The organism is Delftia sp. (assembly GCF_059499305.1).
In genome coordinates, this window is sequence record NZ_JCABYI010000030.1 from 560499 (window position 1) to 983685 (window position 423187).

At 67.8% G+C, this 423187-nt stretch carries 387 protein-coding genes, 1 tRNA gene and 1 pseudogene (1 of these 389 running past the window's edge); 175 read left to right on the top strand and 214 right to left on the bottom strand.

Annotated features, from left to right (window positions below):
* The 5 genes from AC5I49_RS19155 to AC5I49_RS19175 form a co-directional block, all read right to left on the bottom strand.
* Nucleotides 1-437, bottom strand: partial view of a sigma-70 family RNA polymerase sigma factor gene (locus AC5I49_RS19155; protein WP_047218485.1) — the 5' portion only. Its footprint begins 76 nt before the window's first position; 437 of the gene's 513 nt are visible here — the first part of the coding sequence; the start codon lies at nucleotides 435-437; the stop codon falls past the left edge of the window.
* A 92-nt stretch (nucleotides 438-529) separates the two neighbouring features.
* Nucleotides 530-2944: a TonB-dependent siderophore receptor gene (locus tag AC5I49_RS19160; protein ID WP_495789742.1), complete on the bottom strand. Its 2415-nt coding sequence runs from the start codon at nucleotides 2942-2944 to the stop codon at nucleotides 530-532.
* 118 nt (nucleotides 2945-3062) lie between these two features.
* A complete protein-coding gene (locus tag AC5I49_RS19165; RefSeq protein WP_392450318.1) occupies nucleotides 3063-4133 on the bottom strand; it encodes a FecR domain-containing protein in 1071 nt (356 codons plus the stop codon).
* Complete coding sequence (locus tag AC5I49_RS19170) at nucleotides 4133-4630, bottom strand: sigma-70 family RNA polymerase sigma factor (protein WP_016451916.1); 498 nt, start codon at nucleotides 4628-4630, stop codon at nucleotides 4133-4135. Before AC5I49_RS19170 ends, AC5I49_RS19165 begins: the two co-directional genes overlap by 1 nt.
* Nucleotides 4631-4841: 211 nt before the next feature.
* On the bottom strand, nucleotides 4842-6770 hold the full coding sequence (locus AC5I49_RS19175; RefSeq protein WP_495789743.1) for a pseudouridine synthase: 1929 nt from the start codon (nucleotides 6768-6770) through the stop codon (nucleotides 4842-4844).
* On the opposite strand from AC5I49_RS19175, the gene AC5I49_RS19180 reads away from it, so the two are divergent.
* Both AC5I49_RS19180 and AC5I49_RS19185 read left to right on the top strand, forming a co-directional pair.
* Nucleotides 6669-6950 (top strand): hypothetical protein, encoded by a 282-nt coding sequence (locus AC5I49_RS19180; protein WP_495789846.1) that lies wholly within the window; start codon nucleotides 6669-6671, stop codon nucleotides 6948-6950. The genes AC5I49_RS19175 and AC5I49_RS19180 overlap by 102 nt on opposite strands.
* Complete coding sequence (locus tag AC5I49_RS19185; protein ID WP_016446585.1) at nucleotides 6947-7486, top strand: hypothetical protein; 540 nt, start codon at nucleotides 6947-6949, stop codon at nucleotides 7484-7486. Before AC5I49_RS19180 ends, AC5I49_RS19185 begins: the two co-directional genes overlap by 4 nt.
* A gap of 17 nt (nucleotides 7487-7503) precedes the next feature.
* Here AC5I49_RS19185 and AC5I49_RS19190 read toward each other — a convergent pair whose 3' ends face one another.
* Complete coding sequence (locus AC5I49_RS19190; RefSeq protein WP_495789744.1) at nucleotides 7504-8328, bottom strand: IclR family transcriptional regulator; 825 nt, start codon at nucleotides 8326-8328, stop codon at nucleotides 7504-7506.
* A gap of 99 nt (nucleotides 8329-8427) precedes the next feature.
* On the opposite strand from AC5I49_RS19190, the gene AC5I49_RS19195 reads away from it, so the two are divergent.
* The 3 genes from AC5I49_RS19195 to AC5I49_RS19205 are packed head-to-tail and all read left to right on the top strand — an operon-like array spanning nucleotide 8428 to nucleotide 11833.
* Nucleotides 8428-9603 (top strand): acyl-CoA dehydrogenase family protein, encoded by a 1176-nt coding sequence (locus tag AC5I49_RS19195; protein WP_464183174.1) that lies wholly within the window; start codon nucleotides 8428-8430, stop codon nucleotides 9601-9603.
* A gap of 14 nt (nucleotides 9604-9617) precedes the next feature.
* Entirely contained in the window at nucleotides 9618-10625 is a 1008-nt protein-coding gene (locus tag AC5I49_RS19200; protein WP_016446588.1) for a Bug family tripartite tricarboxylate transporter substrate binding protein, read from the top strand.
* Nucleotides 10625-11833 (top strand): CaiB/BaiF CoA transferase family protein, encoded by a 1209-nt coding sequence (locus AC5I49_RS19205; RefSeq protein WP_495789745.1) that lies wholly within the window; start codon nucleotides 10625-10627, stop codon nucleotides 11831-11833. The genes AC5I49_RS19200 and AC5I49_RS19205 overlap by 1 nt, the downstream gene beginning before the upstream one ends.
* 18 nt (nucleotides 11834-11851) lie before the next feature.
* Here the strand turns inward: AC5I49_RS19205 and AC5I49_RS19210 are convergent, their stop codons facing one another.
* The 3 genes from AC5I49_RS19210 to AC5I49_RS19220 all read right to left on the bottom strand — a co-directional run bounded on the left by AC5I49_RS19210 (nucleotide 11852) and on the right by AC5I49_RS19220 (nucleotide 14389).
* Nucleotides 11852-12766 carry a nucleotidyl transferase AbiEii/AbiGii toxin family protein gene (locus AC5I49_RS19210; protein WP_495789746.1) on the bottom strand — a complete coding sequence of 305 codons (915 nt, stop codon included), beginning with the start codon at nucleotides 12764-12766 and terminating at the stop codon, nucleotides 11852-11854.
* Nucleotides 12763-13500 carry a type IV toxin-antitoxin system AbiEi family antitoxin gene (locus tag AC5I49_RS19215; RefSeq protein WP_495789747.1) on the bottom strand — a complete coding sequence of 246 codons (738 nt, stop codon included), beginning with the start codon at nucleotides 13498-13500 and terminating at the stop codon, nucleotides 12763-12765. Before AC5I49_RS19215 ends, AC5I49_RS19210 begins: the two co-directional genes overlap by 4 nt.
* Before the next feature lie 160 nt (nucleotides 13501-13660).
* Nucleotides 13661-14389 carry a Crp/Fnr family transcriptional regulator gene (locus AC5I49_RS19220; protein ID WP_016446592.1) on the bottom strand — a complete coding sequence of 243 codons (729 nt, stop codon included), beginning with the start codon at nucleotides 14387-14389 and terminating at the stop codon, nucleotides 13661-13663.
* 320 nt (nucleotides 14390-14709) lie between these two features.
* Between AC5I49_RS19220 and AC5I49_RS19225 the strand changes: the two genes are divergently transcribed.
* The 8 genes from AC5I49_RS19225 to AC5I49_RS19260 all read left to right on the top strand — a co-directional run bounded on the left by AC5I49_RS19225 (nucleotide 14710) and on the right by AC5I49_RS19260 (nucleotide 24567).
* Nucleotides 14710-16647, top strand: coding sequence for an AMP-dependent synthetase/ligase (locus AC5I49_RS19225; RefSeq protein ID WP_017405426.1), 1938 nt, complete (start codon nucleotides 14710-14712; stop codon nucleotides 16645-16647).
* Between the two features lie 14 nt (nucleotides 16648-16661).
* The gene (locus tag AC5I49_RS19230; protein ID WP_013804350.1) at nucleotides 16662-17447 is read left to right on the top strand and encodes an ABC transporter ATP-binding protein; all 786 of its coding nucleotides are present in this window, start codon (nucleotides 16662-16664) and stop codon (nucleotides 17445-17447) included.
* 10 nt (nucleotides 17448-17457) lie between these two features.
* Complete coding sequence (locus tag AC5I49_RS19235) at nucleotides 17458-18387, top strand: branched-chain amino acid ABC transporter permease (RefSeq protein WP_016446594.1); 930 nt, start codon at nucleotides 17458-17460, stop codon at nucleotides 18385-18387.
* 20 nt (nucleotides 18388-18407) lie between these two features.
* On the top strand, nucleotides 18408-19472 hold the full coding sequence (locus AC5I49_RS19240; protein ID WP_016446595.1) for a branched-chain amino acid ABC transporter permease: 1065 nt from the start codon (nucleotides 18408-18410) through the stop codon (nucleotides 19470-19472).
* Nucleotides 19473-19702: 230 nt separating this feature from the next.
* Nucleotides 19703-21019 (top strand): ABC transporter substrate-binding protein, encoded by a 1317-nt coding sequence (locus tag AC5I49_RS19245; protein WP_016446596.1) that lies wholly within the window; start codon nucleotides 19703-19705, stop codon nucleotides 21017-21019.
* 173 nt (nucleotides 21020-21192) lie between these two features.
* A complete protein-coding gene (locus AC5I49_RS19250; RefSeq protein WP_016446597.1) occupies nucleotides 21193-22026 on the top strand; it encodes an ABC transporter ATP-binding protein in 834 nt (277 codons plus the stop codon).
* Between the two features lie 53 nt (nucleotides 22027-22079).
* A complete protein-coding gene (locus AC5I49_RS19255) occupies nucleotides 22080-23327 on the top strand; it encodes a phenylacetate--CoA ligase family protein (protein ID WP_016446598.1) in 1248 nt (415 codons plus the stop codon).
* A gap of 250 nt (nucleotides 23328-23577) precedes the next feature.
* Complete coding sequence (locus AC5I49_RS19260) at nucleotides 23578-24567, top strand: tripartite tricarboxylate transporter substrate-binding protein (protein WP_016446599.1); 990 nt, start codon at nucleotides 23578-23580, stop codon at nucleotides 24565-24567.
* A 109-nt stretch (nucleotides 24568-24676) separates the two neighbouring features.
* On the opposite strand, the gene AC5I49_RS19265 is transcribed toward AC5I49_RS19260, so the two are convergent.
* On the bottom strand, nucleotides 24677-25192 hold the full coding sequence (locus tag AC5I49_RS19265; protein ID WP_016446600.1) for a hypothetical protein: 516 nt from the start codon (nucleotides 25190-25192) through the stop codon (nucleotides 24677-24679).
* 64 nt (nucleotides 25193-25256) lie between these two features.
* Nucleotides 25257-26141 carry a LysR family transcriptional regulator gene (locus AC5I49_RS19270; RefSeq protein ID WP_016446601.1) on the bottom strand — a complete coding sequence of 295 codons (885 nt, stop codon included), beginning with the start codon at nucleotides 26139-26141 and terminating at the stop codon, nucleotides 25257-25259.
* A 151-nt stretch (nucleotides 26142-26292) separates the two neighbouring features.
* Between AC5I49_RS19270 and AC5I49_RS19275 the strand changes: the two genes are divergently transcribed.
* The gene (locus AC5I49_RS19275) at nucleotides 26293-27276 is read left to right on the top strand and encodes an aldo/keto reductase (RefSeq protein ID WP_495789748.1); all 984 of its coding nucleotides are present in this window, start codon (nucleotides 26293-26295) and stop codon (nucleotides 27274-27276) included.
* 22 nt (nucleotides 27277-27298) lie between these two features.
* On the opposite strand, the gene AC5I49_RS19280 is transcribed toward AC5I49_RS19275, so the two are convergent.
* Genes AC5I49_RS19280 through AC5I49_RS19290 form a run of 3 tightly spaced genes read right to left on the bottom strand, consistent with a single transcriptional unit; the run spans nucleotide 27299 to nucleotide 29623 of the window.
* Nucleotides 27299-27628, bottom strand: a complete 330-nt coding sequence (locus AC5I49_RS19280; RefSeq protein WP_016446603.1) for a DUF1840 domain-containing protein — start codon at nucleotides 27626-27628, stop codon at nucleotides 27299-27301.
* A 33-nt stretch (nucleotides 27629-27661) separates the two neighbouring features.
* Complete coding sequence (locus tag AC5I49_RS19285; protein WP_016446604.1) at nucleotides 27662-28990, bottom strand: class I SAM-dependent methyltransferase; 1329 nt, start codon at nucleotides 28988-28990, stop codon at nucleotides 27662-27664.
* Between the two features lie 24 nt (nucleotides 28991-29014).
* On the bottom strand, nucleotides 29015-29623 hold the full coding sequence (locus tag AC5I49_RS19290; RefSeq protein WP_016446605.1) for a hypothetical protein: 609 nt from the start codon (nucleotides 29621-29623) through the stop codon (nucleotides 29015-29017).
* A gap of 22 nt (nucleotides 29624-29645) precedes the next feature.
* Between AC5I49_RS19290 and AC5I49_RS19295 the strand changes: the two genes are divergently transcribed.
* The gene (locus AC5I49_RS19295) at nucleotides 29646-30932 is read left to right on the top strand and encodes an aminopeptidase (protein WP_495789842.1); all 1287 of its coding nucleotides are present in this window, start codon (nucleotides 29646-29648) and stop codon (nucleotides 30930-30932) included.
* Here the strand turns inward: AC5I49_RS19295 and AC5I49_RS19300 are convergent.
* Entirely contained in the window at nucleotides 30884-32311 is a 1428-nt protein-coding gene (locus AC5I49_RS19300; RefSeq protein WP_061287197.1) for an ATP-binding protein, read from the bottom strand. The two genes, AC5I49_RS19295 and AC5I49_RS19300, sit on opposite strands and share 49 nt — an antisense overlap.
* Nucleotides 32304-32978, bottom strand: coding sequence for a response regulator (locus tag AC5I49_RS19305; RefSeq protein ID WP_016446608.1), 675 nt, complete (start codon nucleotides 32976-32978; stop codon nucleotides 32304-32306). Before AC5I49_RS19305 ends, AC5I49_RS19300 begins: the two co-directional genes overlap by 8 nt.
* Before the next feature lie 148 nt (nucleotides 32979-33126).
* Between AC5I49_RS19305 and AC5I49_RS19310 the strand changes: the two genes are divergently transcribed.
* Nucleotides 33127-34893, top strand: coding sequence for a phosphoethanolamine transferase (locus tag AC5I49_RS19310; RefSeq protein ID WP_252651550.1), 1767 nt, complete (start codon nucleotides 33127-33129; stop codon nucleotides 34891-34893).
* An 18-nt stretch (nucleotides 34894-34911) separates the two neighbouring features.
* On the opposite strand, the gene AC5I49_RS19315 is transcribed toward AC5I49_RS19310, so the two are convergent.
* The 6 genes from AC5I49_RS19315 to AC5I49_RS19340 form a co-directional block, all read right to left on the bottom strand.
* On the bottom strand, nucleotides 34912-35427 hold the full coding sequence (locus tag AC5I49_RS19315; protein WP_126311247.1) for a nucleoside deaminase: 516 nt from the start codon (nucleotides 35425-35427) through the stop codon (nucleotides 34912-34914).
* 14 nt (nucleotides 35428-35441) lie between these two features.
* A complete protein-coding gene (locus tag AC5I49_RS19320) occupies nucleotides 35442-36209 on the bottom strand; it encodes an ABC transporter permease (protein WP_012203071.1) in 768 nt (255 codons plus the stop codon).
* 16 nt (nucleotides 36210-36225) lie between these two features.
* The gene (locus AC5I49_RS19325; RefSeq protein ID WP_017406667.1) at nucleotides 36226-37068 is read right to left on the bottom strand and encodes an ABC transporter ATP-binding protein; all 843 of its coding nucleotides are present in this window, start codon (nucleotides 37066-37068) and stop codon (nucleotides 36226-36228) included.
* Between the two features lie 69 nt (nucleotides 37069-37137).
* Complete coding sequence (locus AC5I49_RS19330; protein ID WP_310036170.1) at nucleotides 37138-38175, bottom strand: ABC transporter substrate-binding protein; 1038 nt, start codon at nucleotides 38173-38175, stop codon at nucleotides 37138-37140.
* A gap of 55 nt (nucleotides 38176-38230) precedes the next feature.
* Complete coding sequence (locus AC5I49_RS19335; RefSeq protein ID WP_012203068.1) at nucleotides 38231-38746, bottom strand: nucleoside deaminase; 516 nt, start codon at nucleotides 38744-38746, stop codon at nucleotides 38231-38233.
* Between the two features lie 10 nt (nucleotides 38747-38756).
* A complete protein-coding gene (locus AC5I49_RS19340) occupies nucleotides 38757-39785 on the bottom strand; it encodes an ABC transporter substrate-binding protein (RefSeq protein WP_016446613.1) in 1029 nt (342 codons plus the stop codon).
* Between the two features lie 606 nt (nucleotides 39786-40391).
* On the opposite strand from AC5I49_RS19340, the gene AC5I49_RS19345 reads away from it, so the two are divergent.
* A complete protein-coding gene (locus AC5I49_RS19345; RefSeq protein WP_047468388.1) occupies nucleotides 40392-41414 on the top strand; it encodes an isopenicillin N synthase family dioxygenase in 1023 nt (340 codons plus the stop codon).
* Nucleotides 41415-41615: 201 nt separating this feature from the next.
* Here the strand turns inward: AC5I49_RS19345 and AC5I49_RS19350 are convergent, their stop codons facing one another.
* From AC5I49_RS19350 to AC5I49_RS19365, 4 genes are all read right to left on the bottom strand, one after another.
* Entirely contained in the window at nucleotides 41616-41870 is a 255-nt protein-coding gene (locus tag AC5I49_RS19350; protein WP_012203065.1) for an acyl-CoA-binding protein, read from the bottom strand.
* A gap of 115 nt (nucleotides 41871-41985) precedes the next feature.
* The gene (locus AC5I49_RS19355; RefSeq protein ID WP_495789749.1) at nucleotides 41986-42765 is read right to left on the bottom strand and encodes an ABC transporter ATP-binding protein; all 780 of its coding nucleotides are present in this window, start codon (nucleotides 42763-42765) and stop codon (nucleotides 41986-41988) included.
* Between the two features lie 61 nt (nucleotides 42766-42826).
* Complete coding sequence (locus AC5I49_RS19360) at nucleotides 42827-44035, bottom strand: M20 aminoacylase family protein (protein WP_495789750.1); 1209 nt, start codon at nucleotides 44033-44035, stop codon at nucleotides 42827-42829.
* Between the two features lie 26 nt (nucleotides 44036-44061).
* On the bottom strand, nucleotides 44062-45219 hold the full coding sequence (locus AC5I49_RS19365; RefSeq protein WP_495789751.1) for an ABC transporter substrate-binding protein: 1158 nt from the start codon (nucleotides 45217-45219) through the stop codon (nucleotides 44062-44064).
* 197 nt (nucleotides 45220-45416) lie between these two features.
* Between AC5I49_RS19365 and AC5I49_RS19370 the strand changes: the two genes are divergently transcribed.
* Complete coding sequence (locus AC5I49_RS19370; RefSeq protein WP_016446618.1) at nucleotides 45417-47495, top strand: molybdopterin-containing oxidoreductase family protein; 2079 nt, start codon at nucleotides 45417-45419, stop codon at nucleotides 47493-47495.
* 90 nt (nucleotides 47496-47585) lie between these two features.
* Nucleotides 47586-49334, top strand: coding sequence for an ABC1 kinase family protein (locus AC5I49_RS19375; RefSeq protein WP_016451938.1), 1749 nt, complete (start codon nucleotides 47586-47588; stop codon nucleotides 49332-49334).
* Between the two features lie 196 nt (nucleotides 49335-49530).
* Here the strand turns inward: AC5I49_RS19375 and AC5I49_RS19380 are convergent, their stop codons facing one another.
* From AC5I49_RS19380 to AC5I49_RS19390, 3 genes are all read right to left on the bottom strand, one after another.
* Nucleotides 49531-50505, bottom strand: coding sequence for a Bug family tripartite tricarboxylate transporter substrate binding protein (locus tag AC5I49_RS19380; protein ID WP_495789752.1), 975 nt, complete (start codon nucleotides 50503-50505; stop codon nucleotides 49531-49533).
* A gap of 81 nt (nucleotides 50506-50586) precedes the next feature.
* Nucleotides 50587-51600 carry a TraB/GumN family protein gene (locus AC5I49_RS19385; RefSeq protein ID WP_495789753.1) on the bottom strand — a complete coding sequence of 338 codons (1014 nt, stop codon included), beginning with the start codon at nucleotides 51598-51600 and terminating at the stop codon, nucleotides 50587-50589.
* Nucleotides 51597-52619 (bottom strand): fumarylacetoacetate hydrolase family protein, encoded by a 1023-nt coding sequence (locus AC5I49_RS19390; RefSeq protein WP_026062874.1) that lies wholly within the window; start codon nucleotides 52617-52619, stop codon nucleotides 51597-51599. The genes AC5I49_RS19385 and AC5I49_RS19390 overlap by 4 nt, the downstream gene beginning before the upstream one ends.
* Before the next feature lie 126 nt (nucleotides 52620-52745).
* On the opposite strand from AC5I49_RS19390, the gene AC5I49_RS19395 reads away from it, so the two are divergent.
* From AC5I49_RS19395 to AC5I49_RS19430, 8 genes are all read left to right on the top strand, one after another.
* Nucleotides 52746-53525 (top strand): IclR family transcriptional regulator, encoded by a 780-nt coding sequence (locus AC5I49_RS19395; RefSeq protein ID WP_012203056.1) that lies wholly within the window; start codon nucleotides 52746-52748, stop codon nucleotides 53523-53525.
* On the top strand, nucleotides 53518-54705 hold the full coding sequence (locus AC5I49_RS19400; RefSeq protein ID WP_495789754.1) for a DUF3108 domain-containing protein: 1188 nt from the start codon (nucleotides 53518-53520) through the stop codon (nucleotides 54703-54705). Before AC5I49_RS19395 ends, AC5I49_RS19400 begins: the two co-directional genes overlap by 8 nt.
* Nucleotides 54706-54940: 235 nt before the next feature.
* The gene (locus AC5I49_RS19405; protein WP_034363542.1) at nucleotides 54941-55234 is read left to right on the top strand and encodes a BTH_I0359 family protein; all 294 of its coding nucleotides are present in this window, start codon (nucleotides 54941-54943) and stop codon (nucleotides 55232-55234) included.
* Nucleotides 55235-55472: 238 nt separating this feature from the next.
* A complete protein-coding gene (locus tag AC5I49_RS19410) occupies nucleotides 55473-56930 on the top strand; it encodes an MFS transporter (protein WP_016451943.1) in 1458 nt (485 codons plus the stop codon).
* Nucleotides 56931-56943: 13 nt separating this feature from the next.
* Entirely contained in the window at nucleotides 56944-58485 is a 1542-nt protein-coding gene (locus AC5I49_RS19415; RefSeq protein WP_495789755.1) for an FGGY family carbohydrate kinase, read from the top strand.
* Nucleotides 58482-60164 carry a glycerol-3-phosphate dehydrogenase/oxidase gene (locus tag AC5I49_RS19420; RefSeq protein WP_495789756.1) on the top strand — a complete coding sequence of 561 codons (1683 nt, stop codon included), beginning with the start codon at nucleotides 58482-58484 and terminating at the stop codon, nucleotides 60162-60164. The genes AC5I49_RS19415 and AC5I49_RS19420 overlap by 4 nt, the downstream gene beginning before the upstream one ends.
* Nucleotides 60158-61708, top strand: a complete 1551-nt coding sequence (locus tag AC5I49_RS19425) for an FAD-binding oxidoreductase (RefSeq protein WP_495789757.1) — start codon at nucleotides 60158-60160, stop codon at nucleotides 61706-61708. The genes AC5I49_RS19420 and AC5I49_RS19425 overlap by 7 nt, the downstream gene beginning before the upstream one ends.
* 1 nt (nucleotide 61709) lies before the next feature.
* A complete protein-coding gene (locus AC5I49_RS19430) occupies nucleotides 61710-62276 on the top strand; it encodes a glycerol-3-phosphate responsive antiterminator (RefSeq protein ID WP_012203049.1) in 567 nt (188 codons plus the stop codon).
* 8 nt (nucleotides 62277-62284) lie between these two features.
* On the opposite strand, the gene AC5I49_RS19435 is transcribed toward AC5I49_RS19430, so the two are convergent.
* The 12 genes from AC5I49_RS19435 to AC5I49_RS19490 form a co-directional block, all read right to left on the bottom strand.
* On the bottom strand, nucleotides 62285-63379 hold the full coding sequence (locus tag AC5I49_RS19435) for an AbrB family transcriptional regulator (RefSeq protein ID WP_312840379.1): 1095 nt from the start codon (nucleotides 63377-63379) through the stop codon (nucleotides 62285-62287).
* Nucleotides 63380-63451: 72 nt separating this feature from the next.
* Nucleotides 63452-64030, bottom strand: a complete 579-nt coding sequence (locus tag AC5I49_RS19440; RefSeq protein WP_495789758.1) for a hemerythrin domain-containing protein — start codon at nucleotides 64028-64030, stop codon at nucleotides 63452-63454.
* Nucleotides 64027-67620, bottom strand: coding sequence for a ribonucleotide reductase barrel domain-containing protein (locus AC5I49_RS19445; protein ID WP_495789759.1), 3594 nt, complete (start codon nucleotides 67618-67620; stop codon nucleotides 64027-64029). Before AC5I49_RS19445 ends, AC5I49_RS19440 begins: the two co-directional genes overlap by 4 nt.
* Before the next feature lie 55 nt (nucleotides 67621-67675).
* A complete protein-coding gene (locus AC5I49_RS19450; RefSeq protein WP_495789760.1) occupies nucleotides 67676-68353 on the bottom strand; it encodes a carbonic anhydrase in 678 nt (225 codons plus the stop codon).
* Between the two features lie 14 nt (nucleotides 68354-68367).
* Nucleotides 68368-69189: a peptidylprolyl isomerase gene (locus tag AC5I49_RS19455; RefSeq protein ID WP_495789843.1), complete on the bottom strand. Its 822-nt coding sequence runs from the start codon at nucleotides 69187-69189 to the stop codon at nucleotides 68368-68370.
* A gap of 94 nt (nucleotides 69190-69283) precedes the next feature.
* Nucleotides 69284-70021: a respiratory nitrate reductase subunit gamma gene (narI, locus tag AC5I49_RS19460; protein ID WP_012203043.1), complete on the bottom strand. Its 738-nt coding sequence runs from the start codon at nucleotides 70019-70021 to the stop codon at nucleotides 69284-69286.
* Nucleotides 70018-70731, bottom strand: coding sequence for a nitrate reductase molybdenum cofactor assembly chaperone (gene narJ / locus AC5I49_RS19465; protein WP_013804386.1), 714 nt, complete (start codon nucleotides 70729-70731; stop codon nucleotides 70018-70020). The genes narI and narJ overlap by 4 nt, the downstream gene beginning before the upstream one ends.
* Before the next feature lie 11 nt (nucleotides 70732-70742).
* Nucleotides 70743-72284, bottom strand: coding sequence for a nitrate reductase subunit beta (gene narH, locus AC5I49_RS19470; protein ID WP_495789761.1), 1542 nt, complete (start codon nucleotides 72282-72284; stop codon nucleotides 70743-70745).
* Between the two features lie 18 nt (nucleotides 72285-72302).
* The gene (locus tag AC5I49_RS19475) at nucleotides 72303-76166 is read right to left on the bottom strand and encodes a nitrate reductase subunit alpha (protein WP_017405249.1); all 3864 of its coding nucleotides are present in this window, start codon (nucleotides 76164-76166) and stop codon (nucleotides 72303-72305) included.
* Nucleotides 76167-76213: 47 nt separating this feature from the next.
* Nucleotides 76214-77674, bottom strand: a complete 1461-nt coding sequence (locus AC5I49_RS19480; protein ID WP_063328024.1) for an MFS transporter — start codon at nucleotides 77672-77674, stop codon at nucleotides 76214-76216.
* Nucleotides 77675-77690: 16 nt separating this feature from the next.
* Complete coding sequence (locus AC5I49_RS19485) at nucleotides 77691-79013, bottom strand: MFS transporter (RefSeq protein WP_495789762.1); 1323 nt, start codon at nucleotides 79011-79013, stop codon at nucleotides 77691-77693.
* 156 nt (nucleotides 79014-79169) lie between these two features.
* Nucleotides 79170-80132, bottom strand: coding sequence for a helix-turn-helix transcriptional regulator (locus AC5I49_RS19490; protein ID WP_013804390.1), 963 nt, complete (start codon nucleotides 80130-80132; stop codon nucleotides 79170-79172).
* Between the two features lie 131 nt (nucleotides 80133-80263).
* Here AC5I49_RS19490 and AC5I49_RS19495 point away from each other — a divergent pair, with 131 nt between their 5' ends.
* The 3 genes from AC5I49_RS19495 to AC5I49_RS19505 are packed head-to-tail and all read left to right on the top strand — an operon-like array spanning nucleotide 80264 to nucleotide 84590.
* Nucleotides 80264-82258 (top strand): TonB-dependent receptor, encoded by a 1995-nt coding sequence (locus AC5I49_RS19495; RefSeq protein WP_495789763.1) that lies wholly within the window; start codon nucleotides 80264-80266, stop codon nucleotides 82256-82258.
* A gap of 26 nt (nucleotides 82259-82284) precedes the next feature.
* Nucleotides 82285-83352 carry a class I SAM-dependent methyltransferase gene (locus AC5I49_RS19500; RefSeq protein ID WP_495789764.1) on the top strand — a complete coding sequence of 356 codons (1068 nt, stop codon included), beginning with the start codon at nucleotides 82285-82287 and terminating at the stop codon, nucleotides 83350-83352.
* Nucleotides 83349-84590 (top strand): MFS transporter, encoded by a 1242-nt coding sequence (locus AC5I49_RS19505; RefSeq protein WP_495789765.1) that lies wholly within the window; start codon nucleotides 83349-83351, stop codon nucleotides 84588-84590. The genes AC5I49_RS19500 and AC5I49_RS19505 overlap by 4 nt, the downstream gene beginning before the upstream one ends.
* Before the next feature lie 4 nt (nucleotides 84591-84594).
* On the opposite strand, the gene AC5I49_RS19510 is transcribed toward AC5I49_RS19505, so the two are convergent.
* Nucleotides 84595-85266: a response regulator gene (locus tag AC5I49_RS19510; protein WP_016446642.1), complete on the bottom strand. Its 672-nt coding sequence runs from the start codon at nucleotides 85264-85266 to the stop codon at nucleotides 84595-84597.
* 28 nt (nucleotides 85267-85294) lie between these two features.
* Nucleotides 85295-87193: a type IV pili methyl-accepting chemotaxis transducer N-terminal domain-containing protein gene (locus AC5I49_RS19515; protein ID WP_495789844.1), complete on the bottom strand. Its 1899-nt coding sequence runs from the start codon at nucleotides 87191-87193 to the stop codon at nucleotides 85295-85297.
* 162 nt (nucleotides 87194-87355) lie between these two features.
* Between AC5I49_RS19515 and AC5I49_RS19520 the strand changes: the two genes are divergently transcribed.
* Nucleotides 87356-88240, top strand: a complete 885-nt coding sequence (locus AC5I49_RS19520) for a ChaN family lipoprotein (RefSeq protein ID WP_479930586.1) — start codon at nucleotides 87356-87358, stop codon at nucleotides 88238-88240.
* A gap of 3 nt (nucleotides 88241-88243) precedes the next feature.
* Here AC5I49_RS19520 and AC5I49_RS19525 read toward each other — a convergent pair whose 3' ends face one another.
* Nucleotides 88244-90199 (bottom strand): putative bifunctional diguanylate cyclase/phosphodiesterase, encoded by a 1956-nt coding sequence (locus AC5I49_RS19525; protein ID WP_016451962.1) that lies wholly within the window; start codon nucleotides 90197-90199, stop codon nucleotides 88244-88246.
* A 73-nt stretch (nucleotides 90200-90272) separates the two neighbouring features.
* Between AC5I49_RS19525 and purU the strand changes: the two genes are divergently transcribed.
* From purU to AC5I49_RS19540, 3 genes are all read left to right on the top strand, one after another.
* Nucleotides 90273-91121, top strand: a complete 849-nt coding sequence (gene purU, locus AC5I49_RS19530) for a formyltetrahydrofolate deformylase (RefSeq protein WP_013804418.1) — start codon at nucleotides 90273-90275, stop codon at nucleotides 91119-91121.
* Nucleotides 91122-91140: 19 nt separating this feature from the next.
* Nucleotides 91141-92064, top strand: a complete 924-nt coding sequence (locus AC5I49_RS19535) for a LysR substrate-binding domain-containing protein (protein ID WP_016451963.1) — start codon at nucleotides 91141-91143, stop codon at nucleotides 92062-92064.
* Nucleotides 92065-92215: 151 nt separating this feature from the next.
* A complete protein-coding gene (locus AC5I49_RS19540; protein ID WP_016446647.1) occupies nucleotides 92216-93727 on the top strand; it encodes an FAD-linked oxidase C-terminal domain-containing protein in 1512 nt (503 codons plus the stop codon).
* 101 nt (nucleotides 93728-93828) lie between these two features.
* Here the strand turns inward: AC5I49_RS19540 and AC5I49_RS19545 are convergent, their stop codons facing one another.
* Nucleotides 93829-94851 carry a hypothetical protein gene (locus AC5I49_RS19545; protein WP_043789237.1) on the bottom strand — a complete coding sequence of 341 codons (1023 nt, stop codon included), beginning with the start codon at nucleotides 94849-94851 and terminating at the stop codon, nucleotides 93829-93831.
* Between the two features lie 119 nt (nucleotides 94852-94970).
* On the opposite strand from AC5I49_RS19545, the gene AC5I49_RS19550 reads away from it, so the two are divergent.
* Nucleotides 94971-95393, top strand: a complete 423-nt coding sequence (locus AC5I49_RS19550; RefSeq protein ID WP_016446649.1) for a hypothetical protein — start codon at nucleotides 94971-94973, stop codon at nucleotides 95391-95393.
* 69 nt (nucleotides 95394-95462) lie between these two features.
* On the opposite strand, the gene AC5I49_RS19555 is transcribed toward AC5I49_RS19550, so the two are convergent.
* The 7 genes from AC5I49_RS19555 to AC5I49_RS19585 all read right to left on the bottom strand — a co-directional run bounded on the left by AC5I49_RS19555 (nucleotide 95463) and on the right by AC5I49_RS19585 (nucleotide 104905).
* Nucleotides 95463-95813, bottom strand: a complete 351-nt coding sequence (locus tag AC5I49_RS19555) for a DUF4148 domain-containing protein (protein ID WP_016446650.1) — start codon at nucleotides 95811-95813, stop codon at nucleotides 95463-95465.
* Between the two features lie 177 nt (nucleotides 95814-95990).
* Nucleotides 95991-96743, bottom strand: a complete 753-nt coding sequence (locus AC5I49_RS19560) for a carbon-nitrogen hydrolase family protein (protein ID WP_016451966.1) — start codon at nucleotides 96741-96743, stop codon at nucleotides 95991-95993.
* Nucleotides 96740-98227, bottom strand: a complete 1488-nt coding sequence (locus tag AC5I49_RS19565; protein ID WP_495789766.1) for a purine-cytosine permease family protein — start codon at nucleotides 98225-98227, stop codon at nucleotides 96740-96742. Before AC5I49_RS19565 ends, AC5I49_RS19560 begins: the two co-directional genes overlap by 4 nt.
* A gap of 200 nt (nucleotides 98228-98427) precedes the next feature.
* The gene (locus AC5I49_RS19570; protein ID WP_495789767.1) at nucleotides 98428-101601 is read right to left on the bottom strand and encodes a CusA/CzcA family heavy metal efflux RND transporter; all 3174 of its coding nucleotides are present in this window, start codon (nucleotides 101599-101601) and stop codon (nucleotides 98428-98430) included.
* 11 nt (nucleotides 101602-101612) lie between these two features.
* Nucleotides 101613-102986 (bottom strand): efflux RND transporter periplasmic adaptor subunit, encoded by a 1374-nt coding sequence (locus AC5I49_RS19575; RefSeq protein WP_495789768.1) that lies wholly within the window; start codon nucleotides 102984-102986, stop codon nucleotides 101613-101615.
* A gap of 30 nt (nucleotides 102987-103016) precedes the next feature.
* Nucleotides 103017-104318: a TolC family protein gene (locus AC5I49_RS19580; RefSeq protein WP_133072591.1), complete on the bottom strand. Its 1302-nt coding sequence runs from the start codon at nucleotides 104316-104318 to the stop codon at nucleotides 103017-103019.
* 176 nt (nucleotides 104319-104494) lie between these two features.
* Nucleotides 104495-104905 (bottom strand): hypothetical protein, encoded by a 411-nt coding sequence (locus AC5I49_RS19585; RefSeq protein WP_223275155.1) that lies wholly within the window; start codon nucleotides 104903-104905, stop codon nucleotides 104495-104497.
* Between the two features lie 153 nt (nucleotides 104906-105058).
* Here AC5I49_RS19585 and AC5I49_RS19590 point away from each other — a divergent pair, with 153 nt between their 5' ends.
* The 3 genes from AC5I49_RS19590 to AC5I49_RS19600 are packed head-to-tail and all read left to right on the top strand — an operon-like array spanning nucleotide 105059 to nucleotide 107588.
* A complete protein-coding gene (locus AC5I49_RS19590; protein WP_026062596.1) occupies nucleotides 105059-105748 on the top strand; it encodes a heavy metal response regulator transcription factor in 690 nt (229 codons plus the stop codon).
* The gene (locus AC5I49_RS19595; RefSeq protein ID WP_043789226.1) at nucleotides 105745-107124 is read left to right on the top strand and encodes a heavy metal sensor histidine kinase; all 1380 of its coding nucleotides are present in this window, start codon (nucleotides 105745-105747) and stop codon (nucleotides 107122-107124) included. The genes AC5I49_RS19590 and AC5I49_RS19595 overlap by 4 nt, the downstream gene beginning before the upstream one ends.
* Before the next feature lie 35 nt (nucleotides 107125-107159).
* Nucleotides 107160-107588, top strand: coding sequence for a hypothetical protein (locus AC5I49_RS19600; protein WP_016446659.1), 429 nt, complete (start codon nucleotides 107160-107162; stop codon nucleotides 107586-107588).
* A 7-nt stretch (nucleotides 107589-107595) separates the two neighbouring features.
* On the opposite strand, the gene AC5I49_RS19605 is transcribed toward AC5I49_RS19600, so the two are convergent.
* Genes AC5I49_RS19605 through AC5I49_RS19630 form a run of 6 tightly spaced genes read right to left on the bottom strand, consistent with a single transcriptional unit; the run spans nucleotide 107596 to nucleotide 114339 of the window.
* Entirely contained in the window at nucleotides 107596-108033 is a 438-nt protein-coding gene (locus AC5I49_RS19605) for a PaaI family thioesterase (protein WP_154835963.1), read from the bottom strand.
* Nucleotides 108030-108254, bottom strand: coding sequence for an acyl-CoA carboxylase biotin carboxyl carrier protein subunit (locus tag AC5I49_RS19610; RefSeq protein WP_495789769.1), 225 nt, complete (start codon nucleotides 108252-108254; stop codon nucleotides 108030-108032). The genes AC5I49_RS19605 and AC5I49_RS19610 overlap by 4 nt, the downstream gene beginning before the upstream one ends.
* An 11-nt stretch (nucleotides 108255-108265) precedes the next feature.
* Nucleotides 108266-109627 carry an acetyl-CoA carboxylase biotin carboxylase subunit gene (locus tag AC5I49_RS19615; protein ID WP_495789770.1) on the bottom strand — a complete coding sequence of 454 codons (1362 nt, stop codon included), beginning with the start codon at nucleotides 109625-109627 and terminating at the stop codon, nucleotides 108266-108268.
* Complete coding sequence (locus AC5I49_RS19620; RefSeq protein ID WP_495789771.1) at nucleotides 109624-111732, bottom strand: acetate--CoA ligase family protein; 2109 nt, start codon at nucleotides 111730-111732, stop codon at nucleotides 109624-109626. The genes AC5I49_RS19615 and AC5I49_RS19620 overlap by 4 nt, the downstream gene beginning before the upstream one ends.
* A 10-nt stretch (nucleotides 111733-111742) precedes the next feature.
* Complete coding sequence (locus AC5I49_RS19625) at nucleotides 111743-112762, bottom strand: tripartite tricarboxylate transporter substrate binding protein (RefSeq protein ID WP_495789772.1); 1020 nt, start codon at nucleotides 112760-112762, stop codon at nucleotides 111743-111745.
* 29 nt (nucleotides 112763-112791) lie between these two features.
* Complete coding sequence (locus AC5I49_RS19630; RefSeq protein WP_495789773.1) at nucleotides 112792-114339, bottom strand: acyl-CoA carboxylase subunit beta; 1548 nt, start codon at nucleotides 114337-114339, stop codon at nucleotides 112792-112794.
* Between the two features lie 222 nt (nucleotides 114340-114561).
* Between AC5I49_RS19630 and AC5I49_RS19635 the strand changes: the two genes are divergently transcribed.
* Both AC5I49_RS19635 and AC5I49_RS19640 read left to right on the top strand, forming a co-directional pair.
* Nucleotides 114562-116244 (top strand): sigma-54 interaction domain-containing protein, encoded by a 1683-nt coding sequence (locus tag AC5I49_RS19635; protein ID WP_043789220.1) that lies wholly within the window; start codon nucleotides 114562-114564, stop codon nucleotides 116242-116244.
* 127 nt (nucleotides 116245-116371) lie between these two features.
* Nucleotides 116372-117373, top strand: coding sequence for an arsenic resistance protein (locus tag AC5I49_RS19640; RefSeq protein WP_209670052.1), 1002 nt, complete (start codon nucleotides 116372-116374; stop codon nucleotides 117371-117373).
* Here AC5I49_RS19640 and AC5I49_RS19645 read toward each other — a convergent pair.
* A complete protein-coding gene (locus tag AC5I49_RS19645; RefSeq protein WP_063327403.1) occupies nucleotides 117349-118293 on the bottom strand; it encodes a siderophore ABC transporter substrate-binding protein in 945 nt (314 codons plus the stop codon). The two genes, AC5I49_RS19640 and AC5I49_RS19645, sit on opposite strands and share 25 nt — an antisense overlap.
* Nucleotides 118294-118414: 121 nt before the next feature.
* Nucleotides 118415-120442, bottom strand: coding sequence for a ligand-gated channel protein (locus AC5I49_RS19650; RefSeq protein WP_013804398.1), 2028 nt, complete (start codon nucleotides 120440-120442; stop codon nucleotides 118415-118417).
* On the opposite strand from AC5I49_RS19650, the gene AC5I49_RS19655 reads away from it, so the two are divergent.
* A complete protein-coding gene (locus tag AC5I49_RS19655) occupies nucleotides 120441-120608 on the top strand; it encodes a hypothetical protein (RefSeq protein WP_495789774.1) in 168 nt (55 codons plus the stop codon). The genes AC5I49_RS19650 and AC5I49_RS19655 overlap by 2 nt on opposite strands.
* Before the next feature lie 166 nt (nucleotides 120609-120774).
* Here AC5I49_RS19655 and AC5I49_RS19660 read toward each other — a convergent pair whose 3' ends face one another.
* The gene (locus AC5I49_RS19660; protein ID WP_016446669.1) at nucleotides 120775-122079 is read right to left on the bottom strand and encodes a DUF445 domain-containing protein; all 1305 of its coding nucleotides are present in this window, start codon (nucleotides 122077-122079) and stop codon (nucleotides 120775-120777) included.
* A 120-nt stretch (nucleotides 122080-122199) separates the two neighbouring features.
* Between AC5I49_RS19660 and AC5I49_RS19665 the strand changes: the two genes are divergently transcribed.
* The gene (locus AC5I49_RS19665) at nucleotides 122200-122457 is read left to right on the top strand and encodes a DUF3297 family protein (protein ID WP_016446670.1); all 258 of its coding nucleotides are present in this window, start codon (nucleotides 122200-122202) and stop codon (nucleotides 122455-122457) included.
* Nucleotides 122458-122580: 123 nt separating this feature from the next.
* Here the strand turns inward: AC5I49_RS19665 and hmpA are convergent, their stop codons facing one another.
* Complete coding sequence (gene hmpA / locus AC5I49_RS19670; protein ID WP_495789775.1) at nucleotides 122581-123807, bottom strand: NO-inducible flavohemoprotein; 1227 nt, start codon at nucleotides 123805-123807, stop codon at nucleotides 122581-122583.
* Between the two features lie 120 nt (nucleotides 123808-123927).
* On the opposite strand from hmpA, the gene norR reads away from it, so the two are divergent.
* Together norR and AC5I49_RS19680 are read left to right on the top strand one after the other, a co-directional pair.
* Complete coding sequence (gene norR, locus AC5I49_RS19675; protein WP_495789776.1) at nucleotides 123928-125499, top strand: nitric oxide reductase transcriptional regulator NorR; 1572 nt, start codon at nucleotides 123928-123930, stop codon at nucleotides 125497-125499.
* 124 nt (nucleotides 125500-125623) lie between these two features.
* A complete protein-coding gene (locus AC5I49_RS19680) occupies nucleotides 125624-126805 on the top strand; it encodes a Fic family protein (RefSeq protein ID WP_016446673.1) in 1182 nt (393 codons plus the stop codon).
* Between the two features lie 9 nt (nucleotides 126806-126814).
* Here the strand turns inward: AC5I49_RS19680 and AC5I49_RS19685 are convergent, their stop codons facing one another.
* The 5 genes from AC5I49_RS19685 to AC5I49_RS19705 form a co-directional block, all read right to left on the bottom strand.
* Nucleotides 126815-127729 carry a DMT family transporter gene (locus AC5I49_RS19685; RefSeq protein ID WP_495789777.1) on the bottom strand — a complete coding sequence of 305 codons (915 nt, stop codon included), beginning with the start codon at nucleotides 127727-127729 and terminating at the stop codon, nucleotides 126815-126817.
* Between the two features lie 88 nt (nucleotides 127730-127817).
* Nucleotides 127818-128237 (bottom strand): FKBP-type peptidyl-prolyl cis-trans isomerase, encoded by a 420-nt coding sequence (locus AC5I49_RS19690; RefSeq protein ID WP_016446675.1) that lies wholly within the window; start codon nucleotides 128235-128237, stop codon nucleotides 127818-127820.
* A 38-nt stretch (nucleotides 128238-128275) separates the two neighbouring features.
* Nucleotides 128276-129418: a pyridoxal-phosphate-dependent aminotransferase family protein gene (locus tag AC5I49_RS19695; protein WP_267178252.1), complete on the bottom strand. Its 1143-nt coding sequence runs from the start codon at nucleotides 129416-129418 to the stop codon at nucleotides 128276-128278.
* 102 nt (nucleotides 129419-129520) lie between these two features.
* Nucleotides 129521-132814, bottom strand: a complete 3294-nt coding sequence (locus AC5I49_RS19700) for a carboxyl transferase domain-containing protein (protein WP_495789778.1) — start codon at nucleotides 132812-132814, stop codon at nucleotides 129521-129523.
* Between the two features lie 16 nt (nucleotides 132815-132830).
* Nucleotides 132831-134426: an AMP-binding protein gene (locus tag AC5I49_RS19705; protein WP_495789779.1), complete on the bottom strand. Its 1596-nt coding sequence runs from the start codon at nucleotides 134424-134426 to the stop codon at nucleotides 132831-132833.
* Nucleotides 134427-134585: 159 nt separating this feature from the next.
* Between AC5I49_RS19705 and AC5I49_RS19710 the strand changes: the two genes are divergently transcribed.
* Together AC5I49_RS19710 and AC5I49_RS19715 are read left to right on the top strand one after the other, a co-directional pair.
* Nucleotides 134586-135308 (top strand): TetR/AcrR family transcriptional regulator, encoded by a 723-nt coding sequence (locus AC5I49_RS19710; protein WP_016446678.1) that lies wholly within the window; start codon nucleotides 134586-134588, stop codon nucleotides 135306-135308.
* A gap of 26 nt (nucleotides 135309-135334) precedes the next feature.
* On the top strand, nucleotides 135335-136618 hold the full coding sequence (locus tag AC5I49_RS19715; RefSeq protein ID WP_074920773.1) for a branched-chain amino acid ABC transporter substrate-binding protein: 1284 nt from the start codon (nucleotides 135335-135337) through the stop codon (nucleotides 136616-136618).
* A 29-nt stretch (nucleotides 136619-136647) separates the two neighbouring features.
* On the opposite strand, the gene AC5I49_RS19720 is transcribed toward AC5I49_RS19715, so the two are convergent.
* Complete coding sequence (locus AC5I49_RS19720) at nucleotides 136648-137373, bottom strand: YggS family pyridoxal phosphate-dependent enzyme (RefSeq protein WP_374006253.1); 726 nt, start codon at nucleotides 137371-137373, stop codon at nucleotides 136648-136650.
* Between the two features lie 37 nt (nucleotides 137374-137410).
* Between AC5I49_RS19720 and AC5I49_RS19725 the strand changes: the two genes are divergently transcribed.
* The 4 genes from AC5I49_RS19725 to AC5I49_RS19740 all read left to right on the top strand — a co-directional run bounded on the left by AC5I49_RS19725 (nucleotide 137411) and on the right by AC5I49_RS19740 (nucleotide 141396).
* Entirely contained in the window at nucleotides 137411-138454 is a 1044-nt protein-coding gene (locus tag AC5I49_RS19725; protein ID WP_016450723.1) for a type IV pilus twitching motility protein PilT, read from the top strand.
* 31 nt (nucleotides 138455-138485) lie between these two features.
* On the top strand, nucleotides 138486-139118 hold the full coding sequence (locus AC5I49_RS19730) for a cyclic nucleotide-binding domain-containing protein (protein WP_016450724.1): 633 nt from the start codon (nucleotides 138486-138488) through the stop codon (nucleotides 139116-139118).
* A gap of 129 nt (nucleotides 139119-139247) precedes the next feature.
* Nucleotides 139248-140384, top strand: coding sequence for a PilT/PilU family type 4a pilus ATPase (locus tag AC5I49_RS19735; RefSeq protein WP_016450725.1), 1137 nt, complete (start codon nucleotides 139248-139250; stop codon nucleotides 140382-140384).
* A gap of 100 nt (nucleotides 140385-140484) precedes the next feature.
* A complete protein-coding gene (locus AC5I49_RS19740) occupies nucleotides 140485-141396 on the top strand; it encodes an NAD(P)-dependent oxidoreductase (RefSeq protein ID WP_495789780.1) in 912 nt (303 codons plus the stop codon).
* Between the two features lie 199 nt (nucleotides 141397-141595).
* Here the strand turns inward: AC5I49_RS19740 and AC5I49_RS19745 are convergent, their stop codons facing one another.
* The 3 genes from AC5I49_RS19745 to AC5I49_RS19755 form a co-directional block, all read right to left on the bottom strand.
* Complete coding sequence (locus AC5I49_RS19745; protein ID WP_473042324.1) at nucleotides 141596-142327, bottom strand: BON domain-containing protein; 732 nt, start codon at nucleotides 142325-142327, stop codon at nucleotides 141596-141598.
* Entirely contained in the window at nucleotides 142324-142932 is a 609-nt protein-coding gene (locus AC5I49_RS19750; RefSeq protein WP_016451992.1) for an SIS domain-containing protein, read from the bottom strand. The genes AC5I49_RS19745 and AC5I49_RS19750 overlap by 4 nt, the downstream gene beginning before the upstream one ends.
* Before the next feature lie 73 nt (nucleotides 142933-143005).
* Nucleotides 143006-143422, bottom strand: a complete 417-nt coding sequence (locus AC5I49_RS19755; protein WP_016450729.1) for a YraN family protein — start codon at nucleotides 143420-143422, stop codon at nucleotides 143006-143008.
* Between AC5I49_RS19755 and rsmI the strand changes: the two genes are divergently transcribed.
* Nucleotides 143422-144363 (top strand): 16S rRNA (cytidine(1402)-2'-O)-methyltransferase, encoded by a 942-nt coding sequence (gene rsmI / locus AC5I49_RS19760; protein WP_495789781.1) that lies wholly within the window; start codon nucleotides 143422-143424, stop codon nucleotides 144361-144363. The two genes, AC5I49_RS19755 and rsmI, sit on opposite strands and share 1 nt — an antisense overlap.
* A 167-nt stretch (nucleotides 144364-144530) precedes the next feature.
* On the opposite strand, the gene AC5I49_RS19765 is transcribed toward rsmI, so the two are convergent.
* From AC5I49_RS19765 to AC5I49_RS19775, 3 genes are all read right to left on the bottom strand, one after another.
* A complete protein-coding gene (locus AC5I49_RS19765; protein WP_016451995.1) occupies nucleotides 144531-145787 on the bottom strand; it encodes an Hsp70 family protein in 1257 nt (418 codons plus the stop codon).
* 116 nt (nucleotides 145788-145903) lie between these two features.
* Nucleotides 145904-146743, bottom strand: a complete 840-nt coding sequence (locus tag AC5I49_RS19770) for a VOC family protein (protein ID WP_160851578.1) — start codon at nucleotides 146741-146743, stop codon at nucleotides 145904-145906.
* Between the two features lie 25 nt (nucleotides 146744-146768).
* The gene (locus tag AC5I49_RS19775; protein WP_096914765.1) at nucleotides 146769-147320 is read right to left on the bottom strand and encodes an OsmC family protein; all 552 of its coding nucleotides are present in this window, start codon (nucleotides 147318-147320) and stop codon (nucleotides 146769-146771) included.
* A 253-nt stretch (nucleotides 147321-147573) separates the two neighbouring features.
* Between AC5I49_RS19775 and AC5I49_RS19780 the strand changes: the two genes are divergently transcribed.
* Genes AC5I49_RS19780 through AC5I49_RS19810 form a run of 7 tightly spaced genes read left to right on the top strand, consistent with a single transcriptional unit; the run spans nucleotide 147574 to nucleotide 155242 of the window.
* Complete coding sequence (locus tag AC5I49_RS19780) at nucleotides 147574-149247, top strand: TIGR04028 family ABC transporter substrate-binding protein (RefSeq protein ID WP_495789782.1); 1674 nt, start codon at nucleotides 147574-147576, stop codon at nucleotides 149245-149247.
* A 28-nt stretch (nucleotides 149248-149275) separates the two neighbouring features.
* Nucleotides 149276-150223 (top strand): ABC transporter permease, encoded by a 948-nt coding sequence (locus tag AC5I49_RS19785; protein WP_495789783.1) that lies wholly within the window; start codon nucleotides 149276-149278, stop codon nucleotides 150221-150223.
* On the top strand, nucleotides 150220-151188 hold the full coding sequence (locus AC5I49_RS19790; protein WP_074920781.1) for an ABC transporter permease: 969 nt from the start codon (nucleotides 150220-150222) through the stop codon (nucleotides 151186-151188). Before AC5I49_RS19785 ends, AC5I49_RS19790 begins: the two co-directional genes overlap by 4 nt.
* Nucleotides 151185-152876, top strand: a complete 1692-nt coding sequence (locus AC5I49_RS19795; RefSeq protein ID WP_495789784.1) for a dipeptide ABC transporter ATP-binding protein — start codon at nucleotides 151185-151187, stop codon at nucleotides 152874-152876. Before AC5I49_RS19790 ends, AC5I49_RS19795 begins: the two co-directional genes overlap by 4 nt.
* The gene (locus tag AC5I49_RS19800; RefSeq protein WP_209799248.1) at nucleotides 152857-153969 is read left to right on the top strand and encodes a putative FMN-dependent luciferase-like monooxygenase; all 1113 of its coding nucleotides are present in this window, start codon (nucleotides 152857-152859) and stop codon (nucleotides 153967-153969) included. Before AC5I49_RS19795 ends, AC5I49_RS19800 begins: the two co-directional genes overlap by 20 nt.
* Entirely contained in the window at nucleotides 153966-154658 is a 693-nt protein-coding gene (locus tag AC5I49_RS19805; RefSeq protein ID WP_061287248.1) for a CMD domain protein, read from the top strand. The genes AC5I49_RS19800 and AC5I49_RS19805 overlap by 4 nt, the downstream gene beginning before the upstream one ends.
* A complete protein-coding gene (locus tag AC5I49_RS19810) occupies nucleotides 154655-155242 on the top strand; it encodes an alkylhydroperoxidase domain protein (RefSeq protein ID WP_016449182.1) in 588 nt (195 codons plus the stop codon). The genes AC5I49_RS19805 and AC5I49_RS19810 overlap by 4 nt, the downstream gene beginning before the upstream one ends.
* A 12-nt stretch (nucleotides 155243-155254) precedes the next feature.
* Here the strand turns inward: AC5I49_RS19810 and AC5I49_RS19815 are convergent, their stop codons facing one another.
* Nucleotides 155255-156760 (bottom strand): DASS family sodium-coupled anion symporter, encoded by a 1506-nt coding sequence (locus AC5I49_RS19815; protein WP_016449181.1) that lies wholly within the window; start codon nucleotides 156758-156760, stop codon nucleotides 155255-155257.
* A gap of 294 nt (nucleotides 156761-157054) precedes the next feature.
* On the opposite strand from AC5I49_RS19815, the gene AC5I49_RS19820 reads away from it, so the two are divergent.
* Complete coding sequence (locus tag AC5I49_RS19820; RefSeq protein WP_016449180.1) at nucleotides 157055-157372, top strand: hypothetical protein; 318 nt, start codon at nucleotides 157055-157057, stop codon at nucleotides 157370-157372.
* Nucleotides 157373-157454: 82 nt separating this feature from the next.
* Here AC5I49_RS19820 and AC5I49_RS19825 read toward each other — a convergent pair.
* The 25 genes from AC5I49_RS19825 to AC5I49_RS19945 all read right to left on the bottom strand — a co-directional run bounded on the left by AC5I49_RS19825 (nucleotide 157455) and on the right by AC5I49_RS19945 (nucleotide 175318).
* Nucleotides 157455-157531 (bottom strand) — tRNA-Met (locus AC5I49_RS19825).
* Between the two features lie 21 nt (nucleotides 157532-157552).
* Complete coding sequence (gene rplQ / locus AC5I49_RS19830; RefSeq protein WP_012202979.1) at nucleotides 157553-157945, bottom strand: 50S ribosomal protein L17; 393 nt, start codon at nucleotides 157943-157945, stop codon at nucleotides 157553-157555.
* Between the two features lie 186 nt (nucleotides 157946-158131).
* On the bottom strand, nucleotides 158132-159130 hold the full coding sequence (locus tag AC5I49_RS19835; protein ID WP_012202978.1) for a DNA-directed RNA polymerase subunit alpha: 999 nt from the start codon (nucleotides 159128-159130) through the stop codon (nucleotides 158132-158134).
* Between the two features lie 112 nt (nucleotides 159131-159242).
* Nucleotides 159243-159866, bottom strand: coding sequence for a 30S ribosomal protein S4 (gene rpsD / locus AC5I49_RS19840; protein ID WP_012202977.1), 624 nt, complete (start codon nucleotides 159864-159866; stop codon nucleotides 159243-159245).
* A gap of 90 nt (nucleotides 159867-159956) precedes the next feature.
* Nucleotides 159957-160361 (bottom strand): 30S ribosomal protein S11, encoded by a 405-nt coding sequence (rpsK, locus tag AC5I49_RS19845; protein WP_012202976.1) that lies wholly within the window; start codon nucleotides 160359-160361, stop codon nucleotides 159957-159959.
* 18 nt (nucleotides 160362-160379) lie between these two features.
* On the bottom strand, nucleotides 160380-160745 hold the full coding sequence (rpsM, locus tag AC5I49_RS19850) for a 30S ribosomal protein S13 (RefSeq protein WP_012202975.1): 366 nt from the start codon (nucleotides 160743-160745) through the stop codon (nucleotides 160380-160382).
* 22 nt (nucleotides 160746-160767) lie between these two features.
* The gene (gene rpmJ / locus AC5I49_RS19855; RefSeq protein WP_003050535.1) at nucleotides 160768-160881 is read right to left on the bottom strand and encodes a 50S ribosomal protein L36; all 114 of its coding nucleotides are present in this window, start codon (nucleotides 160879-160881) and stop codon (nucleotides 160768-160770) included.
* A 132-nt stretch (nucleotides 160882-161013) separates the two neighbouring features.
* Nucleotides 161014-162333, bottom strand: a complete 1320-nt coding sequence (gene secY / locus AC5I49_RS19860) for a preprotein translocase subunit SecY (RefSeq protein WP_012202974.1) — start codon at nucleotides 162331-162333, stop codon at nucleotides 161014-161016.
* Between the two features lie 24 nt (nucleotides 162334-162357).
* Nucleotides 162358-162789 (bottom strand): 50S ribosomal protein L15, encoded by a 432-nt coding sequence (gene rplO / locus AC5I49_RS19865; RefSeq protein WP_016449179.1) that lies wholly within the window; start codon nucleotides 162787-162789, stop codon nucleotides 162358-162360.
* A gap of 11 nt (nucleotides 162790-162800) precedes the next feature.
* Nucleotides 162801-162983: a 50S ribosomal protein L30 gene (gene rpmD / locus AC5I49_RS19870; RefSeq protein WP_012202972.1), complete on the bottom strand. Its 183-nt coding sequence runs from the start codon at nucleotides 162981-162983 to the stop codon at nucleotides 162801-162803.
* 14 nt (nucleotides 162984-162997) lie between these two features.
* Entirely contained in the window at nucleotides 162998-163519 is a 522-nt protein-coding gene (gene rpsE, locus AC5I49_RS19875; protein WP_016449178.1) for a 30S ribosomal protein S5, read from the bottom strand.
* Nucleotides 163520-163534: 15 nt separating this feature from the next.
* Nucleotides 163535-163900: a 50S ribosomal protein L18 gene (gene rplR / locus AC5I49_RS19880; protein WP_012202970.1), complete on the bottom strand. Its 366-nt coding sequence runs from the start codon at nucleotides 163898-163900 to the stop codon at nucleotides 163535-163537.
* Nucleotides 163901-163911: 11 nt separating this feature from the next.
* The gene (gene rplF / locus AC5I49_RS19885) at nucleotides 163912-164445 is read right to left on the bottom strand and encodes a 50S ribosomal protein L6 (RefSeq protein WP_016449177.1); all 534 of its coding nucleotides are present in this window, start codon (nucleotides 164443-164445) and stop codon (nucleotides 163912-163914) included.
* Between the two features lie 24 nt (nucleotides 164446-164469).
* A complete protein-coding gene (gene rpsH, locus AC5I49_RS19890) occupies nucleotides 164470-164865 on the bottom strand; it encodes a 30S ribosomal protein S8 (protein ID WP_016449176.1) in 396 nt (131 codons plus the stop codon).
* A gap of 20 nt (nucleotides 164866-164885) precedes the next feature.
* Nucleotides 164886-165191 (bottom strand): 30S ribosomal protein S14, encoded by a 306-nt coding sequence (gene rpsN, locus AC5I49_RS19895; RefSeq protein WP_012202967.1) that lies wholly within the window; start codon nucleotides 165189-165191, stop codon nucleotides 164886-164888.
* A gap of 8 nt (nucleotides 165192-165199) precedes the next feature.
* A complete protein-coding gene (gene rplE / locus AC5I49_RS19900) occupies nucleotides 165200-165739 on the bottom strand; it encodes a 50S ribosomal protein L5 (protein ID WP_016449175.1) in 540 nt (179 codons plus the stop codon).
* Between the two features lie 10 nt (nucleotides 165740-165749).
* Nucleotides 165750-166070 (bottom strand): 50S ribosomal protein L24, encoded by a 321-nt coding sequence (rplX, locus tag AC5I49_RS19905; RefSeq protein WP_016449174.1) that lies wholly within the window; start codon nucleotides 166068-166070, stop codon nucleotides 165750-165752.
* A gap of 10 nt (nucleotides 166071-166080) precedes the next feature.
* Complete coding sequence (gene rplN, locus AC5I49_RS19910) at nucleotides 166081-166449, bottom strand: 50S ribosomal protein L14 (RefSeq protein WP_016449173.1); 369 nt, start codon at nucleotides 166447-166449, stop codon at nucleotides 166081-166083.
* Nucleotides 166450-167127: 678 nt separating this feature from the next.
* On the bottom strand, nucleotides 167128-168717 hold the full coding sequence (locus AC5I49_RS19915) for a glycerol-3-phosphate dehydrogenase/oxidase (protein ID WP_016449171.1): 1590 nt from the start codon (nucleotides 168715-168717) through the stop codon (nucleotides 167128-167130).
* A gap of 345 nt (nucleotides 168718-169062) precedes the next feature.
* Entirely contained in the window at nucleotides 169063-170796 is a 1734-nt protein-coding gene (locus AC5I49_RS19920) for an ABC transporter substrate-binding protein (protein WP_126311186.1), read from the bottom strand.
* Nucleotides 170797-170896: 100 nt separating this feature from the next.
* Complete coding sequence (locus AC5I49_RS19925) at nucleotides 170897-171205, bottom strand: DUF2160 domain-containing protein (protein WP_016449169.1); 309 nt, start codon at nucleotides 171203-171205, stop codon at nucleotides 170897-170899.
* A 167-nt stretch (nucleotides 171206-171372) separates the two neighbouring features.
* A complete protein-coding gene (locus AC5I49_RS19930) occupies nucleotides 171373-172188 on the bottom strand; it encodes a carbohydrate ABC transporter permease (protein ID WP_013804448.1) in 816 nt (271 codons plus the stop codon).
* Between the two features lie 76 nt (nucleotides 172189-172264).
* Complete coding sequence (locus AC5I49_RS19935) at nucleotides 172265-173158, bottom strand: carbohydrate ABC transporter permease (RefSeq protein ID WP_034363482.1); 894 nt, start codon at nucleotides 173156-173158, stop codon at nucleotides 172265-172267.
* The gene (locus AC5I49_RS19940; protein ID WP_016452006.1) at nucleotides 173155-174237 is read right to left on the bottom strand and encodes an ABC transporter ATP-binding protein; all 1083 of its coding nucleotides are present in this window, start codon (nucleotides 174235-174237) and stop codon (nucleotides 173155-173157) included. Before AC5I49_RS19940 ends, AC5I49_RS19935 begins: the two co-directional genes overlap by 4 nt.
* Before the next feature lies 1 nt (nucleotide 174238).
* Nucleotides 174239-175318 carry an ABC transporter ATP-binding protein gene (locus tag AC5I49_RS19945; protein WP_016452007.1) on the bottom strand — a complete coding sequence of 360 codons (1080 nt, stop codon included), beginning with the start codon at nucleotides 175316-175318 and terminating at the stop codon, nucleotides 174239-174241.
* A gap of 278 nt (nucleotides 175319-175596) precedes the next feature.
* Here AC5I49_RS19945 and AC5I49_RS19950 point away from each other — a divergent pair, with 278 nt between their 5' ends.
* The 3 genes from AC5I49_RS19950 (at nucleotide 175597) to AC5I49_RS19960 (ending at nucleotide 179100) form a co-directional block, all read left to right on the top strand.
* On the top strand, nucleotides 175597-176361 hold the full coding sequence (locus AC5I49_RS19950) for a DeoR/GlpR family DNA-binding transcription regulator (protein WP_016452008.1): 765 nt from the start codon (nucleotides 175597-175599) through the stop codon (nucleotides 176359-176361).
* Between the two features lie 73 nt (nucleotides 176362-176434).
* Nucleotides 176435-177931 (top strand): glycerol kinase GlpK, encoded by a 1497-nt coding sequence (gene glpK / locus AC5I49_RS19955; protein WP_495789785.1) that lies wholly within the window; start codon nucleotides 176435-176437, stop codon nucleotides 177929-177931.
* 11 nt (nucleotides 177932-177942) lie between these two features.
* The gene (locus tag AC5I49_RS19960; RefSeq protein ID WP_495789786.1) at nucleotides 177943-179100 is read left to right on the top strand and encodes an esterase-like activity of phytase family protein; all 1158 of its coding nucleotides are present in this window, start codon (nucleotides 177943-177945) and stop codon (nucleotides 179098-179100) included.
* Between the two features lie 7 nt (nucleotides 179101-179107).
* On the opposite strand, the gene AC5I49_RS19965 is transcribed toward AC5I49_RS19960, so the two are convergent.
* The gene (locus tag AC5I49_RS19965; RefSeq protein WP_310036531.1) at nucleotides 179108-179803 is read right to left on the bottom strand and encodes a GntR family transcriptional regulator; all 696 of its coding nucleotides are present in this window, start codon (nucleotides 179801-179803) and stop codon (nucleotides 179108-179110) included.
* A 95-nt stretch (nucleotides 179804-179898) separates the two neighbouring features.
* Here AC5I49_RS19965 and AC5I49_RS19970 point away from each other — a divergent pair, with 95 nt between their 5' ends.
* The 4 genes from AC5I49_RS19970 to proC all read left to right on the top strand — a co-directional run bounded on the left by AC5I49_RS19970 (nucleotide 179899) and on the right by proC (nucleotide 184380).
* Nucleotides 179899-181596: a thiamine pyrophosphate-binding protein gene (locus AC5I49_RS19970; protein ID WP_495789787.1), complete on the top strand. Its 1698-nt coding sequence runs from the start codon at nucleotides 179899-179901 to the stop codon at nucleotides 181594-181596.
* A 65-nt stretch (nucleotides 181597-181661) separates the two neighbouring features.
* A complete protein-coding gene (locus AC5I49_RS19975) occupies nucleotides 181662-182678 on the top strand; it encodes a tripartite tricarboxylate transporter substrate binding protein (protein ID WP_495789788.1) in 1017 nt (338 codons plus the stop codon).
* A gap of 38 nt (nucleotides 182679-182716) precedes the next feature.
* Nucleotides 182717-183508 (top strand): VOC family protein, encoded by a 792-nt coding sequence (locus AC5I49_RS19980; RefSeq protein WP_495789789.1) that lies wholly within the window; start codon nucleotides 182717-182719, stop codon nucleotides 183506-183508.
* 32 nt (nucleotides 183509-183540) lie between these two features.
* A complete protein-coding gene (gene proC, locus AC5I49_RS19985) occupies nucleotides 183541-184380 on the top strand; it encodes a pyrroline-5-carboxylate reductase (protein WP_277849310.1) in 840 nt (279 codons plus the stop codon).
* A 73-nt stretch (nucleotides 184381-184453) separates the two neighbouring features.
* On the opposite strand, the gene ubiA is transcribed toward proC, so the two are convergent.
* The 6 genes from ubiA to recG form a co-directional block, all read right to left on the bottom strand.
* Nucleotides 184454-185323: a 4-hydroxybenzoate octaprenyltransferase gene (gene ubiA, locus AC5I49_RS19990; RefSeq protein ID WP_046242069.1), complete on the bottom strand. Its 870-nt coding sequence runs from the start codon at nucleotides 185321-185323 to the stop codon at nucleotides 184454-184456.
* 126 nt (nucleotides 185324-185449) lie between these two features.
* Nucleotides 185450-186247, bottom strand: a complete 798-nt coding sequence (locus AC5I49_RS19995; RefSeq protein ID WP_061287263.1) for a phosphatase PAP2 family protein — start codon at nucleotides 186245-186247, stop codon at nucleotides 185450-185452.
* Nucleotides 186248-186297: 50 nt separating this feature from the next.
* Nucleotides 186298-186885, bottom strand: a complete 588-nt coding sequence (locus tag AC5I49_RS20000) for a Dps family protein (RefSeq protein ID WP_016449155.1) — start codon at nucleotides 186883-186885, stop codon at nucleotides 186298-186300.
* Between the two features lie 120 nt (nucleotides 186886-187005).
* Complete coding sequence (locus AC5I49_RS20005) at nucleotides 187006-187971, bottom strand: LysR substrate-binding domain-containing protein (RefSeq protein WP_016449154.1); 966 nt, start codon at nucleotides 187969-187971, stop codon at nucleotides 187006-187008.
* A 226-nt stretch (nucleotides 187972-188197) separates the two neighbouring features.
* Nucleotides 188198-188971 (bottom strand): MHYT domain-containing protein, encoded by a 774-nt coding sequence (locus AC5I49_RS20010; protein ID WP_043789162.1) that lies wholly within the window; start codon nucleotides 188969-188971, stop codon nucleotides 188198-188200.
* A gap of 343 nt (nucleotides 188972-189314) precedes the next feature.
* Entirely contained in the window at nucleotides 189315-191579 is a 2265-nt protein-coding gene (recG, locus tag AC5I49_RS20015) for an ATP-dependent DNA helicase RecG (RefSeq protein ID WP_046240191.1), read from the bottom strand.
* A 184-nt stretch (nucleotides 191580-191763) separates the two neighbouring features.
* Here recG and AC5I49_RS20020 point away from each other — a divergent pair, with 184 nt between their 5' ends.
* Nucleotides 191764-193017 carry an HD-GYP domain-containing protein gene (locus AC5I49_RS20020; protein WP_016449151.1) on the top strand — a complete coding sequence of 418 codons (1254 nt, stop codon included), beginning with the start codon at nucleotides 191764-191766 and terminating at the stop codon, nucleotides 193015-193017.
* A 97-nt stretch (nucleotides 193018-193114) separates the two neighbouring features.
* Nucleotides 193115-194215, top strand: a complete 1101-nt coding sequence (queA, locus tag AC5I49_RS20025; RefSeq protein ID WP_495789790.1) for a tRNA preQ1(34) S-adenosylmethionine ribosyltransferase-isomerase QueA — start codon at nucleotides 193115-193117, stop codon at nucleotides 194213-194215.
* A 68-nt stretch (nucleotides 194216-194283) separates the two neighbouring features.
* On the opposite strand, the gene AC5I49_RS20030 is transcribed toward queA, so the two are convergent.
* The 9 genes from AC5I49_RS20030 to hpf form a co-directional block, all read right to left on the bottom strand.
* A complete protein-coding gene (locus tag AC5I49_RS20030) occupies nucleotides 194284-195042 on the bottom strand; it encodes an iron ABC transporter ATP-binding protein (RefSeq protein ID WP_495789791.1) in 759 nt (252 codons plus the stop codon).
* The gene (locus AC5I49_RS20035; protein WP_495789792.1) at nucleotides 195039-196037 is read right to left on the bottom strand and encodes an iron chelate uptake ABC transporter family permease subunit; all 999 of its coding nucleotides are present in this window, start codon (nucleotides 196035-196037) and stop codon (nucleotides 195039-195041) included. The genes AC5I49_RS20030 and AC5I49_RS20035 overlap by 4 nt, the downstream gene beginning before the upstream one ends.
* On the bottom strand, nucleotides 196034-197017 hold the full coding sequence (locus AC5I49_RS20040; protein WP_016452016.1) for an ABC transporter permease: 984 nt from the start codon (nucleotides 197015-197017) through the stop codon (nucleotides 196034-196036). The genes AC5I49_RS20035 and AC5I49_RS20040 overlap by 4 nt, the downstream gene beginning before the upstream one ends.
* Nucleotides 197018-197063: 46 nt before the next feature.
* On the bottom strand, nucleotides 197064-198035 hold the full coding sequence (locus AC5I49_RS20045; protein WP_446661782.1) for a siderophore ABC transporter substrate-binding protein: 972 nt from the start codon (nucleotides 198033-198035) through the stop codon (nucleotides 197064-197066).
* A 53-nt stretch (nucleotides 198036-198088) separates the two neighbouring features.
* Nucleotides 198089-199855, bottom strand: a complete 1767-nt coding sequence (locus AC5I49_RS20050) for an enterochelin esterase domain-containing protein (protein WP_495789793.1) — start codon at nucleotides 199853-199855, stop codon at nucleotides 198089-198091.
* A gap of 4 nt (nucleotides 199856-199859) precedes the next feature.
* A complete protein-coding gene (locus AC5I49_RS20055; RefSeq protein WP_495789794.1) occupies nucleotides 199860-202037 on the bottom strand; it encodes a TonB-dependent receptor in 2178 nt (725 codons plus the stop codon).
* A 246-nt stretch (nucleotides 202038-202283) separates the two neighbouring features.
* Nucleotides 202284-203240 carry an HPr(Ser) kinase/phosphatase gene (hprK, locus tag AC5I49_RS20060; RefSeq protein WP_016449143.1) on the bottom strand — a complete coding sequence of 319 codons (957 nt, stop codon included), beginning with the start codon at nucleotides 203238-203240 and terminating at the stop codon, nucleotides 202284-202286.
* A 31-nt stretch (nucleotides 203241-203271) separates the two neighbouring features.
* Entirely contained in the window at nucleotides 203272-203745 is a 474-nt protein-coding gene (locus AC5I49_RS20065; protein WP_016452020.1) for a PTS sugar transporter subunit IIA, read from the bottom strand.
* A 155-nt stretch (nucleotides 203746-203900) separates the two neighbouring features.
* Nucleotides 203901-204260, bottom strand: a complete 360-nt coding sequence (gene hpf, locus AC5I49_RS20070) for a ribosome hibernation-promoting factor, HPF/YfiA family (RefSeq protein WP_016449141.1) — start codon at nucleotides 204258-204260, stop codon at nucleotides 203901-203903.
* 364 nt (nucleotides 204261-204624) lie between these two features.
* Between hpf and AC5I49_RS20075 the strand changes: the two genes are divergently transcribed.
* Together AC5I49_RS20075 and AC5I49_RS20080 are read left to right on the top strand one after the other, a co-directional pair.
* Nucleotides 204625-205548, top strand: coding sequence for a phosphoribosylaminoimidazolesuccinocarboxamide synthase (locus AC5I49_RS20075; RefSeq protein WP_016449140.1), 924 nt, complete (start codon nucleotides 204625-204627; stop codon nucleotides 205546-205548).
* Between the two features lie 142 nt (nucleotides 205549-205690).
* The gene (locus tag AC5I49_RS20080; protein WP_016449139.1) at nucleotides 205691-206275 is read left to right on the top strand and encodes a DJ-1/PfpI family protein; all 585 of its coding nucleotides are present in this window, start codon (nucleotides 205691-205693) and stop codon (nucleotides 206273-206275) included.
* A gap of 29 nt (nucleotides 206276-206304) precedes the next feature.
* Here the strand turns inward: AC5I49_RS20080 and AC5I49_RS20085 are convergent, their stop codons facing one another.
* Nucleotides 206305-207165, bottom strand: a complete 861-nt coding sequence (locus tag AC5I49_RS20085; RefSeq protein ID WP_495789795.1) for a DMT family transporter — start codon at nucleotides 207163-207165, stop codon at nucleotides 206305-206307.
* Between the two features lie 94 nt (nucleotides 207166-207259).
* Between AC5I49_RS20085 and AC5I49_RS20090 the strand changes: the two genes are divergently transcribed.
* Nucleotides 207260-208156, top strand: coding sequence for a LysR family transcriptional regulator (locus AC5I49_RS20090; protein ID WP_017406462.1), 897 nt, complete (start codon nucleotides 207260-207262; stop codon nucleotides 208154-208156).
* A gap of 3 nt (nucleotides 208157-208159) precedes the next feature.
* Here the strand turns inward: AC5I49_RS20090 and AC5I49_RS20095 are convergent, their stop codons facing one another.
* On the bottom strand, nucleotides 208160-209071 hold the full coding sequence (locus AC5I49_RS20095) for a LysR substrate-binding domain-containing protein (protein ID WP_495789796.1): 912 nt from the start codon (nucleotides 209069-209071) through the stop codon (nucleotides 208160-208162).
* Between the two features lie 99 nt (nucleotides 209072-209170).
* Between AC5I49_RS20095 and AC5I49_RS20100 the strand changes: the two genes are divergently transcribed.
* Complete coding sequence (locus AC5I49_RS20100; protein WP_495789797.1) at nucleotides 209171-209977, top strand: aminotransferase class IV family protein; 807 nt, start codon at nucleotides 209171-209173, stop codon at nucleotides 209975-209977.
* Nucleotides 209978-210039: 62 nt separating this feature from the next.
* On the opposite strand, the gene trxA is transcribed toward AC5I49_RS20100, so the two are convergent.
* Nucleotides 210040-210996 carry a thioredoxin gene (trxA, locus tag AC5I49_RS20105; protein ID WP_016449132.1) on the bottom strand — a complete coding sequence of 319 codons (957 nt, stop codon included), beginning with the start codon at nucleotides 210994-210996 and terminating at the stop codon, nucleotides 210040-210042.
* A 268-nt stretch (nucleotides 210997-211264) separates the two neighbouring features.
* On the opposite strand from trxA, the gene AC5I49_RS20110 reads away from it, so the two are divergent.
* From AC5I49_RS20110 to AC5I49_RS20130, 5 genes are all read left to right on the top strand, one after another.
* Nucleotides 211265-212251, top strand: coding sequence for an ABC transporter ATP-binding protein (locus AC5I49_RS20110; protein ID WP_043789141.1), 987 nt, complete (start codon nucleotides 211265-211267; stop codon nucleotides 212249-212251).
* Nucleotides 212248-213636, top strand: coding sequence for a hypothetical protein (locus AC5I49_RS20115; RefSeq protein WP_495789798.1), 1389 nt, complete (start codon nucleotides 212248-212250; stop codon nucleotides 213634-213636). The genes AC5I49_RS20110 and AC5I49_RS20115 overlap by 4 nt, the downstream gene beginning before the upstream one ends.
* A gap of 83 nt (nucleotides 213637-213719) precedes the next feature.
* Nucleotides 213720-214217 carry a 5-(carboxyamino)imidazole ribonucleotide mutase gene (purE, locus tag AC5I49_RS20120; protein WP_016449129.1) on the top strand — a complete coding sequence of 166 codons (498 nt, stop codon included), beginning with the start codon at nucleotides 213720-213722 and terminating at the stop codon, nucleotides 214215-214217.
* Nucleotides 214214-215380 carry a 5-(carboxyamino)imidazole ribonucleotide synthase gene (locus AC5I49_RS20125; RefSeq protein WP_017404019.1) on the top strand — a complete coding sequence of 389 codons (1167 nt, stop codon included), beginning with the start codon at nucleotides 214214-214216 and terminating at the stop codon, nucleotides 215378-215380. The genes purE and AC5I49_RS20125 overlap by 4 nt, the downstream gene beginning before the upstream one ends.
* An 11-nt stretch (nucleotides 215381-215391) precedes the next feature.
* On the top strand, nucleotides 215392-216390 hold the full coding sequence (locus AC5I49_RS20130; RefSeq protein WP_495789799.1) for an L-threonylcarbamoyladenylate synthase: 999 nt from the start codon (nucleotides 215392-215394) through the stop codon (nucleotides 216388-216390).
* Nucleotides 216391-216416: 26 nt separating this feature from the next.
* Here the strand turns inward: AC5I49_RS20130 and AC5I49_RS20135 are convergent, their stop codons facing one another.
* Nucleotides 216417-217121 carry a FadR/GntR family transcriptional regulator gene (locus AC5I49_RS20135; RefSeq protein ID WP_017404017.1) on the bottom strand — a complete coding sequence of 235 codons (705 nt, stop codon included), beginning with the start codon at nucleotides 217119-217121 and terminating at the stop codon, nucleotides 216417-216419.
* A gap of 320 nt (nucleotides 217122-217441) precedes the next feature.
* Here AC5I49_RS20135 and AC5I49_RS20140 point away from each other — a divergent pair, with 320 nt between their 5' ends.
* The 8 genes from AC5I49_RS20140 to AC5I49_RS20175 all read left to right on the top strand — a co-directional run bounded on the left by AC5I49_RS20140 (nucleotide 217442) and on the right by AC5I49_RS20175 (nucleotide 225176).
* The gene (locus tag AC5I49_RS20140) at nucleotides 217442-218116 is read left to right on the top strand and encodes an amino acid ABC transporter permease (RefSeq protein WP_310036611.1); all 675 of its coding nucleotides are present in this window, start codon (nucleotides 217442-217444) and stop codon (nucleotides 218114-218116) included.
* 2 nt (nucleotides 218117-218118) lie between these two features.
* Nucleotides 218119-218880, top strand: coding sequence for an amino acid ABC transporter permease (locus AC5I49_RS20145; protein ID WP_017404015.1), 762 nt, complete (start codon nucleotides 218119-218121; stop codon nucleotides 218878-218880).
* A gap of 65 nt (nucleotides 218881-218945) precedes the next feature.
* Entirely contained in the window at nucleotides 218946-219674 is a 729-nt protein-coding gene (locus tag AC5I49_RS20150; RefSeq protein WP_026062028.1) for an amino acid ABC transporter ATP-binding protein, read from the top strand.
* Between the two features lie 19 nt (nucleotides 219675-219693).
* Entirely contained in the window at nucleotides 219694-220650 is a 957-nt protein-coding gene (lhpI, locus tag AC5I49_RS20155; protein WP_310036617.1) for a bifunctional Delta(1)-pyrroline-2-carboxylate/Delta(1)-piperideine-2-carboxylate reductase, read from the top strand.
* Nucleotides 220651-220679: 29 nt separating this feature from the next.
* Nucleotides 220680-221498, top strand: coding sequence for a transporter substrate-binding domain-containing protein (locus tag AC5I49_RS20160; protein ID WP_017404012.1), 819 nt, complete (start codon nucleotides 220680-220682; stop codon nucleotides 221496-221498).
* Nucleotides 221495-223276 carry a cis-3-hydroxy-L-proline dehydratase gene (gene lhpI, locus AC5I49_RS20165; protein WP_495789800.1) on the top strand — a complete coding sequence of 594 codons (1782 nt, stop codon included), beginning with the start codon at nucleotides 221495-221497 and terminating at the stop codon, nucleotides 223274-223276. The genes AC5I49_RS20160 and lhpI (AC5I49_RS20165) overlap by 4 nt, the downstream gene beginning before the upstream one ends.
* A gap of 27 nt (nucleotides 223277-223303) precedes the next feature.
* Nucleotides 223304-224311, top strand: coding sequence for a trans-3-hydroxy-L-proline dehydratase (gene lhpH / locus AC5I49_RS20170; RefSeq protein ID WP_017404010.1), 1008 nt, complete (start codon nucleotides 223304-223306; stop codon nucleotides 224309-224311).
* A gap of 31 nt (nucleotides 224312-224342) precedes the next feature.
* Nucleotides 224343-225176 carry an ABC transporter substrate-binding protein gene (locus AC5I49_RS20175; RefSeq protein ID WP_495789801.1) on the top strand — a complete coding sequence of 278 codons (834 nt, stop codon included), beginning with the start codon at nucleotides 224343-224345 and terminating at the stop codon, nucleotides 225174-225176.
* On the opposite strand, the gene AC5I49_RS20180 is transcribed toward AC5I49_RS20175, so the two are convergent.
* Nucleotides 225173-226072: a MurR/RpiR family transcriptional regulator gene (locus AC5I49_RS20180; RefSeq protein WP_495789802.1), complete on the bottom strand. Its 900-nt coding sequence runs from the start codon at nucleotides 226070-226072 to the stop codon at nucleotides 225173-225175. The two genes, AC5I49_RS20175 and AC5I49_RS20180, sit on opposite strands and share 4 nt — an antisense overlap.
* Before the next feature lie 104 nt (nucleotides 226073-226176).
* Here AC5I49_RS20180 and AC5I49_RS20185 point away from each other — a divergent pair, with 104 nt between their 5' ends.
* The 4 genes from AC5I49_RS20185 to AC5I49_RS20200 are packed head-to-tail and all read left to right on the top strand — an operon-like array spanning nucleotide 226177 to nucleotide 231041.
* The gene (locus AC5I49_RS20185; RefSeq protein WP_495789803.1) at nucleotides 226177-228150 is read left to right on the top strand and encodes a bifunctional 5-dehydro-2-deoxygluconokinase/5-dehydro-2-deoxyphosphogluconate aldolase; all 1974 of its coding nucleotides are present in this window, start codon (nucleotides 226177-226179) and stop codon (nucleotides 228148-228150) included.
* Entirely contained in the window at nucleotides 228147-228950 is an 804-nt protein-coding gene (gene iolB, locus AC5I49_RS20190; protein ID WP_016452033.1) for a 5-deoxy-glucuronate isomerase, read from the top strand. Before AC5I49_RS20185 ends, iolB begins: the two co-directional genes overlap by 4 nt.
* 44 nt (nucleotides 228951-228994) lie before the next feature.
* Nucleotides 228995-230014: a Bug family tripartite tricarboxylate transporter substrate binding protein gene (locus AC5I49_RS20195; RefSeq protein WP_212645167.1), complete on the top strand. Its 1020-nt coding sequence runs from the start codon at nucleotides 228995-228997 to the stop codon at nucleotides 230012-230014.
* A gap of 46 nt (nucleotides 230015-230060) precedes the next feature.
* Complete coding sequence (locus AC5I49_RS20200; RefSeq protein ID WP_016452035.1) at nucleotides 230061-231041, top strand: tripartite tricarboxylate transporter substrate binding protein; 981 nt, start codon at nucleotides 230061-230063, stop codon at nucleotides 231039-231041.
* Between the two features lie 10 nt (nucleotides 231042-231051).
* On the opposite strand, the gene AC5I49_RS20205 is transcribed toward AC5I49_RS20200, so the two are convergent.
* On the bottom strand, nucleotides 231052-232002 hold the full coding sequence (locus tag AC5I49_RS20205) for a LysR family transcriptional regulator (RefSeq protein ID WP_016449120.1): 951 nt from the start codon (nucleotides 232000-232002) through the stop codon (nucleotides 231052-231054).
* An 82-nt stretch (nucleotides 232003-232084) separates the two neighbouring features.
* Here AC5I49_RS20205 and AC5I49_RS20210 point away from each other — a divergent pair, with 82 nt between their 5' ends.
* Nucleotides 232085-233623 (top strand): CoA-acylating methylmalonate-semialdehyde dehydrogenase, encoded by a 1539-nt coding sequence (locus AC5I49_RS20210; protein ID WP_016449119.1) that lies wholly within the window; start codon nucleotides 232085-232087, stop codon nucleotides 233621-233623.
* 64 nt (nucleotides 233624-233687) lie between these two features.
* Here AC5I49_RS20210 and AC5I49_RS20215 read toward each other — a convergent pair whose 3' ends face one another.
* The 3 genes from AC5I49_RS20215 to dacB form a co-directional block, all read right to left on the bottom strand.
* Complete coding sequence (locus AC5I49_RS20215; RefSeq protein ID WP_016449118.1) at nucleotides 233688-234359, bottom strand: OmpW/AlkL family protein; 672 nt, start codon at nucleotides 234357-234359, stop codon at nucleotides 233688-233690.
* Nucleotides 234360-234390: 31 nt separating this feature from the next.
* On the bottom strand, nucleotides 234391-235524 hold the full coding sequence (locus tag AC5I49_RS20220; RefSeq protein ID WP_047217891.1) for an SGNH/GDSL hydrolase family protein: 1134 nt from the start codon (nucleotides 235522-235524) through the stop codon (nucleotides 234391-234393).
* Nucleotides 235525-235788: 264 nt separating this feature from the next.
* Nucleotides 235789-237348 carry a D-alanyl-D-alanine carboxypeptidase/D-alanyl-D-alanine endopeptidase gene (gene dacB / locus AC5I49_RS20225; protein WP_495789804.1) on the bottom strand — a complete coding sequence of 520 codons (1560 nt, stop codon included), beginning with the start codon at nucleotides 237346-237348 and terminating at the stop codon, nucleotides 235789-235791.
* A gap of 78 nt (nucleotides 237349-237426) precedes the next feature.
* Between dacB and tsaB the strand changes: the two genes are divergently transcribed.
* From tsaB to corA, 4 genes are all read left to right on the top strand, one after another.
* A complete protein-coding gene (gene tsaB, locus AC5I49_RS20230) occupies nucleotides 237427-238167 on the top strand; it encodes a tRNA (adenosine(37)-N6)-threonylcarbamoyltransferase complex dimerization subunit type 1 TsaB (RefSeq protein WP_016449115.1) in 741 nt (246 codons plus the stop codon).
* Entirely contained in the window at nucleotides 238164-238688 is a 525-nt protein-coding gene (gene rimI / locus AC5I49_RS20235) for a ribosomal protein S18-alanine N-acetyltransferase (protein WP_016449114.1), read from the top strand. Before tsaB ends, rimI begins: the two co-directional genes overlap by 4 nt.
* Nucleotides 238679-239653 (top strand): uracil-DNA glycosylase family protein, encoded by a 975-nt coding sequence (locus AC5I49_RS20240; RefSeq protein ID WP_017404710.1) that lies wholly within the window; start codon nucleotides 238679-238681, stop codon nucleotides 239651-239653. The genes rimI and AC5I49_RS20240 overlap by 10 nt, the downstream gene beginning before the upstream one ends.
* A 173-nt stretch (nucleotides 239654-239826) precedes the next feature.
* The gene (gene corA, locus AC5I49_RS20245; protein WP_016449112.1) at nucleotides 239827-240813 is read left to right on the top strand and encodes a magnesium/cobalt transporter CorA; all 987 of its coding nucleotides are present in this window, start codon (nucleotides 239827-239829) and stop codon (nucleotides 240811-240813) included.
* A gap of 31 nt (nucleotides 240814-240844) precedes the next feature.
* Here corA and AC5I49_RS20250 read toward each other — a convergent pair whose 3' ends face one another.
* The 4 genes from AC5I49_RS20250 to AC5I49_RS20265 all read right to left on the bottom strand — a co-directional run bounded on the left by AC5I49_RS20250 (nucleotide 240845) and on the right by AC5I49_RS20265 (nucleotide 244137).
* Nucleotides 240845-241240 carry a RidA family protein gene (locus AC5I49_RS20250; RefSeq protein ID WP_016452039.1) on the bottom strand — a complete coding sequence of 132 codons (396 nt, stop codon included), beginning with the start codon at nucleotides 241238-241240 and terminating at the stop codon, nucleotides 240845-240847.
* Entirely contained in the window at nucleotides 241230-242372 is a 1143-nt protein-coding gene (locus AC5I49_RS20255; RefSeq protein ID WP_017404711.1) for a DSD1 family PLP-dependent enzyme, read from the bottom strand. Before AC5I49_RS20255 ends, AC5I49_RS20250 begins: the two co-directional genes overlap by 11 nt.
* A 19-nt stretch (nucleotides 242373-242391) precedes the next feature.
* Nucleotides 242392-243405: a tripartite tricarboxylate transporter substrate binding protein BugD gene (locus AC5I49_RS20260; protein ID WP_016452041.1), complete on the bottom strand. Its 1014-nt coding sequence runs from the start codon at nucleotides 243403-243405 to the stop codon at nucleotides 242392-242394.
* Between the two features lie 66 nt (nucleotides 243406-243471).
* Entirely contained in the window at nucleotides 243472-244137 is a 666-nt protein-coding gene (locus AC5I49_RS20265) for an HAD family hydrolase (protein WP_495789805.1), read from the bottom strand.
* Between the two features lie 72 nt (nucleotides 244138-244209).
* Between AC5I49_RS20265 and AC5I49_RS20270 the strand changes: the two genes are divergently transcribed.
* Nucleotides 244210-245118 carry a LysR family transcriptional regulator gene (locus AC5I49_RS20270; RefSeq protein ID WP_016449107.1) on the top strand — a complete coding sequence of 303 codons (909 nt, stop codon included), beginning with the start codon at nucleotides 244210-244212 and terminating at the stop codon, nucleotides 245116-245118.
* 6 nt (nucleotides 245119-245124) lie between these two features.
* On the opposite strand, the gene AC5I49_RS20275 is transcribed toward AC5I49_RS20270, so the two are convergent.
* From AC5I49_RS20275 to AC5I49_RS20330, 12 genes are all read right to left on the bottom strand, one after another.
* Nucleotides 245125-246420, bottom strand: coding sequence for an MFS transporter (locus tag AC5I49_RS20275; RefSeq protein ID WP_016449106.1), 1296 nt, complete (start codon nucleotides 246418-246420; stop codon nucleotides 245125-245127).
* A gap of 29 nt (nucleotides 246421-246449) precedes the next feature.
* Nucleotides 246450-247517 (bottom strand): porin, encoded by a 1068-nt coding sequence (locus tag AC5I49_RS20280; protein ID WP_013804504.1) that lies wholly within the window; start codon nucleotides 247515-247517, stop codon nucleotides 246450-246452.
* A gap of 78 nt (nucleotides 247518-247595) precedes the next feature.
* Nucleotides 247596-248555, bottom strand: a complete 960-nt coding sequence (locus tag AC5I49_RS20285; protein WP_016449105.1) for a PDR/VanB family oxidoreductase — start codon at nucleotides 248553-248555, stop codon at nucleotides 247596-247598.
* Nucleotides 248552-249577: a Rieske 2Fe-2S domain-containing protein gene (locus AC5I49_RS20290; RefSeq protein ID WP_016449104.1), complete on the bottom strand. Its 1026-nt coding sequence runs from the start codon at nucleotides 249575-249577 to the stop codon at nucleotides 248552-248554. Before AC5I49_RS20290 ends, AC5I49_RS20285 begins: the two co-directional genes overlap by 4 nt.
* 24 nt (nucleotides 249578-249601) lie before the next feature.
* Nucleotides 249602-249823: a recombinase-like helix-turn-helix domain-containing protein gene (locus AC5I49_RS20295; protein WP_016452043.1), complete on the bottom strand. Its 222-nt coding sequence runs from the start codon at nucleotides 249821-249823 to the stop codon at nucleotides 249602-249604.
* A gap of 38 nt (nucleotides 249824-249861) precedes the next feature.
* Complete coding sequence (locus AC5I49_RS20300) at nucleotides 249862-250839, bottom strand: Bug family tripartite tricarboxylate transporter substrate binding protein (protein ID WP_495789806.1); 978 nt, start codon at nucleotides 250837-250839, stop codon at nucleotides 249862-249864.
* A gap of 52 nt (nucleotides 250840-250891) precedes the next feature.
* Entirely contained in the window at nucleotides 250892-251854 is a 963-nt protein-coding gene (locus AC5I49_RS20305) for a VOC family protein (RefSeq protein WP_252652319.1), read from the bottom strand.
* A gap of 11 nt (nucleotides 251855-251865) precedes the next feature.
* On the bottom strand, nucleotides 251866-253341 hold the full coding sequence (locus AC5I49_RS20310) for an aldehyde dehydrogenase (protein WP_017406709.1): 1476 nt from the start codon (nucleotides 253339-253341) through the stop codon (nucleotides 251866-251868).
* Between the two features lie 35 nt (nucleotides 253342-253376).
* Nucleotides 253377-255083 (bottom strand): thiamine pyrophosphate-binding protein, encoded by a 1707-nt coding sequence (locus tag AC5I49_RS20315; protein ID WP_034363429.1) that lies wholly within the window; start codon nucleotides 255081-255083, stop codon nucleotides 253377-253379.
* Between the two features lie 34 nt (nucleotides 255084-255117).
* The gene (locus AC5I49_RS20320; RefSeq protein ID WP_016452046.1) at nucleotides 255118-255915 is read right to left on the bottom strand and encodes an SDR family oxidoreductase; all 798 of its coding nucleotides are present in this window, start codon (nucleotides 255913-255915) and stop codon (nucleotides 255118-255120) included.
* Complete coding sequence (locus tag AC5I49_RS20325; protein WP_034363426.1) at nucleotides 255908-256801, bottom strand: IclR family transcriptional regulator; 894 nt, start codon at nucleotides 256799-256801, stop codon at nucleotides 255908-255910. The genes AC5I49_RS20320 and AC5I49_RS20325 overlap by 8 nt, the downstream gene beginning before the upstream one ends.
* A gap of 12 nt (nucleotides 256802-256813) precedes the next feature.
* A complete protein-coding gene (locus AC5I49_RS20330) occupies nucleotides 256814-257584 on the bottom strand; it encodes an SDR family oxidoreductase (RefSeq protein WP_012202888.1) in 771 nt (256 codons plus the stop codon).
* A 554-nt stretch (nucleotides 257585-258138) separates the two neighbouring features.
* Between AC5I49_RS20330 and AC5I49_RS20335 the strand changes: the two genes are divergently transcribed.
* From AC5I49_RS20335 to AC5I49_RS20345, 3 genes are all read left to right on the top strand, one after another.
* Nucleotides 258139-258414, top strand: a complete 276-nt coding sequence (locus AC5I49_RS20335; protein ID WP_046989307.1) for a hypothetical protein — start codon at nucleotides 258139-258141, stop codon at nucleotides 258412-258414.
* Between the two features lie 263 nt (nucleotides 258415-258677).
* Nucleotides 258678-259025, top strand: a complete 348-nt coding sequence (locus AC5I49_RS20340) for a type II toxin-antitoxin system RelE/ParE family toxin (RefSeq protein ID WP_017406311.1) — start codon at nucleotides 258678-258680, stop codon at nucleotides 259023-259025.
* The gene (locus AC5I49_RS20345; RefSeq protein WP_016452050.1) at nucleotides 259022-259330 is read left to right on the top strand and encodes an XRE family transcriptional regulator; all 309 of its coding nucleotides are present in this window, start codon (nucleotides 259022-259024) and stop codon (nucleotides 259328-259330) included. Before AC5I49_RS20340 ends, AC5I49_RS20345 begins: the two co-directional genes overlap by 4 nt.
* Before the next feature lie 12 nt (nucleotides 259331-259342).
* Here AC5I49_RS20345 and AC5I49_RS20350 read toward each other — a convergent pair whose 3' ends face one another.
* The 9 genes from AC5I49_RS20350 to AC5I49_RS20390 form a co-directional block, all read right to left on the bottom strand.
* Complete coding sequence (locus tag AC5I49_RS20350; protein WP_016452051.1) at nucleotides 259343-260104, bottom strand: 5'-methylthioadenosine/adenosylhomocysteine nucleosidase; 762 nt, start codon at nucleotides 260102-260104, stop codon at nucleotides 259343-259345.
* 103 nt (nucleotides 260105-260207) lie between these two features.
* A complete protein-coding gene (locus AC5I49_RS20355) occupies nucleotides 260208-261005 on the bottom strand; it encodes an aspartate dehydrogenase (RefSeq protein WP_252652323.1) in 798 nt (265 codons plus the stop codon).
* A 54-nt stretch (nucleotides 261006-261059) separates the two neighbouring features.
* Complete coding sequence (locus AC5I49_RS20360) at nucleotides 261060-261866, bottom strand: IclR family transcriptional regulator (protein WP_016449819.1); 807 nt, start codon at nucleotides 261864-261866, stop codon at nucleotides 261060-261062.
* A 22-nt stretch (nucleotides 261867-261888) separates the two neighbouring features.
* Complete coding sequence (locus AC5I49_RS20365; protein WP_239009536.1) at nucleotides 261889-262719, bottom strand: alpha/beta fold hydrolase; 831 nt, start codon at nucleotides 262717-262719, stop codon at nucleotides 261889-261891.
* A 188-nt stretch (nucleotides 262720-262907) separates the two neighbouring features.
* Nucleotides 262908-263438, bottom strand: a complete 531-nt coding sequence (locus tag AC5I49_RS20370) for a cupin domain-containing protein (protein WP_016449821.1) — start codon at nucleotides 263436-263438, stop codon at nucleotides 262908-262910.
* Nucleotides 263439-263637: 199 nt separating this feature from the next.
* On the bottom strand, nucleotides 263638-264834 hold the full coding sequence (locus AC5I49_RS20375; protein ID WP_034363546.1) for an MFS transporter: 1197 nt from the start codon (nucleotides 264832-264834) through the stop codon (nucleotides 263638-263640).
* 22 nt (nucleotides 264835-264856) lie between these two features.
* Nucleotides 264857-265741 carry an NAD(P)-dependent oxidoreductase gene (locus AC5I49_RS20380; protein WP_034363416.1) on the bottom strand — a complete coding sequence of 295 codons (885 nt, stop codon included), beginning with the start codon at nucleotides 265739-265741 and terminating at the stop codon, nucleotides 264857-264859.
* Nucleotides 265742-265877: 136 nt separating this feature from the next.
* Entirely contained in the window at nucleotides 265878-266468 is a 591-nt protein-coding gene (locus tag AC5I49_RS20385) for a TetR/AcrR family transcriptional regulator (RefSeq protein ID WP_013804518.1), read from the bottom strand.
* A gap of 81 nt (nucleotides 266469-266549) precedes the next feature.
* Nucleotides 266550-267041: an Lrp/AsnC family transcriptional regulator gene (locus tag AC5I49_RS20390; RefSeq protein WP_016449824.1), complete on the bottom strand. Its 492-nt coding sequence runs from the start codon at nucleotides 267039-267041 to the stop codon at nucleotides 266550-266552.
* A gap of 143 nt (nucleotides 267042-267184) precedes the next feature.
* Between AC5I49_RS20390 and AC5I49_RS20395 the strand changes: the two genes are divergently transcribed.
* The gene (locus AC5I49_RS20395) at nucleotides 267185-268630 is read left to right on the top strand and encodes an L-lactate permease (RefSeq protein WP_495789807.1); all 1446 of its coding nucleotides are present in this window, start codon (nucleotides 267185-267187) and stop codon (nucleotides 268628-268630) included.
* 68 nt (nucleotides 268631-268698) lie between these two features.
* On the opposite strand, the gene AC5I49_RS20400 is transcribed toward AC5I49_RS20395, so the two are convergent.
* Both AC5I49_RS20400 and dkgB read right to left on the bottom strand, forming a co-directional pair.
* Nucleotides 268699-270378, bottom strand: a complete 1680-nt coding sequence (locus AC5I49_RS20400; protein ID WP_016449826.1) for a long-chain-fatty-acid--CoA ligase — start codon at nucleotides 270376-270378, stop codon at nucleotides 268699-268701.
* Nucleotides 270379-270536: 158 nt separating this feature from the next.
* Nucleotides 270537-271358, bottom strand: coding sequence for a 2,5-didehydrogluconate reductase DkgB (gene dkgB / locus AC5I49_RS20405; protein ID WP_043791558.1), 822 nt, complete (start codon nucleotides 271356-271358; stop codon nucleotides 270537-270539).
* A 140-nt stretch (nucleotides 271359-271498) separates the two neighbouring features.
* On the opposite strand from dkgB, the gene AC5I49_RS20410 reads away from it, so the two are divergent.
* The 3 genes from AC5I49_RS20410 (at nucleotide 271499) to AC5I49_RS20420 (ending at nucleotide 274753) form a co-directional block, all read left to right on the top strand.
* Nucleotides 271499-272392 (top strand): LysR family transcriptional regulator, encoded by an 894-nt coding sequence (locus AC5I49_RS20410; RefSeq protein WP_197944794.1) that lies wholly within the window; start codon nucleotides 271499-271501, stop codon nucleotides 272390-272392.
* A gap of 136 nt (nucleotides 272393-272528) precedes the next feature.
* Complete coding sequence (locus tag AC5I49_RS20415; protein ID WP_495789808.1) at nucleotides 272529-273782, top strand: M20 aminoacylase family protein; 1254 nt, start codon at nucleotides 272529-272531, stop codon at nucleotides 273780-273782.
* Nucleotides 273779-274753 carry a tripartite tricarboxylate transporter substrate binding protein gene (locus AC5I49_RS20420; protein ID WP_495789809.1) on the top strand — a complete coding sequence of 325 codons (975 nt, stop codon included), beginning with the start codon at nucleotides 273779-273781 and terminating at the stop codon, nucleotides 274751-274753. Before AC5I49_RS20415 ends, AC5I49_RS20420 begins: the two co-directional genes overlap by 4 nt.
* A gap of 12 nt (nucleotides 274754-274765) precedes the next feature.
* Here the strand turns inward: AC5I49_RS20420 and AC5I49_RS20425 are convergent, their stop codons facing one another.
* The 5 genes from AC5I49_RS20425 to tkt all read right to left on the bottom strand — a co-directional run bounded on the left by AC5I49_RS20425 (nucleotide 274766) and on the right by tkt (nucleotide 279678).
* Nucleotides 274766-275125 (bottom strand): tRNA-binding protein, encoded by a 360-nt coding sequence (locus tag AC5I49_RS20425; RefSeq protein ID WP_034398084.1) that lies wholly within the window; start codon nucleotides 275123-275125, stop codon nucleotides 274766-274768.
* Between the two features lie 152 nt (nucleotides 275126-275277).
* Nucleotides 275278-276279, bottom strand: a complete 1002-nt coding sequence (gene gap, locus AC5I49_RS20430; RefSeq protein WP_047326356.1) for a type I glyceraldehyde-3-phosphate dehydrogenase — start codon at nucleotides 276277-276279, stop codon at nucleotides 275278-275280.
* Between the two features lie 40 nt (nucleotides 276280-276319).
* Nucleotides 276320-277108: a hypothetical protein gene (locus AC5I49_RS20435; RefSeq protein ID WP_152683518.1), complete on the bottom strand. Its 789-nt coding sequence runs from the start codon at nucleotides 277106-277108 to the stop codon at nucleotides 276320-276322.
* Nucleotides 277109-277124: 16 nt separating this feature from the next.
* The gene (locus AC5I49_RS20440; protein ID WP_152683519.1) at nucleotides 277125-277586 is read right to left on the bottom strand and encodes a hypothetical protein; all 462 of its coding nucleotides are present in this window, start codon (nucleotides 277584-277586) and stop codon (nucleotides 277125-277127) included.
* A gap of 55 nt (nucleotides 277587-277641) precedes the next feature.
* Complete coding sequence (gene tkt, locus AC5I49_RS20445) at nucleotides 277642-279678, bottom strand: transketolase (protein WP_047326357.1); 2037 nt, start codon at nucleotides 279676-279678, stop codon at nucleotides 277642-277644.
* Nucleotides 279679-279795: 117 nt separating this feature from the next.
* Between tkt and AC5I49_RS20450 the strand changes: the two genes are divergently transcribed.
* Nucleotides 279796-280584 (top strand): nucleotidyltransferase family protein, encoded by a 789-nt coding sequence (locus AC5I49_RS20450; RefSeq protein WP_016449834.1) that lies wholly within the window; start codon nucleotides 279796-279798, stop codon nucleotides 280582-280584.
* A gap of 132 nt (nucleotides 280585-280716) precedes the next feature.
* Nucleotides 280717-281553 (top strand): sulfite exporter TauE/SafE family protein, encoded by an 837-nt coding sequence (locus AC5I49_RS20455; RefSeq protein WP_034363409.1) that lies wholly within the window; start codon nucleotides 280717-280719, stop codon nucleotides 281551-281553.
* 57 nt (nucleotides 281554-281610) lie between these two features.
* Here AC5I49_RS20455 and fba read toward each other — a convergent pair whose 3' ends face one another.
* The 3 genes from fba to AC5I49_RS20470 all read right to left on the bottom strand — a co-directional run bounded on the left by fba (nucleotide 281611) and on the right by AC5I49_RS20470 (nucleotide 284885).
* Nucleotides 281611-282675, bottom strand: a complete 1065-nt coding sequence (fba, locus tag AC5I49_RS20460) for a class II fructose-bisphosphate aldolase (RefSeq protein ID WP_013804528.1) — start codon at nucleotides 282673-282675, stop codon at nucleotides 281611-281613.
* A 129-nt stretch (nucleotides 282676-282804) separates the two neighbouring features.
* The gene (locus AC5I49_RS20465) at nucleotides 282805-284190 is read right to left on the bottom strand and encodes a histidine kinase dimerization/phospho-acceptor domain-containing protein (protein ID WP_016449836.1); all 1386 of its coding nucleotides are present in this window, start codon (nucleotides 284188-284190) and stop codon (nucleotides 282805-282807) included.
* On the bottom strand, nucleotides 284187-284885 hold the full coding sequence (locus AC5I49_RS20470; RefSeq protein WP_026062623.1) for a response regulator transcription factor: 699 nt from the start codon (nucleotides 284883-284885) through the stop codon (nucleotides 284187-284189). The genes AC5I49_RS20465 and AC5I49_RS20470 overlap by 4 nt, the downstream gene beginning before the upstream one ends.
* 93 nt (nucleotides 284886-284978) lie before the next feature.
* Here AC5I49_RS20470 and AC5I49_RS20475 point away from each other — a divergent pair, with 93 nt between their 5' ends.
* Both AC5I49_RS20475 and AC5I49_RS20480 read left to right on the top strand, forming a co-directional pair.
* The gene (locus tag AC5I49_RS20475; RefSeq protein WP_495789810.1) at nucleotides 284979-285755 is read left to right on the top strand and encodes a phosphatase PAP2 family protein; all 777 of its coding nucleotides are present in this window, start codon (nucleotides 284979-284981) and stop codon (nucleotides 285753-285755) included.
* Nucleotides 285756-285767: 12 nt separating this feature from the next.
* Nucleotides 285768-286352, top strand: coding sequence for a phosphatase PAP2 family protein (locus AC5I49_RS20480; RefSeq protein WP_126311134.1), 585 nt, complete (start codon nucleotides 285768-285770; stop codon nucleotides 286350-286352).
* A gap of 139 nt (nucleotides 286353-286491) precedes the next feature.
* On the opposite strand, the gene pyk is transcribed toward AC5I49_RS20480, so the two are convergent.
* Nucleotides 286492-287928: a pyruvate kinase gene (gene pyk / locus AC5I49_RS20485; RefSeq protein ID WP_016449840.1), complete on the bottom strand. Its 1437-nt coding sequence runs from the start codon at nucleotides 287926-287928 to the stop codon at nucleotides 286492-286494.
* A 466-nt stretch (nucleotides 287929-288394) separates the two neighbouring features.
* Here pyk and AC5I49_RS20490 point away from each other — a divergent pair, with 466 nt between their 5' ends.
* Complete coding sequence (locus AC5I49_RS20490) at nucleotides 288395-289666, top strand: TIGR03118 family protein (RefSeq protein WP_495789811.1); 1272 nt, start codon at nucleotides 288395-288397, stop codon at nucleotides 289664-289666.
* A gap of 39 nt (nucleotides 289667-289705) precedes the next feature.
* On the opposite strand, the gene AC5I49_RS20495 is transcribed toward AC5I49_RS20490, so the two are convergent.
* From AC5I49_RS20495 to AC5I49_RS20510, 4 genes are all read right to left on the bottom strand, one after another.
* Nucleotides 289706-290524, bottom strand: coding sequence for a hypothetical protein (locus AC5I49_RS20495; protein WP_016449842.1), 819 nt, complete (start codon nucleotides 290522-290524; stop codon nucleotides 289706-289708).
* Entirely contained in the window at nucleotides 290517-291899 is a 1383-nt protein-coding gene (locus AC5I49_RS20500; protein WP_016452064.1) for an aminopeptidase P N-terminal domain-containing protein, read from the bottom strand. Before AC5I49_RS20500 ends, AC5I49_RS20495 begins: the two co-directional genes overlap by 8 nt.
* Nucleotides 291900-292000: 101 nt before the next feature.
* Nucleotides 292001-292531: a rhodanese family protein gene (locus tag AC5I49_RS20505; RefSeq protein ID WP_017404647.1), complete on the bottom strand. Its 531-nt coding sequence runs from the start codon at nucleotides 292529-292531 to the stop codon at nucleotides 292001-292003.
* 25 nt (nucleotides 292532-292556) lie between these two features.
* A complete protein-coding gene (locus AC5I49_RS20510; RefSeq protein ID WP_017404646.1) occupies nucleotides 292557-292874 on the bottom strand; it encodes an ArsR/SmtB family transcription factor in 318 nt (105 codons plus the stop codon).
* 81 nt (nucleotides 292875-292955) lie between these two features.
* On the opposite strand from AC5I49_RS20510, the gene AC5I49_RS20515 reads away from it, so the two are divergent.
* Entirely contained in the window at nucleotides 292956-293852 is an 897-nt protein-coding gene (locus AC5I49_RS20515; protein ID WP_017404645.1) for an MBL fold metallo-hydrolase, read from the top strand.
* A gap of 57 nt (nucleotides 293853-293909) precedes the next feature.
* Entirely contained in the window at nucleotides 293910-294320 is a 411-nt protein-coding gene (locus tag AC5I49_RS20520; protein ID WP_244387624.1) for an OsmC family protein, read from the top strand.
* A gap of 81 nt (nucleotides 294321-294401) precedes the next feature.
* On the opposite strand, the gene AC5I49_RS20525 is transcribed toward AC5I49_RS20520, so the two are convergent.
* A complete protein-coding gene (locus tag AC5I49_RS20525) occupies nucleotides 294402-294698 on the bottom strand; it encodes a hypothetical protein (RefSeq protein WP_016449848.1) in 297 nt (98 codons plus the stop codon).
* A gap of 191 nt (nucleotides 294699-294889) precedes the next feature.
* Here AC5I49_RS20525 and AC5I49_RS20530 point away from each other — a divergent pair, with 191 nt between their 5' ends.
* Nucleotides 294890-295828: a pirin family protein gene (locus tag AC5I49_RS20530; protein WP_209799305.1), complete on the top strand. Its 939-nt coding sequence runs from the start codon at nucleotides 294890-294892 to the stop codon at nucleotides 295826-295828.
* Between the two features lie 97 nt (nucleotides 295829-295925).
* On the opposite strand, the gene AC5I49_RS20535 is transcribed toward AC5I49_RS20530, so the two are convergent.
* Nucleotides 295926-296306 (bottom strand): HPF/RaiA family ribosome-associated protein, encoded by a 381-nt coding sequence (locus AC5I49_RS20535; RefSeq protein WP_016449850.1) that lies wholly within the window; start codon nucleotides 296304-296306, stop codon nucleotides 295926-295928.
* Between the two features lie 371 nt (nucleotides 296307-296677).
* On the opposite strand from AC5I49_RS20535, the gene AC5I49_RS20540 reads away from it, so the two are divergent.
* Nucleotides 296678-297559 carry a gamma-glutamyl-gamma-aminobutyrate hydrolase family protein gene (locus AC5I49_RS20540; RefSeq protein WP_012202849.1) on the top strand — a complete coding sequence of 294 codons (882 nt, stop codon included), beginning with the start codon at nucleotides 296678-296680 and terminating at the stop codon, nucleotides 297557-297559.
* On the opposite strand, the gene AC5I49_RS20545 is transcribed toward AC5I49_RS20540, so the two are convergent.
* Nucleotides 297461-298480 (bottom strand): LysR family transcriptional regulator, encoded by a 1020-nt coding sequence (locus AC5I49_RS20545; RefSeq protein WP_495789812.1) that lies wholly within the window; start codon nucleotides 298478-298480, stop codon nucleotides 297461-297463. The two genes, AC5I49_RS20540 and AC5I49_RS20545, sit on opposite strands and share 99 nt — an antisense overlap.
* Before the next feature lie 76 nt (nucleotides 298481-298556).
* On the opposite strand from AC5I49_RS20545, the gene AC5I49_RS20550 reads away from it, so the two are divergent.
* On the top strand, nucleotides 298557-298898 hold the full coding sequence (locus AC5I49_RS20550; protein ID WP_016449852.1) for a protocatechuate 4,5-dioxygenase subunit alpha: 342 nt from the start codon (nucleotides 298557-298559) through the stop codon (nucleotides 298896-298898).
* A gap of 47 nt (nucleotides 298899-298945) precedes the next feature.
* The gene (locus AC5I49_RS20555; protein WP_016449853.1) at nucleotides 298946-299791 is read left to right on the top strand and encodes a class III extradiol dioxygenase family protein; all 846 of its coding nucleotides are present in this window, start codon (nucleotides 298946-298948) and stop codon (nucleotides 299789-299791) included.
* Nucleotides 299792-299876: 85 nt separating this feature from the next.
* Here the strand turns inward: AC5I49_RS20555 and AC5I49_RS20560 are convergent, their stop codons facing one another.
* Together AC5I49_RS20560 and AC5I49_RS20565 are read right to left on the bottom strand one after the other, a co-directional pair.
* A complete protein-coding gene (locus AC5I49_RS20560) occupies nucleotides 299877-300347 on the bottom strand; it encodes an FKBP-type peptidyl-prolyl cis-trans isomerase (RefSeq protein WP_034399899.1) in 471 nt (156 codons plus the stop codon).
* Nucleotides 300348-300458: 111 nt separating this feature from the next.
* Nucleotides 300459-301352, bottom strand: coding sequence for a LysR family transcriptional regulator (locus tag AC5I49_RS20565; RefSeq protein ID WP_212645185.1), 894 nt, complete (start codon nucleotides 301350-301352; stop codon nucleotides 300459-300461).
* Nucleotides 301353-301452: 100 nt separating this feature from the next.
* Between AC5I49_RS20565 and AC5I49_RS20570 the strand changes: the two genes are divergently transcribed.
* The 3 genes from AC5I49_RS20570 to AC5I49_RS20580 are packed head-to-tail and all read left to right on the top strand — an operon-like array spanning nucleotide 301453 to nucleotide 304325.
* Complete coding sequence (locus tag AC5I49_RS20570; protein WP_495789813.1) at nucleotides 301453-302469, top strand: Bug family tripartite tricarboxylate transporter substrate binding protein; 1017 nt, start codon at nucleotides 301453-301455, stop codon at nucleotides 302467-302469.
* 16 nt (nucleotides 302470-302485) lie between these two features.
* A complete protein-coding gene (locus AC5I49_RS20575) occupies nucleotides 302486-303856 on the top strand; it encodes a lyase family protein (protein ID WP_495789814.1) in 1371 nt (456 codons plus the stop codon).
* Nucleotides 303857-303872: 16 nt separating this feature from the next.
* Nucleotides 303873-304325, top strand: coding sequence for a carboxymuconolactone decarboxylase family protein (locus tag AC5I49_RS20580; RefSeq protein WP_016452075.1), 453 nt, complete (start codon nucleotides 303873-303875; stop codon nucleotides 304323-304325).
* Between the two features lie 26 nt (nucleotides 304326-304351).
* On the opposite strand, the gene AC5I49_RS20585 is transcribed toward AC5I49_RS20580, so the two are convergent.
* The 3 genes from AC5I49_RS20585 to AC5I49_RS20595 all read right to left on the bottom strand — a co-directional run bounded on the left by AC5I49_RS20585 (nucleotide 304352) and on the right by AC5I49_RS20595 (nucleotide 306940).
* The gene (locus AC5I49_RS20585) at nucleotides 304352-305398 is read right to left on the bottom strand and encodes a pirin family protein (RefSeq protein WP_012202840.1); all 1047 of its coding nucleotides are present in this window, start codon (nucleotides 305396-305398) and stop codon (nucleotides 304352-304354) included.
* Between the two features lie 132 nt (nucleotides 305399-305530).
* Nucleotides 305531-306253 (bottom strand): glutathione S-transferase C-terminal domain-containing protein, encoded by a 723-nt coding sequence (locus tag AC5I49_RS20590; RefSeq protein ID WP_016449860.1) that lies wholly within the window; start codon nucleotides 306251-306253, stop codon nucleotides 305531-305533.
* 237 nt (nucleotides 306254-306490) lie between these two features.
* Nucleotides 306491-306940 (bottom strand): DUF1439 domain-containing protein, encoded by a 450-nt coding sequence (locus AC5I49_RS20595; protein WP_223275342.1) that lies wholly within the window; start codon nucleotides 306938-306940, stop codon nucleotides 306491-306493.
* 495 nt (nucleotides 306941-307435) lie between these two features.
* On the opposite strand from AC5I49_RS20595, the gene yjjJ reads away from it, so the two are divergent.
* Both yjjJ and AC5I49_RS20605 read left to right on the top strand, forming a co-directional pair.
* Nucleotides 307436-308788 (top strand): type II toxin-antitoxin system HipA family toxin YjjJ, encoded by a 1353-nt coding sequence (gene yjjJ / locus AC5I49_RS20600; RefSeq protein ID WP_016449862.1) that lies wholly within the window; start codon nucleotides 307436-307438, stop codon nucleotides 308786-308788.
* A 200-nt stretch (nucleotides 308789-308988) separates the two neighbouring features.
* A complete protein-coding gene (locus AC5I49_RS20605) occupies nucleotides 308989-309636 on the top strand; it encodes a DUF924 family protein (protein ID WP_252652339.1) in 648 nt (215 codons plus the stop codon).
* Between the two features lie 80 nt (nucleotides 309637-309716).
* On the opposite strand, the gene AC5I49_RS20610 is transcribed toward AC5I49_RS20605, so the two are convergent.
* From AC5I49_RS20610 to AC5I49_RS20620, 3 genes are all read right to left on the bottom strand, one after another.
* Nucleotides 309717-310865, bottom strand: a complete 1149-nt coding sequence (locus AC5I49_RS20610) for an acyltransferase family protein (protein WP_016449864.1) — start codon at nucleotides 310863-310865, stop codon at nucleotides 309717-309719.
* A gap of 494 nt (nucleotides 310866-311359) precedes the next feature.
* Nucleotides 311360-312208, bottom strand: a complete 849-nt coding sequence (locus AC5I49_RS20615) for a tRNA-uridine aminocarboxypropyltransferase (protein WP_209799322.1) — start codon at nucleotides 312206-312208, stop codon at nucleotides 311360-311362.
* A complete protein-coding gene (locus tag AC5I49_RS20620; RefSeq protein ID WP_016449866.1) occupies nucleotides 312205-312816 on the bottom strand; it encodes a class I SAM-dependent DNA methyltransferase in 612 nt (203 codons plus the stop codon). The genes AC5I49_RS20615 and AC5I49_RS20620 overlap by 4 nt, the downstream gene beginning before the upstream one ends.
* Nucleotides 312817-313184: 368 nt before the next feature.
* Here AC5I49_RS20620 and AC5I49_RS20625 point away from each other — a divergent pair, with 368 nt between their 5' ends.
* Together AC5I49_RS20625 and AC5I49_RS20630 are read left to right on the top strand one after the other, a co-directional pair.
* Nucleotides 313185-313826, top strand: coding sequence for a peptidoglycan recognition protein family protein (locus tag AC5I49_RS20625; protein WP_495789815.1), 642 nt, complete (start codon nucleotides 313185-313187; stop codon nucleotides 313824-313826).
* 32 nt (nucleotides 313827-313858) lie between these two features.
* On the top strand, nucleotides 313859-314260 hold the full coding sequence (locus tag AC5I49_RS20630) for a hypothetical protein (protein WP_016449868.1): 402 nt from the start codon (nucleotides 313859-313861) through the stop codon (nucleotides 314258-314260).
* 139 nt (nucleotides 314261-314399) lie between these two features.
* On the opposite strand, the gene AC5I49_RS20635 is transcribed toward AC5I49_RS20630, so the two are convergent.
* Entirely contained in the window at nucleotides 314400-314786 is a 387-nt protein-coding gene (locus AC5I49_RS20635; protein WP_012202828.1) for a VOC family protein, read from the bottom strand.
* Nucleotides 314787-314925: 139 nt separating this feature from the next.
* Here AC5I49_RS20635 and sbcD point away from each other — a divergent pair, with 139 nt between their 5' ends.
* The 4 genes from sbcD (at nucleotide 314926) to AC5I49_RS20655 (ending at nucleotide 321533) form a co-directional block, all read left to right on the top strand.
* Nucleotides 314926-316203 (top strand): exonuclease subunit SbcD, encoded by a 1278-nt coding sequence (sbcD, locus tag AC5I49_RS20640; protein WP_495789816.1) that lies wholly within the window; start codon nucleotides 314926-314928, stop codon nucleotides 316201-316203.
* The gene (locus AC5I49_RS20645; protein ID WP_495789817.1) at nucleotides 316200-319697 is read left to right on the top strand and encodes an AAA family ATPase; all 3498 of its coding nucleotides are present in this window, start codon (nucleotides 316200-316202) and stop codon (nucleotides 319695-319697) included. Before sbcD ends, AC5I49_RS20645 begins: the two co-directional genes overlap by 4 nt.
* 82 nt (nucleotides 319698-319779) lie before the next feature.
* Nucleotides 319780-320718, top strand: coding sequence for a GSU2403 family nucleotidyltransferase fold protein (locus AC5I49_RS20650; protein WP_026062422.1), 939 nt, complete (start codon nucleotides 319780-319782; stop codon nucleotides 320716-320718).
* Between the two features lie 206 nt (nucleotides 320719-320924).
* Nucleotides 320925-321533: a hypothetical protein gene (locus AC5I49_RS20655; RefSeq protein WP_203400114.1), complete on the top strand. Its 609-nt coding sequence runs from the start codon at nucleotides 320925-320927 to the stop codon at nucleotides 321531-321533.
* Nucleotides 321534-321635: 102 nt separating this feature from the next.
* Here the strand turns inward: AC5I49_RS20655 and AC5I49_RS20660 are convergent, their stop codons facing one another.
* The 3 genes from AC5I49_RS20660 to AC5I49_RS20670 form a co-directional block, all read right to left on the bottom strand.
* Nucleotides 321636-322094 (bottom strand): RDD family protein, encoded by a 459-nt coding sequence (locus AC5I49_RS20660; protein WP_034366881.1) that lies wholly within the window; start codon nucleotides 322092-322094, stop codon nucleotides 321636-321638.
* A 113-nt stretch (nucleotides 322095-322207) separates the two neighbouring features.
* Nucleotides 322208-323272 carry an asparaginase gene (locus tag AC5I49_RS20665; RefSeq protein ID WP_016452086.1) on the bottom strand — a complete coding sequence of 355 codons (1065 nt, stop codon included), beginning with the start codon at nucleotides 323270-323272 and terminating at the stop codon, nucleotides 322208-322210.
* A 109-nt stretch (nucleotides 323273-323381) separates the two neighbouring features.
* Nucleotides 323382-323888 carry a glutathione peroxidase gene (locus AC5I49_RS20670; RefSeq protein WP_013804566.1) on the bottom strand — a complete coding sequence of 169 codons (507 nt, stop codon included), beginning with the start codon at nucleotides 323886-323888 and terminating at the stop codon, nucleotides 323382-323384.
* A 233-nt stretch (nucleotides 323889-324121) separates the two neighbouring features.
* Here AC5I49_RS20670 and AC5I49_RS20675 point away from each other — a divergent pair, with 233 nt between their 5' ends.
* Both AC5I49_RS20675 and AC5I49_RS20680 read left to right on the top strand, forming a co-directional pair.
* On the top strand, nucleotides 324122-324691 hold the full coding sequence (locus tag AC5I49_RS20675) for a ferritin-like domain-containing protein (RefSeq protein ID WP_016449875.1): 570 nt from the start codon (nucleotides 324122-324124) through the stop codon (nucleotides 324689-324691).
* A gap of 163 nt (nucleotides 324692-324854) precedes the next feature.
* Nucleotides 324855-327380, top strand: a complete 2526-nt coding sequence (locus tag AC5I49_RS20680; protein WP_312840831.1) for a penicillin-binding protein 1A — start codon at nucleotides 324855-324857, stop codon at nucleotides 327378-327380.
* Nucleotides 327381-328004: 624 nt separating this feature from the next.
* Here AC5I49_RS20680 and AC5I49_RS20685 read toward each other — a convergent pair.
* Both AC5I49_RS20685 and AC5I49_RS20690 read right to left on the bottom strand, forming a co-directional pair.
* Nucleotides 328005-328784, bottom strand: a complete 780-nt coding sequence (locus AC5I49_RS20685; protein WP_016449410.1) for a tyrosine-protein phosphatase — start codon at nucleotides 328782-328784, stop codon at nucleotides 328005-328007.
* A gap of 218 nt (nucleotides 328785-329002) precedes the next feature.
* On the bottom strand, nucleotides 329003-331918 hold the full coding sequence (locus tag AC5I49_RS20690; protein WP_016449409.1) for a DNA topoisomerase III: 2916 nt from the start codon (nucleotides 331916-331918) through the stop codon (nucleotides 329003-329005).
* 128 nt (nucleotides 331919-332046) lie between these two features.
* Here AC5I49_RS20690 and AC5I49_RS20695 point away from each other — a divergent pair, with 128 nt between their 5' ends.
* Genes AC5I49_RS20695 through AC5I49_RS20705 form a run of 3 tightly spaced genes read left to right on the top strand, consistent with a single transcriptional unit; the run spans nucleotide 332047 to nucleotide 334290 of the window.
* Nucleotides 332047-332697 carry an SET domain-containing protein gene (locus tag AC5I49_RS20695; protein ID WP_026062805.1) on the top strand — a complete coding sequence of 217 codons (651 nt, stop codon included), beginning with the start codon at nucleotides 332047-332049 and terminating at the stop codon, nucleotides 332695-332697.
* Nucleotides 332694-333524 carry a biotin--[acetyl-CoA-carboxylase] ligase gene (locus tag AC5I49_RS20700; protein WP_016449407.1) on the top strand — a complete coding sequence of 277 codons (831 nt, stop codon included), beginning with the start codon at nucleotides 332694-332696 and terminating at the stop codon, nucleotides 333522-333524. Before AC5I49_RS20695 ends, AC5I49_RS20700 begins: the two co-directional genes overlap by 4 nt.
* A 34-nt stretch (nucleotides 333525-333558) precedes the next feature.
* On the top strand, nucleotides 333559-334290 hold the full coding sequence (locus tag AC5I49_RS20705) for a hypothetical protein (protein WP_047218929.1): 732 nt from the start codon (nucleotides 333559-333561) through the stop codon (nucleotides 334288-334290).
* Nucleotides 334291-334364: 74 nt separating this feature from the next.
* On the opposite strand, the gene AC5I49_RS20710 is transcribed toward AC5I49_RS20705, so the two are convergent.
* Together AC5I49_RS20710 and AC5I49_RS20715 are read right to left on the bottom strand one after the other, a co-directional pair.
* Nucleotides 334365-335297, bottom strand: coding sequence for an N-formylglutamate amidohydrolase (locus AC5I49_RS20710; RefSeq protein ID WP_495789818.1), 933 nt, complete (start codon nucleotides 335295-335297; stop codon nucleotides 334365-334367).
* A 175-nt stretch (nucleotides 335298-335472) separates the two neighbouring features.
* Nucleotides 335473-336441: a Bug family tripartite tricarboxylate transporter substrate binding protein gene (locus tag AC5I49_RS20715; RefSeq protein WP_026062916.1), complete on the bottom strand. Its 969-nt coding sequence runs from the start codon at nucleotides 336439-336441 to the stop codon at nucleotides 335473-335475.
* Nucleotides 336442-336550: 109 nt separating this feature from the next.
* Here AC5I49_RS20715 and AC5I49_RS20720 point away from each other — a divergent pair, with 109 nt between their 5' ends.
* Entirely contained in the window at nucleotides 336551-337531 is a 981-nt protein-coding gene (locus tag AC5I49_RS20720) for a LysR substrate-binding domain-containing protein (RefSeq protein ID WP_016454232.1), read from the top strand.
* Here the strand turns inward: AC5I49_RS20720 and AC5I49_RS20725 are convergent.
* The 3 genes from AC5I49_RS20725 to AC5I49_RS20735 all read right to left on the bottom strand — a co-directional run bounded on the left by AC5I49_RS20725 (nucleotide 337515) and on the right by AC5I49_RS20735 (nucleotide 340385).
* Entirely contained in the window at nucleotides 337515-339014 is a 1500-nt protein-coding gene (locus AC5I49_RS20725) for a sensor histidine kinase (protein WP_016449402.1), read from the bottom strand. The genes AC5I49_RS20720 and AC5I49_RS20725 overlap by 17 nt on opposite strands.
* Before the next feature lie 95 nt (nucleotides 339015-339109).
* The gene (locus AC5I49_RS20730) at nucleotides 339110-339784 is read right to left on the bottom strand and encodes a response regulator (protein ID WP_012202808.1); all 675 of its coding nucleotides are present in this window, start codon (nucleotides 339782-339784) and stop codon (nucleotides 339110-339112) included.
* Nucleotides 339785-339884: 100 nt separating this feature from the next.
* The gene (locus AC5I49_RS20735; RefSeq protein WP_017407164.1) at nucleotides 339885-340385 is read right to left on the bottom strand and encodes a MarR family winged helix-turn-helix transcriptional regulator; all 501 of its coding nucleotides are present in this window, start codon (nucleotides 340383-340385) and stop codon (nucleotides 339885-339887) included.
* A gap of 147 nt (nucleotides 340386-340532) precedes the next feature.
* Here AC5I49_RS20735 and recA point away from each other — a divergent pair, with 147 nt between their 5' ends.
* Entirely contained in the window at nucleotides 340533-341636 is a 1104-nt protein-coding gene (gene recA / locus AC5I49_RS20740) for a recombinase RecA (RefSeq protein ID WP_016454235.1), read from the top strand.
* Between the two features lie 202 nt (nucleotides 341637-341838).
* The gene (recX, locus tag AC5I49_RS20745; RefSeq protein WP_495789819.1) at nucleotides 341839-342318 is read left to right on the top strand and encodes a recombination regulator RecX; all 480 of its coding nucleotides are present in this window, start codon (nucleotides 341839-341841) and stop codon (nucleotides 342316-342318) included.
* On the opposite strand, the gene yddG is transcribed toward recX, so the two are convergent.
* From yddG to argC, 3 genes are all read right to left on the bottom strand, one after another.
* On the bottom strand, nucleotides 342315-343235 hold the full coding sequence (gene yddG / locus AC5I49_RS20750; protein ID WP_495789820.1) for an aromatic amino acid DMT transporter YddG: 921 nt from the start codon (nucleotides 343233-343235) through the stop codon (nucleotides 342315-342317). The genes recX and yddG overlap by 4 nt on opposite strands.
* Nucleotides 343236-343257: 22 nt before the next feature.
* A complete protein-coding gene (locus AC5I49_RS20755) occupies nucleotides 343258-345069 on the bottom strand; it encodes a hypothetical protein (RefSeq protein ID WP_495789821.1) in 1812 nt (603 codons plus the stop codon).
* A gap of 68 nt (nucleotides 345070-345137) precedes the next feature.
* Nucleotides 345138-346070 carry an N-acetyl-gamma-glutamyl-phosphate reductase gene (argC, locus tag AC5I49_RS20760; RefSeq protein ID WP_016454237.1) on the bottom strand — a complete coding sequence of 311 codons (933 nt, stop codon included), beginning with the start codon at nucleotides 346068-346070 and terminating at the stop codon, nucleotides 345138-345140.
* A 436-nt stretch (nucleotides 346071-346506) separates the two neighbouring features.
* Between argC and sucC the strand changes: the two genes are divergently transcribed.
* The 10 genes from sucC to tfpZ all read left to right on the top strand — a co-directional run bounded on the left by sucC (nucleotide 346507) and on the right by tfpZ (nucleotide 357021).
* Nucleotides 346507-347667 carry an ADP-forming succinate--CoA ligase subunit beta gene (gene sucC, locus AC5I49_RS20765; protein WP_016449395.1) on the top strand — a complete coding sequence of 387 codons (1161 nt, stop codon included), beginning with the start codon at nucleotides 346507-346509 and terminating at the stop codon, nucleotides 347665-347667.
* 20 nt (nucleotides 347668-347687) lie between these two features.
* On the top strand, nucleotides 347688-348581 hold the full coding sequence (gene sucD, locus AC5I49_RS20770) for a succinate--CoA ligase subunit alpha (RefSeq protein ID WP_016449394.1): 894 nt from the start codon (nucleotides 347688-347690) through the stop codon (nucleotides 348579-348581).
* A gap of 165 nt (nucleotides 348582-348746) precedes the next feature.
* Nucleotides 348747-349439: a TerC family protein gene (locus tag AC5I49_RS20775; protein ID WP_016449393.1), complete on the top strand. Its 693-nt coding sequence runs from the start codon at nucleotides 348747-348749 to the stop codon at nucleotides 349437-349439.
* Nucleotides 349440-349733: 294 nt separating this feature from the next.
* Nucleotides 349734-350516 carry a PP2C family protein-serine/threonine phosphatase gene (locus AC5I49_RS20780; RefSeq protein WP_047474588.1) on the top strand — a complete coding sequence of 261 codons (783 nt, stop codon included), beginning with the start codon at nucleotides 349734-349736 and terminating at the stop codon, nucleotides 350514-350516.
* A gap of 248 nt (nucleotides 350517-350764) precedes the next feature.
* Nucleotides 350765-351475: an FHA domain-containing protein gene (locus AC5I49_RS20785; protein WP_017405118.1), complete on the top strand. Its 711-nt coding sequence runs from the start codon at nucleotides 350765-350767 to the stop codon at nucleotides 351473-351475.
* Nucleotides 351476-351697: 222 nt separating this feature from the next.
* The gene (locus tag AC5I49_RS20790; protein WP_495789822.1) at nucleotides 351698-352249 is read left to right on the top strand and encodes a pilin; all 552 of its coding nucleotides are present in this window, start codon (nucleotides 351698-351700) and stop codon (nucleotides 352247-352249) included.
* Between the two features lie 58 nt (nucleotides 352250-352307).
* The gene (locus tag AC5I49_RS20795; protein WP_495789823.1) at nucleotides 352308-354065 is read left to right on the top strand and encodes a phosphoethanolamine transferase; all 1758 of its coding nucleotides are present in this window, start codon (nucleotides 352308-352310) and stop codon (nucleotides 354063-354065) included.
* A gap of 42 nt (nucleotides 354066-354107) precedes the next feature.
* Nucleotides 354108-354728: a fused MFS/spermidine synthase gene (locus tag AC5I49_RS20800; protein ID WP_495789824.1), complete on the top strand. Its 621-nt coding sequence runs from the start codon at nucleotides 354108-354110 to the stop codon at nucleotides 354726-354728.
* Nucleotides 354729-354731: 3 nt separating this feature from the next.
* Complete coding sequence (locus AC5I49_RS20805) at nucleotides 354732-356249, top strand: spermine/spermidine synthase domain-containing protein (protein ID WP_495789825.1); 1518 nt, start codon at nucleotides 354732-354734, stop codon at nucleotides 356247-356249.
* Entirely contained in the window at nucleotides 356230-357021 is a 792-nt protein-coding gene (tfpZ, locus tag AC5I49_RS20810; RefSeq protein WP_495789826.1) for a TfpX/TfpZ family type IV pilin accessory protein, read from the top strand. The genes AC5I49_RS20805 and tfpZ overlap by 20 nt, the downstream gene beginning before the upstream one ends.
* Before the next feature lie 16 nt (nucleotides 357022-357037).
* On the opposite strand, the gene moaC is transcribed toward tfpZ, so the two are convergent.
* Entirely contained in the window at nucleotides 357038-357523 is a 486-nt protein-coding gene (gene moaC / locus AC5I49_RS20815) for a cyclic pyranopterin monophosphate synthase MoaC (protein ID WP_495789827.1), read from the bottom strand.
* A gap of 152 nt (nucleotides 357524-357675) precedes the next feature.
* Between moaC and AC5I49_RS20820 the strand changes: the two genes are divergently transcribed.
* On the top strand, nucleotides 357676-359301 hold the full coding sequence (locus AC5I49_RS20820) for a M48 family metalloprotease (protein ID WP_061288745.1): 1626 nt from the start codon (nucleotides 357676-357678) through the stop codon (nucleotides 359299-359301).
* Here the strand turns inward: AC5I49_RS20820 and AC5I49_RS20825 are convergent.
* The 3 genes from AC5I49_RS20825 to AC5I49_RS20835 all read right to left on the bottom strand — a co-directional run bounded on the left by AC5I49_RS20825 (nucleotide 359275) and on the right by AC5I49_RS20835 (nucleotide 361108).
* Entirely contained in the window at nucleotides 359275-359622 is a 348-nt protein-coding gene (locus AC5I49_RS20825; RefSeq protein WP_012202791.1) for a phage holin family protein, read from the bottom strand. The genes AC5I49_RS20820 and AC5I49_RS20825 overlap by 27 nt on opposite strands.
* Before the next feature lie 152 nt (nucleotides 359623-359774).
* On the bottom strand, nucleotides 359775-360233 hold the full coding sequence (locus tag AC5I49_RS20830; protein ID WP_016449386.1) for a hypothetical protein: 459 nt from the start codon (nucleotides 360231-360233) through the stop codon (nucleotides 359775-359777).
* Nucleotides 360234-360367: 134 nt separating this feature from the next.
* Nucleotides 360368-361108, bottom strand: coding sequence for a TerC family protein (locus tag AC5I49_RS20835; RefSeq protein WP_016449385.1), 741 nt, complete (start codon nucleotides 361106-361108; stop codon nucleotides 360368-360370).
* Between the two features lie 508 nt (nucleotides 361109-361616).
* On the opposite strand from AC5I49_RS20835, the gene AC5I49_RS20840 reads away from it, so the two are divergent.
* Complete coding sequence (locus tag AC5I49_RS20840; protein ID WP_047474569.1) at nucleotides 361617-362048, top strand: DUF3717 domain-containing protein; 432 nt, start codon at nucleotides 361617-361619, stop codon at nucleotides 362046-362048.
* Nucleotides 362049-362425: 377 nt separating this feature from the next.
* Nucleotides 362426-363115 carry an N-acetyltransferase gene (locus tag AC5I49_RS20845; protein WP_495789828.1) on the top strand — a complete coding sequence of 230 codons (690 nt, stop codon included), beginning with the start codon at nucleotides 362426-362428 and terminating at the stop codon, nucleotides 363113-363115.
* Nucleotides 363116-363144: 29 nt separating this feature from the next.
* Here the strand turns inward: AC5I49_RS20845 and AC5I49_RS20850 are convergent, their stop codons facing one another.
* The 3 genes from AC5I49_RS20850 to purB are packed head-to-tail and all read right to left on the bottom strand — an operon-like array spanning nucleotide 363145 to nucleotide 366196.
* Nucleotides 363145-363705: a YaeQ family protein gene (locus AC5I49_RS20850; protein WP_017404069.1), complete on the bottom strand. Its 561-nt coding sequence runs from the start codon at nucleotides 363703-363705 to the stop codon at nucleotides 363145-363147.
* Nucleotides 363706-363732: 27 nt separating this feature from the next.
* On the bottom strand, nucleotides 363733-364854 hold the full coding sequence (locus AC5I49_RS20855; protein ID WP_047328053.1) for an acyltransferase family protein: 1122 nt from the start codon (nucleotides 364852-364854) through the stop codon (nucleotides 363733-363735).
* A complete protein-coding gene (gene purB, locus AC5I49_RS20860) occupies nucleotides 364817-366196 on the bottom strand; it encodes an adenylosuccinate lyase (protein ID WP_016449379.1) in 1380 nt (459 codons plus the stop codon). The genes AC5I49_RS20855 and purB overlap by 38 nt, the downstream gene beginning before the upstream one ends.
* Nucleotides 366197-366310: 114 nt before the next feature.
* Between purB and AC5I49_RS20865 the strand changes: the two genes are divergently transcribed.
* Nucleotides 366311-366931, top strand: a complete 621-nt coding sequence (locus AC5I49_RS20865) for a glutathione S-transferase family protein (protein WP_016449378.1) — start codon at nucleotides 366311-366313, stop codon at nucleotides 366929-366931.
* Nucleotides 366932-367283: 352 nt separating this feature from the next.
* Here AC5I49_RS20865 and glnE read toward each other — a convergent pair whose 3' ends face one another.
* A complete protein-coding gene (glnE, locus tag AC5I49_RS20870) occupies nucleotides 367284-370025 on the bottom strand; it encodes a bifunctional [glutamate--ammonia ligase]-adenylyl-L-tyrosine phosphorylase/[glutamate--ammonia-ligase] adenylyltransferase (RefSeq protein WP_473043195.1) in 2742 nt (913 codons plus the stop codon).
* A gap of 133 nt (nucleotides 370026-370158) precedes the next feature.
* Here glnE and AC5I49_RS20875 point away from each other — a divergent pair, with 133 nt between their 5' ends.
* Genes AC5I49_RS20875 through AC5I49_RS20890 form a run of 4 tightly spaced genes read left to right on the top strand, consistent with a single transcriptional unit; the run spans nucleotide 370159 to nucleotide 377891 of the window.
* A complete protein-coding gene (locus AC5I49_RS20875) occupies nucleotides 370159-374295 on the top strand; it encodes a YhdP family protein (RefSeq protein WP_495789829.1) in 4137 nt (1378 codons plus the stop codon).
* Complete coding sequence (locus AC5I49_RS20880; protein ID WP_016454246.1) at nucleotides 374292-375107, top strand: carbon-nitrogen hydrolase family protein; 816 nt, start codon at nucleotides 374292-374294, stop codon at nucleotides 375105-375107. Before AC5I49_RS20875 ends, AC5I49_RS20880 begins: the two co-directional genes overlap by 4 nt.
* Complete coding sequence (locus tag AC5I49_RS20885) at nucleotides 375104-377227, top strand: two-component system sensor histidine kinase NtrB (RefSeq protein ID WP_495789830.1); 2124 nt, start codon at nucleotides 375104-375106, stop codon at nucleotides 377225-377227. The genes AC5I49_RS20880 and AC5I49_RS20885 overlap by 4 nt, the downstream gene beginning before the upstream one ends.
* A gap of 34 nt (nucleotides 377228-377261) precedes the next feature.
* Nucleotides 377262-377891: a response regulator transcription factor gene (locus AC5I49_RS20890; protein ID WP_012202778.1), complete on the top strand. Its 630-nt coding sequence runs from the start codon at nucleotides 377262-377264 to the stop codon at nucleotides 377889-377891.
* 5 nt (nucleotides 377892-377896) lie between these two features.
* Here the strand turns inward: AC5I49_RS20890 and AC5I49_RS20895 are convergent, their stop codons facing one another.
* The 3 genes from AC5I49_RS20895 to AC5I49_RS20905 form a co-directional block, all read right to left on the bottom strand.
* Nucleotides 377897-379171 carry an amino acid deaminase gene (locus tag AC5I49_RS20895; protein ID WP_047474560.1) on the bottom strand — a complete coding sequence of 425 codons (1275 nt, stop codon included), beginning with the start codon at nucleotides 379169-379171 and terminating at the stop codon, nucleotides 377897-377899.
* 105 nt (nucleotides 379172-379276) lie between these two features.
* Complete coding sequence (locus AC5I49_RS20900) at nucleotides 379277-379975, bottom strand: YiaD family glycine zipper/OmpA-like lipoprotein (protein WP_016454249.1); 699 nt, start codon at nucleotides 379973-379975, stop codon at nucleotides 379277-379279.
* A gap of 145 nt (nucleotides 379976-380120) precedes the next feature.
* Nucleotides 380121-380291 (bottom strand): hypothetical protein, encoded by a 171-nt coding sequence (locus AC5I49_RS20905; RefSeq protein ID WP_016449371.1) that lies wholly within the window; start codon nucleotides 380289-380291, stop codon nucleotides 380121-380123.
* On the opposite strand from AC5I49_RS20905, the gene mltA reads away from it, so the two are divergent.
* The gene (gene mltA / locus AC5I49_RS20910; RefSeq protein WP_017404060.1) at nucleotides 380290-381474 is read left to right on the top strand and encodes a murein transglycosylase A; all 1185 of its coding nucleotides are present in this window, start codon (nucleotides 380290-380292) and stop codon (nucleotides 381472-381474) included. The genes AC5I49_RS20905 and mltA overlap by 2 nt on opposite strands.
* A 70-nt stretch (nucleotides 381475-381544) precedes the next feature.
* Here mltA and AC5I49_RS20915 read toward each other — a convergent pair whose 3' ends face one another.
* Nucleotides 381545-383305: an MFS transporter gene (locus AC5I49_RS20915; RefSeq protein ID WP_495789831.1), complete on the bottom strand. Its 1761-nt coding sequence runs from the start codon at nucleotides 383303-383305 to the stop codon at nucleotides 381545-381547.
* A 159-nt stretch (nucleotides 383306-383464) separates the two neighbouring features.
* Entirely contained in the window at nucleotides 383465-383968 is a 504-nt protein-coding gene (locus AC5I49_RS20920; protein WP_016449368.1) for an Lrp/AsnC family transcriptional regulator, read from the bottom strand.
* Nucleotides 383969-384156: 188 nt separating this feature from the next.
* Between AC5I49_RS20920 and AC5I49_RS20925 the strand changes: the two genes are divergently transcribed.
* From AC5I49_RS20925 to AC5I49_RS20945, 5 genes are all read left to right on the top strand, one after another.
* Nucleotides 384157-387738 carry an indolepyruvate ferredoxin oxidoreductase family protein gene (locus tag AC5I49_RS20925; protein WP_495789832.1) on the top strand — a complete coding sequence of 1194 codons (3582 nt, stop codon included), beginning with the start codon at nucleotides 384157-384159 and terminating at the stop codon, nucleotides 387736-387738.
* Nucleotides 387739-388070: 332 nt separating this feature from the next.
* Nucleotides 388071-388406, top strand: a complete 336-nt coding sequence (yajC, locus tag AC5I49_RS20930) for a preprotein translocase subunit YajC (RefSeq protein WP_016449366.1) — start codon at nucleotides 388071-388073, stop codon at nucleotides 388404-388406.
* Between the two features lie 91 nt (nucleotides 388407-388497).
* Nucleotides 388498-390420, top strand: a complete 1923-nt coding sequence (gene secD, locus AC5I49_RS20935) for a protein translocase subunit SecD (protein ID WP_016454252.1) — start codon at nucleotides 388498-388500, stop codon at nucleotides 390418-390420.
* Nucleotides 390421-390433: 13 nt separating this feature from the next.
* Nucleotides 390434-391384: a protein translocase subunit SecF gene (gene secF, locus AC5I49_RS20940; protein WP_016449364.1), complete on the top strand. Its 951-nt coding sequence runs from the start codon at nucleotides 390434-390436 to the stop codon at nucleotides 391382-391384.
* Nucleotides 391385-391423: 39 nt separating this feature from the next.
* On the top strand, nucleotides 391424-393847 hold the full coding sequence (locus AC5I49_RS20945) for a DUF1631 family protein (protein ID WP_495789833.1): 2424 nt from the start codon (nucleotides 391424-391426) through the stop codon (nucleotides 393845-393847).
* Between the two features lie 143 nt (nucleotides 393848-393990).
* Here AC5I49_RS20945 and dprA read toward each other — a convergent pair whose 3' ends face one another.
* A complete protein-coding gene (dprA, locus tag AC5I49_RS20950) occupies nucleotides 393991-395196 on the bottom strand; it encodes a DNA-processing protein DprA (protein ID WP_495789834.1) in 1206 nt (401 codons plus the stop codon).
* A 25-nt stretch (nucleotides 395197-395221) separates the two neighbouring features.
* Nucleotides 395222-396427 (bottom strand): LysM peptidoglycan-binding domain-containing protein, encoded by a 1206-nt coding sequence (locus AC5I49_RS20955; protein ID WP_495789835.1) that lies wholly within the window; start codon nucleotides 396425-396427, stop codon nucleotides 395222-395224.
* 199 nt (nucleotides 396428-396626) lie between these two features.
* On the opposite strand from AC5I49_RS20955, the gene def reads away from it, so the two are divergent.
* From def to AC5I49_RS20995, 8 genes are all read left to right on the top strand, one after another.
* Entirely contained in the window at nucleotides 396627-397139 is a 513-nt protein-coding gene (gene def, locus AC5I49_RS20960) for a peptide deformylase (RefSeq protein WP_016449360.1), read from the top strand.
* Nucleotides 397136-397669 carry a hypothetical protein gene (locus AC5I49_RS20965; RefSeq protein WP_016449359.1) on the top strand — a complete coding sequence of 178 codons (534 nt, stop codon included), beginning with the start codon at nucleotides 397136-397138 and terminating at the stop codon, nucleotides 397667-397669. The genes def and AC5I49_RS20965 overlap by 4 nt, the downstream gene beginning before the upstream one ends.
* A 36-nt stretch (nucleotides 397670-397705) precedes the next feature.
* Nucleotides 397706-398689 (top strand): methionyl-tRNA formyltransferase, encoded by a 984-nt coding sequence (fmt, locus tag AC5I49_RS20970; RefSeq protein ID WP_495789836.1) that lies wholly within the window; start codon nucleotides 397706-397708, stop codon nucleotides 398687-398689.
* The gene (locus tag AC5I49_RS20975; RefSeq protein ID WP_016449357.1) at nucleotides 398686-399549 is read left to right on the top strand and encodes an AzlC family ABC transporter permease; all 864 of its coding nucleotides are present in this window, start codon (nucleotides 398686-398688) and stop codon (nucleotides 399547-399549) included. Before fmt ends, AC5I49_RS20975 begins: the two co-directional genes overlap by 4 nt.
* The gene (locus tag AC5I49_RS20980) at nucleotides 399549-399884 is read left to right on the top strand and encodes an AzlD domain-containing protein (RefSeq protein ID WP_012202761.1); all 336 of its coding nucleotides are present in this window, start codon (nucleotides 399549-399551) and stop codon (nucleotides 399882-399884) included. The genes AC5I49_RS20975 and AC5I49_RS20980 overlap by 1 nt, the downstream gene beginning before the upstream one ends.
* 192 nt (nucleotides 399885-400076) lie before the next feature.
* Nucleotides 400077-401270, top strand: a complete 1194-nt coding sequence (locus AC5I49_RS20985; RefSeq protein WP_209799369.1) for a phosphoglycerate kinase — start codon at nucleotides 400077-400079, stop codon at nucleotides 401268-401270.
* Nucleotides 401271-401390: 120 nt separating this feature from the next.
* Entirely contained in the window at nucleotides 401391-401930 is a 540-nt protein-coding gene (locus tag AC5I49_RS20990; RefSeq protein WP_016449355.1) for a hypothetical protein, read from the top strand.
* Nucleotides 401927-402526 carry a FlgO family outer membrane protein gene (locus AC5I49_RS20995; protein ID WP_017407706.1) on the top strand — a complete coding sequence of 200 codons (600 nt, stop codon included), beginning with the start codon at nucleotides 401927-401929 and terminating at the stop codon, nucleotides 402524-402526. Before AC5I49_RS20990 ends, AC5I49_RS20995 begins: the two co-directional genes overlap by 4 nt.
* 74 nt (nucleotides 402527-402600) lie before the next feature.
* On the opposite strand, the gene AC5I49_RS21000 is transcribed toward AC5I49_RS20995, so the two are convergent.
* On the bottom strand, nucleotides 402601-403482 hold the full coding sequence (locus AC5I49_RS21000) for a DMT family transporter (RefSeq protein ID WP_034389732.1): 882 nt from the start codon (nucleotides 403480-403482) through the stop codon (nucleotides 402601-402603).
* Between the two features lie 88 nt (nucleotides 403483-403570).
* Between AC5I49_RS21000 and pyrF the strand changes: the two genes are divergently transcribed.
* From pyrF to AC5I49_RS21020, 4 genes are all read left to right on the top strand, one after another.
* Nucleotides 403571-404398, top strand: a complete 828-nt coding sequence (pyrF, locus tag AC5I49_RS21005) for an orotidine-5'-phosphate decarboxylase (protein ID WP_495789837.1) — start codon at nucleotides 403571-403573, stop codon at nucleotides 404396-404398.
* Nucleotides 404399-404418: 20 nt separating this feature from the next.
* Nucleotides 404419-405324 (top strand): LysR family transcriptional regulator, encoded by a 906-nt coding sequence (locus tag AC5I49_RS21010; protein WP_017407708.1) that lies wholly within the window; start codon nucleotides 404419-404421, stop codon nucleotides 405322-405324.
* A gap of 155 nt (nucleotides 405325-405479) precedes the next feature.
* The gene (locus tag AC5I49_RS21015; RefSeq protein WP_034366202.1) at nucleotides 405480-406463 is read left to right on the top strand and encodes a Bug family tripartite tricarboxylate transporter substrate binding protein; all 984 of its coding nucleotides are present in this window, start codon (nucleotides 405480-405482) and stop codon (nucleotides 406461-406463) included.
* Between the two features lie 7 nt (nucleotides 406464-406470).
* A complete protein-coding gene (locus AC5I49_RS21020; RefSeq protein WP_016454260.1) occupies nucleotides 406471-407448 on the top strand; it encodes a M14 family metallopeptidase in 978 nt (325 codons plus the stop codon).
* A gap of 21 nt (nucleotides 407449-407469) precedes the next feature.
* Here the strand turns inward: AC5I49_RS21020 and AC5I49_RS21025 are convergent, their stop codons facing one another.
* Nucleotides 407470-408624, bottom strand: a complete 1155-nt coding sequence (locus tag AC5I49_RS21025; RefSeq protein WP_046985996.1) for an NAD(P)/FAD-dependent oxidoreductase — start codon at nucleotides 408622-408624, stop codon at nucleotides 407470-407472.
* 8 nt (nucleotides 408625-408632) lie between these two features.
* On the bottom strand, nucleotides 408633-411740 hold the full coding sequence (uvrA, locus tag AC5I49_RS21030) for an excinuclease ABC subunit UvrA (RefSeq protein WP_047218908.1): 3108 nt from the start codon (nucleotides 411738-411740) through the stop codon (nucleotides 408633-408635).
* Nucleotides 411741-412013: 273 nt separating this feature from the next.
* Here uvrA and AC5I49_RS21035 point away from each other — a divergent pair, with 273 nt between their 5' ends.
* The 7 genes from AC5I49_RS21035 to AC5I49_RS21065 all read left to right on the top strand — a co-directional run bounded on the left by AC5I49_RS21035 (nucleotide 412014) and on the right by AC5I49_RS21065 (nucleotide 418897).
* Complete coding sequence (locus AC5I49_RS21035; RefSeq protein ID WP_495789845.1) at nucleotides 412014-413189, top strand: MFS transporter; 1176 nt, start codon at nucleotides 412014-412016, stop codon at nucleotides 413187-413189.
* A 159-nt stretch (nucleotides 413190-413348) separates the two neighbouring features.
* Complete coding sequence (gene ssb / locus AC5I49_RS21040) at nucleotides 413349-413915, top strand: single-stranded DNA-binding protein (protein WP_016449346.1); 567 nt, start codon at nucleotides 413349-413351, stop codon at nucleotides 413913-413915.
* Nucleotides 413916-414135: 220 nt separating this feature from the next.
* Nucleotides 414136-414456, top strand: a complete 321-nt coding sequence (locus tag AC5I49_RS21045) for a helix-turn-helix transcriptional regulator (protein ID WP_160855320.1) — start codon at nucleotides 414136-414138, stop codon at nucleotides 414454-414456.
* Nucleotides 414440-415693: a type II toxin-antitoxin system HipA family toxin gene (locus AC5I49_RS21050; RefSeq protein ID WP_160855322.1), complete on the top strand. Its 1254-nt coding sequence runs from the start codon at nucleotides 414440-414442 to the stop codon at nucleotides 415691-415693. Before AC5I49_RS21045 ends, AC5I49_RS21050 begins: the two co-directional genes overlap by 17 nt.
* Nucleotides 415694-416042: 349 nt before the next feature.
* Nucleotides 416043-417497: a SulP family inorganic anion transporter gene (locus AC5I49_RS21055; protein ID WP_495789838.1), complete on the top strand. Its 1455-nt coding sequence runs from the start codon at nucleotides 416043-416045 to the stop codon at nucleotides 417495-417497.
* Between the two features lie 396 nt (nucleotides 417498-417893).
* Nucleotides 417894-418202: a hypothetical protein gene (locus tag AC5I49_RS21060; protein ID WP_227469571.1), complete on the top strand. Its 309-nt coding sequence runs from the start codon at nucleotides 417894-417896 to the stop codon at nucleotides 418200-418202.
* A 2-nt stretch (nucleotides 418203-418204) separates the two neighbouring features.
* Nucleotides 418205-418897, top strand: coding sequence for a hypothetical protein (locus AC5I49_RS21065; RefSeq protein ID WP_016449342.1), 693 nt, complete (start codon nucleotides 418205-418207; stop codon nucleotides 418895-418897).
* A gap of 33 nt (nucleotides 418898-418930) precedes the next feature.
* Here AC5I49_RS21065 and paaE read toward each other — a convergent pair whose 3' ends face one another.
* The 6 genes and pseudogenes from paaE to AC5I49_RS21095 form a co-directional block, all read right to left on the bottom strand.
* Complete coding sequence (gene paaE, locus AC5I49_RS21070) at nucleotides 418931-420028, bottom strand: 1,2-phenylacetyl-CoA epoxidase subunit PaaE (RefSeq protein ID WP_252652395.1); 1098 nt, start codon at nucleotides 420026-420028, stop codon at nucleotides 418931-418933.
* Nucleotides 420025-420594, bottom strand: coding sequence for a 1,2-phenylacetyl-CoA epoxidase subunit PaaD (gene paaD / locus AC5I49_RS21075; RefSeq protein WP_046240026.1), 570 nt, complete (start codon nucleotides 420592-420594; stop codon nucleotides 420025-420027). Before paaD ends, paaE begins: the two co-directional genes overlap by 4 nt.
* The gene (paaC, locus tag AC5I49_RS21080) at nucleotides 420594-421382 is read right to left on the bottom strand and encodes a 1,2-phenylacetyl-CoA epoxidase subunit PaaC (RefSeq protein ID WP_013804630.1); all 789 of its coding nucleotides are present in this window, start codon (nucleotides 421380-421382) and stop codon (nucleotides 420594-420596) included. The genes paaD and paaC overlap by 1 nt, the downstream gene beginning before the upstream one ends.
* 13 nt (nucleotides 421383-421395) lie before the next feature.
* Nucleotides 421396-421701: a 1,2-phenylacetyl-CoA epoxidase subunit PaaB gene (gene paaB, locus AC5I49_RS21085; RefSeq protein ID WP_016454266.1), complete on the bottom strand. Its 306-nt coding sequence runs from the start codon at nucleotides 421699-421701 to the stop codon at nucleotides 421396-421398.
* The gene (gene paaA / locus AC5I49_RS21090) at nucleotides 421698-422720 is read right to left on the bottom strand and encodes a 1,2-phenylacetyl-CoA epoxidase subunit PaaA (RefSeq protein ID WP_012202742.1); all 1023 of its coding nucleotides are present in this window, start codon (nucleotides 422718-422720) and stop codon (nucleotides 421698-421700) included. The genes paaB and paaA overlap by 4 nt, the downstream gene beginning before the upstream one ends.
* Nucleotides 422721-422765: 45 nt before the next feature.
* Nucleotides 422766-423187: pseudogene (locus AC5I49_RS21095) on the bottom strand (phenylacetate--CoA ligase); the annotation flags it as partial.

Here is a 423187-nt window from a genome sequence, read left to right on the forward strand (position 1 = left end):
ACGCGCGGGGCGATCTCGGCATAGGTCAGGCCCTCGAACTGCGAGAGCATGAACACCTCGCGCACGCGCGGCGGCAGCGCATCCAGCATGGCGTCCACACGCACCAGGGTCTGCAGCGCAATCGCCCGCTCTTGGGGCGAAGGCGCAAACGATTCGGGCAGCAGCGCCAGCGCCTCCAGATAGGCGGCCTCCAGCCTGCGCCGGCGCAGCAGGTCCACCACCAGTCCCTTGGCGATCTGCACCAGGTAGGCGCGCGGCTCCTCTTCCTGCCGGGGCAGGCGGCGCGAGACGATCAGGCGCACCCAGGTGTCCTGCGACAGGTCCGCAGCGTCGCAGGCGTTGCCCATGCGGCGCCGCAGCCAGCCCAGCAGCCAGGGCTGGTGGGCGACATAGAGCGATTGGATGGGGTCGGGAGCGGAGGGTGATGAGTGAGGCATCGGGGCAAGGCGCCATGGAGTGCCACGGCGCCAAAGACGAATGGTTCTTATTATCCATTCATCCCGGCGCCCTCCGCCCGCGCCGCAGTCGCCTACCAGCGATAGGTCACGCCTGCGGATACGGTGCGCGCCCTGCCGTAGTAGCAGCCAAAGGCGTAGTTGCAGCTGGAGACATAGTTCTTGTCGAACAGGTTCTGGACGTTGATGGTGCCCTCCAGCCCGCGCAGGCTGGCGTCGATCAGGCCCAGGTCATAGCGCAGCGCGGCATCGAAGACCAGGTAGGCCGGCGTGCGGAAGCTGTTGGCGGAGTCGCCGAAGGCGCTGCCCGACCAGCGCGCGCCCGCTCCCACGCTCAGGCCCGCATGCAGGTGGTGGTTGACCCACAGCGAGGCGCGCCAGCGCGGCGTCGAGGCCCATTGCTTGCCGATTTCTTCGGCATCGTTGGACCGCAGGGTGCGCATGTCGGCGTAGCTGAAGCCGCCGGCAATGTCCCAGGCCGCGCCCAGGCTGGCCTTGATCTCCATTTCCGCGCCCCGGGACTGCACCTCCCCGGTTTGCACCGAGTAGCCGGGGTGCTCGCGGTCCGTGGTGGTGAGATTGCGCTGGCGTATGTCGAACATCGCCAGGCTCAGCAGCAGGTTCTTGCCGGGTGGCTGGTACTTCACGCCCGCCTCGATCTGCTTGCCCGTGGTGGGATCGAAAGGCCGGCCATGGAAGTCCGTGCCCACGATGGGCACGAAGGACTCGGAATAGCTCAGGTAGGGCGCCACGCCGTTGCCGACCAGCCAGGTCACCCCCGCACGGCCCGTGAAGGCCTTGTGGTCCTGGCGGGTGCGCGTGGCCTCCATGAGGTCCTTGTTGTCGATGCCGGCCCAGTCATGGCGTCCGCCCACGGTCAGCACCAGATCGCGCCAGCGCATCTGGTCCTGCAGGTAGACCCCGGTCTGATCCACGGTGTTGTCCCAGCGTGTGGTCAGTGTGGGCGCAGCCGTGGGCAGGCCGTAGTCGGGCGCATACAGGTCGATGGGGGCAGAGGCGTAGTCGTTGTAGCCCTCGTACTTGCGCGAGAAGCGGCGGTAATCCACCCCGCCCAGCAGCGTGTGGCTCACGGGGCCGGTGCTGGCCTTGACCTCCAGGTGGTTGTCCAGGCTCAGCACGCTGTTGTGCTGCGCCCAGTCCAGCTTGGTGCGGGTGGCGCGGCCGTAGTCGATGGCTCCCTCGGCGTCGCGCGCAAAGGCGCGCAGGTAAAAGCCCTTCCAGCGGTCACGCACGTCGGTGAAAAGCAGCTTTTGCCGCCAAAGCACACTGTCGTTGAAGCGGTGCGCGAAGTCGGCGCCCAGCACGGCCTGGTTGCGCCAGAAGTCGTTGTAGCCAGGCTGGCCGTTGAAGAAGCTGCGGCTGATCCTTTTGCCGTCAGGTCCCTCGAACAGGCTGCCCACGGCCGGCATGGCCTGGTAATCCCACACGCCCTGGTCGCGCTGCAGTTGCGCATACAGGGTCAGCGAGGTGCGAGCATCGGGCCGCCAGGTCAGGCTGGGGGCCACGAACAGGCGGCTGCTGCGCGTGTGGTCGGCCTGCTGGCCACCGCCATTGGCCACAGCCACCAGGCGGTAGAGCAGACCGCGCTCGGCATCCAGGGTGCCGGAGAGGTCCAGCGCCGCATCAGCGCGCCCGTGGCTGCCCACGCCCAGCCGCACCTCGCGCACGGGTTCGGCCACGGGCCGCTTGCTGACCAGATTGATCACGCCGCCGGGCTGGTTCTGCCCGTAGAGCACCGAGGCCGGGCCCTTGAACACCTCGATGCGCTCCAGGCTGTAGGGCTCGATCTGGGCGGCACCTCCCAGGCTGCCCGCATACGGCAGGTAGGCGCCATCGAGGTACAGCGATGCCGGAGAGAAGCCGCGCGAGGCGGTTTCGTCGGCCTGCATGTAGTTCTCGGTATAGCCCGAGGAATCCACGCCCGGCGTATAGCGCAGCGCCTGGGAAACGCTGATGGCGCCCCGCGCGGCGATCTCGTCGGCGGTGACCACGTTGATGGTCTGGGGCACCTCGACGATGGCCGTATCGGTCTTGGAGCCTGCCGTGCTGCGCCGCGCCACGTAACCGGCCACCGGGCCTTCGCCGCCCACCTCCTCGGCGCGCGCGGTGACGATGACGGGCGCCAGCTCCATCCCGCTGCCGGCCGGCAGCTGCCGGACCTGCTCCACGCGCCGCAGCGCATAGCCGCCGCCGGCCTGGCGCACGGCCTGCCAGGCGGTGCCGGCCAGCAGCGCCTCGAAGGCAGCCTCCACCGTGTAGCTGCCGCGCAGTCCCGCGCTGCGCTGTCCGGCCGTCTGCTCGGCCGTGAAGATCAGGGCCACGCCGGCCTGGGCGGCCGTGCTGCGCAAGGCGGCATCCAGCGGGCCGGCAGCGACGTCATAGCTGCGCTGGGCCTGGGCCAGCACGGCGGCGGGCATGAGCGCGATGGCCAGCGCCAGCGCGGGGCGGGGCATGAAAAGGGGTTGCATGGTCCTGGGTTCTCCCTGTGTTCCGATATCGAAAATCAAAGCTCTCGGAAACAAGGAAGCGCGGCGCGGGAAATCGGGTCACCCCCGGCGCAAAAAAAGCGAAAAGGAAGAAAGAGCCTCAGCCGCGCGCCTGCGCAGGCTCCACCACCACCCACCAGCGCGTGCGCCAGCGCAGCTGCACGGGCAGCGCACCGGGCAGCATGGCCAGCACGGCGTCCGTGCCATCGATGCCCCCTTCGTCCAGCGGGAACACGCCCGAGAACCGCAGCCCGGCCACGGCCGGATCGGCATGCAGCCAGCCGGGGCGGTAGCGGTTGAGCTCGGCCAGGAAGTCGTCCAGGCGCTGGTTGTCCACCCACAATTGACCCCGGCTCCAGGCGTCATCCGCAGGGCCGGCCGGCTGCACCGTGCCCCAGCCCGTGCGCGTGAAGTCCATGGCCTCGCCCGCCTGCAGGCGCCGTGCGGATGCGCCTGTGCCGGCCGGGCGCAGCTCCACGGCGCCCTCGAACACCGCCACGCGCGCACCTGCCTGGCTGCTGCGCACCATGAAGCGCGTGCCCAGGGCGCGCACGCGGCCGTGGGCGGTCTCCACCACAAAGGGCAGATCGCCCAGCGCACCTGCGGGATGACCGGTGGTGAACAGCGCCTCGCCGGCCAGCAGGCGCAGCCGGCGCTCGCTGCCGTCGAACTGCAAGGCCACGGCGCTGCCGGGGCCCAGCAGCATGTCCGTGCCGTCGGGCAGGCTCCAGCGGCGGCGCTGCGTGCCGGTGGAGTAGTCGGCCGCCATCTGCTGCCACTGCGGCGTGCGGCTGGCCAGCCAGCCCCCGCCCGCCGCCGTGCCCAGGCCCGCGAACAGGCCCAGCAGGCGCCGCCGCGCAGCCCGGGGAGCAGCGGACAGGCCGCGATAGCCCGCGCCACCGGCATTGAGCCCCGTCAGCGCGCCCGTGACGGCCTGCAGATGGGCCCAGGCGCGGCCATGGTCGGCGTCTTCATCGAGCCAGCGCTGCCAGCGCGCCCGGTCGGCGGCCGATGCCTGGCCCGATTGCAGCAGCGCAAACCAGCCGGCCGCCGCCCGCGCCACGCCGGCCGGCAAGGGCCGGCCCAGCGCCTGGGGCGCCTGGATACTGCTGCCGGGTAGCGGCGTGGCGCTGGACAGGCGCCGAGGATCGGAAGGAGGCACCGGCGCCATCAGGACAGCGCCAGCACGAAGCAGCGCTCATAGCCCTGGGCCAGGTAGCGCTTGACGCTGGTCATGGACACGCCCAGGCGCGTGGCGATGTCCGCATAGCTCAGGCCTTCGAGGTGAGCCAGCAGGAAGGCCTCGCGCACCTTGGGCGCCAGCGCGTCCAGCGCCTGGTCCACGGCCTGCAGTGATTCGAGCGCGATCAGCCGCTCTTCGGGCGAAGGGGCAAGTTCAGCGGGCAACAAGGCCAGGGTGTCGAGATAGGCGCGCTCCAGCAGCCGGCGCCGGTGCTGGCGAATCACAAGATGGCGGGCCACGGTGGCCAGAAAGGGGCGCGGCTGCTCGATGCGGCCGGCCATGCCCGAGGTGATCACGTTGACGAAAGTGTCGTGCGCGATATCGGAAGCCTCGAACACATTGCCCAGCCTGTGGCGCAGCCAGCCTTGCAGCCAGCCGTGGTGTTCGACATAGAGGGTGTGTACAGGATCGGCCGGTGCGCGCATGAAAAGACGGACGCGCCCCGGACTGGCGTGCCGCAGCGCTGAAGCTCGTTTGAGAATGGTTCGCATTCTAAACACGAGCCGTGCGCTCACTGAAACCGGCGCGGCCCAAGACCAGAGACACCAAGCAAGGGCCGCCCCGCCGCGAGGGTGTCGTCCCCCTCCCCCGCGAAGCGGGTAGAGAGGGGGAAGCGGCGCAGCCGCTCAGGGGGTGCTAAAAATTCTCGTGTGCACCCAGATAGCGCCACTGGCCCACAGGCAGATTGCCCAGCGTCACGCGGCCGATGCGGATGCGCTTGAGGCCCACCACGCGCAGGCCCACCAGTTCGCACATGCGGCGGATCTGGCGCTTCTTGCCTTCGGTCAGCACGAAGCGCAGCTGCTCGGGGTTCTGCCAGTCCACCTTGGCGGGCTTGAGTTCCTCGCCGTCCAGCGACAGGCCATGGCACAGGCGTGCCAGCTGCTCGGCCGGGAACACGGATTGCACGTCGATGTCGCGGTCGCCGTAGGTCACGCGTACCAGGTACTCCTTGTCCATCTCCGAGTCTTCGCCAATGATCTGGCGCGCCACGCGGCCATCCTGGGTCATGACCAGCAGGCCCACGGAATCGATGTCCAGCCGGCCGCAGGGCGCCAGGCCCTTGAGCTGCGCGAAGTTGAAGCGCGTGCGGCTGGTGTCCTGGTTCCAGTGGTTCTGGGGAGTGACCAGGACCACGGCCGGCTCGTGGCCATCCTCGGCCTGTCCGCTGACGTAGCCCATGGGCTTGTGGATCAGGATGGTGACCTGCTGGTCCTGGCGGTCACGTGCCTCGCGCTCGACCGTGATGCGGTCGGCGGCCACCACGTTCTGGCCCATGACGGCGAGTTCGCCGTTGACGCGGACCCAGCCCTTGTCCACCCACTCGTCGGCCTCGCGGCGCGAGCACAGGCCCATGTCGGCCAGGCGCTTGTTGATGCGCACGGCGCCCGGAACCTGCTCCTGCACGGGCGCGGGGGCACGCTTGACGGGAATCTCGCGGCTGGCGCCACCGTCGGCGGGACGGTAGGTGCGGATGCCGCTGAGCGGACGGTAGGCGGGTTCGGCCTGGGCCGGCGCATCGCGGCGCGGGCCGCGGGCGTCATCACGGCGGGGACCGCGCGCATCGTCGCGGCGGGGGCCCCGGGCGTCGTCACGGGGGCGATCACGGAAGCCGCCTTCCCGGGGGCCGTCACATTGCCCATCACGCGGACGCTCGTCGCGCTGGCCATAGGGCCGGTCGCGGCGATCATCCGGGCGGGGCGGACGCGGGGGACGGGAGTCGCGCATGTCGCCCGCATGGCGCGTGTCACGCGCATCACGGGGATCGCGCTGCTCGCGCGGGGCACGGTTTTCGCCGCCGCCCTGGCCACGCCAGTCGCCACGCGGCTGGGAACGGTCCAGGTCCTCGGCACGGCCGAAACCGCTGCTGCGCGGGCGCTGATCACGGGCGTCGCCGCGGGGTGCCGCATCACGGGCATCGCCGCGAGGGCCTGCGTCACGGCGGTCGGAGCGCTCGTAGCGTTCATTGCGCCCGCCGCGGTCATTGCGGTCATTGCGGTCATTGCGGTCGTTGCGGTCGTTGCGCGGGCCGCGTGCGCCCGCAGATCTGCCTGCGCCACCAGAGGGGCGGCGGGCATCGCCAGCCGGCTCGGCCTGTGGCTTTTCGGGGCGGCGCAGCACAGGTCGCGCGGAGGGCGCTGCCGCCTCGTCGGCGCCGGGCCGGGACGGTTTGGAAGAAGTAGGGGATGACATTAGGCCGCCATTGTCGCGCGGCACGGCCTGCAGCGGCAGCGCCCTGCGGCCAATACGGGCATTGCGCTCGGCTATCGGCCCCGCGCTGCCCCGGCCCGCCGGGACCCCTGCGCGGTCCCGCAGCGAAGCGCCTGCACGAAGGACGGCACACCCGTTGTGCGAGCCCGATTCCCGTCCATTGCAATGCACCTGGCCCCCAGGCCCATCCCATTCGCTGTATCCGTCGCGATATGCATATTCATATGAATCCCCAATGAAAGATGGATCAGGATGAATCAACTCGCCACGAAAATTCGCCATCCGGCCAATGAAAAAATAACAGCCCATGGCATTGAATATGTAAAAAACTGTATTTCTCACGAGCGCATTCATTCATTTTCCATTGCAAACCAATCCATTGGGCTTGCCATTTCCCATGTATCTCCCCATAGAATGGCGCCCGTCCAGAGACAGGGGCTCTCTTTCGAGACAACAGCCCTGCGCGCAGCGCCCGCTGCGGCATCCAGACCATCACGCCCGGAATCCCGCCTCATTCAACAAGGAAAACCATGAGCGATACACCCAACCTATTGAATTCCATGCCCTTGAAAGAACAATTCAAGGCGCTGCTCATCACCAAAATGGACTTGACGGGAATCGAGTGGTCCGATATGGAGACCGCCATCGGCCCGAATGCCGACAAATACCGTCCGCTGTGGGAGCGCATGGTCGGCGGGAAAAAGGGATTCTTCGCCGCACTCAGTCCCTGCTGGACGGCCATTCCCTTCATGGGCGTGTCCTGGGCCATTGCCCGCCGCGTCTACGCCTATGCCGTGGTGGCCTTCATCACCCTGTTGATCATCAACCTGCTGATGCCCGGCACGGGCGGCGCCGGCCGCGTGCTCGGCATCGCGGTGGCGATTTCCTTCACTGTCAAGCGCACCTACCTGCAGTGGCTGGTCACGCGCGTACAGCAGGTCAACCAGATGGGCCTGGCGGGCGCTGCGCGTGAAGAGGCGCTGCGCCAGATCGGCGGCCTGGACCAGAAGAACGGCTGGATCTCCTTCGGCGTGCTGCTGGCCATCGGCATCGTGCTGGCCGCCTTCTGAAGCGCCAGGCCCGCAGATCAGCGGTCCACGGGCAGCCGGTCGCACAGGGCCACCAACTGCGCCAACTGGGGGCCCACATCCCGGATCAGCGTGCGGGCCGGCATGCGCAGGCCCGGCACGGCGCAGTTGAACAGCAGCCGGCGCGACCCGTAGCGGATGCGGGAGGCCGCACCCACTGCGCACACGCCCAGGCCGGAGTCGCCCATGTTGACCGCGAAGCCCCGGGCGGCATAGTGCGCCAGGCTTTCGCTGGCGTTGTCCCTGCAGCGCGCATATTCCTCGGGCCGCTGGCTGCGCACGCGGTCCAGGAAGCGCTGCAGTTCCCCGGCATCGAGCTGGGCAAGCCCTGCCCGGCCCATGGCCGTTTCCAGCACGCCGCGAACCGCGCCCACGCCGGGGCGCTTGAGCGTGCCGCCTTCCCAGGCGCAGGTATCCAGGTAGACCACATCCAGGTCCATGACCACGCCCACCGATACCGCCCCCTTCACGCGGTCGGCCAGGGCCTGCATGGGCAGGCGCAAAGGCCCCAGCAGCGGCGTGTTGATCACATAGGGGTAGCCCAGGGCGACGGCGGCCGGGCCGACGAAATAGCGGTCCAGCCGCTCGTCATGGTCCAGGTAGCCCATGGTCTGCAGGCTGCGGCACAGCCTGGACACGGTGGGGCGCGGTAGGCCCAGGCGGCGGGCCAGCTCGCTGTTGGCATGCGGGCGCGGGTCGCTGACGAAGCACTGCAGGATCATCAGCCCCTTGGCCAGCGTGCCCGCGAAATACGGGTCCTGCTCGCGGATGCGGCAGACATCCTGCGAGTCCTTGGGTTGGTGGGCAATGGGGGCGTGGGGCACGGCGCCATTGTGCGGACTGCGGCCACGAGGCCGCAACTGCGTTTCAATAATTGAAACAGCATTGCCGCCTTCCCGGCCGCGCTTCCTACAGTGCGGCCCATGAACCACGCCCCAACCTCCACCCCCCAGCCCGCCGACGCCCGCCTGCAGGCGTTGATTGCAGACATCCGCCATTTCGTGCGCCACCGCTGGCATCCGCTGGAGGATCAGATCGAGCGCGATGACGAGATCCCGCCCGCCGTGGTCCAGGAACTGCGCGACAAGGGCTATTTCGGCTGGAGCATTCCACAGGCCTACGGCGGCCTGGGCCTGAGCACCGAGGAGCTGGTGCGCTGCGCCTTCGAGCTGTCCCAGGCCTCGGTGGCGCTGCGGGCCCGCGTGGGCACCAACACCGGCATTGGCTCCGAAGCCCTGGTGGCCGACGGCACCGAGGCGCAAAAGCAGCGCTGGCTGCCGCGCATGGCGCGCGGCGAGCTCACGGGTTGCCTGGCGCTGACCGAGCCGGACGCGGGCTCGGAGGCGAGCAACATCCAGACCACGGCGCGCCGCGAGGGCGACCACTATGTGCTCAACGGCAGCAAGCGCTTCATCACCAATGCGCCGCTGGCCGATGTGTTCACCGTCATCGCCCGCACCGGCGAAGGCAGCACGGGCAGCGAGGGGCTGACGGCCTTCTTCGTGGAGCGCTCGCCGGGCCTGGTGACGGGCCAGCCCTATCGCAAGATGGGCCAGGCGGGCTCGCCCGTGTCCGACGTGCATTTCCAGGACTGCCGCGTGCCGGCCGACCAGATCATCGGCGGGCGCGAGGGCCAGGGCTTCAAGACCGTGATGAAGGTGCTCAACAAGCAGCGCCTGCACCTGGCCGCGCTGTGCACGGGGCCGGCGATCCGCATGCTGGACCTGGCGCTGGCCCATGTGCGCCAGCGCGAGCAGTTCGGCCAGCCGGTGGCGAACTTCCAGCTGGTGCAGGCCATGCTGGCCGACAGCCGCACCGAGATCTTCGCGGCGCAATCCATGATCCTGGAGGCCGCCCGCGCCCGCGACCGGGGCGAGGACGTGGCGCTGTCCGCCTCCATGTGCAAGTACTTCGCCTCCGAGATGTGCGGCCGCGTGGCCGACCGCGCCGTACAGATGTTCGGCGGCGCGGGCTATGTGGCCGACTTCAGCCCCATCGAGCGCTACTTCCGCGACGTGCGCCTGTTCCGCCTCTACGAAGGCACCAGCCAGATCCACCAGCTCAACATCGCCAAGCTCATGCTGCGCGAGAGCGCCTGACACCGGAGGCCCCCATGACACGCCCCCTCACCTCGAAGCACCTGGCCAACCTGGGCCTGCTGGCCGCGCTGTGTGCCTGCGCGCAGGCTGCCCAAACGGCCCAGGCGGCACAGACGGCCCAAGCGGCTTTTCCCGATCGGCCCGTGCGCGTGATCGTTCCCTTTCCCGCAGGCGGCAGCACCGACCTCGTGGCCCGTGCCCTTTCGGTGGAACTGGGCAAGGCCCTGGGACAGCCCGTGGTGGTGGAGAACAAGCCGGGCGCGGGCAGCCTGGTCGGCTCGGAACTCGTGGCCCGCGCCGCGCCCGACGGCTACACCCTGCTCATGGCAGGCCTGAGCAATGTCTTCCTGCCCCATGTGCACGCCAACCTCAAGTGGAATCCGCTGACCGACTACGAGTACATCGGCCTGGTGGCCGACCTGCCCAACGTCATCGCCGTCAACGCCAAGACCCCCTACCGCACGCTGGCCGAACTGGTGGCGGCCGACAAGGCCAGGCCCGGCACGCTGTCCTTCGGCTCGGCCGGCACGGCCACGCCCTCGCACCTGGTCTGCGAGATGGTCAACCACCGGCTCGGCACCAAGATGCAGCACCTGCCCTACAAGGGCAACGCCCCGGCCGTCAACGACCTCATGGCCGGCCACATCCCGGTGATGTGCAACAACCTGGGCGGCACCCTGCCCTACATGCAGGGCGGGCAGATCCGCATCCTGGCGCAGACCGGCAAGAGCCGCTCGCCCGCCGCGCCCGACATTCCCACCTTTGCCGAGCTGGGCGTGGCCGGGCTGGACACCGGCCTGTGGGTGGGCCTGGCCGCACCCAAGGGCACGCCGCAGCAGATCGTGGCCACGCTCAACCAGGCGCTGGCCAAGGCCATGGCCTTGCCCGAGACACGCGACAAGCTGGCGCGCCTGGGCGCCACGCCGCTGCCCACGCAGGCGGCGGACTTCCACCAGCGCGTGGCCGAAGACCGCCGCGCCTGGGAGCCTGTGCTGAAGAACGTGGACCTGAAAGGCAACTGATGCAGCGCCAAGGCTATCCGCTGGAGGGTGTGCGCATCCTCGACATGGCCACGGTGCTGGCCGCGCCCTTCTCGGCCACCCTGTGCGGCGACCTGGGCGCCGACGTCGTCAAGCTGGAGCTGCCCGGCGGCGGCGACACGCTGCGCAGCCTGGCCCCCGTGCACGACGGCCACGCCGTGTTCTGGAAAACCGCCAACCGGGGCAAACAGGGCATCTCGCTGGACGTGCGCAAGGCCGAGGGCCGCACGCTGTTCCTGCGGCTGATCGAGGATTTCGACGTGCTCGTGGAAAACTTCCGCACCGGCACGCTGGACCGCTGGGGGCTGGACCTGGCCACCTTGCATGCCCGCAACCCGCGCCTCATCGTGCTGCGCCTGACGGGCTTCGGCCAGACCGGCCCCTATGCGCGCCGGCCGGGCTTTGCGCGCATCTTCGAGGCCATGAGCGGCTTCGCCCACCTCACGGGCGAGGCGGGCGGCCCGCCCCAGCACATGAACTACCCGCTGGGCGATGCCGTGGCCGGGCTGTTCGGCGCCTTCTCCATCGCGGCCGCACTGGCCGAGCGCAATGCAAAGCCTCCAGGCGAACGGCGCGGCCTGGAGATCGACCTGTCGGCCACCGAAGCCATGCTGCGCCTGCTGGACCCGCTGGCGGCCGAATTCCAGCTGGGCGGACAGGCGCGCAGCCGCACGGGATCGTGCGCGGGCTACACGGCGCCCTCCAACGTCTACCGCACGCGCGACGGCGCCTGGCTCACCGTGGTCGCCACAGGCGATGCCATCTTCGCGCGCCTGTGCCAGGCCATGGACCGCGCCGACCTGGCCGCCGACCCGCGCTTTGCGGACAACGCCGCGCGCATCCGCCACCTGCAGGCGCTGGATGCGCTGATCGTGCAATGGTGCGCAGGCCTGGACTGCACCCAGGCCATGGCCGCGCTGGCCGCGCACGACATCCCGTTCAGCAAGGTCTGTTCGGCCGAGGACTCGCTGCAGGACCCGCATTTCGCGGAACGCGGCAGCTTCATCGCGCTGCCCGACCCCGACCTGGGCCCCCTCACCGCCCCCGCGCCCGTGCCACGCTTCACGGGCCGCCAAGCCCCTTCGCCCCGCAGCGGCCCGGCCACCGGCCAGGACAATGCATGCATCTATGCGGCGTTGGGGCTGGATGCGCAGCAGCAGGAGAGGCTGCGGCGCGAGGGCGTGATCTGAAGGTATGCAGTGCTGGCGTCAGATGGCCAGCCGTGCGGCCAGCAGGTCCGCCTGCTCGGCGAACTTGCGGGGATGGGACGTGCGCAGCTGCGCCAGGTTCTGCACCTTCCATCGCACGCCGGGCAGGTGTTCGAGATGGGCGATGTCCAGCGCCGGCCAATCGGGGACTCCTGCGGCCAGCGACAGCAAAAAGCGCCGCTCGCTGGCATCCAGCCCTTGCTGGAGCTCCCGCAGCAACCGCTCGCGTGCTGCGAGCAGAGATTGCAGCGGCACTGGCTCGGCCGTCATGCCCCGGAAGTTGTTTTCGAAATCGTGCCGGACATCACGCAAGGGAGGAAACAGCACTTCGTGCAACGGCCGGTTGCTACAGGCCAGATAGACCACGAACGCGCGCCGGATGCCAGGAGTGATGCCGCCGTGCGCGAACAGCTGCATCACATCGAACAGATCACGCGGGTGCTGCCGATCCAGGGCGGCCACAAGCTTGCCGCCGTACACGTCCTCTGCGGAGACCACGGGAATCTCCAGGTCGGCCATCAGCACATCGCGCGCAGCGGGCGTAAGCGATGCCCGCCGTACTGGCAGCACCGTGCCCCGCATGACATAGTTCACTTCGATCTTGACCTGCACGGAACCACGGCGCACCAGCAGCTTGGTCTGGCCCGCTGCAGCCACCGGCGCATGGGTCTGGAAGCCCCGCTTCGTCAGGCGTATAGCCGCTTGCCGGATGGCCTCATTGATCTGTTGCAGCGCCTCATCGCGCGACGGCCTGTGGTCGGGAAACACCAGGTCCGGATCAACGGACAGACGCGGCATATCGCGCACGAACAGGTTGATCGCGGTTCCGCCCTTCAGCGCGAACGTGTCATCCACAAACACCAGCGGCGCGACCTGTGTCAACAGGCGCGCAGTGTCGAGATAGGTCTGGTTCATGGCTTGAGCACCAACAGGCCATCGGCCGACCGGGACACCCAGGGCCTGTCGCTTCCCGTCGGCAGCGAGGCCGTCTCCAGCCTGGCGACCCAGGGCAGCGCCCCCTCGCGCCCGAGTTGAAGGCACAGGCGCACGGTCTTGACGCTGGTGCAGCGCTGCAGAAGTTCACGCAGCACATCGGCGCGCAGGCTGTACGCGCTCTCCACCAGCTCCCTGGCTTCCTGCAGCGGCTGGCGCACGCCCACATCGCTCAGAAGCTCCAGCAGTGCACGCTCCGGCGCCGAGACCTGGGCGGCACCGCTGCGTTGTTCGAAGGGCCCGACATGCAGCAAGGCACCGGGTTGCTCGTCGAACAGCCTCTTGCGGTGGTATTCAGCGGGAAAACGCTCGGTGAACCATGGCGGCAGCTGCCCGGCGGCCCAGCCATACAGCTGCAGCACCGGCTGCTGCGCCACATACTGGCGCATGCCGTACCAGTCCAGCGCCGACTTGCCCCCCACATGCAGGCCCTCCAGGCGGCGCTGCAGCACGCCCAGGCTCGGATGCAGGGCCAGGCTGTCGTTGGGCCGGCAGAAGACCCCCCGCATCAGGCGCTTCAGCCAGCCCGCGCGCACGTAGTGGACAGCCAGGTCTGCGGAGATGCCCAGCCCTGCCAGATCCTGCGAGGTGATGGGTGTGCCCGCAGGCAGCTGCGTGTAGAGCGCGTTTAATTTGCTTACCCCGGTCGTAGTCATGCTGCGATTCAAGCACTTATTCCAAACACGGGCAACTTTGATATTTCCTTCCAATCGTAGTTCTACTACGATTTTCAATACTTTTCAAAATTTCATGGCGACATGCATCGGTACTGGTCCATGCCGATGGGTACGGCGCCAAAGCGGACGCCGCGCATGCTCAGGCCGCCCGCCGCGCCGTCGCAAACAGCCCGCTGCGCAGCGCTTCCAGGTCGAGCACGCGCAGGCCGCCGTACTCCACGACGATGGCGTTTTCGCGCTGCAGCACGGACAGCGCCTCGTTGACGCGCTGGCGTGACAGGCCCACCAGGTAGGCCAGCTCCTGCTGGGTGATGCGCAGCACCTCGCCCACGCCCGGGTACAGCAGCGGGTGAAAGAGCGCGGCCAGGCTGCGGGCCACGCGCAGGTCGGGGTTGGTGAGGCGGTCGATTTCGCGGGCCGAGATGAACTGGCCCAGGCGCTCGTTGAGCTGGCTCATGACGAAGCGGTTGAAGCCGATGGAGTGGTCCAGCAGCCAGTGGAAGGTGTCGATGGGCAGGCCGGCGACCACGCTTTTGCGGATGGCCTGCACGTTGTAGCGGTAGGGCTCGCGCTTGACGGCCGTGCCCTCGCCGAACCAGCCGCCCGGAGGCAGGCCGGCCAGCGTCATGCTGGCGCCATCGGCGCCATCGGTGTTCATCTTGAGCAGGCCTTCGACCACACCGAACCAGTAGGTGGGTGCGCGGCCGGTGCGGCAGACGTAGTCGCCGGACTGTGCGTCGCCGACGACCAGCGCCTTGTGCGCGCGCTCGCGCTCGGCGGGCTGGAGCAGGGCCAGCCAGGGAATGCCATCGAGTTCCTCGGGTCGGGGCGCACGGCGGCGCTGGTGCAGTGACAGTTCTTGGCTCATGGAGTCGCGGCGAGGGTGCGCGGATGAATCAACAAAACCACCCAAGCATTGCCCGAGGCCAGTGGCTGGCGTGAGCGGGATTTCCAGAAGGACGGCGACCCGCTGCGAACGGGCTGGAGCGCAAGCCCCCCAACGGGCAATGAGACCGTTTTGGCACCATTTGTTACGGCGCGTTTTCCCGATGATGAGTTTCCCGAAGATTGTCGTCAAACAGACACCACGGCGTCAAAGCCAGTCCTACGATGCAGTCCAAGCCGGTGGGTCTCAGCCTGGGCATTTGCACCACGCGGCCACCATCCACGAACAACCAAGGACATGGAATGACGACCACGTTCCCGCACCTGCTGCTCCAGCATGCTGCCCAGCGCCCACAGGCACCGGCGCTGCGCGAGAAGGAATACGGCATCTGGCAGACCTGGAGCTGGAGCGAGGCCGCGCAGACCGTGCGCCACATGGCCTGCGGCCTGGCGGCGCTGGGCCTGGCACGCGGCCAGAATCTGGCCTTCATCAGCGACAACCGGCCCCATGTCTACATGGGCTTCCTGGCCGTGCAGGCGCTGGGCGCCGTGCCGATCCCGCTGTACCAGGACGCGGTGGCGGCCGAGATGCGCTTCGTCATCGAGGATGCCGAGATCGACTTCGCCTTCGCCGAGAACCAGGAGCAGGTGGACAAGCTGCTGGAGGTGCGCGAGAGCGTCCGCGGCCTGGGCCACATCATCTATGACGACCCGCGCGGCCTGCGCCACTACGACCAGCCGGGGCTGATCAGCACCGAGGCGCTGCTGCAAAAGGGCAAGGAATGGGAGGCCGCCCACCCGGGCGCCTGGGATGCCATGCTGGCGGCGCTGTCGCCCGACGACGTGTCCGTCATCCTCTACACCTCGGGCACGACGGGCAAGCCCAAGGGCGTGTGCCAGACCCACCGCAGCTTTGGCGAGTCGGCACGCGGCGGTGTGCAGGTGGACCGCCTGGGCCCTGGCGACAACGTGATCTCCTACCTGCCTCCGGCCTGGGTGGGCGACCACCTGTTTTCCTTTGCGCAGTGGCTGGTGGCGGGCTTCACCATCAACTGCCCGGAGTCGGCCTCGACCGTGTCCATCGACCTGCGCGAGATCGGCCCCAGCTACTACTTCGCGCCGCCGCGCATCTTCGAGGGCATGCTGACCTCGGTGTCCATCCGCATGGAGGATGCCGCGCCGTTCAAGCAGTGGATGTACGGCCGCGCCATGGCCGTGGCGCGGCGCGTGGGATCGGACATCCTGGACGGCAAGAAGGTGGGCGCGCTGGACCGCCTGAAGTACGCGCTGGGCGACCTGTGCATCTACGGCCCGCTGCGCAATGCCATGGGCCTGTCGCGCATCCGCGTGGCCTATACGGCGGGCGCGGCCATCGGGCCCGAGCTGTTCCGCTTCTTCCGCTCCATCGGCATCAATCTCAAGCAGCTCTACGGCCAGACCGAGACCTGCGCCTATGTGTGCATACAGCGCGACGGGCAGGTGGAACTGAGCAGCGTGGGCCAGGCCGCACCGGGCATCGAGCTGAAGATCGCCGACAACGGCGAGGTGCTGCTCAAGGGCGTGTCCGTGCTCAAGGAGTACTACAAGCGCCCCGACGCCACGGCCGAGGTGGTGGATGCTGACGGCTGGTTCCATACGGGCGATGCCGGCGTGATCGACGCCAGCGGGCAGCTGCGCATCATCGACCGCGCCAAGGACGTGGGCAAGACCAGCCGGGGCGCCATGTTCGCGCCCAACTACATCGAGAACAAGCTCAAGTTCTTCCCACAGATCAAGGAGGCGGTGTGCTTCGGCCACGGCCGCGACCAGGTCTGCGCCTTCATCAACATCGACTACGAGGCCGTGGGCAACTGGGCCGAGCGCCAGGGCCTGCCCTATGGCGGCTATGTGGACCTGGCCTCGAAGGCCAAGGTGCTGGAGATGGTGGCCGACTGCGTGGCCCAGGTGAACGCCGACCTGGCCGCCGAAGCCGGTATGGCCGACACGCAGGTGGCGCGCTTCCTGGTGCTGCACAAGGAGCTGGACCCCGACGACGACGAGCTGACCCGCACGCGCAAGGTGCGCCGCGGCTTCATTGCCGACAAGTACGGCGTGCTGGTCGATGCGCTGTACACGGGCAAGCGTGAGCAGTTCATCGAGACCCAGGTCAAGTTCGAGGACGGCCGCACCGGCAGCGTCAGCGCCACGCTGTCCATCATCGATGCCAAAACCCATTCGGTGGCTGCCACCGCCAGGGCCTGACCGGAGCCGCTGACATGACCCACAAGAAGATCGGCGATGTCATCCTCGACATCAAGAACATCAGCCTGCGCTTCGGCGGGGTGAAGGCGCTGACGGACATCTCGTTCGATGTGCGCGAGCACGAGATCCGCTCCATCATCGGCCCCAACGGCGCAGGCAAGAGTTCGATGCTCAACTGCATCAACGGCGTGTACACCCCGTCCGAGGGATCGATCACCTTCCGGGGCAAGACCTTCAGCCACATGAACAGCCGCCAGGTGGCCGAGATGGGCGTGGCGCGCACGTTCCAGAACCTGGCGCTGTTCAAGGGCATGAGCGTGATCGACAACATCATGACCGGCCGCAACCTGCAGATCAAAAGCGGCATCCTGATGCAGGCCCTGCGCCTGGGCCCGGCCCAGCGCGAGGAGATCCGCCACCGCGAGTTCGTCGAGCACATCATCGACTTCCTGGAGATCCAGGCCTACCGCAAGACCCCCGTGGGCCAGCTGCCCTACGGTCTGCAAAAGCGCGTGGACCTGGGCCGCGCCCTGGCCATGCAGCCGCAGGTGCTGCTGCTGGACGAGCCCATGGCCGGCATGAACGTGGAGGAAAAGCAGGACATGTGCCGCTTCATCCTCGATGTGAACGACGAGTTCGGCTCCACCATCGTGCTGATCGAGCACGACATGGGCGTGGTCATGGACATCAGCGACCGCGTCGTGGTGCTGGACTACGGCAAGAAGATCGGCGACGGCGCACCCGACGAGGTGCGCCAGAACGAAGACGTGATCCGCGCTTACCTTGGCACCAGCCACTGAGGGGACTGACATGGGATTTTTTCTGGAAACCTTGTTCGGCGGCCTCATGGTAGGCACGCTGTACGCGCTGATCGCCATCGGCTTCGTGCTGATCTTCAAGGCCTCGGGCGTGTTCAACTTCGCCCAGGGCGCGATGGTGTTGTTCTCGGCCCTGGCCATGGCGCGCTTTTCCGAGTGGATCCCGAAGTGGATCGGCATGGAGCCGGGCTGGTTCACCAACCTGCTGGCCATCTGCGTGTCGCTGGCCATCATGGTGGTCGTGGCCTGGGTGATCGAGCGGCTGGCGCTGCGCCACCTGGTCAACCAGGAGCCCATCACGCTCTTGATGGCCACGCTGGGCATCGCCTACCTGCTCGACGGACTGGGCCCGATGATCTTCGGCAGCGCCGTCTACAGCATCAACGTGGGCATGCCCAAGGACCCCATGTTCATCCTCGACGGCCTGTTCGAGGGCGGCGTGCTGCTGAGCCAGGAAGACCTGTATGCGGCCTGCATCGCCGCGCTGCTGGTGGCCGCGCTCAGCGTGTTCTTCCAGAAGACCAAGACCGGCCGCGCGCTGCGCGCCGTGGCCGACGACCACCAGGCGGCGCAGTCCATCGGCATCCCGCTGTCGCGCATCTGGGTCATCGTCTGGTCGGTGGCCGGCGGCGTGGCCCTGGTGGTGGGCATCATCTGGGGCTCCAAGCTGGGCGTGCAGTACTCGCTGTCGCTGGTGGCCCTGAAGGCCCTGCCCGTGGTGATCCTGGGCGGCCTGACCTCGCTGCCCGGCGCCATCATCGGCGGCCTGATCATCGGCGTGGGCGAGAAGCTCTCCGAGGTCTACCTGGGCCCCATGGTCGGCGGCGGCATCGAGACCTGGTTCGCCTACGGCCTGGCCCTGTGCTTCCTGCTCGTGCGGCCCCAGGGGCTGTTCGGCGACAAAATCATTGATCGCGTTTGACCGTTACGGAGAACCTGCACATGTTTTATCGTGAGAACGGTCAATTCAAGACGACCTACGCATCCGACCAGCAGATCTTCGGCGTCGCCCAGGACCGCTGGGCCATCGTGGCGCTGCTGGCCGTCGCCTTCCTGGTGATTCCCTTCAGCGTCAGCGACTACACCTTCCAGGCCGTGCTGATCCCCTTCCTGATCATGTCGCTGGCGGCGCTGGGGCTGAACATCCTGGTCGGCTACTGCGGCCAGATCTCTCTGGGAACGGGCGCCTTCATGGCCGTGGGCGCCTATGCGGCCTACAACCTGCAGGTGCGTTTCGAGGGCATGCCGCTGCTGGTGGCCCTGATCGGTGGCGGCGTGCTGGCCATGGTCTTCGGCGTGATCTTCGGCCTGCCCAGCCTGCGCATCCGCGGCCTGTACCTGGCCGTGGCCACGCTGGCCGCCCAGTTCTTCGTGGACTGGCTGACCAGCCGCGCCGCCTGGGTGACGAACAACTCCTCCTCGGGCTCGGTGAGCGCGGGCCCGCTGTCCATCATGGGCTGGAAGATCGACACGCCCATGGAGAAGTACCTGCTGTGCCTGGGCATCCTGTGCCTGCTGGGCCTGGCCGCCAAGAACCTGGTGCGCGGCGCCATCGGCCGCGAATGGATGGCCATGCGCGACATGGACGTGGCCGCCAGCGTGATCGGCATCCGCCCGACCTACGCCAAGCTCAGCGCCTTTGCCGTGAGCAGCTTCATCGTCGGCGTGGCCGGCGCGCTGTGGGGCTTCGTACACCTGGGTGCCTGGGAGCCTGCGGCCTTCAGCCTGGACCGCTCGCTGCAGCTGCTGTTCATGATCATCATCGGCGGCCTGGGTTCGGTGGTCGGCAGCATCTTCGGCGCGGCCTTCTTCGTGCTGCTGCCGCTGCTGCTCACCCAGGTGCCTCACTGGCTGGGCCTGCCGCTGTCCACGGCCACGGCGACCTACCTGGAGCACATGATCTTCGGTGCGCTGATCGTGTTCTTCCTGATCGTGGAGCCGCACGGACTCGCGAAGCTGTGGGCAACGGCAAGGCAAAAGCTTCGCGTCTGGCCCTTCCCGCATTGATATGACACCCCCTGAGTCGCTTCGCGCCTTCCCCCTCTCTACTCGCTACGCGAGGGAGGGGGACGACACCCTCGGTGCGGGGCGGCCCTTCCTCGGTGTCCCTGACCTGGGGCTCGCCAGTTCCACAGATGGCGCCAGGAAACATGGAATGTTTGATTCTGATCGAGACAGGGCGCCACAGAGTGCCGGATAACCGGGGAATCTTCCCCAGCCAACTAGGAGACAACGTCATGATGTTCAAGAAAGTCGCCATCGCCGCCGCCACCGTCGCAGCCGGAATCGGCGGCCTCGTGGCCGCCCCCGCCGTCCAGGCCCAGGACCAGTTCGTGCCGCTGCTGGTCTACCGCACGGGCCAGTTCGCTCCGCTGGGCATTCCATGGGCCGATGGCAAGCAGGACTACATCAAGCTGGTCAACGCCAAGGGCGGCATCAATGGCGTGAAGATCGCCTACGAGGAATGCGAGACGGCCTACGACACGGCCAAGGGCGTGGAGTGCTATGAGCGCCTGAAGGGCAAGGGCGGCGGCGCGGCGGGCTTCGATCCGCAGTCCACCGGCATCACGTTCGCCGTGACGGACAAGGCGCCCGGCGACAAGATGCCCATCATCACCACGGGCTACGGCCTGTCGCAGTCGGCCGACGGCAAGGTCTTCGAGTGGAACTTCCCGCTGCTGGGCAACTACTGGACGGCGGCCGACTCCATCATCCAGGACATCCTCAAGAAGGAAAAGGGCAGCCTCAAGGGCAAGAAGATCGCCCTGGTCTACCACGACTCGCCCTATGGCAAGGAACCCATTCCGCTGCTGCAAAAGCGCGCCGCCAAGGAAGGCTTCGACCTGACGCTGCTGCCCGTGACGGCGCCCGGCGTGGAGCAGAAGTCCACCTGGCTGCAGATCCGCCAGCAGCGCCCCGACTACGTGCTGCTGTGGTCGGCCGGCGTGATGACGCCCACGGCCGTGCGCGAGGCGCAGGCCACCGGCTACCCGCGCGAGAAGATGTACTCCATCTGGTGGGCCGGCTCGGACCATGACGTGAAGGACATCGGCGCCGGCGCCAAGGGCTACAACACCGTGACCATCCACAACACGGCCGAGCACGACAAGGTGCACGACGAGGTCAAGGCCATGGTCTACGACAAGGGCCAGGGCACGGCCACCGACGCCAAGGAACTGGGCGCCATGGCCCATACGCGCGGCATGGTGATCTCCATGCTGCAGGTGGAGGCCATCCGCACGGCACAGGAAAAATACGGCAAGGGCAAGGTCATGACCTCCGAGCAGGTGCGCTGGGGCCTGGAGAACCTGAACCTCACGCAGGAGCGCCTCAACGAGCTGGGCTTCGGCAAGATCATCCGCCCCGTCAAGACCAGCTGCGACAACCACCTGGGCACCGACTGGTCGCGCATCGCCCAGTGGGATGGCGCCAAGTGGAAGGTGGTCTCCGACTGGTACCAGGCCGACAAGTCCATGGTCGAACCGCTGGTCAAGGAGTACGCGGACAAGTACGCCAAGGAAAAGAACGTAAAAGCTAGAACTTGCACCCCCTGAGGCGCTTGCGCGCCTTCCCCCTCTCTACCCGCTTCGCGGGGGAGGGGGACGACACCCTCGGTGCGGGGCGGCCCTTCCTCGGTGTCCCTGAGTTGGGGCATGCCCCGCGCAGAGATGCTTCGAGAGTTGCGGCCCCGCACTCCGCTTTCGTATCAACGCCCATGGACGACGCCATGACCACCGCACCCACCTCCGCCCCGGCCGCCAGCGATCCGCTGCTCGTGGTCAATGGCATCGAAGTCATCTACAACCATGTGATCCTGGTGCTCAAGGGCGTTTCGCTCCAGGTGCCGCGCGAGAGCATCGTGGCCATCCTGGGCGGCAACGGCGCGGGCAAGACCACGACGCTGCGCGCCATCTCCAACCTGCTCAAGGGCGAGCGCGGCGAGGTGACCAAGGGCACGATCGAGCTGGAGGGCGAACGTATCGAAAGCCTCACGCCCTCCGAGCTGGTGCAGCGCGGCGTGGTCCAGGTCATGGAGGGGCGGCACTGCTTCGCCCACCTGACCATCGAGGAAAACCTCATGACCGGCAGCTATACGCGCACCGACAAGGGCGAGATCGCGGCCAACCTCGAGAAGGTCTACAACTACTTTCCGCGCCTGAAGACGCGCCGCACCTCGCAGGCCGCCTACACCTCGGGCGGCGAGCAGCAGATGTGCGCCATCGGCCGCGCGCTGATGGCCAATCCGCGCATGGTGCTGCTGGACGAACCCTCGATGGGCCTGGCCCCGCAGATCGTCGAGGAGGTGTTCAACATCGTCCGCGACCTCAACAGCAAGGAAAAGGTCACCTTCCTGCTGGCCGAGCAGAACACCAACATGGCGCTCAAGTACTCGGACTACGGCTACATCATGGAAAGCGGCCGCATCGTCATGGACGGCGCAGCCTCGGACCTGGCCAGCAACGAGGACGTCAAGGAGTTCTACCTGGGCGTGGGCGGCGGCGAGCGCAAGAGTTTCAAGGACGTGAAAAGCTACAAGCGCAGAAAACGCTGGCTGGCCTGACCGGCGGACATTTCCCAGCCCCTGCCCCAGACCCTTCTTCCACAGGACTAGCCATGAGTGCCTTCTACGACGCGCTGGAGACGCGCACCCCTGACGAACGCGAAGCGGCGCTGCTGGCCGCCCTGCCCCGACAGATCGCCCATGCGCAGCAACAGTCGGCTGCCTTCGCCCGGATCCTGGACGGCGTCGACGCCGCGCAGATCACCAGCCGCGAGGCCCTGGCCCGCCTGCCGGTGACGCGCAAGTACGAGCTGCTGCAGCGCCAGGCCGAGCAGCGGCCCGCGCAGATCTTCGGCGGCTTCAACGCCATCGGCCTGGGCCAGCCCATGCCGCGCCTGTTCTGCAGCCCCGGCCCCATCTACGAGCCCGAGAGCCGCCGCCCCGACTACTGGCGCATGGCGCGCGCGCTGCATGCCTCTGGCTTTCGGCCCGGCGAGCTGGTGCACAACTGCTTCAGCTACCACTTCGTGCCCGCGGGCTCGATGATGGAAAGCGGCGCCCATGCGCTGGGCTGCACGGTGTTCGCAGGCGGCACGGGCCAGACCGAGCAGCAGGTGCAGGCCATGGCCGACCTGCGTCCCGCCGGCTACGTGGGCACGCCCAGCTTCCTCAAGATCATTGTGGAAAAGTCCGTGGAGATGGGCCTGCCCATCCCGTCCGTGACCAAGGCCATGGTCTCCGGAGAGGCCTTTCCGCCCTCGCTGCGCGACTGGCTGGCCGAGCGCGGCATCGCGGGCTACCAGTGCTACGCCACGGCCGACCTGGGCCTGATCGCCTACGAGACCGAGGCGCGCGAAGGCCTGGTGCTGGACGAGCAGGTCATCGTCGAGATCGTGCGCCCCGGCACGGGCGACCCCGTGGCGCCCGGCGAGGTGGGCGAACTGGTGATCACCACCTTCAACCCCGACTACCCGCTGATCCGCTTCGGCACGGGCGACCTCTCTGCCGTGCTGCCCGGCCAGTGCCCCACGGGCCGCACCAACGCACGCATCAAGGGCTGGATGGGACGCGCCGACCAGACCACCAAGGTGCGCGGCATGTTCGTGCACCCGGGCCAGATTGCCGACGTCGTGCGCCGCTTTCCGCAGGTGGGGCGCGCAAGGCTGGTGGTCACGGGCGAGATGGCCAATGACCAGATGCAGTTGCTGGTCGAAACCCGCGAGACCTCGCCGGGCCTGGCCCAGCAGCTGTCCGACGCGGTGCGCGAAGTGACCAAGCTGCGCGGCGACGTGCAGATGGTGCTGCCGGGCACGCTGCCCAATGACGGCAAGGTGATCGAAGACGCGAGGTCGTACAAGTAGCCACCGAGGCGCGGGGGACGGTGGCCGCGCCGCCGCGCAGCCGCGCAGCCGGCGCAATCCCTGAAAACATGACGCCTGTCAAGCCTCCAAGGGTTTGCACTAGATCAATGGCAAGGGAATCTGCTGCGGCGCAATAGAAACAATTCTTAAAATTCGTCTCCTCGTGCATTCGGTTTCTTTTGCGTGTTTGCCCTTTAGGGCGAAAACGCATCGCCCCCTATCATTTGCACGCCATTCACCTGGAGACACTATGAAAGCATTGTTCAAGATCGCAGCCATCGCCCTGGCAGCCGGCGCAGCCATTGGCGCTCATGCGCAGGACTATCCTGCCGCAGGCAAGACGATCACCCTCATCGTGCCGTTCACCGCAGGCGGCCCGACCGACAAGGTGGCCCGCGATCTGGCCGAGTCCATGCGCAAGCATCTGAACAATGCCACCATCGTGGTGGACAACGCCGACGGCGCCGGCAGCACCATCGGCACGGCCAAGGCTGCACGTGCCCGCCCTGACGGCTACACGCTGCTGATCAACCACATCGGCATGTCCACGATCCCGTCGCTGTACCGCAAGCTGTCGTTCAACGTGCTCAACGACTTCGAGTACGCCGGCATCATCAACGACGTGCCCATGACCCTGATCGGCCGCCCCAGCCTGCCGGCCAAGAACTTCGCCGAGGTCAAGGACTGGATCGGCAAGAACCAGGGCAAGGTCAACCTGGCCAATGCCGGCATCGGTTCCGCCTCCCACCTGTGCGGCCTGATGCTGCAGGCGGCCATGAAGACCGAAATGACGCCCGTGCCCTACAAGGGCGCCGCGCCGGCCATCGCCGACCTGATCGGCAACCAGGTCGACCTGCTGTGCGACCAGACCACCAACACCACGGGCCAGATCACGGCCAAGAAGGTCCAGGCCTATGCCGTGACCACGCCCAAGCGCCTGGTCATGCCCGCACTGAAGGACCTGCCGACGCTGGCCGAAGTGGGCGTGCCTGACTTCCAGGTCACCATCTGGCATGGCCTGTACGCGCCCAAGGGCACGCCGGCCGACGTCGTCAAGAAGGTCAACGAGGCCATGAAGGCCGCCCTCAAGGACCCCGAGTTCATCAAGCGCCAGGAAGCCCTGGGCGCCGTGATCGCCAGCGACGGCCGCATCGAACCCGAAGGCCACAAGAAGTTCGTCCAGGCCGAGATCGAGAAGTGGGGCAAGGTCATCAAGGCAGCCGGCACCTACGCCGACTGATCCCGAGGACCACCACCGCGACGGATTGCCCAGTTGCAACCACGATCAAGCCCGGCTTCGGCCGGGCTTTTTCGTTGGCGGGGACGGCGCGACAGCGGCGATGCAGGGTTCAGGGCGCCGGCCCGCGCAGCGCCATCACGGCCTGCCAGCTGCCGCCGCGCTGGCTTGCGTTGTAGAGGTTGCTCTGCGTGTTGCCGGGACCTTCGTAGTAGCTGCCGCGCATCAGGCATTGCGATCCCGAGGCCGTGCAGTGCACAAGCTCGACGCCGAACATCAGCGCCGGCCGGCCGCTGGCCCGGTCCAGCACCTGCTCGCCGCCCTTGCCCACGTCGCAGGCCGAAGCCGGCCGCACCTGGCTCTGGCCGCTGAGCAGGGCCAGCGTGCCGGCATCGGGGTCCAGCAGCGCCCAGCCCCGGCCGTTGCCTATGCAGTAGGCCGCCGCCTTGGGGCCGAGGTTGGAGGCGTTGTCCAGAAACAGCAGCGAATACACGGCCGCCGCCGCTCCCGGGGGCGCCTGCGGGCCGGTGGGCGCCTTGGGCCTGTCGGCGCAGGCGGCCAGCGCCAGCGTGGCGGCCAGCGCGCCCAGCCAGGGCAGGAATCGGGAGGAATGACGGAGGCGGTGCATGGAAGTCCTTTCTTTCTCGCAATCTGCGTGCGTGTTTAACACGGCGCGCGGCCCCTGCTGCGGCTCAGGCCGGGCCTTCGAGTTCGGCATGCCGCCGCTCGAACAGTTCAATGAGGTGGTCCGCCACGGCCCGCACCCGCCGCGACTGGGCAAGGTCGGCATGCATGGCAAGCCAGATCGGCTGGTCGGCGCCCAGCTGCGGCTCCACGCAGACCAGCCCCGCCTGCCGCGCCAGGAAATGCGGCAGCACGGCCAGGCCCAGGCCCGCCTGGGCCGCGGCCAGCTGCGCGGACAGGGTGTTGGTCTCCAGCCGGCAGGGACGCCCGCGCAGGGCGCGCGCCATCCAGCGTGCGGCGGGCAGGTGGGCATGGCTGTCGTCCCAGCCGATGAAGGCGTCGCCTTCGAAGAGGTCCGAGCCGCTCCGGCCAGCGCGGCCAGCAACATGGCCGGCCGATCCGTACAAGCCGAAACCCAGCGTTCCCAGGCGCCGGATCGTGACGTGGCCGGCCTCGGGCTGGGACATGCGCACGGCCAGGTCGGCATCGCGCCGGTGCAGGTTCAGCGTCTGCACGCCGCTGACCAGCTGCACGCGCAGCCCCGGATGGCGCGCGAACAACTGCGCCAGCGAGGGCACGATCAGCGGGTTGGCCAGGTTCTCCGCCGTGGCCAACCGCACCACGCCCGCGACCTGCGCCTGGCTGTGCGCGGCATCGCCCAGGGCCTGGGCCGCCTGCTCCAGCGTCTCGGCCGGGGCCAGCAGCGCCTGGCCGTCGGCCGTGAGCCGATAGCCGCTCTGGTGGCGGCTGAACAGCGGCATGGCCAGCGCGGACTCCAGCCGGTCCAGCCGGCGCGAGACCGTGGCCACGCCCAGCCCCAGCGCGGCCGAGGCGCCGTTCAGGCTGCCGGCGCGGGCAATGGCCAGGAAGATGCGGGCGTCGTCCCACTGCAATGAAGTGCTCCTTGGTTTTCCTGGAAAGCCCTTGCGGAGAGCCTTTGTGGAAATGTTTTCCGGAAATGGAAGATCGAAGCGCGATTTTGTCAGTAGGCAAGGCCGCTTCGGAAAACCATACTGGCCCCTTGTTTCAGCAAGAGGATATGCAATGCAACAACGCACACTTGGCCACGATCTGCAGGTGTCCGCCCTGGGCCTGGGCTGCATGGGCATGAGCGAGTTCTATGGTCCGCGCGACGACGCCCTGGCGCTGCAGGCGCTGGACCATGCCGTGAAGGCCGGCATCGACTTCCTGGACACGGCCGATGTCTACGGGCCGCACCACAACGAGGAGCTGATCGGCCGCTTCCTGGCATCGCGCCGCCCGCGCGTGAAGATCGCCACCAAGTTCGGCATCGTGCGCAAGGCCGGGGAGTACCGGCGCAGCATCGACAACAGCGCGCAGTACGCGCGGCAAAGCTGCGAGGACTCGCTGCAGCGCCTGGGCGTGGAGCGCATCGACCTGTACTACGTGCACCGCGTCGATGCCACGCGGCCCATCGAAGAGATCATGCAAGGGCTGGCGCGCCTGGTGCAGGAAGGCAAGATCGCCCGCATCGGCCTGTGCGAGGTCAGCGCAGCCACGCTGCGCCGCGCCCATGCCGTGCACCCGGTGGCGGCGGTGCAGACCGAGTATTCACTGTGGACGCGCGAGGTGGAGGACGAGGTGCTGCCCGCCTGCCGCGAGCTGGGCGTGGGGCTGGTGGCCTATTCGCCGCTGGGGCGCGGCTTTCTCACGGGACGCTTTCATGGCGGCACGGCCTTCGAGCAGGGCGATTTCCGCGCCAGCCTGCCGCGCTTTCAGCCCGGCAACATCGACACCAACCAGGCCCTGGTGGGTGCCGTATCGGCCCTGGCGCAGCGCAAGGGCAGCACGCCTGCGCAGATCGCCCTGGCCTGGCTGCTGGCCCAGGGGCCGGACGTGGTGCCCATTCCGGGCACCCGGCGCATCGCCCATCTGCAGGACAACCTGGGCGCGCTGTCCGTGGCACTGACGCCCGGCGAGCTGGACGAGCTGCGGCGCGCCAGCGACGAGCTGCCCGTGGCCGGGCAGCGCTATACGGAGGAAGGCATGAAGGGCATCAACGCCTGACGGGCCAGCGGGGGCCTCCGGCTTACCAGGTGACGTCGCTGTTCTCGGCGGCGCTGCGGCGCAGCATGTCGATCATGGGCGCAGCGCGCTGGCGCAGGCTGACGGCATCGCGTGCGCCCGGTGCGGCATTGTCCTGGTCGCCATCCTGCGCATCCTCTTCCTGGTTGGCCTTGCGGCGGGCATCGTCATCGGCCACGGCGGCTTCCAGCGCATCGATGGCGGCCGGGATCTGCTGGACGGTGATGATGCCGCTGGCGCCGGGCGTCTTGCCGACGATCTCCAGGACCTGGCGGCCGTTGGATTCGAGCATGATGACGTCGGCCGTGGCACGGGACTTGAACTTGTAGAGCATGGCTATCCTTTTTCTGTGTGGCGTGTCATGCACTCAGCGGTACATGTACTCGCGGTTGAAAGCATAGTCCGATTGGGCTCCCACCATGGACCCCGACTGCAGCCGTCCGTCGGGATGCGTGCACAGCATCTGGTGCAGGGCGATCCAGCCGCGCTCGAAGCCCATGGCGCAACCCGCCAGATAGAGCCGGTAGGCGCGCAGCACCTTGGCGGCACCTTCGGCATCGGCATGCTGCTCAAGGATACGCTGCGCCTGCGGCAGCTGGGCTTCCAGTGCGTCGGACCAGTTCCACAGCGTGCGTGCGTAGTGGGGCCGCAGGTTCTCCGTGTCCACCATTTCCAGCCCGCTGTGGCCCATGTCGTGCAGCACGCGGCTCACATGCATCAGCTCGCCGCCGGGGAAGATGTAGCGGTCGATGAACTCGCCCATGCCCGCGCCCAGCTGGGTGTTGTCCACGCCGCCCGCGGTGATGCCGTGGATCAGCGCCATGCCGCCCGGGCGCAGCAGGCGGTGCACGGTCTGGAAGTACTCGGGCAGCTGGGCCTGGCCCACATGCTCGAACATGCCCACCGAGCCTATCTTGTCGAAGGGCTGGCCGGGCGCCAGCGCGCGGTAGTCCAGCAGTTGCATGTCCACCCTGCCCTGCAGGCCGCGCTCGGCAATCAGCTGCTGCACATGGCGGTGCTGGTTGTGCGAGAGCGTGATGCCCGTGGCCGTGACGCCGTAATGCTCGGCCGCCCACAGCAGCAGCGCGCCCCAGCCCGCGCCGATGTCCAGGAAACGCTCGCCGGGCCGCAGGTCCAGCTTGCGGCAGATGTGGTCGAGCTTGGCCTCCTGGGCCTGGGCCAGCGTCATCTGCGGATCGCGGAAGTAGGCGCAGGAATAGACGCGGCGCGGGTCCAGCCACAGGCCGTAGAAGTCGTCGGAGATGTCGTAGTGGAACTGGATCTGCTGGGCGTCGCGCGCCAGCGTGTGCGCGGCCATGGAGCGCATGCGGGCCATGGCATGCACCCACCAGTGCGATGTGCCGCGCACCGGATCGGATTGCAGCAGGCTGGCGGCCACCGCCATCACGTCGCGCATGCGGCCATCGATGCGTACCAGCCCCTCCACGATGGCACTGCCCAGTGTCCCTATCTGCCCGGCCGCCAGGCTGGCCATGGCCGCCATGGACTGGAAATGCAGCACCACCTGCGCATCCGCAGGACCGGCGCGCTGGCCGGACGGCAGGATCACGGCCACGGGAACAGGGAGAGACGCCAGCCGCGCCTCGATGGAGCTCAGCACTTGTGTCATGGCGTTCATTTTTGACAGCAAGCCGCACTGCGTCAATCGCAGCCTGGGCTGTGCATGGCGGGGCATGGCGCCCCGCCACAGAAGGGGCGATCAGGCGATCAGCTGCCTGTAGTCGCGCCGTGTCTGGTCACTCACCGAAGCAAGCACTTGCTCGAAGGGCGTCTTGTGCCGTGCGACCAGCCGCAGGGATGCCACGGCGCGCGATTTGCAAAACCAATGACAGGTGTACTGCATGAGCAACAGCTCGGCCGTCATCATGAAGGCGCGCGCACGGCGTTCTTCCTCGGTGGCGCTGTCGGCCACGCGCACGGAGGCAATGCCGCGCGCATGCAGCTGCATGGCTTCGCGCAGATCGAAGCCGGACGACGGGAACAGCCGGTCCAGATAGGGCAGCGCCACGGGCAGCGTGCTCACGCGCGTGAGCTGCGGATCGGCCGAGGCCATTTCCTTGGCAAAGCGCTGGAACTGCTCGACCAGGCTGGTTTCGGTGTTGTCCAGCACGGTCCAGATCTGGGCGCGGCGCTGCTCGTCGTTCTCGCCCAGGGCGCGCAGATAGCCTTCGATCAGGCCGCCCATCAGCTTCTCTATCTGGAAACGCCCCAGATACTGGGCCAGCAGCAGGGTATGCCGGCGCTGCTCCTGCGTCTTGAGAAGGTAGATTGCGATGAAGACAATGATCGCCAGCGTGAAGAAGTCCATGAAAGCAGCAAGGGGGCCAAGGGTGCGTGAAGGCTTGAGTGTAGTCAGGCGCGGCCTGCCCGCGATTTTGGCGGGCATAGGCCTGCTGCTGGGCGGCTGTGCCAGCACGGGGGCCGGCGGCGACGGCCTGGGCTATTACTGGCAAAGCCTGCGCGGCCAGATACACCTGCTGCAGGCCAGCCGCCCCATTGACGACTGGCTGCAGGACGACAACCTGGCACCCGCGCTGCGCGAGCGCCTGCTTGCGGCCCAGCGCATGCGCAGCTTCGCCGTGCAACGGCTGGGCCTGCCCGACAACGCCAGCTACCGCCGCTACGCCGATCTGCAGCGGCCCTTTGCCGTGTGGAACGTGGTGGCCGCGCCGCCCGACAGCCTGGAGCTGCACCGCTGGTGCTTTCCCGTGGCCGGCTGCGTGGGCTACCGGGGCTACTTTTCCGAGGCAGACGCCGTGGCCCAGGCCCGGCTGCTGGCCGACCAGGGTCTGGAGTCCGGCAGCTACGGCGTGCCCGCCTATTCCACGCTGGGCTACCTGAACTGGCTGGGGGGCGATCCGCTGCTCAACACCTTCGTGGGCTGGGGCGAAGGCGAGTTCGCCGGCCTGCTGTTCCATGAGCTGGCCCACCAGGTGGTCTACGTGGCCGGCGATACCGCCTTCAACGAATCCTTTGCCACCACCGTGGAGCGCCTGGGCGCAACGCTGTGGCTGGCCACCGAGGCCGGCCCAGCCGCCCGCGCGCGCTGGGAGTCAAGCCAGCTGCGGCGTACGCAGTGGCGGGCACTGACCGGGCGCACGCGCCAGGCGCTGCAGCAGCTGTACCAGGACCCGCAGCGCGGCCCCGCCATGCAGCAGGCCAAGGCGCAGATCTACCAGCAGCTGCGCAGCGACTACGCTGCGCTGCGCGCGCAATGGCGCAGCGCCGATGCGGCCCTGCTGACCACCGATGCACAGCGCCAGCTCTACGACCGCAACCAGGCGCGGCTGGACCAGTGGGTGGCCGATGCCAACAACGCCAGCTTCGGCGCGCTGGCCGCCTATGACGACTGGGTGCCGGCCTTCACCGCGCTGTGGCACCAGGCCCAGGCCCAAGCAAAGACCCAAGCGCCGGCCCAGGCCCAGCCCGGCAACGAGGCAATCCAGGGCTGGCAGCGTTTCTATGCCGAGGTGCGGCAGCTGGCCGCCCTGCCCGCAGCGCAGCGCAACGCCAGGCTGTGCAGGCACATGCCGGCCGATGCGCCCCTGCCGTCTGCCTGCGCCCCGGCTCAGGCCGGGGCGTCGGAATCCGCGGACGGATCGCGCCCCGGCAACTGAATGCGTGCCAGCAGGCCGCTGGAGCTGCCAGGCGGTGGCGACTGCAGCTGCAGGCTGCCGCCGTGCTGGGCCACGATCATGGACACGATGGACAGGCCCAGGCCATAGCCCGGCGATGCCAGTTCGCGCACGGCGCCCTGGGGCAGGCGCAGATCGTCCACATGGCGCACATGGCGCTCGCGCGCGGTGCCCAGCGCCACGGCGTCCATGCCCGGCCCCTCGTCGCGCACCTGGACGGTATGGCTGTCGCAGACTTCGAGCAGCACCTCCGAGCCATCGCTGTAGCGCAGCGCGTTCTCCACCAGGTTGCGCAAGGCAATGGCCAGCGTGTCCACGTCGCCCGCCACCGGCCCGCAGGGCTGCTCGGGCAGCACCACATCCAGCCGCAGCTGGGTGGATTCGTCCTGCTGCCAGAACTCGGAGGCCACCATGCTGGCCAGCGTGTCCAGCCGCACATCGTCCTGCGCCAGCGCCGAGCCCGAGGCCGCGCGCGACAGCTGCAGCAGCTTTTCCGTGCGCTGGCTCAGCCGCTCCAGCGCCTCGTGCGCGGCCCGCACGTCGGCGTTGTCCACGCCACGGTCCAGGGCCGTCTGCAGGCGCAGCGTGGCCACGGCCAGCGGCGTGCGCAGCTCGTGGGCCGCATTGGCGGCCATGGAGCGCTCCACCTGCAGCGCATGCGACAGGCGCTGCATCAGGTGGTTGATGCCCCGGCCCAGCCGCCACAGCTCGCGCGGCATGGCGTCCAGGTCCAGCGGCTCCAGGTTGGAGCCGCCGCGCTCGCTCAGCTGCAGCTGCATGTCGCGCAGCACGCGCAGGCGCCGCCGCGCGGTCACGCGCAGCGCCCAGCCCATGAGGGCGAGCATGACCACCATCACCGAGCCCAGCGCCAGCAGCGCCCGCTGCAGCGCCTCGCTGCGCTCGACCATGGGATCGGCCAGCATCAGGAACAGCGGCTGCCGGGGATGGGCCACCACATAGATGCGCCAGCCCTCGCGCTCGTAGAAGCCCTCGCGCATGGGCACGGCAAAGGCCGCCACGGGGGCGGCCTGGGTGCGCAGCAGCACGTTGCCGCGGCCGTCCTGCAGCTGGTAGACCAGATCCTCGGCCTCGTCGCCCGGCTGCGAGGCCACATGCGGGCGCTGCACGCCCTCGCGCGAGTGGTCTTCCTGTTCCAGCTGGTGCACGGCCACCTCCAGCAGGCGGTGGCCGCTGTCGATCATTTCCTGGTCGAAGTTGTGGTGCACGATGTGGCTGACATACCAGGCCAGCGCCAGCACGCAGGCCAGCCAGACGGCGGCCAGGGCCAGTGTCAGCTCGCGGGCCAGCTGGTCGGCCAGACGGGGCGGCAGCGCCAGGCTGTAGCGCTGCGGCTCATCCATGCTCGAGGGCCAGGCGGTAGCCGGTGCCGCGCACGGTCAGGATGCGGTCGCGCCCGAGCTTGCGGCGCAGCCGGCTGATGAACACTTCCAGCGTGTTGCTGTCGGCCTCGGCATCGAAGCCGTAGAGCGCATCGAGCAGATGCTCGCGCGCGTGCACACGCTGCGGCTGGGCCGTGAGCACGCGCAGCAGCGCCCATTCCTTGGGCGTGAGCAGCAGGGTGCGGCCGGCGTCGCGCACCATTTCACGGGCCAGGTCGATCTCCAGCGTGCCCATGCGCAGCACGGCGTCCTGCCCGGCCTGCATGCCGCCGCCGCGCCGGCTCACGGCGCGCAGGCGGGCCAGCAGTTCCTCGGGGTCGTAGGGCTTGACCAGATAGTCGTCGGCCCCCGCATCCAGCCCGCGGATGCGATCGCTGACCTGGTCGCGGGCCGTCAGCACGATGGTGACGGGAGGCTGCGCCAGCCGGCGCAGCGTGGGCATGAGCGCCAGGCCGTCACCGTCGGCCAGGTGCAGGTCCAGCAGCACGGCCGCGTAGCTGGCACCGGCCAGGCAGGCGCGCGCCTGGGCCAGCGAGGGCACGCTGTCGATCAGAAAGGCCTTGGAGCGCAGATAGCTGCCCACCGCCTGGGCCAGGGCCTCATCGTCTTCGACCAGCAGGATTCGCATGGGAGGTTGGGCCTTCGCACATCAGGATGCGCACCGGATACGGACGGAACAAGCGTGGCGCAAGGGGGGGGCGGCAGGGGTTCAAGCTGAACGGAGTCTGAACGCGGGGTTCAGATGTTCTTAAGCTGCGAATTCTACGCTCGCGGCCATGTCAGAACGCCTGCTCGCCCGCCCCCCCTTTGCCGGCTCCTCCGGCACCGGCCAAGCCCCGGCCCCATCTTCTGCCCAGCCTGCCCAGGCGGCCCCCGCCAGCCTCGCGGCACGGCTGCGCACGGCCTGGACCGCACCGCGCTCGCCCCAGGCCGTGGCCCTGGTGCTGGCGCTGTGGCTGCTGGCCACCGCCAACTGGGCGCTGTGGCGGCGCCTGCCCCACCTGGAAGGCTATGACGGCAGCCTGGCCGCCCTGGTGCTGCGGCTGCTGCCCCTGGGCCTGGGCGGCCTGCTGCTGCTGCTGTCGCTGACGGCCTGGCCGCGCGGCATGAAGCCGCTGTGGATCGCCCTGCCCTGGATTGCCGGCGCGGCCCAGTACTTCATGACCGCCTACGGCACGGTGATGGACGGCGGCATGATCAACAACATCCTGCAGACCGACCTGCGCGAGAGCAGCGACCTGTTCAACCCCCAGCTGCTGCTGCAGCTGCTGCTGGTGGCCGGACTGCCCACGGCCTGGCTGCTGCGGCTGCGCGTCATCCGCCCGCGCCGCGGCATGCAGACCGTGCTGCGCACGCTGGCGCTGCTGGCCGCCTCGGTGCTGCTGCTGGCGGCCTCGGTCTTTGTCTCCTACCGCGAGCTGGCGCCCGTGGTCCGCAACAACCTGTGGATGCGCCACATGCTCAATCCGGTCAGCCCGGTGCTGGCCTCGCTGGACGCGGTGCTCAAGCCCATCCTGCGGCCCAAGCGCCCGTTTGCCAGCATTGCGGCCGGCGCCACGCTGGGGGCCACCTATGCGGCCGAGCGCAAGCCGCCGCTGTTCGTCATCGTCGTGGGCGAGACGGCGCGCGCCGCCAACTGGGGCCTGAACGGCTATGCGCGCGACACCACGCCCGAGCTGGCCAGGCGCCAGGTGCTCAACTGGAGCAACGTGACCTCCTGCGGCACCAGCACGCGCGAATCCGTGCCCTGCATGTTCTCGCACCTGGGCCGCACCGGCTTCTACAAGAGCAAGGTGGACTACGACAACCTCGTGGACGTGCTGTACAGCGCCGGCCTGGCCGTGCTGTGGCTGGACAACCAGGCCGGCTGCAAGGGAGTGTGCGACCGCATTCCCAACGCCAGCACCGCCGACCGCCTGGACACGCCCGACGGCAAGGCGCTGTGTTCCAGCGATGGAGAATGCCTGGACGGCATCCTGCTCAGCGGCATCGACGAACGCATCGCCGCCCTGCCGCGCGAGCGCCGCGAGCGCGGCGTGGTGCTGGTCATGCACCAGATGGGCAGCCACGGCCCGGCCTACTACAAGCGCTCCACGCCCGAGACCAAGGTCTTCCAGCCCGAATGCCTGACCAATGCGCTGTCCAGCTGCACGCGCGAGCAGGTGGTCAATGTCTACGACAACTCCATCCGCTACAACGACCATTTCCTGTCGCAGACCATCGACTGGCTGACGCGCCAGCAATCGCGCTACCAGACCGGCATGGTCTACATGTCCGACCACGGCGAGTCGCTGGGCGAGATGGGCATCTACCTGCACGGCATGCCCTACGCCATGGCGCCCGACGAGCAAAAGCACATTCCCATGATTGCCTGGCTGGGCAACCTGGGCGAGCGCACCGGCGTGTCCGAACGCTGCGTGCGCGGCCAGCTGGACGCGCCGCTGTCGCACGACAACCTCTACCACACCACCCTGGGCCTGCTGGACGTGACCAGCCCCACCTACCAGAAGCCCCTGGACGCGCTGGCCGGCTGCCGCAGTTGAGCCGCCCGCGCAGGCGGCTCAGCCCTGTTGCCAGAAGCCCCGGTGCGGCGCCAGCATCTCCTCCTGCAGCGCAGGCACGGGCCCCACGACCTGCACGCTGCGCTGCCCGCGCGCGAAGACCTCGCGGCAGGGCAGGGACAGCGTGGGATTTTCGGGATGGTCGCCCGTCAGCGCCAGCAGCGCCGTTTCCTCGGCGCCGTAGAGCACGCGGCCTATGCCGGCCCAGTAGATGGTTCCGGCGCACATGGCGCAGGGCTCGAAGGTGGTGACCAGGGTGCACTGCGCCAGGTAGGCGCCCGGATAGTTGGCGGCGGCCGTGCGCGCCAGCGTGGACTCGGCATGGTTCACCGTGTCGATGTTGCCCTGCTCGGCCAGCACGGTCTCGCCGTCGGGCGCCAGCAGCAGCGCGCCAAAGGGATGGCGGCCCATGGCCATGGCCCGCTCGGCCACGGCGCCTGCGCGGCGCAGCTGGCGGGCCGCCTGTTCGTCGGTCAGGGGCGTCATGGAAGGTGTCGTCGCGGGTGCGGGCGTCATGGCCGGATTCTCCTTCACTCGCCCTGCGAGCCGCGCCGGGCCCAGCCCGTGGTGCGCTTTTCGATGGCGCTGAACAGCTCGTACATCACCATGGCCATGGCGCCCACCACGATCAGGCCGGCAAAGGCCAGGCCCATCTGCATGGACGAGCCGGCCGACACCAGCAGGTAGCCGATGCCTTCGTTGGCCGCCGTCATCTCGCTGACCGTGGTGCCCACGAAGGCCAGGGTGATCGCCACCTTCAGCGAGCCGTAGAAGTACGGCATGGAGCGCGGCAGGCCGACCTTGATGAGCACGTCCCAGCGCCGGGCGCCCAGCACGCGCAGCACATCCTCCAGCTCGGGCTCCAGCGTGGCCAGGCCGGTGGCGATGTTGACCATGATGGGAAAGAAGCTGATCAGGAAGGCCGTGAGGATGGCCGGTCCCGCGCCGATGCCGAACCAGACCACCAGGATGGGCACGAAGGCCGCCTTGGGCAGTGCGTTGAAGGCCGTCATCAGCGGATAGAACGCCGCATAGGCCAGGCGCGAGGAGCCGATCAGAAAGCCCAGCAGCACGCCCACCACGATGGCGATGCCAAAGCCCGCCATCGTCACCCAGTAGGTGCGCCAGGCATGGGCGGCGATGATGCCGCTGAACTCGGCCAGCTGCCGGCCGATGGCCCAGGGGCTGGGGAAGATGAATTCCGAGACCTCGAAGGCCGAGCAGATGACCTGCCACAGCAGGATGACCGCCAGCAGCAGCACCCAGGGCGCCCAGCGTTCCGCGTATTTCTTGTGCATGTGAATCTCCCCCGTTCTATTGTTGGATGGCCGCGCCGGTCTTGCGCATGGCGCCGATGTGGCCGCGCAGCTCGTGCACGATGTCGGTGAATTCGCGCGTGTAGGTCAGCTCCAGCTCGCGCGGGCGCGGCAGCTCGATGTCGCGGCGCACCACGAAGCGGCCCGGGCTCTTGCTCATCACGTACACGGTGTCGGCCAGGAAGACGCTTTCGCGCAGGTCGTGCGTGACCAGGATGACGTTGAAGCGCTGCTCGGCCTGCAGGTCGCGCAGCACGCACCACAGCTCCTCGCGCGTGAAGGCGTCCAGCGCGCCGAAGGGCTCGTCCAGCAGCAGCATCTGGGGCTCGTGGATCAGCGCGCGGCAGATGCTGGCGCGCTGCTGCATGCCGCCCGACAGCTGCCAGGGGTACTTGTCCTCGTAGCCGCCCAGGCCCACCTTCTGCAGCAGGGCGCGCGCACGCGCCTCGTACTCCTTGCGCTTTTGGCGGAACTGCGAGCGGTGCGGCTCCACGATCTCCAGCGGCAGCAGCACGTTGTCCACCGTGGTGCGCCAGGGCAGCAGCGACGGCGCCTGGAAGGCCATGCCCGAGATCTTCAGCGGCCCGGTCACGCGCTCGCCGTTGACCATGACGCGGCCCATGGAGGGCATCTTCAGCCCCGTGGTCAGCTTCATGAAGGTGGACTTGCCGCAGCCCGAGGGGCCGACGATGGCGATGAACTCGCCGCGCCGCACCTGCAGGTCGATGGCCTCGACCGCGAAGTGGTTGGCGCGCAGCAGCTCCTCGTTGTAGGCAAGCCAGACGTCGCGGAACTCGACGAAGAAGGCGTCGTCATCGCCGTGGGATGTGGAGGAATTCATGGCAGGCAGCAGGCAAGGGCCGTGCGCGCCACCCGCTGGCGCACGCGCACGGTGTCAATCACTTTGTCGTCACTTCTTGGGCAGGATGTTCAGCTCGGCCGCAGACGGCAGGAAGCTGCCGTTCCAGACCTCGGCCGGGTTCACGCGCGTCTTGGTGGCGTAGACATCGGAGACCTGCGACGCCATCAGCGACAGCCGCGTGGGCACGACCTGGCCAAAGCCTTCGGCACGCGCGTCGGCGCTGTTGACCACGGTGTCGATGGCCAGTTGCAGGCGGCGCGTCTCCAGCTGGGTGTTGACGATGCCGTCGCGCTCCTTCACGTAGGCAATGGCCGCGCCCGGGTTGGCGATGACTTCCTTGGCCCCCTTGGCGAAGGCCTGCAGGAAGGCCTTGATGGCGGCCGGGTTCTCCTTGATCAGCTTCGGGCTGGCGATGATGGCGTTGCCGTACAGCTTCACACCGAAGTCCGCATAGGGCATGACCACCACGTCGGCGGCCTTGATGCCGCGCGCCTCCAGGTTCAGCAGCGAGGTGAAGGTGAAGCCCGTGATGGCATCCACATCGCCGCGCACCAGCATGGTCTCGCGCAGCGGCGGGTCCATGGCCGTCCACTGCACGGTGCCGACCTGGTTGGCCTTGGCGAACAGCGGGAAGGCGCGGCGGCCCGCATCGAACACGGGCGCGCCCAGCTTCTTGCCGGTGAGGTCGGCCGTCCTGGCGATGCCGCTTTTCTTGAGCGCCATCACCGAGGCCGGCGTGTTGTTGTAGACCATCATCACGGCCACGGGCTTGTTGGGCATGTCCGGGTTGTTGGCCTGGAACTCCATCAGCGCAGCGATGTCGGCAAAGCCCAGGTCATAGGCGCCCGAGGCCACGCGCTGCACCACGCCGCCCGAGCCGCTGCCGGCATCGACCGTGACATCCAGGCCCGCGTCCTTGAAGTAGCCCTTGGCCACCGGCTGCAGGAAGAAGGCGGCCGGCCCCTCGAAGCGCCAGTCCAGCTGGAACTTCAGCGGCGTGGCCGCGTGGGCCTGTGTATGGGCCATTGCCAGGCCCGCGCTGGCGGACAGGGCCAGGACGGTGTGCAGGAACAGTCGTTTTTGCATGGTGGGCTTCCTCTCTGGTGGTCAAAAGAAACGGTGGGGCCGGAACGGGGCCGGATCAGCTTTTCCAGGCGCCCTGGTGCGAAGCGGCGGCCTCGCCGATCAGCGCAGGGCCTATGCATTCGATGGCGTGGGACGAGGCGGCGAACACATCGCGGCAGGACAGCTCGGCATCCTTCTGGTCCAGGCGCTCGCCGCGGAATTCGCGCAGGCGCACGGCGTCTATGCCGTAGACCACGCGGCCTATGGCCGACCAGAAGATGGCGCCCGCGCACATCACGCAGGGCTCGGCCGATGAATACAAGGTGGCTGCGGACAGCGCCTCGCGGTCATGCAGGGGGCTGGCCAGGCGGATGGCCGACAGCTCGGCATGGGCCGTGCAGTCGCCGCTCTCGCCGTTGGCGTTGGAGGCCTCGGCCAGCACGCGGCCATCGGCGGCCACGATGAGTGCGCCGAAAGGGCGGTTGCCGCGCTGGCGCGCGCGGTCGGCCATGGCGATGGCGCGGCGCAGGTACAGGCCGTCGCGCTCGTCGAGCGAGGCCTCAAGGGGCAGTGAAACGGTGGCGTGGTCCATGTGCACTCCCTCAGGCCTTGGCCATGCGCGCGGCCAGCGGCGGCAGCAGGCTGCGGTTGAACAGCGCGTCGGCCGACACGGGTGCCTTCAGGCCGAAGGCCTGGCTGACCTGCTCGGCCTGTCGGGCCAGCAGCTGCGGGTCGATGTCGCCCAGGCCGTGGCGCTGCGTATCGGGCGCGGCCAGGTATTGCGAGGTGATGGCCCAGCGCGCCAGTTCCAGCTTTTCATCCAGGATGGGCTCGCGCTGGCGCACGGCGGCCACGGCCAGCGCAGGCTGGGCCAGGCATTCGATGAGGGCGCGGTTGCTGGCACGCAGGAATCCCGCCACCAGCGCCGGCTGCTCGGCCACCAGAGCGCTGGAGGCCAGGATGGCATTGCCGTACAGCTGCACGCCCGCATCGGTGTAGCGCAGCACCGACAGCTCCTCGGGCTTGATGCGTGCGAACAGCGACACGGCCGAGTCATGGAAATAGGTGGCCGCATCCACATCGCCGCGCACCACCACGTTGTCGCGCGCCGAGAACTCCGTCGTGGTCCAGGCGAACAGGTCGGCCGGCAGGTTCTGGCGCTGCGCAACCAGGGGCCAGACGCGGCGCGTGGACTCCACGGCGGCGGCGGCCACCTTCTTGCCCTTGAGGCTGGCGAACTCGCCCGTGATGCCCCGGTCCTTGCGGCCGATGATGGCGAACGGCGCGCGGTTGTAGTACTGGTAGACGGCCTGCACGCGCGCCGCGCCTGCGTTCTGCGCATTGAACTCGATCAGCGAGCTGATGTCGCCCAGGCCCAGCTGGTAGGCGCCGCTGGCCACCCGCGTGATGGATGCCACCGAGCCCGAGCCCACGTCGATGCTCACGTCCAGCCCCTCGTCGCGGTAGTAGCCCTTTTGCAGCGCCACGAAAAAGGGCGCGGTCTGCGAGGTCACGCGAAAGTCCAGCGTGAACTTCAGCGGTGTCAGCGCCTTGCCCTGGGCGAAGGCACCGGGCATCACGGCACTGGCAGCGGGAAGGGCGGCGGCGGCAAGGAAATGGCGGCGTTGCATGGTGGAACTCTCAGTCGCTATCAACATGGGGACCGGCCGCTGGCATGGGGCCGGGCGGCTGGCGTGACATGAGCAATTTCCGGGCAACGCGCACTGGGCGCGTGCTGAACGCTTCTACTCGTTCGTCCTTGTATGCAAATGGCGTACCACCCCCTGAGCGGCTGCGCCGCTTCCCCCTCTCTACTTGCTTCGCAAGGGAGGGGGACGACGCCCTCGCCGCGAGGCGGCTCTTGCTCGGCGTCCCTGGCTTTTGACCGCGCCGGTTTTGAAGGAAGCGGGCTGCATGCATCACCTTGGTGCACCACCGACGAGATACGGGCATGCACCACGATTTCTGTGGGCTGCTGCACCACGATGGAACGCGCGCAGCGACGAACCGGCCTGCGCGGGCTGGCGCGCTGTTTGCTTGGGTGGTTGGCAAGAGTAGAAGCGTTCAGCTTGCCGGTCTGTGCCGGCGCGGGTCATTGCTCTTGAAGCGGGTGCGGGAGCGGCGTGGCTGCGACCTGTGCCCTGTCAGCCACTTCAAGAGCGACGGGCGGGATCGGTGTCTTTTTGCGCCGGCCGCCGCGTGCCTTGCCACTGCCTTTGCGGCAAAGGAAACAGACCATGAACATGCTTGCCAACTCCACCCTGCCTTCGGCACCGGCGTCAGATTACGCGCTGGGTGAACTCGCCAAGGAGGCCCGCATGGGCGGCCAGGGGCAGGAGACGCGCGCACGGGAGGTGCGGGTGATCGATATCTCCGACTTCGACCGCCGCAAGGCCGAGATCGCCGATGCGATCTGGCAGGCCTCGGTGGAGATCGGCTTCTTCCAGGTGTCGGGCCACGGTATTCCCCAGCCCGATATCGATGCGGCCTTCGGGCGTGCCGAGCAGTTGTTCGCGCTGCCGCGCGAGGTGAAGGCGCAGTGGCCGCTGTCGCGCAATGCGGGCTGGGAGCACAAGGCGCAGATCCGGCCTTCCACGCGCACGCCCGACCAGAAGGAGTCCTACCAGGTGACGCGCCCGCGCATGGCCGGCCTGTGGCCCACGCAGCAGGAGCTGCCGGGCTTTCAGCAGGCCACGCTGGACTTTGAGCGCCAGTGCTGGCAGGTGGGCATGCAGCTGCTGTCGTGCTTTGCGCACAAGCTGGGCTTCGATGCGGACTTCTTCACGCGCGCCCACGACCCTTCGGTGCCCGCCTACCAGAGCACGCTGCGCATGCTGCATTACTTTGCGGTCGACCCCGCGCTCAAGGATGAGCTGGGCCTGTGGCGCGCAGGCGCCCACACCGACTTCGACTGCCTGACCCTGCTGTTCCAGCGCGCGGGCCAGGGCGGCCTGCAGGTGCTGCCGGGCAAGGAGATGGAGGGCCAGCAATGGACGCCCGTGGACCCCGTGGAGGGCGTGATCACCTGCAACATCGGCGACATGCTCACGCGCTGGAGCGACGACCAGCTGCCCAGCAACTTCCACCGCGTGCGCAATCCCCTGCCCCATGAATACCAGGGCGCGCGCTACAGCCTGGCCTTCTTCTGCCAGGCCAACGAGGACGCGGTGATCGAGGGCCCGCAAAAGAAGTACCCGCCCATCACGGGCGCGGAATATCTGCGCCAGCGCATCAGCGCGAACTTTTCCAACAAATATTGATCCCCCTGAGCGGCTGCGCCGCTTCCCCCTGAGGGGGACGACACCCTCGGTGCGGGGCTGCCCTTCCTCGGTGTCCCTGGGGTGGGCCGCGCCAGTTTCCAGCGCTCCACTCTTTGACATAGTGTGGTGTGGCCTGGCCGGAAACGACAAGGCCCCGGAGTCCGGGGCCTTGCCTGTGTCTGCGATCGGTGGTGGTGTTGATCAGCGCAGCGATTCGATCAGGTCGATGTACTGCTGCTTGGCATCGTCGGCCGAGGTGTCCTTGAGCTTTTCCCAGGCGTCCCACTTGGCGCGGCCGACCATGTCGGTGAAGCTGGGCTTCTTGGCCTCGTTGTCGCCTTCGGTGGCCTGCTTGTACAGCGCGTAGAGCTTGAGCAGCGTGGCGTTGTCGGGGCGCTCGCTGATCGAGGTGGAGTTCTTGACGGCGGCCTCGAAGGCGGCGTTCAGATCGGACATGGCGGGTCTCCTGGTGGGCGGTTCGTGTAGCGGCACAGTGTAGCCAAAAAAGCAGGAATTTAGAACGACCGTGCTTTTTTCACCGTCATCCGAACCGAGACCGGCTACGCCCCTCCTATGCTGCGCTGCACAGGTGCCCGGCCATGGGCCATAGGTCTGCCTCGCAAGGCACGGGGGCCGGCGCCTGGCCCCGGGCGCTGCCCGGTTGCAGGATGCGGCCGTGCTCCATCACGACCACGCGGTCGGCGACGGCGAAGGCCTGCTGGCGGTCTTGCGTCGCATAGACGGCCGTACAACCCAGGCTGCGCAGCAGCTGGGGAATTTCCTCGCACAGGCGCTCGCGCAGGTTGCCGTCGAGGCCGGACAGGGGTTCGTCCAGCAGCACCAGGCGCGGGCGCTCCACCACGGCGCAGGCCAGCGCCGCGCGCTGCTGCTGGCCGCCCGACAGGCTGCCGGGAAGGCGCTCGCCCATGCCCTGCAGCCCGACCAGGCCCAGGGTCTGCTGCACCCGCTCGTGGATCTGCGTGCGAGGCAGGCCGCGCATCTCCAATGCGAAGGCCACGTTGGCCTGCAGGCTCATATGGGGCCAGAGCGCATGGTCCTGGAGCACCAGGCCCAGCTCGCGCCGCTCGGGCGGCAGGGACTGCGAGGCGCTGGCTGCGCACTGCCCGCCCATCCAGACTTCGCCGCGGCTGGGCTGCTCCAGCCCGGCCAGGATCTTGAGCAGGGTGGTCTTGCCGCAGCCCGAAGGACCCAGCAGGGCCAGCACCTCGCCGGGGGCGATCTGCAGGCTGATGTCCTGGAGCACGGCGCGCTCGCCGTGGATGCGCTTGAGCTGCCGGGCTTGGACGGCCACGCCCTGCGCGGCGGCCGTGGAGGATTCGATGGAGGTCACAGGGACCGCATGCTAGGTGCGGTGTGTGACATGCCGGTGTCGGCCGGACCCCGCAAGGGCCTCAGCGCGTGGGCTCGCTCAGCCAGCGCTGGGCCAGCTTCACCCAGAACGTGGCGCCCTGCGGAATCAGCTGGTCGTTGAAGTCGTAGCTGGGGTTGTGCAGCGTGCAGGGACCGCCGCCGTGGCCGATGGCGCGGTGGTCGCCGTCGCCATTGGCGATGAAGCAGTAGGCGCCGGGCTTTTCCAGCAGCATGAAGGCGAAGTCCTCGGCGCCCATGGACGGCTCCTGGGGCAGCACGTTGGCCTCGCCCACGACCTCGGCCATGACGCGGCGCGCGAACTCGGCCTCCGGGGCGGAGTTGATGGTGGGCGGGTAGTTGCGCACGAACTCGAACTCGCAGCGCGTGTCATGCGCCGCGCAGATGCTCTCGGCCAGGGCCTTCATGCGCCGCTCGATCAGGTCCAGCACCTCCAGCGTGAAGGTGCGCACCGTGCCCTGCAGCTCCACGCTGTCGGGCACCACGTTCGTGGCCTCGCCCGCATGGACCATGGTGACCGAGACCACGCCCGCCTCGATGGGCTTGACGTTGCGGCTGACGATGGTCTGCAGGCCCAGGATGAGCTGGGCCGCCACGGGCAGCGGGTCGATCACCATGTGCGGCATGGCCGCGTGGCCGCCCTTGCCGCGCACGACGATGCGGAACTCGTTGCTCGACGCCATGGCCGGGCCCGGGCCCACGGCCATGGTGCCGGCCTTCATGCCCGGCCAGTTGTGCATGCCGAACACGGCCTGCATGGGGAACTGGGTGAACAGGCCGTCCTCGACCATCTCGCGCGCCCCGCCGCCGCCCTCTTCGGCCGGCTGGAAGATCAGGTGCACCGTGCCCTCGAAGCTGTCGCGGTGCACGGCCAGGTACTGCGCGGCGGCCAGCAGCATGGCGACATGGCCGTCATGTCCGCAGGCATGCATTTTTCCGGCGTGGCGGCTGGCGTGCTCGAAGGTGTTGAACTCCTGCATGGGCAGGGCGTCCATGTCGGCGCGCAGCCCGATGGCCCGGCCGCTGGCGCCGCCGTCACGGCCGTGGATGGTGCCCACCACGCCCGTGCGGCCCAGGCCGCGGTGCACGGCAATGCCCCAGCCTTCGAGCTGCCGGGCCACCAGGTCGGCGGTGCGCAGTTCCTCGAAGCACAGTTCGGGATGGGCATGTATGTCGCGGCGCAGCGCGGTGATCTCGGGCGCGCGGTCCAGCAGTTCCTGCAGCAAGGCCATGGGGTTCTCCTTCTAGAGCTGCAAGCCTACACCCGGACCTTGCCGTCGCCGGTCAGCATGGACAACTCCACGAAGCGCGGCTTGCCGGACTGCGGCTTGAAGACCAGCGGGAAGCCGGCCACCTGCTGGCCGTGCATGGCGTCGAGCGCGGCCACCAGGCCGTCGCGCGTGGGCTTGCCCGAGGCCGAGGCCTGGCGCAGCGCATCGGCGAACACGCGTGCCGCCAGATAGCCTTCCATGCTGGAGTAGTTGGGCGTCAGCTTGCCGCCGCCCTTCTGGATGGCCGCCAGGAAATCGCGCGTGATCTGGCGCGAGGTCTGGAAGGGCGAGGGCACGACCTGGGTGACGACCACCCCTTCGGCATCCTTGCCCAGCGTCTGCGCCAGTGCCTGCGAGCCGACGAAGGAGACGTTGTAGAACTGCCCGCCAAAGCCCGCCTGGCGCGCCGCGCGCACAAAGGCCGCGCTGGCCGAGTAGGTGACGATCTGCACGATCACATCGGCGCCCAGCGGCACCAGCGTCTTGACGGCGGCGGCCACGTTGTTCGAGTTGCGCTCCACCGTGGCCGCGCCCACGGGCTCCAGCCCCTTGGCGGCCAGCGCCGCCTTGACGCCAGCCAGGCCCGATTCGCCATAGGCATCGTTCTGGTGCAGCACGGCCACCTTCTTCAGGCCCAGGCCCGTGAGGTGCCGCACCATCAGCGCCGTCTCGTCGGCATAGGAGGCGCGCACGTTGAAGACCAGTTGGGCCAGCTGGGGCTGGCGCAGCGCGTCGGCGCCCGACAGCGGCGCGAACAGGGGCACGCGCGCCTTTTGCAGCAGCGGCAGCGCGGCCATGCTGGTGGAGGTGCCCACGTAGCCGAACAGCGCGAACACGTCGTCGGACAGGAAGCGCTGGGTATTGGCCGCGCAGCGCTCGGGCTCGTAGCCGTCGTCCATCACGCGCAGTTCGATGTTGCGCCGGGCAATGCCCCCCTGCGCGTTGAGCTGCTCGAAGTACAGCTTGGCGCCTTCATGGAAGGGCTGGCCGATCTGTGCCGCGGGGCCCGTCATCGGGCAGGACTGGCCCAGCACGATGGTGCCTCCCGCGTCCTGGGCGCGCACTGCGCCGGTCCAGGTGGCGGCAGCCGCCGTGCTGGCTGCGATGAACTGTCTGCGGCTGAACGCCGTCTTGGGTCGGAGCATGAACTTGCCTGTTTTTGTCACTGGAATCGGCGCCGTTGCTGCGTGCAGCCGGCTGCAAGGGTCCGCATAATAAAGACAAGCGGCGATTGCGGCATGCAAGACCGGCACCGCCCCTTGCCCGTGACGGCCTTTTCCTGTTTTTCCGGCTTTCACGGTTCTTTCGCAAAGTCCCCACCCTGTCCGAGACCGCTGCCACCATGTCCTCCGCCACGCCCCCACTCCAGGCCACCTCACAGGTGCTGGGCGCCTGCCCCCATGACTGCCCCGATACCTGCTCGCTGGTGACCACGGTCGAAGACGGCATCGCCAAAAGAGTCCAGGGCAACCCCGACCATCCGCACACGGGCGGCGTGCTCTGCGCCAAGGTCAGCAAATACACCGAGCGCAGCTACCACCCCGAGCGTGTGCTCACCCCGCTGCGCCGCGTGGGCCCCAAGGGCTCCGGGCAGTTCGAGCCCGTGGGCTGGGACGAGGCGCTGGCCGACATCGCCGCCCGGCTGCACGCGCTGGCGGCGCGCGATCCCGAAACCATCCTGCCCTACAGCTACGCAGGCACCATGGGCCTGGTGCAGGGCGAGAGCATGGACCGGCGCTTCTTCCACCAGCTCGGCGCCTCGCTGCTGGACCGCACCATCTGCTCCAGCGCCGGGGGCGAGGCCCTGAACTTGACCTATGGCGGCAAGCTGGGCATGCGCGTGGAGCATTTCACCGAAAGCCGGCTCATTCTCATCTGGGGCAGCAACAGCATCGGCAGCAGCCTGCATTTCTGGCGCTATGCGCTGGAGGCCAAGCGCAACGGCGCGCGCCTGGTGTGCATCGACCCGCGCAAGACCGAGACCGCCGACAAATGCCACGAGCACCTGCAGCTGCTGCCCGGCACGGACGCGGCCCTGGCGCTGGCCCTGATGCACGAGCTGATCACGCACGGCTGGCTGGACCATGACTACATCGCGCGCCACACGCTGGGCTGGGAGGAACTCAAGGCCCGCGCCCTGCAGTGGCCGCCCGAGCGCGCCGCCCAGGTCTGCGGCCTGCCCGTGGAGCAGATCCGCCAGCTGGCGCGCGACTACGGCACCACCACGCCCGCCGCCATCCGCCTGAACTACGGCGTGCAGCGCGCGCGCGGCGGCGGCAATGCCGTGCGCGCCATCGCCTGCCTGCCGGCCCTGGTGGGCGCCTGGCGCCACCGTGCCGGCGGCCTGCTGCTGTCCGCCTCGGGCGCCCTGCCCGCGCAGCGCGCCCGACTGCAGATGCCGCACCTGCTGGGCGAGCGCCGCCCGCGCACCATCAACATGAGCACCATCGGCGATGCCTTGCTGCACGAAGGCGGCAATGGCTTCGGCCCGCGCGTGGACGCCATCGTGGTCTACAACAGCAATCCCGTGGCCGTGGCGCCCGAGTCGGCCAAGGTCGTGGCCGGCTTTGCGCGCGAGAACCTTTTCACCGTGGTGCTGGAGCAGTTCATGACCGACACGGCCGACCTGGCCGACTACGTGCTGCCGGCCACCACGCAGATCGAGCACTGGGACATCCACGGCAGCTACGGCCATACCGACGTGCTGCTCAACCGCCCCGCCATCGCGCCGCTGGGCCAGGCGCGCAGCAACGGCCAGATCTTCCGCGACCTGGCCGCGCACATGGCGCGGCATGACGACGCCTTTGCCGCTGCCCATTTCCAGACGGGAGACGAGCAACTGTGCCGCGAAGCCTTCGAGGGCCGCGGCGTGGACTTCGACGAGCTGCTGGACAAGGGCTTTGCCACCCTGGCCCTGCCCGAGGCCCCCTTTGCCGAGGGCGGCTTCGCCACGCCCTCGGGCCGCTGCGAATTCACCAGCGCCGAGCTGGCGCGGCGCGGCATGGACCCGCTGCCCGACTACCTGCCCAACTACGAAACCGCCGAAACGGATGCGCGCTACCCGCTGGCAATGATCTCGCCGCCGGCACGCAACTTTCTCAACAGCAGCTTCGTCAACGTCAAGAGCCTGCGCACCATGGAAGGCCGCCCGCTGGTGGAGCTGCACCCCGACGACGCCGCCACGCGCGGCGTGGCCGAGGGCGACCGCGTGCGCGTCTTCAACGACCGGGGCAGCTACGAATGCCACGCCACCCTCAACGGCCGCGCGCGCCGTGGCGTGGTCAACGGCCTGGGCATCTGGTGGCGCAAGCATGGCGACAACGGCACCAATGTCAACGAGCTCACCCACCAGCGCCTGACCGACCTGGGCCGCGCGCCCAGCTTCTACGACTGCGCGGTACAGGTGCAGCGGCTGGCCTGAGCCCCGCCCCGGAGGCGGGCGATTCCTGCGCAATGGCGTCTGGCGCATCGGCACAATGGACCGCATTGCCACCACCGACAGGAGATGCCCATGCTGCAAACCGCCGTGGTCGCCGTGCGCGACCGTGCCCGGCTGCAGGAAATCGTCGGCGTGCTGCTGCGCTTCGGGCTGGCCGACCTGGTCGACACGCTGGGCCTGGCCCGCTTCGCGCCGCGCGGCAGCCAGCCCCATCCCGAGCATCCGCTGGATGCCAGCCGCCCCGAGCGCCTGCGCATGGCCCTCGAACACCTGGGCCCCAGCTTCGTCAAGCTGGGCCAGATCATGGCCACGCGCTCGGACCTGCTCGCGCCCGAATGGACGGCCGCGCTGCAGCAACTGCACAGCCACGCCGCCCCGCTGCCCTGGGAGACGGCCCAGCCATTGATCGAGCAGTCGCTGGGCCTGCCCGTGGAGCAGGTGTTCACGCATTTCGATCCCGTGCCGCTGGCCTCGGCCTCCATGGCCCAGGTTTACCGTGCGCGGCTGCCTGCGGCTGAAGACCGGGAGGACCAGGAAGACGGCAGCGGCAGCGACAGCCCCCCTGCGGCCCGCGCTGCCGACATCGAAGTCGTGGTCAAGGTCCAGCGCCCCGGCCTGCGCCCCCAGATCGAAGCCGACCTGCGCCTGCTAGAGCACCTGGCGCTGCTGGCCCAGGAACAATGGCCGCAGCTGGCACGCTACCGCCCGCGCGAGGTCACGCGCCAGTTGGGACAGGCGCTGCGCGAGGAACTGGATTTCACCGTCGAAGCCCACAACGGCGACGCCGTGGCACGGCACTTCGCGGCCCAGCCCGAGATCGTCGTGCCGGCCATCCACTGGGCATTGAGCGGGCCGCGCCTGCTGGTGCAGGACTTCGTGCCGGGCGTGCCAGCCTCGGCCGTGGGCGCGGACCCCGCGCTGGACGGCCCGCTGCTGGCGCGCCGTGGCGCCTGCGCGTTTTTGCAGATGGTGCTGCGCGACGGCCTGTTCCACGCCGACCCGCACCCGGGCAACCTGCTGGCCCTGCCCGGCAACCGCGTCGGCTTCATCGACTTCGGCATGGTCGGGCGGCTGTCTCCCCAGCGCCGCCGCCAGGTGCTGGGCCTGATGCGCGCCCTGGTCGAGGGCCAGGGCCGCAGCCTCTCGGGCGTGCTGCTGGACTGGGCCGCCGAAAGCGAAATGCCCGGCCGCGCCCCGCCGTCGGCCGCGCGCATCGAGGCTGCCGTGGACCGCTTCGTGACCCGCCATGGCCCCGGCGCCAGCAACGGCCGCCTGGTGATGTCCCGCGCCCTGCAGGACTTCATGGCCCTGGCCCGCGAAACCGGCGTGGCCCTGCCCGCCGACATGGCGCTGCTGCTCAAGGCCCTGATCACGGCCGACCAGGTGCTGCTGCAGCTGGACCCGCAATTCGACGTGGTGCAGACGGCCACGCCCCTGGTCAAGGCCCAGCTGCTGCAGCGCTACTCCCTGCGCAGCCTGGCGCGCCAGCGCCGCGCCGCCATGGCGCAATGGATGGACCTGGCCGACGACGCGCCGCACACCCTGCGGCTGGTGATGCAAAGACTGCGCTCGGGCCGGCTGCAGGCCGACCTGGACATACGCCACATCGACCGCCTCTCCCAGGCCCTGGAACGCGCCGCCACCCGCCTGGCCCTGGCCGTGGTCTCCGGCGCCTTCATCCTGGGCCTTGCCCCCGGCCTGCTGACCATGGGCCCGCGCCTGTGGGGCATCCCCCTCTTCGCCGCCCTGGGCGTGGCCGGCGCCGCCGCCAGCCTGGCCGTTCTTTTCACCACCATGCGCAGGCAGAAGGCGCTGGATTGATGGCTGGATTGATCGCTGGATTGGCGATCAGGAACGCCAAAAAAAAGCAGCACCAGCGCACCAGATCAAAGCCGGGCGCCGCCCCCAAAACCGCCACGGCACAACCCAGAGACACCGAGGAAGGGCCGCCCCGCACCGAGGGTGTCGTCCCCCTCCGCGAAGCGAGAAGGGGGAAGCGGCGCAGCCGCTCAGGGGGTCAGTCCAATTTGACGCCCGCGCTCTTGATGATGGCCCCCCAGCGCTTGGACTCCGCGCGCGACATGGCCAGGAACTGCTCGGGCGTGCCGGGCAGCGCCTCCATGCCGAAGTCCTGCATGCGCTTGACCACGGCGGGGTTGGCCAGGGCCTTGTTGAGCTCGGCGTTCAGGCGCTGCACCACGGCCGGGGGCATCTTGGCCGGGCCCAGGATGCCCTGGAAGGCATAGACCTCGGTGTCGGGCACGCCGACCTCGGCCAGCGTGGGCAGCTCGGGCAGGCTGGGCACGCGCTTGCCCGTGCCGATGGCCAGGGCGCGCACCTTGCCCGACTGGATCACGGGCAGGCCCGAGGCCAGGTCCAGGAACATGCAGGGCACCTGGCCGCCCATCACGTCGGCCAGCGCGGGTGCCGCGCCGCGATAGGGGATGTGCGTCAGGAAGGTGCCCGTGCGGTTCTTGAACATCTCCATGGCCAGGTGGTGGGGCGAGCCGTTGCCTGGAGAGGCGTAGTTGACCTGACCCGGATGCGCCTTCACGTAGGCCAGGAATTCCTTGAAGGTCTTGGCCTCGAAGTTCGGGTTCACCACCAGCGCCATCGGGAAGCGGCTGATGCCGCCGATGTAGGTGAAGTCCTTTTCAGGATTGAAGGACAGCTTGCTGAACAGGTGCTCGTTGTAGGCCAGCACGGCGTTGTCGGCCGACATGATGGTGTAGCCGTCGGGCTTGGCCGTGGCCACGATCTGGGCGCCGATGTTGGTGGAGGCGCCGGGGCGGTTGTCCACCACGATGGTCTGGTTCAGCGTCTGGCGCATGGCCTCGGCCACGGTGCGCGCCAGCACGTCGGTGCCGCCGCCGGGCGGATAGGGCACGACCCAGCGGATGTTGCTGGCGGGCCAGTCCTGCGCCTGTGCAAAAGGCGTGGCCATGCCGGCGGATGAGGCCGCCACGGCGGCCAGGAATTGTCTACGGTCCATTGTTGTCTCCTGTGGGATGGGTGTGGATGGGTCCTGGCCGCGCCCTGTTGCTTTTGTTCATGGAGGCGGCGGCCGTGTATTTCAGGGCGGGCTGGCTGCGGGGAACTCCACGCGCTGCACCTTGAAGCCCTGGGCCGCCAGCAGCGCCGGCAGGCCGCGCGTGCCCACCATGTGCAGGGCGCCCACGGCGGCGAACACGCTGCGGCCGGAGCGGATCTGCCGCGCCACTTCGCGCGCCAGGCCGGGGTTGCGGCCATAGACCATGCGGTCGTAGTCGGCGCGCTCGGCGGCATTGGCCATGCAGTCGCACCAGTCGGGCAGGCTTTCAAGCAGGTGGATGCGGCCATCGGCCCAGACGCCTGCGATCAGCCCCAGTTTCTGGGACGCGGTGCCGCTTTCCAGCTGGCGCAGGCCGGACTCCACCGTCTCGGCCACGCGCGCGGGGTCGTCCGAGACCAGCTCGCGCAGTTGCAGCTCGGGCGTCTCCAGGGACAGCACGGGCTTGTCCAGCGCGCGTGCCATCCCGGCCAGAGAGAAGTCGATGCCGTAGGCCGCGTCCAGTCCCTCGCTGCGGCCGGCCAGCGACAACAGGGTGATCACCTGGGCGTCGGGGCGCAGCAGGGCCAGCTCGGGGCCGGCGCAGGCCAGGCGCCTTTGCTCCTCAAGCCGGCGCTGGAGATCGCCGCGCAGCGGCGGCGCATCGGGCCGCGCCTGCATGCCTGCGAACAAGACCTTCATGACCTCGGGATCGAGGATGTTCAGCTCCAGCGCCAGGCTGTCGGAGGCGCGCAGCGCGTCCGCCACCGTGGGGCCGGGCACGCTCCAGTCGAGCTTGGCCGCGTGCATGGTCCCGTAGAGCCAGCTGGTGCGGCCCCGGTGCTCGATGCGCCACAGCAGTCCACGGTCCTGCGCCTTGCGCTGCATGGCGCGGATCTCGTCCGGGCCGGGCATGCGCGCCTCGGGCGGGCAGGTGACGGGGTCCGCGGCCGGGGGCGCCGCGAATGCCCCCGCCAGCGGCGACAGCGCCAGCGCGGCCAGGCCGGCGCGCAGCGACCTGCCCGCCAGGCGCCACCAGGGTGCGCAGACGCGGCTCATTCGGCAGGCTCGACGATGTTCTGGTCGATGGCGCCGAAGATGCTCTGGCCGTCCTTGCCCTTCATCTCGATGCGGATGGTGTCGCCAAAGCGCATGAACTCGGTCTTGGGCGCGCCGTCCTGGATGGTCTCTATGCAGCGCTTCTCTGCGATGCAGCTGTAGCCCTTGGGCCACTCCATGCGCCGGTTCTTGCCCTTGCCGCTTTCCACACCCTTGTTGCTCACGGTGCCGCTGCCCACGATGGAGCCGGCGCGCACATTGCGCGTCTTGCAGATATGGGCGATGAGCTGGCCGAAATGAAAGCTCATGTCCTCGCCCGCATCGCACATGCCGACCTTGCGGCCGTTCCAGGTGGACTGCAGCGTCAGGTGCAGGCGGCCGCCCTTCCAGGCGTCGCCCAGCTCGTCCAGCGTCACGGCCACGGGGCTGAAGGAGGTGGCAGGCTTGGACTGGAAGAAGCCGAAGCCCTTGGACAGCTCATTGGGGATCAGGTTGCGCAGGCTCACGTCGTTGGCCAGCATGACCAGGCGCACGCCGCCCAGCGCACGCTCGGGCGTGGCGCCCATGGGCACGTCGGCGGTGATGACGGCGATCTCGGCCTCGAAGTCGATGCCCATGGACTCGCTGGGCACCACCACGTCGTCGCAGGGGCCCAGGAAATCGTCGCTGCCGCCCTGGTACATCAGCGGGTCGGTGTAGAAATTGGCGGGCACCTCGGCGCCGCGCGCCTGGCGCACCAGCTCCACATGGTTGATGTAGGCCGAGCCGTCGGCCCACTGGTAGGCGCGCGGCAGCGGCGCCATGCACTGGCGCGGATCGAAGGCAAAGGCATGGACCGCCTTGCCGCTGTTGAGCAGGTGGTAAAGGTCCTGCAGCTGGGGCGCCATGTAGCTCCAGTCGTCGAGCACCTGCTGCATGCGGCTCGCTATGCCGGTCGCATAATGGGCCTGGCTCAGGTCGCGTGACACCACGACCAGTTGCCCGTCCCGCGATCCGTCCTTGTATGTGGCAAGTTTCATGCTGCTCCCCCGTGCCGCCGCCGCGCGCCACGGCATCCGGGCAGCGGCCTGGATACCCATGGCGACGCAGCCACGAATTACGATAAGTTAAATTGATTTAACTAAACAAAACCAAATTCTATTGCAATGGACAAGGAACGCGCAGGGATTCAATCGGTCGAGGTCGGTTTTACATTGCTGGAGGCGCTGACGCGCGCCCGGGGCCCGCAGATGCTCAAGGACCTGGCGTCCGACGCCGGCATGAGCGCCGCCAAGGCGCACCGCTACCTCGTGAGCTTCCAGCGCATCGGACTGGTCACCCAGGACGCGCGCACCTCCCGCTACGACCTGGGCCCGGCCTCGCTCAAGCTGGGCCTGGCCTCGCTGGCGCGTCTGGACCCCGTGCGGCTGGCGCGCGAACGCATGCCCGCGCTCATGGAGCGCATCCACCACACGGCGGCCATCGCCGTCTGGGGCAACCACGGGCCGACCATCGTGCACTGGGAGGAAAGCGCGCAGTCGGTCACCGCCAACCTGCGCCTGGGCGACGTCATGCCCATGCTGGCCTCGGCCACCGGGCGCTGCTTCGCGGCCTGGCTGCCGCGCGAGGTCACGGCCCCGCTGCTGGAGCCCGAGGTGGACAAGGCCCGCCGCATCCAGCGCAAGGACCTGCCGCTCACCCCCGAGGCCATAGACGCCATGCTGGCCGAGGTGCGCGAGCGCGGCACCGCCCGCGTGGTCGATACCGTGCTGCCCGGCATCGTGGCGTTTTGCACGCCGGTCTTCGACTCCTCGGGCCATATCGTGCTGGGCCTGACCACGCTGGGCTCGATTGCCACTTTCGACCCCGAATACGGCGGCGCCATCGATGCGCCCCTGCGCGAGGCCTGCGTGCAGCTGTCCCAGGACCTGGGCTGGAATGCCTGAAATGCACCTGCGCCAGCGCGCCCTGCCCGCCCTCACCGCCGTGGTGCTGGGCGGCCATGCGCTGGCCCTGCTGGGCCTGCCGCTGTGGAACCAGGTATCGGCACCGCGCACCGAGGTGGCGGCCATGCAGACACGGGCGCTGTCCCTGCCCGAGCCACCCGCTCCCCCGCCTGCCGCCACGCCCGAGACACCTGCGCCCGTACCCAAGCCGCAACCCCGCCCTCGCCCCAAGGTCCAGCGCCCGACACCCGCCGCGCCCACCGCACCCGTGGCCGAGCCGCTGGACACGCCCATCCGCGAAACCGTGGAGCCCTTGCCGATGGCCGCAGCGCAGGAGCCTGCCGCATCGGACGCCTCGGAAACCGCCCGTGCTGCTGCCGATACGGGTGCCGGCAGCGAGCCAACTCCGGCCACACCGCCGGCGCCGCCCGCTCCCAAGCCCGAACCCGAAACACCGCCCACGCCCTCGGCCGGCCCGGCCCAGGGCATGGCCATCACCTCGCCCGACGGCACGCCGCTGGCCTCCGACGCCCCCGTTCCCGTGCAACTGCCCGATCCCGCTCGGCTGTCGTTCGCCGTCACCGGCCAGGCCAAGCGCTTCAACTATTCGGCCAATGCCGAGCTGGTCTGGCGCCATGCCAACGGCCAGTACCAGGCCAGCCAGGAAGTCAGCCTGTTCCTGCTGGGCTCGCGCTCGCAGACCAGCGAGGGCCGCATCACCGACAGGGGCCTGGAGCCCAGCCGCTTCAACGACAAGGCGCGCAAGGAGCAATCGGCGCAGCTGGCGTTCGACCAGAACCTGGCGCGCTTCAGCACGGGCGCGCCCGACGCGCCCATCGCGCCCGGCGCCCAGGACCGGCTCAGCGTGTTCCTGCAGCTGTCGGCCCTGCTGGCGGCGGCGCCGCAGCGCTACCCGGCGGGCACGCAGATCAGCTTCATCACCGTCAGCGCACGGCGCGCCGACCGCTGGACCTTCCGCGTGGGCGAGACCGAGACGCTGGACCTGCCCTCGGGCAGCACGCAGGCGCTGCGGCTGGACAAGATCGCGGCGGCCGGCGATGACCAGCAGGCCTCGCTGTGGCTGGCGCCGTCCATGCAATACCTGCCCGTGCGCATCCGGCTGGCGCAGGACAACGGCGACTTCGCCGATCTGCAGCTCAAGAGCCGCCAGGCGCCTTGACACACGGGACACCGGTGGGACACCGGTGATTTCCCGGTAGTCCTGCACTTGCAGCCACCGCCACCGCCCGCCTACCACAGCGCGGCCTGCGGCACACGCCGCAGCGCATGCCAATCCGTGGAATACTGCATGCAAGTGCCTGCGATAGATCGGGACCCCCACGGTCCTTGAAATCCGGCGCTTCGCAGCCATGTAGGCTGTGCGACGCCCGGCAACGGGCCAGAAAGGGAACACCATGCAAATGCTTTACGACTCCGAATCTTTTGTGGTGCTCCATCTGCGTCCCGACATGGATCCGGATGCAGCGGCCGGCGAAGCTGCGGTCGATGCCGCCCGTCAGCTGCCACGCCACGGCTTCGAAATCGTGGACAAGCGCTCGGGCAAGGAGGTCTATCTGGACGGCTCCTGGGCCGAGATGTTCCAGAAGCAGATCATCGCCTGGCAGCAGGACGCCCCCACCGAGGAAGAGGTCGAGGACGCCCTGGAGCGCTACGCCGGCCTGGCCCAGCAGCCTGTCGTGGTCCACTGACAGCACACAGCGCACGGTCCCGTGAAGGGACTTCGCGCCAGGCCCGCCGCAGGTTCTCTGCGGCGGGCCTTTTCTTTGGGCGCGGCCATTGCGCGCACCCTGGTGCTTTCACCGATCCGCAGGCTGCGCCTGCTGCCTAGAATCGCCGCACAGGTTCAAGATTTGAAGACCATCTGTGAGATGGTCTTGTCGCGCCTGTACGGTTTGCCGGCCTCTTGCAGAAACACAGGAGGCCAGCATGCAGACCAGCATCCACAGGGTTCGCGGCGTTCAGGATGTCATCGCCTACATCGACGCACGCCAGGGCATTTCAGGCCGCGCCGGCACCATCTGGTGGCTGGCCCTCGGCGGACTTTTCCTCGACGCATTCTCCAACTCCGCACTCAGCGTGGGCCTGGGCCCCATGACGCGCGACCAGCAGCTGACGCCGGCCGAAGTGGCCTGGATGACGTCGCTGGCCTCCTGGGTGTCCATCGCCTTCAATCCCATCGGCGGCTGGATGGCCGACCGCTGGGGCCGCATGCGCCCGCTGGTCATCGCCAAGGTGCTGGCCGTGGCCGGCGCGCTGCTGGTCAGCATGGCGCCCGACTACGCCACCATCCTCTTCGGACGCTTCTTCGTGGGCGCGGCCTATGGCATCGACTTCGCCATCGCCATGGCGGTGCTGGCCGAATTCACGCCCGCCCGCCTCAAGAGCCGGCTCAATGTCTGGCAGGGCATGTGGTACATGGCCGTGTGCAGCAACCTGGTGCTGGCGCTGTGGTTCCATTCCTGGGATGTGGGCGATTCGCTGTGGCGCTATTCGGTGGCCGCCACGGCGGTGTTCGGCCTGTTCATCCTGGGCATGCAGGCCGCGCTGCTGGTGGAAAGCCCGACCTGGCTGGCACGCAAGGAGCGGCTGGATGACGCCGCCCGCGCCATGACGCGCATCTACGGCGCACACGGCCAGCGCTTCGAGGCCGCGCCGCCCGCCGAACGCCTTCCCGTGCTCAACCCGGCCCGGCGCGGGCTGGCCAATGTGCTGCTGATCTTTCGCGGCATCTACCTGCCGCGCACGCTGCTGGCGGCCACGGTGCAGATAGGCCAGTCCATCCAGTACTTTGCCGTGGGCTGGTACCTGCCGCTGATCAGCGCCTCGCTGTTCGGCAAGGACTTCCGCGAGGCCACGCTGGGCGCGCTGGTGTTCAACGTGTTCGGCATCGTCGGCGGCTTCCTGTCGCCCGTCATCGGGCGCAGGCTGGGCCTGCGGCGGGCCTCGGCCTTCGGCTTTGCGTTGGTGTTCCTGATGCTGCTGGTGCTGGGCCTGTTCAACGGTCGCATGCCGATCTGGCTGGCCGTGGCCGTGCCCTCGCTGTTCATCCTCTTTCACTCAGGCGGGCCAGGCGCCAACGGCAAGAGCCTGTCCACGCTGTCGTTCCGCAGCGAGCTGCGCGCGGGCGCCAACGGCGTGATCGGCGCGCTGGGCGCCATGGGCGCGGCGCTGGGGCTGCTGGTGTTCCCGCTGTTCCGCCAGCAGTACGGGCTGGAGAACACCTTCCTCATCCTGTCCGTGGTGCCGCTGCTGGCCAGCATCGTCTGCTTTTCCATCCGCTGGGACCCCACGCGCACCACGGTGAACCCCGACGACGAGCCCGGCGCGCCCCAGTTCGCGGACGACGCCGCCCCGCCCGCCAAGATCGCTCAAACCACCGCCTGAAAGAGAACACCCCATGCACCATGAAGCCGTGATCCTTTGCATCGACGAAGGCACCTCGGGCACGCGCGCCGCCGTCGTGGGGCGCGACGGGCAGGTGTCCGCCCAGGACTATCTGCCGCTGGAAATCCACTGCCCGCGCCCCGGCGTGGTCGAGCAGGACGCCGACCTGCTGCTGGAGCGCACGCTGGACGTGTGCCGCCGCGCCATCGCCCGCGCCCAGGGCAGCGGCCAGCAGATCGTGGCCCTGGCCATTGCCAACCAGCGCTGCTCGGCCGTGCTCTGGGACACGGCCACGGGCCGTTCGCTGGCGCCCATCATGGTCTGGCAGGACTCGCGCCACCGCGACGAACTGGCCGTGCTGGCCGGCGACTGGGATGCCCGGCTGATCCGTCACGCGGGCCGGCCCGTGGGCGTGCGTTCGCCCTACCTGTGGGCCGCGCACAAGCTGCGCGAATGCCCGGCCGTGGCCCAGGCCTGGCGCCAGCGGCGGCTGGCCTTCGGCACAATCGACTCCTGGCTGCTGTGGCATCTGTCGGATGCGCGCGCCGTGGTCACCACGCCCACCAATGTGACCTCGGGCAACGCCTATGGGCTGGGCGATCACCGCTACCTGCAGGACTGGCTGGACGCGCTGGAGTTTCCCGCCGAACTGCTGCCCCGCCTGTGCGAGGACGTGCAGGACTTCGGCCGCACGCGCACCGAGCTGCTGGGCCTGGCCGTGCCCATCCTGGCCTGCGCGGGCGACCAGCATGCGGCCGCCGTGGGCCTGGGCTGCCTGGAGCGGGGCCAGGCGCTGTGCGTGCATGGCACGGGCAGCTTCGTCGATGTGCTCACGGGAACAAAGCTGCCCGCGCATGACGCGGCCCATGAAAGCTCGCTGACCATGACGGCGCGGCGCATGGACGGTGTCTCGCGCTATGCCATCGAGACCTATGTGCCCACCACGGGATCGGCGCTCAACTGGATCTGCGAGAAGCTGCAGTGGTTCGACAACCCGCAGCAGATCAGCACCCTGGCCCGCGAGGCCGAGACGCCGACCGACCTGGTCTTCATCCCCGCGCTCACCGGCCTGCGCCTGCCGGCCATGGAGCCGGGCGCGCGGGCCTCGATCTCGGGCGTGTCCATGGCCACCTCGCGGCCGCAGCTGGCGCGCTCCATCCTCGAAGGCATTGCGCATTCCGTGGCCTCCTGCGTGCAGGCGGACGAGGCGGCCGCAGGCACCGAGGTGGGCGAGCTGCTGGTGGGCGGCGGCCTGTCGGGCAGCGATGCGCTGCTGCAGATCCAGGCCGACCTGGGCGGCCTGCCCGTGCGACGCCTGGCCGATACCGACAAGGCCAGCCTGCGCGGCATCGCCTTCATGGCCGGCAGCGCAGGCCTGCTGTGGGACGGGCTGGAGCAGGCCTGCGCCACGCTGCGCACCGAAGCGGTCTTCACCCCGCGCATGGCGGCCGACGAGCGCGGCGAGCGCCGCCGCATCTGGCGCGCCCGCGTGGGCGACGAACTGGCCCGCGCCCGGGCCCCCGGGCGCAGCGCCGCCCTGGAGGGCTGCGCATGATGCAATGGCCCTTTGGCAAGGAACGCAGGGACAGCGCCGCACTGACCCAGACCGCGCCGCTGCAGCTGCAGCGCGCGGACCAGCTGGCTCGGCTGGGTGACGAGGCCTTCGACCTGCTGGTCATCGGCGGCGGCATCACCGGCGCCTATGCGGCGCTGGACGCCAGCCTGCGCGGCCTGCGCGTGGCGCTGGTGGAGAAGGACGACTTCGCCTCGGGCACCTCGTCCAAGTCCTCCAAGATGGTGCACGGCGGCCTGCGCTACATCGAACAGGGCAACCTGGGGCTGGTGCGGCACTCGCTGCTGGAGCGCCAGCGCCTGCGCCGCAATGCGCGCCACCTGGTGCAGCGCCTGCCCTTCCTGTTTCCCGTGATGGAGCGCGACGGCGTCTTCGACGCCCGCCTGGCCAAGGCCTTCGGCAGCCTGCTGTGGACCTACGACCTGGCCGGCGGCTGGCGCGAAGGCATCCTGCACCGCAAGCTCGGCAAGGCCGAGGTGCTGTCGCACTGCCCGACCTTCCGCGAAGAGCAGCTCCTGGGCGGCTACATGTACTTCGATGCGCGCGTGGACGATGCGCGGCTCACGCTGGCCGTGGCGCGCACGGCGGCCTTCCATGGCGCGGCCGTGCTCAACCATGCCCGGGCCACCGCCATCACGCGCAACGCCCACGGCGGCGTGGATGGCGCCATCGTCCATGCCGATGGCCGCGAGATCACGGTGCGCGCGCGCAGCGTGGTCATGGCCACGGGCGTCTGGCTGCGCGACTGGGATGGCCGCAGGCCCGACCAGCAGGCGCAGCTGCACGTGCGCCCCGCCAAGGGCGTGCACGTGGCCATTCCCTGGCTGCGCATACGCAACGACTGCACCGTCACCATCCCCGTGCCGGGCCGCAGCCGGCGCGCCACCATCACGCGCTGGGGCGATGTCTCCTACCTGGGCACCACCGACGAGGACTATGCGGGCAGCCTGGACGACGTGCACTGCACGCGCGCCGAGCTGGACTTCCTGCTCGAAGGCGCCCGATCGGCGCTCAAGGTGGACCTGTCGCCCGAGGACGTGGTCGGCTCCATCGCCGGCTGCCGCCCCCTGGTCGGCCCGCCCGGCGGCAAGACCGTGGAGATGAAGCGCAACCACGAGATCCATGTGGCAGCCGACGGCCTGGTCACCATCGTCGGCGGCAAGCTCACCACCTCGCGCCACATGGCCGAGCAGACCGTGGACGCCGTGGAAAAGCTGCTGGGCCGGCGCACGCGCTGCACCACCGCCTCGGCCTTCCTGCTGGGCGCGGCCGGCTACGACGCCCAGGCCATCACGGCCACGGGCGGACTGTCGGCCCACCTGGGCGAGCGCTACGGCACGGAGGCACGCTTCGTCAGCGACATCCTCGACGCGCATCCCGCGCTGGCCCGGCCCATCGTCGAGGGACTGCCCCACACCGAGGCCGAAGTCCTCTACGCCGCGCGCCACGAAATGGCGCGCACGGTGGAAGACGTGCTCTCGCGCCGCATGCGCGCACGCCTCATGGCGCGCGATGCATCGGCCCGCGCCGCAGCGCGCGTGGGCGACATCCTGGCCCAGGAACTGGGGCTGGCACCTGCGCAGATAGCGCAGCAGATCCACGACTACCGCCGCGCCATGGAGCGCGAGAAACAGATTTTGATGGGAGACATCCAATGCTGAGCAAAGACGCAATCGCCCGCGGCTACAACCGCCGCAACTACGTGGTGGGCGCCCCCACGACCCCGGGCTGGGCGGCGCAGGCCGCACCCGCAGCCGACCGCCCTGCCTCCGAAGGTCCTGCCTGCGGCCTGCAGCACGAGCCCGTGGCCGTGCCCGAGGCCGCGCTCGCCGCGCTGCGCGCCGCCTGCGACCGCGTGCAGACCGAGCGCGCCGACATCGTTGCCGGCACGCGCGACTGGTGGGCGCGCACCATGGTGGCCGAGACCTCGGGCCACCCGGCCACGCCGCAGGCCGTCATCGCCCATGCATCCACCGTGGAGCAGGTGCAGGCCGTGATGCGCATTGCCGATGAACACGCCATTCCCGTCACCGTCTCGGCCGGGCGCAGCAACGTCACGGGCGCGGCCCTGCCCCTGCGCGGCGGCATCGTGCTGGACCTGTGCGAACTCAATCGCTTCATCGCCATGGACGAGCAAAGCCAGATCGTCGAGGTCGAGGCCGGCATGTTCGGCGACGTGTTCGAGGAAACCATCCAGCGCCGCCACGGCATGACCATGGGCCACTGGCCCTCGTCCTTCGGCATCAGCACCGTGGGCGGCTGGGTGGCCTGCCGGGGCGCGGGCCAGCTGTCCACGCGCTACGGAAAGATCGAAGACATGGTCCACGGCATGGACGTGGTGCTGGCCGATGGCCGCCTCGTCACCGTGGGCGGCTACGCGCGCGCGGCCATCGGGCCGGACCTGCAGCAGCTGTTCATCGGCTCGGAAGGCACGCTGGGCGTGATCGTGCGCATCCGCTTCAAGCTGCACCGCCTGCCCGACCACGGCCGCGCCATCGCCTATGGCTTCGCCAGCTTTGCCCAGGGCCTGGAGGCCTGCCGCCAGATCCTGCAGCAAGGCGCCAACCCCGCCGCGCTGCGGCTGTACGACGCGCTGGAAAGCGGCGTGCAATTCGGCCGCAGCGACCTCAACGTGCTGCTGATCGCCGACGAAGGCGCGCCCGAGATCGTCGATGCCGTCATGGCCATCTGCGAACGTGTGTGCGCACCCTTGGGTGAACGGCTGGACGGCGCCGCCACCCTGGAGCGCTGGCTGGACACGCGCTACCTGACCGGCAAGAGCGCCGAGGGCTTCAAGAAAGGCCCGGGCTTCGTCGCCGACACGCTGGAGATGTGCGGTCCCTGGAAAGACCTGCCGGCCATCTACGAGGAAGTGGTCGCCGCCCTGCAGGCCATCCCCGGCACCCTGGCCGGCTCGGCCCACCAGTCGCATGCCTATGTGGATGGCGCCTGCCTGTACTTTTCGCTGCGCGGCGAGGTGGCCGTGGACCAGCGTGCCCAGTGGTACCGCGCGGCCTGGGACGCGGCCAACGCCGTGCTGCTGCGCCACGGCGCCACGCTCAGCCACCACCACGGCGTGGGCCTGCTGCGCGCGCCCTACATGCGGCAATCGCTGGGCCCGGCCTTTGCGCTGCTGGAGGCCACCAAGCGCATGCTGGACCCCAAGAACCTGCTCAACCCCGGCAAGCTGGGGCTGGACCTCTGACATGGGCCGCCCGGACAACTCCCTGGGCGCGCGGCTGGCGCGCCGCCCCGTCATCGCCACCTTGTACGGGGCCGAGCAAATGGACGCGCTGCTGGCCAGCCAGGCCGAAGTCGCCATCGTCGCCAACATCGAACTGCGCCGCCTGCGCTCGGTGATCTCCACCATCACCGGGGCGGGCAAGATCGCCATCGTCAACATCGACAGCTGCGACGGCATCTCGCCCGACAAGGGCGGCGTGGACTACCTTGTGGACCTGGGCGCCAGCAGCCTGCTGTCCACGCGCGTGGCCACCATCCAGCGCGCCAACAAGGCCGGGCTGCTGACCATGCAAAAGGTCTTCGTCACCGACCGCTCCACCTGGCCGCGCAGCATCAAGGCCGTGGAGCAGAGCGACCCCAACCTCGTGCAGATCATGCCCGCCCCCATGCTGGCCCACATCACCGAGGCCGAGCGCCGCATCCTGCCGCCGCTCGTGGCCTCGGGCTTCGTCTGCAGCCAGGAGCAGGTCCAGCAGGCGCTGGCCGGTGGTGCGATTGCGGTATCGACCAGCGACAGTGGGCTGTGGTGAGGTGGGCCCTAGGCCGTGCGCGACGCGGCCGGCCCGCGCGCCTCCACCCAGCGGAACAGCGGCGCCACCAGCAGCAGCACGGCGATCAGCCGGCAGACCTGGAAGGCCGTGACCACGGGCACGCCCAGCTGCAGCACCTTGGCGGTGATGGCCATCTCGGTGATGCCGCCCGGCGAGGTGCCCAGCAGCAGGGTGACCCAGGGCAGGTCCACGGCCAGGTGCAGCAGCCAGGCGAAGCCCGCGCAGATCGCCATGAGCCCCACGGTGCCCAAGGCCACGGAACCCAGCCAGCGCGGCGCGGTGTGCAGGAATTCGCGCTTGAAGCGCACGCCCAGGCTGATGCCGATCACCAGCTGCGCCGCATTGACCAGGGCCTGGGGCACGGCCGACAGTTCCTGGCCGCACATGGTCAGCAGCATGGACACCAGCAGCGCGCCCAGGAACCAGGGGTTGGCGCGCCTGAGCCGGTCCATGGCCCAGGCGCCCAGGCCCGTGAGCACGGCCAGCAGCGCCAGCCCCGGCCATTCGACGATGCGGATGCTGGGCGGCGTCAGCCCCTCCAGCCCGTGCAGACCGCTCCACTGCAGCGCGAACGGAATGCTCACGGTGACGATGACCAGGCGCAGGCTGTGGCTGGCCGCCACCAGGTCGGTGCGCGCGTTCTCGCGCTCGGCCAGCAGCGTCATCTCCGACGCCGCGCCAATGGCGCCAGCGAAATAGGTGGTGGCGCGCATCTCGCCCGCCGGTATCTGCGGCATGCGCGGCGCATGCACGCGGTACAGCCAGGCGCCGAAGCCCCAGCCCAGCAGCAGCGCCCAGACAATGGCCACGGCAATCGCCCACCACAGCCCCGCGATCAACTGCACCACGGCCGGCGTGAAGTACAGGCCCAGCGAGGCGCCGATGATCCACTGCCCGCCGTTGCGCAGCCGGCCCGAACTGGCCGTGGGCGCGCCCAGGATGGAGGCCAGCGAGGTGGCGATCAGCGGCCCCAGCATCCAGGGCAGCGGCGTGCGCAGCCACAGGCACAGCTGGGCGGCGGCAAGGGCGCCCAGCAGGGTCAGTGCGATGCGAAGCAGGAAAATGGGGCGGCGCTCGGGCATGGCAGGCGAGGCGGGGGCAGGTCCAAAGCCTGCGAGTATCGCCGCGCCGGCTCCCGCGCGCTGCCGGCGGCGCTATCTCCGTGACAGGTCCGCGCCCCGCCGCACCGCCATCTCGCGGCCCATGGCCGCCTGCGCTGCCTCTGGCAGCATGCCACGCGCCTGCGGGTAGGCCAGCCGCTCTTCATTCTCGACATGGCTGGCATAGCAGGCCGCGAAGCGTTCGAACACCTCCTCGTCAGCCGCGCCAAAGCCCTGGGACTGCCCCTCGGCCATGTCCAGCAGCGGCTGGCGCGCCAGCGCCCAGTCGGCGCTCATCAGGCCGTGCTCGCGCTGCAGGCGCTGCACCAGGGCCACGGTCTGCGCATCGCCCTGCTCCAGCAGCGGCGGGAAGACATGCAGCTCCTCGTCCTCATGGTGCAGCGGCGCCGCCTGGTCGAAGTAGCGCAGGATGTCGCGCGCCGCCTGGCGTGCGCTGTCGTCGCAACCTTTGGTCTGGAGATGCACGCGCAGCCGGTCCAGCAGCGCCAGCATGCGCAGCACGCGCTCGTGGCAGGCTTCGAGCATCTCGAAGGGCTGGTCGAAGCCCGTGCCGGGCGCGCGCCAGCCGGGCACGGCATCGCCCTGCGGGCGTGGGGCCACGGCAACTTTCACCCACAGCTCCCCAGATGGCCGCAGGCCGTGCAGTACTCGCAGCCGTCCTTGCGGATCACGGCATGGGCGCCGCATTCCTCGCATTTGCGGCCGGCCATGACCATGGGGTCGGTGGCCAGGGCCTCGGGCTCGGGCAGCGGCGATGGGGCGGGCGGTGCGCCGCTGCCGCGCCGGGCCAGGATGTTCTGCACCGCATAGGCGATGGCGGCCACCTCGGAGTCGTGCCACATGGGCACGCGCGTGCCGTCGTCGCGCTGGTGGGTGCCCAGGCGCACGGGGCCCCGGTCCCAGGCCACCTTGCGCATGTCGCTGAGGGCGCGCTCCAGGAAGCCGCCGCGCGCGGCCAGTGACAGCAGGCGCATGCTGGAGGTCACCCATTGCTGGGACTCGCCGCTCTGGCCTACGGGCATGAAGAATTCGATGGCGCGGTCCACCGTGCGGCCATCGGGCAGGACCACGGGCAGGAAGGAGACGACCAGGTACAGGCGCTTGGGGCCTTGCTGGGTCCAGTACTCGATCTTCTCGGCCACGGCGTCCAGCGCGCCCTGCGGGCGGCTTTCTATCACGGTGCGCAGCGGGTCGGGTGCGGAAGCCGTCGCTCCCGCCGGCGCGGGGGAGGCCGGCTTTTCAGCAGATTCGGGCGCATGGGTCTCGAGCACGGAGCCCAGGATGGTGTTGGGCCGGTAGGTGGCCAGGCCCTTGAGGCCTGCCTTCCAGGCCTGGCGATACAGGTCCTTGAAGTCCTCGTAGGGATAGTCGGCGGCCACGTTGACGGTCTTGGAGATCGCCGTGTCCACGAAGGGCTGCACGGCCTGCATCATGGCGATGTGGCCGGCCGCAGGCATCTGCAGCGCGCTGACGAAGTAGTCGGGCAGCTGCTGCACGTCGCCGCCCAGCGAGCGGTACAGGCGCCAGGCATGGTCCTCGACCGCGTACTCGGCGCTGCCGCCATCGGCCGTGCGCTTCTTGCGCTTGTAGGTCCAGGAGAACGGCGGCTCTATGCCGTTGGAGGCGTTGTCGGCAAAGGCCAGGCTGACCGTGCCCGTGGGCGCGATGGACAGCAGGTGGCTGTTGCGTATGCCGTGCGTGCGTATGCGCTGGCGCAGCGCCTCGGGCAGGCGGCTGGCGAAGGTGCCTTCGGCCAGGTAGCCATCGGCGTCGAACTTGGGGAAGGCCCCCTTCTCGCGCGCCAGCTCCACCGAGGCGCCGTAGGCCGCATCGCGCATGCGCTCGGCAATGCGCGCGGCCATGGCCCGGCCCTCGGGCGCGTCGTAGCGCAGGCGCAGCATGGCCAGCGCATTGCCCATGCCCGTGAAGCCCACGCCGATGCGCCGCTTGGCCTCGCTTTCCTCGCGCTGCTGCGGCAGCGGCCACCAGGTCAGCTCCAGCACGTTGTCCAGCGCACGCACCTGCACGGCCACAGAGCGCTCGAAGGCCTCGAAGTCGAACACAGGCTCGCCCGCGAAGCCGAACGGATGGCGCACGAAGCGCGTGAGGATGACGGGGCCGAGGTCGCAGCAGCCGTAGGAGGGAAGCGGCTGTTCGCCGCAGTTGTGCACATACAGGCCATTGGCGTCGAAGGCGTGGCAGTCCGCCACCGTGACGTCATAGACCATTTCCTCGCCGTCGCTCTCCAACGCCTGGACGGTGGCAGTGAAGCGCTCACGGTTCGGGGTGCGCCGGTACTGGGCCAGGGCCTGCTCCAGCCGTTCGGCCTTGTCGGTGTCCGCAAGGCCTATGCGGTCGGCGAAGATGCCAAGGTTGTCGCCGCTGATGACCAGTTCATGCTGTGCCTGGGTTGCATAGTCGCGCTGGCCGCCTTTGCCGTCGGGCATGGCGCGCAGTTGGGCTGGCCGACGGTTCTCATAAATCGTCGAAGCCATGCCCTGGCGCAGCAGCATGCGCTGCACGGTACGCAGCAACTCAGAATCGCTCTGGGACAGGCGCAGGCTCACGCCCTTGTCCTGTGTGCCCTGGACCGATCCATCGGCATCAAACAGGCCGCGCAGCAGCCCTGCGGAAAATGCAGAAGAGGCCGCTTCCATGGACTTGGTGATGCACTTGCACCCTGGCTCCATCCCCATGCCAAGCGCCAGATCGCGCAATGCGGCACTGGCCATGCGCGCCTCGCCACGTCCCGCCACTGGCCGCTGGAATCCACGGAAATCCGCGCGGTGGCGCAAGCTGGCTGCTGCAGCCTCAGCGGCCTGCATGATGCCTGCCGCGCCCGTGGCGGCATAGGCCACCGCACTGCTGGCGTTGCCTGCGACCTGGCGCAGCTCGGGCGCCCATACGCTGATCACGGCCTTGTCGGCCTTGAGGGTTCCATCGCCTATCAGCAGGCCCAGCAGGTAGCCTTCGGCCTCGGTGCCCTGCCCATCCCAGCCTTGAAACGCACGGTGGTTATGAAGCAGTACCTCGTCGCCTGCCTGCAGTTGGGCGGCCGGAGTCCATTCGGCCTGCAACGCATAGCGCGTGCGGCGAGCGACACGCCGCACCAGATGGTCTGCGGTCAGGCGCAGCACCTGGCCCTCGCGTGTAGTCAGCCGCAGCACCGGCTTGCGGCCGGTGGCGAAGAAGCCCGCGCTTTCGGTGGCGTAAACCTGGCCGTCGACCACGGCGCCAAATGTCTTTCCGACGAGGTCTGCAACCTGGGCTGGTCCCGACTCGGTGAGTACCCAGGTATCTGCCGTGACGCAAGGATTCGTCGCCGCGATCTCCTCGCAGTAGCGCAGGTTGTTGTCGTCGTTGATGTGGTCCAGGAAGAGGATGCCGGGCTCGGCGAAGTCGTAGGCCGAGCGCATGATGGTGTCCCACAGCGTGCGGGCGGGCAGGGTCTGGTAGACCCACTGGCCGTCTTCGCGCTGGTGGGCACCCTGCTCCAGCAAGGCGGTGCCGGGGCGGGCGCGGTGCACCAGGTGCCAGGGCTGGTCTTCGGCCACGGCCTGCATGAAGGCGTCGCTGACGCCGACCGAGACGTTGAAGTTGTTCCAGCGGCCCGGCGTGCGCTTGGCGGTGATGAATTCGAGCACGTCGGGGTGGTCGATGCGCAGCACGCCCATCTGGGCGCCGCGCCGCGCGCCCGCGCTTTCCACGGTAGCGCAGGACTGGTCGAAGACGTTGATATAGCTGCACGGGCCCGAGGCCAGCGAGGCGGTGGCGCACACCTCGGCGCCACGGGGGCGGATGCGCGAGAAGTCGTAGCCCACGCCGCCGCCACGGCGCATGGTTTCGGCGGCTTCGCGCAGGGCTTCGTAGATGCCGGGGTAGCCGCCGTCGTCCACGCCCTGGATGCAGTCGCCCACGGGCTGCACGAAGCAGTTGATCAGCGTGGCCTGCAGGTCGGTGCCGGCCGCGCTCATGATGCGCCCTGCGCCTATGGCGCCGGCCTGCAGGTTGGCCAGGAACAGGGCCTCGCATTCGGCGCGGCGCGCCTCGGGCTCGACCGAGGCCAGGGCGCGGGCCACGCGGGCGTAGAGCTCGCCCACGCCGGTCTCGCCGTCCTTGAGGTATTTTTCGCGCAGCACATCGAGGCTGATGGGCTGCAGATCCGCCGCGTCCTGCGCGCGGCCCAGGTTTTCGCGATGCATTGGCATGGCTCCCGTGTTGACTTGCCTGCCGCCGTCCCTGGCACTTGCTCGGGCCTCAGTCGACAAGCACTTGTCCATCATGCTCCACGTAGGGCGGGTACGGCCCGGTGCCGCTGTGCGGAGCTTGAGATGCCGCAACAAAGCGGCCGGTCTGGACATCGAAGACATGGACTTCGCCGTCTTCGATGACATAGTGCCATCCGTGCAGGCTGAGCCGCCCGGCCTCTACCCGCGATCGCACCATGGGATAGTCCATCAGCCGTTCGAGCTGCAGCACGACGGCGCGCTGCTCGGTGCGGCGCAGCGCCTCGGGGCCGGCCTGCACGGGCAGCACGGCCTCGCGGCCCAGGTCCAGCCAGCGCTGCAGGTTGCGTGCCTCGGGCGAGACTTCTCCATACAGGGCCTTGATGGCCCCGCAGTGGCTGTGGCCGCAGACCACGATGCGGCTGACCTGCAGGTTGAGCACGGCGAATTCGATGGCCGCCGCCGTGCCGTGGTGGCCGTGCGATCCGTCGTACGGCGGCACGAAGGCGCCCACGTTGCGCACCAGGAACAGCTCGCCCGGCGGCGCCCCCGTGAGCAGGTAGGGCACCAGGCGCGAGTCCGAGCAGCCGATGAACAGCGTGGTCGGGTGCTGGCCCTCTTCGACCAGGGTGCGGAACTGCGCGCGGTACTGCGGGAAGGCGTGCTCGTGGAAGCGCCGCAGGCGCAGCAGCAGTTCGTCGTCGGGCATGGGCACTTCCCCGGCTATTGCACCAGCGGCGAGTCGGCCGCAGCGATGCGCACGCCCACCACTTCGGACTGGCCGGCCAGCAGCTGCAGGTACTGGTGGAGCGCGCTCACCCAGGTCTGCTGGTGCAGGGCCTGGGCGACGGCCGGGCGCGCCTGCTGCCAGTCGGGCAGAACGCCCGCCTCGCGCGCGCAGACCTCGACCACATGCAGGCCGAAGCGGCTGTGCACCAGGCGCGGCAGCACGCCGATTTCCTGGGAGGCAAAGACATCGCGCACGAATTCGGGCGCGCAGTCGCTGCGGCCCAGCCAGCCCAGTTCGCCGCCATGCTGGCCGCTGGGGCAGTTGGACCATTGGCGCGCGGCCTCGGCAAAGCGCAGGCCGGCGTCGTCGGCACAGCGCAGCTCGATCAGCAGGGCCTCGGCCCGCTGGGTGAGGGCACGCACGTCCACGCCGGGCGTGACGGCAAACAGCACGTGGCGCAGGCGCACACGCTCGCCCTGGGCGAAGCGCGCGGGGTTGGCATCGAAGTGGCGGCGGCAGGCGTCCTCGCCGGGCTCGGGCAGGTGCAGCGATTGCTCCAGCAGCTGCTCTATGGCCTGGGAGGCGCGCTCGCTGATGACGCCGTCGTCGCCGGCCGCATCATCGGTGCCCAGCAGGCCTTCGCGCTGGGCCGCCTGGCGCAGCAGCTCGGTGCAGGCGCGCTGGCGCAGTTCGCGCTCGGGCGGGCGCTGTCCGGGTGCGTGCAGCGGCGTGGCGTTGATGCGGGCCACCTCGGCACCGGCCTCGCCCACGGGCGGGAAGGCCGGCACGTCGGGAATCGCCGGGAGATCCCCCATCGGGGCAGAAGAAGTAGAAGAAGAAGGGGTTGAAGACGCGCAGCCGCAGTGGCCGCCGCCCGATCCGTTGCATCCATGTTCCATGTCGCTCTCCTCAATGGCCGGGCTTGGCGTCACGGCGTGCCGACGATGCGGGCAGGCCCAGGCGGCGCGAGCGCACCAGCTGGTAGGGGCGCAGCAGGTAGACCAGGGTGCCGAAGCCGCTCCAGACGTGGACCAGGCGCGTGAAGGGGAAGACCAGGAAGATGCTCATGCCCAGGAACATGTGGGCCTTGAACACCCAGCCGGCCTCGGCCAGCAGTTCGGCTGCGCCGCCACGGAAGGTGACGATGCGCTGCGCCCATTCGGCCAGGGCCATCATCATGGAGCCGTCCATGTGCTTTGCAGACAGCGGGATGGTGGCCAGGCCCAGCAGCAGCTGCAGCCACAGCAGCCAGAGGATGGCGATGTCGCTGAACCTGGAGTGGGCGCGGATGCGCACGTCCGACAGCCGGCGGTGCAGCAAGATGGTGAGGCCGATGAAGCCCAGCGTGCCCGCGATGCCGCCGCTGACCATGGCCAGCAGCTGCTTGGCGCCTGCGGCCATGAAGGGCTCGTAGACGAAGTGCGGCGTGAGCATGCCCACGGTGTGGCCGAAGAACAGGAACAGCACGCCGATGTGGAACAGGTTGCTGCCCCAGCGCAGGCTTCCGCTGCGCAGCAGCTGCGATGAATCGCTCTTCCAGGTGTACTGGTCGCGGTCGAAGCGCAGCCAGCTGCCGATGAAGAACACGGCCAGGCAGATGTAGGGGTAGAGGCCGAAGAGCAGGTGGTCTATCCAGGAGGGGGTCATGTCAGGCTCCTTTGGCGGGGTCCTTGGGCTTGGGGCGCCGCCGTGCGGCGCACGAAATGCACGGGCTGCTCGGCGCCGGGGCGCGATTGGCCCTGGCTGCTGCAGCCGTCGAAGGCGGCGGGTTCGGCCCAGGCCTCGTCCATGGCGGGCTCGGGGCGGATTTCCACGCGCTCGGCCCGGTGGCCGGTGATCTCCAGCACGGCCGCGATCACGCTGGCGTAGGGGCTGTCGCGCCGCGCCAGCGCCGTGAACAGGGCGTTGAGGATGTGGGCCATCTCGCCCAGGAATTCACGGGCGATGGCCGGCGGCTGGGTGGAGGCGAACTCCAGCACCACGGCCAGGTGGTCGGGCAGTTCGTCGGCCTCGAAGGCCAGGCCCGCGCGCTCGTAGGTCTGCTGCAGGTCGATCAGCGCCGGGCCCCGGTCGGCCGAGTCGCCGTGCACATGTTCGAACAGGTGCAGCGAGGTCTGGTGGCCCCGGTCGAAGGTGTCCACGTAGCGGGCCTCGGCCTCGAAGGGGTCCATGGCCTGCAGCTGCTCGGCCAGCTGCTGCAACTCGCGCAGCCGCGCGGGCGCCACGGATTGCTCCAGGCGCAGGGCGTCGATCAGGCCCGGCAGCAGGGCGCGCAGCTCGGCGCCCGGGTAGCCGATGAGGCAGGCCAGCGCGCGCAGCGTCAGGCGCACGGGGGTGGAGGTGTTGTGATTGAACATGGCGGCAGTCCTCACATTTGCGCGCGGATGGGGATGGTGCGCGGCTTCTTGCCGCCGAACAGGCTGGCGTCGGTGCTGCCGTCGGAGCAGCCGTTGCCGAACGAGAAGCCGCAGCCGCCGCGCAAATCGAACGCGCTTTCGGCGTATTCGCGGTGGGCCGAGGGGATGACGAAGCGGTCCTCGTAGTTGGCGATCGCCATGGTCTGGTACATGTCCTCGACCTCGTGCACCGTCAGTCCCGCGTACTGGAGCACGGCCAGGTTCTGTTCCTGGTCCACGTGCTTGCTGCGCTGGTACGCGCGCATGGCCAGCATGCGTTCCAGCGCGCGCACCACGGGCGTGGTGTCGCCGGCGGTGAGCAGGTTGGCCAGGTACTGCACGGGGATGCGCAGCTGCGAGACATCGGGCAGGTCGCCATTGATGGGGCTGCGGCCGACACTGTCGAGATGCCCGGCGTTCGCCGCCGAGGTGATGGGCGACAGCGGCGGCACATACCAGACCATGGGCAGGGTGCGGTACTCGGGGTGCAGCGGCAGGGCCACCTTCCAGTCCACGGCCATCTTGTAGACGGGGCTGGACTGGGCGGCCTCGATCCAGGCGTCGGGGATGCCGTCGATGCGGGCCTGGCGGATGACCTCGGGGTCATTGGGGTCCAGGAAGATGTCCAGCTGCGCCTGGTAGAGGTCGCGGTCGCGCTCCACGCTGGCAGCCTCCTCGATGCGGTCGGCGTCGTACAGCAGCACGCCCAGGTAGCGGATGCGGCCCACGCAGGTCTCGGAGCAGACGGTGGGCTGGCCGGCCTCGATGCGCGGGTAGCAGAAGATGCATTTTTCGGCTTTGCCGCTTTGCCAGTTGTAGTAGATCTTCTTGTAGGGGCAGCCGGAGACGCACATGCGCCAGCCGCGGCACTTGTCCTGGTCGATGAGGACGATGCCGTCCTCCTCGCGCTTGTAGATCGAGCCCGAGGGGCAGGACGCCACGCAGGCCGGGTTCAGGCAGTGCTCGCACAGGCGCGGCAGGTACATCATGAAGGTGTTCTCGAACTGGCCGTAGATGTCCTTCTGGATCTGCTCGAAGTTCACGTCATGGCTGCGCTTGCTGAATTCGCCGCCCAGGATTTCCTCCCAGTTCGGACCCCATTCGATCTTCTCCATGCGCTGGCCCGAGATCAGGCTGCGCGCGCGCGCCGTGGGCGCGGCCTTGCTTTCCCTGGCCGACTGCAGGTGCTCGTAGTCGTAGGTGAAGGGTTCGTAGTAGTCGTCGATCTGGGGCAGGTTGGGGTTGGCGAAGATGCGCATCAACAGGCTCCACTTGCCGCCCTGGCGGGGCGCGATGGAGCCGTCCGAGCGGCGCATCCAGCCGCCGTTCCACTTGGCCTGGTTTTCCCACTCGCGCGGGTAGCCGATGCCGGGCTTGGTCTCGACGTTGTTGAACCAGGCGTATTCGACGCCGGGGCGGCTGGTCCAGACGTTCTTGCAGGTGACGGAGCAGGTGTGGCAGCCGATGCACTTGTCCAGGTTCAGCACCATGCCGATCTGTGCGCGGATTTTCATCGTGTTTCTCCTTGTTGTTCAGGCATGGGCGGCTGCGCCGGCCTCGGCTTCGTCATCCAGCCAGTCGATGCGGCGCATCTTTCGGACCAGCACGAACTCGTCGCGGTTGGTGCCGATGGTTCCGTAGTAGTTGAAGCCGTAGCTGTACTGCGCGTAGCCGCCGATCATGTGGGTGGGCTTGAGCACGATGCGCGTGACCGAGTTGTGGATGCCGCCGCGCGTGCCGGTGATCTCCGAGCCCGGCGTGTTGATGGTCTTCTCCTGCGCGTGGTACATCATCACCATGCCCGGCTTGACGCGCTGGCTGACCACGGCCCGCGCCGCGATGGCGCCGTTGGCGTTGTACAGCTCCACCCAGTCGTTGTCGGCGATGCCGGCGCTCTTGGCGTCGTCCTCGCTGAGCCAGACGATGGGGCCGCCACGCGCCAGCGTGAGCATCATCAGGTTGTCGCCATAGGTGGAGTGGATGCCCCACTTCTGGTGCGGCGTGATGAAGTTCAGCGCGATCTCGGGATGGCCGTTGGGCTTTTGGCCCTGCACTTCCTGCAGCGCCTTCATGTGCACGGGCGGGCGGTAGCTGACGAAGCCTTCGCCGAAGTCGCGCATCCACGGATGGTCCTGGTAGAACTGCTGGCGGCCGGTGAGGGTGCGCCATGGGATCAGCTCATGCACGTTGGTGTAGCAGGCGTTGTAGCTGACCTTCTCGCTTTCCAGGCCCGACCAGGTGGGCGAGCTGATGATCTTGCGCGGCTGGGCCTGGATGTCGCGAAAGCGGATCTTCTCGTCCTCGCGGTGCAGGGCCAGGTGGGCGTGCTCGCGCCCCGTCTGCTTCGACAGCGCCTCCCAGGCCTTGACGGCCACGTGGCCGTTGGTCTCGGGCGCCAGCATCATCACCACCTCGGTGGCGTCGATGTCGGTGACGATGCGCGGGCGGCCCTGGCTCACGCCTTCCTCGCGCACCAGGCCGTTGAGCTCGCCCAGCTGCTCCACCTCGGTCTCGGTGTTCCAGCCGATGCCCTTGCCGCCGTTGCCCAGCCTGTCCATCAGCGGGCCCAGGGCCGTGAAGCGCTTGTAGAGGTTGGGATAGTCGCGCTCGACCACGGCAATCTGCGGCGCGGTCTTGCCGGGGATCAGGGCGCACTCGCCCTTCTTCCAGTCGCGCACGCCATCGGGCTGGGCCAGCTCGGCGGGGGTGTCGTGCATCAGCGGCGTGAGCACCACGTCCTTTTCCACGCCCAGGTGGCCCACGCAGACCTCGCTGAAGGACTTGGCGAAGCCCTTGTAGATCTCCCAGTCGCTCCTGGCCTGCCAGGCCGGGTCCACGGCCGCCGACAGCGGGTGGATGAAGGGGTGCATGTCGCTGGTGTTGAGGTCGTTCTTCTCATACCAGGTGGCCGTGGGCAGGACGATGTCCGAGTACAGGCAGGTGGTGCTCATGCGGAAGTCCAGCGTGACCAGCAGGTCCAGCTTGCCTTCGGGCGCCTTGTCGTGCCAGCGCACTTCCTGCGGCTTGGCCGAATGGCCGGCGCCGGGCCGCCCCAAGCCGGCCGCCCCCTGGGGGGAGGCGCGCAGCGCATCGGGGGGGTCTTGTTCTCCAAGGTCTTTTCCTTGCACGCCGTGCGTGGTGCCCAGCAGGTGCTTGAGGAAGTACTCATGGCCCTTGCCCGAGCTGCCCAGGATGTTGGAGCGCCACACGAACATGTTGCGCGGCCAGTTGGCCGGGTGGTCGGGGTCCTCGCAGCTCATGGACAGCGAGCCGTCCTGCAGGGACTGCACCACGTGGTCCTTCACGTCCAGGCCCTGGGCCTGGGCGTCGCGCACCAGCTGCAGCGGGTTGGCCTGCAGCTGCGGGGCGCTGGGCAGCCAGCCCATGCGCTCGGCGCGCACGTTGTAGTCGATCATGGCGCCGCCGTACTGGCTGCGGTCGGCCAGCGGGGACAGCACCTCTTCCACGCCCAGCTTCTCGTAGCGCCACTGGTCGGTGTGGGCGTAGAAGAAGCTGGTGGAGTTCATCTGGCGCGGCGGGCGCAGCCAGTCCAGCGCAAAGGCCAGCGCGGTCCAGCCGGTCTGCGGGCGCAGCTTTTCCTGGCCCACGTAGTGCGCCCAGCCGCCGCCGCTCTGGCCTATGCAGCCGCACAGCATCAGCATGTTGATGATGCCGCGGTAGTTCATGTCGCAGTGGTACCAGTGGTTCATGGCCGCGCCGATGATGACCATGGACTTGCCGCGCGTCTTCTCGGCGTTGTCGGCGAACTGGCGCGCAATGGCGATCACCTGGTCACGCGGCACGCCGGTGATCTTTTCCTGCCAGGCCGGGGTGTAGGGCGCATCGGCGTCATAGCCGCCATCAGCGCCCTCGGTGGCCTCACCCTCCAGGCCACGGTGGATGCCGTAGTTGCCCGCCAGCAGGTCGAACACGGTGGCCACGATGGCCTCCTCGCCGTCCAGCACCATGCGCGAGACGGGCACGCGGCGCAGCAGCACATCCGTGCCCTGCTCGTTGGCGTCGAAGCCCGGCGACTGCAGGCCGCCGAAGTAGGGGAAGGCCACGTCGGCCACTTCACTGTCCACGCCCTGGCCGTCCAGCACCGAGAGCTTGAGCTGCACGTCGTTGCCCGTGCGCGCCTCCTTGGATTCGAGGTTCCACAGGCCCTCGTCGGCGCGGCCGGCCTCGCCCCAGCGAAAGCCGATGGAGCCGTTGGGCAGGGCCACGCCGCCGTCCTCGCCGTAGGCCACGGTCTTCCACTCGGGGTTGCTGTCCTGGCCCAGGTGGCCGTCGAAGTCGCTGGCGCGCACATAGCGCTCGGGCACCAGGGCCGTGCGGCCGTCGGGCAGTTGCTGGCGCTTGAGGCGGATCAGCAGCGGCAGGTCGGTGTAGCGGCGCGCATAGTCCTCGAAATAGGCCGGGCGGCCGCGCTCGCCGAAGTAGAACTCCTTGAGGATGACGTGGCCCATGGCCATGGCCACGGCCGCGTCCGTGCCCTGCTTGGGGTGCATCCACAGGTCGGCCAGCTTGGCGACCTCGGAGTAGTCGGGCGTGACGGCCACGACCTTGGCGCCCTTGTAGCGGACCTCGGTGAAGAAGTGGGCGTCGGGGGTGCGCGTCTGGGGCACGTTGGAGCCCCAGGCGATGATGAAGTTGGAGTTGTACCAGTCGGCGCTCTCTGGCACGTCGGTCTGCTCGCCCCAGGTCTGGGGGCTGGCCGGCGGCAGGTCGCAGTACCAGTCGTAGAAGCTCATGCACACGCCGCCGATCAGGCTCAGGTAGCGGCTGCCTGCGGCATACGAGATCATGGACATGGCCGGAATCGGCGAGAAGCCGATGATGCGGTCCGGCCCGTGCTTCTTGATGGTGTAGACGTTGGCCGCCGCGATCATGCGGTTGACCTCGTCCCAGCTGCTGCGCACGAAGCCGCCCAGGCCGCGCTGCTTTTGCCACTCGCTGCGCGCATCCGCGTTCTCGACGATGGCGGCCCAGGCATCGACCGGGCTCCTGGCCACGGCCAGGGCAGCGCGCCAGTGCTTGAGCAGCCGGCCGCGCACCATGGGGTATTTGACGCGGTTGGCGCTGTACAGGTACCAGCTGTAGCTGGCGCCGCGCGCGCAGCCGCGCGGCTCGTGGTTGGGCAGGTCGGCGCGCGTGCGCGGGTAGTCGGTCTGCTGGGTCTCCCAGGTCACGATGCCGCCCTTGACGTAGATCTTCCACGAGCACGAGCCCGTGCAGTTCACGCCGTGCGTGGAGCGCACCACCTTGTCATGCGCCCAGCGGTCGCGGTAGGCGTCTTCCCAGGTGCGGTCCTCGCCCGTCACCTGGCCATGGCCGTTGGAGAATTCCTGCCGGGGCAGGGAGAAGTAGGAAAGCTTGTCCAGAAAATGGCTCATCGCGGGACTCCTTGTTGTTCGTTGCGGTGCGGTCTGCGGCCCGGGGCTCAGCAGGGCATCTCGGCGTTCCTGCGCGCGTAGTACCACCAGGTCACGCCCACGCACAGCACATAGAAGGCGGCAAACACCCACAGCGCCAGCTCGGGCCCGCCCGTGGCGGCGATGGAGCTGCCGTAGCTCTTGGGGATGAAGAAGCCGCCGTAGGCTCCCAGCGCGCCCGCAAAGCCCAGGGCGGCCGCGCCTTCGGTATTGCCCTCCTTGAGGGCATGGGCCTGGGCTTCCTCGCTGGGATGGGCGCCCAGTTCGCGCTGCTTGAGGGCCAGGAAAATCGCCGGGATCATGCTGAAGGTCGATCCGTTGCCGATGCCCGTGGTCAGGAACAGCACCAGGAACATCAGGAAGAAGCCCATGAAGCTGCCCTCGGCGGGACCGAAGCCCAGCGCGTAGCCGCCGCTGCCCTTGGGCAGGAAATACAGCACGCCCACCACGGCCACGGCCATGACGAGGAAGTTCCAGAACGTCACGCGCGCGCCGCCCGCCTTGTCGGCCAGCCAGCCGCCAAAGGGCCGCGACAGCGCGCCCAGCAGCGGGCCCAGCCAGGCATAGGCCAGCGGATTGACCGCCGGGAACTGGCTCTTGATCAGCAGCGGAAAGCCGGCGGCAAAGCCGATGAACGAGCCGAAGGTGCCCAGGTACAGCAGGCACATCACCCAGTTGTGCTTGCGCCGGAAGATGGCGGCCTGGGCCGCGAAGCTGGCCTTGGCGTCGGCGATGTCGTTCATGCCGAACCAGGCGGCCAGCGAGGCGATGGCGATCCACGGCACCCAGATGAAGGCCGCGTTCTGCGCCCACACCCGGGTGGTCTCGCCGGCCTTGGTGATGGTCTGCGCATCGCCGCCGAAGACGCCGAAGATGCCGGCCGTGATCACCAGCGGGCTCAGGAACTGCACCACCGACACGCCCAGGTTGCCCAGGCCCGCGTTCACGCCCAGGGCCGAGCCCTTGCGCTCCTTGGGAAAGAAGAAGCTGATGTTGGCCATGCTGGAGCTGAAGTTGCCCCCGCCCAGGCCGCACAGCAGGGCCAGGATCAGCATGGTCGGATAGCCGGTGCTGGCGTCCTGCACGGCGTAGCCGATGCCGATGGCCGGGATCAGCAGCGAGGCCGTGGACAGCGCCGTCCAGCGGCGCCCGCCCATCAGCGGCACCATGAAGGAATAGAAGATGCGCAGCGTGGCGCCCGACAGCGCAGGCGCCGCTGCCAGCCAGAACAGCTGGTTGGTGGAGTAGGTGAAGCCCAGCGCGGGCAGGTTCACGGCCACCACGCTCCAGACCTGCCAGATGGCAAAGGCCAGGAACAGGGCGGGCACCGAGATCCAGAGATTGATCCTGGCGATGGCCTCGCCCTCGCGCTCCCAGAACTGCCTGTCCTCGGGGCGCCAGAGGGTCAGCACGCTGCCGGGGCGGCTGCGCGCGGATGCCTTTGCGGCGGTCTTGGTGTTCGCATGCATGTGCAACTCCTGCGGTTCAGCGAGCGGCCGGCTGCACATCGCTGTGGCCGCCGTGGCTGTTGAGCACGTCGGTGCGGCGCACCTCGGTGAAATACATCCAGATCAGCGACACCCAGACCACGCCGTACAGCAGCATGAAGGCGCTGGAGCGGATGCCCGTCCAGTCCAGCAGCACGCCGAACAGGATGGGCAGGATGAAGCCGCCCATGCCGCCGGCCAGGCCCACAATGCCGCTGATGGCGCCGATGTTTCCGGGGTAGTCGTCGCTGATGTACTTGAAGACGCTGGCCTTGCCGAAGGCCATGGCAATGCCCAGCACGAACATCAGCGCGGTGAAGGCATAGACGTTCAGGCCCAGGTGAAAGCGGGTGCTGCCCTCGGTGGTGAGTACCGTGAAATCCGTCTGCGGATAGGACAGCAGGAACAGGCAGATCCAGCACACCCACAGCACCCACCAGGTCACGCTGTGTGCGCCGTACTTGTCCGACAGCCAGCCGCCGATGGCGCGCAGCACGCCGCCCGGCAGCGAAAAGCAGGCCGCCAGCAGGGCCGCCACGCGGATGTCCAGGCCGTACTCGCCCACGTAGTACTGCACCATCCACAGGCTCAGCGCCACATAGCCGCCGAAGACGATGCTGTAGTACTGGCAGTACTTGAGCACGCGCGGGTCCTTGAGCGCCTTCAACTGGTCGCTGAAGCGCACGTTGCTGGGCACCAGGTGGGCCGGGTCGCTGTGGCTGAACAGCCAGAACAGCACCAGCGCGCCCAGCATGATGGCCGCATAGGCATGCGGCACGGCGGCCCAGCCGAAGGCCACCAGGATCACCGGCGCCACGAACTTGTTGACCGCCGCGCCCGAGTTGCCCGCGCCGTAGATGCCCATGGCCATGCCCTGGCGCTCCTTGGGAAACCAGCGCGCCACATAGGGCGTGCCCACCGAGAACGAGCCGCCCGCCAGGCCCACGAACAGGCCGATGGTCAGGAAGTGCCAGTACTCGGTGGCATAGCCCATCACCCAGATCGCGGGCACGGTGACGGCCATCAGCACCGCCATCACGATGCGCCCGCCGAAGCGGTCGGTCCAGATGCCCAGCGGCACGCGCACCAGCGAGCCCGTGAGCACGGGCATGGCCGTGAGCAGGCCGAACTGCGTGGCGTTCAGACCCAGCATCTTCTTGATGGGGATGCCGATGATGCCGAACATCATCCAGACCATGAAGCAGACCGTGAAGGCCAGGGTGCTGACGGCCAGGACCGACCAGGCCTGGCGGTCGTGGCGTGTGCCTGTGCTGGTGCTCTTGCGGGGGTCGCCCTGTGCGGTGGGCGCTGTGTTTGCCATTTTGTTTTCCTCGTGGGGGCTATGGCATCCATGGTCCCGCGCGAGGGCCGCGCCGCACATCCGCCAGCCGTACGCTCGGACAAGGCGGAAGAACTAGGAGCGCGCAGGCGGGCCTAGTTCCAAAGAACTATCGAGGACAAAAAGGCTTGACGCAGATCAGGAGCGGCGGCCGAAGACCGATTTCGGGCTGCGCCCGTAGAACCGCGTGAACGCGGCACTGAAGTTCGACGGATGGGCATAGCCCACCTGCCAGCCGGCTTGGGCGACCTGGCAGCCGGTCTCCAGCAGCGCCCAGGCGCGGCGCATGCGCAGCTCCAGCAGCAGGGCCTGGGGCGTGGTGCCGAAGACGGCGCGAAAGCCCTGCTTGAGCCGGTGCTCGCCCAGGCCCACGGCGGCGCTCAGGTAGGCCAGGGTCAGCGCGCGGTCCATCTGGGTGGACAGCAGTTCGCGCGCCTGCTCCAGCCGGGCCAGTTCGTCGGCCGACCAGCGCGGTGCCGCCTTGGCCGGCTGCGGCGCAGGCGCGAGATGCCGCAGCTCCAGCGCGGCCAGGCTCAGCATGGCGATGTGGCGGTCCAGCGCATCGGTGGGCTGGTGCCCGGGCGGCTGGGCCAGGCGCCGCGCCAGTGCCAGGCTGGCCGGCAGGCTGGCGCGGTGGTCCAAGGGCCGCACACCGGCCGCGCCGTCCACCTGCGTCAGGCGCTGCGAGAGTTCAGGCCCCAGATAGCGGTCGAGCGCTGCGCCCGACAGCAGCAGGCGCAACTGGCGCACGGTCTGCCCGGCCGCATAGCGGCGCTCGCCCTGGCTGCCGCGAAAGGCTGCCAGCGTGGTCTGCCCCGCGCCGAAGCGCAGTGCCGCACCCGTGCGCGCCACAAAGCCCGATTCCCCGGCCAGCCCCAGCGTGATGACCAGGGTGCGGCCCTGGTCCGAGGCATCGGCCTGCACGCTGTCCTCCACCAGGTCGCGCAGCGGGCAGTAGTGCGAGCGCGCCAGCACGATGCCGTCGCCCAGCGTGAAGCGCTCCGCATGGCAGTCGCCCAGCTCGGCGGGCAGGGCATGCCGCGTCCAGCCCGGCGCACAGGGCTGGGGCAAGGCAAGCGAGGAAGGGATGCGGGAGGTCATGGGAGAGGAATGGATGCGCGCTTCGCATAGGAAATGCTCCGGCGCGCATACGTTTTCAAATGATAGCGATTCTCATCTTCCCTAGCATCGGTCTCCAACGAGATTCCCTTTTTGGAGAGGACGAGAAAACCATGGCATTCCCCCTTCGCTGGCCGGCCGCGCTGGCCCTGGCCCCCTTCACGGTGGCGGCCCAGGGCCAGGCGCCCGAAGCCGCCCTGCCCGAGATCACGGTCACGGTGAACAAGCAGGCCGAGAGCCTGGACGCCGTACCCGCCAGCGTCTCCGTCTTCGACGGCGCGGCGCTGGAGGCGGCCAGCGTGCGCGGGCTGGACGCGCTGTCCGCCCAGGTGCCGGGCTTGGTGTTCCAGGCCTTCGGCCAGTCGGGCGTGCAGCCGCCCGTGATGCGCGGACTGACGGCCAACTTCGTGTCGTTCTCCTCGTCCACACTGCTGCTGGTCGATGGCGTGCCCACGCTGATGGCCCAGGGCTTCGAGCACAACCTGCAGGGCGTGGACCGCGTGGAGGTGCTGCGCGGCCCGCAATCGACCTTGTACGGCCGCAATGCCGAAGCGGGCGTGGTCAGCATCGTCACGCGCCAGCCCGGCGACACGCCCTATGCATCGATCAGCGCCGAGGCCGGCAACCACGGCCAGCGCGCGGGCAGCTTCGAGCTGGGCCGCGCCCTGGTGCCGGGCCAGCTCTACATCGGCCTGTCGGGCGAGTGGCGCGCGCAGGACGGTTTCATACGCCAGCAGGCGACGGGAGCGCGCGTGGACGACCGCGAGCGCGCCAGCGGCCGCCTGGCCCTGCGCTGGACGCCCACGGCCGAGACCGAGGCCACGCTGCGCTACGCCCGGCAGCGCTGGGACGACGGGGCCGCGCAATGGGGCAGCATTGCCGCGCCGCGCGCCACGGTGAACTCGGGCACGGACAGCTGGAACCGCTCGCGCGGGCAGACGCTGTCGCTCGATGTCTCGCACCGCTTTGCCTCGGGCCTGCGTCTGCGCTCCATCACCGCACGCAATGTCTTCGACGACCGCGTGCTGCAGGACACGGACTTCCAGAGCGCCGACCTGCTCCATGTACGGCGCGACTACCGCCTGGCCACGACCTCGCAGGAACTGCGCCTGGAGGGCGAGGCCGCAGGCCTGTGGAACGTGCGCTGGCTGGCCGGCCTGTACCTGGACCGCGACGACCATGACCTGCGCTACGAGCAAAAGCTGCCCGCCGCGCTGATGCGGCCCACGGCCGGACTCAAGGGCAGCACGGCGGCGCTGTTCACGCACTGGACCGTCCCGCTGTCCGAGCGCTGGACGCTGGCGGCCGGCGCGCGCGCGGAGCGCAACCGCGTGGAACTGGCCCCCGTGGGCGCGGCGGCGCGCAGCGACGACTGGTCGCGCTTGAGCCCCAAGCTCTCGCTGCAATACCAGTGGTCGCCCCAGGGCCAGGTCTACACCAGCCTCAGCGAGGGCTACCGCGCGGGCGGCTTCAACGTGTTCTCTCCGGCCATGGGCTATGCGGCCTACGAGCCAGAGACCGTGCGCGCCTGGGAGATCGGCACCAAGGGCCGGCTGCTGGGGCAGCGCCTGCGCTATGCGGCCTCGGTCTACACCCAGCAGGTGCGCGACATGCAGGTGCAGCAGATGGGCCTGCCGGGCGTGGTCTACATCACCAATGCGGCGCGGGCACGCTCCACGGGTGCGGACTTCGAGCTCGACTATGTGTTCGGCGGCGGCTGGCAGCTGCAGACCGCCCTGGGCCTGAACCGCACGCGCTTCGGCAGCTTCCGCGACGGCGGCGCCGTCTACGACGGCCACCGCAACCCGTTTGCGCCCGACATGACGGCCCATGTGGCGCTGCGCTACGACGCGCCCGGCCGCTGGTGGGCGCAGGCCGCCGTGCAGGGCGCGGGCAAGGTCTACCTGGACGCCGCCAACGCCTACCGCCGCCCCGGCTACGGGCTGCTCAACCTGTCGGCCGGCTATGCCCAGGGGTCCTGGGAAATCGCCGCCTACCTGCGCAATGCCGCCAACCGCCGCTACGACGCCGTGGGCTACCTCAACGGCCAGGTCGTGGTCTACAGCCCGCCGCGCGAGTTCGGCGTGCGGCTGACCTGGCGCATGTGACTCCCTTTCGTGAAAAGGACATTCCGATGAAAACACCCCGCTGTGAATCCCCTACCCACACCCCCTCCCACGCCCTGCAGCCGCTGTGGGACCTGGCCGCCGCCCAGGTCCAGGCCGAGGCCCTGGTGCTGGCACTCGAATCGGGCGCTCTGGACCGGCTGGCCACGCCCCAGACGCCGGCCGAGCTGGCCCTGGCCCAGGGCTGGAACGAGGCCAATACCTCCCACTGGCTGGAATTGCTGTGGAGCATGGGCCTGCTGCGGCGCGGCCAGCACGAGCCCGTGAGCTACCTGTTGGCCACCGACGCGCTGCGCTACCTGCACAGCGCATCGCCCGAGTCCTGCGGCGCGGCCTGGCTGTTCCGCCTGCGCTCTCTGCGCCACTCCGCCACGCTGCTGCGCGGCCTGGTCGAGCACGGCCCTGCCGGGGACGGCATGGCTTGCAGCGCCCCCATGGCCACGGGCAATGCCGAAGGCTGGGCCGCCGCCGCACGCGCCCAGATCGGCCAGGAGCAGCGTGCCGTCAGCGTGCCTGCCGCGCTGAACCTGCTGCAGCAGGTTCCCGAGGCCGGCGCCGCGCGCCGCATGCTGGACCTGGGCGGCGGCCCCGGCTGGATCGCGCTGGCCCTGCTGCGCCGGCAGCCCGCGCTGCAGGCCAGCGTCTTCGACTGGCCCGAGGCCGTGGCCGTGGCGGCGGACAACGCCCGCCAGTCCCGCCTGTCCGACCGCTTCACCGCCCTGGGCGGCAATCTGGTCACGGACGGCATAGGCAGCGGCTACGACCTGGTCTGGTGCTCGTCCGTGCTGCACTTCGTGCCCGATGCGGCAGCCGTGGTCGCCAAGGTGTTCGACGCGCTGGCGCCCGGCGGCGTCTTCGTCTGCGCCCATGCGGAGGTGGACGACGCGCCCGAATCGGCCCTGCGCACCCTGCCCTACTACCTGCCCATGCGCCTGCTGGGCCGCAGCGTGACGCGGCGCGGCGAGCTGCAGGCGCTGCTGGCGCAGGCGGGTTTCGAGCGCATAGAACGCATCGAGTCGCGCGAGTTTCCGATGGCGCCACTGGCCGTGCTCGTGGCGCGCAAGGCCGCGCCATGAAGGCCGCAGCTCCCCGCCCTGTCTGGCTGCTCCAGGCACTTTTCGGCTGGCTGCACCTGGCGCTCACCGCGCCCAGCGTCTACCTCTGGCTGGGCCTGCCCCTGGTCATGCGCCAGCATGGCTGGTCGGGCACGGCCATCGGCCTGTTCCAGCTGGCGGGGCTGCCCGCGCTCATCAAGTTCGCGCTGGCCGCGCCCGTGGAAGCGCGCAGCGCGAACGGCCGGCCGCGCTACCGCGCCTGGGCGCTGGCCCTGTGCCTGGCCTATGCGGCCGTGCTGCTGGCCCTGGGCTGGCAGCAGTTGCTGGCCGAGCGCCTGTGGCTGTTCGGCCTGGCCTTCGCGGCCGCGCTGGCCGCCACCTGGGCCGACATTCCCGTCAGCGCCCTGGCCATCCGCCTGCTGCCCGCGTCCGAGCGCATGCGCGCCGGGGGCGTGCGCGCAGCGGCGCTGTCGCTGGGCGCCATCGTGGGCGGCGGGATGATGCTGCTCATGCAGGCGAAATGGGGCTGGCGCGCGCCCTTCCTCTGCCTGGCCGGCGCGCTGGCCCTGGGCGCCCTGCTGCTGGCCTGGATGGTGCGCCATGAGCCCGGGGATGCGCCCTCGCCTGTGCTGCTGCCTGCGCCCAAAGCTGGACTGGCCGCCATGGTCCGCGGCTATGGCGCCCAGCCCGGCGCCTGGCGCTGGACCCTGGCGCTGGTCAGTTGCTTCCCCTTCATCGGCGCGGCCTGGTTCTACCTGAAGCCGCTGATGCTGGACCACGGCTTCGCGCCCGCCCAGGCCGCCCTGCTGGCCGGCATGGGCGGCGGCGTGGTGGCCGCGCTGGCGGGCGCGGCCTCGCCCCTGCTCACGCGCCGCCTGGGCACCCGGCGCGCCCTGCCCCTGTATGCGGGCTGCAATGTGGCGGCACTGGCCCTGCTGGCCGCCGTCATCGCAGCCGGCGCCCCGGCCCCGGGCCTGGTCGCGGCCGTGGCCTGCGTGGCAGCAGCCATGGGCGCCTCCTCGGCCTGCGTCTTCGGACTGATGATGCAATTCGCCCGCCCGCGCTGGCAGGCCTTCGACTACGGCCTGCAGGCCAGCCTGTTCGCCGCCAGCCGCATGCTGGTGCCGCTGGCGGCCGGCGTGGCGCTGGACGCCATGGGCGCAGCGGCCATGCTCACCAGGCTGACCGTGGCAGCCGCGCTGGCCTGGGTGTGGGCGATGCGGTGTGCGGGGGATGGTTGGGCTTCAGCCACAGCGTAGGCCGCTAATCCCGCTGCCGCTCCGACGCATACACCGCCGCCTGCACGCGCGAGCTCAGGCCCAGCTTGCGCAGGATGTGCTGGACGTGGATCTTGACCGTGGTCTCGGCAATGTCCAGCGTGCGGGCGATTTCCTTGTTGCTGGCGCCTCGGGCGATCTGGACCAGCACCTCTTCCTCGCGCGGGGACAGCGGCGAGGCCGGGGCCTCGTCCGGCTCGGGCGCCTGGGGCTCGGGCGCGCCCTGGGACTGGAAGGCGGCCACCAGCTTGCCCATCATCTCGGGGCTGACCACAGGCTCGCCGCGCGCGGCGCGGCGCAGGGCCTCGGACAGCAGGTCGCCGTCGATGGTCTTGAGCAGATAGCCCTGGGCGCCGTTGCGCAGCGCGGCCGCCAGGTCCTGGCCGTCCTCGCTCACGGTGAGCATGACGACGCGGCTGCCGGGCGATGCGGCCCGCAGGCCCGCGATGGCATCGACGCCCGGCACGCCGGGCAGGTGGTTGTCCAGCAGGATGACCTGGGGCGCCAGCGCGGGCACCAGGCGCAGGGCCTCGCCCGCGTCGCCGGCCTCGCCGACCACGCGCAGGCCCGCGTCCTGGGCGATGAGGGCGATCAGGCCGCGGCGGAACAGCGTGTGGTCGTCGATGACGAAGACGGAGATGGGGCTGGAGAAGGACATGGGGCGGCTTTTTTCTTCCGGGAGCGTGTCACGCGTTCGAGGGGAGAGCCTGCGCCGGCGCCCCGGCCGAGGCCGACGGCGGCAGCTCGATCAGCACGCGCGTGCCCTCGCCGGGACGGGAGTGGACATGGACCAGCGCCTGCGCCAGCAGGGCGCGCTCGCGCATGATGCCCAGGCCCACATGCAGCGAGTCCGGCGCCACGTCGGCGGGGACGAAGCCGCAGCCGTCGTCGCAGACTTCGAAGCGCCAGGGGTGGCGCCCCACGCGCAGCTGCACATGCCTGGCCCCCGCGTGCTTGCGCACGTTGGACAGCGCCTCCTGCACCATGTGCAGCACCTGGATCTGCACATCGGGCGCCAGCGGCAGGCCCTGGCCCGTCATGCTCAGCGAGGTGGCAATGCCCGTCTGGTGCTCGAACTTGGACAGCGTGGCGCGCAGCGCGGCCTCGATGTCCTCGGCGCTGGTGCGCGTGCGGAAATGCACCAGCAGCTCGCGCACGTCGGCATAGCATTCGCGCACGCCCACTTCCAGCTCGCCCAGGCTGCGGTCGCGCGCCTCGTCGCGGCCCTTGGCCACGGCGTCGCGCAGCAGCTGGGTCTGTATCTTGAGAAAGGCCAGCGACTGGGCAATGGAGTCATGCAGCTCGCGCGCGATCAGGCCGCGCTCCTCGGCCACGGCGGCTTCGCGCTCCAGCGCCGTGGCGCGCAGGCTTTCCATGGCGCTGGCCAGGTGGCGCGCCATGGCGGACAGCAGGTCGCGCATGTCGTCCGTGAGCACCACGCTGGAGCGAAAGAACAGGTTGACCTCGCCCAGCAGGCGCTGCTGCAGTTGCACGGGGATGCTGACCACGGTCTCGAAGCCGGCCTCGCGGCAGTGCGGCAGCTGCAGGTCGCTGGCCGGCGTGATGGGGATCACGCGCAGCCGCGCCTGCTCGCGCGGCTGGCCGCACAGGCAGGCGCCCGTGTGCAGGCAGTGCTCCTGCACCGACATGGACTGGGGCAGGCCGTCGCCGGCCAGCAGCACGTAGCGCTCGTTGGCCTCGTCGGACCAGCGCACCGTGGCCGCATCGGCCTGGGCCGCCAGGCGGACCTGGCGCACAAAGCCTTCGGCCAGGGACTGCAGGCTGGCGGCCTCCGACGCCTGCACGCTGACCGCGTACAGCGCCTGCAGCTGCTGGTGCTGCACGTTGAGGCTGGCGGTCTTCTCGCGCACCTTGTCCTCCAGTTCGGCGTGCGAGCTTTGCAGCGACTGGGCCATCAGGTTGAAGCCTGCGGCCAGCTGGCCGAACTCGTCGTCCACCTCCACGCTCATGCGCGTGTCCAGGTGTCCGCGCCGCATGCGCTCCAGCGCCGAGCGCAGCTGGCCCACGGGATGCAGCACCAGCCAGTAGCTGGTGGCCATGAAGCTCACGGCCGCGATGATGGCCAGCGCCATCAGACACATCTGAAACAGGTGCAGGATGGCCGTCCAGCGCGAGAGCCGGTCCTCGATGGCTTCGACAAAGGCGTCCACCTCGCGCACGAAGGCATCGGCGCTGCCCATGATGACCTGCGCGTCGACATGGTCCTCGGCCTGCCACTGCGTGCGCAGCGCGCTCCAGTCGCGGCGTATGCGCTCGTAGCGCGCCCTGACCTCGTCGCTCCAGGGCACGAACAGCGGGCGCGACATGTCGCCGCTGCGCAGCAGGTCCAGGCTGGCGTCGAACTGCTGCGCGCGCGCCTGCCACTGCGCAGGCGCCTCGTTCTGGCGCGCCATGGCCATGCGCACCATGCTCATGCGCAGCCGCCCGGCCTCGTTCACGGCGGCCGCGCCGCCCTCCAGCTGCCAGGCCACCCACAGCGTGAAGCCGATCGATGCCACGGCCGCCAGCAGGCAGGCCGCGCCCATGAGCAGCAGCTTGGTCGAAAGCGAGGGCTTGCCATGCATGGTCGCACTGTAGCCACGGCGCATTTGCGCGTCTTGACCTGAATCAAGCGCCACCCGTTTGCGCCGTGCCCCCGCCCCGATTCCTAGGATCCTTTCCAACTGCCCCCAATGCCCACAGGGCCTATGGGGACCCCGGGCAAGGCCAGTGATTAGCATGGGGCCATGCAAGTCCGCTCCCCCCTCCGCCCCTTCATCCGCACCCCGCGCCTTGCCGGCCTGGCTGCGGCCGCATGGCTGGCGGCAGCCCTTGCCGGCTGCGCCAGCTCCTCCACACCGGCGCGGGACTGGACGCAGCAGCTGCAGCGCTGGTCCGACGCACCCCTGGTGCTGCTGGGCGAGCAGCACGATGCGGCGGCCCACCAGGCCTGGCAACAGGCCACGGTGCAGCAGCTGGCCACGCAGGAGCGCCTGGCCGCGCTGGTGATCGAGATGGCGCCGCGCACGGGCTCCACGGCCAGCCTGGCGCGCGATGCCTCCGAGGACGCTGTGCAGCAGGCCCTGCAATGGCAGGACGCCGCCTGGCCCTGGCCGCGCTATCGCGGCGTGGTCATGGCCGCCGTGCGCGCAGGCGTGCCCGTGCTGGGCGGCAACCTGCCCCGCGCCGACATGAAGCAGGCCATGCGCAACCAGAACCTGGACACCCACCTGCCGCCCGAAGCCTGGCAGCGCCAGCTCGACGCCATCCGCGAAGGCCACTGCGGCCTGCTGCCCGACACACAGCTGCCGCCCATGGCCCGCATCCAGCTGGCCCGCGATGCCAGCATGGCCGAGGTGGCCAAGGCGGCGATCAGGCCTGGCAAGACCGTGGTGCTGGTGGCCGGGCGGGGCCATGTCCTGCGCGGGGTGGGCATCCCGACCTGGTTGCCGGAGTCCGCAGCAGCCAAAGTGGCCGTGGCGCAGGCAGGCGAGACATCGGTGGCGCACGAATCCGATGTGGACTGGCTGCAGAAGACGGACGCCTTGCCGGCCAAGGATCACTGCGCAGAGCTGCGCGAGAAGTTCAGGAACCCGCCGGCACCGCGGGCGGATGCGGGTCGGGTGGACTGAGCTTCACCCCTGCACGGCCCACATTCCCTCGTTGCCCGAGACCCACTCGCCGAACGCCTGCGCAGGCATGGGCTTGCTGCACAGATAGCCCTGGAAGAAGTCGCACCCCTTGCCGCGCAGGAATGCCAGCTGCTCGGCCGTCTCCACGCCCTCGGCCAGCACCTTCAGCCCCATGGCATGCCCCAGCGCGATCACCGACCCGCTGATGGCCATGTCGTCGGCGCTGTGCGGGATGTCGCGGATGAAGCCCTGGTCGATCTTGAGCAGGTCCAGCGGGAAGCGCTTGAGGTGGGCCAGCGAGGAATAACCGGTGCCGAAGTCGTCGATGGCCAGCCGCAGGCCCTGGGCGCGCAGACGGCGCATGACGGCCAGGGCCTCCTCGGGGCGCTCGGCCAGGGCGCTTTCGGTGATCTCCAGCTCCAGGCAGTGCGGGGCGAAGCCCGTGGCGGCCAGCGCGTCGGCGGTGGCACCGGCGATGTCGGTCAGCAGGAACTGGTGCAGCGAGACATTGACCGCGATGGTCATCTCGGGCAGGCCCTGATCGCGCCAGCGCTGGCCCTGGGCGCAGGCCTCGCGCAGCACCCACAGGCCCAGCGCGCCGATGACGCCCGAGCTTTCGGCCACGGGGATGAAGCGGGCCGGGGAGATGAGGCCCTCGTCCGGGTCCAGCCAGCGCACCAGGGCCTCGGCGCCCACCAGGCGGCCCGTGGCCAGGTCGATCTGAGGCTGGAAGTAAAGGCGCAGGTGGCCCAGGTCTATGGCCTGCCGCAGCCGTGCCTCCATGGCCAGGCGCTCGCGCGCGGCCGAGGTCATGTCTTCCTCGAAGAAGCACCAGGCACGGCCGCTGCGCGACTTGGCGCCGTAGACGGCCGCATGCGCGCCCTGCAGCAGGTCCTGGGCATTGCCGGCATGGGAGGGGTACATGCAGATGCCCACGCTGACGCCGGCCATGACGGACAGACCGTCCGGCGAGCTCCAGGGCTGGCCGGCCGCCGCGATCAGTTGCCGCGCGCGGGCGATGGCGTCGCCGCGCTCGCTCATGCCCTTGCACAGCACGGCCAGTTCGTCACCGGCCATGCGACCTATGAGGTCCTGGGGACCCAGGGAGTCGTGCACACGGGCGGCGATGTGGCGCAGCACCTGGTCGCCGATGGCGTGGCCATAGCTGTCATTGACGTCCTTGAAGCGATCGATGTTCAGCAGCATCACGGCCAGCGTGCCCTGCTCGGCGGCCGCCTCGGCCACGGCGTCTTCCAGCAGCGCTGTGAAGCGCACGCTGTTGGGCAGGCCGGTGAGCATGTCGCGGTGGGCCAGGAATTCGAGCTGGGCCTCGCGCGCCTTCTCGGCCGAGATGTCGGTGAACATGCACACGTAGTGCGTGACCTTGCCCTGTGCGTCCTTGACGGCGCTGAGCGACATGCGCTCGGGAAAGACCTCGCCGTTCTTGCGGCGGTTCCAGATTTCGCCCTGCCAGTGGCCCGTGGCCTGCATGCTGTCCCACATGGCCTCGTAGAAGGCCTTGTCGTGGCGGCCGGACTTGAACATGCGCGGGGTCTTGCCCAGCATCTCCTGCTCGGTATAGCCCAGCAGCCGCGTGAAGGCGCTGTTGACCGAGAGGATGCGGCTGCGCGCATCGGTGACGACCACGCCCTCCATGGTGTTGTCCACCACGGCGGCGGCCAGGCGCTGGCGTTCGTCGGCCTCCCGCCCGGCGGCCATCGCGGCATGGGCAGTGCGCTCTCCACGGCGCATGCGCCACAGCAGCCAGCCGCCGCCCACGGCCGTGACCAGCACCAGGGCCACCGAGGACAGCATGCGCCGCTGCGCTGCCGGCCCGGGCGGTATCTGCAGGTGCGCCAGCAGCCATTCCACGCCCCAGAGCCACAGCAGACCTGCGCACACATACAGGGTCAATGCGCCCCAGAGCGGTATTCGGGGCTGCTCTCCCTGATCTTGCATGTGGTTCCTCAGAACGTTCCCAGAACGTGTGACTTGCGCAGGGTCGTGTGCATGCTGCGACAATTGCGCCGCTATGACCCAAGCCTATATTCTTACCCTTTCGTGCCCCGACCGGCTCGGTCTGGTACATGCCGTCTCGGGCTTCCTGCTCGAGCAAGGCGGCAACATCGAAGAGGCCGCGCAGTATAACGACCCGGCCACCGGACTGTTCTTCATGCGCGTGCAATTTGCCTGCAACGGCTGCGATCCCGCGGCTCTGAGGGCGGCCCTGGCCGACCTGGGCGGCCAGTACCAGATGAAGTGGCGCCTGCACACCAAGGCCGAAGCCATGAAGACCGTGCTCATGGTCAGCAAGGAAGGCCACTGCCTCAACGACCTGCTGTTTCGCTGGAAGAGCGGCCTGCTGCCGGTGGACATCCGCGCCATCATCAGCAACCACCGCGAGTTCTACCAGCTGGCGGCCAGCTACAACATCCCCTTCCACCACATCCCCGTCACGGCTGCCACCAAGGCCCAGGCCGAGGCAAAGCAGTTCGAGATCATCGAGGCCGAAGGCGCCGAACTCGTGGTGCTGGCGCGCTACATGCAGGTGCTGTCCAACGACCTGTGCACCAAGCTGGCCGGCCGCGCGATCAACATCCACCACAGCTTCCTGCCCAGCTTCAAGGGCGCCAAGCCCTACTACCAGGCCCATGACCGCGGCGTGAAGCTGATCGGCGCCACGGCCCACTATGTGACGGCCGACCTGGACGAAGGCCCGATCATCGAGCAGGACGTGGCCCGCGCCGACCACACCGACACCGTGGAAGACCTCACGGCCCGCGGCCGCGACACCGAGAGCCAGGTGCTGGCCCGCGCCGTCAAGTGGCACAGCGAGCACCGCGTCATCCTCAACGGCCACAAGACCGTGGTCTTCCGCTGAAGCCGGCTCCCGGCCGCCCATGGCGAACGTGACCCTTGCCGCCGGCAGCGGCTTTGCCCCGCCCGGCAGCGGCGCCCGCCGCATCCCGCCCATACAGTGCCTGCTCACTTTCGAGGCGCTGGCGCGGCTGCGCAGCGTGACGCAGACGGCCGAGGAGCTGTGCGTCACGCCCAGCGCCGTCAGCCACCGCGTGCGCCAGCTCGAGCAGATCCTGGGCACGCGGCTGTTCGGCCGCTCGGACTTTTCGCTCACCACCGAAGGCAGCGCCTACCTGTCCCACGTGCGCGAGGGCCTGGGCGCGCTGCAGCGCTTTCCGGGCGAGGTCACGGCACCGGGCCGCCGCAGGCTCAAGCTGGCGGTCACGCCCACCTTTGCGCGCGTGATCCTGATCCCGCGCCTGCGCCAGTTCACGGAAACCTATCCCGAGATCGACATCGCCCTGCAGGTCTCCATCCCGCTGCTGGACGTGGTGGCCGAGGATGCCGACCTGATGGTGCGCTTCGGCCCCGGCCACTACGCCGACGTGGAGCACATCGAACTGGCGCGCGACGTGGTCACGCCGCTGGCCTCGCCGGCCTTCATCCGCGAGCATGGCCCCTTCGAGCAGCCCCAGGACCTGGAAGGCATGCCCCTGCTGCGCAGCCCGCTGGAGCCCTGGCGCACCTGGTTCGGCGCCACCGGCCTGGACTGGCCCGAGCCGCACGAGGGCTCGCAGTTCAACGACATCGGCCTGATGTGCGATGCGGCCTCGGCCGGCATGGGCATTGCCCTGGTGCGCCACAAGCTGGGCGCACCCTGGATGGACAACGGCACCCTGGTGCGCCTGTTCGACCTGGACACGGCCAGCCCCCATGCCCACTACCTGTGCTGGCGCACCGGCACCATGGACCGCTGGGAATGCGCGGCCTTTGCTGAATGGTTGAAGAGGGCGATGGCCTGCTGAGGCGCCCACAACGGAATTCACGGATTTCGCGGATTTCACGCGCCGTTGCAATAAACATCAGCGCAGTCCCGCTGCACAAAGACGGCGGCATCGCCTAAAGTCAGGCCCCATGACTTCCGCCAGCTCCCCAGCCAGCCCTGCCCCCGGCGCCATGGCGTCGGCCGCCGCCGATGCCGCCCACCAGCAGCCCACGGCCTCCGAACGCGCACGGCGCCAGGCCGAGGTCGTGGCCGCGCTGGCCCGCCATGTGCCCGCGCATGCCCTGCTGTGGAACGCCGAGGACACCACCCCCTATGAATGCGACGGACTCACGGCCTACCGCCAGCGCCCCCTGGTGGTCTGCCTGCCCGAGACCGAGGCCCAGGTCCAGGCCGTGCTGCGCGCCTGCCACGCCATCCAGGTGCCCGTGATCGCACGCGGCGCGGGCACCGGGCTGTCAGGCGGCGCCCTGCCCCATCCCATGGGCGTGACGCTGTCGCTGGCCAAGTTCAACAAGATCCTCCAGGTCGATGCCGCCAGCCGCACGGCCGTGGTGCAGTGCGGCGTGCGCAACCTGGCCATCAGCGAGGCTGCCGCGCCCCTGGGCCTGTACTACGCGCCCGATCCCAGCAGCCAGATCGCCTGCACCATCGGCGGCAACGTGGCCGAGAACTCGGGCGGCGTGCACTGCCTCAAGTACGGGCTGACCGTACACAACGTGCTGAAGGTGCGCGGCTTCACGGTGGAGGGCGAGCCGGTGGAGTTCGGCTCCACGGCGCTGGACACGCCGGGCTTCGACCTGCTGGCCATCCTGGTCGGCAGCGAAGGCATGCTGGCCGTGACCACCGAAGTCACCGTGCGCCTGATCCCCAAGCCCCAGCTGGCGCGCTGCATCATGGCCAGCTTCGACGACGTGCGCAAGGCCGGCGACGCCGTGGCCGCCGTGATCGCGGCGGGCATCATCCCGGCCGGGCTGGAGATGATGGACAAGCCCATGACGGCCGCCGTCGAGGACTTCGTCAAGGCCGGCTACGACCTCACGGCCGAGGCCATCCTGCTGTGCGAGAGCGACGGCACGCCCGAGGAAGTCGAGGAAGAGATCGCCCACATGAGCGAGGTGCTGCGCGGCGCCGGGGCCACGGCCATCACGGTGAGTGAAAGCGAGGCCGAGCGCCTGCGCTTCTGGAGCGGGCGCAAGAACGCCTTTCCCGCCAGCGGGCGCATCAGCCCCGACTACATGTGCATGGACTCCACCATCCCGCGCAAGCGCCTGGCCGACATCCTGCTGGCCATCCAGGAGATGGAAAAGAAATACGGCCTGCGCTGCGCCAACGTCTTCCACGCGGGCGACGGCAACCTGCACCCGCTGATCCTGTTCGATGCCAACGACCCCGACGAGCTGCACCGCTGCGAGCTGTTCGGCGCCGACATCCTGGAGACCAGCGTGGCCATGGGCGGCACGGTCACGGGCGAGCATGGCGTGGGCGTGGAAAAGCTCAACTCCATGTGCACCCAGTTCACCACGGCCGAGAACGACCAGATGTTCGCGCTCAAGGCCGCCTTCGACCCGCAGGCCCTGCTCAACCCCGGCAAGGTGATTCCCACGCTCAACCGCTGCGCCGAGTACGGAAAGATGCTGGTGCGCGGCGGCCAGATCTCACACCCGGACCTGCCGAGATTCTGAGGCGTGGTGCAACCGGCGTGGTGCAACCGGCGTGGTGCAACGGGCGCGGTGCAACCGGCGCCGTGCGACGTGCAACAGGCGCCGTGCAGTCCTTCCCGCCCTCAGGGCTGCTGCAGGCAGCGCGCCCACAGTCCGTCAAGCGCCCGGGCCAATGCGCCTCCCTGGCGGGGCACGGCCTGGCCCTCGCCCAGGTCTTCGACCAGGGTGTCCAGCGGCGTGGCTTCGGTCAGCGTGCGCACGCCGCACTCCATGGCCAGGGCCGTGTCCAGGTAGACCACGCGTGCGCCGGCCACGCTCCAGCGCGTGAGCTCGCGCACGCGGCCCACCTGGCCCAGCCGCAGGCGCATGGCCTCCATGCGCGCGGCCAATGAGCGGCGTATGCGCTCGCCCGCCTCGGGGCGGTCTTCCTCCAGCCGGCGCAGCGCCGCCTCCTGCTGCTCCAGGGTGCGGTCCATCGCCTGCAAGGCCGCCTCGCGGCCCAGCCGGGCCTCGTCGTAGCGCGGCAGGGCCGCGCGCAGCCGCACCAGCGTCCGCTCCCGCTCGCGCGCATAGACATGCCCGGCCGCGCGCCCGGCCTGCGCACAGGCCTGGGCTGCCAGCACCAGGCGCTGCGGCGCGGCCTCGGCACTGAGGCTTTGCGGACGGAAGCTGCCGCACTCCTTCATGTCCCCCAGCACACGCAGATCCTCCAGGTGCCGCTGCCTGTGGTCGGCATCCCTTTGCGCCTCCTGCGCGTGGCGCCGCAGCATCTCCTGCCGCTGCCGCTCCAGCACGAGCAGCTCACGCCATTCGCCACGCAACCGCGCCTCGAACCGGGCCTGTTCGCTTTCGGCGGCGCGCTGCAGTGGCCCGACCTCCTGGCGCAGACTGGCCTGCAGGTAGTCACGCACGCCTGCGCGCTCGCAGGCGTACTCGACGATGCGCCCGCCGCTGCCGTCTCCCACGCTGCGCCAGCTGCTGCGCGCGCAGGCCGACCTGTCCTGCAGCACCTGCCCTATCGACACGCCCGAGGCGGCGCCCCAGGGAGCAGCCCGCACGGTCAGCACCTCGCCATCGTCACCGCCGCAACCGCCCAGCAGCAGGGCCAGGCCCGCAGGCAGCAGCCACACTCCTTGCCAGCGCATGGGCCCTCCTGTGCTTGTGATTTCTGGTTGAGTCTTTGATGTTAACTATCAATCACAACGGATATGTGATTTTTCACAATACTCACTGCACAATCAGACTTATCCCATAGCGTGCCCGCATGCAGGATGCGAAGCAGCGGTTTGCGCAGAAATTACGTGATTCCCTGGAGGCCCGTGGCTATGAAGCCAAGCCCTCGGTGCTGGAGCGCGAATTCAACACACGCTTCTGGGGCAAGCCCATGTCGCAGCACGGCGTGCGTCTGTGGCTGCTGGGCAAGACCATGCCCAACACCAAGAAACTTGCTGCGCTGGCCGACTGGTTGCAGGTGCCGCTGGAGGAGTTCCTGCGCGCGCCGCAGCCGGCGCGTGAGGTGCGTGAGCCCAAGGGCAGCTGGTCCGCCGGCCTGGGCTACGAGGACAACGAGCTGTTCAAGATCTACCTGCGCCTTCCCGTACCCAAGCGCCGCCTGGCGCGCGACGTGATCCTGGCCATCGCACGCGCCCATGAGGCCGAGGAAGCGGAACGCGCCGCAGGCTCGTAGCCGCGCGGCGCGTCGATCAACCCTTGATACGGCTGCTGCGGGGCAGCACTGCATCGCCCCGCACGTGCATCAACCACCCATGGCACGCTGGCGTGCATCGCGCTGGGCAGGCGTTTCGTTGATCAGTTCATTGATCACTTCCTGCCGCGTCTTGCCGCCACCGGTCTGCGGTGCAGGCGCCGGGTAGACGCCGGCATTGAAGCGCGAGGTGCCGCCCTGGCGCACGGCCGCCTCGGCCTCGGCCGTCACCTGGGCGCGCGTCTTGCTGCTCTTGAAATGTTCGGGATGGACGACGGCACCCGCCTCGTTGTTGGCCGGGTGGATGTACCCGGCCGCCGATGCCATGCCCGGCAGCAGCAGCGCTGCCGATGCGACCAGGCCGGCGATCAGGGTAGCGGGGGTGAAACGGCGTTGCGACATGGTGTGTCCCTTTCAAAGAACGTTGGTGATTCGTTCTCCCCACGCCCCGCAAGGCGGAACGCCGGGGAGAGGACTCCAATGTAGAAATCGCCCCCCCACGCCACCCCCACAGGATGGTGACATTGCTGTCATACAACCGACACAGATGACCGCGCCACGGTGGCGCCTCGGCGCTCGTCAGCCCCGGTACTGCGCACGCGCGCGGCCGGGCGCCAGAGGGTCCAGGCGCACGTCCAGCAGGCCCTCGGCATCGCCCGCGATGCGCGCCAGCGTCTGGCCGAAGGGATCGGCGAACTGGCTGCCTCCGCTGAAAGCGTAGCTGTCGCCAGGGCCCACGCGGTTGGCCATGGCGATGTAGCACTGGTTGTCCATCGCACGCACGGGCACGGCATGGCGATGGATGTGGCCGTGGGGGTGCATCATCCCGTCCATCAGCACGATCAGGTCCACGCCCTGCGCACCCAGCGCGCGGGCCGGTGCCGCAAACTCGATGTCGAAGCAGATCAGCATTCCCAGCCGCAGGCCGCGCCATTCGCATGTGGGCCAGCGCTCACCTGCCTCGAACACGCCCTGGTCCGAGTCGTAGAGCATGGTCTTGCGGTAGTGCAGCAGCACCTGCCCGTCGGCATCGATCAGCAGGCCGGCATTGAAGCGGCGGCCCTGGTCTGCTTCGGCCAGGCCGATGGCGACAGCCACGCCGGCTTGCCGCGCGGCCTCGCGCAGCGCGGTGGCCGAGGGGCCATCCAGCGGCTCGGCCAGCTGCGCCACGTTGTCGGGCCGGGGAAATCCGCTGATGCAGGTTTCGGGAAAGACCAGCAGGTCGGCCTGACCCGCGCTGGCCCTGATCGTCTTCAGCGTCATCGCCAGGTTGCCGGCAATGTCGCCGTCACGCAGACGGGGCTGGATGATGCGGATGCGGTGCTCCGTCATGGTGTGCGCTCCTTGGGATGCAAAGGGTGGCTGTCCTGCCGCGGCTGGCAACTGGCGGCCTCCTCGGCCTGCAGATCCAGGTTGCGGGCCAGCCCCCCGTAAAGGCTGCCGGCGACGAGAATGCCCGGCAGCCAGGCGAAGTCCACGCCGCCCAGCCGCTGCGCAGCCCAGCCGATGAAGACCGCATGGCCATCGGTGGCGTCGTGGATGTGCATGAACGGCACCATGGCTGCAAAGCCGCCCAGATAGGCGCAGATGCCGCGCCAGCCCCAGGCGCCGTAGATGCCCTGTGGCGTGAAGAAATCAGCGATGGCGTAGCGGCCCTTGCGCACCAGGAAGTAGTCCACGAGGTTGACCGCCGTCCATGGCACCAGGAAGTACAGCAGCAGCGCCAGGAAGGAGTGCAGCAGTGCCACGCCGCTGCCCTGGATGGACAGCACGCACGCGAGGATGGTGGCGCTGATGGCGGCGATGGCACCGATGCGTGCACTGCGCGTGGGGCGCAGGCCGCCCAGCGAATCCGCCGCCGTGAGCACGGTCAGCGCCGCGCTGTACGTGTTCAACGCGATGATGGGCAGGAAGGCCACGACGGCCAGGGCAGGCAGCAGCCGGTCCGCGCCCGGGAAAAGCGCCGCGCCGATCTGGCCCAGCGCCGCCAGCGCGTCCCCGGCCTGCAGCCGCTGCGCCATCCAGGCGCCCAGCCCGATCATCCAGGCCCCGGACAGCGATGCACCCAGGAAGATGGCTGCGATCAGGCGCCGGGGCGCAGTGTGGCGCGGCAGGTAGCGCGAATAGTCGGACACATAGGGCGCATAGGAGATGTTGTAGCTGGCCGCGATGGTGAACTGCGCGGCAAAGGCGCTCCATGCGAATCCTGGCAATGGCTCCGACCGACCGTGCAAGGCGGGCTCGCCCACGCCTGCCAGCAACGCCAGCGTGGCCAGCGCATACAGGGGCAGCGCCAGCACCAGTGCATGGCGGAAGGCCTTGTGCATCACATCGTGGCCGCAGACCGCCAGCAAGGCGCCTGCCGCCACGGCCACGCAGGCCGTGGGCGCTGGCGGCAGGCCGAACACGGCCTGCATGCCCTGCATGATGAGCGAGACGTTGACGACGTTGAACCCCGTGAACACCAGCAGCGTGGCGCAAAGGGCCAGGGTGACGCCACGAAAGCCGAACTGGGCGCGCGACTGGATCATCTGTGGCAGCCCCAGCTGCGGCCCCTGCGCGCCGTGCAACGCCATGAACAGCGTGCCGAACATGATGCCCAGCGTCCCGGCCAGGGCGCTCCAGGGCGCCGAAAGCCCCAGCGACGGGCCGACGAAGCCGATGGAAAGCGTGAAGAAGTGGAAGTTGCCCAGAAACCAGAACGGGCCCTGGTCGGCGAGCCGCGCGTGGCGCTCGCTGTCGGGAATGCAGTCGATGGACCGGCTCTCCACGGCGATGCGGGCACGGCCGTGCTGTCCGCTGGCGGGGCTGTTCATGGCCTTGTCCCTCCCGTTGTCCTTGCTGTTGTGGGACGAATTCTAGGCAGGGGTTCGCAGCCGCTCCATGCCAAATGCGCGAGGTTCACATCGATGGGCAAAGATGTGTGGCCCGGGATATCCCGGGCATGAAGAAACCCGCTGCAGCCAGGCTGCAGCGGGTTCCAAAGTGGCCGCCCGGGTGCTGCCCGGGCGCCGCGTCACACGGCAGGTGCCGGCGCGGCGGGCGCGGGGTCTGTGCCGCTGGCCTCCGACGGATCGTTGCGATGCACCAGCCGGTACAGCAGCGGCAGCACCAGCAGGGTCAGCAGCGTGGACGACAGGATGCCGCCGATCACCACCGTGGCCAGCGGCCGCTGCACCTCGGCGCCCGTGCCCGTGGCAATGGCCATGGGCACGAAGCCCAGCGAGGCCACCAGGGCCGTCATCAGCACGGGGCGCAGCCGGGTGAGCGCGCCTTCGGTCACGGCGTCGGGCACGCTGGCGCCCTGCTCTCGCAGGCTCCTGATCCAGGAGATCATGACCAGGCCGTTGAGCACGGCCACGCCCGACAGCGCGATGAAGCCCACCGCCGCCGAGATGGACAGCGGTATGTCGCGCAGCCACAGCGCCAGGATGCCGCCCGTGAGCGCGAACGGAATGCCCGTGAAGACCACCAGCCCGTCGCGCACATTGCCGAACATGGCGAACAGCAGCACGAAGACCATGAGCAGGGCCACGGGCACGACGATCTGCAGGCGGCGCGTGGCCGACTCCAGGTTCTCGAAGGTGCCGCCCCAGCGCGTCCAGTAGCCGGGCGGCAGCGACAGGCCTTGCAGCTTCTGCTGCGCCTCGCCCACGAAGGAGCCGATGTCGCGCCCGCGCACATTGGCGCTGACCACGATGCGGCGCTTGCCGTCCTCGCGGCTGACCTGGTTGGGGCCGGGCGCGGTCTCGAACGTGGCCACGGCCGACAGCGGCACGAAGCCGATGCGCCCGTCCGCCCCGCGCGGCAGGGCGATGGGCAGGCGGCTCAGGGCCTGCAGGTCGTTGCGCACGGCGTCCGGCAGGCGCACCTGGATGTCGAAGCGCTTGTCGCCCTCGAACACCGTGCCGGCCTCGGTGCCGCCCATGGCGGTGCTGATGGCGCCCTGCACATCGCCCATGTTCAGGCCGTAGCGCGAGGCCTTTTCGCGGTCGATCTGCACGGTGAGCATGGGCAGGCCCGTGGTCTGCTCGACCTTGACCTCGGAGGCGCCCGCGATCTGCTGCAGCATGCCGGCCACGGTCTGGGCGCTTTTCTCCAGCACGGCCATGTCGTCGCCGAAGATCTTCACGGCCACGTCGCTGCGCACGCCCGAGATCAGCTCGTTGAAGCGCAGCTGGATCGGCTGGGAGAACTCGTAGTTGTTGCCCGGGATGCGGTCCACCGACGCCTGCACGGCGGCCAGCAGCTCATCGCGCGGGCGCGCCGGGTCGGGCCACTCGCTGCGGGCTTTCAGCATGATGTAGCCGTCGGAGATGTTGGGCGGCATGGGGTCGGAGGCGATCTCGGCCGTGCCGGTGCGCGCGAACACGCGGTCGATCTCGGGGAACTCCTTCTTGAGCGCCTTCTCGATCTGCATCTGCATTTCCAGCGACTGCGTGAGGCTGGTGCCGGGGATGCGCAGCGCCTGGATGGCGAAGTCCCCCTCGTTGAGGTTGGGCGCGAACTCGCTGCCCAGGCGCGTGGCCAGCAGCAGGCTCAGCGCCACGGCCACGGCGGCGGCCGTGAGCACCACGGCGGGCGCGGCCATGACGCGCGCCAGCACGGGCGCATAGCCGCGGCGTGCCCAGCCCATGAGGCGGTTTTCCTTCTCGGCCACCTTCTCGCCCATGAACAGCGCAATCGCCGCCGGGATGAAGGTGATGGACAGCAGCATGGCGCCGGCCAGCGCAATGACCACCGTGAGCGCCATGGGGTGGAACATCTTGCCCTCCACACCCGTGAGCGCGAAGATGGGCAGGTAGACCACCATGATGATGAGCTGGCCGAACAGCAGCGGGCGGCGCGCCTCCTTCGCGGCGGCGAAGACTTCATGGAAGCGTTCGCTGCGCGTCAGCGACCGTCCGCGCGCCTCCTGCGCATGGGCCAGGCGGCGCACGCAGTTCTCCACGATGACCACGGCGCCGTCGATGATGATGCCGAAGTCCAGCGCCCCCAGGCTCATGAGGTTGGCGCTGACCTTGTAGTGCACCATGCCCGTGAAGGTGAACAGCATGGACAGCGGGATGATCAGCGCCGTGATCAGCGCCGCGCGCAGGTTGCCCAGGAACAGGAAGAGGATGACCACCACCAGGGCCGCGCCCTCCACCAGGTTCTTCTTGACCGTGGCGATGGCCTTGTCCACCAGGTTGGTGCGGTCGTAGACGGTGATGGCCTTGACGCCCGGGGGCAGGCCCCGGTTGATCTCGGCCATGCGCTGGTCCACGGCGCGCGAGACGGTTCGGCTGTTCTCGCCGATCAGCATGAACACCGTGCCCAGCACCACCTCGCGGCCGTTGTCGGTGGCCGCGCCCGTGCGCAGCTCCTGGCCCAGGCCGACCTCGGCCAGGTCGCGGATGCGGATGGGCTGGCCCTGGGCCGAGCCCACGATGACCTCGCGGATGTCGGCGATGCCGCCGACCTGGCCCGGCGCGCGGATCAGGTACTGCTCGCCCTGGCGCTCGATGTAGCCGGCGCCCACGTTGGCGTTGTTGCGCTGCAGGGCGGTGACGATGTCGGCCAGCGTGAAGCCGTAGGCGGCCAGCTTCTCGGGCGCGGGCGCCACCAGGTACTCCTTGGCGTAGCCGCCGATGGAGTTGATCTCGGTGACGCCGGGCACGTTGCGCAGCTGCGGCTTGATGACCCAGTCCTGGATCTCGCGCAGGTCCATGGGCGTGTAGGGCGTGCCGTCGGGCTTTTTCGCACCGTCCTCGGCCTCCACGGTCCACAGGTAGATCTCGCCCAGGCCCGTGGAAATGGGGCCCAGCGTGGGCGTGATGCCCGCAGGTAGGCTGTCGCGCGCCTGCTGTATGCGCTCGCCCACCAGCTGCCGCGCGAAGTAGATGTCCGTGCCGTCCTTGAACACCACGGTGACCTGGGACAGCCCGTAGCGCGACAGCGAGCGCGTCTGCTCCAGGTGGGGCAGGCCGGCCATCACCGTCTCTATGGGATAGGTGACGCGCTGCTCGGTCTCCAGCGGCGAGTAGCCGCTGGCCTGGGTGTTGATCTGCACCTGGACATTGGTGATGTCGGGCACGGCGTCGATGGGCAGGCGCTGGTAGTTGTAGATGCCCAGGCCCGCCATGGCCAGCACGGCCAGCAGGACCAGCCAGCGCTGCTCTATGGCGAATCGGATGATGCGTTCAAACATGGACTCTCCGATCAGTGGCTGTGTTCGGCGCTGGCCTTGCCCAGCTCGGCCTTGAGCATGAAGCTGCCCTCGGCCACGTAGGATTGGCCGGGCTTGAGGCCTTCGAGCACCTCGGTGGCCTTGCCATCGCTGCGGCCCACGCGCACGGGCTGGGCGCGGAAACCGCCCTGCACGGGCACGAAGACCACGGTCTGCTGCTCCATCTTCTGCAGTGCCTGCGTGGCCACGGCCAGCGGCGCCTGCCGGGACGATGCCGTCAGCTCCACATTCACGAACAGGCCCGGGCGCCACACGCCGTCGGGGTTGGGCAGGGTGATGCGCGCGGGGGCCGTGCGCGTGTCCTGGCCGATCAGGGCGCCCACATAGGCCACCTCGCCCGTGGCCGAGGAGTCGAAGGCCGTGGCGCGCACCGTGGCCTTCTCGCCCACACGCACGGCGGGCAGGTCGGGCGCGGCCACGCGCATCTCGGCCCAGACGCTGCGCAGGTCGGAGATGGTGAAGACCTGGGTGGTGTCCTGCACGGCCTCGCCCACGGACAGGTGCTTTTCCACGATCACGCCGTCAAACGGCGCGCGCAGCTCGAAGCGGTTGAGCCCGCCCGCACCACCGCCGGCACCGGCGCCCGTGGCGGCCAGCTTCTGCTGGGCGTTGGAGACGGCGATCTCGGCCTCGCGCAGCGCCTGGCGCGCCTGCAGGTAGTCCTGCTCGGCCGAGACCTTTTCCTCCCACAGCTGCTTTTCACGCGCATAGGTGGTGCGGGCCAGCTCCAGGCGCTTGCTGGCGGCCAGCAGTTCGCTGCGCTGCTCGGAGACGGCGGCGCTGCTGAGCACGGCCAGCAGCTGGCCCTTCTTCACGTTCTGGCCCAGGTTGGCGGGAACGCTCTCGGCAATGCCGGCCACGCGCGGCACGACGTGGGCCGTGCGGTCTTCGTTGAAGCGGATCTCCCCGGGCAGCTGCAGCACGGAGCGCACGGTGGCCGGGCCGGCCTCGGCCAGGCGCACGCCGGCCGCCTGCATGCGCTGGGCGTCCATGGCGATCAGGCCTTCGTCGTCGCCATGGCCGGCTTCGGCGGTGGCTGCGGGTTTGGCGGCGGGCCTGGCCTCGGCTTTTTCCGCCTTGGAATCTTCATGGTGCTCATCGTCGGCATGGCCTTCGTCGTGCTTGTGGCCATCGGCTGCGGCTGCGGCTGCAGCGCCGTGGTGCTCGCCATCGGCATGGCCTGCGGCCTCGCTGTGGCCGTGGCCATGGCTGTCGGCCTTGGCGGCACCCGGCGGGCCGCTGCGCAGGATCAGCGTGGCGGCCAGCGCACCCACGGCCAGGATGACGGCAATGGCCACAAGGGTGCGGCGCGGTGCCAGGGGGGAGGAGGAGGGCTTGGTGTTCATGGTCTGGATGCAATCAGGTGGCTATCGGGGTCAGAGGCCGGCTTCTGTGCCGAGCAGGCGGTCGATGTCGGCGGCGGCGCGGTGCGTGGCCAGCAGCTGGTCCAGGTACTGGCTGCGCGCTTCGGACCAGGTGCGCTGCGCGTCCAGCACGTCGAGGTAGGCGAACTTGCCCAGCGCAAAGCCGCGCGAGGCCAGCTCGTAGGCCGTGCGCGCCGTGGGCAGCACCTCCTCGGCCAGCTGGCGCGCCTGCTCCCGGCTGGACTGCAGCAGCTCGCGCGCCTCGAACAGCTGGGCCTGCAGCTGAACGCGCGTGGCCAGCAACTGCTCCTCGGCCTGGTCGGCCAGGCGCAGGGCCTGCAGCTGGTTGCCCCGGTTGCTGTCGAGCACGGGCAGGGGCACGGAGACGCCGACCACGAGCTGGTTGCGCCCGACCTCGGTGGCGCGCTTGACGCCCAGGCTGACGGTGGGATCGGGCAGGCGGCGCGCACGCTCCAGGTCGGCCGTGGCGCGGCTTTGCTCCAGCGCCTGGCGCGCACGCAGCACGGCGGGAGCCTGTTCGATGCGCTGCTGCAGGGCCGCCAGTTCCGGCAGCTGGGGCAGCGCGTCCACGGCGCCCTCGGCCTGGCCGAAGGGGCGCACGCTCTCGCCCCACAGCGCCTGCAGCTGGCCGCGCGCCACGCGCAGGGCAGAGCGGGCCCGGGCCTGCTCCAGCAGGGCGCCGGACTCGGCCACGCGGGCCCGGGTCTCCTCCAGCGGCGCCACCTTGCCGGCCGCCACGCGCCGGGCCGCCGCCTCGCGCGCGCTGCTGGCGATCTCCAGCGTCTGCCCGGCCAGGACCACGCGCTGCTGCGCGGCCAGCACGCCGAAAAAGGCCGCGCCCACATCGGCGCGCAGCGCGGCCTCGGTCCCTGCCAGTTCGGCGCGGGCCAGGTCGCGGCCGCGCTCGGCCACGCGCATGCGGGCCTCGCGCTTGCCGCCCACTTCCAGGGTCTGGTTCAGCTGCACGGTCAGCGTGCGGGTGCTGCGGCGCGTGTCCTCCTGCGACCAGGCCAGCTCGGGATTGGGCCGGGCCTGGCTTTGCAGCACGGCCCCCTCCGTGGCGGCCAGCGCCTGGCGGGCCGCGCGCAGGCCGGGATTGCCGTCCAGCGCCAGGGCCAGTGCCTGCTGCAGGTCCAGCGGCGGGCCATCAGGAAGGGATGCGCCTGCAAAGGCGGGTGGCGCCACGGAATCGGCCGGTGGCTCGGCGGCCTGCACGACGCCGCAGGCGGCCAGCGCCGCCAGCACCCACGGTGCGAAGGCTGTCCTCGACGGAAAGGACGAAGGAAAAGACATACACGGGCTCCTTGCCCGCAGCGCGGATCAGGCGTGATCGCTTGGTCGATCAGGCCCCACGCCACAGGGCGCGCACGGACGAGGGCCGCTGCGCGCGAAGGGATTTCTGGAAAATGCCGGTCCGGGGCGAAACAGGGCGATGAACGCCGAATGCCCGGCCGGCGGCTGCAGGAGCGTCAGCCCTGCCAGCGGGGCCGGTCGGGGCGCAGCAGCACGGCCGAGGCATGCCGGCGCAGCGGCTCGGCGAATTGCGCGGGCGGCGGGGCCACCGGCGCCGCCTGCCAGTGCTGTGTGGCAGCGGCCACCCAGGCGTGGCACATGGAGCAGTCCACGCTGAGCGAGGACTGCAGGCCCTGGTCGGCCTTTTGCGCAGGCGGGCCGGACTCGGCATCCGTGCCCGTGCCCGCATGGCGCTCGGCGCCCATGCCGTGCAGGCTCACGCCATGGACATGGTGGCCGAAGTGCCGGGTCTCATGCCCGTCGTGGCGGCACAGCGCAGCGGCCGCCATCCAGGTCCACTGGAACAGCAGCGCGATCACGAGGATGGCAAGGGCGGCAAGACGGGGCCGGGTCATGGAAGAGGGCATGGCAGAAGTGCGGGATTGTCGGGCATGGCGTTTGACCCCAATCGCGACTGCCCCATGCCGGCGAGTCTAGGGCGGCGCAGCGACCCGGCGCTGTCGGGCACATGACAAATTTGTCATCTCCGAAAACCCTTGCCTGCCCCGACAATGCTCGGCATGAAAGTCCTGGTCATCGAAGACGAAACCAAGCTGGCCGACTACCTCCGCAAGGGCCTGACCGAGGAGGGGTTCGTGGTCGATGTCGCGCACAACGGCATCGACGGACTGCACCTGGCCACCGAGCTGGCCTACGACCTCATCGTGCTCGACGGCATGCTGCCCGGCATCGACGGCCTGGCCGTGCTGGCGGCGCTGCGCCAATCGCGCCAGACGCCAGTGCTGATGCTGACGGCGCGCGGCCAGGTGGAGGACCGCGTGCGCGGCCTGCAAGGCGGCGCCGACGACTACCTGGTCAAGCCCTTCGCGTTCTCCGAGCTGGTGGCGCGCATGCATGTGCTGCTGCGCCGCGGCGGCGGCACGGCCCAGCCTGCGGCCGAGGCCACCACGCTGCGCATGGCCGACCTGGAGCTGGACCTGATACGCCGCCGCGCCACGCGCGCCGGCCAGCGCCTGGACCTGACGGCCAAGGAATTCAACCTGCTGAGCCTGCTTCTGCGCCGCCAGGGCGAGGTGCTGTCGCGCACCGAGCTGGCCTCCCAGGTCTGGGACATGAATTTCGACAGCGAGACCAATGTGGTCGAGGTGGCCGTGCGCCGCCTGCGCCTGAAGCTGGACCAGCCCTTCGCGCAGCCCCTGCTGCACACGGTGCGCGGCATGGGCTATGTGCTGGAGTCGCGCGCACCGTGAGCGTTGCCCCTGCCGACATTCCCCACCTGGGCCGGCGCCTGTCGCGCTGGCTGGCCCTGCAGACCATGCTGGGCCTGGGCCTGGTGTGCGCGGCCGTCTACGGGGTGGCATCGATGACGCTGGAGCAGCACCAGCACGAGACGCTGGACCTCAAGCAGCAGGCCGTGCTGCACCTGATGACCGAAAGCCGCAGCGCCCACAACGAAGCCGGGCTGGCCCACATGCTGGACGACTTTCTCACGGGCCTGGACGAGATGTCGCTGCGCATCACCGACCTGCAGGGCCGCGTGCTCTACGAGCGCCTGCGCACGCCCAAGAATCCCGGCCGCACGCTGCAGCGCAGCTTCGAGGTCGTGCTGGCCGACTCCGGCCAGCAGGCCCGTGCCCAGCTCACGCTGGACCGGGCCGAAGACGACCGGCAACTGTCCCTGCTGGCCTGGACGCTGGCCCTGGCTGCCGTGGGCGGCGCCCTGCTGGTGTCGCTGACCGGCATCTGGCTGGTGCGCCTGGGCCTGGCGCCGCTGCGACAGCTGACCGAGCAGACGCGCCAGCTGTCGGCCCAGGACCTGCAGCGGCGCCTGGACGACAGCGGGCAGCCGCAGGAGCTGCGGCCGCTGATCGCACAGTTCAACGCCCTGCTGGAGCGGCTGTCCGTGGCCTACCGGCAGATGGAGGCCTTCAACGCCGACGTGGCCCATGAGCTGAACACGCCGCTGACCACGCTGATCAGCAGCTGCGAGCTGGCCCTGCGCAAGCCGCGCAGCGAGGCCGAGCTGCGCGAGGTGCTGGCTTCCAACCTGGAGGACCTGCGGCGCATGGCCGGCATCGTGGCCGACATGCTGTTTCTCTCCCAGGCCGACCGGGGCCAGGGCGCGCGCCTGGCGCCCTGGGCCAGCCTGGCCGCGCTGGCCCACGAGGTCATCGACTTCCACGAGGCCGCGCTGCAGGAGGCCGACCTGCAGGTCGTCGTCCAGGGCGACGCGGCCGCCGAGGTCGATGCGCGGCTGCTGCGCCGGGCGCTGTCCAACCTGCTGGGCAATGCCACACGCTATGCACAGCGCGGCTCCACCATCACCGTGCAGATCGGCGCGCGGCCCTGTACCCACCACGGGGGCGCCGGCGATGTGGCGCTGGCGGTGCTCAACCGGGGCCCGGCCATCGATCCCGTCCACCTGCCGCGCCTGTTCGACCGCTTCTACCGCGCCGACGCCGCGCGCAGCCAGGCCGACCGCAACCATGGCCTGGGCCTGGCCATCGTGGCCGCCATCGCGCGCATGCACGGCGGGCGCTGCTTTGCCGAGTCCGAGGGCGGCTTCACGCGCATCGGCCTGGAACTGCCCGACAGCCCGAGCCCGCCGCGCGATTCCCCGGCCTGAACACAGGCACCGGAGCGGCGGCACAATGGCGCCCCATGACGCAAGACGCCCCCTCCTCCTACGCAACGCTGCTGGCCGAAGGCAATGCCCTGGTGGCCCAGGCGCAGCGGGCCGCCACCCAGGATTTCGCCCAGGCCCGGGCGCTGTGGCAGCAGGCCGGCAAGCATTTCTATCTGGCCCACAAGGCCGACCCCGATCAGGCCGAAGGCGCGTTTCGCCTGGCCCAGGCCTGGATGGCCGAAGCCCATGCGCTGCAAAAGGAAGAATCGCCAGACGCCGTGGTGATGTGGCGCAACGCCGCCGCGCAATGCGAGCTGGCGTTCGACCTGGAACCCGAAAACGGCCGCCTGGCCATGACGGCCGCCAGCTGCCACATGTTCGGCGGCCAGCATGACGCGGCCAAGGCCTGGCAGCAGATCGGTCAGCATCTGCTGCCGCCGGCGCCCGAAGGCGACGGCGCCTGAAGCCAGGCTACAGCGCGATCAGCTTGAACACGGCCCTCGCCGTGCACACGGCCTGGCCCGCGCTGTCCAGCACATCGCCCTCGCAGAACACGGTGCGCGCGCCTGCGCGCAGCACGCGGGCCTCGATCAGCAGGTCGGTGGTGGCCGAGGCGAGGAAATGCGTGCTCATCTCGATGGTCACCACGCCCAGCCCCAGCGGGTTGGACGAGCGCGCGGCCGCGCTCAGCGTGAAGTCCAGCGCGCTCATCAGCGCGCCGCCATGGCCATGCCCCCGGCTGTTGGCCAGGTGCGGGCGCATGGGCAGCCGCGTGCGCGCCAGGCCGGGCGCCAGGCTCACGGGCTCCAGGCCGATGTGGGACATGAAGGGCACGTCGATGCCGAAGTAGCCGCGCGCCAGCGCGGCGGCCTCCAGGTCCGGGGTGGTGGAGATTCCAACGGCGTTCATCCGATCTCCGCAATCGCCTGGCCTTCGGCCACCGGCTCGCCGACGGCCACGAGCATGCGGCGCACGACGCCTGCCACCTCGCTTTCCACGGGAATCTCCATCTTCATGGACTCCACGATGATGAGGGTGTCGCCCAGGGCGACGGTGCCGCCTTCGGCGGCTTCCACAGCGGCCACGAGGCCGGCGATGGGGCTTGTGATCAGGTTCGGGATGGTGGTCATGGGTAGGGCTTTCAAAGGGGGGACAGCACGCGCTGGGCGATGCCGGTGTCGATGCGCAGGTCCAGGAAATCGGCGTGGCCCAGGATGCGTTCGATGAAGGGGATGTTGGTCTTCACGCCCTCGATGCGGGTCTGCGCCAGTGCCTGGCGCAGCCGTGCGATGGCCTGGGCGCGGTCGCTGCCATGGGCCACGAGCTTGGCGACCATGGGGTCGTAGAAGGGCGTGACGCTGCAGCCCTGGGCATAGCCGGTCTCCACGCGCAGGCCTTCTCCCTGGGGCATCTCGAAGCGGTCCAGGCGCCCTGGCGAGGGCAGGAAGCGCACGGGGTCTTCGGCATAGATGCGCGCCTCGATGGCATGGCCGCTGGCCACGGGTTCGGCGGGCAGCACGTCGCCCATGCGCTCGCCGGCGGCCAGGCGGATCTGGGCCTCGACGATGTCGATGCCCGTGATCTCCTCGGTCACCGCATGCTCGACCTGCAGCCGCGTGTTCATCTCCAGGAAGACAAAGCCGTGCTGCGGCGTGTAGAGCATCTCCACGGTGCCGATCACGTCATAGCCCGTGCGCGCCAGCAGGCCGGCCAGCAGTTGCCGCATGTCGGCCAGGGCCTGCGCGGGAATGCCTGCGGGGCGGGCCTCTTCCACCACCTTCTGGTGGCGGCGCTGCACCGAGCAGTCGCGCTCGAACAGCACGCGCACCTCGCCATGGCGGTCGGCCAGCACCTGGAACTCGATGTGGCGCGGCGCCTCGATCAGCTTTTCCAGGTACAGCTCGGCCGTGCCGAAGTACTTGGCGGCAATGCCGCTGGCCTTGGACCAGGCGGCCTCCAGCTGCGGTGCATCGTGCGCGGGCAGCATGCCGATGCCGCCGCCCCCGCCTGCGGGCTTGACCAGCACGGGAAAGCCGATGCGCGCCGCCTCCGCCTGCGCCTCCTGCACGCTGTGCAGCACGGCCGAGCTGGCCGCCTGCGGCATGCCCTGGGCGGCCATGAAGGCCCGCGCCTGGGTCTTGTGGCCCAGCGTGCGTATCCAGTGCGGCGAGGGGCCGATGAAGCACAGGCCCTGGCGCTGCACGGCCTCGGCGAAGTCCGCGTTCTCGGAGAGAAAGCCGTAGCCCGGGTGCACGGCATCGGCGCCGGTCTCGCGCGCCACCTGCAGCAGCCGCGCCTGGTCCAGATAGCTTTGCGCGGCGGGCGCAGGGCCTATGCACACGGCCTGGTCGGCCGCGCGCACATAGGGCAGGCTGGCATCGGCCTCGGAGTACACGGCCACGGATTCAAGGCCCATGCGCCGCAGCGTGCGGATCACGCGCGCGGCCACGGCGCCCCGGTTAGCGACCAGCACGCGGCGGATGGGGTGCGGGGCGCCGCTCATGCCGCCTCCGAGGACGCCGCTGGCGTGGCGGCCACGGCCACCACCGCATCGACGATCACCGGCGCCTGCGCGCCGCGCGCCACGAGCACGGGATTGGCGTCGACCGACTGCACGCGCCCGCCCTGGGCCAGCATCCAGTCGCCCAGCCGCACCATCATGGTGGCCACGGCGTCCAGCTCCACGGCCGGCATGCCGCGCACGGCCGCAAAGGCCGGGGCGATGGACAGGCGCGCAAGGGCATCCAGCGCCTGCCGCGCACTGAAGGGGGCGACAAGGAACTGCACGTCCCTGAGCGCCTCCACCAGCACGCCGCCCTGGCCGACCATGACCACCACGCCGAATTCGGCATCCACATGGGCACCCAGCGCCAGCTCGAAGTCGGCCCTGTGCTGGGCTCCCAGCAGCAGGCCACCATCGGCCGCGCCCAGGCGGGCCAGCGTGGCGGCGAAGTCGCCAAAGGCCTGCAGCGCCTGCTCCGCCTCGTGGATGTTGAGCCGCACCAGGCCATGCTCGGACTTGTGCGAGAGATCGGCGGACACGCCCTTGGCCACCAGGGGCCGGGGCAGGGACTCGATGGCGGCGCGCACCTCGTCCTCGCTCCTGCAGACCAGATGGCGCATCACCGGCAGGCCGGCGCGGGCCAGCTCGGACAGGCTGGAGGGCTCGTCAAGCGTGAGGGAGCGGGAGGCCGCCACCGGCACCGATGCCTCGGCAGACGGCGCCTGTGCCTGCCTGCCACCGGCCTGCTCGGCCAGCAGCGCCAGGCCGCGCATGGCGGCGCGTTCGCTCCAGAAGGTGGGCACGCCCTGGTCCTGGAAGGCCTGGGCCACCCAGTCCTGGTTGACGCTGACCGCAATGGGCACGCCGGTATCGCGCGCAAAGCGGCTGGCCTGGCCCGCGAAGTCGGCGAAGTCATAGCCCTCGCCGCCGATCGGGAAGCCCACGTGAACGAGGTCCGCCGCACCGCTGCCCGACAAGGCCCGCAGCGTGTCGCCAAAGGTCTGCGGCCTGCCCAGCAGCGCCGTGGTCATGTCGATGGGATTGCGCGCCGTGACATAGGACGGCAGGGCCTGGGACAGGCCGTCCAGCGTGGCGGCATCGAACGGCTCCAGGGCCAGGCCGTATTCCTCGGCCGCGTCGGCCGACAGCACGCAGGTGGCGCCCGAATTGCTGATGCTGACCACGCGGCGACCGCGCGGCGCGGGCTGGGACAGGAACAGCGGCGCGTAGTCGATCAGCTCGCGGAAGTCGGCCAGGCGCGGTATGCCGTGCTGGCGCAGGAAGGCATCGGCCAGCGCGTCCTCGGCCGCCAGCGCGCCCGTGTGCGAGCTGGCCGTGGCCTGGCCTGCGCGCGTGCGGCCGGCCTTCACGGCCAGGATGGTGACGCCGCGCGCATGCGCCAGGCGCGCTGCCTCGGCCAGCCAGGCGCTTTGCCTGAGCGTCTCGATGTAGAGCACGACCAGGCGGATGCCTTCGTCCTCGACCACGGCGCGCACGGCCTCGGCTGCGCAGACATCGGCCTCGTTGCCCGTGGACAGCATGTAGCGCACGCCGATGCCCGCGCGGCGCAGGCCGCCGTAGAGAATGGCCGCGCCCGCGCCGCTCTGGCTGACGATGGCCACGGGGCCGTCGGCCGGCGCGTTCTCGTTGATCATGGTCGAGAAGTTGAGGATGGCGCCCGTGGCGAAGTTGGCCACGCCCTGGCAATTGGGGCCGAACAGGCGCAGCCCGCCGCCTGACGCCCGGCGCGCCCGCGCCACCAGGTCGGCCTGCTGCCGGCGGCCCTCCTCGCCCAGCTCCGCAAAGCCCGAGGAATAGATCACGGCCAGGCGCGCGCCCACGGCCACGCAGTCGTCGATGGCGGCGGCCACGTCCTCGCCGGGCAGGCTGATGACCACGGCATCGGGCGCCTCGGGCAGTGCGCGCAGCGAGGGGTAGGCCGCCAGGCCCTGGACCTCGGCGCGCTTGGGATTGACGGGCAGGATGCGGCCTGCGAAACCATGGCGCCGCAGGTAGTCGATGGGCCGGCCACCGGCCTTGATGGGGTTGTCGGAGGCGCCGAGGATGGCGACCGAGCGGGGGTTCAGTGCTTGCAACAGAGACATGCGTACCTCATCAATCCAAAGACAAGGCTTCGCGCTGGATGACTTGGCCCCAGTCGGCCACTTCCTTGGCGATGCGCTGGCCGAACGGCGCGGGCGGCATCATCACGGGCTCGCCCTGGCTGCTGAGCACGGCGCGGATGCGTGCGTCCTGCAGCACGCCCCTGGAGGCCTCGTAGAGCCGGTTGACGATGGCCGGCGGCGTGCCCGCGGGTGCCAGCAGGCCGGCCCAGAAGGTGACGTCGAAATCGGCATAGCCGGCCTCGGCCATGGTGGGCACGTCGGGCAGCTGCTGCATGCGCCGGGGCGCGGTGACGGCCAGTGCCACGAGCTTGCCGCTGGCGATGTGGGGCAGCGCGCTCCAGGTGTCGAACTGCGTGTCCAGCTCGCCGCTGAGCACGGCCATCTGCGCCTGCGATGCGCTCTTGTAGGGCACATGCGTGGTCTTCACGCCCGTGCGGTTGCTCCAGGCCGCATAGGCCAGGTGGGCGATGTTGCCGGGGCCGGCAGAGCCGTAGCTGAGCTTGTCGGGATGGCCCTTGGCGAAGGCGATCACATCCTTGGCCGAGCGGATCTGGTGCTTCTGCGCCCACTCGGGGTTGACGGTGAGGATGAAGGGCGCATCCAGCACCATGGTGATGGGCGCGAAGTCCTTGGCGCGGTAGGTGATCTTCTTGTAGATCTGGGGGTTGATGGTGATGCTGCTGGAGTTGGTGACCAGCAGGGTGTAGCCGTCGGGCGCGGCGCGCGCCACCTCGCCCACGCCGATGGCGCCGTTGGCGCCGGGCTTGTTCTCCACCACCACGGGCTGGCCCAGCGACTTGCTCAGCGGCTCGGACAGCGCACGTGCAATGGTGTCGGTGAACGAGCCTGCAGGAAAGCCGACCACGATGCGCACGGGGCGCGTGGGCCATTTGTCCTCCTGGGGGGCCTGGGCCTGGGCCGCCGTCGCGGCGCAGATGGTCAGGCAGGGCGCCAGGCACAGGGCCAGGGCGGTGCGGCGCGAGGGCGCGCGCGGTTGTCTGGTTGCCATTGCTTTGTCTCCTTGGGTTTTTTATGCGTTCAGGGCCGCAGGCCGAACTGCGGCGCTCCGGCCTCGCGCAGCGGCGCGGCCAGTTCCACGAATTCGCTGAGCAGGGCGCGCGTGTCGCGCGGATCGATCACCTCGTCGATGCCGAAGGCCTCGGCCGTGCGGAAGGGCGAGGTCAGGCTGCGCACGCGCTGCTCGATCTCGGCGCGCTTTTGCACGGGGTCGTCGGCGCCTTCGATCTCGGCCTTGTAGGCCACCTCCAGCCCGCCCTCGATGGGCAGCGAGCCCCAGTTGGCCGAGGGCCAGGCATAGCGGAAGTTGAAGCGGCCCATGTGCTGGTGGCCCGCCGCCGCCACGCCGTAGGCGCGGCGGATGAGGATGCTGCACCAGGGCACGGTGGCCTGGTAGACGGCGGCCAGGGCGCGCACGCCGTAGCGCATGACGCCGGCCTTCTCGGCCTCCACGCCGATCTGGAAGCCCGCGATGTCCACCAGGTTGACCACGGGCAGGTGGAAGGTCTGGGTCATGTCCACGAAGCGCGTGAACTTCTCGGCGGAGGGGCCGTCCCAGCCGCCGCCGTAGAAGTACGGGTCGCTGGCCACCACGGCCACGGGCCAGCCGTCGATGCGCGCCAGCCCCGTGACGATGGCCCGGCCCCAGTGGCGGCCCGTCTCCAGGAAGGAGCCCTCATCGACCAGGCATTCGACGATGGGCCGGATCTTGTAGACCTTGCGGCCATCACGCGGAATGGCCGACAGCAGCCATTCGTCGCGCCGCCGCGGATCGTCCTGCGGCGCGGTGCGCGCAGGCAGCTCGTACACCGACGATGGCAGGTAGGACAGGAAGCGGCGCACGCGCTCGAAGGCCTCCTGCTCGGTGGCCACCTCGTCATCGACCACGCCGTTGCGCGTGTGCACCTGGCTGCCGCCCAGCTCGTTCTTGGTCACGTTCTGGCCGATGCGCGCCACCACGGGCGGGCCGGCATTGAACAGCTGGGCGGTCTCCCTGACCATCACCGAGTAATGGCTGGAGGCCACGCGCGCCGCGCCCATGCCGGCCACCGAGCCCAGGGCCAGCGAGACCACGGGCACGGTGGACAGGTTCTGCACCACCTGGCTCCAGACCTTCATGGTGGGCACGCTGGTGTAGCCCTTGGTCTCGATGTTGCGCACCGAGCCGCCGCCGCCCGTGCCGTCCACCAGGCGCACCATGGGCAGGCGCAGGTCGTGCGCCATCTTCTCGGCAAAGATCAGCTTGTCGCCCACGGCGCCGTCGTTGGCGCCGCCGCGCACCGTGAAATCGTCGCCCACCACGACCACGGGCCGCCCGCCCACGCGTGCTCGCCCCATGATGAGGTTGGAGGGCGTGAAGTCCGTCAGCCGGCCCAGGCCGTCGTACTGGCCCGAGCCGGTGAGCGAGCCCACCTCCACGAAGGACTGCGCGTCCGTGCAGGCCTCGATGCGCTCGCGCACCGTGAGCTTGCCGGCGGCCTTGTGCCGCGCCACCTTGTCCTCTCCGCCCAGTTTGGCCGCCAGTGCGCGGCGGTATGCGATCTCGTCCACTTCGGGTTGCCAGCTCATGTCGTCGTGTCTCCTTTTGCCTGTGGAGATGCACAAGGCGTGCCAGAACGCAGTGCGTTGAATTCAAAGGATTTTTTCCACAGTCGATCTTCGTGTGTCCACATCAAGGACAACCTCGAAGACACGGGTTGGGCACTGTCTTCAATGGAGACACCACGGGGACAGACCCGTGGCCTGCGCGCCGCTAGAGTGCGTTCACCCCAGCCACTGCCCGCCCTGCCCATGCCCAGCTCCCCCGACCACCGATTCGGCGTTCTCGTCTGGCGGCGCGACTCGCCCGAGCCCGTGGCGCGGCTGGGCCTGGCGCAGGAGCCGCTGCTGCATGCAGCCGTCACCGAGGCCCTGGCCCGCGCGCACGGCGACGGGCACAACCCCATCGGCCATGGCCAGCTGCTGCACGTGGAAACACCGGGCCCGCGCGGCACGGTGGCCCGCCATGTGGCCGTGGTGCTGGCCGATGCCGAGGGCGAGGTCGCCCTGCTGCGCCCGGCCGACGAGGCGGCGGCGCTGTTCGACATGGTGGCCAGCGTGCCCTTCGCCTTCGCCATCCTCAACATGTTCCTGACCAACCCGTACCAGGCGATCACGGTGGCCGACCATGAAGGGCTGATGCGCTACATCAGCCCCGTGCACGAGAAGTTCTTCGGCCTGGCGCCCGGCACGGCCGCAGGCCGGCGCGCCGAGGACGTGATCCCCAACTCGCGCCTGCCCCACGTGGTGCGCAGCGGCCGGGCCGAGATCGGCGACCTGCAGCAGCTGGGGCCGGGCGTGAGCCGCATCGTCAACCGCATGCCGGTCTACGAGGGCGGCGCCGTGGTGGGCGCCGTGGGCCAGGTCAGCTTCAGCGGCGTGGAGGCACTCAACCGCATGCAGCAGCGGCTGAACCAGCTGCATGACGAGGTGCAGCACTACAAGCGCGAACTGAGCCAGCTGCGCGGCGGCACGCCCACGGCGCAGATGGTGGGCGCCAGTGCCCCCATGCAAAGGCTGGCCCGCGAGATCGACGCCGTGGCGCGGCTGGACGTGCCCGTGCTCATCCTGGGCGAGAGCGGCAGCGGCAAGGAGCTGGTGGCCCAGGCCCTGCATGCGCGCGGGCGCGATGCCGACGCGCCCCTGGTCAGCCTCAACCTCGCGGCGCTGCCGGCCACGCTGATCGAGTCCGAGCTGTTCGGCTACGAGGCCGGCGCCTTCACGGGCGGGCGCCGGCAGGGCCAGCCAGGCAAGCTGGAGCAGGCCGAGGGCGGCACCCTCTTCCTCGACGAAGTGGCCGACATTCCCATGGAGATCCAGGTCAAGCTGCTGCGCGTGCTGGAGGACCGCCAGGTGCAGCGCCTGGGCGCGCACAGCGGCCGGCAGGTGAACTTCCGCATCGTGGCCGCCACGCACCGCGACCTGCGCGGCCTCATCGACAGCGGGCGCTTCCGGCTGGACCTGTTCTACCGCCTCAGCGGCGTGGTGCTGCATGTGCCGGCCCTGCGCCAGCGCCTGGAGGACATCCCGGCCCTGGTGCAGCGCTTTGCCCAGTCGTTCTGCGAGCGCAACGGCATTGCGCTGCCCCGCATCGCGCCCGGCGTCATGCCCTACCTGGCCCGGCAGGCCTGGCCCGGCAATGTGCGCCAGCTGCGCCAGCGCGTGGAAGAGGCCCTGGTGTTCTGCGACGGCCACCTGCTGGGCGTGGACAACTTCGCGCGCCACGAGGACCCGCTGGCCGGCGCACGGCCTTCGCCCGTTGCCGAGCCCGGCCTGCCCGCCACCGGCGCCGTGGCCCCGCTCAAGGACCAGGAGCGCAACGCCATCCTCGACGCCATTGCACGCTGCGGCGGCAACAAGAAGCTGGCCGCGCAGGAGCTGGGCATCTCGCGCTCCTATCTGTACAAGGTGCTGGGCGCGGCAAACCAGGGCTGATCCCTGCGGGCCCAGGGCCTGCAGGGGAATGAAGCAGCGGGCCGGCTGCGCCGTTGCCATACTAGGCGCCCCACATCCGCCCCACATCCGCGTACCCGCCCCGTACCCGCCGCCATCGGCCTCCTGAATGCAAGACACCCGAGACGCGCTCGAACAGCGCCAGATCCCCATCTACTTCGCCGCCGTGGCCCTGGCCGCAGTTGCCGCCTGGGCGCTGCCCGGCACAGGCGTGCTGGAGCGCGCCATCAACCCCGCGCTGGCACTGATGCTCTATGTGACCTTCTTGCAGGTGCCCTTGGCCGAGCTGCGGCGCGCCTTCGGCCAGGTGCGCTTCCTGGCGGCGCTGATGACGGCCAACTTCATCGTGGTGCCGGTGCTGGTCTGGGCGCTGCTGCAGTTCCTGCCCGCCGACCCCCTGCTGCGCCTGGGCGCGCTGCTGGTGCTGCTGGCGCCCTGCATCGACTACGTGGTCACCTTCTCCCACCTGGGACGTGCCGATGCGCGCCTGCTGCTGGCGGCCACGCCGGCCCTGCTGATCGCGCAGATGCTGGCCCTGCCCGGCTACCTGGGCCTGTTCCTGGGTGACGATGCGGCGCGGCTGGTGCAGGCGGGGCCTTTCCTGCATGCGTTCGTGTGGCTGATCGCCGTGCCGCTGGCCCTGGCCGCTGCCACCCAGTTGTGGGCGGCCCGCAGCCGGCGCGGCGCCAGCGCCTCGGCATGGCTGGGCCTGCTGCCCGTGCCGGCCACCGCGCTGGTGCTGTTCGTGGTGATCGCCTCCGTGCTGCCCCAGCTGGGCCCGGCCACGCACGCGGCCTGGAGCGTGGTGCCCGTCTATGCCGCCTTTGCGGTGGCAGCGCCCGCGCTGGGCTGGCTGGTGGCGCGTGCCTTCCGGCTTCCAGCGCCCGCAGGCCGAGCGGTCGCGTTCAGCGCGGGCACGCGCAATTCGCTGGTCGTGCTGCCGCTGGCCCTGGCCGTGCCTGGCGCCATTCCCGTGCTGCCGGCCGTCATCGTCACGCAGACGCTGGTGGAGCTGCTGGCCGAGCTGGCCTATGTGCGCGTGATTGCGCTGTGGGGCCGGGACCGGGAGCCGGCCCTGGCCCGCGGTCAACGCGATGACGCCGCGCCATAGGCCTGGCGCAGCTGCGCCATGTTGTCCAGCAGCGCCGTCGGCCCGGCGCTGCCCATCAGGTACCAGCCCTTGGGATCGAGGAAGACGACCTGCCCCTTGCGGCCGGCCGCCGTGGCGTGGATCTGCGCGTTGTCGAACACCTTGCGCGAAGCCATGATCTCGCCGCCGCCTGCCGCCTGGCCCGTGGCCGTGTTGCGGTCGATGACGTAGATCCACTCGGGGTCCAGCCGCGCCACATCATCGAAGCCGTAGGCGGTGCCGCGGGCTGGCAATTGCGCGGCCGATAGCGCCGAGCGCGCACCGAACACATCGAACAGAAAGCCGAAGCGCGATCCCGGCGCCTGCGGCAGGAGCTTGTCGTTCACGGCCATGAGCAGCAGGCCCGGCGCGGCCTGCGAGGCCTGGGCACGCAGGCCCTGCAGCTCGGCCTGGATGCGCTGCACCAGCGCACGGCCCTGCGCCTGGCGGCCGAACAGCAGCGCCAGCGTGGCGATGTTGCGTTCGATATCGGCCAGCATGTGCTTGCCGCTGACGCTCAGGTCCAGCGTGGGCGCGATGCGTCCCAGCACCTCGGCCTTGCCGGCCGAGCGCCCGCCCACGATGATCAGGTCGGGCGCCAGGCGGCTCAGCGCCTCGTAGTCGGGCTCGAACAGCCCGCCCGCCGCAGGCCGCTGCGCGAAGCTGTCCAGATACCGGGGCAGCTGCGCCCGGGGCACGCCTGCGACCGCCGACGCGGGCACGCCCAGCGCATGCAGTGCATCCAGCGCCCCCAGGTCATAAACCACCGCGCGCCGGGGTGCGCCGGGCAGGCTGGTCATTCCCCCGGCATGCCGCACGGACAACGGGGCCGCCATCGCAGTCCCCAGGAACAAGGCCGGCAAGGCCAGCGCCGCCGCGCGGCGCGTGATATCGAAGGTCATGGCAAAGAATCCCAGGAAAAAATGAATGGAGTTCCGGCCTCCGGAGGCGGGTGCCGCGCCGGGAAGCGGCGCGGCCTGATCCGCAGGCCACGGGCAGCGGCCGCCCTTGCGGCCGGGATGCCTAGAACTTCACGTTCATGCCGATCCAGTAGCGCCGGCCGTCCTGCACCGTGGCGTAGTCCTCGTAGTACACGTCCTTGTCGAACAGGTTGTAGATGCCTGCGTAGAAGGTCACGTCCTTGCTGTAGTTGTAGGAGCCGCCCATGTCGAACATGGCATAGCTGCCGGCCACCCAGGTGCGCGCCGAACGGCCGCCCGTGGGCTGGCTTTCCTTGCCCCGGTAGGACAGCTTGGCCCAGCCCGCCCATTGCTGCGAAGGCTTCCAGTTCAGCGCCAGGTTGAGCATGTGGCGCGGCAGCTGGCTCAGCGGCTGCCCCGCGAACTCGCCGCTCTTTTGCTCGGACTTGGTGAAGGTGTAGCTGCTGCTCAGGTCCAGCGTGCGCGCCAGCGGGGCCTTGAACGTGGCTTCGATGCCGCGCGTGATGGCCTTGTCGATATTGACGTTGGTGGTGGGCGTGTTGCCCGAGGAGTTGGCCGGTCCGCACTCGGGACAGGCGATGCGCGTGATCTTGTCGTTGAACTCGTTGTCGAACACCGTCAGGCCTGCCGACAGGCCGGCGCCGTTGTTGTAGAGCACGCCCAGTTCCTTGCTCAGCGAGGTTTCGGGCTTCAGGTCGGGGTTGCCGTAGATGTTGCCGCCGCGGCTGGACTGGCCCCAGTCGCCCAGGGTCTGGCGCAGCGAGGGCGCGCGAAAGCCGGTGGACACGCCGCCCTTGACGGTCCATTGCGCGTCGAGGTTCCACACGCCGTACAGGCGCGGGCTCCATTGCGATCCGCCCTTGCTGTCGTGGTCGTAGCGCAGGCCGCCGGTCAGGGCGAAGTTCTCGCGCAGGCGCCACTCGTCCTCGGCGAACCAGGCGTACTGCGTGCGATCGGCCGTGGTGCGCGCCGAGCCCGGCAGCGTATTGGTCGTCGTGTCGCGCAGGTCCTGCTGGTTGTAGTACACGCCCGTGGTCAGCAGGTGCTGGCGGCCCAGCGGCGCCACCCAGCTGCTGTTGAACACCGTGTTCCTGATGGTCATGTCGCGCGACAGGTTGCGCGTTTCCTCGCGCTGCAGATAGGTGTCGGAGGAAGCCCAGCCCCAGCGGCCCTTGTGCTGCAGCGAGTAGTTCTCGCGCTCGAACTTGCGGTCGCTGGGCGCATCGGTGGGCAGCAGGGTCATGCCAGGCGACGAAACGAAGTGCTGGCGCGAAGTGCCGATCTCGGCGATCAGGTCGTGGTCCTTGCTGGGGGTCAGCGCCAGGCGCAGGTTCAGCGAACGGTTGTCGCTCTTGTTGTAGCCCTGGTAGATGCGGTCCTGGTCGCGCTTGCCGTAGTTGCCGTACAGGCTCAGGCCCAGCAGGTCGGTCTTGATCGGGCCTGACAGGTAGAAGTTGGTCTGGTAGGCATCGCCCGAGGTGGAGCGCTCCTGCAGCGTGGCGTCGGCGCGCACCGAGCCATGCCAGTTCTTCGCCACCTTGCGGGTGATGACGTTGATCACGCCGCCCATGGCGTCCGAGCCGTACAGCGAGGACATGGGGCCGCGCACCACCTCGATGCGCTCGATGGCCTCCAGCGGCGGAATCCAGCTCTGGTCCGTGCCCGTGCTGCCGTTGGTCTGGGTCTCGCGCGTGCTCATGCGCTTGCCGTCCACCAGGATCAGGGTGTAGTTGGCGCCCATGCCGCGCAACGAGATGTCGTTGGAGTTGTTGTCCGAGGGCGTGAGGATCACGCCGGGCACATCGCGCAGGGCATCGTGCAGGTTGCGGTAGGCGCCCTGCTCCAGTTCCTGGCGCGTGATCACCGAGATCGAGGCCGGCGCCTGGCTGATCTCCTGCTCGAAGCCGCTGGCCGTCACGACCAGGGTTTCCAGCGTCGCCCCGCCTGCTGCCTGGGCCAGCGCGCTGCCCGAGGCCAGCAGGCCCAGGCAGGCGCCCAGCGCGGTGCGGCGCAGGGGAACGACGGTGGAGGGAAACGAAGCACGCAGGGAGGTGCAAAGGGCGGACAGGGCAAAGCCACGGCCCGCCGCGGGGGCTGTGCAGTTGTGCATGGGAAAGCTCGCAAGAAGAATCACGGACGGTCGAACGACCGGGGTGCGCATCCGCTCTGTTGTTTTTGATGAGTGCGAATCGTTCTTATTTTATTTTCCCGCCAACAACGGCCTGGCCGACGGCAGCGCAGCTGCTGTTTTTCTTTACAAGCGGACCGATCTGTGAGCAATTCATTCAGGATGCTGAATGTTGCCTTGTTCATCAATGACATGCAGGGCCGCCAGTGCCCGGGCGCGTGCGGCGCCCGGCCAGATTCACGGCGTTCCGGCGAACACGGCGGCTTTGTAAAGTTGGCCCGATGTGGCCGGCAGGCAACATCCTGATACGAAGATCAGGACCACAGCCGCCCCGCATTGGAGACCAGGAACAGCAGCAGCCCCACGGCACCGCCGACCACGGTGCCATTGATGCGGATGTACTGCAGGTCCTTGCCGATGTGCAGCTCGATCAGCTCGGACAGCTCGCGCGCATCCCAGCGCCGCACGGTGTCAGCGATGTGCTGGGCCAGGAACTGCGAGACATCGGGCGCCAGCGCCTGGGCCCAGCGCTTGAGGCGTTCGTTCATGGAGTGGCGCAGCGCCTCGTCATGCGCCAGCGACTGGCCCAGCCAGCGGCCCATGGCCGCGGTCTTGCGCGCCACCTGCGAATGCTCGTTGGCCAGGTCCGCCTGCAGCCTGGCGCGCAGGCCCAGCCACAGCGAACGCAGGTAGCCGGCCAGCTTCTCGTCGTGCAGCAGGTAGTCGCGCAGGCGCTCGGCGCGATCGGCCATGGCCGGGTCGGACTGCAGCCGGTCAATCAGCCGCTGCACGGAGGCATCGAACGCCTTGCGCATGTGGTGCCCGGGATCGCTGGCGATGTCCTGCAGCAGGCTGTCCAGCGCCCCGGCGATGGCCGTGGCACCCTTGTCGCCGAGCCAGTCCGTAGGCAGCATCTTTTCCTTGAGCGGATGCTCGCGCTTGAGCCACAGCACGATGGTCCGGGCGATCAGCACATGGGTCTCGGATTCGCGCAGCACGCCGCTGACGCGCGCCAGCACATCGTCGAGCACGGCCTGGTGGCGCCCGTCCTGGGTCAGGCCCGACAGCAGGTCCGCCGCCGCGCGCGGCAGGTCCAGATGCTCCAGCAAGGCCTTGAACGAGTGCGAGAGAAAGCGCTCCACCTGCCGGTCCTGCACCATCTCCAGCGCCGCCAGCGCCAGCCGCGCCACCTGCCGCCCCAGCAGCGTGCTGTTGGCCGGTGAGGTCAGCCAGCCCGCCAGCACGCGCGCGGGATCATGGCGCTCGATCAGCGCCACCAGCGAAGGCCCGTCCAGGAACTTGTCGCGCACGAAATTCGCCAGGTTCAGCCCGATGCGGTCCTTGTTGCGCGGAATGATGGCCGTGTGGCGCCCGACCACGGGCAGCGGAATGTGCCGGAACAGGGCAGACACTGCAAACCAGTCGGCCAGCGCGCCGACCAGCGAGGCCTCGGTCACGGCCTTGATGCAGGCCAGCCACAGCGGCACCTGCTGCCAGTGCGCTGCCGCCACCGACGAGGCCACGAAGCCCAGCGCCATGAGCAGCAGCAACGCCAGCGGCAGGCGCTTGGCCGACTTCAGTGTTTGACGTTGCTCTGGCGACAGCATGGAGCGCAGCATACGACGCCCGCCGGGCCCCGCGTGGCGATGCCTGCCGCCAATGCCTGTCAGCCAGCGCCTGACCCCGGATTGCGCGGACAATACCGGCTTTCTTCAGAACCCTCTTGCGAGAACAAGACCATGACCGACGCCAACGCATCCGCCGAGCGCCCCGCCCTGCCCGACCACCTGTCCATCGACCCGCGCAGCCCGCACCACGTGGCGGCCGTGTTCGAGCACGACATCGGCATCCGCTTCAACGGCAAGGAGCGGTTCGACGTGGAGGAGTATTGCGTGAGCGAGGGATGGATCAAGGTGCCCGCGGGCAAGACGGTGGATCGCAAGGGCAGGCCCTTGCTGATCAAGCTCAAGGGCACCGTGCAAGCCTTCTACCGCTGAGCCTTCGGACCTTGTCGCGCCTCTTGCCACAGAGGTGCTACAAGGGGCGCGACAAGGGCGCGACAAAGGCATGCCAGGGGTGCGGCAGAGCCAGGAACCACCCAGGGCAGGCTCCGGCAAAGCCTACTGGAGCGCCTCGGCCGGCCCAAAAAACTCATACCGCACCTGCTCCTGCGGCACCCCCAGGGCCTTCAACGATTCCTTCACCGACCGCATGAACGGCCGAGGCCCCAGGAAATAGACATCGGCATCCACGGCGGGCAGCCATTCACCCAGCTGGCGGGCGGTCAGCAGGCCCTGCGCATCGACCCCATCGCCCTCCTCCGCCCGGTCATAGCAGTAGTAACGGGTGAGCTGCGGATGCACGGCAGCCAGCGCATCCACATGCTCGCGGAAGGCATGCACCCCGCGCTCGCGTGCGCAGTGGATGAAGACCACGGGCCGCCGGGTCGGCAAGGCCGCGTCCAGCATGGGCAGGGTCGGCGTGATGCCCACGCCGCCGCTGATCAGCACCAGCGGGCGCTCGCCGGGCTGCAGCGTGAAGTGGCCTGCGGGCGGGAACAGCTGCAGCGTGTCGCCGACCCGGACCCGGTCGTGCAGGAAGTTGGAGACCTTGCCACCCACCTCGCGCTTGACGCTGATGCGCAGGCTGCGCCCGTCTGCGGGTGCGGACAGGGAGTAGTTGCGCCGCTGCTCCTGGCCGTCCACCACCAGGCGCAGGCCGATGTACTGGCCGGGCTGGTGGGCGATCACGGGGCCGCCGTCGGCGGGCACCAGGTAGAAGGACGTGATCTCGGCGCTTTCCTGCACCTTGTCCTCGACCACGAAGGCGCGCTCGCCGCGCCAGCCGCCTTCGGCCGCCGCCGTGCGGTCATAGGCCTGGCGCTCGGCGCCGATCAGGATGTCGGCCAGCTGCTGGTAGGCGGCGCCCCAGGCGGCTATGACCTCGTCGGTGGCAATCTCGGCGCCCAGCACTTCGCGGATGGCGCGCAGCAGGCAGGTGCCGACGATGGGGTAGTGCTCGGGCTGCACCTGCAGCGCAACGTGCTTGTTGATGATCTGCGCGGGCAGGTCGCCCAGGGCGTCCAGCCGGTCGATGTGCCTGGCGTACATGAGCACGCTGTAGGCCAGGGCACGCGGCTGGGCGCCGCTTTGCTGGTGGGCCATGTTGAACAGGGCGCGCACCTCGGGGTACTCGCCCAGCATGGTTTGGTAGAAATGCGTGATCAGCGCTTCGCCGCCGGTTTCAAGCAGCGGAACGGTGGATTGGACGATGGCACGTTGGCGGTCGGTCAGCACGGAAAACTCCTTGGGTACGGGAACGGACATGCCCGGTGCGATGCCGGACATGCCTTGGCAAAGGCAAGGGCCGTGCCAGTCCCGCGACCCTTGAAGAACAAGGGCTTGGCGTTTCATGCGTCAATATGACTCCCGTCAAATCGAGTCCTTTTGACGGCCATCGCAGTCTTTATGACCACATCCACCGCCCTGCACGCCCTCACCCCCCTGGTGGCCGACCTGGCCCAGGACCTGCCTGAGCGCGAGCGCTTTCGCCGCCTGCTGGCAGCCCTGCGCGCCGTGCTGCCGGCCGATGCCGCCGCCCTGCTGCGCCTGGAAGGCGAGTGGCTGCGGCCCGTGGCCATCGACGGCCTGGTGCCCGATGCGCTGGGCCGGCGCTTTCGCATTGCCGAGCACCCGCGCTTTGCCCAGCTGCTGGCGGCGGGCCAGGCCATGCGCTTTGCGCCCGACAGCCCGCTGCCCGATCCCTATGACGGCCTGGTGGCCCAGGGTCACGGGCCGCTGGAGGTGCACGACTGCATGGGCTGCGTGCTGCAGACGGGCGGCCTGCCCTGGGGCCTTCTCACGCTGGACGCGCTGGACCCGGGGCGCTTTGCCGACCCGGCCGCGCTGGCGGCGCTGCAGGCCTTCAGCAACCTGGCGGCGGCCACCGTAACCACGGCCGAGCGGCTGCGCCGGTTGGCGCGCAGTGCGCGCGCCCTGCCCGCACCCGGCGCCGCCCCGGGGGGCGATTCATCGCGTCCGCTGATCGGCCAGAGCCCGGCCATGCGCGCGCTGCAAAAGGACATCGCCCTGGTCGCGGCCAGCGACCTCAACGTGCTGATCACGGGCGAGACCGGCACGGGCAAGGAATTGGTGGCCCAGGCCGTGCATGCTCAGTCGGCGCGTGCAGGCCGGGCGCTGGTCAGCATCAACTGCGCGGCCCTTCCCGACAACCTGGTCGAAAGCGAGCTGTTCGGCCATGTGCGCGGCGCCTTCACGGGCGCGCTGTCCGAGCGCAGCGGCAAGTTCGAGCAGGCCGACCAGGGCACGCTGTTCCTGGACGAAGTGGGCGAGCTGTCCCTGCCCGTGCAGGCCAAGCTGCTGCGCGTGCTGCAAAGCGGACAGCTGCAGCGCCTGGGTTCGGACCGCGAGCACCATGTGGACGTGCGCGTGATCGCCGCCACCAACCGTGACCTGGCCGCCGAGGTGGCGGCCGGCCGCATGCGCGCCGATTTCTTCCACCGCCTGAGCGTCTACCCGCTGCGCGTGCCCGCGCTGCGCGAGCGCGACAGCGACGTGCTGATGCTGGCCGGCTTCTTCCTCGAGGAAAACCGTTCGCGCCTGGGCCTGGGCGGCCTGCGCCTGCACCCCGCTGCGCAATCGGCCTTGCTGGCCCAGGACTGGCCCGGCAATGTGCGGGAGCTGGAGCACCTCATCAGCCGCGGCGTGCTGCGGGCTCTCAGCCGTGCGCCCTCCGGCACTCCGGCCGGTGGCCGGGCACGCATGGTCACGCTGGGGCAGGCCGATCTCCGGGATGACGCGCAGCCCCCGGCGACGGCCACCCCGACCCTGCCCGTCCCACAGGTCGCATCGCCCGGCGCCAGCTCCCAAGGCCTGCGCAATGCCGTGGAGAGCTACGAACGCCAGCTGATCAAGGCCAGCCTGCAGCGCCACCACGGCAGCTGGGCCGCCGCCGCACGCGAGCTGCAGATGGACCGCGCCAACCTGCAGCGGCTGGCGCGGCGACTGGGACTGGCATGAGGGGTCATGCGGCCGGCCCGCCGCCTTGAGACGAAGGCTTATTTAAGTCTGCTTAACTTGGCGCTCTCGTTATTTAAGAAAAACCGCATTTGCTTAAATAAGCGTCCGAAGCCATAGTCAGCCCATGCCCGATTCCCCTACCAGCCAGCGGCTTGGCCGCTTCATCGAGACATCCGCAGCAGGCGAAAAGGTGCGCGCCTTCGTGCCGCCACCGCTGCCGCCGGAGCCGGCCATCGATGTGCTCGTCCTCCTGGAAAAGCTCAGCCTTGCCGAGCGTGCGCTGGGACGGCTCGATGGCATCACCATGCTGCTGCCCCGCCAGGAGCTGTTCCTCTACATGTACGTGCGCAAGGAGGCCGTGCTTTCTTCGCAGATCGAGGGCACGCAATCGACGCTGTCGGACCTGCTGCGCTTCGAAGCCGAGGCCCAGGCGGGCCAGCCCATCGACGACATCCGCGAAGTTTCGAACTATGTGGACGCGATGATGTACGGACTGGAGCGCCTGCGGGACCTGCCGCTGTCACTGCGCCTGATCCGCGAGATGCATGGCCGGCTGTTGCAAAGCGGACGCGGCGGCACCAAGAGCCCCGGCGAGTTCCGGCGCTCGCAGAACTGGATTGGCGGCACGCGTCCAGGCAATGCCTTGTTTGTGCCGCCGCCTGTCAACGAGCTCGGCCCCTGCCTCGACGCCTTTGAACGCTTCATGCACGAAGATGCCTCCCGCCTGCCCGCCCTCATCAAGGCCGGCCTGCTGCACGTGCAGTTCGAGACACTGCATCCGTTCCTCGATGGCAATGGCCGCATCGGCCGCCTGCTGGTCACGCTGTATCTCTGCATCAACGGCGTGCTGAACAAGCCGCTGCTCTACCTCAGCCTATTTCTCAAGACGCACCGGGCCGAGTACTACCGGCTGCTGCAGGAAGTGCGCGAGAACGGCAATTGGGAAGCCTGGCTCGACTTCTTTCTCACCGGCGTGGCACAGACCGCGAACCAGGCCTTCGAGGCCGCCACGCATATCGTCGACCTGTTCAGGCAGGACCGCGAACGCATCGCGACCGAAGGCGAACGCGCCAGCTCCACGCTGCGCATCCACGACCTGTTCCAGCTCAACCCCTTCCTGACGTCCAACCAGCTGGTCCGGCAGACGGGACTGTCCTCGCCCACCGTCAACACGGCGCTCGCCGACTTGCAGCGCCTGGGCATCATCGAGGAAGTGACCGGCCGCAAGCGAGGCCGGGTCTTCAGCTATCAGCGCTATCTTTCCGTGCTCAACGAGGGCACGGATCCGCTACCCCGGCCGGCCTGATCCCCGGCCTCACCGCCTGAGCGACATCAGCCACCCATACCCGCTCACCAGCAGCACCCCTGCCAGCACCATCAGTGCCCCGGCCAGGAAGTTGGGCTCGATGGGCTCGCTCAGCAGCCAGGCCCCGAAGACCACGCCGAAGATGGGCGTCATGAAAGAGAACACGCCCAGGCGCGAGGCCAGGTATTGCGTGAGCAGCCAGAACCAGACCAGGAAGCTCACGAAGCAGACCAGCACGGACTGGAAGGCCAGGCCGGCCCAGGCCAGGGGCGTGGGCTCGAAGCGGGTCTGGCCCAGCAGGAAGGCGGCGGGCAGCAGCAGCGCAAAGCCGGCGGCCAGCTGGTAGAGCAGGGTCTGCGCGGCGGGCAGCGATGCCAGCCGCGTGGTGCGGATGGCCACCGTGGTGGCGCCCCAGGCCACGCCGGCGGCCAGCGCCAGCAGGTCGCCCAGCAGCATGGCGGCGCCGGCTGCCTTCGAAGGCTTGCCGCCGCCCAGGAAGGCCAGCGCTATGCCGGCAAAGGCCAGTGCGATGCCCAGCCATTGCAGCGGCGCCAGGCGCTCCGAGGGCAGCTTCCAGTGCAGGCCCAGCGCCGCGAACACGGGAGCGGAATACAGGAAGACCACCACATGGGCGGCCGAGGTGTGGTTGATGCTCTCGCCCACCAGCAGGAATTCCAGCGCAAACAGCGTGCCCACGGCCAGGCCCGGGCGCCAGCTGCCGTCGCCCCACTGCACGCGCATGCCGCGCCAGCGCATGAACAGCCACACCAGCACGGCGCCCGCGCCCGAGCGCAGCGCGATCTGCAGCGTGGGCGCGATGGCATCGGCCGTGGCCTTGAGCAGGATCTGCTGCAGGCTCCAGATCAGGCACAGCATGAGCATCAGCGCGGCGGCGCGCGCGTCCAGCGGTTTGCGTGGGTCCACGACGTCTTCCTTTCAGCGACCGTGAAAAAGCCGGCCCGCAGGCCGGCTTCGCATCAGGCGGGGGATGGCCCGGCCAGCGGGCCGGCCATCACTTGATGCCCAGCAGTTCCACCTCGAAGTTCAGCGTGGCGTTGGGCGGGATCACGCTGCCCGCGCCACGGCTGCCGTAGGCGATGGAGGGCGGGCAGGTCAGCTTGGCCTTGCCGCCGACCTTCATCTTCTGCACGCCTTCGGTCCAGCAGGGAATCACGCCGGTCAGGGGGAACTCGATGGGCTGGCCGCGCGTGATGGAGCTGTCGAAGTCCTTGCCCGTGTCGGGGAAGTAGCCGCGGTAGTGCACGCGCACCGTGTCGCTGGCCTTGGGGCTGGCGCCTGTGCCTTCCTTGAGGCTTTCATAGACCAGGCCGCTGGCCGTGGTGACGGGTTCGGCCGCATGGGCCGCCACGCCGGTCAGTGCGGCGAGCATCAGGCCGCAGGAGGCGGCCAGGGTGGTGAGGGTCTTGTTCATGAGGGCTCTTTCAATGCAATGTTTGCAGCGGGTTCGGTTCACGCCTTGGCGGGGACACCGATGTCGTCCAGCGCTTTGGCGATGTGGCCGACGGTGCGGTCCACGTTGTGCCATTTTTCCAGGCCGAACAGGCCGATGCGGAAGGTCTTGAAGTCCGGGCCTTCGTCGCACTGCAGGGGCACGCCCGAGGCGGTCTGCAGGCCGGCTTCCATGAACTTCTTGCCGCTCTGGATGCCGGGGTCGGTGGTGTAGCTGACGACCACGCCAGGGGCCTTCCAGCCCTCGGCCGCCACGCTGGGAAAGCCGCGCGACTCCAGCAGGGCGCGCACCTTGGCGCCCAGGGCGATCTGCTCGTCGCGCACCTTGGCGAAGCCGTAGGCGCGCGTCTCCAGCATCACGTCGCGCAGGCGGACCAGGGCGTCGGTGGGCATGGTGGTGTGGTAGGCGTGCTGGCCTTTTTCGTAGCCCTCGGCAATCTGCATCCACTTCTTGAGGTCGCAGGAGAAGCTGGAGCTTTGCGTGTTCTCGATGGCTTCGCGCGCGCGCTGCGAGAGCATGACCATGGCGCAGCACGGCGAGCTGCTCCAGCCCTTTTGCGGCGCACTGATCAGCACGTCCACGCCGGTCTTTTCCATGTCCACCCACATGGCGCCCGAGGCCACGCAGTCCAGCACGAAGAGCGCACCCACCTCGTGCGCGGCATCGGCCACGGCGCGCAGGTAGCTGTCGCTGAGGATGATGCCGCTGGCCGTCTCCACATGGGGCGCGAACACGACCTTGGGCTTCTCGGTGCGGATGGCGGCGGCCACGTCCTCGGCCGCGCAAGGCGCCCAGGGGTCCTGGCTGCCCGGGCCCTGGCGGCGGGCCTTGCAGACCACGGCGCCACCGCCCAGGCCGCCTTCCTCGAAGATCTGCGTCCAGCGGTAGCTGAACCAGCCGTTGCGCACGATGAGCACCTTTTCGCGATTGGCGAACTGGCGCGCCACGGCCTCCATGCCGAAGGTGCCGCTGCCCGGCACCAGCACGGCCGTGTGGGCGTGGTAGACCTCCTGCAGCGTGGTGAGGATGTCCTGCATCACGCCCGCGAAGCGCTTGGACATGTGGTTGAGCGCGCGGTCGGTGTAGACCACCGAGAATTCGAGCAGGCCGTCGGGATCGATATCGGGCAGAAGTCCGGGCATGGGAAGGTCTCCAGAGGCAGCGGGGCCCGCTTGAGCGGGCCCGCCATCGTGTTCGTCGAAAAGAGGATCAGCTTAGCACGCCGCCTGCAGCGTTTTCAGGGCCTACCAGGTGTCCACGAAGCCCGCCTGGGCGGGTGCCACGCGCGCCCCCGCCAGGCCGCGCGACAGCCAGGCGCGCGTGTCGGCGGGGTCGATGACGGCGTCGATCTCCAGCGTGCCGGCCATGTGCATGGCCTCGCCGTGGGCGTACTGCTGGGCCAGCAGCCGGTCGAACAGGGCGTTGCGTTCGGCGCCCTCGGGCAGGGCCTGCAGTTCCTTGCGAAAGCCCAGGCGCACGGCGCCTTCCAGACCCATGGCGCCGAACTCGCCCGTGGGCCAGGCCACGTTGAACACCGGCGCATGGAAGCTGCCCGCCGTCATGCCCATGGCCCCCAGGCCGTAGCCCTTGCGCAGCACCACGCTGAAATACGGCACGCGCAGCTTGGCCGCCGTGACGAACAGGCGGCTGACATGGCGCACCTGGGCGGTCTTCTCGATCTCGGGGCCGACCATGAAGCCCGGCGTGTCCACCAGGCTCACGATGGGCAGGCCATGGGCGTTGCACAGCTGCATGAAGCGCGCGGCCTTGTCGGCCGCATCGGCGTCGATGGCGCCGCCCAGGTGGGAGGGGTTGTTGGCCATCAGCCCCACGGGCCGGCCTTCGATGCGCGCCAGCGCCGTGTGGATGCCTGCGCCAAAGCCCGTGCGCAGCAGCAGCAGGCTGCCTTCGTCCACCAGATGCGCCATGGCCGCACGCGTGTCATAGGCACGCAGCCGGTTCTCGGGCACCACATGGCGCAGGGCGCGCGTGTCGGGCGCGGTCCACTCCGTGGTGCGGCCCTGGAAGAAGGACAGGTAGTGGCGCGCGGCGGCCACGGCTTCGGCCTCGTCCTCGACCAGCACGTCGATCACGCCATTGGCATGCTGCACGCTGCTGGGACCGATCTGCTCGGGCCGGAAGACGCCCAGCCCGCCGCCCTCGATCATGGCCGGCCCGCCCATGCCGATGCAGCTGGCGCGCGTGGCGATGATGACGTCGCTGCAGCCCAGCAGGGCTGCATTGCCCGCAAAGCAGCGGCCGTGTGCAATGCCGATCACCGGCACCTGGCCCGACAGTGCCGCATAGGCCGCGAAGGTGTGCACATGCAGGCCGGCGACCACGGGCGTGTCGGTATCGCCGGGCCGCCCGCCGCCGCCTTCGGCGAACAGCACCACGGGCAGCTTCTGGGCCAGCGCAATGCCCAGCATGCGGTCGGTCTTGGCATGGTTGCGCGCGCCCTGGGTGCCGGCCAGCACGGTGGCGTCATAGGCCATGACGACGGCGCGCGAGCGCTCCTGGCCGAACTGCGCGCCGCTGATGGAGCCCATGCCCGTGACCATGCCGTCGGCCGGCGTGTTGGCGATCAGGTCGTCCATGCTGCGTCGGCGCGTCTGCGCGGCAATGGCCAGCGCACCGTATTCGATGAAGCTGCCTGCGTCGCAAAGATCGGCGATGTTCTCGCGCGCGCTGCGGCCGCCCTGGGCATGGCGTTTGGCCATGGCCTCGGGCCGGGCGGTGTCCAGCGTGAAGGCATGGCGGTCGATGACGCGGCGCAGGTCGGCGCGGATGTGGTCCGGGTCCTGGGCGATCTGCTGCGCGCGTGCGTCGGCCTGCACGCCTTCGGCGGCGGCCAGCACCAGCAGGGGCTGGTCCTGGGCCACATAGGCACCGGCCTCGGCCAGCCGTTGGGTGATGGTGCCGGCCTGCGGCGCCAGCAGAACATGCTCCATCTTCATGGCTTCGAGCACGCCCAGTTCGGTGCCTGCGGCTACGACATCGCCCACGGCCACGCTCCACTGCACGATGCGCGCGGGCATGGGGGCCGTGATGGCGCCTTCGGGGACGGGCGCGCCAGCAGCCTCGTCCGCCACCGGAACATCGGCGGCCACAGCCGTGCGTTGCGCGCCTTCGGCCAGCGCCTGGGCGTCCGCCACCAATTCGGGAAGGGCCTCTTCGAGCCAGCGTGTGTGCACGGCCTGCGATGCCATCTCGGGCCGCCGGGCCAGCGCCTGCAGCAGCGGCAGGTTGGTGGCCAGCCCGTCGATGCGGCATTCGTCCAGCGCGCGACGTGCGCGTCGAAGCACGTCTTCAAAGCGCGACCCGCTGCTGTGCACGATGAGCTTGGCCAGCAGCGTGTCGTAGTGCGGCGAGGGGCTGGCGCCCGCCACCGCATGCGTGTCGATGCGGATGCCGGGCCCGGCCGGCCACTGCAGTGCGCCTATGCGCCCGCTGCCGGGGCGCGACTGGCCTGTGGCATCCAGCGTCTCGGCATTGATGCGCCACTGCATGGCATAGCCGCGCGGCGCGGGGGGTGTCTTGGCATCCAGGCCCAGCTCGCCCAGGTGATCGCCCGCCGCAATGCGGATCTGGGCCTGCACCAGGTCGATGCCGAAGACTTCCTCGGTGATGGTGTGCTCGACCTGCAGGCGCGGGTTGGCCTCGATGAAGACATAAGGCAGGGAGTCGGAGGAGGCATCGACCAGGAATTCGAAGGTGCCCAGGCTCTCGTAGCCGATCTCGGCGGCCATGCGCAGCGCGTCGCGCGTGATGCGCTCGCGCAGCGGCTGCGCCAGGCTGGGGCTGGGCGCGATCTCCACCAGCTTCTGGAAGCGCCGCTGCAGCGTGCATTCGCGCTCGCCCAGCGCGATGGGGGCGGCGCCGCCATCGCCCAGGATCTGTACCTCGATATGGCGCGCGCCCGTCATCAGACGCTCCACATAGACACCGTCCACGCCGAAGGCGGCGCGCGCCTCGCTGCGGCAGCGCTCGTAGGCAGCGGGCAGGTCCTCGGCACGCGCCACGGCGCGCATGCCGCGCCCGCCGCCGCCGCCGATGGCCTTGACCATGATGCCGCTGGCGCCCCCGGCCTGCTGCGCCTCGAAGAAGGCCTGGGCCTGTTCCAGCGTGACGGCCTCGCTGCTGCCCGGCATCAGCGGTACGCCGCAGCGGCGCGCCAGATCGCGTGCGCGGGCCTTGTCGCCCAGCAGCGCCAGGTGCTCCGGCGCGGGACCGATGAAGCGCAGTCCCGCATCGGCACAGGCCTGGGCAAAGCCGGCGTTCTCGCTGAGAAAGCCGTAGCCCGGATGGATGCCGTCGCAGCCGTGCTCGCGCGCAATGCGCAGCAGGTGGGCGCCGTCCAGGTAGGCCGAGGGGCCGCTGGCGTCCAGGGGCACGGCTGCATCGGCAGCGGATACATGGGGCGCCTGCGCATCGTCTGCGGCAAAGACGGCCAGGCTGGGCACACCCAGCTCGCGCAGCGCGCGCACGATGCGCAGCGCGATCTCGCCGCGGTTGGCAATCAGGATCTTCTGGAACATGGGTCTTCGGTCTTTCTCATTGATCGCGCAGCAAGCGACGCAGCACCTTGCCCGCTCCGGTGGCGGGCAGCGCCTCGATGAAACGCACCTCGCGCGGCGCCTTGTAGCTGGCCATGTTCTCGCGCGACCACTGCACCAGGTCCTCGGCCGCGATCTGCTGGCCCGGCCGCGTGACGATGAAGGCGCGCACGACCTCGCCCTTTTGCGGGTCGGGCACGCCGATCACGGCGGCCTGGGCCACGGCCGGATGCTTGATGAGGATGGCTTCCACCTCCTCGGGAAAGACGCTGTAGCCCGAGACCTTGATCATTTCCTTGAAGCGGCCGATGAAGGTCAGGTAGCCCTCGGCGTCCAAGCGGCCCATGTCGCCCGTGTGCACCCAGCCGTTCTTCAGGGTCCTGGCCGTGGCCTCGGGCTTGTTCCAGTAGCCCTTGAAGTTGCCGGGGCCGCGGATGGTGATCTCGCCCACTTCGCCGGCCGGCAGCGGCTCGCCGGTCTCGGGGTCGATGATGCGCACCTCGTTGCCGGGCAGCGGCTTGCCGTGCGTGCCCCAGCGGATGGCATCGCCGGGCATGGTGGTGTCCATGGTGTGGGTCTCGCTGAGGCCGTAGGCCGCCTCGCTGGAGATGCAGTTCGGGGTGAAGCGCCTCCACTGCCGCGCCAGCTCCTCGGTGTAGGCAATGCCGAAGCTGGTCACCGTGTTGCGGCGCAGCGCGGAAAAGTCCATGGCCTCCACGCCCGGCAGCTGCATCACGGCCACGTTCATGGGCGCGATGCTGTACCACCAGGTCACGCGGTAGCGCTCCAGGGCCTGGGCCACGGCCAGCGGGTCGAAGCGGTGCAGCAGCACGCAGGTGGCGCCGCTGTGCACGGGCATGTTCACGCCCATGGACATGCCGGCAATGTGATAGAGCGGCGCCACGGCCAGCAGCATGTCGCCGGCGTTCACGCCCGTGGCGCTGGAGGCGCCGGCCGTCTTGCTGGCCGCGTTGCCGTAGCTGAGCATGGCGCCCTTGGGCAGGCCCGTCGTGCCCGAGGTATAGGTCATCAGCGAGACATCGTCCATGGCGACATCGACGGGCACGGGCTTGGCGCCGCTGTGCATGACATCCCAGAACGATTCCACGCCCTCGGGCAGCGGCTGCACGGGGACCTGCAGTTCGGGCGGCAGCGCCAGCGTGGCCGATTCAGGAAGCCAGTCGCCATAGCGCACGGCCAGCACATGCCTGAGCGCCGTGCTGGCGCGCACCTTGTCCACCACGGGCAGCAGCACATCGGCCGCGACGATGACGCGGGCCTGGAGGTCATCGAGCTGGTATTGCAGCTCATGCTCCTTGTTCAGCGGCCCGCAGGGGCAGACGATGGCGCCGATCTTCTGGATGCCGTAGTGCGCCACGATGTACTGCGGGCAGTTGTTCATGAACAGCGCCACGGGCTCTCCCCGGCCCACGCCCAGCGCCTGCAGCCGCGCGGCAAAGGCGTCGCTGGCCGCATCCATCTCGGCCCAGCTGATGTGGCGGCCATACCAGATGTAGGCGTCGCGGCCGGGGTGGTTGCGCGCATTGCGGCGCAGGGCCTCATGCAGGGGAATGAGGGTCTCGGAATCCGCCATGCTTGTCTCCTGGGTGTCTGGCCATCCCGGAACCAGTCCTAAGGGATAGCCTTGATTTGTTTTGGGGTCCAGCGGCTTGCCAATATATACCCGCTGGTAGAACATTGCTACCCATCGGTATAACCATCGCAGCCACCGACGCGACACGAGATTTCCCGCATGCCCAAGCCCCCTGTCACCCCGCGCGGCCGCCAGCGCCTTCCCACGGCCGGCTCCGATGAAAAGCGCGAACGCATCCTCAAGGCGGCCGAGGCCCTGTTCGACCGCAACGGCTACGCCAACACCACGATGGAGCAGATCGTCCAGGCCCTGGGCGTAACCAAGCCCTTCGTCTACTACTACTTCCGCAACAAGCAGGAGATCTTCGAGACCCTGTGCTGGGCGCCCACCGAGGCCTGCTTCACGGTGCTGGACTTCGCAGCCGACGATCCGCGCGCCGCGCACGAGAAGGCCGTGGACGGCCTGCAGCGCCTGATCGCGGCCACCATTGCCCACTATCCGGCGGCCTTCTTTCCCTACCGCGAGCCCCAGGCGTTCAGCCCTGCATACATGAAGGCCTCGCGCACGCTGGCGCGCCAGTTCTACCGCCAGTTCTGCGCGCTGCTCGAAGAAGGCCGCGCCAGCGGCCACCTGGACTTTCGCGAGACACGCATCACCGCCCAGGCCGCCTGCAGCCTGCCGGGCTTTCTCTACAACTGGTACCGCCCCGGCGGCCGCCTGGGCACGGCCGAGATGGTGGCCGAGCTGACCGAGCTGGCCAGCCGCGTGCTGGGCCTGCGCACGGCGCCAGCCACCGCGCCCGAAGCCATTGCCGCATCCCCCGCGAAAAAGACGCCTGCACGGCGCAGCCGGCCCCGGGCCGAGCCGCCCGGCAAGGACTGACGACCATTCCTTCGAGGAGACAAGACATGCCGATCCGCCGCCATTGCATCCGACGATATTCCCAGCCATCCATGGCACTCGCCGCCGCCCTGCTGTGCAGCACGGCCGCCCACGCCCAGGGAACCGACAGCTTCAAGATTGCCTTCATCGACCCGCTGTCCGGCCCCTTCGTCAGCACGGGCGAGCTGATGCGCGACCACGTGCAGTACGCGGTCGAGGACGTGAACGCCAAGGGCGGTCTGTTCAACGGGGCGAAGCTGCAGCTGCTGCAGTTCGACAGCAAGCTCTCGGCCCAGGAAAGCCAGGCCGCGCTGCAGGCGGCCCTAGACCAGGGCGCGCGCGTGGTGGTGACCGGGGGATCGGGCTCGTCGGTGGTGGCAGCCCTGGTGCAGGCGGCCTCGCGCCACAACCAGCGCAATCCGGGCAAGGAGGTGCTGGTGCTCAACCATTCCTCCATCGACCCCGAGCTGACGGGCAAGGCCTGCAGCTTCTGGCATTTCATGTTCGATGCCAACACCGCCATGCGCATGCAGGCGATTGCCAGCTACATCAAGACCCAGCCCGGCATCCGCAAGGTCTACCTGCTCAACCAGGACTACGCCCACGGCAAGCAGTGGGCGGCCTACGGGCGCCAGATGGTGAGCGCGGCCCGGCCCGACATCCAGTTCACGGGCGAGATGCTGCACCCCATAGGCCGGGTCAAGGACTTCGCGCCCTATGTGGCCAAGATCAAGGAAACGGGTGCGGACTCGGTGATCACGGGCAACTGGGGGCAGGACCTGACCCTGCTGCTCAAGTCGGCGGCCGACTCGGGCTATGACCTGCGCTACTTCAACCACAGCGCCGGCGGCATGCCGGGCACGGTGACATCCTTCGCCCAGACCCGCATCGGCCAGCTGACCTGGGTGGCCGAATGGCACCCGGGCCAGGCCGGCCGCCCGCTGGCCGACGCCCGCGCCCAGGAATACAAGGCCCGCATGGGCAAGGACTTCCTGGCCCCGCGCATGGACCTGGTGCCGCGCATGCTGGCCGCCGCCATGGCCAAGGCACAGTCCACCGAACCTGTGAAGATCGCGCTGGCCCTGGAGGACCTGCAGATGGACACCGTGGTCGGCCCCGTGCGCATGCGCGGCAAGGACCACCAGCTGCTGCTGCCCCAGGTGGTCAACACCATCGCGCCCGTGGATGGCAAGCTGGTCAAGACCGGCTGGGAAGGCACGAACTACGGCTTTCGCACCGACGCCGTCTACACGCCCGAGCAGGTGGAGCTGCCCACGGACTGCCAGATGAAGCGGCCCGGCAGCCGCTGAGGCTGAGTATCCCGCCAGCTACGCCCCGCTCAGCGCGGGGCGTAGTTTCGTTGGCCGAAGATGCCGCTGCCCACGCGCACCATGGTCGATCCGGCGGCCACGGCCGCTTCCAGGTCGCCCGTCATCCCCATGGACACCGTGTCGAAGCGCTCCAGCCCCGGCAGGCCGCTGGCGCGGATCTGCGTGAACACGGCCGTGGCGCGGGCATGCACCTCGCGCTGGGCCTCGAAGCCCGGCACATCGTCGGGAATGCTCATCACGCCGCGCAGCACCAGGCGCGGCAGCTGCACGATGGCGGCGGCCAGCTCCAGCGCCTGCTGGGGCGCCACGCCGGCCTTGGTCTCGCCGCCATCCACGTTCAGCTGGATGCAGACCTGCAGCGGCGCCAGGCCCTCGGGGCGCTGGGCCGACAGGCGCTCGGCGATCTTCAGGCGGTCCACGGTCTGGGCCCAGTCGAAATGCTCGGCCACCAGGCGCGTCTTGTTGCTCTGGATGGGGCCTATGCAATGCCATTGCAGGGCCTCGCCGCCCGGCAGGCCCATGGCGCGCACGGCGGCGATCTTGTCCACGCCTTCCTGGATGTAGTTCTCGCCAAAGCTGCGCTCGCCGGCCAGCACGGCCTGGCGCACGGCGTCGGGGCCGAAGGTCTTGGAGACGGACAGCAACTGCACCGAGCCGGCCGCCCGGCCCGCCTGCGCGCAGGCCGAGGCAATCCGTTCGTGAATCTGTTGAAGCTTGTTTTCAATCGTCGTCATAATTGCCGCCAGCGTACCAAACGAGGGAGCGAACTCCGTGGACATCACCCAATTGCTGGCTTTCAGCGTCAAGAACAAGGCCTCCGACCTGCACCTGTCCGCGGGGCTTCCGCCGATGATCCGCGTGCACGGCGATGTGCGCCGCATCAATGTCGATCCGCTGGACCACAAGACTGTCCACGCCATGGTCTACGACATCATGAGCGACTCCCAGCGCAAGGCCTACGAGGAGTTCCTGGAGGTGGACTTCTCGTTCGAGATCGAGGGGCTGGCGCGCTTTCGTGTCAACGCCTTCAACCAGTACCGGGGCGCGGCCGCCGTCTTCCGTACCATTCCCAGCAAGATCCTGACGCTGGAGCAGCTCAACGCGCCGCGCATCTTCGCCGACCTGGCCCTGAAGCCGCGCGGCCTGGTGCTGGTGACCGGCCCCACGGGCTCGGGCAAGTCCACCACGCTGGCCGGCATGGTCAACCACCTCAACGAGACCGAGTACGGCCACATCCTGACGGTGGAGGACCCCATCGAATTCGTGCACGACTCCAAGAAGTGCCTGATCAACCAGCGCGAGGTCGGGCCGATGACGCAGTCGTTCTCGGCCGCCCTGCGCTCGGCGCTGCGCGAGGACCCGGACGCCATCCTGGTGGGCGAAATGCGTGACCTCGAAACCATCCGCCTGGCCATGACCGCGGCCGAGACGGGCCACCTGGTCTTCGGCACCCTGCACACCTCCAGCGCCGCCAAGACCATCGACCGCATCATCGACGTCTTCCCGGCCGAGGAAAAGGAGATGGTGCGCGCCATGCTTTCCGAATCGCTGCAGGCCGTGATCTCGCAGACGCTGTGCAAGACCAAGGACGGCCAGGGCCGCATCGCGGCCCACGAGATCATGCTGGGCACCAGCGCCATCCGCAACCTGATCCGCGAGGCCAAGGTGGCCCAGATGTACTCCACCATCCAGACGAGTCAGAATGTGGGCATGCAGACGCTGGACCAGAACCTGACCGATCTGGTGCGGCGCAACCTGATCAGCCCGGCCGAAGCGCGCGCCAAGGCCAAGATACCGGACAACTTCCCGGGCTGACCGCCACCGGCCCAGCCTCTCGCCACGCGCCATGAAAAGCATTTTCCGCAAGCTGCGAAGCGGCCAGGACCCTTCGGCCCCGGCCTCCGAGTCGGCCTTCTTCACGACCACGCTGGCGGCGCATGGCTTCATGGACCCGCACACGCCTCCCGTTCCCTGGGAGGCGCGCGCCATCGAGGTGGGCGCCACGCGGCTGCCGCGCGGCAGCGTCACCCAGCTGGAGCAGCTGTGGTCGCGCGACCGTTACCTGGGCCAGCTTGACGCCGCCAGCCTGCACCGGCTGAGCGAATACTTCATCTACGCGGCCGTGGCGCCGCAGCGCGACGTGATCCGCCAGGAGGAGAACGGCAGCTTCATGGCGGTGGTGCTGTCCGGCCAGATCGCCGTGGAGCGCCAGCAGCCCTGGGGCGAGCGCATGCGCCTGGCGCAGACACGGCCCGGCGACATCCTCGGCGAGATGTCGCTGCTCGACGGCGGGCCGCGCTTTTCCAGCTGCACCACGCTGACCGACTGCGAGATCGGCGTGCTCAGCGCCGAGGCGCTGGACGAAATGATGGTCAAGGATGCCGCGCTGGCCGCCAAGCTGATGGCGCTGCTGGCGCGCAAGCTCTCGTTCCGGCTGCGTGCCATCAGCGTGCGCCTGGGCGAGGAGCAGCACACTTAGATGGCGAATGAGTCGGCGAATGAGTCGAATATGAGGACGCCTGGCCCATCCGGGCCGGACCGGACCACCTGCACATAACAAAACAACCTGCGCGCCACGACGGCGCGCAATGCCCGGGGGAATACGGCAATGGAAAGAGATCAGGCCACCAAGTTCATCAACGACCTGCTCAAGCTCATGGTCAGCCGCAACGGCAGCGACTTGTTCATCACGGCGGAATTCCCGCCGGCGATCAAGATCGACGGGCGCATCACCAAGGTGTCGCCGCAGCCGCTGTCGCCGGTGCACACGCTGACGCTGGCGCGCTCCGTCATGAGCGACAAGCAGATCGCCGATTTCGAGCGCACCAAGGAGTGCAACTTCGCCATCTCGCCGCCGGGCATCGGGCGCTTTCGCGTCAACGCCTTCATCCAGCAGGGCCGCGTGGGCATGGTGATGCGGACGATTCCGCTGGCCCTGCCCACCATCGACAGCCTGGGCGTGCCCCAGGTGCTCAAGGAAGTGACCATGACCAAGCGCGGCCTGTGCATCCTGGTCGGCGCCACGGGCTCGGGCAAGTCCACCACGCTGGCCGCCATGGTGGACTGGCGCAACGAGAATTCCTACGGCCACATCGTGACCATCGAGGACCCCATCGAATTCGTGCACCCGCACAAGAACTGCGTGGTCACGCAGCGCGAGGTGGGCCTGGACACGGACAGCTGGGAAGCAGCGCTCAAGAACTCCCTGCGCCAGGCACCGGACGTGATCCTCATGGGCGAAATCCGGGACCGCGAGACCATGGAGCACGCCATCGCCTTCTCGGAAACCGGCCACCTGTGCCTGGCCACGCTGCACGCCAACAGCGCCAACCAGGCGCTGGACCGCATCGTCAACTTCTTCCCCGAAGAGCGCCGCCCGCAACTGCTGATGGACCTGTCGCTGAACCTGCGCGCCATGGTCTCCCAGCGCCTGCTGCCCAAGCAGGACAGCAAGGGGCGCGTGGCCGCCATCGAGGTGATGCTCAACTCGCCGCTGATCTCCGACCTGATCTTCAAGGGCGAAGTCACCGAGATCAAGGAGATCATGAAGAAAAGCCGCAACCTGGGCATGCAGACCTTCGACCAGGCGCTGTTCGACCTGTTCGAGTCCAACCTCATCACCTACGAGGATGCCCTGCGCAATGCGGACTCGGTCAACGACCTGCGGCTGCAGATCAAGCTGGGCAGCCAGCGCGCCAAGTCGCTGGACCTGGCGGCGGGCACCGAGCATTTCGCCATCGTCTGAACGCGCCTTCAGCGCGCCGAGCCGGGACACCGGCTCCTTCCAGGGCCGCACACCGCGCGCCCCTGCGCCACCCGCTCCCACCACCTCTCAGGAATCCCCCATGTCCGACTCCTCCATCGCCGCCCGCAGCTATGCGGCCATCGCTCCCCTCTCCGTAGCCTTCCTGGGGCTGGGCGTCATGGGCTATCCCATGGCCGGCCACCTGGCCACGGCAGGCCACCGCGTCACGGTCTACAACCGCACGCAGGCCAAGGCCCGCGCCTGGTGCGAGGAGTTCAACGGCGGCCATGCGGCCACGCCGCGCGAGGCCGTGGCCGGCGCCGACATCGTGTTCAGCTGCGTGGGCAATGACGATGACCTGCGCTCGGTCGTGCTGGGGCCGGACGGCGCCTTCGCGGGCATGCGCCGCGGCGCCATCTTTGCCGACCACACGACGGCATCGGCCGAAGTGGCGCGCGAGCTGCATGCGACCGGGCTGGAGCTGGGCCTGCAGTTCATCGACGCGCCCGTCTCGGGCGGCCAGGCGGGCGCCCAGAACGGCCAGCTCACCGTGATGTGCGGCGGTGACGAGGCCGCCTTCGCCACCATGCAGCCCGTGGCCATGGCCTTCTCGCGCGCCTGCACGCTGATGGGCGACAGCGGCGCCGGCCAGCTCACCAAGATGGTCAACCAGATCTGCATCGCAGGCCTGGTCCAGGGCCTGTCCGAGGCCATCGCCTTCGGCCAGCACGCGGGCCTGGACATTCCCGCCGTGCTCGACGTCATCGGCAAGGGCGCAGCCCAGAGCTGGCAGATGGACAATCGCGGCCGCACCATGGCCGAGGGCAAGTTCGACTTCGGCTTTGCCGTGGACTGGATGCGCAAGGACCTGGGCCTGGTGCTGGCCGAGGCACAGCGCAACGGCGCCCGCCTGCCCGTCACGGCCCTGGTGGACCAGTTCTATGCCGATGTGCAGCAGATGGGGGGCAGGCGCTGGGATACCTCCAGCCTCATCAAGAGGCTCACCCCCTGAGCGGCTTACGCCGCTTCCCCCTCTCTACTTGCTTCGCAAGGGAGGGGGACGACACCATCGCTGCGGGGCGGCCCTTGCTTGGTGTCCCTGGCTTTAGGCCCTGCCAGATTCAAGTGCTATGCCCTGAGGAACGAGATCTTCCTATGTCCAAAACAAAAAGCCGGAACATGTTCCGGCTTTTGCTTTCGGGCGGCAGTGATCACTTCACCGGGGTGACGGTGGCGCCCACGGGAGTGGACAGGCTGCTTTCCGTGGGGCTGGTGGGAGCGCTGGCTGCGGCGGCCTTGCCGGAGTCGTCGGTGACCACGGGGGCGGACTGCGGCTGCATGCGGGCCAGTTCGTCCTCGGAGATGACTTCCACCACGCGCACGACCTTGGTCACGTCGTTGATGCCGCGGGCGATCTCGGCGCCGCGCTTGGCTTCGCGCGGGGTGACGATGCCCATCAGGAAGACGACCTTGTTCTCGGTCACGACCTTGAAGGCCGAGGCCTGGATGTCCTTGGCGTCCAGCAGGCTGGCCTTGACCTGGGTGGTGATCAGGGTGTCCTTGGAACGCTGGCTCAGCGTGGAAGTGAAGGGCGCCACCACCACTTCGTTGAAGACATTGCGCACCGTGGGCTGCTCGCGCACGAGCTTCTCGATGGTCTGGCGGTCGGCCTCGTTGCCGGCCTCGCCGGTCAGCAGCACCTGGCGGTTGTAGCTGGTGACGTTGACATGGGCCTTGTCGCCCAGCACTTCGGAGATGCGGTTGTTGGCGCGCAGCTCGATGCCCTGGTCTTCCACCTGGGTGCCGGTGGTGCGGCGGTCCGCCACCGACATGCCGGCCATCACGGCGCTGCCACCCACCAGGGCGACGCAGCCCGACAGGGCGGCGCCCAGGGACGCAACGGCGAGCACACCGCAGGCGGCGCGGGACCAACGGAACTTCATAGAGGCATCTCCTGTTCACCAAGTAACTGGGCATCCACGCCGTCGCACAGGCAGTGCAGCACCAGCGTATGGGTTTCGCGCACGCGCGCCGCACGGTCGTGCGGCACGCAGATCAGAACATCGGTCTCGCGCACGCGGCCGGCCAGGGAGCCGCCCGTGCGGCCGGTCAGCACCACGGCCATCATGTCGCGCTCATGGGCGGCATCCAGGGCCTCCAGCACGGCCACGTCGTTGCCCGTGGCGGACAGCACCAGCAGCAGGTCGCCGGGCTGGCCCAGGGCGCGTATCTGGCGCGCCAGGTACTGGGTGGCGTTGCCGCCCGAGCCCGTGGCGCCCACGGTGCCCAGCAGGCCGCCGTCGGACACCAGGGCCACGGCGGCCAGCTCAGGCCGGTCGCGCTCGAAACCGGCCACGCACAGGGCGGCGAAGAGCTGGGCGTCGCTGGCCGAGGCGCCAGCGCCGCAGGCCAGGACCTTGCCGCCGCTGGTCACGCAGGCCAGCATGGCCTGTACCGCTGACGCAATGGGCTGGCTCAGCGCCTGGGCGGCCTGGTATTTCAGGTCGGCGCTGTCGATGAAATGCTGTTGGATACGTTGCTCAAGCATGGAGGCCCGATGATAACTGCCGCCCCTGAAGTCTTTCGTAGCCAGGCGTTATTTGTGCTGCAGCGGTAACGGATCAGGCGCCTTCGGCATCAAAGGCGGCCTGCAGCCACTGCACGGCAGGCCCGGCTCCGGGCTCGACCAGCACCACGTCGAAGCGGCACGGCGGCGGCGCGGCCCATCGCATCAGGTAGTGGCGCGCGGCAAACACGATGCGCCGCTGCTTGGTGGCGCCTATGCTGGCGCCGGCACCGCCGAAGGCGCGCGTGCCGCGGCTGCGCACCTCGACGAAGACCACGGTGCCGTCGCGCGCCTGCACGATGAGGTCGATCTCGCCGCCGCCGCGGCCCGGCGTCCGATAATTGCGCTCGACCAGACGCAGGCCGGCAGCCTGCAGATGGGCCAGCGCCGCGTCCTCGGCCTGCTGGCCCCGATGCCGGGTCGTGAGGGCAGACGGCCCCGCGCCTGCCGGCTTTTTCGCAAGGAAACCCATTGACTACCTCTTTCGCCACCGCGCTGGGCGCAGCCAAGGATGCTGCGGCATCCCAGCATTATCCGCAGGGAGCCCTCTACGTGGTGGCCACTCCCATCGGCAACCTGGCCGACATCAGCCTGCGCGCCCTGCATGTGCTGCAGCTGGTGGACTGCGTAGCCTGCGAGGACACGCGGCACACGCAGGGCCTGCTGCGTTCCTATGGACTGGACCGGCCCGGCAGCCAGCTGCTGGCCGTGCACCAGCACAACGAGGCCGAGGCGGCCCAGCAGATCGTGGCGCGGCTGCAGCAGGGCCAGCGCATCGCCTATGTCAGCGATGCGGGCACGCCCGGCGTCAGCGACCCCGGCGCACGCCTGTGCGCCGCCGTGCAGGCCGCAGGCCTGCGCTGCATTCCGCTGCCCGGCGCCAGCAGCATCACGGCCGCCATCAGCGTGGCCGGTGCGGTCACGCCTTCGCAGGGCGAGGGAGGGTTCGTCTTCGCAGGCTTTCTGCCCACCAAGTCGGCCGAGCGTCTGGCCGCCGTGCAGCAACTGGCCCTGCAGCCGCGCTGCACCGTGCTGCTGGAGGCGCCCCACCGCATTGCCGACCTGGCCACCGCCCTGGCCACGCTGGGCGAGCGCCCGGTGACGCTGGCACGAGAGATCACCAAGCAGTTCGAGGACATTGCCACCATGCCCGCCAGCGCGCTGCCGGCCTGGCTGCAGGCCGTGCCCCAGCGCAGCAAGGGCGAGTTCGCCGTGGTGCTGCACCCGGTGGCCCTGGGTGGCGATGAGGCCGACGCCGACGCCCTGCGCGTGCTGCGCCTGCTGCTGGCCGAGCTGCCCACCAAGACGGCCGTGCGCCTGGCCGCCGAGATCACGGGCGCACCGCGCAACCGCCTCTATGACGCCGCGCTGGCGATCAAGCAGGCCGCCGAGGAGGACCCGATAGAGGATTAAGCCCAAGGCGGCAGCACCACAGTGGCCTTCACACTCAGGGACACCGAGCAAGGGCCTACGCCGGCCGCGCCGCCCCGCCGCGAGGGTGTCGCCGGTTGCCCGTACGCCCCCCGCGTAGCGAGAGGGGGCGCCGTGCAACGGGAAGCGGCGCAGCCGCTCAGGGGGACTTATGCGTACGCCAGGCCGGTGGCCACGCCACCGAACAGGTCGCCCTCGACCTGCGGCACGCCGGGGAAGGCCTCGCGCAGCGCATCGCGCAGCGTGCGCAGGGCCGACGAGCCGCCCGTGAGGTAGATGGCGTCCAGCGCCTGGGGCGCCACGCCGGCCAGGCGCAGGCAATCCTGGGCGCAGGCCACGACCTGTTGCAGCGGGCCTTGCAGCTGCTCGTGCAGCACCTCGGGCGAGATGGCGGCGGACAGGCCCGATTCCAGCCAGCCCAGCTCGATGGGCGACTCGGCATGGCGCGTGGAAGCCTCGATCTTGGCCTGCTCCACGACGGCGGCCAGGCGGTGGCCTTCGCGCAGTTCCAGCACGTCCATCAGGCGCTTGTGCAGGCGCTGGTCGCTGTAGTCGGTGCGCAGGTTGCGCGCCTCGGCCAGGGCCTTGGGCGAGTACAGCCACTGGATCAGGTGCCAGGTCGAGAGGTCGAAGAACACGCGGCTGGGCACTTCGCGGCCGCTGGGGCCGGTGTGGCGGTAGCCCAGCAGCGGCATGATCTGGGCCAGGTTGAGCCGGTGGTCGAAGTCCGTGCCGCCGATGTGCACGCCGCTGGTGGCCAGGATGTCGTCGCGGCGGTCGCGGCGGCCGGCCTGCTCGGGCCCCAGGCGCACGACGGTGAAGTCGGAGGTACCGCCGCCGATGTCCACCACCAGCACCACGGATTCCTGCGTGAGGCGCTGCTCGTAGTCCAGCGCGGCGGCGATGGGCTCCATCTGGAAATCCACTTCGCCCAGGCCTGCGGCGCGCGCGGCGTCGGCCAGGGCCTGCTGGGCCTGGCGGTCGCGCTCGGGATGGTCATCCACGAAGTGCACGGGCCGGCCCAGCACCACGCGCTCGGGCAGGCGCCCGTCCAGCGAGGCACGCGCCCGGTCGGCCACGCGGCGAAGGAACAGTCCGATCACATCCTGGTAGCTGACCAGCTGGTCGTGCACGGCCGTCTTTTCCTGCAGCAGCGCGCTGCCCAGCAGGCTCTTGAGCGAGCGCATGAGCCGGCCCGGCTCGCCATCCAGGTACTGGGCCATGGCGTCGCGCCCGAAATGCGTGCTGTGCTCATCCGTATGGAAGAACAGCGCCGTGGGCATGCCGCAGGCATCGCCTTCCAGCGGCAGCAGGCGTGCGGGCTGGCCGGGCACGCGCCAAGCCATGGCGGAGTTGGAGGTACCGAAATCTATGCCCAGCGTGGCAGGAGAGGAAGCAGTCGTCATGGCAAGCGGCGCCGCGCCACGGCAGCCTGCGAAGGCTGCAGCGGCTGCAACGAAAACGCCCACCGGAGTGGGCATGGGTGTCAGCGGGGCGCCATTCTATCGCCCGCGCATTGCGCCTAGGCGGCAGCGGTTTCCCGGGGCAGGGAATCCTGGGCGAGCACAATGCGCACGCCATGCGTGGCGGCCTCGTCCAGTGCCCGTGCAGGCGCAGTCCGCCGCACGTCCAGCCCGATCGCATAAGGGCCTTCGCCGCGCGTGGCCAGCCGGTGGCCCAGGGCGCCCGTGGCCACGCCCTGGGCTGGGGCAGACAGCACCAGCTCGGTGGCGCCCGGCCCCGTGCCCCCCAGCTTCAGCGAGGCGCGGTAGGCGCCGCCATCGGCCGACAGACGGGCCTCGCCGATGTCGGCGCCCTCGCCCAGCAGCGCGCGCCAGCGCGCCAGGCTGGCCCGCAGGTCATGCACGGCCACGTGCAGCCGGGCCACGCCGGTGGCGCCGTTGGCATGCACGCGCGCATCGCCCTCAGGCACGCGCAGGGCGCGCGGCGTGAGGTCGCCGCAGAGAAAGGGCAGGTCCTGGCTGCGGGCGCGTGCGTTACGCCAGCGCAGCTGCGCGCCGTCGGGGCGCAGGCGGCCGCCTTCGTAGGGCGCCTCGTAGTCCAGGCCGCGCGCCTGGGCGGCGGAAACCACGGCGCCGGTCTCGGTGGGCAGCAGCGCGAAATCGACAATGCCCTCGCCATGGCGCTGCAGCTGCTGCCACCAGCGCTCCTCGGGCGCGGGCGCTCGCCAGGCGATGAGTTCGAAGTAGGCGCCGTCGGCAAACACCACCAGGGCGTTGTGCGTGGAACGGCCCGGGTGCTCGCCGCCGCGCAGCACGTTGAAGCCCAGCGCGGTGTAGTCGGCAATGGTGCGTTCCAGGTCCTGGACCGCGATGACGATGTGGTCGAGTGGCAGGGTCATGGCAGAGGTGCTTTCCGCACGGTGTTCAGGCTGCCAGGCGCGCGGCGGCGCTGGAGTCGGTGTGGCGCACTTCGGCGCGGATGTTCTGCGGATTGCGCAGCAGGTTGAGGATGGGGCAGGTGCGCTCCACGGCCTCGAACAGCGCATCGATGTCGGCGCGGCTGGCGGGCGAGTCGATGTGCACGGTGTAGCCGATCTCATGCGGCCAGATGGGCGTGGCCTCGTGGCCGGGCTTGCCGCCGCGCGGATCGATGATGCCCGTGACCTCGACCTCCAGGCTCTCCACGGGCACCTGGCGCTCGGCCGCCTGGATCAGAAAGATGTGGGTGACGCAGGTGCCCAGCACGCCCAGCTGCAGCTCGGGCGAGCTGGGGCCGAGGTTGTAGCCCGCGAAGTCGGGCGGGCTGTCGCTGATGACCTGGTGCTCGCGTATGCGCAGGCGGCGCACGCCGCTGCGGCCCTCGGCGCGCACATGGGCCTTGAGGTGGGCGGGCTGGGCCGTGCCGGCCGCGACGGCGGCGCTGCGGGCGAGCACGGCGGCGCGTTTTTCGGCGAGGTATTCGTTGAGATGGCTCATGGACGGGCTTTCGGTGAAGGAAGTACCAGCCCATTGTTGGGACCGCCGCATGCGCGGCAAACAAACGAATCCGTCTGCGCTTATGCACTGGGCAGATATGTGGGGGGCTCCCATCCCTTAGTCGTTTTCCAAATAACGATGCAACTCGATATATGAGCGCAAATATTTGGCATCGATAGCATGAAAAACATGGAGCCGGTCCTGTGGCCGGCAGTCTTGTTTTTCAGCGCCCCAGCGGCGGCGAGGTACGAACGTGTTTTCCCAATCGAAGGCGGGTCAGGTGGCATGGAAGGCCGCGATAGCGGTATTGGCGGGCAGCAGCCTGCTGCTGGCGGCGTGCTCCAGGCAGGCCGATACGGCCCAGGCGGGCGCGGCTGCTGGGCCCGTGGAAGGCGGCACCCTGGTCTACCTGGAGCAGCAGGCCCATACCAACCTCTATCCGCCGGCCGGGGGCTTCTATCCCAACGGCGGCGTGCTCAACCAGATCACCGACAAGCTGACCTACCAGGACCCGAAGACGCTGGAGATCCAGCCCTGGATCGCCGAGTCCTGGACCGTGAATGCCGACGCCACCGAGTACCGCTTCAAGCTGCGCCCCGGCGTCACCTTCTCGGACGGCACGCCGCTGGACGCAGCGGCCGTGGCGCGCAACTTCGACACCTATGGCCTGGGCAACAAGGCGCTCAAGCAGCCGGTGTCCGAGGTGATCAACAACTACGAGCGCAGCGAGGTGGTCGACCCGCTGACGGTGAAGTTCTTCTTCAGGAAGCCTTCGCCGGGCTTTCTGCAGGGCACTTCGGTGATCGGCTCGGGCCTGGTCTCGCCGGCCACGCTGGACCGCCCCTTCGAGGAGCTGGGCGACGCCACGCGCATCATCGGCTCCGGCCCCTTCGTGGTGGCCAGCGAGACGCTGGGCAAGGAGCTGGTGCTCAAGGTGCGCAAGGACTACGCCTGGGGTCCCGCCAAGCTGGCCCACCAGGGCCGCGCGCGGCTGGACGAGGTGAAGTTCATCGTCACGCCCGAGGACAGCGTGCGCATCGGCGCGCTGCTGGCCGGCCAGGCCGGGCTGATCCGCCAGATCCAGGCCTATGACGAAAAGCGCGTCGAGGACCAGAAGTTCAACATCTACGCCCCGCCCACGCGCGGCGTGAACAACAGCGTGGCCATCCGCCCCGACAACGCCCTGGTGGCCGATCTGAAGGTACGCCAGGCCCTGTTGCACGGCACCAATGCCAAGGAGATCGTGGAGACGCTGTTCTCGCCGCGCTATCCGCAGGCGCGCTCGGTGATTGCCTCCACTGCGGCCGGCTTCGTGGACCTGTCGGCCAAGCTGGCCTATGACGAGGCCAAGGCGAAACAGCTGCTGGACGAGGCCGGCTGGACGCTGGGCGCCAACGGCCTGCGCCAGAAGGACGGCCGCGATTTCGTGCTCTCCACCTACGAGTCCCTGCCCCAGCCGCAGAACAAGGAGACGCTGCAGCTCGTGGCCCAGCAGTGGGCGCGCATCGGCGTCAAGCTCAACGTGCTGTCGGGCGACGCGGGCAGCCGCGCCGTGGACACGCTGGACCCCGACAAGACCGGCGTGCTGCCCGGCATGGTGGGCCGCGCCGATCCCGACGTGATCAAGAGCAACTACTACCCGACCAACCGCAACGTGCTGCTGCAAAAAGGCGGCGTGAGCCAGAAGGTCAAGTCCTTCGAGGACACCAGGCTCAACGGCCTGTTCGACGCCATCGCGGCCGAGACCGATGCCGCCAGGCGCCTGGCGCTGGCCGGCGAAGTGCAGAACTACCTGATCGACCAGGCCTATGTGATCCCCATCTTCGAGGAACCCCAGGCCTTTGCGGGCGCAGGCTGGGTGCGCGACGTGGGCTTCGAGGCCGTGGGCCGGCCCAGCTTCTACAGCACCTGGCTGGCCAGGCGCTGACCGGAACGCTTCCTGAGGAACCGCTCCCATGCCGCGCCGCTATCTGCTCAGCCGCATCGCCCAGGCCGCCCTGGTGCTGTGGGCGGCCTTCACGGTCTCGTTCATCCTGCTGCAGCTGCTGCCGGGCGACGCCGTGCTGATCAAGTTCCTGAACCCCGAGCTGGGCCTGGGCCCGCAGGAGATCGCCGACATCCGCGCCGCCTACGGCTCGGACCAGCCCGTGTGGCAGCAGTATCTGCACACGCTGGGCCAGTTCCTCACGGGCCATTTCGGCTATTCGCTGCAGGCCGGCGTGCCGGTGAGCCAGGGCCTGGCCACCAGCCTGCCGCCCACGCTCAAGCTCGCGGCCCTGGGCTTTGCCGCAGCCGCGCTGCTGGCCGTGGCGCTGGCGGCGGCTGCCAGCCTGGCGCCCCTGTCCTGGCTGCGCAACGCGCTGTATTCGCTGCCTTCGGTCTTTGTCTCGGTGCCCGTGTTCTGGCTGGGGATCATGCTGATCCAGGTGGTGTCGTTCCGCCTGGGCTGGATCGCCGTGATCAATCCCGGCCCCTGGGAAGGACTGGTGCTGCCCACGCTGACCCTGGCCTTGCCGATCTCGGCGCCGCTGGCCCAGGTGCTGCTGCGCAATATCGACGCCGTGCTGGCCCAGCCCTTCGTGGCCGTGGCACGGGCCAAGGGCGCCTCGCGCCGCTGGGTGCTGCTGCGCCATGTGGCACGCAATGCCCTGCTGCCCACGCTGACCATTGCCGGCGTGCTGTTCGGCGAACTGCTGGCCGGCGCCGTGGTGACGGAGGCCGTGTTCGGCCTCAATGGCCTGGGCACGCTGACCCAGCAGGCCGTGGGCAACCAGGACACGGCCGTGCTCCAGGCCGTGGTGGTCGTCTCGGCCGCCGCCTTCGTACTCATCAACCTCGCCGTGGATCTGCTGTACCCGCTGCTTGATCCGCGCCTGCGCCATTCCGTGGAGAACCGGCCATGAACACTGCCGTCTCAAGCGCTCTTTCCCCGGCCCTGGATGCCCAAGCCGCGCCCGCCACTCCTACTCCCATTCCCATTCCCATTCCCACGGCGCTGCCAGCGTCGTCCCTGGCCCCTGCGCCAGCCGCCCCGCACCGCAGCTTCGCCTTGCCGGCCCGCCTGCAATCCCTGAAGCGCCTGCCACCCACGCTGGCCCTGGCCTGGCTGGTGATTGCCGTGGCCGCGCTGTGGGCGCTGGCGCCCGGCTGGTTTGCCCACCAGAACCCGATCGCGGGCCAGGCCGGCCAGCAGTTGCTGGCGCCCAGCGCCGCGCACTGGCTGGGCACGGACGCGCTGGGGCGCGACCTGTGGGCGCGCGTGGTGCATGGCGCCGTGCATTCGCTGTCGGGCGCCTTCGTGGCCGTGGGCGTGGGCCTGGCCGTGGGCACGCTGATCGGCCTGCTGGCCGGGGCCACGGGCGGGCGCACGGAAGATGCGCTGATGCGCCTGGTCGATGTGCTGCTGGCCGTGCCTTCGCTGCTGCTGTCGCTGACCATCATCATCGTGCTGGGCTTTGGCACCATCAACGCGGCCATTGCCGTGGGCGTGGTCTCGGTGGCCAGCTTCGCGCGCCTGGTGCGCTCGGAGGTGGTGCGTGTGCGCCGCTCCGACTACGTGGAGGCCGCCTTTGGCAGCGGCGGGCGCTTTGCCGCCGTGCTGTGGCGCCATGTGCTGCCCAACTCGCTGACGTCGGTCATCGCCATGGCCGCGCTGCAGTTCGGCTCGGCGATCCTTGCGATTTCCACGCTGGGTTTTCTGGGCTACGGCGCGCCGCCGCCCACGCCCGAATGGGGGCTGCTGATCGCCGAGGGCCGCAACTACATCGCCACCGCCTGGTGGCTGACCACGGCGCCGGGCCTGATCGTGGTGGCCGTGGTGCTGGCGGCCAACCGCATCGCCACGGCCTTCGCACGGAGGCCTGCATGAGCGCCGCCATCGAGGAACGCATCCACGCCGCACCAGCGGTGGCAACCACCGCCCCCGTACTCGAAGTGCAGGACCTGGCCGTGGCCTACCGCGATGCCGCAGGCCAGGCGCAGCGCGTGGTGCACTGCGTGTCGTTTTCCGTGGCGCCAGGCGAGGTGGTGGCCCTGGTCGGCGAGTCGGGCTCGGGCAAGACCACCACGGCCCAGGCCGTGATCGGCCTTTTGGCCGACAACGGCCACCGCGAGCACGGCAGCATCCGCCTGCAGGGCACCGAGGTCTCGGGCTGGCCGTCCGCACGCTGGAACGCCATCCGCGGCCGCGTGGTCAGCCTGGTGCCGCAGGACCCCACCATGTCGCTGAACCCCGTGCGCACGGTGGGCGACCAGGTGGGCGAAATCCTGCGCATCCACGGACTGCGCGACCGCACGGCCGTGGAGGCGCGCGTGCTGGAGCTGCTGGCCCGCGTGGGCCTGTCCCAGCCCGCGCTGCGCGCACGCCAGTATCCGCACGAGCTGTCGGGCGGCATGCGCCAGCGCGTGCTGATCGCCATTGCGATTGCGCTGCGGCCCGCCCTCATCATTGCCGACGAGCCCACCAGCGCGCTGGACGTGACCGTGCAGCGGCGCATCCTGGACCTGATCGACGCGCTGCGCCGCGAGACCGGCACGGCCGTGCTGCTGGTCACGCATGACCTGGGCGTGGCGGCCGACCGCTCGCACCGCCTGGTCGTCATGCAGGGCGGCCGCATCCAGGAGCAGGGCCCCACGCTGGAGCTGCTGCGCAATCCGCAAAGCGCCTATACGCGGCGGCTGCTGGCCGATGCGCCTTCGCTGGCGCCTGCGCCGCGCCGCACGCCCAGGCCTGCCACGGCCGATGACTGGGCCATCGAGGTCGAGGACCTGGTGCACGAATTCGCGGCGCCCGGCCATGCCTCCGCCCACGGGCGCGGCATCTTCCGCGCCGTGGACGGCGTGTCGCTGCGCGTGCGCCGGGGCAGCACGCATGCCATCGTGGGCGAGTCGGGCTCGGGCAAGACCACCACCATCCGCGCCATCGTGGGCCTGGGCCGGCCCACGGCGGGCCGCATCCGCATCGAAGGCACCGAGGTCACGGGCCTGCGCGGCGAGGCCCTGCGCCAGCTGCGCCGCCGCGTGCAGCTGGTCTACCAGAACCCGTTCAGCTCTCTGGACCCGCGCCAGAGCGTGTTCGACATCATCGAGGAGCCCCTGCTGAACTTCGACCCGCTGCCGGCCGATGAGCGCCGCCGGCGCGTGCACGACATGCTGGAGCGCGTGGGCCTGCCGGCCGCCGTGCTGCAGCGGCGCCCGCATGCGCTGTCGGGCGGCCAGCGCCAGCGCGTGGCGATTGCGCGCGCCCTGGTGCTGCAGCCGCAGGTGCTGGTGCTGGACGAGGCCGTATCGGCCCTGGACGTGACGGTGCAGGCGCAGATCCTGGCCCTGCTCGCCCAGCTGCAGCAGGACCTGGGGCTGACCTATCTCTTCATCTCGCACGACCTTGCCGTGGTGCGCCAGATCGCCGACACGGTATCGGTGCTGCGCGCGGGCCGGGTGGTGGACGCGGGCAGCGTGGAGGAGGTGTTCCAGCGCCCCACCAGCGACTACACACGCGAACTCATGGACGCCATTCCCGGCAAAAGGAGCATTGATTTTGTCCCTCACCCCGCCTGATACCAACCGTGGCCACGGCTCCCGCACCGGCCCGCGCCTGGGCTTCTTCAGCCGCCTGCTCGACGATGTGCCGGCCGGCGAACGCTACCGTCTGGTGGCCGAGCAGATCGCCCATGCCGAGGCCCACGGCTTCGACTCGGCCTGGGTGGCCCAGCACCATTTCCATGAAAGCGAGGGCGGCCTGCCCTCGCCCTTCGTCTTTCTCGCCCATGTGGCGGCGCGCACGCGGCGCATCCGCATCGGAACGGGCGTGATCACGCTGCCGCTGGAAAACGCGCTGCGCGTGGCCGAGGATGCGGCCGTGCTGGACCTGCTGACCGGCGGCCGCCTGGAAGTGGGCCTGGGCACGGGCGGCACGGCCGAATCCTTCGAGGCCTTTGGCGTGCAGGGCGCCGAGCGCGGCGCCGTCTTCGCGCGCAACTTCGGCGTGCTGCAGGACGCCTGGGCCGGGCGCGCGCTGGCCGGTGGCGTGCACCTGTACCCGGCCGCGCCGCAGCTGCTGGAGCGCGTCTGGCAGGCCACGTTCTCGGCCGAGGGCGGCGCGCGGGCCGGGGCCAACGGCGACGGCCTGATGCTGTCGCGCACCCAGCCACGGCCCGAAGGCGCGCCGCAGGCCACGCTGTCCGAGATCCAGAACCCCATCATCGACGCCTACCTCGCCCGCCTGCCCGCAGGGCGGGCGCCGCGCATCCTGGGCTCGCGCACGCTGTTCGTTGCCGACCGCCGAGACGAGGCGCTGCGCTGGGCCGAGGCCGGCCTGCGCCGCGTGGCCCGGCGCCATGCCGCCCAGCCCTCGCAGTGGGCGGCCCGCGTCGATCCGCAGGCGCCGCTGGCCGATCTCATCGCCGCCTACGACGTGCATGTGGGCACGCCCGACGAGGTCATCGCCTCGCTGCGCGCCGACACGGCGCTGGCGCGCGTGAGCGACATCGTCTTCCAGGTGCATTCCATCGACCCGCCGCACGACGCCATCCTGCGCTCCATCGAGCTGACGGCCGCCCATGTGGCACCAGCCCTGGGCTGGCGCCGTGCAGATCTGCAGGCACCCTCTTCCCTCCCCGCAGCCCGGGCCGGACTGCTGCAAGCCGCATGACCATGAACACCACCGTACAGCCCCGTTTTCCGGACGACGTCATCGACCACCTCGCCGGCATCACCCCCGGCAGCGCCCTGGACCGCGTGCGCCGCCACCGCACCGAGGCGCGCACGCAGGCCCAGCAGAGTTTTGCCGCCCTGTTCACGCCCGCCGAGCCCGTGCCCGGCACGGTCTCGCTGCGCGAGCGGCTGGCCCTGGCCGCCTTCACGGCCGGGCTGCATGGCGAGCCGCGCAGCGCCGCCTTCTATGCGAAGGCGCTGGCGGCCGAAGATGCGGAACTGGCTGCCGCCGTGGCATCCGAAGTCGTGCGGGGCCGTGCACAAAGCCTTCAGCCCGGCAGCGGCCCGCACGGGCCGTACGGCCGCTACCCGGCAGGCCCGCTGAGCCGCGAAGACCAGAGCGGCCCCGCCTATGCCGTGGACCCGGCCCATGCCGCGCTGCTGGGCGCGCGCCTGGCCGCGGCGCTGGCCCATGCGCACCTGCTGGCCTACCACCCGCGCGACGCCAGCGCCGGGGCCCTGCAGGCGCTGCAACAGGCGGGCTGGAGCGAGACGGACATCGTCATCGTGTCCCAGCTGGCGTCCTTCCTGTCCTTCCAGATCCGCGTGGTGGCGGGGCTGCGCGTGCTGGCTGCACGCCCCGCGTCCCCGGCAGCCCATCAACCCACCCTGCAAGCCCAGCCATGACCTCAACGAACTCCGCCGCTCCCCAGGTCTTCACCCAGGAACAGCTCGACTGGCTGCCATGGATTGAGCCGCTGGACGAAAGCGAGCTGACCGAACGCCACCATGCAGGCCTGGTCGATGCCTCACGCGCGCAGTCCCCCTACTTCCGCCTGCTGGCGCGCGACCCCGACACGCTGGGCGCACGCACGCGCACCGACAAGGACATCTTCTACAACCCCGACGCCGGCCTGCCGCGTGCCGAGCGAGAGCTGGCGGCCGCTGCCACTTCGCGCGCCAATGGCTGCATCTACTGCGCCTCGGTCCATGCGCGCTTTGCCACGCACTTCTCGCGCCGGGGCGGCGACGTGCAGCGCCTGCTCGACGAGGGTCCGGGCACGGACCTGGGGCCGCGCTGGAACGCCATCGTCACGGCGGCCGTGGCGCTGACCCAGACGCCGCCTGCGCTGGAGCCCGCCCACATCGATGCGCTGCGCGCCGCCGGCCTGGACGATGCCGCCATCTCCGATGTGCTGCACGGCACGGCCTTCTTCAACTGGGCCAACCGGCTCATGCTGTCGCTGGGCGAGCCACGGACCACCGCATGAGGGCTTTCGCCCTCACCACAGGCCCAGCAGCTTCCACCAGGCGCTGCCGACCACGGCAAAGACCAGCAGCTCGATCACGCACATGGCCGCGCCCACGCGCCACCAGTTGCCCAGCGTGACATAGCCGCTTCCGAAGATGATGGGCGAAGTGCCGGTGGCGTAGTGGGTCAGCGTCATCATGATGGCCGAGCCGGCCGTCATCATCAGCATGAAGGGCACGACATAGTCGGCAGGAATCAGCTGGGCGCCCACGGTCAGGAAGGCCAGCATCATGGCGCTGATGTGGGCCGTGGTGCTGGCGAACAGGTAGTGCGAGAACACGAACACGCCCACCAGGATGGCCGCCACCGGCAGCCAGTCCAGGCCGCTGGCGACGATGGCGTTCTTCATGCCCACCGCGAACCAGGACACCACGCCCAGCTTGTTGAGCTGCTCGGCCAGCATGACCAGGGCGCCGAACCACACCAGCGTGTCCCAGGCGCTTTTCTCGGACAGCACGTCATCCCAGTCGATGGTGCCCGTGATGATCAGCACGAACAGGCCCAGGAAGGCGACCACCGTCGGGTCCAGCGTGAAGGCAGGCCCGAACAGCATCTGCGGCACGTTGGCCCACAGCAGCAGCATCAGGCCGAAGGTGCCCAGCATCACGCGCTCCTTGCCCGACAGCGGCCCCATGCGTGCCATCTCGCTGCGCGCGTACTCCACGGCATTGGGCGTGGCCTTGAGTTCGGGAGGCGACAGCAGGTAGATCACCAGCGGCATCAGCAGCAGGCACAGCAGGCCCGGCAGCAGCATGTACAGCGCCCAGGTGGTCCAGCTCAGGTGCAGGGCCTGGCCCGTGGCCTTGGCCACGAAGTCCACCACCAGCGGATTGGGCGCCGTGGCGGTCAGGAACATGGCCGACGTGATGGGATTGGCGTGGTAGTTGACCAGCGCCAGATAGGTGCCCACCTTGCCCTGCGTACCCTTGGCCGGGTCCGACTCGAAGGCATTGGCGATGGACTTCATGATGGGGTGCACGATACCGCCGCCGCGCGCCGTGTTGCTGGGCGTGAACGGTGCCAGCACCAGCTCGCAGATCGCCAGGCCGTAGCCGATGCCGATGGTCCGCTTGCCCAGCAGCGCGATGAACATCAGTCCGATGCGGTTGCCCAGCCCCGTCTTCTTGAGGCCGCGCGAGATCAGGATGGCCACCACGATCAACCAGATCAGCGGGCTGGAAAAGCTGCTCAGCGCATCGGTGACTGCGCCCTTGGACGAGCCTGACGTGACCTGGGACAGCGAGACGATCACGATGGCCATCAAGGCCATCACGCCAATGGGCATGACCTTGAGGATGATGGCCACGATGGTGGTCAGGAAAATGGCCACCAGCTGCCAGGCCTTGGGCGTCAGCCCCTCGGGCACGGGCACCAGCAGCAGCCCGAACAGCACGGCGGTGGCGATCAGCGCCGGCACCAGCCGGAACGGCACGGCCGACTTGAAGTAGCGGAACAGCGAGGCAATCTTCTCGAGCATGTGGATCCTTTGCGTTGCCGGAGCGGCGCCGAGAGAGCATGGCCTGCCGGGAGCAAAAGCCCACCAGCCTGCACGGGCACTGGCGGCCGCGCCGCATGACTGACATCATGATGCAGTGCAGCATGAGCCCGGCTTCCAGCGGGCGCCTGCGCCACCGAAGTTTGACAGGCATCAAGGCCGGGCCAGTAAACCTGGCGACCCAGGCCACCGAGCCCCGCTCACATGACAGCATCCCCAGACCGGGTGCCTTTCGCCCCGGTGTACCCATGCAGTGAAAAAAGGAGAAAAGCCGACATGCCAGCCAACCGATTCTTGCCCGAGGAATGGGAATGCCGGCTCCAGGAGATCGACCTGGAGATCGCCCGCCACGCCGTCATCTGCAAGATCCCGCTGCTGCAGGCCGGCGTGGTGGAGCGCGTGCTGGCCGATGACGCCAGCGTCTGCGGCGGCGACCACGAGGCCGCTTTCAAGACCCTGCGCGGCCTCTTGTACATGCACTACACCGAGCTGCTGCACATCAGCGAGGTGCTCAGCCCCGATGCCGCCCAGGAAATCGCCCACCGCGTGCGCCTGCGGCTGGGCCAGCGCATCGGCAACCAGCTGGGCGGCTGATGCTGGGCTGTCTGCCTGGCCTTTGCCCTGGCGCGAGGGCATGAAAAAAGGGCTACGACAGTTGTCGTAGCCCTTTTCAATTTGGTTGCGCGAGAAGGATTTGAACCTCCGACCTTTGGGTTATGAGCCCAACGAGCTACCAGACTGCTCCATCGCGCGGTATTCCAAAATTATAGCAGATTATTCAGCTGCCTTGGCTTCGGCGGCGCCTTCTTCAGCGCGCTCGACCAGTTCCACGAAGGCCATGGGGGCGTTGTCGCCCACGCGGAAGCCCATCTTCAGGATACGGGTGTAGCCACCAGGACGCTTTGCGAAGCGGGGGCCCAGCTCGTTGAAGAGCTTGGTCACGCTGTCGCGGTCGCGCAGGCGGTCGAATGCCAGGCGGCGGTTGGCAACGGTGTCGACCTTGGCCAGGGTGATCATGGGCTCGATCACGCGGCGCAGTTCCTTGGCCTTGGGAACGGTGGTCTTGATGGCTTCGTGCTCGATGAGCGAATTCATCATGTTCTTCAGCATCGCCAGGCGGTGCGAAGAGGTGCGATTGAGTTTGCGGAGGCCGTGACCGTGACGCATGGTGCTTTATTCCTAAAATATGTAATTAGGGCTTGCGCAAACAAGGATACAAGCCTGGACCCGTTACCGGATCTGCAGCTTGCCTCAACCGAATTTGCGCAAGTTGTTGATTAATTCGGGCAGCCGTATCAGGTACTGCCCGAGGCACTGAGGCTCTCCAAAAAGGAGAGCCCGCAATTATAGCGCTTAGCGCTTTTCCAGGCCAGCAGGCGGCCAGTTCTCCAGCTTCATGCCCAGCGTCAGACCGCGGGAAGCCAGGACTTCCTTGATCTCGTTGAGCGACTTGCGACCCAGGTTGGGGGTCTTGAGCAGCTCGTTTTCGGTACGCTGGATCAGGTCGCCGATGTAGTAGATGTTCTCTGCCTTGAGGCAGTTGGCCGAACGCACGGTGAGTTCCAGCTCGTCCACGGGACGCAGCAAGATGGGATCAAAGGCGGTTGCGGCACCACGGCCACCGGCCGGAGCATCGAAGACGCTGGCGATATCGCCGCCGTCCAGCTGAGCGAACACGGCGAGCTGTTCCACCAGGATCTTGGCGGAGGCGCGCACGGCATCCTCGGCAGTGATCGCACCATTGGTTTCGATCTCCACCACCAGCTTGTCGAGGTCGGTGCGTTGTTCAACGCGGGCCGATTCGACGGCGTAGCTCACGCGCTTGACGGGCGAGAACGAAGCGTCCAGCACGATACGGCCGATCGACTTCGTGGACTCGTCGCCATAGCGGCGCACGTTGCCGGGCACATAGCCGCGGCCCTTCTCGACCTTGATCTGCATGTCCAGCTTGCCGCCTTGCGACAGGTTGGCGATGACATGATCAGGGTTGATGATTTCCACGTCGTGGGGCGTCTGGATGTCGCGCGCCGTCACGACGCCTTCGCCATCCTTGCGCAGGGAGAGCGTGACCTCGTCGCGGTTGTGCAGCTTGAACACCACACCCTTGAGGTTCAGCAGGATGTTGACCACATCTTCCTGGACACCGTCAATGGACGAGTACTCGTGCAACACACCAGCAATCGTCACTTCCGTCGCTGCGTAACCCACCATGGACGAGAGCAGGACACGGCGCAGGGCATTGCCCAGCGTATGGCCGTAGCCACGCTCAAACGGCTCCAGAACAACTTTGGCGCGATTGTGGCCAAGCTGCTCGACATTGATCGTCTTGGGCTTCAGCAAATTGGTTTGCATGCAGACTTCCTCTCAATACCCCCGGCTCGTTACACCGGTAAGGCTGGTGAAGCACCCCAGCGCGATGCCTCGCGGCTGGGGGACGGTTTTACAGAAATGTCGCTGCGCGGAATTAACGCGAGTACAACTCAACGATCAGGGATTCGTTGATGTCTGCACCGAACTCGTCGCGGTCAGGCGACTTCTTGAACGTGCCTTCAGCCTTGTCGGCCGACACTTCCACCCATGCGGGGAAACCGACTTGACCAGCCAGTTGCAGGGCTTCGACGATGCGGGCCTGCTTCTTGGACTTTTCACGCACGGCGACCACGTCACCCACCTTCACCATGTAGGAAGGGATGTTGACGGATTGGCCGTTGACCGTGATGGCCTTGTGCGACACCAGCTGACGCGCTTCCGAGCGGGTCGAGCCGAAGCCCATGCGGTACACCACGTTGTCCAGACGCGACTCCAGCAGCGACAGCAGATTGGCACCGGTGTTGCCCTTCTTCTTGTCGGCGGCTTCGAAGTAGCGGCGGAATTGCTTTTCCAGCACGCCGTACATGCGCTTGACCTTCTGCTTTTCACGCAGCTGCAGGCCGAAGTCGGAAGTACGCTGACCGGAAGTGCGGCCGTGCTGACCGGGCTTGGTGTCGAACTTGGACTTGTCGGCGATCGAGCGACGTGCGCTCTTCAGGAACAGGTCAGTGCCTTCACGGCGGGAGAGTTTGGCCTTGGGGCCGATATAGCGTGCCACTTGATTTCCTTTGTGTCATCTGCCGTGCACAAGCACGGGAGCCGCCCGCGATGTTACACATCTGGGCGGCGGTGGGCTTGGTGAAAAAGCTTAGATACGACGGCGCTTTTGAGGGCGGCAGCCGTTGTGGGGAACCGGCGTCACGTCCGCGATGGAAGTGATGCGGATGCCCAGGGCGCCCAGGGCGCGAACCGAGGATTCACGGCCGGGACCGGGACCCTTGATTTCGACGTCCAGGTTCTTGATGCCCTGTTCGATGGCAGCACGACCAGCCACTTCCGAAGCCACCTGGGCAGCAAAGGGAGTCGACTTGCGCGAACCCTTGAAGCCCTGGCCACCCGACGAGGCCCACGACAGAGCGTTGCCTTGGCGGTCGGTGATGGTGATGATCGTGTTGTTGAACGAAGCGTGCACGTGGGCAATGCCGTCCGAAATGTTCTTACGGACTTTCTTGCGAACGCGCTGTGCAGCGTTGTTTGCGGGAGACTTAGCCATAGTGATCTTTCAATCTCTTTATTTCTTCAAAGCCGCGGCACCCTTGCGCGGACCCTTGCGGGTACGTGCATTCGTGCGGGTACGTTGACCACGCATGGGCAGGCCACGACGATGACGGAAACCGCGATAGCAACCGATGTCCATCAAACGCTTGATGTTCATCGTTGTTTCGCGACGCAGATCACCTTCCAGAGTCAGGGAAGTCAGCTGATCACGGATCTTTTCCAGATCACCGTCAGTCAGTTCCTTGATTTTCTTGGAATATGCGATGCCAGCGGCTTCGCAGATCTTGCGTGCAGTGGTGCGACCGATCCCATAGATAGCGGTCAGGCCGATTTCAGCGTGCTGATGCGGCGGGATGTTAATGCCAGCGATACGTGCCATTATTCGTCCTCAAACTTTCCTATCAACCCTGGCGCTGCTTGTGGCGCTGGTCCGTGCAGATCACTCGCACCACACCCTTGCGGCGGATGATCTTGCAGTTACGGCAGATTTTTTTGACCGAAGCCGAAACTCTCATTTCATTCTCCTAAAACTCTACATCCGTTACGGCCTATCGACCGGGAAACATGCCCGCGATGGATAGATCGAATGGGCGTCTACTAACTCTTACTGGACCCGCCGGCACCGCCGGCCAGGCCCATCACTTAGTTCAATTGCCAAGTGTCGCTTTGAAGTTCGCCTTTTTGAGGAGCGATTCGTACTGTTGCGACATCATGTAGTTCTGCACCTGGGCCATGAAGTCCATGGTCACCACCACAATAATCAGCAGTGATGTACCACCGAAGTAGAACGGGACGTTGTACTTCAGGATCAGGAACTCGGGCAACAAGCACACGAATGTGATGTACACCGCACCAGCCAGGGTCAGGCGAACCAGGATCTTGTCAATGTAGCGGGCCGTCTGGTCACCGGGACGGATCCCGGGGATGAAGGCACCACTCTTCTTCAGGTTGTCGGCGGTTTCCCGGCTGTTGAACACCAGGGCCGTGTAGAAGAAGCAGAAGAAGATGATGGCGGTGGCGTAGAGCATCACATAGATCGGCTGACCGGGGGTCAGCGTGCTAGCAATGTCCTTCAGCCAGCGCATGGATTCCCCTGCACTGAACCAGTTCACAACGGTCGCCGGCAGCAAGATGATCGAGGAAGCGAAGATGGGAGGAATGACCCCCGCCATGTTCAGCTTCAGCGGCAAGTGCGAAGACTGACCGCCATACACCTTGTTACCCACCTGACGACGCGCATAGTTCACCAGGATCTTGCGCTGTCCCCGCTCGACAAACACGACGAAGTACGTCACGGCTGCCACCACGAGAACGATGAAGATCGCGGCCAGGATGCTCATGGCACCGGTGCGCACCAGCTCCAGCAGACCACCGATGGAGCTCGGCAGACCTGCGGCGATACCTCCAAAGATGAGGATCGAGATGCCGTTGCCCAGACCACGTTCCGTGATCTGTTCACCGAGCCACATCAGGAACATGGTGCCGGCCGTCAGGCTGACCACCGCCGTGAGGCGGAAGCCGAAACCGGGGCTCAGAACCAGACCTGCGGAGCTTTCCAGAGCCACGGCAATTCCCAGGGACTGAAAAATCGCCAGGCCCAGAGTGCCATAGCGGGTGTACTGGGTGATCTTGCGACGACCCGATTCACCTTCCTTTTTCAGCTGCTCGAATGTAGGGACCACATAGGTCATGAGCTGCATGATGATCGATGCCGAGATGTACGGCATGATCCCCAGTGCGAACACCGTGAAGCGCGACAGCGCCCCACCCGAGAACATGTTGAACAGATTGAGAATGCCGCCCTGCTGGCCATTGAACAGCTGCTGCAGCTGCGCTGGATCGATGCCCGGCACGGGGATATGAGCCCCGATGCGGTAAACGACCAGCGCGAGCAACAGAAAAACCAGACGGCGGCGAAGATCGCCGAATTTTCCGGTTTTTGCAATTTGAGCTGCGCTAGTAGCCACGGATGTCTTCTTTCAGATCATTAATCAGGCGATGCTGCCGCCGGCAGCTTCGATGGCAGCCTTGGCGCCGGCGGTAGCGCCGATGCCGTTGAGCTTGACAGCCTTGCTGATTTCACCGCTCTTGATGATCTTGACCACCTTTGCGATTTCACCAACCAGACCGGCTTGCTTCAGAGCTGCCAGATCGACTTCGGCCAGGCCCAGCTGTTCCAGAGCGGACAGGGTCACTTCTGCGTTGAACTTCAGCAGATGCGACTTGAAGCCACGCTTGGGCAGACGGCGCTGCAGAGGCATTTGACCGCCTTCGAAGCCCACCTTGTGGTAGCCACCCGAACGCGACTTCTGGCCCTTGTGACCACGGCCGGCAGTCTTGCCCAGGCCGGAGCCGATGCCGCGGCCGACACGGCGCTTGGCATGCTTGGCACCTGCTGCAGGCTTGATGCTATTGAGTTCCATCATCAATCCTTTCAGAGGACTTTGACCAGATAGCTGATCTTGTTGATCATGCCGCGCACAGCAGGCGTGTCCTGCAGTTCGCTGATGCTATTCAGCTTGCGCAGGCCCAGGCCACGGACGGTGGCGCGGTGCGATTCCTTGGTGCCAATGGGGCTGCGCACCAGTTGCACCTTCACGGTTTGTTGCGTTGTCATGTGATTGACTCCGATCAGGCGGTGAAGATGTCTTCAACCGACTTGCCGCGCTTGGCTGCCACTTCCGAAGGGGTCGTGGAGTTCTTCAGAGCGTCAAAAGTCGCGCGGACCATGTTGTAGGGATTCGACGAGCCATGGCTCTTGGCCACGATGTCGGTGATGCCCAGCACTTCGAAGACGGCGCGCATCGGGCCGCCGGCGATGATGCCGGTACCCTTGGGAGCGGGGTTCAGCATCACGGATGCTGCGCCATGCTGACCCATCACGGTGTGATGGATCGAGCCGTTCTTCAGGGACACCTTGATCATGTTGCGACGGGATTCTTCCATCGCCTTTTGCACGGCTGCAGGCACTTCCTTGGACTTGCCCTTGCCCATGCCAACACGGCCATCACCGTCGCCAACCACGGTCAGTGCAGCGAAGCCGAGGATACGACCGCCCTTCACAACCTTGGTGACGCGGTTCACCGCGATCATTTTTTCGCGCAGACCGTCGTCACGACCTTCGTCTTGCACCTTGGGAGAAAACTTTGCCATTTCTATCCGCTCCGCTTAGAACTGCAGGCCGGCTTCACGAGCGGCTTCTGCCAAAGCCTTCACGCGGCCGTGGTATGCGAAACCAGCGCGATCGAAAGCCACTTTCTCCACGCCTGCAGCCTTGGCCTTCTCGGCAATGCGCTTGCCGATCAGCGTAGCGGCAGCCACGTTGCCACCCTTGCCGATGGCGCCCAGTTGGGTGCGCACTTCGGCTTCGGCAGTCGAGGCCGAAGCCAGCACCTTGGTGCCGTCTTCCGACACCACGCTTGCGTAGATGTGGAGGTTCGTACGGTTCACGCTCAGACGTGCCACGCCTTGCTGTGCAATGCGGATGCGGGTCTGGCGGGCACGACGGAGACGCTGCTCTTTCTTGGTCAACATAATGCAGCTCCTTACTTCTTCTTGGTCTCTTTGATCACGACCTTCTCATCCGAGTAACGGATGCCCTTGCCCTTGTAGGGCTCGGGAGGACGAACGGCACGGATCTCAGCAGCCAGTTGGCCAACGGCCTGGCGGTCAGCACCCTTGACCACGATTTCCGTGGGCGTGGGGGTGGCAACAGTGATGCCGGCCGGCATTTCGAAGTTCACCGGGTGCGAATAGCCGATCGCGAGGTTCAGCTTGGCGCCAGAGGCCGAAGCCTTGAAGCCCACGCCGACCAGCGACAGCTTCTTCTCGAAGCCCTTGCTCACGCCCACCACCATGTTGTTCACCAGCTGACGCATGGTGCCGCTCATGGCGTTGGCTTCGCGCGAGTCGTTGACGGGCTCGAAAGACAGCTTGCCTTCGTTGTTGGAGATCTTCACCAGAACGTTCTGGGCCAGCGACAGCGTGCCGCCGGTGCCCTTCACATTGATCTGGTCAGCCTTGATGGACACATCCACGCCTGCGGGGATGGCCACGGGAGTCTTTGCTACGCGAGACATTTCAGTATTTCTCCTTAATGTCCGTTAGGCCACGTAGCACAGCACTTCGCCGCCCACGCCGGTGGCGCGTGCCTTGCGATCCGTCATCACGCCCTTGGGAGTGGTGACGATGGCCACGCCCAGACCGTTCATGACCTGGGGGATTGCGTCGCGGCCCTTGTACACGCGCAGGCCGGGACGGCTCACGCGCTCGATGCGCTCGATCACCGGACGGCCGGCGTAGTACTTCAGGGTAATTTCGAGTTCGGACTTGCCAGCGTCGGTCTTCACTTGGAAGCCGTCGATGTAGCCTTCATCCTTCAGCACCTGGGCGATGGCAACCTTGACCTTGGAGGAAGGAGCCGTCACGGTGGTCTTGGAGACCATTTGTGCATTGCGGATGCGGGTCAGCAAGTCAGCGATGGGATCACTCATGCTCATGTTTAATCTCTCCTGCTTGCTTACCAGCTGGCCTTGGTGACACCGGGGATGTCGCCAGCGAAGGCCAGTTCACGGATCTTGGCGCGGCCCAGACCGAATTGACGGAAGGTGCCACGGGGACGACCCGTGATCTCGCAGCGGTTGCGCTGGCGAGTGGGGTTCGCGTTACGGGGCAGCTTCTGCAGGCCCAGGCGAGCGGCGTCGCGCTCTTCGTCGCTGCGCTTTGCGTCAGCGGCGATTGCCTTCAGTTCTGCGTACTTGGCAGCGTACTTGGCCGCCAGCTTTTCGCGCTTGAGTTCGCGCTGAATCAATGCAACTTTAGCCATGCGCCACCTCAGTTCTTGAAGGGGAAACGGAAAGCGGCGAGCAGTGCCTTGCACTCGTCGTCGGTCTTTGCCGTAGTCGTGATGCTGATGTTCAGACCACGCAGAGCGTCCACCTTGTCGTACTCGATTTCGGGGAAGATGATCTGTTCCTTGACGCCGACGTTGTAGTTGCCGCGACCGTCGAACGAACGGCCGGAGATACCACGGAAGTCACGCACGCGGGGCAGAGCCACGGTGACGAAACGATCCAGGAATTCATACATCTGAACGCCACGCAGGGTCACCATGCAGCCGATGGCCTGGCCTTCGCGGATCTTGAAGCCGGCGATAGCCTTCTTGGCCTTGGTCACCACGGGCTTCTGACCAGCAATCTTGGTCAGGTCGGCCACGGCGTTGTCCATCACCTTCTTGTCGGCCACGGCTTCGCTCACACCCATGTTCAGGGTGATCTTGGTCAGGCGGGGCACTTCCATGGTGGAGGTGTAGCCGAACTTTTCCTTCAGTTCAGCCGCGATCTTTTCGCGATACAGTTTTTGCAGTCGTGCCATGTGTTACCCCTTAGGCCGCCTTGATTTCGGCGCCGTTGGACTTGAACACGCGAACGCGCGTGCCGTCGGCTTGCACCTTGATGCCCACGCGATCGGCCTTGCCGGTCGCTGCATTGAAGATGGCCACGTTGGATTGGTGGATAGGCATGGCCTTTTCCACGATGCCGCCGGTGGTGCCCTTCATGGGGTTCGGCTTGACGTGCTTCTTCACCAGGTTGATGCCGTCGATCAGCAGGTGGGAGTCGTCCTTGCGAGCCGAGACCACGCCTTGCTTGCCCTTGTCACGGCCGGTCAGCACGATGACTTGGTCGCCCTTGCGAATCTTGTTCATGGTGCTTCCTTTAGAGAACTTCAGGTGCCAGGGACACGATCTTCATGAACTTTTCGTTGCGCAGTTCACGAGTCACGGGGCCAAAGATGCGGGTGCCGATAGGCTCCAGCTTGGCGTTCAGCAGCACGGCGGCATTGCCGTCGAACTTGACGAGCGAGCCATCAGCGCGGCGAATACCCTTCGCCGTGCGCACCACGACCGCGCTGTAGACCTCGCCTTTTTTGACGCGTCCACGCGGTGCAGCTTCCTTGATGCTCACCTTGATGATGTCACCAACACTCGCATAGCGACGATGAGAACCGCCCAGCACCTTGATGCACTGAACAGACTTCGCGCCGGTGTTGTCGGCAACCTCTAACCGAGATTCTGTTTGGATCATTTCAATATTCCCAACTTGCTCCAGCAAACACCCGACAGCCCCAGAGTCTTCTCAAGGGCCGCGAGCAGCCAGTCAGTCTTGGGCCCGTCGTCCACGCCGAAAACCATTTCTCGGCGCTTCCACTGGGCAGATAACTTCACGATTTTCACGTGAAGCATGGGATTGTCCCAGAAATTCCTTTGCGCGTCAAACCCTTAGCGACTTTTCCCGCCCCTGCCCGGCAGCGTTGCGCAACGCCCACAAGGGCGCCGGCAACCGAGGGGCCGCCCGGGCCTCCCGATCGGCCCATGCCACCGGAGACGCCCATAAAAAAGCCGAGCCACGCGGGCTCGGCAAAGGGTGGCAGACTCAACGCAATTGTTGGCTGCGGACGGACCGCGCCGACGACGGCACAGACCGCGCAGCGGCTTTGGGGCCACCGCGTCGGGCTTGGGCGCAGCCCTTGCCCTGCGGAAAACGCACTTTCAAGCGCTTTCTTTTTGCTTCCCTCCCTCGTCAGCCTTGTGCTGGCTGCTGTTCACTGGCACTGAAGCTGGGCGCCATGAACTGCATTCTCATTCATAAAACCAATCGAGTACATATATTCATCAATTTTGACAATCACGCGTGGCGCAAGCGTCTTCCGCAGAAAGCACAACGCCCTGCGTTGCAGGGCGTTGTGCATGGAGATGGACAGGATCAGGCAGGCAGGTACTGCGCCGCCAGCGGCATGAAGTCCGCCAGGCCGGCGTCGTGTCCCAGCTCCTCCTGGAGGATGGCCGCCACGCGCGGGGCCACTTCGGCGGCCTTGCGCGCATCGAGGAACAGCAGGCGGCTGCGGCGCGCCAGCACGTCTTCCACGGTGCGCGCGTATTCGAAGCGCGCGGCAAAGCGCACCATGGCTTCGTTCAGGCCGTCGGCCAGCCATTCGTCGTTGCCCGGCAACGCCTGCACCGCCGAGGCTTCCGTGCCGTAGGAATGCAGGCCCTGGATCTGGTTCATGCGGTGGTGCACGGCGGACTCGGCCGGGGCGCCGGCCAGCGGCAGGCGGGCCGTGACACCACCGGGGCGGTGCGGCAGGCGGCCGATGGCAAAGCATTCGGAGAGCACGTCTTCGGCCATGGCGCGGTAGGTGGTCCACTTGCCGCCCGTGACGGTCACCAGGCCGGTGCGGCTGGACATGACGGTGTGCTCGCGGCTGATCTTCTTGGTGTTTTCGCCATCGTCGTCCTGGGGCTTGACCAGCGGGCGCAGGCCCACCCACATGCTGCGCACGTCGGCCAGCGTGGGCTGGCGCGTGAGGTAGCGGCCTGCCTCGGTGAGGATGAAGTCCAGTTCTTCGGGGAAAGGCAGGGGTTCGCGCGCCAGGTCGTTGCGCGGCGTGTCGGTGGTGCCCAGGATGACCTTGCCCAGCCAGGGCACGGCAAAGAGCACGCGGCCATCGGCCGTCTTGGGCACGAGCAGGGCATGGTCGCTGGGCAGGAAGTCGCGGTCCACGACCACGTGCACGCCCTGGCTGGGCGCGACCATGGGCTTGACGGGACGGCCCTGGGCCTCGGCGTCCTGCTGGCGGAACAGGTCCACCCAGGGGCCGGTGGCGTTGACCACGCACTTGGCGCGCAGCGTGAAGCGCTGGCCGGATTCCGAGTCTTCGCAGATCAGGCCGGCGACCTTGCCGCCTTCGTGCAGCAGTTCACGTGCGGGGCAGTAGTTGACCAGCAGCGCGCCCTTGGCAGCGGCCGTGCGGGCCAGCGCCAGCGCCAGGCGGGCATCGTCGAACTGGCCGTCCCAGTATTTGACGCCGCCCTTGAGGCCCTGCTGCCGCACGGTGGGCAGGCACTTCACGGTGCTGGAGCGCGAAAGGAATTCCGTGGCGCCCAGGCCTGCCTTGCCGGCCAGCGCGTCATACATCTTGAGGCCGATGCCATAGAACGGCGTGTCCAGCAGCTTGTAGGACGGCATGACGAAGGCCAGCGGCTGCGCCAGGTGGGGCGCGTTGTGCAGCAGCGTGGTGCGCTCATGCAGCGCTTCCCGCACCAGGGCGATGTTGCCCTGGGCCAGGTAGCGCACGCCACCATGGACCAGCTTGGTGGCACGCGAGGACGTGCCCTTGGCGAAGTCATGCGACTCCACCAGCACGACCTTGAACCCGCGCGCCGCCGCGTCCAGGGCCACGCCCAGGCCGGTGGCACCGCCGCCGATGATGGCCAGATCGTAGGTTTCAGGCTGGGCCAGGCGTTCCAGCAGGGCGGCGCGGCCGGTGGGCAGAGGGGAAGCAGCGAGGGACATGGATCTTCGACGAAGGAATGTGGGGCAAGTTAACAGGGCGCCATGTAGCCGCCATGTCAGCACCCGGGACGCCACGCCTGCGCCCAATGCGAAGGGGACGGAATCGGGTTTTCCGCTATTTTCGCTCGTTTTTGTATTTTTTTCTTCGCTATCTTTCGTTTTGTGTTTTTGGCGACCCAGGAAGCCCCAACGATGGACTGCGATGCCAGCACAGGGCATGCCGTCCAAAACCGGCGCGGCCCAACTCAGGGACGCCGAGCAAGAGCCGCCTCGCGGCGAGGGCGTCGTCCCCCTCCCCCGCGAAGCGGGTAGAGAGGGGGAAGCCGCGCAGCGGCTCAGGGGGTGTCACCTCACCTTGCCGTTTTTCCAGGCATTGAGCAGCGTGTCATACGCAATCGTCTCGCCCTTGGGCTTTTCATTGGCCAGCTTCTTCCACGGCGCCTGCTTGTCGCTGAGCCACTTGGCCGGGTCGCCCTTGGGGTTGAGCTTGGGCGCGCAGTGCGCCATGCCTGCGCGCTGCAGGCGGGCCATGACCTGGTCCATTTCCTCGGCCAGGTTGTCCATGGCGCCCTGGGGCGTCTTCTCGCCGGTGACGGCCTGGGCCACGTTCTTCCACCACAGCTGGGCCAGCTTGGGATAGTCGGGCACGTTGTTGCCGGTGGGCGTCCAGGCCACGCGGGCGGGGCTGCGGTAGAACTCGACCAGGCCGCCGAGCTTGGGCGCCATGTCGGTCATGGCCTTGGAGCGGATGTCGCTTTCGCGGATGGGCGTCAGGCCGACGATGGTCTTCTTGAGGCTGGTGGTCTTGGCGGTGACGAACTGCGCGTAGAGCCAGGCGGCGGCCGTGCGGTTGGCGTCATGGTCCTTGAAGAAGGTCCAGCTGCCCACGTCCTGGTAGCCGTTTTGCATGCCGTCCTTCCAGTACGGCCCGTTGGGGCCGGGCGCCATGCGCCATTTGGGCGTGCCGTCGGCATTGACCACGGGCAGGCCGGGCTTGGTCATGTCGGCCGTGAAGGCGGTGTACCAGAAGATCTGCTGCGCGATATGACCCTGGGCCGGCACGGGGCCGGACTCGCCGAAGGTCATGCCCATGGCTTCCTTGGGCGCGTATTTCTTCATCCAGTCCACGTACTTGGTGAGCGCGAACACGGCGGCCGGCGAGTTGGTGGCGCCCCCGCGCGAGACCGAGGCGCCCACGGGCGTGCACTTGTCGTCGGCCACGCGGATGCCCCATTCATCGACGGGCATGCCGTTGGGAATGCCCTTGTCGGCCGCGCCGGCCATGGACAGCCAGGCATCGGTGAAGCGCCAGCCCAGCGACGGGTCCTTCTTGCCGTAGTCCATGTGGCCGTAGATGGGCTTGCCGTCGATCTGCTTGACGTCGTTGGTGAAGAACTCGGCGATGTCCTCGTAGGCGCTCCAGTTCAGCGGCACGCCCAGCTCGTAGCCGTACTTGGCCTTGAACTTGTCCTTGAGGTCCTTGCGCTCGAAGAGGTCGGCGCGGAACCAGTAGAGGTTGGCGAACTGCTGGTCGGGCAGCTGGTAGAGCTTGCCGTCGGGCGCGGTGGTGAAGCTGGTGCCGATGAAGTCCTTGATGTCCAGGCCAGGATTGGTGAAGTCCTTTCCGGCGCCGGCCATGTAGTCGGTCAGGCTCATGATGCGGCCGTAGCGGTAGTGCGTGCCGATCAGGTCGGAGTCGGAGATCCAGCCGTCATAGATGGACTTGCCCGACTGCATCGAGGTCTGCAGCTTCTCGACCACGTCGCCTTCCTGGATCAGGTCGTGCTTGACGGTGATGCCCGTGATCTCGGTGAAGGCCTTGGCCAGCGTCTTGCTCTCGTACTCGTGCGTGGTGATGGTCTCGGAGACCACGGCGATCTCCTTGACGCCCTTGGCCTGCAGCTTCTTGGCCGCCTCGATGAACCACTTCATCTCGGCCATCTGCTGGTCCTTGGACAGCGTGCTGGGCTGGAACTCCGCGTCGATCCACTTCTTGGCTTCCGCCTCTCCGGCCCAGGCCGCCTGCCCCGCCGCCAGCAGGGCCGCCGCGAGGGCGATGGTGTGAAGTCGTTGTTTCATCTGCCGTCTCCTAGATTCTTGCTGTCTCCCCGACATGCACATGCACCAGCGGGCCCCGGGGGAGCTTCGGACCCGGCTGTCGATAAATGGAATGAAGTGATCAGCCTTTGCGCATCACGACGGCCAGCACGAGCATGGACAGCACGAAACTGATCCACACCGAAGGCTCGGCCTCCAGCGAGAACCACTGCGCCATCTTCTCGCCCAGCCCCACCCAGGCCAGATTGACATAGGCCGCCAGCAGCAGCCCGATGAACAGCCGGTCCCCGCGCGTCGTCGCCATCGGCAGCCAGCCCTTGCGCATCACGGTCGGGCTGCGCAACTCCCACAGCGTCATGCCCACCAGCATCAGCACGATGCAACTGAAGAACACCGCCACCGGCAGCGTCCAGGCCATCCAGGAAAACATTGACGAGTCCTTTCAGAAATCCAGCATCAATACAGCAGCTTCTCGAAACCGGCAGAGCCCAGCCCAGGGACACCGAGGAAGGGCCGCCCCGCCCCGAGGGTGTCGTCCCCCTCCCCCGCGGAAGCGGGTAGAGAGGGGGAAGCGGCGTAAGCCGCTCAGGGGGTGCCTCACACCCTCCCCATTGCGAACCCCTTGGCGATGTAATGCCGCACGAACCAGATCACGATGGCGCCCGGCACGATGGTCAGCACGCCCGCCGCCGCCAGCGTCGCCCAGTCCATGCCCGAGGCCGAGACGGTGCGCGTCATGGTCGCCACGATGGGCTTGGCGTTCACGCTGGTCAGCGTGCGCGCCAGCAGCAGTTCCACCCAGCTGAACATGAAGCAGAAGAAGGCCGCCACGCCCACGCCGGCCTTGATCAGCGGCAGGAAGATGGTGAGGAAAAAGCGCGGGAAGGAGTAGCCGTCGATATAGGCCGTCTCGTCGATCTCGCGCGGAATGCCGCTCATGAAACCCTCCAGGATCCAGACGGCCAGCGGCACGTTGAACAGCAGGTGGGCCAGGGCCACGGCGATGTGCGTGTCCATCAGGCCCACCGTGGTGTAGAGCTGGAAGAAGGGCAGCAGGAAGACGGCCGGCGGCGTCATGCGGTTGGTCAGCAGCCAGAAGAACACATGCTTGTCGCCCAGGAACTGGTAGCGCGAGAACGCATAGGCCGCCGGCAGCGCCACCGTCAGCGAGATCACGGTGTTGATGGCCACGTAGATCAGGCTGTTGATGTAGCCCGAGTACCAGGAGGCGTCGGTGAAGATGGTTTGGTAGTTGGCCCAGGTGAAATGCTGGGGCCACAGCGAGAAGCTCGACAGGATCTCCTCGTTGGTCTTGAAGCTCATGTTGACCATCCAGTAGATGGGCAGCACGGCGAACAGCAGGTAGGCGACGAGGAACAGCGTGCGCTTGTGGAAACGGCGGTCTTCAGTCATGTCCGGCCTCCCGCAGGGCCGCCCCAAGGCAGGCCGAGACCCCTCGAGGGGGCAGCGAACGAAGGGAGCGTGGGGGTCATTCTCTTGCTCCTTCCTTGTCTGCCGTGCCCACGCGCTGCATCCAGTTGTAGAGGATGAAGCACAGCAGCAGGATGATGAGGAAATAGATCAGCGAGAAGGCCGCCGCCGGCCCCAGGTCGAACTGGCCCACGGCCTTTTGCGTCAGGTACTGCGACAGGAAGGTGGTCGCATTGCCAGGCCCGCCGCCCGTGAGCACGAAGGGCTCGGTGTAGATCATGAAGCTGTCCATGAAGCGCAGCAGCACGGCGATCATCAGCACGCCGCGCATCTTGGGCAGCTGGATGTAGCGGAACACCGCGAACTTGCTGGCGCCGTCGATGCGCGCGGCCTGGTAGTAGGCGTCGGGAATGGAGCGCAGGCCCGCGTAGCACAGCAGGGCCACCAGCGGCGTCCAGTGCCAGACATCCATGACCAGCACGGTAAGCCAGGCATGGGTGGCATTGCCCGTGTAGTTGTAGTCCACGCCCAGCGCGTTGAGCGCCGCGCCCAGCAGGCCGATGTCGGCGCGGCCGTAGATCTGCCAGATGGTGCCGACCACGTTCCACGGAATCAGCAGCGACAGCGAGACCACGACCAGCACCGCCGAGGCCTTCCAGCCCTGGGCCGGCATGGACAGGGCCAGCGCGATGCCCAGCGGGATCTCCACCAGCAGCACGGCCAGCGAAAAGCCGATCTGGCGCAGCAGGGCCGAGTGCAGTTCCTCGTCGCGCATGACCTGGGCAAACCATTCCGTGCCCACGAACACGCGCCGGTCGGGACTGATGATGTCCTGCACCGAGTAGTTCACCACCGTCATCAGCGGGATGATGGCCGAGAAGGCCACGCAGATGATGACCGGCAGGATCAGCAGCCAGGCCTTCTGGTTGACGGGCTTGATGGTCTGGCTCATGCCTGCAGCTCCTCGTTGACGTAGTAGCAGGTGTGGGGGCCCTGCAATTGCACCCAGACGGTCTGCCCTGCGGCGGGCAGGAAGGCGTCGGCGCCGCAGCGCAGCTTGAGAAGCCGCTCGCCCAGGCGCGCCACCAGCAGCTGGTGCGTGCCCACGTCCTGCACGCGCTCCACCGTGCAGGCCACGGCACCGGGCGCGTCGGCCGAGGCCAGTGTCAGGTACTCGGGGCGTATGCCCAGGCTCAGGGGCAGGCCGGGCGCCACGCTGGCCAGTGCGGCGGGCAGGGACAGGTACTGGCCCTCGGCCAGCAGCCGGCCGCCGTCCTGCTGCAGCGGCACGAAGTTCATGCCCGGCGAGCCGATGAAGTGGCCGACGAAGGCATGGCTTGGCCGCTCGAAGAGCTGGGCCGGCGTGCCCACCTGCACGGCACGGCCACGCGTCATGACCACCACCTGGTCGGCAAAGGTCAAGGCCTCCACCTGGTCGTGCGTCACATAGATCAGCGTGAGCCGCAGCTCGTGGTGGATCTGCTTGAGCTTGCGGCGCAGCTGCCACTTGAGCTGGGGGTCGATCACCGTGAGCGGCTCGTCGAACAGCACGGCCGAGACATCGGGCCGCACCAGGCCCCGGCCCAGCGAGATCTTCTGCTTGGCGTCGGCCGACAGGCCCGCCGCGCGCTGGTCGAGCTGGCCGCTCATCTCCAGCATCTCGGCGATCTGGCCCACGCGGGCGCGGATGCGGTCGGCAGGCATGCGGCGGTTCTTCAGCGGAAAGGCCAGGTTCTCGGCCACGGTCATGGTGTCGTAGATCACCGGGAACTGGAACACCTGGGCAATGTTGCGTTCCTGGGGCGTGGCGCGCGTCATGTCGCGGCCGTCGAACAGCACCTTGCCCTGCGAGGGGACCAGCAGGCCCGACATGATGTTGAGCATGGTGGTCTTGCCGCAGCCCGAGGGGCCGAGCAGCGCATAGGCGCCGCCGTCCTCGAAGACCATGCTCAGCGGCAGCAGCGCATAGTCGCTGTCCTGCTGCGGGTTCGGCTTGTAGGAGTGGGCCAGATCGAGTTCTATGCGGGCCATCTCATCGTCCCCCGGGCCGCGCCGGCGCCAGCAGCAGCGCGCCGTCCGTGCCGAACACGTAGGCATGGGCCGGATCCAGGTGCAGCGTGACCGCGCTGCCCAGGTCCAGGTGGTGCACGCCCGTGACCTGGGCCACCAGCTCGCCCCAGGGCGTGCTGGCATGCACGAAAGTGTCCGACCCCGAGATCTCGGCCAGTTCCACCACGCCTTGCAGCGCCACATCCCCGGGCCGGGCCTGCAGGCGCAGCGCGCTGGCTCGCAGGCCCAGGGTCAGGGGGCCGGCAGCGGCCAGGCCCACCGGCAGCGCCATGGGCAGCCGCGCGCCGCCGGGCAGCTCCAACCCGGTGTCCACGGCCTGCGCGGGCACCAGGTTCATGGGCGGATCGCTGAAGGCCCGCGCCACACGCAGCGAATTGGGTCGGTGGAACACCTCCGCCGTGGGGCCGTACTGCAGCAGCTCCCCCTCGTGCAGCACGGCCGTGTGGCCACCCAGCAGCAGGGCCTCGCCGGGCTCGGTGGTGGCGTAGACCACGGTGGAGCTGCCGGTGGCGAACAGCTGGGTCAGCTCCTCGCGCAGTTCCTCGCGCAGCTTGTAGTCGAGGTTGACCAGCGGCTCGTCCAGCAGCATCAGCGGAGCGCCCTTGGCCAGCGCCCTCGCCAGGGCCACGCGCTGCTGCTGGCCACCCGACAGCTCGGCCGGATAGCGGTCCAGGAACATCTCTATGTGCAGCCGCTCGGCCAGGGCGCGCACGCGCTGCGCCACGTCGCGATCGCCGCGCAGCTTCAGCGGCGAGGCGATGTTGTCCGCCACCGTGAGCGAGGGATAGTTGATGAACTGCTGGTAGACCATGGCCACATTGCGCTCGCGCACGGGCATGCCGGTCACATCGACGCCATCGACGCGCACCCGGCCTTCGGTGGGCACGTCCAGGCCGGCCATGATGCGCATCAGGCTGGTCTTGCCGGCCTGCGTGGCGCCCAGCAGCACGGTCACCGCGCGGCTTTCCAGTTCCAGGTGCATGGGGTGCAGCCAGGTCTGGCCGCCCACACGCTTGCTGATTCTCTCCAACACCAGTTCCACGACTGCCCTCTTTTTGGCGAGGCCGCCACCGGGGCAGCATTTGAACAAGGAGAAAGGCGGGCCTCCAAAGCGCGTTTGAAGGCCCGAACGTCTTCATTTTTGTTCTTTCCGGATCGCAGCCCATCAACACATACCCTAGGTGCTGTTCCTTTTTCTTCGTTTTAAAGTTCCCCAGCCCACGGCTGGCCGCGTCAAATGCGCTATAAACCCGTCGCCCGGCCCGATTGACTGCCCGACCATCCACCCGTCCCCCCGATCGCCCCTCCGATGGATTTGCCGTGAACACCAACCCCCGCCAACTACAGCTGCTGGACGAAGTCCGCAGCCGCCAGTCCACCACGGTGGAGCAGCTGGCCGAGATCCTGGGCGTGACGCTTCAGACCGTGCGCCGCGACATTCAGAAGCTGGCAGATGCCGGGCTGATGGTGCGCTTTCACGGCGGCGTGCGCGTGCCCAGCGCCACGGTCGAGAACCTGGGCCACCCCCAGCGCCAGGTGCTGCATGCCGAAGGCAAGTCGCGCATTGCGCGCGCCGTGGCCGAGGCCATTCCCAACGGCTGCTCGCTGATCCTGAACATCGGCACCACCACCGAGGCCGTGGCCCAGGCCCTGCTCAAGCACCGGGGCCTGCGCGTGATCACCAACAACCTCAACGTGGCGGCCATCCTCAGCTCCAACGCCGACTGCGAAGTCATCGTGGCCGGCGGCGTGGTGCGCACGCGCGACCGGGGCATCGTGGGCGAGGCCGCCGTGGATTTCATACGCCAGTTCAAGGTGGACATCGCCCTGATCGGCATCTCGGCCATCGAGCCCGATGGCAGCCTGCGCGACTTCGACATGCGCGAGGTCAAGGTGGCCCAGACCATCATTGCCCAGTCGCGCGAGGTCTGGCTGGCCGCCGACCACAGCAAGTTCCACCGCCAGGCCATGGTGGAGCTGGCACGCCTGGATCAGATCGACCGCCTGTTCACCGATACCGCGCCCCCTGCGCCCTTCGACGCACTGCTTCGCGAAGCCGAGGTGCAATGCGTGGTGGCGCAATAAGTTTTCCGCAGCCGCTGCGCCACCGCCCGCACAGGACACGCGCACCGGCCCTGCTTTTCCTGGATACCGCACCATGACCTATCTGCTTGCCCTGGACCAGGGCACCTCCAGCTCGCGCAGCATCGTCTTCGACACCCAGGGCCGCATCGTGGCCTCTGCCCAGCTGGAGCTGCCGCAGATCTATCCCCGCCCCGGCTGGGTGGAGCACGATCCGCGCGAGATCTGGCGCACCCAGCTGGCCACGGCGCGCGAGGCCCTGGCCAAGGCCGGGCTGGCGGCGGCCGACATCCGCGCCCTGGGCATCACCAACCAGCGCGAGACCACCGTGGTCTGGAACCGCGCCACGGGCCAGCCCCTGCACCACGCCATCGTCTGGCAGGACCGCCGCGCCGAGCCGCTGTGCGCCCAGCTGCGCGAGGCCGGCCATGCCGACACCATCCAGCGAAAGACCGGCCTGCTGATCGACGCCTATTTCTCGGGCACCAAGCTGCGCTGGATCCTGGACAACGTCAATGGCGCACGCGCCGCCGCCGAGCGCGGCGAACTGGCCTTCGGCACCGTGGACAGCTGGCTGATCTGGCAGCTCACGGGCGGACGCCGCCATGTGACCGATGTCTCCAACGCCAGCCGCACCATGCTGTTCAACGTCCACACCAACCAGTGGGACGACGATCTGCTGGCGCTGCTGGAGATTCCGCGCGCGCTGATGCCCGAGGTGCTGCCTTCCGCCGCCGATTTCGGCCGCACGGCAGCCGAGGTGCTGGGCGGCGAGATCGCCATCGGCGGCGTGGCCGGCGACCAGCAAAGCGCCCTCTTCGGCCAGGCCTGCTTTTCGGCCGGCATGGCCAAGAACACCTATGGCACGGGCTGCTTCATGCTCATGCACACGGGCGGCGTGTTCCAGACCTCTGCCAACGGCCTGCTGACCACCGCTGCGGCACAGCCCACCGCTGCGCCGGCCTATGCGCTGGAAGGCAGCGTCTTCGTGGGCGGCGCCGTGGTCCAGTGGCTGCGCGACGGGCTGCGCGCCATCGAGCACAGCGGCCAGGTGCAGCAACTGGCCGAGAGCGTGCCCGACTCGGGCGGCGTGATGATGGTGCCGGCCTTCACCGGACTGGGCGCCCCCTACTGGAAGCCCGATGCGCGCGGCACCATCACGGGCCTGACGCGCGGCACCACCATCGCCCACATCGCGCGGGCCGCGCTGGAATCCATCGCCTTCCAGAGCGCCGCCCTGCTGCTGGCCATGAGCCGCGACGCGGTGGCCAGCGGCGGCGCGCCGGTGAGCGAACTGCGCGTGGACGGCGGCGCCTGCGTTAACAACCTGCTCATGCAGTTCCAGGCCGACCTGCTGGGCATTCCCGTCGTGCGCCCGGCCTGCGTGGAGACCACGGCCCTGGGCGCGGCCTACCTGGCGGGCCTGTCCTCGGGCATCTACCAGAGCACCGAGGAACTGTCGGCGCTGTGGAAGGCCGAGCGCCGCTTCGTGCCCACGCTGGACAAGCACCGCGCCGACGAGCTGATGGCGCGCTGGGAGCATGCGGTGGCCCAGACCGCGCTGGCGGCCTGAGGCTGACTGTCTTGCGCCGGCTTGCCAGCCTGGTTGCTTGCGGCCTGTGGTTGGCAGGCTGTGCCGCGCCACCGCAGGCGCTGCCGGTCCCGCAGCCCACCGCCTGCGCACGCCTGCAATGGCTGGGCAGCACCACCCTTGCGCGGGACGAGCCCATCGACGGCGCCATCACAGGCGGCATCTCGGGCCTGGACTACGACGCGCAGCGCGGCGACTACGTGGCCATCAGCGATGACCGCTCGGCACGCGGCCCCGCGCGCTGGATGCGCCTGCGCATGGAGCCGCTGGACGCGGGCCAGCGCGCCGGCCCCAACCCCTGGCAGGCGCAGGTCACCGAAGTGCACCCGCTGCTGGATACCGAAGGCCACTGGCTGCGCCCGCGCCATGCCGCGCCCGCCACCCAGCCCGTGCCCGACCCCGAAGCCATCCGCCTGCTGCCGGACGGCGGCCTGCTGTGGACCGACGAAGGCGACCCGGGCCGGGGCTTTGGCACCTCGCTGGTGAGGACCGACGCCACGGGCCGCCAGATCGCGCGGTGGTTCTACGCATTCAAGGACAAGGACGGCAGGCCGGGCCTGCGCTCGAACTTCGGCTTCGAGGGGCTGGCCGTCACGCCGGACGGACAGCAGGCCTGGCTGGCCCTGGAGGCGCCGCTGCGCCAGGACGGACCGCGCGCCAGCGCCGCCACGGCAGGCGCGCCCGTGCGCATCAGCCTGGTCAGCCTGGACGACGGCCGGCTGCTGCGCCAGATCGCCTACCAGCCCGATGCCGTGCCGGCCGCCAGCTGGGCCCTGCCCCAGCGCGAGGTCAACGGCATCAGCGAAATCCTGCCGGACGGTCCCGACCATCTGCTGGTACTGGAGCGCTCCTACAGCCCGGGCCACGGCTTTGGCGCGCGGCTGTACCGCATCGGCCTGCAAGCGCCCGATACGCTGGCCATGGACAGCTTCATGCGCAACCCGCCGCAGGTGGCAGCCAAGCAGCTGATTGCGGACCTGTCCACGGTTCAGCGCGGGCGGCTGGACAACATGGAGGCCATGTCCTGGGGCCCGCCGCTGCCCGATGGCACGCGCGTGCTGGTGTTCGCCAGCGACGACAACTTCAACCCGGCGCAGGCCAACCAGATCCTGGTCACCGCCTACCGGCCCTCGACGCCCTGCGCCCCCTGAAGGCGCTTCAGGGCGTGGCCTGCACCTGCTCCTGCGGCAGGTAGATGCGCGTCAGACCGCGCGCAATCGCCTCCACGATCTGCTCGCGCCGCAGGCCGATGTGCTCGGCCATCAGGCGTTCGCTGGCCTGGGCGTCGCGGTCGCTCAAGGCCTGCAGGATTTCCAGGTGCTCTTGCTGGGTGGAGGCGCGCCCCACGTTCTCCATGTCGATCCACCGGATGAAGCGGATGCGCTCGTTCAGGCTCACCAGCATGCGCCGCAGCTCGGCATTGCCAGCCATGTCGGCAATGCGCAGGTGAAAGCCCTCGTCCAAGTCCACCAGCTGCCGCACCGGCGTGTCGGAGGCCACGCGCTGGCTCTGCTCCAGATAGGCCCGCGCCTCGTCGATCTGGGCATCGGTGGCGCGCTCCACGGCCAAGCGCACGCATTCGCGCTCCACGGCCACGCGGGCCTCGTACAGGTCCAGTGACTCCTTCACGTCCAGCTCGCGCCGCATGTAGCCGCGGCTGGCGGGCAGCAGAAAACCGTCGGCCACCAGCCGCGTCAGTGCCTCGCGCACGGGCGTGCGGCTCACGCCCAGGCGCAGCGCCAGTTCGCTCTCGCTCAGGCGCTCGCCCGGTTTGAACTCGTAGGAAATGGCCATGTCACGCAGCGTGCTGTAGACGCTGGAGCCCCGTTCGTGGCGGATGTTGGAGATTTTCATGGCGCCATTGTGCCCTCTGGCGCTTTGGATACTTTTAAGTATACTGAAATGGATTCTTAAAAACCCCTCAGCCAACCTGCCCGGAGACTCCCGACATGACCACCGCTTTCAATGGCGCCGACGCCATGGTCCGCATGCTTCAGCTCAACGGCGTCAAGCACATCTTCGGCCTGTGCGGCGACACCAGCCTGCCCTTCTACGACGCCATGGCGCGGCTGGACCACGGCATGGACCACATCCTCACGCGGGACGAGCGCAGCGCCGGCTACATGGCCGACGCCTATGCGCGCGTCACCGGCAAGGTGGGCGTGTGCGAAGGCCCCAGCGGCGGCGGCGCCACCTACCTGCTGCCCGGCCTGGCCGAGGCCAACGAATCCTCGGTGCCCGTGCTGGGCATCACCTCGGACGTCTCCGTGGGCGCGCGTGGCAAGTTCCCGCTGACCGAACTGGACCAGCAGGCGCTGTACAGGCCGCTGACCAAGTGGAATACCACCATCGACCGCGTGGACCAGATTCCGCATGCCGTGCGCAGCGCCTTTCGCGCCATGACCACGGGCCGGCCCGGCGCCACCCATATCTGCCTGCCCTACGACGTGCAAAAGCACGCGCTGGATCCGGCCGATGTCTGGGCCCAGCCAGGGCATGACCACTATCCGGCCTACCGGTCCACGCCCGATCCAGCGGCCGTGGCCGAGGCGGCCGACCACCTGGTGGCGGCACGCTCCCCCGTGCTGATCTGCGGCGGCGGCGTGCTCATCGCGGGCGCCAGCGCCGCGCTGGATGCGCTGGCCACCCTGCTCAACGCGCCCGTGTGCTCCAGCGTCAGCGGCCAGGGCAGTCTTGCCGGCAGCCATCCGCTCAATGCCGGCGTGGTGGGCACCAATGGCGGCGTCGAGGCCACGCGCGCCGTGGTGGCGCAGGCCGATCTGGTGATGTTCATCGGCGCCCGGGCCGGCTCCACCACCACCGAGCACTGGCAGATGCCCTCGCGCAAGGTGACCATCGTCCATCTGGACGTGGATGCCATGACCATAGGCACCAACTACCGCACCGACGTGGCCCTGGTGGGCGACGCCCTGCTGGGCCTGCAGGCGCTGCACGCGGCCGTGCAGCAGCGCATCGCCCGCCGCCCCGCCGATGCCGCGGACGGCGCCGCGCTGGCGGCCACCGCGCGCGCCGCCAAGCAGGCCTTCTTCGCGCCGCTGGCGGCCTCGCTGGAGCGCCCCATCAAGCCCGAGTGCGTGGTGGACACGCTCAACCGCCTGCTGCCCGCGCGCGCCATCGTGGTGGCCGACCCCGGCACGCCCTGTCCCTACTTCACGGCCTATTTCGACGCGCCCCAGGCCGGCCGGCACTTCATCACCAACCGCGCGCACGGGGCGCTGGGCTTTGCCATGTCCGCCGGCTTTGGCGCAGCCATCGGCCAGCCCGATTCCGTGGTGGTCGCGGTCATGGGCGACGGCAGTTTCGGCTTCACCTGCGGCGAGCTGGAAACCATCGTGCGCCGCAACGTGCCGCTGAAGATGATCGTGTTCTCCAACAGCGTGTTCGGCTGGATCAAGGCCAGCCAGAAGTCCGGCTACGATGAACGCTACTTCTCCGTCGACTTCAACCGCACCCACCATGCCCGCGTGGCCGAGGCCTTCGGCGTCAAGGCATGGCGCGTGGAGGACCCGGCAGACCTCGAAGCCGCGCTCAAGGCTGCGCTGATGCACGACGGCCCGGCGCTGGTGGATGTGATCTCGCAAGAGCTCCAGGACACGGCCGTGCCGGTGAGCCAATGGATGGGTTGACGCCAGGCCCCACGCACAGACCCCCTCTCCCCTCTGCCCGTCAATGCGCTTGAAAAGGAGTTTCCATGCCCTGCCGCCCTTCACGCAGCCCTACACGCAGCCCTTCACGCCACCTCTACCGCCGCCAGCTGCTGCTGGCCATGGCCGCCGCATCCCTGCTGGGGCCGGCGGGCACGGCGTTCGCGCAGGGTGCCGCCCCGCTCAAGCTGGTCATCACCTTCCCGCCAGGGGGCAGCACCGACATCGCCGCGCGCATACTGCAGCCGCGCCTGGGCGAGGTGGCCGGGCGGTCGGTGATCGTCGAGAACCGCCCCGGCGCCGCCAGCCAGATCGCCACCCAGTACGTGGCCAAGTCGGCCCCGGACGGCAACACCCTGCTGTTCAGCTTCGACACCCATGCCATCAATCCCATCGCCAAGTCCCGGCTGCCCTACGACACCTTCAAGGACTTCACGGGCGTGTCGCTGGCGCTTCGCTTTCCGCTGGTGATCGGCGCCTCGGCCTCGGTGCCCGCCAAGGACCTGGCCGGCTTCCTGGAGCTGGCGCGCCGCAACCCGGGCAAATACAGCTACGCATCGACCGGCCTGGGGTCCATGAACCACCTGGTGATGGAAGACATCAAGCGCCGCTCGGGCACCTACGTGCTGCACGTGCCCTACGGCGGCGGCGGCCCGGCCGTGCAGGCCGTGCTCGGCAATGTGTCCGACCTCACGCTGCTCAGCTACGCGGCGCTGCGCGGCCAGATTTCGGCGGGCAAGATCAAGCCGCTGGCGGTGACCGGCCTCAAGCGCCTGCCCGAGCTGCCCGACGTGCCCACCGTGGCCGAATCGGGCTTTGCGGGCTTCGAGGCCTATTCGTGGATCGGCGTGTTCGCGCCTTCCGCCACGCCGGCCGCCACGGTGCACAAGCTCACCGAAGACTTCCAGGCCACGCTGAACACGCCCGACATCCGCAGCAAGCTCATGCAGTCGGGCTTCGAAGTCATGGCCACGGACGGACCCACCCTCGACCGCTGGGTGCGCCAGGAATATGAGCGCTGGGGCCGCTTCGTGCGGGACAACAAGATCCAGCTCGAAGACTGAGAATCCGGACGGCACCCCCTTACAACACAGGAGCATTCATGGCACTTCCGCTGGACCACATCGTCATCGCCGTGCAGGACCTCGAGGCCGCCGTGGCGGACTACCGCGCGCTGGGCTTCCAGGTCGTCATCGGCGGCCGCCATCCGGGCCGCACCTCGCACAACGCGCTGGTCGTCTTTGCCGATGGCGCCTACCTGGAGATCATTGCCTGGACCGCCCCGGCCCCCGAAGAGCGCTGGTACCGCACGCTGCGCGACCATGGCGAAGGGCTGGTGGACTTCGCCCTGCTGCCCCGCAGCACCTCCCAGGCCCTGGCCGAGGCGCGCGGGCGGGGGCTGGACACCCTGGTCGGCCCCGTGGACGGAGGCCGCGTGCGCCCCGACGGCGCGCAACTGCTGTGGCAGACGGCGCGCCACGCCACGCCCGACCTGCCCTTCCTGTGCGGCGACGTCACGCCGCGCGCGCTGCGCGTGCCCGAAGGCAGCGTGCGCGAGCATCCCAACGGCGCGCTGGGCGTAGCCTCGCTGACCGTCGCCGTGCACGATCTGGACGCCAGCCTGGACCGCTACCGGGCGCTGCTGGGCCCGGGCCTGCCGCAGGAGAAGCTGGACAACCAGGGCGCGCGGCTGGCATTGCCGGGGTTCGACCTGCTGCTGCAAGGCGCGCAGGCACTGGCGGCCTGCGACGCACTGCGCCAGCGCCTTGCCACGCGCGGAGAGGGCCCTTGCGCGCTCACCCTGCGCCAGCGGCCCGGCGCCCCGGCACAGCCCCTGGACCTGGCCGCCAGCCATGGCGTGGACATGCGCTGGCACGGTGGGAACACGCTCTAAACTCTTCGTTTTCCTTCTCCACCGCCACCAGTATGAACACCGTTTCCACAGCCTCCCCTGTCATCGCCTTCATCGGTGGCGGCAACATGGCCAGCGCCATCATCGGCGGACTGATCGGCCAGGGCCAATCCGCAGACCGCATCGTCGTCGTCGAACCCTTCGAGGCTGCACGCGATGCGCTGCGCACGAACTTCGGCATCACGGCCCATGCCGATGCCGCGGCCGCCGCCAGCGCGCTGGACGGTGCCGGCATCGTGGTCTGGGCCGTCAAGCCCCAGACCTTCAAGGAAGCCGCCCAGACCGTGGCGCCGCACACCGCCCAGGCCCTGCACCTGAGCGTGGCCGCCGGCATTCCCACGGACGCCATCGCCCAGTGGCTGGGCACGGGCCGCATCGTGCGCGCCATGCCCAATACGCCTGCCCTGGTGGGCAAGGGCATGACGGGCCTGTTCGCCCGCGCCCAGGTCGATGCCGCAGGCAAGAGCGCCATCGAGCAGGTGGTGGCCACCACGGGCCAGTTCGTCTGGGTCGACCAGGAAGCGCACCTGGACGCCGTGACCGCCCTGTCGGGCTCGGGCCCGGCCTATGTCTTCCTGTTCCTCGAAGCCATGACACAGGCTGGCGTTGACATGGGCCTCACGGCCGAGCAGTCCTACCGCCTGGGCGTGGCCACCTTCCAGGGCGCGTCGGAGCTGGCCGCCCGCTCCACCGAAAGCGCCGACGTGCTGCGCCAGCGCGTCACCAGCAAGGGCGGCACCACCCACGCCGCCATCACCCACCTGCAGGCGCAACAGGTGCCCGAGCATTTCGTGGCCGCCATGCGGGCGGCGGAAACACGGGCCAAGGAGCTGGCCGCCGAGTTCGGCCGCTGAGCCCGACGCAGCGCGCCCAGGCACCATGCAAAAGGGAGGCACCGGCCTCCCTTGTTTTTTCAGCGCTGAGCCCTCAGCGCAGCGCAAACCCCAGCGCCACGCCCGCGAACAGGCTGGCACCGATCCAGTGGCTCTTGCTGAAGGCGACGAAGCAGCCTTCGCGCGTGCGGTGGCGGATCAGGGTGAAGTGCCAGATCACCTGGGCCGCAGCCACGGCCAGGCCCAGCCAGAAAGGCCAGGCCAGGCCGAAGGGTGCCAACGCCCAGACCGTGAGCAGGCCGCAGAGCACGAAGAAACCCATGACGGCCGCCACGTCGAAGCGGCCCAGGGTGATGGCCGAGGTCTTCATGCCGATCTTGAGGTCATCGTCGCGGTCCACCATGGCGTATTCGGTGTCATAGGCCAGCACCAGGAACATGTTGGCCAACCACAGAATCCAGGCCGTTGCGGGCACCTGCCCCTGCACGGCGGCGAAGGCGATGACGATGCCGAAATTGAAGGCGATGCCCAGAAACGCCTGGGGCATGGCGAAGAAGCGCTTGGTGAACGGGTAGAGGATGGTGAACAGCACGGCGGGCACGGACCAGGCCACGGCCTCCCAGCGGGTGGTCAGCACCAGGCCCAGCGAAACCAGGGCCAGGGCCGCGCCCAGCAGCGCGGCCTCCTTCACCGAGACCAGTCCCGAGGTGATGGGGCGCTGCGTGGTGCGCTTGACGTGGCGGTCGAAGTCGCGGTCGGCGATGTCGTTGATGCAGCAGCCGGCGCTGCGCATCAGCACCGTGCCCAGCACGAAGACCACCAGCAGATGCCAGCCCGGAAACCCGCCCGCCGCCACCCACAGTGCGGCCAGCGTGGGCCAGACCAGGACCAGCCAGCCGGCCGGCCGGTTGAAGCGGACCAGATCCAGGTAGAGCGACAGTTTGCTGCGCCGGGGCGCAGGCATGGGCGTAGAGGAGGAGGTAGGCATGGCGTCTGGGCGCCGATGGCGGCCGTGGGCCGACCATCGCACGCATCACATTCGAAAATGCCCGCATTGTCGCCGCTGGGCGGGCGGGCTCGGCGGCGCGCCTCAGCAGCGCCTGCCGGCAACGCGGGTTTGCGCCCACTCCACGGCACAGATCACCAGCGCCATCCAGGCCAGGCCCAGCAGCCAGCCAGCCAGCACATCGCTGGCATAGTGCACGCGCAGCACGACGCGGCTGGCGCCCACGCCCAGGGCAACGGCCAGGGCCGCCAGGCCCACGCACCAGCGCCAGGCAGGCCGCAGGTACGGCAGCAGCAGCCAGGCCAGCATCAGATAGAGCACGAAGGTGCCGGCGCTGTGGCCGCTGGGGAAGCTGAAGCCGCCCTCGGGCACCCAGCCGCCCACGGGGCGCGGGCGGCCCACGCTGGTCTTGATGGCGCGTATCCACAGGCCGACTCCCGCCGTGGCCACCACCCAGGCGGCCGCATGCAGCCAGTCGCGGCGCCACAGCAGCAGCGCCAGCACGGCAACAGACAGCGACACCATCCAGCCCACATGGCCCAGCTGGGTGAAGGCGACCACGGGGCGCACCCAGGCATCGGTGGCATGGCCAGCAAGCCACTGGTGCAGGGCATCGTCCAGCACCGGCCAGTCGGTGCAGGAGGCGCAGCCTGCGGGCTGGCCCAGGCCCAGCATGTCGCGCACCATCACGCCCAGGGCCAGCGCGGCCAGCAGGCCCACCGCAACCAGGCCCTGCCATGCGGCGCGTGGCATGGGCAGGCCTGCATGGCGCAGCCGCGCGGCGGCGGGCAGGCGCAGGTAGAAAAAAAGGCCGCCCAAGGCGGCCAGTACCAGGCACAGGCCGCTCGTGGCGGCGTGTGCGTCAATCCAGGTCCGGAGCATGCGCGGTCATCACTCCCGGGCCGTGGCAGGTGCTTGGGACATGTGCAGCATCACTCTTCAAGCAGGGCACGCAGCATCCAGGCGGTCTGCTCATGCACGGTCAGGCGCTGGGTCAGCAGGTCGGCCGTGGGCTCGTCGCTGGCCTTGTCGGCCAGCGGGAAGAGGCTGCGCGCCGTGCGTGCCACGGCTTCATGGCCTGCCACCAGGATGCGCACCATCTCCAGGGCCTTGGGCGGATCGTGGGGCACGTCGGCCAGGCTGGTGAGCTTGCCGAAGTCGGCATAGGAGCCCGGTGCGAAATGGCCCAGGGCGCGGATGCGCTCGGCGATGGGATCAACGGCGTTCCACAGTTCCGTGTACTGCCCCATGAACATGGTGTGCAGTGTGTTGAACATCGGGCCCGTGACGTTCCAGTGGAAGTTGTGCGTTGTCAGATAGAGCGTGTAGGTGTCGGCCAGCAGGGCCGACAGGCCCTTGGAGATGGCGGCACGGTCCTTGTCGCTGATGCCGATGTGGATGGCGCTGGAGCGCACGGACACCGGTGCGACATCGGCCGTCGCTGCCTGCACGGTCTTGGCGGCCTGCACGGCCTCTGGCTTCTTTGCACCGGACTTGTCTTTGCTGGCATTTTTGGCCATGGGATCCCTTTCAACTTCGTACGGATGGAATATGCCCCGGGCAGACCGCCCGGAGACCGAAAGCAACGATAACGCAAGCGCGGTGGCCCTGGAGGCACGGCCCGCGCAGCGGTGCAGTCATCAGGACAGGCGTTTGACGCCGGGCAAGGCGCAGGCGTAGACCGCGTTGCGCAGGGCGGCGATGGCCTCGTAGCGCGTGAAGCTGCGGCGCCAGGCCAGGACCACGCGGCGCGTGGGCGGGGCCGAGCCGTCGTCCTCGAGGATGGGCAGGTAGCGGATGTGCGGCTCGTCGGTCTTGCGGCGGCGCGCCGTGGTCTCCAGCGCATCGGCGGGCACGGACAGGCGCGGCACCAGGGTCACGCCCATGCCGGCGGCCACCATGTGCTTGATGGTCTCCAGCGACGAACCTTCGAAGGTGCGGCGAATGCCTTCGGCATTGCTGGCATAGCGTGCGAACTCGGGGCAGACCTGGAGCACATGGTCGCGGAAGCAGTGGCCCGAGCCCAGCAGCAGCATGGTCTCGTTCTTGAGATCGCTGGTGGAGACATGGTCCTTCTGGGCCAGCGCATGGGTGCTGGGCACGGCAGCCATGAAGGGCTCGTCATACAGCGGCGCCAGCGCCAGGCCGGTGTCGGGGAAGGGCTCGGCGACGATGGCGCAGTCGATCTCGCCCGTGCGCAGCATCTCCAGCAGCTTGATGGTGTAGTTCTCCTGCAGCATCAGCGGCATCTGCGGCGTGCGCAGGATGGAGTTGCGCACCAGATCGGGCAGCAGGTAGGGGCCGATGGTGTAGATCACGCCCAGCGTGAGCACGCCCGACAGCGGGTCCTTGCCGCGCTTGGCGATTTCCTTGATCTCGGCGGCCTGCTCCAGCACACTTTGCGCCTGCCGGATGATCTCCTCTCCCAGCGACGTGACCGACACTTCGCCGGCGCTGCGCTCGAAGAGCTTGACATCGAGCTCCTCCTCCAGCTTTTTGATCGCCACGGACAACGTGGGCTGGGACACATAACAGGCTTCGGCGGCGCGGCCAAAATGCTTTTCACGTGCCACGGCCACGATGTATTTGAGTTCGGTAAGTGTCATTGGCGAGCTGTGTCTGGGAGGGAACCTCGGGAAATACGATGGTCTTAGACCTGGAACCTGGGCCGAAACCTTCGTGCAACCAGGCCTTGCGGCCCGGTTGCCGGGGTGCTCCCCTCAAAAGTTCCTGTGCAGACTCTAGGATTTGTCCTATTTCGATTGTGCCAGTCCTCGTCCACGCATGACCACTGCGCGCTCCCCGACCTGCCGGCTTTTTGCATTTATCCACCTAGTGCAGCGGCCGGCGCATCCGGTCGCGCTGCTGCATGAGCTGGTCCATGCCTATCAATGCTGCCAGGCCTATGGCCACGATCACGGTAAAGACGGGAAGGTCCAAAGCGCTGATCACGGCAAAACCTTGCGGCCGAGCATACCGCTGTGTCTCGGAAATGCATACAAAGTCTGCTGCGGCCATGCCCGTGTAATGCATGGAGCATACTGCCGCCCCCATCACGGCAGCCGCCAGCGCCCGCATGCCCAGCGAGCCGGTGCGAAACGACAGCCAAAGAGCGGCGCTGGCCGCCACCACGGCAATGGCCACGGACAGCACCACGGTGGGAACGGACCAGACGATGAAGCCCGGAAAGCGCATGCCGTACATGCCCAGGTAATGCATGAAGGCCACGCCCAGGCCCAGCAGGGTGCCGGCGCCCAGCACGCGCAACCCGCTTTCGGGCCGCCGCGCGACAAAGGCCAGCGCCACCGAGGTCGCAGCGACGGCAGCCACCAGGGACACCAGGGTTTCGACCATGGAGTAGCCCGAGCCCATGCCCAGGTTCAGCGCCAGCATGCCCGTGAAATGCATGGACCACACGCCTATGCCGCCCAGCGCCGTGCCGGCCGCCAGCAGATTCAGCCAGCTGATTCCCGTGCGCCCGCGGATGCGCTGTGCCGCCGTGAGGGCCACGAAGGAGCCCAGCACGGCAATGCCATAGGACAGGGCCACCAGGCCCATGCGCCAGGAGGTCTCGACGAGTTCATTCGCTTGAACGGCTTCATTCATGTGGACGGCTCCTCATTCTCAGAAAGATGGGACAACACAAGAGTGATCACGGCCGTCCTCCCCGTGGGGAAGCGTGGGGAGGAGTGGCAGGCCATCCCCTCCCGGATGGACCTACCCTGTTTTTTGCGACTCAATGTACCAAAATGTCACAAATACTCAATGCCGTCGCCGCGCGCAGATGTCACCGCCAGGACCGCATGAAGCGCTCCCTACCGACAGCTACAACGCACACGCAAACCTTGCCTGGCGCGGGCTGCAGGCCTGCGGAGCAGGCCGCCACCAGGCAGCGCCCGCGCGCGTAAAAATACGTAACAGGAACATCCCGCAAGCAGGGGCCGGCCCATCAGGCCTTGAGGAATTCGGCCTTGCCGCCCAACCAGCGGTCCACATGCCGCTGGGCCAGTTGCGGGTGCTGCTCCAGCATGCGAGGCGCCAGCTCGCGGGCCCAGTCGAGCAGCATCAGGTCCTGCTCCAGATCGGCAAAGCGCAGCATGGGAGCGCCTGATTGGCGCGCACCCAGGAATTCGCCCGGACCGCGAATCTCCAGGTCGCGCCGCGCGATCTCGAAGCCGTCGTTGGTTTCGGCCATGGCACGCAGCCGGTCCTTGGCCGTCTCGCCCAGGCGGCCGCTGTCTCCCACCGAATACAGCAGCACGCAGGCCGAAGCTGCAGCGCCCCGTCCCACGCGCCCGCGCAGCTGGTGCAGCTGCGACAGGCCAAAGCGCTCCGCATGCTCGATCACCATGAGCGAAGCGTTGGGCACATCCACGCCCACTTCGATCACCGTGGTGGAGACCAGCACGCCCATGACGCCGGCCGAGAACAGCTCCATCACCGCCTTCTTCTCGGCCGTGGGCATGCGCGAATGCAGCAGGCCGACCATGACATCGGGCAGCATCTCGCTGAGGTAGGCGTGGGTGGCCGTGGCGTTGGACAGGTCCAGCGCCTCGCTTTCCTCGATCAGCGGACACACCCAGTAGACCTGGCGCCCCTGGGCGACCTGGGCGCCGATGCGTTCGATGACTTCGTCCTTGCGGCTGTCGGCAATGAGCTTGGTGACGATGGGCGTACGCCCAGGCGGCAGCTCGTCGATGGTGGAGACATCCAGGTCGGCGTAGTAGCTCATGGCCAGGGTGCGCGGGATCGGGGTGGCGCTCATCATCAGCAGATGGGGCTCCATGCCCGAGGCTGCGAGTTTCTGGCGCAGCGCCAGCCGCTGGGCCACGCCGAAGCGGTGCTGCTCGTCGATGACGGCCAGCGCCAGGTTCTTGAACTCCACCTGGTCCTGGATGACGGCATGCGTGCCCACCACCAGGGCCGCCTCGCCGCTGCGGACCAGCTCCAGCATGGCGGTGCGCTCCTTCTTCTTCTGCGCGCCGGCCAGCCAGGCCACGCGCTTGCCCAGCGGGGCCAGCAGCGGCTCCAGCCAGCCGACCAGCTTGCCGAAATGCTGCTCGGCCAGGATTTCGGTGGGCGCCATCAGCGCGCACTGCCAGCCGGCCTCGATGCAGGCCACGGCCGACAGCGCCGCCACCACCGTCTTGCCCGATCCCACATCGCCCTGCAGCAGCCGGTGCATGGGCATGCGGCGCTCCATGTCGGCGAGGATCTCGCCCACCACGCGCTGCTGGGCACCGGTCAGGCCAAAGGGCAACTGGTCGAGAAACTGGCGCGCCAGTCCCTGGGCGCTGTCCATGGGCAATGCGCGCAGCACGGGCGCCCTGAGCCGCGCGCGCTCGCGCTTGGCCTCGTATTGCGACAGTTGCTGGGCCAGCAGTTCCTCGGCCTTCAGGCGCTGCCAGGCCGGATGCGAATGGTCTTCCAGCGTGGCCAGGGCCACATCGGGCGTGGGATGGTGCAGGAACTGCAGCGCGTCACGCAGGCTGAACAGCGGCGGCAGCCCGCCGTTGCCGTGGAAATGGGCCACGGGCGGGTGCTCTCCTGCGGGCAGCGTATCGGAGAGGTCGGCCCGCAGCATGGCCGTGGCCGCTGCGCGGCGGATATAGGCCTGGGGCAGTCCTGCCGCCACCGGATAGACGGGCGTGAGCGCCGTGGGCAGATCCCCCCCGGCCGCGCGGAACGCGGGGTGCAGCATCTGCCGTCCCCAAAAGCCGCCCTTGACCTCGCCGCGTATGCGCAGCCGCGCGCCCACGGACAGGGTTTTCTGGTGCGAAGGGTAGAAGCTGAAGAAGGTCAGCACGCATTCGGCCGTGCCGTCGTCCACCGTGACCTTGAGCATGCGGCGAGGGCGCAGCTGCACTTCGCTGTGGGTGACCGTGGCCTCGATCTGCACCGTATCGCCTTCGCGCGCATTGCGCAGCGCGGTGATGCGGGTCTCGTCCTCATAGCGCAGCGGCAGGTGCAGCGCAAGGTCGATGTCGCGCACCAGGCCCATTTTCTGCAGCGCCTTCTGCGCGGGACTGGCGGCAGGCCTGGCAGCGGACTGTGCGGGCGTGGCGGCCTTGTCGCCCGAAGTGGCCGAGGCCTTGCCGGCCTTCCTGGCGCCGCCCTTGCCTGCGCCAGCCTTTGCCTTGCCGGCGCGCGCGGCCTTGCCACCAGGGGCGTCGCGCCCCAGGTCGGGAAAGGCAGAGGAGACGTTCAGGGGCATGGGCTTTCCTGTTTCAGAACATGCGCGTTGGCTGGCAGCATAGTGTATGAATATACAGGTGTAGGCAACACGCCACGTTCATGCCGGCCGGCCCTGCCCAAAGCACCCTTGACGCCCCGGGTCTCTGGGGAAGCCGCTACCATGCACGCTGACGTTACGTAGTGTTACCCCGCCACCGAATGCCATGTTGAAGCGTATCAATGTCCAGCATGTCACTCTGGGCATGTTCCTGCACGAGTTCTGCGGCTCCTGGATGGAGCATCCCTTTTGGCGAACCCGTTTCCTGCTTCGCTCCGAGGCCGATCTCCAGCGTCTGCGCGCCACCTCCATCCAGGAAGTCTGGATCGATGTGCGCAAAGGCCTGGACGTGGGCGTGCAGGTGCCCTGCCTGCGCTTCGACCCGCAGGACGAGCTTCGCCACCAGATCCCCGACAACGCCCGCCCTGCGTCCGAGCAGAGCACGGCCCCCATCTCCACCGCCACCGAGCTGCGCCGCGCGGCCCAGACCTGCGCCCAGGCCAGGCAATTGCTGAGCCGCCTGTTCAGCGATGCGCGGCTGGGCCGGCCCGTGGACGCCTCGGCCGCCGGACAGCTGGTGGACGATGTGACGGCCTCCGTGGCACGCAATCCCCATGCGCTGATCGGCCTGGCCCGCCTGAAGACCGCCGACGACTACACCTACATGCACAGTCTGGCCGTGTGCGCGCTGATGGTGGCCCTGGCCAAGCGCATGGGCCTGGACGACCACAGCCTGCGCAAGGCCGGCATGGCCGGCCTCATGCACGATCTGGGCAAGACCGCCATTCCGGTGACCGTGCTCAACAAGCCCGGCCCGCTGGACGACGCCGAATGGGCGCTGATGCGCGCCCATCCACGCCACGGCGAGCAGCTGCTGCGCCCGCTGGGCCTGGACGACGAGGTCATCGATGCCTGCCTGCACCACCATGAAAAGGTGGACGGCAGCGGCTACCCCGACGGGCTGCAGCAGGGCGACATCGGCCTGCTGGCGCGCATGACGGCGATCTGCGACGTCTACGATGCCATCACCTCGGACCGGCCCTACAAGAAGGGCTGGCCGCCTTCGGAGGCGCTGCGTCGCATGGCCGAGTGGAGTCCGCGCCATTTCGACAAGCGGCTGTTCGAGCAGTTCGTGCAGACCGTGGGCATCTACCCGCTGGGCTCGCTGGTGCGCCTGCATTCGCAGCGTCTGGCGGTGGTGGTCGATGCCTCGCCGGCCAGCCTGCTGGCGCCGCGCGTCAAGGTCTTCTATTCGCTGCGCCAGTCCTGCCGCATCACGCCGGAGATCGAGGACCTGTCCGAAAGCCAGGGCAACGACCGCATCATCGCGCGCGAAGACCCTGCGGACTGGGACTTCCCCGATCTGGAATCGCTGTGGCTGGAGTTCGAGCGCCAGCCTCAGGCCGCCATGGCCAGGTGATCGCCGGCAATTCCGGGGATGACCCCAGGGTTTGCGACAATTGCCAGCTTCCGTTCAACGAACTTGGAACGGGCCATGTCCGGCCCTCAAGCACTGCATGTCCTCCCTGTCCCGTGTGTTCTCGCTCAGCGATTTCGACTTCGAGCTTCCCGAGAAGCTGATTGCCCAGCATCCTGCCGCCCAGCGCAGTGCCTCGCGCCTGCTCGACGGCCGCGACGATGCCAACCCGCCCGCCGACCGCATCTTCCACGAGCTGCCCGATCTGCTGCAGCCCGGCGACCTGCTGGTGTTCAACGACACGCGCGTGATCAAGGCGCGCATCTTCGGCGAGAAGGCCAGCGGCGGCCGGCTGGAGCTGCTGGTCGAGCGCGTGCTCGAAGGCAACGACGTCGTGGCCCACATGCGCGTCAGCAAGAAGCCCCTGCCCGGCTCGCGCATCCACCTGTGCGGCGGCAAGAACGGTGGCGGCTTCGACGCCATGCTGCGTGGCCGCTGGCCCGACGAGAACGGCCCGCTGTTCCACCTGAGCTTTGAAGGCCCGCGCGGCGAGACGCCCCATGAGCTGATGGAGCGCTTCGGCCATCTGCCGCTGCCGCCCTACATCGAGCGCCACCAGGAAACCGGCAACGACCCCGATGCCGCCGAAGACAGCGAGCGCTACCAGACCGTCTTCGCGGCCCGCCCCGGCGCCGTGGCCGCGCCCACGGCCGCACTGCACTTCGACGACGCCGTGCTGGCCCGCCTGGCCGAGCGCGGCATCGAACGCGCCAGCGTCACGCTGCACGTGGGCGCCGGCACCTTCCAGCCCGTGAAGACCGAGAACCTGGCCGACCACCAGATGCACAGCGAGTGGTACGAAATCCCGCTGGCCACCCTGGCCGCGCTGGAACGCTGCCGCCAGCGCGGCGGCCGCATCATCGCCGTGGGCACGACCACGGTGCGTACGCTGGAGTCCTGGGCCCAGACGGGCAACTTCTCAGGCGATACGCGCATCTTCATCACACCGGGCTTCGAGTACCAGGTGGTCGATCTGCTGATCACCAACTTCCACCTGCCCAAGAGCACGCTGATGATGCTGGTCAGCGCCTTCGCCGGCTACGAGCAGGTGATGGCGCTGTACCGCCATGCGATCGCGCAGGAGTACCGCTTCTTCAGCTATGGCGACTCCATGCTGTTGAAGAAGAAAAGCACCCCCTGAGCGGCCGGCTTAGGCCCTTGCTTGGTGTCCCTCGCCTCAGGCCGCGCCAAGCCCGAAACGCCGCATGTTCAGCCAAAGTAATGGCAAAGCCTGCGGCCCTTGACCTCGTGCACGCTGACGGGGATGCCGTAGAGGCTGCTGAGGACCTCGTCCTGCACGACCTCGGCCGGCGTGCCCGCCACGGCCAGGCGGCCGTCCTTGAGCGCGATGATGTGGTCGGCGTAGCAGGAGGCGAAGTTGATGTCGTGCAGCACCATGACCACGGTCTTGCCGCGTTCGGTGACGGCGCGGCGCAGCAGGCCCATCATGCTGACGGCATGGGCCATGTCCAGGTTGTTCAGCGGCTCGTCCAGCAGGATGAAAGGCGTGTCCTGGCACAGCACCATGGCGATGTAGGCGCGCTGGCGCTGGCCGCCTGACAACTCGTCGAGAAAGCGCTCGGCCAGCGGCGTGAGCTGCAGGTACTCCAGCGCCTCGTCCACATGGCGCAGGTCTTCGGGGCCCAGCCGGCCCTTGCTGTGCGGAAAGCGGCCGAAGCCCACCAGGTCGCGCACCGTCAGGCGCAGCGTGCTCTGGTTGTCCTGGCGCAGGATGGCCATGATGCGCGCCAGCGCCTCGGTGGGCGTGGTGGCCACGTCGAGGCCGGCCACCCGCACCTTGCCCGCCGTGATGGGCATGAGGCGGCTGACCAGGGACAGCAGCGTGGATTTGCCGGCCCCGTTGGGGCCGATGATGGCCGTCAGCGCCCGCTCGGGCACGTTGAAGTTGAGCTCCTGCAGCACGGTCGTGCCGCCATGGCGCTTGAGCAGATCACGCACCTCGATCATTGGGTCCCCTTGCGCATGAGCAGCACGATGAAGACGATTCCACCCAGGAACTCCACCACGATGCTCAGCACGGTATTGAATTGAAAAAGCTGCTCCAGCAGCACCTGGCCGCCCATGAGCAGCACGCAGCCCCAGAGCACGGCCGCAGGCAGCACCCAGGCATGGCGGCGCGTGCCCATGGCGTGATACGCCATGTTGCTGACCAGCAGGCCGAAGAAGATGACAGGCCCGACCAGGGCCGTGGACACGGCCACCATGCAGGCCACCACGGCCAGCAGCCGCAGCACGCGGCCATCGTAGTCCAGGCCCAGGCCGATGGCGGCATCGCGCCCCAGCGAGATCACGTCCAGCACGTGGCGCTGGCGCCAGATCCAGGCGCTGCCCAGCGCGATCAGCAGCAGCGACGGCACCAGCAGCTGCAGGTTCACCGCGTTGAAGTTGGCGAACATGCGGTCCTGCAGCGCCGTGAACTCATTGGGATCGAGCACGCGCATGGCCAGCCCCGCCAGGCTGCGAAAGAAGATGCCGCCCACCATGCCCACCAGCAGCATCAGGTGCAGGCTGCTGGCATGGCCCACGAAGAGCCAGCGCATCAGCAGCACGCTGAAGCCCACCATCAGCACGATGTTGAGCGCATAGCGCCCGACCTCGCCCATGGCGGACACGCCTGCCGCGCCCAGCATCAGCACCATGGACGCCTGCACGAACAGGTACAGCGCATCCAGCCCCATCACCGAAGGCGTGAGGATGGTGTTGTGCGACACGGTCTGGAACACCACGGTGGACAGGCCGATGGCGCAGGCCACCAGGGCCATGGTCAGCACCTTGGCGCCCCGGTGCTCCAGCACGAAGGCCCAGTCGGTCCTGACGCCCACGGTCATGAAGGCCAGCAGGCACAGCAGCGCCAGCCCTCCCAGCAGCGCCAGGCGTCGGCCCCGGCCCCAACTGCGCGCAGACGGATCGGCGCAAGCAACGGATTGCGGCAGGCTGCTCATGCACGGTCCTTGCGGCGGCGCAGGATGAGCGCCAGGAACAGGGCACTGCCCAGCACGCCCAGCACGGTGCCCACGGGGATTTCATAGGGCGCGATCAGCATGCGCCCGACCAGATCGCACAGCAGGGTCAGGCCCGCGCCGATCAGCGCCACCCACAGCACGCTGCGGCGGACGTTGTCACCCAGGACCAGGCGCACCACGTTGGGCACGATCAGTCCCACAAAGGGAAGGCTGCCGGCCGTGACCACCACGGCGGAAGTGGCCACGGCCACCACCACCAGCCCCTGCCAGACCAGGCGCCGGTAGTTCAGGCCCAGATTGGTGGCAAAGCTCTCGCCCAGGCCGGCGACGGTGAAGCGGTCGGCCGCCAGGCAGGCCAGGGCGGTGACACCCAGCGACAGCCACAGCAACTCGTAGCGGCCCTGAACCACCAGCGAGAAATCGCCGTTGGACCAGGACTTGAGCGCCTGCATCATGTCGAACTGCAGCGCCAGAAAGCTGGCGGCTGCCTCCAGCACGCCGGCCAGCACCAGGCCGACCAGGGGCACCATCCACGACGAGCGCAGCCGGATGCGCGAGAGCACGGCCAGGAACAGCGCCGTGCCCAGCAGTGCCGCCACGGCCGAAATTCCCATCTTGGCCATCACCGGCCAGTGCGGCACCCAGAGGAACGCAGCCAGCATGCCCAGGCTGGCCGACTCCACCGTGCCCACGGTGGAAGGCTCCACGAAGTGGTTGCGTGCCAGCATCTGCATGAGCAGTCCGCAGACCGCCATGGACGCGCCGGCCAGCAACAGGGCCAGGGTGCGCGGCACGCGGCTGTAGACCAGCACCTGGCTGGCCAGGTCGTCCTCGCTGCGCGACCACAGCACGCTCCAGTGCATGTCGCCCGCGCCCACCATCAGGCTGGCCAGCGACAGCGCCAGCAGCAGGCCCAGCGCGAAAAGCCAGGCAAGGGCCTGGCGAGAGGGGCGTGACATGGGCACGGCGTGCGCGGTGGCGACAGGCGGGCTCAACGCTTTGGCGTCATGTGCGGGCAAAGGCATCCGACAGCTGCTGGATATTGGCCTTCAGCGCGCCTGGCCCGGCGTTGGACAGGGTGTACCAGTTGGCTGCGTTCAGATAGACCACCTGCTTACCGCGCCAGGCCTTGGTGGCGCGCACCAGCGGGTTGTCCAGCAGTTGCTGGGCGGTCTTGCCATCCTGGCCGATGGCCACGTCGCGGTCGATGACGAACAGCCAGTCGGGATTGGTCTTGAGCAGGAACTCGAAGGAGACCACCTGCCCATGGCGCGCCACCGTCAGGTTGTCGATGGCCGGCTTCACGCCGAACACATCGTGCAGCATGCCGAAGCGCGAGCCCGGACCGTAGGCGCTGAGCTTGCCGCCCGAGGTCAGCAGCACCAGCCCCTTGCCCGCGTTCTGCGCCTTGCCATGCAGCGCGGCGATGGCCTGCTCCACGGCCCGGACCTCGGCCTCGGCCTTGTCCTGCAGGCCGTAGACGGCGCCCAGCGTGCGGATGTTGCGGTAGATATCGGCCATCTGGTGCTGGTCGCTGACGCTCAGGTCCAGCACGGGGGCGAAGCGCGACAGCTCCTTGTACTTGGCCTCGGAGCGGCCGCCCACGATGATGAGGTCGGGCGACAGCGCCTTGACGGCCTCGTAGTCGGGCTCGAACAGGCTGCCGATGCGCGCATACCTGGCATCGGCATAGCGGGCCAGCAGCGGCGGCATCTTGAACTCGGGCACGCCACGCACCTCGCCGCCCAGCGCCTGCAGCGTGTCCAGCGCCGCCAGCTCGAACACCAGCACGCGCACGGGCTTGAAGGGCACCTGGATCTCGCCCTTGGCGTGCGGCACGGTCACGGTCTTGCCTACCGCTGCCGTCTGCGCATGGGCCATGGACAGTGCCAGAGGCAGCGTGACCAGCATGCCCGCGCCCTGGCCCATCGTCGCCAGGATGTGGCGCCGGGAATGATTTGCATTCAAGGTGTTCATTCTTTCAATGATTGCTGTATCGCCAGGAAGTTCAAACATTGGCCTTGGCGGCCTCAGGGAAGTGCGGGCGTGCTGTCCGGCATGCGCTCGCAGGCCGGCAGGCCCTGGGCAAAGCGCCCGGGGTTGAGCAGGGCCACCAGGCCGCAGGCCAGCGATCCCTGCCATTGCAGGTAGTCATGGCTGGTTTCATGCTCGGCCTGCGTGACCTCGTAGCCCTTGGCGCGCAGCACGTCGGCCAGGTGGCGGTTGGTTTCCAGGATGCCGTCCTGCCCGCCGCGTGCACGCTCGTAGCGGCCTGCATCCAGATAGAAACGCACGGGCTGGCGCGGCTCCTGGGCATAGCGGCGCTGCACCCAGCCCGGCACCTCGCCGGCCGGCGACCACCAGAACGATCCCGACATGCTCAGCACATTGCCGAACCAGCGCGCATTGACCAGGCCCGCATAGGCCGAGGCCAGGCCGCCGAAGCTGGAGCCGCCGATCACCGTGCGCGCCGCAGGCTGGCCCAGGCCCTGCTCCCCCACCCAGGGCATCAGCTCCTCATCCAGAAAGCGCGCGAAGGCGGTGTTGGGCGGCAATTCCCTGCCGCGTGCCTGCGGGCTGGCGTTGTCCACCAGGACCACGGCCGTGGGCGGGATCAGGCCGTCGGCCATGAGGTTGTCGATGAGGGTGGGCGTGGACACCTGCTTTGCATAGGCATTGCCGTCGAACAGCACCAGCAGCGCCTCGGGCGCCTGGCCGCCTGCGGGAAGGTAGGTCCAGACATCGCGGCTGTTGCCCAGCACGCGGCTTCGCAGGCGATGCTGCACCAGTTGTCCTTGCGCCACGCCCGCGCGCGGCGCCGTCCAGGGCTGGGGTGGGGCCTTGGGCAGCTCCAGCACGGAGGCGCCCTGGAAGACATCGATGAAGCCGCCCTCGGGCGGCTGCGGGAAGGTCTTGGGATTGAGCGGATCGCGCTGCGCCGTGGCCAGCAGGGCGCGGCGCTGCTCCATGGCCGAGCCTTCGATCAGCGGCACATCGGGCGCCAGCCGGTAGCTGAGCCTGGCGTTGTCCGCCATGCGGAAGCTGGCCCACCAGACATCGCTGCCGGGCAGATGCTGCAGCGGATCATGGTTGCCGGCCGGGCTGCCGAACAGGCGCACGCCCTGCATGCCCGCACGCGGCTGGCCGCGCCACAGGAAGGTGACCAGAGAGTGCCCCTCGGACAGGGGCTCGACCATGGGTGTTCCTTCCTCCTGCACGCGCCGCCAGAAGGCGTCGGCAGCCACACCAGCACCCGCGCCGCGCTGGATTGCCTGCGCCAGAGCCCGCAGCCGCGGGCTTTGCAGTGCCAGAGGCTCGGAGGTGGCCGAGGCCTTGTTGCCGGCAGGCGCCAGGCTGGAGGTCAGCCGCAGCGCGAAGCGCCCCGCTTCTTGCGCCTCACCGCCGGAACCGGGGTCAGCCAGGGCCACACGCCTGGCCACCAGCCGCTGCCGTCCGGCTCCCTCCGTGACCCACATCAGCGACTGGGCGCCGCCATCAGGCCTGGCCAGGCGACGCAGGTGCCGGTCCTGGGCATCCTCCAGGTCGAGGGCCACGCCCTGCCCCTCGAATTCACCCTGGACCACATGGCCGGCAGGCAGATCGACGCGCCAGGACTCGCGCCCACCGGCAGCCAGGACCCCTGTGGCCGCCTGGCCTGGCGCCAGCGTGCCCGGCCGTGCGGCCAGGGCCTGCCGCGATGCGGTTGCCGTCATGTCTTCAGCGGCATGGACGGCTGCGCCCAGCAGGCACAGCAGCGAGGTGGCCAGGCACAGGCCTTGTCGTGCAGCTTGCGCCATGGCGTCAGAAGTCCACCGTGGCCGAGACACGCACCGTGCGCGGGCCGCCCGTGGTGGCGAAGTTGTCGTTGAAACTGCCGGCCCAGTAGGACTTGTCGAACAGGTTCTCCACCGTGGCGCGGAAGGTGACGGGTTTGGCCGCGATGCGGGTGGCATAGCGCGCGCCCACGTCCACGCGGGTCCAGCTGGGCATCTTCAGCGTGTTGGCCGAATTCACCCATTGCGCGCCCGTGTAGATCAGGCGGCCGGTGAGCGTGGCGCCCGGCAGCGCGGGCACATCCCACTCGCCGCCCAGGTTGGCCGTCCAGCGCGGCACGCCGTAGACGCCGTAGCCGTCGCGCGCGCCGCCCTGGGTCTTGCTCTGGATGGCCTGCGTATAGGCCAGGCCGCCCAGCACGCGCGTGCCGCGCAGCGGCTCGCCGAACACATTCCACTCCAGGCCCCGGTTGCGCTGCTCGCCATCCATCAGCAGGCGGTTGGTCGCGGTCTCCACCACGGACGAAGGCCGCTCGATCTGAAACAGCGAGACCGTCTGCGTGAAATCACCCGTGCGCCACTTGGCGCCGATCTCGAACTGCTTGGTCTTGTAGGGCGCGAACACTTCGCCGGCATTGGCGTAGGTGGCGCCGACGATGGAGCCCGCGCTCAGGCCCTGCACATGGTTGGCGTACAGCGAGACCGCATCGCCCCAGGGCTTGACCACCAAGCCTAGCGCGGGCGAGATGGCATGTTCGTCATAGCGCGCCATCTTCTGGTTCACGCGCTGCAGGCGCGCGCCCACGGTGAGCTGTACGGTGTCGCCACCCCAGCTCAGCGTGTCGGCCAGGGCCAGGCTGCTGAGCACGTCGTCGCGCTCCTGCTTGATGGCGCCGTAGGGGCCGGCCAGCGTGATGGGCGCAGGGTCGTAGATGTTGGTGATGTAGCTGGCGCTGGTGGCCACGGCCGCGCGGCCACCCTTTTGGTTCATCCAGTTCACGGAGGCGACCAGCAGATGGCTCACGCTGCCCGTGCGCAGGCGCCCGCGCACGCCGAACTCGGCCGCCATGCTGTCGGTGTAGCCGTACTGGTTGTAGGTCTGGCCCACGGCCGAGCCGTCGCCCTGGGCGCGCAGCACCACGCGCGTGCCGTTGAGCATGCCGTCATAGGAATGCTTGCCGCTGCCCACCGAGCCGAACAGCGTCCAGTCCGCCCCCAGGTCCACCGAGCCGCGCAGCATCAGCGCATCGCTTTGCTGCTGGGCACGTATGCCCGGGAAGAGATTGGTCTTGGCGTCGGGCGCTGCAATCACCTGCTTGAGGTTCTGCATGCTGACCATCATCGGGCTGCCCTCACGGATGTTGGAGCGGTAGCTGTAGGCATCCAGCCCCAGCGTGAATCCGTCGCCCTGGTAGTCGAGCGCCAGTGCGCCCAGGCCATGGCGGCGGTTCTGGCCGTCGATCTCGGTATCGCCGCCCGAGGTGCTGCCGTTGATGCGTATGCCCAGGCGGCGTTCCGGTCCGAAGCGGCGCGACACATCGGCCTGCAGGCCCAGCTGCGAGGAGCTGCTGAACATGGTGGTCACGCGCGTGAGGTCCCGGGCCAGCGGACGCTTGGTCACCAGGTTGATGGTGCCGCCCACGGCGCCGCCCGGCGTCATGCCGCTCAGCAGCGCACCCGGGCCCTTGAGCACTTCCACGCGCTCGATCATCTCGGTGGGCACATGGCCATCGGGCGCCAGGCCGTACAGGCCGTTGAAGCCCAGTTCCGAGGCATTCACACCCAGGCCGCGGATGGTGAAGTTCTCGTAGGCGTGGCCGGTGTTGGTGGTGAAGCGCACGGAGGGGTCGTTTTCCAGCACCGACATCAGCGTGGTCGCGTGCTGGTCGGCAATGCCTTCGGCCGTGTAGGAGGTGATGTTGAACGGCGTATCCATCACATCGCGCTGGCCCAGCACGCCCAGGCCCGCGCCCTTGGCCACCTGGCCGCCCGGCGCCACGGTGGGCAGTGCCTGGGGATCGGTGGTGCTGCGCACCGTGATCTCGCCCAGTTCGGCGTCGGCCGCCCAGGAGGCGGCGGGCAAAGCGGCAGCGGCAACCATGGCGCAGACACGGGCGATGGTGCCCAGGCCGTGGAACGGTGAAACGGGGGCGAAGGGGCTGACAGCGCCTGCGCGCGGCAGGCCGGTGCGGGAACGAGAGGACATCCGGGAGGGCTTTCAAGGCGGAAGAAAATGCGCCGCATCCAGGCCCGCAGCCCGTCGGGACACAGGCCGGATACGGCATCTGCCCGAATTATAGATAATGAGAATTATTCTTATTTGAGAAAACAACGACAACGCACCGCGCGCAAACATGGGCGCACGGTCCGCAAACAATCCCGGGGAAAACAGTGGGGGCCAGGCAACAGGCCGCCGGCAACAGGCAGCCGGACGCCACGACGGCGCAGACCGCTAGAAGGTGTCGCCGCGTTCCATGGCGCGGCGGTGGCGCTGCACGAATTCCTGGTAGGTGTCGATGCCGCGCAGCTGCAAGATGGCATTGCGCACGGCCGCCTCCACCAGCACGGCGATGTTGCGGCCCGCCACCACCTGGATCACCACCTTGCGCACGGGCACGCCGAGAACGTCCTGCGTCAGCGGCTCGGCCGGCAGGCGCTCGTACTCGCGCTCCATGGTTTCCTTGCGCACCAGGTGCACGATGAGCTTGAGACGCATCTTGCGGCGCACGGCCGTCTCGCCAAAGATGGCGCGGATATCGAGCAGCCCGATGCCGCGCACCTCCAGCAGGTTCTGCAGCAGCTCGGGGCACTTGCCCTCGATCGTGGTCTGGTTGATGCGGTACAGGTCCACGGCATCGTCGGCCACCAGGCCGTTGCCGCGCGTCACCAGCTCCAGCCCCAGCTCGCTCTTGCCCAGGCCCGACTCGCCCGTGATCAGCACGCCCATGCCCAGGATGTCCATGAACACGCCATGCATGGTCGTGCGGTCGGCGAAATGCTTGGCCAGGTAGGCACGCAGCACATCGATCACGAAGGCCGACTGCTCGCGCGTGGCGAACATGGGAATGTGGGCACGCTCGCACATGGACAGCAGCGCCTCGGGCGCCGTCTGGCCATCGGCCAGCACCAGCACGGGCGGCTCCAGCGTGACGATGCGTGCCACGCGGCGCTGGCAGTCCTGCGGCGTGGCGTTGGTCAGATAGGCGATCTCACGCTCGCCCAGCACCTGCAGCCGGTAGGGATGGATGTAGTTCAGGTAGCCGACGAGATCGGCGCCCGAGCGCGCCGAGCGCACGGCCATCTCGTCGAAACGGCGCTCCGAGGCCCCCAGGCCCGCCACCCACTCCCAGCGCAGGCTGGAGCGGAACTCCTCGAAAAGGACGTCGGCGCTGATGGCACTGGGTCTCATGGCAAGGCCCGTGAAAAGGGGAAGAGAAAGTCTAGACCAGCGGAGCGGCGGAAGACTGCCAGCCGGCAATCATTCCATGCAGCCGGGCCGCATCGCCGCAGGACTTCAGCCGCTCGCGCAGCTGGCTGTCGCTGAGCAGTTCGGCGATTTCAGAAAGGATTTCCAGATGCTTTTGCGTCGCCGCTTCGGGCACCAGCAAAAAGATCAGCAGGCCCACAGGCTGCTCATCGGGCGCATCGAAGCCAATGGGATGGTCCAGCTGGAACACGGCTGCCATCGGAGCGGTCAGCCCCTTGATGCGACCGTGGGGAATGGCCACGCCATGGCCCAACCCCGTCGAGCCCAGGCGTTCACGCGCGAAGAGGCTGTCGGTGATGAGTGCGCGGGACAGGCCATGCAGGCTCTCGAATAGCAGACCTGCTTCTTCGAAAGCGCGCTTTTTGCTGGTGACGTCGACGCTCACGAGCACTTGAGCGGCGGGCAGGATGGAGGCAAGACGGTTCATGGTTCGGGAAACAATTATGCACCGCAGTGCCGGAAACCGTGGGGAAACCCTGACCCCCATCAAAAACCGCCCCGAAGGGCGGTGGTCGTGCGTGGCACATCAGCCACAAAAACGCAGGTATTGTAAGCGCCCGCACAGGGCCGGCGCCTTACCTGTCACCCGACTGACGCCAGGGTCAGTCCAGCATCATCGAGCCGCTTGGCCGTGCCGTAGCGGCTGCCCTGCTGGCGGGTCTTGTAGCGCACCACGAGGCGGTCCAGCTTGTCAGCCAGCGCGTCGACGGCGGCATAAAGGTCGAAGTGAGAGGTTTCGACAAAGAGATCCTGGCCCTTGACGCGCAGCGTGCAACCGGCACGTTGGCGCTTTTCCTTCTCCTTCTGGTTATGAACGGTCAGCAAGACCTTGACATCCACCACCTGGTCAAAGTGTCGAAGAATGCGTTCGAGCTTGGCCATGACGTAACTGCGCAGCGAGGGAGTGACCTCCAGGTGATGCCCACTAATCGTCAGATTCATATCTAAACACTCCTTGCTCTGGATGGAAACAGCCCGGTCCACCGGGGGACGATCCGCCGGGACAGGTGCTTGCAGGCCGGAATGCGCATTCGTTTGCTTGCGAATCCACTATGCGCCCGGGTCGGGTCAAAAGCAACGCCGCAAGCCGATAGCGCAGGACGGTGCAGGGCCTTGGAGGCGGGTTTTGCGCGCCATGCGATTGGGCGCACAATCGGCGGGTTTGCCAGGCTGCGCCCCTGGGGTGGGGGTGGCCACAGGCCGTCCGTCACCGTGAGGCGCCGTTGGGTAGAATCGCGCTCCTGCGCGTGCCGCTTGCAGCCCTCCGGCCCCTGCAGCCTCTTTGCCAGATTGCCCCTTGCCTCACATGACCACCCAGTCCCGTCCCTCCGCCCTGCACACTTCCAACATTGCCTCGCTGCCGCTGCTCGCGCGCGGCAAGGTGCGCGACAACTATGCCGTGGGCGATGACCGCATCCTGATGGTGGCCTCGGACCGCCTCTCGGCCTTTGACGTGATCATGGGCGAGCCCATCCCCGGCAAGGGCGAGCTGCTGACGCAGATGGCGCTGTTCTGGTTCGACAAGCTCGGCCACATCTGCCCCAACCACCTGACCGGCGAAGCGCCCGAATCCGTGGTCACGCCCGCCGAAGTGCCCCAGGTCACGGGCCGCTCCATGCTGGTCAAGCGCCTCAAGCCCGTGCTGATCGAGGCCGTGGTGCGCGGCTACCTGGCCGGCAGCGGCTGGAAGGAATACCAGGAATCGCGCTCGGTCTGCGGCGTTCCCCTGCCCGAAGGCCTGACCAACGCCGCCAAGCTGCCCGAGCCCATCTACACGCCGGCCGCCAAGGCCGAGATGGGCGACCATGACGAGAACATCACCTACGAGCGCACGGTGGAGATGGTCGGCGAGAAGCTGGCCTCCCAGATCCGCGATACAGCCATCCGCATCTACAAGGAAGCTGCGGCCATCGCCCTCGAAAAGGGCATGATCATTGCCGACACCAAGTTCGAATTCGGCCTGGACGAAAACGGCGAACTGGTGCTGATGGACGAGGTGCTCACGCCCGACAGCTCGCGCTACTGGCCCGTGGAAGGCTATGCCCAGGCGCTGGCCAAGGGCGAGAACCCGCCCAGCTACGACAAGCAGTTCGTGCGCGACTGGCTGGAGCAGGCCCAGGTCAACGGCAAGCCCTGGGACAAGAGCGCCCCGGCGCCCCGCCTGCCCCAGGAGGTGACCGAGAAGACGGCCGCCAAGTACCGCGAAGCGCTGCAGCGCCTGACGGCCTGAGCTGCCGCCTGCCTGTCCCCGCAAAAGAGAGCTTCGGCTCTCTTTTTCATTGCGCGGGCCCGTTTCTGCAGCCGGTCACGCCGGCGTCACCGACACTGCCACAATGCTTGTTCCCTCTGACTTTTTTCGAAGGAGCAAGCACATGGCCGGCAAGAAGATTCTGATGATCTGCGGAGACTACTGCGAGGACTACGAAACCATGGTCCCGTTCCAGGCCCTGCAGGCCGTGGGACACACGGTGCACGCGGTCTGCCCCGACAAGAAGGCGGGGGACCACATCAAGACGGCCATCCATGATTTCGAGGGCGCCCAGACCTACAGCGAAAAGCCCGGCCACAACTTCACGCTCAACGCCAGCTTCGCCGACATCAAGCCCGAGCAGTACGACGCCCTGGTGATCCCCGGCGGACGCGGCCCCGAATACCTGCGCAACTACGATGCCGTGCGCGCCGCCGTGCGCCACTTCTTCGACAACAACAAGCCCGTGGCCGCCGTCTGCCATGGCGCCCAGCTGCTGGCCGGCGCCGGCGTGCTCAAGGGGCGCACCTGCTCGGCCTACCCGGCCTGCCGTGCCGAGGTCGAACTGGCCGGCGGCACCTACGCCGACATCGGCGTGGACCAGGCGCACACCGAAGGCAACCTGGTCAGCGCCCCCGCCTGGCCGGCCCATCCGGCCTGGATCGCACAGTTCCTGTCCCTGCTGGGCACGCGCATCAGCCACGGCTGAGCACGCAGCCGCCGTTGGCGCCGGGCGGATCAGCCGCCCCAGCGCACCAGCACGATGCCGCCGAACACCAGGGCCGAGGCCAGCATGCGCACGCGGCCCGGGCGCTCGCGCATCAGCCAGGCGGCAATCCAGCCTGCCAACAGCACGCTGCTTTCACGCAGTGCAGACACAAGCCCCATGGGTGCCTGCGACAGCGCCCAGGTCGCCATCCAGCTGGCGCTCAGCTGCATGGCGGCGGCCAGGGCGCACAGGCGCCAGGTGCGTGCATCGGCGCGCAGCACGGCAGGACCGCGCCGCCAGGCAACGATCAGCACCGTGGCCAGGCCATCGCCCAGCGTGAGCAGGGCCGCATAGAGCAGCGCGGAACCGGATGCGCGCGCACCCAGCCCGTCGATGACCGTGTAGCAGGCAATCATGGCGCCCGTGGCCAGCGCATAGCCGCTGCCGCCATAACCGCTGGCCGCGCCGCTGCGCAACGACAGCGCCAGCACGCCCAGCGACAGGCACAGCACGCCGGCCAGCCCGGTCGCGCCCGGCCACTCTCCGGCCAGCAGCGCCGCGCCCAGCGTCACGAACAGCGGCGCACTGCCGCGTGCCACCGGGTAGACCACGCCGAACTCGCCATGCTGGTAGGCCCGCGGCAGCACGAAGTGGTAGACGGTGTGCACGGCCACCGAGGCCGCCAGCCCCCCCCAGACCGATGCATCCCACAGCGCCGCCGCACGCCAGTCCAGCCAGGGCAGCACCAGCAGCGACCACAGGCTGGCCAGCCCCGTGGTCAGCGCCATGGCGACCATCTTGTCGCCGCCCAGCTTGATGGCGCTGTTCCATCCCGCATTCATCAGCGCGGCCCCCAGGGCCGCGGCCAGCACCGCGTTGCTCAATTCCATTCCATGGCCTCGTTCCTGATACGGGACGGGATGATGGATTCACATCCAGATTAGATAAAGTCGAATCTTCGGAACCTTATCTTCAGGAAACCTGATGCGACGCCTGAACCTCGACCAGCTCCAGACCCTGGTGGCCGTGGCCGACCTGGGTACCCTGGCCGCCGCCGCCCAGGCCCTGCACCTGTCGCCGCCTGCCGTCAGCCTGCACATCCAGGAGCTGGAAGCGCGCCTGGACACACCGCTGCTGGTGCGCGGCAAGCGCCAGGCGCAGCTGACGCCTGCGGGCGAACTGCTGGCCGAAGGCGGACGCCGCCTGCTGGCAGACAGCGAATCCCTGCTGCGCCAGGTGCGCAAGCGTGCCGAGGGCTTTGGCGCCAGCGTGCGCATAGGCGCCTCGGCCGGCGTCAGCCCCCTGCTGCTGCCCGAACTGCTGCAATGGCTGGCCGAGCACGCACCGAGCGTGGAGCTGCGCCTGGAAGTCGTGAGCTCGGCCCAGGCCATGCAGCGCCTGGCGGCCGGCAGCCTGGACCTGGCCCTGGTCGGCCTGCCCCAGCCCGTGGCTGCGGGGCTCGAGGTGCTGGCCTGGCGCAACGACCCCATGGAGCTGTTCGCGCCGCCGCAGATGCCGCTGCCCGACCAGATCACGCCCGAATGGCTCAACGCCCAGCCCTGGATAGGCTTTGCCGCCGGCACCCAGATGCACCGCCTGCTGTCGCAATGGTTTGCCCAGGCCGGCCTGCTGCCCCAGCCGCGCATGGAGATGAGTTATCCCGAAGGCATACGCGCCCTGGTCGCCGCAGGCCACGGTCCCACCGTCCTGCCACGCGAGGAGCCCATGGACGCCGTCAGCCGCACCCTTCAGCAGCGCGGGCTGAGTCCCGCCCTGACACGCCCGCTGGGTCTGGCCTGCCGCAGCGCCTCGCAGCAAGACCCGGCCGTGCAGGCCGTGGTGCGCGGGTTGATGCGATTTGCCGATCCCGTACGGAAGTAGGCGCTACAGCCCGGCCTCCTGCAGCACCCACGCACGCAGGGCCTCGATGGCCGGCTGGCCCTGGCTGCGCCGGGGGTATAGCAGGTGGTAGGCATAGGCCGGGCCCAGGCCCACGGCGATGTCGAACAGGCGCACCAGGCGGCCGCGGGCCAGGTCTTCGGCCACCAGGTCCTGCTCGACCAGGCCCACGGCGCCGCCGTCCAGCACGGCCTGCACGACATGGCTGGAGTCGGTGAATGCGATGCAGCGGCCTGCGTCCAGGCCCTCCACGCCGGCCGCTGCCATCCACATCGGCCAGTTCGGCCAGACCTGGCCGTCCACCATGCAGTCCACGTGGCACAGCGTGTGGCCCAGCAGGTCGGCGGGGCTGGCCAGCGGCGGGCCGGACTGCAGCAGGGCCGGGCTGCAGACGGGGATGACCCTGGCGTCGAACAGGCGCACCGCCAGGGTGTGCGGATCACGGCCGGTGCCGAAGCGGATGGCGGCGTCGATGTCATCGGCGTCGAAGTCGCGCACCTCGTCGCTGATGTCGAAGCTCAGTTCGATCTGCGGATGCGCGGCGCGAAAGCGCGGCAGCCGGAGCAGCAGCCACTGCGTGGCAAAGCGCGCGCCCAGCGACAGGCGCAGCCGCGTCTCGCCCCGGGCCAGCTGGCGCGCCCGGGCGGTGGCGCGCCGCAGCAGGCCCAGCGCCTCGGCCGTGGCCTCCAGCAGCACGCTGCCTGCGGGCGTGAGCTGCATGCTGCGGCTGTTGCGCGTGAAGAGGACGAGGCCCAGCTGTTCCTCCATCTCCTTGATCTGGTGGCTGACCGCCGCCGGGGTCAGTCCCAGTTCGTCGGCCGCACGCGTGAAGTTCAGGTGGCGCCCTGCGGCCTCGAAGCTGCGCAGGGCGCGTGTGCCCGGTGGAAGCTGGCGCATGGATCTTCAAATTTTTCTTGATGGAGCATCGAATACTACTTGCTTCCTCTTTTGGAACCGCCATCGAACAATCAAGAAAATTTGTTGATGGATGAATCCATGGAAACCGCCTCTTTCTTCACCAGCCTTATCGATGGGCAGCCCGCTACGGCGGCCGAACTCGCCGCCCTGGCCTTTGCCGGCCATGCCCATTTCACGGCCATGCAGGTGCGCGGCGGCAGGCTGCGCGGGCTGGACCTGCATCTGCAGCGCTTGCGCCAGGCTTCGCTGGAGCTGTACGGCCAGGCCTTGTCCGATGACCATGTCCAGGCACAGCTGTGGAAGGCGCTTGCCAACGGCCCGCAGGATGTTTCGCTGACCGCCACGGTGTACTCGCCTGCCGGGGAATTCACGGCCGCCGATGCGCGGCCGCGCATGCTGGTGCGGACCTCGGCACCCGCCTCGGGCCCTGCCGGGCCCTTGAGCCTGGCGCTGTTCGAGCATGAACGCATGCTGCCCCACCTCAAGCATGTGGGCGAGGTGGCGAAGACGCATCTGCTGCGTCGCGCCGTAGCCCAGGGCTTTGACGATGCCGCCTTTGCCGATCGCCACGGCCGTATTGGCGAGGCCACCATCTGGAACCTGGCCTTCTGGGATGGAGATGCCGTGGTCTGGCCGCGCGCCCAGGTGCTGCCGGGCACGACCGAGTCCATGCTGCGCCGCCAGCTGCAGCGCATGGGCGTGGCGCAGCGCGAGGCCGTGCTGACCCTGGCCGACCTGCCATCCCTGGCCGGCGCCGTGGTGATGAATTCGTGGTCCCCCGGCATTGCGGTCAGGCGCCTGGCGGACGTGCATCTGCCGGATGCGCCCGGCTTCGTGCAGTTGCTGCACCGCGCGCATGCGGCCGAGGAGCCGGTTGCACCCTGAGCCCTCGCCATGAAAAAAGGGAGCCGCAAGGCTCCCGTCTCTTCACCGGCGCGCGGCCGGACTCAGTTCAGCGCCATGCTGAGCTTGCGGCGGTAGCCGTTGACCAGCTGCGTTGCCTCGTCCTGCTCGGCCGCTCCCTTGCCCAGCAGCTCGATGCCGCCGCTGCTCTTGCCGGGGATGGCGTCCTGCTTCTTGGGCTTCGGGGGTGTGAGCAGCTCCAGGATGCCCACATAGAGCTTGCGCGCGGCCTGGCCGTTCCATTCCTTGTCGCGCATGATGATTTCCAGCAGCTCGTCCATGCTGGCTGCCCACTGGCCTTCGGCGGCCAGGGCCTGGGCCTTGCCGAAGCGGGTGTCGAAGTCGCGCTTGTTCTGTGCGATGACGGCATCGAACTGGGCAAACTCCCAGTTGCCGCGATCGTCGTTGTGCACGAAGAGCATGCACTGCAGCCATTGGTTGAGCGCCTCGAAGCGCGTGGGCTGGGGAATGCGCTTGAGCGGCTCGGTCAGCAGGGCGCCGGCCTCTTCGTAGCCGCCCGTGGCGATCAGCAGGCGCACGTAGTCGAAGCGCGCATCGTCATTGGCCGGGTCGGCGGCCAGGGCGTCAGCCAGCTTTTGCAGGGCGGCCTGCGTGTCGCCGGCTTCCAGCAGCTGATGGGCCTCGTCGGCTTCGGCCTCGGCCGCCAGCTCGCCTTCGGAGGGCAGGTGCTTGTCCAGGAACTCGCGCAGCTTGCCTTCGGGCTGGGCGCCCATGAAGCCGTCCACGGGCCGGCCGCCCATCATCAGGATGCAGGTCGGGATGGAGCGGATGCCGAACATGCCGGCCAGCTGCTGCTCCTGGTCGGAATCGATCTTGACCAGCTTGAAGCGGCCTTCGTAGGCCACTTCCAGCTTTTCCAGGATGGGGCCCAGCGTCTTGCACGGGCCGCACCAGGGCGCCCAGAAGTCGACGAGCACCGGCACCTGCATGGAGGCGGCGACGACTTCGGCTTCGAAATTCTCAATGGTGACATCAATCATGTGATCAGACCCTGTGGCAAGGCGCGCGGCCAGGGCGCGCGAACTGTGGCGGTTCGGAGTTCGGCGGCCGGATGCCTCCGATGCGGACCGTGTGATTCTCCAGCAATTCCATGGCGTGGGCGCCATGGACGGCAACCACCCCAGTTGGGAGCCGGCTGCGTGCATTTCAAGCAGCCCGGCCGGGGACGAGGCGCGGCAGCGCTGGGCTATATTGGCGCGCTGAGCCGCCATTGCGGCCTGCCATCAACACAATGAGGGAGGGCTCGCCTTGATCAAGGTTTCGCAGCTGGTGTTCGAGTACCCGGGCCACCGCGCGCTGGACGGCGTCAGCGTCCATATCGCCGCAGGCACCGTCACGGCCCTGGTAGGCCCCAACGGCGCCGGAAAATCCACGCTGATGCGCTGCATCGCCGGGCTGGACCAGCCGCTGTCGGGCCAGGTCGAGGTGCATGGCATTGCCGTGCAGGAGCAGCCCCGCGAAGTGCACCGGCACCTGGGCTATCTGTCGGATTTCTTCGGCCTCTATGACCGCCTGAGCGTGCGGCGCTGCCTGCAGTACGCAGCCCTGTCCATGGGCGTGCCCCCGTCCGAGGCGCCGCAGCGCGTGGCGCACGTGGCCGGGCAGCTGGGCCTGGCCGACCTGCTGGAGCGCCTGCCCACCGAGCTGTCTCGCGGCCAGCGCCAGCGCGTGGCCATCGGCCAGGCCATCGTCCACCAGCCGCGCGTGCTGCTGCTGGACGAGCCGGCCAGCGGCCTGGACCCCGAGGCACGCGCCAGCCTGTCCCGGCTGATGCGTGCGCTGCAGGCCCAGGGCATGACCCTGATCGTCTCCAGCCACATCCTCAGCGAACTCGACGAGTACTGCACCCACATCCTGAGCCTGCGCGGCGGCCGCGTGGAAAGCCACGAGGCCCTGCACGGCGGCATCAAGTCACCTGCCGCCGGCGACGATGCCCCGCTGGCACTGTACGCGCTGGAGCTGGCGCCGCCCCCGGGTGCCTCGGCCGGGTCGCTGGCACGGCAGCTGCATCTGGTCCTTCCCGACACCCCTGTGCCGCCGCCCGATGACCAGGGCCTGGTGCACCTGCAGCTGTGGCTGCCCACCCTGCCGCGCGAGCGCGCCGATCTGCTGGCCCGCCTGGTCGGTACCGGCCTGCCCGTGGCCAGCCTGGCCCCGGTGCGCGAGCGCCTGCAGGACCGCTATGCGCGCGGCCTGCAGAACGCAGCAACCCCCACCCCTGCGGAGCAGCCATGACGCACAACCCCGAATTCCAGCGCCAGCTCTGGCTCAACTGGCGGCCGTCCCAGCTGGGCTGGAGCCTGCTGCTTACCGCCTTGCTGCTGGCCACGCCAATGGCCCTGGTCCAGCCCGACCGCCGCCTGCACACGCTGCTGATCGCCGCCCTGGTCGGCATGTGGATCGCCGCGGCCGGCCTGGGCAGCGTGCTGGCCGGACGCGGCCTCAACGAGGAAGCGCGCCAGCACACCTGGGACTGGCAGCGCCTGTCGGCCCTCACGCCCTGGCAAATGGCCTGGGGCAAGCTGCTGGGCGCCCCGCTGCCGGCCTGGCTGTACATGCTGTGGTGCGCGCTGGCCGTGCTGGCCACCTCGGCGGGCCAGCCGGGCGGGCTGGCCTGGGGCGTGCACGCCGTGCTGCAGGCCGCGCTGTGGGGCCTGGCCCTGCAGGCCTGGAGCATGCACTCCGTGCTCATGGGCTGGGGTCCAAAGGAGCAGCCTGCGCGCCGCATCCGCTTCGTGCTGGTGCCGCTGCTGTTCGTGATGGTGCTGCCCGGCCCCATCCTGGGCCGGTTGACCGAGCAGCTGGGCCGCGAGGAAGGCCGCCCTGTGCTGTGGTGGTCCGTGCCGCTGCACGGGCGCGGCGCCATCTACCTGTTCGGCGCCATCGCGCTGGGGCTGGGCCTGCTGGCCCTGTGGCGGCTGCTGTGCACGCGGCTGGATGTGCGCACCCTGCCCTGGGCCTGGCCGCTGGGCCTGTGCGTGGCGGGCCTGGCCTTTGGCGGCATGCACCTCGATGCAATGCAGTTGCAGGGCCCCGGCCCGGCCTCCTTCTTCGCATGGACCACGGGGCTGGCGCTGGCGGGCACGGCCTATGTCTGCCTGCACGGCATGGACGAAGGCCTGCGCAGCTGGCGCCAGGTGCAATGGTGCGTGTTGCAGGGGCACTGGCGTGGCGCGCTTGAGGCCCTGCCGCTGTGGCCCGTGAGCTGGCTGCTGGCCGTGCTGGCCTGTGCGCTGTGGCTGCTGTGGCCCGCAGGCGGCCAGCCCATCCTGCCCGGTACAGCCCAGTTGGCGGCACTGGCAACGGCGCAGTTGCTGCGTGATGCCGCGCTGGCCACGGGCTTTTCCCTGCTGGCCGGGCGCATCAAGTCGCCGCTGGCCGCGTTCGCCGTCACCTGGCTGCTGGTCAACATCGTGCTGCCGCTGCTGGCCTTTGGCCTTGCCGGGGCCGATGCCGCCATGCTGGCCCAGCCGCTGGCAGCCGGCCTGACCAAGCCCGTCACCAGCGGCATGTGGCTGTCGCTGGCCGTGCAGGTGGCGATGGCCCTGGCCTGGCTGGCCCATGTGTTTCGCCAGCGTGTGCTGGGTTTTGCGCGCGAGCAGCACACGGCTGTGCGGTGATTTGCAGGGGGATGCGGGCCGATCCGGACTAAAAAAGTAAAATCGCGGGTTCCACTAGGCCGGGCCGCAGGCGCCCTCACGACATGAACTCCATCCAGATCGGTGTGGTCATGGGCTCCAGCAGCGACTGGGAGACCATGCAGCACGCAGTTGCCATTCTTCAGCAATTTGGCATCGCCCATGAAGCCCAGGTCGTCTCGGCCCACCGCATGCCCGACGACATGTTCGCCTATGCCGAGGCCGCCGCAGGCCGGGGCCTGAAGGCCATCATCGCGGGCGCCGGCGGCGCCGCACACCTGCCCGGCATGATCGCCGCCAAGACCGTGGTGCCCGTGCTCGGCGTGCCGGTGGCCAGCCGCCACCTGCAGGGCGTGGACTCGCTGCACTCCATCGTGCAGATGCCCAAGGGCGTGCCCGTGGCCACCTTTGCCATCGGCGCGGCCGGCGCAGCCAATGCGGCCCTGTTCGCCGTGGCCCTGCTGGCCAATGAGGACCCGGCCCTGCGGGCGAAGCTCGAAGCCTTCCGCGCCGAGCAGACCGCCGCCGCGCGTGCCATGACGCTTCCCTCGGTGGCCGCATGAGCGCCGCTGAAGTGATCCTGCCCGGCGCGACCCTGGGCGTTCTGGGCGGCGGCCAGCTCGGCCGCATGTTCGTGCAGTCGGCCCAGGCCATGGGCTATTTCACGGCCGTGCTCGACGCCGACCCGACCAGCCCCGCGGGCCTGGTAAGCCACCACCACATACGCACCGGCTACGAGGACCCGCAGGGCTTGGCCGAGCTGGCGCGCCTGTCGGCCGCCGTCACCACCGAATTCGAGAACGTGCCCGCCGCGGCGCTGAACCTGCTGGCCGCCCAGCGGCCGGTCTCGCCGGCCGGCTCCTCCGTGGCCATTGCCCAGGACCGCGCCCAGGAGAAGGCCCACTTCGTGCGCTGCGGCGTGCCCTGCGCGCCCTACGCGGTGATCGAGACGCCGGCCCAGCTGGCCGCCGTGCACGCCAGCCTGCTGCCCGGCATCCTCAAGACCGCGCGCATGGGCTACGACGGCAAGGGCCAGGTGCGCGTGAAGAACGCCGCCGAGCTGGCCACCGCCTGGGAGCAACTGGGCCGCGTGGCCTGCGTGCTGGAAAAAATGCTGCCGCTGGCCCATGAATGCTCGGTCATCGTGGCGCGCGGCCGTGACGGCTCCATGGTCAACCTGCCCGTGCAGCGCAACCTGCACCGCGAGGGCATCCTCTCCGTCACCGAGGTCTACGAAGGCAACCTGCCCCAGGCCCAGGTCGAGCAGGCGCTGGCCGCCGCACGTTCCGTGGCCGACGGCCTGGACTACGTGGGCGTGCTGTGCGTCGAATTCTTCGTGCTGCAGGACGGCATGCTCGTGGTCAACGAGATCGCGCCGCGCCCGCACAACAGCGGCCACTACAGCCAGAACGCCTGCGATGTCTCGCAGTTCGAGCTGCAGGTGCGCTGCATGACCGGCCTGCCGCTGACACAGCCGCGCCAGCACAGCCCATCCATCATGCTGAACCTGCTGGGCGACCTGTGGTTCAAGGACGGCGAACAGGCCCAGGCGCCGGCCTGGGACCAGGTCCTGGCACTGCCCGGCTGCCACCTGCACCTGTACGGCAAGCACGACGCCAAGCGCGGCCGCAAGATGGGCCACCTGAACGTCACCGGCCCCACGCCCGAGGCCGTGCGCTCCACCGCCCTGCAGGCCGCTGCCATCCTGGGTATAGAGCCGTTCTGAAGGCCCGCGCGATGATTCTTGATGGAACGCTGGCGGCCTCTGTCCAGGCCGCCGCACAGGCGCTGCAGCGCGGCGAACTGCTGGGCCTGCCCACGGAAACCGTCTACGGCCTGGCGGCCGATGCCGACAACGACGCGGCCGTCGCGCAGATCTTCACTGCCAAGGGCCGGCCGCCCAACCATCCGCTCATCGTGCATGTGGCCGACAGCGGCGCCATCACGCGCTACGCACGTGAAGTGCCGCTGTTCGCGCAGCAGCTGATCGACGCCTTCTGGCCCGGCCCGCTGACCCTCATCCTGCCGCGCCTGCCCCAGGCCGCCCGGGCCTCGACCGGCGGCCAGGACAGCGTGGGCCTGCGCTGCCCCTCCCACCCCGTCGCCCATGCCGTGCTGGCCGCCTGCCAGCAGTTGCAGCCGCCCGTCTGGGGCGTGTCGGCGCCCAGCGCCAACAAGTTCGGCCGCGTCAGCCCCACCACGGCGGCCCATGTGGCCGACGAGTTTGGTGACGCGCTGCTGGTGCTGGACGGCGGCGCCTGCGAAGTGGGGATTGAATCGACCATCGTGGACTGCACGCGCGGCGTGCCCGTGCTGCTGCGCCCCGGCGCCATCACGCGCGACGACATCGAGCGCGCCTGCAGCCAGCGCCCCCTGTCCAAGGACGAGCTGCTGGAGAACACGCCACGCGCCTCCGGCACCCTGCTGGCCCACTACGCGCCCAACGCCAAGGTCCGGCTCATGGATGCAAGGCAGCTGCAGGCCGGGCTGGACGTGCTGGGCGCCGACGCCCGGAACCTGGCCGTTTACCACCGCGCACCGCTGCGCACCGCCTCGCGCGCCGTCACGCTGCGCGCCATGCCCGCCGACGCCGCCGCCACCGCGCGCGAGCTGTTCGGCGCCCTGCGCGACTTCGACGAGATCGGCGCCCAGCTGATCTGGATCGAGACCCCGCCCGACACGCCGGACTGGGAAGGCGTGCGCGACCGGCTGCTGCGCGCGGCGGCTGCGGGGTAGGGCCGGCGGGCGCCCTCCCCGGCGCATCACTCGTGCGTGGCAATGTCCCGCCGCACGCGCTTGAGGTGCCCCTCCACGTAAAAGGCCGCCGCGTCCTCGTCGCCCGAGACAATGGCCTCGTAGATCAGGCGGTGCTCGGCCACATACAGCCGGATGCGTTCGGCCTCGTAGATACCGTCGTCGCGCAGACGCTGCCATAGCGGCTGGTCCATGCTGCTGGCGACCTCCTCGGCGATGCGCGCCATCAGCGCATGCCCGGTCATGCGGGCCAGTTGCCGATGGAAGAGGCGGTCGCACTCGCTCCACAGCGCCTGCTGCTGCGGATCGCTGATGTCCTGCACGGCGCTCATCTGGTCCAGGTAGTGCTCGGCCAGCGCATCGCGCCTGCGCTGGCGTGCGGCCATGCGGGCCACGGCGGGCTCGATCAGCAATCGGGCCTCCAGGATGCTCAGGGGGCTGAAATCCGCCTGCTGCGCAGCCGTTTCCGACCCCGCCTGCGGCAGCGCTTCCGCCACATAGGTGCCCGAGCCCCGGCGCGTCACCACCAACCCCTCGTTCTGCAGGGCACCGATCGCCTCGCGCACCGCGGGCCGGCTCACGCCCAGCCGCTGGGCCAGATCCCGCTCCGAGGGCAGCCGCGAGCCCGGCGGATGAACACCGTTCGCTATGCCCGCACGGATCTGCTCGGCCACCTGTTCATAAACCTGCTTGGGACGGAATTCGGTTTGCATGGATGTGGTTCTTTTTTCTGACCACCCATCACCGGGTGGCTCGATCCCGAGTCTAGCCTCGCGCCGTAACACTACATGCACGCTTCGCATCGCGGCAGCGTGCATCTTAGGTAAATACCCTGTTGCAATAGTTTTTACAGATCATAAAGTTGATATTGATTGGTAATTTTACAAACCACTCAACAGCAACCACCTGGCCCAAAAAGGCCCTGAACGCCATCAAATGGTTCTTCAGAAACCACTTCCACAACACCACAGAGGGACAGACCCATGTACCAATGTTTGCGGCAGACAGTCCGGCCAGGGCACACGGGGGCGCCATGTTCCTGCTGACCGACCATGGCCTGCAACTGCTTCAGGGGCTGGCCGTGACCTTGGGGCTGGCCTCTGCGGCCTGGGTGCTGGCGCTGGCCTGCGGCCTCGTGCTTAGCCTGGCCCGGCTGACGGGGGCCTGGCCATTGCAGTTCGCCGTCACGGCCTTCATCGAATTCCAGCGCAACGTGCCGCCGCTGGTGCACATCTTCCTGTGGTACTTCGGCGTCAGCAGCATGCTGACCCAGGGCCTGCAGGACTGGGCCAACGACCACCACGGCGAGATCGTCTTCGCGGCCATCGCCATCGGCCTGTACTACGGCGCCTATTTCGCAGAGGACATCCGCAGCGGGCTGCGCAGCATCGCGCCGGGCCAGATGGAGGCGGCACGCTCACTGGGCCTGGGACGGCTGGGTGCGCTGCGCCGCGTAGTCCTTCCGCAGGCGCTGCGCGCGGCCCTGCCGGCTCTGGCCAGCGGCAGCGTGATGCTGCTGAAGACCACCAGCCTGGCCATGGTCATAGGCGCCATGGAGCTGACCTATGCCACCAAGGACATCGCCAACAAGACCTTCCGCATCTTCGAGACCTACGGCCTCAGCACCGCGCTCTATGTGACCGCCGCGCTGGGCCTGCTGGCCGCCGCCTCCTGGCTGGAGCGCCGCCTGCGGCCAGGGGAGCGCTGAGCATGGCCGACATACTGCGCGACCACTGGCTGCTGCTGCTCATCGGCGCCTATCCCCACGGGCCACTGGGCGGCGTGGCGGCCACGCTGGCCCTGTCGGTGATCGGCATCGCGCTGGCCTTCCCGCTGGGCGTGCTGCTGGCGCTGGCGCAACTGAGCACGCGCGGCGCGGTCCGCCATCCGGCCATGGCCGTGCGCTATCTGCTGCGCAGCATTCCACTGGTGATGTTGGTGTTCGGCGTCTACTTCATCGCGCCCATGCTGCTGGGGCGCCCGGTGGCAGGCTTCACCACCATGGCCGCGACGCTGGTGGTCTTCCAGTCGGTCTACCTGGCCGAGATCGTGCGCGCCGGCCTGCAGGCCCTGCCGCGGGGCCAGGCCGAAGCCGCCGCCGCCCTGGGCATGGGTTACGGGCTGCGCATACGCCGCATCCTGCTGCCTCAGGCGCTGTCCCACATGCTGCCCAGCATGGTCGGCCAGTTCGTCACCACCATCAAGGATACCTCGCTGGGCTATGTGATCGGCGTGCATGAACTGACCTATGCCGCAGCCCAGGTCAACAGCAGCCTGCTGACCAGGCCATTCGAGGTCTTCCTGCTGCTGGCCTGCATCTACTTCGTGCTGTGCTTCGCGCTCACGCAACTGGCCCGAGTGCTGGATGCCCGACTGGCACGCCGCAGTGCGCAGGGCCGGGCCAGAACGCCGAAGCCGCCGCCTGCCCACCCTCTTCCCAAGGCTTCAGGAAAGGCCACGGCCACGCCATGAGCTCCATGACCGGCAACCCCATCGCCTCCACCGCAACGCCTGCGTCGGCGCCTGCGGCCCCCCCCATGATCGCCATGCGTGGCGTGCACAAGTGGTACGGCGCCTATCACGCGCTGGACGGCATCGATGCAGAAGTCCGGCGTGGCGAGGTCGTGGTGCTCTGCGGCCCTTCGGGCTCGGGCAAGTCCACGCTGATCCGCACGTTGAACCGGTTGGAGCGCATCGACTCGGGCTCCATCCTCGTGGAGGGTGAGGATGTGCAGGGCTGCCATGCCGGCATCGACCACCTGCGCAGCCGCATCGGCTTCGTGTTCCAGCAGTTCAACCTGTTCCCCCACCTGTCGGTGCTGGACAACGTGGCCTGCGGTCCGGCCTGGGTACGCCGCACGGCGCGCGGCGCAGCCCACGAGGCTGCACGAGAGTTGCTGGCCAAGGTAGGGCTGGCGCACAAGGCCGAGGCCTATCCGACCCAGTTGTCGGGCGGCCAGCAGCAGCGCGTAGCCATCGCGCGTGCGCTGGCCATGGAGCCGCCCGTGATGCTGTTCGACGAGCCGACCAGCGCACTGGACCCGGAGATGGTCGGCGAAGTACTGGCCGTGATGAAGGCGCTGGCACGCGAAGGCATGACCATGGTCTGCGTCACCCACGAGATGAAGTTCGCACGTGAAGTCGGCGACCGCGTCTGGTTCATGGACCAGGGCCGCCTGCTCGAGGATGCGCCACCCGAGACGTTCTTCCGCCAGCCGCGCCACCCCCGGGCGCAGGCCTTTGTATCGGACATCCGGCGCGACTGAGACACCCTGGAGCCTGCTCATGGACACCACGACCTCCTCATCCCTCCTGGGCACGGCCGGCCCTGCCGGCACCTTTCCCGTGCTCGACCCGGCCCGCACGGCCCAACTGCTCGGCTACCCGGCGCTCCTCGAGGCCTTGGCCCTGGCGGCCGGCGAATACGAGGCCGGCGCCATACGCAGCCCCGAACGCATGGCCGTTCCCCTGGGCCAGGGGGGCGTGCTGCTGAGCATGCCGGCCACCGCTGCGGACCTGGGCATACACAAGCTGGTCAGTGTGCAGCCGCGCAACGCGCGCCATGGTATGCCTACCATCCACGGCCTGGTCACGGTCTGCGACGCGCCCACAGGTCGGCCGCTGTTCGCGCTGGACGGGCCCGAGGTGACGGGACGGCGCACGGCGGCGGTCACGCTGCTGGCCATGCGCGCGCTGATGGCGCAGCCCGCACGCGAAATCGCGCTCATTGGCACGGGCGCCCAGGCGCGCCACCATGCACAGGCGCTGGCCTGCATGCATCCGCAGGCACGCCTGCTGGTGCGCGGCCGCAGCCAGGCAGCCTCCGAGGCGTTCTGCGGTGGACTGCACGCCATCCATGAGCGCATCGCGCCCATGGCGGGCCCGATTCCCGGCAGCGTGGACGTGGTGATCACCGTGACGACCAGCACCGAGCCAGTCTATGACGAAGGGCCCCGCGCAGGCCGCCTCGTGATCGGCGTGGGTGCCTTCCGGCCAGAGATGGCCGAGATCGGCGCCACCACGCTGGCGGGCAGCATCCTGTTCTCCGACGATCCCGCGGGTGCGCGCCATGAGGCCGGTGACCTGCTGCGCGCCGGCATCGCCTGGGGCCGCGTGCGCTCGCTGGGCGCCCTGCTGCGCGACGGGCCTGGCGCACCGGCCCCCTTCGTTTTCAAGAGCGTGGGCACCGGCGCCTGGGATCTCGCGGCAGCCCGCGTGGCGGCCCGTGCCCTGCATTCCTGACCTCTGAGACCACACCCTGGAGTCCTGCCATGCCATCCAGAATCCTGCTTTCCCTGACCATCGCGACCATCGCCGCCTTCAGCCCCGGCGCCCACGCCGACCAACTGGCGGACATCCAGGCCAGGGGTGGCCTGGTCTGTGCCGTCCTCGGCATCTTCGAGCCCTTCGGCTACACAGATCCCCAGAGCCGCAGCGTGGCGGGCTATGACGTGGACATCTGCCATGCGGTCGGTCGCAAGCTGGGCGTGAAGGCCGACATCCGCCCAGTGGCCGACGAGGCGCGGATTGCCGAACTGCAGCGCGGCCACGCCGACATCCTGGCCGCAGGCCTGGCCCATACGCCGCAGCGTGCCGCGCAGATCGACTACTCCCATTCCTACTACAGCAGCCGCAATGTGCTGGCCGTCAACAGCCAGCGTGGCTACCGCAAGACCGAAGACCTTGCCGGCAAGCGCATCAGCTACGTGAAAGGCACCATCAGCGAGCCCTTCATCCGTGCCGCCCTGCCCACCGCCCGGCCCGTGGGCTACGACGACATTTCCACCGCGTTCACCGCGCTGCTGCAAGGCAAGGTCGAGGCCTTCAGCACCTCGGAAGAAGCCGTGCGCAAGCTGGTCAACAGGCTGGGTCCTGATGCCTCGCGCTTTGCCGTGCTGGGTCCGCCCATCGGCAACGAGCTGTGGAGCATCGGCGTGAAAAAGGGAGAGAGGCGCTTGCTCGATGCCGTGAATGCCGCACTGCAGGAGATGGAGGCATCGGGCGAGATGCAGGCCATCTTCGACAAATGGCTGGGCGCGGGCACGCTCTACGGCATGGCGCGCTCATTCACCGTCAGGCCCATACCATGAGCGGCGGCATCCATGGCGGCCCTGTCCGCGTGCTGGTGGACGGCGCAGCGCAGGGCGAGCTGCTGCATGCCGACACGGGGCTGAGCTTCTGGGGCGGCGTGGACCCCGCCACGGGCCGGGTGATCGACAGCCACCATCCCCTGCATGGCCAGTGCCTGGCAGGCCGCGTGCTGGCCCTTCCTTCGGGCCGGGGCTCGTGCACGGGCAGCAGCGTGATGATGGAGCTGATCCGCTCGGGCCACGCGCCTGCGGCACTGGTGCTGGCCGAGGCCGATGACATCCTGACGCTGGGCGTGGTGCTGGCGCAGATGATGTATGGCCGGTCGCTGCCCGTGGTCTGCCTGGGCAGCCACGCCTTCTCGGCCCTGCGCGGCAGCGGCTTTGTGCGCGTGGACGGGCACCGGGTGACGGCCCATCGCGGCAAGCCGGATGACGGCTTTGCGGCGAGAGGTCCGGCGGACGACACGGACCCGCCGCAGGACAGGCTCAGGCTGGACGACGAGGACCGTGCCATGCTCGAAGGCCGGCGCGGCAAGGCCGCGCAGATGGCCATGCGCATCGTGGTGCGCATGGCCCGGCTGCAGGGCGCCAGGGAGCTGGTCAGCGTCAGCCAGGTCCATATCGACGGCTGCATCTACACGGGCCCCTCCAGCCTCGAGTTCGCGCGGCAATGGGTGCAATGGGGGGCGCGCATGGCCGTTCCCACCACGCTCAATGCGATCTCGGTGGACCAGCGCCGCTGGCGCGAACTGGGCGTTGCCGCCGCGCTGGGAGAGCCTGCCGGCGCGTTGGGCGAAGCCTACATGGCCATGGGCGCGCGCCTGAGCTACACCTGCGCACCCTATCTGCTGGACACGGCACCTGCCGTCGGTGAGCAGATCGCCTGGGCAGAGTCCAATGCCGTCGTCTTCGCCAACAGCGTGCTGGGTGCCCGCACGCTCAAATACCCGGACTACCTGGACCTGTGCATCGCCCTGTGCGGGCGTGCACCTCTGTCGGGCTGCCACCTGGACAGCCACCGCCAGGCCAGCCTGCGCATTGCTGTACAGCGGCCCGCGTCGGCCGACGATGCCTTCTATCCGCTGCTGGGCTACCACGTCGGGCTGCTGGCGGGCGGGCGCATTCCGCTGATCACGGGCCTGGAGGATGCCGCCCCGGGCCGGGACGATCTCAAGGCCTTCTCGGCGGCCTTCGGCACCACCTCAAGTGCGCCGCTGTTCCACATCGCCGGCATCACGCCCGAAGCCCTGCATCCCGAGGACGTTGCGGGGCCGGAGTGCGCCGGAGAGCCGCTTCGCATCGATGGCACGGAACTCGTCCGCAGCTGGGAGGAACTCAACAGCGCCCGCGACGAAGCGGTGGATCTGGTCTCGCTGGGTAACCCGCATTTCTCGCTGTCGGAATTCGCGCGGCTGGCTGTGCTGTGCCAGGGACAACGCAGGCACCCGGCCACGGCCATGGTCATCACCTGCGGCCGCGAAGTGTTCGAGCAGGCGCGGCAGCAGGGCCATATTGCCGAGATCGAGCGCTTCGGCGCCACCGTGCTCAACGACACCTGCTGGTGCATGCTGGGCGAGCCGGTGATCCCGCCTGCGGCGCGTACCCTCATGACCAACTCGGCCAAGTTCGCCCACTACGCGCCGGGCCTGGTTGGCCGCAGCGTGCACTTCGCAGGACTGGCGCAATGCGTGCAGGCGGCCTGCAGCGGCCGCGCCAGCCGCGCCGTGCCGCCGTGGCTATGCGCGAAGGCCGGAGCCGACGTCTCCGAACTCCCCTGAATTCCATCCAATCCGCCGAGGTCCCGCATGCAGCCATCGCGCACCATCAGCACTGTCGAAATCCATACGGGCGGCGAGCCATTCCGCATCGTGACCTCGGGCCTGCCCCGCCTGCCCGGCCAGTCCATCGTCGAACGCCGCCGCTGGCTCAGGGACAACGCGGACGAGATCCGCCAGTCGCTGATGCTCGAGCCACGCGGCCATGCCGACATGTACGGCGGCGTGCTCACAGCACCCGTCACGCCGGGCGCGGACTTCGGCGTGATCTTCATGCACAACGAAGGCTACAGCGACCACTGCGGCCACGGCGTGATCGCACTGGCCACCGCCGCCGTGGAACTGGGCTGGGTGCAGCGCAGCACGCCTGAGACCCGGGTGGGCATGGACGCGCCCTGCGGCTTCATAGAGGCCTTCGTACGCTGGGACGGCAGCCATGCGGACGGCGTACGCTTCATCAACGTTCCCTCCTTCATCCTCCAGCGCGATGTCACGGTGCACACGCCAGGCTTCGGCCCCGTCACCGGCGACATCGCCTATGGCGGCGCCTTCTACTTCTACACCAGCGGCGCGCGCCACGGCCTGGAGATACGCGAGGCCTCGGTCGAGGCCTTGACGCGCTTCGGCGCCGAGGTCAAGCAGGCGGCCAACGCAGCCTTTGCGGTGGTCCATCCCGAGATCCCCGAGATCAACCATATCTACGGAACCATCATCGATGGCGAGCCCCGGCACACGGGCGTGACCCAGGCCAACTGCTGCGTCTTCGCCGACCGCGAGGTGGACCGTTCGCCCACGGGCTCGGGCACCGCCGGCCGTGTGGCCCAGCTGTACCTTCGCGGCCAACTGGGGCTGGGCGAGACCCTTGTCAACGAATCCATCATCGGCAGCCGTTTCAGCGCCAGGGTCCTGGCCGAGACGCAGGTCGGCGGCCTTCCCGCCGTCATTGCCGAGGTTTCCGGCACAGCCCATGTCTGCGGCATCTGCCAATGGATCATCGACGAGCGCGACCCACTCAGACATGGATTCCTGGTCCGCTGAGCCCGCCATGCCATCGCCCGTGGAGCCACACATGAAGAAACCCTTTTCCTTGCCGATCGCGGCCCTGTGCACGCTGGCGCTGCATGCACCGGCCATGGCCGACCAGCTTGCCGATATCAAGGCGCGCGGCAGCCTGGGCTGCGGCGTGCTCGACGTCTTCGAGCCCTTCGGCTTCACCGACCCGGCCAGCCGCAGCGTGGCCGGATATGACGTGGACATCTGCCATGCACTGGCACGGCGCCTCGGCGTAAAGGCGCAGATCAAGCCCGTCTCCATCGAGGCACGCATTCCCTCGCTGCAGCAGGGCCACATGGACCTGCTCGCTGCGGGCCTGGCCCATACGCCGCTGCGCGCGCAGCAGGTGGACTTCTCGCTGGGCTACTACGTCAGCGAGAACGTGCTCGCGGTCAAATCCTCCAAGCCCTATGCGGCCACGGCCGACCTCGCGGGCCGGCGGGTGAGCTACGTCAAGGGCAGCATCAGCGAGAACTACCTCAAGGCCGTACTGCCCACTGCCACGCCCATGGGCTACGAAGAAGTGCCCACCGCGTTTACCGCCCTGGTCCAAGGCAAGGTGGAGGCCGTCAGCACCTCCGAGGAAGTGCTGCGCAAGCTCTTTCACAAGCTCGGCCCCAAAGGCGGCCAGTACAAGGTACTGCAGCCCGCCATAGGCCGGGAGGTGTGGGGTCTGGGCCTGCGCAAGGGAGAAGGCAGCTTGCTGCAGGCCGTCAACCAGGCCCTGCAGGCCATGGAAACCGAGGGCGAGATGCAGGCCATTTTCGACAAATGGCTGGGTCCCGCCACGCTGTATGGCATGCAGCGGCCATTCAAGGTCGGGCCGGTGGACAGGCCGGCTGGCAGCTAGGACTTCTTCACCGAAGGCTCGTACGCCAGCTCCATCCGGTAGGCCAGCGCCAGGAACAGCGACTGCGCCAGGGTCAGCGTGCTGGTCAGGGAGCGAAAGCCGAAGGTGGCTGCGTCCTGGGCCAGCAGGGTGACGGTGGCGCGGGATGCCAGGGGGCTGAGCTGGCTGTCGGTCAGCGCCAGCAGGCGCGCGCCGCGTGCCAGGGCCGCGTCCACCACCTCCAGCGTTTCGTGCGCATAGGGCTCGAAGGAGACGGCCAGCATCACGTCGCCGGGCGCCAGCGCGCGCAGCTCGCCCTTTTGCATGGCGCCCAGGCCATGCAGCCAGTGCACGGGCTTTTCGGTGTGCTGCAGCGCATAGGCCAGGTAGGCGCCCACGGGGAAGGCGCGGCGCGAGGCGGCCAGCCAAAGCGAGGGGGCATCCAGCATGAGGTCCACCGCCGCCTCGAACTGCTCGGGCGGCAGGCCGCGCTGCAGGGCCTGCAGGCTTTCGATGCTGCCTTCGATGACCTCGTGCGCCAGGCGCGCGCCGCTGCGCGGTTCGTTGCCCGAGGCGATCAGGCCCCGGATGCGGTCCTGGTAGTCATGCTGGGCCGAGAGCTGGCGCGCCGCATCGGCGCGGAACAGCGCCTGCAGTTCCGAGTACCCCGAGAACCCGAAATGCTTGGCAAAGCGCACCACGGCAGAAGGCTGCACACCGCACTGTTCGGCCGTGGCCTGGATGCCGTCGAAGGCCAGGCGGTCGCCCTGCATCTCCACATGCCGGCCTATGGCCTTGAGCTGGCGGCTCAGCGCCTCGAAGCCCTGGCGCAGCACGTCCAGGAAGGCAGCGCGGTCGGCGTAAGGGCCACAGGCCGCAGTGGCGCCCGCATCGGCCAGTGTTTTTCTATTTTTCATATTTGTGGAAAATATTTTCTATTTCGATCTATGATCTCACGAACGCAACGATTATGGGGAGGCCCGCACGCCCCGGGCCCCTCGCAACGCACGGGCCTATGACCATGAGCATGCTGAACTTTCCCTCCGACCGTCCGCTGGACGTGGCCTGCCTGGGCCGTCTGGCCGTGGACCTGTACGCGCAGCAGATAGGCTGCAGCCTGGAAGAGGCCAGCAGCTTTGCCAAGTACCTGGGCGGCTCCTCCGGCAACATGGCCTTCGGCACGGCGCGCCTGGGGCTGCGCTCGGCCATGATTTCGCGCGTGGGCAATGAGCACAACGGCCGCTTCCTGGTCGAGACGCTGCAGCGCGAGGGCTGCGACACCAGCCAGGTGCAGGTCGATGCCCGGCGCCTGACCGGCATGGTGCTGCTGGGCATCAAGGACCAGGAGACCTTCCCCCTGCTGTTCGCCCGCGAGGACTGCGCCGACATGGCGCTGGACGCCGCAGCCATCAGCGAGGAATTCCTGGCCCGCTGCCGCTGCCTGGCCATCACGGGCACCCACCTGAGCGCGCCCGGCGTGCTGGCCGCCAGCCGCAGGGCGCTGGAGATCGCGGGCCGCCACGGACTGGTGCGCGTGCTGGACATCGACTACCGGCCCGTGCTGTGGGGCCTGACCGGACGGGGCGACGGCGAGACACGCTATGTCGCCAGCGCCGAGGTCAGCCGCAGGCTGCAGGCCGAGCTGGGCCCGTTCGAACTCATCATCGGCACCGAGGAGGAATGGCTGATCGCCGGCGGCGTGGAGGGTGACCTGATCGCCAGCCTGCGCCGCGTGCGCGAATGCAGCCGCGCCGTCTTCGTGGTCAAGCGCGGGCCGCTGGGCTGCTCGCTGATCGAAGGCGCGGTGCCCGATGCCATCGACCAGGCGCCCACGGTGCCGGGCGAACGCGTGGAAGTGCTCAATGTGCTGGGCGCGGGCGATGCCTTTGCCTCCGGCCTTCTGTCGGGACTGCTGCGCGGCAAGAGCCTGGCCGAATCTGCGGCGATTGCCAACGCCTGCGGCGCCATCGTGGTCTCGCGCCATGGCTGCGCGCCGGCCATGCCCACGCAGGCCGAGCTGGCGCACTGGTTCTCGGGCCACCGCCATCCGCGTCCCGACCAGGACCCCGAGCTGTCCCACCTGCACCGCGTCAGCCGCGCGCGGCCGCAGTGGCCCGCGCTGTGCGTGCTGGCCTATGACCACCGCAGCCAGTTCGACGATCTGGCGCGCGAGGCCGGCGCAGCGCCCGCGCGGCTGCGCCCGCTCAAGCGGCTGATCAACGAGGTGGTCGCCCAGGTCGAGCGCGACCCGGGCAATGCGGGCCGCATGGGCGTGCTGATCGACGGCCGGCACGACCTGGGCGAGGCTGCGCTGCACGACGCCACGGGACGCGGCTGGTGGATAGGCCGGCCCATCGAGCTGCCGGGCTCGCGCCCGCTGCGCTTCGACGGCACGGACTCGCTGGCCTCCGAACTGCTGCACTGGCCGCAAAGCCATACCGTCAAATGCCTGGTTTTCTACCACCCCGACGACACGCCCGCACTGCGCGCCGAGCAGGATGCCTGGCTGCAGCAGGTCTGGACCGCCACGCGCGCCAGCGGCCATGAGCTGCTGCTGGAAGTGATCCCGCCAAAGGACACGCTGGCGCCCGACGACCGGGGCGAGGCCGTGCTGCGTGCCATACGCCACTTCTACGACCTCGGCCTCAGGCCCGAATGGTGGAAGGTCGGCACCATGGCGCGCGAAAACTGGGAGGCGCTGGACGCCCTGGTGAACGAACGCGACCCCTGGTGCCGGGGCGCCGTGATCCTGGGCCTGTCCCAGCCCGTGGAGCAACTGGTGCAGGGCTTTGCCCAGGCGCGGGCACCCGTGGTCAAGGGTTTCATGATCGGCCGCAGCGTCTGGGCCGGCCCGGCCCTGCAATGGCTGCGCAACGAGCTGGACGATGCCGGCCTGCGCGATGCCGTCGCCGCCAACTTCCGTGCGCTGATCGCCGGCTGGGATGCCAGCCGCGTGGAAACCTCCCAGGACATCACCGAAGGAGCTGCGGCATGAGCCTGCTCGTCAAGGCCGCGCCCGGCCGCATCGTCACCGACATCACGCCGGCCAGTGCGGGCTGGAAGCACATCCACTTCAAGGCCCTGAGGCTGCAGGCGGGCGAGGTGGAGGCGCTGTCCACCGGCCCGCTCGAATACTGCATCACCGTGCTCACCGGCCAGGTGGACGTGCAGGTCGGCAGCCAGGCGTTCAGCGCCCTGGGCAGCCGCGCCAGCGTGTTCGAGGAGAGTGCGCCCACGGCCGTGTACGTGCCGCCCGGCCAAAGCCTGCGCATCACGGCGCGCAGCCCGGCCGACGTTGCCTTGAGCGCCGCACCCGCCACGGGCCGCCACGCCACGCGCGTGATCGCCCCCGAAAGCATGCGCCGCAGCGTGCGCGGCCAGGGCAGCAACACGCGCCATGTCTGCGACATCCTGCCCGAGACCGAGGCGGCCGAGTCCCTGCTGGTGGTCGAGGTCATCACGCCGGCGGGCAACTCGTCCAGCTACCCGCCGCACAAGCACGACAGCGCCGACCCCGCCGCGCCGGACGCCGAGACCGTGCTGGAGGAAACCTACTTCCACCTGCTCAACCCCAGCCAGGGCTTTGCCTTCCAGCGCGTCTACACCGATGACCGCAGCATCGACGAAGCCATGGCCGTGGAGCACCGCGACACCGTGATGGTGCCGCGCGGCTACCACCCCTGCGTGGCCCCGCACGGCTACGACCTCTACTACCTCAACACCATGGCCGGGCCCGAGCGGCGCTGGGCCTTTCGCAACGATCCCGCGCACGAATGGATGCTGCGGCCGCGCTGACGCACGGCGCAACAGATCCCCATAAAAACCACCGGAGACAAAAAATGCTGTTCAACCCAATGGCCCTGCACCGCCAGGCCTGGCTTTCCTGCGCCCTGCTGACGCTGGGCATGGGCACCGCCCAGGCGCAATCCACCCCAGCCCCGTCCTCCCAGGGTGCGCCAGCCTGGCCCACCCAGCCCGTCAAATGGGTGGTGCCCTACGCACCGGGCGGCACCACCGACGTGATCGCGCGCCAGCTGGCCGTGCAGATGGGCAAGGACCTGGGCCAGCCCGTGGTGGTGGACAACCGTCCCGGCGCGGCCAGCATCATCGGCGCCACGCTGATCGCACGCGCCCCGGCCGATGGCTACACGCTGGGCACGGCCGACTCGGGCACGCTGGCCTTCAACCCCGCCATGTATGCGCGCCTGAGCTATGACGCGGGCAAGGACTTCAGCTACATCGGCGGCCTGGGCCGCATGCCGCTGGTGCTGGCCGTGCATCCGTCCTTCCCCGCGAAGAACGTGCAGGAATTCCTGGCCATGGCGCGCAAGGAGCCGGGCGGCATCTCCTCGGCCTCGTCGGGGCCGGGCTCGCCGCTGCACGTGGCGCTGGAGCTGTTCAAGCAGCGCACGGGCACCCAGATCCTGCACGTGGCCTACAAGGGCTCGGCCCCGGCGCTGCAGGACCTCATGGCCGGCCAGATCCAGTCCATGTTCGTGGACCTGCCGCCCAGCATCTCGGCCATCCGCGCGGGCAAGCTGCGCGTGCTGGCCGTGGCCACGCCCCAGCGCCTGCCCATCCTGCCCGACATACCCACCATGGCCGAGGCCGGCGTGCCCGGCTTCGAAGCCTATGCCTGGCAGGGCTTTGTCGGCCCCGCCCACCTGAGCCCTGCGCTCACCGAGCGCCTGAACAAGAGCCTGGCCACCGCCCTGCGCCACCCCGAGACGCGTGCAAAGCTCGAAGAGATCGGCATACAGCCCATGGAGATGACGCCGCAGCAGTTCGCAGGCTTCGTGCGCTCGGAACAGGCGCTGTGGAGCGGCGTGATCAAGGCGGCCCAAATCAAAATGGATTGAAGCGCAGCAGCGACAAAAGACACTTAGAACAGATTCCGGAGACAACATGACCACCGCATCCCGCCGCCATTTCATCCGCTCACTCGGCGCCCTGGCCGCAGCGCCCGTCCTGCCCGCCGTGGCACAAGCGCCTGCCGGCGCCTGGCCCCAGCGCCCCATCGAACTCATCGTGCCCTTCGCTGCAGGCGGCGGCACCGACGTGCTGGCACGCGCGCTGGCCGAGGTGGCGCGCAAGCACCTGCCGCAGGACCTGATCGTGCTCAACCGCGCAGGCGCCAGCGGCGCCGTGGGCTGGACCGAACTGGCCAATGCCCGGCCGGACGGCTACAAGATCGGCATCATCACCGTCGAGCTGACCATGATCCCGCACATGGGGCTGACCAAGATCAGCTCCGACGCCCTGCTGCCCGTGGCCCGCCTGAACGCCGACCCCGCCACCATCGCCGTGCGTGCCGACTCGCCCTATCGCAGCATCGAGGAACTGATCGCCGCCGCGCGCAAGGACGAGGCAGCGGTGCGCATCGGCAACGCCGGCCCGGGCTCGCTGGGCCACCTGGCCGCCGCCGCGCTGCAGGACAAGGCGGGCGTGAAGTTCAACCACGCGCCCTACCGCGGCGCCAACCCCGCCGTGCTCGACCTGCTGGGCGGCCACATCGAGGCCGTGGCCGTCACGCCCGTGGAGGTGGCCACCTATGTGGCGGCCGGCAAGATCCGCCCGCTGGCCATCATGGCCGAGCAGCGCATACAGGCCGGCTGGGAAGCCGTGCCCACGCTCAAGGAGCGCGGCATCGACCTGCTCATCGGCGGCTGGCGCGGCCTGGCCGTGCCCCGCAACACGCCCGACGCCGTGGTCCAGACCCTGCGCAAGGCCATGGCCCTGACCCTCAAGGACCCCGTCCTGCGCGAAACCATGGCCAAGCAGAACATGGGCGAGGGCTACCTGGACCAGCCCGAATTCAAGGCCGTGATCGACCGCGACAACGCGGTGTTCAAGCAGTTGGTGGACAAGCTGGGGATCAAGGCCTGAGGGCTCGCCCTCAGCGGATGAACCCTGCCGCAAACGACTCCCGCAGAAAGTCCACGAACACCGCCACCGCGCGCGGGACATGGCTGGCGTAGGGGCGGATGGCGAACAGCTGTTCGCCGAAGGCGTCGACGGGCCGCCAGCCGGGCAGGACTTCGCTCAGGTGGCCGGAGGCCAGGCCCGATTGCGCGCTGAAGTCCGGAACCAGGGCGATGCCCAGGCCGGCCAGTGCCGCGTCGCGCAGGATTTCGCTGTTGTTGGCGGCAAAGCCGCCGGTCACGGGAACGACGACGCGCACGCCGTCCACGCCGGCGTCGCGGGGAACGAAGCTCCAGGCCGGGGCACCCTGGGTGCGCGGATAGTGCAGGCAGTGGTGCGCGGCCAGGTCCTGCGGCGTGGACGGGGTGCCGTGCGCGGCCAGGTAGTCCGCGCTGGCCACGAGCAGCGAGCGCGTGGGCGCCAGCGCCCAGGCCACATGGGTTTCGGGCGGCGCCGTGACGTGGCGTATGGCCAGATCAAACCCTTCCAGCGCCAGCGAGCGTATCTGGTCCGACAGGTCCAGCTCCAGCCGGATCTGCGGATGGGCACGCAGGAAGGCCGGCAGGCGCGGCATGAGTTGCTGGCGCGAAAAGGCCAGCGGCGCCGTCACGCGCAGCAGGCCGCGCGGTGCGGCAGCCAGGTCGCGCACGCCGGAGAAGCTGTGGGCAATGTGCTCGAAGGCACCGCGCGTGTCGTCCACCAGGCGCTGGCCCGCTTCGGTCAGGCGCACGCTGCGCGTGGTGCGGGTGACCAGGGCGATGCCGGCCGCGCGCTCCAGCTCTGCCACGCGCTGGCTCATGGCCGCCTTGCTCACGCCCAAACGCGCGGCGGCCGAGGTGAAGCTGCCCTGCTGCTCCAGCACGACCAGCCAGTGCAGGTGGCTCCACAAGGCCTCGGCCTTGGCATCGGGTTTTTCATTTGCCATGCATGGATTGTTCAGCGAATTGAACAATCAATTCAAGCGCAGCGCCTAGGCAGGCAGAAAGCGCACTTCTAGACTGCCTGGCATGAACACCGCAAACACCTCCTTCGCTTCCATCGTCCACTACGTCAACGGCCAGCGCACGGCAGGTGCCAGCGACCGCGGGCAGGACGTGACCAACCCGGCCACCGGCCAGGTCACGGGCCGCGTGGCCCTGGCCTCGCGCGCCGATGTCGATGCCGCCGTGGCGGCGGCCAAGGCGGCCTTCCCGAAGTGGGCCGATACGCCGCCCATCCGCCGTGCACGCGTGCTGCTGCGCTTCCTGGAGTTGCTCAACCAGCACAAGGACGAGCTGGCCCATGCGATCACGGCCGAGCACGGCAAGGTCTTCACCGATGCGCAGGGCGAAGTCAGCCGCGGCATCGACATCGTGGAATTCGCCTGCGGCATTCCGCAGCTGCTCAAGGGCGATTTCACCGACCAGGTCTCCACCGGCATCGACAACTGGACGCTGCGCCAGCCCCTGGGCGTGGTCACGGGCATCACGCCCTTCAATTTCCCGGTGATGGTGCCGATGTGGATGTTCCCGGTGGCCATTGCGGCGGGCAACACCTTCGTGCTCAAGCCCAGCCCCATCGATCCCACACCGTCGCTGCTGATCGCCGACCTGCTCAAGCAGGCAGGCTTGCCTGACGGCGTGTTCAACGTGGTGCAGGGCGACAAGGAGGCGGTGGACGCGCTGATCGAGCATCCCGACGTGAAGGCCGTGAGCTTCGTGGGCTCCACGCCCATTGCCAACTACATCTACGAGACGGGCGCGCGCCACGGCAAGCGCGTGCAGGCCCTGGGCGGCGCCAAGAACCACATGGTGGTCATGCCCGATGCCGATATCGAGCAGGCCGTGGACGCGCTGATCGGCGCCGGCTACGGCTCGGCCGGCGAGCGCTGCATGGCCATCAGCGTGGCCGTGCTCGTGGGCGATGTGGCCGACCAGTTGCTGCCGCGCCTGATCGAGCGCACCAAGGCGCTGAAGGTGCTGGACGGCGAGGACCTGGCCGCGGAAATGGGCCCCATCGTGACCCGCGCCGCGCACGAGCGCATCAGCGGCTACATCGACCTGGGCGTCAAGGAAGGCGCGCAGCTGCTGGTCGATGGCCGGGGCTTCGACGGCAAGGCGGCCGGCTCCTCCACAGGCACCGACACCTCGGGCGGCTTCTGGCTGGGCGGCACGCTGTTCGACCATGTCACGCCCGACATGCGCATCTACAAGGAAGAGATCTTCGGCCCCGTGCTGGCCGTGGTGCGCGCCAAGGACTTCGCCGAGGCCGTGCAGCTGGTCAACGACCATGAGTTCGGCAACGGCGTGGCCTGCTTCACGCGCGACGGCAATGTGGCGCGCGAGTTCGGCCGCCGCATCGAGGTCGGCATGGTCGGCATCAACGTGCCGATTCCCGTTCCCATGGCCTGGCACGGCTTCGGCGGCTGGAAGCGCAGCCTGTTCGGCGACATGCACGCCTATGGCGAGGAAGGCGTGCGCTTCTATACACGCCAAAAGAGCATCATGCAGCGCTGGCCCGAGAGCACGCCCAAGGGTGCGGAATTCGTGATGCCCACGGCCAAGTAGGCGCAGTCCCCCTCCATGAAAAAACCAGCCCGCGGGCTGGTTTTTCTTTGGGGACTGCGACCTGTCAGAAGCGGTATCCGATGCCGATGGCGTAGACGTTCGGATTGAGCTTGAGCGACACGCTCTGGCCCGAGGACAGGTGCGCCGTGGTCTTCAGGAAGCTCTTGTAGTAGGCCACGTCCAGGAACCAGCGCTCGTTGAAGTTGTAGACGAAGCCGATCTGGGGCGTCAGGCCCCATTTGCTGTCCACCGAGGCCGTGGTCGGGTTGGCCAGCGTGCCGCCGGTCAGGCCGTTGAGGGAGGCCGTGGTGCGCTCGCCGAAGAACTTGGCATAGGTCACGCCCAGGCCCAGGTAGGGGCGGAAGGCGGAGTTGGCCTCGCCGAAGCGGTACTGCGCGAACACGGTGGCGGGCAGCACCTTGGTGCGGCCCAGCTTGCCCGTGCCGGAGATGGCGCCATTGCCCACGAAGTCATGCTTGAACGGCAGGCCCATGGGCACGTCGATGGCCCAGTTGTTGGTGACCATGTAGGTCACGCCGCCCGTGAGCTGGCTGTTGGCCTTCACGTCCACGCGGGTGTCGGGGAAGCTGGGTGTGCTCAGCCAGCCGCTGCTGGTCTGGGGATCGATGCGCGTGGCGCCCAGGCGCACGCTCCAGGTGCCGGCGGACTGGGCGGTGGCGGCCATGCAGGCCGTGGCCATGGCCACGGCGGCGGTGATGCGCAGGAATGTCTTCATGGATGTGTCTCCTCGTGCTGCATGACTGCGATCACAGCCAGCCGGCACGGGCCAGGGTGCGGGAGGCCAGCTGGCTCATCTGCTGATGGCCATAGGGCGTGGGGTGGAAGCTGTCGGCAAAGGCATAGCTCTTCCACCAGTTGGCGCTGGTCTCGCCCACGGGAATGGAGGCGGACAGCGCGGCCTCGGTGCAGGTCGGGAAGCTGTAGGTGGGCAGGCCGTCGGCGCCCACGCCGGTGGCAGGGCAGGCCGCCTTTTTCACGTTGGTGTAGGCGTACTGGGCGGGGTCGGCCATCTGCTGGCGGAACTCGCTGTAGAAATCGATGATGGCCACGCGGCTCTCGCCCGCGAAGCCGGTGGCAACCTGCTGGTTGAAGGCCTTGACCCAGCCGTCGAACACGGTCTCCAGCTGGGCGGCGGCGGCCGAGCCCTGCTGCTGGGCCACCGACTGCAGTACCAGCTGGAAGCGCGGCGTCAGCGTGATGGCCGGCACGTTGAGGATGGCCACGCGCGTGGCGCCCTTGCCCAGCACATTCGCCTGGATGGTGGACACATAGCCCTTGGCCAGGTTCTGCATGTACAGGCCGCCGGCCTGGGCCATGCCGGCCTGGCCCTGCTGCAGCAGCGCACCCAGCGTGGCCGCGTCGATCTTGGTGGACAGCAGCGCCTTGAAGTTGGCGCCCTGGTCCCTGGAAGCGGCCAGGAAGGCGCCGATCACGTCGGCCGCGTCATTGGCGCCGCCGTCGATCACGGCCAGGTCATCGGCCGTGAAGCCCGCCGCGCCGGCCAGCAGGATCTGCTGCGTGATGGAGATGGGCGCCGTGGGCGCGCTGGTGTAGTTGATGCGGCCGCCGCCCACGGCGTAGTTGTTGCACGAGGTGTTGGGCGTGAAGGCCGTGCCGTTGAAGCGCGGGCACAGGGAGATGTTGTACAGGCCCGCCACGCGCTCGGCCCAGACCTGGTTGGAGCCGGCGCCTGTCAGCGTGGCGTTCTGCACGGTGAACTTGTAGCCGAAGGTGCCGCTGTCGGAGAGGCTGTCGCCCATCACCTTGACGGAGGTGATCTTGGCACGGGGGGTGGTGTCGGCGCCGCTGCCGCCACCGCAAGCGGCCAGCAGGCCGGCCGTGGCCAGGGAGGCCGCGAGGATTCGATAACGATTTGCCAAGGTGTGATCTCCGTGAAGTGTTGTGAATAGCACGACCGTGCTTTTTTTGGTGATTGCCATCGTAGCGACAGTCGCACCTTGGCGACACCGGGCAAGTACCGATAGGAATCGCGGGCCGACCGGGCATTTCGCACGCGGGCGAATAGACGATAAATACCGGTCTGGCGCCCGCAGGCAGGACAAGGCCCTTGCCGGGCAGGAGGCGGAAACACAACGGAAAGGGCCTGCAAAAGCAGGCCCTGGAACAGGAGCGCAGGCGGCGTATCAGCGGTCGTGCGCCGTCCAGTCCACCAGCGCATCCCAGGCCGCGCGCGCGGCGGCCGCATTGGCGTGGTTGGCCATGGCCACCAGCACGTATCGGCGGCCGCTGGCGCCATCCACATAACCGGCCAGGGCCGAGGCATCGCGCAGCGTGCCGGTCTTCAGGTGCGCCATGCCCTGGACGCGGCTGAGGCTGCGGCGCAGCGTGCCATCGACGCCGACGATGGGCATGGAGGCCACGAACTCCGGCATCACGGGCGAGGCCCAGGCCTGCTGCAGCATGCGGCCCAGGCCGGAGGCCGTGATGCGCGCCTCGCGGCTCAGGCCCGCGCCGTTGTCGGCCACGGGCTGCTCGGCCGCACCCCAGCGCGCCTGCCACCACTGGCCCAGCGCCTGGCGCGAGGCCTCGAAGCTGGCCACGCCGGTGCGCTGCATGCCCATGGTCAGGAACACCTGCTGGGCCATGACGTTGTTACTGTATTTGTTGATGTCCCGCACCACCTCGGCCAGCGAGGGCGATTCGCTCTGGAAGGCCGGCTGCAGGCCGGCCGGCACGCGGCCGTCGCGCACGGTGCCCGTGAGCTTGCCCCCCAGCTCGCGCCACATGCCCTCGATGGCGCGCGCCGCAAAGGCCTCGGGCTGGGCCGGCGCCAGCGACCAGCTCTTGTCGCCGCAGCTGGCCGGGAACGTGCCGGCAAAGGCGATGCGCAACGGGTCGGCCATGTCCAGCTGCAGCCGGGCGCGCCAGTCGCCGCACTCGCTGCCTGCCGGCGCCAGGGGCGCGGTTTCCTGTTGCTGGATTCCGGCCAGCGGCGGGTCGTATTGCAGCCGCGCCACGCCCGCCGCGGCGTCGGGCACAAAGCCGACCGTCACGGCCTTGTAGTTGACCAGCAGGGCGTCGGGCGCCACGTTGTAGGGGCGCCAGGGCTCGTTGTCGAAGGTGGCGGGATCGTGGGCGGGGACGGAGAACGCGCTGCGGTCCAGCACGATGTCGCCCACGATGACCTTGATGCCCATGCCCTGCAGGCGGCGCAGCATCAGCCACAGCCGCTCCATCACGAGCTTGGGATCGCCCTGGCCCTGGATGTACAGCGGCCCGCGCAGCACGCCGTCCTGCACCGGCCCGCCCAGGAAGACGGGCGTGCGCCAGACATGGGCAGGACCCAGCTGGTCCAGCGCCGCATAGGTGGTGACCAGCTTCATCACCGAGGCCGGGTTCATGGCCACATGGCTTTGCCAGTCCAGGCGCGGAGCGGCCCGGCCATCGACCTCGACCACCAGGGCCGAGACCGCGTCGCGCGGCAGCTTGGCGCGCGCAAGCGCCGCCTCCACGGCCGGGGGCAGCCGGCTTTCGCGTGCAGTCTTGGTGGACAGCGAGGCCGGCGAGGTGGGCGCATCTGCCTGGGCGCTTGCCACGCCGGGCAGGACGGACGCCGCCAGCAGCGCGGCCGCCAGGCCCCGGCGGGAAAGCGGCAATCCAAGAGAGAAGGCGGAGGAAATCGAGGAAATAAGGGAAGAAGACGTCGAAAGATGCAACATGGCCGGCAAGTCTACGCCGGTCATTGCAGCCCTGCCGGGCGCGGGACGGGCGGGGCACCGATAATCCTGCACTTGCTGCGGCACCGCCGCCTGCCCCACGCCATGAATCTTCTTGCCCTAGACACCAGTACCGACACCCTCTCCATCGCCGTGCAGCGCGGCGATGCCGTCTGGGAACACAGCGGCCCCGGCGGCCCGCAGACCTCGACCGAGCTGATCCCCGCCATCCTGGCCCTCATGGCCCAGGCCGGACTGGAGTTCGCCGAGCTGCGGGCCATCGTCTTCGGCCGGGGTCCGGGCTCGTTCACGGGCCTGCGCACGGCGTGCTCCGTGGCCCAGGGCCTGGCCTTTGCCGCCCGCGTGCCCGTGCTGCCCATGGACAGCCTGCTGGCCGTGGCCGAGCAGGCGCGCATGCAATACGGCTGCACCGACCTCATCGCCGTGATCGATGCGCGCATGAACGAGGTCTACCACGCCGCCTACCACTGGGCCGATGGCCGCTGGAACGACATCGGCGAGCAAAGCGGCGACTTCGGCCTGTGCGCGCCCGAGGCCCTGCAGCTGCCGCCCGGCACCGTGGTGGCCGGCAACGCCCTGGCCGCCTATGGCGAGCGCCTGGCGCCCCAGGCCAGCCATGTGGCTGCGCTGCCCACGGCCGCCGCCATGCTGCGCCTGGCCCCTGCGATGCTGGCGGCCGACCGCGCCCTGCCGGCCGACCAGGCCCTGCCGCGCTACATCCGCGATAAAGTCGCGCAGACCACGGCCGAGCGCGAGGCTGCCAAGGCGGCAGCCGCGCTTGCTTCACCCGTGCAGACCACAGAGACCCCTCCTGCCCAGGCATGAGCACGCACACGCCACAGCCCTCGCGGCCGCTGCCGCCCCTGACCGACGCCTTGGCGTCGGAGCGGGACAGCGTGCGCTTCGAGCCGCTGAACGTGCTGTGGCTGGACACGCTGCTGCCCGTGGAGCAGCAGGCCTATTCCCATCCCTGGACGCGTGGCAACTTCATCGACGCCATGGCGGCCGGCTATGAAACCCAGCTGCTGGTGGATGCCCAGGGCGGGCTGGTCGGCTACTTCGTCGCCATGATCGTGCTCGACGAGGTGCACCTGCTCAACATCACCGTGGCCCCGGCGCGCCAGCGCCAGGGCTGGGCCCGCATCCTGCTGGACGCCCTGGCCCTGTGGTCGCGCCAGCGCCAGGCCCAATGGATCTGGCTGGAAGTGCGCGAGAGCAATGTCCGCGCACGCAGCATCTACGCCGCGCATGGCTACCAGGAGGTGGGCCTGCGCAAGAACTACTACCCCATGCACGACGGCCCGCGCGAGCATGCCGTGCTCATGAGCCTCAAGCTATGGCCCTGAATCTAGACACCCGCCAGCGGGCCATGCTGCATGCCATGGGCATCACTGTCTGGCTGCCCGAACCCGAGACCGCGCCCGCCGTGCTGTCCGAGGCCCTGGCTGCGCCCGCCGATGCGCCTGCAGCGGCGCCCCTGGCGGATCCGCTGGTGGCCCGCCCCGTTCCGCCGCCCGTGCAGGAGGCGCCCCTCCCGGCGCCTGATGCACCGGCGCCTGCTGCATCGTCGCCTGTCGCCGCGCCAACGCCCGCACGCGTTCAGGTGCCTGTTCAGGCGCCGGTCCAGGCGCCACCGCCTCCCGCACCCGTGCACGCCTCTCCCGCACCCGTCATCCCCGAACGCGAACGCCCGCCGCGCCGCTACGTGCAGCAGCCCGTGGCCGGCGCACCGGGCCTGGGCTGGCGGCTGGGCCCCGTGCGTCCCGTGTATGCGGCAACGCCGCCGGCCGGTGATGGCGGCGAAGGCGGCTGGCTGATCCTGCTGGAGCCGCCGGCCAACTCCCTGCCGCTGCCGCCCGCCCGGCGCCCCGGCCCCGACTGCGCGCGCACCGCGCTGGAAGGCGACGCGGCCCGGCTGCTGGACAACATGCTGCGCGCGCTGAACCTGCAGGACCATCCGCGCCTGTACAGCGCCGCCCTGCACCGCGTGCAGCCTCCGGCCGAAGGCCAGGAGGCGCCCGAGGTCCCGGCCCTGCAACCGTCGCTGGAGGCACTGCTGCGCGATCTGCGCCCGGCCTGCGTGCTGGTGCTGGGCCTGGCCACGGCGCGCGCCGTGCTGGGGCGCCAGGAGGCCCTGGGCCGCCTGCGCGCCGAGCCGCACCGCATCGCCGGTGTGCCGGCCGTGGTCAGCTACGACCCCAACTATCTGCTGCGCGCCCCCCAGGCCAAGGCCGGCGCCTGGGCCGACCTGTGCCATGCCCAGGCTTTTGTGACAGGCCGCCAGATGCCCCCTGGAGCCGCTTCCGAATAGCGCGGCCGGCCCGCATGCTGCAGCGCAACGCTGCATAATCCGATGCTTTGCATCTTGGAGAAAGCTCCGTGGAAACCTACCCCAGTTGGTAGCTTTCAACTCCCGGTTGGCCTGTGGGGTTGAAAGCACCCCCGATACCCCGCACGCCTGAGAAGAACACCTGGAGTGAGCCTATGCTCAACATCTTTACGCTGGCCAATGGCCGCCTGGTTCAAGAAGAGATCGAGTCGCTGGAGGAGCTGTCCCGCTTCAAGCCGATCTGGGTGGACCTGGAGTCGCCCACGGTCGAGGAAAAGCGCTGGATCAAGCAGCACTACGAGTTGTCCATCCCCGAAGATGCGATGGACGACGACATCGAGGAATCGGCCCGCTTCTACGAAGAAGACAACGGCGAGCTGCACATCCGCAGCGACTTCCTGATCGACGATGACGAGGATCCCCGCTCCGTGCGCGTGGCCTTCATCGTCAACGAGCACAACAAGAACCTGCGCAGCTGCGGCGTGCTGTTCTCCATCCATGACGAGGACGTGCCGGTCTTCCGGCTGCTGCGCATGCGCGCGCGCCGCGCGCCGGGCCTGATCGACGAGGCCAAGGACGTGCTGCTCAAGCTGTTCGACGCCGACGCCGAGTACTCGGCCGATACGCTCGAAGGCATCTACGACGACCTGGAGAAGGCCAGCAAGATGGTGCTGTCCGGCGACGTGACCGACGACGTGGCCCGCGAAGTGCTGGGCGCCATCGCGCGCCAGGAAGACCTGAACGGCCGCATCCGCCGCAACGTCATGGACACGCGCCGCGCCGTCAGCTTCATGATGCGTTCCAAGATGCTCAATGCCGAGCAGTTCGAGGAAGCGCGCCAGATCCTGCGCGACATCGAATCGCTGGACAGCCACACGGCCTTCCTCTTCGACAAGATCAACTTCCTGATGGATGCCACCGTCGGCTTCATCAACATCAACCAGAACAAGATCATCAAGATCTTCTCGGTGGCCAGCGTGGCCCTGCTGCCGCCCACGCTGATCGCCAGCGTCTACGGCATGAACTTCCGCTTCATGCCCGAGCTGGAGTGGGAGTTCGGCTACGTCTACGTCATCGCGCTCATGGTGCTCAGCGCCGTCGGGCCCATGCTGTATTTCCGCAAGCGCGGCTGGCTGAAGTAGCGGCAGCCGGCCCCCTCGGGCCGGGCTTTCTTCAGGCCAGCGCCACGGCCTCGATTTCCACCTTCAACCCGAAATGCAGCGCCCCCGTGGGCACCACGGCGCGCGCGGGCCGGTGTGCGCCGGCCCAGTCCGCGTAGATGCGGTCGAAGGCCGGCCAGTGCGCCATGTCGTCCAGGTACACGCGCACCTGCAGCAGCCGCGGCACGCCGCTGCCGGCCAGCTCCAGCGCCGCTGCCAGGTTGGCCAGCGCCTGCCGGGCCTGGTCCTCGAAGCTGGCGTCCACCAGGCGCGTGCCGTCGGGCCGTATGGGCAGCTGCCCTGACACGAAGACCAGCCCCTGGCCCGTGGCCGTGTGGCTGTAGTGGCCGCCCGGCGCAGGCAGGTTCGGCGATGCATGGCGCAGATCGATCCCGTTTTCACCAGCCATGGAGCCGCTCCCAGGTTTGCACCGAGCCATCTGCCGCCAGCGCCTGGTAGGCCGGGAACTGCGCGCCCGTGGCGCAGGCATGGTTGGGCAGGATGCGCAGCCGCGTGCCCAGGGGAAAGCGGGCGGCGATGTCGGCCTCTATCGCGCCATCAGCGCGCGCCAGGATGCCGTGCTCCTGGTTGGCGCCGGTCAGCACGAAGCCCGGCATCACCTCGCCATGCAGGTCGCAGACCTGGCCGTAGCCGAAGTCCTGCCGCTGTTTCGCCGTGCCCCGGTCGCGGCTCATGGCCATCCAGCCTGCGTCCACGATGGCCCAACCCTTGTCGGCCTGGTGGCCGATCACGGTGGCCAGCACCGACAGCGCCACGTCCTCGGCCGTGCACACGCCGATGTTGCGCATCACCAGGTCGAAGAACACATAGACGCCTGCGCGCACCTCGGTCACGCCGTCCAGCCGGCATGCCGCCAGCGCGGTGGGCGTGGAGCCCACGCTGACCACGGGGCACGGCAGGCCGGCCGCGCGCAGGGCTTCGGCGGCCTGCACGCAGCCGGCGCGCTCGCGCTCGGCCAGCGCCTGCAGCGCATCGGGCGTGTCCAGCTCGTAGCTGGAGCCGGCATGCGTGAGCACACCACCCAGGCGCATGCCGCCGTCGTGCAGCGTGCGGCCAATGGCCAGCAGCAGCGGCGCATCTTCGGCGCCCACGCCGGAGCGGTGGCCGTCGGTGTCGATCTCTATCCATACCTCGAAGGCCTCGCCCTGTTCGCGGCCGAACGCGGCAATGGCCTGGGCCGCCGCCACGCTGTCCACGATGAGCTTGAGATCGCAGCCGCGCCGGCGCAGTTGCAGGGCCTGCGGCAGGCGGTGCGGCGCCATGCTGACTGCATAGAGGATGTCGGTGGTGCCAGCGGCAAAGAACTGCTCGGCCTCCTTCAGGGTGGAGACCGTGATGCCCGAGGCCCCGGCCGCGCGCTGCGCGGCGGCCACGGGCACGCTCTTGCTGGTCTTCACATGGGGGCGCAGGCGCACGCCCTGCGCGTCCATGCGCTGCTGCATGCGGTGGATGTTGCGCTGCATGCGTGCGAGGTCGATCACGGCAGCGGGCGTGTCCAGGGTCAGAAGTGTGTCTTGCATGGTGTTTCTCTCTCCATCGTCAATCCAGGTATTGGCCTTTGGCCTTGAGGGCAGGCACGTCGTTGCGCAGTCCCTGTTCGATCAAGGCGGAGACCGTGGCCGGCACGGCCTGCTCGGGCGACGGCAGCTCCACCCCCAGCGCAGCCATCTGTGCGCGCAGGCCCGCATCGCCCATGGCGTGCTGCAGCGACCGCGTCAGCCGCGCGAGCACCGCCGGCGGCGTGCCGCGTGGTGCGAAGATCGCGTTCCATGAGCGCGCCTGCAGGGGGTGGCCTGCCTCGGCGCTGGCCGCCGTGCCCGGCAGCTGAGCCAGGCGCTGTGTTCCCAGCACCGCAATCGCCTTGATGCGGCCGCCCGCGATCTGCGGCAGCGCCGTCGTCGTCTGGTCGCACATGAAATCGGTCTGTCCGCCCATGAGATCGTTCATGGCAGGTGCGATCCCGCGATAGGGAACATGGGTGGGGCTTTGGCCCAGCGCCGACAGCAGCAGCACGCACCCATAGTGCGATATCGAGCCCACGCCGGCGCTGCCATAGGAGGCTGCGGCCTGGTTGCGCTTGAGCCAGTCGGCGAACTGGCGCAGGTCGGAGGCCGGCAGATTGGCACGCGCCAGCAGCAGCATGGGCGCCGCGCCCGCAGGTCCCACAGGGGCGAAGTCGGCCACGGGGTCATAGGGCAGCTTGCGGTACAAGGCCACATTGACCACATGCGTGCCTATGCCGCCAAAGGACAGGGTGTAGCCGTCGGCGGCAGCCTTGCGCGCCTGGTTCAGGCCGATGGTTCCATTGGCGCCACCCAGGTTCTCGATCACCAGGGGTTGGCCCAGATGCTCCCCCATCTTCTGAGCCACGGCACGGGCCAGCGCATCGCTGGGGCCTCCCGGGGGAAACGGCACGACCAGCGTGACCGGCCTGGCCGGAAAGGCAGCGCCGGCCTGCGCCAGGGCTCCCTGGCTCCACGCCATGGCACAGACGATGGACAGGACCGGGAATGCGGACACAAGGGACAACGGCAGGGCTGGACGCAGCTGCATGGCAGGCTCCTCACAAGGGTGGACAGGAAAGGACGGCGGGCACAGCACCGGCTGCACCCTCGGGGTTCAACCCTGCTGCAGGGAAAAGTCCCTGAGCCAGGGCAGTGCCGGCGCCAGCGTGGGTGCTTCGGCCTCGGCCTGCGGCGCGCCCGTGGGCCGCGACAGGCCCACGCGGTTGTGCCAGAAGGTACGCAGGCCCACGGCCGAGGTGCCGAACAGGTCATAGCCCGATCCGGCCACGAAGGCGGCCTGGCCCGCAGGCAGCCCCAGCCGGTCCAGCGCCAGCTGGTAGGGCCGGGGGTCGGGCTTGTAGAAGCCTGCTGCTTCCGAGGTCACCACCACATCCCAATCCACGCCCAGCAGCGCGGCGGCACGTTGACCCAGGCGCTCGGAGCAATTGGTCACCACGGCCAGGCGGCAGTGCGGGCGCAGGGCGGCCAGCAGCTCGCGTGCGCCATCCCAGGGCTGCAGCTGCTCCCATTGCGCCTCCAGCCTGTCGGCCACCGACTCGGGCAGGCCCCGGTTGCGGGCCGCCGTGCGCACCAGATCCTCATAGGGCTGGTAGGCGCCGCAGCCATAGGTCAGGCGCAGGTATTCGGCGCGCCAGTCGCGCCCGGCAGCCTCGCTGCCGGCGGCCGCATTCCAGACGGTCCAGGAGTCCAGCAAGGCGGTCAGCAGGTCGAAGAGCACGGCCCGGGGCCATGCGGCAGAGGTGGGGTATGGGGTGTTCATGCCTTGGCACTGTACGGACCAAGACCATGGTCGTGGTTAAATCCGCCGTCATCAATCGTTAAGGCAAATTGAATGATTGCCATCGAAGACCTGCAGCTTGCCGCCGCCTTGCTGCGCGAAAGCTCGCTGAGCGCGGCGGCCCGTGCGCTTGACGTAACACCGCCTGCACTGTCCATGCGCCTGCGCCGGCTGGAGGCCGAACTGGGCCTGTCCCTGGCCAACCGCAGCGCGCGGCGCCTGGCGCTGACGCCCGAGGGCGAGCGCTTTGCCCGCGAGGCCGTGCGGCTGCTGGGCCAGATCGAGGAGCTGCGCGACTCGCTGCACGGCGATGCCCGCCAGCTGGGCGGCACGCTGCGCTTGGCCGCGCCCTTCGGCTACGGGCGCAGCCGGCTGGCCCCGGCCCTGGTGCCCTTCACGCGCCAGCACCCGCAACTGAAACTGCAGCTGGACCTGCGCGAAACGCCTTTTCCCGACCGCCACGATGCCGATGCCGTGGTCCACATCGGCGCGGTGCGCGACTCCTCCTGGGTGGCGCGCGAGCTGGCTGCCAACGACCGCTGGCTGTGCGCCAGCCCCGGCTACCTGCGCCGCCATGGCACGCCCGCCACGCCGCGCGAATTGCTGGAGCACGCCTGCATCTGTATCCGCGAGAACGAGGAGGATGTGACGCTGTGGCACCTGCGCCCCGCCGCCAGCCGGCGTGCCGTGGACGGCCAGACCCTGCGTGTGACGCCGTCCTATGTGACCAACGATGGCGGCGTGGCCCGCCACTGGGCCGAACAGGGCCTGGGCCTGGTGCTGCGTTCGCAATGGGACATGGCACCGGCCATTGCCGAGGGCCGGCTGGTGCGCGTGCTGCCCGACTGGCATTTCGGCAGCGCGCCCGTCACCCTGCTGGTGCCCACGCGCAAGGGCCGCACGGCGCGCGTGCAGGCCTTGGTGACGTTTCTGGAGCAGTGCGCCGCAGCGGGCGCGCTGTAGTGCAGGTCAGGCCGTGCGCGCGGATGTATCCCGGGCATCGCTGGCACCGTGGGTGCCCTGGCCGCGCTCGCGCAGCCACAGCACCAGGCCGCAGACCATGACCACCAGCTGCGTGCCCACCAGCAGGCCGAAGCCGGCAACGAAACCGCCGCCGGCCGAATGCGATGTCCAGCCGATGACCGCCCCCATGAGCGCAGGCATGAAGCCCGCCACCAGGGTCGCCGTGCCGTTGACGACGCCATAGGCGCTGGCCACATGCTCGGGCCGCGCGCAGTACTGCACGGTGCTGGGGATGGCCGGGCTCATCAGGCCCCAGCAGAAGTTGGCGGCGATCAGGCAGTAGGCCGCCGCGTAGCGGTCTTCCATGTGGATGGCCAGCCAGATGGCCAGCGCCAGGCCCAGGCTGCCGCCGACGAAGATCAGCGGCACCTGGCGGCGCGGCAGGCGGTCGATGACGATGCCGCCGACCAGCACGGCCAATACCGTGGCGTACTGCGGCAGCGAGGCCAGCCAGCCCATCTCGCGCAGCGAAAAGCCGCGCGACTCCAGATAGGCCGGCAGCCAGTTGCTGCTGCCCCAGAGGTAGGAGAAGAAGGCCGCCGACAGCACGGCCACCAGCACCAGATAGCGCGTGTGCATGGCGCCGCGCACGATCTGCCCGACCTGGCCCACCGCCTCGCCCAGCGAGCGCGGGCGCGGCATGCCGGTGTCCACGCGGGGCATGCGGATGAAGGCCAGCACCAGCGGAATGCCGATGGCCACATTGATCAGGCCCAGCACGTGGAACGAGGTCTGCCAGTCATGGCCGGCCACCAGGTAGCCGATCAGCGGATAGCCCACCGCCAGCCCCAGGCCCGTGCCCATGTTCACGAAAGAGTTGGGCAGGCCGTTCTCATGGCTCTGGAAATGCGCCTTGATGTAGCTGCCCGCCAGCGAGTACAGCGGCCCTTCGGAGATGCCCAGCAGGATGCGCGAGGCCAGCAGCAGGCCATAGCTGTTCATGGCCGGGGACAGAAAGGACACGGCGCCCCACAGCAGCAGGCCGACCACCAGGCTTCGGCGCACGCCGAAGAGCGCCGCGCAAAACGGCGTCAACACGAAGGAAGAAACGCCGTAGCCCACCATGAAGGCCGTGGCCAGCAGGCCCTGGCGCGTGCGGTCGTCGTGCGTCAGCCCGATGTGGTCCAGAAATCCCTGGTCGAGGATGAGGATCGAAAGGTTGATCCGGTCCACATAGGAGATGGCGACGATGATGAAGAGGCTGATCACCCCCCACCAGCGGGCCGCACGCATATCTTTCATGGCAAGTCTCTATCGCCCGATGGGCTGTATCAGAAGAAGTGGCGCACGCCCACCTCGAAGCCGGAGGAGCGGCCGCCCAGCGTGGTGCCCGGGGCCGACAGGCCCTGCACGCCGATGGACTTGGCCGCGCCGTCCTTGTTCTTGAGGAAGGCCACCGTGCCGTAGACCTGGGTGCGCTTGGACAGGTTGTGCCCGTAGCCCACGCTGATCTTGTTCCAGTCGGCATTGCTGCCGTCGGTGTTGTAGTGGCCGTAGGAGGCCTTGAACTCGCCCATGCCCACGGGCGCGGTCACGCCCAGCTGCAGGGCGGTGACCTTGAGGGCGCCGCGCTTTTCGCTGGCCCACAGCAGCATGGGCTTGGCCACGCCGAAGTCCCAGCTCAGGCCCACGTTGCTGGCCGTGAGGTTGGTCGCATCGCTGTCGCCATAGAACTTGCCCGTGGCCAGTGCGCCGTTGAAGGGGCCCTGGCGATAGCCGAAGCGCAGGCCGCGGTAGTCGCCCTGGTTCTTGTTGGGCGCGCTGCGCGCCTGCTCGCCCATGGCCACCTGCACCTGGCCGTAGAAGCCGCCCAGGTTCTGCGGCAGGAAGTAGCTGACCGCGTTGCTGATCTGGATGGGCGCGCCGCCCGTGGCCGTGCCCGTGCCGGGAATGCCCAGCATGGTGAAGCCCATGGTGCCGCCCACGCCGTTGGTGAGGAAGGGGTCGAAGATCAGCGTGCTCAGGAAGGTGGCCGAGTCATCGCGGCCCAGGCGCACTTCGCCGAAGTCGCCCGACAGGCTCACGGTGGAGCGGCGGTTGAAGCTCAGGCCGCCACCGCTGGCCTTGCCCGAGCCGCTGTCCACGTCCATGCCCGCCTCCAGCCAGAAGCCAGCGCGCAGGCCGCCGCCCAGCTCTTCCGTGCCGCGAAAGCCGAGGCGGCTGATGTTGGCGCCGCCCGTGGACAGGCCGGTCTTGGAGGGGCCGGAGCCGTTCAGGTGCGTGACGCCGACATCGACGACGCCGAAGATCTCGACCTTGGACTGCGCCGAAGCGGCACCGGGCAAGGACGCCAGGCAGGCTAGCGCCACGCCCAGCATGGGCGTATGGATGGTTTTCATGGGGTTGTCTCCTCTGGGGTGGTGGCTTGGGGGGGCTTGGGGGTGGTGGGTTGTTGCCGTGCAGGTCTGATTGCCTGCTCAGATATCGAGCACTAAACGTTCGCTCTTGCAGCCGGAAACGCAGACCATCATCACTTTGTTGCTGGCCTTTTCCTTGGGGCTGAGCACCGAGTCGCGGTGGTCCGGAATGCCTTCGAGCACGCGCGTCTCGCAGGAGCCGCAGACACCTTCGCAGCAGCTGTGGTCCATCTGGATGCCGGCATCCAGCAGGGTGTCGAGCAGCGACTTCTCGGGCGTGATCTCGATGAAGCGGCCGCTGCGCTTGAGTTCCACCGTGTAGTTGCTGCGCGCATCGTCGGCGGCCTTGACCTCCACGGGCGTGAAGCGCTCGATGTGGGCGTTGGCGTGGCCCAGCTCGGCGCAGAACTTCTCGAAGGCGTCCAGCATGGGCGTGGGGCCGCAGGCGTAGTGGTGCGTGCCCGCGTCGGGCTGCCGTTGGGCCAGCAGCGCGCGCAGGTCGGGCGGGCCGCCGGCCTCGCTGTCGAAGTGCAGGTGCAGCGGCATGCCCAGCGCCTGCAGCTCTTCCAGGAAGGCCGCACCCTTGCGCTCGCGGGCGAAGTACAGCATCTCGAACGAGCGGCCCTGGCCCTTGAGCCGGCGCGCCATGCACAGCAGCGGCGTGATGCCGATGCCGCCGGCCACCAGCACGGTGTGCGCGGCGCTTTCGTCCAGCGCGAAATGGTTGCGCGGCTCGGAGATGGTGATGGGCATTCCCACGCGCAGCGACTCGTGCACGCAGCGCGAGCCACCGCGGCTGGCGCGGTCGCGCAGCACGCCGACCACGTAGCGGTGGCGCTCCTCGCTGGGGTTGCTCAGCGAGTAGCTGCGCACCAGGCCGTTGGGCAGGTGCAGATCGATGTGCGAGCCCGGCGTGAAGGCGGGAAGCTCCCCGCCCGCCACGGGCCGCAGGTCCACGCTGATGGTGTCCTGGGCCTCGAAGCGCAGCGTGTGCACGAAGGCCTGGAGGTTGGTGCTCATGATGCGGCGCCTTCGTCGATCTGCTCCTGGGCCAGGCGGCGCAGGTGGCGGCGCAGGCGCACCAGGCCGATGTCGTGCTGGTAGAGGTTCTCGCGCTCGTTGGCGTCCAGCTCCATCTGCTCCATCATGATCCGGTCCTGCTCCAGCACGGCCCAGTGGCGCGCCTCCAGGCGGTTGCGGTACAGGAAGCGCCAGGTGTCGCGCATCCAGCCCTGCACCTTGCGGCAGCGCCAGAAGAACACGGCGCACAGGTCGGCGCTGATGGGCGTGACGCAGGCCACGATGGCGAAGTTGCCGCCGGGGCCGCCGGTCTTGGGGTACGGAATCTCCAGGCGCATCCAGTGCACGCCCGTGCTGCCCCACTCGGTCCAGTCGAAGTTCACGCCGCGCTGGCCCACCTTCTCGAAGACGAAGCCGTCATCGGTCTCGCGCACCTGGAACGTGGCCTTGCTGTCGCCCTCGGCCATGGAGTGCGACTGCTTGTGCAGGAAGGTGCCGTGCATGGGGTCCATGACGTTGTCCAGCGCATAGCGGTAGTCGCTGCGCCACTCGGCATAGCACAGGAAGTTGGAGTACTCGGGCGAGGTCAGCTCCTCGGGCAGCGTGAACTCGGGCGCCTCGTCAACGGCCTTGTCGCTGTTGTAGAGAAAGATGGCGCCATGGGCCTCGCGCGCATGGAAGGCCAGCGCCGCGCGCGAGCCTTCGAGCTTGCAGCCGGGGCTGCCGGGCACCTTGGTCACGGTGCCGTCGCAGCGCACTTCCACGCCGTGGTAGGGGCAGGCCAGGCGGTCGCCCAGGATCACGCCCTGCGACAGCGGCGCGCCGCGGTGCGGGCAATGGTCTTCCAGCGCGTGGACCTGGCCGGCGGCATCGCGCCACAGCGCGATCTTGCGGCCGAAGCGGCGCACGGACACGGGCTGGGTCTTCACGAAGTCCGAGGGGCAGACCGCGTACCAGAGGTTCTTCAGGCCTTTGTTGAGCAGGCCGTCCACCGGATCGATGGTGATGGTTTGTACGTTCATGGGGCTCTCCAGTCCTGCTCGGTATCAATAGCCCAGCCGCGCCATCAGCGCCTGGAAGCTGTCTTCGGTCCAGGCCTCGCCGTTCTCGCCGGAGGGGCCGCTGCGGTTGAGGTAGGCCACCAGTTCGGGCAGGGTCTGCACGCCTTCGCCGAAGGCGCGTTCGATGGAATCGCCCAGCAGGTCTTCCATCAGGGTGGGGGCACGTTCGCGCGCCTGGTGCGGCTCGAGATAGCGATCAGCGGCCATGGTTCTCTCCTTCGAAAACTGTCTTGTGTGGGGGGTGCTCAATCAGCCCTGATATCCAGGTCTTTGATGAGCTTGCCGAAGCGATTGAAATCGGCGGCATTCGTCTTTTCCAGGCGCGCGGGCTCGCCGCCTGCGGGCAGCGCGCCGAAGGTGGCCATCTTGGAGACCACGTCGGGCATCTTCAGGATCTCGTTGAGGTGCGTGTTCAGCAGCTTCACGGTCTCGGGCGACATGCCCTTGGGGCCGAACAGGCCCTGCCATGCGGACACTTCCACATCCTTGACGCCCAGCTCGGCCAGGGTGGGCACATTGGGGGCCAGCGCGCTGCGCTGGCTGTCGGCCACGGCCAGGGCGGCGACCTTGCCGCCGACGTAGGGCGCGATCGGTCCCCAGGTCATGAAGGTCGTGGGCACATGGCAGCCGATCAGGTCGTTGACGGCGGGTGCCACGCCCTTGTAGGGAATGTGGGCGATGCGCGTGCCGGCGGCGCGGTTGAACATCTCGCCCAGGATGTGCATGGGCGAGCCGCTGCCGGGGCTGGCGTAGGTCAGGCCGTCGCGCTTGCCCTGGGCGATCAGGGTCTTCATGTCCTTGATGCCCGAGGCCTGGTTGGTGGCCACGAACATGGGCTGCACGCTGGTCTGCACGATGGGCGTGAAGCCGTGCAGCACGTCGTAGCTGGAGCCCGAGGCCGTCTTGAGCACGAACTGCGCGATGGCGAAGGTATTGGGCGCCAGCAGCAGCGTGTAGCCGTCCGGCGAGGCCTTGGCCACATGCACGCTGCCGATGGTGCCGCTGGCGCCGGGGCGGTTGTCCACCAGCACGGGCTGGCCCAGGCGCGTGGACAGCTTCTCGGCATACAGGCGCGCCATGGCATCGGTGTCGCCACCGGCCGGATAGGCCACGATGATGGTGATGGGCTTGGCCGGATAGGCCTGGGCCATCGCGGTGCCGGACAGCGTGGCTGCAGCCAGGAATGCAGCGGCAAGAGAAACCTGGCGACGTGACTTGTTCATGGTGGGGGCCGTGGGGTGGTTGGGTTGTGGGGGTAGGCCGTCAGGCGCGGTCTCAATGCCGCTTGTCGGTGATGAATTTCCCGTCGCTGGTACCCACGCCCTTTTGGCGCCGGGTGTTGCCGTCGATGCCGCCATCGATGGCCCATTCGGCAAACACCGTGGGGCCGGGCTCGAACTCGCGGGGCTGCCAGTCGGCGGTGAGCTGGTCCTCGTCGGCGTAGTACTCGACCAGGGCGCCGGCCGGATTGCGGAAGTACCAGAAATAGGCCGAGGACACGGGATGGCGGCCCGGGCCCAGCTGGGTGTCCCAGCCGCAGCGCGAGATGTGCATGCCGCCGCCGAAGACCTCGTGGATGTCGCGCACCGTGAAGGCCACGTGGTTCAGGCCAGCGTCCTTGGCGGGGCGCTGCAGCAGGAAGATGTCGTGGTGGCCGCCGTCGGGTGCGCAGCGCAGGAAGGCACCGCGCTCGGGGTAGCGGTCCGAGGCTGCGAAGCCGAAGTTGTCCACGTAGAAGCGCTCGCAGGCCTGCACGTCCTTGACGAAGAACACCACATGGCCGACCTCGATGGGCTGGGCGCGTTCGTAGGCCGGGCTGGCCTGGTTGACGCGGTCCTTGCGGTTCCAGGTGTTGTAGGCGGCGCCTTGCACATCCACATCACGCTTTTGCGTGACCTGCAGGCGCACGGACAGGCCGTTGGGGTCGGTGCAGCCTATGCGCCCCTGGCCCTGTGTGAAGCCCGGCAGCGCGGCAATGCGGCTGGCGTACAGCGCAAGGTCCACCTCGCTTTCCACACCCCAGACCACCTCGCGCAGCGTGGGGCCGGCCTCGATGGCGGGCGGCAGATCGGGATGGTCCACGGCGGCCACGATCACGCGGCAGCCGTTGAGGGTCTCGAACACCAGCCGGTCGTCCGCTTCCTGCACCAGCGCCAGGCCCCAGTCCAGGAAGAAGCGGCGGCAGGTGGCCAGGTCGTCCGCGCCGTAGGTGATTTCGTCTATGCCCAGTACGCTCATGTCGTGCTCCTTCAATTTGCCCAAGCGATGGGGCTCTCGTTCAAGCCCCAGTACATGCTCTTTTGCTCCATGTACTGCTGTATGCCCAGCCGTCCCTTCTCGCGGCCCAGGCCGCTGTCGCGCCAGCCGCCGAAGGGCGTGGAGATGGAGAACTGCTTGTAGGTGTTGATCCAGACGGTGCCGGCCTGCACGGCGCGGCCAATGCGCCAGGCGCTCTTGTAGTCGCGCGTCCAGATGCCGGCGGCCAGCGCGTAGACGCTGTCATTGGCCTGGGCGAGCAAGTCGTCCTCGTTGTCGAAGGGCATGGCCACGAGCACGGGGCCGAAGATCTCCTGCTGGCAGATCTGCCAGTCGTTCTTCACGCCGTCGATGATGGTCGGTCGGTAGTAGTAGCCGCGCTCGAACTGCGCGCCCTCGGGCCGCTGGCCGCCCGTGAGCAGCCGGCCGCCCTCGGACAGGCCCAGGGCCACATAGCTCTCTATGGATTCGCGGTGCTTGGCGGTGATCAGCGGCCCCATCTGCGTGCGCTCGTCGGCCGGGTCGCCCACCTGCAGCGCGGCGGCCTTGGCCGTCAGGCGCTGCATGAATTCGGCATGCAGGCTGCGCGCCACGAACAGGCGCGAGCCCGCAATGCACGACTCGCCCGAGGAGCTGAAGATGCCGTAGAGCACGCCGTTGACGGCATGGTCGATGTCGGCATCGGCCAGCACCATGGTGGCCGACTTGCCGCCCAGCTCCAGCGAGACCGGCATCATCTTGTCGGCCGCGATGTGGGCGATGTGCTTGCCCGTGGACGTGCCGCCCGTGAACGACACGCGCTTGACCAGCGGATGCTTGGTGATGGCGTCGCCGATCACCGAGCCCCGGCCCGGCAGCACGCTGACCAGGCCCTTGGGCACGCCGGCCTCTTCGCAGATCTTCGCCAGCTCCAGCGCCAGCAGCGGCGTGGCCTCGGCGGGCTTGACGACCACGGCGTTGCCGGCGGCCAGCGCGGGCGCCAGCTTTTGCGCCTCGCTGGCGATCGGCGAGTTCCACGGCGTGATGGCCGCCACCACGCCCATGGGCTCGTACACGCTCATGGTCATGAAGTCGCCGCGCGAGGGCGTGATGGTTTCCTCCATGGTCTCGCAGGCGGCTGCAAAGAACTGGAAGGTGGCGGCGGCGCTGGCCACCAGCATGCGTGTTTCCTTGATGGGCTTGCCGTTGTCCAGGCGCTGCAGCTGGGCCAGGGGCTCGGCGCGCTCGCGGATCAGTTGGGCCACGCGGTGCAGCACGGCCGCGCGCTCATGGGGCTTTTTCTGGGCCCAGCCGCTGGTGCGGAAGGCGTGGTCGGCCTTCTGGATGGCCTCCTCCACATCCTCCAGGCTGGGCGCGCGCAGGCGGCCCACCACTTCGCCGGTGGCGGGATAGAGCGTGGTGGATTCGCCACCGCCGCCCAGGCGCCATTCGCCGGCGATGTTGATGGGGAGCAGTTCCAGGTTCGACATGGTGAGCCTCTCTCGTTCGTTCGAATCCAGCCGCCTCAGGCGGCCTTGGTGGCCGTGGTGGTGGCCGGGATCTGGTCCAGCTTGTTCACGGGCGGGCCAGAGAACGTGGCCTTGAAATTGCCGATGGCACGCATGTCGATCTCCAGCAGGAAGGGGCCCTTCTTCGTCCAGGCCGACTGCAGCACCGCCGGCAGCTCCTTGAGGTCTTGCACGCGGGCATGGGGCAGCTGGATGGAGGCGCACAGCTGCGCGTAGTCGGGCGTGTGCAGCTCCACATAGCAGCGGCGGCCGCCGTAGGAGGCGTCCTGGATGTTCTGGATCACGCCGTAGCGCTGGTCGTTCATCAGCACGATCAGGGTGTCGCACTCTTCCTGCACCAGCGTGGCCAGCTCGCCCAGGTTCAGGATGAAGCCGCCATCGCCCGCCAGGCCCAGCGTCTTGCGGCCCGAGCCGCTGACCGCCGCGCCCACGGCAGCGCCGATGGCCATGGGCATGCCCATGCCGATGCCGCCGCCCGTGGCGTGCACCCCCGCGTTGGGCTCGAAAAAGCGCAGCTCGCGGTTGCCCCAGGTGCTGTTGGAGACGGTCACGTCGCGCACCCAGTTGAAGTTGCGGCCCACGGCCTTTTGCAGCTCCTGCACCAGCACGCTGTACGGGCCCAGGCCGTCGCGCATGGTGGCCACGGCCTCGTCGTGCACCTGGCGCAGGTCGGCCAGCAGCTCGGGGTCGGCCTTGTAGCCGCGCGCCTCCAGCCGGTCGGCCAGGCCCGTCAGCGCCAGGGCCGAGTCGCCGCAGACAAAGCCGTCGTCGGCGTAGCAGCGGCCCTGCTGGGCGGCGTCCACATCGATGCGCAGCAGCGGGCGCGGCAGCTTCAGTTCGTACTTCAGCGTCTCGTTGCTGCGCAGGCGCGTGCCCACGGCCAGCATGGCGTCGCAGCGCTGGTAGAAGGCCTCCACGGGCTTTTGGATGTTGTAGGCGCCCAGCGAGGCCGGATCGTCCTCGGCCACGATGCCGCGGCCCTGGCCCGTGCTGACGATGCCGAAGCCCAGCGCCTTCAGGCGCTGCACGGCAGCGACTGCGTGGCGTGCGCCGCCACCCAGCCACAGCAGCGGGCGGCGCGCCTTGGCCAGCGTGTCGGCCAGGGCGTCGAGCGCGGCCTCGCTGGGGGCCAGCACGGCCACCGGCAGCGGCGACAGGTCGGCCGGCATGTCGATCACGGTCTGCTGGATGTCGATGGGAATCTCCACGCTCACCGGGCCGGTCGGCGCGGTCATGGCGGCCTGCACGGCGGCCTTCAGGGTGGACAGGCAGGTCTCGGCGCTGCGCACGCGGAACGCCGCCTTGGACACGGCGCCCAGCATGGTCAGCTGGTCGGGCGCCTCGTGGATGTAGGACAGCTTCTGGTCCAGGTACTGCGTCTCGATCTGGCCCGTGATGTGCAGCAGCGGCGTGCCGGCCGTATAGGCCTCCACCAGGCTGCCGGCGATGTTGCCTGCGGCCGGGCCGGTGCTGGTGATGCACACGCCCAGGCTGGAGGTGGAACGCGCGCAGGCATCGGCCATGTTGCCGGCGCCGGCCTCGCCGCGCGCCATCACGAAGCGGACCCTGCCGCGCGCATGCATCGCGTCCAGGATGGGCATGTTGTGGATGGAGATCACCCCGAACGCGGCCTGCACGCCGCAGTGTTCGAGGAACTGGGCCACAACGGCGCCGACGGTGATTTTGGATGCGGAAGAAGTCATGTTCTGCTTTGAATCGGGTGAAGGGGCTGGAGCACTACGCTTGCCGTGCAAGACCACCGGAGACGTCGATGTGGCTGCCGGTCGTGTAGGAGGACAGGGGCGTGGCGAGATAGAAGATGGCGCGCGCGGCCTCGTCGGGCGAGCCCAGGCGGCCCAGCGGAATGGACTTCTTGCGGGCGAGGTCGGCGCTCCAGGCGTTCCAGTCCTGGCTGCGGTCCTCGCGCGCCTCGAAGCGGCGGCGCCACTGGCCGGACTCGATCAGGCCGACCAGGATGCCGTTGACGCGCACGCCCTTGGGCGCGAACTCGGTGGCCATGGAGCGCACCAGGTTCTTGAGGCCGGCGCGCGCGGCCGAGGTGGCCACCATGTGCGGCTCGGGCTGCGAGGCCAGCAGCGAATTGACGCAGACGATGGCCGGCTGCGCCGTGCGCTCGAGCTGCGGCAAAAAGGCGCGCGTGGGATGCAGCACCGAGAAGAACTTCAGGTGCAGCTCCTCGGTCCAGGCCGCATCGTCGGTGCTGGCAAACGTCGAGACCCGGCCCTGGCCCGCGTTGTTCACGAGGATGGAGGCCGGACCCAGCGCAGCCTCGCTGTCGCGCGCGAATTGCTGCACCTGGGCGGCGTCGAGCACGTCGCAGGCCTGGGCGAACAGGCGGGCCTCGGGATGGCGTCCGCGCAGTTGCTGCACGGCCTGCTCCAGGCGTTCGGCGCTGCGCCCGCACAGGGCGACACGCGCGCCCTGCGACAGCAGCAGATCGACCGTGGCCAGGCCAATGCCCGAAGAGCCGCCGGTGACGACGGCCGTGGTGTCCTTGAGTTGGGAATCAAACATGGCCGCCTCCTGCGCGCCGGGAATTGAGGGAAAGCAGCTGTGCCGTCTGCGTTTGCGTCTGCGTTTGCGGGCGGTAGTTCAGCAGCTCGGACAGCTCGGCCGCCGCGTCGCAGACGCCGGCGATCAGGGTCACGGCACGGCCCTCCTCCACATGGGGCGCGGGGACCGTCGTGCCCAGCGCCGCCACCACGCGGCCGCTGTGGTCGCGCACGGGGGCGGCGATGGTGCAGATGGAGCTTTCGTAGAAGCCTTCGCTGAACACATGGCCGCGCTCGCGGTCGGCCTCGACCAGGTTGAACAGGTCCAGCACCGTGCGCGGCGTCTTGGGCGTGTGCGCTTCCAGGTGCTCTTCGGGATAGAGCGCGCGCAGCTCGGGCAGGGACAGGTCGGCCAGCAGCACGCGGCCCAGTGCCGTGGCATGGGCAGGCAGGCGCGTGCCCACGCGCACCGAACTGGTCAGCGGCGTGGGTGGCGTGACCTTGGCCACATAGACGATGGAGCGGCCATCACGCACCACGATGTTGCAGGGGTAGCGGATCTCGCCGCACAGCCGCGCGATCACGGGCTGGCCCAGCTCGGTCAGGTCCATGGACGACAGGAACTCGAAGCCCAGGCGCAGCACGGACAGGCCCAGCCGGTAGTCATTGCTGCCCTCGGCACGCTGCAGAAAGCCCATGGCCTCCAGCGTGTTGAGCATGCGGAAAATCGTGGCGCGCGGCAGCTGCAGGCGGCGGGCCAGCTCGGGCGCGCCCAGCGTGGCATTGCCGCGCCCGAACTCCTGCAGCAGGCGCAGGCCGCGCTCCAGCGCGGGCACCATGTACTTGTCGGTGCCGTTGTCCGCGCTCTCGGCGCTCTCGGCATTCCCGGAAGAGGGGGTGTCGGTCATGGCGAAACCCCTTCAATTCATGACGAAGCCGCCGTTGACGGGCAGCACCTGCCCCGTCACGAAGCGCGCGCCATCGGACAGCGCATAGGCCACGGCGCCCGACACATCCTCGGGCCGCTGCTCGCGCTGCAGCGCGCGCTGGTCGATGTACAGGCGGTGGCGGTGCTCGGGCACGTATTCCGTGGCCTCCACCAGCACCAGGCCCGGCGCCACGGCGTTGATGGTGATGCCGTCGGCGCCCAGCTCGCGCGCCATGGAACGCGTCATGGCCATCACAGCGCCCTTGCTGGCCACATAGGCCATCAGGTTGGGGGCGCCCCACATCGCGGTGTCGGACGCCAGGTTCACGATGGCACCCCGGCCGCTGTCGCGCAGCGCGGCGCGGCAGGCCCGCGTCATCAGCCACACGCCGCGCACGTTCACGTTCATCACCTGGTCCCACTTGTCCAGATCGATGTCGTCCATGCCCTTGCCGCCCGAATCGGTCACGGCCGCGTTGTTCACCAGGCCGTCCAGCCCGCCCAGCGCCTGCACGGCCTGCTGCGCGCAGCGCTCTATCGACTCCGGATTGCCGGCATCCAGCCCGAAGCCATGGGCCTCGAAGCCCTGCGCACGCAGCCGGGCCACGGACTCGGCCAGCAGCTCCTCGCGCAGATCGGCCATGGCGACACGCGCGCCCTGCTCGCAAAAGGCCTTGGCGAACGCAAAGCCCAGGCCGCGCGCCGAGCCTGTGACGAGGATGCGGCGGCCGGCAAGCTGGCCTGTGGAGGGCGTGGTGTTCATGGCGTACCTCAATCGAAGGGGGTTTGTGTCTGTTTCAAATTTGAAATGACACTTTTTTCTTGAAACAATCGTGAGTTTAGGACTGATGGTTCGGGGTGGGATTGGGGAAAACACGGAGACGTGTGGGAAATGGATGACAGAGGTGTGTCTGGGTGTGTTTTGGATGGGGGCGTTTTTATGGCTTGCGAGGACATGCCCGCCCTGCGGGCGCGTTCATACGGGGAGTGGGGTGCGGGCCGTCGCTTCGCTCGGCCTGGGGTTTGAGGCGGGGTTGTGGAATGCCTCTATGATTTCGGTGGCCCCCTGTTCCGGGGCTGGTGCTTGAAAACACCATCAACACACAGCGGCAGAGCCTCCCCGAAAGTGAGGCCTCGTCACGTCTGAACACTTGGACAGTGGGCATCGCACCCGCACGTCCACACGGTTTTGGATGGGATGGGGCTACCCGCAAGGCTGCCCGCACGTCTGTGTGCGTGTTTTCAACATCCCATCCACCCTTTCTGCGCTTGAAAACGCAGGTCGGGTGTTTCCGTCTCGCACAGGAGTACGAAAACATGAACGATCAGCGCACCGCTCTTCCCACACGCGCCAGCTTCGAGCAACTGGCTCGCACCATCACCGAAACCAATGGATGGGTACAGGAAGGCTGCAACGAAATACGGGCCCTGGCCCAACTTGCATTGGCCAGCCTCCATGCCCCAGAAGACTTGCGACGTCCGCAAGCCATGGCTCACGCACTGCGCGCCATCCGCGATGGCGCTGAGTCACTGGCCGACTATGTGCAAGGCGAAGCCAGAAGCGTAGGTTGCGACCCCACTCAAAGCCCATAGCCACGAGTGCGGCCACATCCGGCCGAGCGCAGCGAAGGGGTCGCGGGCATTCGGGTTGCCGTCTTTGACCTGACCTTTCTTGGCGCATCAAGATGGGCCATCGGCTGCCAGGCCAGGAACCAGGCATCGAAACCAAGCAATCGCAGTAGCAGGAATTCCCCTCGCGTCCAGCGTCAAGGCTTTGGCCTCCGATGACACACGGGCTACACGGTCATCAGTAAAGATACGCAGCAAAATAGTACTTTTTTAGATACACTTTTCCGATGGAAGAGCCCATTCTTTCCGTTGTCTTCTACCGGTCCGATGCCGGCAAGGAGCCCGTGCGTGACTGGCTTCTTGAACTTACGGTGGAAGACCGCAAAGCCATCGGCGCCGATATCAAGACTGTCCAATACAACTGGCCTCTGGGCATGCCCGTAGTACGCAAGATGGAGCCAGGACTGTGGGAGGTGCGGTGCAGCATTGGCGATGGCATCGCACGTGTCCTATTCACGGCCCAGAATGGAAAAATGGTTCTGCTGCATGGCTTCATCAAGAAGTCGGCCAAGACCCCCGCGCCGGATCTGACAACTGCCAGAAACCGGCTCAAGAAGCTGAGGAATACCCCATGAACAAACATCTAGGCAGCAATTTCGATGACTTCCTCGAAGAAGAAGGCCTGCTTGAGGAGGCCACAGCTATCGCAGTGAAGCGGGTGATTTCCTCGCAATTCGCACAGGCGATGAAAGCCCAGAAAGTCAGCAAGACCGAGATGGCGACACGCATGCGCACCAGCCGCATGGTGGTGAACCGCCTGCTGGACGAAAACGACACCGGCGTCACCCTGGCCACGTTGGCCCGCGCCAGCGTGGCGCTTGGCACGGCTTTGCACTTTGAACTGGACGATGCGACGGTTTTCCAGGCATCAGCGGCATAAAAGCACGACCGCTCAGCGCTGCGCCGACAGCCGCCGCAAAAACCCATCCACCACCCGCAACGCATACCGACTCGCCACCACCCTCACAAACTCCGCAAAGTCCACATGCGCACTGTCATCCGCCCGATCGGAAACCGTCCGCATGGCCGCAAACGGCACGCCATAGTCCAGGCAGGCCTGCGCCACGGCGGCGCCTTCCATCTCCACCGCCAGCACCTCATGCCCTGCAGCACGCAGGCCCTGCGCCAGGGCGCAAGAAGCGCCCGCCGTGCCCACGAACTGGTCACCGCTGGCAATCAGCCCCTGGTGCGCGCGCGGCGCCGTGGTGGCGTGGGCGGCGCGCAGGTCTTCGCCCGCCTCGGCAACGCAGGCCTGGGCAGCCGCCAGCAGCGCGGCGGTCATTTCAGGGTCGCAGGGCAGGCGCGTGCGTCCGTAGCCGGGCATTTCCCAGCGCGGGAAGATGGGCGAGGCGTCCAGGTCGTGCTGCAGGTATTCGTCGGCCACGACGACATCGCCCACGCGCACGCCTTCGCCCAGGCCGCCGGCGACGCCGGTGAAGGCGATGCGGCGCACGCCGAAGCGCTCGATCAGCGCCGTGGCCGTGGTGGCGGCCGCCACCTTGCCTATGCCCGACAGCGCGCAGACCACGTCGTGCCCGTGCAGGCGCCCGCGCCAGAACATGCGGCCGGCGTGGGCCGTGCCCTGGGCGTCGGACAGGGCATGGACCAGGCCTTCCTGTTCCTGCGGCAGGGCACTGAGGATGGCGATGGTCATGGTGGCTTCTCTTTCAACGGCACAGGGAAAAAGTAAAGGCGGCCCGGGGGCCGCCTGCGGGGCGAAAGCGCCCATTGTGCCGCGAGCCTGTGCCCGGCGCGGCTCAGATGGCGATGGCCGTGGCCTGGTTGAGCACGGCGCGCACCACGCTGTAGACGGTGAGGGCCGAGGTCTTGGGGTTGGCCGCCAGCGGCTTGCCGCGCATGGTCAATTCCATGGACCCGAAGGCGCCGCGCGCGGCCACATGGTGCACGTTCTCGTCCACGCCCGGGTCGGCGTACAGGCGCACCGTGGTGCGGTCCAGGCCCATGCCGGCCAGCGACAGGGTGGCGGCCACGTTGGCGTTCTTGGGGTAGAGCTGGGCGGCCTCGCGCGCGCTGCCTTCGAAGATGCAGAAGGCTTCCTGGAGGCTGGCGAGGTCGCAGCGCTGTTCTGCGGGCGTGCCGGTCCAGGCCAGGGGCGGCTTGCGGCCGGTGTAGACCACTTCGTCCAGGCCGCCGATGCGCGCAGCGGCCAGCGCATCCACGCCGCCGATGGCACCCGACAGCAATTGCACCTGGGTGCCTCCGGCCTCGGCCGCCGCCTGCACGGCCTCGGCCATGCCCGGGGCGCTGAGTGCGCCGATGGAGGCCACGACGGCAGGAATGCCGCGCCGCAGGGCGGGCAGCACATGCTCCTCGATGGCGGCATGGCCCGCGCACTCCACGATGAGGTCGGGCCGGTCTTCGGCCGCCAGCGCAGGCACGGCACGCGCCTGGGGCGCATGCAGGGCCAGGGTGGCGCGCACGGCGTCGGTCACTTCCGGCACAAGCACCCAGCCCACCTGCACGGTGGCATGTCCCTTGAGCAGTTCTAGCACGCTGGCGCCAATCGCACCGCAGCCAATCACAGCAATCTTCATCGTCATATCTTTCTGGGAAGGAATGCGCTGGCGGCCGGTGTGTCCACCATCCGTTCAGCGCAGAAAACCGGGATGCTGGGTGCGCAGGTGGCCGGCCAGCTCATCGGCGGCGGCACGTACCTGCTCCACCCAGTCGGCCATGCGGCCGGGAGCGATTTCGGTGAAGGCCACGGCCATGCCCAGGCCCGCCACGATGCGCCCCTGCGCATCGCGCACAGGCGCGGCGATGCTGGAGACGCCGGGCTCGTAGAAGCCCTCGCCCATGGCGTAGCCGCGTTCATGGTCCTGCTGCAGCAACTGCAGCAACTGTTCCACGCTGCGCGGCGTGCTTTCCGAGAACTGGGGCAGTTCGCTGCCGCCGAACAGGGCGCGCAGCTGGTCCGCGTCCATGTCCTGCAGCAGTGCCCGGCCCAGCACGGTGGCATGGGCCGGCAGCCGCGAGCCCACGCGCACGGCGCCCTGGAAGGCGCCGGCCGGCGCGATGCGCGCCACGTAGACCACGGAGGTGCCGTCCAGCAGCGCCAGGTTGGTGGTGAAGCCCAGCCGGTCGCACAGCGACTGCAGCACGGGCTCGGCCAGCTGGGCCAGCGGCTGGGTGGACAGGTAGTCGTAACCCAGGCGCAGCACGGCCAGGCCCAGCCGGTATTCGGTGCCCGAGCGTTGCAGATACCCCATGCCCTCCAGCGTCGTCAGCATCCGGAACACCGTGGACCGGGGCAGCGCCAGGGTGCGCGCCAGGTCGGGCGCGCTCCACACGGGCTGCGAAGGCGTGAAGCAGGCCAGCAGGCGCAGGCCGCGCTCCAGCGCGGGGACGGTGTAGCGGTCGTTGTCGTTCGAGAGGGTTTCGGAGGTATCGCTCATCGCAATTCGGGCAGGTAGGCCATCAGGTCAGCAGGGTGGCCAGCCTCTGTGCGACATCCGCAGGTTGTTCGACGACAGAGGCATGGCCGGCTGCCGCAAGCGTAACGTACCGCGCCCCCAGTCTTGCGGCCCAGGCCGCGCAGGCAGCCGGCGGCGTGACCACGTCGTGCTCTCCCACCCAGACCTCGACCGGCATGGCAAGGCGCCCCGCCGCCTGCCCCAGGTCGCTGCCGCACAGCAGCTCCACGGCCTGGGCGTAGCCTGCGGCATGCAGGCGTGCCGTGTTCCAGCGCACCCATTGGCGCACGGGCTCGGGCGCGGCGGGCGAGACCAGGCGCTGGTCGATGGCGGCGGCCAGGCCTTCGATGCCTTTTTCCTGCAGGGCCGCAAGACGGCCCTGGCGTACCTTGGCCTGCTGCTCGCCCATGCCGGGTGCGCCATAGCCGCCAGCGGGGCTGATCAGCACCAGTTGCTGCACGCGCCCGGCACCGGCCTGCACCGCCCAGGGCGTGCCCATGAGCGCACCCAGCGAGTGACCCACCAGCAGGCAGCGGCGCACGCCCAGCGCCTGCAGCGACTGCTCCAGCACGCGGGCGTAGTCGGCGCCCGTGGGCGCGGCGGGTGCCAGCGGTGTGGAGCGGCCATAGCCGGGCGCGTCCCAGGCCAGCACACGCGTGCGCGGCGCCAGCGCCAGGGCCACGTCCAGCCAGGAGGCGGCGCCCGAGCTGATGCCGTGCAGCATCACCACGGCAAAGTCCGAGGCCGTGTCGCCGGCCTCGCGCCAGGCGACCTGGGCGCCCCCGGGCAGGGCGATGAGATGTTCGGGGAACTGCGCCTGAAGGCGCTGCTCCATGCATGCTGTTACCGAGGGGGTCATTTCAGTTATCCATGGCGATGGCATGGCCCTTCAGCCATGAGACTGGCACGATCCACGCCAGGGACAGCAAGCGAGGGCCTGCGCCGGCTGCACCGCCCCGCCGCGAGGCTGTCGTCCCCCTTTCAAGGGGGAAGGCGCGAAGCGCCTCAGGGGGTGCTCCATTTCTAGCGTTTGATTTTTGCCAGAGGGTGCTCGGGCGGGTATGTGGGCGTGATGGGCTTCTTGGCACCCAGCATCACGCACATCAGCGCGTCTTCGTCGCCGATGTTGATTTCCTCGCGGTACACGCCGGGCGGCACGGAGACCACGTCGCGGTCGGTCAGGATGGTCTCGAAGCGCTGGCCGTCCTTCTCCAGCACGAGCTTGAGCTTGCCGCGGATCAGGAAGAAGACTTCCTCCACATCGGTGTGCAGGTGCGAGGGGCCTTCATTGCCGGCCGGGATGACCATGGTGGAGAAGGTGAAGTGCTCGGCCGGAATGGTGTTGCTGTCCGCAGCCACGCCCGTGCCGCCCGTGCCGATGTAGCGCATCTGGCCACGGCGGTACTTGGGATCGAAGTCGGCCTGGAACTTCAGCGCGTCGAAGTCGTACTTGCGCGTGGAAAACCGCGCCACGCGCGATTCCATCCATTGTTCGAAGCTGGAGCCTTCGGGCTGGTCCCAGGTGCGGGGCGTGTTCTGAGCGGATTCGGACATGTGTCTCTCCATCAACGTCGGTGGATCATGGCGGGGAAGGTGCCATTTGTTTTATCCATGAATCACAGTTCATGGGATAAAACAATTATAGGAAGATTGATCGCACGCAACAAGGGCCACATGCGCAGCGGCATGTGGCCCCTTTGCTGCCCCGTCTGTTAGGGAACAGCGATGCGGGTGCAACAGCGATGGCCGTGCCTCAGGCAGCCATGCTGCGCCGCCCAGGCCGAAAGCCCGCATGGCTGGCCGGCCAGACCACGGACAGGCAGGCCAGCGCCAACACCCCCAGCGCCCAGGGCAAGGCGCGGGCACCCAGCCAGCCCAGCAGCAGTCCGCCGGCCACGCCGCCGCTCGCCACGGCCAGGTTGAAGACCGTCACCAGCATGGACTGGGCCACGTCGGCGCCCTCGCCTGCCGCGTCGGCCAGCGCGGTCTGCAGCAGCGTGGGCGCGCCGCCAAAGCTCAGGCCCCAGGCCGCAACGCCGATCAGAACGGCCACGGCCGACTGCCCGGCCAGGCCCAGCACCAACGCAGACACGGCGAACAAGGCCAGGCTCAGCACGGTGAGTGCGCGCAGCCAGCGGTCCACCAGCAGGCCCGTGAGCCAGATGCCGGCAATAGCCGCAAGGCCGAACAGCAGCAGCACCCCATCCACCCTTTGCCCCAGACCCGCCGAAGCCAGGAAGGGCGCGATGAAGGTGTAGAGCATGTTGTGGGCCAGCATCCAGCCGAACAGCGCCAGCAGCACGGGGCGCACGCCGGGCATGAGCAGGATGCGCGCCACGGGCAGGCGCTGCTGCGCCGTCTGCCCGGCGTAATCCGGCACACCCAGCCGCACCCAGGCCAGCAGCAGCAGGCATAGCGCCGACAGCGCCCAGAACACGCCGCGCCAGTCGAACAGGCTGCCCAGCCAGGCGCCCAGCGGCACGCCGGCCGCCAGGGCCAATGGCTGGCCCACGCCCGCCACGGCCAGTGCGCGCCCCTGCAGATGCGGCGGCACCATGCGCCGCGCATAGCCGGCCACCAGCCCCCAGATCACGCCCGCAGCCATGCCTGCGGCAAAGCGCGCGGCCAGGGTCAGGCCGTAGTGGCCGGACAGCGCGGTGAGGCTGTTGAACAGCAGCAGCCCGCCCACCGCCGCCATGAACAGTGGCCGGCGCCTGAGGCCGCGCGTGGCGGCCACGACGGGAATGGCGGCCAGTACCGAACCCAGCGCGTATAACGTGACCATCTGGCCGGCCATGGCTTCGGACACAGCCAGTCCCGTGCCGATCTGCGGCAGCAGGCCGGCCGGCAGGGCCTCGGTCATGATGGCCAGAAAGCCTGCCATCGCCAGGGCCAGCAGCCTGCCCAGTGGCAGGCCTGTGTCGAAGGAGGTGTCCATGGGCGAATTCATTGCCTTGTCCTTGCTGCGCATCTCAGGCATGGGAGGCTGGATGGGATGCCAGGTGGGATGCCGCCATGTCCTTGTCGCCATGCCCGGCGGCCAGCGCGCGCTCGAAGCGGCGCAGCCCGGCCTGGGCGCCATCCAGCAGCAGGCCTGCGCCGGCGGCGGCATCGGCCACCAGTTGCGCGTCCTTGACGGCATTGGCCACGGTGAAGCTGGCGTCGTAGCGGCCTGACAGCATGGCAGCGGCCTTGGCCTGGAAGAAGCCGCTGTCCATGGGCCCGCCCGTGACGGCATCGACCACCAGGGCCGGTTCTATGTCCAGCCCCTTGGCCAGCGCCAGGCTTTCGGCCAGGCCATGCGTGAGTGCGAAGGCCCAGTGGTTGAGCGCCAGCTTGAGCCGGCTGGCGGCGCCTGCCTGCTGCGCAATCCACAGGCTGCGTTTGCCGATGGCATCGAACACCGGCTGCACCTGGCCGCGCTGCGCCAGCGGGCCTGCGGCCAGGATGACCAGCTGGCCCTGCTCGGCCGGCTGGCGCGTGCCCTGCACGGGGCAGTCGTAGAACACCAGGCCATGTCGATCGGCGAACTGCGCCAGCGGCGCGATGGCATCCACACCCACCGTGCTCAGTTGCAGCCACAGTGTGCCCGGCTGCAATGCGGGCGCTGCAGCCTGCATGGCCTGCAGCACGGCCGGCCCGTCCTTGAGCACGGTGACGACGATGCGGGCGCCACGCACGGCGTCGGCCGCATCGCCGCAGGCCTGAACGCCGTCGGTCGCAAGGGCCTGGGCCTTGGCGGCCGTCCGGTTCCAGGCGCGGACGGTGAAGCCCTTGCGTTGCAGGTTGCGCGCGACGGGCGCACCGATCAGGCCCGTGCCGAGCACGGCAATGGTGGTTTGAAGGTTTGAATGCATGGGAACTCCTGGGTGATGAGAGAGTGGAACAGACACGGAAAACTGAGATCCGGATTACTGGAACGATCATTCCAATTCAAGGAAAATAAAAACCCGCAACGGCACGACATGCGCGCGGCGGGTGGCGGGTGGCCGGCTATTGCGCCTGCAGCGCCATGTCGACCACGTCGACCACATCCATCAGGCACTGGCGGCGCTGCGGCGCGCTGCTGCCCTTGCCCAGCACGCGCAGGCCCTGCACGGTGTTCAGGACGAAGCGCGCCAGGGCGCGCGGCTTTTTGCTGTCGGTGATGTCGCCTTCCTGCTGGCCGCGCAGGATGAGCTTTTCCAGCGCCTTTTGCAGGCGCTGGAAGTTGCCGGCCACCCTCTCGGCCACGGCCTCGTCATGGCCGGCCAGCTCCAGCGCGGCATTGGCGACCAGGCAGCCCCGGCGCCCGGCATCGCTCAATTCGTCCTGCACGATGCGCAGCAGCAGCTGCCGCACCAGGTCCCGGGCGCGTCCCGGGCCGGACAGCAGTTCCACGTTGGAGGTGGTCACGGCCTCATAGCGGCGCAGCGCATGCTGGAACAGCCCCTGCTTGTTCTCGAAGGTGCCGTACAGGCTGCTGCGCGACAGGCCCGTGCCGTCCACCAGGTCCTGCACCGAGGTGGCCGCGTAGCCGCGCTGCCAGAACACCTGCATGGCGGCGTCTGCAATGTCATCGGGGTCGAAGTCCTTGGTGCGCATGGTGGCTCATTGAATTGGAACGATCATTCCATTCAATGTAGGCGGCCGTTTAGCGGCTGTCAAGATTGCGCCAAAGGGCCTTCACTCGCAGGGAATTTCCAGCCCGACCTTCACGCGGTCCAGCGCCACGATGGTCTTGAACCATTTGACGTTGGGGTTCTCGGCGAACAGGCGCCGCGCCAGGGCCTCGTACTCCTGCATGGTGGCCACGGTGAGCACGAGCACGAAGTCCACCTCGCCCGTGACGTAGTAGCACTGCTGGACCTCGGGCACGGCGAAGTGCGATTTCATGGCGTTGAGCGCATCGATGCTGGTGCGCTCGGTCATGACCTCCACGATGATGGTGATGGGCCGGCCCACGCGCGTGGGGTCCACGGTGGCGGCCTGGCCGGTGATCACGCCTTCGGCCTGCATGCGCTTGAGGCGGCGCTGCACGGCGGCCGTGGACAGGTTGACCTGCTCGGCCAGCAGGCGCAGCGGTACCGTGCTGTCGCGCTGGACGATGGCCAGGATGGCGCGGTCGAAGCCGTCGAGGTCGGCCAGGTGTGCAGGGTGGGCGGTGTGCTTGGTCATGGGACGCGAGGACTTTTGGAGGGTGAGAAATTTTCTCGCAAACACCCTCAATTCAGAGACCAAAAAACAGGTGCTGCGAAATAGTATTTCGTCGTTTTCCGCATCCAACGCATGCGGACCTGCCTGCCGAGAAAGCCCATCCCATGGCCACCCTGCTCCACCTGTCTCCCGTGTTTCTTGTGATGTCCATGCTCATGGTTTTGCGCCGCCCGCCTGTGCAGGCGGCCATGGCCGGGGCGGCGCTGGTCGCCCTGCTGTGGCTGGTCGATGCCTGGATGGCGAAGGGCACCGCCGCTTCCGGCGCCGCCCTGGCCGCAGCGCGCGACACGGGCGTGCTGTTCCTGAGCACGGCCTTCGTGATCGTGCCGGGCCTGGGTTTCGTGATCCTCATCGAACGCATGGGTGTCAACCAGGCGCTGAGCCAGTGGGTGCGCTCGCTGGGCCTGGGGCCGGCCGATCAGGTGGTGTTCATCGTGCTGGGCCTGGCGCCGCTGCTGGAGGCGATGACGGGTTTTGGCGTGTCGCTGATCGCCACCGTGCCGCTGCTGCTGAGCCTGTTCGAGCGGCGCGCCGCACTGCGCATGGCGCTGGCGGGCATGGCCATCATGCCCTGGGGCACGCTGGGCCTGGCCACGGTGATCGGAGCCTCGCTGGCCCATGTGGATGCGGCCGCGCTGGCCGCTGTGTCCTCGCTGACCAGCGCGCCGGTGTTCCTGGTGCTGGGCGCCCTGTCCCTGCACCTGGCAGGCGAGCGCGGTGCGCGGGCCTGGCTGCTGCTGGGCGGCTTTGGCCTGCTGTTCGTGGGCGTGCTGCATGGCATCAGCCGCTGGCTGGGTCCCGAGGTGGCGGGCGTGGGCGCAGGCTTTGCGGTGGCGCTGGGCATGCTGGTACGCGCACTGCTGCTGCGCGGCACGGCCCAGGCGGCACCCGGCTGGCCGCGACAGGCCTGGCCGTATCTGGCGCTGGCCCTTGCCATCGTGCTGCTCAAGCTGCTGGCCCTGGCCACGCAGTGGGACCAGCGCTGGATCGTGCAGGGCGCCCAGGTGGCCTGGAAGCCGCTGGCCACCCCGGGCGTGGCGCTGACCCTGGTGCTGGCACTGCTGCTGGCGCGCGGGGCCGGCCGTGGCGTTGCCCTGGCTGGTGCTCTGGCCGCCCGCGCCAAGCGCCCGCTGCTGACCATCTTCTTCTTTCTGGCCATGTCCCAGATGATGGTCAAGGCCGGTTTCCTGTCCGGCCTGGTGCAGCTGCTGGCCGAACTGGCGCCTGCGGCCCTGGCGCCCATCGTGGCGGCCTTCGGTGCGCTGGCCGGCTACATGACGGGCTCCAACGTGGGCGGCAACGCGATCTTCATGCCCGCCATCGCCCTGCTGCCCGAGTCCTCGCGCCTGCTGCTGGCCGCCGTGCACAACAGCGCCGCCGGGCATGCGGCGCTGGGCTCTTTGTCCATCGTGATGCTGGTGCTGGGCCTGGCACGGACCACCGCGCAGGAAGAAGGCGAGCTGGTGCGCTTCGGCTTTGCGCTGGCCTGCCTCAATGCGGCGGCCGTGGCGCTGGCGGCGCTGGTCCTGGCGGGTCCGGGCGTGTTCTGAAGACGTGTTCCCTCCCAATGAAAAGAGGCGCCGCAGCGCCTCTTTGCAAACACGGCAAGCCGCCTGCGTTACTTGCTGTCGCGCAGCTCCCGGCGCAGGATCTTGCCGACCGGGGTCTTGGGCAGTTCGGTGCGGAACTCGATCACGCGCGGCCGCTTGTAGCCCGTGAGGTTGTCGTGGCAGAAGTCGCGCACGGCCTGTTCGGTGAGGCTGTCGTCCTTGCGCACGATGACCAGCTTGACGGCCTCGCCGGTCTTCTCGTCGGGCACGCCGACCACGGCGCATTCGAGCACGCCGGGGCAGTTGGAGACCACGTCTTCCACTTCGTTGGGATAGACGTTGAAGCCGCTGACCAGGACCATGTCCTTCTTGCGGTCCACGATCTTGAAGTAGCCGCGCTCGTCCATGGTGCCGATGTCGCCGGTGCGGAAATATCCGTCGGCGGTGAAGACCTTGGCGGTTTCGTCGGGGCGCTGCCAGTAGGCGGCCATGACCTGCGGGCCCTTGATGGCGACCTCGCCGCGCTCGCCGATGGTGGTCACGTCGTTTCCTTCGTCATCGACGAGCTTCATCCAGGTGCTGGGCAGGGGCACGCCGATGGTGCCCGAGAACTCGGTGGAGGTGACGGGGTTGCAGCTGACCGAGGGACTGGTCTCCGACAGGCCGTAGCCCTCGCAGATGGGGCAGCCGGTCTTTTGCAGCCACAGCTGGGCCACGGCGCTTTGCACCGCCATACCGCCGCCGACCGAGACCTTCAGGTGCGACCAGTCCACGGTGTTGAAGTCCGGGTGGTTGGCCAGGCCGTTGAACAGCGTGCTCACGGCCGGGAAGCTGTGAAAGCGCTGCGTGGACAGTTCCTTGAGCGTGGCCTTGAGGTCGCGCGGATTGGGAATCAGGATGGTTTTGCCGCCCGTGCGCATGGACAGCATCATGTTCACCGTGAAGGCGAAGATGTGGTACAGCGGCAGCGCGCAGATGCTGGTGGGCTGCTCGCCGGCCGGCACCTTGCCCATGGCGGGCTGGTTCCAGGCCTCGGACTGCAGCACGTTGGCGATGATGTTGCTGTGCAGCAGCACCGCGCCCTTGCTCACGCCCGTGGTGCCGCCCGTGTACTGCAGCAGGGCCATGTCGGAGGCCTGCAGCTGCGGCGCCTGGAAGGGCGAGCGCATGCCCTTGGCCAGCGCGTCGTTGAAGCGCACGGCCCCTGGCAGCGAGAACGGCGGCACCAGCTTCTTGACCTTGCGCACCACGTAATTGACGATGGCGCCCTTGAGCATGCCCAGCTGGTCGCCCATGGTGCACAGCACCATGTGCTGCACGGGCGTGGCGGCCTTGCAGGCCTGCAGCGTATGGGCGAAGTTCTCGATGATGACGATGGCCTTGGCGCCCGAGTCCTTGAGCTGGTGCTCCAGCTCGCGCGCCGTGTACAGCGGGTTGACGTTGACCACCACGAAACCGGCGCGCAGCACGGCGGCCACGGCCACGGGGTACTGGGGCACGTTGGGCATCATCAGCGCCACGCGGTCGCCGCGGGCCAGGCCCAGGCTCTGCAGATAGGCAGCGAAGGCGCGGCTTTGCGCATCGACCTGTGAGTAGGTCAGCTCCTTGCCCATGAAGGAATAGGCCACACGGTCCGCGTAGCGGCTGAAGGCCTCCTCCATCAGGGCCACCAGCGAAGGGTATTGGGAGGGATCGATGTCGGCGGGCACACCTGCCGGATAGGCACCCAGCCATGGGCGGTCACTCATGCTGCTTGTCTCCTGGTTGTCTCGACTAATCGTGCATTCTCATAAAAAGCACGGTCGTTCGATACTGTGATAACCCTAGTACTACCCCTAGGGTCCGCATTGCGTTGCTCCAGGTCAAAGCTCGCCAGGCCGCCCAGGCCCTCCGTCACGACCGCGGTTCAATCCCAGGCCGGAGCCAGCCCGTCTGGGCTGACCTGGCGGTCGCCGCGTTCCAGCGCGGCGATGCGCTGCATGTCTTCGGCGCCCAGCACCAGCTGGCAGCTGTCCAGGTTGGCCTGCAGGTGGGCGCGCCGGGTGGACGAGGGAATGACGGCATAGCCCATGGCCATGGCCCAGGCCAGCGCCACCTGGGCGGGCGTGGCGCCGTGGGCGGCGGCGATGTCGGCCAGCACGGGATCGGCCAGCAGCTTGCCGTAGCCCAGCGTCATGTACGAGGTGGTGTGAATGCCCTGCTGGCGTGCGAAGTCGGTGACGGCACGGTTTTGCAGATAGGGGCTCAGTTCGATCTGGTTGGTGGCGATGTTCGCGGCGCCCACGGCGGCAATGGATTGCTGCAGCAGCGCGATGTTGAAGTTGGACACGCCGATGTGGCGCGTCAGCCCCTGGTCCCTGGCGCGCATGAGCGCGCCCAGGCTGTCCTCCAGCGGCACGCTGCGTGAAGGCCAGTGGATCAGCGTCAGCTCCACATGGTCGGTGCGCAGGGCTTCAAGGCTGCGCTCCAGGCTGGGGATCAGCGCGTCGGCGGACAGGTTCTCGGTCCAGATCTTGGTGGTGAGGAAGAGCTGATCGCGCGGCACGGCGCTGGCGGCGATGGCGGCACCCACATCGGCCTCGTTGCCGTAGATCTGGGCGGTGTCGATGGCGCGGTAGCCCACCTCCAGGGCCTGGCCCACGGAGTGGCGCACCACCTCATCCTTGAGGCGGAAGGTGCCCAGGCCGAACGCGGGCACCACGGAAGCGAGAGAGGCAGTCGATGTCATGCAGGTCTTTCAAAAAGCAAACAAGGCGCGGAACCACACCCCGAAGACTGCAGTCTGGCGGGTTAACGCTTGCAGATAAAGCCTGGTATCGGCAGAAAATATTTGACGCTGCAGCAACAATTGCGCCAAGCTGGCGCCCCATGAAAACCACCCTGGACGAGTTGCAGGCCTTTCGCGCCGTGATCGACTGCGGCAGCATCACGGCAGCGGCCGAGCAGTTGGGACAGACCACCTCGGGCATCAGCCGCAGCCTGTCACGCCTGGAGAAAAAGCTGGCCACCACCCTGGTGCGGCGCACCACGCGCAGCCTGGAACTGACCGAGGAAGGTCAGCGCTTCCTGGCCCGCGCGCGCGAGGTGCTGCAGGCCCTGGACGCGGCCGAGGAGGAGCTGGCCGCGCGGCGCCAGGCGCCGGCCGGGCTGCTGCGCGTCAACGCGGCCTCGCCCTTCATGCTGCATGCCATCGTGCCGCTGGTCGGCGAGTTCCGCGCGCTCTATCCGCTGATCACGCTGGAGCTGAACACCGATGACCTGCACATCGACCTGCTGGCCCAGCGCACCGACATCGCCATCCGCATCGGCGAGCTGCGCGACTCCACGCTGCATGCGCGGCTGCTGTGCCACAGCGTGCTGCGCGTGCTGGCCAGCCCCGCCTACCTGCAGGCCCATGGCCCCGTGGCGAGCGTGGCCGCGCTGGCGCGCCACCAGCGCATTGGCAACAGCCAGGTGCCCGGCCTGAACCACTGGCCGCTGCGCACGCCCGAGGGCGGCGACCGCTGGGATGCCGCGCCCCAGCTCACGGCCTCCAGCGGCGAGACCATGCGCCAGCTGGCCCTGGCCGGCCAGGGCGTGGTCTGCCTGGCCGACTTCATGACCGTGCGCGATCGCGCCCAGGGCGAGCTGGTGCAGGTGCTGGCGCGCGAGACCGTGCAGCAGCGCCAGCCCATCCACGCCGTCTACTACCGCAACACGGCGCTGGCCGCGCGCATCACGGCCTTCCTGGACTTTCTCGCGCAGCGCATGGCGCAGTCCTGAGGGCCCTGTGACGACGTCCGCCTGAACGGCTTGATCGGCCCGTTCGGCTTGTGCATGCAGGGCGCATGCATATGCGTTTTGCTTCGTTGCCGCAGGGCTGGCGGTTTTACAGAATCCGGGATTCGCCGCAGCAGGCATGGGCCGGCTGCGGCCGGAGACCGTCTTGCCCCACCTGATCGAAAGCTTTGCCGACATGGCGCCCTTCGTGGCCCTGCGGCGCGACCTGCATGCCCACCCTGAGCTGGGCTTCGAGGAACACCGCACCTCGGCCATCGTGGCCGAACGCCTGGCCGCCTGGGGCGTGGAGGTGCACACCGGCCTGGCCGGCACGGGCGTGGTGGGCGTGGTGCACGGCAGGCATACGTACGCACGCCACGGCACGCGCACCATCGGCCTGCGCGCCGACCTGGATGCGCTGCCGCTGCAGGAAGAAAACCGGTTCGCCCACCGCTCGCAGCACGCAGGCCGCATGCATGCCTGCGGCCATGACGGCCACACCACCATGCTGCTGGCCGCGGCCTGGCATCTGGCACGCACGCGCGACTTCGCGGGCACGGTGCACCTGATCTTTCAGCCCGCCGAAGAGATGGGCAAGGCCGGCGCACGCAGGATGATCGACGAAGGCCTGTTCGAGCGCTTCCCCTGCGATGCGGTCTTCGCACTGCACAACTTCGCGCTGGACCGCGTGGGCAGCTTCGCGCTCAACCCGGGCGCGCTCATGGCCTCCAGCAACACCTTCCGCATCGTGCTGCATGGGCAGGGCACGCATGCCTCGCTGCCGCACACGGGCACCGATCCGGTGGCCGCCACCATTGATCTGGCCCAGCAGCTGCAGACCCTGGTCGCGCGCCATGTGGATTCGCGCGAACGCGCACTGCTGGCGGTCACGCAGATCCAGGGCTCGGACGCGCCCAACGTGATTCCCGACAGCGCCTGGGTGGGCGGCACGGTGCGCACCTTCTCCGTGGCGGCGCTGGACATCCTCGAAGCCGCCCTGCGCCGCCAGGCCGAGCACACGGCCTTGGCCCATGGCTGCAGGGCCGAGATCCATTTCCGGCGCGCCTCGCCGCCCCTGGTCAACCACGCGGCCGAGGCCGCCTTCGCCGCCGCCATGATGCGCGAGATCGCGGGCGACGACGCCGTGGACACGCAGTTCCCCGGCGTGCTGGCCGCCGAGGACTTCGCCCACATGCTGCAGGCGCGCCCCGGCTGCTACGCCTTCATCGGCAACGGCCAGGGCGATCACCGACTGCCCGGCCATGGCGACGGCCCCTGCCTGATCCACAACCGCTCCTACGACTTCAACGACGACATCCTTGCCATCGGCGCCAGCTACTTCGTGCGGCTGGTGGAGCGGTGGCTTGCCGTCACCCAGGAAAATTCCCCATGAAAACCTCTCATCCTTCTCCCGTCACCCGCCGCGTTCTGCTGGCAGCAGCCCTGGCCCTGGGACTGGCACCGGCCGTGCATGCCGAACGCGTGATCCGCATCGTCGTGCCCTTCGGCGCAGGCGCCACGCAGGACACGGTGGCACGCACCTTCAGCAATGAACTGGGCCAGGCCCTGGGCGCCACCGTGGTGGTGGAAAACCGGGCGGGCGCGGGTGGCAGCGTGGGCACGGCCCAGGTGGCCAAGTCCGCGCCGGACGGCAACACCCTGGTGCTGGCTGCGGCCAGCCACAACCTGGCCGGCCATCTGTACGCGAAGCTGCCTTATGACCCGCTCAAGGACTTCGTGGGCGTGTCCTTCCTGGGCCGCACGGGCTATGTGGTGGGCGTGCCGGCCGCCTCGGGCGTGCAGACCCTGGGCGAGCTGCTGCAGCGCGCCAGGACCCAGCCCGGCCAGCTCAACTATGCGTCGGCCGGCAATGGCAGCGCCTCGCACCTGGCCTCGGCCTCGCTGGCCGCACAGGCGGGCATCAAGCTGCAGCACATCCCCATGAAATCCACGGGCGACGCCACCACCGAGCTGCTGGCCGGCCGCGTGCAGCTGGTCACGGGCGCCACCATCGGCATGCTGGCCTTCCAGAAGGATCCGCGCGTGAAGCTGCTGGCCTACTCGGGCCAGCAACGCTCGCGCTTCCTGCCTGACCTGCCCACGGTGGCCGAGTCCGGCGTGCCCGGCTATGCCTTCGACTCCTGGCTGGGCCTACTGGCACCGGCCGGCACGCCGCCCGCCGAAGTGGAGCGCATCAACACCGCCGTGCGCAAGGTGCTGGCCGAGCCCGTGGTCCAGGAGCGCCTGGCCCGCGTGGGCGTGGAAGCCGCCACCCTGCCGGCCGCCGAATTCCAGCGCCTGCTCAAGGACGACTGGGAAGCGTCCGGGCGCATCGTCAAGGCGGCCGACGTGCGCATCGAATAGTCCGCAAGGCCGTCACAGCAGCTTGGTGCCCAGCGGCACCTCGCGGTCGGGCACGCACAGCGCGACCTCGCCGTTCTCGTTGTGGAATCCCGTGACCAGGCATTCCGAGCGCATGGGACCGATCTGCTTACTGGGAAAGTTCAGCACGGCCACCACCTGGCGGCCTATCAGTTCCTCGGGCCGGTACAGCGCCGTGATCTGGGCGCTGGACTTGCGCACGCCCAGTTCGGGGCCGAAATCGACCTGCAGCACATAGGCGGGGCGGCGTGCCTCCTTGAACACCTGGGCGTCCACGATGCGGCCCACGCGCAGCTCCACCTTGAGGAAGTCGTCAAAGCCAATGGTCTCGTGCAATGCGGATGAAGTAGTCATGCGGCCATGATGCAGCGCCGCCGGGGCCGGCTTTGTCGAGCAACGCTTGCAGTGCCGGGGCACACTGTCCGCCATGAAAAAGGCCGGCATCGCGTCCGATGCCGGCCTGGTGCGAGGCCCTTCGACAGGCCCCGCAGGGGTTCGCGCCAGGATTACTTGGCGGCGACCACGCGCACCATTTCCAGGCACTTGTTGGAGTAGCCCCACTCGTTGTCGTACCAGGACACGACCTTCACGAAGGTCTTGTCCAGGGCGATGCCGGCTTCGGCATCGAACACCGAGGTGCAGGACTCGCCGCGGAAGTCCGTGGCCACGACCTTGTCTTCGGTGTAGCCCAGCACGCCCTTGAGCGCGCCTTGCGACTGGGCCTTCATTTCGGCGCAGATCTCTTCGTAGCTGGCTTCGCTGTTCAGCTCCACCGTCAGGTCCACCACCGACACGTCGGAGGTGGGCACGCGGAAGGACATGCCGGTCAGCTTCTTGTTGAGCTCGGGAATCACCACGCCCACGGCCTTGGCTGCGCCCGTGCTGGAGGGAATGATGTTTTCCAGGATGCCGCGGCCGCCGCGCCAGTCCTTGTTGCTGGGGCCGTCCACGGTCTTTTGGGTGGCGGTGGCAGCGTGCACGGTGGTCATCAGGCCGCGCTTGATGCCCCACTTGTCGTTGAGCACCTTGGCCACGGGAGCCAGGCAGTTGGTGGTGCAGGAGGCGTTGGAGATCACGTCCTGGCCGGCGTAGGTCTTGCAGTTCACGCCGAAGACGAACATCGGGGTGCTGTCCTTGGAAGGCGCGGACATGATGACCTTCTTGGCGCCGGCAGCCAGGTGCTTGCGTGCGGTCTCGTCGGTCAGGAACAGGCCGGTGGCCTCGATCACGATGTCGGCGCCGACTTCGTTCCACTTCAGGTTGGCGGGGTCGCGCTCCTGCGTCAGGCGGATGGTCTTGCCGTTGACGATCAGGTTGGAGCCCTCCACCGAGACCTCACCCTTGAAGCGGCCGTGCACGCTGTCGTACTTGAGCATGTAGGCCAGGTAGTCGGGCTCGAGCAGGTCGTTGATGCCCACGACTTCGATGTCGCTGAAGTTCTGCACGGCAGCGCGGAACACCATGCGGCCGATGCGGCCGAAGCCGTTGATACCAATTTTGATTGCCATAGAAATTTCCTCAGTAAAAAAGTTTCAAGAACCTTGCTAATCAAATACCGCCCAGCATATTATTCATAAATAGTTCACCTTTTTTTGCAGGCTTTATTTTTTCGAAAAAAACGGGTGCACGAGGAACAATACCACGACATTCATCAATACAAGATTTGTCTGACAACATAAAGGTATCTGGGCTATACATCGGTTTGAACCCTCTATTTTTATGACTGCCCACTGCGCCATTTCGGTCCCATATAGCCAAGGCCGTTTCCTTTGAAACAGGCTTCGCCATTGCGATTACTTCCGCCAATGTCACCGTTCCGACACCTATATGAAAGCCAATCAAATTAGAGACCAAATCTTCCTGACTGAACCCACTATCAGTGACAAATTTCGGAAATAATTCTTGATGAGCCTCGAATTCCAAACTCACCTCCATGAAAATGGCTAATGCAACCGATTTTTTCTCCGCCACAGATAAATTGTGTCGAACAATATATTCCCGCTTAACTCCTGAAGAAATTCTATTGCCAAGTGCAAACATTTCTTGAACGTGCACCACTCTAAAACCTGTAGAAATCTTGTCCGGAAACGTCACTAATGGGTAAGCATTCGCCCTTGAAGGGAGGGTACAAAGCTGCGGATGTGAGCCAAGGCACTGTCTAACATCGGGACCACCAGCATTGATTTCGCGCCAAAGAGTCTCCGCGCCAGTATGAGCTCTCTTGGATTTTGGATTCATATGCCCTAAATCGAGCCATCCAAAGTTGCAGGTATAGACAAGCCCATAAACGCTGTTCGCGGCCAGCGAACCATCCAATATATCTTCGCGCTTACTCATCCCTTCCCCCCTGTGTTTACTCGTTACCTAAGAATTCAACAGTAACATCCTTGCACACACCATCTCCCGAAAGAAATACTCTAGCCGTCAGAAAATCACTATTCTCACAATCCATATTCAATATAATTGACGAATTTGAATTAGATATGGAAGAATTATTTTTGCAAGATTTATTCTTATATATTGATTCGTATTCTTTTAAAATATCAACGCCTGGCGCCAAGCTGCCATAAGTCACCGAGCTGAATGGGGCACCCGCACCATCACGGCCTTTCCATCGATACTTGGGATCTCTACATTCCGCCACAAGCTCAACAGATCGAAGATGTGCGGGCGCTCCAACGCGTAAAGCAATCGAATATCGACCAGCACCGCTCACATCAAAAGTAGACCAAACGAAACCCCAGAACAGTAAAAATGCAGCCACCAGGCCGACCAAAACGAGACGTATCACCTTGATGGCTTTTCTGTCTTCCATTTCGCTCGTCCGTGGTGGCTGCATTGCACTGGTTACGAAGAGGCGGGCTGTCGACTTAACGCTTGAGCGCAGCCTGCACGGTGTCGGCCACGTTCTCGGCCGTGAAGCCGAAGTGCTTGAACAGCACGGGCGCTGGGGCCGATTCGCCGTAGGTGTCGATGCCGACGACGGCGGCGCAGCCGTACTTCCACCAGAAGTCGGTCACGCCCATTTCCACGGCGATGCGCGGCAGGTTGGCCGGCAGCACCTGGCTCTTGTACTTGGCGTCCTGCTTGTCGAAAGTGGTCGTGCTGGGCATGGAGACCACGCGCACGGCGACCTTGCGCTCGGCCAGCAGCTTCTGGGCGGCCAGGGCCAGCTGCACTTCGGAGCCGGTGGCGATGATGACGGCCTGGGCCTTCTTGTTCAGGCCGACGGCCTTGGGTTCGGACAGCACGTAGGCGCCGCAGGCGATGTCGTCCAGCGCGTCTTCGGTCTTGGCTGCGTAGGCCAGGTTCTGGCGCGACAGCAGCAGGGCCGTGGGCTTGTTCTTCTGGCTCAGGGCCACGGTCCAGGCGACGGCGGTTTCCGTGGTGTCGGCAGGGCGCCAGACATCCAGGCCAGGGATCAGGCGCAGCGAGGCGGCGTGCTCGATGGACTGGTGGGTGGGGCCGTCTTCGCCCAGGCCGATGGAGTCGTGCGTGAAGACGTGGACCACGCGCTGCTTCATCAGCGCGGCCATGCGGATGGCGTTGCGGCTGTAGTCGCTGAAGGTCAGGAAGGTGCCTGCGTAGGGGATGTAGCCGCCATGCAGGGCGATGCCGTTCATGATGGCGGCCATGCCGAACTCGCGCACACCGTAGTTGATGTGGCGGCCGATCTTGCCGTCTTCGGTCAGGACCACGGCACCCTTGTCGTCCACGCGCAGCGAAGGCGTGCTCTTGGTGTTGGTCAGGTTGGAGCCGGTCAGGTCGGCCGAGCCGCCCAGCAGTTCGGGCAGGGCTGCGGTCAGGCCTTCCAGGGCCAGCTGGCTGGCCTTGCGGCTGGCCACGGTGGCGCCTGCGTCATGCGCGTCGGAGGCGATCTGCGCGGCGATCTCGCCGAAGTTGGCGGGCAGGTCACCGGCCATGCGGCGCTTGAATTCGGCAGCCAGTTCGGGGAAGGCCTTGGCATAGGCGGCGAACTTCTTGTTCCAGGCCGCTTCGGCCTTGGCGCCGGCGGCCTTGGCATCCCAGTCGCCGTAGACGCTGGCGGGGATGTCGAAGGGGCCGTGCTCCCAGCCCAGGGCTGCGCGGGTCAGTGCGATTTCCTCGGCGCCCAGGGGCTCGCCGTGGGCCTTGGCCGTGTCCTGGCGGTTGGGCGAGCCCTTGCCGATGCTGGTCTTGCAGCAGATCAGCGTGGGCTTGTCGCTGCTCTTCTTGGCGGCGGCGATGGCGGCATCGATGGCCTGCACGTTGTGGCCGTCCACGTCGCGCACCACGTTCCAGCCATAGGCTTCGAAGCGGGCGGGCGTGTTGTCGATGAACCAGGGGGCGACCTTGCCGTCGATGGAGATGCCGTTGTCGTCGTACAGCGCCACCAGCTTGCCCAGCTTCCAGGCGCCGGCCAGGGCCGCGGCCTCGTGGCTGATGCCTTCCATCAGGCAGCCGTCACCCAGGAACACGTAGGTGTGGTGGTCGACGATGGCGTGGCCTGCGCGGTTGAACTCGGCGGCCAGCAGCTTTTCGGCCAGCGCGAAGCCCACGGCATTGGTGATGCCCTGGCCCAGCGGGCCGGTGGTGGTTTCCACGCCGGGGGTGATGCCCACTTCGGGGTGGCCGGCCGTCTTGCTGTGCAGCTGGCGGAAGTTCTTGAGCTCGTCGATCGGCAGCGCGTAGCCCGTGAGGTGCAGCAGCGCGTAGATCAGCATGGAGCCGTGGCCGTTGGACAGGATGAAGCGGTCACGGTCAGCCCATTGCGGGTTGACGGGGTTGTGCTTGAGGTGACGGCTCCACAGTGCCACGGCCATGTCGGCCATGCCCATGGGGGCGCCGGGGTGGCCGGAGTTGGCTTGTTGAACGGCATCCATTGCGAGTGCGCGGATCGCATTCGCCATTTGTTGAGTGTTGGCCATCAGGGCGCTCCGTGAAGGAGGGGGTAATCAGAGTAAGCCGGCTATTTTAAAGGACGCGGGTTTTCGGCTCCCGCGCGCGGGGCAATGGCCGCTGGCAATGGTCTACAGTTGCGCTCCATGACCGCCTCGCCCATCCAGCCGTTCCCCGCCGCCAAGGCGCTTTTCCTCACCGAGCAGCCACCGGCCATGCTGCTGGCCGCAGGCCGTGGCGAGCGCATGCGGCCGCTGACCGACACCTGCCCCAAGCCGCTGCTGCAGGTGCAGGGCCAGCCACTGCTGCAGCACCACCTGCAGGCCCTTGCGCAGGCCGGCGTGCGCCGCGCCGTGGTCAACACGGGCTGGCTGGGCGAGCAGATTCCCGCGCGCTTCGGGGCGCGCTTCGCGCCCGACACAGGTGGCGAGCCGCTGCATCTGGCCTATTCTCCCGAGCCCGAGCAGGCGCTGGAGACCGCAGGAGGCATTGCGCGCGCGCTGCCGCTTCTGGACACGGTGTTCTGGCTGGCGGCCGGCGATGTCTACGCGCCCGACTTCGATTTCCCGTTCGAGGCGGCCCGCGAATTTGCCGCCAGCGGACGGCTGGCCCATCTGTGGCTGGTGCCCAACCCCGAGCACCATCGGCGTGGCGACTTCGGCGTGGACGAACTGGGCCTGGCCTGCGACTGGCCCGAGGGCGATGCCCGCCCGCGCCAGACCTACGGCACGATCGCACTGCTGCGCGCCGAGCTGTTTGCCGCGCCCTGGTGCGACATCCCGCCCGGCAACCCCGACGGTTGGCGCGTGCCGCTGGTGGCGCTGCTGCGCCGGGCGATGGCCGCCGGCCAGGTGAGCGCCAGCCTGTATGCCGGGCGCTGGACCGACGTGGGCACGCCCGAGCGGCTGCAGCGGCTCAACACGCCGGCCGCCTGAGACGTCGGACTGACACGCCGGCCTGGCACGTTGGCCTGGGGCGCCCGCTGGTGACTTCGGCGCCCGGGCAGGCGAAGGCGCTCCGTGTTAGCGTCGCCGGTTCGGCGCAGCGGCGCGCCAGAAAGCGTTTCGATGAGTGTGATCCAGTATGTGATGTTCCTGGCCCTGGTGGGCCTGGCCACGTTTTGCCAGAACCTGACGGGCTTTGCCTTCGGGCTGATCTTCGTGGGCGTGGCCGGTGCCACGCACCTGATGGGCATTGGCGATGCGGCCAACGTGGCCTGCCTGCTGTCCGTGGTCAACGGCGTGGCCTACCTGCGCGCCCACCGCCAGGTGCCGCAGTGGTCCCTGCTCAAGCCCATGCTGATCAGCAGCGTCATCGGCGTGATCGGCGGCGTGCTGCTGCTGCAGTGGCTCAGCGGCAATGCGCTGAGCGGGCTGCGCATGCTGCTGGGCCTGGCCATCGTGGCCTGCGCGCTGTTGCTGTTGCTGCAAAAGCAGGTCAACGCGCAGGTGTCGGGGCCGGTGTCGCTGTGGGTGGCCGGTGTGGCCTCGGGGCTGCTGGGCGGGCTGTTTGCCACGCCAGGCCCGCCCATGGTCTACCACCTGTACCGCCAGCCGCTGGACCGCCTGGTGGTGCGCCAGTGCCTGTTTGCCATGTTCCTTACCTGCGCGCTGCTGCGCCTGGTGATGGTGGCCTGGGAGGGCGAGATCACCGCCAGCGTGCTGCTGGCGGCGGCCCTGGCCTTTCCCGTGGTGACGGTGGTGACCTGGCTGCACATGCGCCATCCGCCCGCCCTGCCCAAGCGGCTGGTCGAATGGATGGTCTGCCTGCTGCTGGTGCTGTCGGGCACCAGCCTGCTGGTGTCGGGCTGGAACGCCAGCCACCCCCAGCCCGTGGTGCCCGATGACGAGATGGCCATGGCCGTGCCCCAGCGGTCCCAGGCTGCGGCCCCCGCGCCGCGCTGACAACAAAAAAGCCCGCCGGGCGGACCGGCGGGCTTTTTTTGAAGGGGAAGGAACCGATCAGTTCACGACCTGCTGCAGCGAACCGGCAGCGTACTTGGCGGCCATCTGCTCCAGCGTGTAGCCCTTGATCTTGGCACCCTGGCCTTCGCAGCCGAACTCGATGTAGCGGGCCTTGCAGATCTGCTTGGCGGCTTCGCGGGCAGGCTTGAGCCATTCGCGGGCATCGAACTTCTCGGGGTTCTCGGCCAGGAACTTGCGCACGGCGCCGGTCATCGCCAGGCGGATGTCGGTGTCGATGTTGATCTTGCGCACGCCGTGCTTGATGGCTTCCTGGATTTCCTCGACGGGCACGCCGTAGGTTTCCTTCATGGCGCCGCCGTACTGGCGGATGATTTCCAGCAGTTCCTGGGGCACGGAGGAGGAGCCGTGCATGACCAGGTGGGTGTTGGGCAGGCGCGCGTGGATTTCCTTGACGCGCTGGATGGACAGGATGTCGCCCGTGGGCTTGCGCGTGAACTTGTAGGCGCCGTGGCTGGTGCCGATGGCAATGGCCAGCGCGTCCAGCTGCGTGGCCTTGACGAACTGGGCCGCTTCCTCGGGGTCGGTCAGCAGGGCCGAGTGGTCGAGCACGCCTTCGGCACCCACGCCGTCTTCCTCGCCGGCCATGCCGGTTTCCAGCGAGCCCAGGCAGCCGAGTTCACCTTCGACGGTGGCGCCCAGCTTGTGGGCCATTTCCACGACCTTGCGGGTCACGTCCACGTTGTATTCGAAGGAGGAAGGCGTCTTGCCGTCTTCCATCAGCGAGCCGTCCATCATCACCGAGCCGAAGCCCAGGTTCAGCGCGCCCTGGCAGATGGCGGGCGAGGTGCCGTGGTCCTGGTGCATGACCAGGGGGATGTGGGGATACTGCTCGGCGGCGGCCTGGATCAGGTGCTTGATGAAGGGCTCGCCGGCGTACTTGCGGGCGCCTGCGCTGGCCTGCAGGATGACGGGCGCGCCCACTTCGTCGGCGGCCGACATCACGGCTTGCACCTGCTCCAGGTTGTTGACGTTGAAGGCGGGAAGACCGTAGCCGTTTTCGGCAGCGTGGTCCAGCAGTTCGCGCATCGAAACGAGAGGCATGTGTAGGGTCCGTATCAAGTTGTTGAGAGGGGGATGCCCCTGCCGCATGGCGGCCGCCGCTGCGTCATGGGTGCACTGCGGGGCCACGGCCGGGGGATCGCGGCAGTAACCGCTTGGTAACTGGCGATTTTAACCAGCTGCCGCCAACCCTGTCCCGGGCATTCCCATGCGGTAGCAGGTCGTGAAGCCTTCGGGCGGCGCGGCCTCGCCAAAGCTTCCCTGGTGGGCGCGCAGCACGCGCGCCACGATCTCGTGGCCCAGGTGCAAGCTGTCCACGGGCGCTGCCGCGCGCTCTGCGCCGTCACGGCGGCCGTCGCTACGGCGGCCGTCATCGCAGACCTGCAGCCAGACCTCGCCATCCGGCCCCTGCCCGGCCTGCACCTCGATCTGCGTGCCGTGCGGTGTGTGCTTGAGGGCGTTTTCCACCAGGTTGCGCAGCGCCAGCTCCAGCAGCACGGCATTGCCCATCACGCCCAGTGCCTCAGGCGCCTGCACGGACAGGCTGCAGCCGCGCTGCCAGGCCGCCTGCGCATGGGCGGCCACCACCTGACGGGCCAGCGCGGCCAGGTCCACGGGCACGGGCGGGTCGGCCAGCATGGCGCGTCCTGCGCGCGCCAGTGCCAGCAGCTGGCTGAGCACATGGCCGGCGTGCAGCGCGTCCTGGCCTATACGCGCCAGCGCGGCGCGCTGGGCCGGGGCATCCATGGCGCCGGCCGGCGCATCGCCCAGGGCACGCGCCTGCAAGGCGATGGAGGCCAGCGGCGTGCGCAGTTCATGGGCCACTTCGTTGGCCAGGCTGCGCTCTCGCTCCAGCGCCTCCTGCTGGCGGTCCAGCAAGGTGTTGATGGAGTTCACCACGGGCATGAATTCCCGCAGCGCGTGGCGGTGCGAGACGCGCTCGGCCTGGGCCAGGTCCAGGCGCTCGACCTCGCGCGAAAGTTCGTTGAGCGGCCGCATGCCGCGTCGAATGGCCAGCCCCAGCGCCAGCGCGACCACAGGCAAAAGCCACAGGCCCGGCTCGATCATCTGGCCCGCGATGTCGTCGGCCAGTTCGTCGCGCTCCTGCAACTCGATCATCACGCTGACCTTGCGTGCATGGTCGCGGCTCCATTGGGTGAAGCTGCGCCAGGCCCGATGCTCGGGACCCAGGCGCAGGGTGGCAAAGCCCTGCTCGGTGTCGAAGGCGGGCTCGGGCGCATCGCCCGTGCGCGAGATCAGCCGCCCCGCGCCATCCCACAGGGCCACGCTCAGCGACTGCTGGTAGTCGTGGGCCATGAGGCCGGGGGGCTCATGCACGGGCGTGGCTGCTCCCTGGCCTACGGCGCCTGCGACTTCCAGGTTGAGCACCAGCGCAGCGACGCCGGCCAGGTGGCCGTCGGTCAGCTCGTCTGCCTCGTGCACGCCGGTCTGGTAGCCCAGTGCCACGAAGCTGGCCCAGACCACGACCAGCGCGCCCAGCATCCAGGCCATCAGATGCCAGATCAGCGAGGGGCGGCGCTGCTGCGCGGTGCTCATGGGTTCTCCGCAGGAAGAAAGTAGCCCACGCCGCGCATGGTGACGATGCTGGCATTGCCCAGCTTCTTGCGCAGGTGGTGGATATGGACCTCGACGGCATTGCTTTCCACGGCCGTGCCCCAGCTGTAGAGGTGCTCTTCGATCTGCTGGCGCGAGAGCACGCGCCCGCGCGCCTGCAGCAGCACCCAGAGCACGGAGAACTCGCGCGGCGACATTTCCACCAGCTTTCCGTCGCGGCGCACGGTGCGCGCGGCCGGGTCGACCTCCAGCTCGCCATGGCGGATCACGGGTGCCGCCTGCCCGCCTGCGCGGCGCAGCATGGCGCGCAGCCGCGCCTCCAGCTCGTCGATGTCGAAGGGCTTGACCAGGTAGTCATCGGCACCCAGGTCCAGCCCGGCGATGCGCTCGCGCACCTGGTCGCGCGCGGTGAGGATGAGCACGGGCGTGTTGGGGTCCGGCAGGGCGTGGCTGTCGCCACCCGGGCGGCGCGGGCTCCGCAGGCGGCGCAGGATCTCGCTGCCATCGCCATCGGGCAGGCCCAGGTCCAGCAGCACGGCGTCGAAGCGCTCCATCTCCAGCGCATGCCAGGCATCGGCCACGGTGGAGCAGACGTCGACCGCATAGCGGCGCTGTTGCAGATTGGCCTGCAGGCCTGCGGCAATGCCCGCGTTGTCTTCGACGACCAGTATTCGCATGCGCGCATTGTGCAATGGCCGCTGCCGGCTGCGGCGCCAGACGATGGCCGCACGCCGGGGCATGCGTTAAGACGGGTTTAAGCCGCGCTTCTCATGCTGCCGGCCATGCCGACACCTGAACCCCGAGATTTTTCCGCCGCCCCTGCGCAGGGCCCCTCCTTCAAAAGCACCCTGCTGTGGACCCTGGCGGCGCTGGCCGTGGTCCTGGCCTGGGATGCCAGCGCCCTGGACCTGGCCATGGCCCGCTGGTTTGGCGACGCCGATGGCTTTGCGCTGCGTTCGGACTGGTTCTTCGTGAACATCGCCCACGAAGGCGCACGCCGCCTGGCCTGGCTGGTGGTGCTGGGCCTGACGCTGTGCGTCTGGCGGCCCATCGGCCCGCTGCGCCTGCTGCCTCACGGGCGGCGCGTGCAGCTGGTGGCGGGCATCTTGCTGTCGCTGGCCCTGATCTCGCTGCTCAAGTACACCAGCGCGACCAGCTGCCCCTGGGACCTGGCCGAGTTCGGCGGCGTGGCGCGCCACGTCTCGCACTGGTCGCTGGGCCTGGCCGACGGCGGGCCGGGCCGCTGCTTTCCCGCAGGACACGCCTCTGCAGGCTTCGCCTTTCTGGCCGGCTATTTCGCGCTGCGCCGCCATGCACCCCGCGCAGCCTGGATCTGGCTGGCCGTCTCGCTGGCCGCAGGCCTGTCAATGGGCCTGGCCCAGCAGATGCGCGGCGCCCATTTCATGAGCCACACGCTGTGGACCGGCTGGCTGTGCTGGACGGCGGGCTGGCTCTTCGACCTGGCGGTCACGCGTGCGCTGCGCACCCGGGACAGCGCGCCTGACTCCCTGTGGCCCGCCGCCAGCCTTCCGCCTTCCACTCCCTGATCAAGCGTTGCCATGCTGCCCCTGGACCCCGCCCTGTTCACGCTGCTGAACGCCAACGCGCAAACGCCCGCCATCTCGATCGAGGCGGCGCGCGCCATCTCCTCCTGGCTTCCCTCGCTGTGCGCCCTTCCCGTGATGGCCGGGCTGCTGCGCGGCTCGCCCGCCCTGCGCCGCACCCTGGTGCTGGCCCTGCTGTCCATGCTGGCCGCCTGGGCCGTGGCACGGCTGGTCCGCTGGGGCTTCCCGGCGCCGCGTCCTGCCCAGCTGGGCATGGGCGTGCAATGGGTGGAACACGCGCTGCGGTCCAGTTTTCCGAGCATGCACGCCACGGGCGCCTTTGCCCTGGCCCAGGCGCTGACCCTGGGCTGCACGCGCCACCGCCGCTGGGTCATGGTGTCCGCCTGGTCGCTGGCCCTGGGCATGGGCTGGAGCCGCGTGCACCTGGGCGTGCACTTCCCGTCCGATGTGGTCGGCGGTGCCATCGTGGGCATCTGCAGCGCCACCCTGGTCTGGCATGCTGCGCTGTGGCGCCGCCTTGCCGTCATGCCCAACCTGCTGCCCTACAACGCACGAACCCACTCAGGCAGGCCCCGATAGACCATGGCGAAGGCATAGCGCACGGCACATAAAACTGGCGCCCCCCAGAACGAGGGACACCGAGCAAGGGCCGCCCCGCCGCGAGGGTGTCGTCCCCCCCGCGTAGCGAGAGGGGGAAGGCGCGAAGCGCCTCAGGGGGTTAGTTCACACGACATATCTTCAGCATGTTCGTGCCACCGGGCTGGCCCATGGGCTCGCCGCAGGTGATGGCGTAAACATCGCCGCTTTGCACGATGTTGCGCGCGCGCAGATGGCCTTCGGCCTGGTCCAGCGCGGTGTCGCGGTCGGCGCTGGTGTCCATGAGCAGGGGGCGCACGTTGCGGTACATGGCCATCTTGCGCTGCGTGGAGATCTTGGGCGTGAGCGCGTAGATGGGGATGTGGATGCGGTGGCGGCTCATCCACAGCGCGGTGGAGCCGCTGTCCGTCATGGCGACGATGGCCTTGGCGCCCAGGTGGTGGGCCGTGAACAGCGCGCCGATGGCGATCGACTGGTCGATGCGCGAGAACTGGCGGCCGGTGAACTCGGCATCGCTGTCCGGGTCTTCGGCCGCTTCCGCGGCGGCGCAGATCTTGGCCATTTCCTGCACGGTCTCCAGCGGGTACCTGCCGGCGGCGGTCTCGGCGCTGAGCATGACGGCGTCCGTGCCGTCCAGCACGGCGTTGGCCACGTCGCTGACCTCGGCGCGCGTGGGCACGGGGTTGGTGATCATGCTTTCCATCATCTGCGTGGCGGTGATCACGAACTTGTCCATGTCGCGCGCCATGCGGATCATCTTCTTTTGCAGCGCGGGCACGGCCGCGTTGCCCACTTCCACGGCCAGGTCGCCGCGCGCCACCATGATGCCGTCGGAGACATGCAGGATCTCTTCCAGGCGCGGAATGGCCTCGGCGCGCTCGATCTTGGCAATCAGGCCGGGCTTGTGGCCGTACTGGGCCGCAGCCACGTTGCACAGCTGGCGCGCCATCTCCATGTCGGTGGCGTTCTTGGGAAAGCTCACGGCCACGTAGTCGGCCTGGAAGCTCATGGCGGTCTTGATGTCCTCCATGTCCTTGGCCGTCAGCGCCGGGGCCGTCAGGCCGCCGCCCTGCTTGTTGATGCCCTTGTTGTTGGACAGTTCGCCGCCGAGCTTGACGGTGGTGTGCACCTCGTCGCCACGCACATGGTCCACGGTGAGCACGATCAGGCCGTCGTTGAGCAGCAGCACGTCGCCGGGCTTCACGTCGCGCGGCAGTTCCTTGTAGTCCAGGCCCACGCCGTTGATGTCGCCGGGCTCGGTGCGCGACGCGTCGAGCACGAAGCGCGCGCCGGGCTCCAGCATGACCTTGCCTTCGGCGAACTTGCCGACGCGGATCTTGGGGCCCTGCAGGTCGGCCATGATGGCCACCTCGCGGCCTGCGCGCTGGGCCGCCTCGCGCACCATGGTGGCGCGGTCGATGTGGTCCTGCGCCTTGCCGTGGCTGAAATTCAGGCGCACCACGTTGACGCCTTCGCGCACCATCTGTTCCAGCAGTTGCGGGTCGCTGGAAGCGGGGCCCAGGGTGGCGACGATCTTGGTGGCACGGCTCACTTGCATGGAATGTCTCTCGCTCAGGGTTTGTAATCGGGTTTCAATTCTCACACGAATGCGGTTACATGAAGGCAACATTCCGGCATGCGGTGCGGGCCTGAAGACCCCGCGTCCCGAGCCTGCGCAAGGGGGCGGCCGGATGCCGTTGCCATCGCCGAACACTGCGGTGCACTGCCTTTGCCGCTATTGCTTTTGATGCTGCACGGCAGCATTCCCGGCAAAGGCGCTGTGCCATGCCGGTCTCCTGTGAAAGCAGTTTTGCCCGCCGCGTTCGCAATGCTCACCGCGCCGCAGGACACCACAGAATCAGACTGGTCTACATTGACGCGGCCCGCCCCTGCTTCCTAGCATCGCCTTCATATTCCTGTGGTCCACCCGGCCCGCAGGCCGCAGCCAGAACATACGGTTCCCCTTGGTTTCGCATGCTCAGCCAGTCCATCCACAGCTTTGCCATGCCACCAGGAAATCCACCATGCTTGACCGCAGACGCTTTGTTCTGACCACCCTGGCCTCCCCGGCGCTGACCGCCTGCGGCGCGGGTGGCGATGTTGCCGCCAACCGCTATGTCCAGACTCCCCTGCTCGCCAGCCATGCGCGCTACGGCGCGCGCTTCACGCAGCCCGGCTTCGTCAACGGCTGGGGCATCGCCATCCGCCCGGCCGGCGCGGGAGGCCATTTCTGGATTGGCGGCGGGGGCACGTCCTGGCAGTTCATCGGTGACGTGGCTCGCTCGGCCGATCCCGGGATGCGCGCCCTGCACCAGGACGGCCTGCGCGAAGTGGCCGTTCCGCGCTCCGATGCCCTGACCGGCGATGACAGTGCCGGCAAAGTCACCGGCGTGGTCTACAACGGTGCGCCCCTGGACTCGCAGCTGCTGCGGGTCCGGCAGCAGCCTGCCGCCGGACGCCTGCTCGAGGGCTCGGCCCGCTTCGTCTTCGTGACCGACAGCGGCAGCGTCAGCGCCTGGACGGAGCGCGATGCGCAGACGGGCGCCATCGTCCGGGTGGATGGCCCTGCGGTGGAAATGTTCAATGGCGCCGACCAGGGCATGGCTTTCTTCGGGGCCGCCATCCACACGGGCCGCTGGGACCGCGTGTGGATGGCCGACTTCGGCGCCCGGCCCCAGATCCGCACGCTGGACGCGCAGTGGCAACTGGTGCCCACCCAGGGCTTCGCCAACCCGTTCGCATCAGGCGCGGCAGGCGAGGCCCGGCCCGGTGATCCAGTGCCCTTCAACATCCAGGTCGTCAACGACGGCCGCCGCGACCGCGTGTTCGTGCTCTATGCGATCAGCCAGCCCGACCCGGACGATCCCCTGGCGTTCCATGCCGGCGAGGAGGATGCTCTGGACGCAGCCGCAGAAGCGGCCAGCGGCAACCGGCCTGCGCGCGGCAGGCTGGCCGAGTTCGACCTCGACGGCCGCCTGCTGCGCATCTATGAGGACGATGGACGCCTGAATGCGCCCTGGGGCGTGGCCATCGCTCCTGACGGCTTCGGCGCACTGGCGGGGCACCTGCTGGTCGGCAACTTCGGGGGAGCAGGCCGCATCTGTGCCTTCGACCTGTCCACGGGCCGCTATGTGGACGATCTGCGCGACGCGCAGCACCGCCCCGTGGCCATCCCCGGCCTGTGGGCCCTGCAGTTCGGCAACGGCGTGGCCCTGGGCGACAGCGACGCGCTCTACTTCGCCGCCGGCCCCGAGGACGAAACCGAGGGCCTGTTCGGCTCGCTGAGGCTTCTGTGACGCTTCATCCTGGCGGTGTCATTGCGCAGACGCCAGGCCTCACACCAGCCCGTGCGAGAGCAGGTAGGTGATGGCATGGGCCACCATGGCCGCCTCCAGGCCATAGCGCCAGAACAGGAAGCCGCCCACGGCGCCGTGGACGACCTCGAACAGCAGCAACTGCAGCACCAGCGCGTCCGACAGGCCGCCCCAGGTGCTCCAGGCCAGGGCCAGCTGCAGCATGCCCCACAGCAGGGCCGACAGCATGACGGACCACCAGCCCAGCGTCCATCCCGGGCGGCGGTCTGTGCGCCCGCTCAGCCGCCACAGCAGCCACATCACCAGCGTCATGCCGCCCAGCCGCATCACCAGCTCGGCCGTGATGCCCGCGTACAGCATCTTGGCGCCCAGCGGCATGGCGTAGACGGGGTCGATCAGGGTCAGGTCGTCGGGCCAGGCCAGGGCCAGGGTCACCAGCCAGGCCGCGCCCACCACGCCCCCGGCCAGCCCCGGCAGCGTGAGGTAGCGCACGGCGCGCTGGGGCGAACGCCCGGCCACCCAGGTGGTCAGCAGCGGTGCGGACAGGCCCAGCCGCGGCCCCAGCCACACGCCCACGCCCACGGGCAGGGCCAGCAGCGCGGCCATCACACCGATGCCGGTGAGCGGCGTGACCAGCGGCTCCACGGGCAGGCCCAGCATGCGCATCCAGTCGGGCAGCACGAACCAGGCCATGGCCGCCACGCCGGGCAGCCCCAGCAGCCAGAGCACCGTGAAGATGCGCCAGCTCAGCCGGGGCAGTGCGGGTGCGGCATAGGCCGATGGGGCGGGCATGAGAGTGGACACGGGGCCGGTGGTGGGCAGGCTGGCGTTGTCAGTCACGCATCAAGGCTTCTATCTCGTCGGGCTCCACGGGCACGCCGCGCGTGATCAGCTCGCAGCCGGTCTCGGTGACGATGGCATCGTCCTCGATGCGGATGCCGATGTTGTGGAACTGCTCGGGCACGCCGGCCGCAGGGCGCACGTAGATGCCCGGCTCGATGGTGGTGCACATTCCCGGACGCAGGATGCGGCTGGGGCGGTTGGTGATGGTCTCGCCCGACAGCGGGTCCTTGCGCTCGTGCGACTGGCCCAGCTCCGAAGGCTCCACATAGCTGCCGCAGTCATGCACGTCCATGCCCAGCCAGTGGCCGGTGCGGTGCATGTAGAACTGGAAGAAGGCGCGCTGCTCGATCACGTCCTGGGCATTGCCATAGACCTTTTTGTCCAGCAGGCCCAGATCCAGCATGCCCTGCGCCAGCACGGCCACGGTGGCGTCGTGCGGATCGTTGAAGCGCGCGCCGGCCCGCGTGGCCGCTACGGCAGCCTTCTGGCTTTCCAGCACCAGCTCGTAGAGCGCGCGCTGCGGGCCGGTGAAGCGGCCATCGGCGGGGAAGGTGCGCGTGATGTCGCTGGCGTAGCCGTCGAGCTCGCAGCCGGCGTCGATCAGCACCAGTTCGCCCGCGCGCACGGGGGCCTTGTCGGCCTGGTAGTGCAGCACGCAGGCATTGGCGCCGGCGGCCACGATGGAGCCGTAGGCCACGTACTGCGAGCCCTGCTGGCGGAATTCATGCAGCAGCTCGGCATCCAGGTGGTATTCACGCACTTCCTGGCCTGCGCGCAGCATGCGCGCCGAGCGCTGCATGGCGCGGATATGGGCCTGGGCGCTGATGGCGGCGGCGCGGCGCATGATGTCCTGCTCGTGGGCGTCCTTGACCAGGCGCATCTCGTCCAGCAGCGTGCACAGGTCGCCCTGCTCGGACGGGCACAGCGCGCCAAAGCGCACCCGTGCGCGCACCTGGCCCAGCCAGCCTTCCACGCGCACGGCCAGCCCTTCATGCGTGGCGAACGGATACCAGAGGCGGCCCCGGTTCTCCAGCAGGCGGGGCAGGCGCGTATCGATCTCGGCGCTGGAGAACGCCTGGCTCACGCCCAGCGTGGCCACGGCAGCCTCGGGGCCCAGGCGGATGCCGTCCCAGATTTCGCGCTCCAGGTCCTTGGGCTGGCAAAACAGCACGCTGGTGCCATCGGCGGCCAGTACCAGGCAGGCATTGGGCTCGGCAAAGCCGGTCAGGTAATAGAAATAGCTGTCGTGGCGGTACAGATAGCCGGTGTCCCGGTTGCGCTGGCGCTCGGGAGCGGTGGGAATGATGGCGATGCCGCCGGCGCCCAACTGGGCGGCCAAGCGTGCGCGGCGTTGGGCATAAACAGATGTCATGCAGCTATCGTACTGCCGTCCGGGGTTCTCCACAGTCCCCGGAACAGGGGAAGGAGGGGGGGCAGCCGGCCGGCGTCAGGTGGACTTCAGCGCAGACACCGTCACTGCCCCAGGGCGCGCCGATTCCAGGGCGCCTTCATCAGCATGCGCGCCAGTCCGCAAAAGCCGGTGGCACCAGCCACGATCAGACCGCAGCCCACGAAGGCCGAAAGCAGGTGCCACCACGGTGAAACCGTGGCACCGAGCACGGCGCCCAGCAGTGCCAGCCCGCCCGCACCCAGTTGCACCTGGCGCTGCAGCTCCAGCGGCTGGCGGCTGTCGTGCAGCACGGGCAGGCCTTCGGCCTTCCAGGCGTCCAGGCCGCCGTCGAGCACATGGCCGGCACAGCCGGGCGGCAAGGCAGCCGCCAGGGCCTGGGCGTTGAGCCGCGTGCGGTTGCCGGAACGGCAGTGAAAGACCACGGCGGCCGGCGCATCGCCCCAGGCCTGGGCGCCCAGGCGCTCCATGGGCATGCTGCGGGCGCCTGCCATGCGTTCGCGCGCATGTTCGTCGGGCGCGCGGATGTCGATGAGCCAGGCGCCTTGCGCCTGCAACTGGCGGGCGGCCTGGGCCGAGATGAGGGGAAGGGACATGGGACGACTCCTGGGGTGGGGGTTTTCAGGGACAGAAGATGCTCTTGAGTGCCGCCACCAGCTTTTGCGCATCGGGATCGGCGATGCGGTAGTACAGGGTCTGCGACTCGCGGCGGTAGGCGACCAGGCCCTCCTCGCGCATGCGCGCCAGATGCTGGGACAGGGCCGACTGGCTCAGCGGGATGCGCTCCAGCAGCCCGCCCACCGACAGCTCGCCATGCTCGATCAGCAGGCACAGCACCAGCAGGCGCCTCTCGTTGCCCACGGCGCGCAGCAGGGCGGCGGCGCGCGCCGCACCCTGCTGCAGGAAAGCCTGTTCGGAGGAGAGGATGGGTTGGTTCATGATTAAGAAAAATCTAATTTAGCAAATTCTAATATACTTGCCGGCAGGCTGCACTGGAGCCATCGACAAAGGAGTGCTTTCATGACCTCGCCGCTGCGCATCGCGCCATTCTTCGACGAAGCCACCCATACCGTGACCTACCTGGTCTGGGATGCGAACACGGGCGAGGCCGCCGCCATCGACCCCGTGCTCGACTACGACCATGCCAGCGGCCAGGCCCACACCGGCTCGGCCGATGCCGTGCTGGCCGCCGCGCAGGCCCAGGGCCTGCGCCTGCGCTGGATCCTGGAAACCCATGCGCATGCCGACCACCTCAGCGCGGCCCCGTACCTGCGCGAGCGCACAGGCGCCCCGATCGCCGTGGGCGAGCACATCCGCGAGGTGCAGCGCATCTTCCGCCCCGTCTTCAACCTGCCCGCGCCCGCCGGGGAGCCGCCTTTCGACCGACTGCTGGCAGACGGCGACAGCCTGCCCCTGGGCGGGCTGCGCATCGAGGTGCTGCACACGCCCGGCCATACGCCCGCCTGCGTGTCCTACCGCATCGAGGATGCGGTCTTCGTGGGCGATACGCTGTTCATGCCCGACTACGGCACGGCGCGCGCCGACTTTCCGGGCGGCGATGCGCGCACGCTGTTCCGCTCCATCCAGCGCCTGCTGGCCCTGCCGCCCGCAACACGCCTGTTCATGTGCCATGACTACAAGGCGCCGGGCCGCGACCGCCACGCCTGGGAAACCACCGTGGCCGACCAACGTGCCGGCAACGTGCATGTGCACGCGGGCGTGGACGAGGCCAGCTTCGTGGCCATGCGCAACCGGCGCGACGCCACGCTGTCGGCGCCCGCCCTGCTGCTGCCCGCCATCCAGGTCAACATGCACGCAGGCCATTGGCCCGAGGCCGAGGCCAACGGCGTGCACTACCTCAAAATTCCGCTGCGCATGAAGCATCGGCCCCAGGCAGCGGACGCGAAGCAGGCGTAGAGTCGTCCGTTGGCTCCCCCACCCCTCTTGCGACACCCCCAGGACAAAGGACCTTCCATGATCCACAGCGCCCATGCCACCAGCACGGACACCCCCTATCGCGTCACGCTTGGCGACCCCCAAGGCCACAGCTGGCATGTGGACGAGCCCGCGGACAAGGGCGGCGGCGACACGGCGCCCAACCCCCTGCAGCTGCTGCTGTCGGCCCTGGGCGCCTGCACCACGGTCACGCTGCAGATGTATGCGGCGCGCAAGCAGTGGAAGCTGGAGCAGGTGGATGTGCAATTGCGCCTGAACCCCGAAGGCACGCCGGCCAGCGGCAACCTGATCGAACGCCAGATCACCCTGCAAGGCGACCTGGACGACGAACAGCGCCAGCGCCTGCTGCAGGTGGCCGAGGCCTGCCCCGTGCACAAGCTGCTGGCCGGCGAAGTGCACATCCAGACCGCGCTGCAGCTGCCCGCCTGAGCGAAGGACTGGCCACCATGCAAAAGGCCCTGCGGCAGGTATGCCGCAGGGCCTTCGGAGTGGACGGGGACATGGCCGGCGTCAGGCTTCGCTGACCTCGATCTCCCCCGTATCGACATAGAGTTCGAACTCCCGCTTGGCCAGCGACACGGTGATCGGCTGATCCTCCTGGGTCCAGGACAGCACATAGCTTCCGATGGCCGTGGCCACCTGCACACGGGTGCCACGCGGAATGTCTTCCAATTGGCCATCGCCTACCCGGTGCTGCACATTGCCGGTGACCGTGGCTTCGAATTTCTCGGGGAATCGCTGGACTTCCACGGCGCTCTGGACCGCCTCTTCAGCGGCTTCGGCGTGCGTCTGTACGGATGTATTCATGGCGTTTTCTCCTGTAAGAGTGAGGCCGGCGCCCGCCAAAAGGACGGGCGCCGGGCCGTTCCTCGAATGTAAACAATGTTCCTGAGAATGCGCTGTCAGCGAACAGGCCCAATATCTGCGATCCTGGTTTGCCTGCTGCGCCGAGCTGCACGACACTGGTGGCCTCCCCCACGAACCAGGCCGATCCGCCCATGTCCGACACGTCCCCACCCAACTCCCAGCCCCAGCACCTTCCCACCCGCACCGCCGACGTGGGCGGCATTCCCATCCAGCGCGCCATTCCGCAGCGCGCCCTGCGCAAGGTCGGTGCCTGGTGCTTTCTCGACCACGCCGGCCCCGCCGATCCCGCGCCGCCCGGCATGCAGGTCGGCCCGCATCCCCATATCGGCCTGCAGACCTTCACCTGGATGATCCGCGGCGAAGTGCTGCACCGCGACAGCCTGGGCAACACCCAGATCATCCGGCCCGGACAGGTCAATCTGATGACGGCAGGCCACGGCATCGCCCATTCCGAGGAAAGCCAGACGCCCTCGCACATCCACGCCGCCCAGCTGTGGATTGCGCTGCCCGAATCGCACCGCAACGGTCCGCCTCGCTTCCAGCACTACCCCGAGCTGCCCAGGACCACGGTGGGGGACTTGACGGCCACGGTGCTGGCCGGCGAGGCGCTGGGCCTGACGTCGCCCGCCGAGGTGCACACGCCCCTGATGAGCGTGGACCTGCATGCGGACAGCGCACGCAGCGCCAATGCCGTCGCCACGTTGCCGCTGCGCGCCGATTTCGAGCATGCCGTGCTCAGCCTGGAAGGCGACGTGCGCGTGAACGGCCAGCCGCTGCCGGTGGAGGAATTGCTCTACCTGCCCCTGGGCACGCCCTCGGTCGCCATCGAAGCGGCGCCCGGCAGCCGCCTGCTGGTCATCGGCGGCGAGCCCATGGATGAAGCCATCTTGCTGTGGTGGAACTTCGTGGCGCGCACGGGAGAGGAAATCGCCGAGGCCCGCGCGCAGTGGGAGGCCGAGACCCGGCAGCCCGCCACTGCGGCGCGCCGCTTCGGACCGCCGCTGGCTTCGCCCCTGGCGCCGCTGCATGCGCCTTCGCTGGACGGCGTGGTGCTGCGCGCCTCGCGCTGAAACGCGCCGTACCGCAGCCTTCGCGGCGATCGCCGCCCCAGCAAAAAGGCGCCCCGAAAGGGGCGCCTTGCCGTTGATGTTGCGGGAGTTTCGAGGGTCAGGCCGGGCTGGCCGCATCCACCTCGGTGCCATCTTCCACGCCGCGCACGCTCTCGCGGCCATGCTTGTCCTTGAGCTTGCCCAGATCGGTTTCCACCGCCCGCTTCAGCTTATCGATGGCGGCGTTGAAGGCGTCCTTGACCTTCTCGGCCTCGGCGTTCACGGCGATCGGCGGGCGTCCATTGGCCCGGGTCTCCAGAACGCAGCGCTTGCCGGGAGCCCCCGAGGTCTTGAGCGCATCGACACCCGTGAGGAACACCTCCACGCGCACCACATAGTCCTTCAATCTCGCCAGCTTGGCGTTGATTTCTTCCTGCGCCCATTGCGCCAAGGACTCGCCACCCTGGATCGAATCGTCGGCATGAACCTGAACTTGCATGCATATCCTCCTAGTCGCCAAAAGCCGCACCACCGGCGCGGCGGGGTTGTCGGGGCCATTGATGAACTGGCGAAACCATCGTAACGCCATGCGGGCTGCCTGCACAGCAAGTCGCACCCTGCGTCGTCAGGTTTTTCGCACTGCAGCATCCGCAGTCCCCACCCTGCCTACAGGCTACACCCAGAGGGGCGACGCCGGGTTCAGCGCGCTGAAGAAGCTTGAGATGCCTCAAGACAACTCTTGCATTCACCTACACCTATTTGCGGTGATGGCCCTGCGCCGGTCGCGGGCGTTCAACCCCTTCCTACAGGTCGCAGGCACGATTGGGCTTACAACGTGACCATCAGGACTTTCCCCTTGCCCCCCACCCCATGAGCCCACTTGCCTCACGCCGCCTCAAGATCGGCCTTTCGGCCTGTTTCTCCCATGCGGACCCGCAGCGTCCGCTTTTCACGGGCAAGACGCTGCAGTACGTGGAGCAATCGATAGCGCACTGGATCATGTCGGCCGGCGCCATGGTGGTGATGGTGCCCTGCCCCACAGGCGAGACCGCGCGCGGCGATGTGACGCTGGAGCACTATGCCGAGTGGCTGGATGGCGTGGTCATGCATGGCGGCGCCGACGTCTGGCCCGGCAGCTATGGCGAGGAACCCATGCGCCCCGAATGGCTGGGCGACCGCGTGCGCGATCTCTACGACCTGGCCGTGGTCGAGGCGTTTTCCCAGGCCGGCAAGCCCATCTTCGGCGTCTGCCGCGGTCTGCAGCTGATCAACGTGGCCTTCGGCGGAACGCTGTACCAGGACATCGAGACCCAGGTGCCCGGCTCGCAGCTGCACCGCAATCCCACCGAGTACGACCGCCACTACCACGACATCGCCATCGTGCCCGGCAGCCGGCTGGAGGCGCTGTATCCCACGCTGGACCGCGCACGCGTCAACAGCATCCACCACCAGGGCATCAAGGACGTGGCGCCAGAGTTCGATGTCGAAGCCTGGAGCCTGCCCGACCGCATTCCCGAGGCCATCTTCCGCAAGCCCGGCACGCTCAAGAGCTATATCGCGGCCACGCAGTGGCACCCCGAATTCCAGTTCCGCAACCCCGACACCAGCACGCTGGATGACAGCGTGCTGCTGCGCGACTTCCTGGCCGCCTGCTCACGCGCCCGCGTGAGCCCGGCCGTGAGCCACAGCCCCTTCCAGATCCGCAACCGCGCAGCGCGCCTGCTGCGCCGCGCCTTGCTTCGCAGGCATTGACGGCCCGGCGCCGCCAAGCGCCTGCGCCACCACTTGCTGCAACTGCCCGCGCAGCCACGCATGGGCGGGATCGGCCTGGTGGCGCGCGTGCCAGATCATGAACATGGGCAGCGGCGGGCAGTCCATGGGCACCGCAACGCTGGCCAGCGATGACAGGGCCGTGCGGCCCAGCAGCGATGGCGCCGTCGCCAGCAGCGGCGTGCCGCGCACAAAGGCGGCCAGCGCCGCAAAGCCCGGCACGCGCACGGCAAAGCGGCGCTCCAGCCCGCGCGCCTGCAGTTGCAGGTCCAGGTCCAGCGCCTGGCGGTCGGCATAGGCCACGGTGGCGTGGTCGGCCTGCAGATAGTCGGCCAGGCTGGCCGGCGGCTGTCGCACGGCGCTGTCATAGAAGACGGCGTACTCATCGCTGAACAGGCGCTTTTGCACGATGTCCGTGGCATCGGGCGGGCGCGGGCTGATGGCCAGCAGGCAGGCGTCCGAGCGCAGCAGTTCGGCATCGGGCGCGCCGCTGTCGATCACGCGCAGCACCGTCCGGGGCGCGGCTGAGCGCAGGCGCCGGGCCAGTGCGGGCAGCAGCAGCTCGCGCTGCAGGTCGTTGGCGGCAATGGTGATCTCGGCACGCCAGTGCGCGGGGTCAAAGCTGGGCCCCTGGCCGAACTGCTGCATCTGCCGCAGCAGCTCGCGCGCAGGGCCCTGCAGCGCCAGTGCATGGGCCGTGGGCGCAATGCCCCGCCCCTGCCGCACGAACAATCGGTCGCCCGTGATGGCGCGCAGCTTGTCCAGCAGATGGCTGACGGCCGATTGCGTCACGCCCAGGCGCTGCGCCGCCGCCGTGACGCTGCCGGTCTCCAGCACGGCCAGCAGCAGTTGCAGCAGCCTGCCATCGAGCTGCGATCCATCGATTTGTCTCATGCATTCCATGATTGGCCGCCGCTTTATCTTTGGCAACGCGGGCCGGACACTGCCGCTGATCCAACGCAAATACCGGAGACAAAACATGGCCGATCAGCCGCAGATTCCCGGCACCACCCTGTTCGACGGCAGGCAGGCCCGCAAGGGCTATGCGCTCAACAGCATGTGCTTTTCCTTCAACGAGCTGGCCAACCGCCAGGCCTTCCTGGCCGACGAAGAGGCCTATATGCGCAGCTACGGGCTGAACCAGGAGCAGGCCGAGGCCGTGCGCGCGCGCAACGTGCTGCAGATGATCGCGGCCGGCGGCAACGCCTACTACCTGGCCAAGCTGGCCGGCATCTTCCACCTGGACATGCAGGACATAGGCGCCCAGCAGACCGGCATGACCAAGGCCGAGTTCCAGGCCTTGCTGCGCTCGCACGCCTGAGCCCCGCCGCAGACCACACGCAAGACACAGTACAGGAGACACCCACCATGGCACATCTCATCGGCGGCCTCGGCACCTCGCACATTCCCGCCATCGGCAACGCCATCCACAAGGGCCTGCAGAACGAGCCGTACTGGAAGCCCTTCTTCGACGGCTTCCCGCCCATCCGCGAATGGCTGGCCGCCCAGCGCCCCGACGTGGTGGTGGTGTTCTACAACGACCACGGCCTGAACTTCTTCCTCGACAAGATGCCCACCTTCGCCGTGGGCGCGGCCGAGCGCTACTGCAACGCCGACGAAGGCTGGGGCATTCCCACGCTGGCACCGCTGCGCGGCCACGCGGAGCTGTCATGGCACCTGATCGAGTCCCTGGTGGGCGAGGACTTCGATGTGGTCAGCTGCCAGGAGATGCTGGTGGACCATGCCTGCACGCTGCCGCTCAAGCTGTTCTGGCCCGAGGGCGACTGCCCGGTGGCCGTCGTGCCGGTGTGCATCAATACCGTGCAGTTCCCGCTGCCCTCGGCGCGCCGCTGCTATGCGCTGGGCCAGGCCGTGGGCCGGGCGATTGCGCGCTGGAACAGCGACCAGCGCGTGGCCGTCATTGCCTCAGGGGGCCTGTCGCACCAGCTCGATGGCGAGCGCGCGGGCTTCATCAACAAGGCCTTCGACCTGCAGTTCCTTGAAAGCATGGCCACCAATCCCGAATGGGCCACGCAGTTCAGCGTGCATGAACTCGTGGAAAAGACCGGCACCCAGGGCGTGGAACTGCTGATGTGGCTGGCCATGCGCGGCGCCCTGTCCGCGGCTGCGCCCGGCGTGCGCCGCGTGCACGGCAACTACCACATACCGATCTCCAACACCGCCACGGCGCTGCTGGCGCTGGAGGCGGTCTAGTCGGAAACACAAAGGCCGCCGGGCATGCCAGGCGGCCTTTGTGCTCTGCGTAGCCGTGCGGACCGGGTGTACCCGGCCCTGCCTCTCAATGGTGGTGGCCGTGGCCGCCGTGCACGTGGCGGTGCTCGATTTCCTCGGGCTTGGCCGCGCGCACTTCGGTGACCTTGCAGGCAAAGTGCAGCGCCATGCCGGCCAGCGGGTGGTTGCCGTCGAGCAGCACCACGGGGCCCTTGATCTTGACCACGTGGTAGATCTGAGGCTGGCCCTGGTCATCCGTGCCGCGCAGCTGGCCGCCCACCTTCACGCCGGGCGGGAACTCGCCCTTGGGGATGGTGCGGGTCAGGCTCTCGTCGCGCGCGCCGAAGGCGTCTTCCACGGCCAGGTCCACGGTCAGCGTGTCGCCCACGGCCTTGCCGTCCAGGGCGGCTTCCACCTTGGCGAAGATGTTGTCGTAGCCGCCATGCAGATAGGCCACATCGCCCTTGTCGAGCAGCTTGCCCAGCTTGTCGGTGATCTTGTAGTTGATGGTGACGGCGGTGTCTTTGGTGATGTTCATGGCAAAGGCCTTGGAAAACCGCAGCGCAAAAGGCGCGCCGCGCAAAGCCGCCATTGTCGGCGACCTGGGGCATTCCAGCGTCGGGACCGGGGGTTCACCGGCTGCCCAGCCTCAGCCCAGGCACTCGCGCGCGCATTCGAGCAGGCTGCGCGCCCAGCGCGCGCGGGCCGAGGTGTTCAGCCACAGCAGGCCGACCTTGCGCGCATCGGCAGGCCGGGGGCCCTCGCCGCCGGCCTGATCGGGCAGCGCCAGCACCCGCACGTCGCGGCCCTGGGAGAGCACGGGGCCGATGTCGGGCACCAGGCCCACGCCCAGCCCCTGGTCCACCATCATGGCCACCGCCAGCACCGAGTTCAGCTCCATGCGCTCCAGCGGCGCAATGCCCTGGGAGCGCAGATAGCGGTCGGCCAGCCGGCCACCGGCCAGGGAGCGGTCGTAGCGCACCAGGGGCCGGGTGCGCAGCAGGGCCAGCGGGTCCTGCTGCGCGTCGCGAGCGCGGCACAGCACGACCAATGGCTCCTGGCGCAGCTCGGCCCAGCACACGGTCTTGGGCAGGTCGAACGAGGGTTGCAGGCAGATCAGCACGTCCAGCTCGGACTGGACCAGGGCCGTGTACAGCTCGGGCGTGAGGCCGGCGCGCACGCTGATGCGCACCTCGGCGTGGCGCGCCACGAAGGCCCGCATCACGGCGGGCACAAAGCCGTGCAGCGCCGTGTTCACGGTGCCCAGCCGCAGCTCGCCGCCGTCCGCGTCCGAGGCCACCCATTCGCGCAGGCCCTCGAAGTCCTGCAGCAGCTGGCGGCCGCGCTCGAACAGCCGCTCGCCCGCCTCGGTGGCGCGCACGCTGCGGCCATGGCGCACCAGCAGCGGCGCGCCCAGCTCGCCCTCCAGCACGCGCATTTGCTGGGCAATGGCCGAGGGGCTCAGATCCAGCTGGCGAGCGGCTTCGGACATGGAGCCGGTGTCCACTACTCTCAAGAAATTGTGTATGTATCTCACGTCCATTTCACACATTTTCTTGAATCACAACGCAGATGCAACTGCTGTTTTCCCAGGCTGCGCTGCACCACACTGCGTGACAACGACTATTTCAGGAGACAGACGCATGGATTCCCGGCCCACCGCTCAAACCGCTCAAGCCTCTCAGACCTCTTTGCCGCGCCGGATGTGGCTGTCCACCGCCGCCGCCGCGCTGGCCGCCTATGCGCTGCCGGCCTGGGCCCAAAAGCGCGGCAGCCGCCTGGTGGTGCCGTTTGCGCCGGGCGGCGGCAACGATGTGTTCGCGCGGCAGATGGCGCATGGCCTCAACGAGTCCTTCGGCTACGGGATGATCGTGGAGAACAAGGCCGGCGCGGGCGGCAACCTGGGCACGGAAGCCGTGGTGCGTGCAGCCGGCGACGGCGGCACCTGGCTGCTGGGCCATACGGGCACGGTGTCCATCAATCCCTCGCTGTACCCGGGCCTCAAGTTCAATGCGGCCACCGATCTGCAGCCGGTGGCCATGTTCGCATCGTCGGCCCTGCTGCTGGTGGTGCCGGCTTCCTCGCCCGTGCGCAGCGTGGCCGACCTGGCCGAGCAGATGCGCAAGCGCAGCGGCGAGATGAACTACGCCTCCAGCGGCTCGGGCACGGGCGGCCACCTGACGGGCGAGATGTTCGCCCATGCGCTGGGCGCCAAGGCCATCCATGTGCCGTACAAGGGCACGGCCCCATCGCTGACCGACCTGGTGGGCGGCAATGTGGACTTCAGCTTTGGCGTGATTCCCGCGGCCATGGCCCTGGTGAAGGCCGGCAAGCTGCGCGCCCTGGCCGTGACCGGCGCCAAACGCCAGCCCCAGCTGCCCGACGTGCCCACGGTGGCCGAGTCCGGCGTGCGTGCGCTGGCCGACTTCGAGAGCTCGCTGACCTACGGCATCCTCGCGCCCAGGGGCACGCCTGCCGAGACGGTGCGCGCGCTGGGACGCGACATCCTCAAGGTGGCGTCTGCCGAGTCCTTCCAGTCGCGCCTGGGCATCGAGGGCGCCGTTCCGCTGCTGGGCGATGGCGCGCAGTACGCGGCCCGCATACAGGTGGAGAGCGCCAAGTGGGCGGCCGTGATCAAGGCCTCGGGCGCCACGGCCTGAGACCGGCAAGGACAGCATGTCATTGGTGAAGGACTATCTGGGCCCGGCCGACAGCGGCCACTGGTTTGCAGACGCGCGCTGGCTGGACGCGCTACTGCGCTTCGAGAGCGCGCTGGCCCAGGCCCAGGCCGACTGCGGCCTGGTGCCGCGCCCGGCCGCCGAGGCCATTGCGCGCGCCTGCGCGCAGGCGCCGCTCACGTGCGAAGGCGTGGTGGAGCAGGCGCGCGCCAGCGGCGCGCTGGGCCTGGCTGTGGTGCGGCCGCTGCAGCAGTGGCTGCAGGCCTACACCCCGGAAGGCCTGCCCTGGCTGCACTGGGGTGCGACCACGCAGGACGCCGTGGACACGGCGCAGGCCCTGCTCACACAGCAGGCCCTGCAGGCGCTGCTGGCCGAGCTGGACGCGCTGCAGTCCGCACTGCAGGCCCTGGCCCGCACGCACGCGGCCACGCCCATGCTGGCGCGCAGCCTGCTGCAGCCCGCGCAGATCACCAGCTTCGGATTCAAGTGCGCGCAGTCGGCTGCCGCCGTGGGCCGCAGCATCGAACAGTTTGAAAGGCTTGCCACCGCTGCGCTGTGCGTGCAATTGGGCGGCGCCGTGGGCAATGGCGCGGTGCTGGGAAGCCACCGTGCCGAGGTGGAGCAGGCACTGGCCCGGCGCCTGGGCCTGTCGGCCTGCGGCCGCAGCTGGCATACGCAGCGTGACGACTGGATGCGCCTGGCCATGGAAGCGGCTGTGTGCGGCGGCAGCCTGGCCAAGCTGGCCCGGGACTGGTCGCTGATGGCGCAGTACGAGGTGGGCGAGATCGCCGAGGCGCCGCGCGGCAGCACCTCCAGCGCCATGCCGCACAAGCGCAATCCCGTGCACCTGATGCAGGCGGTGGCACAGGCCCAGGCCATCCCCCAACTCGCGGCCCTGCTGCTGGGCTGCATGGCCCAGGCCCATGAACGCGCGCTGGGCGAGTGGCAGGCCGAGGTCGCGCACTGGCCCGACCTGTGGCGCCATGTGCATGGCGCCGCCGCCGCATTGCGCCAGGCCGCGCAGTCGCTGCAGGTGCTTCCGCAGCGCATGCTGGGCCATGTGCGGGGCCTGCAGGGACTGGTGTTTTCAGAGGCCTGCGTGCACGCCATGGCGCACTGGACAGGCAAGCCCGAGGCCCTGGCCGCCGTGGAGCTGCTGGCCCCGCAGGCGCTGGAGCAGGGACGCGAGCTGCGCCTGCTGCTGGCCGAATGGGCCGCGCCCCGGCTGGACGCAGCAGCCCTGCAAGCGCTGCAAGATGCGCTGGCCCGGGCCTGCGACCCGGCACGCGCCGTGCAGGCATCGCATGATGCGTGCCTGGCGCTGCTGGCAGCGCCGCAGACCCACGCCAACGCCCATGCCCATGCTTGACACAGGAACCCCCGCCATGACCGAACCTTCCGCCGACGCCCTGCAGCGCGGCCTTGCCAACCGCCGCCGCGTGCTGGGCGATGAATGGGTGGACCAATCCGTGGCGCGCGCCAACGAACTGAATGTGGAGTTCCAGCGCATGATCACGGCCTATGCCTGGGACGGCATCTGGAGCCGCCCCGGCCTGGAGCGCCGCACGCGCCGCATCATGGTGCTGGCCATCACGGCCTCCATGGGCCGCTGGGAAGAGTTCGAGCTGCACATCCGCACCGGCCTGCTGGCCGACCCGGCCGATGCCGAGGCCGCGCCGCTGGACCTGGACACCATCCGCGAAGTGCTGCTGCAGACCGCCGTCTATGCCGGCGTGCCCGCAGGCAACACCGGCATGGCCATCACGCTGAAGATCCTCAAGGAGCTGGGGCGCACGCCCGCGCCGGCCAGCTTTCATCCACCCTCAGACACGGCCTGACACGGCCTGACGCGGCCTGACCGGACTCAGGCGGCCGGCGGCTGTTCCTCGGCCGCAGCGCCCGGGTAGCGCGCAAAGCGCCGGTTCTCTGCGCCATGCACCGGGTCCTGCTCGGCCCAGGGCCATCCGCCGAACTGGGTGCGCCGGTAGTCCTGCATGGCCTGCATGATTTCCTGCTGCGTGTTCATCACGAAGGGGCCGTACTGCGCCACGCTCTCGCCAATGGGGCGGCCCTGCAGCACCAGGCATTCCACGGCGTCGGCGCCGCTGTTGTGCAGCTCCCAGTCCTGCGTGGCATCCACATGCAGGGCCGCATGCTGGGCCAGGGCCGTGGGCCCGACCTGCAGTGCCTGGCCTGCAAAGAAATACAGCATGCGTTGCGTGTCCGCACCGGCTGCGCGCGGCAGCGTCCAGCGTGCGCCGGGCTCCAGGCGCAGCGTCCAGATGGCCACGTCGCCCTCGGGTTGCGAGGCCCAGGATTCGGGCGGCGGAGGCAGGGCGGCCGCCGTGCCGGGCAGGCTGCCTGCGACCACGGTGACCACGGTCCTGCGGCCTGCGGCATCCGCATGCTCCAGGCGGGGGATGCGTTCGTTCCAGAACATGGTGAAGTGCGGCTCCACCATCTTGGAGCGCGCAGGCAGGTTCAGCCAGATCTGGAACAGCTCCAGCGGATTGGGCGCGTCGCTGTTGAGCAGCGGGAACATCTCCGAATGCTGGATTCCCTTGCCGGCCGTGAGCCACTGCACGTCGCCGCCGCCAAAGCGCGCGGCCGCGCCCAGCGAATCGGAATGGTCGATCAGGCCCTTGCGCACCAGGGTCACGGTCTCGAAGCCGCGGTGCGGGTGGCCGGGAAAGCCCGGCACGCCATCTCCGTGGTACATGGAAAAGCCGTCCTTGCGGCTGAAGTCGCTGCCCATCTGGCGGCCTTCCAGGTCCACGGCCTGCACGCCCAGTCGGCCATCGCTGGGCGGATAGGCATCGTCATGGTGGGCACAGAACAGGAAGGGGTCCATGGTGGGCCACAGCGGGCCCAGCGGCTGGCTCTGGAGGACGGGGGTGGTGGCTGCGGTCATCGTGGCTCCTGTGAGGCTGCGCCCGCAAGAAAAAAGGGGGCGCTGCATTCTCGGACAGATGCGGCCCCCGCGCCCGTTTTGAAAGCCACCATGGCTGGGACAGTGCGGCCCAGGAATGCAACGCCCGCCGGCTCAGTTGCGCGGCGGCGTCACCAGGCCCTTTTGCACGGCCGGGCGCGCTACGAAGGCGGCCAGCACGCGCTGCAGCTCGGGAAAGCGCTCCCAGCCCAGCAGTTCGGCCGCGTTGTAGCCCTGCTCCACCACCATGTTGCGCACCCAGGGCCACAGGGCGATGTCGGCAATGGTGAACTGCTCGCCCATCACCCAGGCGCGGCCTGCGAGGCGGCGCTCCAGCACACCCAGCAGGCGCACGGACTCGTTCACGTAGCGGTCGCGCGGGCGCTTGTCCTCGAAGTCCTTGCCCGCGAATTTGTGGAAGAACCCCAGCTGGCCGAACATGGGGCCGACGCCACCCATCTGGAACATCAGCCACTGCAGCGTTTCATAGCGCGCGGCCGGGTCGGCGGGCAGCAGCGGGCTGCCGGACTTCTCGGCCAGGTAGACCAGGATGGCGCCCGACTCGAACAGCGCCAGCGGCTTCCCGCCCGGACCCTGCGGGTCCAGGATGGCCGGGATCTTGTTGTTGGGAAAGGTGTCCACGAACTCGGGCGAGAGCTGGTCATTGCTCTCGAAGCCCACGCGGTGCGCCTCATACGGCAGGCCCATCTCCTCCAGAGCGATCGACACCTTGACGCCGTTGGGCGTGGGCAGGGAATACAGCTGGATGCGGTCCGGCTGCATGGCCGGCCACTTGCGCGTGACGGAAAAGGCGGAAAGCGGATTCTGTGGAGTCATGGGGCACCTTGAAGGCTGGACGGGTTCGCCAAGAAATCGATGGCCGCTGCATCGTAGCGTTCGGCGCCCAGCCATGCTTGGCACGCCAAATAACGGCGGACCCGGCCCTGCCGCCGGGTCATGACAACCCACGCAGATTGCATGGCCAGTCTCCCCGCTCGCCGCCATGCACCGGCTACCGAGGCGCTCGGATGGAGGCGCACGGCTGAACCGTGCATCGCCCGCCCGGCCCAGCTCTCAGCGCGGCGCGACGGGCTTCTGGACCAGGGCCACGCTCAGGCCGTCCGGCGTCACCGTGATGGCGCCGGGCTCCATGTTCAGAGAGTCCATCAGGGCCAGGTCCTTGTCCTGCAGCTGGTAGAGCACGAGCTGGCCCAGCGCCTGCTCGGCCAGGGCGCTGGCGTAGGTGGTGATCATGTCGCTCATGGCGGGGGCCAGGTCGTTGATGACCAGGCTGTTGACCTTGATCTGGTGGGCGCGCAGCGTGCGGTCCGTGGGCTCGTAGCGCAGCGCGAAGTCCAGGTTCAGATGGCCGCCATAGGCTTGCTTGAGCACGGGTCCCGACAGATCGGCCTGCAACACCGCATTGAGCGCGTTGCGCTCGGGCAGCAATCCCAGCACCGGCGAATGCAGCTTGAGCTGCAGCATGCCGGCCACGGGGAATTGCCGTGGAAAGCGCTGGGCCACCACCTCCTGCAGCCTTTGCCGCGAAATCGAGACATTTCCAGGCCCGGACTTTCCCGAACATCCGGTCGCAGCCAGGCTGCAGCCCGTGGCCAGGACCATCAACAAAAAGCGGCGATTCATCACGACAGCACAAGCCCCAGAAAGCCCGACACGAAACCCTGAAGCGCCATGCATGCCATACGCATGGCGCTATGTTTTTTGAGATCGGCATTGTCCCGCCAGGGGCTATTCCCTGTCCCTGCAGTGGGTGTTGCCCGGCACGCGCGAAGGCGCTTCACAGCGAGTGCCCATCGGACATAGGCAGTACCGCCCTCCGTACGGAAACATCACCCAATCCTTCTGGCCGGCCCTCCCGCCCGCCCAGCTTTGCCGCGGCCTTGGGCACGGCCCTCCACCGGCGCATGAATCTATTCATATATTCATTCATTGATTTGCATAAATCATTGATTTTTAATAAATTATCCCTTATTTTTATTCATTCATCAATTGATTCCCATGGCCTTGGAAGACCTCTCCACCCAGGTACTGGCGGCACTGCGCCGCCAGGGCGGTGCGCTGGCGGCGCGCGAGCTGCAGCAGATGCTGGGCGTGAGCCAGCCCACCGTGTCGCGCGCGCTGGCGCCGCTGATCCGGTCGGGCCAGGTGCGCAAGGTGGGTGCGGCGCGCACGCAGCGCTATGTGCTGCCGCGCCAGGTGGCGGGCGTGGGCGCCGAGGTGGCCATCATGCGCGTGGATACCGAAGGCCACGCATCGCCCTTCGGCCGCATGATCGCGCTGCACGGCGGCGGCTTCTGGGTGGACGAGGCCGATGGCCTCAGCGAGCAGCACGACGGCCTGCCCTGGTTCCTGGACGACATGCGGCCCCAGGGCTTCATCGGCCGCACCTTTGCGCACAGCCATCCCGAACTGCAGTTGGGCGGCGACCCGCGCCAATGGGGCGAGGACGACGTGCTGCGCGCCCTGGCCCGATTCGGCGAGGACCTGCCGGGCAACCTCATCGTGGGCGAAGCCGCGTTCGAGCGCTTCCACACCCTGCCCGCCCGCGCGCTGCGCGCCGAGTCGCCGGCCGAGTATCCGCGCCTGGCCATGCAGGCCATGCAGGGCACGCATCCGGGCTCGTCGGCGGGCGGCGAGCAGCCCAAGTTCTGCTGCACCACGGCCGGGCGCAGCGTCATCGTCAAATTCTCCCCGGCAGGCGACGCGCCGGCCGAGCAGCGCATACGCGACCTGCTGGTCTGCGAACATCTGGCGCTGCAGACCCTGGCCGAAGACGGCCTGCCCGCCGCGCGCACGCGGCTGTTCATGGATGGCGGCCGGGCCTTTCTCGAATCGGAGCGCTTCGATCGCAGCCAGCCCGAGCCGGGCTGCGCACCGCCGCCGGACCGCAACCCCGGACGCATAGGCATGGTCTCCCTGCAGGTGCTCAATGCCCAGTACGTGGGCGAGGTGGACAACTGGGCCGCCACGGCCAGCCGCCTGGCGGCGCGTGGCCTCATCACCGAGACCGATGCGCGCAGCCTGCGCCTGCTCGAGGCCTACGGCCAACTCATCGCCAACACCGACCGGCACTACGGCAACATCTCCTTCGTGCTGCCGCAGCCGCAGGGCGACTGGGCGCTGTCGCCCACCTACGACATGCTGCCCATGCTCTACATGCCCATCAATGGCGAGATCGTGGAGCGCGACTTCAGCGCCCAGCCCCCGCGCCCCACGGCCGCCACGCTGGCCGAATGGCCGCGCGCCCAGGCACTGGCGCGGCGCTTCTGGCGGGCCGTGGCGCAGGATGCGCGCATCTCCGGGGAATTCCGCAGTATTGCCGAAAGCAATCTTGATGCCCTTGCCGCTTGATTTTCAAGCACCTTCAATGGAATCAATGACACCACCTGTTGATAACCAATAGAAATCCTCTTGAAAAATCTGTGCATATTGGCTGGAAAAACCTCTGCACAAACTGTTATCCATCTGCGGAGAACCGGCCATCCACAGCCTCGGCCCGCCACCGCCTGCACAATCGAAGCTTTCCTCATCCGACCAGACACGGGCCCCCGATGACCAGCATTGCACCCTCCTCCGCCGCAGACCCCCGCATTGCCGACGTGCTCGGCTACTGGCTGGGCTCCACCCGCCCCGACAATGCAAGCGCCCTGGCCTGCAAGAACCTGTGGTTCATCAAGTCCGAGGCCACCGACAACCAGATCCGCGAGCGCTTCGGTGCCCTGGTCGAAGACGCGCTGGCCGGCCGACTCGACGCCTGGGCCGGCACGGCGCTGGGCAGGCTGGCGCTGATCGTGCTGCTGGACCAGTTCACGCGCAACCTGTTCCGGGGCACGGCGCGCAGCTTTGCGGGCGACCCGCAGGCGCTGCAGCTGGCGCTGGACGGCATCGCCCAGGGCCATGACCGGCATGCCGACCTGCCCGCCGTGGCCCGCATCTTCTGCTACCTGCCGCTGGAGCATGCCGAGGACCTGGCCCTGCAGAACCGCAGCGTGGCCGCCTTCCAGGCCCTGGCCGACCAGGCCGGCGACACTGGCGGCGAGGGCGTGCGCGAGTTCCTGGCCGGCACGCTGGACTACGCCCACCGGCACCGCGACGTCATCGTGCGCTACGGCCGCTTTCCGCACCGCAATGCCATCCTGGGCCGCACCAGCACGCCCGAGGAACTGCAGTACCTGTCCCAGCCCGGCTCAGGGTTCTGAGAGCGCAGCGGATCTCCTTCACCCACAAAAAAGGGAACGTGCCAACGTTCCCTTTTTTGCTTTCGGCGCCCTGCCGGCATTCAGGCCGGCTGCGCCTGCGGCTGGCGCTCGCCGCCCTTGCGCTCGCCATCGCGCATGCGCAGCGCCCAGCGCTCGATGGTGTAGAAGGACAGCGCCGACAGCACCACCGAGATCGCCAGGCCCAGCACCACGACCACGGGCCACGAGAAGTCGGCGCGCAGATAGCGCACCACCGGGTAGTGCCAGAGATAGACGCCATAGGACAGGCGTCCCAGCTTCACCAGCATGGGCGACGACAGCATGTCGTAGACCAGGCCCGAGCCCTGGCTCACCGCCACCAGCAGCACAACGGCCGCGCACTCCACCACGGTGATGCCCCAGACCATGGCGTCCTGGTTGTCCCATTGCAGCGCCATCAACAGCGGCACGGCCAGCGGCACCCACATGGCGTGGTGCATGCGCGCCTTCAGCGCAGCGATGAAGTCCGGGCGCTCGATCATCAGCGCCGCCAGCAGCGCACCGGCGAACAGGCCCGAGGCGCGGGTGTCGAAGCGGAAGAAGATCTCATAGAAGTGCTGACCCTGGTCCACCCAGTACACGCGCCACAGCCAGCTCAGCGCCCACAGCAGGGCAATCGGGCGCCACAGGCGGCCCGGCTTGGAAAAGCGCAGCAGCAGCACCAGCAGCGGCGGCCAGATCAGGTAGAAGTGCTCCTCCACCGACAGCGACCACATGTGCAGCAGCGTGTCCGGGCTGTCGAAGAAGGCGATGCCGTAGTCGGCCAGATAGAGGATGGAGACCAGCGCATCGGAGTAGATGTCGTTCAGGTCCGGCCACAGCATGGGCGCGAAGATGCAGTACGCGGCCAGAAACAGGGCCAGCGCCGGCATCAGGCGGAAGAAGCGGCGGCGGTAAAAGCGCCAGAAGCCGATGCGGCCCTCGGAATCGTTTTCCATCAGCAGCAGCGAAGTGATCAGATAGCCGCTGAGCACGAAAAACAGGTCGACCCCGAAGAACGCGCCATCAAACAGAGGCGCATGGGAGTGCGACAAGATCACCAACAGGATCGCCACGCCCCTCAGCCCGTCAAGGGCGGGGTTGTAGCGCAGTTTGAAATCCTTGACCACCAAAACCGGACACCTTTCCAACGCCGGAGCAATGGGCCCCGAGCCATGAACAAACCCCAAGAAAATGGAGCACGCGGCCATGGCGCAGCCGGCCCCGAAGGGTGCAACGCATGGTCCAGCGCGATAAGAGAGACGGCACGTCCCAAGGTTCCCGGCGGATGCGGTGAACAGCAATCCGCGTGCCGCGGTGCGGCGCGCCCTGAGGATGCGGGCCACCTCGACGGGCAGCCCTGCGTGCACGAACAAGCCCCGCTTGAGCGGGGCCAGGCCGATGAATTTCAGCGAAATCCAATTCTAGCCATCACCGCCCGGGGACGAGGTTCGATGGACATTCAGCCCGGGATCCGATGCCCCCGCCCTGCCGTCCACCCGCCTTTCTTCGCACGCCGCGAGTATGGGAGGCGCCCTGCAGCCAGAACGTAACAGGAGGTTTGTGCTGGCGCCGCTGCACCCTGGCCCATTCCACCCCGTGAAGCCGCCGGCGCGCACCGGGCCTGGGCGATGGATGTGCCGTCAACAATTTGGAACAAAACGACGCCAATCCCAATGAACACAAGCGTTTACCGCTATCGTTTTTATTCTTCAGGCGTACAGCGGGATGAGACGGCGTCCTGCAGACCCCGGTGCGCGGCACTGTCTGCCTGCACCGGCTGCTGGTTCTTGGCGCGCAGATAGTGCTCGGTGAACAGCGCCAGGTAGCTCTCCAGCGCGCGGCCCGCGCGCCGGTCGCCCGCATCGCCCGTCAGCTCCAGGCACAGGGCGGCCACCTCGCTGGTGCAGAAGTGGTCTTCGCGCTGGGAGCGGCGCAGGCGGTACTGCGAGACCTGATCCGGGTGCAGGCTCAGCACCGGAAAGCGGTCCAGGTAAGGGCTCTTGCGGAACATCTTGCGCGCCTCGGGCCAGGTCGCATCCAGCAGGATGAACAGCGGGCGCCGCTCCTGGCCCGGCACGACCGCGGCCTGGGGCACCGGCAGCGTGTGCACCACGCGCTGCGGCGGCTGTACGAACTCACCGGGAAACACCACATAGGGCTGCCACTGCGGGTCAGCGAGCAAGGCCAGCAGGCCCGCATCGGCCTCGGTGCGCGCCCAGCCGAAGGCGTGCGTCTGCTCCACCACATCGGCGATCAGCCAGCCCGTGTTGCTGGGCTTGAGCGGCTCGGCATCGTGCATCAGCAGGCAAAAACCCGCCCGCGTCGGCAGCATGGGACGCAGCGCGCAGATGCAGTGCGAAGGCCGCAGCCGGCAACCCTCGCAGCGCTCGCCGCGCGGCCCGCCGCGCGACAGGAACGGCCGCGTGCTGCGCGCCAGCCGCTGCGTGCGCAGGCGCGACACCGCATGCGGCGCCACGCCCGAATCCACGCCACGCAAATAGGACAGGGGCACCGGAGACGCCGGAGCCTGGTCAGGCAGCTCCATGCTCATCCCACGCTTTCCAGCTCGAACAGCGGCAGCTCGGCGCGGCGGCTCAGCCACACGCCGCCGCCCAGTTCCTTGAAATGCTCGGCCAGCCCGCGCCGGTACAGATCGGCCCGGTGGCGGAACAGGCGCGGATCGGTCAGATCCTCATCGATCACGCCGCGTTCGTAATCCTCGCGCGCCACCGCCTCCACATACAGACCGCCTCGGCTCAACCGCCCCAGATTGGCCAGCGCGCGCTTGAGATCCGGCGGGCTCAGATAGGGCAGCACGCCCTGGCAGATCACCAGATCGAAGGGCTCTGCAGGATCATGCGCCGCATAGTCCACCACCGAGCCGCGCTCCCAGCCGAAGCGCCCGCACAGGTACTCGCTGAACTCCACGCCGTGGTAGCTGGCACCGGGGAAGTGGCGCTGCACCGCCTCGCGCCACAGACCGATACCACAGCCCACATCCAGCACGCGGCGCACCGGCACCCGCACATAGTTCAGATAGGAACACACGAAAGCGCCCAGCCGGTTCACATGCTCGGTGTCGACCACGCTGGTCTTCTTGTCGAAGTAGTAGCGCTGGTAGTACGCCTCGTCGAACCACTGGTCACTTGCTGATTGCACGCATTCTCCTTGGGGGTGAGCGCCCGGTGGGCGCGTTCGGGCGGGAGTATGGCGCAGAGGGCAGTGGGTATGGGAACGCGTGTTTTTTGCCCCTGCCGGGTGATGCTTTTTTCCGAGGCCGGGCCTGTCCGGTTGTCGACCAATTTCTTGATCGCCCGCATAAGCCAAGACAGTTGCTACTCCGCAAGACAGACTGATTTGCATATCAGATCACAACAACAGCCGCCCAAACATCTAAAAAACTGCGAGATATGACAAAAAGATCAGGATTGCATAATTTTACAAATTCAACCCAACCACTCAATACCCATCATGGCTAACATATCAACGGCAATTACGATATCCAGCAAAATACCAAATTAACACCCATGGGCCATCGGCAGGCCTACATCATTGGTACTAAAATGCTAATAATTGATAGAAATGGAATAGCAATCCACTCCCTTATAAAGCGAGCCATCGCACCCACCATTGAACGTGGTGAAATGAAGGAAATTCATGGCATCATTGTTCATCAAACTGGAGGATCGACAGCACAGTCTTCAATTGATAGTTACAAAAACCCATCAGCAAATGGAGCACATTTCCTGATAGAGAAAGATGGAACAATATATCAAACCGCTTCCCTTTACAAACAAACATGGCACATTGGCAAAATAAAAGCGCGTTGTTTACTGGAAAAGCGATGCACGCCAGTTGAATTAAAATCGTTACAACGCTTCAATCCAACCCAAGAGAACAAGCGCGAGATGCTGAAAAAGGTTCCAGCACGATTTCCGGCCAACCAAGACAGCATTGGCATTGAATTGGTAGGTGAAGCACTTCCTCGTGGCGGGAACATACCAGACGAAAAGAAAACTTATCAGGCCGTTACAAGCGAGCAGAACAATGCACTACAGTGGCTTATCGCGGAATTAACGCTGACACTAAGAATATCTATGAGCGAAGTTTTCAGGCACCCAGAAGTCTCTAGAAAAAATCCTACGAAAGCGATTTCAGCAAAATGGTGAGATCACTATTAACCTTACCCCTGCTAGTTGTTATGGCTAGCACCGCCTCCGCCGCCAATCAATGCACAAAAGGCTCAGAGTTCGAGCCGCCACTGTGCCCACTGATACTTCCCAAGATCAGCCAGATCACCATCCAGGAAAACGCGGCCAAATCGCCCGTCGAAAAAGACCCAGCGGTGAGTTGCGCCAACTTTGTCCTGACCATCTCCCAGGTGCGCCGTTATTTTCAACAGGCAAAAACCACCAACGAAAACGACGCACACTACACGCTAGACTGGTCGCCCTGCTATGCAAGCGGCGAAATCGCATTCAGCGATGGCAGCCGTGGAAGTTGGAGCATCAACCAGTTCCGGGGCGGTGCGCTGTTCCTGGAGGGCAGGGACAAGACGGTATTGCACTGCCCAAAATGCAAGTTCAAGCCATTTCAATGGTGATTGTTCTGGCGCGGCACCACGTTGGCCAATCGCAATAAAAACAGCCGAGTGCAGCTATGGCACATCGGCTATTTGCATTTTGGCGTTTCGACGTCAGGGCTCCAGCCCCGAAAAAACACCGTCCGGCACGGTCAGAAACTTAGGCCTTCGGCGGCCGATGCAACAGGCACAGCTTGTTGCCATCCAGATCCCGCACATAGGCCAGGTACAGCCGGCCACCGGGCGAAGCCTCGCGCCAGCCGGGCGGATCCTCGCAGGTCACGCCCCCGGCTGCCACGGCGGCGGCATGGGCCGCGTCGGCCTGCTCGGGCGACTGCGTCGCAAAGCCGATGGTCGCGCCATTGCCGTGGCAGGCGGCCTCGCCGTTGATTGGTGTGGAAATGGCAAACGTGCCGCCCGCGCTGCGGTAGAAATAGCGGTTCTTGTTGGCCATGCCCGGCGCAATGCCGAGCGCGCCCAGGAATGCGTCGTAGAACTGCTTGGATTTTTCGAGGTCGTTGACCCCGACCATGACGTGGCTGAACATGCCTGTGTCTCCTTGGTTGATGCGAACCGGGATGTTAGCTGCGGCAAGCCGTCCTGCTGTCACCCATGCGCGCCAGCGACCATACTGTCGCCCCCGCCAGAGCCGGCGGACATTGGACCGATACCGCGATACCGAAACCATGCGCCTTCTTCACACTTCCGACTGGCATCTGGGCCAGCACTTCATGGGCAAGAGCCGCCAGGCAGAGCACGCTGCGCTCATCGACTGGCTGCTGGAGCAGGTCGATGCCCAGGCGGTGGATGCCGTGCTCATCGCGGGCGATATCTTCGACACCGGCGCGCCGCCCAGCTATGCGCGCGAACTGTACAGCCAGCTCGTGGTGCGCCTGCACGCGGCGGGCGTGGCCCTGCTGCTGCTGGGCGGCAACCATGACTCCGTGGCCACGCTGGCCGAAAGCCGCGAGCTGCTGGCCTGCCTGGACACCACCGTGGTAGCCGCCGTGGGCGAGACGGCCAGCCACGTGGTGGACTTGCCGCTGCGGCGCCGGCCGGGCCAGCCTGCCGCGCCTGGCTGCATCGTCTGCGCCCTGCCCTTCATGCGCCCGCGCGACATGATGCTGAGCCAGGCGGGCCAAAGCGCCGAGCAAAAACAGCAGGCGCTGCAGGCCGCCATCGAGGCCTGCTACCGCAACGTGCACGACGCCGCCATCGCTCGCCGTGATGCGCTGGCTGCCACACGCGGCGAGCGCCTGCCCATCGTCGCCACGGGCCACCTCACCACCGTGGGCGCCAGCAGCAGCGAGTCCGTGCGCGAAATCTATGTGGGCTCGCTGGACGCGTTTCCCACTTCGGCCTTTCCACCCGCCGACTACGTGGCCCTGGGCCACATCCACCAGCCGCAGAAAGTGGGCGGCCTGGAGCACATCCGCTACAGCGGCTCGCCCATTGCGCTGAGCTTTGACGAGGCCCGCCAGTCCAAGCAGATGCTGCTGGTGGACCTGGGCCCCGAAGGGCTGCAGGCCGTCACGCCGCTGCCCGTTCCCTGCTTTCAGCCCATGGCCTCGGTGGCAGGCAGCCTGACCGCCTTGCCGGATCTGATGCGCGCCGCCGCCCAGGCCGGCAGCCCTGCACGGCCCGTGTGGTTGGAGGTGGTGGTGGAGCAGGACGACTACCTGCCCCAGCTCACCGACCGCGTGCAGGCCTTGGCCGACGAGCTGCCCGTGGAACTGCTGCGCGTGCGGCGCCAGCGCGGCCGGGCGGTGGCCGGCATGGCCGCCGCCGCTGGCGAGTCGCTGCACGAGATCAGCCCCGCCGACGTCTTCGAGCGCCGCCTGGCGCTGGAAACACTGGAGCCTGGCTTGGCCCAGGCCCTCACCCGGCGCTACCAGGAGGTGGTGGCCGGGCTTGATGCGCCCCACCCAGGCGCCGGCGAACACGGCGAGGAGGCCCGCGCATGAAGATCCTTACGCTGCGGCTCAAGAACCTCAACTCGCTCAAGGGCGAATGGCGCATCGACTTCACGCAGGCACCGTTCGCGGGCAACGGCCTGTTCGCCATCACCGGGGCCACGGGCGCGGGCAAGTCCACCCTGCTCGATGCCATCTGCCTGGCGCTGTACCACGAGACACCGCGACTGAAGACCATCTCGGCATCCGCCAACGACCTCATGACGCGCCACACGGCCGACTGTCTGGCCGAGGTCGAATTCGAGGTCAAGGGACAGGTCTACCGCGCCTTCTGGAGCCAGCGCCGCGCACGCGACAGGGTGGATGGCGCGCTGCAGGCGCCCAAGGTGGAACTGGCCCGGGGCGACGGCAGCATCCTCAGCAGCCAGACGCGCGACAAGCTGGAGCAGACCGCCGCCATCACGGGGCTGGACTTCGATCGCTTCACCAAGTCCATGCTGCTGGCCCAGGGCGGCTTTGCGGCTTTTCTGCAAGCCAATGCCAATGAGCGCGCCGGCCTGCTGGAAGAGCTGACAGGCACCGAGATCTACGGCCTCATCTCGCAGAAAGTCTTCGAACGCGCCCGCGATGCGCGCCAGCGCCTGGACCAGCTCAAGGCCCAGGCCGATGGCGTGGAGTTGCTGACGCCCGAGGCGCGCGATGCCCTGCATGCCCAGGCCGACAGCCTGGTGACGGAGCAGGCCACGCTGCAGGCCGACTACCTGCGCACCCAGGCCCAGCACCAATGGCATCAGCAACTGGCCCAGGCCACCCAGACACTGCAGGCCGCCCGCACCGGCTGCGCAGACGCCGCACAGGCACTGGAGCAGGCCGCGCCAGAACTGGAAAGCCTGGCCCATGACGATCCCGCGCAGGCGCTGCAGCCGCTGCACCAGGCCTGGCAGCGCAGCACTGCCGCCTGCGATGACAGCCGCCAGCAACTGCAGCAACTGCGCGAGCACGAACAGCAGACCCAGGCCCGCCTGCTGCTGCAGCACCGCCATGCCCAGGCCCTGTCCGCCCGCCTGGCCCAGGCTGCGCAAGACACCCTGGCCCGCCAGCAGGCCGAGCACCAAACGCTGGAACAGTTCTGCACCCACCATGCAGCCCATGCCCTGCTGGGCGAGCGCCTGGGCAGCTGGCGCCAGCAGTTCAAGCTGCGCGCCAGCCAGCAACAGCAGGCGGCCCACCAGCAGCAGGCCCTGCGCAAGCTGGATGCCGAACAGGCCCGCATGGCGCAAAGCGCCGAAGCCGGCGCGGCCCAGGTCCAGGCCGCCACCGACGCCCAGGCCCGCGCCAGCGCCGCGCTCCAGCACGCGCAGGACGAACAGGCGCAGCGCCTTCAAGGCAGCGGCGGCATGGCCGAGCTGCGCGCCCGCGAGCAGGCAGAGCAGGACCGCCTGCACCTGTGGCGCCAGGCAGAAACCCAGGCCGCGCAGCGCCGCGAACTTGCGCGCCAGCAACAGACACTGGCCCGGGAATTGCGCGAAGGCACAGCACTGGCGCAGCAGCAGACGGACACCTGGCAAGCCCTGCGCACGCGCTACATAGACGTGCGAGAACAGGTCCGCGACAAGCAAAAACTGCTGGCCCAGGAGCAGCGCATCCAAAGCCTGTCCGAGCACCGCCACGCCCTGCAGCCCGGCCAGCCCTGCCCGCTGTGCGGCGCGCACGAGCACCCGGCCGTGGCCGCCTACGAAGCGCTGGACGCCTCGGCCACCGAAGCCGCGCTGCGCCGCAAGCAGGATGAACTCGACGCCCTGCAAACCCAGGGCGAAACCGCCCGCGCCACGCTGGCCGCCACCACGGCCGCGCAGGCTGCGCGCCAGCGCCAGGCCGACGAACTGGAACAGGACATCGCACGCTGGCACGACACATGGAACGACACATGGCAGGGCCTCACGCAACCCCTGCAACTCGCGCCAGACAGTTGGCAACAGGCCGACACCCTCGCCGCATCGGCCCAGGCCTGCGCCCGGCAGCTGGACACGCTCAAGCGCGCCGTGCAGGCCGCCGAGCAAGGCGAGCAGGCCGTGCAACAGGCCAAGGACGCCGCCCAGCACAGTCGCCAGGCACTGCAGACCGCGCAAGGCCAGCTTGCGCTGCAGCAGCAGGCCCTGGCCGACCACAGCGCACGCCGCGAAGAGCTGCAGCAATCCATCGCCGGCCTGCAGGCCGAAGCCCAGGCGCTGAACGCGCAGTTGCAGGCTTCGCTCGGCGAGGCCGGCCACACCCTGCCCGACGACGCCCAGCCCTGGCTTGAGGCACGCGAAGCCGAATGGCAGCACTGGCAGCAGGCCCGGCACGACCTGCAGCAACTGGCCCAATCGATGGCCTTGCAGCGCAAGGAATGCGAGGCGGCCGAGGCCGATTCGCAGCGCTGGAAAAAGCAGTCGGAAACACAGTGGGAGGCACAGTGCAAGGTGCAGAGAACGGCGCAGCACCATCCCGTCGATACGGCTGTGGCAGAGCCGCCTTCACTCCCCATACCGCCCCTGGAACAGCTGCCGCAGGCCCTGGCCGAATGCGCCAGCGACATCGCCGCTCTCACGCGGCAGCAGGATGCCCTGCAAGGCCAGCAGCAACAGGCCCAGGCCACGCTGGCCCGCCAGCGCGAGGAAGCGGCCCAGGCCGAATCCGCATGGCAGGCCGCCCTGAGCACCAGTCCCTTTGCTGACGAACCCTCCTACCTGCAGGCCCTGCTCCCCGCACCCGAACGCCAGCGCCTGGTCGCGCTGCGCCAGCAACTGCAGGCGGCACAACAGCGCGCTGCCACCCTGCTCGAAGCCGCACAGCGCGAGCACGCGCAACTGCAGGCCCAGGCCCTGACCGAGGCGGCGCCCGAAGAAATCCAGGCCCGCCTGCAAACGCTTGAGGAACGCCGCAACGCACTCAGCGAACAACTGGGCGGCGTCCGCACCCAGCTGGCCGACGACCAGCGCCGCCGCCAGGGCCAGCAGGCCCTGTTCGAGCGCATTGCGGCCCAGGCCAGCGACAGCGAGCTGTGGCAGCACCTGGACGGCCTCATCGGCTCGGCCAAGGGGGACAAATACCGGCGCTTTGCCCAAGGCCTCACGCTGGACCACCTGCTGCACCTGGCCAACCTCCACCTGTCGCGCCTGCACGGCCGCTACCTGCTGCGCCGCAAGCCCGAGGGCGAGCTGGAACTGGACATCGTCGACAGCTGGCAGGGCGACACCCCGCGCGACACGCGCACGCTATCGGGCGGCGAGGCCTTCCTCGTCAGCCTGGCCTTGGCACTGGCCCTGTCGGACCTGGTCAGCCACAAGACCTCCATCGACTCCCTGTTCCTCGACGAAGGCTTCGGCACGCTCGATGCCGACACGCTGGAGATCGCACTCACCGCGCTGGACCGGCTCAACGACAGCGGCAAGATGATCGGCATCATCAGCCACGTGGAGGCGCTCAAGGAACGCATCGCCGTGCAGGTGCGGGTGGAGAAAGGCGGTGGCGTGGGGCATTCGAGGCTGGTGGTTGCTTCGTGATCCGAAGCGTTTCAAAATCTCTTAGGCTGTTGTTTTTAAAAGAATTTCGGTATAAAAGAGAAATTCTCAAAAAAATACCGAAATGCAAGACCTCCAGCCATCAGCGGCCCGCCAGTACATAGACGCCGTATCCACCTTCGAAGCCCTGGAAGAAGCCCGGGATGAAGGGGCTCAAGTACGCGGTGGCATGTATTGGCATGCGGGTCCGGCGTCGTCTCCTCAATCCAGCTACCTGATCCGCACCACGCCTGCGGGCGCCGAAACCAGCCTCGGTCTTCGCACGCCGGAAACCGAAGCCATCTATGAACGCTTCATGCAGCGCAAACAGGAAAGCGCCGAGCGTTTGGCCGGGCTCAAGGCCGCATTGGCCCAGCACCAGCGACTGAATCGTGCGCTGCGCGTAGGCAGGGTGGACCCGCTGGTGGTGGAGCTGCTCAACCGTCTGTCGATCACCGGGCTGAGTCCGCACTTTCGCGTGGTAGGAACGCATGCGCTTTACGCGTACGAGGCAGCAGCCGGCTTGCGGCTACAGGCAGATGCCCTGGCCACGCGCGACATGGACCTGTTGTGGGATACCCGCAAGCGGCTGCAATTTGCCACGCAACTCGCCCGCGTAGACAGCTCCATGCTCGGCGTACTGAAGAAGGTGGACAGCACGTTCCGCCTGCGCAAAAGCCAGCTCTACACGGCCGTCAACAAAGACGGTTTTGAAGTGGACATCATCCGTCGCGAACGTGTGGCAGACGATCCCCACCCCATCAAACTCAGCGACGCCGAGGAAGACTTCTGGGTGGCCCAGGCCAGGCGTGCCAACGTGCTGCTGGATGCGCCACCGTTTTCAGCCGTCATCGTCGCCAGCAATGGAGCCATGGCGCGCATGCATACCGTCCACCCGGCAACCTTCGTCGCGTTCAAGCGATGGATGGCCGGCCTGCGCGAGCGAGAGGCCATCAAGCGCAGGCGGGATGTACTGCAAGCGGACGTGGTGCAAGCGCTGGTGGACGGGTACTTGCCTCTATGAGTGCTTTCGGATACGTCTGAGACCTGTGCAATGTGTGAGCAGGCAGGCCTGGGTTCAACGCACATATGGGAAGTCATTGCGTGCCACTGCTTTGCTCTGCTCTGCAGCTCAATACAGAACTGTCACCAAACTGCCTCCCAACGCCTGCACCATCCTGCGGGCACGGCCTGCGTGGCCGCCGTTCACTCCTTTTCAAGGACCGTTCCATGCAAGTGCGCTTTCCCAATCCCTTCGGCCTGGCCCTGCCCGACGCCCAGGCGGTGCGCGAGTACCAGGCCGCGCAAGGCTTCTCCGACGCCTACGCGCAGTTCCTGATCACGCAGAACGGCCTGGACTTCGACCGGCTCGAAGCGGCGCCCGACCGCGAGGACTACCTGCAGGCCGACGACGAGACCGGCGACAACCACGCCTGGCTGCGCACCCTGCACCACTTCCGCGCAGGCTCGGAGCACTGCGACGTGGAGGACCACCAGCGCGAGAACCTGTTTGCCGCGCACTTCATGGTCATTGGCCATGACCCCGGCGGCAACCCCTTCGTGGAAGTGCTGCACGGCGCCTTCAAGGGCCGCATCGGCAGCCTGGACCATGAGCTGTTTGCGGGCTGCGAGGACCTGGAGCAGTTCCTCGAAGAAATGGAACTGAGCGGCTTTGCCGGAGCCAGCGTGGACGAGCAGACCGACATGCTTTGCGACGAAGACCAGGGCCTGATCTGGTTCCACGCGCGCAGCCTGGACAGCTTCTTGCAGCAATGCGTGTTCTGCGACGAGGACGGCTCGGGCTTCGTGGTGGACGAGCCGGGGTTGGAAGAGGATTGAGCCACGGGGCGGGCCTTGCCCGCAACCTGGCAGACAGCCAGAAGGCGTTGAAGCAGGCCGAGGCACAAACGGCCAGCGCGCTGGAGCAGTGCGATATGGATATCAGCGGAACTTCACCGGCTGCACGCCCCGGTGCTTGGGCCTGACCACCACGGTGCCCGCAATCTTGTCGTGCCAGCCTTGCTTGCGCGGGTCAAAGGCCACCCAGATCAGCCCCAGGCACAGCGGGATGATGGACACGAAATAGGCCAGGTAGCGAATGACGGCCTGCTGTGTGCTCATGTCCGCGCCGGTCTGCGCGTCCACGATCCTGGCGGAGATGATCATCTTGCCCGGCGTCGCCTGTTTCTTGATCCAGAAGATGACGACGGCAATGGCAGGCAGCACCCAGGAGATGACGAAATCGGCCGGGCCGTGCAGCAGTTTTTCGGATTCCAGGTATTCCCATCCGTAGATGGAGATCAGGGCCGGCAGCATGAGCACGAGCAGGATCACGGTGTCGATCAGCGCGGCGCCGGTGCGGGCCCAGAAGCCTACGTATTCGAGATCGTCATCCTGCATGGTGCGCCCTGGTTGGCATATGGGGCTGCCAGTGTGCCACCTCGGTGCCCCGCCAGAAATGCCGCGCAAGGCCAGGGCCTGCGCGGCAGCGTTGCGGCGGCCTGTCGGTCGAACTATCGATCAAATACCGCCTGCAGGTCCTTCTGCCCCGTCACGCCGGACTGCAGCGCCAGCATCAGCAGGATCCGCGCCTTGGGCGCGCGCAGGTCGTCGGCCATGACGGCGCCGGCCTCGAACGAGGTCTTGCCGCCGCCCTCGAAGCCGTAGCTGGGCATGACGCGGCCGTTGTGCACGCGCGTGCTGACGACCACGGGCACGTTCTTGCCGATGGCGTACTTGGCGGCATCGAGCATGGCGACGTTCATGTTGCCCATGCCCAGGGCGTCGATGACGATGCCCTTGACGCCACGGTCCACCGCCTGGCGAACGGCCTGGCCGTTGGCGCCGCCGTACATGGGGAAGATTTCCACCTCGGGCATGGTCTGCGCCTGGATGGGCAGGTGCTGGCGGCGCGCGGGGGCGGAGGCGAAGCTGACGCGGTCCGGGTAGACCTCGCCCAGAAAGCCGAACTCACCCGAGCGGAAGGTCTCCACGTTGGCCGTGTGTGTCTTGGTGACGTAGCGCGCGGCGTTGATCTGGTTGTTCATGGCCAGCATGGCGCCCTTGTCGCGCGCCTTGGGGTCCACGGCGATGCGCACGGCGTTGAGCAGGTTGCGCGGGCCGTCGAAGTCGGACACCGAGGCATTGCGCTGCGCGCCGATGAGCACGACGGGCTTGGACGACTGCACGGTCAGGTCCAGCCAGAAGGCGGTTTCCTCCAGCGTGTCCGTGCCGTGCGAGACGATGGCGCCGGCCACCTCAGGGCGGGCCAGGGCGGCCTGTACGGCCTGGGTGAGCTGCACCCAGCGGGCCGGGTCCATGTAGTCGGAGGGCACGTTGGACAGGTTGTTGACCTGGATACGCGCGTACTTGCCCACGTCGGGCACGGTGGCCAGCAGGTCGTCGCCCGAGATCGCGGGCACGGGCGCGTTCTTGACCGGGTCGATCTTCATGGCGATGGTGCCGCCCGTGGCGATGAACTGGACCACGGGCTTGTCCTGGGCGGCGGCGCTGGTAGCAATCATGGGCAGGGTGCAGGCAGTGAGCAGGGCGAGGGCGGTGCGGCGGAAGGCTTTCACGGGTGTTGTCTCCTTGTTGTGATGTCAAGGAGCATGCTAATCATGGCGTGCGGCCGGCCCGCGCTGCCGGACCTGCGTGAAACCCTGATGGACAGGCGCGGTCAGTGCATCAAAGCGCCAGCGCGGCCTCGATGTCCGTGGACAGCTTGGCCGGCGCATCCTGCGGCGCATAGCGGCGGATGACCTGGCCGTCGCGGCCGACGAGGAATTTGGTGAAGTTCCACTTGATGGCCTTGGTGCCGAGCACGCCCGGCGCCTCGGCCGTGAGCCAGCGGTACAGCGGGTGGGCGTTGGCGCCGTTGACGTCGATCTTGCCCATGAGCGGGAAGCGCACGCCAAAGTTCAGGTCGCAGAAACTGGCGATTTCCGATTCGCTGCCCTTTTCCTGGGAACCGAACTGGTTGCACGGAAAGCCCAGCACCACCAGGCCGCGCTCGCCGTACTGCTCATGCAGCGCCTGCAGTCCCGCGTACTGCGGCGTGAAGCCGCAGGCGCTGGCGGTGTTGACGATGAGCAGCACCTTGCCACGGTAGTCCGACAGGGGGACGGCCTGGCCCGTGATGGAGGTGGCCTCGAAGTCGTAGGCCGAGCGGGGCGCGGCGGCGGTGTCATTCATGCGGATGCTCCTGAAGTGGAGCATCCATGGTAGCGCCGGGACACCCGGGGGCGCGCTGGCCGGGCATGGGGATGCGGACTTGTCTCACAGACAGCAGGCGGCCAAAAACTTACCTTGGAAGGCAACAGGCGGGCACAGCGGCCCGCCTGGTCCCGTTTCGCTGGCAGGTGTTTACAAGCCGCATAGGCGCATGCCTGCCGTAGTTTCCGTCCCACGATGAAGAGACCACCTGTATGAACACCAACAGCACCCCCACGAAGCAAGCCAAATCCAACCCCGGCAACGGCCACTTGGCGCTGGACCCCAAGGCCCTGGAGGCTGCCAAGCGCAGCCTGGACGATGGCGCCGTGACCCCGCATTTCGGGCCCTGGCGCGAGGACATCATCAAGCTGCTCAATGACTCGCTGGCCACCGAGCTGGTGTGCGTGATGCGCTACAAGCGCCATCACTTCACCGCCGTCGGTCTGGCCTCGCCGGCCATCGCCGACGAGTTCCTGGTCCATGCCAACGAGGAAATGGCCCACGCCGACAAGCTGGCCCAGCGCATCGTGCAGCTGGGCGGCGAACCCGACTTCAACCCCCAGACGCTGACCCAGCGCAGCCATGCCGACTACAACGGCGAGACGGACCTGAAGGCCATGATCCGCACCAACCTGATCGCCGAGCGCGTGGCCATCGAGGCCTACAGCCAGATGATCGACCTGATCGGCGACAAGGACCCGACCACGCGCCGGCTGATCGAGTCCATCCTGGAGCAGGAGCAGGAACACGCGGACGAGCTGTCCGACTGGCTGGAGAAATAAGCACTTCCCGCCAGTACACGCCAGCCCGACAATACCGGGGCTTGGCCCATAGGCAAGGCACCCCGCGCGAGCGGGGTGCCGCTTTTTTGGGCATTCTCTAGCCTTCGCGGAATGGTCCCGCCCTATCGGCCCTGATGTCCTGTCATCAGGGCCGTCTTGCAATATGCGCTTTTCTTTCAATGACTTGAAGCTGCCCGACGCTGTACTCGCAGCCTGGCAAAGGCTGCTGGCCAGCCGCATCGGCCAGCGCGTGGCGGCCCTGCCCTGGTGGCACCGCTGGCCCACCCGGCGCGAATGGCTGCTGTTCGCCGCTGCGCTGCCGCTGCTGTTCGCGCTGTATGTGCTGGCCCTGATCCCGTTCACGCCCGGCATCCGCGACATACGCAAGGCCAAGCTGGAGCAGCCAGCCCAGATCATGAGCGCGGATGGCAAGCAGCTCGCGCAGTTCAAGCGCAGCAACCGGCAGTGGGTGAAGCTCGACGAGATGTCGCCCTCGGTGATCAAGGCGCTGATTGCCACCGAGGACCACCGCTTCTACGAGCACCACGGCATGGACTGGCGCCGCACGCTGGGCTCGGTGGTGCACACGCTGCGCGGCGATCCGCAGGGCGGCTCCACCCTCACCCAGCAGCTCGCACGCAACCTGTACCCGACCGAAATCGGCCGCGCGCCCACGCTCAACCGCAAGCTCAAGGAGGCGATCACGGCCTTCAAGATCGAGGCGCTCTACACCAAGGACGAGATCCTCGAGACCTATCTGAACACCGTGCCCTTCCTCTACAACGCCTTCGGCATAGAGATGGCGGCGCGCACCTATTTCGACAAGCCGGCCGCGCGGCTGACGGTGCTGGAAAGCGCCACGCTGGTGGGCATGCTCAAGGGCACGAGCTACTACAACCCCGTGCTCAACCCCGACCGCGCGCTGTACCGCCGCAACACGGTGCTGTCGCAAATGGTCAAGCGCGGCGTGCTGCAGGAGGCCGAGTTCGCCCAGCTCAAGAAGCGCCCCATGCGCATCAACTTCGAGCGCCAGGAAGAGCCCCTGGGCATGGCGCCGCACTTCGCGCAGCATCTGCGCAAGTGGCTGATCGACTGGGCCGACCGCAACGACTACAACATCTACACCGATGGCCTGGTGGTGCACACCACCATCGACTCGCGCCTGCAGAACTGGGCCAACCAGGCCGTGGCGCGCCAGACGCGCACGCTGCAGGGCGTGGCCAATGGCGCCTGGAGCCAGCGCGACGGCTGGAACGCCTCCAACCCGCTGGTGCAGCAACTCGTGCGAGAGACCCCCGCCTGGCGTGCCGCGCGCAAACGCGCGGACAGCCAAGGCAAGGACAAGGCAACGGACAAGGACAGCGAGGAAGACACCCTCAAGGCCCTGCTGGCCGACAAGGCCTTCATGAAGCAGCTGCGCGAGGATAAGACCCGCGTGCAGGCAGGCTTCGTGGCGCTGAACCCGGCCACCTCCGAAGTGCTGGCATGGGTAGGCAGCCGCGACTTCACGCAGGACGCCTACGACCACGTGCAGCAGGCGCGGCGCCAGCCCGGCTCCACCTTCAAGCCCTTTGTCTATGGCGCCGCGCTGCAGCAGGGCGCCACCCCCGACGACAAGCGCGTGGACAGCCCCGTGGAAATCCAGCTGGCCGGCGGCGAAGTCTGGCGCCCCACCGACGCCACGCCCCCCACGGGCCGCGAGATGACGCTGCGCGACGCCCTGGCCTACTCCAAGAACACCATCACCGCCGAAGTCATGCAGTCCGTGGGCCCCGCCCGCGTGGCACGCCTGGCGCGCGCCCTGGGCGTGCGCCAGAGCCCGCTGGACGAGGTTCCCGCCCTGGCCCTGGGCAGCAGCCCGGTGTCACTGCTGGAAATGGTCAACGCCTATGCCAGCCTGGCCCACGGTGGCCGCTGGCTGCCACCCATGATGGTCACGCGCATCGAGGACGCCGACGGCAAGGTCATCGCCGAATTCAGCCCGCCCAAGCCCGAGCGCGCGCTGGACGAAGACCACGCCTACGCCCTGGTGGACATGCTGCGCGCCGTGGTGGACAAAGGCACGGCCGTGGCCGTGCGCCAGCGCTACGGCATCCACGCCGACGTGGCCGGCAAGACCGGCACCACCCAGGGCAATGCCGATGGCTGGTTCATCCTCATGCACCCGGAAATCGTCACCGGCGCCTGGGCCGGCTTCAACGACGCGCGCATCACCCTGCGCAGCGACCGCTGGGGCCAGGGCTCGCGCAGCGCCCTGCCCATGGTGGGAGACTTCATGTCCCGCGCCCTGCGCAGCCCCGTCATCGACGCCAAGGCCCGCTTCGAGCCACCCGAACAAAGCCACTGGTGGTCCGACATGGTCGGCCGCCTGCGCGAACGCATGCAGGGCTGGTGGCCCGACCAGCAGCCGCCCGCACAGCCCGGCCAACCCGCCACCCCGGAGCCGGCGCCGACCCCTGAACCCGCACCCGAGCCCACGGAGCCACCCGGCCCGGGCCTGTCGCCCGGCGAGGAAATCATAGAAAGCACCCCCGCCCTGCCCGCCCCCAGCATCCCCCTCACCCAGGGCACGCTGGGCCCCACGGACCAGCGCGCAGTGCAGGAAGCCACCCCCACCACACCCGCCCTGCCCGGCGGCGAAGACGCCCCCGCAGGCACCGGCGTGGTGATCACGCCGATCCAGCCCTGACCCGGCTGGCTGTTGGCTGTTGGCTGTTGGCTGTCGCCAGCCTCCCCCTTCTGCCCACGCCTGCGTTGGGCGGGATGCGGGGTGGCAAGCCTGCCGAAGGACAGGCTTGCTTCGTTGTCTAGCTCGCCGTGATGTTTGAGTGAAGCGCGCAGCGCGCAACGAGTTTCACGGCGCACCCCGCATCCCGCACAACGCAGGTCGCCCGCAGCGAAGCGAAGGGTCGTGGGCAGTGGGGCGCGCTTCTTTGCCTACTTTCTTATCGCGCGATAAGAAAGTAGGTCGGCCGCCGGGCCGAAACCCGGCCTCGAAAAACAACCACCCGGCAGGGACAAATCCAGCGAAAGAACCAAAGCACAAAGAGTCACCGCGAAGTCCGCGTATGACTCACATTGGCATCCACAGTCCCAAACACCGTCACCCCACTGCCACTGGACGCCTGGCTCCCCGCAACATCCCCAGGCACCCCGCCCGCACAGCCAGCCAGCCCCACACTCAGGGCCACCAGCACCATCGCGGCCAGCTCACGCATGCCGTATTTCATCGCAATCTCCTTGAACTCCGGCGCAACCGACCGGCACAGCCCATGTTAGCCGCGCCACCCTGCCGCCCCGTGAGCGAAGGTAATCACCCTTCGAGGTAAAGCGCAGCCAGCCGCTCGCGTGCCGCACTGTCGATGCCCAGCGCATCCCGCAGATACCCTTCCATCCCCCCGAAGTCGGCCCGCACCATGTCGGTGGCGGCCGCAAGGTAGGAGGCCTGCACGCGCCACAGCACATCCATCACTTCGGCTGGCATGGGGGCGAAGGTGGTGGCGGGCCGCTGGTAGAGCTGGTTGGTCAGCAGGTAGTCCTGCATCACGGTGTCCTCGTCCACGCCCAGCGCGGTGAGCAGCAAGGCGGCAGCCCAGCCCGTGCGGTCCTTGCCGGCCGTGCAGTGGAAGACCAGCGGATCCTGGCTGTCCAGCAGCAACTGGAACAACTGTGCAAAGCGCGGTGCGTAGGCGTGCACGAAGCTGCGGTAGGTGTCCTGCATCAGCTCCTCGGCATGGGCGGCCGTGAGGTCGTTGCCTGCGGCGATCAGGGCACTGGCGCGCTGCACCACGGTGGGCTCGACGATGAGCGCATGGCGGGCAATGCCCGGCCATTCGTAGGCCAGGTGGGCGCTTTCCATCTTGCCCCGGAAGTCCGCGCTGCGCGCGAGCTTCAGGCCCTGCAGCACGTCCAGGTCCGCTGCGCTGAGGCCGGCCAGGTGGTCGGCACGGAACAGCGTGCGCCAGCGCACGCGCCGGCCATCCAGGCCCGCGTAGCCACCGAGGTCTCGGAAGTTGGAGGCGCCGTCCAGGCGGATGGAGCGCGAGGGCGCCGGGGAGGAAGCAGCGGCGGCAGCCGCTGCCGGGGTGAGCATTTCGGTATCCATGCCCGCTAGATTAGCCCAAGCATGTGTTGCCCCCATGTCAGGCCGGCGACCCGCTGGTGTAGAGCTCAAACACTGCCCTCAAAACTGGCGCGCCCCAAAGCCAGGGACACCGAGGAAGGGCCTAAGCCGGCCGCGCCGCCCCGCACCGAGGGTGTCGTCCCCCTCCCTCGCGGAGCGAGTAGAGAGGGGGAAGGCGCGTAAGCGCCTCAGGGGGTGAGATGTTTCCCCACGATGCCGGCCAGCTCGAACATGTTCACGCTGTCCTTGCCGAAGACGGGCCGCAGCTTGTCGTCGGCGCGGATGACGCGCTTGTCCTTGGGGTCCTGCAGGTTCTGGGCCTTGACGTATTCCCACAGCTTCTTGACCACTTCGGTACGCGCCACCGTGCCTTCGCCGATGACGGCGGCCAGGGCCGCGCTGGGCTGCAGCGTGCCGGCAGCCGGCTTGCGCGCAGTCTTGGTGGCGGTCTTTGCCGTGGTCTTGGCCGCGGCCTTCTTGGCAGGTGCCTTCTTGGCCGGCGCGCTCTTGGCGGCCGCCGTCTTGCGCGGCGGGTATTTGCTGTCGCGCTGCTCGAACTCGAAGTTCACCTTGCCGGCCGCGCCATCCCAGACCAGGAAGGCCTTGAAGCTGCGCCGCGTGCGGTTGGAGACGAACTTGTCCAGCAGGTCGGTCTTGCCGGTCTGCAGCAGCTTTTGCATCTGCTCGCGCTCTATGGGCTGCTGCAGGATGATCTGCCCGCTCTTGAAGTCGCAGCTGGGCGTGGCCTGGGCCAGCGTGGGCACGGCCTTGGCGCAGACGTAGTTGCTGCCGTGCTCGAAGACGGGCGCGCCGCACTTGGGGCAGGGGCCCAGCGATTGCTGGCTGGCGAAGTCCACCAGCTCGCCCGTGTCTTCGGAAGCGGCGTCGTCGCCAAAGTCGAACTCGAGCTTGTAGTTGCCGCCTTCCTCGTCGCGCACGATGGTGACTTCGGCCACGAAGGGCCAGCCTGCCTTGGAGCGAAAGCCGTCCAGCGGGCCCAGGCGGCGGTCGCGCAGCAGTTGCTCGGCCTCGGCCGTCTCGAAGGTGCGACCGGCCGGCGACTTGGTGAACGAGAAGCCGCAGCCCGCGCCCTGGCCGTCGCTGCCCGTGCAGCCGTAGCGGCGGTAGTTCTCCTTGACCACGCCGCCGCAGTTGGGGCAGGGCGTGGACAGGGTGGCGTAGTCGCCGGGCACGGTGTCTCGGTCGTATTCCTTGGCCTTCTTGACCAGCTTTTCCGTCATGGACTGGATCTGCTGCATGAAGGCATCGCGCGAGAGCTGGCCCTTTTCCATCTGGGCCAGCTTGTATTCCCATTCACCGGTGAGGTCGGCGCGCGAGAGCTCTTCCACGCCCAGGCCGCGCAGCAGCGTCATGAGCTGGAAGGCCTTGGCCGTGGGAATCAGCTCGCGGCCTTCGCGCAGCATGTACTTTTCGGTCAGCAGGCCTTCGATGATGGCCGCGCGCGTGGCAGGCGTGCCCAGGCCCTTTTCCTGCATGGCCTCGCGCAGCTCGTCGTCCTCCACCTGCTTGCCCGCGCTTTCCATGGCGCCCAGCAGCGTGGCTTCGGAGTAGCGCGCGGGCGGCTTGGTCTTGAGGCCCTTGGGATCGACCTGGCCGGCGCGCGGCTGCTCGCCGGGCTGCACCGCGACCAGGGGCTGGCCCTTGTCGCCGTCCTTGCCGCCTTCGACCTCGTTGGCGGCCTCCTTGCCGTAGATGGCCAGCCAACCGGGCTTGACCAGGATCTTGCCTTCGGTCTTGAAGCTGTGCTGCTCGACCTTGCTGATGCGCGTGGTCACCTGGTGCTCGGCACTCGGGAAGAACACGGCCATGAAGCGGCGCACGACGAGGTCATAGAGCTTTTGCTCGGCCTCGGACAGGCCGCTGGGCGCCTGCGTGGTCGGGATGATGGCAAAGTGATCCGACACCTTGCTGTTGTCGAAGATGCGCTTGGTCGGGCGCACATAGTTCTCGTCCAGCGCCTGCTGGGCAAAGGGCGCCAGGTGGCGCATGCCGCTGCCGGCCAGCATGGCGAAGGTCTGGTGCGCCACGGGCACGTAGTCCTCGGGCAGGGCGCGCGAGTCGGTACGCGGGTAGGTCAGGGCCTTGTGGCGCTCGTACAGGCTTTGCGCCAGCGCCAGCGTGGTCTTGGCCGAGAAGCCGAACTTGCCGTTGGCCTCGCGCTGCAGGCTGGTCAGGTCGAACAGCAGCGGGCTGGCCTGGGACGTGGGCTTGGACTCCTCGGTGACCTGGGCCGGCTTGCCGCGCACGGCGTCGGCGATGGCCTGGGCGTCGCGCTGGTTCCAGATGCGGTCGGCGCGGGCTTCCGCATCCTCGCTCTTCTTCCATTGGGGATCGAACCACTTGCCCAGGTACTGGCCGGCCTGCGCGTCGAAGGCGGCATGCACTTCCCAGTAGTCGCGGCTGACGAACTTGCGGATCTTTTCCTCGCGCTCCACCACCAGGGACAGCGTGGGCGTCTGCACGCGGCCCACGGTGGTCAGGAAGAAGCCGCCGTCGCGCGAATTGAAGGCCGTCATGGCGCGCGTGCCGTTGATGCCCACCAGCCAGTCGGCCTCGGAGCGGCTGCGCGCCGCGCTGGCAAGGCCCTGCATCTGGCTGTCGCTGCGCAGGTTCTGGAAGCCGTCGCGGATGGCCTGCGGCGTCATGGACTGCAGCCACAGGCGCTTGACCGGCTTGCCCAGGCCCTTGCCGTCCGGCTTGGCACCTGCAGCGTACTGCTCGATCAGGCGGAAGATCAGCTCACCCTCGCGGCCCGCGTCGCAGGCGTTGATGAGTTCGGTGACGTCCTTGCGCTTGGCCAGCTTGACCACGGCATTGAGCCGGCTCTTGGTCTTGTCCACGGGCTTGAGGTCGAAATACGGCGGAATCACCGGCAGGTTGGCAAAACTCCATTTGCCGCGCTTGACGTCGAATTCCTCGGGCGCCTGGATTTCCACCAGGTGGCCCACGGCGCTGGTCACGACGTAGTGCTCGCTCTCGAAGTATTCATCGTGCTTGTCGAATTTGCCCGCCACCGGAGTCAACGCGCGGACGATGTCCTGCGCGACCGAAGGCTTCTCAGCAATCACCAGGGTCTTTGTCATTGTGTGTACTCGTCATTCCCCGCAGGAGCTGCATGTCGCATGCCTGCGCTTCTACAATCCATGGCTCACGCGTGTACGTACGTGTACGCGCACGCGCATGTGTGCCTATTCAAGTTATCAGAGAAAACATGCCCCGCACAGCTTTGGCCCCTTCCGGCGGCCGCCGTATCCAGACCCGCCGCTCGGGTGTCCATGGCAAGGGCGTCTTCGCCGTGCAGGATCTTGCCGAAGGCGAGGTCCTTGTCGAGTACGTAGGGGAAATCGTCAGCTGGCAGGAAGCCCAGGACAGGCACCCGCACGACCCCAGCCAGCCCAACCATACCTTCTACTTCCACATCGACGAAGACCGCGTGATCGATGCCAACTACGGCGGCAATTCCTCGCGCTGGATCAACCACAGCTGCGCGCCCAACTGCTACACCGACGAGCGCGATGGCCGCATCTTCATCGTCGCACTGCGCAACATCGCCGCCGGCGAGGAGCTGAGCTACGACTACGGCCTGATCATCGACGAACCCTACACCAGGAAGCTGAAGGCCGAGTATCCCTGCTGGTGCGGTGCGGCCACCTGCCGCGGCACGCTGCTGGCGCCCAAGCGCGGCTGGCGTCCGCCCATGCCCGGCGATGCGTTGCCGGCCGGCGCAAAGCCGAAATCGGAAAAGTCTGAAAAGGCAAAGCGGCCCCAAAAACAGCAGGCCCAAGCGCCAAAGCCTTTGGGCAAACCCACCCAAAAGCCGAAGAAGAAATCCGGCACATCCTCGACAAAGGCGGGCGCATGATGGCTTCGTCCCCCATCCACTGGCCTGCGGAGTCGCTGTGGCAGGCCATCGAGCCGCAACTGCCGGGCTTTTCCGTGGAGATCGTGCCCAGCATCGGCTCGACCAATACCGAGCTGATGGCACGCGCCCGCGATGGCCGCAACGAACCCGTGCTGCTGGTGACCGAAGTGCAGACCGCCGGCCGGGGCCGGCTGGGCCGCCAGTGGACCAGCGGCGTGGGCGATTCACTGACCTTCTCGCTGGGCATGCCGCTGGCGCCTGCCGACTGGTCCGGCCTGTCGCTGGCCGTGGGCCTGAGCGTGGCGCAAAGCCTGCAGCCGCAATTGCCCGCCCCGGGCTCGCAGCGCCCGCGCATCGGCCTCAAGTGGCCCAACGACCTGTGGATCGACGGCGACCGCAAGCTCGGCGGCATCCTGATCGAGACCGCCAGCTTTGTCGGCAGCGCCGCGCATGAGCCCGGCACGCCGCGCTACGTGGTCGTGGGCATCGGCCTGAATGTGCGCCCCCGCCCCGGCGACGGCATGCGCACGCCGCCGGCCAGCCTGCTGGAGCTGGACGAGCGCCTGGACGCGCCCACCGCCCTGGCCTGCGTGCTGCCGGGACTGGTGTCCGACATCCAGGCCTTTGCCGCCCAGGGCTTTGCGCCGCTGGTGGACCGCTTTGCCCAGCGCGACCTGCTGCGCGGGCGCGCCGTCAATCTCAGCGACGGCGAAAGCGGCATGGCCGAAGGCGTGGGCCGCGATGGCGCGCTGCTGGTGCGCACGGCGCGCGGCCTGCAGGCCATCACCAGCTCGGAAATCAGCGTGCGGCCGGCTGCTGTAGGCTAGAGCGATTGATGCACTAGGCCCGCCGAGAAACGACATGCTGCGAATTGCCTTTCTGCTGCTGGTGCTGGCCAATGCCGGCTACTACCTCTGGAGCCACGGCCAGCTCCAGGCCCTGGGCCTGGCACCCCCGTCCACGACCGAGCCCGAGCGCCTGGCCCAGCAGGTGCGCCCCGAGGCGCTGAGCCTGCTGAGCGTGGACAACGCATCCACCACGCCCTCGCCGGCCGCCGCCCCGTCCACGCCAGCGCCGGCCCCCACCCCGGCAGGCGGCGAGGAGCCCGCCCCTGCACCCAGGCCCGCCCAGGCTGCAGGCCAGCCCACCAGCTGCCTGGTGGCCACGGGCATTGAAGACCGCCATGCCGAGGCGCTGCGCCGCGGCCTCATCGCCCAGGTCGCCAGCGACCAATGGGACCTGAGCAGCACGCACCAGCCGGGCCGCTGGATGGTTTACATGGGCAAGTTCCCCGACGCCGAATTCCTGGAACGCAAGCGCGCCGAACTGCGCGCCCGCAAGATCGATTTCGACCGTGCGGGCGGCGCGCTGGAGCCGGGCCTGTCGCTGGGCCGCTTTTCCACCGAGGAAGCGGCCACGCGCGAGCTGACCAACTTCGCGCGCCAGGGCGTGCGCACGGCCCGCGTGGTGCAGGAGCGCCCCGACATCACGCTCTACACCCTGCGCCTGCCCCAGGCCACGGCCGCACTGCGCAGCCAGGTCGAGGCCATGGGCGGCAAGGCCTTCGAGGGCAAGCCGTTCAAACCCTGCTGAACCCGTTGGGCACGCCATGCGAAAAGGCCCGCGATCACAGGATCGCGGGCCTTTTTCATTTCAGCCGCCGCGGGTCAGAGCGCGCGCGGGTCGGTGGCCATGAGCTGCTCGACCAATACCTTCAGATCGGTGGTCAGGCGCAGGTAGCCGGCCTGGTCCAGTTCCAGGGTCTGCTCGTTCATGTAGAGCTTGCGGTTGATCTCGATCTGGATGCTGTGGCGGTGCTCGGCAGGCTTGCCGTAGCGGCGCACCAGCTCCACGCCCTTGTAGGGATGGTTGTAGTCCACGCTGTAGCCGCGCTCGCGCAGGAAGGCGCAGATGCGCTCGGACAGCGCGGGGCTGGCCGTGCTGCCGTCGCGGTCGCCGATGACGAAGTCGGCATGCACCAGGCCCGGGTGCAGCGTGGCATGGCTGGCGGCGACGGAAGGCATGGAATGGCAGTTGATGTGGATGCTGTAGCCATGGCGCGCATGGGCGGCGTCAATGGCGCGCTCCACGGCGGCGTGGTAGGGCTTCCAGCAGCGCTCGATGCGCTGCAGCAGCTCGGAGGCCGGCAACTGGCGGTCGTAGATGGGCACGCCCTTGTCGGTGAACTTCCAGATCAGGCCCTTGCCCAGGCGGACCTTCTGCAGCACGACCTGGTCGGTGGTGACGGGCAGCGGCCAGTCGCCTTCGATCATGGTGGTGTCGATCTCGGTGGTGTCGCGGTTGGCATCCAGGTAGATGCGCGGGAAATGCGCCTCCACCCAGCCCACGCCCATGCCTGGCGCAAAGGCATAGATCTTCTCCACATGCGTGTCCTCGGCCTGGCGCAGCGTGGCCAGCGGCAGGCAGGAGCCGAAGTCCTGCGGGTAGACCGTGCCGCTGTGCGGCGAGTCAAGCACCACGGCGCTGGTGCCGGCCACGCTGGTCACCATGGGCTGCGCGGCATCGGCCGCGCCGGAGCCTGCCGCGCCGGGCAGGGATTGCAGGAAGTTCTGACTGATCAGTCGCAGGACGGGATGCATGAGGAAGTGGTCTATCTCGGTTACGCATTGCACCGCTGCGCTGCGGCCAGCCCGCCATGAAACTGGCGCGTCCCAGGCCAGGGACGCCGAGCAAGGGCCGCCCCGCAGCGAGGGCGTCGTCCCCCTCCCGCGAAGCGAGAGAGGGGGAAGGCGCGAAGCGCCTCAGGGGGAGCCTTTAATCCAGCTGGATCTGGGCCGTGGCGGCAATCTTCTTCATCTTGGCCACTTCGCTGGCGATCTGCTTGGTGAAAGCATCGCTGCTGGTGCCGGAGATGTACAGGCCCTGGGCAGCCATGCGCTTTTGCACGGCCGGGTCCTTGAGCGCGGCCGCGATGGCCTTTTGCACGCGGGCGATCTGCTCGGGCGGCGTGCTCTTGGGGGCCACGAGGCCGAACCAGGAAGGATCGTTCAGGTCGGCGTGGCCGGCTTCGGCGTAGGTCTGCACATCGGGCAGCACGTCCAGGCGCTCATGCCAGGACACGGCCAGGGCCTTGACCTTGCCGCCCTTGATGTGGGGCAGCGAGGACGCGACCTGGTCGAAGTACACGGGCACCTGGCCGCCGAGCACGTCGTTGATGGCCGGGCCTGCACCACGGTAGGGAATGTGCTGCATCTCTGTGCCCGTGCTCTTCATGAACTGGGCGCCCCACATGTGGCCGATGGTGCCGTTGCCGGGCGTGGCGAAGCTGACCTTGCCGGGGTTGGCCTTCAGGTACTTCACGAACTCGGCAAAGTTGTTGGCAGGCACCAGCTTGGGGTTGATCACGATCACGCCGGGCGCCTTGACGATCTCGGTCACGCCGACGAAGTCGTTGATGGCGTCATAGGGCAGCTTCTTGAACACGGCAGGGTTCACGCCATGGGTGGACAGCGTGGCAATCCCGAAGGTCACGCCGTCGGTGGCACGTGCCACTTCGGCCATGCCGATGGAGCCGCCGGCGCCGGCCTTGTTCTCGATCACCACCGCCTGGCCGCCCAGCAACTTGGGCAGCACGTCCTGCATGTTGCGCGGGACCATGTCGGTGGAGCCACCAGCAGGGAACGGAACGACGATGCGCAGGGGACGGGTGGTTTCCTGGGCGAAGGACATTCCAGGAACGACAGAAGAAGCGGCGATGGAAGCAAGGAAATGGCGTCGTTGCATAGGATCTTTCTTACAAACAAGGTCAGATTAAAAGAAATCTGCTCACAAAAAAAGCAAATACTGTGCCTGTTAATATTCCGAACAGGAATAGTTTCATCATATCCCTGTCATGAGTTTGCGCCGCCTCAACCCGCCCATACATCTGCTGCGCGCCTTCTCCACCGTGGTGCGCTTCGGAGGTGTCTCGCGCGCGGCCGAAGCCTTGCACTTGACGCAAAGCGCAGTCAGCAAGCAGATCCAGGAGCTGGAGAAGTGGGTGGGCGTGCCGCTGTTCGAACGCGAGCGCAAGCGCTTGAGCCTGACGCCTGCGGGCGAACGCTACGAGCGCGCCGTGCGCGCCCTGCTGGGCCAGCTGGAGGCGGCCACCCTCGAACTCATCACCAGCGATGACAGCCGAGGCGCGCTGCACCTGTCATCGCTGCCGACTTTCGCGGCCAAGTGGCTGATCCCCAGGCTGCCCCAGTTTCAGCAGCGCTATCCACAGATCACGCTGCACTTTGTACCCTACGTACACAGCTACCAATTTGACAGTCCGGGTCTGGACTGCGCGATTTTGTTCGGGGACGGGCATTGGAGCGGCGCGCACGCCCACTATCTGGTGGGCCGCCAGGTGGCGCTGATCGCACCGCCACATGGCACGGGCCCCGAGGCGCGCATCACCACGCCCCAGGACGTGGCGCGCTGCACGCGGCTGCGCCACGTGACCATTGCCGACGCCTGGGCACGCTGGAGCGAGGCCCACGGCATCCACGGCATCAGCCCGCTGGCGGGCCCGCAGTTCGACCAGTTCCAGACCATCATTCGCGCCGTGATGGCGGGCATGGGCATCGCCCTGGTGCCACGCTGCCTGGTGCTCGACGAGCTTGCCGCCGGCCTGGTGAACGAGCCCCTGCCCCAGCACGGCTACCAGAGCGCCCTGGGCTACTGGCTGTGCTATCCGGCCGACCGTGCCAACCATGGCACGCTGGGCATCTTCCGCAACTGGTTGGTGGACCATGCGGCGCAGACACCGGGACGGGTGGCGATGGCCCCTGTAGCCCCCGATGCCCCTGCGGCAGCCGGTCAGGCGCCACCTATGCCGCAGGCTTAGGCGGCGGCGGCGAGCGCAGTGCCGTGAAGCGCACGCTGAAGCGTGCGCCCGGTGGCTGCTGGCCCGGATGCGCATCCTCCAGCACCACCTGCCCGCCATGCTGGCGCGCAATCTCCAGCACGATGGGCAGGCCCAGGCCCGAGCCATCGGCCTCCGAGCCCAGCACGCGGTAGAACGGCTGGAACACCAGCTCGCGCTCGGCCTCGGGCACGCCCGGCCCCGAATCCTCCACCTGCAGCAGCAGGACCTGACCAAAAGGATCGGCCAGCACACGCACGGTGACCATGCCCGGCCGGCTGCTGGTGGAAGGCGTGTAGTTGATGGCGTTGTCCACGAGGTTGCGCACCAGCTCGGTCAGCAGCGTGGCGTTGCCCTGCAGCCAGACGCCGGCGGCCGAGGACTCGGCGCCGTCATAGCCCAGGTCCACATGCTTGTCCATGGCGCGCGGCAGGCAGTCGCGCACCACGTCGGTGACGATGCGCACCAGGTTGCACGGCTGCATGGCCAGGCCCCGCCCCAGGCCCGCGCTCTCGGCACGCGCCAGCGCCAGCAACTGGTTGACGGTGTGCGTGGCACGGATGCTGGAGCGCGCGATCTGGGCCAGGGACTGCCGCAGCTCGCCCGTACTCACGCCTTCGCGCTGGGCCAGTTCGGCCTGCATGCGCAGCCCGGCCAGCGGCGTCTTGAGCTGGTGGGCCGCGTCGGCCAGGAAGCGCTTTTGCGTGGCCAGCGAGTCGCCCAGGCGGCCCAGCAGGTCATTGACCGAATCCACCAGCGGCACGACTTCCAGCGGCACGTCCTTGTGGTTGATGGGCGAAAGGTCCTCGGGCCGGCGCGCGCGGATGCGCTCCTCCAGCCGGTGCAGCGGCTTGATGCCGCGCGCCAGCGCCAGCCACACCAGCAGCGCGGCCAGCGGCAGGATGACGAACTGCGGCAGCATCACGCCCTTGATGATTTCCGTGGCCAGCACGCTGCGCTTTTCGCGCGTCTCGGCCACCTGAACCAGGGCCTGCGGTTCGCCCGGCAGGGGCATGCGCACCCAGACATGGGCCACGCGCAGATCGATGCCGCGAAATTCCGCATCGCGCAGCTGCACGGTGCCGCCGGACGGCAAGCCTGGAGGCGCCGCGCCAGTCAGAGCCTCGTCGGGCTCGGGCGGCGGCGGCAGGTCGCGCTCGCCGGCCAGGTATTCGCCCTTCACGCCCAGCACCTGGAAATACACGGTGTCCGATTCGTCGGCACGCAGGATCTCGCTGGCCGACTGCGGCAGGTTGAACAGCACCTTGCCGTGCTGCACCATCACCAGCTGGGCCAGCGCCTGGGCGTTGTATTCCAGCGCGCGGTCGAAGGGTTTGTTGGCCAGGCCCTGGGCCACCAGCCAGGTCAGCGCCAGGCTCACGGGCCACAGCAGCAGCAGCGGCGTGAGCATCCAGTCAAGGATCTCGCCGAACAGGGAGCGCTGTTCACGCTGGAAGATTTTCATCGGCGGGCAGCCCCTTACGACGGGTTCACGGCCCCGCGGCAACCACCACTATGCGCAGGCAAGCCAACCCGGGCCTGACAGCCACGGCAGCGGCCTCAGGACGCGATCTTCTCAAGGCAGTAGCCCAGGCCGCGCACGGTGGCGATGCGGATGGGGCCGCGCTCTATCTTCTTGCGCAGCCGGTGGATGTAGACCTCGATGGCGTTGTTGCTGACTTCGTCGCCCCACTCGCACAGGCGCTCGACCAACTGGTCCTTGCTGACCAGCCGGCCGGCCCGCTGCAGCAGCACTTCCAGCAGGCCCAGCTCGCGCGCCGACAGCTCGACCATCTTGCCGTCGATGGTGGCCACGCGGCCGGCCTGGTCGTAGACCAGCGGGCCGTGCTTGATGGTGCTGCTGGCGCCGCCCATGCCGCGCCGCGTGAGGGCGCGCACGCGCGCCTCCAGCTCGGACAGCGCAAACGGCTTGGCCATGTAGTCGTCGGCACCGTAGTCCAGCCCCTGCACGCGCTCCTCCACGCTGTCGGCCGCCGTGAGGATGAGCACCGGCAGCGCATCGCCGCGGCCGCGCAGTTTCTTGAGCACTTCGAGACCGTGCATCTTGGGCAGGCCCAGGTCCAGGATCAGCAAATCGAATTCGCTGCTGGTCATCAGCGCGGTGTCGGCCTCGCTGCCATTGGCCACATGGCTGACCACGGCGCCCGAGCCGCGCAGGCTGCGCAGCAGGCCATCGGCCAGGACCTGGTCGTCTTCGGCAATCAGAATGCGCATGGGGGATGTCTCCTGTAATGCAGGCGCGCTCTGGGAGTTGGAAATGCGCGCCTTTAATTCCCAGGATTCTAGGATGCGCCCCGCAGCGCGGGCAGGGACCTTACCCGAGTGAGCCGCCGCCCGCGTAGGCCTCCAGCCCCAGCGCCACCACGGTGGCGATGTCGTCGCCGACTTCCTCGCGGAATTCGGCCTCGGCCTGGGAGACGGCGTCATGGAAAGCCTGCAGCCAGGCCAGGCCCGCTGGCGTGAAGCGGATGCGGCGCGCGCGCGCATCGCGCTCGTCGCTCTCGCGCGTGACCAGGCCCCAGGCCTCGCACTGGGTCACCAGGTCGCCCATGGACTGCTTGGTCATGCCTGCGCGCTCTGCCAGGTCCGTCAGCCGGTCGCCAGCCAGCGACAGATGCCGCGTGATGTGGATATGGGCCGCCCCCACCTTGTCGCGCGCAGCGAGGTTGGACAGTGCCAGCGGCACCTCAACATCGCGCGCCATGAGCTGCAGCACACGCGCGTCGAACCGCCGCATGGCATGGCCGAGCAACCGGCCCAGGTGGGTCTGGCGCCAGGCGTCGGCGGGCGGCGTGACAGGGGAAAGCTCACTCATGAATGCATTGTGGAGGCAAATCCAACAAGTCAGGAAAACTGACCAAAAACACCAACAAATCAAGACAGCAAGCCCATAAACTACTGTTCAAGCATCCAGCCTGAATGCAAATACAGAGCTGAATCCATACCCAACCCAGGAGTCCGCATGAACACCGCCGTCACCACCGCCAACAGTGAAAAAGCCAAGGCCCTGCAGGCCGCACTCGCCCAGATCGAAAAGCAGTTCGGCAAGGGCACGATCATGCGCCTGGGTGAAGGCGAAGCCATCCAGGACATCCAGGTCGTCTCCACCGGCTCGCTGGGCCTGGACATCGCCCTGGGTGTGGGCGGCCTGCCCCGTGGCCGCGTGATCGAGATCTACGGCCCTGAATCCTCGGGCAAGACCACGCTGACGCTGCAGGTCATCGCCGAAATGCAAAAGCAGGGCGGCACCTGCGCCTTCATCGACGCAGAACACGCGCTGGACACCAGCTATGCCCAGAAGCTGGGCGTGAACCTCAACGAAGTGCTGATCAGCCAGCCCGACACCGGCGAGCAGGCCCTGGAAATCGTGGACAGCCTGGTGCGCTCGGGCGCCGTGGACATGATCGTCGTGGACTCGGTGGCCGCACTGACACCGCGCGCCGAAATCGAAGGCGAGATGGGCGACCAGCTGCCCGGCCTGCAGGCCCGCCTGATGAGCCAGGCGCTGCGCAAGCTGACCTCCACCATCAAGAAGACCAATTGCATGGTCATCTTCATCAACCAGATCCGCATGAAGATCGGCGTGATGTTCGGCAGCCCCGAAACCACCACGGGCGGCAATGCGCTGAAGTTCTACGCCTCGGTCCGCCTGGACATCCGCCGCACCGGCACCATCAAGAAGGGCGACGAAGCCATCGGCAACGAAACCAAGGTCAAGGTCGTCAAGAACAAGGTCTCGCCCCCGTTCAAGACCGCCGAGTTCGACATCCTCTTCGGCGAAGGCATCTCGCGCGAAGGTGAAATCCTGGACATGGGCGTCAACGCCAAGATCCTCGACAAGTCGGGGGCCTGGTACGCCTACAACGGCGAGAAGATCGGCCAGGGTCGCGACAACGCCCGCGAATTCCTGCGCGAGAACAGCGGCCTGGCCGTGGAGATCGAGAACAAGGTGCGCGACAGCCTGGGCATCGCCCTGCTGCCTACGGCCGGTGGCGATGCCCCCGAAGCCAAGGCCGCCAAGGCGGGCAAGGCCAAGGCCGACAAGGACGGCGTGATCGAAGCCTGAGCGCCCAGACCCCTCACAGCAGGCGCCGCAGCGCCTGCGCACACTGTGTTTGCCATCTTGGCGCAGGCTCACGTCTGCGCCTTTTTTATCGCTGGGACGCCCCAAGGCAAAAAAGCGGCCCCCTTGGGGGGCAGCGGACCTTGCGCAGCAAGGGGAGCGTGGGGGCCTTTTTTATTCGGGATGATTCAGGAGACATTGCCGCATGGGATTCGCCAAGCTGTCGCTCAAGGGCCGGGCGCTCAAGCTGCTGGGCCAGCGCGAACATTCACGGCTGGAGCTGGAACGCAAGCTCGCCCCCCATGTGGAGGAAGGCGAGGACCTGGGCGCCATGCTCGACGCGCTGGAGCAGCGCGGCTTCATCAGCGCCGAGCGCGTGGCCGAGTCCGTGCTGCATCGCAAGGCCGCGCGCTTTGGCACATCGCGCGTGGTGCAGGAGCTGCGCAGCAAGGGGCTGGACGATGGCCTGGTGCGCGCCGCCGCAGAACAATTGCGCGCCACCGAACTGCAGCGCGCCCATGCCGTATGGAGCCAGCGCTTCGGCACACCGCCGGCCACCCCGCAGGAACGCCTCAAGCAGATGCGCTTTCTGGCCGCGCGCGGCTTTGGCGGAGAAATAGCGAGCAAGGTGCTGCGCGGGCGCAGCGAAGACTGGGATGACGGAGCTGCAGACGAAGGCAACTAATCCACGCGCCGGGTTGCGCCCCAGCACACCAGCGACCCCACGGTCACCAGCGCCACGCCCTGCCAGAAGCCCCAGCCCGGCTGCACCTGCAGCCAGGCACTGGCCAGCAAGGCAGAGAACACGGGCGTGAAGTACGAGGCCGCCGCCATCACGGCCAGATGCCCGTGCTGTATGCCGTGCTCCCAGCAGCTGTAGCCCATGGCCGTGAGCCCGCCCACGGCCAGCAGCTGCAGCACCACGGTGCCTGACCAGTGCATGCCGCCTTCGCCACCCAGCCACACCCACTTGATCCACAGCGCCAGCGCAGTCCAGATCAGGAACAACCCCACGGCATTGTGCCCCCCACCCCAGCGCCGAGCAGCCAGCGAATAGCAGGGCCACAGCAGGGCCGCGCCAAAGGCGAGTCCATAGGCCAGCGGATTGGCCAGCATGTGGTCTGCCATGTCATGCATCTGCAGGGACTCGCCGCCAAGCACGCGCGTCAGCCCCCACAGGCACAGCAGCACGCCGGGCCACAGCCACCAGCGCGCATGCTGCTGGCGCAGCAGCACCGCCAAGACGATGGTCAGGCTGGGCCACAGGTAGTTGATCAGCCCCAGCTCCAGTGCCTGAGCGCGGTCCTGCGCCAGACCGATCGCCAGCGACAGACAGATTTCATAGACCGCAAACAGCAGCCCGCAGCCCCAGAAATAGGCCGGGTGCATGGTTCGCAACTGCGAAGGCCTGGGCAGGCCGCGCACGGCGGCCACGCACAGGGCGCTGACCGTATAGAGCATGGCAGCGCCGCCCACGGCGCCCAGCGGCTCGGCCACCGAGCGCATCAGGCCCACGGTGCAGCTCCAGCACACCACGGCCAGCAGGCCGATGGCGGTGGCCCGGCCTGCGGCTGCAGGGGAACTGCTGTGCGCTGAAGACATGGAAAAGGCAGCGCGCGGCAGGTCAGTGCGGCTGCAGCACCTGGCGCAGCGAGCGGTAAAGCGCGTCCGAGCCGTGCGCGCGGTTGTCCGCATCGAAGGAGAACTCGTTGCTGGACTGCGTGCCGGTCGCGTCCTCGGGCCGCGCCTCCATGAAGAAGGACAGGAAGCGCGCGCCCTGGCGGCGGTGCATGGTCAGCACTTTCTCCAGCCGCTGTGGCGACAGGGCCACCAGCGGATGGAACTCCGTCACGCCATAGGCCGTGTGGCCATAGCGGCGCAGCATCTGGCCGACCAGCGGGCCGTAGGTGTCTTCGCCATACAGGCTGACACCCAGGGACAGCCCCGGCATGCGTTGCAGGCTGCGCTCCACGGCGTAGCGGCTGGCGTCCCAGCTCGGATTCGCATGGGGGTTGAGCTGGTGGGCAAAGCGAGGCACCCGGCCCAGGCAGCCGTGCCCGATGTGCTCGGAAAAGCCCTGGATGTAATCGGCCACCTGCTGCTCGCGAAAATCGTTCCAGTCCGTCACCAGCGGGTTGTAGAACAGCGCCAGCCGGTCCTGCGGGCTGTCCACCCAGAACTCCACACCATCGGGCAGCTTGCCGAAGTCAGGCAAGGCCTCGGCGGCATGGGGCCTGGGCTCGCCCTGGTGGCGGTCCATCACGGCGATCTGGCGCGTGGCCAGCAGGCCCAGGCTGCGCCCGCCGGCCTGCAGCACCACGTCGATGCGGTGCAGGCCCTCGCCCAGCGCCGGATAGCGGATGTCGGCACGCCAGCCCACATCGGGCGTGAGGAAATCAGGCTTGGCCTGGGCCACATCCTGGCGGTGCATGTGCACGGGGGCGTGCGAGTAAGGGCGCCCGTCCACGAAGACGGCCACGGCCAGTTGCTTTTGCAGCTTCGCGTCGGGCGAGTGGACCCAGCCGGACACCGGGACCGTGCCAGCCGCATAGCTGTCGATGTGCTGGAAGAAGTTCTGCAGCGGCTCGCTGCGGATGTTGCGCGACGGAGGCTCCACCGCATCGAAGCTGGCGAACTCCGACTTCAGATGGGCATTGAGCCGCGCAATGTCGCCATAGCGCTGGCGCAGGAATGCATGGAAGCCCGCCACGGATGCAGGGCTGTAGTCGGTGACCGCATAGCCTTCGGCCGCGAACCCCATGCCGGCCTCGAAACCCGGGAACAGCTGGTGCGTCTCGCCCAGCACGGTGAGCGCACGCAGCGGATGCATGGCGGCATCGCCCGCAGCGCACATGCGCTCGGCCAGGGCATCAACCACCAGCTTGCGCACGCGCGTGATTTCATTGTCCTGCCGCGCAACCGACCACGGGAAGATGCGCGCGCCCAGATAGGTGTCCAGCGGCAGCGGCCCCTTGGGCGTCCAGGCCAGATTGGCGGGATCGGCGGCCAGGCGCTCCTCGGCCTGGGAGTGGACCTCGAAATGCGTGGCGAACAGGTAGAGCACCACGGGCCGCTGCGCCTGCGCCACCGTGCGCACCACGCGGTCCAGCGCCTCGCCCCGGACTTCCCAGGCCCGGCCGTTCCACTGCACATAGCGCAGCAGAGGCACGCTGAGCGTATAGCCCAGCTCCAGCCCCTCGCCCTGCGGCCGGCCCAGGCGCTGCAGCGTGGCTTTCACCATTTCCGCGGCCGAGCCCTGAGGGCCCAGGCAACTGGCAGGCACCTGCTGGAATTCCTTGGGAAAACCCTCGCGCAGCCCGTCCTGCACCAGGCAGGCTTCCATATTGCCCAGCAGCGGACTCAGCAGCAGGCGCGATGAGGAAGGCAATGCCGGCCGCAGCTTCCAGGCGAACACAACGATCAGCAGACACAGCACGGCCAGGGCCAGGACATGGCCCCAGACCGGACCGCGCCGGCCCGGCAAGGAAGGGGGCGCGGGGGGCCTCACAGGCCCAGCATGATCTGCAGGTTCTGCACGGCGGCGCCGCTGGCGCCCTTGCCCAGGTTGTCCAGACGGGCGATCAGCACGGCCTGGCGGTACTGCTCATTGGCGAATACACGCAACTCCAGCTTGTTCGTGTCGGTCAGCGTATCGGCAGCCAGCTTCATGTCTTCGGTGGGCGGCAGCACCGACACCCATTGCTCGGGCGTGTTGGTCGCCGCGTAGTGGGCGGCCAGCGCATCGTGCAGATCGGCGGCCTTGGGCGCGCCCGGCAGCAGGTCCAGATGCAGGGGCAGTTGCACCAGCATGCCCTGGCGGAAATTGCCCACGGCAGGAATGAAGACCGGGCGGCGCGTCATGCCCGTGTAGTGCAGGATTTCGGGAATGTGCTTGTGCGACAGGCCCAGCGCATAGGCCTCGTAAGGCGCGGCCGTGCCGGCCTCGTAGGCTTCGATCATGCTGCGGCCGCCGCCCGAGTAGCCGGACACCGAGGGCAGGCTCAGCGGGTAGTCGGCTGGAATGAGGCCTGCCGCCACCAGCGGGTGCAGCAGTGCGATGGCGCCCGTGGCATAGCAGCCGGGGTTGGCCACGCGCGTGGCAGCCTTGACGGCGTCCAGCTGGCCCTTGCGCAGCTCGGGAAAGCCGTAGACCCAGCCCGGCGCCACGCGGTGGGCGGTGGAGGCATCGATGATCTTGATGGCACGGCCGGTCTCAGCCTCGATGGCGTCGACCATGGCCACGGTTTCGCGCGCAGCGTCGTCATGCAGGCACAGGATGACCAGGTCCACGCCGGCGATCAGCGCACGCTTGGCAGCAGGATCCTTTCGCAGCTCGGGCGCAATGCTGACCAGCTCCACGCCGGACAGATCGACCAGACGCTCACGGATCTGCAGCCCTGTCGTGCCTGCTTCGCCATCGATAAAGACTTTTGCCATCGCTGTATTTCTCCTGCTGCGCGGCCCTCCTGGAGCCGCTGCGGCACCATTGCCGCGTTCCAGCTGCGGATTCTCACCGAAACCGGGTCCCCCTGCGCCCGTTGTCGCAAAACGGTTGGCAGCGGCGATCAAGGGCGTGCTGACATGCGCCTGTTACAAACGGCGGGCAGGGCCGTCTGCAGATCCTCTATAAGACAAAAGAGCTGTGGCGTCTGGAGGAAATGTCGGGAAACCGTCTTTTCCCTGACATATCAATGCATTGCACAGTTCCTGGCATGCTGCTTGGCCCGCAGGAAATTGTGGATTCTGCGCATGGGGGCGTGTCGGATGGCGCAGTGCAGCATGGTACATTCGGCGATTGCCAGGTCACTCCGCCTTGAGGCAGCACCCCAGGGCTACCGGGTCAATCCCCCCCTATTTGTTTGAGAGAGACATCATGAAGATTCATGAATACCAAGGCAAGGACATCTTGCGTCAGTTTGGTGTGCCTGTACCTCGCGGTATCCCTGCGTTCACAGTGCAAGAGGCCGTCGAGGCCGCCCAGAAGCTCGGCGGCCCCGTGTGGGTCGTGAAGGCCCAGATCCACGCTGGTGGTCGCGGCAAGGGCGGCGGCGTGAAGGTTGCCAAGAGCATCGACGACGTCAAGGCACTGGCTGGCCAGATCCTGGGCATGCAGCTGGTCACGCACCAGACCGGCCCCGAAGGCCAGAAGGTCCGCCGCCTGTACATCGAAGACGGCGCCGACATCCAGAAGGAATACTACCTGTCGTGCGTGACCGATCGCGCCACGCAGAAGGTGGCCTTCATCGCTTCCAGCGAAGGCGGCATGGACATCGAGGAAGTGGCCCACTCCACGCCCGAGAAGATCATCACCATCTTCGTCGATCCCCTGGTCGGTCTGACCCAGGCCCAGGGCGAAGAGCTGGCCAAGGGCATCGGCATGCCTGCCGACTCCACTGCCCAGTTCATCGACATCTGCCAGAAGCTCTACAAGTGCTACATGGACACGGATGCCTCGCTGGTCGAGATCAACCCCCTGAACCGTGACAGCAAGGGCAATGTCATTGCCCTGGACGCCAAGTTCAACTTCGACGCCAACGCCCTGTTCCGCCTGCCCGAAATCGTGGCACTGCGCGACCTGGACGAAGAAGATCCCGCCGAAGTCGAAGCCTCCAAGTTCGATCTGGCCTACATCTCGCTGGACGGCAACATCGGCTGCCTGGTCAACGGTGCCGGCTTGGCCATGGCCACCATGGACACCATCAAGCTGTTCGGCGGCGAGCCGGCCAACTTCCTGGACGTGGGCGGCGGCGCCACCCCCGAGAAGGTCACCGAAGCCTTCAAGATCATGCTGAAGAACCCCAAGGTCGAAGGCATTCTGGTCAACATCTTCGGCGGCATCATGAAGTGCGACACCATCGCCACCGGCGTGATCACTGCCTGCAAGGCCGTGAACCTGCAAGTGCCCCTGGTCGTGCGCATGAAGGGCACGAACGAAGAACTGGGCAAGAAGATGCTGGCCGAGTCCGGCCTGCCCATCATCAGCGCCGACACCATGGCCGAAGCGGCCACGAAGATCGTCGAAGCCGTCAAGTAAGCAGGCCCGGAGAACACACCATGTCTATCTACATCAATAAAGACACCAAGGTCATCACCCAAGGCATCACGGGCAAGACGGGCCAGTTCCACACGGAAAAATGCATCGAGTACGCGAACGGCAAGAACTGCTTCGTGGCCGGTGTGAACCCCAAGAAGGCCGGCGAAAAGATCTTCGACGTGCCAATCTACGCCTCCGTCAAGGAAGCCGCACAAGGCACGGGCGCCACGGTCTCCGTGATCTACGTCCCCCCCGCAGGCGCTGCCGCCGCGATCTGGGAAGCCGTGGAAGCCGACCTGGACCTGGCCATCTGCATCACCGAAGGCATCCCCGTCCGTGACATGCTGGAAGTGCGCAACAAGATGCGCGCCAAGGAAGCTGCAGGCGGCAAGCGCACCCTGCTGCTGGGCCCCAACTGCCCCGGCCTGATCACGCCCGACGAGATCAAGATCGGCATCATGCCCGGCCACATCCACAAGAAGGGCCGCGTCGGCGTGGTCAGCCGCTCCGGCACGCTGACCTACGAAGCCGTGGCTCAGCTGACCGAACTGGGCATTGGCCAGTCGTCGGCCGTGGGCATCGGCGGTGACCCGATCAACGGCCTCAAGCACATCGACGTGATGAAGGCCTTCAACGACGATCCCGACACCGACGCCGTCATCATGATCGGCGAAATCGGCGGTCCCGACGAAGCCGAAGCTGCCCGCTGGTGCAAGGACAACATGAAAAAGCCCATCGTCGGCTTCATCGCTGGTGTCACCGCCCCTCCCGGCAAGCGCATGGGCCACGCCGGCGCGCTGATCTCCGGCGGTGCCGACACGGCCGACGCCAAGCTGGCCATCATGGAAGAGTGCGGTTTCGTCATCACCCGCAATCCCTCCGAAATGGGCCGCCTGCTCAAGGGCCTGATCTAAGCGGCACCGGTTCTGCGTGACATCCAGGGTTCGCTCCAGGAAGAAATTACGCAGAATTACGAATCGGTAAGGCGGCAAGTCCGCCCTACACTGACGACTCCAAAAAAGAAAAAGCGCCAGAGGCTACCGCCCTGGCGCTTTTCAACTCATAACAGCGGAGAAACCATGGAATACCTGCAAAGCGCCGATTTCTGGATCGGCCTGTTGAAGATCGTCTGGATCAACATCATCCTGTCTGGCGACAACGCCGTCGTCATCGCCCTCGCAGCACGCTCGCTGCCCCCCGCACAGCAAAAGAAAGCCGTCATGTTCGGCTCCGGCGCCGCCGTGGTGCTGCGGATCATCCTGACCGTGGTCGCGGCAAAGCTGCTGGAGCTGTCGTTCCTGCAGATCGTGGGCGGCTGCCTGCTGCTGTGGATCGGCCTGCAGCTGCTGACCGGCGAAGAAGATGATGAAGGCGAATCCAAGGGCCATGGCAGCATGATGGTTGCCATCCGCACCATCCTGATCGCCGATCTGGTGATGAGCCTGGACAACGTGATCGCCGTGGCCGCCACTGCGCAGGGCAACATGGTCCTGCTGATCCTGGGCCTGGCCATCAGCATCCCGCTGGTGATCTTCGGCTCCACGCTGATGATCAAGCTCATGGAGCGCTTCCCCGTCATCATCACGCTGGGCGCCGCCCTGATCGGCTGGGTCGGCGGAGAAACCATCGTCAACGACCGCCTGCTGCACGGCTACGCCATCAGCCACCCCTGGCTGCACTATGTGGCGGCCGCAGCCGGCGCCGTGCTGGTCGTGGGCATTGGCAAGTTCCTGCAGGCGCGCTCAGGCGCAAAGCACGCAGCCCAGGCCTGACGCTGCCGCAGGCAGCACCTTCGCCGCATCACGAACGCACTGCCCCGGCAGTGCGTTTTTGCTTTGCGAGGACCCATCTTGATGTGGCGTCAAGCTGACGAGCCGTTGCGCCCGCGCATTCCGGGCACTTGCGCGCACTGTTTTCATTTACGCTGTGCACCGGTCTTCACCATTGCATCTGCACACCAGGGACTGATGGCACCACCGCCGAATCCGTCCTTTGCCACCATGCCCAGCGCCCCCCAAATCCCGGACCAACCCACCCGGCAGGAAGCTCCTGCCCAGTACTGCGCCATGGTTGCACGCACCGATGTGGGCCGGCGCCGTGACAACAACGAGGACGCCGTCACCATCCATCCCAGCGCCCAGCCCTGGCCCATTGCCGTGCTGGCCGATGGCATGGGCGGCTACAACGCCGGCGAAGTCGCCAGCGCCATGGCCATTAGTCTGGTATCCGTGGCGCTGCAAAGCACCACCACCGAGGCGCCCGTGGCCAACACGCCGCAGGCCCGCCAGGAATTGCAGCAGTCACTTGCCAATGCCCTGAACCTGGCCAACGCCGCCATCCTCACCGCCGCCCAGGAAACACCCGGCTGCCGCGGCATGGGCACCACCGTCATCGCAGCCGCTTTGCTGCCCGGCCTGCTGATGCTGGCCCACCTCGGCGACTCGCGGGCCTATGGATGGCGCGATGGCCAACTGCTGCGCCTGACCCGGGACCACACCTGGCTCCAGGAAGAAATCGACGCAGGCCGCATCCAGGACCACGAAGCCCGGCAGTCCGGCCTGGGCCACCTGCTCACCCAGGCCCTGGGCGTGACCCAGGACGTCACACCCGACTTCAATGAATGGCCGCTGCAGCCTGGCGACCGCATCCTGCTGTGCTCCGACGGCCTTACCGACATGCTCGATGACGACGCCATTGCCGCCCTGTTCAAGCAGTCCAGCCCGCTGCCCGTGCTGCTGACCTCGCTGCTCACGGCCGCCAATGAAGCAGGCGGAAACGACAACATCAGCGCAGCGCTCATCGAACTCCAGGCCAACCCGCCCTCTGCCGCCTGCGCTGCCATCGATTGAGCCCAGACAGAGCGCAGGGATCGACGGCAGAACCCATCCGATGGACGCGCTTGCGTGCACAAAAACCCCAGGTTCCAATTGTCAAAAATGATTGCGCACCCAACAATCGGTCAAAGACAAGCCATAGCCTGTATCAAATACGATGACGGACTCCGGCGTGCCCGGGCCGCAGACATAATAGTTGGATAGACCCCAGCTCCGGATCACCCAGTGCAGTGCAAGCCGGGCATAACAAAGGAATTTTGAGCATGCCGACCCTGGTCATCTCCATCGACGGCGCCGTCATCAAGGAAGTGCAGCTGACCAAGGAGCGCACCACGCTGGGACGCCGCCCCTACAACGACATCGTCATCGACAACCTCGCGGTCAGCGGGGAGCATGCCGTGCTCAGCATCGTCGACGGTGCCGTCATCATCGAAGACCTGCGCAGCACCAATGGCACCTATGTCAACGGCCAGCCCATACTGCGCCAGACCCTGAACCACGGCGACCTGCTGGACATCGGCAAGTACAAGATCCGCTTCGTGCAGCAGCAGGTCAGCGCCTCCTCGCGCTCGGCACTGGCGGCCATTGCCGCAGCAGTGGAGGCAACCCGCCCAGCCCCCTTGGCGGAAGACCTGCCATCGCAGTTCAGCACCCAGACCCCCTCAGGCTTCGACCACACCCTGCCGCCTTCGATGGCCGGCTTGGCCACACGCCAGGCTGCCATCCGCATGCTCAACGGCAACGCCGCCGGCCGCGAAGTCCCGCTGGTCAAAGTCGTCACTACACTGGGCAAGCCCGGCGTGGCCGTCGCCTCCATCACCCAGAAGCACCACGGCTTCGTGCTCGCCCAGCTGGAAGGTGATGCCCTCAGCCTCAAGCTCAACGGCCAGGAAATCGGCCGCCGCCCCATGCCACTGCAGCACGGAGACACGGTGGAGCTGGCAGGCACGCAGATGCAGTTCCTGGTGGCGTGAGGGACCGGCTCGACCCCGCCGACAAACTTCGCGTGACGTCTGTAGCAAGCGCACGATCTCTGACAAAAACGTCACAACAAGTGGATCAATTTGTCAGAGAATGGCGTCCAACCGTGTCAGTTGCAACCAAACCATACATAGACTTGGACCTTGGCCCCCTGGAGCGACTGGCACGGCTCTTGCTCAGTAGAGCATGCAATCAACCCCTATGAGGAGAAGTTCATGAAGCGTTCCATCCAGCAAGGTTTTACCTTGATCGAATTGATGATCGTTGTGGCGATCATCGGCATTTTGGCAGCCGTTGCGCTGCCGGCTTATCAGGATTACACGATCCGCGCACGTGCATCTGAAGTCATTTTGGCTGCCTCGTCCTGCCGGACCACCATCAGTGAGGCTGTGAGCTCTGCCCCTGACGCAGACATGAAGACTTCGCTGCAACACTCCTGCTCTTCGGGCTCGGCGGCTGATGCGTCCGCCGCCATCAAGACTCGGACGAAATTTGTGAAGTCTGTCGATACGGATGCCAATGGCGTCATTACTGTTGTTGGTGACGAGACGTCTCTCAAGGGCGATACATCTGCAACCAAGAACTCTGTTGCCATGGTGCCCTACGTCGATGGCACAGGCTCTGCCGCAGGTACGGTGCTTTCGGCCTCAGCCGACGGTGGCAAGGTCATCACTTCTTGGAAGTGTGGTCCTGCCGCGGTCAATCCCATGCCAGTCAAGTATCTGCCCGGTTCTTGCAAGGACACACAAGGTGCTGCTTCCTCCTAATTAATTGAGCAGTATTTAAACGGCCCCTTAGGGGCCGTTTTCTTTTGAGAGTCGAGCCGTGGAAAATACTGAAAAACAGCAAAATAATCAAAAGTACAAAAAACAATTAGCTCTATTCATACAATTTTCTGCCTTATTGCTGCTTTGGCTTCCGAATACACTAACCCCATTTGAACCAACAGAAGCCGGATATATCAGATACTTGGAAGCCATCGGGCTCGGCAGCATTTTTTGGATCATGGTTGCTGCGCTATGCGGGAGCAGCAAGCGCTTATTATTGATCAGCATTCCCTTGGCAATGCTTCTTCCCGTCGAGCTTTGGACGAGAATACACTATGGAACGCCCATCAACGAGCACATTATCGCCCTAGTATGGGAAAGCAACATTGCAGAAAGCACAAACCTGCTTCAAACATATGGTTCAACCATCATTCCACTATGCGTGATATTCATATTATTTTCACTAGCCCTCTGCTCCACGGGAAAGATAAATATATATTGGCATCATAAATCAAGATATTGGTTCATTGCGATATTTTTACCTTTTTTATTTATATTTTCTTGGATAAAACAAGACATAGACCCCCTACACCCTCAAGAGATCACCCCACCATCTTATTTTGATGATGAATTTAAGGGAAGCTGGCTTGCACAGTGGTCAGATGTCTTTCCGATGAATCTTCTCTATTTCGGCGAACGATTCATTGTCCAGCATAAAAAGATGGCTGACGCCAGAAAAACCTTAATTGGAAAATCCCTCGGTGCATGGCAAGATAATTTGCCAAGCTCGCCAGATATTGCGATTGTCGTAATAGGCGAGTCCGCCAGCGCATCTCATTGGGGCATTTTTGGATACTCCAGAGAAACCACTCCAGCACTTCAGAAACGTGATGGCATTGCCTTCTTTTCTGATGTTGTATCACTCTCATCTGCAACACGCACAGCAATACCCGGAGTTCTATCACGACGCCCGCTTCTCACGCCAGGCAACTCCATTGACTGGAATGCAGAGCCATCCTTTTTGAAGGCATTTTCAGAGGTTGAATATTCCACACACTGGATTTCCAACCAAGCCCCTCTTGGGCAACATGACACGTCCATCAGCGTCTACGCCAAGGATGCTTCAGATGTGCGCTTTCTAAATCCGGGCACCTATGCAGGCAGAAGCAATCATGATGAAGTTTTACTTAAACCCCTGGAAGATATTCTGGCACTACCTGGACGCCACATCATCGTGATGCATCTATTAGGCAGTCATTTTGAATACGAGCTGAGATATCCAGAAGAATTCAATAAATTTAAATCGGAAATTTTGTCAAATAAGGATGACGAGATATCAGAAAAACAATCGAATGATATTAATCACTATGACAACAGCATTTTTTACACCGATTATATTCTTGATCAAGTAATAGAACTCACGCAGAAAACAAAGAAAAAAAGCATCATCGCTTACTTTTCCGATCATGGAGTCGATCTTCCACAAGGACGCTGTAAAGCGAAAGGAGCCAGTCGCGTCAGTGAAACATCCTTCCACGTCCCTGCATTTCTGTGGTCTAGTCAAGAATTCCGAGATCAAAATAATGACCAATGGTCTAGAATTCTAAAAAATACCGAGCAACCATATTCAACCAAGGCGGTTTTCTCTACAATTCTAGATTTATCAGGAATTCAAATAAAAGATGGCCTGCCGAACGAGAGTTTTCTAACAACACCTATTAAGGAAAATCGTCGAATCATAGCTGTCAGCAGCGGGAAATTAATCGATTTCGATTTGGCCAAAAAAACAAACCCCTGCCTTTTAGCATCCAACTGAACGCAAAGAATAGATTGAGCTCTGATGAACAGAATAACTTCCTTGAAAATCACAGATATCTCTCTGCTTTTCAGCTTTTTCATCTCTGGATCCAGCGCTTTGATTTATCAAACGTGCTGGCAGCGCAGCCTTTATGGAGTGATTGGTGTGGACATCGATTCCATAACCATCATCGTGTCAATCTTCATGCTCGGCATCGGCATAGGAGGAATGCTGGGCGGGAGGCTGGCTGACAGTTACCCCAAATCCCGTCTGGGCCTTTACATCGCAGCAGAGATATCGATTGCCGCATACGGATTTTTCTCCATATCAATGTTGGCTTGGATAGAATCAATACTAGGTAGCCATACATCAAGCGGCAGCGCAATCAGTGCTTTCTCATGTGTACTCTTTCTCATCTTCCCAACGATCCTGATGGGAATAACTCTTCCCTTGCTAACGATCGTATTCAATGAAAAACTTCAAAACATAGGATTATCCATAGGAAATCTATATTTCTCTAACACACTGGGAGCGGCCGCTGGCGCAGCACTTGTGCCTTTTGCATTACTCCCACGATGGTCTTTGGATCAAGTAATCTTGATTGGAGTAGGCGGCAATATTCTTGTATCAATCCTCGCACTGGCATCGATATACGGCGCGGAATTGAATCGAAAGTCATAAGAAATGAATTACCCTGCACTTCTTTCATTCATATGTGGATTCGCAAGCCTCAGTCTGGAAATTCTATGGGTACGCTTATATAGCTTTGCAAACCAATCAACCCCTGCGGCATTTGGCTTTGTACTCGCAGCCTACCTTTTTGGCATAGCAATAGGAGCACATATTGGCAGCAAAGCATGCCACCAGGGGAAGACAGAAAATAGTATCTGGCTGCTAAGCGTATACGCTCTTTTGCTTTCTGCAGCTTGCACTACTCTACTCCCCAGAACCTTTTCCTACTTAATATCTGAAGGTGTTCACAACCCATCAGTAGACTTAATCACTATTGCGCTGTCGTCATCTATATTGGCATTTATCTTCCCAATTGCTCACCACCTAGGATCAAACAAAAACCGTGAAAAACAGGGCCGTAAACTGGCATTGGTCTATACATCCAATGTATTAGGAGGAGCATTAGGCCCAATAGTCACTGGCTACATACTGCTCGATCATTTCACATTGCAAAAGTGTTTCCAAATAATCGCATTGATCCAGCTATCAGCAGCAGCCTTTTTCCTATCGTTGAAATGCATAAAGAAAGCGCAAACTAAAGCCATTATAATCACTGGTACCGCGGCATTTATTACTATAAACCTGACAATAACAAAGAGCCCTCAAGAATTTATTCAACAACTCTCATCCAATGGCAATCGCGCGACAACCATCATAGAAAACCGACATGGAATCATCACCCTTTTTCAGGGGCAAAAGAATGACGACCTGGTTTTTGGCGGCAATGTATATGATGGAAGAACCAATCTTGATCCCGAGAAAAACACAAACGGATTGCATCGACCATTGCTTTTGAGCGCATTGCATGCAGAACCTAAAAGGGTACTTATGATTGGCCTGTCCATTGGGACATGGCTTGCGTTGATCAATGAATTCGCAGGCGTGGAACTGATTGATGTTATAGAAATAAACCCTGGATATATCCAGGCCGCACATAGTTACCCGTTACAAAATCAAGCAATCAAAGATCCAAGGGTAAACATCATAATAGACGATGCCCGTCGATGGCTGAGAATGCACTCAGATATTAAATATGATCTTGTCGTAATGAATAACACTTGGCATTGGCGCGCCAACTCCAGTCTACTTTTGTCCGAAGAATTCCTGAGGCTGCTGAAGCCGCATATGACACAAAAGTCCATTCTAGCGTTCAACTCTACAGGATCTAACGACACATTCTTTACTGCGAGCAAAGTTTTTAGCCACGCTTACCGTTACGACAACTTTGTCTATGCAGGAAATTACGATTTCCGGGACATGAAATCTTCTCCGCAGGCTCTGGAAGGCTACAAGAAAATTCTGCTAAATGAGCAGCCATTTTTCAAGAAAGATTCAACGACGCCAAAACTTTTTCTCGACCGACCTTTTATTACTATTGAGCAGGCAAAATTCGCTATCGACAGGCCTCTAGAAGTAGTAACTGACAAAAATATGATCACAGAGTTCAAGTATGGAAGAAAACTATATTAAAAACACTGAGTTTAAAAGAATATTTTGGCGAGATAAAATAAAGGCTAGTCTCGTCCATCTATTAGCCAGCATCGCCATCGCTGGGATATTGGCAACCTTACTTCTAACACTGTGGTATCCCTACCCCTACCGCGAAATATCGGGAGGGCGCGAATTACTGACCATTATTACCATAGTCGACGTCGTATTGGGACCTCTCATAACACTGATAATTTTCAACAGAAATAAATCATTCAAAGAGCTATTCTCAGATTTTTGCATTATTGCCACAATGCAAGTATCAGCACTTTCTTTTGGAATTTGGACGGCATATAGTGCGCGCCCCGTATATTTGGTCTTTGAGTATCACCGCTTGGCTGTTGTACATGCGGCAGATATAGATCCAGAAATGCTAAAGCAAGCACCTGAAAAATTCAGGCGCCTTCCTTTGACGGGACCTGCTCTTATTTCATTGCGCCCCTTGCAGGGAGTCGAGGCACTGGACTCCACAATGCTTGCATTAAATGGGATTCCCCAATCTGTACAACCCGGCCTCTGGCAAGAATATTCTCAAGCAAATCCTAAAATTTTAAAAGAGGCAAACTCCATAAAACAACTGAAGGAGAAATTTCCCGGAAAAGTAGAATTAATAAACAAGAAGATACAACAAACAGGACTATCGCAAGAAAAAATACTCTATCTTCCACTAATATCCAGAAAAAATGCATGGACAGCGTTATTGGACTCCAGCACAGCGACTCCGGTAGGTTTTATTGATCTAGACTCCTTTTGACACCAATGACAATCTACTATTCAGCCAAATTCAAGAGAAAATCTGCAGATTTGCCTCCGCGCTTCTCCTTCACCCTCACGCTTCCCATCACCATGCCTTTGTCTACCGCCTTGCACATGTCATAAATCGTGAGCAGGGCCACCTGGACGGCGGTCAGGGCCTCCATTTCGACACCGGTAGGCCCCACCGTTTCCACCGTTGCAATACAAAGGACAGCAGACGCATCTGGCAACAGCTCAAACTCCACCGCCACCCGCGTCAACGCCAGCGGATGGCACAGCGGTATCAGGTCACTGGTCTTCTTGGCAGCCATGATGGCGGCGATGCGCGCGATGCCCAGCACGTCGCCCTTCTTGGCCGTGCCGCTCTGGATGATGGCCAGGGTTTCGGGCTGCATGGTGATGCGGCCCTCGGCGACCGCGATGCGGTGGGTTGCGGGCTTGGCGCCGACATCGACCATGTGGGCCTGGCCCTGGGCATCGAAGTGGGTGAGGGAAGACATGGAAACTCCTGAAAATGCACGGGCCGGTCTACGCCAGTCCCGACACGCTGGTCAGTCCTGCCATGAACGTTCGGCGAACCGAGGCATCATAGTGGGGTGTTCCACCGCCCCGTGACTATGCACGGGCCCGGCCCCTTGGTTCTTACCTGCCCATGCGCCCATCACGCCTGAAGACACGTATCGCCGTTGGCCTGCAGCTGCTGGCGGCCTCTCTCACCATCGCAACGCATGCACCCGCACAGGCCCAGTTGCGCCTGCCCACCTTGGGCGATGGCGCAGCCACGACGACCAGTGACGAGCGGCGCCTGGGTGACCGCATCATCCGCTCGCTGTACCGCGATCCGGACTACATCGACGATGCGGTACTGCAGGAGTATGTGGAAGGCATCTGGCAGCACCTGGTCGATGCGGCGCGCACGCGGGGCGAGCTGTCGGACGAGCTGGAAGAGCGCTTTGCCTGGGAGATCCTGCTGGGGCGGGACCGCTCGGTCAACGCCTTTGCGCTGCCCGGCGGCTATCTGGGAGTGCACCTGGGACTGATCGGAGTGGTCAGCACGCGCGACGAGCTGGCGTCGGTGCTGGCGCATGAGCTGAGCCACGTCACGCAGCGCCACATTGCGCGGCTCATTGCCCAGCAGGGCAAGCAGACGCCGCTGATGATCGGCTCGATGATCCTGGGCGCCCTGGCCGCCAGCCGCAGCCCGGATGCCGCCATGGCGATGATGATGGGCGGCCAGGCGCTGGCCGTGCAGAACCAGCTGAACTTCTCTCGCGACATGGAGCGCGAGGCCGACCGCATGGGTTATGGCTTGATGGCGCCTGCGGGCTTTGCGCCTCAGGGCTTTGTCACCATGTTCGACAAGCTGCAGCAGGCCAATCGGCTCAATGACAACGGCAGCTGGCCCTATCTGCGCAGCCATCCGCTGACCACGGAGCGCATGGCCGACATGCATTCACGCCTGCCGCGCGGCGTTGCGCCCGCGCCCGCCCCTTCCCTGGAACACGTGATGATGGCCGCACGGGCCCGCGTGCTGTCGCGCCCGGGCGTGGACGTGCTGCGCCAGTGGGCCGAGCTGCCCCGCTCCACCAGCTTTGGGAGCCAAACACCGACCCAGCAGGTGGCACAGTTGTATGCCGCCACGCTGAGCGCCGTGCAATTGCGCGATTGGGCCGAGGCGCGGGAAATGTCCGGGCGCCTTCAAGCGGCCACGGCCGCCGATCCCGGCGCCCTGCGGCAGGCCAAGCTGCTGCAGGCCGAACTGGAGCTGACAGCCGGCAAGCCCGGCGCCGCGTTGCAGGCGTTGCCACCGCTCTACCTGCCTGCAGCCGCACCTGCCCAGGCCAGTCCCACGGAATCCGTCCCCGCCAAGACAACGGAAAGCGGCCCCAGTCTGGCCACAGTCAATGTGGTCGAAAGCCGTGCGGTGCGCCGGCCCGAGCTGCTGATGCGCACACAGATCCTGCTGCGCGAGCAGGGCGCCGCCAGCATGGCAGGCCCGCTGCAGACCTGGGTGACGGACCACCCGCGCGATGCCAGCGCCTGGCAACTGCTGGCCCAGGTTCAGCGCTCTCAGGGCCAGGAGCTGCGCGCGCTGCGCGCCGAGGCCGAGGCCCAGGTCGCGCACTACGACTATGCGGCCGCGGTGGATCGCTTCAAGGCAGCGCAGGAACTGGCCCGCAAGGGCGGGCCCAAGGTGGATTTCATTGAAGCCTCCATCGTGGACACGCGGCTGCGTGCCGTGGAGGAGCTGCTAAGGGAACAGGCGCGCGAGAAGTGACTCGATGGCCAGGCCCAGCAGCGAGTAGATGAGCGCGCCCAGCATGGCCGCCCAGAAGCCCGCGACATGAAAGCCGCTGAGCAGGCCCGAGGCTGCCCAGAACATCAGTCCGTTGACCACGAAGAGAAACAGCCCGACCGTCACGATGGTCACGGGCAGCGTCAGCACCACGAGGATGGGCCGCAGCACCGCGTTGAGCAGGCCGATGACCAGCGCCGCGATCATGGCCGAGCTGAAGCTGTTGACCTGCACGCCACCATAGAGATAGGCCACGACCAGCAGGGCACCGGCGCTGAGCAGCCATTTGATCAGGATTTTCATGCGGGCAGCATAGCAGCAGCCGGCAGATCCGGGTTGAGGCGGCGCACTGGGAACCGTGGACCGGAGAACTCCATGAAAAACGGCATCCCGTTTTCCGGGATGCCGTCCTGACAGTGATCGCCTGACCAGAGCAGCCAGGCAGATGCAAGCCTTTAGACCATCGCTTCCTCGAACACCAGGCCCATCAGCGCGCCGATGGCCGCCAGCGTTCCCGGAAGATTCCAGCGCCGACCCAGCGGGGCTGCAGGCGCCACGGCTGGGGCCGTGGCTTCCTGCTTGGGGCGGCGCGCATCGACGATCTGGGCCGCGCCATGCTCCTGCTGGAGCTGGGCCACCAGTTCGGCCAGCGGCCCCTTGGCCAGCACCGGCGTGATTCGGCCTGCACTGTCACCGAACACCGGCAGCAACTGGGCAAACAGCTTGTCGGCCCACTTGCCGCGCCAGCTTTCGCGTGCGCTGTGGCTCACCCATTTGCTGACACGGTGGGTTATGCGCGGTGCGCAGGCCACCAGCAACCAGTGCGAGGACTGGGCCTGCGGCGAGGCGGCCAGGGCCTGGACCAGAGGCAGAGCGTAGGAAGCGTCATCCACGTAGACGATGATGGGGTTCAAAGCAAGTCCTTGTCGAACTGGGTTTGCGGGGTGGGACAGGCGGGCGGTCAAAGCCGCCCTTGCACTGGATTGTCGCGAATCGGCGCGGGAGGCCAGACAGGCCAACCCGGCGCCAACCTCAACTTTTCAGGAAATCAAGCTCCGTGGGCATCCGCCTTGGGAGCAGGACGGCGCGAAGCGATGTACTTGCCCAGTGCCAGCACCAGCAGGGCTCCGAACACGCTGGCACCGTACTTGAGCATGTCGGTCTGGGGCAGCTTGACCATCCAGTCCCACTTCTCCGTATTGGCGAAGACGGGGTCGGTGACCAGCATGCCGCCGGCAATCCAGCCCAGCAGCATGCCGCCGGCCACGATGATGATGGGGAAGCGCTCCATCAGCTTGATCACGAGCTGCGAGCCCCAGACGATGATGGGGATGGAGATCAACAGACCCAGCACGACCAGCAGCAGCTGGTGTTCGCCCGAGCTCTGTGCGGCGCCGGCGATGGCGATCACGTTGTCCACGCTCATCACCAGGTCGGCGACGATGATGGTCTTGATGGCCGCCAGCAGCTTGTCGCTGCCCTGGATGTTGTCATGGCCATCTTCATCAGGCGCAATCAGCTTGATACCGATCCACACCAGCAGCAGTGCGCCGACAAACTTCAGGAAGGGCAGCGCCAGCAGCGTCATCGCGAAGGCGATCAGGATGACGCGCAGGATGATGGCGCCAGCCGTGCCCCAGATGATGCCCTTCTTGCGCTGCGCGGGCGGCAGCTTGCGGCAGGCCAGCGCGATCACGACCGCGTTGTCCCCGCCCAGCAGGATGTCGATGATGATGATTTGGCCCAGGGCCACCCAGAACGGGGCGTGAGTCAGAAAGTCCAAGTCCATAAGGTCCTCGCTGTTGAGTACGGCCGGCGGGAACTCCTCCCTCCTGGAGAAACACCCACCAGCACAGAAAGACCGATGCGACGACACAGCGCCTACCCGGGCAAGGACATGCCTGGCTCAGGGGAGAACACCTTGATCGACCGTCATCAGGTCCATCAAAGGTCTTGCTCGGCTGCGGTATGCACCGCAGCCCGGAAGGCCGGAAGCTTGCGCTTCGTATTGACGACCATTCCGATGCCGGCGCGGTGGCTTTGCAACCACCCCTGCCGGCAGAGAGCTACTCCCCTTCGAACCTGCGGATTGCAACACAAAGCCGCTGCGGCACGCAAGTGAAAAAACCCTTCAATTCCACGGAAAGCACAAGCAACACATCCCGCACTCCTTTTATACATCTGCCCCCAACGCTTCACTATTCATAGCAACCCTGAAGCTGATGGAGTGTTGCAGCAGTGCCCGGCCGAGGACTGGCATGCGCCTTATCATCGCTGTCCCTTCCCCTTGCCCGTCCATGACCGCACTGCACATCACCGATATCGAAGCCGCCATCAACTACTGGCGAGAGCGCCACCCGTCCCCGGATGGTGTGCTGCTGCAGCCCGAAGTACGGGCCCTGGCCGAGGTGTACGCGCTGATGATCTTCTGGCATGAGACCGAAGTGCAGGTTGAGGGCTTTCCCTCGCACGCCATGGCAGCCTGGCTGGCCTGGTACGACACGACCCCCGATACGCCCTGCATCGCCATCTGCTCCACCAGCCAGGGCGACGAGAAATGCAAGGGTTGTGGCCGCAGCTTCGACGAAGTGCAGATGTGGACCGCCATGGAGCCACCACAGAAGCGTGCCGTATGGCGCAGGATCACGACAGAAGGCGACTCCTGGCGCTTTACCCGCTATGCAGAGCGTGCGGCCGAGCGCGCGGACATATCGCGCAAACCCAGCTGATTGCCGTATATCGCACCGAACCAGTGCGATGTTGCAGGCGGCCTAACATCAGTCCCCATGCTGCAGACCGCCGCTTCCAGCCACCGCCGCCCCCGTCCCTGCATGCGCCTCACGGCAAGTGATGCGGGGAGCACGCGCGTGCCAGCCGGCAAGGCCTGGCCTGCCACGGCCGCTCGCCTGCGCGAGCGCGATGCAGCGCGGCTGAACATCGGCCCCAGACAGGCCGCACGGTCTTGATGCGCTGCCCTGCGCGGAACCGGGCAGCGTCGCTTCACTGAATCCGCTCTTCTTGCGCCGCCTTCACCTTGAAACTGAAGGCGGTTGGGTTTTCACGCGTCTGCAGGGCCACAAGGCCTGCCGACAAAGCGAGCTTTGCCGTGACCTGTCTAGCCTTTGCCCCAGCCGGGCCCTCGTTTTCCACCCTCTGGCGCCATCTGCGTGATGCCGTGGCGCATCGCGCCTCGGCCCGCTTGCGGCCGCACCACGTCACCGAACTGCGCATCGACGTGATGCAGCCGCTGGTGGAGGGCGAGCTCGAAGCCATTCATGAGCGCCTGTACCAGCCCGGCAACAAGCTGCACGGCCTGGAGCGACGTCCGCTTCACGATCCGCAGTTCCAGCTGCACTGGCGGGAGGCCGACGGCGAATGGTTTGCCTACGTGGAGGATATGGAGCGGCGCTGCCTGGCCGGCTACACGGTGTTCAATCGCCTGGTCGAAGTGGACAAGCGCACCGACCGCCGCGTGCGCTCGCCCCATTCGCGCTTTGCGCCGGACTACCAGCGGCGCGGCATCGCCAGCGCCGTCTACCGCAGCGTGCTCGATACGGGCACCTGCCTCGTCAGCGGCGCACGCCAGTCGCCGGGTGCCCACGGCCTGTGGAACCATCTGGCGCGCAGGTATGACGGCCGCTATGTGGGCATCACGGAGAGCAAGTCGCTGATCCATCTGGGCTGCAATGTGCCCGACGATGTCATGGACCGGCTGTCCACTCGCCGCATGCTGCTGGGCGCGGGCTGGACGGTGGAGTCCTTCGCCCAGGCCGTCCGGATGCAGTTGCCTGACTGAGACAGTGGCTTGCTTGGGCCAGTGCCCGGCTACTTCCAGCGCAGCGGCTCGATGAAGACCGTGCCTAGATTGCTGCTGAGCGTCAATGCGCCTTCCTGGATGGTGGCCTGCAGTTGCATGCTGCGCTCGGCCAGCTCCGCCAGCGACTGGGAGGTTTCGGAGGGAATCCGCCAGACCTGCAGCTTGTTCAGTCGTGCCAGCTTGCCTTCCAGGCCTTTCCACCAGACTTCCGCCGCATGGTGGAAGGCGTAGAGCACTACGGCATCGGACTTGTTGCATGCCTTGGCGATGGGCTTTTCCTCGGGCTGGCCGACCTCGATCCACAGGCGCTTGGCTCCCGTGAAGTCGGTCAGCGAGACATCGGGGTCCTCGGGATCGGACAGGCCCGCGCCAAAGGCCAGCGTGCCGTCGCCGTTGCACATGTCGCTGAGCTGGTGGGCATTGAGGGCCAGGGCCACAAGGCGCACCATCATGCGCTCGTCCGTTTCGCTGGGATGGCGAGCCAGGGTCAGCGCATGGTCGGCGTAGTAGCCGTGGTCAATGTCGGCGATGGACAGGTTCGCCTTGAAGATGGTGGATTTGAGGGCCATGAGAAAACCAGGGACAGCGCATGGCCATCAGGAGGACAGATGCGCAGGAATATCGAGGGAGGATGAGACAGCCGGCTTGCGTGGCTTGAAGACCAGCGCCTTCTTTTCAACAAGGTGCCAGGACAGCATCGCCAATAGGCCAGCCCCCACAAGACTGCAGGCCAGCGCCGCTCCAAAACCGATCCGGCCTGAAAAGTACCAGACCACTGTCTGTTGAACGGGAAAGGCGTAAATGTACAGGCCGTAAGACAAATCACCAAAGCGACCAGCTTGTCGCAGCAGGGGTGTGCTGGCGGAGCCCAGTATCACCGCGAGCACGGCCATTGCCAGCAAAGGCGCTTGCAGCACCAGGATCAGAGGTCCTTTGGCATGCAGCAGCACGCAGCCGGCCAGCAATAAGGCAAGGGCCAGCATCCGCCGGGAGATCCAGAGATGGCGCCAGCACGCCAGCGTGGCGCCAAGCGAGAACACCATCGCATACTGCAGCGCGAACGACCATTCAGGAATGGGCTCGCCAGGCTCGATGCTGTAACGCCGCCACAGCGCCACCATCAATGCCACAAAGACCAAGGGTGCGGTATAGCGCCAACGCAGCAAGCCCAGAGCGCCCGCCACAGCCAGCATCACATAGCAGCCGACCTCCAGTGGAATGGTCCACAGCGGCCCGTTGACTGCGGCGCGGATCACATTCATCTCGAATACGCCAGGCAGCTCATATCGAATCTGCAGCCAGAGATTGCTGAAATATCCCCAGGTCAGCGGCTGCTCCAGATACACCCTCAAGGGGATCGAACTCACCAGCGGCCCCAGCACCAGGGCACACAGGGCCACAGCCACGGTCAGACCCGGCCATATACGCAGCACCCTGCGAGTAGCGAATCGACCCAGATGGGGATCTGCCAGCCAGGATAGCGTCACCAGATAGCCGCTGATGGCAAAAAAGATGACGACGCCCACGGCCCCAGGCTCGTCGTAAAGCAGCTTTGGGATCGGTAACCCAAGGACCGCGAACTGGTGGCTCCAGATGACCAGCAAGGCTGCCAGCAGCCTGAATGCGTCGAAATTATTGGAGCGCAGGGCAGTCCCAGCCCCTAGGGCCACTTGCACCAACTCAGACGCGGCGCGCCAGCTCAGCCGCCTTGCCCACATAGGAGGCAGGCGTCATGGCCAGCAGGCGGTCCTTGTCGGCCTGGGGGATTTCCAGGCCGTTGATCAGGCGGTGCAGGTCTTCGGCCTGCACGGTCTTGCCGCGCGTGACTTCCTTGAGCTTTTCGTAGGCGCCCTGCACGCCGTAGCGGCGCATCACGGTCTGGATGGGCTCGGCCAGGACTTCCCAGGCGTTGTCCAGGTCTTCCTGCAGGCGCTCTTCGTTGAGTTCGAGCTTGTTCAGGCCGGTCATCAGCGAGCTGTAGGCCAGCGTGGCATAGCCCATGGCCACGCCGATGTTGCGCAGCACGGTCGAATCGGTCAGGTCACGCTGCCAGCGCGAGATGGGCAGCTTTTCGGCCAGGTGCTTGAGCAGGGCGTTGGCCAGGCCCAGGTTGCCTTCGGCATTCTCGAAGTCGATGGGGTTGACCTTGTGCGGCATGGTCGAGGAGCCGATCTCGCCGGCCTTCAGGCGCTGCTTGAAGTAGCCCAGGGACACATAGCCCCAGACATCGCGCGAGAAGTCGATGAGGATGGTGTTGGCGCGCGCGATGGCGTCGAACAGCTCGGCCATGTAGTCATGCGGCTCGATCTGGATCGAGTAGGGCTGGAAGCTCAGGCCCAGACCCTGGGGCTCGGGCGACTCGATCACGTTCTTGCTGAAGGCTTCCCAGTCGAACTCGGGCCAGGCGGAAAGGTGGGCGTTGTAGTTGCCGACGGCGCCGTTCATCTTGGCCAGGAGCTTGACCTCGGCGATGCGGGCAGAGGCCTTTTCCAGGCGCACCAGCACGTTGGCGATTTCCTTGCCCACGGTGGTGGGGCTGGCGGTCTGGCCGTGCGTGCGGCTGAGCATGGGCACGGCAGCATAGGCATGGGCCATCTCGCGCAGCTTGGCCGTGATGCCGGAGATTGCGGGCAGCAGCACGCTGTCGCGGCCGGCACGCAGTTGCAGCGCGTGGCTGGTGTTGTTGATGTCTTCGCTGGTGCATGCAAAGTGCACGAATTCGGCGGCCTTGAGCAGCTCGGGACGGCCGTCGAACTTGCCCTTGATCCAGTACTCCACGGCCTTGACGTCGTGGTTGGTGGTCTTTTCGATGTCCTTGATGGCCACGGCATCGGCCTCGGAGAAGTTCTTCACCAGGTCCTGCAGATAGACGCGCGCGCCTTCGGACAGGGGTTTGAACTCGGCAAAGCCGGCATCCGACAGGGCGATGAACCAGGTCACCTCCACCTGCACGCGGCGGTGCATGTATCCCATCTCGCTCATGATCGGGCGCAGAGGAGACAGTTTGGCGGCGTAGCGGCCGTCGAGCGGGGACAGGGCGGAGATGTGCGGCAGATTCATGGGCCGTGATTGTAGGTGCGCGCGGCAAAAACGGGGGCCGAGGGGGAGATCGCCGGGCAGCGCATAGAATCTGCTGCCCGCCCATGGGCCGCCTCTTCGCCACGGAAAATTGCCATGAAACTGATAGGTTCCTCCACCAGCGCCTACGTACGCAAGGTACGCGTCGTACTGGCAGAGAAAAGGCTCGACTATCAGTTCGTCGAGGAAAACCCCTGGAGCCGCGAGCTGTCGCCCGGCACCGGCAACCCGCTGGGCAAGGTGCCGCGCCTGGTCATGGACGGCAGCGATGCCATGTTCGACTCGCGCGTGATCGTCGAATATCTGGACACACTTTCCCCGGTAGGCAAGCTGATTCCCGGCACGGGGCGCGAGCGCGCCGAGATCAAGACCTGGGAAGCACTGGCCGATGGCCTGCTGGATGCCGGGGCGCTGGCCCGCCTCGAAGCCACCTGGGATGGCCGCAGCGAAGAACAGCGCTGCCAGGCCTGGATAGACCGCCAGCTTGCCAAGGTGCGGGCTGCACTGAACGTGATGTCCCAGGGGCTGGGCGACAAGCCGTATTGCTGCGGCATCCACTTCACCCTGGCCGACGTGTGCGTGGGCTGCGCCCTGGGCTGGCTGGACTTTCGCTTTCCCGAGCTGGACTGGCGCGCCGACCACCCCAATCTGGCCGCACTGCAGGCCAAGCTGGCCGAGCGTGCCAGTTTTGCAGCCACGCGCCCTCCCCAGCCCTGACGCCGCACCAGCCCGGGAATGCAAAAAGGCCACCCGATGGGTGGCCTTTTTGCTGGCATAAAAAAGTTGCGAAGCATCCCGAAACGAATAAAGAGAGGGAGGGAGGAGAAGCGCTTCGGGCGGAACAGTTCAGGACTGTGGCCCCAGAGGCTTCGCAACGTGAAATTCGGTCTGGGTACTCTCTCTCAACAAGCTGTTCAATAGATGAGCTACTTTTGCAGAAGTTCCAGGGGTCGTGGGCAGGAAAAATGTAACATTTTGAGGATGCCCGCGATCCTGCTGTAGGCCAATTTCCACGGATGCTGAAGTGAAGGCGTTCGCAGCCGCAAGCCGCCTTCTTTGCTTCACATCGTCAAGCCGCAACGGCGTTGGCGAAAACCGCATCCCACAAGGCCTTGACGGGCGCACTCAGCGGCTCGGCCTGCCCTGGCACCAGCTGTGCCGAGCGCTCATCCAGCCGTGCCACGTGCTGCAGGCGGCGCAGCTCGCGGTAGGCCCGGGCCGCCTGCTGGCCTACGCCGGCCGGGATCAATCCTGCCTGTTCGGCGCGCTGCAGCAACGCGATATTGCCGAGGTTGGCCATCAGTTCCGGGTGCGAGGCCGATTGCGAGAGCACGAGGTACTGGACCGCGAATTCCACATCGACCATGCCGCCCGGGCTGTGCTTGACATCGAACAGGCCGCCGCGCACCGGATGGGCGCCGCGCACGCGTTCGCGCATGGCGACGATTTCGTCGCGCAGCGCCGAGGGGTCGCGAGGCGCGGTGATCACAGCCTCGCGCACGGCATCGAAGCGGGCCTGCAGATCGTCACTGCCCAGCACGAAGCGCGCCCGCGTCATGGCCTGGTGCTCCCAGGTCCACGCCGTGTTGCTGCCGCGCTGCTGCTGGTAGTTGGCATAGGAGGCGAAGCTGGTCACCAGCAGGCCCGAGTTGCCGTTGGGGCGCAGCGCGGTGTCGATCTCGAACAGGTCGCCCTCGCCCGTCTTGACGGCCAGCCAGTTGATGAGCTTGCGCACAAAGGCGGCATAGATCTCGGAGGCGTGCTCGTCTTCGTCATCGAAGACGAAGACGATGTCCAGGTCGCTGCCGTAGCCCAGCTCCTTTCCGCCCAGCTTGCCGTAGCCGATGATGGCGAACTGCGGCGACTCGCGGTGGCGGTTCTTGAGCCGGCTCCAGCACCAGCTGGCCGTCACCCGCAGCACGCAGTCGGCCAGTGCGCTGAGATCGTCCGCCACCTGCTCGACCGTGATGCGGCCTTCGATATCGCGCGCCAGCGTGCGAAAGACCTCGGCATGGTGGGCGCGGCGCAGCAGGTTCAGCAGGGTTTCGTCATCGTCCTCGCCCGTGGCCTGCAGCGCGGCCAGGCGCAGGGCCAGCTCATGCTCGAAGTCCATGGGCGAGAAACGCTCGCCCAGCATGGCTTCGTTGGCCAGCTCGTCGATCACGCCCGGGTGCTGCTGCAGGTAGCGCGCGGGCCAGCGTGCCGCGCCCAGCAGGTCCAGCAGCCGCTCGTGCACGGCGGGGCGCTCCAGCAGCAGGGCCAGATAGCTTTCACGGCGCAGCAGCGGCTCCAGCCAGTTCAGAAAGCGCAGCGCGGCGTCTTCGGGCACGCTGCGCTCGGCCACCCATTGCGCCGTGCGCTGCACGAGTCGAAACAGCCGGCCGCGCGCCTCGTCGCGCAGGTTGGCGATGCGGGCATTGCCGCGCCAGTCGGCCACATGGGCGGCCAGGGCTGGCGGCAACTGCTCCATGAGGCCGTCTATCTCGCGCGGCGTGCCCTGGGCGGGGCTGCGCGCGCCGTTGCAACGGCCCGAGCCGCACTGGGGCTGGGCCGAGCCGCCCAGCAGGGTGTCGAATTCCTCGGCCACCTTTTCACGATGGGCATCGAGCTGGTGCAAAAAGGCGCAGGCATCGGCAAAGCCCATGGTGCGCGCAATCCATTCCAGGTCATCGTCGCGCGTGGGCAGCACATGGGTCTGCTGGTCGTCCAGGTACTGGATACGGTGCTCGACACGGCGCAAAAAGGTGTAGGCCGAGCCCAGGGCGTCGGCCACTTCCTGGCTCATGAGGCCGGCGCGCGCCAGGCGGCCCAGCGCCTCCAGCGTGGGGCGGCAGCGCAGTTCGGGGAACTGGCCGCCACGCACCACCTGCAGCAGCTGCACGGTGAATTCGATCTCGCGGATGCCGCCGCGCGAGAGCTTGACGTCATTGGAGCGGCCCGGATGGCCCGCGCTGCGCCGCGCCGCATGCTCGCGGATCTGGCGGTGCAGCGAGCGCAGCGCATCAAAGACCGCGTAGTCCAGGTAGCGGCGAAAGACAAAGGGCAGGACCACGGCACGCAGCGCCTGCACCTGCTGGGAGCGCACGCAGTCCATGGGCGCCACGACGCGGCTCTTGAGCCAGGCAAAGCGCTCCCACTCGCGTCCATGGGTCTGCAGATACTCCTCCAGCGAGGCCAGCGAGACGGCCGAAGGCCCCGAGTTCCCGTTGGGACGCAGCGCCAGGTCCACGCGGAAGACAAAGCCGTGCTCGGTGGTGTCGCCGATCAGGCCGTAGATGCCCTTGACCACGCGCGCGAAGTACTCGTGGTTGGAGATCACCCCGCGCCCATCGGGCAGGCCGGCGGTGTCGCCGTCCTGCTCGTAGACGTAGATCAGGTCGATGTCGCTGGAGACGTTGAGCTCGCGTGCGCCCAGCTTGCCCATGCCGATGATCCACAGCTGCACTGGCCGGCCGTCGGGGCCTTGAGGCGCACCATGGCGCGCGTCGAGCTCGGCGCGCGCCTGGATGCAGGCGCGCTCCAGCGCCAGCTCGGCCAGCTCGGTCACGGAGCGCGTGACCACGGCCAGCGGCGCCTGCTGCTCGCAGTCGAGCACCATGGTGCGCTCCATGACCAGCTGGCGCAGCACACGCAGCGCAGCCGACAGGTCCAGGCCACGCTCCAGCAGTGCCGCCAGGGCCTGCTCCATGGACGCGCGCTCGGGCGGACCCGGCGGCAAAAGGCTCAGCTCGTCGCCATAGCGACGGTGCAGCCGTTGGTGAAAACGGGAATAGGCGGCCTGTGCGGGGACATTCAAGGCCGTACCTGCCATTGCGTGAACTGAGGATTGCATACGGAACGCGAAAGAAGCGGCCACTCACGCGCAGAGGGATTGCAGCAACCCTTGGTTACCGCCCAGGCCCTGAGGGCGCCGGTCATAATTCCCGTCATAGCTGATGCCGCCGATGATCGAACCGAAACCGCACCCCACACGCCTGACCCGTTGGATGGCCGGCCTTGCGCGGTGGTCACTGGGGCTGGTCCTGGCCTTCTGGCTGGTCCTCGCCTCCGTGTGGGGGGTGCTCCATGGCTGGATTGTGCCGCGAATCGGCGAATGGCGTCCTCAGCTGGAATCCCTGGCCTCACGCACGCTGGGCCTACCGGTTCGCATAGGCAGCATCACGGCCCGCAGCGAGGGATTGGTCCCCCGCTTCGAGCTGGGCGACGTGGTGGTGCAAGACCCCGAACATTCGGCAGACGCCCTGCGCCTGCCCAGCGTGGTGGTCGCCGTTTCGGCACGCTCGCTGATGCGCCTGGGCGTGGAACAGATCTACATAGACCGTCCTGAACTCGTGGTGCGCCGCGCGGCCGATGGCCGAGTCTTCGTGGCCGGCATCGAGATCAGCCCTTCGGCCGGCGGGGACAATGCCGCCGCCGACTGGCTGTTTTCGCAGACCGAACTGGCGCTGCGCGGCGGCAGCCTGCTGTGGTTGGACGAACTGCGCCAGGCTCCGCCGCTGGCCTTGCGCGATGTGGACCTGGTGCTGCGCAACAAGGGCTGGGGCCACGGACTGCGCCTGGATGCCACGCCGCCCGAAGGCTGGGGCGAGCGCTTCATGCTGACCGGCCTGTTCCGCGAGCCGCTGCTGTCCACGCACGAGGGCAACTGGCGCCGCTGGAGCGGCCAGGCCCATGCGATGTTCACGCGGATCGACCTGTCCCAGCTCGGCCAGTACATAGACACCTCTGGCTTGCGCCTGCAGCAGGGCCGGGGCGCGCTGCGCGCCTGGATAGACCTGCGCCAGGGCCAGCCCGTGGGCGCCATGGCCGACGTGGCCGTGAACGCGCTGCAGCTGCAGTGGCGCGAAGACCTGCAGCCGCTGAAGCTGCAGGCCCTGACGGGCAGGCTGAGCGTGCAACACCAGGACGGCTGGCGCTTCGCTGCGCAGAACCTGGAATTTTCCACGGGCGACGGCCTGCACTGGCCGGCTGGCAATCTGCGCGCGCGCTACAACCCCGCCGGCGCCAGCACGCAGGGGGCGCTGGGTGAGCACGGCGAGTTCCAGGCCGATGGCATTGACCTGGCCATCCTCGCCCAGCTGGGCCAGCGCCTGCCGCTTCCAGAGCAGGTGCAGCAGCACCTGGCCGATCTGGCACCGGCCGGCCGCCTGCACCAGTTCCAGGGAAGCTGGCGCGGCCCGCTGGAGTCCTTGCAGCAGTACAAGGCCAGTGGCGAACTGCAGCAACTGTCGATCAACGGCGTGGCATCGTCCGAAGGCCCCGCGGCGCCGGGCATGCCCGGCCTCAAGGGCCTGAACGCGCGCTTCTCGCTGGACCAGGACGGCGGCCAGGCCCAGCTGGAGATGGAGGGCACAGAGCAGCGGCCGGCGTCGCTGTCGTTCCCCGGCGTGTTCGAGGAGCCCGAGATCCCGCTGCACCGCCTGCAGGCCAGCCTGCGCTGGCAACTGCGCGGCCAGGCCATCAGCGTGCAGGTGCCCAGCCTGCGCTTTGCCAATGACGACACCGAAGGCGAGGCCCGCGCGCAATGGCATACCGGCGACGGCAGCGACAGGCAGCCGCGCTTTCCCGGCGTGCTGGACCTGCAGGGCCAGCTGCGCAACGCCGACGGCACGCGCGTGCACCGCTACCTGCCGCTGGAGATTCCCGCCGACGCGCGCCACTATGTGCGCGAGGCCATACACGCCGGGCGCGCGAGCACGGTGAACTTCAAGGTGCGCGGCAACCTGGACCACGTACCCGCCGACAAGCCCAGCCAGGGCGAGTTCCACATCGCGGCCAAGCTGCATGACGTGCACTATGAATATGTGCCGCCCCATCTGCTCACGCATGGCGAGGCGCCCTGGCCGGCCCTGGTCGATCTGTCCGGCGAGCTGGTGTTTGACCGCTCCTCCATGGCCGTGCGCAATGCGCGCGGCCAGTTCGCCGGCTATCCGCAGCTGCAGATGCGCGACATCCAGGCCAGCATTCCCAACCTGGCCCACACCGAGGTGGCCGTCACCGCCAAGGGCCAGGGCCCGCTGGCCGACATGCTGGGGGTGGTCAAGACCTCGGCCCTGTCGGCGCTGACCGGGCACGTGCTGGACGGCAGCGAGGCCACGGGCGCCGCGCAACTGGCCCTGCAACTGCAATTGCCCATCGACCATCTGGACCGCAGCAAGGTGTCCGGGCTGGTCACGCTGGCGGGCAACTCGCTGCAGCTCGATGACGAGACACCGCACCTGAGCCAGCTGCGTGGCGCCGTCAAATTCTCCGACACCGGCTTCTCGCTGGTCGGCTTGCAGGCGCGGGCCCTGGGCGGTGAGCTGCGTGCCGATGGCGGCATGCAGGCGCTGGCGCGCAATGCGCCAGCCACCGAATCGTCCGTCAAGGTGCGGGTGCAGGGCACGGCCACGGCACAGGGGCTGCGCGATGCCAGGGAACTGGGCTGGGTGGCCGACCTGGCCCGCCATGCCGAGGGCCAGTCGCCCTATTCCCTGCTGCTGAAGGTGCGCCGTGGCACGCCCGAAATCCAGGTCCAGTCCAGCCTGCAGGGCATGCGCATCAACCTGCCGGCTCCGCTGGGCAAGGCCGCCGAGTCCATCCAGCCGTTGGCCGTGAGCCACCAGCTCGCGCCCGCCAGCTTCGCCGCGCCCGATGCCCCGCTGCGCGACCAGATCAGCGTGCAACTGGGCGACACGGGCTCGGTCTTCTATGAGCGCGACATCAGTGGCAAGCACAGCCGCGTGCTGCACGGCAGCATCCTCATCGGCCAGGAAGCGGTCACGGCCCCCACTTCGGGCCAGGGCGTGCAGGCCCATGTGCAGTTGCCGCTCTTCAATATCGACGACTGGCTGGCGCTGGCGCCGCAGTCCAACGGCACCATGCCAGAGCCCGCCGACGCCGCCACGGACCCTGCGCGCGAATACCTTCCCAATCGGCTGAGCCTGCGCGTCAAGCAGCTGCAGGCCAAGGGGCGGCAGCTGCACGATGTGGTGGCGGGCATTTCGCGCGATGGCGGCTCGTGGCACAGCAACCTCACCTCCCAGGAGCTGGATGGCTATGTGGGCTTTCGCGAAGGCACGGACGCCCAGCCCGAAGGGCAACTGGTCGCCCGGCTGTCCCGCCTGACGGTGCCGGAGGCCAAGTCCGAACGCGTGGACGCCCTGTTCAACGAAGGGCCGCGCCAGCTGCCGGCGCTGCAGATCGTGGTGGACGACATGCACCTGTCGGGCCACGCGCTGGGCCGCCTGGAGGTCGAGGCCCGCAACCGCCCCGTGCCCGGCAACGCGGCGGCGCGCGAATGGCAGCTGTCGCGCTTCAACATTTCCACGCCCGAGGCCACGCTGACGGCCAACGGCCAGTGGCGCCTGCCCCAGGGGCAGTCCGAGCATCCGGGGCGCAGCCAGCTGCAGTTCCAGCTGGACCTGCGCGACGTGGGCAAGCTGCTCACGCGCTTTGACATGCCCGGCGTGGTGGGCAATGGCAAGGGGAGCCTGCAGGGCTCGGCGGGATGGACGGGCTCGCCCATCACGCCCGATTTCCGCAGCCTCTCGGGCTCCATGCACCTGGATGTGCAGACCGGCCAGTTCCTCAAGGCCGAACCGGGCCTGGCCAAGCTGCTGAGCGTGCTCAGCCTGCAGGCGCTGCCACGCCGGCTGACGCTGGATTTCCGCGATGTCTTCAGCAACGGCTTTGCCTTCGACTTCATGCGCGGTGATGTGCAGATCACCGATGGCGTGGCGCGCACCAACAACATGCAGATGAAGGGCGTCAACGCCGCCGTGCTGATGGAAGGCACGGCAGACCTGGTCCAGGAGACGCAGAATCTGCACGTGGTGGTGGTGCCAGAGATCAACGCGATGACCGCCTCCCTGGTGGCCACGGCCATCAACCCCGTGATCGGCCTGGGCAGCTTTCTGGCGCAGGTGCTGCTGCGGGGCCCGCTGATTGCGGCAGCCACCAAGGAATTCCGCATCGACGGCAGCTGGGATGATCCCCAGGTCACTGCCTTGCCGCGCCGCCGGGCCGCAACGCCCTCTGACGCACCGTCGCGCACGCCCTCCACCGCCACCGAGTCAGCCCCTTCAGGAGAGAACCCATGAAAATCGCAGCCCTGCAAATGGTGTCGGAACCCGATGTGCGCGCCAACCTCGACCAGGCCATGGCCCTGCTGCGCCAGGCGCGCGAGCAGGGCGCCGAACTCGCGGCCCTGCCCGAATACTTCTGTGCCATGGGCCTGCGCGATACCGACAAGCTGGCCTATCGCGAGAGCTTCGGCCAAGGCCCCATCCAGGACTTCCTGGGCCGCGCCGCGCGCGAGCTGCAGCTGTGGATCGTCGGCGGCACCCTGCCTCTGGTGGCCGATGACGATGCCCACGTGCTCAACAGCTCGCTGGTGTTCTCGCCCCAGGGCGAATGCGTGGCGCGCTACGACAAGATCCACCTGTTCCACTACGACAACGGCCGCGAGCGCTACACGGAGGCCGCCGTGGTCCAGGCCGGCCACACGCCCGTGACCTGCGACATCACCTCGCGCGAGGGCGAGTCCTGGCGCCTGGGCCTGAGCGTGTGCTACGACCTGCGCTTTCCCGAGCTGTACCGCCGACTGGCCGAGCAGGGTGCCGACCTGCTGCTGGTGCCCGCCGCCTTCACCCACATCACGGGCCTGGCCCACTGGGAGGTGCTGCTGCGCGCCCGCGCCATCGAAAACCAGGCCTACCTGCTGGCGCCCGCCCAGGGCGGCCACCATGAGAACGGCCGCCGCACCTGGGGCCACAGCCTGCTGGCCGACCCCTGGGGCATGGTGCTGGCGCAGCAGGCCGAGGGTGCCGGTGTGGTGCTGGGCGAGATCAAGCGCGAGCGCCTGGCGCATGTGCGCCGCCAGTTGCCGGCCCTGGAGCACCGCGTCCTGTGAATCCGCTGCACCTGTCCACGCCCGCCCCTGCCGAAGGCCGCTGGCCCTGGCGCCGCTGGCGCACTGCCTGGCGGCGCTGGTCGCTGTGGAGCCTGCTGGTCGCTTTGGTGGCCAGCATGCTCATCACCATGGTCTGGCTGGCCGGACGCTATGAGGCCTCCCAGGTCCAGGACAAGCTGGAGCGCGACACCGCCAATGCCGTGGCCGACATACGCGCCGCCCTCAACCGCAACCTGCAGGACCTGCAGGCGCTGAACGCGCCCGACAACGACCCTGCCGAGTGGAAGACCCGCGCCGCCGAGCTGCTGCAGGTGCGCCGCGAGCTGATGCGCATCGAATGGCGCGATGCGGGCCTGCAGATCCGCTCCCATGCCGAGACGCCCTACCGCAACGTGCAGTGGGAAGACCAGCTGCGCACGCAAAACACCCATCCGGAGGCCGTGCTGACCTGCACCCACGCGCGCCGCCTCAACGGCCCGGCCTACTCGCCCAGCTACTTCCAGCTGCTGGCCGAAGGCCTGGGCACGGAGATGATGGAGGTCTGCCTGCCATTGACGCAAAGCGGCCACATCATCGGCTTTGTCATCGGCACCTACAGCCTGCAAAGCCTGCTGATCACCCAGGTCAGCAAGAACCTGCCGCGCACCCAGGAAGTGTCCTTCACCGAGCCGGACGGCACGCGCCTGGCCCTGCTGGGCGCCTCCTGGCGCGGCACGCGCATGTTCACGGCGCAGCAGCTGCTGGACCTGCCGGGCAGCACCCTGGTGCTGCGCATGGACAGCTGGCACCGCGCGCCCAGCGTATTCCCCAACGTGCTCACGGCCCTGGTGACGCTGATGTCCATCGCCCTGGTGTCCGTGGTCGCCGTGCTGGTGCGCGACAACCGCCGACGCCTGCGCGCCGAGCGCGATCTGGGCGATGCGCTGGCCTTTCGCAAGGCCATGGAGGACTCGCTGGTCACGGGCCTGCGCGCGCGCGATCTGCAGGGCCGCATCAGCTATGTGAACCCGGCCTTCTGCAGCATGGTGGGCTTCACGGCCGAGGAACTGCTGGGACTGAGCATTGCGCCCTACTGGCCGCCCGAGCGCGCCGAGATCTACGCGCGCCGGCGCGACAGCCGCCTGTCCGGCAACGCCCCGCCGCCGCGCGAGGGCCATGAAAGCATCTTCATGCGCAAGGACGGAACGCGCTTTCCGGTGTTGATCTTCGAGGCGCCGCTGATCAATGCCCAGGGCCAGCACACCGGCTGGATGAGTGCCTTCATCGACATCAGCGAGCAAAAGCGCATGGAAGAGATCTCACGCGCCTCGCAGGAGCGCCTGCAGGCCACGGCCCGCCTGGCCACGGTGGGCGAGATGGCCTCGCTGCTGAGCCATGAACTCACCCAGCCGCTGGTGGCCATCTCCAGCTACGCCACGGGATCGCTGAACATGCTGGGGAGCGACGATGGCACGGGCACGGGCACGGGCACAGGTGCAGGTGCGGGCAGCGCCATCTCGGACCATGAAGCCCGGCTGCGCCAGCAACTGCAGGACCTGCGCATGGCCATGGAGCGCATCAGCTTCCAGGCCGACCGCGCAGGCCGCGTGATCAAGAGCGTGCGCGATTTCGTGCGGCGGCGCGACCAGTCCCGCGAAGTCATAGGCGCCGCCGAACTCATAGACGCCGTGCTGCCGCTGATCAGCCTGCAGGCACGCAACCTGGGCGTGCGCGTGACCACCGACATCGAGCCCGGCCTCCCGCCCGTGCTGTGCGATCCGACCATGATCGAGCAGGTGCTGCTCAACCTGGCGCGCAACGGCATGCAGGCCATGGACTCGCCCGAGACCATGGAGCGCGAGCTGCAGCTGCGCGTGCGCCGTGCGGCCGCCAGCACGCGCCGCAGCTGGGTGGAGTTCGCCGTCATCGACTGCGGCACCGGCATTCCCCAGCATGTGGCGGAGCAACTGTTCACGCCCTTTTTCACCACGCGCAACGAGGGCATGGGCCTGGGCCTGAGCCTGTGCCGTACCGTGGTCGAGCAGCATGGCGGCCACCTGCAGCACAGCCCCCACAGCCCGCGCGGGACCGTCTTCGCCTTCACGCTGCCGGCGCACAGCCCTGCGCAGGTGCAGGCATAGATGGCACCAATGGAACAAATGGAACAATAGGCCCATGGAACCTGTACCCGACGCCACCGTCTACATCGTCGACGACGACACCGATGTCCGCGAAGCGCTGGCCTGGCTGCTGCGCTCGCGCCGCCTGCTCAGCGAATGCTATGACAGCGCAGAGGCCTTCGACGCCATGCTGCAGTCGCGCCCACCGCCACGCAATCCCTGCTGCCTGCTGCTGGACATGCGCATGGGCGGCATGAGCGGGCTGGCGCTGTTCAACCTCATGCTGGAACGCAACCAGATCGCAGGCATGCCCGTGATCTTCCTGACCGGCCATGCCGACGTGCCCACGGCCGTGGACACCGTCAAGCGCGGCGCCTTCGACTTCTGCGAGAAGCCTTTCTCGGACAATGCCCTCGTGGACCGCATCGAACAGGCGCTGGAACTGTCGGCCCAGCACCAGGCTGAAACCCGTGCGCGCGAAGCCGTGCGTGCACGCTTCAACGAGCTGACGGAGCGCGAGCGCGACGTGATGCGCCTGGTGGTCGAGGGCATTCCCAACAAGCTCATCGCCGACCAGCTGGACATCAGCGTGCGCACCGTCGAGGTCCACCGCGCGCGCGTCTTCGACAAGATGCAGGTCAAGTCGGCCGTTGAACTGGCCAACCTGCTGCGCACACACGGCTGACCCCTTCAGAAATACGTGGCAATCACGTCCACCACGTCATAGCGGTCATTGACGACGGCCAACTGCCGCCATTTGTCAAAGGTCAGGCAGGGGTGGGAGATGTCGAAGGCCAGCATGTCGCCTATGCGCAGGCCATCGTCCTCGGCCACCTTCAGGAAAGCATGCTGGTCCATCATGGCCGTGACCTCCCAATGGGGCGGTGTGGCCACCGGCGCGGCATCACCGGGGCGGTAGCGCAGCGCGGGCCGGGGCGGCACGGCCTCGAAGGCGGTATCGCGCTTGCCCAGCGCCACGATGGCGCGGCCGGGCTCGGGCAGCGACTGCACATAGGCCCAGACCTGCAGCGCAGGCTGCAGGCTGGCACGCATCTGCTGCGCCACGGGATTGGTCTGGTCGATGCGCCGCTGCGCTGCCTGGTAGATGCCCGCGTCATGCGTGAGATAGCAGCCCGGGCGCAGCACCAGATCCAGCGGACCGCCGATGTCGGCCTTGCCGAACTCCTGGGCCACCACGTCATACCAGGCCGAGCCGGCGCCAGTGAGCACGGCCGGGCTGCGCTGCAGCCGGCCCTCGCCCGCCAGCCGCTGGAGCCAGTCCACGGCCCGTCGCAGCAGGGTGCGGATGGGTTCTTCTTCCTTGAGCACGCCCTCGTAGACCTCGATCCCGGCCAGTCGCACGCCGGCACCGGCCCGGGCCAGCGCGTCCAGCAGCGGCTGCATCTGCGCATCGGAGCGAACGCCCGTGCGCCCGCCGGGCGGGCCCAGTTCGATCAGCACCTGCACGGACCGGCCCGCTGCGCCAAAAAAGGCGGCCAGCTGCTCGACCTGCTCGGCACAATCGACCAGGCAGAAGAACTCGAAGCCAGGATCGGCCAGCAGCTCGGCCACGGCCGCCATGTTGCGCCGGCCGATCAACTGGTTGGCCATGAGCACGCGGCGCACGCCATGGGCATGGGCCACGCACGTCTGCTGAGCGGTGGCCAGCGTGATGCCCCAGGCGCCCGCGTCGATCTGCTGGCGGAACAGGCGGGGCGCCATGGTCGTCTTTCCGTGGGGCGCGAGCTGGGCGCCGTAGGCATCCACAAAGCGCTGCATCCAGGCCAGGTTGTGCGACAGGCGCGACTGCGACAGCACGGCCACCGGCAAACTCAAGTCTTCCCGCAGCAGATTCCACCCCTGCGCGGCAGCGTCCTGCGGCGCGCAGGGGGCGGACAGCGCGCCCAGGCCCTTGTCGAGCGGGCTGACCACGTCGGCCGCGCCCGCTGTGCTTGCTTCACTCATACGACTCCCCATTGATGGATGGGAGCCAGCATAGGGCAATGCCGGTGCCCGCCCACGCAAAAACGCCCCGCGTTGCGGGGCGTTGCATCTGGCACAGAGCCCGGGTCAGCGGGGCTGCTGGTACTGCGGCTGCTGTTGATACTGAGGCTGCTGGTGCTGCTGCGGGATCTCGCCCACGAAGATCTCCACGCGGCGGTTCATGGCACGGCCGCTGGCCGAGTCGTTGGAAGCCACGGGCTGGTGCGAGCCACGGCCTTCGGTGGCGATGCGGGCGCCCGAGACGCCGCGCATGGTCAGGTAGTTGCGCGTGCTGTTGGCGCGGTCCAGCGACAGCGGATTGTTGATGGCGTCAGAGCCGGTGCTGTCCGTGTGGCCGATGATGCGCACCTCGGCATTGGGGTTGTTGCGCAGGCCCTCGGCGAAGCGGTCCAGGATGGGAGCGAAGTTGCCCTTGATGTCGGAACGGTTGGTATCGAACGAGATGTCGCTGGGAATGTCGAGCTTGAGCTGGTTGTCAGCCGTCTGGCTCACGTTCACGCCCGTACCCTGGGTGGCCTGCTCCATCTCGCGCTTTTGCTTTTCCATGTTCTGCGACCAGATGTAGGTACCCAGTGCACCCACGCCAGCGCCGATCACGGCACCCGTGCCGGCCCTGCCGCCGGTGACGGCGCCCAGCACGGCGCCGGCTGCAGCGCCCACGCCAGCGCCCGTGGCCGTGCGGCGCTGGGTGTCGCTCATGTTCGCGCAGCCGGAGATGAACAGTGCGGCCGCCGTTGCGGCGGCCAGAACGATGTGCTTGCGCATTGGAAACTCCTTTTGAATCTTGGGAACGCACCGTGCGGTAGCGCCAGGGTCCCCATTGTGGAAAGCAGGCTGCGCACAGCCTATCAGTGCGGGCAGGGCATACCCGTAGGACGGCGCCCGCTCCGCGAGGCTGCCTCCACGGCCGTCACGGGCCGCTGCGATCCTGCCCGGGAGAGGGTTTGTCTGGAGACGGATGCGAATCCCGTGGCGTGTCCACGGGCAACTCGCCCTTGCGGCGTCCGGAGAACATGGTCCACCACACAATAGCGACCAGAATCACCAAGGCCAGCAGTGCTTCGAGCAAAATCAACCCCATGAATTTCCACCTCCTGCGCCATGCCGCGATGGCGCTGATTGTAGGGACGCTGGTCGCCTGCACGACCACCACCAAGCCGGTCTACGACCCCTCGCCCGTACCCGATCTGCAGCCGGGCGGCTCTCCCGCCGTCACGCCCAGGCCCCCGCTGGTCACCAACACGCCCACCAAGAGCCGCTGGATCGCGGCCGACTGGAGCGAACTGCCCGGCCTGCAGGAGGACGCGCTGCACGAAGCCTGGAATGCCTGGCTCAAGAACTGCGAACGACCCAGTTCGGTCTTCGCAGGCCTGTGCCGCGATGTGCGCCAGCTGAGCATCGCCACGGGCGACGAGCAGCGCGCCTGGCTCATGGCCAATCTGCAACCCTACCGCATCGAGGCGCTGGGCGGCGGCCCGGACGGCATGCTGACCGCCTACTACGAGCCGCTGTTCGAGGCGCGGCGCCTGCCCGGCGACGGATTCAACGTGCCGCTGTACAAGACGCCGGCCGGCGCCGGCTTCGGCAGCCGCAAGCCCTGGTTCTCGCGCCAGCAGATCGAGACCCTGCCAGAGGCCCAGGCGGCCCTGGCAGGCCGCGCCATCGCCTGGCTGCGCGACCCGGTCGATGCGATGGTGCTGCACATCCAGGGATCGGGGCGCCTGAACATCACCGAGCCCACGGGCGCGCAACGCACGATCCGCGTCGCCTTTGCGGGCACCAATGACCAGCCCTACAAGAGCGTGGGCCGCTGGCTGCTGGACCAGGGACTGGTGCGCGACGCCACCTGGCCCGGCATCAGCGCCTGGGTGGCCGCCAACCCCGGCCGCGTCAATGAAATGCTGTGGAGCAACCCGCGCTACGTCTTCTTCCGTGAAGAGCCGCTGGAAGGCCTGGACCTGCAGTTCGGCCCCAAGGGCGCCCAGGGCGTGGCCCTGACGCCAGGCCGCTCCATCGCCGTGGACAAGCAGAGCATCCCCTACGGCACACCGGTCTGGCTGTCCACATCCGGGCCCACCGTGGCGCTGAACCGCCTGGTCTTCGCCCAGGACACGGGCAGCGCCATCGTCGGCGCCGTGCGCGCCGACTACTTCATGGGCTGGGGCCCCGAAGCCGGCGACCTGGCAGGCCGCATCAAGCAGAACCTGCGCCTGTGGGCCTTCTGGCCGCGCGCCCTGGCGAGCCAGGCACCGCACTTGAGGTGATTCCCTGAGCGGCTACGCCGCTTCCTCCTCTCTACTCGCTTCGCGAGGGAGGGAGAAGGCGCGCAGCGCCTCAGGGGGTATCGAAGTACCTCGTGACGCGCGGCGGTTCCTTGCCCTTGTGATACGCCAGCTTGCGGTCGCGCAGCGCCACGTCGGCGGCGGTGACGCGGTCGAAGCGGCGAAGGTGCTCGGTCCATGACTCGTCGATGATCTGCTCCACGTAGCGCTCCGGGTGGCTCATGCTGTGCAGCAGGCTCCAGCCCAGCGCACCCTGGCGCATGCGGCTGCGGCGGCTTTCCTGCATGAGGGCGCGGAAGGCCTCGGCCTGGGTGGGGTCGATCTGGTACTCGATGGTGACGACCACGCGGCCGGCTTCGGGGATGTTGACCTCGGGGCGCTGGAAGGCCTTGGAGGGGCTCAGGTCCTCCTCGATCTGGCGGTCGCGCACCAAGCGCTGCACCAGCAGCATGCAGGCCACGCCGCTGGCGGCGGCCACCATGAGGCTGCCGCGCACGCCCACCATGCTGGCCACCTGTCCCCAGAGCGCGGCGCCTGCCGCCGTGCCGCCCATGATGGACATCTGGTAGATGGACATGCCGCGCGCCCGCACCCAGTTGGGCAGGGCCATCTGGGCCGAAACGCCCAGCACGTTGGCCGTGGAGATCAGCGCCATGCCGGCCAGCATCATGGCCGGCACCGCCATGTAGACATTGGGCGACAAGGCCACGGCCAGCGTGGCCAGGGCATGCACGGCAGAGCCCGACCGGATCAGCCTTTCCTTGGACATGGCCTGGCGCAGGCGCGGCAGGAACATGGCGCCCACGATGGCGCCCGCACCCATGGAGGCCAGCAGCAGCGTGAAGGTCTCGGCGCCGCCCCCGCCTTCGGTCGGGCCGTGCAGGCGCTGTGCCACCAGGGGCAGCAGGGCCATCACCGCCGTGCACTGCAGGAAGAAACACACCGTGCGCGCCAGCACCGCATGCATGCGCGGCGACTCGCGCACGAACTGCAGGCCCACGCGCATGGCCGAGGGCAGGCGCTCGCGGCCCAGCGGGTTGGCCACGTGGCGGCGCTTCCAGCGGATCAGCACGATGCCCGAGATGACGGACAGCACGGCGTTCAGCACGAACACCCAGGCACTGCCCAGGCTGGCGATGATGGCGCCCGCCACCAGGGGGCCGATGATGCGCGAGGCGTTCATGGCCACCGCGTTCAGCGCCATGGCCGAGGGCAGGTGGTGCTTGGGCACGAGTTCGGGGATCAGCGCCGAGAACACGGGCCAGCGCATGGCCAGGCCGATGCCGTTGGCAAAGGTCAGCACCAGCAGCCAGTGCGCCGTCATCTGGCCCGACAGCACGAACAGGCACAGCACCAGGGCCACGGCCGCCACCCAGAACTGGGTGACGATGAAGTAGCGGCGCCGGTCCAGGATGTCGGCCAGCGCGCCGCTGGGCAGGCCCAGCAGGAAGACGGGCAGCGTGGAGGCCGATTGCACCAGGGCCACGAGCACGGGCGAGGTGGTCAGCGAGGTCATGAGCCAGGCCGCCGCCACATCGTTCATCCACATGCAGGTGTTGGCCGCCATCCAGATCAGCCAGAGCATGCGGAAGGTGGGGCCGGACAGCGGCGCCCAGACGCCCTGCTGGGCCTGGGCCGCCTTCTGGCCTTCGGCCTCGGCGGCCGCCCTGTCGGCAGCGGCCATGCCGGACGGGTCCTCGAGCAGGGTGCCCGGCGCCCCCGCGCCCGAGGGCTCGGCCGGGGGCTGGGTGGAAGGCTCGGTTTCTGAGGCGGGTGGCTGGGCGGGGTCTGGTGTTGATTGTTCTGCGGCCATGTGTCCCGATTCTCGGGCCAAACGCGGGGTGGCGCCAGAAATGGTTGCCTTACTAATAACCACGACCACCGCCTTGTACGACAACCGTTTTTCGCTCCTGTTACAGGAGCGCACTGTCGCTTCGGCGCGACCTTCATAGGCCAGTCCGCCGGCCTGCGGCTACTGGCCCGGCAGTCCCTGGCCCGCCATGGGTCCCAGCTGGGACAGCGGCAGCGCATGGCTGGACTTGATCTCGCCCAGCGAGAAACTGGTCTGCATGTCCTTCACGTTGGGCAGGTTCAGCAGCGTGTTGCGCGCGAACTGCGCAAAGCTGTCCAGGTCGCGCGCCACCACCTGCAGCTCGAAGGTGCCGGTGCCGCTGATGTAGTGGCAGGTGACCACCTCGGGCAGCTTGCGGATGGCGTCCTCCATCTCCAGCGTCAGCGTGCCGGCCGTGCGCACGGCATCGAGCCGCACGAAGGCCAGCACGCCCAGGCCGATCTTGTGGCGGTCGATGTCGGCGTGGTAGCCGCGGATGAAGCCCGCTTCTTCCAGCGCCCGCACGCGGCGCCAGCACGGCGCGGCCGACAGGCCCACGCGCTGGGCCAGCTCGGCATTGGTCAGGCGCGCGTCGGCCTGCAGGTGGCCGAGGATAGCAATGTCGAATTTGTCCAAAGTTTGCACAAAACACCATTTTCAAGAAAGATCCTTGCTCAGGATACTTGAAACAGCGCAAAGAAAGCAAAGACCTATCAGACGAGCACGAATACACTGAAAAAAGGCGATTTGGTTCAGACAACGAGTGCCGTGCATGCCTCTTTCCCGTTCCGGGCAGGACATGACAGGGCGCCGACCATCGATGGAGACAAGCCATGAATGCCCCACTGCCCGAAGACGTGCGCCGCGCCCTGGAGACGGTCACTCTCGACGACAAATACGCTCTGCAGCACGGCCGTGCGTTCATGAGCGGAGTACAGGCCCTTGTGCGCCTGCCCATGCTGCAGCGCCAGCGCGACGCTGCAGCGGGCCTGAACACCGCAGGCTTCATCAGCGGCTACCGGGGCTCCCCGCTGGGCGGCTATGACCAGGCGCTATGGGCGGCGAAAAAGCACCTCGAATCCAACAACATCGTCTTCCAGCCCGGCGTCAATGAAGAGCTGGGCGCCACGGCCGTCTGGGGCACGCAGCAACTGGATCTCTATCCCGAGACCAAGAAGTTCGACGGCGTCTTCGGCCTGTGGTACGGCAAGGGCCCGGGCGTGGACCGATGCTCCGACGTGTTCAAGCACGCCAACATGGCGGGCACGGCCCGGCACGGCGGCGTGATCGCGCTGGCCGGCGACGACCACATCAGCAAGAGCAGCACGGCCGCCCACCAGAGCGACCACATCTTCAAGGCCTGCGGCACGCCGGTGTTCTTTCCCAGCAATGTGCAGGACATCCTGGACATGGGCCTGCATGCCTTTGCCATGAGCCGCTTCTCGGGCCTGTGGTCGGGCATGAAGACCATCCAGGAGGTGGTCGAGTCCTCGGCGAGCGTCTCGGTGGAGCCGGACCGCGTGAACATCATCCTGCCCGAGGACTTCCAGATGCCGCCCGGCGGCCTGCACATCCGCTGGCCCGATGCGCCGCTGGAGCAGGAGCAGCGGCTGATGAACTACAAGTGGTATGCGGCCCTGGCCTATGTGCGCGCCAACCGGCTCAACCACAACGTGATCGAGGGCCCCAACGACCGCTTCGGCCTGATCGCCAGCGGAAAGGCCTACAACGACATGCGCCAGGCCCTGGCCGACCTGGGCCTGGACGACGACACCTGCCGCCAGCTGGGCATACGCGTGCACAAGGTCAACGTGGTCTGGCCGCTGGAGGCCACCATCACGCGCGACTTCGCGCGCGGCCTGCAGGAAATCCTGGTGGTGGAGGAAAAGCGCCAGGTCATCGAATACCAGATCAAGGAAGAGCTGTACAACTGGCGCTCCGACGTGCGGCCCAACGTGGTCGGCAAGTTCAGCGATGAGCACGGCGGCGAATGGTCGGTGCCCAATCCCAGCCAGGACTGGCTGCTGCGCCCCAATGCGGACCTGACGCCGGCCCTCATCGCGCGCGCCATCGTCCAGCGCCTGACCAAGATCGGCGTGCCCGAACACATCGCCCAGCGCATGCACGAGCGCATTGCCGTGCTGGACGCCCGCGAGGCCGCGCTCAAGGTGGCCCAGAGCCAGCCCACGGGCGACCGCGTGCCATGGTTTTGCAGCGGCTGCCCGCACAACACCAGCACCCGCGTGCCCGAGGGCAGCCGCGCCGTGGCCGGCATCGGCTGCCACTACATGACGGTGTGGATGGACCGCTCCACCAGCACCTTCACGCAGATGGGCGGCGAGGGCGTGACCTGGGTGGGCCAGGCGCCCTTCACCAAGGACGCCCATGTCTTCGCCAACCTGGGCGACGGCACCTACTTCCACAGCGGCCTGCTGGCGATACGCCAGAGCATCGCGGCCGGCGTGAACATCACCTACAAGCTGCTGTACAACGACGCCGTGGCCATGACGGGCGGCCAGCGTGTGGGCGAGCGGCCCGAGGGCCATTCGGTGCTGCAGATCATGAACAGCCTCAAGTCCGAAGGCGTGGCCAAACTGGTCATCGTCACCGACGAACCCGGCAAGTACGACGGCGTGCCGCTGGCCGAGGGCGTGACCGTGCACCACCGCGACGAGCTGGACCGCATCCAGCGCGAGTTCCGCGCCCTCAAGGGCTGCACGGCCATCATCTACGACCAGACCTGCGCCACCGAAAAGCGCCGCCGCCGCAAACGCGGCACGCTGGCCACGCCCGACAAGACCGTGGTCATCAACGAGCTGGTCTGCGAGGGCTGCGGCGACTGCTCGGTGCAGTCCAACTGCCTGTCGGTCGAGCCGGTGGAGACCGAGTTCGGCCGCAAGCGCCGCATCAACCAGAACACCTGCAACAAGGACTACTCCTGCGTGAAGGGCTTTTGCCCCAGCTTCGTCACCATCGAAGGCGGCCAGCTCAAGAAGCCCAAGAAGGAGAAGAAGGGCGACCTGTCCATGCTGCCCGCCATCCCGGAGCCCGTGCTGCCGGTGGCCGAGCAGGCCTGGGGCATTGTGGTGGCCGGTGTCGGCGGCACGGGGGTGATCACCATCGGCTCGCTGCTGGGCATGGCGGCCCACCTGGAGGGCAAGGGCGTGATCACCCAGGATGCGGCCGGCCTGGCGCAAAAGGGCGGCTCCACCTGGAGCCACATCCAGATCGCCAATCGTCCCGAGGCCATCTACACCACCAAGGTGGACATGGCCAAGGCCGACCTGGTGATCGGCTGCGACCCCATCGTCACGGCCACGCCGACCACCATGTCCGTGATGCAGCCGGGCCGCACCTTCGTGGCGCTCAACAGCCATGGCTCGCCCACGGCAGCCTTCGTCACCAACCCTGACTGGCAGGCACCGGACGACCGCTGCGCCAGCGCACTGGCCCAGGCCGTGGGCCCCGAGCTGCTGGGCAGCTTCGACGCCGAGCAGGTGGCCGTGCAGCTGCTGGGCGACAGCATCTACACCAACCCGCTGATCCTGGGCTACGCCTGGCAAAAGGGCCGCGTGCCGCTGTCGCATGCGGCGCTGATGCGTGCCATCGAACTCAACGGCGTGCAGGCCGACAACAACAAGGCCGCCTTCGAGTGGGGCCGCCGCTGCGCCCATGACCTGGCTGCCGTGCGCGCCCTGTTCCAGACGGCCCAGGTGATCCAGTTCGTCAAGAAGCCTTCGCTGACCGAGATGGTGGCCAAGCGCGTGGACTTCCTCACGGCCTACCAGAACGCCGCCTATGCGGCCGAGTACCAGGCCTTCGTGGACAAGGTCCATGCCGCCGAGCGCGCCGTGGCGGGCTCGGGTACGCGCCTGTCGCAAGCAGTGGCCCGCTATCTGTTCAAACTCATGGCCTACAAGGATGAGTACGAGGTCGCGCGCCTGCACACCGATGCGGCCTTCAGCCAGCGCATCGCCAGCATGTTCGAGGGCGACTACCGCGTGGTCCACCACCTGGCGCCGCCGTCGTCGGCCGCCAAGGACGAGCAGGGCCATCTGGTCAAGAAGTCCTACGGTCCCTGGATGCGCAAGGCCATGCAGGTGCTGGCGAAGATGAAGGGCCTGCGCGGCACGGCGCTGGACCCCTTCGGCCGCACGCAGGAGCGCCGCACCGAGCGCGCACTGATCCAGGAATACCGCCAGTGCATCGAAGGACTGCTGTCCGAGCTCACGCCCGAGCGCCTGGCGCTGGCCGTGGAGATCGCCAGCATTCCCGAGGACATCCGCGGCTACGGCCACGTCAAGGAGCGCAACCTGGCTGCGGCCCGCACCAAGTGGAAGGCGCTGATGGCACGCTGGAACGCCCCGTCACGGGGCGCAGGCAGCACGGGACAGCCCGCAGTCGGCGTGGCCTGAAACCACACGGACAGCCCCGCCACAGGGGCGTCCTGTAAGATCGCGGCCGCCGCCCGTACCGTGAGGTGCGGGCGGCGCGGTTGCCTCCGGGGCCGCTTCAAGTGCCGTCACGCCGGGCGCAAAAACCACGAAAAACCGCGCTCCGCCCCTTTAAAAACGGCAGATGGCCGCCAGTTGCAGCCATCGTCGCCGAAAAACCCGCAGCAGCCAGATCCTGGCAGCCCATGTGGGTCAGGGCTGACGCATACAATGCTCCGTTCTCCTGCGCGGGCCCGTGCATATCGGCGTGCGCAGCGACCCTTTTTCGACCTTCCAATCCTGGAGTCTTGCCCGTGTTTATTTCTTCCGCTTTTGCCCAGACCGCACCCGCAGCAGCAGCCTCCGGTGGCGACTTCATGTCGCAGTTGATGGGCATGGCGCCTCTGGCGCTGATGTTCGTGGTGCTGTACTTCGTGATGATCCGTCCGCAGATGAAGCGCCAGAAGGAGCATCGCTCCATGATCGAGGCACTGGCCAAGGGTGACGAAGTGGCAACGGCCGGCGGCATCATCGGCCGCGTGACGCGCATGTCCGAGCAATTCCTGCACATCGAGATCGCCTCGGGTGTGGAAGTCCAGATCCAGCGCAGCGCCGTCGTCCAGGTGCTGCCCAAGGACACGCTGAAGTAAGCGCTGTCCCTGTCTTGCGGGTGTGCGGACCGCGCAGGCGGCAGCACACCCTTTTGTGCGTTGCTGTCTACAAAGAGCGAAGAGCGCGATCATGAACCGATATCCGGTCTGGAAGTACGCGATCATCGTGATCGCGCTGCTGGTAGGGGTGCTCTACACCCTGCCCAATTTTTTCGGTGAGGCGCCTGCGGTGCAGGTCTCCTCGGCCAAGGCCACCATCAAGGTGGACAACGCCGTGCTGCAGAAAGTCGAAGAGGCCTTGAAGGCTGCCGATGTCAAGCCCGACGTCCTGTCCATCGAAGGCACCTCGGTGCGCGCGCGCTTCAACACGCCCGACGAGCAGCTCAAGGCCAAGGACGTGATCCAGAAGGCCCTGATCCCCGATGCCAACGACCCGGCCTACATCGTGGCCCTGAACCTGGTGTCGCGCTCGCCGCAATGGCTCACGGCCGTCGGCGCCAAGCCCATGTACCTGGGGCTGGATCTGCGCGGTGGCGTGCACTTCATGCTGCAAGTGGACATGGCCGCCGCCCTGACCAAGAAGGCCGACTCCTTTGCCGGCGACCTGCGCAGCTCGCTGCGCGACAAGAACATCCGCCACGGCGGCGTCTCGCGCAACGGCAACACCGTCGAGATCCGCGTGCGCGACGAAGCCATGCTCACGGCCGCGCGCAACCTGGTCTCCGACCAGTTCCCCGATCTGGCGGCCACCTCCGAGCCGGATGGCGCAGGCTTCAAGCTGCTGGCCTCCATCAAGCCCGAAGCCCTGCGCAAGGTGCAGGAGCAGGCGCTCAAGCAGAACATCGTCACCCTGCACAACCGTATCAACGAGCTGGGCGTGGCCGAGCCCGTGATCCAGCAGCAGGGCCTGGACCGCATCATCGTGCAACTGCCCGGCGTGCAGGACACGGCCAAGGCCAAGGACATCCTGGGCCGCACGGCCACGCTGGAAGTGCGCCTGGTCGACGAATCCTCCGAGGCGCGCGGCGCCGAACTGGGTTCGGGCCCCGTGCCCTTCGGCTCCGAGCGCTACCTGGACCGCAACGCCCAGGCCGTGATCGTGCAAAAGCAGGTCGTGCTGACCGGCGAGAACCTCACCGACGCACAGCCCGGCTTCGACAGCCAGACCCAGGAGCCCACGGTCAACCTGGTGCTGGATGCCAAGGGCGCACGCATCTTCAAGGACATCACGCGCGAGAACGTGGGCAAGCGCATGGCCATCATCCTGTTCGAAAAGGGCAAGGGCGAGGTCGTGACGGCTCCCGTGATCCGCACCGAGATCGGCGGCGGACGCGTGCAGATCTCGGGCCGCATGACCACGGCGGAAGCCAACGACACGGCCCTGCTGCTGCGCGCCGGCTCGCTGGCCGCGCCCATGGAGATCATCGAGGAATACACCATCGGCCCCAGCCTGGGCGCCGACAACATCAACCGCGGCATCCACTCCGTGGTCTGGGGCCTGGTGGCCATCGCGGCCTTCATGTGCGTGTACTACCTGCTGTTCGGCGTGATCTCCACGGTGGCGCTGTCGGTCAACGTGCTGCTGCTGTTGGCCATCCTGTCCATGCTGCAGGCCACGCTGACCCTGCCCGGCATCGCCGCCATGGCGCTGGCGCTGGGCGTGGCCATCGACTCCAACGTGCTGATCAACGAGCGCATCCGCGAGGAACTGCGCGGCGGCGCCTCGCCGCAGGCGGCCATCCATGCGGGCTACGAGAACGCCTGGCACACCATCCTGGACTCGAACGTGACCACGCTGATCGCGGGCCTGGCGCTGCTGGCCTTCGGCTCCGGCCCGGTGCGCGGTTTCGCCGTGGTGCACTGCATCGGCATCCTGACCAGCATGTTCTCGGCCGTGTTCTTCTCGCGCGGCCTGGTCAACCTCTGGTACGGCCGCCGCAAGAAGCTCAAGAGCATTTCCATCGGCCAGGTCTGGAAGCCTGAAGACACCAGCCAGCTGCGCTCGGTGACGGCCAAGGGATCCAGCGTCGCCGATTCCGGCGCCAACAACTGAAAGGGGGAAGACCATGGAGTTCTTCCGCATCCGCAAAGACATCCCCTTCATGAAGTACGCGTTGATCCTCAACGCGGTGTCCTTCATCACCTTCGCGCTGGCCGTGTTCTTCCTGCTCACCCGCGGCCTGCACCTGTCCGTGGAATTCACGGGCGGCACCGTGATGGAGGTGGCCTATACCCAGCCCGCCAACATCGCCAAGGTGCGCGACACGGTCGCCGGCCTCGGCTACGCCGATGTCACGGTCCAGAACTTCGGCACATCGCGCGACGTGATGATCCGCCTGCCCGTGCAAAAGGACGTGACCTCGGCCCAGCAAAGCGAGCAAGTACTCACGGCACTCAAGAAGGAAGACGCCGAAGTCACGCTGCGCCGCACCGAGTTCGTGGGCCCGCAGGTGGGTGACGAGCTCATGCACAACGGCCTGATGGCCCTGGGCTTCGTGGTGCTGGGCATCGTGATCTACCTGGCCATGCGCTTCGAGTGGAAGTTCGGCGTGGCCGCCGTGATCGCCAACCTGCACGACGTGATCATCATCCTGGGCTTCTTCGCGTTCTTCCAATGGGAGTTCTCGCTGTCGGTGCTGGCCGGCGTGCTGGCCGTGCTGGGCTACTCGGTCAACGAGTCGGTCGTGATCTTCGACCGTATCCGCGAAGCCTTCCGCAAGTTCCGCAAGCTCAGCACCACCGAGGTGATCGACCACGCCATCACCAGCACCATGAGCCGCACCATCATCACCCACGCCTCCACCGAGGCCATGGTGCTGTCCATGTTCTTCTTCGGCGGTCCCAGCCTGCACTACTTCGCGCTGGCGCTGACCATCGGCATCCTGTTCGGCATCTATTCCTCGGTCTTCGTGGCCGCCGCCATCGCCATGTGGCTGGGCGTCAAGCGCGAGGATCTGATCAAGGCGCCCAAGGCTTCCACGGACCCCAACGACCCCAACGCCGGCGCCACCGTGTAAGCGGATGTTTTAGCCCTGGACCGGCTTACACTCCCGGGCATGCCCTCCCTGCCCCACCCTTCCAACGTGCCTGCTGGCCCCCAGTCCTCCCTGGGCCAGCAGGCGCGTTTGCATTGGGTGCGAGGACTGTGCAAGGGCCTGCCCGGCGTGGCCCAGCAGCTGCTGGCGCAGATGGAGCAACAGGCCCAGGCCGTGGGCACGCAGCGCGAAATGCAGGAGCGGCGTGAAGCCTGGGGCAACTACCGCCAGCACCAGAACGCCTGGCTGAACGCCAGCATGCAGGCCCTGCAAGGCGCGCTGCAGCCGGCCAAAGCCGCGCCTGCCGCCGTGCCGCAGCGCGGCGCGCTGCAGTTCGAGTTGCTCAGCGACGATGTGGTGGAGAACAAGATCCTGGCCTCCCGCATGGCCCTGGCCATGGGAGAGACCGCAGCGCCGGCCTTCGACACGCTGCGTCTGCGCATGCAGTTCATCGAGGGCCGCGAGCTGCCCTCGGACGATATCCTGCGCACCGAAACCGTGTGCCGGCACCTGGTCGAGCAATGGCTGGCCACGGGCCTGCAGCGCGGTGATCTGCAGCGCGTGCTGGACCTGCTGCAGACGGCCCTGGCACCCGTGCTGGTGACCGAGTACCAGGCCGCCCATGTGCTGCTGGACGGCCAGGGCGTCACCCGCTCGCAGGACGTGGCCATGCGCGTGCGGCGCACCGAGGCAGGCAACTCCACGCGCGCCATGGGCCTGGGCCAGACCGCCGCGCCACCTGCTGCGGCCTCGCAGCATGCCACTGCATCACAGCATTCCTCGGCCTATGCGCCCACGCAGATGGGCGGCGTGCCCGGCGCTGCCGCCTACCCGCCCGACACTGCGGTGCCCCCCCATGGCCAGATGCCGGCGATGCCCGCCATGCCCGTAGGCCTGACAACCCTTTCGCGCGCACGCCACCGCGCCCAGGAAGTCGTGGGCCAGTTGCGCCGCCTGCTCATGCAGCCGGGCGTGGGCGTGCAGGGCCTGGTGCCCGGTGTGGGCGCAGGCATGCCCCAGGCGCCCGCATCGGCCGCGCTGACCCAGGCCTTGCTGGAGCAGCGCGTGGTGGCCCAGACGCAGTACCAGCAGATGCTGGCCCAGGGCCTCACCACGCTGCACATCGATGTCAGCCCGGCTGCCATCGGCCAGCTGGTCGGGCAGGTGCGCGAACGTTCGGCCGACCTCAAGCGCAAGGCCACCACCTCGGGCGAAAAGGCCACCATCGAGATCGTGGCCCTGATGTTCCAGGCCATCCTGACCGAGGACCGCATTCCGCCCTCGGTGCGGGTCTGGTTTGCCCGGCTGCAGGTGCCGGTGCTGCGCGTGGCACTGGCCGAGCCGGAATTCTTCAGCAACCTGCGCCATCCGGCCCGGCTGCTGATCGACCGCCTGGGCTCCTGCGTGATGGGATTCGACGCCTCCAGCATCAGCGGCAGCGCGCTGGAGTCCGAGATCCGGCGCATCGTCCAGGTCATCGAGCAATACCCCGAAACGGGCCAGAAAGTGTTCGTGCTGGTGCTGCGCGAGTTCGAGGATTTCCTGGCGCGCTACCTGACCCAGTCGCAGGACAAGGCCAAGATCGTCACCGTGGCCCAGCAGGTGGAGCAAAAGGAAACCCTGGCCATCCAATACACGATCGAGCTGCGCCACCTGCTCACCGACATGCCGGTGCGCAAGGAGATCCGCGAGTTCCTGTTCAAGACCTGGACCGAGGTGCTGGCCCTGGCCGCCGTGCGCCACGGCGCCAAGGACGCGCGCACCATGCGCTTCAAGCAGGCCGCCAGCGAACTGGTCTGGGCCGCCAGCGCCAAGCCCACGCGCCAGGAACGCTCGCGCGTGATCCAGACGCTGCCGACGCTTTTGCAGACCCTGCGCGAAGGACTGGCCCTGATCGGTGTCACGGGCGACGCCCAGTCCACGCGCATCAAGCTGGTCACCGACACGCTGGCCGAGGCCTTTGTCTCCAAGACCGCGACCATCGCCCCGGCCCGCATCGAGGCCATGGCGCAGCGGCTGGCCCATCTGGAGCAGTACATCAATGAAGACGGCATGCTCGACGAGGACATGCCGCTGTCGCCCGAGAACATCGAGATGATCCTGGGCGTGGACACGGCCGGCCTCAACGTCATCCCGAGCACCAACACGGCCGTGGAGCCGGTGATGCTGGAATGGGCGGCCTCTCTGGAGACGGGCCGCTGGTTCACCCTGGACCACAACGGCGCGCGCATCCAGGTGCAATACACCTGGCGCAGCCGCCGCAAGCAACTGCACCTGTTCGCCGCGCTCGATGGCACCTGCCACCTGCTGCAGCTGCGGCGCATGGCCTCCTACCTGCAGTCCGGACTGCTGGCCGTGCATGACGAGGAGGCGCTCACCGTGCGCGCGACGCGGGATGCGCTGCAGAAGATTCAGGCGAACCCTGAAAGGCTAAGCTCCTCCTGAGGCGCTACGCGCCTTCCCCCCGGGGCACGGCGCCTCTCTACCCGCTTCGCGGGGGAGGGGGACGATGCCATCGGCTAGGCGCCCCCACCGCGAGGCGGCTCTTGCTCGGCATCTCCCGCTTGGGGACGCGCCAGTTTTTGAGATCAGGCCTGGGCCAGGCGCTGGAACAGGCCGCCGGGCAGGCGTTCCACGCGGCCGTCCAGTTCCAGCTCCAGCAGGCGGGCCTGCAGGGCTGAGGCGTCCATGCCTGTGCGGTCCATGAGCTCGTCCAGCGACAGCGGGTCGTGGGCCAGGGCGCGCAGGGTGGCGTCGCTCTCAGGGTCCTGGGCGGACTGGAAAGCTGCCGCTGCCGGTACGGGCTTGGGAAGCGGCAGGCGCGCGGCCGTGCCCTGCAGCTCATCGAGCACGTCCTGTGCCGTTTCCACGAGCTTGGCGCCCTGGCGCAGCAGCGCATGGCAGCCGCGAGACTGGGGCGCGTGGATGGAGCCAGGAATGGCAAAGACTTCGCGGCCCTGTTCGCTGGCCAGCCTGGCCGTGATCAGCGAGCCCGACTGCAGGGCCGCCTCGACCACCAGCGTGCCCTGGGACAGGCCCGCGATGATGCGATTGCGCTGCGGAAAGTGCGCGGCCATGGGGCCGGTGCCCAGCGGATATTCGCTGACGATCAGCCCGTGGCTGGCCACTTCGCGGGCCAGGGCGGCATGGCGCCGCGGGTAGACCTGGTCCAGGCCCGTGCCGACGACGGCAATGGTGACGGGAGCAGCCAGTCCGCCCAGGCGTGGCGCCGCGCGCAGCGCGCCTTCATGGGCCGCGCCATCCACGCCCTGCGCCAGTCCGGAGACGATGCACAGGCCGGCCTCGGCCAGCGCCTGCGCCATGGCACGCGCGTTGGCCGCGCCCTGGACCGTCGGCCCGCGGCTGCCCACCATGGCCAGGGATTGGGGATAGGGGAACCAGGGCCCCGGCCCTGCCATGCAGCGCTTGCTGCCCTGCACATGCAGCAGCAGTGGCGGATCTTCCGTCTGCAGCAGCGCCTGCGGATATTGGGGGTGGCCCAGCACGAGCACGGCGTGCAATTGACCGGACGCGGGCTTGTCCAGCCATTGCGCCGTGGCCGCTACAAGCTGGCCCAGGCGCTGGGGCACGGTCTGCAGGGCATGGGCCTGAGCGGCGGTCACCAGTCCGTGCCAAGCGGACGGCGGGCCGCTCCAGATGTCCTGCGCACCACCGCAGGCCGCCAACAGACGCCGGGCCGTGGTGCGGCCCACGCCGGGCGTCAGCAGCAGCCGGAGCCAGGCAGAGAGTTCGTCAGGAGCCAACCGGTCCGTGGACTGCAGGGCGGCCGCCATGGCGCTGCCGGCAGGCCGTGGTGGCTCAAGGAGCCGGCGAGGTCAGGCTGTCGCCGACCTCAACACCGCGCCGCGCCTCCATGATCAGCGCGTAGGAGACGCGATCGAAGGTCCGGAACACCATGGCATGGCCGTTGTGTTCGTCGGGCAGTTGCACCTCTTCCTTTTTCTCGCCCGTCTTGTCCACGATGCGTGCGCCGCGGCGGATCAGCTCCAGCACCGTGCCCACGTCCATGCCGTCCTGCGTGCCCTTGTTGATGGCAATGACCTGGTTGTTGGCCGCCCAGCGCACGGCCTGATCACCGTACAGGGAAACCACATGGGCCTTCACTGCCTGTTGCGGCGCGTGGGGCGCGTAGTTCATGTAGCTGCGCTCGGGCGCGGGCAGCAGGCGGTCGCCGGCGCGCATTTCGGTCTTGGAACGCGACAGGTCCACCGTGGCGGGAGAGTTCTGCTGGTGCTTTTCGCCCTTGCTGTCGACGATCTCCAGCGTGGTCTCGCCCTCGATGAGATCGGCCAGGCCCAGGTACTTGGCCTCATAGCCCAGCACCTCGCCGGAGATGGGATCCTTGAGCGCCACGGCATCGCGGAAGACGCGGTACTGGCGCGGCAGGCCGTCGCCCTTGCGCAGCGGCGCCTCGGCGGTGCCGCGTGCATAGGCGCGGTCGCCGCTGGCCATGAGCACGCGCTCGTCCGTGGTGGCGATCAGGCGTGGCGCGCGCAGCAGCGTTTCGGCATCGACGACCAGGGGCTCGGCCAGGAAGGGCTCGATCAGATGGGGCTGCAGCGTGGGCAGGGCCGCCTGGGCCAGGGATTCGCTGCGCGTGCTCGGAGTGATGCGGACCACGCCGGGCTCGCCGCCATCGCCCATGGGGCGGGCCGTGCTCAGGCGGGCGTAGCCGTCACGCTTGTCCAGGTACAGCACCTGGCCCGGATAGATGAGATGGGGGTTGGCGATGGCCTGCATGTTCATGCCCCACAGCTCGGGCCAGCGCCAGGGACGGCGCAGGAACATGCCGGAGATGCCCCACAGCGTGTCGCCGCGCTTGACGGTGTAGCTGTCGGGCGCATCGGGCGCCAGCTCACCCACGGGAACGCCCTGCTGCGCCACCTGCTGGGCTGCCGAGCGCTGCGATGGCGTCACCGGATACTGCTGCGCGTGGGCCGCCGCACACGCGGCGATCAGGGCCGAGGCAACAGTCCAGATACGAGCTGTGGCGAATGCAGTCATGGAATTCCTCTTCTTGTGTCTGACACAGCGTCCCTCCTAGGCACTGCGGCACGGCCGATCTTGTCATGAACGGCCATACAGGTCTTACAAATCAGCAAAGATTCTGCGTGCAAGGCCATGAGAGGGCAACGCTTATTGCGTCGTCCCGCTGCGCCCAGGCAGAAAAGTGGCGAAAATAACGACATTCACCGACCACGCCATGTCCATTCTGCCCATTCTTTGCTATCCCGACCCCCGCCTGCACACCGTCGCCAAGCCGGTCGCCAAGGTCGATGACCGCATTCGCCAACTGGTCCAGGACATGTACGCCACCATGTATGACGCCCAGGGCGTGGGACTGGCCGCCACCCAGGTGAATGTGCATGAACGCGTGGTCGTGGTCGATGTCTCCGAAGGCCGCGACGAGCCCTTTGCGCTGATCAACCCCGAGCTGCTCTGGGCCAGCGACGAGAAGCAATTGGGCGAGGAAGGCTGTCTGTCCGTGCCCGGCATCTACGACGGTGTCGAGCGCTCCACGGCCATCAAGGTCAAGGCGCTGGACGAGAACGGCAACGAACGCATCATCGAGGCCGAAGGCTTCAAGGCCATCTGCATCCAGCACGAGATGGACCACCTGATGGGCAAGGTCTTCGTCGAATACCTGTCGCCGCTCAAGCGCAACCGCATCAAGACCAAGCTGCTCAAGCAGCAGAAACAGGCAGAACGCGCATGACCCGCCTGCCAGCGCCTCGCTTCATGCCGCGCTGGAAGATGGACGGCGCGGGCCTCGTTGCCTGGGCGCTGCTGGCCCTGTCCCTGCTGCTGGCCGGCTGCACCGTACCCGAGTGGCAAAAGCCCGGCACGCCACGGGCCGACATCGAGCGCTCCATGGGCCGCCCGACCCTGAGCCTGCCGCTGGACGGCGGCGGCACGCGCCTGGTCTACAGCTGGCAGCCTGCAGGCCAGCAGGTCTATCACATGGATTTCGACGCCAGCCAGCGCCTGGTGCGCGTGGAGCAGGCGCTCACCATCGAACGCTTCCACGCCCTGCGCAATGGCGAGGACACCCGGGAAAGCGTACGCCAGCTCTTCGGCCCGCCTGCGCTGATCGAGAGGGTCTACAGTTTCAACGGCGACATCTGGACCTACCGTATCCTGGAAAATGGCATTCGCCGCCAGGCCCATGTGCATATCGACCCCGCCGGCGTGGTGCGCCGCGTGATGTTCACCGACGAAGTGTTCAATGACGACGATCGGCGTTGAGCCTGCACACCGTCCCCACCGTCCCTACTGGATTGCATGAGAGTCATTTTTGCCGGCACGCCCGAGTTCGCGCGCGTTGCCCTTGAACGCCTGCTCGCCGCGGGCTTCACCGTTCCCCTGGTGCTGACCCAGCCCGACCGTCCCGCCGGGCGTGGCATGAAGCTGCAGGCCTCGCCCGTCAAGCAGTGCGCGCTGGAGCATGGCATTGCCGTGGCCCAGCCGCGCAGCCTGCGCCTGGACGGCAAATACCCCGAAGAGGCCGCCGCCGCCCGCGCCGCCATCGAAGCGGCCCAGGCCGATGTCATGGTCGTGGCCGCCTACGGGCTGATCCTGCCGCAGTGGGTGCTCGATACGCCCCCGCGCGGCTGCCTGAACATCCACGCCAGCCTGCTGCCGCGCTGGCGCGGCGCCGCGCCCATCCATCGCGCCATCGAGGCCGGCGATGCCGAGACCGGCGTCACCATCATGCAGATGGACGCGGGCCTGGACACGGGCGACATGTGCCTGGTCGAGCGCCTGCCCATCACCGCCGACGACACCACGGCCAGCCTGCACGACAAGCTGGCCGACCTGGGCGGGCGCCTTATCGTCGAGGCGCTGGAGATGAGCGCCTGCGGCGGCCTGCCGCGCACGCCCCAGCCTGCCGAGGGCGTGAACTACGCGCACAAGATCGAAAAGGCCGAAAGCCAGATCGACTGGCGCCAGGATGCCGAGGCCATTGCCCGGCGCCTGCGCGCCTTCAATCCCTTCCCGGGCGGCGCCACGCAGTACGGCGATGAAGCCATCAAGGTCTGGGAGGCTCACGCCGACCCCGCCGCCGCCGTGGCGGCGGCAGCGCCCGGCACCGTGCTGTCCGCAGGCGCCGACGGCGTGCGCGTGGCCTGCGGCCATGGCGTGCTGTGCATGACGCTGCTGCAGCGCGCGGGCGGCAAGCGGCTGGCGGCGGGCGATTTCCTGCGCGGCTTCGATCTGCCTGAAGGAGCCATCCTGGACGGTGCTGCCAGCGGCGGCACGCCATGAACCTGCAGCCCCTGGTGGAGCGCGCACGCGGCATTGCGCGCGATCCCGCCTTCATGACCGGCGTGCGCGACATGTCGGGCACGGCGCTGGGCATCGGCGCCTGGGGCCTGGTCACGGGCGTGGCCATGATCAAGAGCGGCATGTCCCTGCCCCTGGCGCTGTTCATGGGCCTGCTGGTCTATGCCGGCAGTGCCCAGCTGGCCGTGCTGCCGCTGATGGCCGTGGGCGCGCCCATGTGGGTGGTCTGGTTCACGGCCATCTGCGTGAACCTGCGCTTCGTCATCCTCAGCAGCATGTGGCGCAGCTACTTTGCCCACCTGCGCCTGCGCCACCGCCTGGCCATCGCCTATTTCAGCGGCGACGTGATCTTCGTGGGCTTCATGAAACGCTACCCCGATGCCCGGCCCCAGCCCGAGCAGCTGCCCTATTTCTGGGGTGCCGCATCGACCAACTGGCTGGCCTGGCAGATCCCGTCCACGCTGGGCATCCTGCTGGCCGACCAGGTGCCCCTGTCCTGGGGCCTGGGCTTTGCGGGCGTGCTGGCCCTGATGGGCGTGCTGCTGTCCATGCTCAACGACCGTGCCACCTGGGTGGCAGGCGTGGTTGCGGCCAGCGCGGCCGTGGCGGCCTTTGCGCTGCCGCTCAAGCTCAATATCCTCGTGGCCATCGCTGCAGCCGTGGCCGCAGGCCTGCTGGCGGAAACGCTGCAGCAGCGCTTGCGCGCACTGCAGGCGCCGGAAAAAGAGGAGCCAGGCCCGGTGATTCTCCCGCCCGATACAGCCCATGGCGAGCGCCATGCCCGGCTGCCGCTGGACGAAGACGCCCGGCCCGTGCAAACCAAGGAAAAGGAAACGCTCTGATGGATCTGTCCTGGCTGTGGCCCTGGCTGGCCTGCGTGGGCCTGGCGGCCATCACGCTGTTCACACGCGCCTTCTTCCTGATTCCCGAGCGCGAGGTGCCCTTGCCGCAATGGCTCAAGCGCGGCCTCAAGTACGCGCCGCTGGCGGCCCTGGCGGCCGTGATTGCGCCCGAGATCGTGATGACCAACGGCCGGCTGATCTCCACCGTGGTCGATGCGCGCCTGCCGGCCCTGGCTTGCGCGGTCATGTATTTTTTTTACAAGCGCAGCATCATGGGAACGATCGCGCTTGGCATGGCGGTCTATCTGCCACTGCATATCGGCCTGGGCTGGTAGGCGCAGCGCGGCCGAGAGCGGCCGAGAGCGCCCGGCTCCCCGGCTGAAACCGGATTACAGGCGCTCCCGATGCCCCGGATCGCCGGTGCGCCCGCCCGCTGCCGGGGCGGGCACGCCGCCTACAATGGCCGCGCTTTACCTCTTTTTCGTTTCAATTCCATGGCGATCGCCACCGATCGCAACGCCGCCGTCATGAACATTCTCCGCTTCTCCGATCTGTGCGCCCAGGGCAAGGCCCAGGGCCAGCGCGTCTTCATCCGCGCCGACCTCAACGTGCCCCTGAACGATGCTGGCGAGATCACCGAGGACACGCGCGTGCGCGCCTCCGTGCCCGCCATCGAGATGGCACTGAAGGCCGGCGCCGCCGTGATGGTGACCAGCCACCTGGGCCGTCCCACCGAAGGCGAGTTCAAGCCCGCCGATTCGCTGGCGCCCGTCGCCCGCCGCCTGGGCGAGCTGCTGGGCCGCGAAGTGCCCGTGGTCGCCGACTGGGTGGACGGCGTGCAGGTGGCGCCCGGCCAGGTCGTGCTGCTGGAGAACTGCCGCGTGAACGTGGGCGAGAAGAAGAACAAGGAAGAACTGGCCCGCAAGCTGGCCGCGCTGTGCGACATCTTCGTGCACGACGCCTTCGGCACTGCCCACCGTGCCGAGGGAACCACCTACGGCATCGCCCAGTTCGCGCCCATTGCCTGCGCGGGACCGCTGCTGTCGGCCGAGATCGACGCCATCACCAAGGCCCTGGCCAACCCGCGCCGCCCGCTGGCCGCCATCGTGGCAGGCTCCAAGGTCTCGACCAAGCTGACCATCCTGCAGTCGCTGGCCAAGAACGTGGACCAGCTCATCGTGGGCGGCGGCATTGCCAACACCTTCATGCTGGCGGCGGGCCTGAAGATCGGCAAGAGCCTGGCCGAGGCCGACCTGGTCGGCGAGGCCCGCGCCGTGATCGACGCCATGGCCGCACGCGGCGCCGAGGTGCCGATTCCCACCGACGTGGTGGTCTCCAAGACCTTCGCGGCCGACGCGCCCGCCACCGTCAAGAAGGCCACCGAAGTGGCTGACGACGACATGATCCTGGACATCGGCCCCGAGACCGCCGCCCGCCTGGCCGAGCAACTGCGCAAGGCCGGCACCATCGTCTGGAACGGCCCCATGGGCGTGTTCGAGTTCGACCAGTTCGCCAACGGCACCAAGGTCGTGGCCCAGGCGATTGCCGAGTCCGACGCCTTCAGCATCGCCGGTGGCGGCGATACCCTGGCCGCCATCGCCAAGTACGGCATCGAGGACCAGGTCGGCTACATCTCCACGGGCGGCGGCGCCTTCCTGGAAGTGCTGGAAGGCAAGACCCTGCCTGCCTTCGAGATCCTGCAAAAGCGCGCCAACGGCTGAGCACGGCAACATCCGGATACGGGGCACTTTCTTGTCAGTGCCTCGCGGCGAAGCCACAATCGACACTTTGCGCAGCTGCAGCAATCCGCCGCAGCGCGCCCCCGCACCGAGGAGAAATCCATGCGATCGTTCAAATCCGCCGGCGGCCTGGCCCTGGCGGGCCTCTGCCTGGCCCTGGCGGGCTGCGTCAATGCACCGATGACCAGCTACTTCGAAGCCACGGCCCAGCCCAAGATCGGCGCTGCCGGCCACTGGGACTCCGTGGCCAACGATGTCGTCGCCAAGACGCTGGAGACACTGCAAAAGACCGGCATCGAGCGCACCACGCCGGTCCACGTGGCCCTGCCGGCCGAGCCCAGCCCGTTCGACAAGGGTTTTCGTGAGCTGATCATCACCAAGCTCGTGCAAAGCGGCGTGACCGTCATGCTGCAGCCGGCCCAGGCCCAGCTGCAGGTGAGCTACGGCGCCCAGGTCGTGCGCCATGGCAAGCGCCTGCCCAACCCCGAACTCGTGCTGACGACGACGGTGGTGCGCAACAACCAGTACCTGGCGCGCAAGACCGACGTCTACTACCTCGAAAAGAGCGACGCCGTGCTGTTCACGGCCGAGGACGAGCGCCCCGAATTCCCCACCAAGAACCTGAAGGTGGTGGGCCAATGACGCTGCGCACGCCCCTCCTGCCGGCCGCGCTGGCTGCGGCAGCCCTGCTGTCCGCCTGCGCCGTGCCCGCCCCCGCGCCTTCGCCCGAGTTCTCGGCCGCACGCCGTGGCGAGCCCACCTACCAGTCGGCCGCAGCCAACCCGTTCATCGCCAGCAGCCGCGCTGCCGTGGACGAGCTGGTCAAGGGCCTGAACACCGAGGAACTGGGCGAGGCGCCCGTGCTCGTGGCCACCGTGGTCAACGTCAACGACCTGACGCGCTCGGCCCCGCTGGGCCGCACGCTCAGCGAGCTGTACGCCTCCCAGCTGTCCGCCAAGGGCTACAACGTCAAGGAGCTGAAGCTGCGCGGCGATGTGTACGTCAAGGAAGGCACGGGCGAGCTGCTGCTGTCGCGCGAGATCAAGGACATCGCCCGCAACCACAATGCGGCCCTGGTCCTGGTGGGCACGTACTCGGCAGCTGCCAAGTACACCTATGTGAGCCTGAAGCTGGTTCGCACCGACGACAGCCGCATCGTGCGCAGCCACGACTACGCGCTGCCCAACAACATCGACATCCAGCGCCTGCTGGGCGCCCCGGCCACGGCACAACGCTGAGGCCCTGCAGCCTGACTGCGTCCGTGTGCGCAGTCAGGCTGCGTCTTCTTCTCCCGACCTTCCCCTGCTTGCCCTCAGCGGCCGCGCGCCGGCCACAGCACCGAGGCGATGGCCACCACCATCAGCGCCACGGCCGTCCAGTCCTGCCAGTGCAGCACCTCGCCCAGCCACCAGGCGCCGCTGAACACGCCCAGCACGGGGATCATCATCACGCTCAGCGTGGACGCCACGGGCGGCAGGCTGCGCGCCAGGAAGAACCAGACCGTCTGGCCAAAGCCCAGCACCAGCACGCCGTTGAAGACGATGGCGCCCGTGGCCTGGGCATCGGGCCAGTGCCACAGGTGGCGCTCGAAGACGAAGGCCAGCACCGTGAGCGTCAGCGCGGTCAGCGCCACCATCCACAGCGTCATCGTCAGCAGGGGCACGGGCACCTCGGCGCGGCGCAGCTTCTGCGTGCCGAAGGCCCAGCTCAGCGCGGCGGCCAGCATCAGGCCCACGCCGATGGGGCGGCTGCCCAGGGCGCCGACCTCGTGCCACAGCAGCAGGAGCACGCCCGCCAAGGCCGCCGCCACACCCGCCCAGGCACGCGGCGCCAGCCGGTCATGGAAGAACAGGCTGCCCAGCACGGCCGAGAAGATGGGCATGGTGTAGCCCAGGATGGCCGCCCGCCCGCTGGACAGCATGGGGATGGCAATGATGATCAGGCTGTTCCACAGCACCATGTTGAACAGCGTCAGCTGCGCCAGCCGGGGCCAATAGGCGCGCGGCACGGCCAGCGGCAGGCGGCGCCAGACCACGAAGGCCGCCAGGATGGGCAGCCCCACCCACATCGAGGCCATGCGGAAACTCAGCGGCGGGAAATGCTGCACGCCCAGCTTCATCACCGGCCAGTTGATGCCCCAGATCAGGGTCAGCGCGATCAGCAAAAGGATTTGTCGGGCGGTGAAGGCAGGCATAGGCCGCCGATTGTGCCCATGGGCCGCCAAACCCGCTGGATGCCCGGCGACAGGCCCCGGGAAGGGCCGATCGCTAAAATCGCGCCCCATGACCTTTCTCGACATGCTGCGCAATGCCACCGCCCAGAACCAATCCATGCTGTGCGTGGGCCTGGACCCCGAACCCAGCCGCTTTCCTGCGGCCATGCGCGGCGATGCAAGCAAAATCTACGAATTCTGCTCCGCCATCGTCGAGGCCACGGCCGATCTGGTGAACTCCTTCAAGCCCCAGATCGCCTACTTCGCGGCCCACCGCGCCGAAGACCAGCTGGAAAAGCTCATGGCCCACATGCGCGCCGTCGCGCCCCATGTGCCCATCATCCTGGACGCCAAGCGCGGCGACATCGGCTCCACCGCCGAGCAATACGCCAAGGAAGCCTTCGAGCGCTACGGCGCCGACGCCGTCACCCTGTCGCCCTTCATGGGCTTCGACTCCATCACGCCCTACCTGCAGTACGAGGGCAAGGGCGCCTTCCTGCTGTGCCGCACCTCCAACCCCGGCGGCGACGACCTGCAGGCGCAGCGCCTGGCCGACCTGCCGGGCCAGCCCCACCTGTTCGAGCATGTGGCGCGCCTGGCGCAAGGCCCCTGGAACACCAACGGCCAGCTCGGCCTGGTGGTGGGCGCCACGCGCCCGCAGGAGATCGAGCGCGTGCGTGAATTCGCGCCCTCGCTGCCGCTGCTGATTCCCGGCGTGGGTGCCCAGGGGGGCGATGCCGTGGCCACGGTCAAGGCGGCGCGCATCGGCGGCGGCCCCATCATCATCAATTCCTCGCGTGCGGTGCTCTATGCATCGCAGGGCGACGACTTCGCTGCCGCCGCGCGCACCGCCGCCCAGGCCACGCGCCAGACGCTGCAAGACGCAGCCGCTGCCTGAGACGGCAGGGAAGCCCGGCCATGCAAGGCAAATGGCTGGAAGACTTCCTGCTGCTGGCCCAGGAGCGCAGCTTCACGCGCGCGGCCGAGCTGCGCCATGTCACCCATCCGGCCTTCGGGCGTCGCATCCGCGCGCTGGAGGCCTGGGCCGGCACGCCCCTGGTCGAGCCCGGCGGCGGCCCCGTGCGGCTGACGCCGGCCGGTGAAGCCTTCCGCGACACGGCCGAGCAACTGGTGCGCACGCTGGCCCAGTCGCACGATGAACTGCAGGCCGTGGCCGGGCGCCAGGCCCGCGTGATCACCCTGGCCACGGGACGCACGCTGGCGCGCACCATCGTGGCCGACTGGCTGACGCGCCACGGCAGCGTGCTTCAGACGGCCGAGCTGCGCGTGGTCACGCGCACGCTGGACGAGACCGTGGCCATGCTGCAGCGCGGCGAAGTCAGCTTCACGCTGGTCTACCACCACGCCGCCATTGGCGTGCGCCTGGACGGCCGCCAGTTCAGCTACCTGACGGTGATGCAGGACAGGCTGGTGCCCGTGGCCCGCGCCGATGCCCGGGGCCGCCCGCTGTACGAGCTGTCGGCCAGCCACCAGCCCGTCGCTCCCGTGCCCTACCTGGCCTTCTCGCACAGCATGGCCCTGGGCCGGCTGGTGGAAGACCACCTGGCCCGGCATCCGCTGGCGCCGCGCCTGCGCCGCTGCGTGGACTGCGACTCGGCCGACGCCCACTACGAATACGTGCTGCGCGGCCTGGGCCTGGCCTGGATGCCGTGGTCCATGGTGCGCGGCGACTGCCAGGCCGGCCGCCTGGCCGTGGCCGGCGACCCGGGCCTGGAAGTGCACTTCGACGTGCGCCTGTACCGTCCCAAGCGCCACCTGGGCCCCGCGGCCGAGCAGTTCTGGAGCGACATCACGGGCGCCTGACGGGTGCATGCATGCGCCCTCCTGGTGCAAACCCGCACCGCGCTGTGGAACAAGCGGGTTTTGGTGCTGCAATGGCTCCGCCTCGTGCCGAATCAGCACCAAATGCCTGGGAAGTCCTTCGCACAATCAATCTCATACATTTCAGGAATAACCCCATGCCCAGCAACTCCCTCCTGCGCCGCACCGCCCTGGCCTGCGGCCTGCTGATCGCCGCCACCGGCAGCGCCTTGGCCGACGACGCCGCCAGCTACCCCAACCGCGCCATCACCATGATCGTGGGCTACCCCGCTGGCGGCAGCACCGACCTGGTGGGCCGCTTCGTGGCCGATGGCCTGGCCTCGCGCCTGGGCCAGCCCGTGGTGGTGGAAAACCTGGGCGGCGCCGGCGGCGCCATCGGCGCGCAAAAGGCCGTCAAGGCCACGCCCGACGGCTACACGCTGTTCGTGGGTGCCAACAACGAGCTGGCCATCGCCCGGCTGATCAACAAGAGCATCAAGTACTCCATCGGCGACTTCACGCCCATCGGCATGATCGGCTCCCAGCCCATGGTGCTGGTGGCCTCGCAGAAGGCCGGCGTGAAGACAGCCGCAGAGTTCAGCGCCCTGGTGGCCAAGAACCCGGGCAAGTTCAGCTACGGCAGCTCGGGCGTGGGCACGGCACTGCACCTGGCCGGCGAGATGGTCAAGGAGCAGGGCAAGCTGCACATGACCCACATCCCCTACCGTGGCGTGGCGCCCCTGACCACGGACCTGGTGGGCAACAACATCGAGTTCGGCATGTTCGTGCTGTCCTCGGGACTGCCCCAGATCCGCGCGGGCAAGGTCATCGCCCTGGGCACGACGGAGGCCAAGCGCTCGGCCATCACGCCCGACATCCCGGCCCTGTCCGAGCTGCCCCAGTACAAGAACGTGGACATCAACGTCTGGTTCGCGCTGATGGCGCCCAAGGGCCTGCCCGCACCCGTGGCCGCCAAGGTCAAGAAGGCGCTGGACGAGACCATGGCCTCGCCCGAGTTCCGCAAGAAGATGGAAGAGTCGGGCTCGGTCGTGGCCGATCCCAAGACCGATGCCGGCAAGTACATCAACGCCGAGATCGCCAAGTACACAAAAATCGTCCAATTTGCCCACATCGAGAACTGAGCCAGCCATGGACGCTTTGCGATTTGACCTTCCCCTGCCCGACCTGAGCGCCTGGCGCGCGGGCAATACCGGTACCGAGGGCGTGTGGCAATTCGACTCGGGACGCCCGGGCCGCCACGTGATGATTTCCGCGCTGGTGCACGGCAACGAGATCTGCGGCGCCTGGGCCGTGTCCGGGCTGCTTCAGGCCCTGCACAACGGCCTGGCTCTGGACAACGGCCGCCTGACCCTGGTGCTGGCCAACCTCGATGCCTTCGACCGCTTCGACGCGGCCAGCCACGATGCCTCGCGCTTCGTGGACGAGGACATGAACCGCCAGTGGATAGACGCACGCATCGACGAGGGCAGCACCCGCGAACGCCGCCGCGCTGCCGCGCTGCGCCCCTTCGTGCAGCAGGCCGACTGGCTGCTGGACCTGCATTCCATGCACGAGCCCTCGGCCCCGCTGCTGCTGACCGGCATGCAGCCGCGCAACCGCGATCTGGCACGCCAGATGGGCGCGCCGGCGAACATCGTCGTGGATGCCGGCCACAAGGACGGCACGCGGCTGCGCGACTACGGGCGCTTCGGCCTGCCCGACGCCGAGGCCGGCGACTCGCGCTCGCTGCTGATCGAATGCGGCTTCCACGGCGATCTGGCCAGCCGCGACGTGGCGCACGACCAATGCCTGCGCTTCCTCGAAGTCGCCGCCATCTTCGACAACGGCGCGCTGCACGCCGCCCTGCCCGGCTGGAAGCAGGCCGACGCACCGGCCCAGTGGGCGCTGGAAGTCACGGCGCCCGTGGTGGCCAAGAGCAGCGGCTTTCGCTTCACGGCGCCGTTCACGGGACTGGAGCGCTTCGAGAAGGCCGGCACGGTGATCGGCGACAACGATGGCGAGCCGGTGATCACGCCCTATGGCGACTGCGTGCTGGTCATGCCCTCGGTGCGCCAGGCGCGCGCGGGCGTGACCGTGGTGCGCTTTGCTCGGCGCTCGCCGCTCTGAGCGGCACGCTTCAACCGAACCTCAGCCGCGCTGGCAGCGCGCAGGCGACAGCCGTTCAGGCTGCACGCCCTGCGCGGCCAGGCGTGCATCCAGCGGCTCGCCACGCAGCAGGTTGCGCGCCAGCAGGCTGTAGCCGAAGGCGCTCTGTATGCCGTAGCCGCCCTGGGCGGCCACCCAGAAAAAGCCCGGCAGCGGCACGGGGGAGGCATCCCAGCCAATGGCCATCTCGCCGTCGGCCACGAAGCTGCGCAGCCCGGCCCAGGTGTGGGAGGGGCGGCGGATCTGCAGCGTGGTCACTTCCTCGATGCGCCAGATGCCCGTGGCCACGTCCAGCTCCTCGGGCGCCACGTCCTGCGGCGCCACGGGGTCGGCGTTGGCGGGCGAGCCCAGCAGCTGGCCTGCATCGGGCTTGAAGTAAAAGCCCTCGTCGGCGCTGATCACGGCGGGCCAGTGCGCGGCGTCCATGCCGTCGGGCACGGCAAAGGTGAAGGCACTGCGCCGCTTGGGCACCAGGCCGATGGGCGCTGCGCCCGCCAGTGCGCCCAGCGCATCGGCCCAGGCGCCGGCCGCGTTGACCACGCAGCGCGCGCGCACCTGGCTGCCGTCGGCCAAGTCCACGGTCCAGACACCTGCGGCATGCGCCAGCGCACGGACCTCGGCGCTGCAGCGCAGCTCGCCGCCGCACTGGCGCAGGCCGCGCAGGAATCCCTGGTGCAGGCCATGCACGTCGATGTCGCGCGCGCCGTCGTCCGCAAAGCCATCGACCAGCAGCGTGGTGTTCAGGCAGGGCACCAGGGCCTTGAGTTCATCGGGGCCCAGGCGCCGCGCCTGGGGCGAGTGCAGGAGCGCCTCGGCATGGGCGGCATCGAGCAGGTCCTTCTGCGCGGCCGTGCCCACATAGAGCACGCCGCGCGGCGCCAGGATGGGCGCCTGCACAAAGCCCTGCGGCGGCTGCTCGTAGAAGGCGCGGCTGGCGCGCGTCAGCGCCTGGACTTGCAGCGGGCCATAGTGCTCCTCATACAGCGCGGCCGAGCGGCCCGTGCTGTGGTAGCCGGGCTGGGATTCGCGCTCCAGCACCAGCACCGAGGCGCCGCCATCGCGCGCCAGCTGCCAGGCCACCGAGGCACCGGCCATGCCCGCGCCCACCACCACGAAATCAAGGATGCTGCTGTCCATGGCCGGCCTCACTGTGCTTTCCGGCGACCAGCCTTGGCCGCTGCAGGAGCCGACACCGACGCTGCCTCCAGATAGGGCCGCAGGTAGCGCCCCGTATGGCTGGCCGGGTTGGCCGCCACGTCCTCGGGCGTGCCCGTGGCCACCACCTGGCCGCCGCCCGAGCCGCCTTCGGGGCCCATGTCGATGATCCAGTCGGCCGTCTTGATCACGTCCAGGTTGTGTTCGATGACCACGATGGTGTTGCCCGCATCGCGCAGCTGCTGCAGCACCTTGAGCAGCAGGGCGATGTCGGCGAAGTGCAGGCCCGTCGTGGGCTCGTCCAGGATGTAGAGCGTGCGCCCCGTGTCGCGCTTGGACAGCTCCTGGGCCAGCTTGACGCGCTGCGCCTCGCCGCCCGACAGCGTGGTCGCGCTCTGGCCCAGCCGGATATAGGACAGGCCCACGTCCAGCAGGGTCTGCAGCTTGCGGGCGATGGTGGGCACGTCCTTGAAGAAGGCATGGGCGTCCTCCACCGTCATCTCCAGGATCTGGGAGATGTTGCGGCCCTTCCACTGCACCTCCAGCGTCTCGCGGTTGTAGCGCTGGCCGTTGCAGATGTCGCAGGGCACGTAGACATCGGGCAGGAAGTGCATCTCCACCTTGACCACGCCGTCGCCCTGGCAGGCCTCGCAGCGGCCGCCGGCCACGTTGAAGGAGAAGCGCCCGGGGCCGTAGCCGCGCTCCTTGGCGGTGTTGGTCTCGGCCATCAGGTCGCGGATGGGCGTGAACAGGCCCGTGTAGGTGGCCGGGTTGCTGCGCGGCGTGCGGCCTATGGGCGACTGGTCCACATTGATGACCTTGTCGAAATAGCCCATGCCGATGATGTCGTCGTGCGGCGCGGCCTCGCCGCCGGCACGGTGGATCTGGCGCGCGGCCTCGGTATAGAGCGTGTCGTTGACCAGGGTGCTCTTGCCCGAGCCCGAGACGCCGGTCACGCAGGTCAGCAGGCCCACGGGAAAGTCCGCCGTCACGCCCTTGAGGTTGTGGCCGCGTGCGCCCACCACGCGCAGGGCCTGCAGTTGCGGCGCAGCCGCACCGGCCTCGGCCGGATGCTGGCCCGCGCGTGCGGGGAAGCCCTTGGCAGGAGACCGGACCTCGCCCTCGGCCGGCGCCTCGACCACGGGCTGCCAGGGCGTGCGCCGCGCAGGCACTTCGATGCGCTGGGTGCCCGCCAGGTAGCGGCCCGTGGGCGAATCGGGGTTGGCGCGCACCTCTTCGTAGCTGCCCTGGGCCATGACGCGGCCGCCATGCACGCCCGCGCCCGGCCCCAGGTCGATGATCTGGTCGGCCGCGCGCATCATGTCCTCGTCGTGCTCGACCACGATGACGCTGTTGCCGATGTCGCGCAGGTGCTGCAGCGTGCCGATGAGCTTGTCGTTGTCGCGCTGGTGCAGTCCGATGCTGGGCTCGTCCAGCACATACATCACGCCCGTCAGGCCGCTGCCGATCTGGCTGGCCAGGCGGATGCGCTGGGCCTCGCCGCCGGACAGCGTGTCGGCCCCGCGCTCCAGGCTCAGGTAGCTCAGGCCCACGTCGTTGAGGAACAGCAGGCGCGAGGCGATCTCGCGCACCACCTTGCCCGCGATCTCCGCCTTGGCGCCCGACAGCTGCAGGGACGCGCACCAGGCATGGGCCTCGGCCAGCGTGGCGTGGCCCACCTCGTAGATGGCGCGGGCCTGCTCGCCCTCGCCGATGCGCACGAAGCGCGCCTCGCGGCGCAGCCGCGTGCCGCCGCAGTCGGGGCAGACGGCGACGCTGCGCAGCCGCGCCAGGTCGTCGCGCACCACGCTGGACTCGGTCTCGCGCCAGCGCCGCGTGATGTTGGGGATGATGCCCTCGAAGGGATGGCTCTTGACCAGGGTCTCGCCCTTGCGCGCACCGCTGTCGAAGACATAGGTGAAGGGCATTTCCTCCTCGCCCGAGCCCCACAGCATCACGTTGCGCACCTTCTCGGGCAGCTCCTCGAAGGGCAGCTCCACATCGGCGCCATAGTGGCGCGCCACGCTCTCCAGCATGGAGAAGTAGTAGCCGTTGCGCCGGTCCCAGCCCTTGACGGCGCCGCTGGCCAGGCTCAGCGTGGGAAAGGCCACCACGCGCTCGGGATCGAAGGACTCCGTGCAGCCCAGGCCATCGCAGCCCGGGCAGGCGCCCATGGGCGAGTTGAACGAGAACAGGCGCGGCTCCAGCTCGGGCAGCGAATAGCTGCACAGCGGGCAGGCGAACTTGGCGCTGAAGAGGTGCTCCTTGCCGCTGTCCATCTCCAGGGCGATCACGCGGCCGCCGGCGTCGGCGCCGCCCGCGCGCAGGGCGGCCTCGAAGCTCTCGGCCAGGCGCTGCTGGGCGTCGGCACGCACCTTGAGGCGGTCGATCACCACGTCGATGTCGTGGCGCTCGTTCTTCTCCAGCGCGGGCAGGGAATGGGACTCGTGGATCTTGCCGTCGATGCGAAAGCGCACATAGCCCTGGGCCTGCATCTGCGCGAACAGCTCGGCGAACTCGCCCTTCTTGTTGCGCGCCAGCGGCCCCAGCACCATGAGGCGCGTGTCCTCGGGCAGGGCCAGGGCCGCATCCACCATCTGGCTGATGGTCTGGGACTGCAGCGGCAGGTTGTGGTCGGGGCAGTAGGGCGTGCCGGCGCGTGCGAACAGCAGGCGCAGGTAGTCGTTGATCTCGGTCACCGTGCCCACGGTGGAGCGCGGGTTGTGGCTGGTGGCCTTCTGCTCGATGCTGATGGCGGGCGACAGGCCCTCGATCAGGTCCACATCGGGCTTGTCCAGCCGCCCCAGGAACTGGCGCGCATAGGCCGACAGGCTCTCCACATAGCGGCGCTGGCCCTCGGCGTACAGGGTGTCGAAGGCCAGGCTGGACTTGCCCGAGCCCGACAGCCCGGTGATCACCACCAGCCGGTTGCGCGGAATGTCCAGGTCGATGTTCTTGAGGTTGTGCGTGCGCGCACCGCGGATGGCGATGCGTGACTGCGCCAGCGCCTGGCCGAGGTAGCGGCCGTCGGGCTGGGAGCGGGAGTCGGCGGCCCGGTCCAGGCCGCCGTCTTCGGAAATCGTGTGGGAACCAGGCATCGGGAAAACCCCTGCGAAGGCGAACCCGCCATGATAGGTCAGAACCCGTGCCACCGCATGGCGGCTCGGTCTGCGGGGCGGCTGGGCCTTCTGCGGCGCCCCTTCACAAAACTGTCTTGCACTGCCTTGCATAACCCAGCCACCCCGCAGCGCCGGCCTATGGGCGAGAATGGCGGATTGCTTGCCCCCACAACAGTGCACCCCGTGCTCGATTCCCCCACACCCGTCCACGGCGCCCAGGCGCCAGCCCCCTCCTCGGCCGCATCGGGCCGCATGACCTCGCAGGAACGCCGATCCAGCGCCAGCCTGGCGCTGATCTTTGCGCTGCGCATGCTGGGCCTGTTCCTGGTGCTGCCGGTGTTCGCGCTGGAGGCCCGCAAATACCCGGGCGGGGATGATCCGGCCATGATCGGCCTGGCCATGGGCCTGTACGGGCTCACCCAGGCCGTGTTCCAGCTGCCGCTGGGCCTGGCTTCGGACCGCTTCGGGCGCAAGCGCGTCATCGTCGCCGGGCTGCTGGTCTTTGCTGCGGGCAGCCTGCTGGCGGCCACGGCCGACTCGCTGCTGGGCCTGATGTGGGGCCGGGGCCTGCAGGGCGCGGGCGCCGTCTCCGCCGCCGTGACCGCGCTGCTGGCCGACCTCACGCGCGACAGCGTGCGCACCAAGGCCATGGCCATGGTGGGCGGCAGCATCGGCCTCATGTTCGCGCTGGCCCTGGTGCTCAGTCCCCTGCTGGCGGCATGGGGCGGGCTGCCCGGCATCTTCGGCCTGACCTGCGCCCTGGCGCTGGCGGGCATTGCCGTCGTGCTCTGGGTCGTCCCGCCCGAGCCCGCGCGCCACGCCGACCAGCCGCGCGGCCGCATGGCCGAGCTGTGGCGCCATGGCGACCTGGTGCGCCTGAACCTGGGCGTCTTCGTGCTGCACACCGTGCAGATGTCCATGTGGGTGGCCGTGCCCGCCATGCTGGTGCAGGCAGGCCTGGACAAGCAGGCGCACTGGCATGTCTACCTGCCGGCCGTGGTGCTGTCCTTCGCCGCCATGGGCGGCCTGTTCGCCATGGAGCGGCGCGGGCGCCTGCGCGCGGCCCTGCTGGGCGCCATCGCCCTGATCACCCTCGTGCAGATCGGCCTGGGCCTGCTGGCGGCCGGCGGCACGCAGCCGCCGCTGTGGGCCATGGCCGTGCTGATGTTCGTGTTCTTCTGCGGCTTCAACGCGCTGGAGGCCACCCAGCCCAGCCTGGTCTCGCGCATGGCGCCGGCTCCGCTGCGCGGCGCGGCGCTGGGCGCCTACAACACGCTGCAATCGCTGGGCCTGTTCGCAGGCGGCGCGCTGGGCGGCGCCGTCGCCAAATGGGCCGGCATGCCGGGCCTGTTCACCCTGACGAGCGTCCTGACCGTGCTGTGGCTGGTCGTCACCTGGCCGCTGCGCCCCGTGGGCCGCCACGGCTGAACGGCAGTTTTCCGACGGTTACAAACTGCTGCAGCCAGCCGCTGCACCGGCATATCCGCCCCCTGCCAACGGCGGACGGCTTGCGGCACAATGGCGCGTCTGGCCCGGGATCCATCCTTCTATGCCCGGGCCACTTCTCTCTGTAAAGGTATTTCACTCATGGCATCCGTCAACAAGGTCATCATCGTCGGCAACCTCGGGCGCGACCCCGAAATGCGCACCTTCCCGAGTGGCGACCAGGTGGCCAACGTGACCATCGCCACCACCGACCGCTGGCGCGACAAGAACACGGGCGAGAACAAGGAAGCCACCGAGTGGCACCGCGTGGTCTTCAACGGCCGCCTGGCCGAAATCGTGGGCCAGTACCTGCGCAAGGGCAGCCAGGTCTATGTCGAAGGCAGCCTGCGCACGCGCAAGTGGACCGACCAGGCCTCCGGCCAGGAACGCTACGCCACCGAAATCCGCGCCGACACCATGCAGATGCTGGGCAGCCGCCAAGGCGGCGGCGGTGGCCAGCAAGGCGGCGGCTATGGCGATGAAGGCTATGGCGACAGCGGCTACGACGCCCCTCCCCAGCAGCAACAGCGCCGCCCGGCCCCTGCCCCCATGGCAGCGCCCGCACCGCGCCAGGCCCCTGCCCAGCGCCCCGCTCCCGCACCCATGGCTCCCCCGCCGCAGCGCGCAGCCTCGGGCTTTGACGACATGGATGACGACATTCCGTTCTAAATCCGACAAGGATTGTTTTTGTTGATTCGGGCCCGCCTGCTCTTCGGAGAGGCGGGCTTTTTCTTTGCCTGTCGCATGCCGACCCCGCTGAAGCGAACCGAGACCCAGGCCGCAGCGGATGTGCCGCAGCTGTGCAAGCCAGCCAGACCTTGATCATCTCCTGTATAAAGAATAAAATATTTATCTTTGGATGAGCATTTAATATTTAAAGACAAAAATAATGAATCTTGGGCTTTACTCTTCCTCACAAATCGCGGCAGAGCTATCGTTACGGCTGCGCAAGCATCGCATCGCCCAAAAGTTCACTCAGGCGGAACTGGCTAGCCGTGTAGGCGTATCCAAGGCCACCATCGTCAACATGGAGGCAGGCAAGAACGTCTCATTCGAGACCGTGATTGCCGTTGTACAGGTGCTGGGCCTTGCCATTCAGCTTGAAGAGCTGTTTCTTTATCAACCACGCACGATTGAAGAGCTTGAAAGGATTTCAACTCTTCCTCAGCGAGTGCGTTCCCCGAAAGCTTCACATGGTTCAGAAGATTAATGTCTACTACGAAGGCTGGGGCGACAAATTCCATTGGGCTACCCTGGGTGCAGCCGACGCCAGAAGCAGCATTATTTTTGAATATACCGACGAGGCTTTTGCCAAGGGACTGGAGCTATCGCCCTACCTTTTTCCGCTTGTAAAGGGACGAGATTTCTCCAGATCTCTACCAAGACACCAATTAGGTCTACCAGGCCCTGTCTACGATTCTTTGCCGGATGGATGGGGTTTGCTCCTGATGGACAAACTATTCCAAAAGCGTGGTTTGGATCCTGCTCGGTTATCTGCGCTGGATCGATTGGCATATGTCGGTGACAGCGCATTAGGTGCAATGACATTTGCACCTGCTGATAGTTTCATGAAACAGCCTCAAGCAGATATTCCTATGGCAATGCTTGCACAAGAAGTGCAACAAGTGCTTGAGGACAAGGACACAGCTCTGCTCGCGCAACTTGCCCTGGTGGGTGGTTCGCCTCATGGGGCTCGGCCCAAGGCGCTGGTCTATCTGAATAGCGAGACACATCGCGCGAGCACCGTACCCATGGAGGGCGCTGAACCTTGGCTGGTGAAATTTCCCGCAATGAATGAACACTCCGAGGTTTGTGCCATTGAGGACCTCTACGTCAAGTCTGCCAGTGCATGCGGGCTTGAGGCGCCGCCTACCGTCAGCTTGGATTTGGGACAGGGTCTGTCTGCCTTTGGCATCAAACGCTTCGACAGAGAAGGCAAGTACCGCGTTCCTGTCCACACCTTGGCTGCATTTGTTGGCGCTGATTTCCGGGTGGCCGGGTCCATCGGCTATATCACCTTGATTCAGGCAACACGATTCCTGACCAGAGATTCAAGGGAAGTGAAAAAAGCCTTTGAACGCGCTGTGTTCAACGTGATTTTCAACAATCGCGATGACCACGGAAAGAATTTCTCCTTCAGGATGGGAAAGGATGGCCATTGGAAGCTTGCCCCGGTTTATGACATAACCTTCAATCGAGGGCCGGGCGGCTACCATCAAATGGACGTAGCAGGCGAGGCATCCATTATTAGATTGGCGCATCTGCACCAGCTCGGCAAGGAAGCTGGAGTCAGCAAAAAAGAAACAATGGAAGTCATTTCGAGAGTTGCGCAGGAGGCATCTTTATTCTCTGCACGAGTGCAGGAATACGATGGCGCCATCCGCAGGCAAACAGAACAGAATATCTCGAGAATTCTTCAAGCGAATATCAAAGCGGCCACATCATAGGCGCCGCATCCATGGCGCCTTCATGATCGGCGCGGCGCTTCCCGCCCCCCCGAACCCCCCCCTCGTACAATCGCGCCCGTGATTTCAGTCCACCGGCACCGTCAACCCGGGGCTCGCCAAGCGCGCAGCCGCGATGCCGCACGCCTTCACAGCTTCACGCTGGCCCGCATCGCGCGCGGCTCGCAGAGCCGGCGCTCGGGCTGCACCCGCCTGGCGCCGCCGTAGCACGGTCGAACCGTACAAGCCGCCAGGTTGTTTCGGGCATCGCCCGACGCCCGGCATGTTCATTCCCGTCTACAAAATCCTGCCCCGCCCTGCCACACCCAGCGCGGCGGGGCTGGCCATTTCCATGTCGAAGCATCCCCATCCCTTTCGCGCCGAGTGGGCGCCCAGCATTCCGCGCGAGCTCATGGCCGGCGCCGTGGCCACCTTTGCGCTGATCCCCGAGGTCATCGCCTTTTCCTTCGTGGCTGGCGTCGATCCTGCCGTCGGGCTGTTCGCGTCTTTCATCATCAGCATCGTCATCGCCTTCACGGGCGCGCGCCCGGCCATGGTGTCGGCGGCCGCGGGCTCGGTCGCCCTGGTGGCAGCGCCGCTGGTGCATGCGCATGGCGTGCAGTATCTTTTTGCAGCCGGCATTCTTGCGGGGGCCGTGCAGATCCTGTTCGGCGTGCTGCGCCTGGGCGTGCTGATGCGCTATGTGTCGGGCTCGGTGCGCACGGGCTTCGTCAATGCGCTGGCCATCCTGATCTTCTCGGCCCAGATGCCGCACCTGATCGGCGCCAATGCCGCCACCTGGGCCATGGTGGGCGCCGGCCTGCTGATCATCTACGGCCTGCCCCGGCTGACCACGGCCGTGCCCTCGCCCCTGGTCTGCATCGTGGTGCTGACGGTGGCGGCGAATTGGCTGGACCTGCCCCTGAAGACGGTCGCCGACCTGGGCCTGCTGCCGGACGGCCTGCCCAGCTTCGGGCTGCCGCAGGTGCCGTGGTCGCTGGAGACGCTGCGCCTGATCGCCCTGCCCGCGCTGGCGATCGCCATGGTGGGATTGCTGGAGTCCATGATGACGGCCAGCGTGGTCGATGAACTCACGGACACGCCCAGCTCCAAGAACCGCGAGTGCAGCGGCATCGGCGTGGCCAACATCGCGGCCAGCCTGTTCGGCGGCATCGCGGGCTGCGCCATGATCGGCCAGACCGTGGGCAATGTGCGCTACGGCGGCCGGGGCCGGCTGTCCACGCTGTTCGCGGGCGCCTTCCTGCTCATCCTGATGGTGCTGCTCAAGCCCTGGGTGTCCCAGGTGCCGGTGGCGGCGCTGGTGGCCATCATGGTGATGGTGTCGGCCTCCACGCTGGACTGGGGATCGGCCCGCGCCCTGCTCAGGCATCCCAAGCTGTCCAGCGCCGTGATGCTGGCCACCGTGGTGGTCACCGTGGCCACGGACAACCTGGCCGCCGGCGTGGGCGTCGGCGTGCTGCTCAGCGGGGTGTTCTTCACCTTCAAGGTCTCAAGGCTGCTGTCCGTCGAGAAGACGCAGGACGGCGCAGGCCTGACCTACCGCGTCTCGGGCCAGGTCTTCTTTGCCTCGGCCGACCAGTTGGTCGATGCCTTCGACGTGCGGGACATCGAAGGCCGGCCCGTGCGCATCGAACTGACCAACGCCCATTTCTGGGACATCACGGCCGTCAATGCGCTGGACAAGGTCTGCCAGCGCCTGCGCAAGCACGGCAGCAAGGTCGAGGTGACGGGCCTGAACGAACACGGCCGGGCACTGGTGTCGCGGCTGGATATCGGCATCGAGTAGGAAACCTGCCCCGGGCATGGTTTCCCTGCGCTGGCAGACCGCTTGCTTTCCTGGGGCAGACGCGGTCTGCTCTTTCGCAAAGAGAAATCCGTCAAATATCGAATGTGGCATTCAGAAAATTCTCTATTTCAAAGAGTTACTCTTTTGAAATAAAGATTCCAGCCCGCTCATTTAGGATCTGGACCGCTGTCACCTCCCCGAACCCGTTCCATCTCTTCCATGCGACTCAGATCCGTTATCTTGGGCCTTGTCCTCCTGGTCTTTGCCGCATCCGCATCCTGGTTGGCCGTGTATGGGTTTCTCATCTCCCAGGAGGACTACTCGCCTGAGCGGGGATCGCTCAGATATTACGTAGGCATCTCTTCCCTGATACGCAATGCGCCAGCGACAGGGACGATGGCGCAGCCCACCTACTTCGGCTCCGTCGGTGATGGCAACAAGCCCCCGCAGTCCGAGATGACCTTCGAGACCAGCGCCAAGGACATCACCGAGGCCACTGCGGCCCTCACCAGCTACCTGCGCCAGAAGGATTTCCACCAGAGATCCATCGAAGCCGGAAATGCCGCCGCATCGTTTGTCCCCGAGGGAGAGCGCCTTGTCCAATACGCGCAATACGCGTCATCGGCCGGCGAAGTTGCCGTACTGGCGGTCACCCAGGCAATCGCAACAGGCCTGTGCAAGGTCACGCTCACCCATTACGACTGAACATGTCCAGCAGATCCCACATACCCCGAAGACTCATCTATACCTGCAACTGCGGATGGATTGACCTGGGCCACCTCCAATCGGTCGAGAGCCATCGCAATCGCTACGCCAGTGCGGCCTATCTCTGGAAAGACATACTGCATGAGCGCGGCATCGGGATTCCCGGTCACTCCGACAGCCATCTGATTCAATACAAGCAATCCATGGGGCGCTTTGGCCTGACCCAGGAATTTGCCAAGTTCTATCTCGTCAAGAAAGGCCTGTCTCTTTCAGCGAAGCGCTCCGTGGCCCTGGCCATATTCATGGAGGTTTCCATGGGCTTCGAGAGCCTGCAGGCATCCATGTCGCTCCTCACAGACAGTGGATTCAGCCAGGAAGACCTGGTTTCCAACCTGATTGGCTTCTACATGGTCGTGCACGGGGCACTGGACTGGAAGAATCTGTGCAAGCCGGTTTCCACCGAGGCATCGCTGGCCGTCTGGGATGCCAACGGTCCCGTGGGAAGCCATAAAAACAAAGTCTTCCAGCCGCAGTTCCACGCCTGCGAGGAATGCAAGAGCAAGCACCATGTGCAGCTGCCGCGCTTTCCTTCCGCGTTTCAGTCCATACAGCCCGCATCCAAGGGTCTGCATTTCATCGAAGCATCTGATGGGCTGCCAGTGCCAAAGCACATGCTTTCGACACTGTTTCCCTGAGTCTTCCTGCCCTGCTCCAGAACGCAGGCGCCCTCACCGCTCATCGAACGACAGCACCACGCGCTCGGTCAGCGGATGCGCCTGGCAGGTCAGGACAAAGCCGCAGGCGACCTCATTCTTGTCGAGGGCGAAGTTGCGCTCCATGCGCACCTCGCCCTCGACCACCTTGGCGCGGCAGGTGCCGCAGACGCCCGAGGTGCAGGAATAGGGCACTTCCAGCCCGGCCGAGGAGGCCGCATCCAGGATGCTGGCCTGGCCGCGCGTGAAGGGGATCTCGCGCGAGAGGCCGTCGCGCACCAGGGTGATGCGGGCGGTGGCGGCGTCGCCGGGCTGGGCCTCGTGCACCACGGCGCCCACCGTGCCCTGGCCTGCGACCGGCAGGGCCACGCCGAAGCGCTCGATGTGGATGCGCTCCTCGGGCACGCCGGCAGCCAGCAGGGCGGCCTCGGCCTCGTCGTTCATCTGGAAGGGTCCGCAGATGTAGACATGGTCGATGTGCGCGGCCGGCACCACGCCCTGCAGGAATTCGGCGATCTTGGTTCGGTCCATCACGCCCATGTTCAGCGGCAGGTCGGTGTGTTCGTCCGAGAACACATGCTGCAGCGACAGCCGCGACATGTAGCGGTTCTTGAGGTCCTCGATCTCCTCCTTGAACATGGTGGACTGCAGCTGGCGGTTGCCGTAGATCAGCGTGAAGCGGCTGGCGGGCTCGCGCGCCAGCACGGTCTTCATGATGGACAGGATGGGCGTGATGCCGCTGCCGCCGGCGATGCCCACATGGTGGCGCGCGGCCCCGGGCTCGATGGGCACGAAGAAGCGGCCCTGGGGCGCCATGACCTGCAGCGTGTCGCCGGGGCGCAGATGCTCGTTGATCCAGTTGGAGAACTGGCCACCGCGCACCTTGCGCACGCCCACGCGCAGCTCGCCGTCATCCACGCCTGCGCAGATGGAGTAGCTGCGGCGCAGGTCCTGGCCGTCGATCTGGTGGCGCAGCGTCAGGTACTGGCCCTGGGTGAAGCCGAAGACCTCGCGCAGCGCGGGCGGCACGTCGAAGGAGACGACCACGGCCTCGGCCGTGTCGGGCGCAATGCTGCGCACGCGCAGCGGGTGGAACATCGTGGTCGTGGTCATATCGGCTTGAAGTGTTCGAAGGGTTCGCGGCAGTCCAGGCAGCGGTGCAGGGCCTTGCAGGCCGTGGCGCCGAAGGCCGACAGCCGCTCGGTGTGCACGCTGCCGCAGTGCGGGCAGGCAATGGGCTCGGGCGCGGCAATGCCCTGGCGGCGGCGCACCAGGCGGATGGGCGAGGTGCCTTCCGGCAGGCCGGAGTCGCCGCAGCGCCCTGGGGGCGCGATGCCGTACTCGCGCAGCTTGCGCCGGCCGTCGTCGCTGATCCAGTCCGTGGTCCAGGCCGGGGCGCGGCGCAGCACGGCGCGCGCGGGGCCCAGGCCGGCGGCCTCGATGGCCTCGAGCACGCTGCGCTCTATGACCTCGGTGGCCGGGCAGCCCGAGTAGGTGGGCGTGAGCACGATCTCCATGCCCTGGCCTTCGGGCAGGGCATGGACCTCGCGCACGATGCCCAGCTCGCAGACCGAGATCACGGGCACCTCGGGATCGGGCACGTCCTGCAGCGCGGCCCAGGCCAGGCGCTCGCGCTCGGCCGAGGCGGATGTGACGGCCACCAGCCGTGCGGCAGCCATCACCACACCCCGCCCGGATAGGCGCGCTGCAGGTGCTGCATCTCGGCCAGGATGAAGCCCATGTGCTCGCTGTGAACGCCGTTGCGGCCCGTGCTGCGGAAGGCGGATTCGGCCGGCATGTCCAGCGTGGCCTCCTGCAGCAGGGCGGCCATTTCGGCCTGCCAGGGCTCGCGCAGCTCGGACCAGGCCGGGCCCAGGCCGCTGGCACGTGCGGCGGCGTCCGTGGCGTCGTCGGTGAACAGCTCGGCCGCATAGCGCCACAGCTGGGCCAGGGCCGCCTCCATGCGCTGGCGCGATTCCTCGGTGCCGTCGCCCAGGCGCACCACCCAGTCGCCCGCGTGCTGCTCGTGGTAGCGCGCTTCCTTGAGCGCCTTGGCGGCGATGGCGGCCAGCTCGGCGTCGCTGGAGTGCACCAGACGCTCCCACATCAGGCGCAGCCAAGTGGCGGCCATGGCGTTGCGCAGCACGGTGAAGGCGAAGTCGCCGCGCGGCAGCTCGGCCAGCGTGGCATTGAAGTAGTCGCGCTCGTCGCGCAGAAAGGCGAGCTGGTCCTCGTCGTGCGCGCGGCCTTCGAGCTGGCCGGCGCGCGTGAGCAGCGCACGCGCCTGGCCGACCAGGTCCAGCGCCATGTTGGTCATGGCGATGTCCTCTTCGAGGATGGGCGCGTGGCCGCACCACTGGCCCAGGCGCTGGGCCAGGATCAGGCAGGTATCGCCCAGGCGCAGCAGGTACTGCACCTCGGGGCGGGCGTCGATGGCGATGGAGGAGGCCGAGGCGGAGGCGTTCATGGCTGCACCCCGCTCACATGTGGTCCACCGAGGGCGGCAGCTGGTAGAAGGTCGGATGGCGGTAGACCTTGTCCTGGGCCGGGTCGAAGAACATGTCCTTGTCGCCGGGGTCGCTGGCCACGATCTGGTCCGAGCGCACCACCCAGACGCTCACGCCCTCCTGGCGCCGCGTGTAGACATCGCGCGCCATCTGCAGCGCCATCTGCGGGTCGGCCGCATGCAGGCTGCCGCAGTGCTTGTGGTCCAGGCCGGCCTTGCTGCGGACGAAGACTTCCCACAGCGGCCATTCGTTGGTGATGTTCTGTTCGACGGTGGTCATGCGGCCTCCTTGCGGGTCTGGTTTCTCTGTGTCTGCTTGCGGGCATGGGCCAGGGCGGCCTCGCGCACCCAGGCGCCTTCGTCCCAGGCCTTGACGCGGGCGCCCAGGCGCTCGCGGTTGCAGGGGCCGTCTCCGGCGATCACGCGCCAGAACTCGTCCCAGTCGATGGGGCCATGGTCATGGGCCTGGCGGGCCTCGTTCCATTTCAGGTCGGGATCGGGCAGGGTGACGCCCAGCACCTTGGCCTGGTCCACCGTGGCGTCGATGAACTTCTGGCGCAGCGCGTCGTTGGAGATGCGCTTGATGCCCCAGCGCATGGACTGCGCGCTGTTGGGAGACTGGTCGTCGGGAGGACCGAACATCATGATGGACGGCCACCACCAGCGGTTGACGGCGTCCTGCACCATGGCCTTCTGCGCCTCGGTGCCCTGCTGCATCATGGTCAGCAGCGCCTCGTAGCCCTGGCGCTGGTGAAAGCTCTCCTCGCGGCAGATGCGCACCATGGCGCGCGCATAGGGCGCATAGGAGCAGCGGCAGATGGGCACCTGGTTCATGATGGCCGCGCCGTCCACCAGCCAGCCGATGGTGCCCATGTCGGCCCAGGTCAGCGTGGGGTAGTTGAAGATGGAGCTGTACTTGGCCTTGCCCGTGTGCAGCGCGTGCAGCATCTGGTCGCGGCTGCTGCCCAGCGTCTCGGCGGCCGCGTAGAGGTACAGGCCATGGCCGCCCTCGTCCTGCACCTTGGCCAGCAGGATGGCCTTGCGCTTGAGGGTGGGCGCGCGGCTGATCCAGTTGCCCTCGGGCAGCATGCCGACGATCTCGCTGTGCGCATGCTGGCTGATCTGGCGCAGCAGCGTCTTGCGGTAGTTGTCGGGCATCCAGTCCTTGGCCTCGATGAATTCGCCGGCATCGATGCGCTCGTCAAAGCGCTGCTGCAGGCGCATTTCGTCGGCCGAGCGCACGGCCTTGCCGCCATCGCCCGCTTCCTTGCCCATGGTGTCCATGGCCTGGGTGTACATGTGCGATCTCCTTCAGTGAAATGGTTGACGACGGCCGGCGGTGCCTCAACGCGGCCGCCTGTCGTACACGCGCCGGGCCTTGCCGGTCTGCGTGCGCTCGATGGTGTCGGGATCGAAGACGCGCACCGCCGTGGAAATGCCCACCAGGGTCTTGATGCGCTGCTGCACCCACTGCGCGATCTCGCCGCGCTCGGCATCGCCCAGGCCGCGCCGCTGCGGCTGCAGCTCGCAGTGCACCTCGACGGTGTCCAGCAGGCCTTCACGGCTGATGTGCATCTGGTACAGGCCCGTGAGGCTGGCATTGGCCAGCACGATTTCCTCGATCTGGGTCGGAAAGACGTTGACGCCGCGGATGATCATCATGTCGTCGCTGCGCCCCACGATCTTGCCCATGCGCCGGAAGCTGCGCGAAGTCGGCGCCAGCAGCCGCGTCAGGTCCCGCGTGCGGTAGCGAATGATGGGCATGG

Coding starts and splice junctions, on each gene's coding strand:
- AC5I49_RS19160 (WP_495789742.1), bottom strand. CDS start 2,944: ATGCAACCCCTTTTCATGCCCCGCCCCGCGCTGGCGCTGGCCATCGCG.
- AC5I49_RS19165 (WP_392450318.1), bottom strand. CDS start 4,133: ATGGCGCCGGTGCCTCCTTCCGATCCTCGGCGCCTGTCCAGCGCCACG.
- AC5I49_RS19170 (WP_016451916.1), bottom strand. CDS start 4,630: ATGCGCGCACCGGCCGATCCTGTACACACCCTCTATGTCGAACACCAC.
- AC5I49_RS19180 (WP_495789846.1), top strand. CDS start 6,669: ATGAATCAACTCGCCACGAAAATTCGCCATCCGGCCAATGAAAAAATA.
- AC5I49_RS19175 (WP_495789743.1), bottom strand. CDS start 6,770: ATGAATGCGCTCGTGAGAAATACAGTTTTTTACATATTCAATGCCATG.
- AC5I49_RS19185 (WP_016446585.1), top strand. CDS start 6,947: ATGAGCGATACACCCAACCTATTGAATTCCATGCCCTTGAAAGAACAA.
- AC5I49_RS19195 (WP_464183174.1), top strand. CDS start 8,428: ATGAACCACGCCCCAACCTCCACCCCCCAGCCCGCCGACGCCCGCCTG.
- AC5I49_RS19200 (WP_016446588.1), top strand. CDS start 9,618: ATGACACGCCCCCTCACCTCGAAGCACCTGGCCAACCTGGGCCTGCTG.
- AC5I49_RS19205 (WP_495789745.1), top strand. CDS start 10,625: ATGCAGCGCCAAGGCTATCCGCTGGAGGGTGTGCGCATCCTCGACATG.
- AC5I49_RS19210 (WP_495789746.1), bottom strand. CDS start 12,766: ATGAACCAGACCTATCTCGACACTGCGCGCCTGTTGACACAGGTCGCG.
- AC5I49_RS19215 (WP_495789747.1), bottom strand. CDS start 13,500: ATGACTACGACCGGGGTAAGCAAATTAAACGCGCTCTACACGCAGCTG.
- AC5I49_RS19220 (WP_016446592.1), bottom strand. CDS start 14,389: ATGAGCCAAGAACTGTCACTGCACCAGCGCCGCCGTGCGCCCCGACCC.
- AC5I49_RS19225 (WP_017405426.1), top strand. CDS start 14,710: ATGACGACCACGTTCCCGCACCTGCTGCTCCAGCATGCTGCCCAGCGC.
- AC5I49_RS19230 (WP_013804350.1), top strand. CDS start 16,662: ATGACCCACAAGAAGATCGGCGATGTCATCCTCGACATCAAGAACATC.
- AC5I49_RS19235 (WP_016446594.1), top strand. CDS start 17,458: ATGGGATTTTTTCTGGAAACCTTGTTCGGCGGCCTCATGGTAGGCACG.
- AC5I49_RS19240 (WP_016446595.1), top strand. CDS start 18,408: ATGTTTTATCGTGAGAACGGTCAATTCAAGACGACCTACGCATCCGAC.
- AC5I49_RS19245 (WP_016446596.1), top strand. CDS start 19,703: ATGATGTTCAAGAAAGTCGCCATCGCCGCCGCCACCGTCGCAGCCGGA.
- AC5I49_RS19250 (WP_016446597.1), top strand. CDS start 21,193: ATGACCACCGCACCCACCTCCGCCCCGGCCGCCAGCGATCCGCTGCTC.
- AC5I49_RS19255 (WP_016446598.1), top strand. CDS start 22,080: ATGAGTGCCTTCTACGACGCGCTGGAGACGCGCACCCCTGACGAACGC.
- AC5I49_RS19260 (WP_016446599.1), top strand. CDS start 23,578: ATGAAAGCATTGTTCAAGATCGCAGCCATCGCCCTGGCAGCCGGCGCA.
- AC5I49_RS19265 (WP_016446600.1), bottom strand. CDS start 25,192: ATGCACCGCCTCCGTCATTCCTCCCGATTCCTGCCCTGGCTGGGCGCG.
- AC5I49_RS19275 (WP_495789748.1), top strand. CDS start 26,293: ATGCAACAACGCACACTTGGCCACGATCTGCAGGTGTCCGCCCTGGGC.
- AC5I49_RS19280 (WP_016446603.1), bottom strand. CDS start 27,628: ATGCTCTACAAGTTCAAGTCCCGTGCCACGGCCGACGTCATCATGCTC.
- AC5I49_RS19285 (WP_016446604.1), bottom strand. CDS start 28,990: ATGCCCCGCCATGCACAGCCCAGGCTGCGATTGACGCAGTGCGGCTTG.
- AC5I49_RS19290 (WP_016446605.1), bottom strand. CDS start 29,623: ATGGACTTCTTCACGCTGGCGATCATTGTCTTCATCGCAATCTACCTT.
- AC5I49_RS19300 (WP_061287197.1), bottom strand. CDS start 32,311: ATGGATGAGCCGCAGCGCTACAGCCTGGCGCTGCCGCCCCGTCTGGCC.
- AC5I49_RS19305 (WP_016446608.1), bottom strand. CDS start 32,978: ATGCGAATCCTGCTGGTCGAAGACGATGAGGCCCTGGCCCAGGCGGTG.
- AC5I49_RS19310 (WP_252651550.1), top strand. CDS start 33,127: ATGTCAGAACGCCTGCTCGCCCGCCCCCCCTTTGCCGGCTCCTCCGGC.
- AC5I49_RS19315 (WP_126311247.1), bottom strand. CDS start 35,427: ATGACGCCCGCACCCGCGACGACACCTTCCATGACGCCCCTGACCGAC.
- AC5I49_RS19320 (WP_012203071.1), bottom strand. CDS start 36,209: ATGCACAAGAAATACGCGGAACGCTGGGCGCCCTGGGTGCTGCTGCTG.
- AC5I49_RS19325 (WP_017406667.1), bottom strand. CDS start 37,068: ATGAATTCCTCCACATCCCACGGCGATGACGACGCCTTCTTCGTCGAG.
- AC5I49_RS19330 (WP_310036170.1), bottom strand. CDS start 38,175: ATGCAAAAACGACTGTTCCTGCACACCGTCCTGGCCCTGTCCGCCAGC.
- AC5I49_RS19335 (WP_012203068.1), bottom strand. CDS start 38,746: ATGGACCACGCCACCGTTTCACTGCCCCTTGAGGCCTCGCTCGACGAG.
- AC5I49_RS19340 (WP_016446613.1), bottom strand. CDS start 39,785: ATGCAACGCCGCCATTTCCTTGCCGCCGCCGCCCTTCCCGCTGCCAGT.
- AC5I49_RS19345 (WP_047468388.1), top strand. CDS start 40,392: ATGAACATGCTTGCCAACTCCACCCTGCCTTCGGCACCGGCGTCAGAT.
- AC5I49_RS19350 (WP_012203065.1), bottom strand. CDS start 41,870: ATGTCCGATCTGAACGCCGCCTTCGAGGCCGCCGTCAAGAACTCCACC.
- AC5I49_RS19360 (WP_495789750.1), bottom strand. CDS start 44,035: ATGGCCTTGCTGCAGGAACTGCTGGACCGCGCGCCCGAGATCACCGCG.
- AC5I49_RS19365 (WP_495789751.1), bottom strand. CDS start 45,219: ATGCTCCGACCCAAGACGGCGTTCAGCCGCAGACAGTTCATCGCAGCC.
- AC5I49_RS19370 (WP_016446618.1), top strand. CDS start 45,417: ATGTCCTCCGCCACGCCCCCACTCCAGGCCACCTCACAGGTGCTGGGC.
- AC5I49_RS19375 (WP_016451938.1), top strand. CDS start 47,586: ATGCTGCAAACCGCCGTGGTCGCCGTGCGCGACCGTGCCCGGCTGCAG.
- AC5I49_RS19380 (WP_495789752.1), bottom strand. CDS start 50,505: ATGGACCGTAGACAATTCCTGGCCGCCGTGGCGGCCTCATCCGCCGGC.
- AC5I49_RS19385 (WP_495789753.1), bottom strand. CDS start 51,600: ATGAGCCGCGTCTGCGCACCCTGGTGGCGCCTGGCGGGCAGGTCGCTG.
- AC5I49_RS19390 (WP_026062874.1), bottom strand. CDS start 52,619: ATGAAACTTGCCACATACAAGGACGGATCGCGGGACGGGCAACTGGTC.
- AC5I49_RS19395 (WP_012203056.1), top strand. CDS start 52,746: ATGGACAAGGAACGCGCAGGGATTCAATCGGTCGAGGTCGGTTTTACA.
- AC5I49_RS19400 (WP_495789754.1), top strand. CDS start 53,518: ATGCCTGAAATGCACCTGCGCCAGCGCGCCCTGCCCGCCCTCACCGCC.
- AC5I49_RS19405 (WP_034363542.1), top strand. CDS start 54,941: ATGCAAATGCTTTACGACTCCGAATCTTTTGTGGTGCTCCATCTGCGT.
- AC5I49_RS19410 (WP_016451943.1), top strand. CDS start 55,473: ATGCAGACCAGCATCCACAGGGTTCGCGGCGTTCAGGATGTCATCGCC.
- AC5I49_RS19415 (WP_495789755.1), top strand. CDS start 56,944: ATGCACCATGAAGCCGTGATCCTTTGCATCGACGAAGGCACCTCGGGC.
- AC5I49_RS19420 (WP_495789756.1), top strand. CDS start 58,482: ATGATGCAATGGCCCTTTGGCAAGGAACGCAGGGACAGCGCCGCACTG.
- AC5I49_RS19425 (WP_495789757.1), top strand. CDS start 60,158: ATGCTGAGCAAAGACGCAATCGCCCGCGGCTACAACCGCCGCAACTAC.
- AC5I49_RS19430 (WP_012203049.1), top strand. CDS start 61,710: ATGGGCCGCCCGGACAACTCCCTGGGCGCGCGGCTGGCGCGCCGCCCC.
- AC5I49_RS19435 (WP_312840379.1), bottom strand. CDS start 63,379: ATGCCCGAGCGCCGCCCCATTTTCCTGCTTCGCATCGCACTGACCCTG.
- AC5I49_RS19445 (WP_495789759.1), bottom strand. CDS start 67,620: ATGCATCGCGAAAACCTGGGCCGCGCGCAGGACGCGGCGGATCTGCAG.
- AC5I49_RS19450 (WP_495789760.1), bottom strand. CDS start 68,353: ATGCCCGACGACGAACTGCTGCTGCGCCTGCGGCGCTTCCACGAGCAC.
- AC5I49_RS19455 (WP_495789843.1), bottom strand. CDS start 69,189: ATGGGGGATCTCCCGGCGATTCCCGACGTGCCGGCCTTCCCGCCCGTG.
- narI (WP_012203043.1), bottom strand. CDS start 70,021: ATGACCCCCTCCTGGATAGACCACCTGCTCTTCGGCCTCTACCCCTAC.
- narJ (WP_013804386.1), bottom strand. CDS start 70,731: ATGTTCAATCACAACACCTCCACCCCCGTGCGCCTGACGCTGCGCGCG.
- narH (WP_495789761.1), bottom strand. CDS start 72,284: ATGAAAATCCGCGCACAGATCGGCATGGTGCTGAACCTGGACAAGTGC.
- AC5I49_RS19475 (WP_017405249.1), bottom strand. CDS start 76,166: ATGAGCCATTTTCTGGACAAGCTTTCCTACTTCTCCCTGCCCCGGCAG.
- AC5I49_RS19480 (WP_063328024.1), bottom strand. CDS start 77,674: ATGCATGCGAACACCAAGACCGCCGCAAAGGCATCCGCGCGCAGCCGC.
- AC5I49_RS19485 (WP_495789762.1), bottom strand. CDS start 79,013: ATGGCAAACACAGCGCCCACCGCACAGGGCGACCCCCGCAAGAGCACC.
- AC5I49_RS19490 (WP_013804390.1), bottom strand. CDS start 80,132: ATGACCTCCCGCATCCCTTCCTCGCTTGCCTTGCCCCAGCCCTGTGCG.
- AC5I49_RS19495 (WP_495789763.1), top strand. CDS start 80,264: ATGGCATTCCCCCTTCGCTGGCCGGCCGCGCTGGCCCTGGCCCCCTTC.
- AC5I49_RS19500 (WP_495789764.1), top strand. CDS start 82,285: ATGAAAACACCCCGCTGTGAATCCCCTACCCACACCCCCTCCCACGCC.
- AC5I49_RS19505 (WP_495789765.1), top strand. CDS start 83,349: ATGAAGGCCGCAGCTCCCCGCCCTGTCTGGCTGCTCCAGGCACTTTTC.
- AC5I49_RS19510 (WP_016446642.1), bottom strand. CDS start 85,266: ATGTCCTTCTCCAGCCCCATCTCCGTCTTCGTCATCGACGACCACACG.
- AC5I49_RS19515 (WP_495789844.1), bottom strand. CDS start 87,193: ATGCATGGCAAGCCCTCGCTTTCGACCAAGCTGCTGCTCATGGGCGCG.
- AC5I49_RS19520 (WP_479930586.1), top strand. CDS start 87,356: ATGCAAGTCCGCTCCCCCCTCCGCCCCTTCATCCGCACCCCGCGCCTT.
- AC5I49_RS19525 (WP_016451962.1), bottom strand. CDS start 90,199: ATGCAAGATCAGGGAGAGCAGCCCCGAATACCGCTCTGGGGCGCATTG.
- purU (WP_013804418.1), top strand. CDS start 90,273: ATGACCCAAGCCTATATTCTTACCCTTTCGTGCCCCGACCGGCTCGGT.
- AC5I49_RS19535 (WP_016451963.1), top strand. CDS start 91,141: ATGGCGAACGTGACCCTTGCCGCCGGCAGCGGCTTTGCCCCGCCCGGC.
- AC5I49_RS19540 (WP_016446647.1), top strand. CDS start 92,216: ATGGCGTCGGCCGCCGCCGATGCCGCCCACCAGCAGCCCACGGCCTCC.
- AC5I49_RS19545 (WP_043789237.1), bottom strand. CDS start 94,851: ATGCGCTGGCAAGGAGTGTGGCTGCTGCCTGCGGGCCTGGCCCTGCTG.
- AC5I49_RS19550 (WP_016446649.1), top strand. CDS start 94,971: ATGCAGGATGCGAAGCAGCGGTTTGCGCAGAAATTACGTGATTCCCTG.
- AC5I49_RS19555 (WP_016446650.1), bottom strand. CDS start 95,813: ATGTCGCAACGCCGTTTCACCCCCGCTACCCTGATCGCCGGCCTGGTC.
- AC5I49_RS19560 (WP_016451966.1), bottom strand. CDS start 96,743: ATGACGGAGCACCGCATCCGCATCATCCAGCCCCGTCTGCGTGACGGC.
- AC5I49_RS19565 (WP_495789766.1), bottom strand. CDS start 98,227: ATGAACAGCCCCGCCAGCGGACAGCACGGCCGTGCCCGCATCGCCGTG.
- AC5I49_RS19570 (WP_495789767.1), bottom strand. CDS start 101,601: ATGTTTGAACGCATCATCCGATTCGCCATAGAGCAGCGCTGGCTGGTC.
- AC5I49_RS19575 (WP_495789768.1), bottom strand. CDS start 102,986: ATGAACACCAAGCCCTCCTCCTCCCCCCTGGCACCGCGCCGCACCCTT.
- AC5I49_RS19580 (WP_133072591.1), bottom strand. CDS start 104,318: ATGTCTTTTCCTTCGTCCTTTCCGTCGAGGACAGCCTTCGCACCGTGG.
- AC5I49_RS19585 (WP_223275155.1), bottom strand. CDS start 104,905: ATGCCCTCTTCCATGACCCGGCCCCGTCTTGCCGCCCTTGCCATCCTC.
- AC5I49_RS19590 (WP_026062596.1), top strand. CDS start 105,059: ATGAAAGTCCTGGTCATCGAAGACGAAACCAAGCTGGCCGACTACCTC.
- AC5I49_RS19600 (WP_016446659.1), top strand. CDS start 107,160: ATGACGCAAGACGCCCCCTCCTCCTACGCAACGCTGCTGGCCGAAGGC.
- AC5I49_RS19605 (WP_154835963.1), bottom strand. CDS start 108,033: ATGAACGCCGTTGGAATCTCCACCACCCCGGACCTGGAGGCCGCCGCG.
- AC5I49_RS19610 (WP_495789769.1), bottom strand. CDS start 108,254: ATGACCACCATCCCGAACCTGATCACAAGCCCCATCGCCGGCCTCGTG.
- AC5I49_RS19615 (WP_495789770.1), bottom strand. CDS start 109,627: ATGAGCGGCGCCCCGCACCCCATCCGCCGCGTGCTGGTCGCTAACCGG.
- AC5I49_RS19620 (WP_495789771.1), bottom strand. CDS start 111,732: ATGTCTCTGTTGCAAGCACTGAACCCCCGCTCGGTCGCCATCCTCGGC.
- AC5I49_RS19625 (WP_495789772.1), bottom strand. CDS start 112,762: ATGGCAACCAGACAACCGCGCGCGCCCTCGCGCCGCACCGCCCTGGCC.
- AC5I49_RS19630 (WP_495789773.1), bottom strand. CDS start 114,339: ATGAGCTGGCAACCCGAAGTGGACGAGATCGCATACCGCCGCGCACTG.
- AC5I49_RS19635 (WP_043789220.1), top strand. CDS start 114,562: ATGCCCAGCTCCCCCGACCACCGATTCGGCGTTCTCGTCTGGCGGCGC.
- AC5I49_RS19640 (WP_209670052.1), top strand. CDS start 116,372: ATGCAAGACACCCGAGACGCGCTCGAACAGCGCCAGATCCCCATCTAC.
- AC5I49_RS19645 (WP_063327403.1), bottom strand. CDS start 118,293: ATGACCTTCGATATCACGCGCCGCGCGGCGGCGCTGGCCTTGCCGGCC.
- AC5I49_RS19655 (WP_495789774.1), top strand. CDS start 120,441: ATGGGAAAGCTCGCAAGAAGAATCACGGACGGTCGAACGACCGGGGTG.
- AC5I49_RS19650 (WP_013804398.1), bottom strand. CDS start 120,442: ATGCACAACTGCACAGCCCCCGCGGCGGGCCGTGGCTTTGCCCTGTCC.
- AC5I49_RS19660 (WP_016446669.1), bottom strand. CDS start 122,079: ATGCTGCGCTCCATGCTGTCGCCAGAGCAACGTCAAACACTGAAGTCG.
- AC5I49_RS19665 (WP_016446670.1), top strand. CDS start 122,200: ATGACCGACGCCAACGCATCCGCCGAGCGCCCCGCCCTGCCCGACCAC.
- hmpA (WP_495789775.1), bottom strand. CDS start 123,807: ATGTCCGGCATCGCACCGGGCATGTCCGTTCCCGTACCCAAGGAGTTT.
- norR (WP_495789776.1), top strand. CDS start 123,928: ATGACCACATCCACCGCCCTGCACGCCCTCACCCCCCTGGTGGCCGAC.
- AC5I49_RS19680 (WP_016446673.1), top strand. CDS start 125,624: ATGCCCGATTCCCCTACCAGCCAGCGGCTTGGCCGCTTCATCGAGACA.
- AC5I49_RS19690 (WP_016446675.1), bottom strand. CDS start 128,237: ATGAACAAGACCCTCACCACCCTGGCCGCCTCCTGCGGCCTGATGCTC.
- AC5I49_RS19695 (WP_267178252.1), bottom strand. CDS start 129,418: ATGCCCGGACTTCTGCCCGATATCGATCCCGACGGCCTGCTCGAATTC.
- AC5I49_RS19700 (WP_495789778.1), bottom strand. CDS start 132,814: ATGTTCCAGAAGATCCTGATTGCCAACCGCGGCGAGATCGCGCTGCGC.
- AC5I49_RS19705 (WP_495789779.1), bottom strand. CDS start 134,426: ATGGCGGATTCCGAGACCCTCATTCCCCTGCATGAGGCCCTGCGCCGC.
- AC5I49_RS19710 (WP_016446678.1), top strand. CDS start 134,586: ATGCCCAAGCCCCCTGTCACCCCGCGCGGCCGCCAGCGCCTTCCCACG.
- AC5I49_RS19715 (WP_074920773.1), top strand. CDS start 135,335: ATGCCGATCCGCCGCCATTGCATCCGACGATATTCCCAGCCATCCATG.
- AC5I49_RS19720 (WP_374006253.1), bottom strand. CDS start 137,373: ATGACGACGATTGAAAACAAGCTTCAACAGATTCACGAACGGATTGCC.
- AC5I49_RS19730 (WP_016450724.1), top strand. CDS start 138,486: ATGAAAAGCATTTTCCGCAAGCTGCGAAGCGGCCAGGACCCTTCGGCC.
- AC5I49_RS19735 (WP_016450725.1), top strand. CDS start 139,248: ATGGAAAGAGATCAGGCCACCAAGTTCATCAACGACCTGCTCAAGCTC.
- AC5I49_RS19740 (WP_495789780.1), top strand. CDS start 140,485: ATGTCCGACTCCTCCATCGCCGCCCGCAGCTATGCGGCCATCGCTCCC.
- AC5I49_RS19745 (WP_473042324.1), bottom strand. CDS start 142,327: ATGAAGTTCCGTTGGTCCCGCGCCGCCTGCGGTGTGCTCGCCGTTGCG.
- AC5I49_RS19750 (WP_016451992.1), bottom strand. CDS start 142,932: ATGCTTGAGCAACGTATCCAACAGCATTTCATCGACAGCGCCGACCTG.
- AC5I49_RS19755 (WP_016450729.1), bottom strand. CDS start 143,422: ATGGGTTTCCTTGCGAAAAAGCCGGCAGGCGCGGGGCCGTCTGCCCTC.
- AC5I49_RS19765 (WP_016451995.1), bottom strand. CDS start 145,787: ATGACGACTGCTTCCTCTCCTGCCACGCTGGGCATAGATTTCGGTACC.
- AC5I49_RS19770 (WP_160851578.1), bottom strand. CDS start 146,743: ATGACCCTGCCACTCGACCACATCGTCATCGCGGTCCAGGACCTGGAA.
- AC5I49_RS19775 (WP_096914765.1), bottom strand. CDS start 147,320: ATGAGCCATCTCAACGAATACCTCGCCGAAAAACGCGCCGCCGTGCTC.
- AC5I49_RS19785 (WP_495789783.1), top strand. CDS start 149,276: ATGCCGCGCCGCTATCTGCTCAGCCGCATCGCCCAGGCCGCCCTGGTG.
- AC5I49_RS19790 (WP_074920781.1), top strand. CDS start 150,220: ATGAACACTGCCGTCTCAAGCGCTCTTTCCCCGGCCCTGGATGCCCAA.
- AC5I49_RS19795 (WP_495789784.1), top strand. CDS start 151,185: ATGAGCGCCGCCATCGAGGAACGCATCCACGCCGCACCAGCGGTGGCA.
- AC5I49_RS19805 (WP_061287248.1), top strand. CDS start 153,966: ATGACCATGAACACCACCGTACAGCCCCGTTTTCCGGACGACGTCATC.
- AC5I49_RS19810 (WP_016449182.1), top strand. CDS start 154,655: ATGACCTCAACGAACTCCGCCGCTCCCCAGGTCTTCACCCAGGAACAG.
- AC5I49_RS19815 (WP_016449181.1), bottom strand. CDS start 156,760: ATGCTCGAGAAGATTGCCTCGCTGTTCCGCTACTTCAAGTCGGCCGTG.
- AC5I49_RS19820 (WP_016449180.1), top strand. CDS start 157,055: ATGCCAGCCAACCGATTCTTGCCCGAGGAATGGGAATGCCGGCTCCAG.
- rplQ (WP_012202979.1), bottom strand. CDS start 157,945: ATGCGTCACGGTCACGGCCTCCGCAAACTCAATCGCACCTCTTCGCAC.
- AC5I49_RS19835 (WP_012202978.1), bottom strand. CDS start 159,130: ATGCAAACCAATTTGCTGAAGCCCAAGACGATCAATGTCGAGCAGCTT.
- rpsK (WP_012202976.1), bottom strand. CDS start 160,361: ATGGCTAAGTCTCCCGCAAACAACGCTGCACAGCGCGTTCGCAAGAAA.
- rpsM (WP_012202975.1), bottom strand. CDS start 160,745: ATGGCACGTATCGCTGGCATTAACATCCCGCCGCATCAGCACGCTGAA.
- rpmJ (WP_003050535.1), bottom strand. CDS start 160,881: ATGAGAGTTTCGGCTTCGGTCAAAAAAATCTGCCGTAACTGCAAGATC.
- rplO (WP_016449179.1), bottom strand. CDS start 162,789: ATGGAACTCAATAGCATCAAGCCTGCAGCAGGTGCCAAGCATGCCAAG.
- rpmD (WP_012202972.1), bottom strand. CDS start 162,983: ATGACAACGCAACAAACCGTGAAGGTGCAACTGGTGCGCAGCCCCATT.
- rpsE (WP_016449178.1), bottom strand. CDS start 163,519: ATGGCAAAGTTTTCTCCCAAGGTGCAAGACGAAGGTCGTGACGACGGT.
- rplR (WP_012202970.1), bottom strand. CDS start 163,900: ATGTTGACCAAGAAAGAGCAGCGTCTCCGTCGTGCCCGCCAGACCCGC.
- rplF (WP_016449177.1), bottom strand. CDS start 164,445: ATGTCTCGCGTAGCAAAGACTCCCGTGGCCATCCCCGCAGGCGTGGAT.
- rpsH (WP_016449176.1), bottom strand. CDS start 164,865: ATGAGCATGAGTGATCCCATCGCTGACTTGCTGACCCGCATCCGCAAT.
- rpsN (WP_012202967.1), bottom strand. CDS start 165,191: ATGGCTAAAGTTGCATTGATTCAGCGCGAACTCAAGCGCGAAAAGCTG.
- rplE (WP_016449175.1), bottom strand. CDS start 165,739: ATGGCACGACTGCAAAAACTGTATCGCGAAAAGATCGCGGCTGAACTG.
- rplX (WP_016449174.1), bottom strand. CDS start 166,070: ATGAACAAGATTCGCAAGGGCGACCAAGTCATCGTGCTGACCGGCCGT.
- rplN (WP_016449173.1), bottom strand. CDS start 166,449: ATGATCCAAACAGAATCTCGGTTAGAGGTTGCCGACAACACCGGCGCG.
- AC5I49_RS19915 (WP_016449171.1), bottom strand. CDS start 168,717: ATGTCCCTCGCTGCTTCCCCTCTGCCCACCGGCCGCGCCGCCCTGCTG.
- AC5I49_RS19920 (WP_126311186.1), bottom strand. CDS start 170,796: ATGAAACAACGACTTCACACCATCGCCCTCGCGGCGGCCCTGCTGGCG.
- AC5I49_RS19925 (WP_016449169.1), bottom strand. CDS start 171,205: ATGTTTTCCTGGATGGCCTGGACGCTGCCGGTGGCGGTGTTCTTCAGT.
- AC5I49_RS19930 (WP_013804448.1), bottom strand. CDS start 172,188: ATGACTGAAGACCGCCGTTTCCACAAGCGCACGCTGTTCCTCGTCGCC.
- AC5I49_RS19935 (WP_034363482.1), bottom strand. CDS start 173,158: ATGAGCCAGACCATCAAGCCCGTCAACCAGAAGGCCTGGCTGCTGATC.
- AC5I49_RS19940 (WP_016452006.1), bottom strand. CDS start 174,237: ATGGCCCGCATAGAACTCGATCTGGCCCACTCCTACAAGCCGAACCCG.
- glpK (WP_495789785.1), top strand. CDS start 176,435: ATGACCTATCTGCTTGCCCTGGACCAGGGCACCTCCAGCTCGCGCAGC.
- AC5I49_RS19965 (WP_310036531.1), bottom strand. CDS start 179,803: ATGAAAATCTCCAACATCCGCCACGAACGGGGCTCCAGCGTCTACAGC.
- AC5I49_RS19970 (WP_495789787.1), top strand. CDS start 179,899: ATGACCACCGCTTTCAATGGCGCCGACGCCATGGTCCGCATGCTTCAG.
- AC5I49_RS19975 (WP_495789788.1), top strand. CDS start 181,662: ATGCCCTGCCGCCCTTCACGCAGCCCTACACGCAGCCCTTCACGCCAC.
- AC5I49_RS19980 (WP_495789789.1), top strand. CDS start 182,717: ATGGCACTTCCGCTGGACCACATCGTCATCGCCGTGCAGGACCTCGAG.
- proC (WP_277849310.1), top strand. CDS start 183,541: ATGAACACCGTTTCCACAGCCTCCCCTGTCATCGCCTTCATCGGTGGC.
- ubiA (WP_046242069.1), bottom strand. CDS start 185,323: ATGCCTGCGCCCCGGCGCAGCAAACTGTCGCTCTACCTGGATCTGGTC.
- AC5I49_RS19995 (WP_061287263.1), bottom strand. CDS start 186,247: ATGCTCCGGACCTGGATTGACGCACACGCCGCCACGAGCGGCCTGTGC.
- AC5I49_RS20000 (WP_016449155.1), bottom strand. CDS start 186,885: ATGGCCAAAAATGCCAGCAAAGACAAGTCCGGTGCAAAGAAGCCAGAG.
- AC5I49_RS20005 (WP_016449154.1), bottom strand. CDS start 187,971: ATGACACTTACCGAACTCAAATACATCGTGGCCGTGGCACGTGAAAAG.
- AC5I49_RS20010 (WP_043789162.1), bottom strand. CDS start 188,971: ATGAATGAAGCCGTTCAAGCGAATGAACTCGTCGAGACCTCCTGGCGC.
- recG (WP_046240191.1), bottom strand. CDS start 191,579: ATGCCCCTGAACGTCTCCTCTGCCTTTCCCGACCTGGGGCGCGACGCC.
- AC5I49_RS20020 (WP_016449151.1), top strand. CDS start 191,764: ATGTTGAAGCGTATCAATGTCCAGCATGTCACTCTGGGCATGTTCCTG.
- queA (WP_495789790.1), top strand. CDS start 193,115: ATGTCCTCCCTGTCCCGTGTGTTCTCGCTCAGCGATTTCGACTTCGAG.
- AC5I49_RS20030 (WP_495789791.1), bottom strand. CDS start 195,042: ATGATCGAGGTGCGTGATCTGCTCAAGCGCCATGGCGGCACGACCGTG.
- AC5I49_RS20035 (WP_495789792.1), bottom strand. CDS start 196,037: ATGAGCAGCCTGCCGCAATCCGTTGCTTGCGCCGATCCGTCTGCGCGC.
- AC5I49_RS20040 (WP_016452016.1), bottom strand. CDS start 197,017: ATGTCACGCCCCTCTCGCCAGGCCCTTGCCTGGCTTTTCGCGCTGGGC.
- AC5I49_RS20045 (WP_446661782.1), bottom strand. CDS start 198,035: ATGAACACCTTGAATGCAAATCATTCCCGGCGCCACATCCTGGCGACG.
- AC5I49_RS20050 (WP_495789793.1), bottom strand. CDS start 199,855: ATGGCGCAAGCTGCACGACAAGGCCTGTGCCTGGCCACCTCGCTGCTG.
- AC5I49_RS20055 (WP_495789794.1), bottom strand. CDS start 202,037: ATGTCCTCTCGTTCCCGCACCGGCCTGCCGCGCGCAGGCGCTGTCAGC.
- hprK (WP_016449143.1), bottom strand. CDS start 203,240: ATGAGACCCAGTGCCATCAGCGCCGACGTCCTTTTCGAGGAGTTCCGC.
- AC5I49_RS20065 (WP_016452020.1), bottom strand. CDS start 203,745: ATGAACCGTCTTGCCTCCATCCTGCCCGCCGCTCAAGTGCTCGTGAGC.
- hpf (WP_016449141.1), bottom strand. CDS start 204,260: ATGAATCTGACGATTAGTGGGCATCACCTGGAGGTCACTCCCTCGCTG.
- AC5I49_RS20075 (WP_016449140.1), top strand. CDS start 204,625: ATGACCACCCAGTCCCGTCCCTCCGCCCTGCACACTTCCAACATTGCC.
- AC5I49_RS20080 (WP_016449139.1), top strand. CDS start 205,691: ATGGCCGGCAAGAAGATTCTGATGATCTGCGGAGACTACTGCGAGGAC.
- AC5I49_RS20085 (WP_495789795.1), bottom strand. CDS start 207,165: ATGGAATTGAGCAACGCGGTGCTGGCCGCGGCCCTGGGGGCCGCGCTG.
- AC5I49_RS20090 (WP_017406462.1), top strand. CDS start 207,260: ATGCGACGCCTGAACCTCGACCAGCTCCAGACCCTGGTGGCCGTGGCC.
- AC5I49_RS20095 (WP_495789796.1), bottom strand. CDS start 209,071: ATGCGCCAGCTTCCACCGGGCACACGCGCCCTGCGCAGCTTCGAGGCC.
- AC5I49_RS20100 (WP_495789797.1), top strand. CDS start 209,171: ATGGAAACCGCCTCTTTCTTCACCAGCCTTATCGATGGGCAGCCCGCT.
- trxA (WP_016449132.1), bottom strand. CDS start 210,996: ATGATTGATGTCACCATTGAGAATTTCGAAGCCGAAGTCGTCGCCGCC.
- AC5I49_RS20115 (WP_495789798.1), top strand. CDS start 212,248: ATGACGCACAACCCCGAATTCCAGCGCCAGCTCTGGCTCAACTGGCGG.
- purE (WP_016449129.1), top strand. CDS start 213,720: ATGAACTCCATCCAGATCGGTGTGGTCATGGGCTCCAGCAGCGACTGG.
- AC5I49_RS20125 (WP_017404019.1), top strand. CDS start 214,214: ATGAGCGCCGCTGAAGTGATCCTGCCCGGCGCGACCCTGGGCGTTCTG.
- AC5I49_RS20130 (WP_495789799.1), top strand. CDS start 215,392: ATGATTCTTGATGGAACGCTGGCGGCCTCTGTCCAGGCCGCCGCACAG.
- AC5I49_RS20135 (WP_017404017.1), bottom strand. CDS start 217,121: ATGCAAACCGAATTCCGTCCCAAGCAGGTTTATGAACAGGTGGCCGAG.
- AC5I49_RS20140 (WP_310036611.1), top strand. CDS start 217,442: ATGTTCCTGCTGACCGACCATGGCCTGCAACTGCTTCAGGGGCTGGCC.
- AC5I49_RS20145 (WP_017404015.1), top strand. CDS start 218,119: ATGGCCGACATACTGCGCGACCACTGGCTGCTGCTGCTCATCGGCGCC.
- AC5I49_RS20150 (WP_026062028.1), top strand. CDS start 218,946: ATGATCGCCATGCGTGGCGTGCACAAGTGGTACGGCGCCTATCACGCG.
- lhpI (WP_310036617.1), top strand. CDS start 219,694: ATGGACACCACGACCTCCTCATCCCTCCTGGGCACGGCCGGCCCTGCC.
- AC5I49_RS20160 (WP_017404012.1), top strand. CDS start 220,680: ATGCCATCCAGAATCCTGCTTTCCCTGACCATCGCGACCATCGCCGCC.
- lhpI (WP_495789800.1), top strand. CDS start 221,495: ATGAGCGGCGGCATCCATGGCGGCCCTGTCCGCGTGCTGGTGGACGGC.
- lhpH (WP_017404010.1), top strand. CDS start 223,304: ATGCAGCCATCGCGCACCATCAGCACTGTCGAAATCCATACGGGCGGC.
- AC5I49_RS20175 (WP_495789801.1), top strand. CDS start 224,343: ATGAAGAAACCCTTTTCCTTGCCGATCGCGGCCCTGTGCACGCTGGCG.
- AC5I49_RS20180 (WP_495789802.1), bottom strand. CDS start 226,072: ATGAAAAATAGAAAAACACTGGCCGATGCGGGCGCCACTGCGGCCTGT.
- AC5I49_RS20185 (WP_495789803.1), top strand. CDS start 226,177: ATGAGCATGCTGAACTTTCCCTCCGACCGTCCGCTGGACGTGGCCTGC.
- iolB (WP_016452033.1), top strand. CDS start 228,147: ATGAGCCTGCTCGTCAAGGCCGCGCCCGGCCGCATCGTCACCGACATC.
- AC5I49_RS20195 (WP_212645167.1), top strand. CDS start 228,995: ATGCTGTTCAACCCAATGGCCCTGCACCGCCAGGCCTGGCTTTCCTGC.
- AC5I49_RS20200 (WP_016452035.1), top strand. CDS start 230,061: ATGACCACCGCATCCCGCCGCCATTTCATCCGCTCACTCGGCGCCCTG.
- AC5I49_RS20205 (WP_016449120.1), bottom strand. CDS start 232,002: ATGGCAAATGAAAAACCCGATGCCAAGGCCGAGGCCTTGTGGAGCCAC.
- AC5I49_RS20210 (WP_016449119.1), top strand. CDS start 232,085: ATGAACACCGCAAACACCTCCTTCGCTTCCATCGTCCACTACGTCAAC.
- AC5I49_RS20215 (WP_016449118.1), bottom strand. CDS start 234,359: ATGAAGACATTCCTGCGCATCACCGCCGCCGTGGCCATGGCCACGGCC.
- dacB (WP_495789804.1), bottom strand. CDS start 237,348: ATGACCGGCGTAGACTTGCCGGCCATGTTGCATCTTTCGACGTCTTCT.
- tsaB (WP_016449115.1), top strand. CDS start 237,427: ATGAATCTTCTTGCCCTAGACACCAGTACCGACACCCTCTCCATCGCC.
- rimI (WP_016449114.1), top strand. CDS start 238,164: ATGAGCACGCACACGCCACAGCCCTCGCGGCCGCTGCCGCCCCTGACC.
- AC5I49_RS20240 (WP_017404710.1), top strand. CDS start 238,679: ATGGCCCTGAATCTAGACACCCGCCAGCGGGCCATGCTGCATGCCATG.
- corA (WP_016449112.1), top strand. CDS start 239,827: ATGCTCAACATCTTTACGCTGGCCAATGGCCGCCTGGTTCAAGAAGAG.
- AC5I49_RS20250 (WP_016452039.1), bottom strand. CDS start 241,240: ATGGCTGGTGAAAACGGGATCGATCTGCGCCATGCATCGCCGAACCTG.
- AC5I49_RS20255 (WP_017404711.1), bottom strand. CDS start 242,372: ATGCAAGACACACTTCTGACCCTGGACACGCCCGCTGCCGTGATCGAC.
- AC5I49_RS20260 (WP_016452041.1), bottom strand. CDS start 243,405: ATGCAGCTGCGTCCAGCCCTGCCGTTGTCCCTTGTGTCCGCATTCCCG.
- AC5I49_RS20265 (WP_495789805.1), bottom strand. CDS start 244,137: ATGAACACCCCATACCCCACCTCTGCCGCATGGCCCCGGGCCGTGCTC.
- AC5I49_RS20270 (WP_016449107.1), top strand. CDS start 244,210: ATGATTGCCATCGAAGACCTGCAGCTTGCCGCCGCCTTGCTGCGCGAA.
- AC5I49_RS20275 (WP_016449106.1), bottom strand. CDS start 246,420: ATGAAAGATATGCGTGCGGCCCGCTGGTGGGGGGTGATCAGCCTCTTC.
- AC5I49_RS20280 (WP_013804504.1), bottom strand. CDS start 247,517: ATGAAAACCATCCATACGCCCATGCTGGGCGTGGCGCTAGCCTGCCTG.
- AC5I49_RS20285 (WP_016449105.1), bottom strand. CDS start 248,555: ATGAGCACCAACCTCCAGGCCTTCGTGCACACGCTGCGCTTCGAGGCC.
- AC5I49_RS20290 (WP_016449104.1), bottom strand. CDS start 249,577: ATGAACGTACAAACCATCACCATCGATCCGGTGGACGGCCTGCTCAAC.
- AC5I49_RS20295 (WP_016452043.1), bottom strand. CDS start 249,823: ATGGCCGCTGATCGCTATCTCGAGCCGCACCAGGCGCGCGAACGTGCC.
- AC5I49_RS20300 (WP_495789806.1), bottom strand. CDS start 250,839: ATGAACAAGTCACGTCGCCAGGTTTCTCTTGCCGCTGCATTCCTGGCT.
- AC5I49_RS20305 (WP_252652319.1), bottom strand. CDS start 251,854: ATGAGCGTACTGGGCATAGACGAAATCACCTACGGCGCGGACGACCTG.
- AC5I49_RS20310 (WP_017406709.1), bottom strand. CDS start 253,341: ATGTCGAACCTGGAACTGCTCCCCATCAACATCGCCGGCGAATGGCGC.
- AC5I49_RS20315 (WP_034363429.1), bottom strand. CDS start 255,083: ATGACTTCTTCCGCATCCAAAATCACCGTCGGCGCCGTTGTGGCCCAG.
- AC5I49_RS20320 (WP_016452046.1), bottom strand. CDS start 255,915: ATGTTTGATTCCCAACTCAAGGACACCACGGCCGTCGTCACCGGCGGC.
- AC5I49_RS20325 (WP_034363426.1), bottom strand. CDS start 256,801: ATGACCGACACCCCCTCTTCCGGGAATGCCGAGAGCGCCGAGAGCGCG.
- AC5I49_RS20330 (WP_012202888.1), bottom strand. CDS start 257,584: ATGAACACCACGCCCTCCACAGGCCAGCTTGCCGGCCGCCGCATCCTC.
- AC5I49_RS20335 (WP_046989307.1), top strand. CDS start 258,139: ATGAACGATCAGCGCACCGCTCTTCCCACACGCGCCAGCTTCGAGCAA.
- AC5I49_RS20340 (WP_017406311.1), top strand. CDS start 258,678: ATGGAAGAGCCCATTCTTTCCGTTGTCTTCTACCGGTCCGATGCCGGC.
- AC5I49_RS20345 (WP_016452050.1), top strand. CDS start 259,022: ATGAACAAACATCTAGGCAGCAATTTCGATGACTTCCTCGAAGAAGAA.
- AC5I49_RS20350 (WP_016452051.1), bottom strand. CDS start 260,104: ATGACCATCGCCATCCTCAGTGCCCTGCCGCAGGAACAGGAAGGCCTG.
- AC5I49_RS20355 (WP_252652323.1), bottom strand. CDS start 261,005: ATGAAGATTGCTGTGATTGGCTGCGGTGCGATTGGCGCCAGCGTGCTA.
- AC5I49_RS20360 (WP_016449819.1), bottom strand. CDS start 261,866: ATGAGCGATACCTCCGAAACCCTCTCGAACGACAACGACCGCTACACC.
- AC5I49_RS20365 (WP_239009536.1), bottom strand. CDS start 262,719: ATGGAGCAGCGCCTTCAGGCGCAGTTCCCCGAACATCTCATCGCCCTG.
- AC5I49_RS20370 (WP_016449821.1), bottom strand. CDS start 263,438: ATGTCCGAATCCGCTCAGAACACGCCCCGCACCTGGGACCAGCCCGAA.
- AC5I49_RS20375 (WP_034363546.1), bottom strand. CDS start 264,834: ATGAATTCGCCCATGGACACCTCCTTCGACACAGGCCTGCCACTGGGC.
- AC5I49_RS20380 (WP_034363416.1), bottom strand. CDS start 265,741: ATGCATTCAAACCTTCAAACCACCATTGCCGTGCTCGGCACGGGCCTG.
- AC5I49_RS20385 (WP_013804518.1), bottom strand. CDS start 266,468: ATGCGCACCAAGGACTTCGACCCCGATGACATTGCAGACGCCGCCATG.
- AC5I49_RS20390 (WP_016449824.1), bottom strand. CDS start 267,041: ATGACCAAGCACACCGCCCACCCTGCACACCTGGCCGACCTCGACGGC.
- AC5I49_RS20395 (WP_495789807.1), top strand. CDS start 267,185: ATGGCCACCCTGCTCCACCTGTCTCCCGTGTTTCTTGTGATGTCCATG.
- AC5I49_RS20400 (WP_016449826.1), bottom strand. CDS start 270,378: ATGAGTGACCGCCCATGGCTGGGTGCCTATCCGGCAGGTGTGCCCGCC.
- dkgB (WP_043791558.1), bottom strand. CDS start 271,358: ATGACATCGACTGCCTCTCTCGCTTCCGTGGTGCCCGCGTTCGGCCTG.
- AC5I49_RS20410 (WP_197944794.1), top strand. CDS start 271,499: ATGAAAACCACCCTGGACGAGTTGCAGGCCTTTCGCGCCGTGATCGAC.
- AC5I49_RS20415 (WP_495789808.1), top strand. CDS start 272,529: ATGGGCCGGCTGCGGCCGGAGACCGTCTTGCCCCACCTGATCGAAAGC.
- AC5I49_RS20420 (WP_495789809.1), top strand. CDS start 273,779: ATGAAAACCTCTCATCCTTCTCCCGTCACCCGCCGCGTTCTGCTGGCA.
- AC5I49_RS20425 (WP_034398084.1), bottom strand. CDS start 275,125: ATGACTACTTCATCCGCATTGCACGAGACCATTGGCTTTGACGACTTC.
- gap (WP_047326356.1), bottom strand. CDS start 276,279: ATGGCAATCAAAATTGGTATCAACGGCTTCGGCCGCATCGGCCGCATG.
- AC5I49_RS20435 (WP_152683518.1), bottom strand. CDS start 277,108: ATGAGTAAGCGCGAAGATATATTGGATGGTTCGCTGGCCGCGAACAGC.
- AC5I49_RS20440 (WP_152683519.1), bottom strand. CDS start 277,586: ATGGAAGACAGAAAAGCCATCAAGGTGATACGTCTCGTTTTGGTCGGC.
- tkt (WP_047326357.1), bottom strand. CDS start 279,678: ATGGCCAACACTCAACAAATGGCGAATGCGATCCGCGCACTCGCAATG.
- AC5I49_RS20450 (WP_016449834.1), top strand. CDS start 279,796: ATGACCGCCTCGCCCATCCAGCCGTTCCCCGCCGCCAAGGCGCTTTTC.
- AC5I49_RS20455 (WP_034363409.1), top strand. CDS start 280,717: ATGAGTGTGATCCAGTATGTGATGTTCCTGGCCCTGGTGGGCCTGGCC.
- fba (WP_013804528.1), bottom strand. CDS start 282,675: ATGCCTCTCGTTTCGATGCGCGAACTGCTGGACCACGCTGCCGAAAAC.
- AC5I49_RS20465 (WP_016449836.1), bottom strand. CDS start 284,190: ATGAGCACCGCGCAGCAGCGCCGCCCCTCGCTGATCTGGCATCTGATG.
- AC5I49_RS20470 (WP_026062623.1), bottom strand. CDS start 284,885: ATGCGAATACTGGTCGTCGAAGACAACGCGGGCATTGCCGCAGGCCTG.
- AC5I49_RS20475 (WP_495789810.1), top strand. CDS start 284,979: ATGCTGCCGGCCATGCCGACACCTGAACCCCGAGATTTTTCCGCCGCC.
- AC5I49_RS20480 (WP_126311134.1), top strand. CDS start 285,768: ATGCTGCCCCTGGACCCCGCCCTGTTCACGCTGCTGAACGCCAACGCG.
- pyk (WP_016449840.1), bottom strand. CDS start 287,928: ATGCAAGTGAGCCGTGCCACCAAGATCGTCGCCACCCTGGGCCCCGCT.
- AC5I49_RS20490 (WP_495789811.1), top strand. CDS start 288,395: ATGCTTGACCGCAGACGCTTTGTTCTGACCACCCTGGCCTCCCCGGCG.
- AC5I49_RS20500 (WP_016452064.1), bottom strand. CDS start 291,899: ATGACATCTGTTTATGCCCAACGCCGCGCACGCTTGGCCGCCCAGTTG.
- AC5I49_RS20505 (WP_017404647.1), bottom strand. CDS start 292,531: ATGTCCCTTCCCCTCATCTCGGCCCAGGCCGCCCGCCAGTTGCAGGCG.
- AC5I49_RS20510 (WP_017404646.1), bottom strand. CDS start 292,874: ATGAACCAACCCATCCTCTCCTCCGAACAGGCTTTCCTGCAGCAGGGT.
- AC5I49_RS20515 (WP_017404645.1), top strand. CDS start 292,956: ATGACCTCGCCGCTGCGCATCGCGCCATTCTTCGACGAAGCCACCCAT.
- AC5I49_RS20520 (WP_244387624.1), top strand. CDS start 293,910: ATGATCCACAGCGCCCATGCCACCAGCACGGACACCCCCTATCGCGTC.
- AC5I49_RS20525 (WP_016449848.1), bottom strand. CDS start 294,698: ATGAATACATCCGTACAGACGCACGCCGAAGCCGCTGAAGAGGCGGTC.
- AC5I49_RS20530 (WP_209799305.1), top strand. CDS start 294,890: ATGTCCGACACGTCCCCACCCAACTCCCAGCCCCAGCACCTTCCCACC.
- AC5I49_RS20535 (WP_016449850.1), bottom strand. CDS start 296,306: ATGCAAGTTCAGGTTCATGCCGACGATTCGATCCAGGGTGGCGAGTCC.
- AC5I49_RS20540 (WP_012202849.1), top strand. CDS start 296,678: ATGAGCCCACTTGCCTCACGCCGCCTCAAGATCGGCCTTTCGGCCTGT.
- AC5I49_RS20545 (WP_495789812.1), bottom strand. CDS start 298,480: ATGGAATGCATGAGACAAATCGATGGATCGCAGCTCGATGGCAGGCTG.
- AC5I49_RS20550 (WP_016449852.1), top strand. CDS start 298,557: ATGGCCGATCAGCCGCAGATTCCCGGCACCACCCTGTTCGACGGCAGG.
- AC5I49_RS20555 (WP_016449853.1), top strand. CDS start 298,946: ATGGCACATCTCATCGGCGGCCTCGGCACCTCGCACATTCCCGCCATC.
- AC5I49_RS20560 (WP_034399899.1), bottom strand. CDS start 300,347: ATGAACATCACCAAAGACACCGCCGTCACCATCAACTACAAGATCACC.
- AC5I49_RS20565 (WP_212645185.1), bottom strand. CDS start 301,352: ATGGACGTGAGATACATACACAATTTCTTGAGAGTAGTGGACACCGGC.
- AC5I49_RS20570 (WP_495789813.1), top strand. CDS start 301,453: ATGGATTCCCGGCCCACCGCTCAAACCGCTCAAGCCTCTCAGACCTCT.
- AC5I49_RS20575 (WP_495789814.1), top strand. CDS start 302,486: ATGTCATTGGTGAAGGACTATCTGGGCCCGGCCGACAGCGGCCACTGG.
- AC5I49_RS20580 (WP_016452075.1), top strand. CDS start 303,873: ATGACCGAACCTTCCGCCGACGCCCTGCAGCGCGGCCTTGCCAACCGC.
- AC5I49_RS20585 (WP_012202840.1), bottom strand. CDS start 305,398: ATGACCGCAGCCACCACCCCCGTCCTCCAGAGCCAGCCGCTGGGCCCG.
- AC5I49_RS20590 (WP_016449860.1), bottom strand. CDS start 306,253: ATGACTCCACAGAATCCGCTTTCCGCCTTTTCCGTCACGCGCAAGTGG.
- yjjJ (WP_016449862.1), top strand. CDS start 307,436: ATGGCCTTGGAAGACCTCTCCACCCAGGTACTGGCGGCACTGCGCCGC.
- AC5I49_RS20605 (WP_252652339.1), top strand. CDS start 308,989: ATGACCAGCATTGCACCCTCCTCCGCCGCAGACCCCCGCATTGCCGAC.
- AC5I49_RS20610 (WP_016449864.1), bottom strand. CDS start 310,865: ATGGCCGCGTGCTCCATTTTCTTGGGGTTTGTTCATGGCTCGGGGCCC.
- AC5I49_RS20615 (WP_209799322.1), bottom strand. CDS start 312,208: ATGAGCATGGAGCTGCCTGACCAGGCTCCGGCGTCTCCGGTGCCCCTG.
- AC5I49_RS20625 (WP_495789815.1), top strand. CDS start 313,185: ATGGGCCATCGGCAGGCCTACATCATTGGTACTAAAATGCTAATAATT.
- AC5I49_RS20630 (WP_016449868.1), top strand. CDS start 313,859: ATGGCTAGCACCGCCTCCGCCGCCAATCAATGCACAAAAGGCTCAGAG.
- AC5I49_RS20635 (WP_012202828.1), bottom strand. CDS start 314,786: ATGTTCAGCCACGTCATGGTCGGGGTCAACGACCTCGAAAAATCCAAG.
- sbcD (WP_495789816.1), top strand. CDS start 314,926: ATGCGCCTTCTTCACACTTCCGACTGGCATCTGGGCCAGCACTTCATG.
- AC5I49_RS20645 (WP_495789817.1), top strand. CDS start 316,200: ATGAAGATCCTTACGCTGCGGCTCAAGAACCTCAACTCGCTCAAGGGC.
- AC5I49_RS20650 (WP_026062422.1), top strand. CDS start 319,780: ATGCAAGACCTCCAGCCATCAGCGGCCCGCCAGTACATAGACGCCGTA.
- AC5I49_RS20655 (WP_203400114.1), top strand. CDS start 320,925: ATGCAAGTGCGCTTTCCCAATCCCTTCGGCCTGGCCCTGCCCGACGCC.
- AC5I49_RS20660 (WP_034366881.1), bottom strand. CDS start 322,094: ATGCAGGATGACGATCTCGAATACGTAGGCTTCTGGGCCCGCACCGGC.
- AC5I49_RS20670 (WP_013804566.1), bottom strand. CDS start 323,888: ATGAATGACACCGCCGCCGCGCCCCGCTCGGCCTACGACTTCGAGGCC.
- AC5I49_RS20675 (WP_016449875.1), top strand. CDS start 324,122: ATGAACACCAACAGCACCCCCACGAAGCAAGCCAAATCCAACCCCGGC.
- AC5I49_RS20680 (WP_312840831.1), top strand. CDS start 324,855: ATGCGCTTTTCTTTCAATGACTTGAAGCTGCCCGACGCTGTACTCGCA.
- AC5I49_RS20685 (WP_016449410.1), bottom strand. CDS start 328,784: ATGCTCACCCCGGCAGCGGCTGCCGCCGCTGCTTCCTCCCCGGCGCCC.
- AC5I49_RS20690 (WP_016449409.1), bottom strand. CDS start 331,918: ATGACAAAGACCCTGGTGATTGCTGAGAAGCCTTCGGTCGCGCAGGAC.
- AC5I49_RS20695 (WP_026062805.1), top strand. CDS start 332,047: ATGCCCCGCACAGCTTTGGCCCCTTCCGGCGGCCGCCGTATCCAGACC.
- AC5I49_RS20700 (WP_016449407.1), top strand. CDS start 332,694: ATGATGGCTTCGTCCCCCATCCACTGGCCTGCGGAGTCGCTGTGGCAG.
- AC5I49_RS20705 (WP_047218929.1), top strand. CDS start 333,559: ATGCTGCGAATTGCCTTTCTGCTGCTGGTGCTGGCCAATGCCGGCTAC.
- AC5I49_RS20710 (WP_495789818.1), bottom strand. CDS start 335,297: ATGCATCCCGTCCTGCGACTGATCAGTCAGAACTTCCTGCAATCCCTG.
- AC5I49_RS20715 (WP_026062916.1), bottom strand. CDS start 336,441: ATGCAACGACGCCATTTCCTTGCTTCCATCGCCGCTTCTTCTGTCGTT.
- AC5I49_RS20720 (WP_016454232.1), top strand. CDS start 336,551: ATGAGTTTGCGCCGCCTCAACCCGCCCATACATCTGCTGCGCGCCTTC.
- AC5I49_RS20725 (WP_016449402.1), bottom strand. CDS start 339,014: ATGAAAATCTTCCAGCGTGAACAGCGCTCCCTGTTCGGCGAGATCCTT.
- AC5I49_RS20730 (WP_012202808.1), bottom strand. CDS start 339,784: ATGCGCATTCTGATTGCCGAAGACGACCAGGTCCTGGCCGATGGCCTG.
- AC5I49_RS20735 (WP_017407164.1), bottom strand. CDS start 340,385: ATGAGTGAGCTTTCCCCTGTCACGCCGCCCGCCGACGCCTGGCGCCAG.
- recA (WP_016454235.1), top strand. CDS start 340,533: ATGAACACCGCCGTCACCACCGCCAACAGTGAAAAAGCCAAGGCCCTG.
- recX (WP_495789819.1), top strand. CDS start 341,839: ATGGGATTCGCCAAGCTGTCGCTCAAGGGCCGGGCGCTCAAGCTGCTG.
- yddG (WP_495789820.1), bottom strand. CDS start 343,235: ATGTCTTCAGCGCACAGCAGTTCCCCTGCAGCCGCAGGCCGGGCCACC.
- argC (WP_016454237.1), bottom strand. CDS start 346,070: ATGGCAAAAGTCTTTATCGATGGCGAAGCAGGCACGACAGGGCTGCAG.
- sucC (WP_016449395.1), top strand. CDS start 346,507: ATGAAGATTCATGAATACCAAGGCAAGGACATCTTGCGTCAGTTTGGT.
- sucD (WP_016449394.1), top strand. CDS start 347,688: ATGTCTATCTACATCAATAAAGACACCAAGGTCATCACCCAAGGCATC.
- AC5I49_RS20775 (WP_016449393.1), top strand. CDS start 348,747: ATGGAATACCTGCAAAGCGCCGATTTCTGGATCGGCCTGTTGAAGATC.
- AC5I49_RS20780 (WP_047474588.1), top strand. CDS start 349,734: ATGGTTGCACGCACCGATGTGGGCCGGCGCCGTGACAACAACGAGGAC.
- AC5I49_RS20785 (WP_017405118.1), top strand. CDS start 350,765: ATGCCGACCCTGGTCATCTCCATCGACGGCGCCGTCATCAAGGAAGTG.
- AC5I49_RS20790 (WP_495789822.1), top strand. CDS start 351,698: ATGAAGCGTTCCATCCAGCAAGGTTTTACCTTGATCGAATTGATGATC.
- AC5I49_RS20805 (WP_495789825.1), top strand. CDS start 354,732: ATGAATTACCCTGCACTTCTTTCATTCATATGTGGATTCGCAAGCCTC.
- tfpZ (WP_495789826.1), top strand. CDS start 356,230: ATGGAAGAAAACTATATTAAAAACACTGAGTTTAAAAGAATATTTTGG.
- moaC (WP_495789827.1), bottom strand. CDS start 357,523: ATGTCTTCCCTCACCCACTTCGATGCCCAGGGCCAGGCCCACATGGTC.
- AC5I49_RS20820 (WP_061288745.1), top strand. CDS start 357,676: ATGCGCCCATCACGCCTGAAGACACGTATCGCCGTTGGCCTGCAGCTG.
- AC5I49_RS20825 (WP_012202791.1), bottom strand. CDS start 359,622: ATGAAAATCCTGATCAAATGGCTGCTCAGCGCCGGTGCCCTGCTGGTC.
- AC5I49_RS20835 (WP_016449385.1), bottom strand. CDS start 361,108: ATGGACTTGGACTTTCTGACTCACGCCCCGTTCTGGGTGGCCCTGGGC.
- AC5I49_RS20840 (WP_047474569.1), top strand. CDS start 361,617: ATGACCGCACTGCACATCACCGATATCGAAGCCGCCATCAACTACTGG.
- AC5I49_RS20850 (WP_017404069.1), bottom strand. CDS start 363,705: ATGGCCCTCAAATCCACCATCTTCAAGGCGAACCTGTCCATCGCCGAC.
- AC5I49_RS20855 (WP_047328053.1), bottom strand. CDS start 364,854: ATGTGGGCAAGGCGGCTGAGCTGGCGCGCCGCGTCTGAGTTGGTGCAA.
- purB (WP_016449379.1), bottom strand. CDS start 366,196: ATGAATCTGCCGCACATCTCCGCCCTGTCCCCGCTCGACGGCCGCTAC.
- AC5I49_RS20865 (WP_016449378.1), top strand. CDS start 366,311: ATGAAACTGATAGGTTCCTCCACCAGCGCCTACGTACGCAAGGTACGC.
- glnE (WP_473043195.1), bottom strand. CDS start 370,025: ATGGCAGGTACGGCCTTGAATGTCCCCGCACAGGCCGCCTATTCCCGT.
- AC5I49_RS20875 (WP_495789829.1), top strand. CDS start 370,159: ATGATCGAACCGAAACCGCACCCCACACGCCTGACCCGTTGGATGGCC.
- AC5I49_RS20880 (WP_016454246.1), top strand. CDS start 374,292: ATGAAAATCGCAGCCCTGCAAATGGTGTCGGAACCCGATGTGCGCGCC.
- AC5I49_RS20890 (WP_012202778.1), top strand. CDS start 377,262: ATGGAACCTGTACCCGACGCCACCGTCTACATCGTCGACGACGACACC.
- AC5I49_RS20895 (WP_047474560.1), bottom strand. CDS start 379,171: ATGAGTGAAGCAAGCACAGCGGGCGCGGCCGACGTGGTCAGCCCGCTC.
- AC5I49_RS20900 (WP_016454249.1), bottom strand. CDS start 379,975: ATGCGCAAGCACATCGTTCTGGCCGCCGCAACGGCGGCCGCACTGTTC.
- mltA (WP_017404060.1), top strand. CDS start 380,290: ATGAATTTCCACCTCCTGCGCCATGCCGCGATGGCGCTGATTGTAGGG.
- AC5I49_RS20905 (WP_016449371.1), bottom strand. CDS start 380,291: ATGGGGTTGATTTTGCTCGAAGCACTGCTGGCCTTGGTGATTCTGGTC.
- AC5I49_RS20915 (WP_495789831.1), bottom strand. CDS start 383,305: ATGGCCGCAGAACAATCAACACCAGACCCCGCCCAGCCACCCGCCTCA.
- AC5I49_RS20925 (WP_495789832.1), top strand. CDS start 384,157: ATGAATGCCCCACTGCCCGAAGACGTGCGCCGCGCCCTGGAGACGGTC.
- secD (WP_016454252.1), top strand. CDS start 388,498: ATGAACCGATATCCGGTCTGGAAGTACGCGATCATCGTGATCGCGCTG.
- secF (WP_016449364.1), top strand. CDS start 390,434: ATGGAGTTCTTCCGCATCCGCAAAGACATCCCCTTCATGAAGTACGCG.
- AC5I49_RS20945 (WP_495789833.1), top strand. CDS start 391,424: ATGCCCTCCCTGCCCCACCCTTCCAACGTGCCTGCTGGCCCCCAGTCC.
- dprA (WP_495789834.1), bottom strand. CDS start 395,196: ATGGCGGCCGCCCTGCAGTCCACGGACCGGTTGGCTCCTGACGAACTC.
- AC5I49_RS20955 (WP_495789835.1), bottom strand. CDS start 396,427: ATGACTGCATTCGCCACAGCTCGTATCTGGACTGTTGCCTCGGCCCTG.
- def (WP_016449360.1), top strand. CDS start 396,627: ATGTCCATTCTGCCCATTCTTTGCTATCCCGACCCCCGCCTGCACACC.
- AC5I49_RS20965 (WP_016449359.1), top strand. CDS start 397,136: ATGACCCGCCTGCCAGCGCCTCGCTTCATGCCGCGCTGGAAGATGGAC.
- fmt (WP_495789836.1), top strand. CDS start 397,706: ATGAGAGTCATTTTTGCCGGCACGCCCGAGTTCGCGCGCGTTGCCCTT.
- AC5I49_RS20975 (WP_016449357.1), top strand. CDS start 398,686: ATGAACCTGCAGCCCCTGGTGGAGCGCGCACGCGGCATTGCGCGCGAT.
- AC5I49_RS20980 (WP_012202761.1), top strand. CDS start 399,549: ATGGATCTGTCCTGGCTGTGGCCCTGGCTGGCCTGCGTGGGCCTGGCG.
- AC5I49_RS20985 (WP_209799369.1), top strand. CDS start 400,077: ATGAACATTCTCCGCTTCTCCGATCTGTGCGCCCAGGGCAAGGCCCAG.
- AC5I49_RS20990 (WP_016449355.1), top strand. CDS start 401,391: ATGCGATCGTTCAAATCCGCCGGCGGCCTGGCCCTGGCGGGCCTCTGC.
- AC5I49_RS20995 (WP_017407706.1), top strand. CDS start 401,927: ATGACGCTGCGCACGCCCCTCCTGCCGGCCGCGCTGGCTGCGGCAGCC.
- AC5I49_RS21000 (WP_034389732.1), bottom strand. CDS start 403,482: ATGCCTGCCTTCACCGCCCGACAAATCCTTTTGCTGATCGCGCTGACC.
- pyrF (WP_495789837.1), top strand. CDS start 403,571: ATGACCTTTCTCGACATGCTGCGCAATGCCACCGCCCAGAACCAATCC.
- AC5I49_RS21010 (WP_017407708.1), top strand. CDS start 404,419: ATGCAAGGCAAATGGCTGGAAGACTTCCTGCTGCTGGCCCAGGAGCGC.
- AC5I49_RS21015 (WP_034366202.1), top strand. CDS start 405,480: ATGCCCAGCAACTCCCTCCTGCGCCGCACCGCCCTGGCCTGCGGCCTG.
- AC5I49_RS21020 (WP_016454260.1), top strand. CDS start 406,471: ATGGACGCTTTGCGATTTGACCTTCCCCTGCCCGACCTGAGCGCCTGG.
- AC5I49_RS21025 (WP_046985996.1), bottom strand. CDS start 408,624: ATGGACAGCAGCATCCTTGATTTCGTGGTGGTGGGCGCGGGCATGGCC.
- uvrA (WP_047218908.1), bottom strand. CDS start 411,740: ATGCCTGGTTCCCACACGATTTCCGAAGACGGCGGCCTGGACCGGGCC.
- AC5I49_RS21035 (WP_495789845.1), top strand. CDS start 412,014: ATGACCTCGCAGGAACGCCGATCCAGCGCCAGCCTGGCGCTGATCTTT.
- ssb (WP_016449346.1), top strand. CDS start 413,349: ATGGCATCCGTCAACAAGGTCATCATCGTCGGCAACCTCGGGCGCGAC.
- AC5I49_RS21045 (WP_160855320.1), top strand. CDS start 414,136: ATGAATCTTGGGCTTTACTCTTCCTCACAAATCGCGGCAGAGCTATCG.
- AC5I49_RS21050 (WP_160855322.1), top strand. CDS start 414,440: ATGGTTCAGAAGATTAATGTCTACTACGAAGGCTGGGGCGACAAATTC.
- AC5I49_RS21055 (WP_495789838.1), top strand. CDS start 416,043: ATGTCGAAGCATCCCCATCCCTTTCGCGCCGAGTGGGCGCCCAGCATT.
- AC5I49_RS21060 (WP_227469571.1), top strand. CDS start 417,894: ATGGCGCAGCCCACCTACTTCGGCTCCGTCGGTGATGGCAACAAGCCC.
- AC5I49_RS21065 (WP_016449342.1), top strand. CDS start 418,205: ATGTCCAGCAGATCCCACATACCCCGAAGACTCATCTATACCTGCAAC.
- paaE (WP_252652395.1), bottom strand. CDS start 420,028: ATGACCACGACCACGATGTTCCACCCGCTGCGCGTGCGCAGCATTGCG.
- paaD (WP_046240026.1), bottom strand. CDS start 420,594: ATGGCTGCCGCACGGCTGGTGGCCGTCACATCCGCCTCGGCCGAGCGC.
- paaC (WP_013804630.1), bottom strand. CDS start 421,382: ATGAACGCCTCCGCCTCGGCCTCCTCCATCGCCATCGACGCCCGCCCC.
- paaB (WP_016454266.1), bottom strand. CDS start 421,701: ATGACCACCGTCGAACAGAACATCACCAACGAATGGCCGCTGTGGGAA.
- paaA (WP_012202742.1), bottom strand. CDS start 422,720: ATGTACACCCAGGCCATGGACACCATGGGCAAGGAAGCGGGCGATGGC.